Annotated in this window: 476 protein-coding genes, 6 rRNA genes, 1 other RNA gene, 23 pseudogenes and 1 riboswitch (1 of these 507 only partly in view); of the genes and pseudogenes, 159 read left to right on the plus strand and 347 right to left on the minus strand. The window is 57.3% G+C overall.

The genetic code is table 11. The features are described 5' to 3' along the window. From J4859_RS12520 to J4859_RS12545, 6 genes are all read right to left on the minus strand, one after another. On the minus strand, positions 1–4793 hold the 5' portion of the coding sequence (locus J4859_RS12520) for a Cna B-type domain-containing protein (protein ID WP_212330227.1). Its footprint begins 184 nt before the window's first position; the window shows 4793 of its 4977 coding nt (coding positions 1–4793); it begins with the start codon at positions 4791–4793; its stop codon lies off the left edge, out of view. Positions 4794–4886: 93 nt separating this feature from the next. Beyond that, a complete protein-coding gene (locus J4859_RS12525) occupies positions 4887–5927 on the minus strand; it encodes a Cna B-type domain-containing protein (RefSeq protein ID WP_212330229.1) in 1041 nt (346 codons plus the stop codon). Beyond that, entirely contained in the window at positions 5924–6889 is a 966-nt protein-coding gene (locus J4859_RS12530; protein WP_249113646.1) for a class C sortase, read from the minus strand. Before J4859_RS12530 ends, J4859_RS12525 begins: the two co-directional genes overlap by 4 nt. 74 nt (positions 6890–6963) lie before the next feature. Beyond that, entirely contained in the window at positions 6964–8493 is a 1530-nt protein-coding gene (locus tag J4859_RS12535) for a SpaH/EbpB family LPXTG-anchored major pilin (protein ID WP_212330231.1), read from the minus strand. Positions 8494–8685: 192 nt separating this feature from the next. Continuing rightward, positions 8686–9297 (minus strand): signal peptidase I, encoded by a 612-nt coding sequence (gene lepB, locus J4859_RS12540; RefSeq protein WP_212330233.1) that lies wholly within the window; start codon positions 9295–9297, stop codon positions 8686–8688. Further along, on the minus strand, positions 9294–9488 hold the full coding sequence (locus J4859_RS12545; RefSeq protein ID WP_212330234.1) for a hypothetical protein: 195 nt from the start codon (positions 9486–9488) through the stop codon (positions 9294–9296). Before J4859_RS12545 ends, lepB begins: the two co-directional genes overlap by 4 nt. A gap of 714 nt (positions 9489–10202) precedes the next feature. Between J4859_RS12545 and J4859_RS12550 the strand changes: the two genes are divergently transcribed. The 3 genes from J4859_RS12550 to J4859_RS12560 all read left to right on the plus strand — a co-directional run bounded on the left by J4859_RS12550 (position 10203) and on the right by J4859_RS12560 (position 11115). Next, positions 10203–10361: a hypothetical protein gene (locus tag J4859_RS12550; protein WP_212330236.1), complete on the plus strand. Its 159-nt coding sequence runs from the start codon at positions 10203–10205 to the stop codon at positions 10359–10361. A gap of 65 nt (positions 10362–10426) precedes the next feature. After that, positions 10427–10609 (plus strand): hypothetical protein, encoded by a 183-nt coding sequence (locus J4859_RS12555; protein ID WP_212330238.1) that lies wholly within the window; start codon positions 10427–10429, stop codon positions 10607–10609. A gap of 2 nt (positions 10610–10611) precedes the next feature. Beyond that, on the plus strand, positions 10612–11115 hold the full coding sequence (locus J4859_RS12560; RefSeq protein ID WP_371812063.1) for a hypothetical protein: 504 nt from the start codon (positions 10612–10614) through the stop codon (positions 11113–11115). Positions 11116–11292: 177 nt separating this feature from the next. Here J4859_RS12560 and J4859_RS12565 read toward each other — a convergent pair whose 3' ends face one another. From J4859_RS12565 to J4859_RS12620, 12 genes and pseudogenes are all read right to left on the minus strand, one after another. Beyond that, positions 11293–15249, minus strand: coding sequence for an acyl-CoA dehydratase activase (locus J4859_RS12565; protein WP_371812064.1), 3957 nt, complete (start codon positions 15247–15249; stop codon positions 11293–11295). Further along, positions 15250–15504 (minus strand): hypothetical protein, encoded by a 255-nt coding sequence (locus tag J4859_RS12570; RefSeq protein ID WP_212330242.1) that lies wholly within the window; start codon positions 15502–15504, stop codon positions 15250–15252. A gap of 248 nt (positions 15505–15752) precedes the next feature. Continuing rightward, positions 15753–16136 (minus strand): ATP-binding cassette domain-containing protein, encoded by a 384-nt coding sequence (locus tag J4859_RS12575; protein ID WP_256436747.1) that lies wholly within the window; start codon positions 16134–16136, stop codon positions 15753–15755. Positions 16137–16152: 16 nt separating this feature from the next. Further along, a pseudogene (locus J4859_RS17910) lies at positions 16153–16320 on the minus strand (ATP-binding cassette domain-containing protein); the annotation flags it as partial. 184 nt (positions 16321–16504) lie between these two features. Continuing rightward, on the minus strand, positions 16505–17587 hold the full coding sequence (locus tag J4859_RS12585; protein ID WP_212330248.1) for an ABC transporter permease: 1083 nt from the start codon (positions 17585–17587) through the stop codon (positions 16505–16507). Beyond that, the gene (locus J4859_RS12590; RefSeq protein ID WP_212330250.1) at positions 17588–18232 is read right to left on the minus strand and encodes a hypothetical protein; all 645 of its coding nucleotides are present in this window, start codon (positions 18230–18232) and stop codon (positions 17588–17590) included. Further along, positions 18178–18783 carry a hypothetical protein gene (locus J4859_RS12595; protein ID WP_212330252.1) on the minus strand — a complete coding sequence of 202 codons (606 nt, stop codon included), beginning with the start codon at positions 18781–18783 and terminating at the stop codon, positions 18178–18180. The genes J4859_RS12590 and J4859_RS12595 overlap by 55 nt, the downstream gene beginning before the upstream one ends. Positions 18784–18971: 188 nt before the next feature. Then, positions 18972–21302, minus strand: a complete 2331-nt coding sequence (locus tag J4859_RS12600) for an MBG domain-containing protein (protein ID WP_212330254.1) — start codon at positions 21300–21302, stop codon at positions 18972–18974. A 16-nt stretch (positions 21303–21318) separates the two neighbouring features. Beyond that, on the minus strand, positions 21319–22755 hold the full coding sequence (locus J4859_RS12605) for a hypothetical protein (protein WP_212330255.1): 1437 nt from the start codon (positions 22753–22755) through the stop codon (positions 21319–21321). Between the two features lie 59 nt (positions 22756–22814). After that, complete coding sequence (locus tag J4859_RS12610) at positions 22815–23519, minus strand: hypothetical protein (RefSeq protein WP_212330257.1); 705 nt, start codon at positions 23517–23519, stop codon at positions 22815–22817. A gap of 167 nt (positions 23520–23686) precedes the next feature. Beyond that, the gene (locus J4859_RS12615; RefSeq protein WP_212330259.1) at positions 23687–24331 is read right to left on the minus strand and encodes a Crp/Fnr family transcriptional regulator; all 645 of its coding nucleotides are present in this window, start codon (positions 24329–24331) and stop codon (positions 23687–23689) included. A 275-nt stretch (positions 24332–24606) separates the two neighbouring features. Further along, positions 24607–25095, minus strand: coding sequence for a pyridoxamine 5'-phosphate oxidase family protein (locus J4859_RS12620; RefSeq protein ID WP_212330260.1), 489 nt, complete (start codon positions 25093–25095; stop codon positions 24607–24609). 620 nt (positions 25096–25715) lie between these two features. Here J4859_RS12620 and J4859_RS12625 point away from each other — a divergent pair. From J4859_RS12625 to J4859_RS12645, 5 genes are all read left to right on the plus strand, one after another. Further along, the gene (locus tag J4859_RS12625) at positions 25716–25925 is read left to right on the plus strand and encodes a hypothetical protein (protein WP_212330262.1); all 210 of its coding nucleotides are present in this window, start codon (positions 25716–25718) and stop codon (positions 25923–25925) included. 162 nt (positions 25926–26087) lie between these two features. Continuing rightward, positions 26088–26270, plus strand: coding sequence for a hypothetical protein (locus J4859_RS12630; RefSeq protein WP_212330264.1), 183 nt, complete (start codon positions 26088–26090; stop codon positions 26268–26270). A 15-nt stretch (positions 26271–26285) separates the two neighbouring features. Continuing rightward, a complete protein-coding gene (locus J4859_RS12635; protein WP_212330266.1) occupies positions 26286–26450 on the plus strand; it encodes a hypothetical protein in 165 nt (54 codons plus the stop codon). A 340-nt stretch (positions 26451–26790) separates the two neighbouring features. Beyond that, entirely contained in the window at positions 26791–27030 is a 240-nt protein-coding gene (locus J4859_RS12640; RefSeq protein WP_212330268.1) for a hypothetical protein, read from the plus strand. Positions 27031–27033: 3 nt separating this feature from the next. After that, positions 27034–28098: an ATP-binding protein gene (locus tag J4859_RS12645; protein WP_212330270.1), complete on the plus strand. Its 1065-nt coding sequence runs from the start codon at positions 27034–27036 to the stop codon at positions 28096–28098. 127 nt (positions 28099–28225) lie between these two features. On the opposite strand, the gene J4859_RS12650 is transcribed toward J4859_RS12645, so the two are convergent. The 6 genes and pseudogenes from J4859_RS12650 to J4859_RS12680 all read right to left on the minus strand — a co-directional run bounded on the left by J4859_RS12650 (position 28226) and on the right by J4859_RS12680 (position 36143). Beyond that, positions 28226–29755, minus strand: a complete 1530-nt coding sequence (locus J4859_RS12650) for a chromate transporter (protein WP_212330272.1) — start codon at positions 29753–29755, stop codon at positions 28226–28228. A 324-nt stretch (positions 29756–30079) separates the two neighbouring features. Beyond that, positions 30080–31240 (minus strand): annotated as a pseudogene (locus J4859_RS16420) (PLP-dependent transferase). Positions 31241–31363: 123 nt separating this feature from the next. Continuing rightward, on the minus strand, positions 31364–33028 hold the full coding sequence (locus J4859_RS12665; protein WP_212330278.1) for a sulfate adenylyltransferase subunit 1: 1665 nt from the start codon (positions 33026–33028) through the stop codon (positions 31364–31366). Next, positions 33028–34023: a sulfate adenylyltransferase subunit CysD gene (cysD, locus tag J4859_RS12670; protein WP_212330280.1), complete on the minus strand. Its 996-nt coding sequence runs from the start codon at positions 34021–34023 to the stop codon at positions 33028–33030. Before cysD ends, J4859_RS12665 begins: the two co-directional genes overlap by 1 nt. 115 nt (positions 34024–34138) lie before the next feature. Beyond that, entirely contained in the window at positions 34139–34453 is a 315-nt protein-coding gene (locus tag J4859_RS12675; RefSeq protein WP_212330282.1) for a ferredoxin family protein, read from the minus strand. Beyond that, positions 34434–36143, minus strand: a complete 1710-nt coding sequence (locus J4859_RS12680; RefSeq protein ID WP_212330284.1) for an adenylyl-sulfate reductase subunit alpha — start codon at positions 36141–36143, stop codon at positions 34434–34436. Before J4859_RS12680 ends, J4859_RS12675 begins: the two co-directional genes overlap by 20 nt. A 268-nt stretch (positions 36144–36411) precedes the next feature. Here J4859_RS12680 and J4859_RS12685 point away from each other — a divergent pair, with 268 nt between their 5' ends. After that, positions 36412–37365, plus strand: a complete 954-nt coding sequence (locus J4859_RS12685) for a LysR family transcriptional regulator (protein WP_212330286.1) — start codon at positions 36412–36414, stop codon at positions 37363–37365. Between the two features lie 256 nt (positions 37366–37621). Here J4859_RS12685 and J4859_RS17115 read toward each other — a convergent pair whose 3' ends face one another. The 3 genes from J4859_RS17115 to J4859_RS12700 form a co-directional block, all read right to left on the minus strand. Continuing rightward, positions 37622–37909 (minus strand): transposase, encoded by a 288-nt coding sequence (locus J4859_RS17115; protein WP_256436884.1) that lies wholly within the window; start codon positions 37907–37909, stop codon positions 37622–37624. Next, positions 37827–38672, minus strand: coding sequence for a transposase (locus J4859_RS17120; RefSeq protein WP_212330288.1), 846 nt, complete (start codon positions 38670–38672; stop codon positions 37827–37829). The genes J4859_RS17115 and J4859_RS17120 overlap by 83 nt, the downstream gene beginning before the upstream one ends. Positions 38673–39270: 598 nt before the next feature. Then, positions 39271–39600: a hypothetical protein gene (locus tag J4859_RS12700; protein ID WP_212330290.1), complete on the minus strand. Its 330-nt coding sequence runs from the start codon at positions 39598–39600 to the stop codon at positions 39271–39273. Here J4859_RS12700 and J4859_RS12705 point away from each other — a divergent pair. Then, positions 39529–40137 (plus strand): class II glutamine amidotransferase, encoded by a 609-nt coding sequence (locus J4859_RS12705; protein WP_249113828.1) that lies wholly within the window; start codon positions 39529–39531, stop codon positions 40135–40137. The two genes, J4859_RS12700 and J4859_RS12705, sit on opposite strands and share 72 nt — an antisense overlap. A 67-nt stretch (positions 40138–40204) precedes the next feature. Here the strand turns inward: J4859_RS12705 and J4859_RS12710 are convergent, their stop codons facing one another. Next, the gene (locus tag J4859_RS12710) at positions 40205–40819 is read right to left on the minus strand and encodes a hypothetical protein (protein ID WP_212330292.1); all 615 of its coding nucleotides are present in this window, start codon (positions 40817–40819) and stop codon (positions 40205–40207) included. A 274-nt stretch (positions 40820–41093) separates the two neighbouring features. Between J4859_RS12710 and J4859_RS12715 the strand changes: the two genes are divergently transcribed. Continuing rightward, the gene (locus J4859_RS12715; RefSeq protein ID WP_212330293.1) at positions 41094–41471 is read left to right on the plus strand and encodes a hypothetical protein; all 378 of its coding nucleotides are present in this window, start codon (positions 41094–41096) and stop codon (positions 41469–41471) included. 54 nt (positions 41472–41525) lie between these two features. Here J4859_RS12715 and J4859_RS12720 read toward each other — a convergent pair whose 3' ends face one another. Beyond that, positions 41526–41804, minus strand: a complete 279-nt coding sequence (locus tag J4859_RS12720) for a YibE/F family protein (RefSeq protein ID WP_212330295.1) — start codon at positions 41802–41804, stop codon at positions 41526–41528. Between the two features lie 189 nt (positions 41805–41993). Between J4859_RS12720 and J4859_RS12725 the strand changes: the two genes are divergently transcribed. The 3 genes from J4859_RS12725 to J4859_RS12735 all read left to right on the plus strand — a co-directional run bounded on the left by J4859_RS12725 (position 41994) and on the right by J4859_RS12735 (position 44823). Next, on the plus strand, positions 41994–43004 hold the full coding sequence (locus J4859_RS12725) for an ABC transporter substrate-binding protein (protein WP_371812067.1): 1011 nt from the start codon (positions 41994–41996) through the stop codon (positions 43002–43004). Between the two features lie 107 nt (positions 43005–43111). Continuing rightward, positions 43112–44029: an ABC transporter permease gene (locus tag J4859_RS12730; RefSeq protein WP_212330297.1), complete on the plus strand. Its 918-nt coding sequence runs from the start codon at positions 43112–43114 to the stop codon at positions 44027–44029. Beyond that, positions 44029–44823 carry an ABC transporter ATP-binding protein gene (locus J4859_RS12735; protein WP_212330299.1) on the plus strand — a complete coding sequence of 265 codons (795 nt, stop codon included), beginning with the start codon at positions 44029–44031 and terminating at the stop codon, positions 44821–44823. Before J4859_RS12730 ends, J4859_RS12735 begins: the two co-directional genes overlap by 1 nt. Before the next feature lie 139 nt (positions 44824–44962). On the opposite strand, the gene mazG is transcribed toward J4859_RS12735, so the two are convergent. Then, the gene (gene mazG / locus J4859_RS12740) at positions 44963–45946 is read right to left on the minus strand and encodes a nucleoside triphosphate pyrophosphohydrolase (protein ID WP_212330302.1); all 984 of its coding nucleotides are present in this window, start codon (positions 45944–45946) and stop codon (positions 44963–44965) included. A 201-nt stretch (positions 45947–46147) separates the two neighbouring features. Between mazG and J4859_RS16425 the strand changes: the two are divergent. From J4859_RS16425 to J4859_RS12760, 3 genes and pseudogenes are all read left to right on the plus strand, one after another. Further along, a pseudogene (locus tag J4859_RS16425) lies at positions 46148–47170 on the plus strand (dipeptidase). A gap of 245 nt (positions 47171–47415) precedes the next feature. Continuing rightward, complete coding sequence (locus J4859_RS12755) at positions 47416–47877, plus strand: RpiB/LacA/LacB family sugar-phosphate isomerase (RefSeq protein ID WP_212330306.1); 462 nt, start codon at positions 47416–47418, stop codon at positions 47875–47877. A gap of 23 nt (positions 47878–47900) precedes the next feature. After that, positions 47901–48329: a DUF5655 domain-containing protein gene (locus tag J4859_RS12760; RefSeq protein WP_212330308.1), complete on the plus strand. Its 429-nt coding sequence runs from the start codon at positions 47901–47903 to the stop codon at positions 48327–48329. Positions 48330–48448: 119 nt separating this feature from the next. Here the strand turns inward: J4859_RS12760 and J4859_RS12765 are convergent, their stop codons facing one another. The 14 genes and pseudogenes from J4859_RS12765 to J4859_RS17125 all read right to left on the minus strand — a co-directional run. Further along, a complete protein-coding gene (locus tag J4859_RS12765) occupies positions 48449–48604 on the minus strand; it encodes a hypothetical protein (RefSeq protein ID WP_212330310.1) in 156 nt (51 codons plus the stop codon). Between the two features lie 119 nt (positions 48605–48723). Next, complete coding sequence (locus J4859_RS12770; RefSeq protein ID WP_212330312.1) at positions 48724–49020, minus strand: hypothetical protein; 297 nt, start codon at positions 49018–49020, stop codon at positions 48724–48726. Between the two features lie 15 nt (positions 49021–49035). Next, a complete protein-coding gene (locus J4859_RS12775; protein WP_212330314.1) occupies positions 49036–49218 on the minus strand; it encodes a hypothetical protein in 183 nt (60 codons plus the stop codon). Positions 49219–49380: 162 nt separating this feature from the next. Then, complete coding sequence (locus J4859_RS12780; protein ID WP_212330317.1) at positions 49381–49590, minus strand: hypothetical protein; 210 nt, start codon at positions 49588–49590, stop codon at positions 49381–49383. A 190-nt stretch (positions 49591–49780) separates the two neighbouring features. Further along, positions 49781–52285, minus strand: coding sequence for a phosphoketolase (locus tag J4859_RS12785; RefSeq protein WP_212330319.1), 2505 nt, complete (start codon positions 52283–52285; stop codon positions 49781–49783). A 117-nt stretch (positions 52286–52402) separates the two neighbouring features. Next, positions 52403–53428: a LacI family DNA-binding transcriptional regulator gene (locus J4859_RS12790; RefSeq protein ID WP_249113647.1), complete on the minus strand. Its 1026-nt coding sequence runs from the start codon at positions 53426–53428 to the stop codon at positions 52403–52405. Between the two features lie 141 nt (positions 53429–53569). Beyond that, entirely contained in the window at positions 53570–53821 is a 252-nt protein-coding gene (locus J4859_RS16430; RefSeq protein WP_249113858.1) for a hypothetical protein, read from the minus strand. A 33-nt stretch (positions 53822–53854) separates the two neighbouring features. Beyond that, positions 53855–54853, minus strand: a pseudogene (locus J4859_RS12800) (DUF4038 domain-containing protein); the annotation flags it as partial. Beyond that, positions 54850–56049 carry a DUF4038 domain-containing protein gene (locus J4859_RS12805; protein WP_212330323.1) on the minus strand — a complete coding sequence of 400 codons (1200 nt, stop codon included), beginning with the start codon at positions 56047–56049 and terminating at the stop codon, positions 54850–54852. The gene J4859_RS12805 and the pseudogene J4859_RS12800, both read right to left, overlap by 4 nt. After that, a complete protein-coding gene (locus J4859_RS12810) occupies positions 56039–56545 on the minus strand; it encodes a DUF5060 domain-containing protein (RefSeq protein ID WP_212330325.1) in 507 nt (168 codons plus the stop codon). Before J4859_RS12810 ends, J4859_RS12805 begins: the two co-directional genes overlap by 11 nt. A 492-nt stretch (positions 56546–57037) precedes the next feature. Further along, complete coding sequence (locus J4859_RS12815) at positions 57038–57529, minus strand: IS5 family transposase (RefSeq protein WP_212330327.1); 492 nt, start codon at positions 57527–57529, stop codon at positions 57038–57040. A 443-nt stretch (positions 57530–57972) separates the two neighbouring features. After that, positions 57973–59421 carry a PTS transporter subunit EIIC gene (locus J4859_RS12820; protein WP_212330329.1) on the minus strand — a complete coding sequence of 483 codons (1449 nt, stop codon included), beginning with the start codon at positions 59419–59421 and terminating at the stop codon, positions 57973–57975. Between the two features lie 196 nt (positions 59422–59617). Then, the gene (locus J4859_RS12825; RefSeq protein ID WP_256436885.1) at positions 59618–60544 is read right to left on the minus strand and encodes a substrate-binding domain-containing protein; all 927 of its coding nucleotides are present in this window, start codon (positions 60542–60544) and stop codon (positions 59618–59620) included. Beyond that, a pseudogene (locus tag J4859_RS17125) lies at positions 60527–60601 on the minus strand (hypothetical protein); the annotation flags it as partial. The pseudogene J4859_RS17125 and the gene J4859_RS12825, both read right to left, overlap by 18 nt. Before the next feature lie 209 nt (positions 60602–60810). On the opposite strand from J4859_RS17125, the gene J4859_RS12830 reads away from it, so the two are divergent. The 6 genes from J4859_RS12830 (at position 60811) to J4859_RS17305 (ending at position 67257) form a co-directional block, all read left to right on the plus strand. After that, entirely contained in the window at positions 60811–62226 is a 1416-nt protein-coding gene (locus tag J4859_RS12830; protein ID WP_212330331.1) for an L-fucose/L-arabinose isomerase family protein, read from the plus strand. Between the two features lie 2 nt (positions 62227–62228). After that, positions 62229–63062, plus strand: coding sequence for a transketolase (locus J4859_RS12835; protein WP_212330333.1), 834 nt, complete (start codon positions 62229–62231; stop codon positions 63060–63062). Then, on the plus strand, positions 63055–64002 hold the full coding sequence (locus J4859_RS12840) for a transketolase family protein (RefSeq protein ID WP_212330335.1): 948 nt from the start codon (positions 63055–63057) through the stop codon (positions 64000–64002). The genes J4859_RS12835 and J4859_RS12840 overlap by 8 nt, the downstream gene beginning before the upstream one ends. 2 nt (positions 64003–64004) lie before the next feature. Further along, on the plus strand, positions 64005–65495 hold the full coding sequence (locus J4859_RS12845; protein WP_212330337.1) for a glycerol kinase: 1491 nt from the start codon (positions 64005–64007) through the stop codon (positions 65493–65495). Between the two features lie 81 nt (positions 65496–65576). Then, the gene (locus J4859_RS12850; RefSeq protein WP_212330338.1) at positions 65577–66896 is read left to right on the plus strand and encodes a prolyl oligopeptidase family serine peptidase; all 1320 of its coding nucleotides are present in this window, start codon (positions 65577–65579) and stop codon (positions 66894–66896) included. Between the two features lie 94 nt (positions 66897–66990). Further along, complete coding sequence (locus tag J4859_RS17305; RefSeq protein ID WP_212330339.1) at positions 66991–67257, plus strand: hypothetical protein; 267 nt, start codon at positions 66991–66993, stop codon at positions 67255–67257. Between the two features lie 172 nt (positions 67258–67429). Here the strand turns inward: J4859_RS17305 and J4859_RS17915 are convergent, their stop codons facing one another. Further along, a complete protein-coding gene (locus tag J4859_RS17915; protein ID WP_212330340.1) occupies positions 67430–67576 on the minus strand; it encodes a transposase in 147 nt (48 codons plus the stop codon). 97 nt (positions 67577–67673) lie between these two features. Further along, a complete protein-coding gene (locus tag J4859_RS17135; protein WP_212330341.1) occupies positions 67674–67898 on the minus strand; it encodes a transposase in 225 nt (74 codons plus the stop codon). Between the two features lie 319 nt (positions 67899–68217). Between J4859_RS17135 and J4859_RS12870 the strand changes: the two genes are divergently transcribed. Continuing rightward, entirely contained in the window at positions 68218–68493 is a 276-nt protein-coding gene (locus tag J4859_RS12870; protein ID WP_212330342.1) for a hypothetical protein, read from the plus strand. A 325-nt stretch (positions 68494–68818) separates the two neighbouring features. On the opposite strand, the gene J4859_RS12875 is transcribed toward J4859_RS12870, so the two are convergent. Further along, positions 68819–69949, minus strand: coding sequence for an AAA family ATPase (locus J4859_RS12875; RefSeq protein WP_212330343.1), 1131 nt, complete (start codon positions 69947–69949; stop codon positions 68819–68821). Positions 69950–70757: 808 nt separating this feature from the next. Here J4859_RS12875 and J4859_RS12880 point away from each other — a divergent pair. The 3 genes and pseudogenes from J4859_RS12880 to J4859_RS16445 all read left to right on the plus strand — a co-directional run. After that, positions 70758–71057 (plus strand): hypothetical protein, encoded by a 300-nt coding sequence (locus J4859_RS12880; RefSeq protein ID WP_212330345.1) that lies wholly within the window; start codon positions 70758–70760, stop codon positions 71055–71057. Positions 71058–71227: 170 nt separating this feature from the next. Beyond that, positions 71228–71470 (plus strand): hypothetical protein, encoded by a 243-nt coding sequence (locus tag J4859_RS12885; protein ID WP_212330347.1) that lies wholly within the window; start codon positions 71228–71230, stop codon positions 71468–71470. After that, a pseudogene (locus J4859_RS16445) lies at positions 71463–71696 on the plus strand (transposase); the annotation flags it as partial. The gene J4859_RS12885 and the pseudogene J4859_RS16445, both read left to right, overlap by 8 nt. Positions 71697–71904: 208 nt before the next feature. Here the strand turns inward: J4859_RS16445 and J4859_RS16450 are convergent. Continuing rightward, a pseudogene (locus J4859_RS16450) lies at positions 71905–72012 on the minus strand (transposase); the annotation flags it as partial. 47 nt (positions 72013–72059) lie between these two features. Between J4859_RS16450 and J4859_RS17140 the strand changes: the two are divergent. After that, positions 72060–72188, plus strand: a complete 129-nt coding sequence (locus J4859_RS17140; RefSeq protein WP_256436749.1) for a hypothetical protein — start codon at positions 72060–72062, stop codon at positions 72186–72188. Between the two features lie 631 nt (positions 72189–72819). Here the strand turns inward: J4859_RS17140 and J4859_RS12895 are convergent. Further along, positions 72820–74316, minus strand: a complete 1497-nt coding sequence (locus J4859_RS12895; protein WP_212330349.1) for a hypothetical protein — start codon at positions 74314–74316, stop codon at positions 72820–72822. A gap of 84 nt (positions 74317–74400) precedes the next feature. After that, positions 74401–75288, minus strand: a complete 888-nt coding sequence (locus J4859_RS12900) for an ATP-binding cassette domain-containing protein (protein ID WP_212330351.1) — start codon at positions 75286–75288, stop codon at positions 74401–74403. Between the two features lie 195 nt (positions 75289–75483). Here J4859_RS12900 and J4859_RS17145 point away from each other — a divergent pair, with 195 nt between their 5' ends. The 3 genes from J4859_RS17145 (at position 75484) to J4859_RS12910 (ending at position 76640) form a co-directional block, all read left to right on the plus strand. Next, complete coding sequence (locus tag J4859_RS17145; protein ID WP_256436750.1) at positions 75484–75618, plus strand: hypothetical protein; 135 nt, start codon at positions 75484–75486, stop codon at positions 75616–75618. A gap of 443 nt (positions 75619–76061) precedes the next feature. Then, positions 76062–76265, plus strand: a complete 204-nt coding sequence (locus J4859_RS12905; RefSeq protein WP_212330353.1) for a hypothetical protein — start codon at positions 76062–76064, stop codon at positions 76263–76265. A 168-nt stretch (positions 76266–76433) separates the two neighbouring features. Beyond that, positions 76434–76640, plus strand: coding sequence for a hypothetical protein (locus J4859_RS12910; RefSeq protein ID WP_212330355.1), 207 nt, complete (start codon positions 76434–76436; stop codon positions 76638–76640). Between the two features lie 181 nt (positions 76641–76821). On the opposite strand, the gene J4859_RS12915 is transcribed toward J4859_RS12910, so the two are convergent. The 9 genes from J4859_RS12915 to J4859_RS12950 form a co-directional block, all read right to left on the minus strand. Beyond that, on the minus strand, positions 76822–77112 hold the full coding sequence (locus J4859_RS12915) for an IS30 family transposase (RefSeq protein ID WP_212330357.1): 291 nt from the start codon (positions 77110–77112) through the stop codon (positions 76822–76824). An 11-nt stretch (positions 77113–77123) separates the two neighbouring features. Next, positions 77124–77408 (minus strand): hypothetical protein, encoded by a 285-nt coding sequence (locus J4859_RS12920; RefSeq protein WP_212330359.1) that lies wholly within the window; start codon positions 77406–77408, stop codon positions 77124–77126. A 73-nt stretch (positions 77409–77481) separates the two neighbouring features. Beyond that, entirely contained in the window at positions 77482–77673 is a 192-nt protein-coding gene (locus J4859_RS12925; protein ID WP_212330361.1) for a hypothetical protein, read from the minus strand. Positions 77674–77939: 266 nt separating this feature from the next. Continuing rightward, entirely contained in the window at positions 77940–78140 is a 201-nt protein-coding gene (locus tag J4859_RS12930) for a helix-turn-helix transcriptional regulator (protein WP_371812068.1), read from the minus strand. Continuing rightward, positions 78140–78469, minus strand: a complete 330-nt coding sequence (locus J4859_RS12935; RefSeq protein ID WP_212330363.1) for a hypothetical protein — start codon at positions 78467–78469, stop codon at positions 78140–78142. The genes J4859_RS12930 and J4859_RS12935 overlap by 1 nt, the downstream gene beginning before the upstream one ends. 1074 nt (positions 78470–79543) lie before the next feature. Continuing rightward, entirely contained in the window at positions 79544–79750 is a 207-nt protein-coding gene (locus J4859_RS12940; protein WP_212330355.1) for a hypothetical protein, read from the minus strand. A 168-nt stretch (positions 79751–79918) separates the two neighbouring features. Beyond that, positions 79919–80122, minus strand: a complete 204-nt coding sequence (locus tag J4859_RS12945) for a hypothetical protein (RefSeq protein ID WP_212330353.1) — start codon at positions 80120–80122, stop codon at positions 79919–79921. A 443-nt stretch (positions 80123–80565) separates the two neighbouring features. Continuing rightward, the gene (locus tag J4859_RS17150) at positions 80566–80700 is read right to left on the minus strand and encodes a hypothetical protein (RefSeq protein ID WP_256436750.1); all 135 of its coding nucleotides are present in this window, start codon (positions 80698–80700) and stop codon (positions 80566–80568) included. A 40-nt stretch (positions 80701–80740) separates the two neighbouring features. Next, positions 80741–80959 carry a hypothetical protein gene (locus J4859_RS12950; RefSeq protein ID WP_212330364.1) on the minus strand — a complete coding sequence of 73 codons (219 nt, stop codon included), beginning with the start codon at positions 80957–80959 and terminating at the stop codon, positions 80741–80743. A gap of 438 nt (positions 80960–81397) precedes the next feature. Between J4859_RS12950 and J4859_RS12955 the strand changes: the two genes are divergently transcribed. After that, positions 81398–81913, plus strand: a complete 516-nt coding sequence (locus J4859_RS12955; RefSeq protein ID WP_212330365.1) for a ferritin — start codon at positions 81398–81400, stop codon at positions 81911–81913. 72 nt (positions 81914–81985) lie between these two features. On the opposite strand, the gene J4859_RS12960 is transcribed toward J4859_RS12955, so the two are convergent. Both J4859_RS12960 and J4859_RS12965 read right to left on the minus strand, forming a co-directional pair. After that, positions 81986–82351 carry a hypothetical protein gene (locus J4859_RS12960; protein ID WP_212330366.1) on the minus strand — a complete coding sequence of 122 codons (366 nt, stop codon included), beginning with the start codon at positions 82349–82351 and terminating at the stop codon, positions 81986–81988. Between the two features lie 39 nt (positions 82352–82390). Continuing rightward, entirely contained in the window at positions 82391–82753 is a 363-nt protein-coding gene (locus J4859_RS12965) for a hypothetical protein (protein ID WP_212330367.1), read from the minus strand. Here J4859_RS12965 and J4859_RS12970 point away from each other — a divergent pair. Beyond that, positions 82752–83027 (plus strand): hypothetical protein, encoded by a 276-nt coding sequence (locus J4859_RS12970; protein WP_212330369.1) that lies wholly within the window; start codon positions 82752–82754, stop codon positions 83025–83027. The genes J4859_RS12965 and J4859_RS12970 overlap by 2 nt on opposite strands. A 248-nt stretch (positions 83028–83275) precedes the next feature. Here J4859_RS12970 and J4859_RS12975 read toward each other — a convergent pair whose 3' ends face one another. The 3 genes from J4859_RS12975 to J4859_RS12985 form a co-directional block, all read right to left on the minus strand. Then, positions 83276–83524: a hypothetical protein gene (locus tag J4859_RS12975; protein WP_212330371.1), complete on the minus strand. Its 249-nt coding sequence runs from the start codon at positions 83522–83524 to the stop codon at positions 83276–83278. A 641-nt stretch (positions 83525–84165) separates the two neighbouring features. Then, positions 84166–84408: a transposase gene (locus J4859_RS17920; protein ID WP_212330373.1), complete on the minus strand. Its 243-nt coding sequence runs from the start codon at positions 84406–84408 to the stop codon at positions 84166–84168. 6 nt (positions 84409–84414) lie between these two features. Then, positions 84415–84693: a hypothetical protein gene (locus J4859_RS12985; protein ID WP_212330374.1), complete on the minus strand. Its 279-nt coding sequence runs from the start codon at positions 84691–84693 to the stop codon at positions 84415–84417. Between the two features lie 705 nt (positions 84694–85398). Between J4859_RS12985 and J4859_RS12990 the strand changes: the two genes are divergently transcribed. Beyond that, a complete protein-coding gene (locus tag J4859_RS12990; protein ID WP_212330375.1) occupies positions 85399–86409 on the plus strand; it encodes a CPBP family intramembrane glutamic endopeptidase in 1011 nt (336 codons plus the stop codon). A 78-nt stretch (positions 86410–86487) separates the two neighbouring features. Here the strand turns inward: J4859_RS12990 and J4859_RS12995 are convergent, their stop codons facing one another. Both J4859_RS12995 and J4859_RS13000 read right to left on the minus strand, forming a co-directional pair. Then, entirely contained in the window at positions 86488–86703 is a 216-nt protein-coding gene (locus J4859_RS12995) for a pyrroline-5-carboxylate reductase dimerization domain-containing protein (RefSeq protein WP_249113648.1), read from the minus strand. Positions 86704–86726: 23 nt separating this feature from the next. Continuing rightward, positions 86727–87065 (minus strand): hypothetical protein, encoded by a 339-nt coding sequence (locus J4859_RS13000; protein WP_212330376.1) that lies wholly within the window; start codon positions 87063–87065, stop codon positions 86727–86729. A 67-nt stretch (positions 87066–87132) separates the two neighbouring features. On the opposite strand from J4859_RS13000, the gene J4859_RS13005 reads away from it, so the two are divergent. The 4 genes from J4859_RS13005 to J4859_RS13020 all read left to right on the plus strand — a co-directional run bounded on the left by J4859_RS13005 (position 87133) and on the right by J4859_RS13020 (position 89579). Continuing rightward, positions 87133–87717: an IS607 family transposase gene (locus tag J4859_RS13005; RefSeq protein ID WP_212330377.1), complete on the plus strand. Its 585-nt coding sequence runs from the start codon at positions 87133–87135 to the stop codon at positions 87715–87717. After that, entirely contained in the window at positions 87710–88315 is a 606-nt protein-coding gene (locus tag J4859_RS13010; protein ID WP_212330378.1) for a helix-turn-helix domain-containing protein, read from the plus strand. The genes J4859_RS13005 and J4859_RS13010 overlap by 8 nt, the downstream gene beginning before the upstream one ends. 459 nt (positions 88316–88774) lie before the next feature. After that, a complete protein-coding gene (locus J4859_RS13015; protein WP_212330379.1) occupies positions 88775–89035 on the plus strand; it encodes a hypothetical protein in 261 nt (86 codons plus the stop codon). A gap of 367 nt (positions 89036–89402) precedes the next feature. Beyond that, complete coding sequence (locus tag J4859_RS13020) at positions 89403–89579, plus strand: integrase core domain-containing protein (protein ID WP_212330380.1); 177 nt, start codon at positions 89403–89405, stop codon at positions 89577–89579. A 389-nt stretch (positions 89580–89968) separates the two neighbouring features. Here J4859_RS13020 and J4859_RS13025 read toward each other — a convergent pair whose 3' ends face one another. After that, positions 89969–90475, minus strand: a complete 507-nt coding sequence (locus J4859_RS13025) for a class I SAM-dependent methyltransferase (protein WP_212330382.1) — start codon at positions 90473–90475, stop codon at positions 89969–89971. 419 nt (positions 90476–90894) lie between these two features. Here J4859_RS13025 and J4859_RS13030 point away from each other — a divergent pair, with 419 nt between their 5' ends. Both J4859_RS13030 and J4859_RS13035 read left to right on the plus strand, forming a co-directional pair. Then, positions 90895–92262 (plus strand): dicarboxylate/amino acid:cation symporter, encoded by a 1368-nt coding sequence (locus tag J4859_RS13030; RefSeq protein WP_212330384.1) that lies wholly within the window; start codon positions 90895–90897, stop codon positions 92260–92262. A gap of 175 nt (positions 92263–92437) precedes the next feature. After that, complete coding sequence (locus J4859_RS13035; RefSeq protein WP_212330386.1) at positions 92438–92713, plus strand: hypothetical protein; 276 nt, start codon at positions 92438–92440, stop codon at positions 92711–92713. Positions 92714–93164: 451 nt separating this feature from the next. On the opposite strand, the gene J4859_RS13040 is transcribed toward J4859_RS13035, so the two are convergent. Together J4859_RS13040 and J4859_RS13045 are read right to left on the minus strand one after the other, a co-directional pair. Continuing rightward, positions 93165–93314 carry a hypothetical protein gene (locus tag J4859_RS13040; protein ID WP_212330388.1) on the minus strand — a complete coding sequence of 50 codons (150 nt, stop codon included), beginning with the start codon at positions 93312–93314 and terminating at the stop codon, positions 93165–93167. A 501-nt stretch (positions 93315–93815) separates the two neighbouring features. Next, a complete protein-coding gene (locus J4859_RS13045) occupies positions 93816–93956 on the minus strand; it encodes a hypothetical protein (RefSeq protein WP_212330390.1) in 141 nt (46 codons plus the stop codon). A 612-nt stretch (positions 93957–94568) separates the two neighbouring features. Here J4859_RS13045 and J4859_RS13050 point away from each other — a divergent pair. Next, positions 94569–94865, plus strand: a complete 297-nt coding sequence (locus J4859_RS13050; RefSeq protein ID WP_212330392.1) for a hypothetical protein — start codon at positions 94569–94571, stop codon at positions 94863–94865. Positions 94866–95249: 384 nt separating this feature from the next. Here J4859_RS13050 and J4859_RS13055 read toward each other — a convergent pair whose 3' ends face one another. The 3 genes from J4859_RS13055 to tnpA form a co-directional block, all read right to left on the minus strand. Continuing rightward, complete coding sequence (locus tag J4859_RS13055; RefSeq protein WP_256436886.1) at positions 95250–95789, minus strand: transposase; 540 nt, start codon at positions 95787–95789, stop codon at positions 95250–95252. A 111-nt stretch (positions 95790–95900) separates the two neighbouring features. Continuing rightward, complete coding sequence (locus tag J4859_RS13060) at positions 95901–96146, minus strand: helix-turn-helix domain-containing protein (RefSeq protein WP_212330396.1); 246 nt, start codon at positions 96144–96146, stop codon at positions 95901–95903. A 2-nt stretch (positions 96147–96148) separates the two neighbouring features. Continuing rightward, entirely contained in the window at positions 96149–96541 is a 393-nt protein-coding gene (gene tnpA / locus J4859_RS13065; protein ID WP_212330398.1) for an IS200/IS605 family transposase, read from the minus strand. Positions 96542–96678: 137 nt separating this feature from the next. Here tnpA and J4859_RS13070 point away from each other — a divergent pair, with 137 nt between their 5' ends. Together J4859_RS13070 and J4859_RS13075 are read left to right on the plus strand one after the other, a co-directional pair. After that, a complete protein-coding gene (locus J4859_RS13070; protein ID WP_212330400.1) occupies positions 96679–96828 on the plus strand; it encodes a hypothetical protein in 150 nt (49 codons plus the stop codon). A gap of 45 nt (positions 96829–96873) precedes the next feature. Continuing rightward, complete coding sequence (locus J4859_RS13075; RefSeq protein WP_212330402.1) at positions 96874–97086, plus strand: hypothetical protein; 213 nt, start codon at positions 96874–96876, stop codon at positions 97084–97086. Between the two features lie 27 nt (positions 97087–97113). Here the strand turns inward: J4859_RS13075 and J4859_RS13080 are convergent, their stop codons facing one another. Next, complete coding sequence (locus tag J4859_RS13080) at positions 97114–98637, minus strand: aminotransferase class I/II-fold pyridoxal phosphate-dependent enzyme (RefSeq protein WP_305852668.1); 1524 nt, start codon at positions 98635–98637, stop codon at positions 97114–97116. A gap of 307 nt (positions 98638–98944) precedes the next feature. On the opposite strand from J4859_RS13080, the gene J4859_RS13085 reads away from it, so the two are divergent. The 3 genes from J4859_RS13085 to J4859_RS13095 all read left to right on the plus strand — a co-directional run bounded on the left by J4859_RS13085 (position 98945) and on the right by J4859_RS13095 (position 104871). Further along, entirely contained in the window at positions 98945–102691 is a 3747-nt protein-coding gene (locus tag J4859_RS13085) for a phosphoribosylformylglycinamidine synthase (RefSeq protein WP_212330404.1), read from the plus strand. A 123-nt stretch (positions 102692–102814) separates the two neighbouring features. Further along, positions 102815–103408, plus strand: coding sequence for a hypothetical protein (locus J4859_RS13090; protein WP_212330406.1), 594 nt, complete (start codon positions 102815–102817; stop codon positions 103406–103408). Positions 103409–103506: 98 nt separating this feature from the next. Beyond that, complete coding sequence (locus J4859_RS13095; RefSeq protein ID WP_212330408.1) at positions 103507–104871, plus strand: PFL family protein; 1365 nt, start codon at positions 103507–103509, stop codon at positions 104869–104871. 67 nt (positions 104872–104938) lie between these two features. Here J4859_RS13095 and J4859_RS13100 read toward each other — a convergent pair whose 3' ends face one another. Together J4859_RS13100 and murB are read right to left on the minus strand one after the other, a co-directional pair. After that, positions 104939–106096 carry a CHAP domain-containing protein gene (locus J4859_RS13100; protein WP_212330410.1) on the minus strand — a complete coding sequence of 386 codons (1158 nt, stop codon included), beginning with the start codon at positions 106094–106096 and terminating at the stop codon, positions 104939–104941. Between the two features lie 201 nt (positions 106097–106297). Continuing rightward, positions 106298–107212 (minus strand): UDP-N-acetylmuramate dehydrogenase, encoded by a 915-nt coding sequence (gene murB / locus J4859_RS13105; RefSeq protein WP_212330412.1) that lies wholly within the window; start codon positions 107210–107212, stop codon positions 106298–106300. A 233-nt stretch (positions 107213–107445) separates the two neighbouring features. Beyond that, positions 107446–107587: riboswitch (FMN riboswitch) on the plus strand. Between the two features lie 8 nt (positions 107588–107595). Here murB and J4859_RS13110 point away from each other — a divergent pair. The 4 genes from J4859_RS13110 (at position 107596) to J4859_RS13125 (ending at position 112520) form a co-directional block, all read left to right on the plus strand. Continuing rightward, positions 107596–108177, plus strand: a complete 582-nt coding sequence (locus tag J4859_RS13110) for an ECF transporter S component (RefSeq protein WP_212330414.1) — start codon at positions 107596–107598, stop codon at positions 108175–108177. A 21-nt stretch (positions 108178–108198) separates the two neighbouring features. After that, a complete protein-coding gene (locus J4859_RS13115; protein WP_249113649.1) occupies positions 108199–109968 on the plus strand; it encodes an ABC transporter ATP-binding protein in 1770 nt (589 codons plus the stop codon). Between the two features lie 24 nt (positions 109969–109992). Then, on the plus strand, positions 109993–110790 hold the full coding sequence (locus J4859_RS13120; protein WP_212330416.1) for an energy-coupling factor transporter transmembrane protein EcfT: 798 nt from the start codon (positions 109993–109995) through the stop codon (positions 110788–110790). A gap of 116 nt (positions 110791–110906) precedes the next feature. Continuing rightward, positions 110907–112520, plus strand: coding sequence for a peptide chain release factor 3 (locus J4859_RS13125; RefSeq protein WP_212330418.1), 1614 nt, complete (start codon positions 110907–110909; stop codon positions 112518–112520). Between the two features lie 109 nt (positions 112521–112629). On the opposite strand, the gene fetB is transcribed toward J4859_RS13125, so the two are convergent. The 7 genes from fetB to J4859_RS13160 all read right to left on the minus strand — a co-directional run bounded on the left by fetB (position 112630) and on the right by J4859_RS13160 (position 121067). Then, complete coding sequence (gene fetB, locus J4859_RS13130) at positions 112630–113436, minus strand: iron export ABC transporter permease subunit FetB (protein ID WP_212330420.1); 807 nt, start codon at positions 113434–113436, stop codon at positions 112630–112632. 49 nt (positions 113437–113485) lie between these two features. Beyond that, positions 113486–114097: an ATP-binding cassette domain-containing protein gene (locus J4859_RS13135; protein ID WP_212330422.1), complete on the minus strand. Its 612-nt coding sequence runs from the start codon at positions 114095–114097 to the stop codon at positions 113486–113488. Between the two features lie 289 nt (positions 114098–114386). Beyond that, complete coding sequence (locus J4859_RS13140; RefSeq protein ID WP_212330424.1) at positions 114387–114896, minus strand: nitroreductase family protein; 510 nt, start codon at positions 114894–114896, stop codon at positions 114387–114389. 79 nt (positions 114897–114975) lie between these two features. Next, the gene (locus tag J4859_RS13145; RefSeq protein WP_212330426.1) at positions 114976–115773 is read right to left on the minus strand and encodes a Cof-type HAD-IIB family hydrolase; all 798 of its coding nucleotides are present in this window, start codon (positions 115771–115773) and stop codon (positions 114976–114978) included. A gap of 377 nt (positions 115774–116150) precedes the next feature. Then, positions 116151–116265, minus strand: a 5S ribosomal RNA gene (gene rrf, locus J4859_RS13150). A gap of 95 nt (positions 116266–116360) precedes the next feature. Continuing rightward, positions 116361–119310 (minus strand): 23S ribosomal RNA (locus J4859_RS13155). A gap of 243 nt (positions 119311–119553) precedes the next feature. Continuing rightward, a 16S ribosomal RNA gene (locus J4859_RS13160) occupies positions 119554–121067 on the minus strand. The 16S, 23S and 5S rRNA genes sit together here, the layout of an rRNA operon. An 838-nt stretch (positions 121068–121905) precedes the next feature. Here J4859_RS13160 and J4859_RS13165 point away from each other — a divergent pair. The 4 genes from J4859_RS13165 (at position 121906) to J4859_RS13175 (ending at position 125212) form a co-directional block, all read left to right on the plus strand. After that, positions 121906–122118: a hypothetical protein gene (locus J4859_RS13165; RefSeq protein ID WP_212330428.1), complete on the plus strand. Its 213-nt coding sequence runs from the start codon at positions 121906–121908 to the stop codon at positions 122116–122118. 1022 nt (positions 122119–123140) lie between these two features. Next, positions 123141–123266: a hypothetical protein gene (locus J4859_RS17155; protein ID WP_256436751.1), complete on the plus strand. Its 126-nt coding sequence runs from the start codon at positions 123141–123143 to the stop codon at positions 123264–123266. A 279-nt stretch (positions 123267–123545) separates the two neighbouring features. Beyond that, positions 123546–123974: a transposase gene (locus tag J4859_RS13170; protein WP_212335350.1), complete on the plus strand. Its 429-nt coding sequence runs from the start codon at positions 123546–123548 to the stop codon at positions 123972–123974. 353 nt (positions 123975–124327) lie between these two features. Then, a complete protein-coding gene (locus J4859_RS13175; RefSeq protein ID WP_212330430.1) occupies positions 124328–125212 on the plus strand; it encodes a methionyl aminopeptidase in 885 nt (294 codons plus the stop codon). Positions 125213–125713: 501 nt separating this feature from the next. Here the strand turns inward: J4859_RS13175 and J4859_RS13180 are convergent. From J4859_RS13180 to J4859_RS13195, 4 genes are read right to left on the minus strand one after another with little or no spacing between them, the layout of a single operon-like run. Then, entirely contained in the window at positions 125714–127741 is a 2028-nt protein-coding gene (locus J4859_RS13180; protein WP_212330432.1) for a DUF4012 domain-containing protein, read from the minus strand. 40 nt (positions 127742–127781) lie between these two features. Next, positions 127782–128453, minus strand: coding sequence for a CpsB/CapC family capsule biosynthesis tyrosine phosphatase (locus tag J4859_RS13185; protein WP_212330434.1), 672 nt, complete (start codon positions 128451–128453; stop codon positions 127782–127784). Between the two features lie 6 nt (positions 128454–128459). After that, positions 128460–129386 carry a CpsD/CapB family tyrosine-protein kinase gene (locus J4859_RS13190; RefSeq protein WP_212330436.1) on the minus strand — a complete coding sequence of 309 codons (927 nt, stop codon included), beginning with the start codon at positions 129384–129386 and terminating at the stop codon, positions 128460–128462. 2 nt (positions 129387–129388) lie between these two features. Further along, entirely contained in the window at positions 129389–130054 is a 666-nt protein-coding gene (locus J4859_RS13195; RefSeq protein ID WP_212330438.1) for a YveK family protein, read from the minus strand. A 154-nt stretch (positions 130055–130208) separates the two neighbouring features. Here J4859_RS13195 and J4859_RS17925 point away from each other — a divergent pair, with 154 nt between their 5' ends. Next, a complete protein-coding gene (locus J4859_RS17925) occupies positions 130209–130376 on the plus strand; it encodes a helix-turn-helix domain-containing protein (RefSeq protein WP_371812260.1) in 168 nt (55 codons plus the stop codon). A 321-nt stretch (positions 130377–130697) separates the two neighbouring features. Here the strand turns inward: J4859_RS17925 and leuB are convergent, their stop codons facing one another. From leuB to J4859_RS13245, 9 genes are all read right to left on the minus strand, one after another. Further along, entirely contained in the window at positions 130698–131840 is a 1143-nt protein-coding gene (leuB, locus tag J4859_RS13205; protein WP_212330440.1) for a 3-isopropylmalate dehydrogenase, read from the minus strand. A 6-nt stretch (positions 131841–131846) separates the two neighbouring features. Continuing rightward, entirely contained in the window at positions 131847–132371 is a 525-nt protein-coding gene (leuD, locus tag J4859_RS13210; RefSeq protein ID WP_212330442.1) for a 3-isopropylmalate dehydratase small subunit, read from the minus strand. 15 nt (positions 132372–132386) lie between these two features. Further along, positions 132387–133634: a 3-isopropylmalate dehydratase large subunit gene (gene leuC, locus J4859_RS13215; RefSeq protein WP_249113650.1), complete on the minus strand. Its 1248-nt coding sequence runs from the start codon at positions 133632–133634 to the stop codon at positions 132387–132389. Between the two features lie 37 nt (positions 133635–133671). After that, on the minus strand, positions 133672–134946 hold the full coding sequence (locus J4859_RS13220) for an ATP-binding protein (protein ID WP_212330445.1): 1275 nt from the start codon (positions 134944–134946) through the stop codon (positions 133672–133674). Positions 134947–134963: 17 nt separating this feature from the next. Continuing rightward, positions 134964–136634, minus strand: a complete 1671-nt coding sequence (ilvD, locus tag J4859_RS13225; RefSeq protein WP_212330447.1) for a dihydroxy-acid dehydratase — start codon at positions 136632–136634, stop codon at positions 134964–134966. 13 nt (positions 136635–136647) lie between these two features. Then, positions 136648–137847 (minus strand): threonine ammonia-lyase, encoded by a 1200-nt coding sequence (gene ilvA / locus J4859_RS13230; RefSeq protein WP_212330449.1) that lies wholly within the window; start codon positions 137845–137847, stop codon positions 136648–136650. Between the two features lie 22 nt (positions 137848–137869). Continuing rightward, positions 137870–139573, minus strand: coding sequence for a biosynthetic-type acetolactate synthase large subunit (ilvB, locus tag J4859_RS13235; protein WP_212330451.1), 1704 nt, complete (start codon positions 139571–139573; stop codon positions 137870–137872). Between the two features lie 174 nt (positions 139574–139747). Beyond that, positions 139748–140767 carry a ketol-acid reductoisomerase gene (ilvC, locus tag J4859_RS13240; RefSeq protein ID WP_212330453.1) on the minus strand — a complete coding sequence of 340 codons (1020 nt, stop codon included), beginning with the start codon at positions 140765–140767 and terminating at the stop codon, positions 139748–139750. A gap of 88 nt (positions 140768–140855) precedes the next feature. Then, complete coding sequence (locus J4859_RS13245; RefSeq protein WP_212330455.1) at positions 140856–142388, minus strand: 2-isopropylmalate synthase; 1533 nt, start codon at positions 142386–142388, stop codon at positions 140856–140858. A 1339-nt stretch (positions 142389–143727) separates the two neighbouring features. Here J4859_RS13245 and J4859_RS13250 point away from each other — a divergent pair. Beyond that, positions 143728–144309 (plus strand): ATP-binding protein, encoded by a 582-nt coding sequence (locus tag J4859_RS13250; protein ID WP_249113651.1) that lies wholly within the window; start codon positions 143728–143730, stop codon positions 144307–144309. 203 nt (positions 144310–144512) lie between these two features. Here J4859_RS13250 and J4859_RS13255 read toward each other — a convergent pair. From J4859_RS13255 to J4859_RS13320, 13 genes and pseudogenes are all read right to left on the minus strand, one after another. Continuing rightward, positions 144513–145184 (minus strand): annotated as a pseudogene (locus tag J4859_RS13255) (transposase); the annotation flags it as partial. An 18-nt stretch (positions 145185–145202) separates the two neighbouring features. Further along, positions 145203–145409 carry a hypothetical protein gene (locus J4859_RS13260; protein WP_212330459.1) on the minus strand — a complete coding sequence of 69 codons (207 nt, stop codon included), beginning with the start codon at positions 145407–145409 and terminating at the stop codon, positions 145203–145205. A gap of 21 nt (positions 145410–145430) precedes the next feature. Then, positions 145431–145583 (minus strand): hypothetical protein, encoded by a 153-nt coding sequence (locus J4859_RS13265; RefSeq protein WP_212330461.1) that lies wholly within the window; start codon positions 145581–145583, stop codon positions 145431–145433. 206 nt (positions 145584–145789) lie between these two features. After that, positions 145790–145960: a C-GCAxxG-C-C family protein gene (locus J4859_RS17930; protein WP_212330463.1), complete on the minus strand. Its 171-nt coding sequence runs from the start codon at positions 145958–145960 to the stop codon at positions 145790–145792. Further along, positions 145945–146151, minus strand: coding sequence for a hypothetical protein (locus J4859_RS13275; RefSeq protein ID WP_212330466.1), 207 nt, complete (start codon positions 146149–146151; stop codon positions 145945–145947). The genes J4859_RS17930 and J4859_RS13275 overlap by 16 nt, the downstream gene beginning before the upstream one ends. A 132-nt stretch (positions 146152–146283) precedes the next feature. Further along, on the minus strand, positions 146284–147204 hold the full coding sequence (locus tag J4859_RS13280) for a ribokinase (protein WP_212330467.1): 921 nt from the start codon (positions 147202–147204) through the stop codon (positions 146284–146286). Positions 147205–149071: 1867 nt separating this feature from the next. Then, on the minus strand, positions 149072–149530 hold the full coding sequence (locus tag J4859_RS13290) for a flavodoxin (RefSeq protein WP_212330470.1): 459 nt from the start codon (positions 149528–149530) through the stop codon (positions 149072–149074). Further along, complete coding sequence (locus J4859_RS13295) at positions 149457–150005, minus strand: flavodoxin family protein (RefSeq protein ID WP_212330472.1); 549 nt, start codon at positions 150003–150005, stop codon at positions 149457–149459. Before J4859_RS13295 ends, J4859_RS13290 begins: the two co-directional genes overlap by 74 nt. A gap of 228 nt (positions 150006–150233) precedes the next feature. Continuing rightward, a complete protein-coding gene (locus tag J4859_RS13300; RefSeq protein WP_212330474.1) occupies positions 150234–150848 on the minus strand; it encodes a TetR/AcrR family transcriptional regulator in 615 nt (204 codons plus the stop codon). Positions 150849–151070: 222 nt separating this feature from the next. Further along, positions 151071–151490, minus strand: coding sequence for a hypothetical protein (locus J4859_RS13305; protein ID WP_212330476.1), 420 nt, complete (start codon positions 151488–151490; stop codon positions 151071–151073). A gap of 100 nt (positions 151491–151590) precedes the next feature. After that, positions 151591–151833: a hypothetical protein gene (locus tag J4859_RS13310; protein WP_212330478.1), complete on the minus strand. Its 243-nt coding sequence runs from the start codon at positions 151831–151833 to the stop codon at positions 151591–151593. A gap of 51 nt (positions 151834–151884) precedes the next feature. Continuing rightward, positions 151885–152565 carry an esterase family protein gene (locus J4859_RS13315; RefSeq protein WP_212330480.1) on the minus strand — a complete coding sequence of 227 codons (681 nt, stop codon included), beginning with the start codon at positions 152563–152565 and terminating at the stop codon, positions 151885–151887. A 462-nt stretch (positions 152566–153027) separates the two neighbouring features. After that, positions 153028–153933 carry an SPFH domain-containing protein gene (locus J4859_RS13320; RefSeq protein WP_212330482.1) on the minus strand — a complete coding sequence of 302 codons (906 nt, stop codon included), beginning with the start codon at positions 153931–153933 and terminating at the stop codon, positions 153028–153030. A 480-nt stretch (positions 153934–154413) separates the two neighbouring features. Here J4859_RS13320 and J4859_RS13325 point away from each other — a divergent pair, with 480 nt between their 5' ends. Further along, positions 154414–155100, plus strand: a complete 687-nt coding sequence (locus J4859_RS13325; RefSeq protein ID WP_249113652.1) for an ABC transporter transmembrane domain-containing protein — start codon at positions 154414–154416, stop codon at positions 155098–155100. 234 nt (positions 155101–155334) lie between these two features. Here J4859_RS13325 and J4859_RS13330 read toward each other — a convergent pair whose 3' ends face one another. The 4 genes from J4859_RS13330 to J4859_RS13345 form a co-directional block, all read right to left on the minus strand. Further along, the gene (locus tag J4859_RS13330) at positions 155335–155511 is read right to left on the minus strand and encodes a hypothetical protein (protein WP_212330483.1); all 177 of its coding nucleotides are present in this window, start codon (positions 155509–155511) and stop codon (positions 155335–155337) included. A 450-nt stretch (positions 155512–155961) separates the two neighbouring features. Further along, positions 155962–156138 (minus strand): hypothetical protein, encoded by a 177-nt coding sequence (locus tag J4859_RS13335; RefSeq protein ID WP_212330484.1) that lies wholly within the window; start codon positions 156136–156138, stop codon positions 155962–155964. Between the two features lie 461 nt (positions 156139–156599). Then, a complete protein-coding gene (locus tag J4859_RS17160; RefSeq protein WP_256436887.1) occupies positions 156600–157151 on the minus strand; it encodes a transposase in 552 nt (183 codons plus the stop codon). 17 nt (positions 157152–157168) lie between these two features. After that, entirely contained in the window at positions 157169–157516 is a 348-nt protein-coding gene (locus J4859_RS13345) for a transposase (RefSeq protein WP_212330486.1), read from the minus strand. Between the two features lie 140 nt (positions 157517–157656). Here J4859_RS13345 and J4859_RS13350 point away from each other — a divergent pair, with 140 nt between their 5' ends. The 5 genes from J4859_RS13350 to J4859_RS16460 all read left to right on the plus strand — a co-directional run bounded on the left by J4859_RS13350 (position 157657) and on the right by J4859_RS16460 (position 160094). Beyond that, positions 157657–158283, plus strand: a complete 627-nt coding sequence (locus J4859_RS13350; RefSeq protein ID WP_249113653.1) for a DeoR/GlpR family DNA-binding transcription regulator — start codon at positions 157657–157659, stop codon at positions 158281–158283. Positions 158284–158404: 121 nt separating this feature from the next. Next, positions 158405–158797: a methylated-DNA--[protein]-cysteine S-methyltransferase gene (locus tag J4859_RS13355; protein WP_212330487.1), complete on the plus strand. Its 393-nt coding sequence runs from the start codon at positions 158405–158407 to the stop codon at positions 158795–158797. Next, positions 158794–158994, plus strand: a complete 201-nt coding sequence (locus tag J4859_RS17935) for an MGMT family protein (RefSeq protein WP_371812072.1) — start codon at positions 158794–158796, stop codon at positions 158992–158994. The genes J4859_RS13355 and J4859_RS17935 overlap by 4 nt, the downstream gene beginning before the upstream one ends. Continuing rightward, positions 158963–159202: an Ada metal-binding domain-containing protein gene (locus J4859_RS13360; RefSeq protein WP_212330489.1), complete on the plus strand. Its 240-nt coding sequence runs from the start codon at positions 158963–158965 to the stop codon at positions 159200–159202. Before J4859_RS17935 ends, J4859_RS13360 begins: the two co-directional genes overlap by 32 nt. A gap of 1 nt (position 159203) precedes the next feature. Further along, positions 159204–160094 carry a DNA-3-methyladenine glycosylase gene (locus J4859_RS16460; protein WP_249113654.1) on the plus strand — a complete coding sequence of 297 codons (891 nt, stop codon included), beginning with the start codon at positions 159204–159206 and terminating at the stop codon, positions 160092–160094. Between the two features lie 55 nt (positions 160095–160149). Here the strand turns inward: J4859_RS16460 and J4859_RS17940 are convergent. Then, positions 160150–160866, minus strand: a pseudogene (locus J4859_RS17940) (type II CAAX prenyl endopeptidase Rce1 family protein); the annotation flags it as partial. A 269-nt stretch (positions 160867–161135) separates the two neighbouring features. Between J4859_RS17940 and J4859_RS13370 the strand changes: the two are divergent. Then, on the plus strand, positions 161136–161315 hold the full coding sequence (locus J4859_RS13370; RefSeq protein ID WP_212330493.1) for a hypothetical protein: 180 nt from the start codon (positions 161136–161138) through the stop codon (positions 161313–161315). Here J4859_RS13370 and J4859_RS13375 read toward each other — a convergent pair. The 3 genes from J4859_RS13375 to J4859_RS13385 all read right to left on the minus strand — a co-directional run bounded on the left by J4859_RS13375 (position 161312) and on the right by J4859_RS13385 (position 163015). Beyond that, complete coding sequence (locus J4859_RS13375) at positions 161312–161578, minus strand: type II toxin-antitoxin system RelB/DinJ family antitoxin (RefSeq protein ID WP_212330495.1); 267 nt, start codon at positions 161576–161578, stop codon at positions 161312–161314. The two genes, J4859_RS13370 and J4859_RS13375, sit on opposite strands and share 4 nt — an antisense overlap. A gap of 283 nt (positions 161579–161861) precedes the next feature. After that, positions 161862–162341, minus strand: a complete 480-nt coding sequence (locus J4859_RS13380; RefSeq protein WP_212330497.1) for a pyridoxamine 5'-phosphate oxidase family protein — start codon at positions 162339–162341, stop codon at positions 161862–161864. A 326-nt stretch (positions 162342–162667) separates the two neighbouring features. Continuing rightward, positions 162668–163015, minus strand: coding sequence for a hypothetical protein (locus tag J4859_RS13385; protein ID WP_212330499.1), 348 nt, complete (start codon positions 163013–163015; stop codon positions 162668–162670). Positions 163016–163280: 265 nt separating this feature from the next. Between J4859_RS13385 and J4859_RS13390 the strand changes: the two genes are divergently transcribed. Both J4859_RS13390 and J4859_RS13395 read left to right on the plus strand, forming a co-directional pair. Next, positions 163281–164579 carry an amidohydrolase family protein gene (locus J4859_RS13390; RefSeq protein WP_212330502.1) on the plus strand — a complete coding sequence of 433 codons (1299 nt, stop codon included), beginning with the start codon at positions 163281–163283 and terminating at the stop codon, positions 164577–164579. Between the two features lie 30 nt (positions 164580–164609). Beyond that, complete coding sequence (locus J4859_RS13395; RefSeq protein ID WP_212330504.1) at positions 164610–164858, plus strand: hypothetical protein; 249 nt, start codon at positions 164610–164612, stop codon at positions 164856–164858. A 677-nt stretch (positions 164859–165535) separates the two neighbouring features. Here J4859_RS13395 and J4859_RS13400 read toward each other — a convergent pair. The 6 genes from J4859_RS13400 to J4859_RS13425 all read right to left on the minus strand — a co-directional run bounded on the left by J4859_RS13400 (position 165536) and on the right by J4859_RS13425 (position 168267). After that, a complete protein-coding gene (locus tag J4859_RS13400) occupies positions 165536–165751 on the minus strand; it encodes a hypothetical protein (protein ID WP_212330506.1) in 216 nt (71 codons plus the stop codon). Positions 165752–165876: 125 nt separating this feature from the next. Further along, the gene (locus tag J4859_RS13405; protein WP_212330508.1) at positions 165877–166254 is read right to left on the minus strand and encodes a nucleotidyl transferase AbiEii/AbiGii toxin family protein; all 378 of its coding nucleotides are present in this window, start codon (positions 166252–166254) and stop codon (positions 165877–165879) included. Positions 166255–166449: 195 nt separating this feature from the next. Then, entirely contained in the window at positions 166450–167211 is a 762-nt protein-coding gene (locus J4859_RS13415) for a hypothetical protein (RefSeq protein ID WP_212330510.1), read from the minus strand. 273 nt (positions 167212–167484) lie between these two features. Beyond that, positions 167485–167607, minus strand: coding sequence for a hypothetical protein (locus J4859_RS17165; protein ID WP_256436756.1), 123 nt, complete (start codon positions 167605–167607; stop codon positions 167485–167487). A 46-nt stretch (positions 167608–167653) separates the two neighbouring features. Beyond that, entirely contained in the window at positions 167654–168040 is a 387-nt protein-coding gene (locus J4859_RS13420) for a type II toxin-antitoxin system death-on-curing family toxin (RefSeq protein WP_212330512.1), read from the minus strand. Continuing rightward, a complete protein-coding gene (locus J4859_RS13425) occupies positions 168037–168267 on the minus strand; it encodes a type II toxin-antitoxin system Phd/YefM family antitoxin (RefSeq protein WP_212330514.1) in 231 nt (76 codons plus the stop codon). The genes J4859_RS13420 and J4859_RS13425 overlap by 4 nt, the downstream gene beginning before the upstream one ends. Positions 168268–168378: 111 nt before the next feature. Here J4859_RS13425 and J4859_RS13430 point away from each other — a divergent pair, with 111 nt between their 5' ends. The 4 genes from J4859_RS13430 (at position 168379) to J4859_RS13445 (ending at position 169727) form a co-directional block, all read left to right on the plus strand. Next, complete coding sequence (locus tag J4859_RS13430; RefSeq protein WP_212330515.1) at positions 168379–168579, plus strand: hypothetical protein; 201 nt, start codon at positions 168379–168381, stop codon at positions 168577–168579. Between the two features lie 135 nt (positions 168580–168714). Next, positions 168715–169125, plus strand: coding sequence for a transposase (locus tag J4859_RS13435; RefSeq protein ID WP_212330516.1), 411 nt, complete (start codon positions 168715–168717; stop codon positions 169123–169125). Positions 169126–169337: 212 nt separating this feature from the next. Further along, the gene (locus tag J4859_RS13440; RefSeq protein ID WP_212335365.1) at positions 169338–169577 is read left to right on the plus strand and encodes a transposase; all 240 of its coding nucleotides are present in this window, start codon (positions 169338–169340) and stop codon (positions 169575–169577) included. Positions 169578–169586: 9 nt separating this feature from the next. Then, complete coding sequence (locus J4859_RS13445; protein ID WP_212330517.1) at positions 169587–169727, plus strand: hypothetical protein; 141 nt, start codon at positions 169587–169589, stop codon at positions 169725–169727. A 74-nt stretch (positions 169728–169801) separates the two neighbouring features. On the opposite strand, the gene J4859_RS13450 is transcribed toward J4859_RS13445, so the two are convergent. The 4 genes from J4859_RS13450 to J4859_RS13465 form a co-directional block, all read right to left on the minus strand. Beyond that, on the minus strand, positions 169802–170245 hold the full coding sequence (locus J4859_RS13450; protein ID WP_212330518.1) for an Rrf2 family transcriptional regulator: 444 nt from the start codon (positions 170243–170245) through the stop codon (positions 169802–169804). A gap of 11 nt (positions 170246–170256) precedes the next feature. Next, entirely contained in the window at positions 170257–170748 is a 492-nt protein-coding gene (locus tag J4859_RS13455) for a hypothetical protein (RefSeq protein WP_212330519.1), read from the minus strand. A 274-nt stretch (positions 170749–171022) separates the two neighbouring features. After that, positions 171023–171781: a DeoR/GlpR family DNA-binding transcription regulator gene (locus J4859_RS13460; protein WP_249113655.1), complete on the minus strand. Its 759-nt coding sequence runs from the start codon at positions 171779–171781 to the stop codon at positions 171023–171025. A gap of 109 nt (positions 171782–171890) precedes the next feature. Further along, positions 171891–173177, minus strand: coding sequence for an alcohol dehydrogenase catalytic domain-containing protein (locus J4859_RS13465; protein ID WP_212330521.1), 1287 nt, complete (start codon positions 173175–173177; stop codon positions 171891–171893). Between the two features lie 338 nt (positions 173178–173515). Here J4859_RS13465 and J4859_RS13470 point away from each other — a divergent pair, with 338 nt between their 5' ends. The 5 genes from J4859_RS13470 to J4859_RS17175 all read left to right on the plus strand — a co-directional run bounded on the left by J4859_RS13470 (position 173516) and on the right by J4859_RS17175 (position 177725). After that, the gene (locus J4859_RS13470; protein ID WP_212330523.1) at positions 173516–175393 is read left to right on the plus strand and encodes a PTS mannitol transporter subunit IICBA; all 1878 of its coding nucleotides are present in this window, start codon (positions 173516–173518) and stop codon (positions 175391–175393) included. Positions 175394–175632: 239 nt separating this feature from the next. Next, positions 175633–176217, plus strand: a complete 585-nt coding sequence (locus J4859_RS13475) for a DNA-3-methyladenine glycosylase I (protein WP_212330524.1) — start codon at positions 175633–175635, stop codon at positions 176215–176217. Positions 176218–176487: 270 nt separating this feature from the next. Beyond that, positions 176488–176751, plus strand: coding sequence for a hypothetical protein (locus J4859_RS13480; RefSeq protein ID WP_212330525.1), 264 nt, complete (start codon positions 176488–176490; stop codon positions 176749–176751). Between the two features lie 3 nt (positions 176752–176754). Next, on the plus strand, positions 176755–177210 hold the full coding sequence (locus J4859_RS17170; protein ID WP_212330526.1) for a transposase: 456 nt from the start codon (positions 176755–176757) through the stop codon (positions 177208–177210). Then, a complete protein-coding gene (locus J4859_RS17175; protein ID WP_212330528.1) occupies positions 177159–177725 on the plus strand; it encodes a transposase in 567 nt (188 codons plus the stop codon). Before J4859_RS17170 ends, J4859_RS17175 begins: the two co-directional genes overlap by 52 nt. Before the next feature lie 466 nt (positions 177726–178191). Here J4859_RS17175 and J4859_RS13495 read toward each other — a convergent pair whose 3' ends face one another. Beyond that, the gene (locus J4859_RS13495) at positions 178192–178977 is read right to left on the minus strand and encodes a DUF4428 domain-containing protein (RefSeq protein WP_212330531.1); all 786 of its coding nucleotides are present in this window, start codon (positions 178975–178977) and stop codon (positions 178192–178194) included. Between the two features lie 290 nt (positions 178978–179267). On the opposite strand from J4859_RS13495, the gene J4859_RS13500 reads away from it, so the two are divergent. From J4859_RS13500 to J4859_RS17945, 3 genes are all read left to right on the plus strand, one after another. Further along, positions 179268–179468, plus strand: coding sequence for a hypothetical protein (locus tag J4859_RS13500; protein WP_212330533.1), 201 nt, complete (start codon positions 179268–179270; stop codon positions 179466–179468). Positions 179469–180062: 594 nt separating this feature from the next. Beyond that, positions 180063–180608 (plus strand): methylated-DNA--[protein]-cysteine S-methyltransferase, encoded by a 546-nt coding sequence (locus J4859_RS13505; RefSeq protein ID WP_212330535.1) that lies wholly within the window; start codon positions 180063–180065, stop codon positions 180606–180608. A gap of 18 nt (positions 180609–180626) precedes the next feature. Then, positions 180627–180866 (plus strand): Ada metal-binding domain-containing protein, encoded by a 240-nt coding sequence (locus tag J4859_RS17945; RefSeq protein WP_371812262.1) that lies wholly within the window; start codon positions 180627–180629, stop codon positions 180864–180866. Positions 180867–181126: 260 nt separating this feature from the next. Here the strand turns inward: J4859_RS17945 and J4859_RS13515 are convergent, their stop codons facing one another. From J4859_RS13515 to J4859_RS13530, 4 genes are all read right to left on the minus strand, one after another. After that, positions 181127–181363: a hypothetical protein gene (locus J4859_RS13515; protein ID WP_212330537.1), complete on the minus strand. Its 237-nt coding sequence runs from the start codon at positions 181361–181363 to the stop codon at positions 181127–181129. A gap of 723 nt (positions 181364–182086) precedes the next feature. Continuing rightward, positions 182087–182251 carry a hypothetical protein gene (locus J4859_RS13520; RefSeq protein ID WP_212330538.1) on the minus strand — a complete coding sequence of 55 codons (165 nt, stop codon included), beginning with the start codon at positions 182249–182251 and terminating at the stop codon, positions 182087–182089. A gap of 629 nt (positions 182252–182880) precedes the next feature. Next, a complete protein-coding gene (locus J4859_RS13525) occupies positions 182881–183333 on the minus strand; it encodes a hypothetical protein (protein WP_212330539.1) in 453 nt (150 codons plus the stop codon). A gap of 420 nt (positions 183334–183753) precedes the next feature. Further along, positions 183754–184212 carry a hypothetical protein gene (locus J4859_RS13530; RefSeq protein ID WP_212330540.1) on the minus strand — a complete coding sequence of 153 codons (459 nt, stop codon included), beginning with the start codon at positions 184210–184212 and terminating at the stop codon, positions 183754–183756. A 588-nt stretch (positions 184213–184800) separates the two neighbouring features. Here J4859_RS13530 and J4859_RS17950 point away from each other — a divergent pair. From J4859_RS17950 to J4859_RS13555, 5 genes and pseudogenes are all read left to right on the plus strand, one after another. Then, a pseudogene (locus J4859_RS17950) lies at positions 184801–184899 on the plus strand (hypothetical protein); the annotation flags it as partial. 674 nt (positions 184900–185573) lie between these two features. After that, positions 185574–185924, plus strand: a complete 351-nt coding sequence (locus J4859_RS13540) for a family 1 glycosylhydrolase (protein ID WP_212335369.1) — start codon at positions 185574–185576, stop codon at positions 185922–185924. 174 nt (positions 185925–186098) lie between these two features. Further along, positions 186099–187520 carry an ATP-binding protein gene (locus J4859_RS13545; RefSeq protein WP_212330542.1) on the plus strand — a complete coding sequence of 474 codons (1422 nt, stop codon included), beginning with the start codon at positions 186099–186101 and terminating at the stop codon, positions 187518–187520. 680 nt (positions 187521–188200) lie between these two features. Next, the gene (locus tag J4859_RS13550; RefSeq protein WP_212330544.1) at positions 188201–188395 is read left to right on the plus strand and encodes a hypothetical protein; all 195 of its coding nucleotides are present in this window, start codon (positions 188201–188203) and stop codon (positions 188393–188395) included. A 141-nt stretch (positions 188396–188536) separates the two neighbouring features. After that, positions 188537–188845 carry a hypothetical protein gene (locus J4859_RS13555; protein WP_212330546.1) on the plus strand — a complete coding sequence of 103 codons (309 nt, stop codon included), beginning with the start codon at positions 188537–188539 and terminating at the stop codon, positions 188843–188845. Between the two features lie 644 nt (positions 188846–189489). On the opposite strand, the gene J4859_RS13560 is transcribed toward J4859_RS13555, so the two are convergent. After that, positions 189490–190860 (minus strand): transposase, encoded by a 1371-nt coding sequence (locus J4859_RS13560; protein WP_212330548.1) that lies wholly within the window; start codon positions 190858–190860, stop codon positions 189490–189492. 1088 nt (positions 190861–191948) lie between these two features. Here J4859_RS13560 and J4859_RS13565 point away from each other — a divergent pair. Then, the gene (locus J4859_RS13565) at positions 191949–193784 is read left to right on the plus strand and encodes an adenine deaminase (RefSeq protein WP_212330549.1); all 1836 of its coding nucleotides are present in this window, start codon (positions 191949–191951) and stop codon (positions 193782–193784) included. On the opposite strand, the gene J4859_RS13570 is transcribed toward J4859_RS13565, so the two are convergent. Further along, positions 193745–194284: a hypothetical protein gene (locus tag J4859_RS13570; protein WP_212330550.1), complete on the minus strand. Its 540-nt coding sequence runs from the start codon at positions 194282–194284 to the stop codon at positions 193745–193747. The two genes, J4859_RS13565 and J4859_RS13570, sit on opposite strands and share 40 nt — an antisense overlap. A 362-nt stretch (positions 194285–194646) precedes the next feature. On the opposite strand from J4859_RS13570, the gene J4859_RS13575 reads away from it, so the two are divergent. The 8 genes and pseudogenes from J4859_RS13575 to J4859_RS13610 all read left to right on the plus strand — a co-directional run. Continuing rightward, positions 194647–194883, plus strand: coding sequence for a hypothetical protein (locus J4859_RS13575; RefSeq protein WP_212330551.1), 237 nt, complete (start codon positions 194647–194649; stop codon positions 194881–194883). A gap of 91 nt (positions 194884–194974) precedes the next feature. Next, the gene (locus tag J4859_RS13580) at positions 194975–195166 is read left to right on the plus strand and encodes a hypothetical protein (protein WP_212330552.1); all 192 of its coding nucleotides are present in this window, start codon (positions 194975–194977) and stop codon (positions 195164–195166) included. A 74-nt stretch (positions 195167–195240) separates the two neighbouring features. Continuing rightward, entirely contained in the window at positions 195241–195417 is a 177-nt protein-coding gene (locus J4859_RS13585; protein WP_212330553.1) for a hypothetical protein, read from the plus strand. 1 nt (position 195418) lies between these two features. Then, positions 195419–195712, plus strand: a complete 294-nt coding sequence (locus J4859_RS13590) for a hypothetical protein (RefSeq protein WP_212330554.1) — start codon at positions 195419–195421, stop codon at positions 195710–195712. 668 nt (positions 195713–196380) lie between these two features. Then, a complete protein-coding gene (locus tag J4859_RS13595) occupies positions 196381–197475 on the plus strand; it encodes a glycerol dehydrogenase (RefSeq protein WP_212330555.1) in 1095 nt (364 codons plus the stop codon). 116 nt (positions 197476–197591) lie between these two features. Continuing rightward, positions 197592–198041, plus strand: coding sequence for a hypothetical protein (locus J4859_RS13600; protein WP_212330556.1), 450 nt, complete (start codon positions 197592–197594; stop codon positions 198039–198041). Between the two features lie 78 nt (positions 198042–198119). Then, on the plus strand, positions 198120–198425 hold the full coding sequence (locus J4859_RS13605; RefSeq protein ID WP_212330558.1) for a DUF1805 domain-containing protein: 306 nt from the start codon (positions 198120–198122) through the stop codon (positions 198423–198425). Positions 198426–198634: 209 nt separating this feature from the next. Further along, positions 198635–198919 (plus strand): annotated as a pseudogene (locus tag J4859_RS13610) (YhbY family RNA-binding protein); the annotation flags it as partial. 90 nt (positions 198920–199009) lie between these two features. Here J4859_RS13610 and J4859_RS17955 read toward each other — a convergent pair. From J4859_RS17955 to J4859_RS13640, 7 genes are all read right to left on the minus strand, one after another. Beyond that, on the minus strand, positions 199010–199279 hold the full coding sequence (locus J4859_RS17955; RefSeq protein WP_371812263.1) for a hypothetical protein: 270 nt from the start codon (positions 199277–199279) through the stop codon (positions 199010–199012). After that, the gene (locus J4859_RS16475; protein ID WP_249113657.1) at positions 199201–199428 is read right to left on the minus strand and encodes a hypothetical protein; all 228 of its coding nucleotides are present in this window, start codon (positions 199426–199428) and stop codon (positions 199201–199203) included. Before J4859_RS16475 ends, J4859_RS17955 begins: the two co-directional genes overlap by 79 nt. Positions 199429–199546: 118 nt before the next feature. Beyond that, complete coding sequence (locus tag J4859_RS13620) at positions 199547–199888, minus strand: hypothetical protein (protein WP_212330562.1); 342 nt, start codon at positions 199886–199888, stop codon at positions 199547–199549. A 653-nt stretch (positions 199889–200541) separates the two neighbouring features. Then, positions 200542–201342 (minus strand): tRNA-dihydrouridine synthase, encoded by an 801-nt coding sequence (locus J4859_RS13625; protein WP_371812265.1) that lies wholly within the window; start codon positions 201340–201342, stop codon positions 200542–200544. 152 nt (positions 201343–201494) lie between these two features. Next, a complete protein-coding gene (locus J4859_RS13630; RefSeq protein ID WP_212330564.1) occupies positions 201495–203846 on the minus strand; it encodes a glycoside hydrolase family 3 protein in 2352 nt (783 codons plus the stop codon). A gap of 18 nt (positions 203847–203864) precedes the next feature. Further along, on the minus strand, positions 203865–206519 hold the full coding sequence (locus J4859_RS13635) for a family 78 glycoside hydrolase catalytic domain (RefSeq protein ID WP_212330566.1): 2655 nt from the start codon (positions 206517–206519) through the stop codon (positions 203865–203867). Positions 206520–206523: 4 nt separating this feature from the next. Then, entirely contained in the window at positions 206524–208005 is a 1482-nt protein-coding gene (locus J4859_RS13640) for an MFS transporter (protein ID WP_212330568.1), read from the minus strand. A gap of 150 nt (positions 208006–208155) precedes the next feature. On the opposite strand from J4859_RS13640, the gene J4859_RS13645 reads away from it, so the two are divergent. The 6 genes from J4859_RS13645 to J4859_RS13670 all read left to right on the plus strand — a co-directional run bounded on the left by J4859_RS13645 (position 208156) and on the right by J4859_RS13670 (position 211352). Further along, a complete protein-coding gene (locus J4859_RS13645) occupies positions 208156–209343 on the plus strand; it encodes a helix-turn-helix domain-containing protein (RefSeq protein ID WP_212330570.1) in 1188 nt (395 codons plus the stop codon). A gap of 36 nt (positions 209344–209379) precedes the next feature. Continuing rightward, a complete protein-coding gene (locus tag J4859_RS13650; RefSeq protein WP_212330572.1) occupies positions 209380–209724 on the plus strand; it encodes a PhzF family phenazine biosynthesis protein in 345 nt (114 codons plus the stop codon). A gap of 367 nt (positions 209725–210091) precedes the next feature. After that, positions 210092–210280, plus strand: a complete 189-nt coding sequence (locus J4859_RS13655) for a helix-turn-helix domain-containing protein (protein WP_212330574.1) — start codon at positions 210092–210094, stop codon at positions 210278–210280. A 73-nt stretch (positions 210281–210353) separates the two neighbouring features. Beyond that, the gene (locus J4859_RS13660) at positions 210354–210680 is read left to right on the plus strand and encodes a hypothetical protein (protein WP_212330576.1); all 327 of its coding nucleotides are present in this window, start codon (positions 210354–210356) and stop codon (positions 210678–210680) included. Beyond that, positions 210647–210829, plus strand: coding sequence for a hypothetical protein (locus J4859_RS13665; protein ID WP_212330577.1), 183 nt, complete (start codon positions 210647–210649; stop codon positions 210827–210829). Before J4859_RS13660 ends, J4859_RS13665 begins: the two co-directional genes overlap by 34 nt. 337 nt (positions 210830–211166) lie before the next feature. Beyond that, a complete protein-coding gene (locus J4859_RS13670; protein WP_212330579.1) occupies positions 211167–211352 on the plus strand; it encodes a hypothetical protein in 186 nt (61 codons plus the stop codon). Positions 211353–211581: 229 nt separating this feature from the next. Here J4859_RS13670 and J4859_RS13675 read toward each other — a convergent pair whose 3' ends face one another. Beyond that, a complete protein-coding gene (locus tag J4859_RS13675) occupies positions 211582–213114 on the minus strand; it encodes an NAD(P)-dependent oxidoreductase (protein ID WP_212330581.1) in 1533 nt (510 codons plus the stop codon). Position 213115: 1 nt separating this feature from the next. Further along, positions 213116–214129, minus strand: a complete 1014-nt coding sequence (locus J4859_RS13680; RefSeq protein ID WP_212330583.1) for an NAD(P)-dependent oxidoreductase — start codon at positions 214127–214129, stop codon at positions 213116–213118. Positions 214130–214314: 185 nt separating this feature from the next. On the opposite strand from J4859_RS13680, the gene J4859_RS13685 reads away from it, so the two are divergent. After that, entirely contained in the window at positions 214315–214674 is a 360-nt protein-coding gene (locus J4859_RS13685; protein WP_212330586.1) for a DUF488 domain-containing protein, read from the plus strand. Here J4859_RS13685 and J4859_RS13690 read toward each other — a convergent pair whose 3' ends face one another. The 12 genes from J4859_RS13690 to J4859_RS13735 all read right to left on the minus strand — a co-directional run bounded on the left by J4859_RS13690 (position 214675) and on the right by J4859_RS13735 (position 221646). Further along, complete coding sequence (locus tag J4859_RS13690) at positions 214675–215028, minus strand: TipAS antibiotic-recognition domain-containing protein (RefSeq protein ID WP_212330589.1); 354 nt, start codon at positions 215026–215028, stop codon at positions 214675–214677. Between the two features lie 63 nt (positions 215029–215091). Further along, entirely contained in the window at positions 215092–215418 is a 327-nt protein-coding gene (locus tag J4859_RS13695; protein ID WP_212330591.1) for a MerR family transcriptional regulator, read from the minus strand. A 577-nt stretch (positions 215419–215995) separates the two neighbouring features. Next, entirely contained in the window at positions 215996–216118 is a 123-nt protein-coding gene (locus tag J4859_RS17180; protein ID WP_256436757.1) for a hypothetical protein, read from the minus strand. After that, positions 216109–216231, minus strand: a complete 123-nt coding sequence (locus tag J4859_RS17185) for a hypothetical protein (RefSeq protein WP_256436758.1) — start codon at positions 216229–216231, stop codon at positions 216109–216111. The genes J4859_RS17180 and J4859_RS17185 overlap by 10 nt, the downstream gene beginning before the upstream one ends. Positions 216232–216877: 646 nt before the next feature. Then, entirely contained in the window at positions 216878–217753 is an 876-nt protein-coding gene (locus tag J4859_RS13700) for an ROK family protein (protein WP_212330593.1), read from the minus strand. Between the two features lie 386 nt (positions 217754–218139). Then, positions 218140–218544, minus strand: a complete 405-nt coding sequence (locus tag J4859_RS13705) for a transposase (RefSeq protein ID WP_212330595.1) — start codon at positions 218542–218544, stop codon at positions 218140–218142. After that, positions 218456–218794 carry a transposase gene (locus tag J4859_RS17960; protein ID WP_371812075.1) on the minus strand — a complete coding sequence of 113 codons (339 nt, stop codon included), beginning with the start codon at positions 218792–218794 and terminating at the stop codon, positions 218456–218458. Before J4859_RS17960 ends, J4859_RS13705 begins: the two co-directional genes overlap by 89 nt. Then, entirely contained in the window at positions 218700–219092 is a 393-nt protein-coding gene (locus J4859_RS13715) for a hypothetical protein (protein ID WP_212330599.1), read from the minus strand. The genes J4859_RS17960 and J4859_RS13715 overlap by 95 nt, the downstream gene beginning before the upstream one ends. A 93-nt stretch (positions 219093–219185) precedes the next feature. Then, complete coding sequence (locus J4859_RS13720; protein WP_212330601.1) at positions 219186–219500, minus strand: hypothetical protein; 315 nt, start codon at positions 219498–219500, stop codon at positions 219186–219188. A 355-nt stretch (positions 219501–219855) separates the two neighbouring features. Further along, positions 219856–220053 (minus strand): hypothetical protein, encoded by a 198-nt coding sequence (locus J4859_RS13725; RefSeq protein WP_212330603.1) that lies wholly within the window; start codon positions 220051–220053, stop codon positions 219856–219858. 199 nt (positions 220054–220252) lie between these two features. Continuing rightward, a complete protein-coding gene (locus tag J4859_RS13730) occupies positions 220253–220609 on the minus strand; it encodes a helix-turn-helix domain-containing protein (RefSeq protein ID WP_212330606.1) in 357 nt (118 codons plus the stop codon). A 191-nt stretch (positions 220610–220800) separates the two neighbouring features. Then, positions 220801–221646 (minus strand): Abi family protein, encoded by an 846-nt coding sequence (locus tag J4859_RS13735; protein WP_212330609.1) that lies wholly within the window; start codon positions 221644–221646, stop codon positions 220801–220803. 570 nt (positions 221647–222216) lie between these two features. On the opposite strand from J4859_RS13735, the gene J4859_RS16480 reads away from it, so the two are divergent. From J4859_RS16480 to J4859_RS13755, 5 genes and pseudogenes are all read left to right on the plus strand, one after another. After that, positions 222217–222348 carry a transposase gene (locus J4859_RS16480; RefSeq protein WP_249113658.1) on the plus strand — a complete coding sequence of 44 codons (132 nt, stop codon included), beginning with the start codon at positions 222217–222219 and terminating at the stop codon, positions 222346–222348. Positions 222349–222557: 209 nt separating this feature from the next. Beyond that, a pseudogene (locus tag J4859_RS13740) lies at positions 222558–222992 on the plus strand (transposase); the annotation flags it as partial. A 706-nt stretch (positions 222993–223698) separates the two neighbouring features. Then, positions 223699–224079, plus strand: coding sequence for a hypothetical protein (locus J4859_RS13745; RefSeq protein WP_212330612.1), 381 nt, complete (start codon positions 223699–223701; stop codon positions 224077–224079). 195 nt (positions 224080–224274) lie between these two features. Then, positions 224275–224652, plus strand: coding sequence for a hypothetical protein (locus J4859_RS13750; RefSeq protein WP_212330615.1), 378 nt, complete (start codon positions 224275–224277; stop codon positions 224650–224652). 65 nt (positions 224653–224717) lie between these two features. Beyond that, the gene (locus J4859_RS13755) at positions 224718–225410 is read left to right on the plus strand and encodes a transposase (RefSeq protein ID WP_212330619.1); all 693 of its coding nucleotides are present in this window, start codon (positions 224718–224720) and stop codon (positions 225408–225410) included. A gap of 626 nt (positions 225411–226036) precedes the next feature. On the opposite strand, the gene J4859_RS13760 is transcribed toward J4859_RS13755, so the two are convergent. From J4859_RS13760 to J4859_RS13795, 8 genes are all read right to left on the minus strand, one after another. Beyond that, the gene (locus tag J4859_RS13760) at positions 226037–226882 is read right to left on the minus strand and encodes a nucleotidyl transferase AbiEii/AbiGii toxin family protein (protein ID WP_212330622.1); all 846 of its coding nucleotides are present in this window, start codon (positions 226880–226882) and stop codon (positions 226037–226039) included. Continuing rightward, the gene (locus tag J4859_RS13765) at positions 226879–227454 is read right to left on the minus strand and encodes an abortive phage infection protein (protein ID WP_212330625.1); all 576 of its coding nucleotides are present in this window, start codon (positions 227452–227454) and stop codon (positions 226879–226881) included. Before J4859_RS13765 ends, J4859_RS13760 begins: the two co-directional genes overlap by 4 nt. A gap of 359 nt (positions 227455–227813) precedes the next feature. Beyond that, entirely contained in the window at positions 227814–228002 is a 189-nt protein-coding gene (locus J4859_RS13770; RefSeq protein WP_212330628.1) for a hypothetical protein, read from the minus strand. 509 nt (positions 228003–228511) lie between these two features. Next, complete coding sequence (locus J4859_RS13775; RefSeq protein WP_212330631.1) at positions 228512–228700, minus strand: hypothetical protein; 189 nt, start codon at positions 228698–228700, stop codon at positions 228512–228514. A 618-nt stretch (positions 228701–229318) separates the two neighbouring features. Next, positions 229319–229507 (minus strand): hypothetical protein, encoded by a 189-nt coding sequence (locus J4859_RS13780; protein ID WP_212330634.1) that lies wholly within the window; start codon positions 229505–229507, stop codon positions 229319–229321. Positions 229508–229522: 15 nt separating this feature from the next. Beyond that, positions 229523–229711 (minus strand): hypothetical protein, encoded by a 189-nt coding sequence (locus tag J4859_RS13785; protein WP_212330637.1) that lies wholly within the window; start codon positions 229709–229711, stop codon positions 229523–229525. A gap of 156 nt (positions 229712–229867) precedes the next feature. Continuing rightward, positions 229868–230077 carry a hypothetical protein gene (locus J4859_RS13790; protein ID WP_212330640.1) on the minus strand — a complete coding sequence of 70 codons (210 nt, stop codon included), beginning with the start codon at positions 230075–230077 and terminating at the stop codon, positions 229868–229870. Between the two features lie 414 nt (positions 230078–230491). Next, the gene (locus tag J4859_RS13795; protein ID WP_212330643.1) at positions 230492–230839 is read right to left on the minus strand and encodes a hypothetical protein; all 348 of its coding nucleotides are present in this window, start codon (positions 230837–230839) and stop codon (positions 230492–230494) included. A 177-nt stretch (positions 230840–231016) separates the two neighbouring features. Between J4859_RS13795 and J4859_RS13800 the strand changes: the two genes are divergently transcribed. Genes J4859_RS13800 through J4859_RS13815 form a run of 5 tightly spaced genes read left to right on the plus strand, consistent with a single transcriptional unit; the run spans position 231017 to position 232403 of the window. Continuing rightward, positions 231017–231160: a hypothetical protein gene (locus tag J4859_RS13800; protein ID WP_212330646.1), complete on the plus strand. Its 144-nt coding sequence runs from the start codon at positions 231017–231019 to the stop codon at positions 231158–231160. An 18-nt stretch (positions 231161–231178) separates the two neighbouring features. Continuing rightward, a complete protein-coding gene (locus tag J4859_RS17190; protein WP_256436759.1) occupies positions 231179–231304 on the plus strand; it encodes a hypothetical protein in 126 nt (41 codons plus the stop codon). After that, entirely contained in the window at positions 231301–231744 is a 444-nt protein-coding gene (locus J4859_RS13805; protein WP_212330648.1) for a hypothetical protein, read from the plus strand. The genes J4859_RS17190 and J4859_RS13805 overlap by 4 nt, the downstream gene beginning before the upstream one ends. 11 nt (positions 231745–231755) lie before the next feature. Then, positions 231756–231902 (plus strand): hypothetical protein, encoded by a 147-nt coding sequence (locus J4859_RS13810; protein ID WP_212330651.1) that lies wholly within the window; start codon positions 231756–231758, stop codon positions 231900–231902. A gap of 48 nt (positions 231903–231950) precedes the next feature. Beyond that, the gene (locus J4859_RS13815) at positions 231951–232403 is read left to right on the plus strand and encodes a hypothetical protein (RefSeq protein WP_212330654.1); all 453 of its coding nucleotides are present in this window, start codon (positions 231951–231953) and stop codon (positions 232401–232403) included. A gap of 299 nt (positions 232404–232702) precedes the next feature. Here J4859_RS13815 and J4859_RS13820 read toward each other — a convergent pair whose 3' ends face one another. The 10 genes from J4859_RS13820 to J4859_RS13865 all read right to left on the minus strand — a co-directional run bounded on the left by J4859_RS13820 (position 232703) and on the right by J4859_RS13865 (position 238340). Beyond that, the gene (locus J4859_RS13820) at positions 232703–233065 is read right to left on the minus strand and encodes a type II toxin-antitoxin system HicB family antitoxin (protein WP_212330657.1); all 363 of its coding nucleotides are present in this window, start codon (positions 233063–233065) and stop codon (positions 232703–232705) included. Then, the gene (locus J4859_RS13825; RefSeq protein WP_212330659.1) at positions 233052–233300 is read right to left on the minus strand and encodes a type II toxin-antitoxin system HicA family toxin; all 249 of its coding nucleotides are present in this window, start codon (positions 233298–233300) and stop codon (positions 233052–233054) included. The genes J4859_RS13820 and J4859_RS13825 overlap by 14 nt, the downstream gene beginning before the upstream one ends. A gap of 277 nt (positions 233301–233577) precedes the next feature. Beyond that, entirely contained in the window at positions 233578–234120 is a 543-nt protein-coding gene (locus tag J4859_RS13830; protein ID WP_212330662.1) for a GNAT family N-acetyltransferase, read from the minus strand. 926 nt (positions 234121–235046) lie between these two features. After that, the gene (locus J4859_RS13835; protein WP_212329951.1) at positions 235047–235226 is read right to left on the minus strand and encodes a hypothetical protein; all 180 of its coding nucleotides are present in this window, start codon (positions 235224–235226) and stop codon (positions 235047–235049) included. Between the two features lie 379 nt (positions 235227–235605). Further along, positions 235606–235992 carry a type II toxin-antitoxin system death-on-curing family toxin gene (locus J4859_RS13840; protein ID WP_249113659.1) on the minus strand — a complete coding sequence of 129 codons (387 nt, stop codon included), beginning with the start codon at positions 235990–235992 and terminating at the stop codon, positions 235606–235608. Then, positions 235989–236207, minus strand: coding sequence for a type II toxin-antitoxin system Phd/YefM family antitoxin (locus J4859_RS13845; protein WP_212335377.1), 219 nt, complete (start codon positions 236205–236207; stop codon positions 235989–235991). Before J4859_RS13845 ends, J4859_RS13840 begins: the two co-directional genes overlap by 4 nt. Before the next feature lie 333 nt (positions 236208–236540). Further along, positions 236541–236780: a transposase gene (locus J4859_RS13850; protein ID WP_212335379.1), complete on the minus strand. Its 240-nt coding sequence runs from the start codon at positions 236778–236780 to the stop codon at positions 236541–236543. A gap of 48 nt (positions 236781–236828) precedes the next feature. Continuing rightward, positions 236829–237377, minus strand: coding sequence for a transposase (locus J4859_RS13855; protein ID WP_212330665.1), 549 nt, complete (start codon positions 237375–237377; stop codon positions 236829–236831). Positions 237378–237512: 135 nt separating this feature from the next. Continuing rightward, positions 237513–237713 carry a hypothetical protein gene (locus tag J4859_RS13860; protein ID WP_212330515.1) on the minus strand — a complete coding sequence of 67 codons (201 nt, stop codon included), beginning with the start codon at positions 237711–237713 and terminating at the stop codon, positions 237513–237515. A 162-nt stretch (positions 237714–237875) separates the two neighbouring features. After that, positions 237876–238340: a hypothetical protein gene (locus J4859_RS13865; protein ID WP_212330668.1), complete on the minus strand. Its 465-nt coding sequence runs from the start codon at positions 238338–238340 to the stop codon at positions 237876–237878. Between the two features lie 51 nt (positions 238341–238391). Between J4859_RS13865 and J4859_RS13870 the strand changes: the two genes are divergently transcribed. The 3 genes from J4859_RS13870 to J4859_RS13880 all read left to right on the plus strand — a co-directional run bounded on the left by J4859_RS13870 (position 238392) and on the right by J4859_RS13880 (position 240169). Continuing rightward, positions 238392–238571 carry a hypothetical protein gene (locus tag J4859_RS13870; protein ID WP_212330671.1) on the plus strand — a complete coding sequence of 60 codons (180 nt, stop codon included), beginning with the start codon at positions 238392–238394 and terminating at the stop codon, positions 238569–238571. A 960-nt stretch (positions 238572–239531) separates the two neighbouring features. Further along, positions 239532–239849 (plus strand): type II toxin-antitoxin system RelB/DinJ family antitoxin, encoded by a 318-nt coding sequence (locus J4859_RS13875; RefSeq protein WP_249113661.1) that lies wholly within the window; start codon positions 239532–239534, stop codon positions 239847–239849. Then, positions 239846–240169: a type II toxin-antitoxin system RelE/ParE family toxin gene (locus J4859_RS13880; protein WP_212330675.1), complete on the plus strand. Its 324-nt coding sequence runs from the start codon at positions 239846–239848 to the stop codon at positions 240167–240169. The genes J4859_RS13875 and J4859_RS13880 overlap by 4 nt, the downstream gene beginning before the upstream one ends. A 39-nt stretch (positions 240170–240208) precedes the next feature. Here the strand turns inward: J4859_RS13880 and J4859_RS13885 are convergent, their stop codons facing one another. The 6 genes and pseudogenes from J4859_RS13885 to J4859_RS13915 all read right to left on the minus strand — a co-directional run bounded on the left by J4859_RS13885 (position 240209) and on the right by J4859_RS13915 (position 242486). Next, positions 240209–240352, minus strand: a complete 144-nt coding sequence (locus J4859_RS13885; protein ID WP_212330677.1) for a hypothetical protein — start codon at positions 240350–240352, stop codon at positions 240209–240211. 65 nt (positions 240353–240417) lie between these two features. Further along, a pseudogene (locus J4859_RS13890) lies at positions 240418–240973 on the minus strand (transposase). Positions 240974–241030: 57 nt separating this feature from the next. Further along, a complete protein-coding gene (locus tag J4859_RS13900; protein WP_212330680.1) occupies positions 241031–241201 on the minus strand; it encodes a hypothetical protein in 171 nt (56 codons plus the stop codon). Between the two features lie 143 nt (positions 241202–241344). Continuing rightward, positions 241345–241608 (minus strand): hypothetical protein, encoded by a 264-nt coding sequence (locus tag J4859_RS13905; protein ID WP_212330525.1) that lies wholly within the window; start codon positions 241606–241608, stop codon positions 241345–241347. A gap of 125 nt (positions 241609–241733) precedes the next feature. Next, positions 241734–241904: a hypothetical protein gene (locus tag J4859_RS16485; RefSeq protein ID WP_249113662.1), complete on the minus strand. Its 171-nt coding sequence runs from the start codon at positions 241902–241904 to the stop codon at positions 241734–241736. Between the two features lie 198 nt (positions 241905–242102). After that, positions 242103–242486 (minus strand): major tail protein, encoded by a 384-nt coding sequence (locus tag J4859_RS13915; RefSeq protein WP_212330682.1) that lies wholly within the window; start codon positions 242484–242486, stop codon positions 242103–242105. 947 nt (positions 242487–243433) lie between these two features. On the opposite strand from J4859_RS13915, the gene J4859_RS13920 reads away from it, so the two are divergent. The 3 genes from J4859_RS13920 (at position 243434) to J4859_RS17965 (ending at position 244742) form a co-directional block, all read left to right on the plus strand. Then, the gene (locus J4859_RS13920) at positions 243434–243748 is read left to right on the plus strand and encodes a hypothetical protein (protein ID WP_212330684.1); all 315 of its coding nucleotides are present in this window, start codon (positions 243434–243436) and stop codon (positions 243746–243748) included. Beyond that, on the plus strand, positions 243748–244236 hold the full coding sequence (locus J4859_RS13925; RefSeq protein ID WP_212330686.1) for a hypothetical protein: 489 nt from the start codon (positions 243748–243750) through the stop codon (positions 244234–244236). Before J4859_RS13920 ends, J4859_RS13925 begins: the two co-directional genes overlap by 1 nt. A 344-nt stretch (positions 244237–244580) precedes the next feature. Further along, positions 244581–244742, plus strand: a complete 162-nt coding sequence (locus J4859_RS17965; RefSeq protein WP_212330688.1) for a helix-turn-helix domain-containing protein — start codon at positions 244581–244583, stop codon at positions 244740–244742. Positions 244743–245047: 305 nt separating this feature from the next. On the opposite strand, the gene J4859_RS13935 is transcribed toward J4859_RS17965, so the two are convergent. The 7 genes and pseudogenes from J4859_RS13935 to J4859_RS16490 all read right to left on the minus strand — a co-directional run bounded on the left by J4859_RS13935 (position 245048) and on the right by J4859_RS16490 (position 250441). Continuing rightward, entirely contained in the window at positions 245048–245224 is a 177-nt protein-coding gene (locus J4859_RS13935) for a hypothetical protein (protein WP_212330690.1), read from the minus strand. 362 nt (positions 245225–245586) lie between these two features. Further along, complete coding sequence (locus J4859_RS13940) at positions 245587–245847, minus strand: hypothetical protein (RefSeq protein WP_212329538.1); 261 nt, start codon at positions 245845–245847, stop codon at positions 245587–245589. Positions 245848–245867: 20 nt separating this feature from the next. After that, a complete protein-coding gene (locus J4859_RS17195; protein WP_256436716.1) occupies positions 245868–245990 on the minus strand; it encodes a hypothetical protein in 123 nt (40 codons plus the stop codon). Between the two features lie 448 nt (positions 245991–246438). Then, positions 246439–247326, minus strand: coding sequence for a nucleotidyl transferase AbiEii/AbiGii toxin family protein (locus tag J4859_RS13945; protein ID WP_212330692.1), 888 nt, complete (start codon positions 247324–247326; stop codon positions 246439–246441). Beyond that, complete coding sequence (locus J4859_RS13950; RefSeq protein WP_212330694.1) at positions 247323–247979, minus strand: type IV toxin-antitoxin system AbiEi family antitoxin domain-containing protein; 657 nt, start codon at positions 247977–247979, stop codon at positions 247323–247325. Before J4859_RS13950 ends, J4859_RS13945 begins: the two co-directional genes overlap by 4 nt. A 529-nt stretch (positions 247980–248508) precedes the next feature. Further along, positions 248509–249654 (minus strand): AAA family ATPase, encoded by a 1146-nt coding sequence (locus tag J4859_RS13955; protein ID WP_212330697.1) that lies wholly within the window; start codon positions 249652–249654, stop codon positions 248509–248511. Continuing rightward, positions 249647–250441, minus strand: a pseudogene (locus J4859_RS16490) (DUF6414 family protein). The gene J4859_RS13955 and the pseudogene J4859_RS16490 overlap by 8 nt, the downstream one beginning before the upstream one ends. A 278-nt stretch (positions 250442–250719) precedes the next feature. Here J4859_RS16490 and J4859_RS13970 point away from each other — a divergent pair. Beyond that, complete coding sequence (locus J4859_RS13970; protein WP_212330706.1) at positions 250720–251037, plus strand: helix-turn-helix domain-containing protein; 318 nt, start codon at positions 250720–250722, stop codon at positions 251035–251037. 375 nt (positions 251038–251412) lie between these two features. On the opposite strand, the gene J4859_RS13975 is transcribed toward J4859_RS13970, so the two are convergent. The 5 genes from J4859_RS13975 to J4859_RS13995 all read right to left on the minus strand — a co-directional run bounded on the left by J4859_RS13975 (position 251413) and on the right by J4859_RS13995 (position 257565). After that, complete coding sequence (locus J4859_RS13975) at positions 251413–252801, minus strand: helix-turn-helix domain-containing protein (protein WP_212330709.1); 1389 nt, start codon at positions 252799–252801, stop codon at positions 251413–251415. Between the two features lie 1299 nt (positions 252802–254100). Continuing rightward, positions 254101–254484, minus strand: coding sequence for a hypothetical protein (locus J4859_RS13980; protein ID WP_212330711.1), 384 nt, complete (start codon positions 254482–254484; stop codon positions 254101–254103). A 24-nt stretch (positions 254485–254508) separates the two neighbouring features. Next, entirely contained in the window at positions 254509–256596 is a 2088-nt protein-coding gene (locus J4859_RS13985; protein ID WP_212330714.1) for a S8 family peptidase, read from the minus strand. 106 nt (positions 256597–256702) lie between these two features. Then, positions 256703–257188, minus strand: coding sequence for an AAA family ATPase (locus J4859_RS13990; protein WP_212330717.1), 486 nt, complete (start codon positions 257186–257188; stop codon positions 256703–256705). Further along, positions 257185–257565, minus strand: coding sequence for a hypothetical protein (locus J4859_RS13995; RefSeq protein ID WP_212330719.1), 381 nt, complete (start codon positions 257563–257565; stop codon positions 257185–257187). Before J4859_RS13995 ends, J4859_RS13990 begins: the two co-directional genes overlap by 4 nt. 368 nt (positions 257566–257933) lie before the next feature. Between J4859_RS13995 and J4859_RS14000 the strand changes: the two genes are divergently transcribed. From J4859_RS14000 to J4859_RS14015, 4 genes are read left to right on the plus strand one after another with little or no spacing between them, the layout of a single operon-like run. After that, positions 257934–259214 carry an RNA polymerase sigma factor gene (locus J4859_RS14000; protein WP_249113663.1) on the plus strand — a complete coding sequence of 427 codons (1281 nt, stop codon included), beginning with the start codon at positions 257934–257936 and terminating at the stop codon, positions 259212–259214. 16 nt (positions 259215–259230) lie between these two features. Next, positions 259231–260106: an ABC transporter ATP-binding protein gene (locus tag J4859_RS14005; protein ID WP_212330722.1), complete on the plus strand. Its 876-nt coding sequence runs from the start codon at positions 259231–259233 to the stop codon at positions 260104–260106. Positions 260107–260115: 9 nt separating this feature from the next. Further along, positions 260116–260607: a hypothetical protein gene (locus J4859_RS14010; RefSeq protein WP_212330725.1), complete on the plus strand. Its 492-nt coding sequence runs from the start codon at positions 260116–260118 to the stop codon at positions 260605–260607. 31 nt (positions 260608–260638) lie between these two features. Next, entirely contained in the window at positions 260639–261340 is a 702-nt protein-coding gene (locus J4859_RS14015) for a hypothetical protein (protein WP_212330728.1), read from the plus strand. A 282-nt stretch (positions 261341–261622) separates the two neighbouring features. Here J4859_RS14015 and J4859_RS14020 read toward each other — a convergent pair whose 3' ends face one another. The 3 genes from J4859_RS14020 to J4859_RS14030 are packed head-to-tail and all read right to left on the minus strand — an operon-like array spanning position 261623 to position 263588. Next, positions 261623–262333 (minus strand): ABC-2 transporter permease, encoded by a 711-nt coding sequence (locus J4859_RS14020; protein ID WP_212330731.1) that lies wholly within the window; start codon positions 262331–262333, stop codon positions 261623–261625. After that, a complete protein-coding gene (locus J4859_RS14025; RefSeq protein WP_212330733.1) occupies positions 262330–263202 on the minus strand; it encodes an ABC transporter ATP-binding protein in 873 nt (290 codons plus the stop codon). The genes J4859_RS14020 and J4859_RS14025 overlap by 4 nt, the downstream gene beginning before the upstream one ends. Positions 263203–263219: 17 nt before the next feature. Then, positions 263220–263588 carry a GntR family transcriptional regulator gene (locus J4859_RS14030; RefSeq protein ID WP_212330736.1) on the minus strand — a complete coding sequence of 123 codons (369 nt, stop codon included), beginning with the start codon at positions 263586–263588 and terminating at the stop codon, positions 263220–263222. 1169 nt (positions 263589–264757) lie between these two features. On the opposite strand from J4859_RS14030, the gene J4859_RS14035 reads away from it, so the two are divergent. Then, positions 264758–265087, plus strand: coding sequence for a helix-turn-helix domain-containing protein (locus tag J4859_RS14035; RefSeq protein WP_212330738.1), 330 nt, complete (start codon positions 264758–264760; stop codon positions 265085–265087). 156 nt (positions 265088–265243) lie between these two features. Continuing rightward, positions 265244–265525 carry a helix-turn-helix domain-containing protein gene (locus tag J4859_RS14040; RefSeq protein ID WP_212330741.1) on the plus strand — a complete coding sequence of 94 codons (282 nt, stop codon included), beginning with the start codon at positions 265244–265246 and terminating at the stop codon, positions 265523–265525. Here the strand turns inward: J4859_RS14040 and J4859_RS14045 are convergent. From J4859_RS14045 to J4859_RS14060, 4 genes are all read right to left on the minus strand, one after another. Then, positions 265461–266714 carry a glycoside hydrolase family 3 C-terminal domain-containing protein gene (locus tag J4859_RS14045; RefSeq protein ID WP_212330744.1) on the minus strand — a complete coding sequence of 418 codons (1254 nt, stop codon included), beginning with the start codon at positions 266712–266714 and terminating at the stop codon, positions 265461–265463. The genes J4859_RS14040 and J4859_RS14045 overlap by 65 nt on opposite strands. A 187-nt stretch (positions 266715–266901) precedes the next feature. Continuing rightward, a complete protein-coding gene (locus J4859_RS14050; protein WP_212330747.1) occupies positions 266902–268530 on the minus strand; it encodes an ABC transporter ATP-binding protein in 1629 nt (542 codons plus the stop codon). After that, positions 268527–269369 (minus strand): radical SAM protein, encoded by an 843-nt coding sequence (locus J4859_RS14055; RefSeq protein WP_212330750.1) that lies wholly within the window; start codon positions 269367–269369, stop codon positions 268527–268529. Before J4859_RS14055 ends, J4859_RS14050 begins: the two co-directional genes overlap by 4 nt. Further along, on the minus strand, positions 269366–269782 hold the full coding sequence (locus J4859_RS14060) for a hypothetical protein (protein WP_212330753.1): 417 nt from the start codon (positions 269780–269782) through the stop codon (positions 269366–269368). Before J4859_RS14060 ends, J4859_RS14055 begins: the two co-directional genes overlap by 4 nt. Before the next feature lie 354 nt (positions 269783–270136). On the opposite strand from J4859_RS14060, the gene J4859_RS14065 reads away from it, so the two are divergent. Beyond that, positions 270137–270976 (plus strand): DDE-type integrase/transposase/recombinase, encoded by an 840-nt coding sequence (locus J4859_RS14065; RefSeq protein WP_249113664.1) that lies wholly within the window; start codon positions 270137–270139, stop codon positions 270974–270976. Here J4859_RS14065 and J4859_RS17970 read toward each other — a convergent pair. From J4859_RS17970 to J4859_RS14080, 4 genes and pseudogenes are all read right to left on the minus strand, one after another. Beyond that, positions 270949–271218 (minus strand): annotated as a pseudogene (locus tag J4859_RS17970) (YxeA family protein); the annotation flags it as partial. The gene J4859_RS14065 and the pseudogene J4859_RS17970 sit on opposite strands and share 28 nt — an antisense overlap. 51 nt (positions 271219–271269) lie before the next feature. Continuing rightward, a complete protein-coding gene (locus J4859_RS14070) occupies positions 271270–272004 on the minus strand; it encodes an ABC transporter permease (protein WP_212330757.1) in 735 nt (244 codons plus the stop codon). Position 272005: 1 nt separating this feature from the next. Further along, entirely contained in the window at positions 272006–272752 is a 747-nt protein-coding gene (locus tag J4859_RS14075) for an ABC transporter permease (RefSeq protein ID WP_212330759.1), read from the minus strand. Further along, complete coding sequence (locus J4859_RS14080) at positions 272752–273651, minus strand: ATP-binding cassette domain-containing protein (RefSeq protein ID WP_212330761.1); 900 nt, start codon at positions 273649–273651, stop codon at positions 272752–272754. The genes J4859_RS14075 and J4859_RS14080 overlap by 1 nt, the downstream gene beginning before the upstream one ends. Before the next feature lie 172 nt (positions 273652–273823). Here J4859_RS14080 and J4859_RS14085 point away from each other — a divergent pair, with 172 nt between their 5' ends. Both J4859_RS14085 and J4859_RS14090 read left to right on the plus strand, forming a co-directional pair. Beyond that, a complete protein-coding gene (locus J4859_RS14085; protein WP_212330763.1) occupies positions 273824–274531 on the plus strand; it encodes a response regulator transcription factor in 708 nt (235 codons plus the stop codon). Positions 274532–274569: 38 nt separating this feature from the next. Further along, positions 274570–275820: a sensor histidine kinase KdpD gene (locus J4859_RS14090; protein WP_212330765.1), complete on the plus strand. Its 1251-nt coding sequence runs from the start codon at positions 274570–274572 to the stop codon at positions 275818–275820. Between the two features lie 60 nt (positions 275821–275880). Here J4859_RS14090 and J4859_RS14095 read toward each other — a convergent pair whose 3' ends face one another. Together J4859_RS14095 and J4859_RS14100 are read right to left on the minus strand one after the other, a co-directional pair. Next, positions 275881–276249 (minus strand): DUF1778 domain-containing protein, encoded by a 369-nt coding sequence (locus J4859_RS14095; RefSeq protein ID WP_212330768.1) that lies wholly within the window; start codon positions 276247–276249, stop codon positions 275881–275883. Further along, positions 276249–277319, minus strand: coding sequence for a site-specific integrase (locus J4859_RS14100; RefSeq protein ID WP_212330772.1), 1071 nt, complete (start codon positions 277317–277319; stop codon positions 276249–276251). The genes J4859_RS14095 and J4859_RS14100 overlap by 1 nt, the downstream gene beginning before the upstream one ends. Before the next feature lie 153 nt (positions 277320–277472). Here J4859_RS14100 and J4859_RS14105 point away from each other — a divergent pair, with 153 nt between their 5' ends. Continuing rightward, the gene (locus J4859_RS14105; protein ID WP_249113665.1) at positions 277473–277898 is read left to right on the plus strand and encodes a helix-turn-helix domain-containing protein; all 426 of its coding nucleotides are present in this window, start codon (positions 277473–277475) and stop codon (positions 277896–277898) included. A 593-nt stretch (positions 277899–278491) separates the two neighbouring features. Here the strand turns inward: J4859_RS14105 and guaA are convergent. Further along, on the minus strand, positions 278492–280084 hold the full coding sequence (gene guaA, locus J4859_RS14110) for a glutamine-hydrolyzing GMP synthase (RefSeq protein ID WP_212330778.1): 1593 nt from the start codon (positions 280082–280084) through the stop codon (positions 278492–278494). Positions 280085–280369: 285 nt separating this feature from the next. On the opposite strand from guaA, the gene J4859_RS14115 reads away from it, so the two are divergent. Then, positions 280370–281791: an LCP family protein gene (locus tag J4859_RS14115; protein WP_212330781.1), complete on the plus strand. Its 1422-nt coding sequence runs from the start codon at positions 280370–280372 to the stop codon at positions 281789–281791. Between the two features lie 401 nt (positions 281792–282192). On the opposite strand, the gene J4859_RS14120 is transcribed toward J4859_RS14115, so the two are convergent. The 19 genes from J4859_RS14120 to J4859_RS14210 all read right to left on the minus strand — a co-directional run bounded on the left by J4859_RS14120 (position 282193) and on the right by J4859_RS14210 (position 303027). Further along, complete coding sequence (locus tag J4859_RS14120) at positions 282193–282351, minus strand: hypothetical protein (protein ID WP_212330785.1); 159 nt, start codon at positions 282349–282351, stop codon at positions 282193–282195. An 827-nt stretch (positions 282352–283178) separates the two neighbouring features. Then, positions 283179–284243, minus strand: coding sequence for a redox-regulated ATPase YchF (gene ychF / locus J4859_RS14125; protein WP_212330788.1), 1065 nt, complete (start codon positions 284241–284243; stop codon positions 283179–283181). A 41-nt stretch (positions 284244–284284) separates the two neighbouring features. Beyond that, positions 284285–285574: a 4Fe-4S binding protein gene (locus J4859_RS14130; RefSeq protein WP_212330791.1), complete on the minus strand. Its 1290-nt coding sequence runs from the start codon at positions 285572–285574 to the stop codon at positions 284285–284287. Between the two features lie 151 nt (positions 285575–285725). Then, positions 285726–287366: a chaperonin GroEL gene (groL, locus tag J4859_RS14135; protein ID WP_212330794.1), complete on the minus strand. Its 1641-nt coding sequence runs from the start codon at positions 287364–287366 to the stop codon at positions 285726–285728. A 56-nt stretch (positions 287367–287422) separates the two neighbouring features. Then, on the minus strand, positions 287423–287713 hold the full coding sequence (gene groES, locus J4859_RS14140) for a co-chaperone GroES (RefSeq protein ID WP_212330797.1): 291 nt from the start codon (positions 287711–287713) through the stop codon (positions 287423–287425). 265 nt (positions 287714–287978) lie between these two features. Continuing rightward, positions 287979–289925, minus strand: a complete 1947-nt coding sequence (locus J4859_RS14145) for an NAD(+) synthase (RefSeq protein WP_212335390.1) — start codon at positions 289923–289925, stop codon at positions 287979–287981. 99 nt (positions 289926–290024) lie between these two features. Beyond that, positions 290025–290798, minus strand: coding sequence for an amino acid ABC transporter ATP-binding protein (locus J4859_RS14150; protein WP_212330800.1), 774 nt, complete (start codon positions 290796–290798; stop codon positions 290025–290027). 1 nt (position 290799) lies between these two features. Further along, positions 290800–291990 carry an amino acid ABC transporter permease gene (locus J4859_RS14155; RefSeq protein ID WP_212330803.1) on the minus strand — a complete coding sequence of 397 codons (1191 nt, stop codon included), beginning with the start codon at positions 291988–291990 and terminating at the stop codon, positions 290800–290802. An 86-nt stretch (positions 291991–292076) separates the two neighbouring features. After that, positions 292077–293003 carry a substrate-binding domain-containing protein gene (locus J4859_RS14160; RefSeq protein WP_212330806.1) on the minus strand — a complete coding sequence of 309 codons (927 nt, stop codon included), beginning with the start codon at positions 293001–293003 and terminating at the stop codon, positions 292077–292079. Positions 293004–293124: 121 nt separating this feature from the next. Further along, complete coding sequence (gene tsaD / locus J4859_RS14165) at positions 293125–295551, minus strand: tRNA (adenosine(37)-N6)-threonylcarbamoyltransferase complex transferase subunit TsaD (protein ID WP_212335392.1); 2427 nt, start codon at positions 295549–295551, stop codon at positions 293125–293127. Positions 295552–295618: 67 nt separating this feature from the next. Next, entirely contained in the window at positions 295619–296149 is a 531-nt protein-coding gene (gene tsaE / locus J4859_RS14170) for a tRNA (adenosine(37)-N6)-threonylcarbamoyltransferase complex ATPase subunit type 1 TsaE (RefSeq protein ID WP_212330809.1), read from the minus strand. Continuing rightward, entirely contained in the window at positions 296124–296777 is a 654-nt protein-coding gene (locus J4859_RS14175) for a uracil-DNA glycosylase (protein ID WP_212335394.1), read from the minus strand. Before J4859_RS14175 ends, tsaE begins: the two co-directional genes overlap by 26 nt. A gap of 76 nt (positions 296778–296853) precedes the next feature. Next, positions 296854–298014 carry an alanine racemase gene (alr, locus tag J4859_RS14180; protein WP_212330812.1) on the minus strand — a complete coding sequence of 387 codons (1161 nt, stop codon included), beginning with the start codon at positions 298012–298014 and terminating at the stop codon, positions 296854–296856. Between the two features lie 8 nt (positions 298015–298022). Next, entirely contained in the window at positions 298023–299642 is a 1620-nt protein-coding gene (locus tag J4859_RS14185) for an NAD(P)H-hydrate dehydratase (protein WP_212330815.1), read from the minus strand. Then, complete coding sequence (acpS, locus tag J4859_RS14190; RefSeq protein WP_212330818.1) at positions 299620–300237, minus strand: holo-ACP synthase; 618 nt, start codon at positions 300235–300237, stop codon at positions 299620–299622. Before acpS ends, J4859_RS14185 begins: the two co-directional genes overlap by 23 nt. Positions 300238–300441: 204 nt before the next feature. Next, positions 300442–300837, minus strand: a complete 396-nt coding sequence (rpsI, locus tag J4859_RS14195) for a 30S ribosomal protein S9 (protein WP_212330821.1) — start codon at positions 300835–300837, stop codon at positions 300442–300444. Between the two features lie 5 nt (positions 300838–300842). Then, positions 300843–301283 carry a 50S ribosomal protein L13 gene (rplM, locus tag J4859_RS14200; protein ID WP_212330824.1) on the minus strand — a complete coding sequence of 147 codons (441 nt, stop codon included), beginning with the start codon at positions 301281–301283 and terminating at the stop codon, positions 300843–300845. A gap of 245 nt (positions 301284–301528) precedes the next feature. Next, on the minus strand, positions 301529–302455 hold the full coding sequence (locus J4859_RS14205; RefSeq protein WP_212330826.1) for a TDT family transporter: 927 nt from the start codon (positions 302453–302455) through the stop codon (positions 301529–301531). After that, positions 302440–303027, minus strand: a complete 588-nt coding sequence (locus J4859_RS14210) for a C-GCAxxG-C-C family protein (protein ID WP_249113666.1) — start codon at positions 303025–303027, stop codon at positions 302440–302442. The genes J4859_RS14205 and J4859_RS14210 overlap by 16 nt, the downstream gene beginning before the upstream one ends. Positions 303028–303176: 149 nt before the next feature. Between J4859_RS14210 and J4859_RS14215 the strand changes: the two genes are divergently transcribed. Then, a complete protein-coding gene (locus J4859_RS14215) occupies positions 303177–303485 on the plus strand; it encodes a hypothetical protein (protein WP_212330828.1) in 309 nt (102 codons plus the stop codon). 1036 nt (positions 303486–304521) lie between these two features. Here the strand turns inward: J4859_RS14215 and J4859_RS14220 are convergent. From J4859_RS14220 to J4859_RS17200, 3 genes are all read right to left on the minus strand, one after another. Further along, positions 304522–305172: a DUF421 domain-containing protein gene (locus J4859_RS14220; protein WP_212330830.1), complete on the minus strand. Its 651-nt coding sequence runs from the start codon at positions 305170–305172 to the stop codon at positions 304522–304524. Then, entirely contained in the window at positions 305172–305621 is a 450-nt protein-coding gene (locus J4859_RS14225; protein WP_212330832.1) for a DUF3290 domain-containing protein, read from the minus strand. Before J4859_RS14225 ends, J4859_RS14220 begins: the two co-directional genes overlap by 1 nt. 497 nt (positions 305622–306118) lie before the next feature. Further along, entirely contained in the window at positions 306119–306502 is a 384-nt protein-coding gene (locus J4859_RS17200) for a transposase (protein ID WP_371812078.1), read from the minus strand. A 304-nt stretch (positions 306503–306806) separates the two neighbouring features. Between J4859_RS17200 and J4859_RS14235 the strand changes: the two genes are divergently transcribed. The 3 genes from J4859_RS14235 to J4859_RS16495 all read left to right on the plus strand — a co-directional run bounded on the left by J4859_RS14235 (position 306807) and on the right by J4859_RS16495 (position 307609). Beyond that, positions 306807–306983, plus strand: a complete 177-nt coding sequence (locus J4859_RS14235) for a hypothetical protein (protein WP_212330837.1) — start codon at positions 306807–306809, stop codon at positions 306981–306983. Between the two features lie 129 nt (positions 306984–307112). Beyond that, a complete protein-coding gene (locus J4859_RS14240; RefSeq protein WP_212330839.1) occupies positions 307113–307280 on the plus strand; it encodes a hypothetical protein in 168 nt (55 codons plus the stop codon). A 152-nt stretch (positions 307281–307432) separates the two neighbouring features. Beyond that, on the plus strand, positions 307433–307609 hold the full coding sequence (locus tag J4859_RS16495; RefSeq protein ID WP_249113667.1) for a hypothetical protein: 177 nt from the start codon (positions 307433–307435) through the stop codon (positions 307607–307609). 167 nt (positions 307610–307776) lie between these two features. On the opposite strand, the pseudogene J4859_RS17975 reads toward J4859_RS16495, so the two are convergent. From J4859_RS17975 to J4859_RS16500, 27 genes and pseudogenes are all read right to left on the minus strand, one after another. After that, positions 307777–308010, minus strand: a pseudogene (locus J4859_RS17975) (transposase); the annotation flags it as partial. A 727-nt stretch (positions 308011–308737) separates the two neighbouring features. Then, entirely contained in the window at positions 308738–309064 is a 327-nt protein-coding gene (locus tag J4859_RS14250; RefSeq protein WP_212330845.1) for a DUF4176 domain-containing protein, read from the minus strand. Continuing rightward, positions 309051–309386 (minus strand): DUF4176 domain-containing protein, encoded by a 336-nt coding sequence (locus J4859_RS14255; protein WP_212330848.1) that lies wholly within the window; start codon positions 309384–309386, stop codon positions 309051–309053. Before J4859_RS14255 ends, J4859_RS14250 begins: the two co-directional genes overlap by 14 nt. Further along, positions 309383–310612 carry a DUF4176 domain-containing protein gene (locus tag J4859_RS14260; protein ID WP_212330851.1) on the minus strand — a complete coding sequence of 410 codons (1230 nt, stop codon included), beginning with the start codon at positions 310610–310612 and terminating at the stop codon, positions 309383–309385. Before J4859_RS14260 ends, J4859_RS14255 begins: the two co-directional genes overlap by 4 nt. Further along, positions 310609–311460 (minus strand): hypothetical protein, encoded by an 852-nt coding sequence (locus tag J4859_RS14265; RefSeq protein WP_212330854.1) that lies wholly within the window; start codon positions 311458–311460, stop codon positions 310609–310611. The genes J4859_RS14260 and J4859_RS14265 overlap by 4 nt, the downstream gene beginning before the upstream one ends. 508 nt (positions 311461–311968) lie before the next feature. Further along, positions 311969–312352, minus strand: coding sequence for a hypothetical protein (locus J4859_RS14270; RefSeq protein ID WP_212330857.1), 384 nt, complete (start codon positions 312350–312352; stop codon positions 311969–311971). 417 nt (positions 312353–312769) lie between these two features. Continuing rightward, on the minus strand, positions 312770–313030 hold the full coding sequence (locus J4859_RS14275) for a hypothetical protein (RefSeq protein ID WP_249113668.1): 261 nt from the start codon (positions 313028–313030) through the stop codon (positions 312770–312772). Between the two features lie 339 nt (positions 313031–313369). After that, positions 313370–314017 carry a hypothetical protein gene (locus J4859_RS14280; RefSeq protein ID WP_212330859.1) on the minus strand — a complete coding sequence of 216 codons (648 nt, stop codon included), beginning with the start codon at positions 314015–314017 and terminating at the stop codon, positions 313370–313372. Between the two features lie 221 nt (positions 314018–314238). Further along, on the minus strand, positions 314239–314442 hold the full coding sequence (locus tag J4859_RS14285; RefSeq protein WP_212330862.1) for a hypothetical protein: 204 nt from the start codon (positions 314440–314442) through the stop codon (positions 314239–314241). A 16-nt stretch (positions 314443–314458) separates the two neighbouring features. Beyond that, positions 314459–314737, minus strand: a complete 279-nt coding sequence (locus tag J4859_RS14290) for a hypothetical protein (protein ID WP_212330865.1) — start codon at positions 314735–314737, stop codon at positions 314459–314461. A gap of 9 nt (positions 314738–314746) precedes the next feature. Further along, positions 314747–315094 carry a DUF4176 domain-containing protein gene (locus tag J4859_RS14295; RefSeq protein ID WP_212330868.1) on the minus strand — a complete coding sequence of 116 codons (348 nt, stop codon included), beginning with the start codon at positions 315092–315094 and terminating at the stop codon, positions 314747–314749. A 29-nt stretch (positions 315095–315123) separates the two neighbouring features. Then, a complete protein-coding gene (locus J4859_RS14300; protein WP_212330870.1) occupies positions 315124–315609 on the minus strand; it encodes a hypothetical protein in 486 nt (161 codons plus the stop codon). A gap of 37 nt (positions 315610–315646) precedes the next feature. After that, complete coding sequence (locus J4859_RS14305) at positions 315647–316582, minus strand: hypothetical protein (protein ID WP_212330873.1); 936 nt, start codon at positions 316580–316582, stop codon at positions 315647–315649. A gap of 49 nt (positions 316583–316631) precedes the next feature. Next, positions 316632–317564 (minus strand): hypothetical protein, encoded by a 933-nt coding sequence (locus tag J4859_RS14310; RefSeq protein ID WP_212330876.1) that lies wholly within the window; start codon positions 317562–317564, stop codon positions 316632–316634. A gap of 55 nt (positions 317565–317619) precedes the next feature. Beyond that, positions 317620–319173 carry a hypothetical protein gene (locus tag J4859_RS14315; RefSeq protein WP_212330879.1) on the minus strand — a complete coding sequence of 518 codons (1554 nt, stop codon included), beginning with the start codon at positions 319171–319173 and terminating at the stop codon, positions 317620–317622. Positions 319174–319221: 48 nt separating this feature from the next. Further along, complete coding sequence (locus J4859_RS14320; protein WP_212330882.1) at positions 319222–319557, minus strand: hypothetical protein; 336 nt, start codon at positions 319555–319557, stop codon at positions 319222–319224. 35 nt (positions 319558–319592) lie between these two features. Continuing rightward, positions 319593–319940, minus strand: a complete 348-nt coding sequence (locus J4859_RS14325) for a DUF4176 domain-containing protein (protein WP_212330885.1) — start codon at positions 319938–319940, stop codon at positions 319593–319595. Then, on the minus strand, positions 319933–321180 hold the full coding sequence (locus J4859_RS14330; protein ID WP_212330888.1) for an FHA domain-containing protein: 1248 nt from the start codon (positions 321178–321180) through the stop codon (positions 319933–319935). Before J4859_RS14330 ends, J4859_RS14325 begins: the two co-directional genes overlap by 8 nt. Beyond that, complete coding sequence (locus J4859_RS14335) at positions 321177–322082, minus strand: hypothetical protein (protein ID WP_212330891.1); 906 nt, start codon at positions 322080–322082, stop codon at positions 321177–321179. The genes J4859_RS14330 and J4859_RS14335 overlap by 4 nt, the downstream gene beginning before the upstream one ends. Next, positions 321973–325044 (minus strand): FtsK/SpoIIIE domain-containing protein, encoded by a 3072-nt coding sequence (locus tag J4859_RS14340; protein ID WP_249113669.1) that lies wholly within the window; start codon positions 325042–325044, stop codon positions 321973–321975. Before J4859_RS14340 ends, J4859_RS14335 begins: the two co-directional genes overlap by 110 nt. A 3-nt stretch (positions 325045–325047) precedes the next feature. Continuing rightward, positions 325048–325572 (minus strand): annotated as a pseudogene (locus tag J4859_RS17980) (FHA domain-containing protein); the annotation flags it as partial. 92 nt (positions 325573–325664) lie between these two features. Then, positions 325665–325958, minus strand: coding sequence for a WXG100 family type VII secretion target (locus J4859_RS14345; protein WP_212330897.1), 294 nt, complete (start codon positions 325956–325958; stop codon positions 325665–325667). A gap of 95 nt (positions 325959–326053) precedes the next feature. Further along, complete coding sequence (locus J4859_RS14350; protein ID WP_212330900.1) at positions 326054–327958, minus strand: hypothetical protein; 1905 nt, start codon at positions 327956–327958, stop codon at positions 326054–326056. Between the two features lie 140 nt (positions 327959–328098). Then, positions 328099–331674, minus strand: a complete 3576-nt coding sequence (locus J4859_RS14355; protein ID WP_212330903.1) for a hypothetical protein — start codon at positions 331672–331674, stop codon at positions 328099–328101. After that, a complete protein-coding gene (locus J4859_RS14360; RefSeq protein ID WP_212330906.1) occupies positions 331655–332164 on the minus strand; it encodes a hypothetical protein in 510 nt (169 codons plus the stop codon). Before J4859_RS14360 ends, J4859_RS14355 begins: the two co-directional genes overlap by 20 nt. A 17-nt stretch (positions 332165–332181) precedes the next feature. Continuing rightward, complete coding sequence (locus tag J4859_RS14365) at positions 332182–333228, minus strand: hypothetical protein (protein ID WP_212330909.1); 1047 nt, start codon at positions 333226–333228, stop codon at positions 332182–332184. 195 nt (positions 333229–333423) lie between these two features. Beyond that, positions 333424–333993, minus strand: a pseudogene (locus J4859_RS16500) (serine/threonine-protein kinase). Between the two features lie 512 nt (positions 333994–334505). Here J4859_RS16500 and J4859_RS14380 point away from each other — a divergent pair. Then, positions 334506–335162 (plus strand): transposase, encoded by a 657-nt coding sequence (locus J4859_RS14380; RefSeq protein ID WP_212330917.1) that lies wholly within the window; start codon positions 334506–334508, stop codon positions 335160–335162. Positions 335163–335308: 146 nt separating this feature from the next. Here J4859_RS14380 and J4859_RS14385 read toward each other — a convergent pair whose 3' ends face one another. The 7 genes from J4859_RS14385 to J4859_RS14410 form a co-directional block, all read right to left on the minus strand. Beyond that, complete coding sequence (locus J4859_RS14385) at positions 335309–336001, minus strand: hypothetical protein (RefSeq protein WP_212330920.1); 693 nt, start codon at positions 335999–336001, stop codon at positions 335309–335311. A gap of 168 nt (positions 336002–336169) precedes the next feature. After that, a complete protein-coding gene (locus J4859_RS17205) occupies positions 336170–336301 on the minus strand; it encodes a hypothetical protein (protein ID WP_256436762.1) in 132 nt (43 codons plus the stop codon). 1487 nt (positions 336302–337788) lie between these two features. After that, positions 337789–338037: a hypothetical protein gene (locus J4859_RS14390; RefSeq protein ID WP_212330924.1), complete on the minus strand. Its 249-nt coding sequence runs from the start codon at positions 338035–338037 to the stop codon at positions 337789–337791. A gap of 226 nt (positions 338038–338263) precedes the next feature. Next, the gene (locus J4859_RS14395) at positions 338264–338887 is read right to left on the minus strand and encodes a transposase (RefSeq protein WP_212330927.1); all 624 of its coding nucleotides are present in this window, start codon (positions 338885–338887) and stop codon (positions 338264–338266) included. A gap of 15 nt (positions 338888–338902) precedes the next feature. Then, complete coding sequence (locus tag J4859_RS14400; protein WP_212330930.1) at positions 338903–339436, minus strand: transposase; 534 nt, start codon at positions 339434–339436, stop codon at positions 338903–338905. A gap of 1295 nt (positions 339437–340731) precedes the next feature. Beyond that, complete coding sequence (locus J4859_RS14405) at positions 340732–340920, minus strand: hypothetical protein (protein ID WP_212330933.1); 189 nt, start codon at positions 340918–340920, stop codon at positions 340732–340734. Continuing rightward, positions 340901–341320 carry a hypothetical protein gene (locus J4859_RS14410; protein WP_212330936.1) on the minus strand — a complete coding sequence of 140 codons (420 nt, stop codon included), beginning with the start codon at positions 341318–341320 and terminating at the stop codon, positions 340901–340903. Before J4859_RS14410 ends, J4859_RS14405 begins: the two co-directional genes overlap by 20 nt. 565 nt (positions 341321–341885) lie before the next feature. On the opposite strand from J4859_RS14410, the gene J4859_RS14415 reads away from it, so the two are divergent. Further along, positions 341886–342245 (plus strand): 3-hydroxyisobutyrate dehydrogenase, encoded by a 360-nt coding sequence (locus tag J4859_RS14415; RefSeq protein WP_249113670.1) that lies wholly within the window; start codon positions 341886–341888, stop codon positions 342243–342245. A gap of 242 nt (positions 342246–342487) precedes the next feature. Here the strand turns inward: J4859_RS14415 and J4859_RS14420 are convergent, their stop codons facing one another. The 9 genes and pseudogenes from J4859_RS14420 to J4859_RS14470 form a co-directional block, all read right to left on the minus strand. Further along, positions 342488–343327, minus strand: a complete 840-nt coding sequence (locus tag J4859_RS14420; protein WP_212330942.1) for an alpha/beta hydrolase — start codon at positions 343325–343327, stop codon at positions 342488–342490. Between the two features lie 65 nt (positions 343328–343392). After that, positions 343393–344691: pseudogene (locus J4859_RS17985) on the minus strand (glycoside hydrolase family 1 protein). A 241-nt stretch (positions 344692–344932) separates the two neighbouring features. After that, complete coding sequence (locus J4859_RS14440) at positions 344933–345802, minus strand: aldo/keto reductase (RefSeq protein WP_371812081.1); 870 nt, start codon at positions 345800–345802, stop codon at positions 344933–344935. Next, entirely contained in the window at positions 345786–347027 is a 1242-nt protein-coding gene (locus J4859_RS14445; protein ID WP_212330948.1) for an FAD-dependent oxidoreductase, read from the minus strand. The genes J4859_RS14440 and J4859_RS14445 overlap by 17 nt, the downstream gene beginning before the upstream one ends. Positions 347028–347144: 117 nt before the next feature. Further along, positions 347145–348059, minus strand: a complete 915-nt coding sequence (gene garR, locus J4859_RS14450; protein ID WP_212330950.1) for a 2-hydroxy-3-oxopropionate reductase — start codon at positions 348057–348059, stop codon at positions 347145–347147. A 55-nt stretch (positions 348060–348114) separates the two neighbouring features. Further along, positions 348115–349266, minus strand: coding sequence for a glycerate kinase (locus tag J4859_RS14455; protein ID WP_212330952.1), 1152 nt, complete (start codon positions 349264–349266; stop codon positions 348115–348117). A gap of 50 nt (positions 349267–349316) precedes the next feature. Beyond that, positions 349317–350228 (minus strand): dihydrodipicolinate synthase family protein, encoded by a 912-nt coding sequence (locus tag J4859_RS14460; protein WP_212330954.1) that lies wholly within the window; start codon positions 350226–350228, stop codon positions 349317–349319. 83 nt (positions 350229–350311) lie between these two features. Continuing rightward, complete coding sequence (locus J4859_RS14465) at positions 350312–351637, minus strand: enolase C-terminal domain-like protein (protein WP_212330957.1); 1326 nt, start codon at positions 351635–351637, stop codon at positions 350312–350314. A 158-nt stretch (positions 351638–351795) separates the two neighbouring features. Further along, the gene (locus J4859_RS14470) at positions 351796–353139 is read right to left on the minus strand and encodes an enolase C-terminal domain-like protein (protein ID WP_212330960.1); all 1344 of its coding nucleotides are present in this window, start codon (positions 353137–353139) and stop codon (positions 351796–351798) included. A gap of 185 nt (positions 353140–353324) precedes the next feature. On the opposite strand from J4859_RS14470, the gene J4859_RS14475 reads away from it, so the two are divergent. Beyond that, positions 353325–354440: a sugar diacid recognition domain-containing protein gene (locus J4859_RS14475; protein WP_212330963.1), complete on the plus strand. Its 1116-nt coding sequence runs from the start codon at positions 353325–353327 to the stop codon at positions 354438–354440. A gap of 106 nt (positions 354441–354546) precedes the next feature. Here the strand turns inward: J4859_RS14475 and J4859_RS14480 are convergent, their stop codons facing one another. Next, positions 354547–355986 (minus strand): SLC13 family permease, encoded by a 1440-nt coding sequence (locus tag J4859_RS14480; RefSeq protein WP_249113673.1) that lies wholly within the window; start codon positions 355984–355986, stop codon positions 354547–354549. Between the two features lie 189 nt (positions 355987–356175). Between J4859_RS14480 and J4859_RS14485 the strand changes: the two genes are divergently transcribed. The 3 genes from J4859_RS14485 to J4859_RS14495 are packed head-to-tail and all read left to right on the plus strand — an operon-like array spanning position 356176 to position 359054. After that, entirely contained in the window at positions 356176–357042 is an 867-nt protein-coding gene (locus J4859_RS14485; RefSeq protein WP_212330965.1) for an MBL fold metallo-hydrolase, read from the plus strand. A gap of 10 nt (positions 357043–357052) precedes the next feature. Continuing rightward, positions 357053–358576 (plus strand): UxaA family hydrolase, encoded by a 1524-nt coding sequence (locus J4859_RS14490; protein ID WP_212330968.1) that lies wholly within the window; start codon positions 357053–357055, stop codon positions 358574–358576. A 46-nt stretch (positions 358577–358622) separates the two neighbouring features. Further along, a complete protein-coding gene (locus J4859_RS14495) occupies positions 358623–359054 on the plus strand; it encodes a GNAT family N-acetyltransferase (RefSeq protein WP_212330971.1) in 432 nt (143 codons plus the stop codon). 96 nt (positions 359055–359150) lie between these two features. Here the strand turns inward: J4859_RS14495 and J4859_RS14500 are convergent, their stop codons facing one another. From J4859_RS14500 to J4859_RS17990, 3 genes and pseudogenes are all read right to left on the minus strand, one after another. Beyond that, positions 359151–359894 carry a YoaK family protein gene (locus J4859_RS14500; protein ID WP_212330974.1) on the minus strand — a complete coding sequence of 248 codons (744 nt, stop codon included), beginning with the start codon at positions 359892–359894 and terminating at the stop codon, positions 359151–359153. A 94-nt stretch (positions 359895–359988) separates the two neighbouring features. Next, entirely contained in the window at positions 359989–360207 is a 219-nt protein-coding gene (locus J4859_RS14505) for a helix-turn-helix transcriptional regulator (RefSeq protein WP_371812267.1), read from the minus strand. A gap of 9 nt (positions 360208–360216) precedes the next feature. Next, a pseudogene (locus tag J4859_RS17990) lies at positions 360217–360524 on the minus strand (transposase); the annotation flags it as partial. Between the two features lie 175 nt (positions 360525–360699). Between J4859_RS17990 and J4859_RS14510 the strand changes: the two are divergent. From J4859_RS14510 to J4859_RS14520, 3 genes are all read left to right on the plus strand, one after another. Further along, entirely contained in the window at positions 360700–361068 is a 369-nt protein-coding gene (locus J4859_RS14510) for a transposase (RefSeq protein ID WP_212330979.1), read from the plus strand. Between the two features lie 268 nt (positions 361069–361336). Further along, the gene (locus J4859_RS17995; protein WP_212330982.1) at positions 361337–361675 is read left to right on the plus strand and encodes a transposase; all 339 of its coding nucleotides are present in this window, start codon (positions 361337–361339) and stop codon (positions 361673–361675) included. 107 nt (positions 361676–361782) lie between these two features. Next, complete coding sequence (locus tag J4859_RS14520) at positions 361783–362094, plus strand: chloride channel protein (RefSeq protein WP_212330985.1); 312 nt, start codon at positions 361783–361785, stop codon at positions 362092–362094. Positions 362095–362344: 250 nt separating this feature from the next. Here the strand turns inward: J4859_RS14520 and J4859_RS14525 are convergent, their stop codons facing one another. From J4859_RS14525 to J4859_RS14545, 6 genes are all read right to left on the minus strand, one after another. Beyond that, entirely contained in the window at positions 362345–362497 is a 153-nt protein-coding gene (locus J4859_RS14525) for a hypothetical protein (protein WP_212330987.1), read from the minus strand. A 256-nt stretch (positions 362498–362753) separates the two neighbouring features. Next, positions 362754–362876: a hypothetical protein gene (locus J4859_RS17210; protein WP_256436764.1), complete on the minus strand. Its 123-nt coding sequence runs from the start codon at positions 362874–362876 to the stop codon at positions 362754–362756. 629 nt (positions 362877–363505) lie between these two features. Then, positions 363506–364093, minus strand: coding sequence for a transposase (locus J4859_RS14530; RefSeq protein ID WP_212330989.1), 588 nt, complete (start codon positions 364091–364093; stop codon positions 363506–363508). Positions 364094–364103: 10 nt separating this feature from the next. After that, positions 364104–364640, minus strand: coding sequence for a transposase (locus J4859_RS14535; RefSeq protein ID WP_371812083.1), 537 nt, complete (start codon positions 364638–364640; stop codon positions 364104–364106). A gap of 563 nt (positions 364641–365203) precedes the next feature. Next, positions 365204–365500: a Txe/YoeB family addiction module toxin gene (locus tag J4859_RS14540; protein WP_212330993.1), complete on the minus strand. Its 297-nt coding sequence runs from the start codon at positions 365498–365500 to the stop codon at positions 365204–365206. Between the two features lie 3 nt (positions 365501–365503). Further along, on the minus strand, positions 365504–365755 hold the full coding sequence (locus J4859_RS14545) for a type II toxin-antitoxin system Phd/YefM family antitoxin (protein WP_212330995.1): 252 nt from the start codon (positions 365753–365755) through the stop codon (positions 365504–365506). Positions 365756–365993: 238 nt separating this feature from the next. Between J4859_RS14545 and J4859_RS14550 the strand changes: the two genes are divergently transcribed. Further along, positions 365994–366272: a hypothetical protein gene (locus J4859_RS14550; protein WP_212330997.1), complete on the plus strand. Its 279-nt coding sequence runs from the start codon at positions 365994–365996 to the stop codon at positions 366270–366272. 209 nt (positions 366273–366481) lie between these two features. Here the strand turns inward: J4859_RS14550 and J4859_RS14555 are convergent, their stop codons facing one another. The 5 genes from J4859_RS14555 to J4859_RS14570 form a co-directional block, all read right to left on the minus strand. Further along, the gene (locus tag J4859_RS14555; protein ID WP_212331000.1) at positions 366482–366853 is read right to left on the minus strand and encodes a transposase; all 372 of its coding nucleotides are present in this window, start codon (positions 366851–366853) and stop codon (positions 366482–366484) included. 234 nt (positions 366854–367087) lie between these two features. Further along, positions 367088–367354 carry an IS110 family transposase gene (locus J4859_RS14560; protein WP_249113835.1) on the minus strand — a complete coding sequence of 89 codons (267 nt, stop codon included), beginning with the start codon at positions 367352–367354 and terminating at the stop codon, positions 367088–367090. After that, the gene (locus tag J4859_RS16510) at positions 367257–367577 is read right to left on the minus strand and encodes a hypothetical protein (protein ID WP_249113859.1); all 321 of its coding nucleotides are present in this window, start codon (positions 367575–367577) and stop codon (positions 367257–367259) included. The genes J4859_RS14560 and J4859_RS16510 overlap by 98 nt, the downstream gene beginning before the upstream one ends. Positions 367578–368494: 917 nt before the next feature. Then, complete coding sequence (locus J4859_RS14565) at positions 368495–369418, minus strand: patatin family protein (RefSeq protein ID WP_212331005.1); 924 nt, start codon at positions 369416–369418, stop codon at positions 368495–368497. A gap of 21 nt (positions 369419–369439) precedes the next feature. Next, positions 369440–369733: a hypothetical protein gene (locus J4859_RS14570; protein ID WP_212331008.1), complete on the minus strand. Its 294-nt coding sequence runs from the start codon at positions 369731–369733 to the stop codon at positions 369440–369442. Positions 369734–369909: 176 nt separating this feature from the next. On the opposite strand from J4859_RS14570, the gene J4859_RS14575 reads away from it, so the two are divergent. Further along, positions 369910–370458, plus strand: coding sequence for a pyridoxamine 5'-phosphate oxidase family protein (locus tag J4859_RS14575; RefSeq protein ID WP_212331011.1), 549 nt, complete (start codon positions 369910–369912; stop codon positions 370456–370458). Positions 370459–370635: 177 nt separating this feature from the next. Here J4859_RS14575 and ssrA read toward each other — a convergent pair. The 7 genes and pseudogenes from ssrA to J4859_RS18000 form a co-directional block, all read right to left on the minus strand. After that, positions 370636–371006, minus strand: a transfer-messenger RNA (tmRNA) gene (gene ssrA / locus J4859_RS14580). Positions 371007–371313: 307 nt separating this feature from the next. After that, a complete protein-coding gene (locus J4859_RS14585) occupies positions 371314–371481 on the minus strand; it encodes a hypothetical protein (protein ID WP_212331014.1) in 168 nt (55 codons plus the stop codon). Positions 371482–371862: 381 nt separating this feature from the next. Then, positions 371863–372135 (minus strand): transposase, encoded by a 273-nt coding sequence (locus J4859_RS14590; RefSeq protein WP_212331016.1) that lies wholly within the window; start codon positions 372133–372135, stop codon positions 371863–371865. A 140-nt stretch (positions 372136–372275) separates the two neighbouring features. Continuing rightward, positions 372276–372404: a hypothetical protein gene (locus tag J4859_RS17215; protein WP_256436765.1), complete on the minus strand. Its 129-nt coding sequence runs from the start codon at positions 372402–372404 to the stop codon at positions 372276–372278. 1034 nt (positions 372405–373438) lie between these two features. After that, positions 373439–373714 (minus strand): transposase, encoded by a 276-nt coding sequence (locus J4859_RS14595; protein WP_212331019.1) that lies wholly within the window; start codon positions 373712–373714, stop codon positions 373439–373441. Between the two features lie 45 nt (positions 373715–373759). Then, positions 373760–373984: a hypothetical protein gene (locus tag J4859_RS14600; protein WP_212331022.1), complete on the minus strand. Its 225-nt coding sequence runs from the start codon at positions 373982–373984 to the stop codon at positions 373760–373762. Between the two features lie 20 nt (positions 373985–374004). After that, positions 374005–374214: pseudogene (locus J4859_RS18000) on the minus strand (hypothetical protein); the annotation flags it as partial. 685 nt (positions 374215–374899) lie between these two features. Here J4859_RS18000 and J4859_RS14610 point away from each other — a divergent pair. Next, positions 374900–375190, plus strand: a complete 291-nt coding sequence (locus tag J4859_RS14610) for a hypothetical protein (RefSeq protein WP_212331025.1) — start codon at positions 374900–374902, stop codon at positions 375188–375190. Positions 375191–375361: 171 nt separating this feature from the next. Continuing rightward, a complete protein-coding gene (locus J4859_RS14615) occupies positions 375362–376723 on the plus strand; it encodes a threonine/serine exporter ThrE family protein (RefSeq protein ID WP_212331028.1) in 1362 nt (453 codons plus the stop codon). A 94-nt stretch (positions 376724–376817) separates the two neighbouring features. On the opposite strand, the gene J4859_RS14620 is transcribed toward J4859_RS14615, so the two are convergent. The 13 genes from J4859_RS14620 to J4859_RS14680 form a co-directional block, all read right to left on the minus strand. Then, positions 376818–376961 carry a rubredoxin-like domain-containing protein gene (locus tag J4859_RS14620; protein ID WP_212331032.1) on the minus strand — a complete coding sequence of 48 codons (144 nt, stop codon included), beginning with the start codon at positions 376959–376961 and terminating at the stop codon, positions 376818–376820. A gap of 63 nt (positions 376962–377024) precedes the next feature. Continuing rightward, on the minus strand, positions 377025–377540 hold the full coding sequence (locus J4859_RS14625) for a flavin reductase family protein (protein ID WP_212331035.1): 516 nt from the start codon (positions 377538–377540) through the stop codon (positions 377025–377027). A 19-nt stretch (positions 377541–377559) separates the two neighbouring features. Next, positions 377560–378057 carry an SsrA-binding protein SmpB gene (smpB, locus tag J4859_RS14630; RefSeq protein WP_249113674.1) on the minus strand — a complete coding sequence of 166 codons (498 nt, stop codon included), beginning with the start codon at positions 378055–378057 and terminating at the stop codon, positions 377560–377562. Beyond that, complete coding sequence (locus J4859_RS14635; RefSeq protein WP_212331040.1) at positions 378035–378910, minus strand: hypothetical protein; 876 nt, start codon at positions 378908–378910, stop codon at positions 378035–378037. The genes smpB and J4859_RS14635 overlap by 23 nt, the downstream gene beginning before the upstream one ends. 68 nt (positions 378911–378978) lie before the next feature. Next, a complete protein-coding gene (rnr, locus tag J4859_RS14640) occupies positions 378979–381018 on the minus strand; it encodes a ribonuclease R (protein ID WP_212331042.1) in 2040 nt (679 codons plus the stop codon). A gap of 87 nt (positions 381019–381105) precedes the next feature. Continuing rightward, positions 381106–382029, minus strand: coding sequence for a permease-like cell division protein FtsX (gene ftsX / locus J4859_RS14645; RefSeq protein WP_212331044.1), 924 nt, complete (start codon positions 382027–382029; stop codon positions 381106–381108). After that, positions 382016–383125, minus strand: coding sequence for a cell division ATP-binding protein FtsE (ftsE, locus tag J4859_RS14650; RefSeq protein WP_212331046.1), 1110 nt, complete (start codon positions 383123–383125; stop codon positions 382016–382018). The genes ftsX and ftsE overlap by 14 nt, the downstream gene beginning before the upstream one ends. Before the next feature lie 173 nt (positions 383126–383298). Then, positions 383299–384228, minus strand: coding sequence for a transketolase family protein (locus tag J4859_RS14655; RefSeq protein ID WP_212331048.1), 930 nt, complete (start codon positions 384226–384228; stop codon positions 383299–383301). Next, the gene (locus J4859_RS14660; RefSeq protein ID WP_212335404.1) at positions 384221–385120 is read right to left on the minus strand and encodes a transketolase; all 900 of its coding nucleotides are present in this window, start codon (positions 385118–385120) and stop codon (positions 384221–384223) included. Before J4859_RS14660 ends, J4859_RS14655 begins: the two co-directional genes overlap by 8 nt. Positions 385121–385259: 139 nt before the next feature. After that, positions 385260–386135 (minus strand): YitT family protein, encoded by an 876-nt coding sequence (locus J4859_RS14665; protein WP_249113676.1) that lies wholly within the window; start codon positions 386133–386135, stop codon positions 385260–385262. Next, positions 386132–387256, minus strand: coding sequence for a peptide chain release factor 2 (prfB, locus tag J4859_RS14670; protein WP_212331051.1), 1125 nt, complete (start codon positions 387254–387256; stop codon positions 386132–386134). The genes J4859_RS14665 and prfB overlap by 4 nt, the downstream gene beginning before the upstream one ends. Next, positions 387256–390117, minus strand: a complete 2862-nt coding sequence (secA, locus tag J4859_RS14675; RefSeq protein ID WP_212331054.1) for a preprotein translocase subunit SecA — start codon at positions 390115–390117, stop codon at positions 387256–387258. Before secA ends, prfB begins: the two co-directional genes overlap by 1 nt. A 138-nt stretch (positions 390118–390255) precedes the next feature. Continuing rightward, positions 390256–393009, minus strand: a complete 2754-nt coding sequence (locus tag J4859_RS14680) for a bacterial transcriptional activator domain-containing protein (RefSeq protein ID WP_212331056.1) — start codon at positions 393007–393009, stop codon at positions 390256–390258. Between the two features lie 517 nt (positions 393010–393526). Between J4859_RS14680 and J4859_RS14685 the strand changes: the two genes are divergently transcribed. Both J4859_RS14685 and J4859_RS14690 read left to right on the plus strand, forming a co-directional pair. After that, positions 393527–393706, plus strand: coding sequence for a hypothetical protein (locus J4859_RS14685; protein WP_212331058.1), 180 nt, complete (start codon positions 393527–393529; stop codon positions 393704–393706). A 948-nt stretch (positions 393707–394654) separates the two neighbouring features. Further along, on the plus strand, positions 394655–395176 hold the full coding sequence (locus tag J4859_RS14690; RefSeq protein ID WP_249113836.1) for a transposase: 522 nt from the start codon (positions 394655–394657) through the stop codon (positions 395174–395176). 45 nt (positions 395177–395221) lie between these two features. Here the strand turns inward: J4859_RS14690 and rrf (J4859_RS14695) are convergent. The 21 genes from rrf (J4859_RS14695) to J4859_RS14790 all read right to left on the minus strand — a co-directional run bounded on the left by rrf (J4859_RS14695) (position 395222) and on the right by J4859_RS14790 (position 417939). After that, positions 395222–395336, minus strand: a 5S ribosomal RNA gene (gene rrf, locus J4859_RS14695). Between the two features lie 95 nt (positions 395337–395431). Continuing rightward, positions 395432–398381 (minus strand): 23S ribosomal RNA (locus J4859_RS14700). Positions 398382–398622: 241 nt separating this feature from the next. Next, positions 398623–400136 (minus strand): 16S ribosomal RNA (locus J4859_RS14705). Between the two features lie 369 nt (positions 400137–400505). Beyond that, entirely contained in the window at positions 400506–401900 is a 1395-nt protein-coding gene (locus tag J4859_RS14710; RefSeq protein WP_212331060.1) for a phosphoglucomutase, read from the minus strand. Between the two features lie 8 nt (positions 401901–401908). Beyond that, positions 401909–402805: a UTP--glucose-1-phosphate uridylyltransferase gene (locus J4859_RS14715; protein WP_212331062.1), complete on the minus strand. Its 897-nt coding sequence runs from the start codon at positions 402803–402805 to the stop codon at positions 401909–401911. A 195-nt stretch (positions 402806–403000) separates the two neighbouring features. Then, positions 403001–403918 carry a homocysteine S-methyltransferase family protein gene (locus J4859_RS14720; RefSeq protein WP_212331064.1) on the minus strand — a complete coding sequence of 306 codons (918 nt, stop codon included), beginning with the start codon at positions 403916–403918 and terminating at the stop codon, positions 403001–403003. A gap of 15 nt (positions 403919–403933) precedes the next feature. Further along, positions 403934–404365, minus strand: a complete 432-nt coding sequence (locus J4859_RS14725; protein ID WP_212331066.1) for a metal-dependent transcriptional regulator — start codon at positions 404363–404365, stop codon at positions 403934–403936. A gap of 184 nt (positions 404366–404549) precedes the next feature. Continuing rightward, entirely contained in the window at positions 404550–405836 is a 1287-nt protein-coding gene (gene murA / locus J4859_RS14730) for a UDP-N-acetylglucosamine 1-carboxyvinyltransferase (protein ID WP_212331068.1), read from the minus strand. Between the two features lie 12 nt (positions 405837–405848). Further along, positions 405849–406292 carry an ATP synthase F1 subunit epsilon gene (atpC, locus tag J4859_RS14735; RefSeq protein WP_212331070.1) on the minus strand — a complete coding sequence of 148 codons (444 nt, stop codon included), beginning with the start codon at positions 406290–406292 and terminating at the stop codon, positions 405849–405851. Between the two features lie 11 nt (positions 406293–406303). Continuing rightward, the gene (atpD, locus tag J4859_RS14740; RefSeq protein WP_212331071.1) at positions 406304–407794 is read right to left on the minus strand and encodes a F0F1 ATP synthase subunit beta; all 1491 of its coding nucleotides are present in this window, start codon (positions 407792–407794) and stop codon (positions 406304–406306) included. After that, positions 407794–408711 carry an ATP synthase F1 subunit gamma gene (atpG, locus tag J4859_RS14745; RefSeq protein ID WP_212331073.1) on the minus strand — a complete coding sequence of 306 codons (918 nt, stop codon included), beginning with the start codon at positions 408709–408711 and terminating at the stop codon, positions 407794–407796. Before atpG ends, atpD begins: the two co-directional genes overlap by 1 nt. A gap of 10 nt (positions 408712–408721) precedes the next feature. Beyond that, on the minus strand, positions 408722–410344 hold the full coding sequence (gene atpA, locus J4859_RS14750; RefSeq protein WP_212331075.1) for a F0F1 ATP synthase subunit alpha: 1623 nt from the start codon (positions 410342–410344) through the stop codon (positions 408722–408724). Continuing rightward, positions 410345–410812, minus strand: coding sequence for an ATP synthase F1 subunit delta (atpH, locus tag J4859_RS14755; protein ID WP_212331077.1), 468 nt, complete (start codon positions 410810–410812; stop codon positions 410345–410347). It abuts the gene before it with no gap. Then, positions 410802–411419, minus strand: coding sequence for a F0F1 ATP synthase subunit B (gene atpF / locus J4859_RS14760; protein WP_212331079.1), 618 nt, complete (start codon positions 411417–411419; stop codon positions 410802–410804). Before atpF ends, atpH begins: the two co-directional genes overlap by 11 nt. 30 nt (positions 411420–411449) lie before the next feature. Continuing rightward, entirely contained in the window at positions 411450–411638 is a 189-nt protein-coding gene (locus tag J4859_RS14765) for an ATP synthase F0 subunit C (protein ID WP_212331081.1), read from the minus strand. Between the two features lie 84 nt (positions 411639–411722). Continuing rightward, a complete protein-coding gene (gene atpB, locus J4859_RS14770; protein ID WP_249113677.1) occupies positions 411723–412532 on the minus strand; it encodes a F0F1 ATP synthase subunit A in 810 nt (269 codons plus the stop codon). Between the two features lie 854 nt (positions 412533–413386). After that, positions 413387–413647: a hypothetical protein gene (locus J4859_RS14775; RefSeq protein WP_212331084.1), complete on the minus strand. Its 261-nt coding sequence runs from the start codon at positions 413645–413647 to the stop codon at positions 413387–413389. A gap of 143 nt (positions 413648–413790) precedes the next feature. Beyond that, entirely contained in the window at positions 413791–413913 is a 123-nt protein-coding gene (locus J4859_RS17220; protein WP_256436766.1) for a hypothetical protein, read from the minus strand. Positions 413914–414158: 245 nt separating this feature from the next. Then, positions 414159–414311 (minus strand): hypothetical protein, encoded by a 153-nt coding sequence (locus J4859_RS14780; RefSeq protein WP_212331087.1) that lies wholly within the window; start codon positions 414309–414311, stop codon positions 414159–414161. Positions 414312–414720: 409 nt separating this feature from the next. After that, on the minus strand, positions 414721–416499 hold the full coding sequence (gene ilvD, locus J4859_RS14785) for a dihydroxy-acid dehydratase (protein WP_212331090.1): 1779 nt from the start codon (positions 416497–416499) through the stop codon (positions 414721–414723). A gap of 78 nt (positions 416500–416577) precedes the next feature. Then, positions 416578–417939: a GntP family permease gene (locus J4859_RS14790; protein WP_212331092.1), complete on the minus strand. Its 1362-nt coding sequence runs from the start codon at positions 417937–417939 to the stop codon at positions 416578–416580. Between the two features lie 224 nt (positions 417940–418163). Between J4859_RS14790 and J4859_RS14795 the strand changes: the two genes are divergently transcribed. Then, the gene (locus J4859_RS14795; RefSeq protein WP_249113678.1) at positions 418164–418850 is read left to right on the plus strand and encodes a FadR/GntR family transcriptional regulator; all 687 of its coding nucleotides are present in this window, start codon (positions 418164–418166) and stop codon (positions 418848–418850) included. Between the two features lie 593 nt (positions 418851–419443). On the opposite strand, the gene J4859_RS14800 is transcribed toward J4859_RS14795, so the two are convergent. Further along, positions 419444–419917, minus strand: coding sequence for a hypothetical protein (locus tag J4859_RS14800; protein WP_212331098.1), 474 nt, complete (start codon positions 419915–419917; stop codon positions 419444–419446). Positions 419918–419990: 73 nt separating this feature from the next. Then, the gene (locus J4859_RS14805) at positions 419991–420182 is read right to left on the minus strand and encodes a hypothetical protein (RefSeq protein WP_212331101.1); all 192 of its coding nucleotides are present in this window, start codon (positions 420180–420182) and stop codon (positions 419991–419993) included. Positions 420183–420593: 411 nt separating this feature from the next. Here J4859_RS14805 and J4859_RS14810 point away from each other — a divergent pair, with 411 nt between their 5' ends. Together J4859_RS14810 and J4859_RS14815 are read left to right on the plus strand one after the other, a co-directional pair. Beyond that, a complete protein-coding gene (locus tag J4859_RS14810; RefSeq protein ID WP_256436889.1) occupies positions 420594–421703 on the plus strand; it encodes an IS110 family transposase in 1110 nt (369 codons plus the stop codon). 571 nt (positions 421704–422274) lie between these two features. Then, positions 422275–422496 (plus strand): hypothetical protein, encoded by a 222-nt coding sequence (locus J4859_RS14815; protein ID WP_212331108.1) that lies wholly within the window; start codon positions 422275–422277, stop codon positions 422494–422496. A 133-nt stretch (positions 422497–422629) separates the two neighbouring features. On the opposite strand, the gene J4859_RS14820 is transcribed toward J4859_RS14815, so the two are convergent. The 6 genes from J4859_RS14820 to J4859_RS14845 form a co-directional block, all read right to left on the minus strand. Continuing rightward, a complete protein-coding gene (locus J4859_RS14820; RefSeq protein WP_212331111.1) occupies positions 422630–423253 on the minus strand; it encodes a transposase in 624 nt (207 codons plus the stop codon). A 15-nt stretch (positions 423254–423268) separates the two neighbouring features. Continuing rightward, the gene (locus J4859_RS14825; RefSeq protein WP_212331114.1) at positions 423269–423802 is read right to left on the minus strand and encodes a transposase; all 534 of its coding nucleotides are present in this window, start codon (positions 423800–423802) and stop codon (positions 423269–423271) included. A 1207-nt stretch (positions 423803–425009) separates the two neighbouring features. Further along, a complete protein-coding gene (locus J4859_RS14830) occupies positions 425010–425378 on the minus strand; it encodes a PTS glucitol/sorbitol transporter subunit IIA (RefSeq protein WP_212331117.1) in 369 nt (122 codons plus the stop codon). Between the two features lie 47 nt (positions 425379–425425). After that, entirely contained in the window at positions 425426–426481 is a 1056-nt protein-coding gene (locus J4859_RS14835; protein ID WP_212331120.1) for a PTS glucitol/sorbitol transporter subunit IIB, read from the minus strand. Between the two features lie 20 nt (positions 426482–426501). Beyond that, positions 426502–427101, minus strand: a complete 600-nt coding sequence (locus tag J4859_RS14840) for a PTS glucitol/sorbitol transporter subunit IIC (RefSeq protein ID WP_212331123.1) — start codon at positions 427099–427101, stop codon at positions 426502–426504. 59 nt (positions 427102–427160) lie between these two features. Beyond that, complete coding sequence (locus J4859_RS14845; RefSeq protein WP_212331125.1) at positions 427161–427634, minus strand: transcriptional regulator GutM; 474 nt, start codon at positions 427632–427634, stop codon at positions 427161–427163. Between the two features lie 1069 nt (positions 427635–428703). On the opposite strand from J4859_RS14845, the pseudogene J4859_RS18005 reads away from it, so the two are divergent. Continuing rightward, positions 428704–428904, plus strand: a pseudogene (locus J4859_RS18005) (transposase); the annotation flags it as partial. Between the two features lie 388 nt (positions 428905–429292). On the opposite strand, the gene J4859_RS14855 reads toward J4859_RS18005, so the two are convergent. The 5 genes from J4859_RS14855 to J4859_RS14875 all read right to left on the minus strand — a co-directional run bounded on the left by J4859_RS14855 (position 429293) and on the right by J4859_RS14875 (position 433138). Next, positions 429293–431179, minus strand: coding sequence for a BglG family transcription antiterminator (locus J4859_RS14855; protein ID WP_212331133.1), 1887 nt, complete (start codon positions 431177–431179; stop codon positions 429293–429295). A 97-nt stretch (positions 431180–431276) separates the two neighbouring features. After that, the gene (locus J4859_RS14860; RefSeq protein ID WP_249113680.1) at positions 431277–432077 is read right to left on the minus strand and encodes a sorbitol-6-phosphate dehydrogenase subunit; all 801 of its coding nucleotides are present in this window, start codon (positions 432075–432077) and stop codon (positions 431277–431279) included. A 320-nt stretch (positions 432078–432397) separates the two neighbouring features. After that, positions 432398–432727, minus strand: coding sequence for a hypothetical protein (locus tag J4859_RS14865; RefSeq protein WP_212331136.1), 330 nt, complete (start codon positions 432725–432727; stop codon positions 432398–432400). Positions 432728–432745: 18 nt separating this feature from the next. After that, positions 432746–432901, minus strand: a complete 156-nt coding sequence (locus J4859_RS14870) for a hypothetical protein (protein ID WP_212331138.1) — start codon at positions 432899–432901, stop codon at positions 432746–432748. 24 nt (positions 432902–432925) lie between these two features. Next, positions 432926–433138, minus strand: a complete 213-nt coding sequence (locus J4859_RS14875) for a hypothetical protein (RefSeq protein ID WP_212331140.1) — start codon at positions 433136–433138, stop codon at positions 432926–432928. A gap of 329 nt (positions 433139–433467) precedes the next feature. Here J4859_RS14875 and J4859_RS14880 point away from each other — a divergent pair, with 329 nt between their 5' ends. Both J4859_RS14880 and J4859_RS14885 read left to right on the plus strand, forming a co-directional pair. Continuing rightward, positions 433468–433659, plus strand: coding sequence for a hypothetical protein (locus J4859_RS14880; protein WP_212331142.1), 192 nt, complete (start codon positions 433468–433470; stop codon positions 433657–433659). A 12-nt stretch (positions 433660–433671) separates the two neighbouring features. Then, entirely contained in the window at positions 433672–434196 is a 525-nt protein-coding gene (locus J4859_RS14885; protein ID WP_212331144.1) for a hypothetical protein, read from the plus strand. Between the two features lie 707 nt (positions 434197–434903). On the opposite strand, the pseudogene J4859_RS18010 reads toward J4859_RS14885, so the two are convergent. From J4859_RS18010 to J4859_RS14905, 3 genes and pseudogenes are all read right to left on the minus strand, one after another. After that, a pseudogene (locus J4859_RS18010) lies at positions 434904–436033 on the minus strand (ATP-binding protein). A gap of 113 nt (positions 436034–436146) precedes the next feature. Beyond that, positions 436147–437028, minus strand: a complete 882-nt coding sequence (locus J4859_RS14900) for an HAD hydrolase family protein (RefSeq protein ID WP_212331147.1) — start codon at positions 437026–437028, stop codon at positions 436147–436149. Next, positions 437021–437809, minus strand: coding sequence for an HAD hydrolase family protein (locus J4859_RS14905; RefSeq protein ID WP_212331149.1), 789 nt, complete (start codon positions 437807–437809; stop codon positions 437021–437023). The genes J4859_RS14900 and J4859_RS14905 overlap by 8 nt, the downstream gene beginning before the upstream one ends. Before the next feature lie 229 nt (positions 437810–438038). Between J4859_RS14905 and J4859_RS14910 the strand changes: the two genes are divergently transcribed. Next, positions 438039–439244 carry an arginine deiminase family protein gene (locus J4859_RS14910; protein WP_212331151.1) on the plus strand — a complete coding sequence of 402 codons (1206 nt, stop codon included), beginning with the start codon at positions 438039–438041 and terminating at the stop codon, positions 439242–439244. A gap of 555 nt (positions 439245–439799) precedes the next feature. Here J4859_RS14910 and J4859_RS17310 read toward each other — a convergent pair. The 5 genes from J4859_RS17310 to J4859_RS14935 form a co-directional block, all read right to left on the minus strand. Continuing rightward, complete coding sequence (locus J4859_RS17310; protein ID WP_305852673.1) at positions 439800–440183, minus strand: ATP-binding protein; 384 nt, start codon at positions 440181–440183, stop codon at positions 439800–439802. A 281-nt stretch (positions 440184–440464) separates the two neighbouring features. Beyond that, entirely contained in the window at positions 440465–440944 is a 480-nt protein-coding gene (locus J4859_RS14920; protein WP_212331153.1) for a hypothetical protein, read from the minus strand. A 562-nt stretch (positions 440945–441506) separates the two neighbouring features. Continuing rightward, on the minus strand, positions 441507–441680 hold the full coding sequence (locus tag J4859_RS14925) for a hypothetical protein (protein WP_212331155.1): 174 nt from the start codon (positions 441678–441680) through the stop codon (positions 441507–441509). A 45-nt stretch (positions 441681–441725) separates the two neighbouring features. Further along, positions 441726–442571: an IS3 family transposase gene (locus J4859_RS14930; RefSeq protein WP_212331157.1), complete on the minus strand. Its 846-nt coding sequence runs from the start codon at positions 442569–442571 to the stop codon at positions 441726–441728. 20 nt (positions 442572–442591) lie between these two features. Beyond that, on the minus strand, positions 442592–443089 hold the full coding sequence (locus tag J4859_RS14935) for a helix-turn-helix domain-containing protein (RefSeq protein ID WP_212331158.1): 498 nt from the start codon (positions 443087–443089) through the stop codon (positions 442592–442594). 177 nt (positions 443090–443266) lie between these two features. Between J4859_RS14935 and J4859_RS14940 the strand changes: the two genes are divergently transcribed. The 7 genes from J4859_RS14940 (at position 443267) to J4859_RS14970 (ending at position 449418) form a co-directional block, all read left to right on the plus strand. Further along, positions 443267–443560 (plus strand): hypothetical protein, encoded by a 294-nt coding sequence (locus J4859_RS14940; RefSeq protein WP_212331159.1) that lies wholly within the window; start codon positions 443267–443269, stop codon positions 443558–443560. 43 nt (positions 443561–443603) lie between these two features. Further along, positions 443604–444335: a GntR family transcriptional regulator gene (locus J4859_RS14945; RefSeq protein ID WP_212331161.1), complete on the plus strand. Its 732-nt coding sequence runs from the start codon at positions 443604–443606 to the stop codon at positions 444333–444335. A 324-nt stretch (positions 444336–444659) separates the two neighbouring features. Next, a complete protein-coding gene (locus tag J4859_RS14950) occupies positions 444660–445529 on the plus strand; it encodes a class II aldolase (protein ID WP_212331164.1) in 870 nt (289 codons plus the stop codon). 43 nt (positions 445530–445572) lie between these two features. Then, positions 445573–446043, plus strand: coding sequence for a PTS sugar transporter subunit IIA (locus tag J4859_RS14955; RefSeq protein ID WP_212331166.1), 471 nt, complete (start codon positions 445573–445575; stop codon positions 446041–446043). 61 nt (positions 446044–446104) lie between these two features. Then, a complete protein-coding gene (locus tag J4859_RS14960) occupies positions 446105–446392 on the plus strand; it encodes a PTS sugar transporter subunit IIB (protein ID WP_212331168.1) in 288 nt (95 codons plus the stop codon). Between the two features lie 57 nt (positions 446393–446449). Beyond that, entirely contained in the window at positions 446450–447823 is a 1374-nt protein-coding gene (locus J4859_RS14965) for a PTS galactitol transporter subunit IIC (RefSeq protein ID WP_212331170.1), read from the plus strand. A gap of 95 nt (positions 447824–447918) precedes the next feature. Continuing rightward, positions 447919–449418: an L-fuculokinase gene (locus J4859_RS14970; protein WP_212331173.1), complete on the plus strand. Its 1500-nt coding sequence runs from the start codon at positions 447919–447921 to the stop codon at positions 449416–449418. A 647-nt stretch (positions 449419–450065) separates the two neighbouring features. On the opposite strand, the gene J4859_RS17225 is transcribed toward J4859_RS14970, so the two are convergent. Then, the gene (locus J4859_RS17225) at positions 450066–450188 is read right to left on the minus strand and encodes a hypothetical protein (RefSeq protein WP_256436767.1); all 123 of its coding nucleotides are present in this window, start codon (positions 450186–450188) and stop codon (positions 450066–450068) included. Between the last annotated feature and the right edge of the window lie 254 nt (positions 450189–450442).

Consider the following 450442-nt stretch of genomic DNA (forward strand, 5'->3'; position numbering starts at 1 on the left):
GAGACAGCGTACTTGAAGCTTGTACCCGCTTCGTAGTAGGTGCCATCCACCGTGTAACCCAGCTCCTCCACGGTGTAGTAATACTCATGGCCGTTCCCGTCGTCCTGAGCCAGGTTGTCCCAGTTGTGGATCCAGCTGTCCGCCGCAGACACAGTAACGGAGTCTCCCACCACTGTCTTGGAGGAGCCATCCAAAATCTGCTTCGGATCCTGCCAGGACTTGGACGAGAGTGAGAACGCGTTATAATTATCAGACTTGACATCGACCGTCACGTCTGAAGTTAGACCATTGAGTGTAACCGGCACTGGAGTATTGAATGCGTCAATCGTGCCCGTATACTTCGCGACACCGTCAACGTAGACTGTATAGGTCTGCCCGTTATAGCCAGCTATTTGGAACGTATAGTCAGTACCCTTTTTGACGTACTTCACACCATCAGAGGTTCCATCCAGCTTCGTCTTCTCCTGGCCAGTATTCCCTTCGCTTGTGACAGTGACCTTAACGGCATCGCCCTTATCCATCGTCTTCGTCGAGCGATAGAGCTGCAGCCGCACGCTCGCACCAGAAGGAGCAGTCGCAGTAGTTCCATTATCGTTCGCCCAGTTCTTTTTCACTGTAACGCGGGTGTACTTGTCCGTAATATACATGTTGCCGCCGGCATGCGAGAAGAACTCAATGACGGAACGCTGGATTGCGTTGCCGGAATCGTCCTTTGCATTCGCAGCCTTGGACTCGCCATAGGCGGTATCCGCAGAGACACCGGATGCCCTCCAGATGAAATAGCGCACCGCGTCGCAGGCATAGCCATCAGGAGCCTCCGTCTCCTTCAGGCGATACAGCGTATTGGCCTTGAGGCTGTCAGCGTTCTCTTCGAGGTCGTAGGTGATGGCACCGTTAGCATCGGTAGTCAGCGGCATCTGGGTGTTGATCTTGTTCCAAGAGCCGCTAGCGGTATCCCAGTAGTCCAGCTCGAAGGTGGCACCCTTAAGTGTATGGTGGAAGTCATCCTCGTCCGTCTTGTAGACGACAAGACGCGCCTTCTCGGCCGTGGCGGAAGAATCGACTTCCTTGAGCGTCACGGTATGGTCTGCGCTGAACTTGCCGGAGAGCGATGCATTGTTGGAGATCGTCTTGCCGTCTACAAAGCTGTCGTTGAGCTGGTAGACATATACCAGTACGCAGGCTGTCTTGTCAGGCAGCTCGACCGTGATCTTGTGCGTGGTCTCATCGTACTTCACGCGATAGTCGGCAATCTCCTTGCCCTCGTCGTAGTGATGGTCCTTCGTGATGTCATACGCATAGACCTTGATGGAGTTGGGGTCGAGCTTCGGTTGCAACGATTCCGTCGTGCCGGTGTCGAGATTCAACGTATCGGTGAGCTCCAGCTCGTCCGAATTGGGGTCGAGGTCCTCTGCGCCCGTGTTAACTTCCACGTAGTAGCGTACCTCGCCGGAAGGCGTGACGGTAGGCTTGCCATCTGTGCCAATCTTCACCGGATTGCCATCCTTGTCCAGCTGCTCGCCGGACTTGGCAACCTTCATCGCATTGCGCTTGATGGTCGTGTTGGATGTGGCGGAGTGGCTGTCCCACTTCGCCGTATTGCTATAGGTCTTCGACCTGTCCTTCGTCCAGGAAGGATCGTCCTTCACGGAAAGCTGGTAGTAGATGGCGATCTTGGAATACTGATGATTGCCATCATCGTAGTACTTGTAGTTTGGGGTAGTGACAGTCATGACCGTCTTACCATCCACCGTCGAAGTCGTGGCCTGCGGCTTCTGGTCGCCGTTGAAGTCGGTCCCGTTGTAGTTGGTCGTCTGCTGGTTGTTCTCGTCAGCAAAGAAGTTGGCGCGCACCGAGCCATCCACGAGCGTCGCCCCATCAGGCAGCGTATCGGTGACGATGATAGTCTTGCCGGAATCCGCTTCCGTCGTGCTCAGCAGCAGACGGTAGGTCAGCACGCCGTTGGTCTTGTCATAGTTCAGTGTGGTATCGCCGCTCTTGTAGGTATCCGTACCATACTCGCTGCCCGTCTTCACCTGCTTGTCGAGCTTCTTCTGATTGCCGAAGTCGAAGGTGGTCGTAGCTTTCTTGTCGCCCACGGCAGCAGTATTCGAGATCTTCCAAGATGAACCCTCAGCTGCGCTTGCGTGGTCTACATGGGTCGTGTAGCTTTCGAGCTCCATGGTCTGGGCTTTGACCTGTACTTTGTCCTTCAGCGTGACAGTGACCTTGAAGCCCTTCACATGCGTCGTGGTGTCACTGGCTGAGACCTCATTACCATTGGCATCGTAGTAGGTGACCTTGATGTCTACGTCCTGCGTTAGGCCATCCTGGCTATCATAGTAGCTGTCATAGAAGGAACCAGCCTGGTTGTAGCCAGCATAGTAGTACCTGTTGTAGCCATCGACCTTGATGTAGAGGTGGCCCGAATTCGTCTTCTTGCCATCGACTACGGTGCTCGCAAACTCCTTCTCGAGCTCGGACGCGATAGCGTAATGGCTGTCCGCGCCCATATCATTGCCGTTCTCGTCTCTCGCATTCTCGATGGTGTCGGTAAAGGTGAAGGATGTGATGTTACCTTCCGGCAGTGTGACCGAAGAGTTCCAGTGCTCCGTAGCCTTGGTATCGTTGTCGAGTTGCTCGGTCGTATGTTTCTTCGATACATCCCAAGAGCGGTGCTTCACATCCGTGGTACCGGTTCCTGAGGTGGTCTCGCCAAAACCGTTCGTAGAAGTAGCGCTGTTGGTCACCTGTCCGTCACCATCAGGGGCATCCGTATAGACGTAGATGTAGAACTTCCCCTTCTTTTGGGTGTCGCTCAGCTGGGAGGCGATGCTCGAGAAACTGAAATCGACCGAGGTATCACCGGCATTGCCGAAATACTGGCTGAAGGAGCCATCTGCACTCTTCACGCAGTATTTCTGCGTCAGCTTGCGTCCACCGGTCAGGATGTCGACGACCCTCCAATTGGAGATATCCTCACCATTCGGGTTCACTGTGATTGTCCAGACAATCTGGCCGGTGTTCACATCGTAGGTACCGGTTTTCTGGATATCCTTGTCCCAGCCGACGATCTTCGAACTCCACTGGATATTGCCCTCATAGCCGGCGCTCGCGTTGTTCGGGACCTTTACCGTGTCGGTGTTCGTGGCATTGACATTGGCGGTATAGTCGACCACATACTTTTCACCTGCAGAGAGCGCAGGAAGGTTCTCAATCTTGAAGTTGGGACCGCCATTGCTGTCGGTGCTCGTATTGTCGAGCGTCAACTTGTAGTCGGAGGAGTTCAGCGCCGTCGAAGTACCATTGGCATCGATCTTCTTCACCGCGATGGACGATACATCGTAGGTGGGGTTGGCATTCTTAGTGTTGTACTTGTCCAGCTTGTCAGTGATGGTGACGGCACCGTCAGTACCCTTAGTCGTGGAAGCTATCACCTCGTAGTTGATAGTCCTCCTGTCCGGGCTCAGCGTAGCAGTTTTGGCAACAGCGATATCATGCTCGTCTGTCGACGGAGTCTCCTCATGCTTCTTGATCGTGATGCTGGAAGAGCTGCCGCCAAAGTTGATGGTCTTGTCGCTCGACGTGCTGCTGTTTGAGACGGTGCCCGTGAATTTGAGCGTGCCCACAACTGCTCCGCCGTCTGCTGAGAAATCATCGTTGAAGGTCAGCGTCGCCTTGCCGGAAGCGTCGATCGTATAGGTACCGACCGTCGTCTTGCCGCCGCTCTCGATGTTGCCGCTTGTGGCCTTGGCAGGCTTGATGCCATCAGGCAATGTATATGTAACAACTCTGGAGTTCGAGGTGAGAGTGTTCTTCGGAAGCTTGTATGCGATGGAGACCTTTACGGTATCGCCGTCGTTGAACTCTGTTGCATCCTGGTAGTTCCCGTTCACGAGCTTCTGCACCTCTGTGCTCGTGATGTAGTTCGTCAGGTCAATCGTGCTGTTGTCGTTTGCTGCAAGAAGCACTGGTGCTGCCTTGGCTGCGCTCTTTGCGCCTTCGGCAGAGACATCAGAGGCTGCAACATCCTCGCTGGACGTCTCTTCGTCAGAGGTATCGACGGACGCTGCCTCTGCTGCAGTAGGCGTACCGGAAGAAGAGCTCTCTGCTGCAGCGTTTTCTGTCAATGCTGTCTCCACCTTCTTCGTGACTTCGAGCTTCACAAGATCGGAAAGCGCAAGCTTGGCCGTACCATCTGCGTCACACGCAAGATCTTCGAATGTGAGGTCGATGTCAGCATATCCGCCGAGCGCCTCCCCTGCCGTCTTGCCGTCTGCAGAGCCAGCATTCTTCGTGCATACACTCTCGTCGAATGTGAAAGCGACAACGTTGTCCTTGATCGTATAGGTGCCGATAGACGTTGTATCCGTGCGAGCAGGGTCCTTCACAGTTGCATCCGTGTACACATTCCCTTTGACAGGCTCCGTGCTCGTGAGCTTGATACTGTCAGGAAGCCTATACTCGAGGACGCTTCCTGCCTTGAGCGCTCCGGCATCGAGCTTGAAAGCAAGACGCAGGCGGAGCTTTGAGGTGGCGTCTAGAGGCTTCTGTGCATCGACCTTCTGCCAGTCGGTCTCCGTACCGGATGCGGACTCCCAGAAGAGGGCGGAATCCTGTGTCAGGGCGTCCTGCATCGTCGTACCGCCCGTGAGTGCCACCGCCGTACCGACGAGAAGGACTGCGACAGCAGCGGCAAAGACGATGCCCAAGGCCCCTGCTGCCCCGTGCCAGCTGTGCTTGTGGCGGTTGTCCTCCAGCATCTTCTGTGCCTTGTCGAATATCCTGCTCATGATCGCTCCAACTCTGCGTGCATGTTCATGTGTCCGCTTTGCTGCTCAGACATCCTGCCTGGTGTCACGTTCTTATTCTCCGTTTCCTCTCGTTCAAGGGCGTCCGTGCTTCCTGCTTACTGCGACGCCTGCTGCAATAAGAGCGCAGCCACCAACAAGAAGTAAAAGCATCAGCACCAGGCTGTTCGTATCGCTCATGTCGGCGACACCCTCTTTGGGCGTCTCCTTAGGCGACTTCTCTGTGTTCGTAATCTCGAAACCGGTTGTCTTTGAGGCGTCATTCGAATCCTGAATCCTGCTCACGGAACTCACGTAGCCTTCCGGCACATCGACCTCACGCACAGACCAGTCGCCCGCGCCTTCCCAGGAAAAGCTCCAGCTGTTCGAGGCGTCGAGTGTAACTTCCTTGTAGAGCTCTGTGCCATCCATAATCTGGATGCGCACGGACTCGGGCCTTTTCGTCCTCGTATCCTTCCAGAGCTTCGTGACGCGGAAGCGATTGGAGGGTCTCTCCTCCTTCGCCATCTTTGCTGCAACGCTCACATCTGTCTGCCAGCTACCAACAGCCTGGCCAGCCTCTCTGCTCTGTACTGTCTGCGGCACGCTCACGAGAATCGGGCTTGCCGTGTACGTTATCCCCTCAACCGTTATCTGGTCAGCCACGACAAGGTAAAGTCCGCGTGCAAGGCCGGAGAAGCTCGCCTGGGTGCCGGATGCAGTGACGTCCTTCCCAGAGAAGCCGGAAGGGTCCTGCACCACACAGCCGGAGAGCGTCTCTGCTGCCGTGCGGAGCGTATCTGCGCTCGTCGAGGAATCGAACGTCTCAGGGCTCATGGCCGGGTCATCCGCGCTGTAGCCAAGGCTTTCGAGCGCCTTGTCGCAGGCAGGCACATTTGAAAGCGTGCCATCTTCTGCCATCTCGGCCACACGATAGGCATGGAACTGCTGCCCCGCAACAGCACCCATGACGGTAAGCGTGCCAGTCGTAGGCGGCACAGCTGCCAGAGCCACGCCCGGCACGAGCGCAAGCGCTGCAGCCACAGCTACCACCACTGTAATCAGTAACTGCCTGAGCGTGACATAGCGTCCCAACACTTCCAGACCTTCATTTCTCTTCAGAACTTCGCGCTTCATCTGTCCTTGCCCTTCTGCGCTGCCGGAGCAGATATCTTCAAGCCCTGCCGTCTCTGTCTGATGCCGTGAACAAGGAGAGCCACGAGCGCTGCGACTGCCGTGACGACTGCAGCTGCAAGCACAGGGTTCACCTGTGTGGCATCTCCGTCGATCGCTACCCTACCCGGAACGGATACGCGGTGTCCCCTGACAAGGAGTCTGTGCGTATTCACGCCGTATGGCGTACAGGTCACGAGCGTGCAGAGGTCGAGCCCGTCGTCGATTGCCAGGTCATCCAGCTCATCAGGCAGAACGATCCTGATCTGGTCCACCTGATAGGAAAGCGACTTTCCACAGACATTGAGAGTGAAGAGGTCTCCCTCGGTCAGCTGGTCAATGTCCGTGAACAGGCGTGCGGACGGAAGTCCGCGGTGGCCGGAAATGACACAATGGGTCCCCTCTCCTCCGACCGGGAGGGAGGAGCCAGGAATATGTCCCACGCCTATCTGGAGCGTGGCATCATCCGTGCCGTGATAGATCGGAAGCTCCACGTTGATCTTTGGAATAGAGACATATCCCATGATGCCGGTGCCGGTGACATCGAGGAGACTGTCATACTCTGCCCTCTCTTCGTCTGTCATCTCGAACCTGCTGGCATCATGCGGAAGCCGGGCGTTGTATGCGACAGCCGCATCCCACATCCTCTGCATCTTCTGGGCCGATGTGTCGGCGACTGCCTTCTGGTACGTGGCAACCGCTTCTGACTGGTGCATGCCGTTCCACCAGTCAGAGACCGTCGGATAGAGTATCATCGCGATACCGGCCACAAGGACACAGCCAAGCAGGATCTCTGCCATGTGCCTTCCATGATGGGGATGACGGCGCGAGGCATGGGGAGCAGCTTCTGCTACTTCATCAGATCCACTTTCCTCTGCGGCATCTTCTGCCGCATCCGTCTTCTTCTCTGCTATGTCCCGTGCCACCTCCTCGATACACACCAGCGTTTAAGGGATAGCAGGCACGTGCTACCTGCCACCCCGTAAAGACTTGCTAGGCCTTAGGCCTCTTTGTCCTTCTTGTGGAGCTGGTAGATGCCGAAGGCCGCTGCTGCAGCAAGAACTGCGCCGCCGATATAGAGCACAGTCGTGCCCATGCCGCCTGTGGACGGGAGAATGGAGCCCCTCTTGTTCACGACATCGGTTGAGAGGGAGCCAGCATTGGTGTCTGCAGTCCACGTAGCCGTGCCTGTCTTCGTGTCGCCGGAAAGCGAGAGGAGCTTTGGGTCATCTGCGGTCGTGTCATGCTGTGCGGAAATCGTGAACTCGATATCGCTGATAGTGTTGTATCCGGTGGGAGTCTTGGTCTCGGAGAGCTTGTAATCGCCGTCGTCGAGGCCCTTGAACTCGAAGGACGTCTCGTTGCCTGCGGTGTACTGCTTGACCTGGTTCCATTTCCCACTTGCATCCTTCTTGTACAGGGTGAAGCCTGCACCAGCAAGGGACTTCTTGTTCTGGTCAACCTTGTTCACGGTTACCTTGTAGGTGAAGACGATGTTTTTGTCCTCAGGGGTCTTACCAGTCTTGCCGTCTCCGCCCCTGTTCGGGTTATTGGAGTAGGTGAGATCGACTTTGTTGGGATTGCCGGCTGCACCGATCTTGGCATCGGAATTCAGTTTGGCGGTGTAGGTTACGACTATCTTGGACTCGCTGGTGATGCCGTCGATGGCCTTCAGACCCTCTTTGTCATTCTCGGTCCAAGTGAGGACCCGGCCGCCGGTGTAGTTGGTATCAGTACCAGAGTAGTCTACAATTGCCTCGGTGAAGTGAGAGGTGATGTCGATACCCTTGGTGTCCACGGCATCCTTGTACAGCGTGATCTTGGCGTTCTTGGCGGTATACGTCAGGCCCTTGGATATGGTATCCGTGAAGACATACTTGTAGGTCGAATAGTCAGCATAGTTGCTGGGCAGCGTGCCGCTGATCTGGTAGGACACGTCGTCGTTAACATCAGCGTCAGCAGAGTCCTGCCAGTCAGAGGTCACCCCCGTGGAGTCGTTCGTGTCCTTGACCTTCTTGGTCACAGTCGGGACACCAGACTTGATGGCCGACGTGGCGTCGCCCACGACCTGGACAATGAACTTCGTGTAGGCGTCGGAGGTGTCAGTCTGGGTGCCGTCCTTGTCCTTCACGAGGTAGTAACCTGCATCGAGGCCATCGATGACCGTGGAGCCCTCAGCGGACGTGACGGTCTTAGCCGGCGTCGTGAGCGTAAGCTTCTCTTCAAGCTGTTCAATGGTCATCGTCCTGTTCGCAAGCTTCTCAGCAACCTCGGAGGCTGTCTCGGTACCAGTATATGTGACACCGGGGCCCCACTGCACGTTGGAGAGCGTCTTGGTGCCATCAGTTCCTGTCGAGAGGTCACCTGTGAAGATCTGGTATGCCTCATAGGTGTGGCCCGTAGTGGTACCCTTGAGCGTCAGCGTGTAGGTGTCTGCAGCCAGCGCGTTTGCCGGCAGCAGCACGAGCGCCATGGCCACTGCCAAAATGGCAGATAGGGCGCACTTGAGCAGATCCTTAGTCTTTCTCATTGAAGCCTTCCTTCTTCGTGTTTGCCTTGCTGCTATGCAGAGTCCCTCGCAAGGGGCTTCATGCCATGATTGAATCTCCGACCTGACATTACGGGCCTGGATCCTACCTCTGTTTTCTGTGGAAATTGGATATATCCTCTCCTGCCTATCCGACGGGCCGATCTCAGGGGAACGACGTGCTGCGAAAGGCAGCTATTGGAGAAAGCCGAAAGTTGGGAGCGGCCAGATGCGCAGAACGAGCTTACCTACGATCTGCTCTGTGGGTATGCAGCCGACCTGCTGCAGGCGCGAATCGACGGAGACGAGTCTTCTGTCGCCCATAACGAAGTACTTGCTCTCGGGCACCTGATACGGAAGGCTGATGTCGCACTGCCCCAGGCCCTTCGCTCCATCCGAAAGATAGGGCTCCTGGAGTTCCTGACCATTCACGTAGACCGTCCCGTTGTCATCGATATCGACCCAGTCGCCAGGACCTGCGATGATGCGCTTCGTCAGGATCTTGTTGTTGAAGGAGAACGCCACGAGATCGCCTGTGCTGTAGGAGCCAGAGCGCGTGGCAAGCACGATGTCCCCCTCTTCGAGCGTCGGCGCCATCGATTCGCCGTAGATCCGAAAGAGCGGGAACACGAAAAGGGACAGCAGCACTGCCGCTGCGAAAGCAGTGGCAAGCACGATCGTGAGCGTGCGATTGCGGTCATGGTGATGAAGCTGGGACTCGGTGCGCGCAAGCTCTGCTTCGACCTCTCTAAGGGTCGGAAGCTCAGTCTTTGCAGCCCTCTCGCTCTCGGATGGCATCTCGCTCATGCGGTGTTCGCCTCCTTCTTGGAGGCGGCACAGTCCTTTACGGTAGAAGAAGCATCCGTCTCGGACGTCTTTGAGGCTTCGTCGACAGCGCCTTCCTCTTTGTCTTCTGACAATTCGGATTCCGTCTTACCATCAGGGACTTCTGGTTCGTGCTCCTCTTCATGGCTGGAAACGTTACCAGCCCGTTGCATGGAAACATTCCATCCATAGAGATCGATAGCGTGCTGAGCGGCAGTAAAGACGCCGGCAAGGCGAAGCGATGCCTCGGCGAGCGATTCTGAATCATCGATTGCGATGCGCTTGTCTGCGAGCTGATCCTTTGCCTCTGTAAGCTCCTGCTTCAGGCGCTCGTTCTCTGCAACGGCGTCCTCCAGGAGCTCCAGGAGCTGGAGCCTTGTCAGCTTTGAAAGATCATACTCAGCCGAGATGCCAGAGACCGCGCTTGGAGAACCCCCCCCCGAACGGGTTTTGCAGGGTTCACGAGCTTTGTCGTCCTGTCAGTAAACAATCTGCTCATCAGAACGCTCAGGCCTTCCACGACTGATTAGCTAATATTTATATACACCATAGTAAAGTATATCAGGTCTATCTACCATGACGGCAATTATTTAAATCATTTCTTAGATTTCAGGCCCGTGTTTAGCTCTTAGCACCATAATTCTTCAGGACCCGGACATGGTCCGGAACCCGAAAAGCCAGCCTTGAGCTGGCTTTTTTCATGTCCAAAGCTTGATCGGCTGGGAATTTCCTGGCGTCATCTATATACGGTGCTATGGTGCTTTCGTCTGACAGGGAGTGGCAGATGGCCTACTTCCTCAAGAGGACGCGCAACAAAGAAAGGGCTCTATCTCCAGATATACGAGAGCCACTGAGACCCCAAGCGAAGCCATACCGCGAACAGGTCGGTGAAGACGCTTTCCGCCAAGGAGCGCACATGGGCGCTCTCGGGAGATGGCTGGACGGACGTCCCCGACGGGAGGGACGGAACATCGTTTCGCTACAAGGTGGCCGACGGCGACTTTAGGTACACGTTCGTGGACGAAGGCGCAAGGTCGAGCTCCTAGAGAGACGCGTCGTCACGTACAGCCCCTCTCTTGCCAGGAAACAGACCTGCGAGATAAGCCAGCAGGTGGAGAAGGCAAGGGCGCTTAAGGCGGCAGCCGCGAAGAGGTCCGAGTACGGCGACAGCGCCAAGTATGTCACCTTCTCCCCCGTCGACGGCGAGGGCGAGGTCAGGGAGGACATGAAGGTCGCGACCACCTTAAACCACGAGGCGATAAGGAAGGCGAAGACCTTGCCGGCTACAACATGATCGTGACCTCGAAGACCACGATGGAACCCCTGGCCATATATGGCACCTACCACAGGCTCTGGAGGATCGAGGAGAGCTTCAGGGTGATGAAGTCCAAGCTCGATGCGAGGCCCGTCTATCTTCAGAGGCAAAGCACAATCACGGGCTACTTTCTCGTGTGCTACATCGCCGTGCTGCTCATGAGGCTCCTGCAGGTGAAGGTGCTGGGAGATAGCTTCTCCTCCAAGGACATTATGGGGCTCTGTCGCGGCCTCGATGTGTGCCGCACCTCGGAGAGGAGGTATGCCAACATATCCAGGAGAAGCCCCATCATCGAGGAGCTGGCGTCAAGGACAGGGCCTCCGCTGCTTCACTTCAACCTCACCGAGGGCGACGTGAAGGCGATCTCCTCCTGCACGCTCGCCCATGCTACGCGGCGAAGGGAAAGGCCCCTCTGCCGGCAGGAAGCGCGGCTGAAGGGCCCCATAGCACCATATCGGGGATCGAAAAACCAAAGTCTGATATGATATTTATAATCATTAGCACAGAAGCAACTTCTTTAAGCAGGGCGACGTCGGCGAGACTGCAGGCAACGCAACCGACGAGCGGTGGAGCGACTACCAGACACAGCCAGCCGGCAAGCAACCTACTCGCCGCCATGCACCTGCGGGCAAGCGACAAGCAGCCCCTCGTTGCTCGACGCCTCACACGTAGTACACGAACGAGCTGATCTTGTCGTCGATGCTGGCGTCCAGCGCGCCGTCGAAGGTCACGTGCATAACAGGGTTCTCGAGCCCCGCAGCCGCTTCCTCCAACTGCAGGATGATGTCCGTGTTCTCGTACATCGACGCCAGGGCGAGCACGCCTTGGGCGACCTCAGAAGCGAGCTTTGTCTTCGCCGCGCGATAGCGTGCGTTTGCCGCTCGCAGGCTTCCGACCATGGCATCGGCTGCCGGCACAAGCGAGCTCGCATCGGGCTGGTACGCAGACGCCCTGCCCAGCGCCTCGCACACGGCAGCCATCCGCCGTGCCACGCCCCGCAGCAGTTCACTGTCTTCCGCCTGCTTCGGCGCATTGCGGTTGCGTTCCCGAAGCGCATCGCTCCACAAAAACCAGAAGTACTCGGCTGCCGGCATACGCAGCACGCATGTCCCCGACGCCTCTAAGCGGACAAGCGCACCCGCGTTCAGGTTGTCATCCCACACGAGCGGCCATTCCCCCACGGCCAGAACGCGCTTGCGCGCATCGTTCACAGCCGCGTCGCCGACCCGCTGTGCCTCGCGTACGACTGCATCGAACGCACACCCGGCCTCAAGCAGCCGCCCGAGCACCGCCTCGCGCTCACCCGCGTCCGCAGCCTGCGCCACATCGGCCGCAAGCAGCGCGTCGAACAGCGAGTCCGGATCCGGTACCCGGTCGATCAGTGTCTCCAGTCGCGGCGCCACGATCGGCGCCTCGCTTCCGCGCGCATCCAAAATGCTTCTTATCACGCGGTCGTACTGTCCATCGGCATCAGCACCCTGACTCGACGGCAGTAACAGCTGCAGCGCCGTCCGCTGCGCATCGTCCACCGCGTCGAGCGCCATGCCCAGCTCGGCGGAGAATGTCAGGTACTCCTTCGTAGTCGAGTATTTCTTGCCGCGCGCGATCGTCTGCTGTGTCGCAGGGTAGCGGCGCACGTCGAAGCCGCGCCGCTCAAGCACGGAAGCCACCGTGCGCGACACCGTGCCGAATCCCGGCATGGCGACCGGTACGCCCGGATCAAGCATACGCTCGTTCTGGTCGACGGCCTTCACAGCGAGCGGCAGTGCGGACTCGTCTTTGGCCTGGTAGTGGTCAAGGCTGTTCAGAAACGCCTCGATGCGCGTGATGACGCCCACCTTCGAATAGTGCTCGTCCACCTCGATCTGCAGGTAGGGCTTGCCACCCATCTCCTCGGCCACCAGGTGCGAGAGCATCGTGTCCGGCCCGCATCCGTGGTTGGTGAGGTACACGGCGAACAGGCGCGGGTCGCGGCGGATCAGCTTGATCGCAGACAGGATATGCTGCCCAAACGGCCAGTACATATTCGGGTAGTCATCCTTCAGGTCCAGGTCGTGCGCGTGCAGGTGCGATATGGTGATCACCTTCTGCCCACGCTCGATCAGCGCGTCGGGGATGCCCGAGTTCAGCACCGCGTCGGAGATGCCGTAGTTGCGCGTGATCATCACCAGCACGCGCTCGCCGGGCGCAAGCGATGTGAGCAGCTGCTCGCCGGCCTCCTCGGTCTTGCGCGTGAATTCCTTGACGGCGAAGCTGCCGGCCAACATCGCGCGCGCCACCTCGCGCGGCTCGCGCCCCAGCTCGGCACCCAGGTTCAGCATCTCCTTCGCTATGGCCTGCTGCCCGAAATCCAGGTCGAGCAGCGGCGAAAGCAGCTTGATACCGCGCCTCTCCAGCCCGAGCTCGCTGGCAACGAGCCGCGGTGCCGTGTGCATGTAGGGACAGCCGTAGTTGTGCGCGACGCTCGACTTCACGTGCTTGATCGTATGGATCGACGGCATGAAGATGTAGTCGACACCGCGCTCAGCCAGCTGCAGCATGTGCCCGTGAATCAGCTTAACCGGGAAGCACGTCTCGCCCTGCGCGGTGCACTGGGAGAGTCCCACGATCTCCTCGTCGGACATGTCGGAGATGACTACGTTGAACCCGAGCTGCGTGAAGAACGCGTTAACCAACGGGAAGAGCTTGAAGATCATGAGGCACCGCGGCACGCCTACAGTCTTTTTCGCGGGGTCGATCTTGCCGGTGTAGTCTTCAAGCATCAGCTCCTCTCCCTGATGGAAGAAGGCGCGGTTGCGCTCGATTTCGGCGGCGTCGACTCGCTTCTTCTTGGCACACCCGCCCGAAAGGTCGAACCCGCGGAACGCCGTCTGATCGACGCCGGCCTCCCAGGCGAGCAGTGCCGCACCAACGGCGCCCGACACCGCGAACCACGGTGACACCGTGACGCGGTCGCCGTAGATCTGCTTGAACGCAGCCACGATGCCCGCGTTGTAGTTCACGCCGCCCTGCAGCACGATGTGGTCCCCCACCCGCTTTGTGCCCACGACGCGATGCAGGTAGTTGCGCACGATCGATTGGCAGAGCCCAGCAGCCACATCGCACTTCGCGGCGCCGGCCGCAAGGGCGGAGTTGATGGACGTCTCCACGAACACTGTGCAGCGTTCCCCCAGGTCGACAGGCTGTTCGGACGAAAGCGCCAGCTCGCCGTAGTCGTCGATGGCTATCCCGAGACGCGCGGCCTGCTCCTCCACGAACGACCCGGTGCCTGCCGCGCAGATCTTGTTCATCTGGAAGTCGACCACCTGGCCGTTCTTGAGGCTGATGTACTTGGAGTCCTGCCCACCGATTTCGAACACGGTGTCCACGCGCAGGTCGGCCTTCGTGGCAGCGTGGCCCTGCGCGGTGATCTCGTCGCGCACGATGTCAGCCCCCACATACTCTCCGATCAGCGACCGGCCCGAGCCGGTGGTCGCCACCGCGTCCACGCGGACCTTACTGCCGAGGCGCTCCCCCAAAGATGCCAGGCCCTGCTCCACGGCCGCCTTCGCGTCGCCGCGCGTGCGTAGGTACTGCGCGTCCAGAAGGCGGCCCCGGGCATCCACCAGCACGAGGCTCGTGCTGGTGGAGCCAACGTCGATTCCCAGCGCGCATGGGGTGACGCCCGTCTCATCCACCAGCCACGGCTCGGGCAGGACCGTGTACCCCAACCCCGGATCGTAGTCCAGGGAGGGCAGCGCCTCAAGGCGCGGCAGCAGCTCGACAGGCGGGTGGTTCTCGAGCACCTGGGTCAGCCGCTCAAGCGTGACTGGCTCCTCGCACGACGCCGCATGCAGCGCCGCACCCGCCGCCTGAAAGTACAAGTTCGCTCTCTCGAGCAGGAGCTCGCCTTCTCCCAGCCCGAACACCTCGCGCACGGCGCGCACCACGCCCTCGTTCAAAAGCACGCCGCCCGCAAGCGCTACCGGTGCCTGCACAGGCAGGTTGCGCACGATGAGCGCCTTGTAGCTCCTCACCATCGCGTAGCACAGACCCAGCAGGATGTCCTCGGTCGGCACGCCCTCCTGCTGCCGGTGGATGATGTCGGTCTTGGCGAACACGGCGCAGCGCCCCGAAAGTCGCGGAATGCTCTTGGCCGCACCCACCATGCCCGAGTAGTCCTCGATCTTCATCCCCAGGCGGTGCATCTGATCTTCGAAGAACGCACCCGTGCCCGCTGCGCAGCCGTCATTCGCGGAGAACCGCGGCGTGCGACCCGGCCCGACGCCTGTCACGTACAGGGCCCGCTGACCGCCCACCTCGATGATCGAATGGGCTTCGGGCGCGAGCAGCTCGGCACCCAGTGTAACGGCCGGGACGTCCTCGAGCGCAGCCTCCGGACACCCCAGGGCCTGGCGCCCTTGTCCGGTGACACCCCAGCCCGCGCATTCGTCGGGCCGCAGCGTCTGAGCGGCATCATCCAGCACGTCGCGCAGGCAGGCCACGGGGTCGCCCTCGTGGGAGCGCATATCACTGAACAGCAGGGGGCACACCGATCGCTCGATGGAGTCACACGAGACGGCCGCAACCTTGACCGAGGACACACCTATGTCGATTCCGAACGTGTACACGGCGTTCACCTACAGACCGCAGCCCGTGCAAGTCGGCTCGCTGCCCTCGGGCAGCACACCGCCGTTTGCGCGGTACGCGTCGTATTCGGCCAGAAATGCATCTTTGTCGAGATGCTGCAGCTGCACGACGTCAGTGAACGTGACCAGCTCGGCGATGGGGTTCTCTATCGAGAACGGAAATCCCTTGTCGGCAAGGAACTGCCCGAACATCGGATCTTCGATCACCACGTCGCGCATGCACTTGGTCATATCGATTTCAGCCATGGTTGTCCTTTCGTTGCGCGCCTGGTCGGGCGCATTTGTTAGCCTTAACTAATTTGTTGGCACCATTGTCCGACAGCGAGGTGCGCTGTGCTGTTGCTACAGTCACACTTCGGGAGAATTTCCCAAGACGTTGCTCTCCCGTTGAAGTTGGGTCGCCGGGATGCAACGTCGGGGACGGCATAGGCGGCTTGATCCGGAGAGCGCGAGCCACCACCTACATGCTGCGCCCTATCCCATCAACTCAGCCATCAGCACTCTCTGCACGCCCAGAAGCTCTGCATCTTCCTCCCCATGGGTGGAAACAAGAAGCGTGCCCCATCGATGTAGCGCAGTATGAACTCGATCGTCGTGCGCCGTGTGGCGGTGTCCAGCCCGGTGAACGGCTCGTCCATCACCACCATCTTGCTGGGGAACGCCATCGCACGCACGAGCGACACACGCCGGCGCTGGCCACCGGAAAGCTGTATGACCGACTTGTCTAGGCAGCGTTCGGGCAGGATCTCACTCAGCATGTCGCGCAGACGGCGACGACTGGCACGCCCGGGTATGACCAGTGCCAGGTTCTCCACCGGCGTGAGCACGTTGCAGAGACGGTCTTCCTGGAACACGACGGACACGTCCCCCCGCGACAAGCCCGCGAACACTGCCACCGTCGGCGCGCTCCAGCCCCAGCAGCACGCGCAACAGGGTGGTCTTGCCGGAGCCCAAAGGCCCCATGAGACAGTAGACGCGCCCCTTCTCGAATGTGAAGTTCACGTCGTGCAGAACGCGCTGTTGCCCGAATGATTTCTCGATATGGAGCAGCTCCACGCTCATCGTGCGCCTCTCTCATCGTCCTCGACGCCTAAAAGCCCGCCGAGCGGACGGCCCGCCAGCTTCAGCAGATGCATGAACAGCTTCTCGAAAGCCTAGGGAAACGATGATTAATGCCCATGCCGGCTGTGAAAGGCCACGTGGCTGATCCTCTTTGGCACATTATTGGGAATTAATCATCGCTTCCCTAGCTCATGATCATGACGACCACGGTCCAGGCGAACAGGTCAGGCGTGTTCAGATACGTGCGCGCCTGCGCCATCTCCTTGCCGATGGACGGCTTCGGCGTAGCCAAGGCCTCAGCCATGATGCCGCTCTTCCAGCTCATGCCCAGCGCCAGCTTGCTGCTGCTGGATAAAAATGGCATGAGCGCTGGGCGGTACACGTACAGAAACGTGCGCCACCGCGACAGTTTGTACACGCGCGCCATCTCCAGCATCTGCGGGTCCACGTTCTCAAGACCCGTGAGCATGTTCGTGTAGATGAGCGGCAATACGATCAGAAACGAGAGGTACACAGTCAGCGCCTGGTTACCCACCCAAATCAGCAGCATGATGATGCTGACCACGGGAATGGTGCGCAGAAGCGAGACGATCGGTTCCACGAGATCGTGCACGATGCGCACCCGGTACGCCACGAGCGAGAGCAGGATCCCCACGACAAATGACAGCAAAAATCCCGCCGCGATGCGCAGAAGCGACGCGCCGCACACCGCCCAGAAGTCGGGCTTCACTACCTGCTCGGCCAAAGCTTGCGCCACACGCACGGGTCCTGCCAATACCAGGCGGTTGCTCATGACCATGTCGAGCAGCTGCCATACCAGCACCCAAAACACGATGATGGCGCCCTTCTTCAGGAAGCGCCTCCTACCCGCGCATGCCTCGTTGACCGCGGCTGCCTTCTGCGCGCACCTCTCCTCGTCGAGGATGCGCTGCGCCTCCCGATCGTCCATGAGCCCCTGGGACCGGGCCACACGAGTAGCCTGGGAGCGCGGCACACCGAGCGACGTCAGCATCGCCAGAATCTTGTCGATGCCCACGCCGTTTCCGGTCGCCATCTTCATCATGGAGGCCATATACTCGTCGGCCAGACCGTCCTTGCGGATTATCTGCGCCATCATAGCGAGACGCTCCTCAGGTATCCCCGTCGCCTGTGAGATCTCGGACAGGGGCACGATCGGAGCGGTTCGATCCTGCGCACCGTTCACATCGGAGCAGCCCGACGCCGACCATACCTTGCCGAGCAGGCGTTTGATGCTACTTGAATCCATCTACTGCTGCACCGCCGCTTGCGCCTGCTCTTTGCCGATCGCGTCATCGTCGATTGTGCCGGTGAACGGCAGATAGTAGAAGTCCTCGCCGGGGATGGCTCCGCCCACCAAATCAGGGTTGGCGGCATACAGCTCGTCGATGAACCCGGAAAGCGCAGCGCGCATCTCCGTGCCAGTCAGACACGTCAGGGCGATCTGCGGCATAGCGTCGGCCGCCACGCTGTTGTTCATAAACGTCCCCAGCTCTTCCTGCAGCGCGGCCGCCTTGTCCATGTTCTCGAGTGTCCATTCGACCGACATGCCTGACATCTGCAGGTACTCCACTACAGCCTGCTCGTGCTCCTCGAGAAAGGCCCGGTTCACGATCGTCGTCGTGGTGATGGCCTGGCTGCCGGTATCGGCGAACGCCTTGTTCCATTCGGCGGTGATGCTTACAGGCACGTACAGCGGCTCCACCATCAGCTTCGAAAGCGAGACGAACGGCTGCGGAAGAATAGCCACACAGTTTTCCTCCTGCTGCATGAGGTTCGGCACCTCAGACGGCGTCGCTTTAAACTCCAGCATGAAGCTGTCCTCCATCCCGGTCTTCTTCAGCAGTGCCTCGACAGTGTACTCGGGCGTACCGCCCTCGCCGTAGCCGTACACGCGGCGTCCGGCGAGATCGAAGAGACAGTGGTCATGACATACAGAACGCCGAGGTTGTTGACGCTGATCACCTGGTAGCTGTTCTGCAGCTCCTTGTTGTTGTACAGGATCGGCCCGATGTTGCTCGGCAGGGTGGCGATGTCGAAGTCGCCCTGATTCAGCGACGCGGACAGGCTGATGTAGTCCACTCCATCCACCGTGAACTCGAAGTTATTCTCGGTCTTGCCATTCTGAACAGCCAGCATGAATTGGGAAAGCCCCATGGAAGGCGGCCCCATAATCAGCCCGACGCGCACGTCGCACGGGTCGGCGCTACCCATGAGGTCGCGCTCCTCCGGCTGCGAGCTGAAGTCTGACGACTGCACCTGTACGGTCGGTTCGCCCTGCATCGGCGAGTAGCCCGCCATCGTAAGCCCCACCGACATCACGGCCACGCCGCCGAGGGCAAGGAACGATCGCCTACTGAAAGATCTACGCATTCTAAGCCCCCCCCTCTTGCGGCGCTTGTACGCCACCAGGATGCCCGCCACCACGGCTGCCGCAACAAGCACAACCGGGATGGCGACCATCGGGTTGGCGCCGCCGTCACCGCCCTCGGTCGGAGAGCCCGCGACCTTGCTGTTGGGCGATGTGGAGAGAGCCAGAGCCGTCCTTTGCCGCGCCTATCTCACCGTCCAGAGCGGCAAGCGCGTCAGCCGCTGCTTCGTCGGCAGCCTCTTCTCCGCCCGCAGCCGTGCCCTCAGAGCTCTGGCCTTTGATGAGGTTCTGGACGGCCTGGGTCAGAACGCCGCCCGTCTGGGTGGGAGCACCGTTGAACACCACTTCGAAGGTGACGGTCCAGGTGCGGTTTGCCACTCCGCCGATGATGGTGCTGGCAAGCGAGCCCAGGGTGACGTTGGCCGTAGCCGTCTTCGCGATCGTGCTTGCATCGTTGAGGATACCCAGGTCGACCGTGATGCTCGTCAGTCCACCCTCGTCGTCGTATGACGCGTCCACGATGTTCAGCCCAGAGAGACTTCACGTGCATGATGCGCGACTGGATGACGATGGGAACTACTACGTATGCGTGCCCATCAGGCTCGACGGTGAGCGTGGCGTTCTTCGACACCGACGTGCTCGGCGGGAAGGACGTATTCGTGAAGTGGGGTGAAAGCGGAAGGCCCGCTTCGCTCCTGTCGACCCAGATGTTGGCGGAAACCGTGTAGGTGCCGGCCGCGAGGTGACCGTCGACAGAGGAGATCTTGTCACCGATGTCGGAGCCGGACAGGCCCTCTCCGATACCACCGCTGAAACCGTTGCCGGCGTTGCCATTGGAGCCGCCGGCGTTCACGCCGTTGCCAGAGTTGTTGGTGCCGCCGTTGTCGGAGCTACTGGAACCGCTGTTGTCACTGGTGCTATTGTTATCGGAGCCGTTGCCGTCCTGCACGAAGGCAGGAAGCTCGGTGCTGTCGGATTCCTTGGAAAGACTGTCATAGCCGACCGTGAGCACAAGCGCCGTGTCGCCGGTGGGTGCAAGCTCCTTGTCAAGCGGGACGGCGTACAGCACGCTGCCCTTGAAGGTGAACGTCGCCGTGCCGGCACTCTGCCCGGCGGGCAGCTCGGCCGACATCATATGGATGCGATCGGTGCGCTGGTTGTACGAACCGTTCCAGTCGCCACCGCCTGCGGTGGGGGCCACGTGCTCGGTGTGCACGTTGGCGAGCTGATCGCTCGCACCGAGGTCCTGCGTCGTGAAGATGGGGTTCTCGATGGGCAGCACGAGTGTCCGAGTCCCATCCGCCGCGACGATGAGCTTTGCGTTCATGCTGAGCGGCTTCGAGGGGATCTGCGCCGTCACCTTCGCGGGGTCGTTCTCGTCGATTGTGGGGCCGAAGGGGTTATCTGGGCTGTTCGCATAGACCGTGAGCCCCGGTACGAGCGGATTGAACTGGCCTGGCATAGCGAGGTTGGCCGTCACCGTGTACGTGCCCGGCTCGAGCTTCTTCGCCGTCTTGACCGTCAGCGTGCCACCCACGTAAGCGAATTGGTAGTTGTCGGCATTGCCGCTCCTAGGCGTGATCTCGTAGGTGCCTTCGTCGAAGGAGTCCGCGACAGAGGCGGTCGGTGCCTCGTAGCCGGCCGCGGTGCTCGCATCCTCACCATTGACGAACCCGTTCACATCCACGGCGAGCGCCGGGGTCTGGCCAACGGTGATCGTCCTGCTCTGATAGGAAGCGGTCAGTATCGCCTTGCCGATGCTCCAGGTCAGCACCACCGGGTCAGCGGTTCCATCGGACCACACATAGCCTTCCTTCAGCATGGCGATCGTCGTGTAGGTGCCGGCGTTGGTCGCGCTGTTGGAGACGAGGTCGTAGCCCCCACCTTCGGCGACGCCGATCTGCTCCATACCGTTGTAGACCAGTCCGGTCGCCGTCGTCGGCTTGCCGACCGGGGTCTCTGCCGGCTCCACCACCACGAGGTAGGCGACTTCGGAATTGTCGGTGAGTGGTTTTACCTCCATCGTGAGATTATCCAAGCCCGAAGCGCCTACAGCGGAGCGGTACATCAGAGTGACGAAGTTCGAAATCTGTACGTCAGAATCGTTGAGTGAGACCTGAGCGTATCCATCGACGACATGAGCGCTAAGCCTTCTGACTGTTTGCACAGTGCCGCCATGCGTTCCGGTGACGGCATACACGGCCACGTCGTCGCTAGAAACGGGAAGCGACACGCCTAACGGATTCTTACCTGCCGTAAACGTATAATCGATACTTCCAAATCCACAGAGGGGAGCGCCGATTTTCCATCCATACGTTTGCCTGCCACCCACGATTGCCATGGCGAAGGCACCTTGCACATGAGACGACGCGAACGTGCCATCGCTCGATGCGGTTTCTGCGACTTTCTGTAGGAAGGCATCAGGAGCTTCCATCGAAAACACACCCTCAACATCGGGCATGAATGCATCCAGCAACTCCCCTCCAGAAACGCCCGGGTAGTCCCTGCTGAATATCTGTTCTTCGAACGATCCATCAGTGGAATACGTCATCGACGCGCCGGTGGGAGAATCCACGACCGTGCGCGTGTACAAATAGGCAGAGGCGCCCTCATGGTTCCACGAAAACGAAATTCCCCAGGCTGATTGCGGAGAATGTGATGGCTCCAAAATCGAATGTTGGGCTAGCTGCGATCAGCTCACCATTCGCAAGCTGATATACCGTCCAATCGTTGGCGGAAGCGGGAACCGTCACCGATGCCGAAGTTTTGTCGTCGAACTGGATGCTTTCTCCGTTGGCGACGAGATTGATTTTGTATTGGTCGAACGTTGGAGTCGAAGCATAGTGTTGTGCGAGACCGAAGACGGCGGCATCGTGATCGGCACCCGACTCGACCTTTTCAACCTTTAGCTGTGCGTTTTGAAGCCGAGCGATGGTCGATGCTTCCTTATCGGCAGAAACCGTAACGCTGATACCAGTTGCAGCATCCGTGTACGTTTTCTGAAAATCACCGCTGACCCGCTTTTTTACATTTGCCAGGTCGACGCTCAGGTCAAGCGACGTGATAGACGGAGAGTCGGCGTTGGGGAAGAACGTTCCGAGGGTGATCGCGTACACTTTCCAGTTGGCGAACTGGTAGCTGCCCGTCCAGTTGTTCAGGTTTACGGTCACCTGCGAAATGCGGCTCGTGATGCCTGCCGAAGCGAGATCTTTGTTGTACTGCTCGTCGTCGGTTTTCGTCTCGATCGGCTGTGTGACAACGTTTTTAACGGTTACGCTGTCGCTGCTCTCAACGTCTTGAACGGTAAAGACGGGGTTGGCTAGATCGACCGTAAGGGTGTGGGAGCCATCCGCCCCCAACACCAAGGTTGCGTTGTCAGTCACCGGCGCAGACGGAATGCCCAGTTTTCCGCCGATTCCCTCGGGGTTGTAAGGGCTGGTTGTGTACCCAGGGAAACCGAGTGGGGTCAACATGGACACGTTCGCGGAGACGGTGTAGGTTCCCGCTTCCAACTCCGCGCTGCTCGCCGGAAGAGTGAAGGAGCTGTCCGATTGGGCTTCCGGCAGCATGAGCTTCTGTTCCCGCTGCTCGCTCACCAAGGACGATTCCGGGCTGAGCCCGGAATTTTTGGCTGTGTCCTGGGTTACAGAAGACCCCGATTTTTCACTGGATGCAGCCGCAGCTTCGGGTTGCACAGCGGTGTTGGAATCCGTACCGTTGGGATTCGGCTCTGCGCTGTTGGCGCTATCGTTGCTACCGGTGGTCGCCAGCTCTGCCGCTTCCGCCGAAGCCTCTGCACCCGAGCTATTCGCAGGGGTATTGGCGGCAGCCTCGTCAGTGCTCTTCTCTTGCTGGTCGGAAAAGTTGGCAGCGTTTGAAGCGTTCGCCTGATCGACAGCCGCACCCGCGGTGGAATCCATCTGCTGAACCGCAGCGGGTTCGAGAAGACCGGTTGCACCGTTTTGGCTAGCGGCAAAAGCGGAGCTTGGCACCATGGAGAACGCCAACACGCCGGAAAGCACAAAGCCCAGCACCTTCGAGCGCAAGGCCCTAAGACCCCCGTGAATCCTAGGCCATTCAATCGTATTTTTTCTCATCACTTCCCCTACTCGAAAGTTAAGATACACAGGTTGCCCACTCGCACCGAACAGGCCGTTCGACTTCCCTTGCAACAATTCGCTCTATTGAGCATTGGATAAATCGACCGCCAGATGCAGGTCCCACGCCTTGTCGCCCCTATATAGCGGGAATGTCGCATATTCCGCGCAGGTGCTGCAATCGGCCACCGAAGAGCCCCGGCGAAGTTCGTCACATCGAATGTAATTGAGGAAATCCTCGTACTATACGGAGTCGAGGAGAGCGGAAAGCTGGGCGCAGTCCAAGTCGTATCAGACGTGGAAAGCACCAACACTGTTCCGTCCGTTGAAGAGGAAGCAATCGAACGCACGCCAAACGTGTTATTGACCACCGGCACCGTCAGGGTCTTCTTGCCGTCAGCGTCGACCACAAGCGTAGCGTTATCCGACACTGGTGATGTGAGTTTGTGAGTTGGGGGATTCCCGGAGTTTGTAACGTATGCGTTTTTACCAATTGGAGTATCTGCTGCCGCCACATACAAATTCGCCATGACCGTATAGGTGCCGGATGAAAAAGCTGCTGCAGCAAATGCCTCCTCAGGCCCGAAATCCAGCGCATCATTCAGACCTGACGAACCCAGCCCTGTTGTCACCACCGCCGCAGTACCAACCGCCCCTGCAGCGACCTTCAGAAATTCGCGCCAGGGGACCGATATTGCCTTGGACTCGTTCATGAGTTCACCTTTCCCGCTAAGCTCGCCTACAGACGTCCGAGCTTCCAATAGTTTTCCATAGCTAACTTTACGGAAACAGACACCTAGAGTTGTTGCTGCGGCAGCGTATGAGAAAAATTTTCTACTTTTTCGGGATACGGCGGGTACGAAGAGGGCGACCGAAACGACTAGTTTTCTAAGAACGAGCGATCGACGATATTGATCGTTCCGCCATCGAGCGACACGATGCCCTCGTCCCGCAGCCGCCCGAGCTCGCGGGAAAGCGCACTACGGTCGGCACCCAGATAGCGCGCCAGCGACGTGCGGCTTTGCTCGGCCATGGTATCTTTGGGGAGCATGCCGCTCTCACGCTGAACCAAGTACAGCTTGATTCGATCACGCAAACGCTTCTGCGAAAGCAGCTGCAGCTTGCGTACGAGCAGGGTATTCTTCCGCGCAAGCATACGTACATTGTTCGCCATGATCACACCCACGTAGGGTGTTTCGCGCATGACGCGCCCGGTCATCATGCGATTCATATCCAGCCACAGCACGCGCACGTCGGACGCGGCCTGGACCTGCACGATGCTCGGGTCTCCAGCGCACGCCACAGCCTCAGCGAACATTCCACCCCGCCCCACCATGGTAATTGTAGACGCATTACCGTCATCATCGTAGAAATCGATGCGGACGTACCCGTCCACCACGACGCCCATTGCCTCCGGACGCGATCCGAGACGCAGCAAAAGCTCCCCCTCGAGATAGCTCTTTTCACGAACCTTCAGCTTGACCAGGGTTTCCTCGTACAATTCGCGAGGAACGCCATCCAGCAATCCGCTAGATGCAAGAGATTGCGCTATTCTTTCGTCCATTCTGTCCCACCTATCCTGTGTACCGCTAAACGGAAAGAAAAGCAGACTCGCGAGCGAGCTGTTGTTGCCGCAGTAACACGGTCACCGATAGCTTCATAATTGTTAGCTTATACTAACACTGTTTTCACAAACGGCGGGTTGAGGGGTCGAATGATCCGGGTTGGGCGGTTCTATATCGCTGGTTTGGGAGTTTTGTAATTGCCCACGTGCTGCAGAATCTGCGAGGCTGCGGGCTTCTACATCCCCGGCTTGAGGGGCTTCCGCTTGCCGGTCATCTCAGTGACGTCGAGGCACCAGACGACGGTGCGTGGAATAGCCGCCGGGTTGTAGGGCGCGTCACCTTCGGGATGGTACTGAGCCATGATCGCGTCGAGCGCGCGGACCTTTTCTTTCTCGTCCTCGATCATGCGCACTGTGCCCTTGCCCATGACCGACTCATATGCGAACGTGCAGTATCCGCGCTCGCGGGAGTACTGCAGCTGATGCCCGCGGTCCATCTCGAACGCGGCCCGCGCATCGCGTGCGACCAGGTCAAGCTTGTGGCCCTCAAGCGCGCTGTGAAAATACAGCGTGACGTGGTCGCCGTCCACGCCGACCGCGAAGTTCACAGGCACAATGTACGGCGTGCCGTCCGTGTCGTTCAGCGCGACGCGGCACACGTCGCACCCCTTCAAGACCTGCACGATCTCGTTGAAGTCAGTAATCTCGCGGTTGCTCTTGCGCATGCGTCCTCCTTAGGTGTTGTCGCGCACATTCTACGGCAACCCGTGCCACACCCGCCACGCACAAGGATAAATGCATGAAACCTGACAAATACCGGAGTGGGATCAGACGACCATTGCGAATTTCCGTTCGCCTCAGAGAGCACCTCGGCGATGGCCTCTAAGCTGTAATCTTCTGGTAGACAACTGGACGCAAGTATCCTTTGCCCAGATGCCCACCCAACACCACCTGTAGATTTAAGCCATGAGATGTCAGTGAGTACAAGCAAGGCAGAAGAAGGCAAAGTCCAAGTCGAAGCTTCCCAGGCAGTATATAGATGAGTAGCACTTAAAGGCTACCAGTGCTGCGGCAAAGCCAGGCAGGCAGACCTAAAGAAAAGCATCAGAGCGTGCGCCAAGAAGCTTGAGATCAGCGATAAGACCTTAGATGAGTGGGCCGTCAAGTACGAAAAGATCAGGGAAGCTCACCTAAGCCAGGGCCGAAGAGCAAAAGAAGCCAGATAAGACGTTAAGACGCATCTCGCTGTTAGACCAGGATTGACCTAAGAAGGGCCCAAAAGTGTCCGGGCCTTTGCCTACAATGCATGTCGTCAAACAAAGTCATCGAGGATCAAAGGGCCCGGATGGATCCAATGATACTGCAGCAGATCGAAAAGATGGGGATCGCCGAGAAGCGCGAGCTCCTGGAGAGGCTGAAGGCACTCATAGCCAAGAAGATGGCAGGCTCTGCCCTTGCGGGAACACCCAAGAGGTGCCCGAGGTGCAAATCGCTCAGTTTCTATTGCAAGGGCCACGACGCGTGTGGCCTTAAGAGATGGAAGTGTTGCTCGTGAGGCAAGACCTTCTTTGTAAAGACAAGATCTGTCCTGGCTATGTCAAAGCTCACGGCCACCACATGGGCCGCATATGCAAAGGGCACGCTTGCAGGCATGACGCTTGAAGGAGCTTGCGAAGAGCTGCCATGTGAGCCTTAAGGACATTGTGGTTCCATGCGCATGAGGCTCTTCGAGCTGCTGCAGGCCGCTCTTGGCGCCTTCAGGTATGGACCCACCGTCTCCTGCCAGGCAGACGGCCTCTATCTCGACGAATCGCTTACAGGCAACAGGGCAAGGCCCAACATCCAGATGCTGAGAAAGGTGCACACGCACGGCCATGTTGTGCATTGCTGTGGCATATAGAACAAGAAGGTCTGCGTGGAGTGCTGCGCGAGTGACTTAAGCGACGAATATGCCATCCTTTGCGGTAGGGGCAGGCCCGAGGACGAAAAGCTCACAGATGCCCTTTCAGGTATCGTCGACAGCTTATGGGTCGCCACTGACGACCATGCAGGATATGCGCGCGTGGCTCTCCTCGCTTAGGGTCTTCAAGCACACGGCGAGCTCGGGCTCGTCAATGCGATGCAGCGAAGGCTGCGCGAGTTCCTGCTTTTTCCCATGGGGTCTTCTACGAAGTGGTTGGGGCACTTGTCTTGTCTGCTTTTTGTGGATAGAGCAGGTAAGGCATTCTGAGCGGGAGAAGAAGGATATACTCTCAGGCCAGCTTGCAGGAGGCAGGTATGTCCATACCAGGCGTGCGCTCATAGACATAGAGCAGCCCTTCTGGAGCTATTGGAAGGACAGGGGTGCCAGGTCAATCATGGTCTAACAGCGAGATCGCAGAATACTTTGGCGGAACCGCTTAGACGAGGAGCGCTGCATAATGCCGGACAGAAATCTCATCGAGATAGGCGTGACTGTTGCACAGATGGCAGTCGGCATGCATCTCTTCGCGAGCGGCGTTTTAAGGAGGGAGCATCTCCTTGTGAAGCCCCTTCTAGCCGGCATTGCCCTCCTTCTTCTCCTCATGGCAGCATTCCCGATCTCCAGCGCCAGCCCCAGACTTGTTCATCCATCAGGCTACGATGAGCTGGCAGAAGCCATCCTTATCGCTCTGTTCTAGTCTTTGGCGCTCCTTGCCTCTGCCCTCTTCATCCACTCCTTCCGGGATGCAGGGCTTTGGCCCACCATCTACTGTGCTGTTGCCGGCTACATGCTCCAGAACCTCTCGAGCGGCCTGGCAGATGCCGTCGAGCTCGCACCTACCATCGCAATCGAAATTGCCCTCTGCGCCGCCGTCTATCTTGCAGCATGGCCGCTGCTTGTCCGTCCTGTCCGCAAGAGTGGCCTTGCCGCCTCGAGCGACCAGGACACCCTGGCCCTTCTCGCAATGATCCTCTTTGCTGTCATCCTCTTCGATATGGTCAACAAGGAGCTGGCAACCCTTTCCGTGCCTCTTTCCCTCCTTCTTGCCCTGAAGCTCATCCATGCCATCGTCTGCGTCGCCCTTCTTGTCATGGGCTTCGACTTCCTCATAGCCAGACGCTCGAGAGAAGAGGCTACGCTCACCGAAAGCATGCTGGCGGCGGAGCGACGCCAGTACCAGCTGTCGCGCGAGAACATCGATGCAATCAATGTGAAGTGCCACGACATCCGCCATCAGATCTGCCATCTCGCTGATGGCGGGAGCTCAGTCACAAGGCAGGCGCTCGACGAGCTCTCCCATGAGGTAGCGGTCTATGACACGCAGGTCAGGACCGGAAACGATGCGCTCGATACAATCCTTTCGGAGAAGGGGCTCATCTGCGAGAGGAAGCAGATCCCGTTCCGCTGCATCGCCGATGGCGACGCGCTTTCATTCATGCAGCCGGTGGATATCTATGCCCTCTTCGGAAATGCCGTGGAAAACGCTATTGAGGCATCGGAAAGCCTTCCCCCGGATCAACGCGATATCTCGCTTGCCGTGCGAAGGACCGCTGGCATGGTATCGATCCATATCGAGAACAGGTTTTCTGGCACGGTGAGCTTCGGAGCAGACGGGCTTCCCTCCACGACAAAGCAGGACAGACAGAACCACGGGTTCGGCACGCGAAGCATCCTTCTCACGGCTGAGCGCTATGGCGGAACCGTTGCCATGAAGGGAGAGGAGGGCGTGTTCCACCTAAATGTCCTGATTCCGCAGCCAGAATAGCTGAATTCCTGGATGGTACGTTATCCAGATATCTGCATCATCGCTCTTCAGCATGGCACAGCGCCGCATGCTTTGATGGGGGATGCGGCGCTGCAGGTGTTCCAGACAAGTGTCTGCAGGCTAGCAATCAGGCAATCAGCGCAAGGCCATTCATTGCGGCAAGAGCCACGCCCACGGCAATCAGGATCAGCTTTCCGAGCGAAGCCTCATGGGCGCGTGCGGCCCAGCCCACAAGCGCGAGGATGGCTGCGCTCACGGCAAGCACAGCCGGCACGCCGAGAGAGAGCTGCTTTGCCGCTTCGACATTGAGCGAGACCATCATCACGGCAATCGTAAGCAAGATCCCTCCGATGACAGGACGGATATAGCGCCTGATGGCATCGAAAGCCGGAATCTTCTCGAGCCGGTCATAGGCATAGTAGGCAAAGAGGAAGGTGAGGCCGGAGATGCCGACACCGATGCCGAAGCCGGCGACTGCCGTGAGCAGCGCAGCGGCGCTCCCCCAGGTCTCGCCGACCAGATAGCCGACACCGACAAGGACCTTGCAGATGATGGATCCAGGCATGGCATTGGATACCGTCACGACCTGCCCATAGTAGGCAGCGTTCGAGACCATGCCGGAATCCACGAACATCCCCTGCCCAAATGCCAGGTAGGCATCGCCGCCTCCGAAAGACATGAGCACCGAGAGCGCCGAGCGCGCTGCGAACTCGAATGCCTGGGGGCAGACGATGAGCACTGGAATGATGCAGGCTGCGATAAAGGCAAGCCAGGCAAGCGCTTCATGGGGAAGCTTCTTGAGAGAGCCAGAATCTGATCTTTCAAGGGCACCCGATTCATGCGCGCTCGCAGCGAGTCCCCAGGCTGCAAGAGCGACCATGGCAGCCCGCAGCACATGGGAAGGCAGAGCTCCCAAGCTTGCGGAGAATGCACGGGAGGCCAGATATGCGCCAGCTACAGCGAGTGCCGCTGCCATGCGCAGATGACCTTTTCGGCCCTCGGCCTTTCCCCGCGTGAAGAGCACCGCAAAGAAGAAGGCACCTAGGACATCGAGCGTCGAGACCCGCGGAAGCGTGATGCTCCCCAAGCCAAGCTCGCCTGCAATCTTTGCGATCTTTCCTCCGCAGGTCATAAGAAACGAGGTAGCAAGAAGTGCGGTCGAGACTGCACGGGAACGTGTGGCTGCCCGCCTTCCGCGGATCTCTCCCACTGCATAGGAGATAAGCACATAGGCGATGAGCATGCTCACACCTACCGATGCCATATGCATCTGATTGATTGCGGTGGCGGAAGCCGATGAGAAGAGCGAGATGAACACAAGTGCAAGGAGCGCTCCCGGAAGCCCCATGCCCACAGCTCCTACAATCATGCCGGGGATTCCGGCAACCTTGCGTCCTACGCCTGATGCAACCTCGACCGGAAGGGCACCGCTCGTGATATTGGCGACAACGACCTCGCGGTCGAACTCTTCCTTCGTGATGAGGCCATCGCCTCTGACGACCTCACGCTCAATGACAGGCACGAGCGCATTGCCCCCGCCAAAGCCGATGAGGCCTATCCTTGCCATAGACGCAAACAGCTTCCCGCACTTGGCAATACGGCCCGAGCGCGCACAGACCTCGCACGCTACTGTCGAGATGTCATATACGGTATCCACGCGCACCACGCTCCTCAGGTATCCAAAGCTGCAGCGTCCCGACTGCGCCCATCCCCTGCTTCAAGACTGCATGGCTGGTCTGGCGCTTTCTTTAAAGGTAATCGCGCCGGTAGGATTAAAGAAGGCACCGGATTCCCGACGCTAGCGTTCGTCCTGAGCGAACCTTGCAGGATTCAGTGGCAGTAAGCTCCTGGCATCTCTTGAGGAAGCTGCCAGGACCGCATGCCTTCATTGCATGCAGTCCTGGCCGTAGTGCATATTGAACTGCTCAAAGGCTTGGAATCATGCTGAGGCCTTCGGCAGCAACAGGGCAATGACGGAAGGCTACTCTTCAGACTCAGCAGGCAGTTTGCCCAGCGCCTGGTCGAAATCGGCAATGAGGTCCTCGCAGTCTTCGATGCCGACGCTGACGCATACCAGGTCGTCATACACCCCGGATGCAAGCTGGGCTGCCCTGTCAAGGTGCGCCGCATTCGTCGTTGCCGGATGGACGGCAAGGGTGCGCGCATCGCCGATGTTCGAGACAATCGATACGAGGTCAAGGCTGTCAAGCATGGCAAATGCCCGCTTCCTGCTTCCGAGCCTGAGCGTGAGGATGCCGCCATACCTGTCTTTGAACTGCCTTTTGGCAAGCTCATGGCCCCCATGGGAAGAAAGGTCCGGATAGCGCACCTGGAGCTCCGGTACCTCGCCAGAGGATGCAAGCTCATCGAGATGGGCTGCGAGCCTAAGCGCATTGCTGCAGATGCGGTCCATGCGCAGATCGAGCGTCTCGACACCTATCTGCATATAGAAGGCCGTCTGTGGCGCCATTGCAGCACCGAGCGCAGGGCTGACATCGCTTCTGAGGCTCGGGAGGATAGCGAGCTTGCCAAAGCGGCTGAACTTCGCCAGGGCAGGCTAGCGCTCGAAGTCCCAGGTGAAGCGCCCTGAGACCGTGAGCGTGCCTCCAATAGAGTCTGAGAAGCCATTGATGTATTTGCTCGTGGAATGCACGACGAGGTCGACACCAAGATCGATGGGCCTCACGAGGCACAGCGTCGCGACCGTATTGTCGATGAGGAGGGACACGGCGTGCCCGTGTGCCACACGGGCGATTCCCTCGATATCCGCAACATCGAGACGCGGGTTTTCTATCGTCTCGACATATGCCACCTTGGCGCGAGGAGCTGCCTCCTCGAGAGCGGCAGCGAAGTCGTCTGGAGCAGAGCTCTTCGCGAAGCGGACCTCGACGCCGAGGCGGCCAAGCACGAAGAGCAGTTCGACCGTGCCTCCATAGAGCGCAGACGCTGCCACGATCACATCTCCCGCCTGGACGAGGGTCATGAAGGCTGCCGTAAGCGCACCCATGCCCGAGGCATAGGCCACGGTCGCTGCTCCACCCTCGAGCTGGTTCACTGTACGCTCGAAGGCGGCAACGGTCGGATTGGCAACACGCGAATCCAGGCTTCCTGTTGGCAAAGATCTCAGCCTGCTCCTCTGCACTCGCAAACGAGAATGCGCTCACCTGCGCTATCTCAGGAAGCGTCGCCCTGCTTGCGTTGGGCGGTGCCCCTGCTGGATGCAGGATCCGCGTCGTGAGGCCCTGCTTTCTGGGCATTCCTCCGGTCATAGCGAAGCGCCCAGATCGGCCGCGGCATCGGAAGCGCTCATGCGGCGCACATAATCCGCAATGGCGACAGGATCTGTTCCGACCTCCGCCTGCCATCCACGGAACACGAGGTTGTCCGAGCGCCTTGGCAGCGCATCGTGCACTTCAGGCGCAAGCGCCAGAAGGACGGTCACGCCGGCACGGTTGAGATGTGCCACGACCTCTGCCGGATGAGATTCGGGGCCAGGCTGATAGAGATAGGCGTCCAACCCCTCGGCGACAAGGCGGTGCTCGATATCCTTCACCTGGTCGAGCGTGAAAGTGCCGCTCTCTGCATCAGCTGCTGCGCCAGATGCAAGCGGGAACTCGACGGTTATACCGGCATGGCCCTTGAGCACCATGCGGAGGTGGCTGTCTGCCGAAGATCCTTGCCCTGCATCCTGATCGTCGACACGCTCCACGACACCACAGGCGCTTGTCGCGTTCGTGATGCGGTCGATCAAGATCAGCTCGCCCATCGTGCGATGGCGCTTGAACTCGTCCACGACGATAGGCTCCGTGAAGGCGAGCTGCACGACCGCAATCTCGTTCTTCGAGAGCCTGTCAGCCTTCTTGCGCTCGCCGGTATTCACATCGATGGCATAGAGGATGCTCGTGAGGGCGCCGGGGATCTCCTTCGTACCAAGGAGCACATAGAAGTCGCGGCCCAAAGAGAGCGGCTTGTCATCCATCCACAGGACAGTCGCCAGCACGGAAGAGGCGACCTTGAGCCCTGCCCCGCGCTCCAGGACACAGCCGCGCGACACGTCGACCTCTCGATCGAGCTGGATCGTGGCTGGATCTCCGAAGCTGGCCTTTTCCGCAGGGCTGCCTGCCACCAGGATGCTCTTCACATGTGCATGCTCGCCGCTCGGCAGCACTGTCAGCTCGTCCCCGACAGAAACCTCGTCGGCCTCCACTTGGCCCTGGAAGCCACGGAACGTATGGTCAGGACGGCTCACGCGCTGCACCGGCAGATAGAAGCCCTCTCCGAGAGATCCGGTGTCTGCATCGACCGTCTCGAGATAGCCAAGGAGCGGCAGTCCCTCATACCAGGGCGTATTCTTGGAGCGTGTCGTGATATTGTCGCCTTCGGTGGCACTTACCGGAATGAGCGTGACATGCGCAAGCCCCAGCTCATGCGCAAGCTCATGCACTTCCTGCTCGATCTCGTGGAAGGTCTCCTCGGAGTAGCCGACAAGATCCATCTTGTTGATCGCAAAGACGAAGCTGCGGATGCCGACGAGCGCGCAGATGCGGGCATGGCGGCGAGTCTGCGGAAGAAGCCCCTTCGAGGCGTCAACGAGGATGACGGCGAGGTCGGCGAAGCTTGCACCGACTGCCATGTTGCGCGTGTACTCCTCATGGCCCGGCGTATCGGCGACGATGAAGCTGCGGCGGTCGGTCGTGAAGTAGCGGTAGGCGACATCGATCGTGATGCCCTGCTCGCGCTCGGCAGAAAGGCCATCGAGCAGAAGCGAGTAGTCGATGGCACCGCCACGGCTTCCGACCTTGGAGTCGAGCTCCAGAGCGCGTGCCTGGTCGGCATAGATGAGCTTCGAATCGTACAGCAGATGCCCGATCAGCGTCGACTTTCCGTCATCGACCGAGCCGCAGGTGATGAACTTCAAAAGATCCCTCATCAGAAATATCCCTCCAGCTTGCGACGTTCCATGCTTGCAGAGCCACCGTCCTTGTCGATGACACGGGTCGTGCGCTCGCTCTCCACGGCTGCGAGCGTCTCGTCGATGATCTCGTCGAGCGTCGATGCGGTGCTTTCCGTGGCGCCCGTGAGCGGATAGCAGCCGAGCGTGCGGAAGCGCACCGAACGTATCTCTGGCTTCTCGCCCGGCTTGAAGCGGAAGCGGTCGTCATCGACCATGATCAGCTGTCCGTCACGCTCCACGACCGGACGCTTGGCTGCAAAGTACAGCGGCACGATATCGATGTTCTCCTGGCGGATGTAGAGCCAGATATCCTTCTCGGTCCAGTTGGAGATCGGGAATACGCGGATCGATTCGCCTTTGTTGATATGGGCGTTATAGAGCTTCCACATCTCAGGACGCTGGTTCTTGGGATCCCAGGCCTGCTGCGCATTGCGGAAGCTGAATATGCGCTCCTTGGCGCGCGACTTTTCCTCGTCGCGCCTGCCGCCGCCGAAGGCCGCTGTGAAGCCGCCTTCGCGCAGAGCCTGCCGCAGCGCCTGGGTCTTCATGATGTCAGTGTAGGCGCTGCCGTTGTCGAAGGGGTTTATGCCCTGGGCGACACCTTCCTGGTTGATGTACTCGATGAGGTCCAGACCATAGCGGCGCATCACGCGGTCGCGGAACTCGATCATCTCATGGAACTTCCAGGTGGTATTCACATGGAGGAAGGGGAAGGGCGGCTTCTCCGGATAGAACGCCTTGAGGGCCAGGTGCAGCATAACGCTCGAATCCTTGCCGATCGAATAGAGCATCACCGGCTTCTCGCACTGCGCTGCCACTTCGCGGATGATGTAGATGGCTTCCGCCTCGAGCGCATCCAGGTGGGGCGAGCGCTCGGCATCGGGCTTGCGAGCGATGTCCTTGTGGATGTTCTCCAGCTCCTCCTCGCGTGTCAGCGGACGCTCGTCGGCGCGTCTCTGCTCTTCTGTCATCGTGCCTTCCTCTCCTTGCACGTATCTCCTACGGCTTCATCGATATCCCGCAGGGTCTCCGTGCGCAATGCATAGTCACCGATACATCTTGCTTGCGCCCCTGTCATGTGTCTGCTCAGTACGCGTTGGCCTGTCCTGAATCGACGTCTATCTCATCGATGCTGTCATCGAGATGCACAAAGCTCCAGCTGCTGTGCGTTCCCGAACGCTTCACATGAAGTGTTGTGCCTCTGCCTCCTGCGTCAGCTCCGAGAAAGTAGGCAATGGCTCCAGCAGGACAGGCCTTGAGACAGGCCGTGCAGCCCCAGCAGTCGCGCGGTCTGCGCATCCATGCAGGTCCATCTTCATCGAGCTTGATGAGGTTGCCGGGGCAGACGCGGACGCAGGCGCCGCAGCCCACGCATGCTGCCTTATCGATCGAAATGCTCAAGATGCTCGCCTCTTTTCACCAGCGGACGCGTGAAGGTCTCGATGTGCCCGTCTCTCATGCGCGAATTCACATAGCAGGCAAACGACTGGTCAGTTCCTGGATGGTCCGCATTCTCCGCGAATGCATGCCAGCGTGTCTCGCGGCGCGCACCAAGATGTGCAATGAGGGCGCGGCAGACGACAAGTCGTTCGCGCAGCTCGTAGATGCGCAGAAGATCGTCCGTGTCCTTGGCGCCAAGGCCATCAACGAGCGGACCCAAGCTCTCCGTCTGACGCTTCGCCTGGGCAAGCCCGGCTTCGGTATAGCGATAGCCCGAGGAAATTCCTCCTGCATAGCGGTCCATCGCCGTCTGCATGGCCTCCGCGAGCTGGTCGGCATCGAAGAGAGCCGCCACCGCAGGATCTCCGCCTGCAAGATGGTATTCATAGCCGCAGACGATATGATCGGCCTGGGGCGACAGGACATCGTCTCCCGCCGGCTCTCTCTTGGTGGCATGCGCTTCGAGGTAGGCAAGGGCGCTCTCAGCTGCAATCTGGCCTTCGGCCAAGGCGCCGGTCACATATTTCTGTGGAGCGCCTCCGGCAACGTCGCCTGCCGCAAAGAGGCCTGGCAGCGTCGTTGCACGGCTCTCGTCGATCCAGTAGCCGCTTGCGGTGTGGCCGCCTACGACATAGGGCTCTGTTCCCTCGATCTCGACATCTACCTCGTCGGGACCGGCGCCTGCTTCCATCCAGCGCAGCGTCTGCGCGGGAGACATGTTGAGATAGGCATGATAGAGTTCGCGCTCGGCCTCTTTTCCGATGCCTTTCGTCCTGAGCACGCAGGGACCCCGGCCTTGAAGCGTCTCCTCGACGGTTCCCCAGACGCGCTCACTCGTGCGCAGCCCATATTTGTTCTCATAGACCTCGCCCAGAGCATTGACCTGCGGTGCATGGACGCCCTGCGCAATCGTGCCCGTAGGTGCAATCGTATCTTTGCACCTCAGCGCAATGAAGCGCATCTCGAATGTCGTCATCTCGGCGCCTGCAGCAAGCCCCATTGCATAGCCGGCTCCGGTATCGAACGGGCAGTACCACATCTTGTGGCGGCTGAAGCCAGGATTGTTCGGACGGTAGAGGCCGGAAGCCCCGCCGGTCGACATGATGACGGCACGGGCATGGAGCTCATAGGCGACATCAGACGTGACCGAGAAGCCGACGGCATCTGCGACCTTCCCATCCTCTACGAGAAGGTCCGTCACATCGACGTGCTCGAGCACCCGCACATTGGGCTGGCGGCGCGCAGCACGGGCGAGCAGGGGCTTTATGTTCTCGCCATTGATCTTCACATTGCGTGTCCCGCGTTCTACATAGCTGCCGTCAGGATTGCGCAGATATACGAGGCCTTCATCTTCAAGCGCATGGGCGCAGTCATTGAGCCGCTCGGACATCGAGATCAGGAGATCCCAGCGCGCAATGCCGCCCGCATCGTCCATTGCATAGTCGGCATAGAACTCAGGCGTACGGCCCTTCGTGATGTAGGCATTGATTGCATTGACGCCTGCTGCCAGGCATCCCGAGCGCTCGATGCCTGCCTTGTCCACGACGACGACATCCACCTCGGGATGGGCACCCAACGTGCGTGCAGCGAAACAGCCTGCCGTGCCACCACCTATGACAAGGACGTCTGTATCGATTCTGACGCGCCGCATCCTGCCACCTCTCATCTGACCCGCGCGAGGGCGCAGGTAAATCTGCTTCGTTACAAGACATTAAAGGGATGTCGTTAGGGCATGTAAACAATCCGGCAGTGTCAAAGTTTCCAACAGTAGCGTTCGCTTTTACCTATATAGCTATTTTTCAGGCATTTCGCTGATCCATAGCGCTCTCTGTCCAGTGAGCGCCGCCAGCGACCACGTTGCAGAGAGGCGTCAAAACAATACGATGGAAACATATGAAAGCAGGCAAAGGAGGCCTCCATTGCAGCTCCAGCAGCTCCGATATCTGATCACAACCGCGGAGTGCGGATCGGTACGCGCAGCGGCCCAGAAGCTCTATCTGTCGCAGTCGAGCCTCTCCGTTGCTATCCGCGATCTCGAACGCGAGCTGGGAATCACGATCTTCAAAAGGACAAGCCGCGGTGTCAGCCCCACCGATGAGGGGCTCGAAGCGATCAGCTACGCGCGCCAGATCGTGGACCAGGCAGACCTCATGCTGTCGCGCTTCGCCGAGAATGGCGAATCCGAAGTGCGCTTCGCAGTATCCTCACAACACTACGAGGTCGTTGTCGAGGCCTTCGGCGACCTGCTCGATGCCCATGCCGAACGCGCCTGCCGCCTGACGCTGAGCGAGACGAGCACCATCCAGGTGATCCGCGATGTCCATGACCACAGGAGCTCAGTAGGCGTCATCTACCTCAACGACTACAACAGGCATGTGGTCGGGCGTTCGATCGAATCGAATGGCCTCGAATTCAGGCCGCTGTTCATCGCACGTCCGCATGTGTTCGTCCGTGCCGATAGCGAGCTGGCGAAGAAGGCAAGCATCAGGCCTGAGGAGCTATCTGCAATGACGCGCTTCGCGCATCTGCAGGGCACTGAGGGCTCGGCCTACTTCGCAGAAGAGCCGCTGGCCGACCTCCCCTGCCACAGCCATGTCGCGCTCAGCGACAACGGATCTCTGGCACGGCTGCTTTCCGAGCATGATGGATACAACATCGCGACAGGCATCTACCCATCTGACCGGGGCATCGTGCCGGTGCCGCTCGAGACTGACGAGATCATGAAGGTCGGCTATCTCATCCGCCAGGACGCTGCGACAGATGCCCTCAGAGAGGAGTTCCTCGATCTCCTCTGCACCCACTGCGCTTCGCACGAACCTATGATCAAGCCCTGCGACGAGGTGCTCGAAAGGACCGGACGCCTTCAGGCCTGATATGCCATGCATCTGCCAATACCAGAGGCCTGATAGTACGAGGCACATTGCAGAGAGCATGGCTGGACAGTCTATGAGGCGAGCGTCCGGCTGCAGGGATCTATGGCCTACTGGCGGAAAGTGGCTTCTCAAAATATATGGCTCAGTCCTAATTCCTGTGGGTACCCCCCATCATGCCGCAGCCCCGGAAGTCTTCGAGTAGCGCCTGCTGGCAATCGAATATCTTGAGGAAGAAGTATTCGTCGTTAGGGTATCCCTAGCCTGCCCTCCTGAGCGTCTTGATCATGCAGTTGGTGACTTCGACCCTGCCACTGCTGATATGGTGGCGCGCATGCGCGATGATGCCGTCCATGTGGCTCTCCACGAGCCTGGCGAAGTGCCTGTCTTTCGTGCCACGGCACGTGTCCACGATCCTCTCCATCGCATCCGCATCGGTGCACGAATAGGCCTGCGCGAGCATCTCATCTACGATGTCGCAGGTAGCAAGCAGCTCGTTTTGGGATATGAGCTCCTCGTAGCACTTCCTGGCCCCTCCCTTCTGCAGGGCCTCCTGCTTGCCGAAGAGGGCGCTTCCCCTTAAGACCACCTTGCCGGCGCGTGCATCGCAATCCTTCCTCTTCCTGGTGTCCGCACAGGACATGAGGATGTATGTGGAGCGCTTGAGGGCACGCGCCGCCTCGGCGTCGCCCTCCTCCCTTAAGCCTTGCCTGCTTATCCTTCCTGACCTTACAGATGACCTTCTCGTTGAAGTTCTTCACGAGGTGGAAGCAGTCGTAGACGACATCCAGGCGCGGGTGCCTCTTAAGGAATGTCCACTCGAAGTCGGCGTTCATGTCGCAGGCGATTGTCTCCACATTGGACATCCACTCAGCGAGCACAAAGTCACAGAAATCGTATACGACCTGTCTCTTCTTGGAATGAGCGAGCCACAGGACATGTCCTGTCTTAAGGTCTATGATCACGGTGGCATATCTGTGCCTGTTGTGCAGCTTGAACGTATCTGCGCCCAGATAGCGCGCCTGCCGCTTCGGCTTCCGGAGTCTGGTCTCGCCGTCCTCGCCCTCCTTCGTATAGAGCCCAGAGAGCCTCGCGCGCTCGATCTTTTTCACGACGTTTCTGTTGAGCCCTGTCATGAGGGACACTGCCTTGAGCGTCTGGCCCAGGGCAAGCAGGTCACACACGAAGGCAAGCAGCAACAGCGTGATGCGCTGGCCTGGGGCCCTGAAGGGGACGTCCTCGATGCAGGTGCTCCCGCACTCCCTGCATGCCCATCTTGGCCGGGACACCTCTATCTTCGCCCTTCCCATCCCCAGAGGAGGTGCCGAAGCGCAATGGGGGCCTTCCCATTTTTCTCTATTGCCCTTCCGCAGCAGGGGCAGCATGGTGCATCCGACACTGCCGGCCTGCCCGGGACCGTGAGGATCTGCACCGCCTTCCTGCATCTTTTGGTCGACGTGCCGAACTCCTCGGTGCACACGCCCTCTCTGGGCTTTCCCGTCTGCACGAAGCCATCCAGATGTGAGGGGATCTGGATGAAGCCGGGGGCGGCAATCTCGTCGGCATGGGAAATGGCGGGCAGCTGGGCTGCCGTGGACGCTATACTTGTCAGCGCGCTCCATCCTTGTTCGGGATCTTCTTGTTGTGATGCAAGATTCTAGAGGATGGCCGCTTTTCTGTCTCTTTGAGCATCAAGCCACGATCATTTGCCCACAGCTTTTAGGATTGAACCGTTCTATAGTAGAGATAGAGTGCCGTTTCGCAGCTGGATACTTCAACGCTCAGTTGTATGGCATATTGGCCTTCAGCACGGACGATAAGGATGAAGCATCATTTCTACATGATTCAGGAAGAGTCTCTATCATTCTGCATTGCATCGGACTTGCATCGCTTCTCTTCGCGCTATCATCATCCCAATCCAGAATGTCCCAGCAGATTGGATGCAGTATGTGCGAGCTCTTTGCAATCAACTCGGGCAGGCCCGTCGCCGCCAATGCATATCTGAAAGAGTTTTTCGACCACAGCCATGACAACCCGCATGGCTAGGGCTTGACACGGAGAGAGTGCGGCAACGATATCCATGATCCCGAGGCTGAAGTGAAGCTGTAGCGCGAGCCTGTTGCTGCCTATGAGTCGGCGCTCCTGCCGAAGCTCCTGGCTCGCCCTATCGAGGCCTGCCGTCTCGAAGCGCATATCCGCTTCTCCACAGGCGGAGAGCAGTGCGCCGAGAACTGCCATCCCTTCCGAGACTCAGACATATCGGGCCGCGAATGGACGCTCATCCACAATGGCATCCTCTTCAACGAAGAGCTCCCCGCCGGCTATGACCGCCGCGAGCAGGGCGAGACGGACAGCGAGCGCACGATGCTCTTTCTGCTTGACGTCCTCGACGAAGCAGCCTTGCGTGCGGGAGGCGCGCTCGATTTCGAGGGAACCTTCAATGCCCTTGCAGGCGCTCTTTCGCAGATCCCCAACCTCAACCGCCTGAACCTCATCATGGATGACAGCTCCTATACTTACGTGCACACGAATACCTCCGAAGACACACTGCACTTCCGCCAGCTGGCAGATGACGCTATCGTCTTCTCGACCAAGCCTCTTAGAGGAGAAGCAGAGAAGGCGCTCTGGAAGCCCGTGCCGAGGAACCGCCTCATCGCCTACCACGATGGACATCTCGTTCGCACATCCGTGCCTCACGGCTATACCTTCTGCGAAGCCATCCTCGATCTGCGCAGGAAGTTCGGCGATGCGTGGCCTGAGGTGCTTGCGTCGTAGATGCCGGGAAGTGCTCAATGCGTCGTGACGGCTACCATCTGGATGTCATTGCCAGCCTCATCTTTCCCTATGCTCTCCCCGTCCACGATGACCGTGTCCGCCCTGGACTCCGAGGGGAAGAAGAAGCCAGATCCGGAAGCCCATCGATGGTGATAGCATCAGCTGAATCAGGCTCGACCTCATCTGACGCAAGATGAATGACGCAGAAGTCATAGGCGACATCCTCTTCGCTCACCGGCAAAACAGATACGCTGCCGCTCAGCCTTGCTGCCACGCCTGAGACAACCTTGCTCGTGCCAGATATCGCAGGCACAAGGATAGCCGCAGCCAGAAGCAGCGTTCCCCATTTCCAGATGCTTCGCCAGGGCAGATCTTTCCGTCTCAGAACCGGCAGGAACAATCTCATCAGCGGGATAGCGATGATGAGGCCAATTCCCAGAAGCACGGCTGCTTCCAAGATCATGAAGCCGTTCGCTTCAAGGCATTCCTGGCTGGCAAGCTGCATGGCATGGGCGGAAAGCTGCATGAAAACCTCCGCGTCGCGGCTGCCTGGATCCATCCGGGCACAACGATACCAAGGTATCTGAAATGATTGTATGCGCGGATTTCGCAATTCATCGCCTTGCGGCAACAGGTCTGACAATTTCATTGCACTCCTGCGCCCCCCATCCAGCGCAAGCATGCTCTGACCTGAACCGTCTCTCTGCAGGAAGCTCGTCTGCATGGATAGGTGGCCATGCCCTCTGCAGTCCCTCATGCCACACGCTGAAATGGGCATCAGCGTTTCTGAAATAGATAAGTGGGTTGCCTATCATAAGGTCAGATGCACAGAGTAGCGATTCAGCTGAGGGCAGCAAGGCACCTCGATTCATCGGAAGAAGACATGAACTATCTGCATGGTGCAAGAGCGCATGCATCCCTAGGACTGCTTCAGCCAGAAGGCCGCAGGTGGAAAGATGGCACAGAAGACAGGAGCGTTCGATTCCCGAGATGTCCTATCCCTTATAGCCGCAATTCTCTCGGTCATTGTCTTCGCATGCTTCTGGCAGTTCAGGGGAGCCCATGCAAGCCTCCCCTACGCCCTCTATCAGTATATGGTCCGTCCCGTAGCGGCAATCTCCATTCCGTTCTTCATCTCAAGCCACTTCCGCATCATTAGGCTTCCCGGGAGGGTCCTGTTCATCCTGAAGGCAGTTTGCTGCGTGCTTGGCATCGCCTATATCCTCCTCGTAGCCATCCTGAAGCCGGCGGCGATACGCTTCTTGACCTCATCATGGCAGCGTATGCCTACATTCCGATATATGTGCCCTATCTTGCAGCGGCTTCAAGCCTGATCCTGGGCGCAAGACAGATCATTCCCGATTAGGCATTGCAGATGCACAGAGCCATTACGCAAGCCCAGCATCGGGTACGTCATCCTTGCCTGCTGCTGACCTGCCGATGCCTGTCAGCAACTCTGCGCATGCAGGGGAGGCACTAGGAACGCAGAGCACGACTGTCATTCCTCCGACGAAGCTGTGCATGAGCTCCAATGCCATAGAGCCGGATGAGAGGGACCGTGCCGTATCGACGCCGTATGCCATGAGCACCAGAACCGGAGGCATGCCGGAGCCGTCCGCCAATATCAGAGAGATGAAAAGCGCCAGCTTCAGGACTTCAGCTGTCAACCATTTACGTCTGGATAGAGATCCATTCAGAGACAGCCGCCTATGCCGATTCCTGCAGCGACTTATCCAAGCGGTTAAAAGCCTGTTATCAGATTGAAGCCTCGCTTTAGATGTGCAATTTATGAAAGTAGCATGCATTCAGTACTGTTTAGCGCTTTCAAGGCTGGCTGAACTCCCGAGGAGGGATGCATGCCCCAAGAAGAGCGCACCGACAATAAGGAGGCTGTCAGCATGACCACTAACATCACGCGTCGCGATGCTCTCTCGCTGTTTGGAGGCGCTGCAGCTTTTGCAGCGCTGGGAGGACTCGCTGCATGCTCGGGCACGAGCGGCGAGAAGAAGTACAAGATCGGCGTCCTTCAGCTCACGGAACATGATGCACTCGATGCAGCGAACGCTGGCTTTGTCCAGGCTCTGGATGATTCAGGCATCTCCTACACGATCGATCAGCAGAATGCCCAGAACGACCAGTCGGCCTGCCAGACCATTGCACAGAAGCTCGTGAACGACGGCGATGACCTTATCCTCACAATCGCCACCCCTGCCGCCCAGGCTGTGGCAGGTGCCACGACCGAGATTCCCATCGTCGGCACGGCAATCACCGACTTCGCCGCCTCCGGACTCGTCGCCTCAAATGACGCTCCTGGCGGCAATGTGACGGGCACTTCCGACCTCACGCCGGTAGCAGAGCAGTTCGACCTTCTCATGCAGCTCCTTCCCAATGCCAAGACGGTCGGCGTACTCTACTGCACCGCCGAATCCAACTCCGACGTCCAGGTACAGATGGCAGAGGCGGCTGCGAAGAAGCGCAATCTCACTGTGACGCGCTACTCCGTATCGAACTCGAACGAGATACAGCAGGTCGTCGAATCCATGGTCGGCAAGGTCGATGCCTGCTATGCACCGACCGACAACACCATCGCTGCCGGCATGGCAACGGTCTCCATGGTTGCAAACGAGAACAAGCTTCCCGTCATCTGTGGCGAGAAGGGCATGGTCGACAACGGCGGCCTCGCCACCTACGGCATCGACTACAACAAGCTCGGCTACAAGGCTGGCGAGATGGCCGTCAAGATCCTGAAGGGCGAGTCCAAACCGGCAGACATGCCTATCGAGACGCTCGACGCCAGCGAGTGCACCCTCACCACAAATGAGGAGACGGCAAAGGCAGTCGGCGTCGATCTCTCTGTTATCCAGTAAGGGATTGTGATTCGGGCACGGTAGGTATTGGCCTGCCCCATACATTCCCAATCGATTCGTACCCGGCGACCATTGCCAGGCACGCTTTTGGAAAAGGAGGAAACTCAATGCTTCTAGCTCTATCCGGGGCCTTGTACCAGGGCATCCTCTGGGGCATCATGGTCCTGGGTGTCTTCATCACCTACAAGATGCTCGATATCGCAGACCTGACCGTCGACGGCAGCTTTGCACTTGGCGGCTGCGTTGCCGCCACCGCATCCGTCACCTTGGGCCTCGATCCTCTTGTCGCTATCCTTCTGGGCACCCTTGCCGGCGTCATCGCAGGAGCTGTCACCGGCCTTCTGCACACGCTCTTCGATATTCCTGCCATCCTCGCGGGAATCCTTACGCAGATTGCCCTCTGGTCCATCAACCTGCGCATCATGGGCAAGTCCAATGTGCCGCTCCTGAATGTCGATACGGTCTTCACGCGTCTTTCCTCGCTTCTGGGCGTCTCCCAGAGCGTTGCTTTCTTCATTGTCGGCATCATTGTCGCCGTACTCTGCATCGTCCTTCTGTACTGGTTCTTCGGCACAGAAATCGGCTCGGCGCTGCGTGCAACCGGCCAGAACGAGCATATGTGCCGCGCCCTCGGAATCGATGTCCGTGTGACGAAGCTCATTGCCCTCATGATTTCGAACGGCCTTGTCGGCCTTTCCGGCGCTCTTGTCTGCCAGAGCCAGAAGTACGCTGATATCAATATGGGCACGGGCGCCATCGTTATCGGTCTTGCCGCCATCGTTATCGGCGAGGTCCTGGGACGCCTCACCCCGGGCAAGCTCCAGGCATTCGGCAGCCGCCTGACCTCTGCTGTCGTCGGCTCTGTCGTCTATTTCCTGATCCGTGCAATCGTCCTCCAGATGGGCATGGATGCGAACGATATGAAGCTCTTCTCTGCCATCATCGTCGCCCTTGCCCTTGTCATTCCTGTCATCCTGGAGCGCAGGCAGCAGCGCCTTGCCTACAAGAAGGGAGGCGAGCGCTGATGCTCAAGCTCACGAATGTCACGAAGACCTTCAACAAAGGCACGGTGAACGAGAAGCCGGCTCTGCGCGACGTGAACCTCGATCTTGCTGACGGCGACTTCGTCACCGTGATCGGCGGCAATGGCGCTGGCAAGTCGACGCTTCTGAATATCGTTGCAGGCGTCTTCCCGCCTGACGGAGGCACGATCGAGCTCGACGGCAAGGATGTCTCGCGCTTGCCCGAATACAAGCGCGCAGCAGATCTGGGACGTGTCTTCCAGAACCCCATGCGCGGCACGGCTGCCGATATGCAGATCGACGAGAACCTGGCTCTCGCAGCACGGCGCGGACAGCACCGCGGACTCGCCTGGGGCATCACGAAGGAAGAGCGTGAAAGCTATGTCGACCGCCTGAAGGAGCTCGACCTTGGCCTCGAGACGCGTCTGACCTCGAAGGTGGGACTGCTTTCTGGCGGCCAGCGCCAGGCGCTGACGCTTCTCATGGCAGTGCTCAAGAAGCCGAAACTTCTGCTTCTCGACGAGCATACGGCTGCCCTCGATCCCAAGACAGCTGCCAAGGTCGTCTCGCTCACCCAGAAGCTCGTCGACGAGAATGGGCTTACCACCCTCATGGTCACGCACAACATGCACGATGCCATCAGGCTTGGCAACAGGCTCATCATGATGCATGAAGGCCAGATCATCTACGACGTGCGTGGTGCGGAGAAGGCAAAGCTCGAGGTGGCAGACCTGCTGAAGAAGTTTGAGGAGGTCTCGGGCGGCGAGCTTGCAAACGACCGCATGCTCCTCTCGTAGAGGCATCTTCGCTTCCTGGAGCCATAAGGATCCCCTCTCGCATTCACTGAGTCGCGGGAGGGGATTTTTGATTGCTTGTCTTGAGACATCTCAGAGGCAGGAAGTCCAGGAGCGCAATGTTGTGCTGCAGCAGTGCCAGCTAGCTGTTCTGCCGCTGCGACTGCTCATGCTCTTCCTGTTTCGCCGATCTCCAGAGCTGATCGAGCTCTTCTGCAGAACACGCATCCAGGGGCTTGTCTGAAACCTTTGCCGCTCTCTCCATCGAAGCCCAGCGGCTGTGGAACTGTCGGTTCGCGAATGCCAGGGCAGCCTCTGCATCGATATGCTCCTTGCGTGCAACATTGACAAGAGAGAAGAGGACGTCGCCAACCTCTTCGAAGGCACACTCGGAGCCGGATGGCTCTGTCTTAAACTCCCCCACTTCCTCATGGGCCTTGTCCCAGACATCTGATGTGGTCTGCCAGTCGAAGCCGACCTTGGCAGTACGCTCCGAGATCTTCTGGACCTGCATGAGAGCGGGAAGCGAGATGGGCACAGAGTCCAGAAGTCCCGGCTCCTCGCCCGACTTCTTGCCTTTCGAGATACGCTCTTCGCGCTTCACCTGGTCCCAGATGTCTGGCACGTCTGCAACATCCGTTTGAGCCGGAACAGGTTTCTCCCCTTCTGGAGTGCCGAATACATGGGGATGGCGGCGAATCAGCTTGCAGTTGAGGTCCCGGCAGACGTCGCGGATATCGAAGGAGCCTTCGTCTGCCGCTATCTGTGCATGAAGCAGCACCTGCATGAGTACATCTCCGAGCTCCTCGCGCAGATTGGCATCATCTTGCTCATGAGTTGCGTCTACGGCTTCGTAGGCTTCCTCGATCATGTTCTTCGCTATGCTCTCATGCGTCTGGGCCTTGTCCCAAGGGCACCCGTCAGGTTGCCTCAGGCGCCAGATGGTACGAACAAGCTCCTCGAACTCAGGCTGCGTTTCAGGCGAGCCTTCTCGTTCGTGGGTCAGTGCATCCACGCTGTTGCAGAGCACATCCAGCCTGTCCGCTTGATCGGTACGGATATCATTCGTTTCTTCGCAGGTGGCTCTGTGTCCAGCACCGGTGCTACCATTTCGATCTTTGCTCATGAGTCCGCCTTTCTTCCCGCCTCTGTCGTCACCATACGTCGGCTCTGGTTCCTGTCTGCCTGCATCAGCCACGATATTGCATAGCTCAGAGAGATGGAGCCGTATCTGCATGTCTGATTCTGCGCATCGTTTGTGCAGATGAAATGCAGGCTAGCGTATGATGTTCAGATGCAATTTCGATACGCTCATAAGGCAGGACGTATGGCAAACGATAATATCCGCATCTTCGACCTGCATTGCGATACGCTGGACAGTCTGTCCATGCACGGTATCAAGCCCTTCTCACAGCATCTTTCACCAGTCCAAGAAGGAGACGACCTGCTTCACAACGGCATGCAGCTCTCGCTCGAGCGCATGTTCCAGGCTGGCAGCTGGTTCCAATGCTTTGCTGTCTGGGTGCCAGACGATCTCTCCCAGGCAGGGATGACGCTCCACGAGTTCTACGCCGAGGTCTCTGCATATTTCAGAAGCCAGCTCGAAGCGCATGCCGATAAAATCAGACAGATACGCGATGCCAGGAAGGTGGAAGATGCCTTTCCAGGAGGACGTGTTGCCGCGATGCTCACGGTCGAGAATGCCTCGCCGCTCGAAGACAGGCTTGCCGTCCTCGACGAGATGCATGCCGACGGCGTGAGGATGATTACGCTGACCTGGAATGGCCAGAACTGCATAGGCTCTGGCAACCTCACAGCAGAAGGCCTCACGGGCTATGGCATCAAGGCGCTACACCGCATGGAAGAGTTCCATATCGTGGCCGACGTCTCGCATCTGAACGATGCCAGCTTCAAGGATGTGGTCGCACATGCCGCAAGGCCCTTCGTGGCATCCCATTCCAACAGCCGTGCCATCTGCGAACATCCCCACAACCTCACGGACTGGGAGTTCGAGGCCATCTGAGACCTTGGTGGCCTTGTCGGCATCAACTACTGCCGTTCTTTCATTGCGGACCGCTTCAACGAGGGCAATGGTGCAGGCGATAGCCAGGCTGATGTCACATTCGACGAGCTGAGCTACCATATCGACCATTTCCTGGAGCTAGGCGGGGAACGCATCATCGCGCTTGGCAGCAATTTCGATGGATCGGCTACGCCGTCCTGGCTCTCGGGTGCCTCTGACATGCCCGCCTTCCGCACCATGGTGGCCAAGCGCTTCGGAGAAGACATCGCAGAGGGCATGTTCTTCCGCAACGCTGCCGATTTCTTCGCACGCAACGAGGAGAGCTAGCTCGAGCGGAGCAGCATGAACCGGCCTCATCCACATCCATCTCTGCGCTTGCTTGCCAAGACGCCGCCGAGGAGCAGGCTGTCGATGCCCAAGCACGATGGAGCAGATACCTTTCACACGCAGGACAGGATGCCGTCGGGCGATATGCCATCAATGGAATGGATCTGCTCGACGCTTCGCGCCTACACTTATGCCAGTTGAGCGTATGGCACGCTCATTCATGCTGCTCGTCGAAAGGGGTTCTCATGAAGATTGCAATGGCAAATGATCATGCAGGAACAGACCTCAAGAATCAGATCAAGAAGTGGCTCGAGTCCGAAGGACATGAGGTGGTGGATTTCGGTACCTATGACCATGAGTCATGCGACCTCTCCGACTTCGTCCTTCCTGCCGCGCTCAGCATCGCGAAGGGCGGATGCAACCGTGGCATCTTTGTCGACGGCGTCGGCTATGGATCTGCCATGATAGCGAACAAGGTACGTGGCATATTCGCCTGTGTCTGCCAGGATCCTGTCTGCGCCGAGCTGGCACGCCAGCACAACGATGCGAATGTTCTCTGCCTGGGCGGCAAGATCATCGGACCGGTGCTGGCAATGGCAATAGCGAAGACATGGATGGCAACTGAGCCGCTGACTGCCGAGAAGTATGTCCGCAGGCGTAACAAGGTAGCCAAGATCGACGAGGACTATACCAAGCCTCTGGAATAGCAGCTCTCCAGAAAGACGCTGATGTGAGAAAAGAAGCGGAGCTGATGATGGAGAGCAGGAGCGCTTATGTGCCAGGCACGGCAGAATGCGCCTTCTTTAAAGGCCATGAAGAGGCTCTGCCTCTCTATGCAGCATTCATGCAGCAGACACAGGCAGCGCTTCCTGAGTTCGGCATCCGTGTCCAGAAGACCCAGATCACGCTCTGCAACCGGCATGTCTTCAGCTGCGTCTCGTTTCTCCGCGTTCGTCCAAAAGCGCTAATGCCCGCGTCATTCTTCACGCTGACATTCGGCCTCGAACATCCGCTCGAATCGGCGCGCATCGATGCGAAAGTCGAAGCATATCGAAACAGATGGACCCACCATGTAGTTCTGAGCGATGCAGGACAGATCGACGAAGAGCTGCTTTCATGGCTGAGAGAGGCATACGATTTCGCTCAGCAGAAGAGGTAGAGGCTGCATCTTGCTTCGCTCTTCCCAGTCCAGCAAGGAAATCTCGCAGTGTGTCAGTCACTATTCGTTCAAAGAGAGACAGCGGCCGCGAAGGCGCCGCCGTCTCCTGTGTTCCTGTGTTAATCGTCCATATCGAGCAGAACCTTGATGTTATGGTAGGACTTCACCGCTGCATGCTCCATAGCGATCGTGAACTCATCGAGCGGGAACTTTGCGGTGACAATCTCACGTCTCGCTGTTAGACCATAATTGACCTGACGCCCCTGTCCTTCCAATAGCTCCAGAAGGGCTGCTCTATGTCTATGAGCGCACGCCTGGTATGGAACATACCTGCCTCCTGCAAGCTTGCCTGAGAGTATATCCTTCTTCTCCCGCTCAGAATGCCTTACCTGCTCTATCCACAGAAAGCAGGCAAGACAAGTGCCCCAGCCACTTCGTAGAAGACCCCATGGAAGAAAAGCAGGAACTCGCACAGCCTTCGCTGCATCGCATTGACGAGGCTAAGCTCGCCGTGTGCTTGAAGACCCCAAGCGAGGAGAGCCACACGCGCATATCCTGCATGGTCGTCGGTGGAGACCCATAAGCTGCCGACGATACCTGAAAGGGCATCTGTGAGCTTTTCGTCCTCGGGCCTGCCCCTACCGCAAAGGATGGCATATTCGTCGCTTAAGTCACTCGCGCAGCACTCCACGCAGACCTTCTTGTTCTATATGCCACAGCAATGCACAACATGGCCGTGCGTGTGCACCTTTCTCAGCATCTGGATGTTGGGCCTTGCCCTGTTGCCTGTAAGCGACTCGCCGATGTAGATCCCGATCTTTTGGCAGGAGACGGTGGGTCCATACCTGAAGGCGCCAAGCGCTGCCTGCAGCAGCTCGAAGAGCCTCATGCGCATGGAACCACAATGTCCTTAAGGCTCACATGGCAGCTCTTCGCAAGCTCCTTCAAGCGTCATGCCTGCAAGCGTGCCCTTTGCATATGCGGCCCATGTGGTGGCCGTGAGCTTTGACATAGCCAGGACAGATCTTGTCTTTACAAAGAAGGTCTTGCCTCACGAGCAACACTTCCATCTCTTAAGGCCACACGCGTCGTGGCCCTTGCAATAGAAACTGAGCGATTTGCACCTCGGGCACCTCTTGGGTGTTCCCGCAAGGGCAGAGCCTGCCATCTTCTTGGCTATGAGCGCCTCCAGCCTCTCCAGGAGCTCGCGCTTCTCGGCGATCCCCATCTTTTCGATCTGCTGCAGTATCATTGGATCCATCCGGGCCCTTTGATCCTCGATGTCTTTGTTTGACGATATGCATTGTAGGCAAAGGCCCGGACACTTTTGGGCCCTTCTTAGGTCAATTATGGTCTAACAGCGAGTTTCAAAAAGAAAGCAGGGCCAGAATGCGGAGAAGGCGCTGCAGCCTGAAGCTGCAGTGCCTTTAGTGAACAGGTATAGGAGACCCTTACTCGTTATCTCCACCAGTTGCCTTCGTAGCAGAAAGGGCAGCACCCGTGTCCTTTGCATCGTGCCACACCCAGTCCGTGAAGGCAGGGTGGTCGTAGCCCCTATCCACAGCGAACTGGAATGCATCCTGACGGAATTTCTCCCATCTGCAGATCTGGTCTGCCCACTTCTCGGCATCCAGGATCCTCAGAGCATCTGCCGCAAGAGCCCAGCGGTCCATGTGGTTCAAGCGGAGCATATCGTAGGGTGTCGTCGTGGAGCCGTACTCCTCATAGCCATGCACGTGGAAGTTGTCATGGTTCGGACGGTGCCAGATCAGGCGATGAATCGTGTCAGGATAGGCATGGAAGGCAAAGAGCACTGGACGGTCCGTCGTGAAGAGCTCTGCGAACTCGTCGTCGGAGAGTGCCTCGTCATTCTCCTGCGCGTTCTGGATCTTCAGAAGCTCGACGACGTTCACGACACGAACCTTCACGCCGAGCGCATCGAGAAGCTCGGTTGCCGCAAGTATCTCCTGCGTCGGCACATCACCGCAGCAACCGAGGACGATCTCAGGCTCGGTGCCCGGCTTGGCCGTGGATGCCCACTTCCACTCGGCAGCACCCTTCTTGAGCTCCTCGCGTGCATCTGCGAGCGAGAGCCACGTAGCCTCAGGCTGTTTGCCTGCGAAGATGCCATTGATGCAGTTCGTGGACTGGTAGCAGCGCTCTGCCACGGCGAGCAGCATGTTCGCATCTGCCGGATAGTAGATGTTCACCACATGGTCGTTGTTCCAGCACTTGTTGAGCAGCACATCCACGAAGCCCGGATCCTGGTGGGAGAAGCCATTGTGGTCCTGGCGCCAGACATGGCTCGAAAGCAGCATGTTGAGGCCGGAGATCGGCTTTCTCCATGGGATGTGGCGCACGGTTGCCTCGAGCCACTTGGCATGTTGGTTCACCATGGAGTCGACGATGTGCACGAAGGACTCGTAGGAAGACCAGAGGCCATGGCGCCCGGTCAGGAGGTAACCCTCGAGCAGGCCTTCGCACTGGTGCTCGGAGAGCTGCTCGATAACATTGCCGACAGGAGCGAGGTGCTCGTCGTTTGCCGGATCGTCGTTGAGGTCACCGTTGAACCACTGCTTGTCCGTCACCTGGTAGCTCGGCTGCAGGCGGTTAGAAGCCGTCTCGTCCGGACCGAAGATACGGAAGCGATCACGGTTGTTATTGATAAGCTCGGCTGTGTACTCGCCCAGCACGTGGGTCGACTCGGTCGTGCCTGCACCATGGCCCTTCGTGTCCACGTCGAAGGCGTAGTCCTCTGCCTTCGGAAGGACAAGCGGCTTCCTGATGACGCCGCCATTGGCATTCGGGTTCGCGCCGATCCTGAGCTTGCCTTCTGGCATGAACTCCGTGACCTCGGAACGGATGGAACCTTCCGGCGTGAAGAGGCCAGAGGGCTCATATGATTCGAGCCAACCCCTGAGCACCTGGAAGTGTGCTTCGGTATCGCGGGCAGATGCCAGCGGCACCTGATGTGCACGCCAGGAACCCTCGATCTTCTTTCCGTCGATGGTCTTCGGGCATGTCCAGCCCTTCGGGGTACGGAAGATGATCATAGGATAGAACGGACGGGAGCTCTCGCCTGCAGCCGCACGTTCCTTGATGTCGCAGATCTCGTCGAAGACTGCCTCGAGCAGTGCTGCGAAGCGCCTGTGGATGGACTCGTGGTCCTCCTCGTCGAAGCCAGCAACGAAGCTGTACGGATGGTAGCCCATGCCGCGGAAGAACTCTTCGCGCTCACCGTCAGAGATGCGCGCCAGAATCGTCGGGTTCGCAATCTTGTAGCCATTGAGGTGAAGGATCGGCAGGACGATGCCATCCGTCAGAGGATCCATGAACTTGTTCGTCTGCCAGCTCGTAGCGAGAGGACCGGTCTCGGCCTCGCCGTCACCCACGACTGCCACAGCGAGCATACTCGGGTTGTCGAGCACGGCACCATAGGCATGGGAGAGCACGTAGCCGAGCTCACCACCCTCATGGAGGGAGCCCGGGGTCTCAGGAGCATAGTGCGAAGGGATGCCGCCAGGATAGGAGAACTGGCGGAAGAACTTCTGGAGTCCTGCCTCGTCGTCCGTGATGTCCGGACGGATCTCGCGGTATGTACCATCGAGCAGGCTCTGCGAGGTGCCAGCCGGTCCGCCGTGGCCCGGGCCCATCAGGAAGAGCGTGTTCTGCTGGTGGTCATGGATGAGGCGATTCACATGGGCATAGAGGAAGTTCAGGCCCGGCGTCGTTCCCCAGTGGCCGACGAGACGGTGCTTCACATCCTCGCGTGTGAAACCGTCAGGACCATCCTCGTTCTTGAAGTCTGCCCTCATGAGCGGGTTGGAACGGAGATAGATCTGGCCGACGGACAGGTAGTTCGCGCAGCGCCAATAGCGGTCGAGCCAGGTGACCTCCTCATCCGAAACGGCACGGTTGAGCTTCTTCCAGGGCGTACCCAAAACAGGCTGAGCCATTTGACACTCCTTCTCTCCCTTGTTTGCTTCTGAAATGCAATATAGGTGATAAAACGTTTTATCACCATATGAAAATATGATTTACCAAAAAATTTAGCTCAATCTAGCAGATGCCCCTCAGGGCACCCTGACCGAGTCCTTGTAGACGAGCTTCGGCACAAGAGGGCAGGCTTTCGGCTCGAGTGGAAGCGTCCCTCTGAGCCGCTCGATCATGAGAGAAAGGACAGCTTCGGAAAGCTCGTTCACGTTCTGCTCAATCGAGGTAAGTGCCGGCTCGAAGAGCACGCCTGCTGCCGAGTTGTCGTAGCTCACAATAGAGAGGTCTTCCGGCACATGGAGCCCCCGCTCAAGGAAGCGCTTCAGAAGCCCCAGCGCGATGTTGTCTGAGGTGGCGACGACCGCAGTCGCCCCTGTCGCAATCACGGCATCCCCCACATGGTAGGCGTCGGGGATGTAGTAGCGGCTCTGGAGCTCGAGCGCATGCTCAGGCACAACATCCATCTCGCGAAGTGCCTTCTCATAGCCCTGTACGCGCTTCCTGCCCGTGCCTTCCTGCAGGTTCGCGACGCAGCAGATGCGACGGTGCCCCTGCTCCAGGAGATGCCTTGTCGCGAGGTAGCCGCCAAGCACATTGTCGAAGCTCACGGAGTCGCCCTGAACGCCTTCGAGCACACGGTCGACCATCAGGAATGGGACAGGCAAAGACGAGAGCATCTCTGCGAGCGCAGGGTCGGGTGCCAGACCTCCTGCCGCAACGAGGAATATGCCGTCGACGCCACGGTTCACGAAGAGGCGCACGAGCTCTGCATCGTTTTCCGGCACATCGTCCGAGTTTGCGATCAGGAGGGCATATCCTGCCTTCCTGCAGCGCTGCTCGAGATGCTTCGCAAGCGAGCTGAAGAAGCGGCTCTCGATGTTGGGAATGATGAGGCCAAGGGTATCGGAGCGCTGGGAGACGAGGCTTCGTGCAATCTGGTTCGGCACATAGTGCTTCTGGCGTGCGCAGTCGAGGATGGCCTGGCGCTTTGCATCGGAGGCGCGCACATAGCGTCCATTGAGGACAAGCGAGACCGTAGAGGGCGAGACGCCCACCTCGCGTGCGATATCCTTGAGCGTCACCTTGCCCATGCTCTCCCCTTTCATTCCTCATCCCGCTCTTTGTACCACAGACGTACCATGCAAACAGCAAGAATCGGTGCATCGCATCATTGGCGCTGAAGCAGGAAGGAGCTGCCTCTCAAGAGTGCAGCTCCTTCGCTGTAGATAATCTATGCTGCTGACAGCTTATGCCAGGTCAAGCACGAGCACAGCATCCTCGAACCAGGTTCCCTGGGCAAGAAGCGTCGTCCCCTTCTCCGCATCGAAGCGAGCTTCGAGCGGCACGATGGTGCGCTCAGCCAGATCGATCGCACGGGCATGGGAGGAAGAGAAGTCTCCGGCAAGGCGGATGTCAGCGTTATAGGGCACATAGACCAGAAGCTTCGAGCCATCAGCTGTCTTCGAAGCGAAGACATCGTCTGCATGCGTTGCAAGCACCTCCTGTGCAGGCACAAGCTCGAAGAGATCGAGGCGCTCTGCCAGAGACTTGGCAAAGCCGAAGTCGCGTGCTCCCGGAAAGTGGAGGCCTACCTCATGCGGCAGCGCCTTGAGGAAGCCTTCGCCTTCGAAGAGGCCCGTGCCCTGTCCTGCACCCTGCCAGTTCCAGACGCCGTGTGCACCATAGGTGATGCCTGCGGAGGCACCGCCCAGAAGCGAGAGCTAGAGCGCACGTCTGCAGTCTTCTTGGCGGAAGCGGCCATAGAGCATGTGCGAATAGCCCATCTGCTCGTAGCAAGGCTCGGAGTTGATGATCGGGCGCTTGTGAGGACGTGCTGCAAAGCTCCTAGCCAGCGTGTAGGCGCCAGCCTGTGCCGTGATGTTGTGGCCCGACTGGTAGAGATAGATGTCGGCACGCTCTGCCAGACACTCAGGCAGCCCATCGTAGCGGCCCTTGATGTGGTAGCAGATGAGGGCGTCAGGTGCGTACTTCTTCACGCAGTCTGTCACGAGCATGTAGCGATCAGTCGGCTCCTCGTGGTCGAAGTCCGTATCTCCCGACACGATATAAATCGGATCGAACTCATTGAACGAGGAGCAGATCTTGCGCACGACCGGATCCACAAGCTCATCGGAAATGATGTTCTGCGAGGCGATATTCGAGGCCCAGGTATTGGGGACATAGTTGCTCCACTGGGCAACGATGGCGGGCGTGAAGCCGCGCTTCACGGCCTCTGCAAGCTGCCACTTCGCATGCTCCCAGAACGCGGGCACTTCCTGCGTGAAGTCGAATGTCACGCCGTCATCAGCTGTTGCATACGGATAGCGCGGATTTGCGACACTGCAGCGGTCCCACTGGGGAAGCGCGTTGATCTGCAGCACATTGAAGCCTTCAGCTGCACGCAGGTCGAGATACTCGATCCACTCGTCGTCCGTCGGGCTCGTGAATGCCGTCCAGATGGTATCTGCCAGCCAGAAGAACGGCTTCCCGTCACGTACGAGATGCATGCCCTCGATCGATACCTTGCTCATTGTGTCTGCTCCATCCTCTTCGAAAAGATGCTGTCAGCCCTGGTAAGGACCAGCAGCCAGTCATCCATCGTCGGCTTGTCAGGCAGACGCATCCGTCCGCCCGACATCTGCCGTACTTCTTCTCCGCTATAGGTGCCCGTGGCCGGATCGAACCACCGGAGCACCCAGGATTCATCCTTCATACCATCAACTGCAAGAGGACGCCTCGTCGTCGCTGCATAGTATGCCACGACATGCGTGCCATCTGCGTTCTTTGCAGCCAGAGGGGTCTTCCTGCCGAGAAGCGCGCTGCCGCCTTGCCCATAAGGCTCGAGCGTCCACCATTCCTGCTCCTCAAAGAAGCAGCGCCTGATGCCCATCTGCTTGGCACCGGGGGAATCTATCGCTTCGGTCCAGGCAACGCCGTAGCGGTTGAAGATGGCTGCCATCATGCGGACAGAAGACGTCTTCTTGAGGTCTTCCTCTGACCAGATATTGTCCCAGATGCCCTGTGCACCATACGTATAGCCAGCATCGCCGAGCTGCATGGTCAGATAGGCCACACGGCGAAGCATCGTGGCATCGATCCTGCAAGGGCCATTCTCCTCGAGCAAAGAGCACTCTTCATAGAGCGCCTCTCCTTCGACAAACGGCTTGTCCGCGTGCTTGGCCAAATAGTCCCGGTAGTCGGACTCTGCTACGACGAAGTCTCCGTGCCCTGCCTGGTCGAGTGTGAAGCTGTACCAGTCCTTATCGTAGAAGCAATCAGAGAACGGACGCTCATTGGCAGAGTGCACGGTCACGGGATAATGGTAGATATCAAGCTCATGCACGGTCTTTGCCACCTCGCTTAAGGCAGAGGCAAGGAAGTCACAGCGGGAAGGATCGTAGGCTGAGGCTTCAACGGCAATTGTCCAGACAACAGGCAGCGTCCCGTAGCGGGCAAGCGTATTCTGCTCCGCCAAGGTCATAGCAGCGCCGAACGCATCGCCTTCGCTCTCCATGCTGCTTCCCCAGGCAAAGCCGAGTGCATTCACAAGACCGAGGTCTGCGAGATAGTGCATGCGACGGTCGATCTCTTCTGCAAAGACAGCCGGGCTGGGGATGGGATGCTCTGCATCCGGCCTTGTCAGCCAGAAGCGGCTGTGCTCATGGAAATCGCTCCTGAGGTTCGTCTGATAGACCGTAAATCCCTGGGAAGCACGCTTATCTGCCATGCTCCTGAACTGACTCTCTATGCCAGGATGGTTCGAGCGCTCCCAGCTCTCCCCCCAGCGCAAACTCCCGATGCGTGTCGCCGAGCCAGAAGAACGGTGTCCCATCCGCATAGGCAAGGATGTTCCGGGCCAGCGGCTTGCCCTCATAGAGCTCTCCCATATGGGCGCAGCGCACAAAGCCATGCTGGTAGATAGGAAGGCTGCCAGCGTACGGCTTCGCCTCGATCGTGCCTGACTTCCCATCGAGCCCGCTCTCGCGAGGAGCAGAGAGCTTCCATGCCCACGTCCCTGCCTTCAGTATAGCAAAGCTCACGCCGTACCTGTTTCCGCCATCCCAGAAGGCTTCCCGTCTGATATGCATACCATCAGGGCCTGCGAAGTCTGCTACGATGCAGCAGTCACGGACAGGATCGCAGAAGGCGTGCGCTGTCTCGAAGACAAGCACAGTCTCGCGCCAGGTCTCTGCCACATCGTATGGGGCTTCTTTCGCATGCATATCTTCGACATGCCTCCTTTCAAAAAACGGGCAGCCAGGCACATCTGCCTAGCCACCCATTCCGTTTTGAGATGACGATTCTAGGGAAACGATGATTAATGCCCCATAACGTGTTAGAGGGGACCGACCACACGACTTTTCGCAGCCGGAATGCGGGAAAGGCAGGGAAGGATGCTCATCCAGCACGTGCAGGAGCCGCTATCCTTACATCCGTCCTGCCCCATGCACCGCATTCGGCAGAGACTCCAAGACGGATCAAGCGACGCTGGGAGCCGGGAGGTGCAGCCTGCCGGCAAAAGATGCACATGGGTAAGGTTTGTACGGGCGAGGCAGACTCGAGCATACAGGAGTTCTTCTCTATCCCCTAGTAGCGCTTCCTTAAGGGGCCGAAGCGCCGCTTCACGATAAGGAAGGGATGCTCTACCTTTGAGCGAACGGAGGCCTTCCTGGACTCGATGCCTTTCTCGGACAAGAGTGCACAGGCAAGGCCCTTTATGGTCGAAGGTTTCCTTGCGACACTCCAGCGCATCTGTGAGAGGTGTGGGTCTGCTGTGACCTTAAGGGCGCTTCGCTATACCTATATAGCCTAAAGTCTGCATAGCAGAACCTGTCATCTTCCCTTACGAGTACGTGTGCCTGGGATATGTCAGATACATTCGCGGCGGTCGTCTCCACGGCATGCACAAGGCCGCTACCGGCATCCACGCCGATATGCGCCTTGTATCCGAAATGCCAGTTCTTCCCTTTCTTGGACTGGTGCGCTTCGGGGTCGCGTGCGTGGTCCTTGTTCTTTGTGGAGCTCGGAGCCTCGATGAAGGTCGCATCCACAATGGAGCCACCCCGCATCATGATCCCTGCCTTTTCGAGTTCTGAATTCAGGTCGTGAAGTATAGCTTTACCGAGTCCCCGCCGCTCGAGGCTATGGCGGAATTTCGCAAGTGTCGTTGCATCTGGCACCTGCGCCTGCATGAGGTCTACGTGCACAGAAGCGCTGCCAGGAGTGACAATCCAGGATAGCATCCTTAGGTTTCCTCGTCTTAAGAGAGCAAACATGACCTAAAGCAGGATACATCCTTATGCTTCGTCTTTGCAGTGCGCACATGCCTGCCACGCGCCTGAGAATGGTAGCTGGTATCTACCAGTGCAATCCAGCTATCCCACACAACGATCGCATCCATCCGCTCCAGGTGTGCCTCTTGCCTAGTCTTTCTCCTTAGATCTTAGGATTTAAGGTCTTAAAAGCTCATCTGGCTGCCCATATCTTCCTTTTGGATATGCTGGAATGTGTGGATGTAGCTATACCATATCCAGAAGACAGATAGGCATCTATGTGGGTATGGGCACTGCGTGGTTCGAGACATTTTGAGCCGACGGCATACAGCGTGTGGCCCCAGTGACCTCATCGAGGTGAATTAATCATCGTTTCCCTAGGCTGCTACCGGATAGCTCTTCTCGTGGTCGAGAGCCTCAAGTTCTTCCTTCGTGAAGCCGGTCATGTAGACGACCACTGCGGCAATGACGCAGGAGATTGCCATGCCGATGACGGCAAAGATCACGTTCTGCGTGCCGCCCTGCAGGTAATTGGTGATAACGAGGAAGTTGGAAGCACCGCCAGCCAGGTAATAGGTGACACCCGTGATTCCGGAGAACACAGCACCGATTGCACCGCCGATGAACATGCCGAGCATGGTGCGGCGCCAGCGGAGAAGCACGCCGAAGAGCGTCGGCTCGGTCACGCCGCCAAGAAGTGCAGAGGCGATGTAACCACCGATCATGCCTTTCTCCTCCTTGTTGTGGATACGCAGGAAGGCACCGATAGCGCAGCCCCAGACAGCAGCCATAGCGCAGTTCGTGGAGACGAAGACGAAGGGATCATAGCCCATAGCAATGATCTGGACCTGGGCAAGAAGGATGACAGGCATATGCATGCCGGCGATAACGAAGAGCTGCCAGAAAGCACCGAGGACAGCCATAACGATGAGGATGCCGATGCCGCCCACGTCAGCAAGACCGAAGAGCGCATTTGCAATGCCGGTACCGATAAGGTTGCCAATAGGTGCAAGAACGATGAGCTCGATAGGGATGGTAACGATCATCGTGAACCAAGGCACGAACATCGTGGAGAGCACATCAGGCACGTGCTTCTTCATCCACTTCTCGATCTGTGCCATGACAGGAATCGTCAGGATGATCGGAAGGACGGACTGAGCATAGTTGCCCGGGACAATCTGGAAGCCGTAGACGCTGATGGCCGTGCTGCCCGTAGCTGCGGCAATTACCGTCGGTGCAATCAGGACACCGCCGCAGAGCATGCCCAGGACCTCGGAAGCCTTGAGCTTCTTTGCAGCAGAATAGCCAAGATAGATAGGCATAAAGTAGAACGAGGCTTCATAGAGCGTCGTGTAGAGGAACGTGTAGGTCGGGTCATCCACCGAAAGGATGCCGAGCATCGTCGGGCCCAAGATTGCTGCAATCGTGCGGAAGAGGCCGCCGCCCATGAGAAGGGGAATCATCGGAACCATGGAGCCAGAGAGATAGTCGAGAATCTTATTGCCGACGGCCTTCGGCGTGAGCTTCTCCTTCATGAGGTTCTCATCGAGGTTCTCATCGATGGCGCCTTCACCCTCAACACCCATCGCAAGCACCGCGTCATAGACCTTCGGTACGCTCTGGCCGATGATGACCTGGAGCTGCTCGCCTGCCCAATTGATGTCAATGACGCCCATGATGGCCTTGATGGCATCTCCATCGACCTTCGATTTGTCCTTGAAGGTCAGGCGCAGCCTGGTCATGCAGTGCGTCGCGGACGCGATGTTCTCTGCACCTCCGACATTGGCGAGAACGCCCTCAGCAATCTTTTGGTTGTCGACTGCCATTGAATCCCCCTTCTTGCCCCTCCGGCCCCAGGCCCCCTTGCCTGAGCATCCGGAATTGCTTGCTGACCTGAAGATTACAGAAGGAAGAACTCGCCTTGACCGTTCTATCGATTTAGTAGCATGTTTACGAGAATTTAGGAATATTTAGCACTCTTGGTTGACAAGATTCAATAGTTGTGATTTAGAAAGCACGCTCTCAGGCATCCTCATCCGGCTTCACGACAGAGGCACGCTGGACAATCTCCGGAAGGACCGAGATACGCACGACCTCGCCATCCGTCTCCCCTTTTACATGCTCGACGAGACGCCTCACGGCGATGGCACCCATATTCGTCTTGGGCACCGCCATGGTCGTGAGCGGAGGGTCGGCTATGGCGGCAGTCGAGACATCGTCGAAGCCGATGACAGAGATATCCTCGGGCACCCTGATGCCGTGGTCCTTGAGAGCGCGTATGCAGCTCATTGCGATGAGGTCGTTGTCGGCGAAGTAGGCAGTCGGCAGATACGGGTTTCCATCAAGGTAGCGGCTCATATCCTTGTAGGCGCTCTCCATCGTGGAGCCCACTTCCACGATTGTGTGGAGCGGGTCGATATCTGACGTATGGAAGTGACGCATGGCCTGGATATAGCCATCCCTGCGCTCGAGGAAGTTCCTGATCTCCGTATTGGAATGGAGATAGCCGATATCGGTGTGTCCCATGTTCCTGAGATAGCGCACGGCTGTCCAAGCGCCACGGGAGTTGTCGATCACGACCGAGTCGAGGTTCTTTGTCGGGAACCAGTTGTCCAGAAGGACGATAGGCACGCCCAGGTGCTCGAACTGCGTCACATCGGTCGCACGCATCTCGGTAGCCAGAAGCACGATGCCGGCACACTTGATGGAGCGCAGGCTGCTCAGCTGCTCTGCCTTGTTCTCCTGAGAATAGAAGTAGGAGACAGAAAGCCGGTGATAGCCAAGCTTGTAGGTCATGTCAGAGACGCCCTTGATGAGGCTCTCAAAGAAGGGAGTGTCTGCGACAACCCGTCCATGCTGCTTGTAGATGATAAGCAAGATCGTCGAGGTCTTCCGGGGCTGAGATGGTGCGTCGTATTCGAAGCCAAGCTCCTCTGCGACCTTGCGCACCCTGTCCCTTGTCTCGGCACCGACGCCCGGACGGTCCCGGAACACGAGAGAGACCGTCGCTGGAGAGACTCATGCTGCCTTTGCGACGTCGCGCGCCGTGACCTTGTCTGCCATGCTCCCACGCCTAACTATTTAGAGCTAAATATTTAGTAATATCCCCCACTCGTTAAGTGTAGCCGAGTTCATCCATATCCTCTATCTCAGGAAAGAAAGCTACCCTTCCAATCCGCCGAGCGGCAGATTCAGGGACAGAGGAGAGGAGCCTCATGGACAGGATCGTTCTTGGCTATGCACCGACGCGCAGGAGCATCTTCAGCGCACCCGATGCAAGGAAGTACCGCAAGATCATCACAGAAAAGCTCGAAGAGCTCGACGTCGAGTTTGTCGATATCGACGATATCAACGAGGAAGGCCTGCTCTACGACGAGGACGACCGTCTCAGGGTCCTGAAGAAGTTCCAGGATGCAGGGGTCGACGGCCTGTTCCTTCCCCACTGCAACTTCGGCACGGAGTTCATCTGTGCCCGCCTTGCCAAGGACCTCGGCAAGCCCGTCCTTCTGTGGGGACCGCTCGATGAGCGCCCGGAGGCAAACGGCGTCCGTCTGCGCGATACGCAGTGCGGCCTCTTCGCAACAGGCAAGGTGCTTCGCCGCTTCGAGGTGCCATTCACGTACATGACGAACTGCAGGGTGGACGATCCTGTCTTCGAGCACGGACTCCGTGACTTCATTGCGGTCTGCAATGTCGTGAAGAAGTTCCACTCTGCCCGCATCCTTCAGATCGGACCCCGTCCCTACGAGTTCTATTCCACGATGTGCAACGAGGGCGAGCTCCTCGAGCGCTTTGGTGTCGAGTGCGTACCTGTGCCCCTGCCCGAGCTCACGCGCGGCGTGAAGGCAGCACTTGCTGAGGACAAGGGCAACGGCACCTCCGACGTCGAGAAGCAGCTTGACTGGATCGATGAGCACTTCGAGAAGAACTGCACCGATGAGCAGGTACGTACGATTACCGCCATGGCCGTCACGATGCGCCGCATGCTCAAGAAGTATCACTGCACGGCCGGCTGCATCCAGTGCTGGAACGAGCTCCAGCATGAGCTCCACGTGATGCCCTGCGCTGCGAACTCGATTCTCAATGAGGAGGGCACGCCGATCACCTGCGAGACGGATGTCCATGGTGCCATCACGTCCCTCATGATCGAGGCAGCAGACATGGGCCGCAAGCGCTCGTTCTTTGCCGACTGGACGATCCGCCATCCGGACGACCCCAACGGCGAGCTCCTGCAGCACTGCGGACCCTGGCCCTGCTCTGTTGCCATGAAGAAGCCGACCATCACCACGCCGCTTGCCTTCGACCACAATGGCACCCTTACCGCTGAGGCCAAGCATGGCGAGGTGACGCTTTGCCGCTTCGACGGCGACAACGGCAAGTATTCGCTCCTGCTCGGCACGGCAGAAGGCATCGATGGCCCGAAGGGCATGGGCACCTACCTCTGGGTCCGCGTCAAGAATATCAAGCGCCTCGAGGCAAAGATCGTGGAAGGGCCCTACATCCACCACTGCACCGGCATCCACGACGATGTGGTGCCCGTGCTCTATGAGGCCTGCAAGTATCTGGGAATCCAGCCTGACCTTTACGATCCGATCGAAGAGGACGTCAAGGCCTATCTGAGGGGAGAGTAGCTGTGGAAATCGATAAGCTCGAGAGCCTGCGCTGGGACCTGCGCCAGGATTGTGTCGACATCATCATGGCAGGAGGCGGCGGACATATCGGAGGCGACATGTCCGTGATCGATGCCCTCATGGTCCTCTACGAGAACCATCTGAGGATCACACCCGAGACTGTAGACGACCCCAACCGTGACCGCTTCGTCCTCTCCAAGGGACATGCTATGGAGGCCTACTACGCTGTCCTCTGCCACGAGGGCTTCCTCGACCTCGCCGATGTGAAGGCACGCTTCTCGAAGTTCGGAAGCCCCTACATCGGACACCCAAACAACAAGCTCAATGGCATCGAGATGAACTCCGGCTCCCTGGGCCATGGCCTGCCCGTCGCTGTGGGCATGGCGCTTGCAGCCAGGATGGACGGCCGCAAGTACCGCACCTATGTCTTCATGGGCGACGGCGAACTTGCAGAAGGCTCTGTCTGGGAAGGCGCCATGTCGGGCGGCAACTTCGAGCTCGACAATCTCTGCGCCCTCGTGGACAGGAACCGTCTCCAGATCTCCGGCTCGACGGAAGATGTCATGAAGCAGGACTCCCAGGAAGAGCGCTGGGCAGCCTTCGGCTGGAATGTCCTCTCCATCCCCGGCAATGATATCCGCGCACTCGATGCAGCCTTCTCCCTCGCCGAGGAGACGAAGGGCAAGCCCACGGTCATCATTGCCAACACGACGAAGGGCTTCGGCTCTCCTGTCATGGAGAACAAGGCATCCTGGCACCACCACCTGCCGAATGCAGAAGAGTATGCCCAGGTCAGCACAGATTTCGCAGTGCACAAGGGGGAGTGCCATGCCTAACAAGATCGCGAACAAGCAGGCCATCTGCGATGTGCTGATGGAGGCTGCGGCCACAGACAAGGACGTCTGCGTCCTCTGTTCCGACTCGAGGGGCTCTGCATCCCTTACGCCCTTCTTCGACAAGTTCCCTGGGCAGTCCATCGAGGTCGGCATCGCCGAGCAGGATCTTGTCGGCATCGCTGCCGGCCTTGCCTCCTGCGGCAAGAAGCCGTTTGCTGCAAGCCCTGCAAGCTTCCTCACGACCCGCTCCTATGAGCAGGCAAAGGTCGACTGCGCCTACTCCGACACGAACGTGAAGCTCATCGGCATCTCCGGCGGCATCTCCTACGGTGCGCTCGGCATGTCCCACCACTCTGCACAGGATATTGCAGCCATGTCTGCCATCCCGAACATGCGCGTCTATCTCCCGAGCGACTGCTCCCAGACGGCCAAGCTCATCCGAGCGCTTCTCAATGACACGAAGCCTGCCTACGTGCGCGTTGGCAGGAACGCTGTCGAGGACATCTACACGGAAAACTTCTACCCCTTCGAGATGAACAAGGCAACCTGGCTGAAGACCGGCACCGATATCGCGATTGTCGCCACAGGCGAGCTCGTGCGCCCGGCACTCGATGCCGCAACACTGCTTGAGGCCAAGGACATCTCTGCCACCGTTCTTGATATGTACTGCGTAAAGCCGCTCGACGAAGAGGCCGTCGTAAAGGCTGCACAGAATGCCAAGGCAGTGCTTACCATCGAAGAGCACTCGCCGTATGGCGGACTTGGTGCCCGTGTTGCCCAGACGGTCGCCTCTTCCTGCCCCCGTCTTGTCGAGAACCTCTCGCTTCCTGATGCCCCGGTCGTCACCGGCACCTCTAAGGAGGTCTTCGGCTACTACGGCCTCGATGCAGAAGGCATCGCCTCCTCCGCTGAGAAGCTTCTCGGAAAGGCAGCCAAGTAGCGATGGGAAAGATCGCCCTCGCAATAGACCAGTCCACGCAGGGCACAAAGGCGCTCCTCTTCGAGGAGGATGGCTCCCTGCTGGCAAAGACCTCCCTGCCCCACACGCAGCATGTGAATGAGCAGGGCTGGGTCGAGCATGATGCTGAAGAGATCCTTGGAAACGTCTGCTGCTGCGTCGAAGCTCTGATGCGAAAGTCCGGTGCCCGTGCGGAAGATATCGCCGCCTTTGGCATCTCGAACCAGCGCGAGACCTGCCTTGCCTGGAACAGGACGACCGGCAAGCCTCTGGCCCATGCTATCGTCTGGCAGTGTGGACGTGCTGCTGTGCTCTGCGACGAGCTCAAGGCAGCACATCCTGGCGCAGAGGGGCTCGTCCAGGAGCATTCTGGCCTGGCTCTTTCTCCCTACTTCTCTGCTACCAAGATGTCCTGGATGCTCAAGAACATTCCCGCAGTTCAAGAGGCTGCCCAGGCAGGCACGCTCTGCTTTGGCACGATCGACTCCTGGCTTGCCTTCAGCCTCTGCGAAGGCCATCCCTTCGTGACGGAGCCTTCGAATGCCTGCAGGACCCAGCTCCTGAACTTGAAGACTGCTGAGTGGGACGATGAGCTCCTTGAGCTCTTCGGCATCCCTCGCATGGCACTGCCAGAGGTCCTGCCGTCCGATGCCCTCTTCGGCATCTCTGACTTCAACGGAGCTCTTTCTACTCCTGTACCGCTCCATGCGATGCTTGGAGACTCCCAGGCTGCGCTTGCAGCGCAGGACTGCCTCAAGCCCGGACAGGCCAAGGCAACCTACGGCACGGGCTCCTCTGTCATGCTCATGGCAGGAGATGCCCCGATCCGGAGCACGCATGGTCTCGTCTCGAGCATTGCCTGGAACCTCGAAGGCAAGCTCTCCTATGTGCTCGAGGGGAACCTCAACTACACGGGCGCTGTCATCACCTGGCTCAAGGACCGGGTACATCTGATCGAGAGCCCGAGCGAGCTCGAGAAGCTCATCTCGGAAGCCAACCCGAACGACAGGTGCTACTTTGTGCCTGCCTTCACGGGCCTCGGTGCCCCCTGGTGGGACAGCGCTGCCACAGGCATGCTCACAGGCGTCACGACGCTCACCGGCAGGGCAGAGATTGCAAAGGCCTGCGCCGAGTGCATCCCCTACCAGATTGCAGATGTGCTCGATGCGCTCTGCGCCGATACCGGCCTTGCCTTGGAGACCTTGAGAGCTGACGGCGGCGTCACGAAGAATGCCTACCTTATGCAGTTCCAGGCAGATATGGCAGAGACATCAGTCGAGGTCTCGAAGCTTGCCGAGCTCTCTGCTGCAGGAGCCGCCTTTGCAGCAGGCAGAGGTGCCGGCCTCTGGACGACGAATGTCATACATGAGCACTATGGGCATGAGACTTATGTACCCAAGATGGCAGAAGACATCCGCCAGAGCAAGCGCTCAGGCTGGCAGGCTGCCCTTCGGCAGGTTCGCTGCCACGACTGAGATAAGTGGGTAGAACAACCAACGGACAGACTTGGCAGGGCCAGCAGATGCTGGCCCTGCTGCACGAGAAAGGGGATATGCATGGCTGGATACAAGACCTTCACTTCGGCCGCCGACATGGGGCCCTATGTCTCGAAGCTCATCCTCGAGCTCCCCGAGAAGGTGCGCACGGAATTCGTGAACACAAATGGCTTCAGCGTCTACGTAGAGCGCAAGGACGCAAAGACAGGCGAAGTCGTGCTTGCCAAGGAGCATCACACGGACAAACAGGCCTTCCCTTCGAAGGGCTATGTCCCGGTGCTTTCTGCCTACGCCTCCGACGGCGAAGGCAACCCTCAGGAGCAGGGCTCCTATATCGCGCTCGAGCTCCCCGAAGAGCGCCTCACGAAGAGGATCGACGGAGCGCTCACCCGTGGCTATATCCGCGCCATGAGCTTCCGCATCACGCAGACAAAGGCAATACCTTCTGAGGTGCCAGGCGAGGCTCCGCTTACGGGTATGGTGTTCGACGTCGACACGGGTGACGTCTGTCCCGACCTCGCAGACTGGGACCTTACCGGCTCTGGCATCTTCGATGATATCGATATGAACTATAGCTTCTTCATGCCCGACCTCGATGTCATCAATGCCGCACGCGCAGCGCATCCGTTCAATCCGCTGCCGCCGGTCACGTCCGTGCCACTCCTCGTCTGGCTCCACGGTGCAGGAGAGGGACAGGAGCCCTACCGTACCGTCATGGGCAACCGTGTGACGCTCCTCTCCTCCCCTGAGATTCAGGAGAAGCTCGGCGGCGCTGCCTATATCCTCGCACCTTCGAGCCCGACCTACTGGATGGACTCCGGCGCGGGCGAGATCGCAGACGACAACAAGTCCATCTACACGAAGGCACTGAAGACCTTGATCGACGAGTTCATAGGGGCGCATCCCGACATCGATAAGCGGCGCATCTATGTGGGCGGGCTCTCCAATGGTGGATTCATGACAATAAGGCTTGTGGCGGACTATCCAGGATTCTTTGCTGCAGGTGTGCCCGTCTGCGCGCCATGGGTCGCATCCCTTGCCACAGACGACGAGATGAAGGCCATAGCAAAGACCCCGCTCTGGTTCGTGCAGTCCGCCGACGACCCGATCGTAACGGCACAAGACCATGCCCTCGCAGACTACAAGAAGCTCAAGGAGTTCGGCGCCAAAGACGTGCATATCACCTGCTTCGACCACATCCAGGACGAGACGGGCCGCTACCGCGACAAGTATGGCCAGCCTCAGCGCTATATCGGCCATTTCGTCTGGATCCCTGTCTACCATGATTCCGTAAAGACGGAACTCGATGGCACAAATGTACTTGTGGATGGCTGCCCCGTCACGCTCTGGCAGTGGGTCGGTCTCCATCATCTGGCATAAGCGTCAAGGAACACACAGGCCTTCAAAGCAAGCGTCCCTACTCTCATCGAGCCGAGGCGCTCTTCCTTGCCTCTGGGTGAGGAAGTCATTCCATGTGCTTGGGAGTTGTCTTCGCTTCGCGCTTCTGGCGGATGCGGTGGATCACCACATCGAGGAAGACGAGGAGAAGGACGAGAAGGACAATCAGCACTGCCCACTCTCGCAGCAGCGGTTGACAAGGCTTCCCTGCGCCTCCGCCTCCTCGGGGACATACTCTATCCTCTCACAGTGGACGAGGAGCCTGTGGTCGTTCACGCCGTACGGCGTGCAGGTGACGAGCGTCAGGAGGTGTGATGCCCTTCTAATTGTCAAGTCGTTTTGAGCATGCGACTCTGGGCAATGATGTCGTAGTACAGCTCGCGCGCTATGTATCGCTTAACGCATCGTATCGCCTCGAGCTTGGAGTGCCCCTTAGACATCTTGCGGGCCACCTAAGCGCAAGTCCTGTCGTCCGTCCGCAGCCTTCCTACAGCGACGATGTGTATTGACACAGGTCAATAGACGTAGGGGTACCGGCCCGTGAGGGGCCAACGTCGCCACTCGTCGACGGCACCGAAGGTCTCACAGTTCAGCTTGGAGACGGTGGCGGGCGAGACGCTTAAGCCCCAAAGAATCTCTGAGACCTCCTGGATCCTCCTCACAGCGACGCCCGCCAGCTACATCTCCATCATCGCCTCCTCGAGGAAGCTCTCCTGCCTGCGGTAGCGCTCGATCACCTTCGACGCGAAGGTCGCACCCCTAAAGCTTTGGGATGCTAAGCGTCACGTCCCCTAAGGTCGTGGTGAGGTTTTGTCTGTAGTGGCCAAAGCAGCAAGCCTGCCGCTCGTAGCGGCCTGCGTTGGTAATCTGGTTTGCCTGCGCATCCAACAGGGCGTTCAGTGAGTCTTGTACGGTCTTTCTGACGAGCTCCCCGAGGTAGTCCTGAAGCTTCGGCTCGTCGAATGATACTATCTCGTGTGGCATGGTTCCGCTTCCTTGTCTCGAGTGGTTTGCTTGGTCGTTTCCAATCGTAGCGAGACGGGGCCATGCCTCTTTATGCGGCTATCCGGTTTTCAAAAGTGCGAAAGAAACTGTACGTCATCAGCATCTTCCTCATCGCCTTGCACCAGATAGCAATCCCTATGGCACTCTCACTTGCACTCTTTGCCGTCGTGGCCGTGCTTGCAGCAAAGCTCGTCTCCCGTCTCAAGGCCGAAGGAGCCGATCCGGAGTAGGAGCAGCCCCCGCATTGTGGCGCTCACTGTCACTGTCCTCATCTTCGCCCTTAAAATCGTGAAGCCCAATGCTCTATATCTACGCAAGCCTCGCTTTCGGTATCGTCCTTGCCCTTGGCGCCTGGTCCTATGCGGAGAAATCAAGAAGCGGCGCCCACAAAGGCACCTCTCCTCTCTTCAATGGCTTCTGTGCCATTGCCCGCTTGAGTGCTGCCTTCGTGCTTGTGGCACTCTATTTGACGTTCGTGGCCTATACAACCTCCCTCGGATATCTGTTCCTCATCTGTGCAGTAGCAGCCTTCCTCGACTGGCACCATGAGGTAGTTGCAGCATCGAGCAGATAGCGGAATATTCCTCGAGACAGTACAGCCTCAGAACTGTTTGGTCCTCATCAACAGTCATCGTTTTTATAGAAGATATAGAAATTTTAGAAAATATAGGAAACGTAGAAACTATCAGCCCAGCAGGCTGATGTGGAGATGACAAAAATCCCTACGGACAGAGTATCCGGAGGGACTTTCCGTGCTTGTATAGAAAGACTTGTGGGAGTTGGTCGAGGAAGCTCTCGTTCGGTGTTACACCGAAGCCATGGGTGATGGTACGTAGATCGCCGGCGAATACAGCACAAACAGCCAGCCGCAAAGCAAACGCCTCAAGCTCCACCAGCACCTACCCTCCATAGCGGGAAAGGATCTCATCCTTGTTCTCTATAAGATAGTCGCGCATGAAAGGAATAGAGAAGGCCACGTATCCAGGAGCTGTACGTTCAATTATCTGGCGATCGATCAGCATTCTGCGATAGGTATTCGCGTTCTGCGGTGGTATGCCCATCCTTTCCGCCACGGTCGAGGTTGCAGACGCTGCACTATCTTTCGTCATCGCAAACAGATACTCCATTGCTGGACGTGTCAGCCCCGCCAACGCAGTCCCCAGAACCGAAGACCCAAATTCACGGAGTGCCTCTGCACAGCCGCGCTTCGCGTCATCCAGCATGATCAGATTTGAAGAGGAAACATGCCTTCGTCCAGCACGCCAGACATAATAGCCGACCATCTGAATCAGATATGCATACCCGTGTGTCGTCTCCGCCGCATAGGACAGGGCATCATCGGCAATTCTCAGGCCCGATGCTTCAATGGTCTCCTTCATAGCGGCAGCAACCTCATCGACCGGAATGCTGCCGAGCTCCTCTGCTCTTGCACGGCGCAGAAATGTTATCCCCTCCCCGTTCAGCAGATTGAGAACACCAGTCGTAATGCCAGCAAAAAGCAGGGCAATGTTCTGCTGCTCCCTGATCATGTATTGAACATTCGTTGCCAGCACTGCCATGTCATCTGGAGATGCGTCCTGCACTTCATCGATCGCAATGAGCAGGCCGGAACCCTTCTTTGTCAGGGCCCGTACCACGCTGGAAAAAGACTCCCGAAATCCAATTTCCGTCTGAGCATTCCCCAAGTGGGCTTCTGCAGAGATGAAGGGTACCGAAATCTTGATATCCAAAGACTTCAATCTTGCATTGGCTGCAAGCTGCTCTTGAATTGATTGGCAGAGAGCCTCTTTCCCGGAGACGTTAATGACGGTCCAGCCCCTATCGCTGGCAATGCCTCCGAGCTCCGTCAGAAGTACAGTCTTTCCGGAGCCGCGAGGTCCCGTAATGCGCAGCAGCCTGCCAGGTGCGCCAGGCCCTTCATCCATTCCATCAATGAAGTCATCGATGACCGAATCACGACCAATCAGCACAGGCGGCGTCATACCCGCGGTTGGTTTGAATGGATTGACATAACGTGACTTGCCTGTCATGAGGACCTCCTTCGTCATCTTTAGAAATTATAGTATCTATAGAAATTTCAGAAGATATAGAAAGCTTAGAAAGCATCGGGCCGGCCAGCTGCTGCAGCCATAACGAAAATCCCCTCAGGCAGTAAGCCCAGGGGAATTGTCTGTGCTTGTATGGGGAAGCCTTGGAAAGTCTGACTGAGAAAATCTTCGTTCGGCGTCACACCGAGGTCATGGGCAATGGCACACAGATCGTCGTCCGTGATCGTCTGGCGGATATGGCCCCATCAATATAAGGGACAGAGGGGTCCCAGATCTCTATGCGGCCTGCGTGGCCGCCATATCAGATGAAGGGGCCCTCTCGAAGTGCTCGAAGAGCTCCTGTATGGCCTTCTTGCAGACACGCACCTACCTATGGAGTCGTGCGGACAAATACGGTTGTAGTTACGACTCGATTGAGCCCGATGTCCCTTGTGCTTTGTGGTGGGATGCAAGCGCTTGTGGTGGTACCACTTGCCCTTGAGTGTTTTGAGAAGCGATTTTGCTTGCGCACTGTCGTGGAAGCTTCCGGTGTACCTTACAGGAGTGCCTCACGCCGTGCACGGCCGCCTGGGAGACAAGCTTAGATGCTTATGTATTGGCTGCCCTGTTCGCTGTGGGATATGACCCCACAGGCGATATATCCCCACACACGCGAATAAGCCATCTTTTGGGTTCAATCCTAATTCCTGTGGGCAGATGATCGTGGCTTGATGCTCAAAGAGACAGAAAAGCGACCATCCTCTAGAATCTTGCATCGCAACATGTAGACTCCGAAGAAGGATGGAGCGCGATGACAAGTGTAGCGTCCACGGCAGCCCAGCTGTCCGCCATTTCCCATACCGGAGAAGACTCTGTCTTCTTCTGGATCCCCTCCCATCTCGAGGGCTTCGTGCAGACGGGAGAGCCTAAGGAGAGCGTGCGCACCGAGGAGTTCGGCACGTCGACCAAAAGATGCGGCAGGCCGGCGCAGATCCTCACGGTTTCGGGCAGGCCGGCAGTGTCGGATGCACCTTCATGCCCCTGCTGCGGAAGGGCAATGGAGAAAAACGGGAAGGCCCCCATTGCGCTTCGGCACCTCCCCTGGGGATAGAGAGGGCGAGGATAGAGGTCTTGCGGCCAAGATGGGCATGCAGGCAATGCGGGAGCACCCTCACGGAAGAGGTGCCCTTCAGGGCTTCAGGCCAGCGCATCACGCTGTTGCTGCTCGCATTCGTGTGTGACCTGCTTGCCCTGGGTTAGACCCTTAAGGCAGTGTCCCTCATGACGGGTCTCCACAGGAATGTCGTGAAGGAGATCAACAGGGCGAGGCTCTCTGCGCTCTATACGGAGAAGGGCGAGGACGGCGAGACCAGACTCCGGAAGCCCAAGCGGCAGGCCCGCTATCTGGACGCAGATACGTTCAAGCTTTACGGCGGGCACAGATATGCCACCGTGATCATCGACCTTAAGGACAGGGCATGCCCTGTGGCTTGTCCATTCCAAGAGGAGGCAGATCGTGCTTGATTTCTGCGACTTTGTGCTCGCTGAGTGGATGTCCCATGTGGAGGCCATAGCCTGCGACATGAACGCAGACTTCGAGTGCGCCTTTCTTAAGAGGTTTTCGCACCTGGACATCGTCTATGATCGCTTCCATATCGTGAAGAACTTCAACGAGAAGGTCATCTGTAAGGTCAGGAAGGACGAGCAGGCAAGGCTTAAGGAGGAGGGCGACGCCGAGGCCACAAGGTCCCTCAAGCACTCCACATACATCCTTATGTCTTGTGCGAACACCAGGAAGAGGAAGGAGCGAGACGCACGCGCCGGCAAGGTGGTCTCCAGGGGCAGCGCCCTCCTCGGCAAGAAGGAGGTTGCGCAGAAGGGAGGGAACAGGAAGGTCAAGTCCGAATTCGTGTGTAAAATCGCTGCCGCGTTCCCTGCCTACGCCTTCGCCATGTGCGCGAGAAGTGAGCCTGGCAGCGCTGCCAGGCGGCGCTGGGGAGCACCTCCCTTACGGCCGCCACGAGCCCCTCGTTGGCGTCGGAGGTGACCATCCGTGAGCCCGAGAGGCAAATGGCGGAGGTGATCGTTCAATCGTAGGCAGTCGGAGGTTGCCATGCAACAAGGACAGGTGGGAAGGGTCATCTACGTTGGCGTCGACACCCACAGGGACGTGAACGTCGCCGTCGTCATCGACGCCGGCGGTGCAAAGGTCGCCCACGCCGCCTTTTCGACGAACAGGTAAGGCTGCGCCTGTCGAGCGGCCAGTAGGTCTCGTCGACCCAGGTGCATCCGGACAGCATGGCTTCGTCCTGGCAGCCGGCAAGGACACAGGAGAGTTCGTCCAGTATAGAGAAGTAGCGGACGACCTGTGGTGGTCACGCGCACATGCCACCTCGTCCTCGCACCCGAGTGCCTTCGGGAGGAACATGGCCCACTCTAAGGTGGGCAGCCACCTTAAGTCGAAGACCGTGCCTCTGTCTGGCGTGAACGACCCCGCGCTTCTCCGGCCCCGCTATGCCTGCACCCCGTTGCGCTCATGTCTGTCGCACATGCACTGCGCACAGCCGCACCATGAGCAGGCCTTTGGCATCTATGAGGTAAAGAATTCGGCTTCACCGCCCTTGGCAGAGCCGACAGCCTCATGGCTGTCGTTGTATGTCATGTGGTGGCCCCCCATCGCCTTGGTAGATCGCACCGCTGGGGGACTACCACATCGTAAGGGCGCCGCGGAACGCCGGGAAGATCTTGCGGGCATTGTGCACCATCCACTATAGTCAAGCCTCGGGCCGTCCGCATACCTTCAGGCAGCCCAACTATGCAAAGTGGGCTTGGTGCAAATTAGTGATACGAGAGCAATCCTCATTGGCCCTTCATTAGAGGATATCAGTAACCCTAATAATACTGAAGATGATCATGACTAATGCCCCTGCAAGAACTATCAAAAGCGACTGTACAGGTAGCTGGTCATGTGTAAGATAAGCAGCCATGAATGGATATAGCCCCCTTCCAGGTAGAGTGATGAAAAAGTCGCGTACTGGAGAGAGATTCAGAGCGGTCCATACAACCGACGTTATCACCCCCGCAATGTCAGCTTTCTGGGTTAGCGATGCCATAGTTGAAGCAATCCCGCCCATAAACAGTACAGGTACAGCTCCAGAAAAAAGACTAACCATCATGTCTGTTGCAAGAAAAGGAGACCAGAAAGAGAATTGAATGAGCAGCGACAGAAGAGCCGCAACAAGAGGAATCATAAGGCGTCTTGTGCAGATTATTCGATAATGTGGCAAGCAGATTGTCAGTTCGTATGTACCAGTTGTTTCGTCATTAAGCAAACAACTACTCCAAAAAGGTGAGAATAGTACCGGGGTAAGCGAATACATAGAGAAGCATGCAATCGCTGAAGGATCATCTGTGAAGAATAACAAGAGCATTGGCGCGAGCGAAAGAATAAAGGGCCAAGCTACCATACGGGCTCTTGTTGCTCTAAAACCAAGTAATTTTGATGGCAGTTCTCTCTCTGGCAGTGCGGTTGTCCGGTCTTGGAATAACAGCCGTTCGGCAGATTTAAGCCACTGTGCCCGCATGTAAACCGATAACGTTATCAGCATGGCAGCCGCAACAGTCAGTAGAAAGAATGGGTTCATTGCTGCTGCGCTACGTACTGCCGCATCATGCTGTACATATAGATTCCAAAGAGTAGCGCTAATCTCTATAGGAGCAGTTTCTTCAGACAAAGGAGTTTCAAAGAAAATTAATTCAAGAGATTCTCCTGTTACACTAAAAGTGCCGAGTACTTCAGGAGTTCGCATTCCACTACCAAGCAATCCCGAACTCCACATGAGTGACAAAGTCCATAGTAGGAGATAGACAGCTGTAGAAAATCCTTTTGACTTGGTCGTTGCTCCTAGCGCTATCCCTATCATGCAGGCTACTGATATTGTCGGCATATATACAAGCAGGAGAGAAGCTAAAAAATCAAGAAAACTGATTGTAGCTCCCAGATCTCCCAAGGAGACTTCGAGACTACAAAACGACAAAACCGCTGCAACAAAACCACCGCAGAATAAGAAGAACAGCAGTGATAGTAGTTTTGGTAGAGTATACAAGCAGGCTGAGCATCCGGAAGTAATGACCATCTCCACTCGGTGATTTCTTACATCAGACAACAACATATCCGCCGCCCACGTGCAGGCAAAGGGGGACACTACAGCTGCAGCAGTTTGGAGTGTTGCTCCCGCAGTACTCTTGAAATTCATTAGCTGCATACTCTCTGGATAAACTACTGCACTAAGAGCACCCCCCACTACATAAGAGACAACAATAGAAGCAGCCAAAATAGCAACTCGCAAGGGTGAACGCCAAAGCGGCATGAGACAGCATCGCAATGAAGTCGTCACAAGCTTCCGGGCAGAAGCATTGATTCGAGTGTGTGTATTCATAAATTGCTCTCTCCGTTATAGGGCGTCATTGACGTAACACTGTGTAGCTTGATAAACGTAAGCATCCTCAAGTGTGGGAGATACTGGAGCCTCCCCTTTGCCAATTGGATTGCCCGTAAAGCGCACCTTCGCCATGTCTTCGGAAAGATTTGAAACGGAGACTACCCGTCGAAGCTGTTTTAATCTCTCCAAGTCATTGCGAGAGATATCTATCTGCCAGACGTGTCCTCTTGCGCTTTCAGATACCTCATGCGGAGACCCCATATATTTAAGAGTTCCTCCAATGAGAATTGACATCTCAGAGCAACACAACTCAACGTCCTGGGTAATGTGAGTCGAAATGATCACGACAGCATCCTGAGCAATACTCTCCAGCAGGAATCGTAGGCGAGTTCTCTCGACCGGATCGAGTCCTGCAGTCGGCTCGTCCAGGATCACGAGCGCAGGAGATCCAATGAGCGCAATTGCAATTCCAAGGCGTTGTTTCATACCTCCAGACAATGATTGTGAGGGGCAGCGCATGTCTTCTTTCGTAAATCCGACAATCGGGAGTAGTCGATCAACCTCCCTCTTTGTATTCGACATGCCCTTCATCGCCGCAAAATAGGACAGCTGTTCATGTATGCTCATTCCAGGATACAGGCCAAAACTCTGTGGAAGGTATCCGAGACTTTTGCGATATGTCCCCTTCTCCCTAAAAGCATCTACTCCGTCAAATGTAATTGCCCCTTTACTCGGTGCGAGAATTGTCGCCACGAGGCGTAAAAGGGTTGTTTTCCCGGCACCATTCGAACCAAGCAGACCAAATATCCCGTTCCCCAAATTAAGATTGATACCGCGCAGTATGGCTCTTTCTCCGCGTCTGTATACTAGATCATGTACTTCAAGAGAGTGTTTAGACATGTCAGCAAACCCCCGACGGAGTATCGTCTTTTTGCTTTGCATAATTTGTGTTCTCTTGCAGACGGTAGCATAAATCGATTGTATGCTCGAATAGCTTTTGGCGGAAAATGCATAATGCCTTGTCACGCGCAGTCATTATTGTTCCATCATCATGACGTGGCTGCCGGTTTTGAGACACGGATTGTAAGAGTGGCAATGTCAAAGACGACAAGGAAGACCTACAGCCCGCAGTTCAAGATGAAGGTAGCGCTTGAGGTCGAAAAGGAGCAGGAGACGCTCTCCCCGGTAGCAGCGAAGCACGGCGAGAGTCCGTCGCTAGCGGCCAGCTGAAAAGACGAGCTGCTGGCGGGCTCCGACGACATATTCGGCAAGGCAAGAACGAAACGCGCAAGCAAGGAGCAGGCGAAGGTATGACGATGCTCTCAAGACGATCAGGCAGCTTTAGCGTTAAGTGCGACTTCCTCTAGCGGGTTTGTGACGACAACGCATATAGCTCCAAGGCGTAAGGCAGCTGCAGGTAAGCTTTTGGGCATGAGCAGGGCCATAGCATAGCGCGACATCGCCAGAGGTCCCGCAGACGGGTCTATGGAGGATGGGCAGATCTGGTTGGGCGAGGACGAGAGGCTTTTTTGCACTGATCGATGCCATACACATCGACTGCCCCGCCTTTATGGGGCAAGGAAGATATAGAGGATGCTGCAAAAGCAAGGAGAGGCACATGCCACCCGCTACAGGGTGTCTTAAGGCTGATGGAGCTTGCAGGCATCCAGCCCATGCTGTACGCTGCCGTCTCCTCCGGTACCCTCCTGGGCATCCAGAAGGTTCCTCTATCTCTTGAAGGGCAAGGTGTCCTGTTCCCCAACCAGGTGTGGTCCACCGACATCCACCTATGTCCAGATCGAAGGGAAGCACCTTGTATCTTAAGCTCGCTCATCGACTGGTTTAGCCGCTACATCGTCTGCTGGAAGGCTCTTTGACACCATGCAGAGCACAGGAGATCGCTACACGCGCCAAGCAGGCTTTCAGGGAGCATGGGGATACCCTTTACCATGAACTTCGAGCAGGGGAGCGTTCTTCGGCTCTAAGGAGTACGTCTTTCTGCTCGCATCCAAAGGGATATCCCAGAGCATGGACGAAAGGGTGAGATGGAAGGACAACGCTTTGATAGAGAGATAGTTTCAGACCCTCAAGAGCGAATGCCTAAAGGCAGACAAAATACAGCACGCCTGCCAGAGCTCAAGGACACCATCGCAAAGTTCGTTGAGTTCTACAACAGCAGGCGGATTCACCATACGCTTAGCTGCGACACGCCGGAAGAATGGTACATAAGCGGTATAGCCGAGGCTGAATAGGCCCACAGAGGTGGCACTGTAAAAGCCAGGGATTCGGAAGACAGATTGTCAAGCTAAGTGCAACATCTCCCTAAAGACCTCGTTGGCTGTCCTGTATTTCAGGACCTTCCTTGGCCTGTCACAGATCAGCTCCACCGCATGCTGCACCTCCTCGTCTGTGACCTTTCCGAAGTCTGTGCCCTTAGGGGAAGAACTTTCGCAGGAGCCCGTTGGTGTTCTTAACTGTTAGCTTCTGCCAGGGATGGTGAGGGTCGCAGAAGTAGAACTGCACGCCTCCCAAGGCCTTTGTGAGCCCTGTATGTCCTGCGAACTGCTTGCCCCTATCCGGAAGTGAGCGTCTTAAGGGGACGTTCCTGCAAAAGCCCGAAGGCGGCCTTAGAGACGCTTCCGCTGTCGTGCTGGCTCTTTCCGCGGCAAGCAGCCTCACTGCCCTGTCGGCAAGCACGAGCAGACACACGGGTCCTGCTGCCACGAGCGTGTCGTCTACCCACTCTCCGAGGCAAGACCTCGCATCGGCCTCTTGGGCCTCTCCTTTACGCTGTGTAAGATCTCAATCTTGCCCCTGATCTTAGGCCTCTTGCTGCGGATTCTCTTCCCCTTCCTGCGCAGGTGGTGCCGCATCTTGCCTTGCGGGCCGGCTTCCGGCAGGTCGAGGGCGGCGGCTACGGACCTGCCGGTAAGAATAGTCGGCAGGCTCAACGGTGCACCTGCCGCCACCCTCGAGCCTGAGATATAGTCTATCTCCTCCAGGGACCAGTGTCTGTCCATGATGAGTAAGCGCACCTTCTGCGTAAGCGCAGGGTCTGAAAGCCGCCTTTTCGCCCTGCATCTCCTGTGGCGCTCATCCGCCCTCCTTTTGGGCAGCACATGCCCTAAAGCGCCCGTGCCGGCCGTTCCTCTTGAGCTTGTGGCAGACGCTGGAGCTGTCCCTGCCGATCTCTGCCGCGATATAGCCGATGGAGCTTCCCTTGTGCCATGCAGCTTGGCTATGCAGTCCCTCTCCTGAGGGCTTACGATGCTTGTAGTGGCACATTCCTTCCAGCTTTCGACGTTGACTTGGATAACCAACATCGTAGCCTTCCGGAGTGTGCCACGCCTGCATGCAGCAGGTCATCCTGTTGCACTCAGAATGCTAATCCGCCGAAGGAATAGAGCTTCTGTGTCTCACTACTTCAGCCAATTCACTTGTCGACATGCTGTGGCCCCTCTGGGACGAGTGGGAAGCAAGGACTTAGGTCAATCATGGTCTAACATAGAGATTTGTTTTTGCTCCTGGTGTACAACATGCTGTGATTTTTGCTATTCATCCAAAAAGAAGATTTCATCTACATGGAGATTCAGCAATTTCGCAATTTTCATTGCAAGTTCAAGTGAGGGATTGTATTTGTCATTCTCGATGGCGATAATCGTCTGTCGGCTCACACCTAGCTCTTTTGCCATATCTTCCTGACGCAATCCTGCATCTTTTCTTAACCGCTTTATTATGTTTCTCATAGGCATTACGCTTTCAAGAAAAGATAAACGCCGACAGACAGAATAACAACGATAATGACAATGACTGCGATGATCGCTTGTGCAAGTTTATTTGGCTCTTTATATTCTTCATCGCCGGCAATCATTTTTCGCCTCATCGCAAGTTGTGAGAACCCTTGGACACACATTGACAAACACAGAATTAAGCAGGGTAGTATTTCAAATTTTGCACCGTTTACAAGCGACTGATACATATTGAATAACGTCCATGTGCACAGGGCTATCAACGCGGCTTTATAACCCCGCTCTTCCGAGCGCAACTGAATATTTTTATCCATCTCGTCCATTTTTTTCATAGTTTTTCTCCTATTAAAGATGCGGAAGTAATCTTTTAATGTAAAGATCTCTTTACATTTCTTATTATCCTGCACCACCGGGAAATGTCAAGAGTCCTTAACATTTCCCAAAACTATTTTCTACCGGTAGATTAAATTAAGCCTTTGTTGATTCCTGTGGTCAGAATCTAGGCGGCAGCGGAGGAGCGCTCTTCGCGGCGTTTCCTAGAGCCCGTTTCCTCCTGGTCTCGCCCTTCCTTGTCTCATCCTCCCTGTCCTCCCCGGCTGACCTGTATCATTTTTTCGGACAGTGCGGCTTGAGGAATTATGAGGCTCCTCTTAACTGCAAGACAAGCCGACCGAAAGGACGACAGGTAACAAACAATCTTGCTACCAAATACAGCGATGAGTAGCGCCTGAAAACAGCTGAGTGTGCTATCTCCACCGGCAAGCCGATAGCCCACCTCGCCACCGAACTAGGGCTTAAATCCTAAAACACTAAAAGCCGCTGGGTAGAAGAGCACAGAGATAGGCTATCAGGTGCTTAAGCGCAGCGAGGCTAAAGAGGAAAAGCTCAAAAGCCTTATGCCAAGCGCAGCTAAGAGCTTGAGATGGAACATGCCTTCTTAAAGGCAGCTGTTAAGCCTTCTTTACAAAGGATCTAAGCGCAATAGATTGTTACAAGCAGAAGCTTAAGGAGAAGGAAAACTTCCCGATCAAGATATGGGCTTTAATCCTTAAGGTATCGCGCTCAAGCTTTTATTCATGGGTGTTTCGCAGGAGCACCAGAAAACGGGTGAGGTGAGCTTAAAGAGGCTATCTGGCACTTGTGGGTGGACTCTGACAGAGGTTTTGGGGCTAGGTTCACACCCACTGCTATCTAGCTGATGAGTTTTTCCAACACTACCCTCTACAGGGTAAGAAGATGCATGCGCGAGCTTAAGAATAAAGGGCTCACCCCCTTTACAGATCAGAAGAGAGCCACTGTCCCTGACAGATATGCCAAACCAAAGCCTGTGAATTGGCTGAAGTAGTGAGACACAGAAGCCCTATTCCTTTCGAATCCCTGGCTTTTACAGTGCCACCTCTGTGGGCCTATTCAGCCTCGGCTATACCGCTTATGTACCATTCTTCCGGCGTGTCGCAGCTAAGCGTATGGTGAATCCGCCTGCTGTTGTAGAACTCAACGAACTTTGCGATGGTGTCCTTGAGCTCTGGCAGGCGTGCTGTATTTTGTCTGCCTTTAGGCATTCGCTCTTGAGGGTCTGAAACTATCTCTCTATCAAAGCGTTGTCCTTCCATCTCACCCTTTCGTCCATGCTCTGGGATATCCCTTTGGATGCGAGCAGAAAGACGTACTCCTTAGAGCCGAAGAACGCTCCCCTGCTCGAAGTTCATGGTAAAGGGTATCCCCATGCTCCCTGAAAGCCTGCTTGGCGCGTGTAGCGATCTCCTGTGCTCTGCATGGTGTCAAAGAGCCTTCCAGCAGACGATGTAGCGGCTAAACCAGTCGATGAGCGAGCTTAAGATACAAGGTGCTTCCCTTCGATCTGGACATAGGTGGATGTCGGTGGACCACACCTGGTTGGGGAACAGGACACCTTGCCCTTCAAGAGATAGAGGAACCTTCTGGATGCCCAGGAGGGTACCGGAGGAGACGGCAGCGTACAGCATGGGCTGGATGCCTGCAAGCTCCATCAGCCTTAAGACACCCTGTAGCGGGTGGCATGTGCCTCTCCTTGCTTTTGCAGCATCCTCTATATCTTCCTTGCCCCATAAAGGCGGGGCAGTCGATGTGTATGGCATCGATCAGTGCAAAAAAGCCTCTCGTCCTCGCCCAACCAGATCTGCCCATCCTCCATAGACCCGTCTGCGGGACCTCTGGCGATGTCGCGCTATGCTATGGCCCTGCTCATGCCCAAAAGCTTACCTGCAGCTGCCTTACGCCTTGGAGCTATATGCGTTGTCGTCACAAACCCGCTAGAGGAAGTCGCACTTAACGCTAAAGCTGCCTGATCGTCTTGAGAGCATCGTCATACCTTCGCCTGCTCCTTGCTTGCGCGTTTCGTTCTTGCCTTGCCGAATATGTCGTCGGAGCCCGCCAGCAGCTCGTCTTTTCAGCTGGCCGCTAGCGACGGACTCTCGCCGTGCTTCGCTGCTACCGGGGAGAGCGTCTCCTGCTCCTTTTCGACCTCAAGCGCTACCTTCATCTTGAACTGCGGGCTGTAGGTCTTCCTTGTCGTCTTTGACATTGCCACTCTTACAATCCGTGTCTCAAAACCGGCAGCCACGTCATATGAGATCGTCCTCAAAGTGGTAGATGCTCTGATAGACACTCATATGGAAGAGGTCCATGTGTTCCGCATCCTCGGCTCTACAGATGCAGACATCTGGATAGAAGAGCACCACCATCACCTGCTCTGCTTTTGCAGCCTTCACAATCTCGCTTGCTGCCAAAGCATCAATGGAATATGTATCGAACGTCTCCTTCGTCTCGAAGTCATAGGTCAAAGCACCTGACGCAAGGACGCCATAGCGGATGGGCCCCGTTGTATCGCCGAGAGATCAGAGCGCCTCGACGGTGTTTCTCTCTGCGCAGAGCGCCAAGGTCATCCTCTGCCCGCAAGACGACCAAGTGCCTTCCAGATCAGGCCTGACACGGTTTTGGCAGATGTCAAGAGTGTTCCATCCATATCGGATGCAAGCAGCTGGAGTCCCACAAGATTCCCCTTCCAGATGGCTCCAGAAGCATCGTAGCAGCTCCCAGCTACAGAACCGCCCATCTCGTCAAGACATCATGCATACCTCTTCCTCTCCCGCCGCCATTTTTCAGGAACTATGATGGTATGGTGTAGCTTTCTCCATTTGGCCGCATCCCGCAATGATTACGGGACCTGCGGGGTAGAACAACCCATGCAATGCAGAAAAGCGAACGAGAGGGGTCCGGCTATGGCATTGAACAAAAAGGTTACAGACATCCTAAACAAGCAGGTCAACAAGGAGCTCTATTCCGCCTATCTCTATCTGACCTTCGCAGACTACTATGAGGACAGGAACCTCAAGGGCTATGCAAACTGGTATATGATCCAAGTCCAGGAGGAGGTTGCCCACGCAAAGATCCTGCGCCGCTATCTGCTGGATAACGATGCCGAGGTCACCCTCGAAGCTATCGATAAGCCAACGAACAAGTATGTAAACGACCTCGAGCCGATGGAGGCTGGCCTCAAGCACGAGGAGTACATCACCTCGGCCATCAACGAGTGCTATGCCACAGCCTATGAGATTCACGACTTCAGGACCATGCAGATGCTCGATTGGTTCGTAAAGGAGCAGGGCGAAGAGGAGACGAACGCCCGCGACATGATCAGCGACTACAAGCTCTTCGCCGGCACGCCGCAGGGCCTCTACAACCTCGATCAGAAGTACCTGACCCGTACCTTCATCGCACCGACGATGCCGATGTAGGAGAAAACAGAAACATAGACTTTCAGGGAGGGTCCGTAGGGGCCCTCCCTTTTTCTGTGTCGATTAGGAAATCTATTTCGTGCTCTCTTCTGACTCCTCGAAGAAAAGGTCGATTCGGAACTTGCCCTCCCCTGCCACGCGGGAAAGCATCCCGCCGTAGCGCCTAGTAATGAGGGGGATGGCTTTATCGGTAAAGTCCGTCTTTCCCCAGAACTCGACATACACCGAGGTCGTCCCCATCGCGCGCCGACAGACGGCCGAGATCGATCGACGCTGTGCATCTTCGGCAACAGAAGAGGCCACTATCGTCTCGTCGAGGGCTGATCCCATGAGGGTATAGATATCATCCCCCACCATGAGATTCAAGGCAGCGCCATCCGCGATGCAGCTCAAGGTAATGCCCTTGTCCTGGCAGATGAGCAGCTTCTCCGAGAGCACGATATCGAGTGTCTCATTTCCGGTGTGTACGACCGCATCCTACACGCTGACCTCGCGCAGGGGCGCAGCTGTCTCCTTGCCGAACTCGGTGCCTGCATCGGAGAGTGTCCCAAACACTTTGTGGCAGATATCATACATGCGCATGTTGATAGCATCCACTGTCTGACAGCTCGCGAGGCACTGGCGCTCTGCCAAGACATGCCGTGCCGTATCGCGCTCTGCTGCAAGCCTCCAGTTGATCAGGAGCTCGTACTCCATAAGCACCGTGAAGACGCAGATGAAGCCCTGCACGGCTCTGAGCGCCATGACATAGGCTACCGATATCCCACCGACGAAGAGGCTCTTGATCACGAGGCTGAAGCGGATGACCATGAGGATCACGACTGCCATCATAAGAATCATGGTGGGGCCGCTCAGACCTTCGAGCCCTTCTACGACGAGAGCGCACTCTCCCTTCGGAAGAAAGGGCTTCGTCGGCACCGGCTGGGACCTCTATGAGCTGCCCCAGTTCACCTACGCGCAGGATGTCATCGACAACGCGAAGGCCTACTCCAACACTGCGCTCGTCCTTCTCACCCGCAAGGGTGAGAAGGACTATGGCCTGACGACCAACATGGCCGACTACGGAGGCTCCGAGGTTGGTAGGAGCTACCTTGAGCTCACGCCGAACGAGTAGGCCAGCTATATGAAGTCAAGACTCAAAAGATAGATTCCCAGCACAAAAGTTTTGACTCTGTTAGACCACTGTGGGTATGAGGTCATGTCGCCTGCTCCCAGTACTTAGGGAACACAATCGGCATACCTATATAGCCTCTCTGGGTAGTGTGGTAGACGCCGTCTCACTTGTGCCTGTAGATCTGCTCGCGCTTATAGCCGTTCGATCTTCGGAACTGCTCCTTGTAGCAGAACCACTTCTGGGTAGTGTTAGAGATGCTTGGTCGAGACCTTGCGGATGCGATCCATGAAGTGCTTAAGCCGCAAGTGCATGGAGTTGACCTGTGACGTGCACTGCGCCGAGGTTGACCAGGCCGCTTGCATATTGGCCCTTACCGTCGCACCGAGCTTGTCTACGCCGTAGACAACGCAGAGCTGTAGGTTAGAGAGCCCCCGCACACAGATGCTGTGGGCACTGCGCTGCTTGAGGGAGCACTGTCTCGAATGAGCCTGCCCCATGGTGGTCGGCTAGGCTCTTTGCGAAGTGTTTGCCGACGGCGTACAACAACTTAAGCCTTAACGCTATCGCCTCACATGCGTGCTGGCGCATGAACTAGACGCTGTACACTCACCCGCCGCATCTCTTCTCACACCTGTACAGCGTGAGCCTGCCAGCTAGGCACTGGGTAAGCTCCATCCACTGGGATACTGCTAACTTCGACTGCGCGAGCAGCTTGCCTGTCCCTGCTGTGAGTGAGCACCCGCGCTTGGTGAACTGCGGGCATGTGGCGGACTTGTCGGCCTGCTATGTTAGCTTCTCGGCTATCATCTGCTTGAGGCCGGCGGTAAGTGCAACCTTCTCCTCGCAGGTCAGCTACTTTGCTAGTTGTCGTATCGTGTCGAGCATGCGGGGTCTTCTTCAGGTCGGTTTCTTAGTCGAACCCGATTGTAGGGTGACCCCGTGACATCTTTTCGCTTCCCTATATCTACAATGGTCTAACAGGGTCAAAGTTTTTGCAAGTAAGAGCTGCACCTTGAGAGTTGAATATCGAATGCTTATGGAGACCGCTTCTAGCGATCAGGATCGCAGGGAGCCTGGCCACGCATGACAGAAAAAGACGATATGGCACAGCTTCCTTGCTATAGCCGTCACAGCCACCCTATGAGGCTTTCCCTCGTGGCGTTTCTTGTCGTAAGAAGGCTTTAAGCTTCAAGTCACACCGGCAGGCTCTGCTGGCCGCAAGCCAGATTGCCCTTCTGAGGTAGGGCGAGCCACGCTTGGTGATGGGGTTGCCCGTGCTGTCGAACCTGCCCGACTGGCTCACCTGTGAGCTCAGCCCTGTGTAGGAGATGGCAGGGATGGCCAAGATAAGGGGCTCGACCTTCTCGAGAAGCTCGCCCACGAGCTTTTATACCTTGGCACACTCCTCGTCTAGCAAGTCCATCTGGTGCACGAGGGAGCGCACCTGAAACGATGCGGCCTCCTGTCCCAGCGCAATGCCCACTGGTGCCTTGGTACGTGCGGCCCTCTCTTCTCGCCTTGAGGCCCCTTGGATGTCTTGGGTAAGCAAGTCTTGTCTTTTGTGTTTGAGCTTGAAGGGCAAGAGGGACTTTGAGAGCACAACCCTGGTACCTTGGGAGAACATGTTCGAGAAGATACCGTCGAGCTCGGGGAAGTAGGAGTCCATAAGACAGATGCACTGGGTCTTTATCTCAAAGCTTCGCTTTAAGTGACTGCAGGTAGCGCGAGAGCGTGCGCAGTGACTGCACTTCGTCGCTGGCGAGTTTGGTTGTGTCGAATCCCCCTATGCGTAAGGGTCTTTGCTATAAGGCGGCTGTCCGCCCGATCGTTCTTGACGCCGGGAAGTCCCTTGAGTCTGCAGACGGCTCTGGCCTGCATAGGGGTTGATGATACAGACCGCATAGTCGCGAGACAGCCGCTAGCATAAGCAGGCCATCCAGCAGTGGCCTGTGGCCTTCATGCCGACAACCACGCCCTTCGGCTTCCTCACCTACCCCCTTTAAGCCAGCTTGCGGCACGCTCAAAGCCTTGAGCTGAGTTCTTAAAGCCCATTGGCTTGGCCAAGCTCTTCTCCGCGTTCGTTCACCGCTGCGATTAGGTAGTCTATCTTTTCGATGTTCTCACCTGCATAGATCATCCTGACCTCCTTCGTTAGTAGAACCGCAACCTCCTAAAAAGGTAACAAGATGTGAAATTCCTCATCTAGCTCATTTGCGGCCTGCTCTAGATGGGGTAGGATACCACTCTCCTTCGCGAGGTCTTGTAGCCTCAGCTGACATGTCGGCAACACTCCCTGCCAGATGCTGTATTGCATCTGAAAGCATTCGATACTCAGCTCTCAAATGCGACAACTAAAAGATAGGAGTCTCTCATGAACAGGCGCATCTCTCTCCGGGATATCCTCAGTCTGGCCGGCAGTTATCTCTGGACCATCGCTCTCATCATCGCAGGAAGTCTCGTCGGCGCTGTCCTGACCTCTGCACTCATAAGCGCCCTCTACGGTCTCATGGCAAAAGACGGCATACACCTCATGTGGGATGCCCTTACGGGAGAAGGTCCGGCAGCACTTGGCCTTCCTGTACAGGGTGCAGGCTACAGCATCTCATGGACGAGCATCGTCTATACCGCTGGCCGCTATCTTGCCCCTGTTGGCATATGGGCAGCTTTCCTCCTCTATCTAGCACACTCCAAGACTTCGCGACCGATTCTTGGGATTTTGGGCCCGCACTACGGCAGCAATACCTTGAGGCACTTTGTCCTCGGTTTGGGCCTTGGCTGTGCGCTCAATGGCATCTGCGTCCTTGCTGCAGCCCTTTCCGGCTCGATCCATCTCTCTTTCATAGGGACAGACGCCCTGGGCCTCATCCTTGTCTTCGTCTGCGTCTTCATCCAGGCATCGGCAGAAGAGCTTGCCGTCCGCTGCTATCTCTACGAGCGCACGCTCAGGACCTGCGGAAGCTCCACTCTTTCTATCGTCCTGACCTCTGCCCTCTTTGCCCTTCTCCACCTCACGAACCAAGGAGCGAGCCTCGTGTCCTGCCTCAATATCTTCCTGATCGGCACCTTCTTCTGCCTGCTTGTGGCGAAGCTCCGCAGCCCCTGGTCAGCATTTGGCTGCCACACGGCCTGGAACTTCACGCAGGCCGTACTCTTCGGTCTTCCGAACTCCGGCGTCACGACCCCATTCGCGCTCTTCGGCCTCGCTGCTGGAACAGCGCCGCAGGCTGGCTTTGCCTACGACCCCCTCTTCGGTATCGAAGCCTCACCCTTCTGCGGCATGGTCTGTGCTGCTGCCTGCGTGGCACTCATCTTCTATGCCAGAAGCCACAAGCTCGTTCCGGACAATATTTGGCAGGATAAGACAACACCTTCCGCCTCCTGACAGAACTTCCATTCTCATGAAAAACGGCACAGGGAGCTACTCCCTGTGCCGTTCCACTGTCTCTGGCACTGTGTTCCACTACTCGAGGATTGTATCGATCGAATGGATACAGCCAGCACGGAAGCCATCCGCTTCAAGGGAGCAGACGCGCCGGATCGTTGTGCCACCCGGCAAGCAGACTGCATCCTTGAGCACTCCCGGCTGTTCCCTCGTCTTGAGTACCAAGACAATAGAGCCTTTGACCATCTGTGCAACGAGTGCATAGGCCTGGGCGCGCGGCACGCCGTACTTCACGGCTGCATCGGCGTAGGCCTCGATTATGAGGTCAACGAAGGCGGAGTGCAGCCCATGCCCATACCAGCTGCCACCATAAGGGCACTCAGCATCTCCTCGACAACGCCTACAGTCGAGAAGAGATCCATAAGGCCCTGACGCTCATCTTTCTCGAGGCTCGTCTTCTCCCCGAAGAGGAGCACGCCTTCTCTCACCATGGCAGGCATGTTGGGCATAACGGACTGGAAGCGGGTATCTGCGGGAAGCATGCTCTCGTAGCGCGCGAAATCCCAGCCTGCCACGATTGAGACGAGGGCTTTGCCCAAAAGGGCAGCTCCAAGCTCGCCCATGACGCCCTCAATCTGGTAGGGCTTGCAAACCATAACGAGGGCTACCAGCAGTATAGGTAAATGCTTGTAATAGCTTGTTATCGTATGGTATGATTTATCCATGAGAGCAAGCGAATGGGCAAAAAGAGAAGGATTGAACGTCCAGACAGTATGGAAGTGGTGCCGTGAGGGGCGGATGCCCGTGCCCTTCGAGAAGACCTCGACGGGGATCATCCTCATACACGACCCCAAATACGAGAGGAACGAAGCGAAAGCCCCGTCGGGTAGGACGGTCTGCTACGCCCGCGTCTCGTCGGGCGACCAAAAGGACGACCTGCAGAGGCAGGCGGACCGACTCAAGGCGTTCGCAATCGGCATGGGAGTCGAGCACCCCGAGGTCGTCAAGGAGACCGGAAGCGGCATGAACGAGCGCAGGCGCAAGCTGAACCGCCTTCTCGCGGACCCGACCGTGGGGACGATCATCGTCGAGCACCGCGACCGCCTGGCGCGGATGAACGCGGGCCTGATCGAGAGCGCCCTTTCGGCGCAGGGCCGCCGCGTCGTGGTGGTGGACGACACCGAGCGCGACGACGACCTGGTGCGCGACATGACCGAGGTGCTCACGTCCTTCTGCGCCCGGCTCTACGGAAGGCGGGTGGCCAAGCACAAGGCCCAGGCGGCCATGAAGGCGGCCGACGATGCTTGAGGCCATGAAGGTGGCCCTCGACCCCACGCCGCGCCAGGAGAGGGCGCTGCTGTCCCACGCCGGCGCTGCGCGGTTCGCGTACAACGCGGCCCTCGCTCACGTGAAATCCCAGATCGAGGCCGGAAAGAGGCCCGATTGGTCCTATTGCTCCCTGCGCAGGTGGTGGAACGCCGGCAAGGACGGGCTTGCCCCCTGGTGGCGCGAGAACAGCAAAGAGGCCTACAACGCCGGCCTGGAATCACTCGGCCGCGCCCTCAAGAACTACTCCGCGTCCAAGGCGGGCGAGCGCAAGGGGCGGCGCGCGGGCTTCCCAAGGTTCAAGACCAAGGACGGGGCTGCGCCCTCCTACTCGTACACCACAGGCTCCTTCGGCCCGATCGACGGCGACCCCAAGGCGCTCAAGCTCCCGCGCGTCGGGCGCGTCCACTGCTTCGAGGACGTCGCGCGGCGCGTCGGCGACGCGAAGGTCACGCGCATGACGATCTCCCGGAGGGCGGGACGGTGGTACGCCTCGCTTTCGGTCGAGAGGCCGGGTGGCGTCCCGGCCCCCGTTCGGGGCAGACCGTCGGTCGGCGTCGACCTCGGCGTCAAGGAGTGAGCTGTAATCTTTTGGTGGACAGTGGGATTCAGGGACTAACAACAGATATGCTCTGTCCAGATACCCACCTACCAACACCAGCAGATTGAAGAGATGAGATGTCGGTAAGCGCAAGCGAGATAGAGAAGGCAAAGTCCCGCACGAAGTCGGAAACACCCAAACACTACACTGAGGAAGTATTGCCTTGAGGCTATCGACTACTACAGGAAGGCACGTAAGGCCAACCCGAAGAAGAGCATCAAAGGATGCGCCGCGAAGCTTGAGGCCAACGGCAAGACCTTAAACGACTGGATCATCAAGCACTCAAAGACCAAAAGGGTGACCCAGGAAAGGACCGACGAGCACAAGCAGCTCGACGCAGTGAACAGGCGCATACACGAGCTCGAAAGCGAAAATAAGTTCCTAAAAAGAGGCAGCCTTCTTCGCCGGAAGCCTCTGTTGAAGGACAGGTTTTAGCTCATGCTGGAGAAGAGGGCAACCTACAGCGTCTCGATGATGGAGCGCGTACTGGAGGTGAGCAGGTCCGGCTTCTACAGATGGCTCAAGGCCAAAGGCGGTGAGGACTCGTGGGGTCCTATCAAGGAGGCCATCTGCGCGATATGGGAGGAAAGCGACAGGCGCTTTAGCTTTCGCAAGGTCTGGGCCAAGCTCACAGGAGATCCGAAGTTACGCAAAATTTACAGGCACGACCCGCTACCGTGTGCGAAGGTGCATGGCTAAGCTTGGGCATCTGCGGCATCTGATCCAATGCCTCCAAGAGAACGATACTGCCCGCACCTGATACCCCCGAGCGCCCCGACCTCACCCGGCGCGGCTTTTCGTGTCCTGTTCCGACAGCCAAGCTCGTGGGCGATACAACCTATCGCAGGACCACGGCAGGCTTTATATATCTTACCGTCGCACACGATCTGTGCACACACATGGTGGTGGGCTGAAGCATACAGGACAACATGAGGGCAGGCCTTGTCGTCTTTGCCCTGAAGATGGCATATTCGCGCGGATACGTGGCCAAAGGGGCCATATTCTAAGCAGCCCAGGCAGCCAGTACATAAGCTCAAAGCTGGCCGCCTGCTCAGCCGTACCCGACGTGAGGCTCTCCGTGGGGAGAACCGGAAGCTGCCACGACAACGCTGTAGCCGAATCCTTCTTCGCCACGCTCAAGAACGAATGGTACTACCACAAGCGCCTCTCGGACGCATCCACGACCAAGCACAAGGCACACGAGTTTAATCGAGTCATACTACAACCGCTTCCGCCCGCATAAGTCCATAGGAGATCGCGTACCGGCAGAGGTGATGCAGGAGTTCTTCGAGCGCCTCGAGAGAGGCCTTGCGTCCCGATCCAAAGGCGATGCAGACCGCATAAAAAATCTGAGATTTCTCTGTCCATTATATTGACAGGGCTCAGATCGATGCGAAGGAGGCCCTCAGGAAGCGCGTGAGGCTCTCCTTCGGGGCGAGCTACCTTCGGCTTTCGAGTCGGTGGCGGCCGATCTCAGGCGCGATAAGGCTGCACCTATCTCCTGGTGCGATCTCAAGTCCAAAGGCACAAAGATGCCGATCGTAGTCTTCTAGAAGGCCCTCCAGATGTGCGAGGAGGGCACGCAGCATGCGGCTTCACTGACCTCATCGAGCCGAATTGATCATCGTTTCCCTAGCGCTTGCCGGATCTTCTGCGAAACGCCAGAGGGCAAGCGCGATGATGGCCTCCAGGCGCTGCTGCGTCCACTAGCTTCTGCACAAGATGCAGGCGCGGCTCCCCTCCCGGTACATGATGCAGGAAGCCGAAACAGGCCACAAGATCTGCAGGCGCGAGCCTTTGCGGCAGCATGTCTCCCTCATTCAGAAGACCGTCCACGATATCGTGTACATAGCAGTGTGCCAAGATGTTCTGGGGAAGCCTTTCTTCATCTATGAGAGGACGGCAAGAGTCGATAGCCTCATATGCAATCCGGACATCTGGCAGTATCTGCGCCAGGAAGCGGCCGAAGCGCAGGTTTCCGGAGGCGATATCCGTGACACGGAGCTCGTGCCTGCCTTCCACAGCCAGAAGCTCTACAATCTTTTTCCAGCCTTCCCAGGAATTCTGGTGGGGCTTGGAAAACGATGCAGCCTCAGCAGCATAGAACTCTCCTGTCACAGCAGCCAGCCTCTTCGCCAAGGTGCGTTCTATAGTGCAATCTCCTCTCCTATCATCTTCTTCACACGATCATAGATCCTCGAGAGATTGCGCCAGATATCCTGTCTTACCTGCGCTTCTGCTGCTGATTTCTGCCCTGAAAAATGTTGCCAGTATATTTCCTACCAAATTGCTCGGAATTAATGCTTGCATTCTCTCTGCACAAGCGCTTTACTATCAAACACCAAGTGTTCGGGTAGGGATTAGAAGCTGGAAGGAGAAGACAGACATGGCAGGGATGCAGAATATGATGCGCTGTGCATGCATGCGCTGTGTCACGAAGGCAAGCCTGTCCGGAACCTGTACGCGATGTCAGGCGTGATATCTGACACTCATGTATGGCAATGCTTCGGGCAGGTCCATCAAGGACCTGCCTTCTTCTTGGAGCGAAAGGATAAATTATGGAATTCGATGCACTCTCGTTTACCGCACTTGCCGTGGCTGCTGGTCTCTTCGCCGTGCTTGCCTATCTGAAGCGAAAGCGCCATTGGGGCTTTGGCGCTCGTGTCCTTCTGGCGACGGCTTTTGGCATTGGCCTCGGTCTTGCCTTCGGCCAATCCTATACGTACTACGCCCTTGTCGGCACCATCTATGCAAACGTGATCTCCGCAATGGTCGTGCCGCTGCTCTTCTTCTCCATCATCGCGTCCATAACGAATTTGGCAGACCTCGTGCACATCAAGGCCATCGGCTGGAAGTCCGTCCTGTTCCTGCTCCTGAACACGCTGACGGCGACGCTTCTGACCCTTCTCATCGCGCTTCCGCTCCACATCGGCCAGGGTTTCTCGCTTGACGCCGTAAGCTATGAGGCAAAGACTGTGCCTTCCGTCACAGACACGATCGTCGGTCTCTTCCCGCAGAACCTCGCCACATCTTGGACGAACAACGCAGTTGTCCCTATCATCGTCTTTGCCCTGATCGTCGCTGCCGCCTATAACCGTCTCGTCCAGAAGCAGAAGGAGGCACTGTCTGAGAAGGCTGTCGATGTGAAACCCTTTAAGGCCTTCGTTGACGCCACGAACTCCATCCTCGGCAACGCCGTGAGCTGGATCGTCTCTTTCACGCCGTATGCCGTGGTCTCTCTCATCGGCCGCGCCGTGGGTCGCGCTGACATCACGCAGCTCCTGCCTCTCCTCGGTGTCCTCGTCGTTGCCTACGTAATCCTTGCCCTCCAGTTCTTCGGCGTCGAGAGCGCCTTTGTCGCCTTCATCGGCAAGCTCAGCCCTGCCCGTTTCTTCCGTGGCATCGCACCTGCTGCGGTGACTGCCTTCACGACCCAGAGCTCTGTCGGCACAATTCCCGTCACCATCTCCTCCCTTACGAAGAATCTCGGCGTGGATGAGGATGTTGCCTCCTTCACAGCAGGCCTTGGCGCGAACCTCGGCATGCCCGGCTGCGCTGGCATGTGGCCGACACTTGTCTCCCTCTTTGCCCTGAATGCCACCGGCACTGCCTTCACGCCCGGCCAGTATGTCCTCTTAGTCCTTCTCACCCTCGTCGTCTCCATCGGCACGGTCGGCGTCCCGGGCACGGCCACGATCACAGCAACAGCCCTTCTCGCAGCGCTCGGCCTCCCCGTCGAGACTATTGCCCTCGTTGCCCCTATCTCCTCCATCGTCGATATGGGCCGTACCGCTACGAACGTCGTGGGTGCTGCAGAGGCATCGCTTCTCGTTGCTCGCACCGAAGGCCTCGTCGACGAAGAGGTCTACAACGGAGGCGAAGCCTACAGCCTTCCTTCAAGCAAGAAGGCAGAAGCTACAGCATAAGGTCCAGCGACTTGGATCTTATCTCCTCTCCAGAAGTCGCACAGAGGCATCTGCCCCTGTGTGACTCTTTCCATTAGAATCTTTTCCATCTGGAAGTCTTCTCAAGGAGATTGCAATAGAGAACATAGTTGCCGCCTGCATTGTCTGCATCATCGTCGGTGCTTTGATCCTGGGCATGGCAGCGTGGCAGATGAAGACCGGGTCAGTACGTCTGCTCCACGGCTACCATACGGTCAATGTGCCTGAAGAGGTATGTCCCGTACTTGCCCGCGAGTCCGGGCACCCGCTTGCTGCCGAAGGCATCCCTGTCATGTTTCTGGGACCTGCTCTCATGCTGCTTGTACCTCTTGCAGATATCTTGGACTTTGCCCTCACCGCGGTCCTGCTTGCATCCGTAGCCCTTGCCTGCCGCTCGATCGTGAAATACAGCGGCTCACTCTTCGGGAGATAGACCATCCGCGTTCAGGATAGAAGCATATCTCCTCCATCTCTTGGCTCCCCTTGCCCCTCTATAAGGGTGCGTGCTTGAACTTCGCCTTGGTGTGGCAGACTCGAGGTCACACTCCCTTATGGCTGCGGCGAGGTGCCTGCTGCTGGAGCAGATCCTGCACTTGGCCAGTGCCCCCTTGTGCTCTGGGTGCTGTGGTACCCGGTACTTCTTTCCTCGACGGCGCCGACGAGAGGTCCCTGTGCTTCTCAGGTCCGGGTGTGCCGCGCAAGCCTGCAGTAGGTCGACCTCAGGGCGACGAGCAGCTTACATAGAGCTGATAAGCAGATAGAGTCCGGCACTTTCCGCTGTCGCGGCTACCTCAGTGCGACTATCAGCACAGCCGTCCTTAAAATGTCGAGCTCCATCTTTAAGGTGCTTGTTCTTCCTTATAAGATTGAGGGTACACTCCTGCTTAGGTGTGTGGTTGTTTGAGGCATGGGTCGAGTTGGCGATGTCGTTGTTGGCGCCTATCTCTGGGCAGGCTCTTGTTATTGTCGTTAAACTCAGCGATCTGGCGCTTGAACTCTCCTGAGAACTTCCTGGAGTGCTTGAGGTCCGCCATTGCGGCCCCCTTCCCAAGCGCCTCAGTCTCTCATGGGATTGTCCCTTTCACTGTAGCCACTCCATGTCGTTTTCGAGTTCCTTTTTGTTCTTCGGCCCTGGCTTAGGTGAGCTTTCCTGATCTTTTCGTATTTGGTGATCCACTCATCTAAGGTCTTGTCATAGACCTCAAGCTTTTTGGTGCACGCCCTGATGCTTCTCTTTAGGTCTGCCTGCCTGGCCTTGTCGCAGCACTGGTAGCCTTTAAGTGCTACTCATCTATATACTGCCTGGGAAGCTTCGACTTCGACTTTGCCTTCTTCTGCCTTACTTGCACTCACTGACATCTCATGGCTTAAAGCTACAGGTGGTGTTGGGTGAGCATCTGGGCAAAGGATACTTGTCACCAGTTGCTGGTGTCCTCCTATCCACCAAAAGCTTACAGCTCAATCCTTGCCACCCGGGACTCGGGTCTCCTGGTTGAGGTAGGTACTCTTCGCGATCGAGAAGCGTTCCACACACCTCAGTGAGCCTCACCGCCGCACTCACCTGCCTCGCTGCCTGGACCTGCCCTGGACTTCTCCGGGCTCGTTAAAAAGCCAGGGTCTGCTGCTTTTAGGGTATCCAGTACCGCCAATGCCTCTACGAGCTTGACTTCGCTCATCTAGGCTCTCTCGGCCAAATCGTCGGACAGCTTACGGCGAAGGCGCGCCATGTGGTGTGCACGGGGTACCTATCGGTATCTGATGCGGTCTGCCTGCCGTCTTGGACATGCGCTGTCACGGCGAGCATATCATGTCAGCCGTACCCATAGTTGGGACTGCCCTGTCCGTGGGTACAGTACATGCGCGAGAGCCTGTCGGGTATCTTTGCTGCCGTGTACAGGCCCGCCTTCTCCATGGGCAGCCAACCGCACAGAACGCTTGTGCTGGGCAAGCAGGCGCAGTGTGCGACAGACCTCCCCAGTCAACAGGCCGCTTTCGTAAAACTCCCAGAGCAATTCCCTTGCGCTCTTCTTTGGTATATATCCCGGACTCCGATTCCAAACCAGCTGGTCCGACTTTTTGTCCGGGGTCCCAAACGCACTAGTTCTGACATCGAGGCTGGTACAGACCTTCTAACTCTGTACCCCTCATCCCTTCGCCGTCTCTGCATCTTCTGCCTTCTCTGCCCCATTCAGCCAGATGAACTGCATCCGAGCGCTACTAGTGCCCTATTGAGTAAGGTATGGCTAACATATAGTCAACGTCAATCCATATTGTCCAAGAGGCAGCTCATGCTCTTCGAGATGCTGGGAAATCCGAAAAGTCCTGTCCTCTTCTTCCATGCTATGGACATCACAGGCAAATGCAGTGAGGCTGTCACACATCATCTGGAAGACGACTACTTCTGCATCCTGCCGACAGCCACAGCCTATTGCCCAGGCCAGCGCTATGAAAGCAATACAGACGAAGTGGAACAGGTCGAGCGCTTTCTTACAGGCAAGGGTATAGCGCATCTCGAACTTGTCGTGGCATCCTCGCTCGGCACAGACCTGGCGGTCACTTCCTGGCACATGGCAAGGCATCCATGAGCCATGTGTTCTTCGATAGCGGACAGTTCACACAGATCGGACGCAACACACGCCACCTCATGTGCTCCTTCCTCTATCTTGCGTTGACGCTCCCCACGGCTAAAGGCCGGGGGGATTCTCGCTTCTTGGCAGATAGCCTCACCTCCGCTTGCGCGGCGATCGGTCTTACGCCTGCTCCACGAGCGTTCGGGGCGTCTGCGCGTCCCCCGTTCTCGCAGGCCCTGCGGTACCGTCTCCCTCCTTCAGGAGCCTCGCTCCCTCCCGCGCGATGTTCAGAGCCGCGGCCAGCGCGCGGTCGTGGTGCGCCCCGCACGCAGGACAGGTCTTGCTTGACGGGTAGAGTCTGCCGACCTTCACGAAGGCCCGCCTGTACCAGGAGCACTTCTACTCCAACTGGCGGATCATTTCCGACATGGAGGCGTCCGCGACGGACTTGGTCAGCCGGCAGTTTTGCTCCATACCCTTGACGTCCAGGTCTTCGACGGCGATGGCTTGGCTCTCGCGCAGCGCCGCTGTCGTGGCCTTGTGCGGGGCGTCCTTTCTCTGGTTGGCTATCCTTTCGTGTATGCGGGCGACCTTCATGCGCTGTCTGGCGTACTTTCTGGAGTCTCTCTTCTTCCTCGAGAGCCTCCTTTGCTCCCGCGTGAGCCTCTTTTCGGACTTGGTAAGGCTCCTGGGGTTGGCGACGGCCGCCCCGTCCGAGCGGGCCATGAGGTAGTAGGTTCCCGCGTCCACGCCCAGAGCGTTGATGGGCCCTTCGGGAATGTCGGGCCTTGGGCAATCGGTGCAGCAGATGGTGACGAAATACTTATACGTCGGCGTACGCTTGACGGTAGCAGAGAGCACCCTGCCCTCAAGCGGCCTTGAGATGCGGGCTCTCACCATTCCTAGCTTGGGAAGCTTCACATGAGCGTTGTCCGCTATCTCTACATTGTTGGTCCGCTAGCTCTGCCGGGCGCAGGATTTGGCCTTGAACCTGGGGAAGCCGGTCTTTTTGGGATTGTGGAAGAAGTTCTTGTACGCCTTGTCGAGGTCTCAGGGCGCCTGCTGCAATGCCAGGGCGTCGGCTTGTCTGAGCCAGGGGGGGGCTTCTGTCCTCTTCCAAAGCGGGATCTGCGTGATAGAGAAGTTGATCAAGTGCATCTTGCTATTCTGGGCGTATTCGTCTTTGCGCAGAGTAAGAACCCTGTTGTAGACCCAGCGGCAGCAGCCGAAAGTCTTTGCAAGCTGGACCTTCTGAGCTTGGCTGGGATATATCCGGTACTCGAACGCCTTTTCCATTGCTACACGCTCTTCTGGTTCTCGAGGTACTGCTTGACGATGGGAAGCGGTGCGCCGCCCACGGTGGAGACGAAGTAGCTATTGGTCCACAGCGCAGGGATGCAGGTTTTGAGCCAGGAGAACTCCTGTCTCAGGTCGTGGCTCGTCCTTCCCTTGATGCGCTTTACGGCCTTGTGTATCCCGAGCTGGGGATCCACCTCCAAAAGCATGTGGGCGTGGTCCGGCATGGCCTTTATCTCGATGATCTCGAAGGAGAGCTCGTCTGCAACTTGGCCGGCTATCTGCCTGAAGCGCACCTCCATTCCGTCCACCAGCACCTTGCGCCTGTACTTGGGGCAGAAGACCGCGTGGTACTTGCAGCTGTAGACGACATTATTGTTGCTCTTGTATTCCATGCGGACATTATGCCACCTGCAGGTAGTTAGCGCCTTGCGGCGATGCGCCTTATATCCCCATGGCTAAAGGCAGGGGTTTTACGGCGCTTTTGATAAAGAACCTCTATTGATCACAGGGAGGCCCGCTCAAGCACATCATGCGGTGCGACAATGATGCTATCAGGCCCTACTTCACAGAGACAAGAGAAGCCCTCCCTTACCGAAATATGTGCCGCATGATGGGAGGCTCCCTCGAGGACAAGCCCTTCCCGCAGCTTCCGGAAGAGCTCCATCACCACACGTTCTGAGAATTCAATAGCAAGAAGGGCCACTTCAAGTGCAGAGATGCTATCATGCAGGCCTGGCCGGAAGGGCACTTCCCAGTCTTCGAGGGCTACAACCATATGCAGTATCAGATCGGAGACCCCAAAGGCTTTGCAGCGATGCTTCGTTCCATCATGGGCAACAACGAGATGCCCGAGCTGCCCCAGCTTGTCTGCCCCAACGGAGAACACGGGAGATGGCAGAGGAGCGCCACGCCCCTCTTCGGAGCGCAGCGCATCTGAATGTCTCTGCAGAATCTGCCGGTCTGCTTACTGGTGGTAGTAGCTCAGGAAGCTGGTGATCTTCCCCATAGCCTCGCGCAGCGTCTCGATGCGGGGCAGGTAGACGATACGGAAGTACCCTGGCGTCTCCCAGTTGAAGCCCTTGCCGTGGACGATCAGCACCTTCTTCTGGCGCAGCAGGTCGAGCGCAAACTTCTCGTCGTCCGTGATATGGAACTTCTTCGGATCGAGCTTCGGGAAGATGTAGAAGGCAGCATCCGGTTTCACAGCTTCGACACCGTCGATGTTGTTCAAGGCATCGTAGACGAAGTTCCTCTGCTCATACACACGGCCACCCGGCACGATGTAGTCGTTCACAGACTGATGTCCGCCAAGGGCCGTCTGGACGATGGACTGGGCCGGCACATTGGAGCACAGGCGCATGTTGGAGAGCATGTTGATGCCCTGCATGAAGTCGCGTGCGCAGTCCTTATTGCCTGACATCGTCATCCATCCGATGCGGTAGCCGGCGATCATGTGGGATTTCGAGAGGCCGGAGTACGTTACGCAGAAGAGATCCGGCGCCAGGCTTGCGATGGAGATGTGCTTCTTGCCATCCATAACGAGGCGGTCATAGATCTCATCGGAGAGGATCATGAGCTGGTGCTCACGGGCGACCTCGACGATGTCCTCCAAGACCTCCTTCGGGTAAAGCACGCCGGTCGGGTTGTTAGGGTTGATGATGACGATGGCCTTGGTGCGCGGAGTGATCTTCTTCTTGATATCCTCAAGGTCCGGATACCAGTGTGCCTGCTCATCGCACAGGTAGTGCACCACGTGACCACCGGCGAGCGTTGCACAGGCGGTCCACAGCGGGTAGTCCGGGCTCGGGATCAGAATCTCATCCCCGTCATCGAGCAGTGCCTGCATCGTCAGGTTGATGAGTTCAGAGACGCCGTTGCCGGTGTAGATGTCGTTCATATCGACATTCGGCAGGCCCTTCAGCTGATCATACTGCATGATGGCCTTGCGGGCGCTGAAGAGGCCACGGCTAGCAGAGTAGCCCTCGCACTCGGTGAGCTGACGGCGCATATCGTAGACGACCTCATCCGGGGCTCTGAAACCAAACGGAGCCGGGTTGCCGATGTTGAGTTTCAGCACGTGTGTACCCTCATCTTCCATCCGGTTAGCTTCATCGACGACCGGACCGCGGACGTCGTACAGCACGTTGTCGAGCTTGTGGGACTTTCTGAATTCTCGTGTTGACATACTTGTCTGCTCCTGCGTAACAGGTTCTGCAGTGGCTGTATTCATGGTCTTGGATTCCTTTCCGGTGAGCCAATCAGGTGTGACTGAAAGTGTCTGTGCTAAAAAGTTGAGTGTCTCTTTTCTCGGAAATGATTTGCCTGACACGTATTGGCTGAGCTTGCTCTTCCCTAACTTGACGCCTGTGCGCTGTGCAGCCCGGACGACGTCGACCTGTTTAAGCCCGTTGCGCGTCAGTGCATCCTGCAGACGCTGTGCAAAGTGCTCATAGGGGACCGCTTCCTGGGTCTGTACCTCCTGTGCCATGAAATCCCTCCTTGAGAGTTCAATTTCGTATCCGATAAAGTTCAATTCTTTTGTCGTGAGTTCAATACTAGGATATTTCACCCTGAATAGGTTCAATTTGAGCAAAAAAGTTCAGACGTATTGTTTCTCCACATTTTATGGGTATCCGTTCTATTGGGCAGGATCAGTACAGGCTTTCCCGCCCATAGGCCCCAAAAGAGAACTTTTAGACAATATTGGCAACACCCTGCCTATCGGATGTATCCGATCTGAATAGTTTGTTTAAAATGAGGTTGTGTGCCGAAATACCACTCGGAAGGTAGGGCGTATGGTTCAGCGTATCTACGTAGAGAAGAAGGACGGCTTTAACGGAGAGGCAAAGGCACTCTCCCATGAATTACGACATATGTTGTCCATTAAGGGCCTCACCGGTCTGCGTATCATCAACCGCTACGATGTGGAAGGCATCTCCAAAGAGCTCTTCGATGCCTGTACACCCGTGGTCTTCAGCGAGCCTGAAGTCGACAACGTGACGCTGGAAGAGATGCCCACCTATCCCGATGGCGCAATCGTCTTCGCCGTTGAGTCACTTCCCGGCCAGTTCGATCAGCGCGCAGACTCTGCAAGCCAGTGCATCCAGCTGATCAGCCAGAAGGACCGGCCGCTGGTGCGTTTCGCAAGGGTCTACATCCTCGAGGGCAACCTCTCCGACAAGGACCTCGCTGCAATCAAAAACTACGTAATTAACCCGGTTGAAGCCCGCGAGACTTCCCTCGATAAGAAGAGGACGCTCAAGACCACCTACCCCACTCCGAAGCCGGTGGAGCACCTGGAGGGCTTCCTTGATCGTACGCAGGAGCAGCTGCAGCAGTTTATCGACGATCGCGGCTTAGCGATGGATCTGGCTGATATCACCTTCTGCCAGCAGTACTTCGCAAAAGAGGGCAGAGTCCCGACTATCACTGAGGTCAAGATGATCGATACCTATTGGTCAGACCACTGCCGCCACACAACTTTCAACACCAATCTGGATTCCGTCACGATCGACGACGATATGGTTCAGGAGGCGTACGACAAGTACCTTACAATGCGCAAAGAGCTTAAGCGCAAGAAGAAGCCGGTCAGTCTAATGGATATGGGTACCCTCGGCGCCAAGTATCTGAAGGCAAAAGGCATCCTCACCGCACAGGATGAGTCCGAGGAGATCAACGCCTGCACCGTGAAGTGCACCGTGGATGTCGACGGCCACGACGAGGACTGGCTCTTCCTCTTCAAGAATGAGACGCACAACCACCCAACCGAGATCGAGCCCTTCGGCGGTGCCGCCACCTGTATCGGCGGCGCAATCCGCGACCCGCTTTCCGGCAGAAGCTACGTCTACCAGGCGATGCGCGTCACCGGCGCGGGAGACCCAACCGAGAGCGTCTCGAAGACCCTCCAGGGCAAGCTGCCCCAGCGCAAGATCTGCCGCAGCGCTGCTCAGGGCTACTCCAGCTATGGCAACCAGATCGGCCTGGCAACCGGACAGGTGAGCGAGCTCTACCACCCGGGCTATGTTGCCAAGCGTATGGAGATCGGTGCCGTCGTAGGCGCAACCCCTCGTGACCACGTCAGACGTGAGACGCCTGAACCGGGTGATAAGATCATCCTGCTCGGCGGCAGAACCGGCCGTGACGGTATCGGCGGCGCCACCGGCTCCTCCAAGGCACACAACAAAGAGTCCCTGTCACAGGATGGGGCTGAGGTACAGAAAGGCAACGCTCCGGTCGAACGTAAACTTCAGCGCCTCTTCCGCAGAAAGGATGCCTGCCGCCTCATCAAGCGCTGCAACGACTTCGGCGCCGGCGGCGTCTCGGTGGCAATCGGCGAACTCGCCGACGGACTTTATATCGACCTCGATCGCGTTCCCAAGAAATATGAGGGTCTTGACGGCACCGAGCTTGCGATCTCCGAATCTCAGGAGCGTATGGCCGTCGCCCTCGCACCGGAGGATGTAGACAAATTCCTGAACATCGCACACGAAGAGAACCTGGAGGCCACCGTCGTCGCTCGTGTGACGAAAGAGCCGCGCATGAAGATGGTGTGGCGCGGCGACACAGTCGTCGATATCTCCCGTGAGTTCCTGAACTCCAACGGCGCCCCGAAGTACCAGACGGTCCACGTTGAGAAGCAGAAGCCCTATCACCGCGAGTGGTCTGGCTCCGACCTGCACGAGAAGATGCTCTCACTCGTGAGCGACCTCAACGTCGCCTCTAACAAGGGTCTAGCTGAGCACTTTGACTCCACGATCGGTGCAAGCAGCGTGCTGATGCCCTTCGGTGGAAAGACCCAGTTGACCCCGGCACAGGCGATGGTGGCAAAGCTCCCGGTCAAGGGTGAGACCGCGACCTGCTCAGGCATGGCCTGGGGATTCAACCCCTATCTGATGGAGCAAGACCAGTTTCGCGGCGCCTACCTCTCCGTAGTGGAATCCATCTCCAAGCTGGTCGCCACCGGCTTTGACCACAAACAGATGTACCTCACCTTCCAGGAGTACTTCGAGCGCCTGCGCAAGGACCCTGCCCGCTGGGGCAAACCCACGGCAGCCCTCTTGGGCACACTGATGGCACAGGTCGATCTGGGTATCGCCTCGATCGGCGGCAAGGACTCCATGTCCGGCTCCTTCGAGAACCTCGACGTGCCACCTACGCTTGTCTCCTTCGCAGTGGGCCTCGGTACAACCGACTCGATCGTGAGCCCTGAGTTCAAGCAGGCCAGCGACCGCGTCTGCGCGGTAGTCCCCTCTTATAACTCCGACGGGATTGTCCCCGATGCCACCGCGCTCAAAGAGGCCTACGACTACGTCCACCGTCTGATCGCCGATAAGGCAATCCGCGCAATCGCCACACCGGGCTACGGCGGGGCCGCTGAGGTGCTCTTCAAGATGTGCGTCGGCAACAAGCTCGGCATCGCTGTCGAAGATGTCTTCACGCAGGAGAGCCTCTTCACCCCGGTCTACGGCTCCTTCATCGTCGAGCTCAACGACGACTACGAAGTACCGGAGGCACCCGAAGGCGTCACCGTAGCGCTGCTCGGTACCGTGACCAGTGACTATACGTTCAAGGCTTGCAATGAGACCCTTGATCTCGCTGAGCTGCAGGAAGCCTGGGAGGAGCCGCTCGAGGGCGTCTACCCCTACCGTGGCACCGTCGCAGGCCCCAAACTCGAGACCGTAAGCTATACGACTGATAAGCACGCGACCTATCGCCTGCAGGCTACCGGCAAGGACTTCGGAAAACCTCGTGTCATTATCCCGGTCTTCCCAGGCACCAACTGCGAGTTCGACTCTGAGCGTGCCTGGAGACGTGCGGGTGCCATCCCCTACTCCCTCGTAATCAAAAACCTCGAGCCTGAAGAGGTCACCGAGTCCGTCAATGCCCTCGTAGAGGCGATCAATGCGAGCCAGATTCTGATGATCCCGGGCGGCTTCTCCGGTGGCGACGAGCCTGAGGGCTCTGCAAAGCTTATCTGTGCCTTCTTCAGGAACCCTGCGATCACCGAGGCGGTGCGTGACCTGCTCCAGAAACGTGACGGCCTGATCCTCGGTATCTGCAACGGCTTCCAGGCTCTGATCAAACTGGGTCTCGTCCCCTACGGTGACATCGTGGATGCCACGAGCGCGAGCCCGACGCTGACCTTCAACCCTATCGGTCGCCACCAGTCCAAGATCGTGACCACCCGCGTCGCCTCAAACAAGTCGGTCTGGTTCAGCAAGTGCAAGGTCGGTGACCTTCACCGCGTCGCAATCAGCCACGGTGAGGGCAGATTCGTAGCCTCCGACGAGGTGCTGAAGCAGCTGAAGGACACCGGTCAGATCGCAACCCAGTACGTCGACGATGAGGGCAGCCCCTCCTACGACCTGAAGTACAACCCGAACGGCTCCTACCTGGCAATCGAAGGCATCACGAGTCCCGACGGCCGTATCCTAGGCAAGATGGGACACACCGAGCGTGTGAGCAAGGGGTGCTACCAGAATATCCCTGGCGACACCTTCCAGCCGCTCCTTGAAGGCGGCGTCTCCTACTTCCAGCTGTAGGCGCACCTGTAACTGTGAGGCCCCACCCGTTTGAGGCGCTCAGGACCTCTTTTTGTATCCCCAATCGCTTTTTGCTATGCTCTAGCTTTGTTTGCTGCAATACCGCATACGGTAAGGACAACGATGGCAACTCCGCTTCAGATAACTCTGCTTTTGGTCTTTATCCTGGTCCTGCTCGATATATTCATGAGGAACCGGGTCTCACGCAAGCTCTCCCACCTGCTGCAGACGCAGGATTACGAGGGGGTGCTGGAATACACCACCCACTTCGCTGCGCGCTTCTTCACGCATCCCTTCCCGCTAGCCATGGTGAGACTCGACGCCTATGTCGCGCTCGACCGCAACAAGGAGGCGATCGAGCTGATCCGCCAGATCCAGACCAGCAAACACCTCGGTAAACGGCAGCGCGATATCGCAAACCAGCGCGCCTTTGAGCTCTACCTGGACACCGGAGCCTACAAGCGCGCCGGCAAGATGCTCGACGCAATCGAGGCGAGCGACGCGAAGCAGACCGCCCAGCACGACCGTATGATGTACAACATTATCGCTCGCAAGAGCTCTGAGTACCTGGAGCGGATGCTCAAGGAGCTGCCGAAAGCGAAGGGTATGGAGCGCGCGGAGCTTCTGTCCCTCATCTCGCTACAGTACCAAAACCGGGGCAACAAGGCCAAAGCCAAGCACTACACCGAAGAGCTCGAGAAGATGAGACAGGTGTAGGAACCAAAAAGGTTTCAAGTGTGTATTGAGCAGACACTGCTCACGACTCGTGCCCCTATACTTTACGGCACAGCAGACATCGACAGAAAAGTGAAGCTATGGACATAACCCCCAATGAGGTCAATGAGACTTTGTCAATGGTGGCAGAGCAAAACCTCGATCTGAGGACCATCACGATGGGGATCTCGCTCTTCCCCTGCGCTGACGAGGACATGAAGCGCATGTGCACCAAGGTCTATGACCGCATCACCACCCAGGCAGAACACCTGGTGGAAACCGCGGAGGACCTCGAGCGCGAGTACGGCATCCCCATCGCCAACAAGCGCATCTCGGTCACTCCGATCGCAATGATCGCCTCCGCCTGCCCGGATAAGGACCTATCCCCGCTCGCCCAGGCGATGGACAAGGCCGCGCAGACCCTAGGCATCGACTTTATGGGCGGCTTCTCCGCCTTGGTGCAGAAAGGCATGGGCGACGCGGACAAGCATCTCATCGCTTCCATCCCCAAGGCCCTCTCCACCACTGAGCGGGTCTGCTCCTCACTCAATATCGCCTCCACTCGTGCCGGCATCAACATGGATGCAGCGCTCCTGGCGGCCAACACGATTATCGAGTGTGCCAGGGCGACCCAAGATAGCGACTGCTACGGCGCCGCGAAGTTCGTCACCTTCTGCAACATGGTCGAGGATTCTCCGTTCATGGCGGGAGCGGTGCACGGCACCGGTGAGGCGGATGCGGTGATCAACGTCGGCGTCTCCGGCCCAGGCGTTATGGCTGCCGCACTTGAGCAGCTGCCCAAGGATGCGGATCTCATGACCGTCGCCGAGACGACCAAGCGCACCGCCTTCAAGATCACCCGCGCCGGCGAGCTGATAAGCCGGAAGGCTTCAAAGCGGCTCGGCGTACAGAAGGGCATTGTGGACCTCTCGCTCGCCCCAACCCCAGCAGCCGGCGACTCAGTAGCCAAGATCTTGGAGATCATCGGCGTCGACACCTGCGGTGGCCCCGGCACCACCTGCGCTCTGGCGCTCTTAAACGACTGCGTCAAAAAGGGCGGGGTCATGGCGTCAAGCTCGGTGGGCGGCCTCTCCGGCGCCTTCATCCCGGTCTCCGAGGACGCAGGCATGATCGAAGCTGCAGAGAAAGGCGCGCTCTCCATCGAGAAGCTCGAGGCGATGACCTCAGTGTGTTCCGTCGGTCTCGATATGATCGCGATCCCGGGTGACACCTCGCCTGAGACCATCTGCGGCATCATCGCCGACGAGATGGCGATCGGCGTGATCAACACCAAGACGACTGCCGTACGCCTCATCCCCGCAATTGGTAAGAAGGAAGGCGATGTGCTTCAGTTCGGCGGGCTCTTCGGCTCCGCTCCGGTCATGCCGGTCAACAAGTATGCAGGTTCGATCTTCGCCCACCGTGGCGGACGCTTCCCCGCTCCCCTCAATTCGCTTAAGAACTAGCCGCCGCAGCTATAGAGACGGCAGGCGCGCCTGCTGTTCAAACAATCATTGTGTGAAAGCAGCTGACTTAGGAGAGCGTAACGCCGCCCATCCAGCCCCAGCGCGGGGTCACGATGTGGCTCATTGCGTTGATCCAGTCGTCGAGATTAACGTGACGGATCGTGTTGTAGTTGTCCATCACGGTGTTGTTACCCACATAGATGCCCACGTGACCGTAGATACGGCCTGCCGCGTCTCCATCGCAGGAAGACACCGCGATGATCATACCCGGCTGTAGGCCACCCCTGTTGGAGCTGCCGCACCAGCGCGCGTACATGTCGTTCGCGTTGCCGCCGTAGCGACCGACGCCTGCGTTGACAAAGACATTGGTCACCCAGGTCGCGCAGTAGCCGACGCCTGCAAACGGGGTAGAGTTGCACGAATTGAGGACATCTGCCAAAGAGCCTGAGCCGGTCACAACATTAGCTGCGGCGCCTGCCACCGGCGTTCCTCCCTGTGAGCGGGCCTGTGCCTGCGCCTGCGCCTCCGCTTTCAGGCGCGCCTCTTCTGCCTGGTTGTACGCCATCAGATCGGAATCCTGCTGTTTGAGCAGATCCTGTACGCTTGAATTGGCCTGGCCGAGCAACTGAGAGACCTCATCGCGCTTTGCGCTCATCTGGTTCATCTGATCGAGCTGCTGGCTGTTGAGCTCATCGAGCTGAGACTTCTCTTCGATCAGATGGGCCCGCTGCTGATCCAAGGCCTCTTTGGCAGCTTTGGTCTCCGCAATGATTTGGCTGTCCTGAGCCGAGATCTTATCCATGTAGTACACGTTCTGGAACAGGTCTTCAAAGCTCTCAGAATTCAATATGACAGACAGGAAATTATCTTTTCCCGCTTTATAATCGGAAGACATGCGTTTTGACAGAATTCCGCGCTTCTCGTCCAGCTCCGCCTGCTTCTGATCGACCGCTTCCTGCGTCGCATCGATCTGACGCTGTACATCCTCGATCTGATCGAGCGTCTGGGACTGCTGTCGTGCCATGTCCTCATAGTCGGATTGGATCTGGTTCAGCTGATTCTGAATATCGTTGTACTGCGCCTGCGCATCAGCCAACTGCTTCTGCGTATCAGCAAGCTTACCGGCAGCATCATTGGCGGCATTGGTCGCATCCGTCACATCGTCTGCCAAAGCGGGTATCGGGTGGTGCAGGATGGCAGCCAAACCCAACATACCTGTAAACAATTTAAGGGCACTTCGGCGCGTCAGCGAGGATTGATGCTTCCTTTCCTGATTCTCTGATTCCGGCAATGCTCTGTTCACTCCTCACGGATCATTTCTGCGAATAGGACTAGTTCAATCTAATTACTATAAAGCCACATCGGATGTAACAGAAGCATATCCACAGAAACACCCAGACCCTTAAAATCAGACTCAGGTATCAAATTAGCCTAAAAAGCGCACTTCAGGCTCCAAGTGGACCCCAAATTGGCGCTGCACCTCATCCTGCACATGTTCGATGACCGCATGGATATCTTTAGCGGTCGCCCCGCCGAGATTAACTACAAATCCGGCATGTTTCTCGCTGACGCAGGCATTTCCCACGCGGTATCCCTTGAGCCCCGCATCGGTAATCAGCTTGCCGGCGAAATACCCTTTCGGGCGCTTGAAGGTGGAGCCGGCGCTCGGATACTCGAGCGGCTGTTTCTCCCGACGACGCTGAGCCAGGCCATTCATCGTAGCCTGGATCTGCTCCTTGTCCCCCGGCTTCAGGCTGTAGGTCACCTCCAGCACGATCAGGCCTACACGACGTACGAGGCTTTGGCGGTAGCCAAACTCCAGCTCAGCGTTCCTATAGGTGGCGAGCTTACCTTCGGGGTTGAGTGCCCAAATCGAAGAGACCACATCCGCTGTCTCCCCGCCGTAAGCGCCGGCGTTCATAAAGACCGCACCCCCGACAGAGCCCGGGATACCGGAAGCGAACTCCAGCCCGGTGAGGCTATCGTCGCGGGCGAAGGCGGCAACCTTCTTTAAAGTCACCCCTGCCCCACAGATCACCTGGGTACCGTGCAGCTCCAGTTTGTTGAGTCGCACTAAGGAGACGATCACCCCGCGGTATCCCGCATCGCTCACCAAGAGGTCAGAGCCGCGCCCCAACACAAAGTAGGGCTCGTCCAGCTCTTTACAGAGATCCAACACCTGTGCGATTTCCTGCGCGTTCCCCGGTGTCACAAAGACATCGGCAGGGCCACCGATACGGAAGGTCGTGTGCTCGACCATCGGCTCATCAGTCACGACATTGGTATCCCCTACAAGAGTGCGGAGCCGACATACCAACCCACTGTGTTCTGCTGTGCTCATAGGACATCCCCTTCTATATCCGGTGCACCCGGGTCTGCTCGTTGTTTGAGCTCATAGTAGAATACCAGAGCTCTCTTTGGATTTGATCCCTCAAGATCGCACCGCTTGCGCACAGCGCGGCGCCTGTGCTTCAAAAGTATCATCATGTAATCTGATTTATTACAGCTCTGTGAATATGTCTCGCCTTGCTACCGCAGCCTTGGTATTGGACACAGAACATGCTAGAGTGCAGCTGTAGGTTTCAGGGCGAGGTGCAATTCCTCACTGGTGGTAAGAAGACACATCGAGGCCTTTAAGTCCGCGCGCCGCAGAGGGGCGGCTGATTTGGTGAAAATCCAAAACCAACGGTTAGAGTCCGGATGAAAGAAACGGAGGAAGCCACTATGGCTCAACCTACTTCTCAACATGATATCCACTCAACGACCGCGCAGGGAAACTGGAGCACCCGCCGCATCGCAATCACGGCGCTCTTCTGCGCCCTCGCTGCGGTCTGCACCCTCTTTATCGAGGTCCCGCTGCTTCCGGCAGTCCCCTGGCTGCACTATGACCCCTCCGGCATCATCTGCTTGATCGCGGGCTTTGCCTTCGGCCCTGCCACCGGCGTCGCGGTCTCCATCATTTCCTACCTCCCCCATATTGCAACGACATCCGGCTTCTGGGGGATGCTGATGGCGATCATCGCAACGCTGTCACTCGTGTGGCCCGCAAGCCTCATCTATCAGCATGACACCACCCGCCGTGGCTCCAGTATCGGTATGATCGTCGGCTCTATCGTCTCTATCATCTGCTGCATCCTGGCGAACATCGTCGTGACCCCGATCTACGCCGGTATGGATATGAGCGCTGTCGTCAATATGATCGTCCCGTTCCTTTTGCCTTTCAACGCTCTCAAGGTCGCTATCAACTGCGTGGTCACTGCTCTTATCTACAAGCCGGTCTCCAAGGCACTGGTCGACAACGAGTAACTGGGCATTGAGAAATTCCCTATGACAGAGCATGCACTGGCAGCGAAACTTGACCATGTGACGCTGACCTTCGATAAGATACGGGCCTTAGATGACTTGTCGCTCGAAATCCCCGAGGGCCAGCGCCTCTGCATTCTCGGGGCTAACGGCTCCGGCAAGTCAACCTTAGCCTCAGTCCTCTGTGGGCTGTTAGCTCCCGACGAGGGAACCGTTGAGCTCATCGGCTACAAGGTACTCGACGATCGAGGTGTTGACTTCGAGGCCTACCGCAAGGCGCGCCGTGACCTCGGGCTTGTCTTTCAGAACCCGGGCGATCAGATCGTCACGACCGTCGTCGCCGACGAAGTCGCCTTCGGACCGGAGAACTTAGGGCTCCCCTCTGAGGAGATCGAAAAACGGGTTAGAGAAGAGCTGCATCGTGTCGCAATGGAACCCTATGCCCAGGCTGACCCGACGAGGCTCTCCGGTGGCCAGCAGCAGCGTGTGGCAATCGCCTCGGCGCTGGCGATGCATCCCAAGCTGCTGGTATTCGACGAGCCGGGAGCCTTGTTGGACGTCCGTGGTCGCCGCTCCATCATGAAAGTGATGGATCAGTTGCACGATGAGGGCATCACCTTAGTCCACATCACCCACTTTATGGAGGAAGCCCTCGCAGCAGACCGTGTGATCGTCCTCTCCCACGGCTCCATCATCCTCGATGGGACACCGGAAGAGGTCTTCTCCCACACCGACCAGATCCGCTCCGTAGGGCTTACAGAGCCCTTTGCCGCACGCTTGTCGGCCCAGCTCACTGACTCCGGTATCGCCTGGACCGCCTCTGAATCTGAACTGATCCACGCACTGACGCAGCGAATACAACCGGCTTCTCCGGAGGCCTTCTACTTCGAAGCGCCTATGACTCCTACGAAAGTCAAAACCTCCGATGCGCCACAGATTACGGTGGATGACGTCTCCTACCGCTACTTCGATACCTCCTCGCGCAGACACCCAGCCCTTCAGGATCTCAACCTCACCTTTGACAAAGGATCGACGACCGCCATCATCGGGCAGACCGGCTCGGGCAAGTCAACGCTGGCACGTCTGTTATGTGCACTCGAGGTCCCCGATAGCGGGACCATCACTGTCGAAGGCATCCGCACCGATGAAAAGGGACAGCGTCGGGAACTGCATGGCCACATCGGGTATGTGATGCAGCACCCCGAGCGGCAGCTCTTCGCCCAGACGGTTGCCGAAGACGTCGCTTACGGTCCGCACAACATGGGCCTTTCCGAAGAGGAAGTCAACAAGAGGGTCTCTCAGGCTCTTGAGACCGTCGGAATGCAGGATAAGGCTCAATACTCACCCTTTGAATTATCCGGGGGTCAGAAGCGCTTGTGTGCCCTTGCAGGAGTACTTGCGATGAATCCACCTATCCTCGTACTCGATGAGCCGACGGCAGGGCTCGACCCTGCAGGCAGAGCGGAGCTTACCTTAGCGCTCAAGCGGGCCTGCGAGGAAGGCGTGACCCTGATTGAGATCACCCACTCGATGGAAGACGCAGCCCGCTTCGAACAGGTCGTCGTACTCAACGAGTCACGCGTGATCGCCCAGGGAAGCCCACGGGAGATCTTCACTCCCAAGCATCAGGCGCTGCTGCACAACTGCGGCCTGGGATTGCCCCATGCCTTGCGCTTTGCGCTTGCCTTAGGCGAAACTCTGAAAAAGCAGGATATCCTCCCGGTGGATACTTCCCTCGATACGTTTCTCGGCGCCCCACTCACGCTCGAGGCGCTTGTGACAGCTTTGCACTAGATCCTCGGAAAGGAGATGAGAGAGATGGCGCTGCGTATTTCGATCGGCCAGTACTATCCGGCTACCTCTCACCTCCACAGGATGGATCCCCGCGCAAAGATCGGCGTCGCCCTCGTCTGGATGATCACCGTCTTTTTTATCCACACCCCGTTGCAGTTGATCTATGGCTTAGCCTGCGCCTTTATGATCGTACGAATCAGCCACATCCCACCGCATAAAGTGATGCAGTCAATCAAACCGCTCGTGGTGATCCTGTGCGCCCTCTCTATCTTCAACCTTTTCTTTGTGCAGGGTGGCACCCCGCTCATCCAGTGGGGCATCCTGCGCATCACGAACCTCGGGGTCTGGGACGCCATCTGCTACCCGCTGCGCTTCTCGATCGCAATCCTGATGGGGGCCCTGCTGCTTCTCACTACCACTCCAACCCAGCTCACCGATGCCTTCGACGCACTGCTCTCCCCACTTTCCTCTATCGGGCTTCCGGGGCATGAGTTGGCGATGGTGTTCTCACTGATGCTGCGGTTTATCCCGACAATCGCCGACGAAGCCTCCGCAATCGTCGACGCGCAGACCGCACGTGGCGGTGGTTGGGACTCCAACTCCCCCACCAAACGCCTTCAGGCGATCGGCCCGGTCACGATCGCGCTGCTCGCAAGCTGTGTGCGTCACGCCCACAACGTGGGGCGCGCCCTCGACGCCCGCTCCTATGAGGGAGGAGCTGGGCGCAGCCACTGGCACCCCCTTAAGATGCATGCAGGCGATTGGGGCGCTCTCGCTGCCAGCACTGCCTACGTCGCAGTCCTCTTACTGCTCGGTTTCTAGCGCTTTTTTGCATCCCGTGCACCTGTTTCACAACGCCAAGCAACCCCGCTACAATAGATAAGTTCATACAACTAAGAGCAGGGATACTCCCCCATCTATACACGCAAAGGAATTCCATGTCATATCTGTCGGATCAGATTTCCCGGCGTCGTACTTTCGCAATCATCTCGCATCCGGATGCCGGAAAGACGACCCTGACCGAAAAACTCTTGCTCTATACCGGCTCAATTCAAACTGCGGGCTCCGTTAAAGGGAAGAGCTCTGCCAAGCATGCCGTGTCAGACTGGATGGATATCGAGAAGGAGCGCGGCATCTCCGTCACCTCCTCGGTCCTGCAGTTCACCTACCAGGGCAAGTGCATCAATATTCTGGACACCCCGGGCCACCAGGACTTCTCCGAGGACACATACAGAACGCTTATGGCGGCGGACTCGGCAGTCATGGTGATCGACGGCGCCCGCGGCGTTGAGGCACAGACCATCAAGCTCTTCAAGGTCTGCACGCTCAGGCACATCCCGATCTTCACCTTCGTCAACAAGCTCGACCACGATATCCGTGACCCCTTCGAGCTGATGGAGGAGATCGAGAACGTATTAGGGATCGCGACGTATCCGGTAACGTGGCCGATCGGGAGCGGCAAGGGCTTCAAGGGCGTCTACGACCGCAATTCCCACCACGTCCTGCTCTTTGAGAGGACTGAGACCGCCAATGCCACCAAGAAGGTCAGAGAGGTAGAGGTTGAGCTCGGTGACCCCAAGCTCGGCGAGATTATCGGCCATGAGGAGCACGAGAAGCTGCAGGAGGATATCGAGCTTCTGGACGGCGCGGGCAACGACTTCGACTTCGAGTCCTTCCGTACCGGCGAGGTCACCCCGGTCTTCTTTGGCTCCGCCCTCACCAACTTCGGCGTCGAACCCTTCCTGCAGGATTTCCTGCGTCTGGCCCCGGAGCCCCTCTTCTACACCGACACCCTCACCAAAAAGCCGGTCAATCCGGTCAGGAACCCCTTCAGTGGCTTCGTCTTCAAGATCCAAGCCAATATGGACCCCCACCACCGGGACCGCATCGCGTTTCTGCGCGTATGCTCCGGTAAGTTTGAGCGCGGTATGAGCGCCTACCACGTGCAGGGCGACAAGTATATGAAGCTTGCCACCGGCACCTCGATGATGGCAGACGACCGCGCAATCGTAGATGAGGCGTATGCCGGGGATATCGTAGGGCTCTTTGACCCGGGCATCTTCTCGATCGGCGACACGATCTGCGCTGGCAAGACCCCGGTCAAATACCCACCGATTCCGACCTTTGCCCCCGAGCACTTTGCCCGCATCACGCAGGTGGATACCTTAAAGCGCAAGCAGTTCGTCAAGGGTATGTCCGAGCTCTCACAGGAAGGCGCTATCCAGATCTTTCACGAGGAGGGCTGCGGCTTGGAGTCCGTGATCGTCGGTGCTGTCGGCGTCCTGCAGTTCGACGTCCTCGAACACAGGTTACAGAGTGAGTACCATGTCGAAGTGCGCCGCTCACCCCTCCCCTACACCCTGATCCGCTGGATCCAGAACAGCCCCGAGAAGCTCGATACCAAGACCTTGAACCTCACCCGTGACACCGCCCGTGTCCTGGATATGCAGGGCAAGCATCTGCTGCTCTTCACGAGTGAGTGGAACCTCAACTGGGCGGTCGAGAACAACCCGAAGCTCAAGCTCTCCGAGTTCGGCAACATCACCTCCTGATAGAACAGTAAGTACCACACCGATCAACTAAACCAGGCGTCCCTGAGGCTCTGAGACGCCTGGCTTCATCGTGAACGTATATCGTTGAGCGATATCGTTTCAGCCCATATCAGCTCTGTTTTGCCCGCATGCCAGGATCCAGGTAGTAGCCTGACTCAGAGAAGCGCTTGCGGTAGGTCAAGAAGCATGCCATCACAATCGCCAGCGTTGTCGCCGCTGACATCATGAGCAGCACCACGATCTGGTACTTAGCCGCAGTCACCGGATCGGCGCCAGCCAGGATCTGCCCGCTCATCATGCCCGGGATCTGTACGATACCCGCCGCGGACATCCCCGCGATCGTCGGCATAATACCTGCGCCCACAGCGGAGCGAATAGAGGGCATCGCGGCCTCCTGCGGAGTCGCCCCCAACGCCACAAGCGCAAAAATCTCGTCGGAGCGTGAGTCCAGGTCCGCGAACAATCTGCTGGTCGCAAGGGCGACTGCGGAGAGCGTGTTCCCCATTGCCATCCCCGTAATCGGGATCAGCTGCCGGGCGCTGTACCAGGGTGTCGCGTGGATGATGCCTTCGACAACGATCAAAGCGATAACGACTGAGGAGAGGGTGATGGAGGCATACACGTCGATCCACAACCCATCGAGGTGCAGCTTGATACGGTCACAGGCGATGCGCGCGGCAAAGAGGCTCATGCAGAACATCACCAATAGAACGAGCCACCAACTCTGGTACTGGAAGATGTAGATGAGGATGAAGCCCATCGCGAGCAGCTGCAAAAAGACCCGCACTGTCGCGATCGCAATGCTCTTTTCCTGACCTAGCTTCATCCGCCAGGAGACATAGGCGGCCACGAGCATGAAACCCGCCGCCAAAATAAGCTCCAAATATCCAATATCGATCACGCCTGCTTGCTGCATAGCACAGATCCTCTCACGCATATCCCCTTGTGGTGCCTAAATCGTCACCTTATGCATTCTCCGAATAGGTCAACTTTCCCGCTTCTAAGTGATGGGTGCCTTTGGCCAGCCCATCATTGGGGCGATGGCGGATACGCAGCGCACAGGCCTTGTTTCCTACAAAGCGCACGATCATGTTCCCTACTGCGCGTGCGGACTCATCGTCGAGCGATGCATCCACCTCGTCGAGCAGCAGTACTTGCGGCTTCGTTACAAGGACCCTCAAAAGTGCCACACGGGCAGCCTGCCCGCCGGAGAGCTGCGCGGCATTGCGCGAAAGTCCCACCTCAAGTTTTGCATCCTCGAGGCACTGCTCTAAGTAATCATCCTTCGGACGTGGGGCGCTCTCACGCACTGTAAGCGTCCAAGGTAGCAGCAGATTGTCTCGTACGGTTCCGGGTATGAGCGTCGCCTTCTGCGGCACCAGAGCGACTCTTTGCCGCCACTCCGTCGGCTCAAAGGTACGAAAGTCCTGACCGTCCAGGAGCATCGTGCCGCCCTGCAGGGGCAGCAGGCGGGCACAGGCGCGCAAAAGCGTGGTCTTACCGGAGCCTGAGGGCCCCGTCAAGTCATAGATGCACCCTGCGTCGAGCGCCAGTGAGACATCATTCACGGGCGGCACCGAAGACTGTTGGGAAGCTCTGTCTGCCTTCGATACATCCTCACCCCTTGATGTGGGCCCATCTGATTGGGAGCTCAGGAGATCGCTGTAAGATACCGTAACGTCACAAAGCTCAAAGAGTGCCATACCAGCTTCTTCGATAAAACAGACCTGTAGAAACAGCAATAGTGAGACTCTGAATCATGTATTCTCGCCTCACAAATCAGCGCCAAATGGCCCGCTATCAGGCTCATTTAGTGCCGCAGTCAGGCTTGATCAGGCGTATAGATCAGGTCTCTGTAAACAAGGACTATAGGATCTTTGCCCGCTCGCCTAAAGGCTTCTTCTCCTTTTGGGAAACCGGCTTGGCAGGTTTCCCAAATGGGACGATCGTACGGATCGTCTTGCCTTCGGAAACATGCAGCAACTTCGCGAGCTTTGCGCTCATATCACCTGAGCGAACCATGCCGTCCATCCAGACCCCGGCGCAGCCACAGGCGGTGATCGCGAGCATGAGGTTCTCAGTCGCAGCGCCGTAGTCCACCATCTCAAAGTTCATGCTGCCATGATCATTAGGCTCACTGGCTACGACCAGGATAACCGGCGCAGTCTTGGTGGCTGGAGTCGGCAGAAGCTCAGCAATCTGTTGCCTGAGCTTTGCATCCCGGACGGCGATGAACGAGACGGTTTGACCGTTATATCCGGAAGGTGCCCTGACACCTGCATCAAGAATAGCCTTGAGATCCTCATCCGGTACCTCGACAGGAAGAAATTCATCGCGGTAACTCCCACGCTGTTTTACAACATCAAAGAAATCCATATGGCATTGACCCCTTTATCACGCATACAAACAAAGCAATACCCTAAGCAAACCACGCTCGACGCAGAAGGTGATTAGCTTACTTCACACTCCCCAGAATCTTGCGTATTTCCTGCTGCACGGCGTACTCTTTATTGGTTCCGATCACGCGCTCAGCAATCTGTTGCACCGCATAGAGGGCGTTGCCCATCACCAGTGGGTGCCCAACATAGCGAAGCATCGCGTAATCGTTCATAGAGTCTCCGAAGGCTACGACTTCGTCACGTTCGATGCCGTAGTACTGCATCAGCTGAGCTAACCCAGTCGCCTTGTTTATGCCGCGGGGCAACGTATCGATCCAGGTATCGCCGGAAGGCATAAAGACAAACTCATCGCCGAGCTCCCGCTCGAGGACGTAGGTCATATCCATGCAATCCTTGGGACGGTCACAGCACACTGCGGCTTTGATGATGCTGACATCCGGGGCAGGTGGATCATCGACTCGCTGGGCGTTCGGCAAATCCTTATCAAGTTCGCGCACATAGTGGGACAGGTCATCCAGGATATAGGTATGCGCATCGTCATATAAAACCATATGCAGGCAATCAAATTGCTCACACGTTTGGTAGAGTTTTTGAATACCTAGGTACGAAAAATCTTCCCGATCCAAAAGCTTTCCATCTGCGTAGACTTGACAGCCCAGCGAGGCTACGAAATCCATCTTGTCCGCTACGGGTTTGAAGAACCAACGCAGCGTGTCATAGCGGCGACCACTACTTGCCACAAATATGATGCCCTTCTCTCGAAGCGCTTCTACTAGCTCATATGTCTCAGGCGGTACCTGCGAGTGTTCATCGAGAAGCGTACCGTCCATATCGGTCGCGATAAGTTTGATCATGCCAACGATCCCTTCTGAGATTGTGACAATAGATATCAGCAAATGAATACATATTCATTTGCTGAACGATTCCAATGGCCCAAGAATACATCATTGTACGCCTCATAAGGTTCCCACACAGAACCATTCAATGAAATAGTAAAGGATAGCAATCGAAATGAGGAACCGTTAGGTACATCAAACTTTTCTATGTGAATAATACCTATCTACCAGCCACAGTGCAGAATCTTATACACACATCCTGGCCGACAAATAAAACGCAACAGGAATGGCAATTGAGTCGATCAGCAAGATGATACGGGAACATACAAACCAAGAACCAACAACCGAAGCCCTTGATCCTCAATCAATATCTAACTACAAAAATATCCCTCGTTGGTCAGCGACGACCTACCCTCCCACGGACTACACCGCAGTACTCTCGGCGCTCGGGGGCTTAACTTCTGGGTTCGGAATGGGACCAGGTGTACCTCCCCTGCCATAATCGCTGACCAACGAGGGATATTCTCTTGTGAAGGGAAACGTGTACCTTCAGGGCCGCATAGCACACATATAAGGCAAAAGATATATCGCATACGTGATATCGTAAAAAGAAGAGCTCGGCCGATTAGTGCCGCTCGGCTCAATGCATTGCTGCACGTACACCTGCGGTCTATCAACCTCGTGGTCTACGAGGGGCCTTACCGAAAGGAAAACTCATCTTGGGACGGGCTTCCCGCTTAGATGCTTTCAGCGGTTATCCCAACCGGACTCAGCTACCGGGCAGTGCCTGTGGTAGACAACCCGTACACCGTAGGTCCGTCCACCCCGGTCCTCTCGTACTAGGGGCAGCCTCCCTCAATTTTCCTACGCCCACGGAGGATAGGGACCGAACTGTCTCACGACGTTCTGAACCCAGCTCGCGTACCGCTTTAAATGGCGAACGGCCATACCCTTGGGACCTGCTCCAGCCCCAGGATGCGATGAGCCGACATCGAGGTGCCAAACCTTCCCGTCGATGTGGACTCTTGGGGAAGATCAGCCTGTTATCCCCGGAGTACCTTTTATCCGTTGAGCGACGGCCCTTCCACTCAGAAGCCGCCGGATCACTAGAGCCTGGTTTCCCATCTGCTCGGCTTGTTTGCCTCGCAGTCAAGCCTGCTTGTGCTCTTGCACTCAAAAGGATGATTGCCGACCATCCTGAGCAGACCTTACGCGCGCCTCCGTTACTCTTTAGGAGGCGACCGCCCCAGTCAAACTACCCACCAGACACGTTCCCCGTGCCGGATCACGGCCACGGGTTAGGATGCCAGAACGTCGAGGGTGGTATTCCAAGGGTGACTCCACTGAGACTGGCGTCTCAATATCTCAGTCTCCCACCTATCCTCTACACGACGGACCGGCAGCCAATGTCTAGCTGCAGTAAAGGTTCACGGGGTCTTTCCGTCCTTCCGCGGGTAAGTCGCATCTTCACGACTAGTGCAATTTCACCGGGTCCATGGTTGAGACAGCGTCCAAATCGTTACGCCTTTCGTGCAGGTCGGAACTTACCCGACAAGGAATTTCGCTACCTTAGGACCGTTATAGTTACGGCCGCCGTTTACCGGGGCTTAGATTTGCTGCTTTGCTTGCGCTGACAGCTCCTCGTGACCTTCCGGCACCGGGCAGGCGTCAGACCCTATACGTCGTCTTACGACTTCAGCAGAGTCCTGTGTTTTTGATAAACAGTCGTTTGGACCTTTTCACTGCGGCCACATCCAGCTTGTGCAGCACGTGCACTCACACGCTGTGGCACCCCTTCTTCCGAAGTTACGGGGTTATTTTGCCGAGTTCCTTAACCATGGTTCTCCCGATCGCCTTGGTATATTCTACCCACCCACCTGTGTCGGTTTTGGTACGGGCTCCGAGTATCTCCCGAGAGGTTTTTCTTGAAAGTATGGGCTTGCTCACTTCGCTCAATCGTTTCGGGCGCCACCTCAGTTTATAGCGGCAGGCCGCATTTCACTGACCCGCCTACCTACGTGGCTCCACGGGGACGTCCAGAACCCCGCTTGAGCTACCCTGCTTTGTCACCCCATTGGTAAAAACGATACGTTGGAGGTGCAGGAATATCTACCTGCTGTGCATCGACTACGCCTTCCGGCCTCGCCTTAGCTCCCGACTGACCCTGGGAGGATTAGCCTTGCCCAGGAAACCTTAGGTTTACGGCGCAGGCGTTTCTCACGCCTTTCTCGTTACTCATGCCAGCATTCTCACTTCTTGCAAGTCCACGCAAGGTTATCCTTGCGCTTCACCCCATACAAGAAAGCTCCCCTACCAAAGTATCTATAAAGATACAATCCGTCGCTTCGGTACCATGCTTAGCCCCGTATATTGTCGGCGCATGTCCACTCGACCAGTGAGCTATTACGCACTCTTTAAATGAATGGCTGCTTCTGAGCCAACATCCTGGTTGTCTGAGCAAACGCACATCCTTTGCCACTCAGCATGAATTTAGGGACCTTAGCGGACGGTCTGGGCTGTTTCCCTTTCGAATACACGGCTTAGCCCACATATTCTGACTCCCAGGCTCTGAAACGCTGGCATTCGGAGTTTGATTGGTGTCGGCAGGCGGTGAGGCCCCCTCTACCATTCAGTGCTCTACCTCCAGTGTTGAACGCCTGAGGCTAGCCCTAAAGCTATTTCGGGGAGAACGAGATATCTCCAGGTTTGTTTAGCCTTTCACTCCTATCCTGAGGTCATCCCCTCAGTTTTCAACCTAAGTGGGTTCGGCCCTCCACGGGGTCTTACCCCCGCTTCAGCCTGCCCCAGGATAGCTCACCTGGCTTCGCGTCTACAGCATGCGACTCAATCGCCCTATTCAGACTCGCTTTCGCTTCGGCTCAGTTTCTGACTTTGACCTTGCCACACACCGTAACTCGCTGGCTCATTCTACAAAAGGCACGCCGTCACACTTACGCAAGGTAAGCGCTCCGACTGCTTGTAAGCACACGGTTTCAGGTACTATTTCACTCCCCTCCCGGGGTGCTTTTCACCTTTCCCTCACGGTACTTGTCCACTATCGGTCACGGAAGAGTATTTAGGCTTGGAGGGTGGTCCCCCCTGCTTCCCACCGGGTTTCACGTGTCCGGCAGTACTCAGGAACAGGCTCATGCGCTCTGTGTTGGATTCGCGTACGGGACTCTAACCCTTTTCAGTCAGCCTTTTCATGCTGTTCTGCTTCCGCAAGCGCTGCACTTTATTGCCTGCCCTACAACCCCGTCTGCGGTTTCCCTACAGGCGGTTTGGCCTCATCCCCGTTCGCTCGCCACTACTTGGGGAATCTCGGTTGATTTCTCTTCCTCCGGCTACTGAGATGTTTCAGTTCTCCGGGTTGCCTCGCCTAAGAATATGTGTTCTTCTAAGGCGTGCCAGAAAATGAGTTCTGGCGGGTTTGCCCATTCGGATATCTGCGGGTCAGCGAGCATGTGCCTCTCACCGCAGCTTATCGCAGCTTGTCACGTCCTTCATCGGCTTTCCGTGCCTAGGCATCCACCGTGTGCCCTTACCATCTTCTTTTTTTGCTTAAAACCTTGTCTTTCAATGGTTGGGATATCACTACCATCAATGTCTTTGCATTGATGCGATCAGATGCGATTATCTTTTGCTAGAAAAGAAAAATTGTTGCTTTTGTTGTGCTATGCGGCTCTCAAGGTACACGAGGGGTAAACCCTCAAAACCGGATACTTGTGACTCACCTGTCAAAGAAGTGAAGTGAAAAGACACACACCTATACAGTAAAGCTTTCTAAGTACTCCCTAGAAAGGAGGTGATCCATCCGCACGTTCTCGTACGGATACCTTGTTACGACTTCACCCCCCTTACCTTCCACACCTTCGGCGCCTCCCTCCAAAAGGTTAGGCCGACGACTTCGGGTGCAGACGACTCGGGTGGTGTGACGGGCGGTGTGTACAAGGCCCGGGAACGCATTCACCGCGGCGTGCTGATCCGCGATTACTAGCAACTCCGACTTCGTGGAGGCGGGTTGCAGCCTCCAGTCCGAACTGGGACCGGCTTTAGGGATTCGCTTGTGCTCGCGCAGTGGCACCCCGCTGTGCCGGCCATTGTAGCACGTGTGCAGCCCAGGACATAGAGGGCATGATGACTTGACGTCGTCCCCACCTTCCTCCGGCTTAACGCCGGCGGTCTCGCATGGGTGCCCGGCCGAACCGCTGGCAACATGCGACGAGGGTTGCGCTCGTTGCGGGACTTAACCCAACATCTCACGACACGAGCTGACGACAGCCATGCACCACCTGTTCAGACTCCTTTCGGCCACGGCGTTTCCGCCGCTTCATCTGAGTGTCAAGCCCTGGTAAGGTTCTTCGCGTTGCTTCGAATTAAGCCACATGCTCCGCTGCTTGTGCGGGCCCCCGTCAATTCCTTTGAGTTTTAGCCTTGCGGCCGTACTCCCCAGGCGGGGCACTTAATGCGTTAGCGTCGGCACGGAAAGTAAAGCCTCCCCACACCTAGTGCCCATCGTTTACGGCTAGGACTACCAGGGTATCTAATCCTGTTCGCTCCCCTAGCTTTCGCGCCTCAGCGTCAGTCATGGCCCAGAAGGCCGCCTTCGCCACCGGTGTTCTTCCCAATATCTGCGCATTCCACCGCTACACTGGGAATTCCACCTTCCCCTACCAGACTCGAAGCCCAGCGGTATCGGGAGCGGACGGGGGTTGAGCCCCCGGATTTAACTCTCGACCTACTGGGCAGCCTACGCGCGCTTTACGCCCAATGAATCCGGATAACGCTTGCCCCCTACGTATTACCGCGGCTGCTGGCACGTAGTTAGCCGGGGCTTCTTCTGCAGGTACCGTCACTTTCGCCTCGTCCCTGCTGAAAGCGGTTTACAACCCGAAGGCCTTCATCCCGCACGCGGCGTCGCTGCATCAGGCTTTCGCCCATTGTGCAAGATTCCCCACTGCTGCCTCCCGTAGGAGTCTGGGCCGTGTCTCAGTCCCAATCTGGCCGGTCGGTCTCTCAACCCGGCTACCCATCATTGCCTTGGTAGGCTTTTACCCCACCAACAAGCTAACAGGGCGCGGGCCCATCCCTTGCCGCTAAACACTTTCCCATCTTTTTCATGTGAGAAAGATGGAGTATCCGGTATTAACCACGGTTTCCCGAGGCTGTCCCGATGCAAAGGGCAGGTTGCCCACGTGTTACTCAGCCGTTCGCCACTCTATACACACCCGAAGGTGCTTTAACCGTTCGACTTGCATGTGTTAGGCGCGCCGCCAGCGTTCATCCTGAGCCAGGATCGAACTCTCCGTTCAAACCATTTGCAATCAAGCAAATAGAAGATGAAATGAAAGAGTGTGTGTCCTGTATCGAATGATCACGCTCGCCAAATAAAAAAGCGGATTCATCATGTAGTTCTCTTTTTTAAGAAAGAATTGACGGAAGTACATGGTGTTTAACTACCAAATACAACCGTTAGTACACAAATCACTGTCTTTTAGTGTTTGTCACACAGTATCCGGTTTTCAAGGTTCAGCGCACTTTGAAGACCAGTGCCCCGAAGCGCGAGCATTAACCCTACACGCCCACCGACCCCAAACATGTGGGATTTGTCATGTTCACAGAATGGACACAACTCAACTGGGGTTTTGCTGAAACGAATAGATTTCTGTCTCTGTACAGTATCATACCCTAGCTATTCAGACTCATTGCAGTAAAGCCCATCTTGTGTGCAAATTGAATTGATTTCTAGCCGTCAAGTATATGAGGGCTGATGCAGGCCGGCCGGCTAGCCCAGGTGATACAACTTTCCATGCCAAAGGGAGCTGTGCCCTGGAGCCTACTGGGCTCTGTGTTTGGTGACAACCTCTTCGGCTAGCCTTCAAGGAGAAAGTGGAACCGTCAGGATCCATGGTACGCAAAAGTCCCTTCCACACCCGCAGTGCCAAGGCCGAAGATACCAAGATCTGCCGGCCTAAGAAGGCCACAGTCGAGTGTTGCTGCTGTAAGCACATAGGCTTTGCTACCTTCGCTAAGCTAAGTGCCAAGATGGGAGTGTCCTGACTGCAGGCGCACGTACAGCTCGCTTACAGGGACAGTCTTTAAGCACACCAGGCACACACCCTGCCGAAGTAGGTATCACCCATCAGGCTCATGCGCTACAGTGTGCCCCTTAACTGCAAGAGACAAAGCGCTCAGATATCGCATCAAAAGCGCCTGGGGATGGTGGCATTGGGTCTTTCGTCCTCAAGGAAGTGCCTCTGGATCGACAAGGCCTACATCGCTGATGCGCACCTCTCCTGCGCCTTCGGGCAGGCGAGCAAGTATGCCCTGTCGGCGGGTTGGCACAGACGTCCTATGCCGTAGTCTGTGGCCACAAGCCGTCCACGGAAAGGATCAGAAGACCTTGCGGCCACTGAGCTGAAGGCGCAAGCGCGCCCACAGTAGGGCTGATGAGGGATTCAGGGGCTGTCACTGAATCCTACAAAGCCAGTTGTGCGCGATCCGCACTATCTGGACAGCATGGCGCTTGTGGACAATCTCTGCTTTTGGCTCAAGAGATACCTGTGGCACCTCACAGGTGTGTCCAAGGCCAACATGCAAAAGCTACCTCAACTGGTAGGTCTAGCTGTTTTGTGCCAAACAGGCAAGGCACAGATGGGTTGAAACTGCAAGGGCACCATATGCTTGTGGCCGATGTGGGTCTTCGCAGCTCGGCATGGGTCTAGCGGCCCTCATTTACTTGACTGTTAGGCTAGGGAAACGATGATTAATTCGGCTCGATGAGGTCGCTGAGGCTGTACGCTGTATGCCGCCGGCTTAAAATGGGCTCTTCGCTACTTATGGTGGGTAGCATATCTGCATCCCCTCGAAGGCGTGGCCTTTAAACGGCAGTATTTTCCCCGACAGGAAGCTGCATTCCTAAGGTGCGATATGGATGCTTAAGGCAGGGATGCTGGCAAGGCTCTTTAAGAGATCCCAGGGGGCTTAGGGACGAGTGGGAGCTCTGCGATGTCTGGTTTAAGGAGCGCGAGGGAGCGCAAGATAAGCTCCATGTGAGGGTGGCCCACAGGAAAGGGCCAGGCAGTCGAGTGTCCCGTATGCCACAGGAGGTGCGGCACCTGTGACACGCGCGAGAGGACCTTGTGGCATCTTAGCATCTGGCAGTGCGATACGATCGTGCACTGCGCGCTGCCCAGGGCGGACTGCCCCAAAGACGGTGTGCATGCCACAAGGATGCCCTGAAAGGTGCGGCCGAAGACGCACTTCACAGCACTCTTTAAGGCGCAGGTGATAAGTGATGGCGCTCTTTGGCATGAGCGTGACGCCGGTCGCGCAGCAGCTGCACGAGACAGCCCACGCGCATATGGAGGCTGCTGGGCAAGGCCGTGGCCGAGGCGAGGGATGCCGCCGACTACTCGGATGTCGTGCGCGTGGGCATAGACGACACCGCAAGGAGGCGCGGCCAAAGCTACATCAGCATCATGGCCAACCTCGACGGCCAGCGTGCCTGAGCCGTCACGCAGGGCAGGGACAAGGGGGCCTTAGGCAGGCTCTGAGACGAGCTTAAGGAGCACGCAGGGGATCGCACGAAGGTCTTAGAGGTCACGCGCGACATGGCTTAAGGCATACTCGCTTGGCGTAGCTGCAGAGATGCCCCAGGCCACACAGAGCGTGGGACAGCTTCCATGTGGTGCAGCTCCTGATGAGGGCGACAGACCCTGTGAGGTGCCAGGAGAGGCGCGAATCGGCGGAGAAGTACAAGGCAGCTTGCCCAGACGAAGTATCTGTAGCTGAAGAAGAAGGAGTCGCTCACAAAGCTCCAACTCGCCAAGAGGGAGGAGCTCGACCCTGCGAAGACCCATCTCAGGGAGGCACGCGCATGCCAGATGGGAGAGGCGCTGCAGGACGTCTATTCATGCGCAGACAGGGAATCGGCGGCAGCAGCCCCAGAGCGCCTCTGCTCGTGGATGATGCACTCTGCCGTGGCCGAGATGAAGAGCGTGGCGAGGACCTTCAGGAAGGAGCGGGAGGGGATCTTGAACTGGTGGAAGAGGGGATCTACCAACTCGTTCCTGGAAGGGCTCAACTCGGTCGTGCAGTCCGCCCGCAGCATCGCCAGGGGCTTCAGAAGCATCGCCTACTTCAGGACGATGATCTTCCTCAGGCTAGGCCGTCTGGACTTCACAGCCCAGAAGAAGCTCGCATGCGCTACCCACTAGAAACAGCGAAGAGCCTTTTATGAGAGGCCCCACACAGATCCTTGTTCGCTGCCGGCCTGAAGCCCTCTTAAGAACCTAGGGAAACGATGATTAATGCCTATGCCGGCCGCGAAAGGCCACGTAGCTAGTCCTTTCTGGCACATTATTGGGAATTAATCATCGTTTCCCTAGCTCAGGTGCTCTCTGAGCCCCCTTACCCGATTATTGTCACGTCAAACACAGAGAGAACGTGAGCTGCCTTTGCATGTATCTTTGGAGTTAATAGTAAGAGATCAATAGACAATTTGTTCATTGTTCTGCAGGGAAAGTTTCATAGAGTAAAGTTTTAAGCGTCTAGGACAAGGAGTGTATACATGTTTGATAAATTACCTGTTCCGGGTCGCAACGACCCCTGCTGGTGCGGAAGCGGCAAGAAATACAAGAAATGCCATGCAGCAGCCGATGAGAAAATGGAGGAGTTCGTGCTGAAGGGGGAAGAAGTGCTGCCACGCTCACTTCTGAAGACGAAGAAGGATATTGAGGGCATCAAAGCCTCTGCCGCCATCAACATAGGTGTGCTCGACTATGTGGGGAACCACATTAGGGCCGGCGTCTCCACGATGAACATCAACGAGTGGGTCGAATCCTACTTAAGTGACCACGGTGCCGTATCCGCAGACTTGAACTTTGAGGGCTATCCCTACAGCGTCTGCACTTCGATCAACGATGTGGTCTGCCACGGGTTCCCCAACAAGAAGGACGTCCTGAAGGACGGCGACATTATCAATGTCGATATGTCCACCATCAAAGACGGCTATTTCTCTGACTCCTCCCGTATGTTCTGTATCGGAAACGTGAGCGACGAACGGAAACGGCTCGTTGAGGTCACGCACGACGCAGTCCAAGCCGGACTCACCGCCGTAAAGCCCTGGGGACACCTGGGCGATGTGGGCGACGCGGTCCATCAGGTTGCCCTCGATGCTGGGTTTACTGTGGTGCGTGACTATGGCGGTCATGGTATCGGCAAAGAGTTCCACGAGGATCCGTTCGTGAGCTTTGTCGCAAAGCCACACACTGGTCCGATCCTGGTTCCAGGTATGTGCTTCACGATCGAACCGATGGTCAACGCTGGCAAACCGGACATCAAGATTGAGCGTTCTAACGGCTGGATCGTCCGCACCAAAGACGGCTCCGATTCCGCTCAGTGGGAAGTGCAGCTGGTCGTTACCAAGGATGGCTACGAGCTGCTCTCCTGGTAGCGTCTTAGCTATATCCGTACTCTTTCAGGTCAGGTCTTACGGCATAGGCCTGGCTTTCTTTTTGGCTCTTCGACGTTTCCCTAGCGACAACACACACCACCGTGTGGAGAATAATCTTCGTCTCCGTGGGCATCGTCTCAGTCACGGTTGCGCTGCGTGACGGCTTTTCCCCGATGTGTTCCTACCCTTTGATCTGCTTCCACTCGCACCTTAAGGCATGGGCTAGGTAGTACCTGCACTCGTCGCGATACCGATCGGCTTCATTATCGAGCACACACAGGACCGCTCAAGCACACTAAGCGCTTTTTCACTGGTCCACAGGGCAACATAGCGCCTTTAGGAGCTGTGCCTGCTGACCGTTCTCCCGCAATAGCTGCCTGCATGATTCAGCCAAAGGGCTATCAAAAATTTGTATCGTTCAATAGAGCAGTAGGGGCCATATCCTCGTGATACGGCCCCTACATTTATGCCCCTCGTATGTCCTGAAATGCTACTGCTTCTTTAAGCAAAGCTGCGGCCCGTCGGCGTAGTCCACAGGGTGAGATCACTTGCAGGGTTCGGAGCAGTCGTCACCGTATAGGTGAACGTCGTAGTGTTGGAGGGTAAGGTATTGACGTAGCCAGCGTACACATCGTGGTCGTAGAGCGTCGCCTCTCCCTGGTTCATGACCTCGTCCGCATCGATCTGGAAATTGCTGATCGAGCCGCCGGCGGGAGCCATTGCGAGGAAGGAGGTGATCATTCCATAGCCGTGTGACTCCGGAACAATGCCCGTGATGTACTCAGTCAGCTCATGCTGCATCTGATCGAGCGTCGTCGTATTGTGCAGAGTCACGGTCACCGGATAGGATACGCTGCCGTCGTCGTTGGTCGTGGGCTCACCCACGCTGCTGCGCATATCGAGGTACCAATCGAGCTTGGAGCCGGTTTTATCGTAGATGTAGAACCCAGCCCTCGGGTTTGCCGCGTCTTGGTTGATCTCCCCGTCGGCACCGAGGGCGGTGACCGCCTGCTCTTCGTCTGCGTTATTCATGTAGGCCAACAGACGTCCCTGTGTGATGCCGTCCCGGATAGTGGTAAACGCATCGACTAGATTGATAGAGCTCATTGAGCTTTTGAGTTTCTCCATCGTTCCGCTCGCGACCTCAGAAAAGAAGGGGTCCTGTTTCGCAGGGTCGAGGAAATACACCTGATTCAGCAGAACCTGAGCAGCATTGTCCCCGTCGACAACCGTACCGTCCGAAGTCGTGATCCCACCGGTCAGCTTGAGCATGCTCTGCAGGAAGACCGGGTCAAGGGCGATCACACCGTCGACGTCTCCATGGTCCTCTGCGTTCCAGCACCACTCCATCAGCTGGGCCGCACGCGGGAAGCTCGGGACGACATTTACGTCAGCTGGGGCAAACGAGGCACCGGACTGCATGAGCGTACCGACGACGGAGAACTCCTCGTCAGTCAGGGGGATCGTGCCCTGCGGGAAATGACCGCTGGCAGGCTCATAGTCCCCCAGAGTGATCGTTCCGTTATCGACGATCATCGGGATCCTAGATCCGGGGAAGCCGCCGGTGGAGCGGATCTCAGAGTTATTCTGCGCGACGATCAGATAGGTGCGCGGCCCATTGGCACCGAGCAGTGACGGCAGATAGGGCTGAACTTTCGCAAGCTCTGTCGTGGCGGCATCCAGACCATCCAGCGTTGTTTTGACCTTCTGCAACGGAGTGTTGATCTGATCCATCGAAGTAGGACCGATCGCATCAATCTGCTGCGAGGCATTCTCAATCGCCGGCTGTACCTGGATCAACTCGGCGGTGAGCGCCGTAAAAGCCGGGACATTGATAGCGCCATCTGAGAAGATCGCGCCGGAGGCATCTTGGCTCATGCGCTCGGCAATCGGGGTTACCACCTGGGTGGACAGGTCATTGGCTACGCCCGTCAACGCACGTACCTTCGGGATATCCGCCCCGGGGCCGGGGAAGACGCTCGCGATGTTCCACCAAGGGCTAGAGACTTCGTTGTTCATCTCAGAGGTAAGGTCTGTGATCCTCGTGGCACTCGTATTCATCGCCGACGTATCGCCTGAAGCGAGGTTCTTTGAGAAGTTGTTCGCTTCCTGCGTCAATTCGCTTGCATCGTCAGCCACCGTCTGCGCACTGTGGTAGACGCCGAAGGCCGCGATGCCGAGCACGACGACGATTGCGACGATCACGCGCACGATAATCGTGGTGCGGTGTTCCTTAGCGTGATGATAGCGATGCTTGCTGTTCTGCTCCGACTCCTGCACGAATGAGGGGTCAGTAAAGGGATCCCAGTTACCTGAGGCGTCAGGGGTGGCATGGCGTACGGGTTGTACGTTCTCTTCTGGTTCCTGCTCTGAATCCGACGGTTCATCCAACGAGGCGGATTTGGTATAGATCGGTGAGACCGAACGGACAGCTTTTGCGTGTACGTGGTGGCTTGCTTTGCCGTTTCTCTCCACGTTCTGACCAACGTCTTTATTGTCCGTGCTGTCAGACGAGTTCTTCTCCGCCATGAAAGCAATCCCTTCTCAGTGAAAACAAACAACGGCTATGTTACAGGATAGCGTTCCCCCGCCTCGGATTGGCCAATTTATCCCCGTAGCGGTCAACCGCGCGTTCAAACAGCGCGTAGTGTTTCACCCGATGTGCGTCACTTGCAATATAGGTGTAAAGCCCCCGCTCGAACAATTTCTTTGCGATCCGTTTTGCGTGGCCCAAACGTCCCCCGTGAATAAAGTCACCGGAAGCCTGCAGCTCACAGCCCAGATCCACCAGACGTTGGGCGAGCTCAATGTTTTTGCGGATCGCGGCATAGCGCTCAGGGTGGGCGATCACCACACGGTAGCCCAGTCCCTGCACGATATAGATCGTGCGCTCATAGGCCGCAAAGGAATCCTCAGTGCAGTTGGTATCAAGCTCAAGCAAAAACTGCCCGGTCTCGGGGGTCAGCAGATAGGGCGCCCACTTCCTCACGCCTAGCTGCATCAGCTTGGTGTGGTTCACCTCAAAGCCCATGTATATCGGGAATCCTGAGGCTGCAGCTTTGAATTGCTGAAAAGCGTGCTGCATCCGCTCATAGTCAAAATAGGGGTCCCTGCAATGGGGCGTACAGATAATGCTGGTGATGCCAGAGTGCTGTGCGGCCTCAAGCATCTTAAGGCTGTAGTCAAGGTTCGGGGATCCGTCATCGACGCCCGGCAGTATGTGGCAATGTATATCCTGCATGATACCTTAGTGGTTGACAGTTGAGGCATCGTCCGTGTAGTAACCGGCATTCTTCAGAAGCTCAGTAGTCTCATCGAGCGCAACCTTCACGGGCTTCTCAGAAGCTAAATGCGTTGCCGGACGACGATATGCCACAGCGGTTACATCCTGTGAGTTGTCGCTGTCATTAGGCGTCGCCTGCGCGTTATCAGGGGTGGCCACTGGAGCCTTCGAGGTATGCGGCGTATCCTCCTTCAGTATCTCGTAGGACTTGTTGTTGTCCTTGTTGGAAGATCCTTCCTCGTAGTAGTCATAGTACTTGTTCGAGGTATCCGCATCGGTGAAGTTGAGTATTGTGCCAATCACATGGGCACCTGCCTGCTTGAGCTGGGTGTAGGAGGCACGCACGTCCTCACGGCGCGTGAAGTTCTGGCGTACGACGAGCACGGTCGCATCGGTAAGCGAAGCCACAACGGCCGCGTCGACGAAGGTATTGACCGGCGGGGTATCGACGATCACATAGTCATACATCTTGGTGAGCGTGCCCATCAGATTGTGGAAGCGCCGCGACTGCAAGAGGTCTGCCGGATTGGGGATACTCGGCTCCGCATCCAGAAAGTAGAGGTTGGGCATACCAGCATTGATAGCAGCTTCCTCAACCGTGTGGCGTCCGGAGACAACCGAATAAAGGCCGTGTCTGCCGTGTGCGCCGAGGGCACTTGCCAAAGAGCGGCGGCGCAGGTCGCATTCGACCATAATGACTGTGGAGCCACCGGCGGCAAAGGCCTTGCCTAAGCCCACGGCAATCGTTGTCTTGCCCTCTGAAGGGATAGAGGACACCACCGCGATGCTGTGCGCCAGATGATCAACGGAAGAGAATCTGATGTTTGCGGCCAAGGTCTTGAGGGAGTTCTGCAGAATAACCTTGTCTGCTTTGTCACTTTTTCTCGGCATAATTACTTCCCCCGATCGATTTCAGGAATGCGGCCGATAATCGGTGTATCGATCAGCTCTTTAAGATCCTCAGAGCCACGTACACGGGTGTTGAGCATATCGGAGATAACGACGATTACGATTGCGACAAAAAGACCTGCGATAAAGGCTATTGCCACATAGAGAACACGGTTGGGGCCAGAGGGTGACTGCGGCACCTCCACCTCGCTGATCGGGTTGATGGACTCGACGTTCATCACATTGTGTGCGACGTTGGAGACATCCTTAATCATCGTGTTCACAATGTCTGCGGCTTTCTGCGGGTCGGGGCCCGTAACGGAAAGCGTGATGACACGGGAAGTCGTCTCATTGGTAACGTCGACATTGTAGCCTTTAAGCTCTGCAACTCCGACCTCTGAGGCCACCTCATTGGTGATACGGTCGCTCTTCAAGAGTTTCGCTACATCGTTCGTCAGCATCTGCGAAGCATTCAGATCTGAGTAAAGGTTGTTGCTGTTTGAGCTACTAGCTTCATTCTGTGCAAGGACATACATGCTTGTCGTTGCTGCATAACTGTTCCGGACAAAGGCAAACGAATAGACCCCGACGACAAGCGCACAGATGATCGGTACCAGTATCACGAACCGAGCATGCTTCTTCAGAAGTCTGAAAAGTTCAATTAGCGTCATACGGTTGGCTCTCTCACCATGTTTTTGCGATATAGACTGCATTTATTCTGACAAATTCTCATTACTAGTGCAATAACGAGGATAAAAAAGAACAGCGACCCGGGGTCTCTCGCAATGCGATGGTATCCGCGAAAAACAATCAAAGGCGATCACCCTGGGCTGCTACTATCATCTTAGCTTAGAAGAGCGAGAAGATGTCCTGCTTTCCCACACTGAGGGCAAAAACATATCCAAGATTGTCAGAAAGCTACATTGCGACAAGTCGACCATAGCTTGTGAGCTTGCAGCGAACTCATGCAACCAGGAAGTATCCGATATGTGATACAGAGGCATCTGTTGCACAGAGGCACTGCAACAGACGCAGGCAGTAGAGCCTCAAAGAGTTTTTGTGCCTGTGTGCAGGGCAAGACTATCAACTACCAGTGCTCACCGCAACAGATCACAGGAAGACTCACACTAGGGAAATGATGATTAATGCCTATGCCAGCCGCGAAAGGCCACGTGGCTAGTCCTTTCTGGCACATCATTGGGAATTAATCATCGTTTCCTTAGAGCGGTCCACACAGGTTGTTAACAAGCAGACGCAGCAACATGAGAAGAAACCCCATACTGCTGCATTACATTTGTTCTATGGCCTTCTATCTTACTTAGCACAACACTTGTTGAAAGCTTCGATCACCTTATCGCCCATCTCACGGGTTCCCAGTACCTTTGAGACAGGAGTCGCAGAATCAGCCAGATCAGCGGTTCTCCATCCCGCGTCGAGGACATCTTCCACTGCCGCATCAAGCGTAGCTGCCGCCTCATCCATCTTGAAGCTGTAGCGCAGCATCAGCGACACAGACAGAATCTGTGCCAGGGGGTTTGCAATACCCTTCCCGGCGATATCAGGCGCCGAACCGTGGCTCGGCTCATAGAGAGCGGTGCCATCTCCTAAAGAAGCGGAGGCGAGCATACCGAGGGAACCGGTGAGCATCGAGGCCTCATCCGACAGAATGTCGCCAAAGGTATTCTCCGTCACCAATACGTCAAACTGGGCGGGGTTTGCGACCAACTGCATCGCGGAGTTGTCGACCAGCATATCGGAGGATTCGACATCTAGATAGTCCTTAGCGATGCGGTGGTTGACTTCGCGCCATAAGCGCGAGGTGGCGAGTACGTTGGCCTTATCGACGGAAGTTACCTTGCCACGTCTGCCCTGTGCCGCCTCATAGGCCCAGCGTACGACACGTTCGATCTCATACTCCGAGTACTGCATCACGTCGCTGGCGAAGGAACCGGCACGGCCATTCACACCCGCACCCTCAACATGATCCTCACGCTTGTGCTCACCGAAATAGAGGCCGCCGGTAAGCTCACGCACGATCAGCAGATCGACGCCCTTGAGCCGCTCAGGACGTAAGGGAGAGGCATCCCGCAGCGCACGATAGATGTGGACCGGGCGCAGGTTGAGGAAGAGGTGCAGATTCTTGCGAATCGCCAGCAGTCCCTGCTCCGGGCGTACCGAAGCGCTCAGATCATCCCACTTCGGTCCTCCGACCGCCGCTAGAAGGACCGCATCTGCGGCCTGGGCAGCCTGCAGAGTTTCAGCGGGCAAGGCTGTGACATTTTCCCCGTTGTCACGCGTCGTGTCGATAGCGCTGCCGCCGATCAGGTGGTCCTCACAGACAAAGTCGACGTCGTAGGCAGCCCCCACCGCAGACAGGACACGTTTGCCCTCTGCCATGATCTCAGGGCCGATACCATCCCCGGGAAGCGTACAAATGTTGTAGGTCGTTGATACCATGGCTTCTTAAGCCTCCTTCGCCTGGGTAGCGTTACCTTCTTTCGCTATCCTTTTCTTCGCGTAGTTCACAAGTCCGCCGTCGTTGATGATCTCCTGGATGAAAGGTGGGAAGGGCTGCGCGGAGAAGGTCTTGCCGGTCGTCTCATCCTCAATCGTGCCGGTATCAGCATCCACCCGGATCCGATCCCCTTCGTTGATGGCATCGACGGCCTCGGGGCACTCCAGGATCGGGAGGCCGATATTGATCGCATTGCGGTAGAAGATGCGGGCGAAGCTCTTTGCGATGACGCAGCTCACACCTGCAGCTTTGATGGCCACCGGAGCATGTTCACGGGAGGAGCCACAGCCGAAGTTCTCTTGGGCTACGATCATATCACCGGGCTGAACTCGCTTCACAAAGGTCTTGTCCAGATCCTTGAGGCAGTGCTTGGCGAGCTCCTTCGGATCGCTTGTATTCAGATAGCGCGCAGGAATGATTACGTCGGTATCCACATCGCGCCCATAGCAAAAGGCATTTCCTTCAAATTTCATAGTGTATCCCCCTCCTTAATCCAGATCTGATGGCAGTGCGATGTGTCCTGCAACCGCAGAGGCTGCGGTTACCGCAGGAGAGGCCAGATAGACCTCGGAGGTGGGATCCCCCATGCGGCCGACAAAGTTGCGGTTGGTGGAGCTCACGCAGCGCTCCCCTGCCGCCAGGATGCCCATGTAGCCGCCGAGGCAGGGCCCACAGGTCGGGGTGGAGACCACGCAGTGGGCGTTGATAAAGATATCCATCAGGCCCTCATGTATGCACTCAAGCCACACCGCCTGGGTGGCGGGGATAATGATGCAGCGCACATTTGGTGAGACGGTGCGGCCCTTCAGGACCTTCGCGGCAGCCCGCATATCCTCGATACGCCCGTTTGTGCAGGAGCCGATCACCGCCTGATCGATCGTGATACCTCTGCTCTCAGAGACCGGATGGGTGTTGCTCGGCAGGTGCGGCCACGCCACCTGCGGCACGATATCCACTGCATCGAGGTGGATCACTTGCTTGTAGTGAGCATCCGGATCGGAGTGGTACTCGTGGGCGGGATGCTCTGCGCGTCCCTTGATGAACTCACGGCACTTGTCATCCACCTCGAAGAGGCCAGCTTTGCCGCCCGCTTCGATCGCCATGTTCGCCATCGTCAGTCGACCCTCAACCGAGAGGTTCCCAATCGTGGAGCCTGCGAACTCCATCGCGCAGTACAGGGCACCGTCGACGCCGATTTTGCCGATAATGTAGAGGATGATGTCCTTAGCGGTAGCGCCCTCGGGCAGCTCACCCTCAACCTCAAAGCGGATCGTCTCCGGCACCTTGAACCAGGCACGGCCAGTGGCCATGCCGACACCCGCATCGGTGGAGCCGACGCCGGTGGAGAAGGCACCGATGCCGCCGTAGGTACAGGTGTGGGAGTCAGCCCCGATCACGAGGTCACCCGGGACGACGATACCTTTCTCCGGGAGCAGCGCATGCTCGATGCCCATGCAGCCCTGCTCAAAGTAATGCGTAATGCCCATCTTATGGGCAAAATCGCGCGTGATCTTCGTCTGCTCTGCACTCTTGATATCTTTGTTCGGGGAATAATGGTCAGGAACCAAGAAAATCTTGTTCTTGTCCCATACGCCCGCCCCGATCTCACGCACGGTTTTAATTGCGATAGGAGCGGTGATATCGTTCGCGAGGACACCGTCCACATCACACTGGATGAGCTGGCCGGGAGTCACCTCGTCCAAGCCGGCGTGTGCTGCCAATATCTTTTCCGCCATAGTCTGAGCTCGCGCCATGAGATCCTCCTCCTTCTGTCTATGTCGTCAGGTGCTTATATTCGTTCATACTCTCTTCGTATGCTTCGCCTCCGTGCTCTGCAGAGGCTAAGCCGTCCACAAGCTGCCGGGCCCCACGTGCGGAGCGTCCGCCCTTGCGCAGCGCAAAGCGCTCCGCGGCCTGGTCGAGTTCTTTTTGATCCATCCGGATGCCGGCGACTTTCGCCAGCTTGTGTACGATATCTAGATAGACTTCCTTGCTCGGTTTCGAGAACGTCAAGTGGATCCCGAAGCGGTCCGAGAGCGAGACGATCTCCTGCATCGTGTCGTTGAGGTGAACGTCATCCTCCTGCTCACGCTCTGAGAAGGTCTCCTTCACGAGGTGACGCCGATTGCTCGTAGCGTAGATCACCACATTGGAGGACTTGGCGGAGACCGAACCTTCCAAGATCGCCTTCAGCGCCGCAAAGTTGTCGTCGTCACGGGCAAAGGAGAGGTCATCGATAAAGATAATGAAGCAGAGCGGATTCTTCGTCAGCTCGTCGAGCAGCGCCGGGATCATCGTGAGCTGCTCTTTGTGCACCTCAAGGATCCGAAGACCCTGATCCGCAAGTTCATTTGCAACTGCCTTGACCGTAGAGCTCTTGCCAGTGCCCGCATCGCCGGTCAGCAGGATGTTAGCTGCCGGTTTGCCGTGCAGCAGCGTCCGGGTGTTATCGAGGATGATCTTCTTTTCCCGGTCATAGTCCACAAGCTCATCCAGATTGATCGGATCGGGGTGGCGCACCGCCACAATGTGCCCTGAATCATCCATGCGGAACACGTGGTAACGCGCATACATCCCATAGCCGAACTGGTGGATATGGGAGAGCCGCTCCCGGTAGGTTGCGACGAGCTCGAGGTGCTGAGCGTCGAAGATTGCAAGCCCTGCACGGACTGGCTCAGGAAGCGTTGCGGTCAGGTCTTCAGGTGTGAGACAGGCAAGCTTCTCTAAGGTCTCAAGCTCTGAGGCGGTCGCCTCACCTAAGAGCGCTGATACCTTCTCTTTGGCGCCGACGCGCCTCAGAAAGACATTCTCGTCGTCGAGCACGACTTCTCGCACGTAGGGGGCAAGCCCGGAGAACCCGCGCGCGAACAGACCTGAGACAAACCGCGCGTAGGACTCCGCCAGGTCAAGCTGGGTGCCTTCCACACACTGAGAGGCAAAACCCAAGGTTGTAACCAGATCCGCAACCACCGGATTGTCAAGCAAGGAGCGGAAGACCACGAGGGTCTTCATGCGGATGTAGAGGTCTTCAAGTTCGCGTTGTTCCATAGAGGTTCACCTGACACTTACGCGTTGTCAGTGTCGTTCAAGATCGCGCCGCGGGCACCCGAGGAGACCAGTGCCGCATAGCGGGCCAGATAGCCGGAGAGCGGCTTTCTCTTCGGGACAAAGTTCTTCATGCGACGCTCGTACTCTTCGTCGCTGATCTCAAGTGTGAGCGTGCAGTTCGGAATATCGATCGAGATCAGGTCGCCTTCCTGGACGATGCCGATCGGGCCTCCGGAGGCTGCCTCGGGGGACACATGGCCGACACAAGCGCCTCGGGTTGCGCCGGAAAAGCGCCCGTCGGTGATGAGGGCGACGCTGTCCCCTAAGCCCATGCCCATGATCGCAGAGGTGGGGTTCAGCATCTCGCGCATGCCCGGACCGCCCTTCGGGCCTTCGTAGCGGATAATGACAACGTCGCCCGGCTTGATCTTGCCGGCATTGATTACCGCCTGTGCATCCTCTTCGCTCTCAAACACGCGGGCAGGTCCCTCATGTTTGAGCATCTTCGGGCTCACGGCAGAGCGTTTGACGACGGAGCCGTCCGGGGCCAGATTGCCCTTGAGGACTGCGATGCCACCGGTCGGTGAGTAGGGGTTCTGTGCGGTGTGGATGACCTCAGGGTTGCGGTTCTGCGCCTCGTCGATCTCCTCCCCAATCGTCTTGCCCAAGACGGTCAGGCAGTCACGGTTGATCAGTCCTACCTTATCGAGCTCCTTCATCACAGCGCCCACGCCGCCAGCCTCATTCAGGTCCTCGACGTAGGTGGGGCCAGCCGGAGCCAGGTGACACAGGTTCGGAGTCCTCTCGCTCATCCCGTTGGCGGCTTCCAGGCTGATCTCGATGCCGCACTCATGCGCGATGGCCGGTAAGTGCAACATCGTGTTGGTGGAGCAGCCCAGAGCCATATCCACCGTTAAGGCATTGTGGAAGGCCTCACGGGTCATAATGTCACGGGCGGTAATGCCCCGCTCACACAGGTTCATGACCGCCATGCCCGCATGCTTGGCAAGCTGCAGACGCTTTGAGTAGACCGCGGGGATCGTGCCGTTGCCCGGAAGGCCCATACCGATGGCCTCAGTGAGGCAGTTCATGGAGTTAGCGGTATACATACCGGAGCAGGAGCCGCAAGTCGGGCAAGCGTCGCACTCAAACTCGTGGAGCTTCTCCGCATCGATCTTGCCCGCAGAATAGGCACCCATCGCCTCAAACATGGAGGAGAGGCTCGTCTTGTGGCCGTCGATGTGACCCGCGAGCATCGGGCCGCCGGAGACAAAGGTTGTGGGCAAGTTCAGCCGTGCTGCCGCCATGAGCAACCCCGGTACGTTCTTGTCGCAGTTCGGGATCATAACCAGCGCATCGAAGTCGTGCGCCTTGACCATACACTCGGTGGAGTCTGCGATCAGGTCGCGGGTGACAAGCGAGTACTTCATGCCTTCGTGGCCCATTGCGATACCATCACAGACCGCAATCGCGGGGAAGACGACCGGCATGCCACCCGCTTCGGCAACCCCGAGCTTGACGGCCTCAGTGATCTTGTCGATGTTCATGTGGCCCGGGACGATCTCATTGAATGAGCTGACGATACCGACGAGGGGCTTTTTGACTTCCTCTTCAGTCCAGCCCAGTGCGTTGAACAGTGAGCGGTGCGCCGCCGCTTCGGGACCTACCTTGATTTTGTCGCTTCTCATGGATCTTCCCTTTCTAATCAACGAGCTCAAAGCCTTCGGAGGCCAGCTTCTGTTTAATTGAGTCTATCTGTGCGCGGTCCTTGGTTTCCATACCGATCCGCAGCGTACAGCTCGAGATCGGTAAATCAGGATCGGAGAGATCGTAGTCAACGGACACCACGTTGGCCCCCATGGAGGCGATGATACCGCTCACCTCTTCGAGCTGGCCCGGCTTGTCCATCAGTTTGATGGACAAGGTCGTCTTGCGGCCGCTCATAGCGAGGCCACGGTTGATCACACGAGAGAGGATGTTGACGTCGATGTTGCCACCGCTGATCACGCAGACCACGCGCTTGCCCTGAAGCGGGAGCTTGTGGAACATGCAGGCCGCCACTGAGGCAGCACCGGCACCTTCTGAGACGAGCTTTTGCTTCTCCATCAGCGCCAGGATGGCCGCGGCGATCTCATCGTCTGAGACAGTGACCATATCGTCGACGTAGTTCTGGACCATCTTGAAGGTCTCCTTGCCCGGAACCTTGACTTGGATGCCATCGGCGAAGGTGTTCGCGTCTCCAGAGGACTGCCACTCCCCCGCGTGGAAGGCATCGACCATCGCGCTCGCCCCCTGGGCTTGCACACCGTACACCTTGCACTTGGGGTTCAGGCTCTTGACCGCGCAGGCGACACCGGCAATCAGACCACCGCCGCCGACCGGGACGGTCACCGCGTCGACACCTTCCAACTGATCCATGATCTCGAGACCGATCGTACCCTGTCCGGCCATTACGTCCTCATCGTCGTAGGGGTGGATGAAGGTGGCGCCGGTCTCCTTCTGTAGCCTCACGGCTTCGTCGTGCGCGTCATCGTAGATGCCCGGAACTAATCGGACTTCCGCACCCAACCTGCGGGTGTTTTCAACCTTGACGATCGGGGCCCCATCCGGCATACAGACGATCGCGTGGGCGTGCAGTCTGCTCGCCGCCAAGGCTACGCCCTGGGCGTGGTTACCGGCGCTGCAGGCTATGACGCCCTTGGAGAGGGCCTCCTTGGGGAGCTGACTGATCTTGAAGTAGGCACCGCGAAGCTTAAAGGATCCGGTGAACTGGAGGTTTTCGGTCTTGAGGTAGAGCTCAGGCATATCAGACACAATGTTTGACGCCCGAATGAGGTCAGTTTTGCGCGCTATACCTTTCAGTACGTAGGCGGCCTGATAGATCCTGTCGAGCGTCAACATACGCCGTTCTCCTCATCCTTTTCTAGATTGCCAAGAAATTGGTGATGTGCTGTCCTGCCGGGACCATCGGGCGCACCATCTCATCCGGGGCGATGGCTGCATCGATCACGTAGCCATGACCGCAAGCCAATGCCTCTTTCAGCGTGTCCTCGAAGTCCTCCATTGAGCTCACGCGTTTACCAGCAAGCCCATAAGCGCGGACCAGAGCGACCCACTCAGGCGGACGGTCAAGCGTTGTTTGGGAATAGCGCTTGTTGTAGATGAGCGTCTGCCACTGGTGCACCATGCCCAGCACGGAGTTGTCGTAGATGATCGTGATGATCGGCAGATGGTAGTGCTGGACTGTGGCGAGCTCAATGCAGTTCATGCGGAAGGAGCCGTCGCCCGTGACATGGATCACGCACTTATCCGGGTTACCCACTTGTGCGCCGATCGCGGCACCCAAGCCAAAGCCCATCGCGCCGAAACCACCGGAGGTCAGAAGCTGCCCCGGATAGTCATAGTGGAAGTGCTGGACCGCCCACATCTGGTGCTGTCCCACGTCGGTCGCGACGATCGTATCCTCAGGGCAGATCTTCGCGATTGCGGTGTCGATCTGCTTCGGGTTAAGGTGGTCTCCGTCCTCTTCGTACTTGGTTTCCGTCGGATAGGAGAAGACATGCTCTTTCCACTCGTCGTGGTGCAGCTGATGGAGCCGCCCGTTAAGCATTGAGAGGACCTGCTTTGCGTCGCCTAAGACCGCATAGTCGCAGCGGACATTCTTGCCGATCTCGGCGCGGTCGATATCAATCTGGACGATCTTCGCATGCTCCGCGAAGGTGGAGGGCTGCAGCGCCACACGATCGGAGAACCGGCAGCCCACGGCGATCAGAAGATCGCACTCATCAACTGCCATATTGGAAGCCTGGGAGCCGTGCATGCCGATCAGACCGGTCGCAAGCGGGTCTCTGCCGCGAAAGCCACCGGCACCCATTGCGGTGATTGCGACCGGGGCATCAATGCGGTTGACGAACTCGTTGAACTCTTCATCGGAGCGGGAACGCACCACGCCGCCACCGCAGATAACGAGCGGACGCTTAGAGGCATTGACCATGTCGACCAGCTTGTCGACTTCATATGGTTTGGGATCCGGGGTATTGAGGCTGCCCATCAGCCGCTTGGAGAGTCGGTTGGGAAGCTCAAAGATCTGGTGCTTCTCCACTGGCACCACTTCATAGTCGCACTTGGCAGTCGCGACATCCTTGGTGATATCAAGCAGAGTCGGGCCGGGGCGTCCGCTGCGTGCGAGCAGGAAGGCTTGCCGCACCGCCGGCGCCAGATCGTGCACGTCGTCCACGACGCGGTTCCACTTGGTGATCGACTTGGTGATCTCGGTGATGTTGACCTCCTGGAAGGAGTCCTTGCCGAGAAGCTTGCTCGAGACATTGCAGGTGATAGCGACAATCGGAGAAGAGTCCATGTAAGCAGTCGCGATGCCGGTCACCAGGTTCGTACAGCCCGGGCCTGAGGTAGACATGCACACACCCACCTTGCCGGTCGAGCGGGCATAGCCGTCGGCAGCGTGCGCCGCGCCCTGCTCGTGGCTCGTCAGGTAGTGATGGATCTCTGGCGTCTGGTATAGGACGTCGTATACGTCCAGAATCGTTCCCCCAGGATATCCAAAAATGCTATCAACGCCCTGTTCCTTTAGACACTCGATGAGTATCTGTGCGCCAGTAAGCTCCATGTGATGCTCCCCTCCTTTAATGCAAACGATGACTCATTCCGTCCGATTGTGGACGGCGCCTTGAACCTGCAAAACCGATACTGTCTCGTTTTGTACGTACAAAGCGCCGAAGGCGCCGGAGCACGCACCACAAGCCGTGTCTTGTTGTGCCCCGGCGCCACAAACATACGCCGATTAGTTGTTGAGGAGCTTGTCCTCGTCGTTCCAAGAATACAGAGCACGGATCTTTTTGCCAGTCTGCTCCATCAGGGACTCAGCCTCCATACGGCGCATCGCCTTGAAGTGGACCTGGTGGGTCTCATCGGACATATCGAGCAGGAAGTCTTTTGCGAAGGAGCCGTCCTGAATAGCCTTCAGGTTCTTTCTCATGCCCTCCTTGGCGGCTTCGGTGATAACGTTCGGGCCGCAGGTGTAGTCGCCGTACTCAGCGGTGTTGGAGATGGAGGACCTCATGCCGGAGAAGCCGCTCTCGTAGATCAGGTCGACGATCAGCTTCATCTCGTGGATGCACTCAAAGTAGGCGTTACGGGGATCGTAGCCAGCCTCGACCAGGGTGTTGAAGCCTGCCTCCATCAGGTCGGTGACGCCGCCACACAGGACGTTCTGCTCACCGAACAGGTCGGTCTCAGTCTCGGTCTTAAAGTCGGTCTCAAGCAGTGCTGCACGCGCTCCGCCGATGGCAGCGCCGTAGGCAAGCGCGATATCGAACGCGTCGCCCGTAGCATCTTGGTGTGCACAGACCAGCATCGGGACGCCCTTGCCCTCCTGGTAGGTGGAACGGACGGTGTGGCCCGGAGCCTTCGGGGCGACCATGATGACGTTACAGTCCGGACGCACCTCGATGCAGCCATAGTGGATGTTGAAGCCATGTGCGAAGGCGATGGTCTTGCCCGGAGCCAGATTCGGCTCGATATCTTCCTTGTACATCTTGGCCTGATACTCATCGTTGATGAGGATCATGATAATATCTGCCCACTTGGTAGCCTCCGCATTAGAGACAACCTCAAGTCCCTGCTTCTCAGCCTTTGCGCGGGACTTGGAGTTTGGCAATAAGCCGACCTTAACGTCGACACCGGAGTCCTTCAGGTTCAGGGCGTGTGCGTGCCCCTGGGAGCCGTAGCCAATGACAGCAACCTTCTTGCCGTCGAGCTTGGACATGTCCACGTCCTTCTCGTGATACATCTTGAATGCCATAGCAGTGCTTCCTTTCTTTTCGTGCCTTGTCTATGCATTTTGCTTGCTATCGCTACGCCGCTCAAGTAAACGACGGAGTTGCCACTACTTACTTCTTTGCTGCCCGTGAGGCCAGGATCGTGCGGTTGATCGCATCGATATAGGCCTTGGCCGCGGAGACGATAATGTCGTTGTCGGCGCCGTGCCCGGCAAAGACCTTGCCGTCCTTCGACTGCGTCCTCACCGTCACTTCACCAATCGCATCGATGCCGCGGGTGATCGCCTTAACGGAGAACTCTTCCAGTTCGACGTTTGCACCGATGACCTGGTTGATTGCCTTGTAGGCGGCGTCAATCGGGCCAGAGCCGGTGGAGCAGACCACGTGCGTGTCGCCCTGCTCATCCTTGACCGTTGCGGTCGCGGTTGGAACCAGCGGATCTCCGCAAGATACCTGCAGCGCGTCGAGGCTGTAGACCGCGGTGCTATTGCGCTGACGCTCCTGGACGATGGACTCCAGATCCTCGTCATATACCTCTTTCTTCTGGTCTGCAATCTCAAGGAACCGCTTGTAGATATCATCGAACTCATCATCCGGGAAGGTATAGCCGAGCTCTGCGAGCCGATGCTTCAGAGCCGCATGGCCGGAACGGGCGGAAAGGATAATCTCAGAGCCTGCCGCGCCGACATCCTCGGGGGCGATGATCTCATAGGTGTCACGGGCCTTCAGGACGCCGTCTTGGTGAATACCAGAGGAGTGCGCGAAGGCGTTGGCACCGACAATAGCCTTGTTGGCCTGTACCTGCATACCGGTAATCCGGCTTACCAAGTGGGAGGCCCGCGTCAGCTCCTGCGTCACAATGTCGGTGTGCCCGTCGAGCTCATCTCCGTGCATCTTGAGGGCCATAACAACCTCTTCAAGCGCGGTGTTGCCCGCACGCTCACCTAGACCGTTGATCGTGCACTCAACCTGTGTGGCGCCGTTTTTGACGCCAGCCAGCGCCAACGCGGTTGCCATGCCCAGATCGTTATGGGTGTGTACGGAGATAGTAACGGTCTCAATGTCCCGTACATGCTCGGTCAGGCCTTTGATGCGCGCTCCGAAATCATCGGGCAGCTGGTAGCCGGTGGTATCAGGGATGTTGATGACCGTGGCACCTGCATCGACGGCAGCCTGTACAACCCGCTCCAGGAACTGCTGATCCGCACGCCCTGCATCCTCTGCGTAGAACTCAACGTCGTCGACGTATTTCTTCGCGTATTTGACGCAGTGGGTGGCCGCCTCAATAACCTGGTCTTCGGTCATGTGCAGCTTCTCGTGGATGTGCTGCGGGGAGACGCCTAATCCGGTGTGGATACGGGGACGTTTGGCAGTCTTCAGTGCCTCAGCGGCGCAGTCAATGTCTTTATCGACGGCGCGAGTCAACCCGACGACTACTGCGTCATCCCCTGCCAGACGCCCGATTTCCTGTACAGACTTGAAGTCTCCAGGGCTTGAGATCGGGAAGCCAGCTTCGATCACATCGACGTTCATGCGAAGCAATTCGCGGGCGATCGTCAGCTTTTCCTCGGTATTCATGGAAGCACCGGGCGACTGTTCACCGTCGCGCAAGGTAGTATCAAAAATATCGATCTTTCTGGTCATAAAAAACTCCTCGAAGTCAAAGGGTTATAGGTACCTCAAGACAACGATTCACCCGGTTTGCATAACCAGAAAGCGGTATTCAGCCCCAAAAAGGATGGTTCTACCCCATAAAGCAGATAAATGCTCCCACCCAAGCCTCAACCAAGCTTGGTAACCTGCCACAGACACACTCATGTCTTCACAAAAAGCATTTCTGTCTCAGTTATACAAAAAGGAATACATAAAAAAAACCGTTGTCCGCAACACTTGCAAACAACACGGCGTACATGACGGGATTCTGACAGATTCAAACCCTTAGGTCAGCACGCCTAGACTAGGAGGAGGCCCAAAACGGGCTTAATAATCTCTACCGCTACAGGAGCAATAATTACTAGGGACTCTACGAAGCTAGTGGTACTAACAGTATTCAGCTCACCCTTGCTTTCAAATGTCCCAAAGCTCATTGCTTATCTCCCTGTAAGAAAAACGCTCTATTTGTGGCGGCTCTTTGTCGCCTCGCGTTTGTTGAGACAAAGTATGCCAGAAAGCCGGAACAGTCAGCGCAGAAAATTACAAAGTGAAATTATCTTGTAACACTTGACGCAAAAGCCCAGGTAGACTGCTTTCAGCTACATTGCAAGCACGTAACAGAGCCCAATCTAGCCGTCAAGTATATGAGGGCTGATGCAGGCCGGCCGGCTAGCCCAGGTGATACAACTTTCCATGCCAAAGGGAGCTGTGCCCTGGAGCCTACTGGGCTCTGTGTTTGGTGACAACCTCTTAGGCTAGCCTTCAAAGAGAAAGTGGAACCGTCAGGATCCATGGTACGCAAAAGTCCCTTCTACACCCTCAGTGCCAAAGGCTGAAAACGCCAAGATCTGCCGACCTAAGAAGGCCACAGTCGAGTGTTGCTGCTGTAAGCACATAGGCTTTGCTACCTTCGCTAAGCTAAGTGCCAAGATGGGAGTGTCCTGACTGCAGGCGCACGTACAGCTCGCTTACAGGGACAGTCTTTAAGCACACCAGGCACACACCCTGCCGAAGTGGGTATCACCCATCAGGCTCATGCGCTACAGTGTGCCCCTTAACTGCAAGAGACAAAGCGCTCAGATATCGCATCAAAAGCGCCTGGGGATGGTGGCATTGGGTCTTTCGTCCTCAAAGCAGTGCCTCTGGATCGATAAGGCCTACATCGCTGATGCGCACCTCTCCTGCGCCTTCGGGCAGGCGAGCAAGTGTGCCCTGTCAGCAGGTTGGCACAGACGTCCACACGAGCCCCTATACCGTAGTCTGTGGCCACAAGCCGTCCACGGAAAGGATCAGAAGACCTTGCGGCCACTGAGCTGAAGGCACAACCATCGTGCATGAGCGCCTGTGCACCCACAGGGACCGCTCGAAGAGGGCACGCCTGCTCAGGCAGGCGCGCTTCCCAGCGCCGAAGTCGGTCGAGGGCTTCGACTGGACCAACGTCGCCTTCCCCGACGGGTGGGGGCGCGACGAGATGTGCTCGCTGGCGTTCGTGGGCGACGTGGAGGGCCTGGTCTTCTACGGCCAGACCGGCCGCGGCAAGACCCACATGGCGATAGCCCTTGGCATCGCCGTGACCTCGGCGCTCTACGCGGCGAGGTTCTTCCAGACCGCGCAGCTTATGCTCCATCTCGGCCAGGCGAAGCGCGAAGGCACGCTCGACAGGCTACTCGCCGATATAGCCAAGGCGAGGCTCCTCATCCTGGACGAGTTCGGCTACGTGCCCTTCGACGTGAACGGCGCGAGGCTGCTCTACCAGGTGATATCGGAAAGCTACAAGAGGAGGAGCGTGATCTTCACCACCAACGTCGAATTCAGCCGCTGGGGGACGCTCTTCGCCGACGACAAGCTCGCAGCGGCAATCGTGGAGCGCGTCGTACACCACGGGCAAGCTCGTGGAGTTCGGTGGCCCTAGCCACCGGCTTAAGCAGAGCCTCATGCTGGGCAGATCAGGAAGGTAGGGAAGGCACGGCGCGCCCCGTGCGTAAAGTCGAAAAAGTTTGGCTCAGACCTAAAACCTGTGTGCAGACCCATCACGAAGCAGCCCTGGAAGCCTTCGAGTAGCGCCTGCTGGCAATCGAATATCTTGAGGAAGAAGTATTCGTCGTTAGGGTATCCCTAGCCTGCCCTCCTGAGCATCTTGATCATGCAGTTGGTGCCTTCGACCCTACCCGAAGAGATCCGGTGCCTGGCGTGCGCGACGATTCCCTCCATGTGGCTCTCCACGAGGCGGGCAACCCTGGCGAAATGCCTGTCTTTCGTGCCGTGGCAGACCTCCACGACCTGCTCCATCGCATCGCGTATCGCATCCACATCGGTGCACGAATAGGCCTGCGTGAGCATCTCATCTACGATGTCGCAGGCTGCGAGGAGCTCGTTTTGGGATATGAGGTACTCGTAGCGCTTCCTGGCGCCTCCCCTCTGCAGGGCCTCCTGCTTGCCGAAGAAGGCGCTTCCCCTTAAGACCACCTTGCCGGCGTGTGCATAGCGCTCCTTCCTCTTCCTGGTGTCGGCACAGGACATAAGGATGTATGTGGAGTGCTTGAGGGCACGCACGGCCTCGCTGTCGCCCTCCTCCTTAAGCCTTGCCTGCTTATCCTTCCTGACCTTACAGATCACCTTCTCGTTGAAGTTCTTCACGATATGGAAGCAGTCGTAGACGACCGAGAGATGCGGATGGCGCTTAAGGAATGCGCACTCGAAGTCTGCGTTCATGTCGCAGGCGATTGTCTCCACATTGGATATCCACTCAGCGAGCACAAAGTCACAGAATTCATGCACGACCTGCTTCTTCTTGGAATGAGCGAGCTACAGCACATGGCCTGTCTTAAGGTCTATGACTACGGTGGCATATCTGTGCCCGCCGTAAAGCTTGAACGTATCTGCGCCCAGATACCTTGCCTGCCGCTTCGGCTTCCGGAGTCTGGTCTCGCCGTCCTCGCCCTTCTCCGTATAGAGCGCAGAGAGCCTCGCGCGGTCGATCTTTTTCACCACATTCCTGTTGAGCCCTATCATGAGGGACACTGCCTTAAGGGTCTAACCCAGGGCAAGCAGGTCACACACGAACGCGAGCAGCAACAGCGTGATGCGCTGGCCTGGGGCCCTGAAGGGCACCTCTTCCGTGAGGGTATTCCCGCACTCCCTGCATGCCCATCTTGGCCGCAAGATCCCTATCCTTGCCCTCTCCATCTTGCTTCGCGCCTTCCTCGTGCTCGACTCTGGTGTCGAAGAACTACATCTCGTCTATCTATACGTCCCGAAAGGACCACCCGGTTCTTACAGCCGCTGACGGTGCAAAAGATCTTGTGGGGGATAAGGACCTGAGCTAATTCACCTGCACACATGCCAGAATAACGGATGCATTGCTCTTTACATTTCTGCGATACCCCAGCAAACTAGTGTGTCAGAATACGACAATACCCCGCATGTTTACCGTTGGCCTCACGGAGCCCGTCGTGCAGTTTATGGGATAGTTGCACGCATTTGGCAGCCTGAGGGCCGCCGGGTTCGGTCCGTCCGAAGAACATGCTGAGCATCATCACGCTGCCCGTTAGGGCGCCACACATACAGCCGGGGCCTTGCAATACCACCGGATATCCCGGTCGCCATCTTGCTTGATAACCTCATCCGGTAAATCGAGACCAAAGTTATCACAGATTGACCGCACCACCGACTCAGCGCAAAGAAAGCCGCTGCGGCAAGCTTCTTCCGCATCCTCAATCACCTTGTGGACACCCACTTCGTTGTTGACCCGCACAGTTTCCCCTCCCCAAGACATGGTGCAAGGGCATGATTAAAACCGTACCCGTATGGTTACTCAACCCCATAGGTATACGGGGTTATATCCGCATCTTCTCATCGAACCTCACGATTGAGCCAGTAGTAATACCTATCCAATATGGCTATAGAACTCATCGACTTCTGCACGAGTCGGAATCGAGCGTTGGGCTCCGACTTTGGTTGTGGTAAGAGCAGCTGCACAGCTCGCCCATCGAAGCGTAAACTCCCTGTCCTTATGCTCCGCGACCATTACTGCCAAGGCTCCTATGAAGGTATCGCCGGCACCGGTAGTGTCTTCTACCTTCACCTCGAGGGCAGGTTGATAAAGATAGATCTCTCCCTGCATCAATGCAGCACCTTTATCTCCCAATGTAATGATCGCCGTAGGAACCCCCTGCTTGATAAACCAGGACAAGCCCTGTTTTATGGTCGCTTTGTCGGTCGGTAGAATACCGGTGATTGTCTGACACTCAGTCTCATTGACGCAGACCATATCAACTGAATCCCAGATACTGTCCGGCAGCGACATCGCAGGCGCAGGGTTGAAGAGCGTAACAAGTCCCTGATCATGGGCCTTTCTCAGCGCTGCCAAGGTCGCCCTGTAACCACACTCGAGCTGTGTGACAAAGATATCGGCAGGGTGCGCTACCCGAGAGAGGCTCTCACTTACCTCATCAAGCCCCAACGCATGGTTTGCTCCGGCATTCAGGATGATCCGGTTATCAGAATCGGTTCTGGTAATCATCGCCAAACCGCTTGAAATGTCGTCGAGGATCCGCACTTCGCTTTTATCAACACCCGCAGCTGGTAGCATCTCCACAAGCTGTTTTCCAAACACATCGTTTCCGACAGCGCCGATCAAAAAGACCTGAGCACCGAGCCGGGAAGCCGCTACCGCTTGGTTGGCTCCCTTGCCACCGGGATTGATCAGGAAGTCATGGCCCGGGACCGTCTCTCCTGCCTGGGGGATACGCTCACAGGCTATTGAGAGATCCATGTTCAGACTACCGAAATCGATAACGCAGGGCATAGTGAGTCCTCCTTTTGATCAGTAGTTGACATTCCCGCCAACTACAGTTTACGGGATTTTGGTGTGACCCATGTCTTAATCGACGTGAATTTGCTGAGGTGTTGCCACAACACACAGTTGCCGCTCTGCTGGCTTTTGCTTGTGTGTAATGTTTACGGCAGCGTTGATGTCTGCGCTCACCCAGATGCTATCTTTGGGTTCGCTATAGGCCGTCTCAGATGTGCTTGCCTAAGAAAAGGTGTGCTCACTTGTCAGCGGGCTTGTATTCGATCCCCACCCATATAGGATGCTTTGGACGTGTAGGTCTCTTTCTGCTGCATGTATCGGTATGTGAGCTAGCGTTCGAGTAGCCTACAGGGAATCTGTATGAGCGCTTGATCATTCTTTCTGCCGTGGCTGCTCCCTGCTTGCATCCCATGTTGGATCCAACAATCAGGGTGTCTGTGTTCTTCTCTATGCACAGGTTGGCGATGGCGCGTGCCGCTTTGAGCATGCAGCCATACACACGCCGACTCCCTTTGTCGGCTACCTGTCAGATTTGCCTGTGTCTAGTCGGCTTTTCAGATACGCCAAGTGCCTGTTGCAATAGTGGTTGGCTGACTTGAGTTATCGCCTGCCAACTAAGCGCCCATGGCCGGAGGTGACGTACGGCGAGATTGTCAGCTTCTATATCCACTCCCATAACACAGTACTCATTCAAGCTAAGGGGTTGTCGGGCTTTAAGCACATATTGGATTTTGAAAGCAGCTGCTGGCTGTCTAGAGAGGATGCCCTTGATACACTGCCCATCCAAACATCCGACATGGCCCGGATAGGTCTGTGTGAGCTGCCTGTGAGCGGGCAGTCTCTACAACCCGTTCGTGGGAAGTATCAGCAAGAACACACTACCTTTTGCCCTGTAGTGTGAGATCAACACTTGAGAGTAGCTGTAGTTGCCACTCTTGTATCTTCTCAATACTGTAGGGGAAGCTTTTATGCTATAGGCGACACCCTTTATCGTGTGTTGGGCCCCTTAGGCTTGCAGCATCTTGTAGGTATCGTTGGTTTTGCACAGATGATAGTTGGTCTTTCAGCTGAGAAGCCCGCCTGCAATGAAGAGATGCTGCCTTGTTTGATACAAAGCCTTGCTGTAGAGGTTGTTCGCATATAGGCAAAGGCATTTCAACTCGCGATAGTGGTTGGCGCTAATATGGCAGCTGTAGTTGGTTTGCACTCCATACTGCATGCTTGTCTTGCCTGCCTAAATATCGATAGCTTGCTGTATGCAATATATTCACTGACACCTAAGAGCAAGAAGCGCCACCTTGAACAGTCACTGTGAGCCAGAAAACCCTTCGAGATACCTACTTTGCTGCCACCTCATCCTTTCCACCAACTAGCGAAGAAAGACACTTATCGCTTAGGTGATGATCACAAACATCACTTAGCTCTCAACTAAAAAATCGCTCTGAAGCACACCATCCAGATACTTCACATGCAAACCGACAAAGACCATATCCACTACGTGATCCACCCAGCGCCCACTCAAGCGAGTTCGTGCGTACTTTGAAAGTACTCACCGCCTTCCACATATGGGAGGCCCACACATCATAGTTGTGCCATGTCTGCTGGCATAAACATACGTTCTGATCAAGTGGATACTTCATTGCCATCACAGGTGAAGTCAGCGCTAAAACCCTCAAACATTTGAGAGCTAAGGCAGACATGATTGGACGGCGTTTCATCCTGCAAACTGAAGTTCCACAGGTCTTCACGCCACAAATCTTCTATAAATGTGGGGACACTTCATATTATCTTATGTAGTATGCACATTATTGGCAAAGAGAGAGGGGAACGCACCCCCCCCCCTCTCTCATACTGGTAAACCTTATGCAAAGATGTCTCCGGAAACGCCGCCGTTTGCCATCTTGCCCTTAACAATGTCGAGCTTCGGATAGGTACGTTTCAGATCAGAAACAGCAGCACTGATGCCGGTACCGCCGGAAGTCGCAAAGACGTAGACCTGCTTGCCAGAGAAGTCATTGGCATCCAGGAACGTTTTCACGACGTTAGGCGCTACGCCCCACCAAATCGGGAAACCGATGTAGAGCTTGTCATATTTTGTGATATCCACCGGAGCCGTGGTGATCTCAGGACGGATGCTTGGATCATTCTTTTCCTTGGTGCTTCTGGAGTTAGGATCTTTCCAGTTCATATCAGCCGCAGTATAGGGCTTCTTCGGATCGATCGATACGAGGTCCGCGCCTGCTGCCTTAGCTAAGGAAGCTGCTGCACGTGCGGTGTTTCCGTTCTTGGTTGAAGAAAAATATGCGACTAACGTTGCCATACTCAATCACTCCTTTGATGGTTTCTTGCTTCAGGTTCCTGCCAAACTCACGGGCTTGTTTGACATACCTGGACCTTTTTGTCATCCCCGGCGCCCCACAGCCATACCCTAAGGTCTCACCTTTATCTTGGAAGTTCAGGTAGCGCACCAGGGTCTTGTAGTGGGCGTTTGACGCGTCGAAGGTCCAATCCGAAGAATTCCAGGCATCCACGATCAGCGCAGAGGCCATATGCTTTGCATGGAGACTCGAGCTGAAGGCGCAGAAGCGGCCTACAGCCATCTTGAACTGCACAGTTATCCCGTGGTAGTGGAGCGGCGTTGCAAAGATGAGCATATCCGCATCGAGGATTCTCTTACGCAGCGTCTCCATACCGCCCTTCTGTACGCAGGGGCCCTCGTAGCTACAGGTGACACATCCGGTACAGGGACAGACATTGGCATACGTGACATCGATGATCTCCACACTGTGTCTCACCGACTAAGTACCTTCAGCGAAGGTATGGGACAGCAGTGCGGTTGAACCGTCTCTGTTCGAACTCCCTTGGAGAACAAGGGTCTTCATCGTCGCGCTCCCCCCCCTTGCAGCTTTCAGACCACAATGCTTGGATTCTTTCGGAACTTCTGACGCTGTGTCAATTTACTTTTTATAGTACTTTTCTTGACAACATGTCTATAAATTTCCAAAGAGAATCAGATTGCTTATTTACGGCTGCAATAACTTTGCAAACAGTGAATACACCAGCTGGTAGACCGCTACCTCAGGATGTGGTGTCCCCACTATATCCATAGCCTTCACCTGTTTGTCGGTGTGATGCGCATAGGAGTAAACCCCATTGAGATACGGGAAAAACTGGAACCGAATCTCTTGGCACTTCTCGTCTGTCATCCCAGGCAGAAACTTTTTGAGGCAGGCATCGAAGGTATCGAACTCACATTTCATCGCCGTCTTGAACTCCACCAAACACTCGAGCCGGCTCTGCTCCTCAATCTCGTTGAGATTGTTTGACTGGATCCTAAGCATCGTCTGATGATTATCAAACACGTGTGCCAACGCCGATGCCAACCCATCGGCGTCCAACTGATCATGGTCATCGATGATGGCCTGAAGATCGTCGACGCAGCGATTGCATTCTCGGGTCAGGAGCCCTAAGAAGATCTCTTGAATGGTGCGGAAGTAATTGTAGATGGAAGGCCGGGAAAAGCTGGTATAGGCTGCAATGTCTTTGACTGTAACGTTGCAGTACTGGCTTTTCTTGTAGAGCGCATCCAGTGCATCGAGGATCTCATCTCTGCGCGCTTCGGTCTTCTCTTTTTTCACGCTAACTGACGCCTCGCCTTCATTTTTAAACATACCCATCTATTGACACAATGTCAATATTTTCCCTCTCCTTAATATCGTGCCTCAAGCTGCAAAGTTATAGACCGCGTACTCCGTTTATACCTGGTCCTCCCAGAAGCTCACTGCGTGGTCCAACCAGCCTTCCGCAACGGTTCCGATCCCGAGGCCAAGGCTATGGTAAAGGCCATAGAACACTTCAATCTACGCCGGGATGCCCCGCGCATTGAGCTCATTGCACTGATCGGACATGACGCGCCAGTTGGTGATCCCATCCGCTGTGCCTATATTGGAATAGGTTGACAGCTTTTCGCTGGTCACCTCTGAGAGACCTGTGTACTGCATCACGATTGCGACAAGTCTGGGGCAGTTCTCATTAATAGAGGCAGAGGTTCCCTCGGATCCGACCCAATCGGCCATCCTGGCGCCGGCAGAGCCATCACAGATGGAGTAGCCATCCATTGAAACTCCAAGCTCATCGGCGTGATCCTGCACGTAAGCGATCGCCCACGAAAGGTCTTCGCAGGCGGTCTGTACGCCCGGGCGATAGACGGTCACAAAAGCGTTGTAGCCCTTGTGCGAAAACTCCAAAGCATGGGACATGGAATCGTGGATTGCAGCCACATAGGTAAAACCACCGCCTGCGCAGCAGAAGGCAGTCCTGGCATCCTGCTACCCCGGAGAAAAGAGGCCCGTATTTGCCAGGTCCGGACTATCGTCGATCTCATCCTGTGAGTAGAATTGTAACTGTCTTATTGGAATCGGCCGCGCTGTACCACGCCAGGTTTATGGTGCCTAAGGTATCTCCGGACATGTATCCCTCATCGACCGGGAAGATCATTCTCCCCCAGTCGTCGAAGGCACCGTCACCTCTCACCTGGTCGATCGGGTTATCACGGTTGTACCAGACTGTCTGTTGGGTAGTGCCGCCGTTGCTGTAGTGGGGACCATTGAAGAAGAGTCTCATATCGTTATGGGTGTACTCACCGGCGGCCTGTACGTTGTGCTCAAACCCTTCCTACTCGCGAAAGGCGATGCTTCCCCCATCCTGGGAATCGGCCGCGATAAACCTGCTGGAGGAGTCGTTCTTCATATTCTGGATCTGTGTCTTGATCCCCGAATAGGCGAAGCCATCCGTGCCGGACATCGAGTAGATGAAAAAATCGCTCGAGGTGAAGCCCTGGTCAGCTATTTGCCAGGCAATCACACTGCCGTCTGAAGGCACCGATCCGCTTATCGGTATGAACCATCCAAAATAGTCTAAACAATACTGGAAGGTGTGCCAGGCGTTCACCGAACCCATCGAGAACCCCGCAAACCCACGGTGATCCCGGGAAGCCCGAAAAGCCTCCAGAGTCGTGCTAGTAGCATAGGTATGCCACCGGGATTTCACTGCCGGCATCAGATCATTGCGCAGCTCATTGTGGTAGTTATTCGTAAGCTGCAGCGCCAGCTCATAGTCAGAGCTGTCCGACCCAATCGTATTGTTGTAGCTCAGTACCACGAGCAGCGACGGCTCAATCCGTCCATTCTGGATCGTATGGTCGATATTGTTCTTAAAGCTGGTCTCGTTGCCGAGTACCCCGAGCAGCGTTGTCTCATTGCTCCATCCCCCGCAGCTGATGTAGAGGATGCCATAGGGCTGATTGGCGTTATATCCATAGGGCTCATAGGTCTGGTGGTCCAATTCCCGCAGCATTCCCTATTGATCGGCAGGTTGGTCATACCTATCCGGAATCGACTCAGGAATATCGGGAATCTGTCCCGCATCGTAGCCGATAGCATTTGATGCATCCGGTGTTGTATTCTGTCCCTACCCAGAATCAGAGGAATCCTTATTCTGATTGTTATGATTATTGCTACAGCCAGTCAGACCAAGGCCCACCATGATACCTGCAGCTGAAAGTCTGGAAAAATTTCTGCGTCTCATTTGCCTTTCTCATAGTGGATCGCTCTGATCGGTTGCCTATCTCCTACCCATTAGCTTGGAGTTTTCCGACACGCTGTATAATGCGCATATACGTTATCCAGTATTCGTTCGTTATCCAGTATTCGTTCCATGTATAGCAGCAGGTATTAGCCTAGTAATGGCAAAGTACTCCTCCCGCTCACACAGGAGAAGCCCCCTCTGCCTCACAGGGCTCTATGCAGACTTAAAAGATTATTTCGCAGATCCCCCCTGCGGTTTCGGAGCATCCCGTGCCGTCAGATACTGCTCAAACTGCGAGGCCACTTGATTGAAGTCGTTGGGAAGTACCACCGTGGAGGCGCCCTTTGCGGCGTACTGGTTCATCATATCGATCCACTGAGTGAACTCGAAGAGTTGATTCGCCTCATCTTCGCTGAGCTCAGCACCTTTAATTGTGTCGATCGACTCTTTGATGCCCCGCGCAATCGCCACACGCTGATCCGCGATACCTTTGCCTTCTGCTGCCATTGCCTCCGCACGTGCCTGTGCGGTGATCACGGTCTTTGCCTTATTAGCGTTTGCATCGTTCGTCGCAGACTCAAGGTTGTTTTTGGAGGCGATGATGTGGTTCATTGACTCCTGCACCTCTTTCGGCAGCTTGATGCTTGTGATGAGCGTCGTCACCAACACGTAGCCATACCCGCGCATCTTCTCTGCTACGACCCGGTCGATCGACTGGGCAATAGAATCCTTCTCCGAGAACACCTCATCGAGCGCACGCGCCGGAATTTGCGAACGCAGCGCATCTGCCAAGTAGTCCTGCATCTGCCCCACCGGGTCCTGCAGGGTGTAGAAGCTCCGGTAGACACCGGAGCCTTCCCCTTTCTCCATATCCGAATAGTCGATGTGGTACTGGATGGAGACATCCAGCTCAATTGTCACATTGTCGGAGGTCTTCGCGTCAAAGGTCATGTGCTTATCTTCCGTCATGAGGCTCAGATCGTACATCGTATCGATGATGGGGATCTTTACGTGAAAGCCCGGCCCAGCAAAGCGGTGAAACTTGCCCCAGCGTTCGATCACCGCTACATGCTGCTGCCGCACGACGAACGCGCCGAGGATAATGAGGATGACAACGATAATGAGGAGAACGATCATAACAAAAACACTCCTTTAGTTAATTGAGATAAAACACCATTAGTCTGGCTGTTCACACTGTAGCAAACAGCCTTTACAGCAATATCGTCCAAAACAAAATAAACGCTGAGAGGGCCAATACTTCCGCCGTGCGCGATGCTCTACACTGCCCTCATCCAGCTTTCAACAAACTCAATGGCACCTGTAGGCAACCAGCGCCGAGCGGGTACACTGAACAGGTTCACTACATCACTTGAAGAGTCTTTCATGGCGCAGGGGGCAATCAGCGCCCTTAGACAAGATGGTATCATGTCGCACCCTCAGCGTTTTCGTGACGTCACCAAACAGATCCCCGCATCGCAACCTTGTCCGTGATCAGCTCGGTGGGCTACGTCGTTCTGCTCACCTATGTAAAGGGGCCTCATTATCGACCGCTTCCAAGCCGATCCGACCCCACCTAATCAGGTCTTTTCGGTCTTCAAAGGCTACATCTTAGCCCTTTTGATCGTCTACGCCGTCAGCCAGGCGCTCTCAAAGCTGCAGGACTACAGCGTCTACCGCCTCGAAATCAATGGCAACTACAAGCTCGCACGCCTATGCTTCGATACACTGTCAAATCGGTCAATGAAGTTCCATACGAGTCGGTTCGGAAGATCGCTCATGAGCGAGTGCACCCAGTTGGTGGATGTCGTGGTGTATTCCCTCATCCCCATCGTTGCGAGCGTCGTCGCCACCTTTGTCATCTTGGGACCTGCAGTTTCGATCTATGCAGTCCTGCTTGCAATCATGCTCGTGATCTATTTGATCGTCACTACAAAGATGTACCGACGTATCTTGCCGCTCTCCACCGCCTCAAGGGCACAGAATACATTGAGCGGTGTCCTGAGTGGCTCAGTCACGAACATCCTGGCCGTCAAGACCTATGGACGTGAGGACTTCGAACGCGAACTCTTCAACAAAGCAGACGTCCGAGCGAAGAACGCAGAGACCCGCAACATGCGCGCTCCGATACAGCATGGCTTTGCCATCTCTGTCATAATTACGATAGCAAGCCTAATCTGCATAGCTGTGCTGACCTCATACCCTGCTAGCTGGTCTTCTTTGCAAAGAAGTCGGCCAAGTCCGAATTCGTGTGTAAATTCGCGAACGCCCCACATCTCCTATTTCGCCTTCATGAGCCCGCACTGATCGCGCGCGATGGCGGCGAGCACGGGCGCCCGCTTCTCGAGCTCCTCGACCGCCGGGCGGTAGCAGGCCTTCCTCCCCGGCCCCTGCCAGCGCTCTGAGCCCTGTCAATATAATGGACAGAGGAATCTCAGATTCTATGCGGCCTGCATCGCCTTTGGATCGTATGCAAGGCCTTTCTCGAGGTGCTCAAAGAACTCCTGCATCACCTCTTCCGGCACGCGATCTCCTATGGACTTATGCGGGCGGAAGCGGTTGCAGTACGACTCGATTAAACTCGTGTGCCTTGTGCTTGGTCGTGGATGCATCTAAGAGGCGCTTGTGGTAGTACCATTCGTTCTTGAGCGTGGTGAAAAGCGATTTGGCGAGCGCATTGTCGTGGCAGCTTCCGGTTCTCCCCACGGAGAGCCTCACGTCGTGTACGGCTGAGCAGGCGGTCAGCTTTGAGCTTATGTACTGGCTGCCTGGGCTGCTTAGAATATGGCCCCTCCGGCCACGTATCCGCGCGAATATGCCATCTTTAGGGCAAAGACGACAAGGCCTGCCCTCATGTTGTCCTGTATGCTTCAGCCCACCACCATGTGTGTGCACAGATCGTGTGCGACGGCGAGATATATAAAGCCTGCCGTGGTCCTGCGATAGGTTGTATCGCCCACGAGCTTGGCTGTCGGAACGGGACACGAAAAGCCGCGCCGGGTGAGGTCGGGGCGCTCGGGGGTATCAGGTGCGGGCAGCGTCGTTCTCTTGGAGGCATTGGATCAGATGCCGCCTATCTCCAGCTTAGCCATGCACCTGCGCACGCGGTAGCGGGTCGTGCCTGTAAATTTTGCGTAACTTTGGATCTCCTGTGAGCTTGGATCAGACCTAGCGAAAGCTAAAGCGCCTGTCGCTTTCCTCCCATATCGCGCAGATGGCTTCCTTGAGGGGACCCCACGGATCCTCACCGCCTCCGGCCTTGAGCCATCGGTAGAAGTGAGCCCTGCTCACCTCCAGTACGCGCTCCATCATCGAGACGCTGTAGGTTGCCCTCTTTGCCAGCATGAGTTAAAACCTGTCCTTGGTCAGAGGCTTCCGGCGAAGAAGGCTGCCTCTTTTTTAGGAACTTATTCTCGCTCTCGAGCTCGTGTATGCGCCTGTTGGCCCTGTCGAGCTGCTTGTGCTCGTCGATCCTTTCCTGGGTCACCCTTTTGGTCTTTGAGTGCTTGATGATCCAGTCGTTTAGGGTCTTGTCGTTGATCCTTAAGCTTCGCGGCGCACTCCCTGATGCTCTTCTTCGGATCGACCTCACGTGCCTTCCTGTAGTACTCGACAGCCTCGAGGTGATACTTCTTCAGTGTAGTGCCTGGGTGTTTCCGGCTTCGTGCGGGACTTTGCCTTCTCTATCTCGCTTGCGCTTAGCGACATCTCATCTCTTCAATCTGCTGGTGTTGGTAGGTGGGTATCTGGACAGAGCATATCTGTTGCCAGTCCCTGAATCCCACTGTCCACCAAAAGATTACAGCTCACTCGTCCTCCCGCATGAGCACCGCCGTCGCGAGCCTGAGCGCAGACTCCGGGCTCGGGAAGACCCCGACCGCCCGCGAGCGGCGCTTGATCTCGCGGTTGAGGCACTCGAGGTAGTTCGACGTGCGGGTGCAGCGGCGCATGTCGCCGGCGGGCAGCGCCATCACGGTCATCGCGTCGTCGAAGCCTTCGAGCAGCCGCTCGACTGCCCTCGGGGCCCTCTCGCGGTAGTCGGCGGCGATCTCGTCGCGCCTGCGCTCGGCCGACGCCCTGTCAGGGCAGTTGAACATCTCGGCGAGCTTACTGCGCAGCCCGGCCCTGAGCCCCTTCGGGGCGGCCTCGGCCACGTTAATCTCGCCGTCGGCGAGCTCGACGCCGAGCACTTCCTTGTCGCCCGTCGGCGTCAGCCCGATGGCCACGAGCAGCGCCTTCGGCCTGACGCGGCCGCCCTCTATGGGGCGGTTGCGAAACCTCTCGAGCGCCTCGTCGAGCTCGGCGCAGGCCTGCGAGACGGCCTGCTTGGAGAAGCCCCTGCCGCAGATCTCCTCCATCACGCGGCCGACCTTGGCTATCGAGCGCCGCCGACGACCATCTCGGCCATCGCGAGGACCAGGACGGCCTCGGCGCGCCTGTAGTTGTCGAACACGAGCGTCTTAAACGAGACGTTGCGGTGGCGCGAGACGGCGAGCTCGACCGTGCCGACCCTGGTGACGAGGGACCTCTTGCGGGTGCCGTTGCGGAAGTCGGTCCGCTCCGCCGTGCGCTCGTAGGGCTTGGCGCGCAGCTGCTCGGCGGAGTTTGCCGACAGGATCGCGTTGAGAAACTGCTGCAAGAGGAGCCGAAACGCGTCCCCTCTGGAATCCGCGAGGACCTGCGCTATCTTGTCGCTTTCGAGGGTAATATTGATTCGAGCCATGCTAAGCCTTCGATTCTCTGTGCCTTTTGGTGATTGCAAGTTTACTTGGAAGACGGGCCTCTGGCTCGCTCCCGTTTTTACACCACTTTACGGACGTAACCATCTCGAGGCAGTATGGCACAGCAAAGCTCCTGAACCCCTTGGGGCGTCCTTCAGGCTCTCACCAGATTCGTGCAAACAAGGCAATTGCCCGCGAGGCAGCAAAGCATGTCCAGGACGGCGACTGCATCTTCATCAACACGAGCTCGACGGCGCTCTCCATCATCGAGAACATCACGGCCCAGGACGTCACAATCATTACGAACAACGGCAAGGCACTTCTGCTCAAGGAGCTACCGAACGTCTCCCTCATCCTTACCGGCGGCGAGATCCGCCCTCCGAAGACATCAATGACGGGAGAGTTCGCGATCAACTGTATCCGGCGCGTTGCAGCAACAAAGTCATTCCTCGGCCTCACAGGGCTCTCTGTTGAGTATGGCCTGACCTCTGCCACGGCTCCCGAGCCCGCCGTCAACGCTATGATGCTCGAGCGCTCCCGTACCCACATCATCGTCGCCGACTCCTCAAAGATCGGGAAGACCTCGAGTTTCCAGTTCGGCACCACCGACGAGGTCAATCTCCTCATCACCGACAACGGCGCCACCGACGAGCAGGTCGAGGAGCTCAGACATGCTGGCATCTCGCAGATAATCAGGGTAGATCCGGTCCTCGGCATCGGACCGGCCGACAGCAGTACCGCAGCCGGCACGCAGGACCAGATCGTCTAGCCCGGGCAGCTCCGCCTGCCATCGTGCAGGGTCTCAGATAGTGCATGGTCTAGAATAGGAACAGATGTGCGGTTCATGCCCACGCATCCCTGTCATCTGCGTCATCTCCGAAAGGTGCGCCATGTACTTTACCGAGTGCCATACACCTCTGGTCGGCACCCTCACGCTTCTGAGCGATGGGTCCGAGCTCTGCGGCTGCTGCTTCAGCAATGGCCGCCATGTCTCAAAGGATATGGAAGGCGAGCTCATACGCAGAGATGACCTTGCTGTGCTCCAGGAGGCAAGAGCCTGGCTCGACCGCTATTTCGAAGGCCTGCGTCCCGACCCCTCAGAACTCCCCCTCAAAGACCAGGGCACAGCATTCCAGAAGCTTGTGCGTTCCGCCATGCTCGAGATTCCCTACGGCGAGGCCGTGACCTACGGCGACATTGCGCACTCCATAGAGACCGTGGCGGCAGGCGCCAGTCACCGCGTACTGTCGGAGGAGCCGTCGGTCGCAATATCTACGGTGTGATCGTCCCCTGCCACCGCGTCGTCGGATCCAATGGCAGCCTCACGGGATTTGGCGGTGGCATCGACAAGAAGATTGCACCCCTCGAATTCGAAGGCGCCATGAAGCCTTCCTTCAAGCGCCCAAAGAAAGGGCACGGCACTCACAGGCATTCCGAATTCTGTCCGCATGGGACGCGGTACCGCCTATGCCTTCTCTGACCTCACCCCTGACGATATGCATGAGATCCTCGAAGCGCACGACAGCTCGTTTGCCCAGGCCTTCGTCGTCGCAGACACAGCATCCGGCTGCTTCTGGAGGCCCGGCGCATCCGAACTGGTGTCACTCCAGGAGCGCTGCCGCTACTTTGCGACGGCAGAAGATGCCGAAACAGCAGGATTCCATGCACTGAAGGAGCAGGCAGAGTAGCATGACGCGCTACTTCGAGTACGGCGATGAGAAGGTCGCCTACCTCAAACGTCACGACAGGAAGCTGGGGGAAGCCATAGACGCCGTGGGACACATCTATCGCGAAATGGATGAAGGAGGCCTCTTTTCCGGCATCGTCCATCACATCATCGGCCAGCAGGTCTCAAACGCAGCCCAGGCAACGATCTGGGCTCGCCTCCAAGGCATGCCCGGCGACGTGACGCCTGAGGCCATCGCCTCTGCCACAGCCGAGGAGCTCCAGTCCTGCAGCACGACATTCAAGAAGGTCGACTACATCAGGGGCATAGCCGACAAGATCCTCTCAGGCGCCTTCGACATCGAAGCTGTCGAGCACATGTCCGACGAAGAAGCGATAGAGGCATTGAGCTCGCTTCCCGGCGTCGGGCGCTGGACCGCAGAGATGCTCCTGCTATTCAATCTCGGGCGTCCCGATATCCTGTCCTTCGGAGACCTTGCCATCCAGCGCGGCATGCGCATGGCCTACCATCACCGCACTATCACACGCGAGATGTTCGAGTGCTACCGGAACCTTACGGAAGCACGGCAAGCCTCTATCTCTGGGCCATATCCCGCATGGATGTGCCGGGCTACTACAGAGACTATGCACCGAAGAAAAAAACGAAGAGGAAGCCTGCCCCAGACAAGCATCCTGCGAGGTAAAGGGAACATCTCTCTCCGGCGTCTGTCCAATTCGCGACGCAATGTGTCGCGAATCTCAGCTCATGCAGGAGAAGCCGGAGCACCTGCTAATGCGCCAGATGCTTTGCCGCCTGACCTTCCGTGCGCTTTCCATCCATGTGCCGCCAGAGAAAGACTGCGAGCACAAGCGAAGGCAGGAACCCAGCGAGACCCAGAGGCGAGGGGCCCATGATAGTCGAAGTGCCGGAGCTGAAGAGAAGCCCCAGACCCGCTGTCGCATTCATCGCGCCATGGGCGAGCGCTGGTGCCCAGACACTTCCCGTGCGGCTGCGGAGGAAGGCAAGAAGCATGCCGAAGGCAGTGCATCCTGCCACCATCATCAAGATGCCTGTAACAGGAAATCCTGCATAGTCCGTACCGTAGTTGTAGCCTTCGGCAATGAGCGGCGCATGCCAGAGACCCCAGATGGCACCCGTCAAGAGCGCAGCCTTGCGCTCAGGAATGTAGTGTCCCAGCGCCGGAAAGAGGAATCCTCGCCAGCCTGCCTCCTCGCCGATTGCGACAAGCATGTTGATGAGAGGCGCTACGACAACGGCATAGGCAATCTGCACAGCAAGCATCAGAGACACCTTGTCAGAAGAGATGCCGAGCTGGGCCTGCGCTGCTGCAGAGAAGCGCCCTGCCTCCGCATCGAACTCTCCCGGGAAGGCCAGGAAATAGAGGGCTGCGCCAAGCACGGACAGGGCAGCAGGAGCAAACCAGGCAAGAAGATAGACCCTCACGTGTCCGCGAATCTTCGGACGCCAGCCACGCTCTATATCCTCTCCCGGAACAGCACGGACGATAAGGGCAGCCACCATGGGCCCGAACATTGCAAGCGGCATGACAAGAGACCAGAGGCCGGCTCCTTCGGTGACCGGACCAAACGCTATCGTCGTAGCAATCCACAGAATCCAGTCAATCGCAAAGGCCAGGATGATGAACAGGGCAATCTTCCTCTTCATGGATGCCTTCTTTCAGCTGCTTGGCAGAAATGATAGCACCATGAGAGATAGCGATATCTCGCATTCCGCATAGAGCTGAAGGTCCGCGTCTATAGCGGAGCCTGACTTTCGAGACATCTCGTCGCCGCATGCATCGCCGCTTTCGCAGCCCTCTTCATCCGTCTCGCCAGACGCAGAATCATATCCAGATGCTTCTGCAAGCCCTTCCCCACGTCAGCCAGCCTCCTGGATTTGCTACATGGCGCTCACGGCTGCCTGCCCAGCCTCCTTTGAGGGCGCTGCATGTTATGCCTGCGCTTGAGTTCGTCGAGCGCATCAGCATCGTTCTGGCACACAAGCTCGACAACAGCCTCAAGCAAACCGAGATCTACATGCCGCTTGGCAAGCCTCTTCACATCACGCGAAAACGCCGGGAGGGCAATCCGGCTCAAGCCTGCCCATATACCTAATCTTTCAGTGCTGCATCGAGCATTTCATGCGCACTGCGATATCCATGACCACCTTTCTCCAAGATTTCCTCAGCATCTTTTACGCTCTGCAGGCTTTCCTCGTTGGGATCGCCGTAGGAGAGATTCAGGGGAATCCGCCTCTCGCGGACAATCTGCCGGTAGAAGGCCCTTGTAACTGATGAGAGGTCAAAGCCGAAATCCTCGACAATTGCGGTTGCCTCGGCTTTCGTCTCTTCATCCACTCGCACTGTCACAGATGCCATAATTCTCTCCTTATGTAAGACGTATATATATTATTGCCTTACATTGTCTGTGTTAATCATGTCAATGTAGACCGATAGCCATCAGTACATTCGCAGCGAGGAAAGCCTTTTCCGCAAAAAAGATGCTGATTCCGAGACTCTGCAGAAGGCAGACATGCCTTGCCGCGCTGAGCGGAAGAGCACCTCTATCACCTGCTCCCACTGCTTTGGCCGGCTGTATCAGCAAGATCCTGCACATTCAGAGCATCCGGTACAGGGCATCACCAACGTGCCGGAGCTTCCCCTATCGCTCTTGGATCTTCTTTCCGCTCATATGCTCGATATCGATCACGAACATCTGTACAGCCCTGCCTGAAGCCTGGGTTTCCTCCTCCACCAGCTCTGCGCTGGGATAGTACTTCAGAGCGAACTGACGCACGTAACGGATATTGTCTTCGAGGCTGTCGACGAGATGGCATCGGCCAAAGACGACAGCACTCTCAAGATAGGGTGCCCAGGACTCATCCTTGATGGTCTCGTTTCCATAGACGGTAAAGCAGACCTTGTCGCTCTTCTTCAGTGCGTCGACCTTGTGCCCTTTCTTCGACCCATGGACGATGATCCGATTCGATTCCTCGTCGTACAGGAAGTTGATAGGGATGGCATACGGATAGCCACCATCCCCATTGACAGCCAGGACACCTCTTCTTGTCTGGATCAGGAGCTCTTTGACAGCAGCGATGCCAATCTCGTTCTTCCTCTTTCTTATCTTGCGGAATTCCATGTTGGCCCTTTCCCGAAATGCTCCCCCCGTTCCCTTCAGACAACCCGGATAGGCGTGCCGCATCCGCCTCTCTGCTTATCGGCTGCATGCAGGCAGGAGACGCACATGCAGCAGCATCTTGCTTAAGTCTGCCCCGGAACTCATCGGTCATCAATAGCAGCGTCCCAAACTGCAGCCATGCCTTCATGGCTGTCGTCCTTCCAATTCATGGAGATGCCCCAGATGGATGCCGATATGGCCGATAGCGAGGATGATGGCAGATATCACTGCTATAGGCGACTCGTGCCATATTCCCAGAAGGATGAAGGCCGCAACCGGCAGGCTTGCTATGGGCACGGGGATAGGCCCCAGAGACCGATACATCCCATCAAGCCTCGCTCCATCCCTGAAATAGCGGGCCCAGGCAATCTCGTAGAGAACCACGAGAAAGACGCAGCAACAAGCACTAAGATCCAGGGAAACGAAGCGCCTTCGGGACAGACGAATATGAGCGAAGCACAGGTGGTGAGCGCCTGTCCTGCACGTTCGAGCACGAGCAGGACCCTGCCCTCATGCTTCTGCAGTTCCTCATATCCTGCAGGCTGCCTCTTTGCCCATCTGATATTGGGAATGAAGAGCGCAAGCAGGAATGCGGCACCGACGGCCGAGAAGCCAAGCTGCATCTTTGCCTCCATGCCCCTGCCCATCACTCCCTACCTTGTACGGTACGGACGCTACGGTGCCGTGCAGGCCTTACACACTCAGTACAAGGAACGACGATGCGGCTCTCGCAAGGTGCGCCAGCCACGGGAGATATGCAGCACTTTGGTCGCTCTATATGCCGCATCATTCATAGCAGCGCATGCGGCCAGGCAATGCATTCTTTCTTCCGTAACTCCCTGATGCATCATTTTTGCTAGACTCGCAACCAATACCACAAGACCCAGAAGGAGAAGGCATATGGGCACGACCGGACGCACTGCATACATCGGAGCAACCATCCTCGATGGCACGAAAGGCATGGAACCCAAGGAGGGCATGGTCCTCGTCACTTCTGGCAGCAGCATCGAGGCAATCGTTCCCGAGGCGGAGAAGAGCGCCTACGCCGGCTGCGAAGTCCGTAATCTGAAAGGCCTCTTCCTCATGCCTGGCCTCATCAACATGCACGTTCACCTGGCAGGAAACGGCAAGCCGCAGAAGAAGCAGCGCGACAATGCAGCGCTGGTCAATAAGATCATGAGCAACGGCCTCACCCGGGCAGTGGCCTATCGGCTCGTGCGCCAGTATGCGCAGATCGAGCTCATGAGCGGCGTCACGACAATCCGCACCGTGGGCGGCCTCGGCGACTTCGACACACGCTGCCGTGACGAGATTGCATCCGGCAAGGTGCTGGGTCCCCGCATCCTCGCTGCCAATGAGGGCATCTCGGTGCCGGGAGGCCATATGGCAGGATCGGTCGCAATCGCTGCAGGCTCCATCGACGAAGCGCTCGCACAGGTCGAGCACTGCAGGGAGCAGCGCTGCGACCTCATCAAGCTTATGATCACAGGCGGCGTGCTCGATGGCACACGCAAAGGAGAGGCAGGCCTTCTCCGCATGGATCCTGCCATGATAAAGGCCGCCTGCAACCGCGCCCACCAGCTTGGCTACAAGGTTGCCGCCCACGTCGAAGGCGTAGAGGGGCTCAGGGCCGCTCTCGAGAACGGTGTCGACTCCATAGAGCATGGCGCCAAGCCCGATGCCACCATCATGGAGCTCTTCCAGACCACCGGAGCCTCCCTCTGCACGACGCTCTCCCCTGCTCTTCCCTATGCGCTTTTCGGCCGCTCCATCTCCCATGCATCCGAGATAGAGCAGTACAACGGCAACATGGTCTTCGAGGGAATCATCGCCTGCTCCAAGGCCGCACTCGAAGCGGGCATACCGGTCGCTCTCGGAAACGACGTGGGCTGCCCCTGGATCACGCAATACGATTTCTGGCGCGAGCTCGTCTATTTCTGCAGATACGTGGGCGTAACCCCCGCATTCTCCCTGTACAGCGCCACACTCGGCAATGCCCAGATAGCAGGAATCGATGATGTGACGGGATCGCTCGAGCCCGGCAAGCATGCAGACATGATCGTGACCGACGCCAACCCCCTCGACGACCTCACCACCCTGCGCAATGTCAGGCACGTGGTGCGCGATGGGGTCTTCATCGCAGAGCCTCACGTAAAGCGCAAGCCGGAAGTCGACCGCGAGCTTGACAAGTTCCTGTAGGGCATGTGTCTTCCTCTCCCCTGGCCTCATATGCAGATCGGGGTGCCTTCGAAGCAGCCCGGCAAAGGCATCCAGAGCATGATGCCTTTCATCTTCCTCACACGTCCTTCAGGACCGTCCGCCCTCCAGTTCATGGAGATGCTCCAGATGGATGCCGACATGGCCGATAGCAAGGATGATGGCAGAAAGATCGCTGCCAGGGGCGACCCGTGCCATACTCCCAGAAGGATGAAGGCTGCAACCGGCAGGCTCGCCATGGGCACAGGGATAGGTCCTTAGGACTGATACATCCCATCGAGCTTCCCTACGCCCCTGAAATAGCGAACCCAAGCGATTTCATAGAGGACCCTGAGGAGGGATGCAGCAGCAAGCGTGAGGGTTCAGGAAAACGAAGCCCCCTCGAGACAGACGAATGAGAGCGAGGTACAGGTGGCGAGCACCTGTCCCACACATGAGAGCACAGCAGAGCCTTGCTCTCATGCTTCTGCAGCTCCTCAAAGCCTGAAAGCCGGCTCCTTGCCCATCTGGCATTGGAGGCAAAGAGCACAGGCAGGAAAGCGGCACCGGCGACCGAGAAGCCAAGCTGCATCACTGCCTCTATCTTGATGCACCCGCATTTCCTGCATGATACGGTACGGATGGCACCACACTATGCAAGCAGCTTCTCATCCGGTCCTGAAGGCATGCAGGCGGCATGGTCTTGCACGCTGCATCGGCCTCGCGCAGGCATATCATCCGCCCATCCCCATGGCCTCTCGAGCAGAGCAGAGTCTAATCTTTCTGCACAGCGCCCCACCAGATGATTTCGGTGCGATATCTGTGAACCATGCCGGAGCGCTTGCCGGCCCAATAACAACAGCCTCTGAGCAAGAGGCGATAGCAATGACCGAAGAGGGACACTGCCCCACAACGCAATGCAACGACCAACTACATGGCATCAGCTGTATGAGAAGGTCTCAGCACTGCATCTTTCGGATATTCTGGAGCTTCCACTGGGCTTCCGGGTTGGCAATCGCCGCACGGGTGATCGGGCCATCCCCGAACAGCAATGACGGATCGAATTCCCCTCGCTCAAACCGTATGAGATACTCACGCTCCCCATCTGTCTTGGGCAGCACGTAGCCAGAGACAAACTCGTGCGCAGCTGCAATCAGCCCTTCAATAGTAGGCACCTCTTCACCTCTCCTGAGCATGGGCAGGAGCTGTTCCTCGAGTTCGCGCGACCTGTCAGCGAATCGCTCGGGGCGATTCTCGAAACCGCGAGGAAACGTCGCCGAAAGCGATGCATAGAACAAGATTATACTTTGTGGGCTGTAGCGCGTTCTTCCATGCTCCTTCCATCAAGCACACGTCTGAGATTCGCTACGTCGTAGAGGTCTCGAGCCTTCACGCGATCGAAGAATGCCTTGGCCTTTCCTCCGGCAAGCTTCGCATCCGAGAAGACGGAAACGGCGAGCTCCGGTCTTAGCGGGGATATTCTGTGCTCGACCAATATCAATGGAGAGCGGTTCATGTAGATGCAATCTATCTTGATGTGGTCTGCACCCCACCGCGACCTGTAGTTCAATACAAACGTCCTGCCAGCATGGCCACCTTTCGCCCCGGAGACAGCATATCCCTGGGAACGAGCCACCTCGTCTATCGACCTCTCGACTATCGGCCTGTCGGCGAGCATGGCACCCCTGTCGAGCGCTCCAACATACGAGAGGTCGAATGTCGACGGAAAGCCTCAGCACATCGAGCATGAACAGGTTGATGGCAGTTCCTCCGTGGAGTGCGAATTTGCCTGCCAGCAATGGATGCTCGTCAAGCTCGGCGAGCAGATCGAGGAGCCTCTCAACCTTGTCAAGCGTGCGCGGCGGAAACTCCCTTACAAGTGCGTTATCCACGATTGCACCTCTTCCTTGCTTCCGGGCAGGACGAGCCGCCATCTGGCAACCCAGCTTACCGATTTAACGCCCGCAGGCCCCAGACGGTAAGGGCCTGGCCCCAGCCATTCCTCAAGCAGAGAAAGACTCTCTTCGTTCACATGCCATTCAGCCTGTTTCTCGGACAGCAGCCATCCAACGCGGGACACCATAGAAGGCCCTGCATCGATGGCCAGCACAACCAGCTCCTCCACGTTGAGATATATAAAGGCGCTCAGGCTTCGCACTGCCTCCTCGATTCCTCCTGCCAAGGCAGGCTTCCCCAGGCAGTCCACGACCGTCTGCTCCCTGGTTGTGGCAAGATACGCACCTGCAGGTGATCTCATGGTTTTCGACCTTGCGTTTTCCACCGGCCCGCAGGGGCGGTATGCGATGCCTCGGAAGTCGAATTCAGAGTGCACGATATCTGAGCGGAAGCGACATACGAAGCCCACATTATGTGCGACGCCGTGCGCTTCAAGAGCCGAGTGGTACGAGATGACTGCACCGGCATCGAGCGCAGTGACGACTTCCGTCTGTTCTACGGAGACATCCTTGAACCGGCCATGATTGGAGACGAGGAGACCACGACGCGCACGCTCCACGGCACCCGATTTCACGGCGAGGCGCAGCTGCTCCTCGGCCGATGCCGGAGAGTCCATCGCCTCGAAGAGTGAGGATGTGGTGAACACATGGTGGCTATTTATGTAGTCAGTAAACTTCATACTGCAAATTTTATCATGTAACCCCAATTTTTTATTGGGGTTTCCATATATGTATAGCAGCATATCGTGCAGCAACACCTTGAAAGCGAGAACGCTTTGAAAGTCAGCGGTTCAACTTCTTTCGAAGGGCCACAGGAATCCAACGAGAGTCTATAGCGCACACAGTGCTCAATGCGAAATGGACGCCGTCTTCACAGGAAACTCCAAGGGGCAGAAAGTGGGCTGCGGCAATCGGATAGCCTGAACGCTCATTCAGTCCATCGCTCCGAGAGATTAGTTACTCCACTCGATCGCTGCAGGCAGCTTCGGGATGATGTCGCAGGCAAAGCGGCACACACCGACAGAGCGGATGCCGAGAAGAGCGGCGACACCTACCTCATTATGGACGGCAACCAACCACAGCGCCCTTGTCTCAATCCAGCTATCCCCATTAGCACTTTGGCTAGCTGACAACCGCCTCGACCCATTCGACGAGCTGCTCAAAGGAGGTTGTCCCGCTAGCGATTCCAAGCATTTCAGCGAGGAACTCGTCATGTCGCGGCTTGAACTCATAGCCAGCAAGCCTAAGACAGGTACCAAGCAGCGCAGCGCCCGTTCGCTTGTTGCCATCCACAAAGGGATGGTCGCTGATGATGCCGTAGCAGAGCCTGCATGCTTTTGCCACATCGCTGCCATAGAGCTCGATTCCCCCGAACGTCTGATGGGGCCGAGCAAGTGCAGACTCCAGCATTCCTTCGTCGCACACGCCGCCGACGCCACCGAACTTCTCTATTGCAGCAGAATGGATAGCAAGGACCTGGCTCTTCCCTATCGTCACAGGCCCACTCATTTGGCAAGCTCTGAGAAGACGTCGGTATACTCATCCATGAAGTCGACCGCAACATCGAGCGCATCGTCTGTCGCTGTAGACGCAGGCTGGATGATTACCCACGGCTTGTTGTTCTTGAGCACCGTTACAGGGCGGCCTGTACGGTTTACCTCAGCCGTAACCTTCGAAAAATTGGGCTCTTCGGTAGTTTGTGTGGGTAGCCCGCCATAGCTTTGCGCAGCTCGCATGCAGAAAACACGCAGTCTCAAGACGAACGGCCCCGCGAGGGGCCGCCCCGCGCCGTTTTCCCGAAGGATTTCACTTCGTCAAATGCATCCGATACAAAGGGAGGTAGGCGCATGGGAACGATTCTGCACTACGTCCTGTCGCTTGTGAAGACTGTCGTGGTGGGAGCCGGACTCGATAGTCGTGCGGGTGAGGCCGCACAGGCGCGAGCAGCTGAGGTGCCCGGTGTGCGGGCGCCGCTGCAGCTGCCACGACCACGTGCCGGCGAGGCGGTGGAGGGCGATAGGCCTCGCCTCCTCGAGGTGCTACCTTAAGTAGCGCCCCGCACGCGTGAGTTGCCCCGAGCACGCAGTGCTCGTCGAGTGCGTGCCATGGGCAAGGGCGGGATCGAGGTTCACCCGTGACTTTAAGGACTAGGTGGCGTGCCTTGCTGCTCACAGCCCGCTCTCATGGACTGCAAGGCTGGCCAGGATCGAGTGGAAGAGCGTGGGCGGCATCTACAGACGGGTGTAGGAGGAGATCGAGGCTGCACGCGGACAGGGCCACATCGACGGCCTGAGGCGCAAAGGCATAAGACGAGCTACAAGAAGGGCCACAGATACCTCACGCTCGTTGTCGACCATGATCTGGGATGCCTCGTCTGGGCACAGGAGGGATACGGCAAGGAGGTGCTGTCGCTTTTCCTGGACGGGTTCGGGCGCGAGCAGAAAAGCTCGATCGAGGTCGTCACAGCAGACGCAGCGAAGTGGATAGAAGAGCTACTCCGGCGTCGCTGCCCCAATGCAAGATGGGTCATGGACCCCTTCCATGTGGTCGAATGGATAAACGATGCGCTCGACCAGGTGAGGCGCGACGAATAGCAGGCAGCAGCACGGCCACCCGCCAGGCAGACAGGCAGGCGAGGGCCGCAAAGGCCCAGGGCGCGGCACGTAGAGCTCAGGGAGCGTGCGCGCAGCCTCTCGGCGGAGGCCTGTCGCATCAAGGGGAGCAGCTATGCGCTCGCGAAGAACCCCCAAGGACCTGAGCGCGCGGCAGAGGGAGCGGCTCTTAGAGCTGAAGCGCGCAGAGGGCCATCTTCCGCGCAAAGGATGCGCATGAGGCACAAGGGCTGCTCGATGCTTGGCTGAAGGCCACCGCATACTGCAGGATCGCGCCCGTCGTCGCAGTCGAGAAGAAGGTGAGGCGCAGGCGTGCCGACGTGATAGCCGCCGTCGAGCTCGAAACCGGCAACGGGCGCGTCGAGAGCATCAACAACAAGATCAAGGTCACCATAGCCAGCGGATACGGATTTTGCAACACCGACAACCTCTGAGCGCTGATCATGCTGCGCTGCTTTGACGAGCAGCCTGCGCTGCCCTGGGAGGACAGGGCCGAGGAGGCAAGGAAGGTCGAGGCAAGGAGGAAGCACGACAGGGAGCGGTCAAAGAGGCGCCGGAAGGAGCGCGCCGCCTCTACCGGCTAACTTTCAGCCACAGGAATCAACGAAGGCTCTAAATTAATGACAGAAGATACAGCTGGCTGGGCGCATGCAAATCTCTATCGCAGTACTTGTCCATTTGCCTTAAGCACTGACTGCATGACTTCTCCCACATTCTTGCTCGCAAGTTCTGCCTTAAAACTGTCCTGTATCACATGAAGATCCTTATCAAGTGCCTCATGGATATGGCCACCGACCGGGCATTTGGGATTCGGGTTCTCATGGAAGCGGAACAGTTTATCAGCGCTATTAGTTTCTACCGCGTTGTAGACGTCGAGGAATGTTATCTGAGAGAGCGGGCGTGTCAGGGTAATCCCGCCTGGGCCACGCTTAACTTCAATGAGGCCAGCATGGCGAAGCTGATTCATGATGTTACGGACAATAACCGGGTTCGATCCGATACTGCCTGCCAAGAACTGGCTGGTAACCCTTCGCGTCTTCCTGAAATACTCTGTGGCCACCAATAGATGGATCGCAATGGTGAACTTTGTCGATACTTGCATGAGCACCTCTCCTATTTTTGCTCTATCACGTGGATGAAACAGATGCTGAAACAATTTCCACAGTAGAGACAGTGTTCCTGCTCAACCACATATAGAACGCTCCCATGATCAATGCACTCCTGTGGGCATACCGGCAGACAGGTGTCAGTGATAACAAAACCTCCCGCAGGTTTTGGTTCAGATGCATCGACAAGCGTGAATTCCTCTCTCGTTATCGGCTTCGTCGACAGGTCAAAGAACTCCCTTTTACCATCACTCATCTTGAAGACCCGCAAAGCTTCCCGGGACTGCTCATTCGGATAGACCTTCACCATATACAGATTCTCAGCAAAGATCTCATCCAATTTCTCAGTTCCGATATTTTCGACGTAGCCACCCAGCGAGATTGCCTGCATACGCATTGACGCCTCTTTACGGCTCATGCCTTCTCCACCGCACATGCCGGTCATTGCGATGTAGTGGGTATCCATCAGCTGCCGATAGAATCCCCTGCCCTTCGCCATGAGAAATTAGAGAGTCTCCCCATCAGTGAACATCATATCGATCGCACGCGTTGCCGGATGTCCCCCATTGCCGACTGTAGCCACGACAACCGCATGGATATCATGCACTAAGATGATAAAGTCATGATGTAATGATATACTTTATATCATAGTGAAGCAGTAGCACACTGTCATATCAAAAATGCAGATATTCTTGTGTTTTGTTACATCATTCGTCGCACATGGAACGTTACATGCTGCTTCATGCTGTCCTATACAAGCGTACCGATGGCGCTTACTTGGTGAGGATATCCACGTCGTTGTCTTTGCACAGCTCACGGAACTCCGCGGAGATCCCTTCAGTTGTCACAACAGCGTCGATCGCGTCAAGGTTGCAGACAGAGAAGGTGGAACGTCTGCCTATTTTGGTTGGGTCCATCAGGACAACCACCTGTTCGGCACTTTGGATGCAGGTCCTCTTGAGGCTTGCCTCCTCGTCACTCCCACAGGTAAATCCTGCTTCTGCGGAGAAAGCAGTGGCTCCGATAAAAGCGATATCGAAGGAGAGCCCCTCGATCTCCTTACTGGTTCTGCTGCCATAGGTACTCAGGGAAAAACGGTTGAGCCTGCCACCGAGGATGATCGGCTGTGCCACCTCAAGCCGGGCCAATTCATTGGCGCAGGAGATACTGGTTGTAAAGATAAAGGAGCGGACATCGGGTAATGCCGCAGCCAACATAGTTGTCGTACTGCCTGAGTCAAGGAAGATCGTACTGTTAGGGCGTACAAGCTTTGCGGCTGCTGTCGCAATCTGACGCTTAGCGTCAACATTTCTCGTTTTTCGGGCTCCAAGTAAATCATCAGTCCCCACCACGAACTCAACGGAACGAGCGCCGCCGTGAACACGGATGATCCGGTGCTCCTGGTCCAGTGCTTTCAGATCGGTCCGCAGTGTCATCTCAGACACATCAGGGAAGGCCGCCTTCAGCTGAGCGAATGAGATATTCCCCTCTTGATTGATAAACTCAACAATTGCATTTCTCCGCTCTTTCACACTGAGTCCCTTTCCCCTCTTCAGACCCCCATGCTAGCAAAAGAGGCGCGACGTGCTTTGCAGCGCCGCGCCTCCTTCATATTCATACAAACATGTTAGTTACCGAGGGCTATCTAGCCTCTACGTCAGGCCAATTCTTCAGAACGTAGCGCTCTGCTTCGGGATTCCACAGGCCATTGTTCTTGTCGACAATGTCTGCCAGATCGCCGTAGCGCTTATCCTTTGCAGCCATCTTGCGCAGGTCAGCCAGAGCAACCAGTGGCATCTCCTTGTGGGTGTAGATGAGCTTCTTACCACCCGGGATGTTCGGCAAGTTGCAGGTCGTCTCGCCGGCAACGTTCAGGCCACCGATGTGGGTGATCATGACAGCCGGGTTCATACGGCCCTCTTCGGTCATGCGCAGGGACTCGATCATATCGGAGGTGTTACCGCCGGTGGTGCCCATTACGTGGTGGGAGCCATAGTGGACCTCGTAGAAGTTGATCGGCGCGGAGAACTTCTTATCGGTCGGGCCGGAGAAGAAGTTCAGGCAACCGTCGCGACCGAGCAGTGCATCGGACAGGGTGACGACCGAGGCAACCGGTGCGTAGCACAGGACATCGTCGAAGCCCTTATCGTCCTTGGTCAGGGCACGGATACCCTTGATCTGTGCATCGAGATCACCGAACTTGCCGTTGTTCACAAAGTGTAGCTCAACGCCGGTCTCCTTCTTGACCTGCTCAGGCGGGAAGAGTGACTCCGCGCGGTCGAGACGGTCCTGGTTGATGTCAGCGACGACGAGCATGCCCGGTCTTCTGCCGCGGTGAATCGCGTAGGTCAGGCAGCCTAAGCCCATCGGGCCTGCGCCTGCGACGATTGCCATGTTGCCGCCCTCTTTAATGCCCATATCGTGGACATAGACACCCATGTGGGTGTGGTAGGCAGCGTTCAGCGCACCGATTGAGCAACTCAGCGGCTCTGCCAGAGAGGCTTGAAAGTAAGCCTCGCCGTTGTAGACCAGGAAACTGTTGGTATCGAAGATCTCGTGAGGAAGGATGCAGTAGGTTGAGTCACCGCCGCAGAACTCATAGGAGTACCCGGGGGAATCCATAGAGCCCTTGTAGTTGATAGCCGGCTGAATCGTGAACTTCTGACCTGGCTTGTACTTATCCTTATATTTAGTGCCAACCTCTACGATGTCGCCCGCAAACTCATGGCCGGTGATTGCCGGATGCTCAGCGACGTCTGCGTGGACGCGCTTGTGGTTGACACCGAGCTTCGCCATCTTATAGGTGGACATGCAGATGGTGTCGGATACCACGCGTACCAGCATCTCATCATCCTTGATAGGAGGAAGCTCAAACTCGTCGAGTCTCAGGTCCATTGCCGCATGAAGTCTCACTGCTCTTGATTTCACGGTATTCTCCTTTCGCCTTTGTGGACGCCCTCTTTGAGCGTCCAGACCATCCAACCATTCAAACACTTTTATTTCAAAACTAATTTTAGAGTAATTGTTGTTTTAAAACTGTCAAGAGGAAAGTCAAAAATTGTTTAGTAACGCCATATAACAGTGTGATCATTTTATGGAATATTGCAGGTAAAACGCTTAGCTTTACCGTTGATTTTACGCTTACCGCCGACTTGCTACCGCTCACCTGAGATTGTTGCTTTGATAACTATACTGTTGAACCAAAAGTTTACATTGTTGTTAGCAAAGATTTTATAGGCGTGCGTGTTCTTTAGAAAGGGGTATGAATGGCTAAGGCAAAAGAAGGCGTACAGCGCTTTGGTAAATTCCTCTCCGGAATGGTTATGCCAAACATTGGCGCATTTATCGCGTGGGGCTTCCTCACCGCAATATTCACAACAGGAGGCTGGTTCCCCAACGAACAGTTGGCAACCATCATCTCCCCGATGCTGAAGTTCTTAATTCCTATTATGATCGCGGGACAGGGTGGCTATATGGTCGCCGGGAACCGCGGCCGCGTGATCGGCATGATCTCCATCGTCGGCGCTATCGTCGCTTCCGACTACACGATGCTGATGGGCGCCATGATCATGGGACCGCTTGCCGGCTGGATCATCAAGAAGTGGGATAGATGGGCAAAGACCTGGACCCCCACCGGCCTTGAGATGCTCGTCGACAACTTCTCGATCGGCCTCATCGGCCTCGCACTCGTTATCTTCAGTTACTACGCTGTCGGCCCCCTCATGGGCGCGATCCTCGTGCTCCTGACCGCTGGCACCCAAGTCCTCGTTAACAATGGCCTCCTGCCGTTCCTCGCCTTCTTCATAGAGCCGGCAAAGGTCCTCTTCCTCAACAATGCAATCGGCAACGGTATCTTCGTTCCTATCGCGACTGAGCAGGCGCTGACCACCGGTAAGTCCATCATGTTCATGCTCGAGTCCAACCCAGGACCTGGCCTTGGCCTGCTTTTGGCCTATGCTTTCTTCTGCAAGGATGACGACACCAGACAGTCCGCCCCGGGCGCTATCATCGTCCAGTTTATCGGCGGCATTCACGAGATCTACTTCCCCTATGTCCTCATGAACCCGAGGGTCATCATCGGCCCCATGCTCGGCAACTTCGCCGCAATCCTTTGGTACGTCGCTACGGGCACTGGCCTGGTTGGCCCCGCATCGCCGGGTTCCATCATCGGCTTCCTGAGCATGGCACCGGGCGGAGCGATCGTCCAGGTACTCGTCGGAGTCGGCCTTGCGGCAGTCATCTCTTTTGCCGTGTCCTCCCCGATCGTGCGTGCCTCTGACGTCAGCATCAACGATCAGTCAAGCTCTGAGGAATCCGCTGAGGCAGTCGCAGCAACACTGGTTGCTGATAAAACCGCAATCACTGCAGGCTCCGTCGCCAAGGTCGTCTTCGCCTGCGACGCAGGCATGGGCTCCTCCGCAATGGCAGCAAGCCGCTTCATGAAGCGTATCTCCAACGTGCGTCCCGATATCAAAGTTACTCACTCCTCCGTAGACGAGATCCCAAGCGACGCAGACGTCGTCGTGTGCCAGAAGACCCTGGCAGAGCGCGCTCACAAGAGCGCTCCTTCAACCGCCCAGATCGTCGTCATCAACAACTTCATGAACGACCCTACAATCAATGCTCTCCAAACCCAGCTCACCACATCTGCTACCACTCAGAAAGCTGCTGTCGCTGCTACCAATGCCGCCAGCAAGGCAACTGAGCAGACACCAAAGCCTGTCAACGACGTCATGACCGCAAACGATGTCAGGCTTGGCCTCCCCTCTGTCTCCCGAGAAGAAGCAATCCGTCAGGCCGGCCGCATGCTCGTGGACGCCGGATGCGTCGACGAAGGTTACATTGACGCAATGGTCGAGCGCGACAAGGAAGTCAGCGTCTACCTCGATAACGGAATCGCTATCCCCCACGGCACCAACGCTTCCAAGAAGTTCGTGAAAAAGACCGGCGTCGTAGCCCTGCAGTACCCCGATGGCATCGACTTCGACGGCAACAAAGCCTACGCCCTCTTCGGTATTGCCGGCAAGGGTGACGAGCACCTGGAGGTCCTGGCCAAGATCGCCGGAGCCCTGGATGACAAGGCAGCCGCAGACAAACTGCGCACCTCGAAGTCTGTCGATGACTTCCTGAAGGTCTTAAGTTAGCCATCCGCTTCATACGGAGCACCACGCCGCAGTACCCCCATGCTTCACACAGCGTGGGGGTACTGCTTTGTTATACCGATGTAGGGAAACCATACAGGCTAGCCAGAACAAACAGAGAGACTCTATAAGCCCCGATTGCAGCCAGCATCTGATAAATACCAAGTGACTCTATCGAGCTTCTAAGAAGCGCCGGGGTGTAGCATGGCACTACCACATTTGTATGAAAGAAGGTCTCCCCTATGGAGGATCCATATAACCGCTGCGACTGGGGGGCAAAGACGCCCCTCACGATAGAATACCACGACGAGCGCTGGTGTAAGCCCGTGCATGAGGAACAGGAGCTCTTCGCGATGCTCTCGCTTGAGATCATGTCCTCAGGCCTCTCCTGGTCCCTGATCCTCGACAAAGAGACCGGCATGCGGCAGGCTTTCGATCAGTTCAACCCCGAAGTCGTAGCTACCTACGATCAACCTAAAATCGATGAGCTACTCAAAAATTCCTCCATCATCAGAAATACCATGAAGGTCAACGCTATCGTACAGAACGCAAAGGCGTTCTTAGCGATCGTACAAGAGATCGGCAGTTTCGATGCTTATATCTGGTCCTTCTCAGATTATCAGCCTATAGTGCACCATGCTACGAAGCTCAAAGATATATCAGCACAAAGCAAACTCTCCGAAACGATCTCCAAGGACTTCAAGAAACGTGGATTCAGGTTTGTAGGCCCCGTTATTGTTTATTCATACCTGCAGTCCATCGGGATCTATAACGACCACTTAGAGGGCTGTCCCTGGAAATACACCCATGGTCAAAACAGAAAGTAATGCACAATACATCGCTAATAGAGTCTTAACCTTTGCACATCTCCACCATAGTTTGTCTTACCACAGGTCACACAAGGTTACTGTGCCTCTATGTTGCACTGATATGGGTTAAAAAAGGGCTCTTCGCTACTTATGGTGGGTAGCACTCCTGTATCCCCTTGAGGGTGTGGCCTTTAAACGGTAGGATTTTCCCCGACAGGAAGCTGCGTTCTGGAGGTGCGATATGGATGCTTAGGGCAGGCATGCTGGCAAGGCTCTTTAAGAGATCCCTTGGGACTCAGCGACGAGTGGGAGGTCTCCGATATCTGGTTTAAGAAGCGCGAGGGAGCGCAAGACGAGCTCCATGTGAGGGTCGCGCACAGGAGGGGCCAGGCAGTCGAGTGCCCCGTATGCCACAGGAAGTGCGGCACCTACGACACGCGCGAGAGGACCTTGTGGCATCTTAGCATCTGGCAGTGCGATACGATCGTGCACTGCGCGCTGCCCAGGGCCGACTGCCCCAAAGACGGCGTGCATGCCACAAGGATACCCTGAAAGGTGCGGCCGAAGACGCACTTCACAGCGCTCTTTGAGGCGCAGGTGATCGTGATGGCGCTCTCGGGAATGACCGTGACGGCGATAGCCGGGCTGATACACGAGACCGACACGCGCATATGGAAGCTGCTGGGCAAGGCCGTCGACGAGGCGAGGGATGCCGCCGACTACTCGGATGTCGTGCGTGTGGGCATAGACGACACCGCAAGGAGGCGCGGCCAGAGCTACATCAGCATCATGGCCAACCTCGACTGTCAGCGTGCCGTGGCCATCACGCAGGGCAGGGACAAGGGCGCCTTAGGCAGGCTCTGCGCCGAGCTTAAGGAGCACGGAGGGGACCGCACGAAGGTCTTAGAGGTCACGCGCGACATGGCTTTAAGGCATACTCGCTGGGGGGCGGCGCCAAGATGCCCCAGGCCACACAGAGCGTGGATAGCTTCCATGTGGTGCAGCTCCTGATGAGGGCGACAGACCCTGTGAGGTGCCAAGAGAGGCGCGAGTCCGCCTCGAAGCGCTGGCAGCTCGCAGGGACGAAGTACGTATGGCTCAAGAGGAGGGAGAGCCTCACAAAGCGCCAGCTCGCGAAGAGGGAAGAGCTCGACCCTGCGAAGACCCATCTCAGGACGGCACGCGCCTGCCAGATGGGAGAGGCGCTGCAGGACGTCTACTCATGCCCCGACAGACAATCGGCAGGCAGGGGCCCAGAGTGTCTCTGCTCGTGGATGATGCACTCTGCCGTGGCCGAGATGAAGGCCGTGGCAAGAACGCTCCGCAAGGAGCGGGAGGGGATCTTGAACTGGTGGAAGAGAGGATCCACCAACTCGTTCCTCGAAGGCCTCAACTCGGTCGTCCAGCCCGCCCGCAGCATCGCCAGGGGCTTCAGGAGCATCGACTACTTCAGGACGATGATCTTCCTCCGGCTGGGCCGTCTGGACTTCACGGCCCAGAAGAAGCTGGCATACGCTACCCACTAGAAACAGCGAAGAGCCTTAAAATAGACTATCGATTATACAGAGATGGAATATCTATCCATCAGATCTGAGGTGGACCCTGAACTCTGCACAACTCTAAGCAACGAGCGCAGAAGCCACCTGGGGCAAATTACAAGGCGGGTGCAGACACCACGCGTCAACGAACTGCTGCAATGACGCCCGAGAGGGCCCTATGGACTTCCGGTGTGGGGGACGCACACGGGTTTTCGATAGCGCACTCGTGAGCTTTTGGAAACCCACCGCTCCGGCCACCGGACCGGGAGACCGAACCTCGCTGGACTTTCAATAGCACGGCTCGAGTTGAGCCTCGACCAGCCCGAGCCTTGCCACATTGTTGGAAGGCTTTGGGCATTGCCCAGGTTGAAGATCTCAAAAAGGTTCTCAGAAGCCGTAGCGCACCGGGAACGAAAAGCACCGCCCTTTCTCACGGCGGGACGGCACTCGTGCGTTATAGGCCTAGCAGCTGTTTCTTCTTGGCATCGAACTCTTCCTGGGTGATGATACCGTCGTCGAGAAGGCCCTTGAACTTACGGATCTCATCGGCAGCATCCACAGTGGCCGATCCAAGGTTCTCTTGCTGTTGGTGAACCTTGGATTTATTTTCCTCAATGATAAGCTCAAACTTTGACGCTAGCTCTTGCGCAATCTCCATGTTCAATCGATAAATGATTCCATCTTTTTTTGTGCCAGTGCTAATCAGCTTGATGAAGAACGCGGGGTCTTTATAACCTTTCACGGTTACCTTTACCTGAAGACTGTCACAGACCTCTTTCTGCTTCCTTGTCGAGGCGCCTACAATGGCACCGGCTCCGCCAAAGAGAATCCCGCCTACAGCAGCTCGTCCAATTCCGCCCTTCGCAATCGACAAGCCGTTCTCTAGAATTTCGTAATCAACGATCTGCGAATAAGAGAACTTCGTGTAGTGCTTGGCTTTTGAGTTGATATAAGCTGAGTTCGAGAGGAGAGCGACTTCCTCATCGTCATTAAACTTACCGATATCTCCAATATTGTCCGTCGGCTTGAAATTCTCGATGTATACTGTCTCCTCGTCGCGTTGGCTCAGATACTGCTGGAGTTCTTCTAACGTCATCTGCGCGGGGATCATCTTCATATCATCTAGGGTAACGCCCATCTTCTTGAAGCATTTTTTGCAAACGACCCCATCTTTAAGCTGAAGCTTCCTTGACATCACGCCAATTTCAGCACCGCAGACCATACATGTCTTCTTCGCCATTTAAGGCCCATCCTCTCTCGCTCCTGTAACGTGCCTGCCGGTATACAGCAGACACACCTCTTTCCACCGAGACGATTATCCTCTTGTCTGCTATCACGAGAGGAGAAATCTTGACCCTGTTAGACCATTGTAGATATAGGGAAGCGAAAAGATGTCACGGGGTCACCCTACAATCGGGTTCGACTAAGAAACCGACCTGAAGAAGGCCCCGCATGCTCGACACGATACGACAACTAGCAAAGTAGCTGACCCGCAAGGAGAAGGTCGCGCTTACCGCCGATCTCAAGCGCATGATAGCCGAGAAGCTAACATCGCAGGCCGATAAGTCCGCCACATGCCCGCAGCTCACCAGGCACGTGTGCTCGCTTACAGCAGGGACAGGCAAGCTGCTCGCGCAGTCGAAGTTAGCAGCATCCCAGTGGATGGAGCTTACCCAGTGCCTAGCTGGCAGGATCACACAGCACAGGTGTGAGAAGAGATGCGGCGTGTGAGTGTACAGCGTCTAGTTCATGCGCCAGCGCGCATGTGAGGCGATAGCGTTAAGGCTTAAGTTGTTGTACGCCGTCGGCAAACACTTCGCAAAGAGCCTAGCCGACCACCATGGGGCAGGCTCATTCGAGATGGTGTTCCCTCAAGCAGCGCAGTGCCCACAGCATCTGTGTGCGGGGGCTCTCTAACCTACAGCTCTGCGTTGTCTACGGCGTAGACAAGCTCGGCGCGACGGTAAGGGCCAATATGCAAGCGGCCTGGTCAACCTCGGTGTAGCGCACGTCACAGGTCAACTCCATGCACTTGCGGCTTAAGCACTTCATGGATCGCATCCGCAAGGTCTCGACCAAGCATCTCTAACACTACCCAGAAGTAGTTCTGCTACAAGGAGCAGCTCCGAAGATCGGACGGCGATAAGCGCGAGCAGATCTACAGGCACAAGTGAGACAGCGTCTACCACACCACCCAGAGAGACTATATGGGTATGCCGATTGTGTTCCCTAAGTACTGGGAGCAGGCGACATGACCTCATACCCACAGTGGTCTAACAGAGTCAAAACCTTTAGTATAGAGAGCAAAGTCTAAAGGAGCAAGCAATGCAATACACCTGTGCTATCTACCAATCCCCGATCGGTGCCCTCACACTCTGTGACAACGGAGCCGGCCTCTGTGGCCTCTGGCTCGAGGGACAACGATACTTTGGTATGCCCATCGCCAAAGGTACCGAGCTGAATACCTATGGAACCACACCGACCCTGAAGAAGGCTTGTACCTGGCTTGATGAGTATTTTGCCGGTAAGGCTCCTTCCCCTACCGACCTTCCTCTTGCACCGGAGGGCAGCGACTTTCAAAAGGCTGTATGGAAAGAACTGCTCGCTATCCCCTATGGGGAAACGACAACGTACGGAACAATCGCAAAGAGCCTTGCAGTAAAAACAGGCAGACGAGTGGCAAGCATTGCCGTAGGGGGTGCCGTAGGCCATAACCCCATCAGCGTCATTGTCCCTTGCCACCGAGTAGTGGGAGCAAACGGCAGCCTCACCGGCTATGCCGGTGGGCTCGACCGTAAGATTTGGCTCTTAAAGCACGAGCATGTCGATATGACCCATCTCTTCAGGCCTAAGACGGGGACTGCGCTATGAACAGACAGATGTGGCATGATGTACAGACACAAAAACAAGGTATTCGGCCTCTCAAAGGAAGACTTCTACCAGGCATTCAAAGCAAAAGATTCGCGCTTTGACGTCCAAGTCTTTATCGGCGTCTCATCCACCGGAATGTGTAGCAGACCGGTACTCCCATATGCCAAGATTGCGAACTACACCTTCTTCGCTACTGTCACAGAAGCAGAAAAAAGCTCTTCGCTACTTATAGTAGGCAGCACTCTTGCATCCCCCTGAGCACGTGGCGCCCAGATGGCAGGATTTTGGCGACAGAAGGCTTCGGTCCAAAAGCGCAAGATGGATGCTTAAGACAGGTATGCTGGCAAGGCTTTTTAAGAGATCTCCTGGGGGCGCAGGGGCGAATGGGAGATCCTCGATGTCTGGTTCGGGAAGCGCAGATGAGTATAGGACATCCTCCATGTGAGGGTGATGCATATGAAAGGCCAGGTAGTGAACTACCATATCTGCCACAGGCGCTGTGGATTGGCAATATCCAGCTAGATGGGATAGACGGAATCGGGAGGGACTTTTCCCTGAATTTGACCTGGCTCATCTAACTTAGCTTTAAGTGTACCCACTCGTAGCTGTACCACCACCTGATCGCTGAGCTTGGCCTGCAGCTCATAGAGGCTCTCAAAGCGCTTACGGTAGGCGAACTCGGCTTTCTGTATCTTGTTGGTAGACTCGACAATAGCGTTGTCGCAGGGGCAGCCCTTCGTACACCTCGACCGCATGATCCCGAAGAGCTCGCCTATCGCCGCACTGTCGAACCTAGGGAAACGATGATTAATGCCCCATAACGTGTTAGAGGGGACTGACCACACGACTTTTCGCGGCCGGTATGTGGGAAAGGCAGGGAAGGATGCCCATCCAGCACGTGCAGAAGCCGCTATCCTTACATCCGTCCTGCCCCATGCACCGCAAGAAGGCTCCAAGACGGATCAAGCGACGCTGAGAGCCAGGAGGTGCAGCCTGCCGGCAAAAGATGCACATGGGTAAGGTTTGCAAGGGCGAGAAAGACTTGAGTGTGCAGGCATCTTCTCTATCCTCCTGTAGCGCTTCCTTAAGGGATCGAAGCGCCGCTTCACGATAAGGAAGGGTGCTTCTGCCTTTGAGCGGATGGATACCTTCCTGGACTCGATGCCTTTCTCGGACAAGAGTGCACAGGCAAGACCTTCTATGGTCGAAGGCTTCCTTAGCAACGCTTTAGCGCATAGATGAGAGGTGTGGGTCTGCTGTGACCTTAAGGGCGCTTCGCTATACCTCTATAGCCTAAAGTCTGCGCAGCAGAACCTGTCATCTTCCCTTACGAGTGTGTGTGCCACAGGATATGTCAGATACATTCTAGGCGATCGTCTCCACACCATGCACAAGGCCACCTGCGGCATCCACGCCGATATGCGCCTTGTATCCGATACGCCAGGCTCCCCTTTTCTTGGACTGGTGCGCTTTAAGGGTTACGCGTACGGTCTTGGCTCTTCGTGAAGCTTTAGAGCCCAGGTGAAGGTCACATCCACCATGGAGCCGCCCCGTGCCGTGATCCCTGCCGCTTTAAGGCTATGGCGGAATTTCGCAAGTGTCGTTGCATCTGGTACCTGCGCCTGCATGAGGTCTGCGTGCACAGAAGCGCTGCCAGGAGTAGCAATCCAGGATAGCATCTTTAGGTTCTCTCGTCTTAAGAGAGCAAACATTACCTAAAGCAGGATACATCCTAAGCATCGTCTTTGCAGTGCGCACATGCCTGACAAGAGCCTGTCAGTGGTAGCTGGTATCTACCAGAACAATCCAGCTGTCCCACACAACGATTGCATCCATCCGCCCCAGGTGTGCCTCTCGCCGGGTCTTCTTCCTTAGACCTTAGGATTTAAGGTCTTGAAAGCTCATCTATCTGTCCATATCTGTCTTTTGGATATGCTGGAATGTGTGGATGTAGCTATACCATATCCAGAAAGACAGATAGGCATCTATGTGGGTATGGGCACTGTGTGGTTCGAGACATTTTGAGCCGATGTCATACAGCGTGTGGCCCCACTGGCCTCATCGAGGCGAATTAATCATCGTTTCCCTAGCTCTGTGGCGTTCAGCCCTTATTACAAATATGGGGCATATATACTCCAGGAAGTCCTCTCCGACACATATCATGAGCGCATAATTCGCTAACGGTAAAAGAAGGCAAGGTCCGTGGACAAACCTGTGTTCTCGGACCCTACAGTGACGGTCGCTATGATCCGATCGGCATCAGTCGTATCCCCTATGCTTGGCCAAACTGCTCGAGATTCTCACCACGCCAATAGAGGTGGTTGGCGATAGCGAAAAGGTTTGACTTCAGACCGGTTGGTGATTCACGCTCCTCAGCGGACAGCGTGTAATCAGACAGGAATGCCCAACCACAGCCGGTCTTTTCAATGCTACACTTCTTCAGGGAATCCGGCTCCTCGAAGTTTGAGAAGCCTGCGGTAGCCACCTCATCGAATCTTAACTCAATCTCCGGCCAGTTGCCGCTCTTGTCTTGGGGACCGAATCTCAGCTTCAGAGAGAACTCATCTGTGTCGGTGTAGTAGTGTCCCTCTAAAGCCGTCTCTGCCTTGTCCGCGCGAGCAAGAGGGTCATAGTGCATATCGATCACATACCAGTTGTGAAATCCTCCCATGCGCTTAATGAACTGTTTTGCCTCTGCATCATCTGTTATCTCATTCCATGCCATGTTTAAAACCTTTCTGTCTGATTAGTTCTCTGATCCTTAAAATAACTATCTAGTACTTTGTATCGTTATATTTCTCTATAGTAGGACTTTTAAGAATGATACAGAGTATCAATTAATAAGTAATTCCGATTTAATCCCTAAACCTCTGGGATATTCCTCTTATCGTTCACTGATTCTCTATAAGTACTCTGTTTTAATTTATATAATCCCCTTGCTGAGTTTCTTACAGCCCAGAATCGAGCTTTCAGTACTGTAACCTCATATAGGAGAGCTCGTAGTCTCATGCAGTCGATCGCAACGAATCGTTAATGCCAAACTATAAAAGAAAGTATCACCACCATTGCGTGGCATTCATGTTAAGCCATCAAACAGTGAGACGACGCCTCGTATGGCATAGAACTTTTTACAGTACAAGATCCCTTATTCGATAACTGCACGCACGGTATTCGGAAACTCTGCCACATACCCCGCCGGCTCAGGTACATACAACAGTCCATAACTTACCGATATATTCCAATCCGTGGGTACCGTCCACAGGAGTGGGTGTACCTCTCGCCATATTGGCAATGTCACCAATGCCAGCTCCTCATTAACAGCACGGTTAAAGATTTCTGCACGATACTGCAGGAGATCAACCAGCTTGATATCGGGATAGTCACGGTGTATACGGTCACACAGTACATCAATATCGCCATCCCATCCACGCCGGACCAGCATCAAGGAGTGCCTGCGCAAATCATCTAAGGTCACAGCGTCGAGTGAAGCCAGCTCTCCGTCGATTGAGACCGCGCAACGCAGTGGTTCGCGGCAGAGTTCCAGCCCCGCACAGGAATGCTCTGCGAGAAAATTGTTGTCGAAGACGCCCACAATCACATCCATGTCAAACACGAGATCCGCAAGCCCACGGGCTACCCTTGCCCATTCTCGAAGGTCACTACCTGCAGGCTCATCCCCGGACATTGTTTCTTGATCTTGGGCCACAGCCTGGCTAACAGTGTCGACGGCATCATGAACGACACCCTAACCCGCACGATCCGCTTCTCTTCATGCTGCACCATACGGGCGCGAGCTACTGACTCATGGGAGTACTACACGATATGTTTGGCATCCTTCAGCAGGCTCTCCCATTACAGTGAGAGATAGTCCCTAGGGAAACGATGATTAATGCCTATGCCGGCCGCAAAAGGCCACGTGGCTGGTCCTTTCTGGCACATCATTGGGAATTAATCATCGTTTCCCTAGAGTAGTTCGTCGGCTCCCAGCATCTCCATCGAAGACCTTGTGGGGGCGGCAGACAAGGGAGCAGCTTAAGTGCAGGATGCGCTTCTACTTACACCTGTCGCTTCTGATAGCAGACAAGCTTAGATACCTGTAGATCGACAATGGGGGGCACTGGCCTCATCTTCTAGATTGTCTCGATAAGCTATAAGAGGGGCTCGACGGCGCGTCGGTAAGCGTGGGGATAGCATGTGGGCCGACGTCTTCGGCAATGCGCCTATAGCCTTAGCCATAGCCGACAGGCTATACTACCGCTGCCATCTCATACGCATCACGGAAAGCTCCTACAGGATCAAGGACCTGCCTGCAGCCAGCCTCTCTCAAAGGAGGGCACAGGCACCGATTCTGGCTGATCCTATTGCCCCGGCTGGTGCAGATATATTGCCCAAATCGGTAAGTCTGGGGTTGACTTTAACAATCGAGGACGACTACCTGTTTTCCATGGTGGGGAGTGACCTACCTGAAGGCCAGGGCCGACCACAGGATCTGCCCGATGGGGCTTGACAGGGACGCGATGAAGGAGCTCATAGGGCTTAGGCTTAAGGAGTGAAAGCCACACGAGACCTGGAAGAGATTCCTCTCCTCACTGCGCGCCTGTGGGCAGTCGGGCATGAGCATGTTTACCTTAGATGCCCACGAGGGGGCCCGCAGGCGACACACAGGTGCACCAGGACCTCGAAGGCTCAACGCCGAGGTGACGCGCGCCCAGAAGCTCATCGCTATATTCCCGAGCGAGGACTTACTCATCAAGCTCGTGGGGACCTACCTTATCGAGGAGAGCGACAGATGGGCGGCAAAGAGCAAGCAGTACTTGCCTGCCGGCGGTCGAAGAGCTATGAGAGGAAAAAGGAGGCGCTCGCAAAGATAGCCTGTACACAGCGGCAGATGAGGCTTGATTTGTGATGGCTTGCAGACGGCGGTTGCTTATGAGCTAATTTACACACAAATTTGGACTTGACTGCATCGAGAGCCGCTACCATCTCCCGATCCTCATCACCGAGAATGACATGGGCGCCCGAGAGGAGGCAGACGCTGACGGCGTGGTCCACGACCAGTACCGCATCGACTACCTCGAGGCCCACATGCGCCAGACAGAGCTTGCCGTGGCAGACGGCGTCAACCTCATCGGCTACTGCCCCTGGGCCTTCGCCGATCTCGTGAGCACGCACAACGGTTCTGCCAAGCGCTATGGCTTTATCCGTGTCGACCAGGACGATACCGACACCAGCACCTATGCCCACACGCCCAAGGACTCCTTCTGGTGGTATACACACTCCATCGAGACAAACGGTAAGGCGCTCCACGGAGCATAAAGAGTCACATCTTCAGACTGACACGCTAGCCCAGCAATGTACCCGGCAGGACTTCTGCTCTTCCTGCGATTGCCTGAAGCCTGCAGCCGCATCATATCTTCGGTTCTGCGTGCTGAATATTATTTTTACGTACTATATAGTACGTGTTATATCACCGGAGATTGGAGGGCTGACATGTTCGTTGCGCGCGAAAGAGAGCTTGCATCGCTTGAGCAGATGTACCGCAAGAACAGTTTCCAGATGGCCATCATCTATGGCAGACGACGCGTAGGCAAGACTGCACTCATTGACAGGTTCATCGAGGACAAGCCGGCACTCTACTTCACTGCACAGCAGAGGACGATACGACAGAATCTTGAGCTCTTCAGTATGCAGGTCTATGAATTCTTCTCGATGCCGCAGACGCTTCCGGCTTTCTCGTCGTGGCACGATGCAATAGCGTTCGTTGCAGACAAGGCCGCCAGCTGGACCGATTCGCGTCCTTTCGTCTTTGTCTTCGACGAGCTACCGTATGCCGTCGAGACGGAGCCATCTCTCCCATCGGTGCTGCAGACAGCAATAGACCACGGGTTTGTACAGACGAATACCAAGATCATTCTCTGCGGTAGCAACGAAGGGTTCATGGAAAGCGAAGTACTGAGCAATAGGAGCCCCCTCTATGGACGCCGGACCATGCAGATTCATCTTCAGCCGTTCGACTACCTGGACGCGGCGAAGATGCTTCCTAGAACTAGCCACGAGGACCTCATCGTCTACTATGCGACATTCGGCGGAACGCCGTATTACCTCGCACAGATCGATACTGCAGAAAGCTATACCGAGAACGTGCGCAGGCTCTGCTTCAGCCCGCACGGGCTACTCTATGAGGAGCCTCTGATGCTTCTGCGCGAAGAGCTTCGAGAGCCGGCTTTCTACAATTCCACGCTCGACGCAATAGCCGCCGGCGCAACTTCATCTTCCAGAATCGCGGAGCAGGCTGGCATCAATCCGAACTCCATCAGCAGATACCTTAGGATACTTGACGGCCTGCGCATCATCGAGAAAGCGGTTCCCCTCGGAGGAGGATCTTCCTCCAGAGATGCCCGCTGGCGTATCAAGGACCCTTTCTTCTCCTATTGGTACCGCTTTGTAAGCAGATATCTCGGCAGCATCGAAGAAGGAGCGGGCGACGCTATCGTGCCGTATGCCACCCAAGGCCAGGCATTTGCCACCTATGTTGGCAAGCAGTTCGAAACTGTCTGTCTTGAATGGGTACGCCGGCAGAGCATGGAGGGCAGGCTTCCCTTCGCAGCGCTCGAATTCGGGCAGTGGTGGGGTACCGATCCAGAAAAGCGGGAGCAGACCGACATCGGTGTGGTAGCCACAAACAGCATCGAACACAAGTTATTGGTCGGTGAATGCAAATGGCGCAGCTCATTCAATGAGAGCGCTGCAATAGAAGCGCTTGAGCACCGCTCCACCCTCCTCAAAGGATTCATCAGACGCTACTTCATGCTCTTCACAAAGGAAGAGACGAGCAAGACGACACAGGAGAAAGCATATGCCAGAGAGGGCCTCCAGCTCGTGACAGCAAACGAGCTGTTTGAAGAGCTTTGACGAAGCAGAGGTGTGTTAGAGCCGAATCATCCTGTACCACTTCGTGCCGTACTCATCAGTACAATATTGAATGATACGGAACTGTAGTGCATCCACTCTAGGGAAACGATGATTAATTCGCCTCGATGAGGTAGCTGGGGCTGTACGCTGTATGACATCGGCTTAAAATGTCTCGAACCACACAGTGCCCATATCCACATAGATGCCTATCTGCCTGCGGATATGTTATAATTACAGCAACGTATTCCAGCATATCCAAAAGGAAGATATGGGCAGATAGATGAGCTTTTAGGACCTTAAATCCTAAGGTCTAAGGAGAAAGACCCGGCGGGAGGCACACCTGGAGCGGATGGATACGATCGTTGTGTGGGATAGCTGGATTGCACTGGTAGATACCAGCTACCACTGACAGGCTCTTGTCAGGCATGTGCGTGCTGTAAAGACAAAGCTTTAGGATGTAGCCTGCTTTAGGTCATGTTTGCTCTCTTAAGACGAGGGAACCTAAGGATGCTATCCTGGATTGCCACTCCTGGCAGCGCTTCTGTGCACGCAGACCTCATGCAGCCGCAGGTGCCAGATGCGACGACACTTGCGAAGATGCGCCATAGCCTTAAAGCGAGAGGAGTTCGGCAAGGCTATGCTTCACGATCTGAACTTAGAAGCTTGAAAAGGCAGGGATCATGGGCGCAAGGCGGCTCCATTGTGGACGCGACCTTCACCTGAGCCTTAAAGCTTCACGAAGAGCCAAGACCGTACGCGTAACCCTTAAAGCGCACCAGTCCAAGAAAAGGGGAGCCTGGCGTATCGGATACAAGGCGCATATCGGCGTGGATGCCGCAGGTGGCCTTGTGCATGGTGTGGAGACGATTACCTAGAATGTATCCGACATATCCTGTGGCACACACACTCGTAAGGGAAGATGACAGGTTTTTCTGCGCAGACTCCGGCTATACCGGTATAGCGAAGCGCCCTTAAGGCCACAGCAGACCCACACCTCTCATCTATGCGCTAAAGCGTTGCTAAGAAAGCCTTCGACTAGAGAGGGCCTTGCCTGTGCACTCTTGACCGAGAAGGGCATCGAGTCCAGGAAAGTATCCGGCCGCTCAAAGGTAGAGCATCCCTTCCTTATCGTGAAGCGCCGCTTCGATCCCTTAAGGAAGCGCTACAGAAGGATAGAGAAGACCTCCTGTATGCTCAATGTCTGCTTCGCCCTTGCAAACCTTACCCATGTGCATCTTTTGCCGGCAGGCTGCACCTCCCGGCTCCCGGAGTCGCTTGATCCGTCTTGGAGCCTTCTTGCGGTGCATGGGGCAGGACAAATGTAAGGATAGCGGCTCCTGCACGTGCTGGATTTCCGCATTCCGGCCGCGAAAAGTCGTGTGGCCGGTCCCCTCTAACACGTTATGGGGCATTAATCATCGTTTCCCTAGAGGTGTATTGGGCACCTTTGTCTGAATGAAAGGCTGCATTTTCTGCCACATATCCTCGACACTGAGCCACTTCCAGTGTATCTACCACACTATCGGCTCCCGTTCTATCCAACAGCGATCAAGCCCACCACCATGTAGGTGTTCAGCTCTCACACAGCAAGAAAGATAGAGCCAGCCCTTTTCCACGAAGAGATAGGTGATATCTCCAACAAGCTTATAGGTGGAGCTAGGGAAACGATGATTAATGCCTATGCCGCCCGCGAAAGGCCACGTGACTGGTCCTTTCTGGCATATCATTGGGAATTAATCATTGTTTCCCTAGGGCTCGTGAAGTCACAATGTATAAGATCAGGCTTTGGTTTGGCATATCTGTCAGGGACTGTGGCTCTCTTCTGATCTGTAAAGGGGGTGAGCCCTTTATTCTGGTTCAGTCCTGAAACCTGTGTGCGGGCCTATCATGCCGCAGCCCCGGAAGGCTTCGAATAGCGCCTGCTCGCATCGAATATCTTGAGGAAGAAGTACTCGTCGTTAGGGTATCCCTAACCTGCCCTCCTGAGCGTCTTGATCATCTGGTTCGTGCCTTCGACCTTGCCGCTGCTGATATGGTGGCGTGCATGGGCCACGATGCCGTCCATGTGGCTCTCCACGAGCCTGGCGAACCACTCGAAGTGCCTGTCTTTCGTGCCGCGGCAGACCTCGACTATCCTCTCCATGGCATCGCGCATGTGCTTCTCCTGCCGGTAGGCATACGCCCGGCTGAGCATCTCACCCGCGATGTCGCAGGCAAAGGGCAGCTCGTTTTGGGATATGAGGTCCTCGCAGCGCTTCCTGGCTCCTCCCTTCTGCAGGACCTCCTGCTTGCCGAAGAGGGCGCTTCCCCTTGATACCACCTTGCCGGCCCGTGCATCGCGCTCCTTCCTCTTGCTGGTGTCCGCACAGGACTTAAGGATGTATGTGGAGCGCTTGAGGGACCTTGCAGCCTCGCTGTCTCCCTCCTCCTTAAGCCTTGCCTGCTTATCCTTCCTGACCTTACAGATGACCTTCTCGTTGAAGTTCTTGATGAGGTGGAAGTACTCGTAGACGATGTCCAGATGCGGATGGCGCTTAAGGAAGGCGCGCTCGAAGTCGGCGTTCATGTCGCAGGCGATTGCCTCCACATACAACATCCACTCGCTGCCCACGAAGTCGCAGAAGTCATACACGACCTGCTTCCTCTTCGTATAGGCGAGCCAGAGCACGTGACCGGTCTTAAGGTCGATGATCACGGTGGCCCAGCGGCGGGCATTGTGCAGCTTGAACTCGTCTGCGCCCAGGTAGTGGGCCTGGCGCTTGGGCTTCCTGAGCTTCAGCCTGCTGCCTTCGCCTTCCGTGTAGAGCGCAGAGAGCCTTGCCCTGTCGATCTTTTTCACGACGTTCCTGTTAAGGCCGGCCATGAGCGATACCGCCTTGAGTGTCTGGCCCAGGGCAAGCAGGTCACACACGAATGTCAGGAGTGGCAGCGTGATGCGCTGCCCTGGCGCCCTGAAGGGAACATCCTCGATGCTGGAAGTCCCGCATTCCCTGCATGCCCATCTTGGCCGCAAGACCTCGACCCTTGCCCTCTCCATGCCCAAAGGGAGGTGCCGAAGCGCAATGGGGACCTGCCCGTTGCCCTCCATGGCCTTTCCGCAGCAGGGGCATGAGGGGGCTTCCCTTGCAGCCAGCCTGCCTGGGACCGTGAGGATCTGCACCGGCCTGCTGCATCGTCTGGCCGAGGTGCCGAACTCCTTGGTGCGCACGCTCTCCTTAGGCTTTCCCATATGCACGAAGCCTTCGAGATGAGAGGGGATCTGGATGAAGCCGGGAGCACACATCTCATCGGCATGGGAAATGGCGGGCAGCTGGGCTGCCGGCGATGCTACACTTGTCATCGCACTCCATCCTTGTTCGGAGTCTACATGTTGCGATGCCAAGATTCTAGAGGATGGCCGCTCTTCTGTCTCTGGGGGCGCTATGCCGCTGGCATTCGCCCACAGCTTTTAGGATTGAACCTTTATTCTTAAGCTCGCGCATGTATCTTCTTACCCTGTAGAGGGTAGTGTTGGAAAACTCATCAGCTAGATAGCAGTGGTGTGAACCTAGCCCCAAAACCTCTGTCAGAGTCCACCCACACCCGCCAGATAGCCTCTGTAAGCTCACCTCACCTATTTCTGTGGTGCTCCTGCGAAACACCCATGAATAAAAGCTTGAGCGCAATACCTTAAGGATTAAAGCCTATATCTTGATCGGGAAGTTTTCCTTCTCTTCAAGCACCTGCTTGTAACAATCTATTGCGCTTAGATCCTTTGCGAAGAAGGCTTACGACTGCCTTTAAGAAGGCATGTTCCATCTCAAGCTCTCTGCTGCGCTTGGCATAAGGCTTTTGAGCTTTTCCTCTTTAGCCTCGCTGCGCTAAGCAGCTGATAGTCTATCTCTGTGCTCTTCTACCCAGCGGATCTGTGTTTTGGGACTCAAGCCCTAACTCGGTGGTAAGGTGGGCTATCGGCTTGCCGGTGAAGATAGCACACTCAGCTGTTTTCAGGCGCTACTCATCGCTGTATTTGGTAGCGGGATTGTTTGTTACCTGTAGTCCTTTCGGTCGGCTTGTCTTGCAGTTAAGAGGAGCCTCATAATTCCTCGAGCCGCACTGTCCGAAAAAATGATACAGGTCATGCATCGGCGATGTCTCGCCCGAGCGCAAGCGTCTCGTCAAAGTCTGCCACGAGTCGGTTAAGGCAGGCCTTGCTACCGTGAAGCCATGGTGGGAAGTGCAGCTGGTCGTGACAGAGGTCGTGACAGAGGATAGCTACGAACTTCTGTCCTGGTAGGCAGAACAGAGGAGATTGTTTCGGAAGGCATGCGGGAGCTTCTCCTGCATGCCTTCCTCCGTATCTGGGCACCGTCTGCGTGCCAGCCCTTTGAAGCTTTTGGCCGGGACGATAGACTGGTGAGAAGTGCCATACCGGAAAGGGGTCCTACCATGCTGAATAATTTCTCGAAGCATCCGCTCTGGGAGTGCCACAAAACGCTGATCCGGGTGGCGCAGGGGCAGGAGCCTGCCGATATCGTCCTTCGACACGTCACGCTTGTGAGCGTGACGACGCATGAGCTTCTGGAAGATGCCGATATCGCGATTGCGGCAGGACGCGTCGCCTATATTGGCATAGAAGGACATACAGCAGAGCACTGCATCGGCGAGAAGACGGAGGTCTTCGACCTTGCCGGTGCCTATGTCGCCCCTGCCTTCATGGATGGCCACATCCATGTGGAGTCCGCGATGGTAGGACCTGCCGAGTATGCCTGTGCCGTCGTGCCGCACGGCACCTCCGCGATCATGTGGGACCCACATGAGGCAATGAATGTCGCGGGGATAGAAGCGCTCGATGTCCTTATGAAGGATGCTGAGCGTGTGCCTTTGAAGTGCTATGTGACGCCTGGCTCCTGTGTGCCGGCTGTTCCTGGCTTCGAGGATACGGGTGCCACGATCGATGCAGCGGACATCCACGAAGCAATGAAGCGGGACGAGATCTGCGGCCTCGGCGAGATGATGAATGACCCGGGTGTGCTCTCCTGTGCAGATGGTCCGCTTGCCGAGATCGAAGAGACCTTGAAGGCGGGAAAGACTGCCACGGGCCACTACACGATGGGAGACACCGACCGTGGCCTTGAGGCCTATATCGCCTCCGGTGTCTCCTGCTGCCATGAGTCGGTCACGCGCGAAGAGGCGCTTGCGAAGCTCAGGTGCGGCCAATACGCGCAGCTCAGGGAAGGCTCTGCCTGGCAGAATCTCAAAGAGCTTGCGCATGCCGTGACGGACAACGAGATCGATACACGCTTCGTGAATCTCGTGACGGATGACTCCCATCCCGAGACGCTCGTATCCGAAGGACATATCGACCGGATTCTCAAGAAAGCAGTCGCCTTCGGAATCGATCCTATCTCTGCGATCCAGATGGTCACGATCAATGTGGCGCAGTGCTTCGACCTTGCACAGGACCTGGGCTCGGTCACGCCAGGCAAGTGCGCCGACATCGTCGTGCTTGACGACCTCAAGGACTTCTGCGCCCGCCTTGTTTTTATTGACGGCGAGCTTGTGGCAAGAGACGGACAGGCGCTCTTTGCACCTGACCCGTACGCGTGGCCCGCAAAGTTCCTGCATACGATGCATATCACGGACGAGATCTCAGCTGATACGTTCAAGATCCCTGCCCTGAAAAAAGATGGCTCCGTCCTGCCTGATGGGAAGGCCTACGTCCGTGTCATCGCATCCTCGGCAGGATCCACACTCACGAAGGAAGAGCATCTCGAAGTGCCGGTACGCGACGGCGCGCTTCTCGCCGATCCTGCGCAGGATGTCCTCAAGGCCTTCGTCTTCGACCGCCATCACGAGGGAGGCCAGCACGCCTGTGCCTTCGCGAGGGGCTTCGGTATCCACGGCGCGCTGGCCCAGACCGTCGCGCACGACGCACACAACCTGCTTGTCGTCGGAGACTCGGATGAGGACATGGCCATCGCGGCACGCGATCTCATTGCATCGGGCGGAGGCGAGGTCGCCGTCCAGGACGGAAAGATTCTGGGCAAGGTCGCCCTGCCGCTTTTCGGTATCATGTCCACCTCACCCATCGAGAAGGTCGCGCACGACGTTGCCGGCATAGAGGCTGCCTGGAAAAAGATGGGCTGCACGATGCCAAGCCCATTCATGACAATGGGGCTGTTGTCGCTCGCCTGCATACCGGAGCTCAGGCTCACGGACCGGGGCCTTGTCGACTGCTGCCGCTACTGCTTCGTGCCGCTCCTTGTCGAGGACGGGGACTGAGCCCTCTCAAAGAGGCCAAGCTGGAAGTGTGCGGCCTCGCTCATGGGAAGCAGCGCATAGCGGGAAAGCTCGTCTGTACGGGTAGAGATGAAGCGCCTTGTCTCGAAGTTTGCCATGATGTCTTCGAAGGAGGGGAGCGCTGCCAAAAGCAGGGCGCTGGGCTGGAGCTTGCGCTCACCGATGAAGATGCCAGAGAGCTGGAAGGACTCTTCGGGAAGCGTGATGCTGAGCTCCTCTGTGCATTCCTGGCTCGTGCAGGAACGGACGGGATCTTTTACCTTGAGGTCTTGCTCGTCGAGCGCGCCTGTCACGGAGACGGAGTACGTCTTCGGGGCCAGGGCCACAGCACCTGAGCGCTCTGCCAGAAGGCAGCGTCCCTCTCTGTCGTGCAGAAGCACGCTTACGGCGAGGCCGTTTGCAAGATGAGCGCAGGAGAAGATCTGTGCAGAGTCTTCTGCAAGCTTTTCCGCTAAGACCGTCTGCCTGAAGTGCTTAGCCAATGTCTGGGTCAAGTCCGAATTCGTGTGTAAATTCGCGAACGCCCCACATCTCCTATTTCGCCTTCATGAGCCCGCACTGATCGCGCGCGATGGCGACGAGCGCGGACGTCCGCTTCTCGAGCTCCTCGACCGCCGGGCGGTAGCAGGCCTTCCTCCCCGGCCCCTACCACCAGCCTGAGCTGTAATCTTTTGGTGGACAGTGGGATTCAGAGACTGGCAACAGATATGCTCTGTTTAGATACCCACCTACCAACACCAGCAGATTGAAGAGATGAGATGTCGCTAAGCGCAAGCGAGATAGAGAAGGCAAAGTCCCGCACGAAGCCGGAAACACCCAGGCACTACACTGAGGAAGTATTGCCTTGAGGCCATCGAGTACTACAGGAAGGCACGTAAGGCCAACCCTAAGAAGAGCATCAGAGGATGCGCCGCGAAGCTTAAGGATCAACGACAAGACCTTAAACGACTGGATCATCAAGCACAGCAAGACCGGAAGGGTGACCCAGGCAAGGACCGAGGTGCACAAGCAGCTCGACGCAGTGAACAGGCGTATACACGAGCTCGAGAGCGAGAATAGGTTCGGTGGATTAGCATTCTAAGTGCAACACAATGACCCGCTGGATGCAAGCGTGGCACACTCCGGAAGGCTACGATGTTGGTTGTCTCAATCAACGTCGAAAGCTAAAAGGAATGTGCCACTACAAGCATCTCAAGCCTACAGGAGAGGAACTGCATAGCCGTACTGTGTGGCACAAGGGAAGGCTAATCGCCTATATCGCGGCAGAGATTGGCAAGGACAGCTTCAGCGTCTGCCACAAGCTCAAGAGGAATGGCCGCCACGGCCGCTTTAGGGCATGTGCTGCCCAAAAGGAGGGCGGATGAGCGCCGCAGGAGATGCAGGGCGAAAAGGCGGCTTTTCAGACCCTGCGCTTACGCAGAAGGTGCGCTTACTCATCATGGACAGACACTGGTCCCTGGAGCAGATAGACGACATCTCAGGCTCGAGGGTGGCGGCAGGTGCACCGTTGAGCCTGCCGACTATCTATCGTGAGGTCCTTAGCCGCCACGCTCGAGCTGCCGGGATCCGGCCCGCAAGGCCAGGTGTGGCGCCACCTGCGCAGCAAGAGACCTAAGATGAGGGGCAAGATCGAGATCTTACCCACCGTGGAGGAGAGGCCCAAGCAGGCCGATGAGAGGTCTCGCCTCATCGAGTGGGCAGACGACACGCTCGTGGCAGCCGGGCCCGTGTGCCTGCTCGTGCTTGCCGACAGGGCAGTGAGGCTGCTTGCCGCGAAGAGAGCCAGCACGACAGCGGAAGCGTCTCTAAGGCCGAGGTCGGGCTGCTGTAGGGACGTCCCCTTAAGACGCTCACTTCCGGATAGGGGCAAGCAGTTCGCAGGGCATACAGGGCTCACAGATGCCCTTTGAGGCGTGCAGTTCTACTTTTGCGACCCCCACCATCTATGGCAAAAGCCGACAGTTAAGAATACCAACGGGCTCCTGCGCAAGTTCTTCCCCTAAGGGCAGCAACTTCGGCAAGGTCACAAACGAGGAGGTGCAGCATACGGTGGAGCTGATCTGTGACAGGCCGAGGAAGGTCCTGAAATACAGGACAGCCAACGAGGTCTTTAGGGAGATGGTGCACTCAGCTTGACAATCTGCCCCCTGAAAAGATACACGAGCCAATTTAGATATGACTGCAGGTTGTCCATTCTCATGCCGATGAAACGATAGATGTATCTCTTAAGCCAGGAACACATGTTATTGATCAGTGCCATATTCTCCAGATAGTTCTTATCCTTCTCATTAGCAATGTATGATTCGCTATGAAGATGGAGCTTCTCAATGAGAAGATTATGGGCATTTTCACCATCATGAACTAACACTGATCCAGGAGCAATATGGTCCTTGAGCGCATGATAGATTCTTGTGCTTGAGGGCTTTCCATGACGTGTGGCTCTATCAACAGAATTGTTTACTGTTAGATTTACATATTCGTATCTTTCCGCAATGGATAAGCAATTTCCTGACATAAAAGGGTACTGTTGACGGCAATGCCTGTACGGATGCAGGCAGCTCTTGGAGAGGAGAACGCGATGAAACTGCTTCGCGCCATGCGCGAGCCCCTGAAGTATGTCCAGGGCAAGGATGCGCTTCTGAAGTTCAAGGACGAGATGGGCTACATGGGGAGCCGCTGGCTCTTCATCTGCTCGAAGAGCGGCTACAAAGCCTGCCACGACAAGATCGAGCAGAGCTTCGGCGACGATGGCAGCTACCGCCGCTACGAGATCTTCGGCGGCACCTCGAGCAAGGGCGAGATCACGAAGATGAAGAAGATCGTCGAGGAGGACAAGACCGACGCCGTCTGTGCCTGCGGCGGCGGCTCTGCCGTCGACACGGCAAAGGCGACTGCCTACTACACCGACAAGAAGGTTGTCATCATCCCGACGGTTGCAGCAACCGATGCTCCCTGCACCGGTCTTTCTGTCATTTACAATGACGACGGTAGCTTCGACAAGTACCTCTTCTATCCCCAGAACCCTGATGCAGTGATGGTCGACTCCCAGGTCATCGCCGATGCACCCGTGCGCTTCCTCGTTGCTGGTATGGGTGATGCCCTCGGCACGTTCTTCGAAGGCCGCGCCTCCATCCGCACCGAGTCCCCGAGCCTCGAGGGCACGGGCATCACGCGTGCCGGCATGGCACTGGCAAAGCTCTGCTACGAGACACTCAGAAACTACGGCAAGCAGGCCCTTACTGCCTGCGAGCACCATGTGGTCACACCGGCACTCGACGCGATCATTGAAGCAAACGTTTATCTTTCTGGCGTCGGCGCAGACAACGTAAACTGCGCAGCAGCCCACTCGTTCTATAACGGACTGACGGCGCTCGGCGGCCACAGCGTGCCACATGGCAACTGCGTCGCCTTTGGCACACTGGTCCAGCTCACGCTCGAAGGCGCCACGAAGAAAGAGTTCGAGGATGTCCAGAGTTTCTGCCTCGAGGTAGGCCTTCCGGTGACGCTTGAGGAGCTCGGCGTCACGACCGAGGACCAGATTCGCACGATCGCAGAGCATGCCTGCGTCCCCGGCGAAACGATCCACAACCTCGCTGGCGATGTCACACCCGACGAGCTCTATGCAGCCATCGTCGCAACCGACGCTGAAGGCAAGGCCGTTCTCGGCAAGTAGCTTCCAGCACATAGCACGTCCCAGGAGAGGTACCGGCACGTCCGGGTCTCCCCTCCTTCTGTGCGGAGAATGAGTATCATAGTGGGAAAAGAAGAACCGGCGAAGGAAGAAGGACCATGGAGAAGCTGCCGCCTCTGCAGAAGATCTATGAAGCATGGAGCGCCCTGGCTGATAGCAGGGTCGAGATGGAAGAGGACACGGCAGAGGTCACGTCCTCGAACGATACCAAGCGCTACACAGTCAGCTGGTCCGGAGATGTCTATTCCTCGGACGACAATGCAAGCTACTGGCAGGGCTATGCCGGCTACCCCGTCCTTGCAGTCCTCATGAAGCAGGGAAAGCTTCCCTTGGCAGATGCGCTTGTGCCCCGCTTTGCGCATATCGACTGGAATGCCCTCAACAAGAAATACAAGAGAGACTATGCCGCAGCGGCCCAGGAAGCTTTCAAGGCTGCAGGACTTACCGAGGAAGAGATCACCGAGGCAGAAGCTGCTGCCCAGGAAGCGCTTGACGCCGTGGCGGCATTGCCGATCAAGATGAAGCGCAAGGGACGTCCTGCCGAGTAGGCGGATGCCTATCTCATCTGCCGTATCATCGAAGCAGACCGATCTTTGCTGCAGAGCAGCCAGAACAGAGGAGGAGCAATGACCACGACCGAGCTCATCAAGCTGGACCATGGATGCGCAGAGGGCACCATGGTGCCGGCGCTTGCAGGAGAGAACCACGCTTCCCTCCTTGTAATCCGCTGCGCGAAGGGCTTCCTCATGTGCGGATACCTGAGCCTCGAGAAGGCAGAGCAGCTTGACGATGTGGCCGTGCGTGTTGCCGGCGCAAGCTTCGATGAGGTCCTCGCGAACAAGATCACAGGCATGACCTCCGCCGCTGCAGCTCTCGGCATCACTCCCGATATGACCGGCCGCGAGGCAGCAGAGATCCTGAACCAGCAGTAGGCACACACAAGCTTCCGCAATCCTGCCCTCAGGGGACAACGCGTGGATTGCAGGAGTATTTGTCTCCCCATGTTGTCCGATACCGTATCATCGGGTGGACCAGATTGTCGGACCCAAGCTCCGGCCCATCAAAGATATGAGGCAGAACAGATACTCAGCGTTCTGCCAACACCTTCCAGAGAGAAGATTCCACGGAACTCAATGGCCGCCAGATCAGGCAGCCCCGCAGCCTCGCTAACAGGTTTGAGGCAACCGTCGGTATCGGTAAGGTAGGCATCACGGACGCCGTCGTGCACCAGATGGACAATATACTCGAAGCACATGAGCTCGTGAAGTACTCCGCCCAGGGAAGCGCCGGCATGGACACCCACGGGGCAGCTATCGCCCTCTCCCGCCCGACCCATTCCGCCGTCGTCCAAGTCATCGGCCATCGCTTCGTGCTCTACCGCGAGACCCACCGCGACGATATGGAGAAGATCCAGCTCGTGCACTAGCACAAACCAGGCAGCCTGAGACTATGCCGGCCCGTTTCCAAAAGGAGGCGGGCCGGTGCTTTATAGCGATAATATTGGCAAATGAAGGTTCTAGGTCAATGCGCCAGGCAGCTGAACGGAACCACATGCACACCATCGGGACGCGTATAGGCATACTTTCCGCCGGTGAGTACCATCAAGAAGCTCAGTGCCCCCATCTTTTCGTGATTTACCTTCTCGTAAAAGCGACAGGAGATTGCCCACACCTTCTTCTATGCGATCCTTTCCTCCGAATTTCACCTCTATGCCAGCCCAGCGCCCGTCATGGAGCCGGATGACAGCATCAGCTTCGAGGCCGTTCTTGTCTCGATAGTGATAGATTCTTCCTCCCGGCGGACGTGCATAGACGCGCAGGTCTCGAACGGATAGCTCATCGTGTTCAGACCGTTGAGCAGGCCCTGCGCATTGCAGCCCAATGAAGCTGCTGCAAGGGACGGATCGCACAGATGCCAGACCCGCGCTTTGCGCAAGAGGGGTCTTCGAACGAAGGTTGGGGGCCCAGGCTCCGATATCGGTAATGACATAGAGCCTGCGCAGAGCATTGAGATAGACCCGGAGTGTCAGCTCGCTGATTTTGAGACCAGTGTCTTAGACGTCTGCAAGGAGGGTGGCGAGTGATGCCTCCTGAGCGCTGCAGCGTACAAGCGAGCGCAGAAGTGCCCGTGCCCTCGAAGGATCAAGATCCTGGTCTGCGGCCTGAGAGACATCCATCTCGCAGAGTGTATCTATGTAATCTTCTGTAACGCCCGGATCCGGCCTTCCGAATGAGATGGGGGCTGTCCATCCACCATTGCAGATGAGATCGGCATAGCCCTCGATATCGATATCCAAGCTTCCTGTGACATGCTCGTTCCTCTCAAAAAGCTTCGCCAAGCTCACGTCCCTTGAAGAATCCCCGGACTCCTCAAGAGTCATGGTGTCCATTTCCATGCGCGCAATACGGCCCGTTCCCGTATGCTTTGGAGCATCCTCGTTATCGAGGCTGAAAGGAGTTGCCGAACCCGTCAAGATGTATTGGCCCAGAATGCCTCCCGCAACATCCACCACATTGATTACCGTATCCCAGAGGACAGGAGCGACCTACCACTCATCAATCAGGCGCGGCTTGTCTCCTCGCAGCGAGAGAGATGGCTGCATCTCGAGCGCACCTGCACTTGCAGCAAGCACATCCGGATTGCGAAGCATGAGAGAGCTCTTTGCTACCTACTGACAGGTCGAGGTCTTCCCGCACCACTTCGGACCACGCACAAGAAGTGCGCCAGAGCGGTTGAAGCGCTTTGCGAGCTCTTCATCAGCTATCCTTGGCATGTATCTCATATTTGGCCTCCCATCAGGGACTATTGTACCCTACTTTAGGGTTTGGCTGCTGTTCCACTTCAGGGTCTAGCTGCCAGTGCAGTCTTCGACTATGCCCTGGCGGCCAAACTTCAGCTTTCATTCTTAGGGGTGATACACCGCTTGGTCTGCGAGCTCTTCTTACTGGAAGATGCGTTCCACAGCTGCCTTGTACTCATCAGGCTCGCGGACCTTCGATCCGCCATACCTTCTGTAGGTCCTTGAAAGCAAACCGCGCATAGGGACCACTACACCTTAATGCGGAAGAGAGTATTTCCGCCCATCTTCTCCACGTACCCCTCGAGCGGCCTCTCATGAAACTTCCTGATCTCATCGGCTGTGGCAGCAGGACCGCCCTTGAGCATACGGCCAAGTACAGGATTTGCCAGAATGCCACAGCCTAGAAGGACATGCGTCGTCGCAGGATAGCCCTGGACCAAGGCACCGAGATCAGCCGGAGAGAAGATGTCTCCACTATATGCCACAGGAAAAGGCATCTCCTCGAGCGTCTCTCCATAGCATGCAAAATGCGGTGTCCCTTTGTAGAGCTCCGTCCTCACTCGGGGATGGACAATGAGCTCCTTCAGAGGGCAGCGGCAGAAGATGTCGAGGAGTCTCTCATACTCCGAGACATCAGTGAGTCCCAAGCGGGTCTTGACCGAGACCGGCAGAGGCGACCTTGTACAGATATCCTGAAGGAAGCGCTCGAGTTCCTCCGCATCGCGCAAAAGCCCTGCTTCTTTACCTTTTGCAACAACCGTTCCGGAAGGACAGCCCACATTGAGGTTGACTTCACTGTAGCCAAGCTCGGCCAGAAGCCCTGCAGGCCAGACGAAACCGTCGGCATTCTTCGTCAGCAGCTGAGGGATGACAAGAAGGTCGTCCAGCTTCCTGAGCGCCTTCAGCGTCTTCTCGGTGAAGGGCTTGCCCAGGTGTGCCGGTGCGATGAAGGGAAGACAGTATCTGTCGAGCTTGCCGAAGCAGGAGGCATGGACCTCGCGGAAAACATGTCCTGTTATTCCATTCCTTCCATAGGGGTGAGCGAGAATTCCACGGGCTTCTCCTTCATCTCATCTCGGCAGAAACAACCATTCCCCCTTGTATCCGCTGCTTGCGCATCTCTTCGGGAGTCATCCGCACAGAGAAAGAGGGAGACGCCCACAAGCATCTCTCTCCACGCAATCTTTCTGTCTTTGGATCTCTATGCCTTGTGCCAAGGCGCATGGCCATTCACGATGTTGAGCAGGCTCTGCGCCAGCCAAGCCGGCATCGCTCCTCCTGCACAGTTCACGAGGCTGAAGAGCGCACATCCTGCGCTCGACTGTATCGACATGCGGCACTGGGGGTCGCTTGGATCGTCGTAGCCCTTCTCGATTGCACCGACGATCTGGTCCATCATGAATCGTGCGACCTTCGAGGTCTTTGCCATCTCGATGAGCGAGTCCGTCTCGTCGTAAGTGCCCTTTACATGGTGTGTTTCCTTGGGGACCGGCTTTCCGTAGAGTGCCTCGAAGTCTGCAAGTGCCGGCTTCCCTTCCGGCTTCTCATACCAGGTGTCCGCAAGACGTGCATCAGCCAAGCTCTTCACAGCCTTTCCCTCGTGCTCGATCGTGCAGGCAAGCGGAAGGTCGTGCGCAGAGAATCCTGCATGCACGGTGTAGGTGCCACCGAGCTCCTGCCAGCCGTCCCTCCAGACGCGGAAGGCAGCAGGATCGAGCGCAATCTCGACCTGCTTCGTCTCTTTGGGCGTAAGCTCGACGCGCGCAAAGCCAGCGAGTGCAAGCACAGGTTCGGGAAGCCCATCCTTGGGTGCCGTGATATAGATCTGGGGCACGACAACACCGGTGCGCTTGCCTGTGTTCGTGACGGAAAGCGTAGCTGTCATGCCGTGGACGGCGAGGTCTTTCATCTCAAATATCGTATAGGAAAGGCCTTCGCCGAAGTGATGCGCAACCGGCACCTTGGCCGTCTCGTAGTAGCGGTAGCCCACGAACGTGCCCTCGCGGTACTGCGCCTGGCGGTGTGGCTCTCCCCACCAGCCCATGCATGGCACATCGCCTGCATGGAAAGGCCAGGTCTCCGTGAGCCTGCCGGAAGCGTCTGTGTCACCTTCGAGCACATGCACGGTTGCCTTTGCTCCCGCTTCTCCGCCAAGGCCTGCCCAGAGCACGGCAGATACTTCCTTCTCCCAGGGAAGCTCGACGGCAGATCCGCTCTGCACGACGACGACCGTATGCTTGGCTGCCGCGGCAACCGCACGCACGAGCTCGTCCATGCTAGAAGGAAGCTCCATGTCCTTCCGGTCATAGCCCTCGGACTCGATCGTCTCAGGAAGCCCCACAACGACAACTGCAACCTCGGCTGCACGTGCTGCTGCAACTGCCTCGTCCACGAGTGTCGGCGTCGTCGAGCCGTTCTTCGGATCGTAGCCGGCAGCATAGGTCCAGTCAGACCTCAGGCCAGCAAGCGTCTCGACCTTGCGAGCATTGATGTGGCTCGAGCCGCCACCCTGGTAGTGCGGCGTCTTTGCAAGGGCGCCGATGAGGGCGACCTTTGCATCCTTTGCAAGCGGCAGCACTCCGTCATTTGCAAGGAGCACCTGTCCTTCCTCTGCAACCTTCAAGGCAACAGCACGGTTGCCGGCAATGTCCACAGATGTGCTGCCTGCCTCAGCATGCTCAATCGCAAGCGCTGCAATCCTCTCCGCGCAGGCCGTGATGTCGGCCTCGCCGAGCGTGCCCGCGTGTACTGCATCGAGCGCCTGCTTCTCGAGGTGCTTGCCGGCGCCCGGCATCGCAAGGTCGCACGTCGCCTTGTACGCGGCGGCCCTGTCGTGCATGCCGCCCCAGTCTGTCGTGATGGCACCTTCGAAACCCCACTCGTCGCGCAGGATCTCGCACAGAAGATGCCTGTTATCCGAGCAGTAGATGCCATTGAGCATCACGTAGGCGCTCATGATCATTTCAGGCCTGGCATCACGCACGACCATCTCGAACGCCCTGAGATAGATCTCACGCAGCGTCCTTTCGTCGATGAGGCAGTCATTCGAGAACCGCTTGTACTCCTGGGAGTTCACGGCAAAGTGCTTCACGCACGAGCCGGAGCCTGTCGACTGCACGCCCTTCACGTACTCGCTTGCCAAGGTGCCCGTGAGATACGGATCCTCAGAGAAGTACTCGAAATTCCTGCCGCAGAGTGGACTTCTCTTGATGTTGAGTCCCGGACCGAGGACGACGCCGACACCAAGCGAGCGTGCCTCGGCACCGATTGCTGTGCCCATCTTTGCCACAAGCTCCCTGTCCCAGGTTGCTGCCGCCGTGGCAAGCGACGGGAAGCAGGTCGCCGGCTCCGATTTCGTCATTCCTTTCGCATCGGTGCCCGGCTTCTGGTAGCGAAGGCCGGAAGGGCCATCGCTCACCGTGAGGGCAGGAAGGCCCTTTTCAGGGATGGCCTGCGTGCGCCAGAAGTCTGCACCGATACCGAGGTGCACCTTCTCCTCGAGCGTAAGAGAGGATACGACCTTCTCCGCCTTCTTCTTCGTGCTATCGTCCACAGAAATGCTCCTTATTACCTAATCCTTGCAATTGAAATGATGGGTGCCGGCACCGACCGCCTTTTCCGTGCCGTCAGGCAAAATGATGTCGGCCGTGACATTGGCAGGAATCGCGATATCGAAGCTCCAGCCCGTATCCGTCCTCTTCCAGCCGGATACAACCTCGCCATAAATGCTCGCATAGGCTGCCTTGGCATAGGAGAGATCTCCGCCCGGATGAGGTGCAATGCGGAAGTGGTGCTCGCCTGCGCACTCGATGCCGCACATGCAACGGAAGAGCCAGGCGCAGATGGCACCTTTCGAATAGTGGTTGAGAGAGCCGATGCCGCCCTGCGCAGAGGTGCCTTCCCACGACTCCCATACGGTCGTCGCTCCCAACTTCGGCATGCAGAGCCACCCCGGCAGCTCCTCGTTCTCGAGGAGACGGTAGGCAGCCTTCAGGTCATACCCTGCAAGCACATCGAGGATGAGTGGCGTCGAGAGGAAACCTGTGCCGACCCTCCAGCCGTACATGTCGAGCGCTTCGATGAGACGCTTCTCGGCGAAGACCGTCTGCTCTTGGTCAAGAAGATGGAAGGCCAGGGGGCGCACGAGCCTGGCCTGGCGGTCCGTATCGAGCGTGTACTCCTGGAGGTGCGAGAGCTCCTGATAGGCTAGGCGGCACCCATCCGCATAGCGCTGGTAAAGCTTCTCGTCCTCGAGATGCCCGAGCTCGTGGGCAATCTCTGCCATGCGCGACATCACGAGCGCCGTATAGGCAGTCGCGACCTCGGGGTGCGGTGTCACGGTATCCTTCCAGTCCATCTTGTGAATATCCTCGGGCTCTGCCCACTCGCTGTAGCACTGGCCGGTATTGACGAGGAACTTCTTCGCTTCGCGCGAGAGCACAATCCGCTTCGAGAACGCGCCCCTCTTTCCACATCTCTTCATCATAAATCCCGCATAGCGCTGCATGCCAGGATAGAACTCGGAGAGGATGCTCGGGTCGTTGTAGTGCTTCCAGTAGCGATACGGAATGAGGACGCCGGCATCGGCCCAGCCGACCGAGCCGTCGAGGAACTTCATGTAGGAGTCCACGCCGCCGTAGGGCGCGATCTGCGTGAACGCGCCATCCTTGCGCTGTGCATCGAAGAGGTCGTGCAGCCATTTGCGCTCGAACGTCTCACAGTCGAAGAGATAGGAAAAGGTCTCGAAGAAGATCTGTGCATCTCCCGACCAGCCATGGCGCTCGCGGGTCGGGCAGTCGGTCGGGATATCGAGGGAGTTGCCCTTCGTGGACCAAACCGTGCAGCCGAAGAAGCGGTTCAGAAGCTCGTGCGAGCTCTCGAATGTCCCTGTCCTCAGCATGTCGGAATAGATGGCCTCGGCAAAGAGGTCTCCTTCATGCAAGTCCGTGTCGGTCTCGACCTCCACATAGCGGAAACCGAAGACGGCAAAGCGCATCTCATAGCTGTTCTCTCCCTCGCGGCAGACATACTCGACCTGCTGGAGCGGTGTCGCGAAGCCCTCGCGGGCACACTGGATGTTCTTGAGCGTGAGGTTTCCCTCGGAGTCGAGCAGCTCGCCTGCACGCAGGAGCACGTGCTGGCCTGCATGGGCCGAGATGGAAAAGCCGATCCAGCCTGCGATGTTCTGCCTGAGGTCGAAGAGAAGCCTGCCGTTCGGAGCCTTCTGGCACGCAGGCACGAAGCGCTCATGGGCACGCACCGGCACAGAGTCGGATGCGGTTGGCACGACCTTGCAGGTTGCAAGGCGCGCATGTCCCGAATAGCTGGGCACACGGGTCGCATCGACGATCTCGCCGTCCTTGTTGTCGGCGAAAAGGATGGGGCCATCATCCGACCATTCCCAGTCTTTACCGGAGCAGATGCACTCGGAGATCCCGTCCTTATAGGTAATCTCGAGCTGAGCCAGAAGCTTCGTCTGCGTGCCAAACTGGTTCAGGAGCCCCCAGGCGCCGGTCGAGCCGCGATACCACCCATCGGCGAGCTGGACCTCGAGCGCATGCGTACCCTCCTGGACCATATCGGTCACATCGTATGTCTGGTAGTGGATCCTCTTACGATAGTCCGTATATCCTGGCGCCATGCAGAAGTCGCCAACCTTGACACCATCGATCCTCGCCTCGTAGAGGCCGCAGGCCGTGATATAGAGACGGGCACGCACAACCTGCTTTGCTGTTTTGATGAGGCGGCGGAAGCAGTCGGCAGGGAAGCGTCCCTCGATGATGGGCTCACACACGACCTGATCGGGCCCTGGTGGATGCATGGCAGAGATCATCTGCTTGAAGTTGCTGACGGCGCTCGACCTCTGGGACGGCACATCGTAGTCGCCGGAGATCCAGGACGCCCTCCAATCTGCGGCATCGAGAAGCCCCATCTCGATCGTAGCGGCATCGGACCAGGGACCGGCTTTGCCCTCTTCATCCCAGATGCGCACCTGCCAGGAGACGCGCTCGCGGCTCCTGAGCGGGATGCCTGGCCACATGAGCTCCATTGAGGCGCTCTCAACCTTGCCGGTATCCCAGAGAAGGGAACCATCGTCTGCCCGGGAGATTATCTCATAGGCGCTCTGGGCGATGCCACTCTCATCCTGCCAGCGCAGGCGGGGCAATGCCATATCGATTCCCAGCGGATTCGTGAGGCAAGCTGCCTCAAGATTCACTGCATGCATGACCTTACTCCCTCGACTCGGTAGCTGCTGCCTCGTGACGGCTCTTGATCTCTGCCTGCTCCTGTCCAATCGTCTTTTCTACATCGAGCTTCGAGAGCAGAAAGACGATAACGATGGAAGTAATGATGTCGAGGATCAGGAAGAAGAACACGAAGACGGCCTTCGTGGCGTCGGACTGCTGGGCGGCAACCGTCACGCCGTCCACGACCGAAGGCGGAATATAGCCCGTGACCGAGAGCATGAGGTTGAAGACGCCGTTTGCAATACCGCCACAGACAGTCTGGGTGATCGAGTAGATGGCACTCGACAGCCCATCACAGCGGAAGCCGAACCTCCACTCGCAGTGGTCGAGCACATCGGCGAAGAGCGCCATGAACACATAGGAGGCAGGAAGGCAGCCGATGTTCTTGATAAACTGGCCAACAAGGACGATCGGCATGCTCGTCGGGACGATGGCACAGATCGCAGAGCCGACAGCGACGATAACGAAGCCGACAAGCGTCGTATTCCGAAGACCTGCACGTTTCGCAATCGGCCAGACGGCGAAGATACCAAGGCCCATCGGGATACCGCCGATAACGTTCACGAGCGTCATCGTTATGCCGTCATTGTAGGAGCCGAGAACATAGTTGCAGTAGTAGAGAAGTGACAGGTTCTTGAAGTTCATCGAGAGCGTGTAGATGAAGAGATAGAGCATAAGGACAAACCAGTAGCGGTCGTGGATGACAGTCTTGATCTGCTCGCGGAAGGGCAGAGGCTCTGTCTCTTCAGCCTCTCTCTGCTCCTCGGTCACGCGCTCGCGGGTGTAGTAGTATTCCATCAAGATCATAGGTAAAGCGATGGCGCCCAGGATCCAGCCCATAGTAGCCCAGGCCTCGCGGGAGGCGCCGAGGACCGGCAGCACGAACATCGGGAAGAGCATAGCGATGATGATGCCGGTCGCCATGGTCATCGCGATGTTGTTCATAACAGAAAGCGAGCCACGGGCGTCGGAGTCGCGGGTCGAGAGCGGGACCATCAGGTTGTGCGCCATCGTATAGAATGAGTTTGCGCAGAGATAGAAGAGGTTGTAGGTGATCGTGACCCAGATGACCTCAGCAGCGATGCCGAAATTCGGCACCGTGAAGCAGAGGGCCGAGGTAATGAAGAAAATCGGTGCCGAGATCAGAAGATAGGGACGGGCTTTGCCCTGACGGGTATGCGTGCGCTCGATGAGCTTTCCAACCCAGAGATTCACGGCGGCATTCGCGATCTTCGAGACGATCGGGAAGATGAGAAGGAAGAGTCCTCCCCACACGAGGGTGAGGCCCAGGGCATCTGTGTAGTAGACATTGAGATAGCTTGCAAGCACGGCGTTCACGAGCGCGGGCCCGATCGGCCCTATAAGATAGCCGAAGATCTTCTCCTTAGCACCCACTTTGTCTGTCTTCACGCGCGAGTCGAAGATACGTCTGTTCATGAATGAGAGAGATATGCCGCCCGCCATGCGATTCCTCCAAGCTGTCTGGCCACTTTTCTGATGTTGGCAAGATTCTACGGAGGGAAAGCAGAAATGTATGTCATATCTGTTCTATATTTGTCGTATCTGTTATTGTGATGACAGGTGGCAGGAAACGGCGGATGAACGGCGGCGTCCATGGACATCGGAGACCGCGACTATATAGCCCACCTCGTGACAGACATCTCGATGGTGCCGGTCCGCGTCTATGCGGGCCACGACAAGATTCTCTTCTCGAGCCCTGCACCTTTCCCCCAGGACCCGGCAGACCCACTCCTGCCCCGCCTCGAGAAGGAATCATCGGAGGCCTTCTGCTTCGAGACGGACGACTTCGCGCTCTACGGGTGCGTGCGAACAGAGAAGCTCCTCTTCGTCGTGGGGCCGTTCTATGACAAGCGGCCCGACGAACTTACCCAAGAACGCCTCAGCATCGCCTTGGGCGTCCTTCCCGATCAGATGCCTGCCTTCAAGGAGGCCATGGACACGCTTGGCATCATGCCCCGTGAGACCGCCCTCCTCATGACCTGCTCTCTCGGCTTTGCCCTCACAGGGAAACACCTCACGGTCGAAGACCTTGTAATCAGCAAAGAGTACCAGGAGGCGCTCTCGCGCGAGATGGCACAGGAGGAGTTCGGTCGCAACACATTCCGACCCGACGAGCGCACCCACTCGAGCCGCCAGGTCGAGCAGAAGATCTCCTCTTTCATCTCCCAAGGCAGGCCCCAGGAGCTTAGGAGCTACCTTGCAAGCATCCCGACCTTCCGTGCCGGCACGCTCACGAAGAGCTACCTCCGCCACACGAAGGACCTCCTGATCGTCGAGGCGACGCTCGCCTCGCGCGCTGCAATCGAGGGAGGTCTCGCCGAAGACGAAGCCTTGGGGCTCTCCGACGCCTATATCGGCCGCTGCGAAAGTATGCAGGACGTGAGCGAGATCGCTGATCTCGGCTGGCATATGCTCCTCGACTATGCAGAACGGGTCGAGAGGCTCAAGATAGGCAACGACCCCTCCCCCCTTGCCCGCGACGTTGCCGACTATGTGCATGCCTATATCTTCAAACCGATACAGACCCAGGAAGTGGCAGATGCACTCTCGGTGAGCCGCGGATTTCTTTCTACGCAGTTCAAACGCGAGTGCGGCATCTCACTTTCTGCCTATATCCGGCGCGAGAAGGTGGAGGAGGCAAAGCGTCTCCTCAAGAACACCGACCAGCCACTCCTTGCCATCTCCATCTATCTCGGCTTCTGCTCCCAGAGCCACTTCAGCACAGTCTTCAAGAAGGCCACGGGGATCACGCCAAACGGATGGCGGAAGCGCTACGCTTGAGGCTCTCCAGGCTGTCTCTGCGGTGAGGAGTTCCAGATGAAGCAGTACATCGTCGATGCCTTCACGGAGACCCTCTTCAAGAGTAATCCTGCCGCTGTCTGCCTTGTAGACGCCTGGTCTGAAGATTCCCTCATGCAGGCCATTGCGAAAGAGAATGCTCTCTCCGAGACGGCCTTCCTGCTTCCCAAGGAAGGATCCTATGGCCTTCGCTGGTTCACACCGAAAGGCGAGATCGACCTCTACGGGCATGCGACTCTGACCTCTGCCTTTGTTGCAAACCAGATCCTGCACCGATACTTTCCTTCGAAACCGCAGGCGGCAGGCTCGACGTCGTACGGAGAGACGGCCTCTATGCGATGGATTTCCCTGCCTTTGCGCTGATACGCATGGACGTCACGCCTGCCATGGAGCGTACCTTCGGAGAGGTACCCAAGGAAACCTGGCTCGGAGAGGACCTTGTCTTCCCGGAGCTTCCAGGACCAGCCAACCAATCTGAAGTGCGGGTTGGCAGGAAAGATGGCACCGTCAGGCGCTGCCATGCCCGGTCCCTCATCCGGCAGGCCGGATTCTTCTGGCGCCTTTGTCGCTTCCTACCCCGATGCCGGCGACAGGAATAATGACCTGTGTCAATATTTCGGACGGCGGATTAGCATTCTGAGTGCAACAGGATAGCCCGCTGAATGCAGGTGTGGCACACTCCGGAAGGCTACGATGTTGGTTGGCTAGTCAGCGTCGAAAGCTAAAAGGAATGTGCCACTACACACATCTTAGCCCTCAGGAGAGGGACTGCATAGCCACGCTGCATGCAGAGGGAAGGTCAATTGCCTATATCGCGGCAGAGATCGGCAAGAACAGCTCCAGCGTCTGCCACAAGCTCAAGAGAAACGGCCGGCACGGACGCTTTAGGGCATGTGCTGCCCAAAAGGAGGGCGGATGAGCGCCGCAGGAGATGCAGGGCGAAAAGGCGGCTTTCAGACCCTGCGCTTACGCAGAAGGTGCGCTTACTCATCATGGACAGACACTGGTCCCTGGAGGAGATAGACTATATCTCAGGCTCGAGGGTGGCGGCAGGTGCGTCATTGAGCCTGCCGACTATTCTTACAGGCAGGTCCGTAGCCGCCGCCCTCGACCTGCCGGGATCCGGCCCCGAAGGCCAGGTGCAGCACCACCTGCGCAGCAAGAGGCCTAAGACTAAAGACAAGATCGAGATCTTACATACCGTAAAGGAGAGGCCCAAGCAGGCCGATGAGAGGTCTCGCCTCGGAGAGGGGGGGAGGACGACACGCTCGTGGCAGCAGGACCCGTGTGCCTGCTCGTGCTTGCCGACAGGGCAGTGAGGCTGCTTGCCGCGAAGAGATGCCACCACGACAGCAGGAGCGTCTCTAAGGCCGAGGTCGGGCTGCTGCAGGGACGCCCGCTCGAGACGCTCACTCCGGATAGGGGCAAGCAGCTCGCAGGGCATGCAGATGTCACAGATGCCCTTTGAGGCGTGCAGTTCTACTTCTGCGACCCCCACCATCTATGGCAGAAGCTAACAGTTAAGAACACCAACGGGCTCCTGCGAAAGTTCTTCCCCTAAGGGCACAGACTTCGGCAAGGTCACAAACGAGGAGGTGCAGCATGCGGTGACCCTGATCAACAACAGGGCGAGGAAGGTCCTGAAATACAGGACAGCCAACGAGGTCTTTAGGGAGATGTTGCACTCAGCTTGACAATCTGCCGACAGAAATATTGACACAGGTCACTCCATAAAGTCACAGAAGAGCGCCCATAAAAGCAACAAGGCGCTCAAGAACCTCCTCATATTCAGCTGCAACTCCCTCGTGGGGACGAAGAAGCGCTTCAGGAGGTACTACGATGCCTGCGTTGCAAGGGGCATGAGACACAACAAGGCGCTCAAGGCACTCGCACGCAAGAGGCTCCGCGTAATCCATACAATGATGCGCGATGGGGTGCCATATGTGGAGCCGCCGGCAGGCGATGTAGAAAAGTCACCTGCTATGGCTTGACAGGACTATAGGGACACCCTCCCCGCACAATGCGGCCAGACGAGGCAAGCGTCTCCTCGAGCATCTCCCGGTTCTCGAGAAGCTTTATAGTCACCGACATGGTAGGTCCTTTCAGAACGGCGGCTTTCCCTGAAGTACGTCTACCACATCCCGCTGAAGCATCATCCCAAGGTATGAGAAGGGATCCAAAACCAACGCTTCGGACCTCATCGCTCACCCTGCCCTAGCGCTATATGTCGAGCTCGCTGACTTCCTTCGGATACTCGCGAAGCTCATCCGACTCATGGAGCGGGTTCCATACCTGCGCGAAGAAGGGATCGCGCTTGGCCCGCTCGCCGTAGTTCCAGCTCTTCCTCTCGCACTCGGGGCACCAGTGGCCGCCCTCGAGCACAAGGCGCGGCGATGCCTCGAACTCATGGCCGAAGGCGCAGCGGAAGCGGAGCTTGCCTGTCCAGTCACCCTTCTTCATGCTCGTGGAGAGGAGCTCGCCACCACGGAACTTGGCGGCCTTCTGCATGTCCTCGAGCGAAAGCTCGCTCTCGGACTTGGACTCGTCGTAGCCGTGATCGATGCGCACGGCCGTATCCCAGTCCGTGAATGGCTCCATCTCGCTCACTTTGGAAGGCAGCACCTCCCAGGCCTTCTTCGAGCCCCAGTAGGCGTCGATGCGGTCCTCCATGTTGGCCTGGATGAAGTGACGTGTTCCGTGGCCCGCATCGAGAAGCTTGTCGAAGGTCGACTTGTTGATGATCTTGCCCATGAGAGCCTCGCCACCCGGAACCCGGCAGAGGAAGCGCGAGAAGCCAATGGTAGCAGGGTCCATGGCCTCGAGGTACTCGTCGTAGAAATACTGCATCGAGTCATGCTGAAAGTGGAGGTAGCCCTCGAGCTTGTTCGAATCGAGGTAGTACTGGCCGTGGAAGTTCCTCGTCGCCGTATAGCGCGGATCGATCACGTGATCGAGGCTCTTGAATCCGAGCGCTCCATAGAGCGTGCGATACATGTCGATTGTCGAAGTGCGACAGGAGGGGCCGCCGCCAATGTTATAGATGTGGCCCCAAAACGAGGAGTCGAGCGTTCCTGTTGCCTCGTAGTCTGCAAGGTGTGCCATCGCGCATCCCGAATCGCGGTCGGAGACATACTCGAGCACGTTGTAGAGGCAGTTATGGAACTGGATCGCATCGCGGATACGCACCATCGCAGGCCCCATGATGCCGGTTTGGCGCAGGCTTGCCCAGCGCGTAAGGCCGGACTCGATCACAAGACGCTCTGCTGCGACCTTGGATACTGCGTAGTAGTCGAATATCGACGGCTTGATCGGATCTCCCACACGTCCCCAGTGGATCGGCGGCATGCGGTCTCCGGTCTCCGCGACCGTGCCGATGTAGACAAAGGCACAGCTCTTCTCTTCACCGAGCTCGTAGATGCACTCGATGAGGTTCTTCGTGCCGCCGTAGTTCACCTGCATCGCGCGCTTCGGATAGTAGTCGGCCGAAGGAGAGACGAAGGCCGCGATGTGGATCACGAGGTCGGTGTCGGAGAGGCAGCGCTTCAGGGCTTCCTTGTCATCGAGGTCGCCCCAGACGATCTCGAGGCCGTCTTTGCCCTTGAAGGGTGCCATCTCCTTGCGGTTCTTCTCCGAGTTGCGCACGAGTAACACGAGGTCGTATGCCTTGCCTACATTGGGCATCATCTGCTTCAAGGACTCCATGCCCATGCCGCCCGAGGCACCGGTCATGAAGACACGAAGATTCTTTGCCATCCTACTCTCCCTTCATCGAAATCGTCTTAGCCTTGCCTTCTGCCACTGCCATGGAGAGCTTCACGGAGTCGCCGATGGCGGCGTTGATATCGTCGTCCGTGACTCCCAGGGGCACAGACCCCAGATTCCTGTCAATGAAGAGATTCGTGCACTGGATGTCGGCAAAGCGGACCATATCGAGGCCACCATCGATACCGCGCTTCTTCTGATCGCGGCGGATGGTCCAGCCACCGATTGCATACATCCACTTCGGGATCGTCTTGATCGGCTTGCCGGCGCAACCCATGTACTTCTGGACGATATCGAGCATGTCCTTCCACGTCATGTTCCACCAGCCGATAGGGTAGCAGTTTCCGCCATGATTGTGCTCGACGGCACCGGCAAGCGCCTGCCCCACCTGGCGCACTGTCACCATGGTCGTGCCGCCCTTCGTCCAGAGCGTTTTGTTCTTCATCTTGGCAATGGTTTCGACGAGAAAGACCCGCATGGGGCGCCTGCCTGGCTGCGTGCCGAAGATATAAGGAAGCTCGAGCACCGCGACATCGAAGTGGCCATCTGCGAAGCTTATGGCAGCCTCCTCCTGCTCGATGCGGCTCCTGATGTAGGGATGCCACTTCGTGAGCTCCATGTCAGGGTGCGTCTTTGCAAGATAGGCAAAGTAGCTGCCGCAAATCACGACATGCTTCACACCACACCCCTTCGCAAGCGGAAGAAGCCGCTTGATCGGATCGATGTTGAACTTCTTGTACAGGTCGTAGATCGGTGCCGGTCCCTCGACGCGCTCGTCGACACCTGCCGCGAAGAGGAAAGCATCGCAGCCACGAAAGTGTTCTCGCAGCTCATCGTCAGACATTTCGAGATAGTTGCCGAACTCAATCTTCATCTCCGGAGGAAGCGGGGCCCCTTCCGGCAGTGGTGGCAGCGCCAGCGTTGCCACCTCATGGCCGCGAGCTATGAGCTCGCGCGCCGCCTCGCTTCCCAGAAGCCCCGTGCCACCGATTATGAACACCTTCATGGAGGTCCCCTCACCATCTGTCCTACACTCTGATTTGAGGAAATGATAGCGGCGAGAGAGGCCCTCTGTCTTATATTCCTGTCCTCAATCTTTCATATCTGTCATATCGTGCCCGCAAGATAAAGAGTCACTACAACGAGAGAGGTCTACCATAGAGAGCAGCAGTGCAAAGAGAAAGGAACTACATGGATATCAAGATCAAGCGCCCCTATGAGGCAGCAACACCCGACGATGGCTACCGCATGCTCGTGGACAGGCTCTGGCCACGCGGCATCAAGAAGGAGAATCTCACTATGGACGAGTGGGCAAAGTGCCTTGCCCCTTCGACCGAAACGAGGAAGGCCTTTGGCCACAAACCGGAGAACTTTGACACGTTCCGGCAGCAATACCTCGCAGAGCTTGATGCCTCTGCAGATGCTCAGGCAGAAGCAGAAAAGCTCAAGGAACTCGCACCCGAGACTGTGACGCTACTTGTCGGTGCCAAGGACCCAACCTTGAGCCAAGGACCGATCCTCAAAGAGTGGCTCGAGCAGAAACTTGCCTGATCAGATTCCCAAGACCTCGATAGCCTCCGCCAGGAAAGCGGCAGCGCCCTTTTCTGCCCCTGAGGCGTAGTACTCCTGAGAGCGCGGATCTACCACATACATCTGGCCCAGGCTCACATGCATCTTGTGTGTGAGCCTGCGGTCCCTGCCCCGGTGTGCCTGTACCCAAGCAGTATGGGTGCGCATGAGTTTTGTCACCTCGCTGCTCTGGGCATTGCCCGTCTTCAGAGCGAGCTTGAGCTGGTCGATGATTCGATCTTCAAGCACGCGCAAGTTGTTCCACTCACCCTCGTCCATGCTCAGCAGGACATCATTGGCAGCATTCACGACGGCATCGTCGTATTTCGCCTTCACCTTAGCCCCGTAGCACCATTCGTTCTCTTCTATCGTTGCTTCCTTGAGGCTCGAGAACCTCTCTTATGTACCTATCTCCCTTCCTTTCTTCAACGCCCCAAACGTGCGCTCGGCACACTTACGCGCCTCATGCTGTGCCTGTTCGCGCTCTTCAAACATCGCTATCTGTTCCTCAAGCGCTTCCTTTTCATCCATACCATTCTCGTCGAGGAGCTCTCCCATGCGCACAAGCGGCATCCCGCAGGCCCGCCAAAGCAGGATCTCCTGCAGGCGCTCGGCATCCTCCTCCGTATAGATGCGGTAGCCATTCTCTGCTCGCTTCGGCATGAGAAGCCACCGCTCATCGTAGAGCCGAAGGGTACGCACGCTCACGCCAGCAAGCGTGCTCATCTCCTAGGGAAACGATGATTAATGCCCCATAACGTGTCAGAGGGGACCGACCACACAGCCTTTCTAGGCCGGAATGCGGGAAAGGCAGGGAAGGATGCTCATCCAGTACGTGCAGGAGCCGCTATCCTTACATTTGTCCTGCCGCATGCACCGCAAGAAGGCTCCAAGACGGATCAAGCGACTCTGGGAGCCGGGAGGCGCAGCCTGCCGGCAAAAGATGCACATGGGTAAGGTTTGCAAGGGCGAGGCAGACTCGAGTGTGCAGGTATCTTCTCTATCCTTCTGTAGCGCTTCCTTAAGGGGCAGAAGCGCCGCTTCACGATAAGGAAGGGTGCTTCTACCTTTGAGCGGCCGGATGCCTTCCTGGACTCGATGCCCTTTTCGGCTGAGAGTGCACAGGCAAGACCCTCTCTAGTCGAAGGCTTCCTTAGCAACGCTTTAGCGCACAGATGAGAGGTGTGGGTCTTTATGCGTCCTTAAGGGCGCTTCGCTATACCTATATAGCCTAAAGTCTGCGCAGCAGAACCTGTCATCTTCCCTTACGAGTGTGTGTGCCACAGGATATGTCGGACACATTCTAGGCGATCGTCTCCACACCATGCACAAGGCCGCCTGCGGCATCCACGCCGATATGCGCCTTGTATCCGATACGCCAGACTCCCCCTTTCTTGGACTGGTGCGCTTTAAGGGTCACGCGCATGGTCTTGGTTCTTCGTTAAGCTTTAGGGCCCAGGTGAAGGTCACATCCACCATGGAGCCACCCCGCGCCGTGATCCCTGCCTTCTTAAGTTCTAAGTTCAGGTCGTGAAGCACAAGCTTTACCGAACTCCTCTCGCTTTAAGGCTATGGCGCATCTTCGCAAGTGTCGTCGCATCTGGCACCTGCGCTTGCATGAGGTCTACGTGCACAGAAGCGCTGCCAGGAGTGACAATCCAGGATAGCATCCTTAGGTTCTCTCGTCTTAAGAGAGCGAACATTACCTAAAGCAGGATACATCCTAAAGCTTTGTCTTTGCAGCGTGCACATGCCTGACAAGAGCCTGTCAGTGGTAGCTGGTATCTACCAGTGCAATCCAGCTGTGCCACACAACGATTGCATCCATCCGCTCCAGGAGTGCCTCTCGTCTGGTCTTTCTCCTCTGGCCCTGGGATTTAAGGTTATAGTTTCGCTCTCACGGAATAGCATACTCTGCTTTAGTATGATCAGGAACTTATCGGATCAAATCATAGCAATCATATCATGCATAGCGACATGATATGATGCGTTTTCGATACGATAGTGATGCGATTCTGATGTGATTTATGAATATACAGGATGATTCGTACGTCCACTCCCCTAAGCCATTATGTTGTAATTGTATCCATACGAAAGCGTCCCACTGCTCCCCTCTTCAGGAAACAACGGAACGCTCATTCCAACGCATTACCTTGTCGCATCGTTCTGCAGGTTGATCAAATCTCTATTTCTCAAGCTCTCGGCGCCCAAGCTCCAGGGAGCCGAGGATGCCTTGGTCTCCGCCACAGCCAGCAGGCACGATGTAGTTGTCGATATCGTCCAACTCAGGGGTTACCAGGTAGCCGCCGAGCAGCTTCAAGGTCTTCTGACGGACCTGCGGGAACATCTGCTCCTGTTTCATCACACCGCCGCCGAGTACGATCTTCTGCGGTGAGTAGCACAGGATATAGGTTGCAACGCCCTGCGCGATGTAAGAGCTCTCGATATCCCACACCTTATCGTTGCCAGCGAGCTCATACCCCTTCTTGCCCCAGCGCTTCTCGATTGCAGGGCCTGCCGCCATGCCTTCCAAACAGCAGTCATGGTAGGGACAGTTGCACTTGAAGTCATCGCCTGGAACACGCTCAACATGGATGTGTCCAGCCTCAGCATGGAGCATACCGTGGAGAAGGTTGCCTTCGATCATCACGCCGGTACCGATGCCAGTTCCGATCGTAACGTAAATGACATTCGAGAGGCCCTTCGCGGCACCGAAGACCGCCTCACCTAAGCAGGCAACATTGACGTCGGTGTCATAGCCCACCGGGACATTCAGCTCACGTAGGAACGGCCCACGCAGATCGCAGTTGATCCAAGCCGTCTTAGGAGTGATGAGGATGTGGCCGAACCGGGGATCCTTTGGGTTTACCGCAGTCGGTCCAAAGGCGCCAATACCTAGTGCATCGATATTGCGCAAACGGAACCACTCTACCATCTTCGGAATACACTCCTTTGGCTCAGTGGTAGGAATCTCTTCGCGCTCAGAAATATTGCTTTTCTCGTCGCCGATGGCCATGACCATCTTTGTACCACCGGCTTCAATAGCACCTATCTTCGCCATTTGAGCGTCCCTCCTTACTTGGGATAGTTATGGGTGAAACAGCTTCGCCAGCCTTTTGCCGGCGGAGCCCTTTAAATGGCCTTGTTCTACGCCCTGTCTCTACCACACGTCACCTATGCATATGTGTAGCACCTCGTTCTTGCTGCCAAAACGAGGTACTGCTTTGACCTATCATTTCGCTAATTCTATACAGAGATTATTATCTTTTTTAACAGTTCTGTATAGGCTCCTAACGATGAGCGTGATATAGCGCTAAGCCCACAAGTATTTCGGCTCAGACCTAAAACTTGTGTGTAGCCCCATCACGCACCAGCCCCGGCTGCCTTCGGGTAGCGCCTGCTGGCATCGAAGATCTTGAGGAAGAAGTACTCGTCGTTAGGGTATCCCTAGCCTGCCCTCCTGAGCGTCTTGATCATGCAGTTGGTGCCTTCCACCTTCCCCGAGGATATCTGGTGCCTGGCATGCGCGATGATGCCGTCCATGTGCCCTTCTGCGAGACAGGAAACCCTGGCGAGATACCTGTCTTTCGTGCCGCGGCAGACCTCCACGACCTGCTCCATCGCATCGCGCATGCGCTTCTCCTGCCTGTAGCCATATGCCCTGGAGAGCATCTCATCTGCGATGTCGCAGGCGAAGGGCAGCTCGTTTTGGGATATGAGCTCCTCGTAGCGCTTCCTGGCGCCTCCTGTCTGCAGGGCCTCCTCATTGCCGAAGAGGGCGCTGCCCCTTAAGACCACCTTGCCGGCGCGTGCATCGCGCTCCTTCCTCTTCCTCGTGTCCTTGCCGGACATAAGGATGTATGTGGAGTGCTTGAGGGGCACACGCGGCCTCGGCGTCGCCCTCCTCCTTAAGCCTTGCCTTCTTATCCTTCCTGACCTTACAGATGACCTTCTCGTTGAAGTTCTTCACGATATGGAAGCAGTCGTAGACGATGTGCGGGAACCTCTTAAGAAAGGCGCACTCGAAGTCGGCGTTCATGTCGCAGGCGATGGCCTCTACATGCAAACATCCACTCCTCGCCCACGTGGTCGCAGAAGGCATGGAGGACCTTCTTTCCCTTCGAATGGACAAGCCACAGCACATGTCCCATCTTGAGGTCTATGATCACGGTGGCGCAGCGGTGCCCGCCGTGAAGCTTGAACGTATCTGCACCCAGATACCTTCCCTGCCGCTCGGGCTTGCGCAGCTTTCGCTTACTGCCTTCCCCTTCCGTGTAGAGCCCAGAGAGCCTCGCGCGCTCGATCTTTTTCACGACGTTTCTGTCGAAGCCTGCCGTGGGCGACATCGCCTTGAGGGTCTGCCCCAGGGCGAGCAGGTCACACACGAAGGCAAGCAGCAACAGCGTGATGCGCTGGCCTGAAGCCCTGAAGGGGGACGTCCTCGATGCAGGAGGCCCCGCACTCCCTGCATGCCCATCTTGGCCGCGAGACCTCTATCCTTGCCTCTCCATCCCGAGAGGGAGATGCCAAAGTGCGATGGGGGCCTTCCCGTTTTTCTCCATTGCCTTTCCGCAGCAGGGGCACGAGGGTGCATCCTTCGATATCAGCCTGCCGGGGACAGTGAGGATCTGTACCACCTTCCTGCATCTCCTGCCCGATGTGCCGAGCTCCTCCGTGCAGACGCTCTCCTTAGAATCTCCTGCCTGCACGAAGCCCACGAGATGGGAGGGGATCCGGAAGAAGACAGAGTCTTCTCCAGCATGGGAAATAGCGGGCAGCTGGGCTGATGGCGATGCTACACTTGTCATTGCGCTCCATCCTTGTTCGGGATCTTCTTGTTGCGATGCAAGATTCTAGAGGATGACCGCTTTTCTGTCCCTTTGAGCATCAAGCCATGGGCATCTGCCCACAGGTTTCAGGACTGAACCGGCAGATTGTCAAGCTGAGTGTAACATCTCCCTAAAGACCTCGTTGGCTGTCCTGTATTTCAGGACCTTCCTCGCCCTGTTGTTGATCAGGGTCACCGCATGCTGCACCTCTTCGTTCGTGACCTTTCCGAAGTCGGTGCCCTTAGGGGAAGAACTTTCGCAGGAGCCCGTTGGTGTTCTTAACTGTTAGCTTCTGCCATAGATGGTGAGGGTCGCAGAAGTAGAACTGTACACCTCAAAGGGCATCTGTGAGCCCTGTATGCCCTGCGAGCTGCTTGCCCCTATCCGGAAGTGAGCGTCTCGAGCGGGCGTCCCTGTAGCAGCCCGACCTCGGCCTTGAAGACGCTCCCGCTGACGTGCTGGCTCTCTTCGCGGCAAGCAGCCTCACTGCCCTGTCGGCAAGCACAAGCAGGCACATGGGTCCCGCTGCCACGAGCGTGTCGTCTGCCCAGTCTCCGAGGTAAGACCTCGCATCGGCCTGCTTGGGCCTCTCCTTTACGCTATGCGAGATCCTGATCTTACCCCTGATCTTAGGCCCCTTGCTGCGATCCTCTTCCCCTTCCTGCGCAGGTGGTGCCGTACCTGGCCTTCGGGGCCGGTTTCCGGCAGCTCGAGGGCGGCGGCTAAGGACCTCACGGTAGAATAGTCGGCAGGCTCAACGACGCCGCTGCCGCCACCCTCGAGCCTGAGATGTCGTCTATCTCCTCCAGGGACCAGTGTCTGTCCATGATGAGTAAGCGCACCTTCTGTGCGAGCGCAGGGTCTGAAAGCCGCCTTTTCGCCCTGCATCTCCTGCGGCGCTCATCCGCCCTCCTTTGGGCAGTACATGCCCTAAAGTGTCCGTGGTGGCCGTTCCTCTTGAGCTTGTGGCAGACGCTGGAGCTGTCCCTGCCGATCTCTGCCGCGATATAGGCAATTGACCTTCCCTCTGCATGCAGCGTGGCTATGCAGTCCCTCTCCTGAGGGCTAAGATGTGTGTAGTGGCACATTCCTTCTAGCTTTCGACGCTGACTAGCCAACCAACATCGTAGCCTTCCGGAGTGTGCCACGCTTGCATTCAGCGGGCTATCCTGTTGCACTCAGAATGCTAATCCGCCACCTAAAAAACTAGGGCAGGACCGCTTTCGCAACCCCGCCCCGCAAAACCCGAAGGTTTTTTGTCTGGCTTCATTATGAGCGATCAAATCCAGCTGTCAAATATCCTCGAAAGAAATCTGTAGGCGGAGGCCACACTGTCGGCGTTTGAATACCAATCTGCATGCTCGGTGGTGCGGTGCTCCAAGGCTTTGATCAGGCTCCTGCACATCTCCCCTGTGTGGGAGCCCACAACCAGCTCCCTGTAGGCAAAAGCCATCATCGTTATCTGCTGAATTCGCAGATTGGACATCTTCGCACGCCTCGCACGCTTGTTGACGCCGATCTCGGCGAGGGCCAGTGCAACCGCCTTCGGGGTGCGGATGGTGCTCACCTCGCTTGGTGCGAAACCGCTGATGATGTCCGTGGAGTGGGCGCAGGCGTTTCTCAGGGCTTGGGCTTGCCTGAGCAGGTAGTGCTCGCTTCTCATCTGCCGGTCCTTCCACCTATCTGCGCAATAGAGATAGAAGTTGATGAAGCCCCCGAAGGAGAGCAATTCGACGAGAACCCACACAGGCTTGTCCTCGTCGTACTTACGGGCCATCCCGCCGCTGAAGCCGTCTCTCTTCAGCCGCTCCATCTCGTTCTCTCGGATCGAGCGGTTTCTCTCGCTCAAGCTTGCCAGATAGTCGTCGACGATCGAGTACCCGTCCTCGTCCGCCCGCTCGGTTGCCTCGCGTATGAGCTTGACCTTCGCGAAGTACTCGACGTCCAGTGTCATCGGGAGCAACGTGTACCTGAGCATGTGGTCGATGGCCGCGAGGTCCTTGAGATGCCCGAAGTCGAGGCCTACGTACTCGCCGTTGTGTTTCCCGCCAACGCGCTTGTCGAAGAGGATGCGGTAGGCTGCGAGCTTGAAATAGGGCTCTTCGTCACTTCTGGTGGGTAGCACACCTGCATCCTCTTGAGGGCGTGGCCTTTAAACGGCAGTATTTTCCCCGACAGGAGGCTGCGTTCCTAAGGTGCGATATGGATATTCAGGTAGGCATGCTAGCAAGGCTCTTTAAGAGGTCCCAGGGGGCTTAGGGACGAGTGGGAGGTCACGGGCGTCTGGTTTAAGGAGCGCGAGGGAGCGCAGGACGAGCTCCATGTGAGGGTCGCCCACAGGAAAGGGCCAGGCAGTCGAGTGCCCCGTATGCCACAGGATGTGCAGCACCTGTGACACACGCGAGAGGACCTTGTAGCATCTCGACATCTGGCAATACGAGACCATCGTGCACTGCGCCGTGCCCAGGGCCGACTGCCCCAAAGACGGCGTGCATGCCACAAGGATGCCCTGAAAGGTGCGGCCGAAGACGCACTTCACAGCGCTCTTTAAGGCGCAGGCGATAAGTGATGGCGCTCTTTGGCATGAGCGTGACGCCGGTCGCGCAGCAGCTGCACGAGACAGCCCACGCGCATATGGCACCTGCTGGGCAAGGCCGTAGCCGAGGCAAGGGATACCGCCGACTACTCGGATGTCGTGCGCGCAGGGATAGACGACACCGCCAAAAGGCGCAACCAAAGCTACATCAGCATCATGGCCAACCTCGACTGTCAGCGTGCCGTGGCCGTCACGCAAGGCAGGGACAAGGGGGCCTTAGGCAGGCTCTGAGACGAGCTTAAGGAGCACGGGAGGGGACTGCACGAAGGTCTTAGAGGTCACGCGCGACATGGCTTAAGGCATACTCGCTGGGGGGGCGGCGCCAAGATGCCCCAGGCCACACAGAGCGTGGGACAGCTTCCATGTGGTGCAGCTCCTGATGAGGGCGACAGACCCTGTGAGGTGCCAAGAGAGGCGCGAGTCCGCCGAGAAGCACAAGGCAGCTTGCCCAGACGAAATACATATGGCTGAAGAAGAAGGAGTCGCTCACAAAGCTCCAGCTCGCGAAGAGAGAGGAGCTCGACCCTGCGAAGACCCATCTCAGAACTGCAAGGGCCTGCCAGATGGGAGAGGCGCTGCAGGACGTCTATTCATGCGCAGACAGGGAATCGGCGGCAGCAGCCCCAGAGCGCCTCTGCTCGTGGATGGCGCACTCCAACGTGGCCGAGATAAAGAGCGTGGCGAGGACGCTCAGGAAGGAGCGAGAGGGGATCTTGAACTGGTGGAAGAGGGGATCCACCAACGCGATCCTGGAAGGCCTCAACTCGGTCGTCCAGTCGGTCCGCAGCATCGCCTACTTCAGGACGATGATCTTCCTCAGGCTAGGCCGTCTGGACTTCACGGCCCAGAAGAAGCTGGCATGCGCTACCCACTAGAAACAGCGAAGAGCCGGAATTTCGCAAGTGTCGTAGCATCTGGCACCTGCGCTTGCATGAGGTCTGCGTGCACAGAAGCGCTGCCAGGAGTGGCAATCCAGGATAGCATCTTTAAGTTCCCTCGTCTTAAGAGCCCAAACATGACCTAAAGCAGGCTACATCCTAAAGCATCGTCTTTGCAGCGCGCACATGCCTGCCACGCGCCTGTCAATGGTAGCTGGGTTCTACCAGTGCAATCCAGCTATCCCATGGCACGATCGCATCCATCCGCTCCAGGAATGCCTCTCGCCGGGTCTTTCTCCTCTGGCCCTGGGATTTAAGGTCTTAAAAGCTCATCTGGCTGCCCATATCTTCCTTTTGGATATGCTGGATTACGTTGCTGTAATTATAACATATCCGCAGGCAGATAGGCATCTATGTGGGTATGGGCACCCGTCTTTAGCGTTTAGCACCACGATTCTTCAGGGCCCGGAACATGGTCCGGGACCCGGAAAACCAGCCCTGAGCTGGCTTTTTTCATGCCCCGATGTTTGATCTGCGGGGAATTTCCTGGCGTCATCTATATACGGTGCTATGGTGCTTTCGTCTGACAGGGAGTGGCAGATGGCCTACTTCCTCAAGCAGACGCGCAACAAAGAAAGGGCTCTATCTCCAGATATACGAGAGCCACTGGGACCCCAAGCGAAGGCATACCACGAACAGGTCGGTGAAGGCCCTGGGCTACGAGGACGAGCTGAAGGAGAAGGGCATCGCCGACCCCGTCTCGCATTTCAGGGCAGAGGTGGCCCGCATGAATGCCGAGCGGAAGGCCGGCATGGAGAGGGAGAGGGCGCGCGAGATATCTGACGTGCCTGCCACGAGACACCTCGGCCACTTCGCCCTGAAGGCGGAGGACACGGCGCTTGTAGCTGCAGGCGACATGGCCCTGCTGCAGGCGCCCTCAGGCTTGCGCTTCTCCCTGCATGGCCTGCTCTCCTCGCTCGTCTATGCGAGGGCCGTCGCCCCCTGCTCGAAGCTCAGGACCTTCAAGGACGTACTGCCCCAGATGGAGGGCATCGATGCGCAGTTCACGCTGGACCAGCTCTGAGACGGGCTCGCCTATCTGGGCGATGAGTACGACAAGGTCGTCGAGATCTACAATGCGCACGTGGATGCCCTCTTCGGCCACGACATGTCCTTGGCCTACTTCGATTGCACGAACTTCTACTTCGAGATAGACCACAAGGACTCCTTCTGAAGGAAGGGGCCCTCCAAGGAGCACAGGCCGGAGCCGACAGTCGCGATGGGGCTTCTCCTCGACGCCAACTGCATCCCGGTGGCCATGAGCCTGTTTCCCGGCAACGAGAGCGAGAAGCCGCAGCTGGGGAGATGCATCGCCCAGATGAAGGAGAGGGGCTCCATGTCCGGCAGGACCGCGCGGGTCGCCGACAAGGGGCTCAGCTGTGCGGCCAACATCTCCGAGGCCGTGCTTGCAGGGGACGGCTACATCTTCTCGAAGTCGGTGAAGACGCTTTCCGCCAAGGAGCGCACATGGGCGCTCTCGGGAGATGGCTGGACGGACGTCCCCGACGGGAGGGACGGAACATCGTTTCGCTACAAGGTGGCCGACGGCGACTTTAGGTACACGTTCGTGGACGAAGGCGCAAGGTCGAGCTCCTAGAGAGACGCGTCGTCACGTACAGCCCCTCTCTTGCCAGGAAACAGACCTGCGAGATAAGCCAGCAGGTGGAGAAGGCAAGGGCGCTTAAGGCGGCAGCCGCGAAGAGGTCCGACTACGGCGACAGCGCGAAGTACGTCACATACTCCCCCGTCGACGCCGAGGGCGAGCTCAGGAAGGACGCGAAGGTCGCGGCCACCTTAAACCACGAGGCCATCAGGAAGGCGAGGGCCCTTGCCGGCTACAACATGATCGTGACCTCGAAGACCACGATGGAACCCCTGGCCATATATGGCACCTACCACAGGCTCTGGAGGATCGAGGAGAGCTTCAGGGTGATGAAGTCCAAGCTCGATGCGAGGCCCGTCTATCTTCAGAGGCAGAGCACAATCACGGGCCACTTCCTCGTCTGCTACATCGCGGTGCTGCTCATGAGGCTCCTGCAGGTGAAGGTGCTGGGAGATAGCTTCTCCTCCAAGGACATCATGGGGCTCTGTCGCGGCCTCGATGTGTGCCGCACCTCGGAGAGGAGGTATGCCAACATATCCAGGAGAAGCCCCATCATCGAGGAGCTGGCGTCAAGGACGGGGCTGCCGCTGCTTCACTTCAACCTCACCGAGGGCGACGTGAAGGCGATCTCCTCCTGCACGCTCGCCCATGCTGCGCGGCGAAGGGAAGGGCCCTTCTGCCGGCAGGAAGCGCGGCTGAAGGGACCCATAGCACCATATCGGGGATCGAAAAACCAAAGCCCGGAATTATAACATATCCGCAGGCAGATAGGCATCTATGTGGGTATGGGCACTGCATGGTTCGAGACATTTTGAGCCGGCGGCATACAGCGTGTGGCTCCACTGGCCTCATCGAGCCGAATTAATCATCGTTTCCCTAGGAGGCCATTCTCTCACCGTACCTAGAAATGGTCAATATTGAGAATTATATTCCCAATTTCACCCATTCCCACTCTATCGTTGCATGGCTCGTTTTCATGTAGTCAGCGAGGCTGATGAACTGGGATTCCCTCTACTCTCCTATCGCGAATACCGCGTAGTCGCCTTGTAGTCAGCACTGACTACCTGCTCTGTAGTCACTTGGGAAGAGTATTTTCACCCGACCGAAGAGTGACATGCCTGAACTGCGGAAACGCAGTTCGGTTGCGCAAAACTGACTACATGAGCGGGAACGGCGTCGGCGGAGTGGAGCGCATGCTGACCCAAGAGTGACGATTCACGAGTGAAGAGTGACAGCGTTGAGCTGGGGAAATGCGAATCTGATCCCAACAGATGACTACGTACCTATTGTTCAGAATCGGATTTTTGCAGCAACGAATGGATGGGTCTCAAATTCGTACACCCCGTCGCAATAAACCCTCGCCAATCGCATATGCTCCTCAGAGACCGACCTTTCTCCCAATCGTGCGGACAGCGTTCATGGCGTCCGCTACCGAGACGTCGGCAGTATACGGGTTCAATCGCGTATACGCGCTCCATATGCGAGCTATCTCGTCAGAGTCTTCTATCTCCCGACTTACAAGCTCATAGTGCCTCATTAAATCAGAGGAGCCGCGATGCTCCGATGTCCGCCGAACTGCCTCTCGCAATGTCTTCCAGTCAATTGACCTCCCATATAATTTCATGAGCGTAGCGAGGTCATATAAATCTCGGGCACGCGTGGTAGCAGTGCCGCGCTTCACTACCGCCTCAAACTTCTCTGCCATGCACGTTTCGAGCGGATAGGACAGCAAGTGAATTGATCCCTCCCCGAACAGAGTGGGAAAATCGTACTCAACCTCGCCAGGAGTGATAGCATCGCCCGTCGTGACGTCAACTTTCAATGGCGTCTTCATGCGGCCGAACTGGGTAACCAGATGCACACGCAGTCCGCCGTAGTCATCATCCTCACGAATCGGCTCTACGCGCCCGAATGTAAAAATAATCCCATCCTCCAGATTGACTGAGCAAATCTCCTGCATAGCAGCCGAAATTGTCTCTTCGCTCACCGTCAAAACTCTTACCGTTGCATCTAGGTCCATGGTGGTACGCTGCGCCGCTCCCATCATCGAGGAGAGAAGCAGCCCTCTCTTGATGACGAAGCGCTCGCGGTACTGCGTCCTCTCTAGCCTCATAAGAAGATGCTCGAAAAAGTAGCGTTGCATGACCTCCTGAGCAGAGAGGCCGTGCTCCTTTGCCAGCGCCTTCGCCTTTCCTCTCAGGCTTGCATCGTTGCTGATTGTCACGACAACACCTCCAAATACGTCTGAAGCTCTGCGGTTACGCCCGTCGCCTTCGCATAGCGCATCAGCCGAGGCAGGTCTTTCTCAGAAGAATCAAAGTACGCATTCATGGCCTGCCTGAGGAGCTGGATGTCTGCCTCACCGCGTTTGCGCGCTAGTATAAGGTCACAGATGCTGCGCTCGCGGTCGTGAAGCAACAGCGACGTGCCTGTGGGGGATGTGCCTTGCACTACTCCCAGGCCGTAGAGCTCCTTACTCTCATGCATGACGAGGCAATCGGGGAACTCCCCCACTATGCCACCCTCTTTGTAGCCGCGAGGGAGCGAGACCTCGTACACACTGGGCACGATATCGGTCATGTCGTGAAGGTAAAGCGAGCTACTACTACGAAAGACTGCTTTTGGCCACCGCAGAGAAATGACGGCGAAATCGTCCAACGGCGTGTCCGCGAGCGCGAAGACCCCGCGGCTTTCCTTGACCGCTATGCCCTGGGAGACGAGCAGCTGCAACATGCTCGATGAGAATCCCGCGTGCCGTGCCTGTTTTGTAGTGATGCGACCGGCGTTTCTGTGCATGAGTTCTATAAGGTCGTTCTTCTTCGTATCCCCTCCGTTGGTAAGACATACATTTATATTAACTGAAATTACGTATATATTACCATATCCTCACGATGACTTAATCCAGAAAAGGGTACTAGTTGTAAGACGGCGCAACTCGATGGTAGCGTGAGACTAGACGATATAGGCTAATTCCCTATCAAGCCCAATTTGCATAGCTGTGCTGCCCGCATACCCTGCTAGCTGGTCTTTTTCGCATAGAAGTCCCTGTATCTGAGCGCTTTTCGGCAGCGCATGGCGCGGTCCAGCACCCATGCCACCTTCTCGTCCATGTTATCGCCGATGTTGCGGGAGACCCACCAAAGGTCGAGCCATCCCTAAATGTCTGCGGCCCTAAATCCGCTGTGGGACCTCAGGAGACTCTTTAGCAGGTTGCATTCCTGGTTGACCATGTCCAGGCAATTGTCCCTGTCAGGGAGCGTGTAGCACTTCTTCGCGTCGTATGCCTTACTCTCGAGATTCAGGCGCTTTGCGAGGACGGCGTGCGACTTCTCCTTGTCGAGCATGTGCTCGGATCTCCGCTCAATATGGCCTTTGAAGGCATCCCCATGTCCTCTTTCGGCCCGTCTTGCCGAGCCCTTCGTCCAGGCAGAGCGATGTCTCGTGGACGTCCACGGCGACGCCGATGCAGACCTTGTTCCTTGAGAGGCCCCACATCGTACTGCCATCAGCATTGCGCATGTGGTCTTCTGGGTCGAGCGGCCACTACGTCTCGTCGAGCCATATCCTCTCGAAGAGAGAGTGGCGCCCTCCTGGCAGGGCGCGATTACGCCGAAGAGCTTCGCCGTCCACTACGCAGGGGTCTCAAAGGAGCGCTGGTGGCCCCAGGCTCATGCCGCCTCGCTCTTACTGCTTAAGGATCTTCGACAGGAACATGGCCCATTTCAAGACGGGGAAGATGCCTCGAGTCGAAGAGCGTGCCGGTCGCAGACGTGAATGTCCTTCTGCAGTTGAGGTAGCGCTATCTCTGGACGCCGTTGCGGTCGTGCCCGTCGCGCTTGAAGCGCGCCGATCCTCACCATAGGCAGGCCTTTGGCGTATATGCATCGAAGAGGCCGGCCTCGCCGTCCCGGGACAGGGAAGGATGGAGCTCGGCATATGCCGCCCTGCGCGTCTTTTCTGCGAGCCTCGAGGCGCTAGCCTTGGAGCTGTCGGCGTATGTCATGTGGTAGTCCCCCATCGTCGCGGTAGGCCGTGCCGCCAAGGGACTACCACATCGTAAGGGCGCAACGCCCCGCCGGGAAGATCTTGCGGGTGTGTTTCGCCGTCAACTATATCCCAACAGGCACCCTGCAAAGAGCCTGTCGAGCACAGCTATGCAAATTGGGCTTGATTCCCTATTTCCACTCGCAAGTCAATCCGATACCTTGCTAGCACGGTGTTCACTTATTGATTCCAAGCTTCTAACGTTGCTCATACCGTCATGAAACATCGTGCTAACTGCGCATCATCTCGACTTTACAGAAGCAGGAAAGGAAATTCGGGAAAGCGAAGAAGCTCTACCTTGGCTGCCAGGTTACCCAAATAACTCATCCTTCCATCCTCATTGTCAAACTCGCTGTTAGACCATGATTGACCTGACGCCCCTGTCCTTCCAATAGCTCCAGAAGGGTTGCTCTATGTCTATGAGCGCACGCCTGGTATGGACATACCTGCCTCCTGCAAGCTTGCCTGAGAGCATATCCTTCTTCTCCCGCTCAGAATGCCTTACCTGCTCTATCCACAGAAAGCAGGCAAGACAAGTGCCCCAGCCACTTCGTAGAAGACCCCATGGAAGAAAAGCAGGAACTCGCGCAGCCTTCGCTGCATCGCATTGACGAGGCTAAGCTCGCCGTGTGCTTGAAGACCCCAAGCGAGGAGAGCCACGCGCATATCCTGTATGGTCGTCGCTGGCGACCCATAAGCTGTCGACGATACCTGAAAGGGCATCTGTGAGCTTCCCGTCCTCGGGCCTGTCCCTGCCGCAGAGGATGGCATATTCGTCTCTTAAGTCACTCGCGCAGCACTCCATGCAGACCTTCTTGTTCTATATGCCACAGCAATGCACAACATGGCCGTGCGTGTGCACCTTTCTCAGCATCTGGATGTTGGGCCTTGCCCTGTTGCCTGTAAGCGACTCGCCGATGTAGATCCCAATCTTTTGGCAGGAGACGGTGGGTCCATACCTGAAGGCGCCAAGAGCGGCCTGCAGCAGCTCGAAGAGCCTCATGCGCATGGAACCACAATGTCCTTAAGGCTCACAGGGCAGCTTTCCGTAAGCTCCCTTAAGGGACATGCCTGCAAGCGTGCCCTTTGCATATGCGGCCCATGTGGCGGCCGTGGGCTTGGACATAACCAGGACAGATCTTGTCTTTACAAAGAAGGTCTTGCCTCACGAGCAACACTTCCATCTCTTAAGGCCACACGCGTCGTGGCCCTTGCAATAGAAACTGAGCGATTTGCACCTCGGGCACCTCTTGGGTGCTCCCGCAAGGGCAGAGCCTGCCATCTTCTTGGCTATGAGCGCCTTCAGCCTCTCTAAGAGCTCGCGTTTCTCGGCGATCCCCATCTTTTTGATCTGCTGCAGTATCATTGGATCCATCCGGGCCCTTTGACCCTCGATGTTTTTGTCTGACGACATACATTGTAGGCAAAGACCCGGACACTTTTGGGCCCTTCTTAGGTCAATTATGGTCTAACAGCGAGTTGTCAAAAACGGATGGCCGCACGGCAATTATCGGACATAAGCGGACAGACATCGTTTGTACGTTTTTTTGGCTGGGCAGATTGTCAAGCTGAGTGCAACATCTCCCTAAAGACCTCGTTGGCTGTCCTGTATTTCAGGACCTTCCTCGCCCTGTTGTTGATCAGCTCCACCGCATGCTGCACCTCCTCGTTTGTGACCTTGCTGAAGTCTGTGCCCTTAGGGGAAGAACTTGCGCAGGAGCCCGTTGGTGTTCTTAACTGTTAGCTTCTGCCATAGATGGTGGGGGTCGCAAAAGTAGAACTGCACGCCTCAAAGGGCATCTGTGACATCTGTATGCCCTGTGAGCTGCTTGCCCCTATCCGGAAGTGAGTGTCTTAAGGGGACGTCCCTGCAGCAGCCCGAAGGCGGCCTTAGAGACGCTTCCGCTGTCGTGCTGGCTCTCTTCGCGGCAAGCAGCCTCACTGCCCTGTCGGCAAGCACGAGCAGGCATACGGGTCCTGCTCCGACGACCGTGTCGTTTCCCCACTCTCCGAGACGAGACCTCTCATCGGCCTGCTTGAGCCTCTCCTTTACGGTATGTAAGATCTCGATCTTGCCTTTGGTCTTAGGCCTCTTGCTGCGGATTCTCTTCCCCTTCCTGCGCAGGTGGCGCCGCATCTTGCCTAACGCGTCCGGATCCGGCGTACCTGCAGTTCGACCTGGAGGCGCTCGTGGCCCGCAAGAAGCGCAGCAGGAAGCTTCCGGTGAAGCTCATGTGGGGCGAATACTGCGATGCGGCTGCGGCAGCCGGCAAGCGCTCGTACCAGGCCTTCTGAGGCCGAAAGGCAGGGGGCGGTGCAGCACTTCAGGCACGAGCCGGGCGCCAAATGCTACATCGACTGGGCGGGAGACACCGCATCCATCACCGACAGGCTCACAGGCAAGCCGTCCAAGGTCTACCTGATCGTGGCGGCGCTCCCCTTCTCGGGGAGGTTCTGAGCCGAAGGCTTCCTGGACATGAAGCAGGGTTCCTGGCAGGATGGACAGGCACATGCCTTCTGCGACTTCAAGGGCGTGCCACGCATGCTCGTCCCCGACAGCGGCGGGACCGCGACCGAGCGCTCTCCCATCCCATATATGTGACCCTGATCAACAAGGAATACGAGCGCTTCGCCGAGCACTATGGAGCGGCGATAGTGCCGGCAAGGGTGAGGAAGCCGCGCGACAAGAGCACCTGCGAGACTGCAGTCGGGATTGCGGAGCAGTGGATCGTGGTCCCTGCGCAGGAGATGCAGTTCCATTCACTCGAGGAGTTCAACGAATGGTGCCTGGAGAGGGTGCGCTGGCTCAATTCCCGCAGCTTCTCGGCCAAGGAGGGGTCGAGGGACTCCGTCTACGAGGACGAGGAGCGCGGCTGCATGCTGCCGCTTCCCGTCCAGCCGTACGAGCGCTGTGAGTGGCGCAGCGCGAAGGTCGGCCCCGACTACCATATCGTGGTCGACTATGGCCACTATTCGGTCCCGCACAGGCTGATCGGGATGCAGGTGGACATTAGTTTCACAGCCACGAGGCTCTGGTCATGAGCGGCGGCGCCGTGGTTGCGACCCATCCCAGGCTCAGGGGCAGGCGGGCAGTGGCCGACCTGGAGCTGCCAGATACGTTCCTTTGGCAGCGCGGCACCAAGCCGACGCTGGTGCAGTTTTCCGAGAGACAGCTCGACGGCAGGCGCGTCATAGTCTAGCGGGACCTGCTCGAGCAGCTCGAGACCCAGACCAACTATCGGCGCCATATGCAGCGCGGGGACAAGGGCTACACATCCGCCAAGCTCGAAGAGCTCTCCGCGCTCATGGGCGTCTATGTCCTCGAGACCTCGCTGCCCCAAGAGGATTGCGACGCTGAGTCGGTGTTCGTCCTGTACAAGAGGTGCTGGTCGATCGAGACCTACTTCGACTACTTCAAGAACGGCCAAGACGGCCACGCGCTATGCCAGCAAGACTACTGCCGCCAGCAGGGCCTCGCCTTCGTGATGCTGGTGGCAGGGCTTATAGAGTGCGAGGTTAAGACCAGCATCCAGGCATCAGGGCTTGGCATGTCGGTCAGCGATGTCTTCCTGGAGGCCCGTGCCGCGAAGGCTGACAGGTATAAGGGCGGCTGGGCCATCAACAACTGCCTCGAGAAGCGCGCCGAGCACTTCAAGAAGCTCGGGGTTGCCATGGAGGTAGTACCCGGTCACAAGGGCTGATGGTGCTACCTAGGGAAATGATGATTAATGTCTATGCCGGCTGCAAAAGGCCACGTGGCTGGTCCTTTCTGGCACATCATTGGGAATTAATCATCGTTTCCCTAGAAACCCCAGAAGTTGTGTCTAGACGGAAAGGGACAAAACCTTATTCCCACTCGAAAATGAAATATAGATTCTAACCTATTTGAGTTTTGTCTCTTGATATGATCTGATTCAGTTTGATTTCAGTTATCCTATTTCTACAGGGTATACGAACTGCTGTTATCAAATTGTTATCACGGAATGTTATCAAGCCAGGATCATACCTTCTCCAACGCATCATTCTTGGAGAGTAGATAAACACAATACTGGTTCATGCTGACTCCTTCTTCTTTGGAATGCTCGGCCAGCTTCCTGTGAAGACTCTTTGGAATACGGAGTTTGAACTGTCCTGAATACCCCTCCATATTCACCGGTTCCGCGATAGTAACACCATCCTCTACAGCCGCAGCAATCCATTCTCTTTTTGCATCTTCTGCATTTTCAGCAACACTCTCCACGGAATCTCCTACTGTAATACAGCCTGGGAGATCCGGATAACGTGCCACATAGCCACCTTCATCCAGATCCGGAAGGATTTCCAGCCGATAAGGAAGGCTCATATAATATTCAATCGTTTTCATGTGCTGATTCCTCCACCACTTCTCGAACCATCTCGACGTATATCTTCTTGATCGGTTCATGCTTTGGAATTGTAATCGGATTCTTCCCAGGCTTACGGAACGTATAATGACTACTTCCACTCTTTGGCGCATTCATCTCATAGCCGTAGCTTTCAAAAACCTTCTTCAATTCATCAAATCGCATATCCTTTGACAGAGAAAGGATCCTGTTCAGTAACTTATCCCATCTGGACATTTATGTCTCCTGTTTTCATTATAATTGGTGTCGTATTTGGTGTCAATTCTGATCTGCTGATTTCTGATACATCTTCATGAGTTTAGCAACACAATCTGTTGCCGTGTCTAATTTGATGCAACATAACGGAGCGGAATTTCTACTCCTTAACGATGCACCCACACAGGTGCATTTGTGCACACCCCTACAAATGTGTCCACATGCACCGTTACGGAGTAAGAGATTCGGTTTTAACGCTGCCTGTGCGTACATCTCGTTCTCCTCGTGGAACTGAAAATTATCTCTTCTCCAACCATTCTTCTTTCGTCAAACAGGTTACATGTTCTGTTCGCAGAATGCCCTCCAATGCGCAAGGAACATTCTCCGAAGTGTGATGATAATGAAATCCACATTTTTCTTGCACACGCTTCGATTTCTCATTCCCATCAAAATATCCGCACCACATCTTTTCGAGATTCAGTTCTTCAAAACCATATCGCATTATCTCACGAACTGCCTCCGGGATGAGTCCTTGTCCCCAATATGGAACGCCAATCCAGTATCCGATTTCACCCTCCGTATCAGGAATACCGATATTACTTGCCTTGCCAATCATCAATCCTATACTGCCAACAGGGTGTCCTGTTTCCTTCAAAACCGCTGCGTATGTCTCTGGTTCGGAAAGCACACCTTTTATGATCTCTCTGCTGTTTTCTACACTCGAATGAACAGCCCATCCAGCAATCGGTCCCACATCGGGATTGCTGGCGTATTTGTATAAATCCTCCGCATCGCTCTCTTCCCAGCGGCGCAGAATTAGTCTTTCTGTTTCAAGCGTCATACTTCATCCTCACTTCTTCTTTTTCGGAGCAGGAAGCTCTGTATACATACATCCAGAAGTTCCAGAACAAGCGCCGTATCTTCAAATCTATCAAAATGACTGAGTACCTCCAGCATAGTTAGGCTCCCTGAACTGTAAGCGGCTTAAGGCAAGATCGAAGGTATCTTCGGCTGGACCGTCGCGGTGGCTGCGATGCCGAAGAGCAGGACATGGATGAAGCACATCTCGTGCAGCAGCTCCATGCAGCCATCCCTTACATCCCTGTGGCTGTATCTTTAGCTGAACGAGTCCGCATAAGGAGTGCATGTGGGCCTTGGAAAGGCCATGGAAGGCGCCCTCAACGTAGGCCTTGAAGTTGGATATCACCCTGTGGACCATGGGAAGGGATGCATCCCCGTCCGCTCTGTCGTACTTTCTTTAGACGAGCCCGCAAAACGAAGAGAGGCCGGCAAGCTTTGCCGCTCCAGCCATCCGCCCTTATCTTCGATGTATGGCAGAGCTGGTCATGCCCCACCTGGCGCCAGCAATCTTTCGAGCACCCCTTTGCGCAGCGCAGGGGGGCAGCAGCCCTGCCTGCCGCTGTTAAGCATCGGCTGCTGCTTTGTGCCGCGCCCACTTTTGCCTGGTGCCTTGGCGCCGATATAGAAGTCGTCCACCTCGTGTGTGTCAGCTGCAAGGACACTGAACGCACTGCGATCTGACCCAGGCGAGCATATCCTTAAAAGGACCCGCCCTGCCGTCTTTAAGCTGCAGCCTATCTGCCTTCTGCAGGGGGCAGGCGCTGATCCTTGCCTTCTGGGCAGACATGAGCCATATCGCCTACGAACCACTTCCTGAGCTCGAGGTGGGTCCCCTCCATCAATAGTCCCTGCGCTCACGCTCACCTGGTGCGAGCACTTCGTGCACTGCCACTTGTGCGCGCGGCCTCAGACCTTCGAGCAGGACGTATTGGCGCACACCGGGCAGACAAAGCCGCCGGAGACCTTCTCCTCGAGCAGCCTCCCCTCGCACGACTCCTCGTCTGAGAACCTCTCCAGAAGGCCCATCAATGTCTCTTTGCTCTCGCATTCGCGCCTACTCAGAGCGCCTGCATGCCCCTTTACCATCTCTTTCTTTGCCCTCTCGGATGCATCAACCTTGCATCCTCATTGTACGGTTTGGAGGCGACAGGAATTTCTGCGGTTATGCTGGAGGTACTCAGTCATTTTCTATAAAACGTGGCTTACCGTGGCCTGCCGCCCCGCGATGCTTTGCGCCCCTTCCCGAGCAGGCGTAAACATCACGTAGGCATGCAAGGGATGCCGCTCTCCCGCACCAAACGGCACGCGATGGCAACAGATGCCAGACAAGGGGCAGGCGATGAGAGACGACATCTTCCAGATGAGGCGCGATGCGTCCCCCGTCGGGGTTATCGGCGATAATGCAGCCGAGGGCCGCGGGGATGCTGGGGCTAGCAACCGGGGACTGCCTTGCCACTCACGCTCGCTAGCCAGCGACGGACTTCACCCACTCTACAAGCTGCTCGTAGGAGACGGACCCATCGGCGATCCCGAGCATGGTGCGGAGGAACTCGTCATGGGGAGGCTCGAACGTATGGCCCGTGAGCCGCAGGCAGGTGCCGAGCAGGGCCGCGCCCGTGCGCTTGTTTCCATCCGCGAACGGGTGGTCGGCTACAACGCCGAAGCAAAGGCGGCACGCCTTCGCGATGTCACCCTCGTAGAGGTCGGAACCCCCGAAAGTCTGATAGGGCTGGGCGAGGGCAGAGTCGAGCATGCCCTCGTCGCGCACGCCCGCAATGCCGCCGAACCTATCGATGGCGGCATCGTGTATGACAATCGCCTGTTCTTTGGTGATGACGGCGGAGTTTCTCACTTGGCCAGCTCGGCAAAAACGTCGGCGTACTCATCCATGAAATCAATCGCGACGTCGACGGCGTCGTCCTTGGCAGCCGCGCTCGCCGGTTGGATGACGACCCAGGGCTTGTTGTTTTTTAGCACCGTGACCGGGCGTCCGGTGCGGTTCACCTCCGCAGTAACCTTCGAGAAGTTGTTCTTCGCCTCCGCGAGGCCCATCGTGATGGCAGCCATGGCCGCTCCCTTCGAACTCGTAATAGTATAGCCATAATTATAGACATACAACTGGCTGATATCTATGGTTTACGGGTTGCGTTGGAGTGAGAGAAATCTAGATTCGCAAGACCTCCTATACAACTCAAAAGGCCCTTCCCGCCATTTGCGGGAAGGGCCCTGGTGGCGTTAATGGGGTTGTGCACGCGAAAATGCTATTCGAACTCGCAAATGAAATATAGATTTTAAGAGCCTTCGGTAGTTTGTGTGGCCCGGAGCTCGGCTAGGCAGCCTTCGCCTTGCCTGCCTTCTCCTCCTTCCGGTCCTCCCAGGGCAGCGCAGCATGATCAGCGCTCAGAGGTTGTCGGTGTTGCAAAATCCGTATCCGCTGGCTATGGTGACCTTGATCTTGTTGTTGATGCTCTCGACGCGCCCGTTGCCGGTTTCGAGCTCGACGGCGGCTATCACGTCGGCACGCCTGCGCCTGACCTTCTTCTCGACTGCGACGACGGGCGCGATCCTGCAGTATGCGGTGGCCTTCAGCCAGGCATCGAGCAGCCCTTGTGCCTCCTGCGCATCCTTTGCGCGGAAGATGGCCCTCTGCGCGCTTCAGCTCTAAGAGCCGCTCCCTCTGCCGCGCGCTCAGGTCCTTGGGGGTTCTTCGCGAGCGCATAGCTGCTCCCCTTGATGCGAAAGGCCTCCGCCGAGAGGCTGCGCGCCCTGGGCCTTTGCGGCCCTCGCCTGCCTGTCTGCCTGGCAGGTGGCCATGAGCGCTGCCTGCCATTCGTCGCGCCTTACCCGCTCGAGCGCATCGTTTATCCATTCGACCACATGGAAGGGGTCCATGACCCATCTTGCATTGGGGCAGCGACGCCGGAGTAGCTCTTCTATCCACTTCGCTGCGTCTGCTGTGACGACCTCGATCGAGCTTTTCTGCTCGCGCCCGAACCCGTCCAGGAAAAGCGACAGCACCTCCTTGCCGTATCCCTCCTGTGCCCAGACGAGGCATCCCAGATCATGGTCGACAACGAGCGTGAGGTATCTGTGGCCCTTCTTGTAGCTCGTCTTATGCCTTTGCGCCTCAGGCCGTCGATGTGGCCCTGTCCGCGTGCAGCCTCGATCTCCTCCTACACCCGTCTGTAGATGCCGCCCACGCTCTTCCACTCGATCCTGGCCAGCCTTGCAGTCCATGAGAGCGGGCTGTGAGCAGCAAGGCACGCCACCTAGTCCTTAAAGTCACGGGTGAACCTCGATCCCGCCCTTGCCCATGGCACGCACTCGACGAGCACTGCGTGCTCGGGGCAACTCACGCGTGCGGGGCGCTACTTAAGGTAGCACCTCGAGGAGGCGAGGCCTATCGCCCTCCACCGCCTCGCCGGCACGTGGTCGTGGCAGCTGCAGCGGCGCCCGCACACCGGGCACCTCAGCTGCTCGCGCCTGTGCGGCCTCACCCGCACGACTATCGAGTCCGGCTCCCACCACGACAGTCTTCACAAGCGACAGGACGTAGTGCAGAATCGTTCCCATGCGCCTACCTCCCTTTGTATCGGATGCATTTGACGAAGTGAAATCCTTCAGGAAAACAGCGCCGAACGGCCCCTTACAGGGCCGTTCGTCTTGAGACTGCGTGTTTTCTGCATGCGAGCTGCGCAAAGCTATGGCGGGCTACCCACACAAACTACCGAAGACTCAGATTTTTTTTCCCACTTCCTGTAGCTTGCTCCCGGTCTGCTTGAGGGTGGCGAAGATAGAGGAGTCGGTGTTCTTTGCCTCTTTTCCCAGGTTTTTCAGTTCCTGCTCCGTCTCAATGATCTCCCTCCGCCAGGCATCGTATTGCTGCTGGGTGACCGAGCCGTTTTTTAAGCCCGCGTCCATCTGGTCCTGCACGGACTTCAGCTGGGTGAGCTTGTTCTTTGTCTCACCTACCGCGGACTTTAAAAGTTCCTGTTTCTGGGCAAGAAGCGTGGTGTTCGTCGGATCGAGCTTTAAGAGCTTGTTCACATCTTTTAGCTGGGACTGCGTATTTCGGATTTCCTTGTTGACGCCGGAGAGCGCTTTCGAGAGGCCGGTCGTATCGCCGCCGATCTCAACGGTTATTCCTCGAAAATGACTGAGGACCTCCAGCATAACCGCAGGAGTTCCTGTCGCCTCCAAACCGTACAATGAGGATGCAAGGTTGATGCATCCGAGAGAGCAAAGAAAGAGATGGTAAAGGGGCATGCAGGTGCTCTGAGTAGGCGCGAATGCGAGAGCAAAGAGACATTGATGGGCCTTTTGGAGAGGTTCTCAGACAAGGAGTCGTGCGAGGGGAGGCTGCTCGAGGAGAAGGTCTCCGGCGGCTTTGTCTGCCCGGTGTGCGCCAATACGTCCTGCTCGAAGGTCTGAGGCCGCGCGCACAAGTGGCAGTGCACGAAGTGCACACACCAGGTGAGCGTGAGCGCAGGGACTATTGATGGAGGGCACGCATCTCGAGCTCAGGAAGTGGTTCGTAGGCGATATGGCTCATGTCCGCCCAGAAGGCAAGGATCAGCGCCTGCGCCCTGCAAAGGCAGATAGGCTGCAGCTTAAAGACGGCAGGGCGGGTCCTTTTAAGGATATGCTCGCCTGGGCCAGATCGCAGTGCGTTCAGCGTCCTTGCAGCTGACACACACGAGGTGGACGACTTCTATATCGGCGCCAAGGCACCAGGCAAAAGTGGGCGCGGCACAAAGCAGCAGCCGATGCTTAACAGCGGCAGGCAGGGCTGCTGCCCCCCTGCGCTGCGCAAAGGGGTGCTCGAAAGATTGCTGGCGCCAGGTGGGGCATGACCAGCTCTGCCATACATCGAAGATAAGGGCGGATGGCTGGAGCGGCAAAGCTTGCCGGCCTCTCTTCGTTTTGCGGGCTCGTCTAAAGAAAGTACGACAGAGCGGACGGGGATGCATCCCTTCCCATGGTCCACAGGGTGATATCCAACTTCAAGGCCTACGTTGAGGGCGCCTTCCATGGCCTTTCCAAGGCCCACATGCACTCCTTGCGGACTCACTCAGCTAAAGATACAGCCACAGGGATGTAAGGGATGGCTGCATGGAGCTGCTGCACGAGATGTGCTTCATCCATGTCCTGCTCTTCGGCATCGCAGCCACCGCGACGGTCCAGCCGAAGATACCTTCGATCTTGCCTTAAGCCGCTTACAGTTCAGGGAGCCTAACTATGCTGGAGGTACTCAGCAATTTCCTCGAATTCTGTCAGCCATACGGTTCCTCCTTCCAGACACAGACTATTTCATTTAATGATTGCTTTTAGATTGCTTTAAGCAATCATTTGTAATATACTGACTTCAGAAATATGGAGGAGGTGCTTTTCATGGCAAGAACGATATCCAAAACAGCAAACGTGTACACGCGTGTTGATCCCGCGACAAAGGAGCAGGCTGAGATAATCCTTGGCCAGCTGGGAATCCCGATGTCTAATGCAATTGGTATGTTCTTAAAGCAGGTTGTCATTCAGCGGGGCATGCCGTTTGAAATGAGACTGCCTGCCGCAAAGCCAGTCTCCATCGGTAAACTGACGAAGGAACAGTTCGATGCGGAAATGCAGCTGGGGATGGATGATATTGCAGCAGGCCGCGTCATTTCCGCAGACGATGTGGAAACCGAGATGAGGAGACTGTACGGCGAATGAAGATTGTCTATACGTTTCGGGCGCGACAGGATCTGAGGGATATCTATGAGTACATCGCATTTACTTTGCTCGTCCCTGAGACAGCAAGCAAAATAACGGATAAGATCATGGAAATGATCCGGACACTTGATTCCATGCCAGAGAGAAATCCTTTGTATAAAGAGGAACCCTGGCACAGCAGAGGTGTCCGTTTTCTACCCGTCAATAACTATCTGATTTTTTATATCATGGATCACTCTGCTGATATGGTTTCCATTGCACGCATCATGTACGGCGGCAGAGACATCCAGCATCAGCTGAACGAAACCAACGAGTGGTAACCTGAAAGTCCTTGTCTGCAAAGGCAGGGGCTCATGCGTTCAGAACCGGTCCATCATTTCCTGTGTAGCGATTTCCGGGTAATCATAGTCGTCATTGCTCATCTCGGCATACATGTCGGTGACCGTGCCGATCGTCAGAAGGTTAAGCTCGCTGATCGAAAGACCGATCTGTACGCACCGCAAAAGAAAGAGCGGGGTGATCATTTCCTGCTCTGTCGTCTGCTGTTTTTTTAGGCTCTTCGCTGTTTCTAGTGGGTAGCGTATGCCAGCTTCTTCTGGGCCGTGAAGTCCAGACGGCCCAGCCGGAGGAAGATCATCGTCCTGAAGTAGTCGATGCTCCTGAAGCCCCTGGCGATGCTGCGGGCGGGCTGGACGACCGAGTTGAGGCCTTCGAGGAACGAGTTGGTGGATCCTCTCTTCCACCAGTTCAAGATCCCCTCCCGCTCCTTGCGGAGCGTTCTTGCCACGGCCTTCATCTCGGCCACGGCAGAGTGCATCATCCACGAGCAGAGACACTCTGGGCCCCTGCCTGCCGATTTTCTGTCAGCACATGAATAGACGTCCTGCATCGCCTTTGCCATCTGGCAGGCGCGTGCCTCCCTGAGATGGGTCCTGACGGGATCGAGCGCCTCCCTCTTCTTGAGCCATATGTATTTCGTCTGGGCAAGCTGCCTTGTGCTTCTCGGCGGACTCGCGCCTCTCTGCGCACCTCACGTTCAGGAGCTGCACCACATGGAAGCCGTCCACGCTCTGTGCGGCCTGGGGCATCTTGGCGCCGCCCCCCAGCGAGTACGCCCCGGCCATATCGCGCGTGACCTCTAAGACCTTCGTGCGGTCCCCTGCGTGCTCCTTAAGCTCGTCTCAGAGCCTGCCTAAGGCCCCCTTGTCCCTGTCCTGCGTGACGGCCACGGTACGCTGGTGGTCGAGGTTGGCCATGATGCTGATGTAGCTTTGGTTGCGCCTTTTGGCGGTGTCGGCTATGCGCACGCGCACAACATCCGAGTAGTCGGCGGCATCCCTCGCCTCGGTCACGGCCTTGCCCAGCAGGCACCATATGCGCGTGGGCTGTCTCGTGTATCAGCCCGGCTATCGCCGTCACGGTCATTCCCGAGAGCGCCATCACTTATCACCTGCGCCTCAAAGAGCGCTGTGAAGTGCGTCTTCGGCCGCACCTTTCAGGGTATCCTTGTGGCATGCACGCCGTCTTTGGGGCAGTCGGCCCTGGGCAGCGCGCAGTGCACGATCGTATCGCACTGCCAGATGCTAAGATGCCACAAGGTCCTCTCGCGCGTGTCGTAGGTGCCGCACTTCCTGTGGCATACGGGGCACTCGACTGCCTGGCCCCTCCTGTGCGCGACCCTCACATGGAGCTCGTCTTGCGCTCCCTCGCGCTTCTTAAACCAGATATCGGAGACCTCCCACTCGTCGCTGAGTCCCATCGGCCTCTCGAAGAGCCTTGCTAGCATCCCTGCCTGAACATCCATATCGCACCTTAAGAACGCAGCCTCCTGTCGGGGAAAATCCTACCGTTTAAAGGCCACACCCTCAAGGGGATGCAGAAGTGCTACCCACCAGAAGTGACGAAGAGCCTTTTTTTAGAAGCCACCTGCTGCTCTATATTGATGCCCCACAGATCAATGATCTGCGGGAGGATCTCATAGATGGAGAAGGTGGAAAACTCATCCAGCCATTCCTCCGGGCTGCCCGGCACCGCCTTGTCCGCGTGTTTTGCCATGAGCCACGCGATGTTCTCAAAGAGTTCCAGAGAAAAGATATCAAGTCTGGAGCTTTCCGCATTGTTCTCATCGATCCCTTTCTGCAGATCGTTTGAGTCCCGGTAAATGTCCCGGTGAAACTGGTTACGGTAGAGTCTCGGTATGGCGGCGGAGGCACGGAACGTGACCTCCCTGCCGTCAATCGCAACAGTTTTTTGTTACTGCCATCTGCTGTATCCTCCTTTACTCTCCCTCGCCAGTCTCACTGCTGGAACTGCCGGGGCGCTCGGGGTATAGACTGCGTTATACCAAGCGTTATAGACGGACTCACTTGTATTCGTCCCGGTCTTGACCTTGACAAGGCCGTCTGGTATCGGGGATACGGTAAGGGACAGGGTCTCCGTCTGTACCTCGGTCGAATCCTCCTTGGTGCTGCCCGATACGGAAGGACGGGTCGCACTGCAGTAATACATGCAGTGGCGGATCTTCCGCTGGTCGCCGGAAAACTCAAAGAGCAGGGCGAAATGCTCCGGCTCCACATCCTTGTTCTCGGTAATGACGCCGTTGGCGGCCTCCTCTGCATGCGAGCTGCGCAAAGCCATGGCGGGCTACCCACACAAACTACCGAAGAGCCAAATATTCTCGTGTTACTACTGCGATTTTCGAGCGTCCCATAAACGTCAGAAATCGGGTTTTGGGAACAGTGCGAAGAATATTTTCGGTGCGCCGACAACACTTGAAATCGTCTCGAAAACCCTCCCTTCCTGGTTTTGGGAAGAAAAAATATTCTTCATTCCTACCTGCGGAAACGCGAAAGCGACCTCTCGAAAACAGGGGTGACTACACGGTGACTACATGGTCGCCGGGAAATCGGCTGTCCGGCTAAAAAACGCGATAGAAACGCCCCAAAACGTTTGGCACGTTTTTGGAACGATTGGCATGTTTTGGCGTCTCGTATCATCTATTACCGTCATGAACGGCCAGTGGAGAGTATTTGCCCAGGTTAACAAGCGAAAAGAGCGCCCCGAAATCCGGCGATTCCGGGGCGCTCCCAACGAAAATATTCAGCAAAAGTCCGGGTGGCTTTGTCCTATTCCTACCACTAGATGCTAACCACTGCCAATACATGGGCGGCTTACTACTAGATGGAAAAGACGCCCAGGCTATTCCCACTCGATCGTTACATGGCCCGATTCTGTGTAGTCGGCGCTATCGCTGACCTGCGACAACCATAACTCTTCAATCGCTAATTCAGCGTAGTCACCATGTAGTCAGTGGTGACTACATGCGCTGTAGTCACCTGGAGAGAGTATTTTCCTCAGACCGAAGAGTGACATGTTTGACCTCCGGAAACGCACTTCGCTTGCACACAATTGACTACATGGGTTGATGACGTTCCGACGGAGTGTGGCACACAACGACCCAAAAGTGACATGTTCCGAGTGAGGAGTGACGGCTCTGAACAGGTGAAATGCACCTTCTGACGAAAGAGGTGACTACATGCTGATTCTTCTCACGCCCTGCTTACGCCAGAGAGCATTCGTTTCTGATGCAAGCGATAAAATTTAACCACCATTGCAACGTACTACAGGAGACAACAATGGATGATCTTTCGATTGAGGTTAGCCTCACATGCCCAACTTGTGGCTGCACGGAATTCGAATCTGAGCAGCCCGGAGAAGACGAAGATTACACCGATAACTGGCTATTCACCTGTGCGCACTGTGGCAGGACCCTCTCTCGCAAGGAACTCATAGAGGCAAATGCCGGGTCTATCGATGCTGCCATTGACGATATGCAGGGCGAAATCGTCGAAGCGGCCGCAGAAGAGCTGAAGAGGGCATTCAAAGGGCGGAAGATCTGATGAGTGCTGAGCTTTCACTTGTCACCACATGGGCGCCTATCGTTACCTCTGTTGCGAGCCTTGTCCTTACTGGCTTTTTCTCCATCAGAAACTACCGCCTCGATAAAAGCGACAAAAAGCAAAATGCAGAACTTCGCCGAATCCAGAAACAACTAAGCGAGTTGCAGCTGCAAAAAGCTCAGGAGGATGCAGCTGCAAAAACATCCTCAAAAGTCGAAGCGCGCCATGTATTGGTCGGGCTCAAGAAGCATTATATTCGCATTGCAAATGTCGGAGGCACGGTTGTGACCGACGTGACTACCACGTGCGACGATGACCCCTATTTCTATAGTCGGGACAAGGAACCATTCGAGCGTCTGGAACCCCGGGAAAGCTTCGATCAGGCCGTATTCTTCGCTGCTGGATCACCTTCTAAATTCACAATCACCACTCGCTGGCGTGATGCCGACGGCAAGGATAGTAGCCGAGACAACATCATCACATGGTAGATGACCGCAGCCGACAGGCAGGCCGCCGGCAACTCGTAACCTAGCGCGGCTTAACGTTCCACGTGGCTTAGCGCACGCGCCTCCCAACAGGCATCTCCCTGTTTGCCTCAACAACAGGACGAGATTCTTTGGACTTCGTTGCGACTCAAGCTCACCAGATGCAAGGCGAGAGGATGGAAGGCCGTCCCGTTAAAGACGACATCCTCCAGATGCAATGCGACGCGTTCCCGTGAAATACGGGAATATCGGATAGTGGTTCCAAAGGCTGCGAGAATGCCGGGGCGAAGATACGGGAACCTGCTGCCGTCCCGTCATTCGAAGCGGATGACCTGCCCGAAGGCCTCATGAACGTGCCGCAAGCCGCGGACCACCTGCGCATATCTAAGACGTCCGCCCGCAAGCTCGTCGAGCGGCAGGCAATCCCCGCCGTAAGGACCTGGAGACTTCGGCGTGTCAGGGATGACGAGCCAGGCGAAACGCTCCGCGCCATGGGCAACAACACCTGATCGGGAGTCCCATGGCCGCGCATCCCTTGCGACAGGAACTCGCTGCATCGCCGCAACCGAAGGGAGACTGATGCTGGGGCCCAGTCGAATCAAGACTCGGCTGCCAAGGTCTAGGGACGCGAGAAGGGTGCGCACCGGGAAACCCCAGTGCGCACCTGCCTTTGTCTGAGCCCTGTCAATATAATGGACAGAGAAATCTCAGATTCTATGCGGTCTGCATCGCCTTTGGATCGTATGCAAGGCCTCTCTCGAAGCGCTCGAAGAACTCCTGCATCACCTCTTCCGGTACGCGATCTCCTATGGACTTATGCGGGCGGAAGCGGTTGTAGTATGACTCGATTAAACTCGTGTGCCTTGTGCTTGGTCGTGGATGCATCTAAGAGGCGCTTGTGGTAGTACCATCCGTTCTTGAGCGTGGCGAAGAGCGATTCGGCGACCGTATTGTCGTGGCAGCTTCCGGTTCTCCCCACGGAGAGCCTCACGTCGTGCGCGGCTGAGCAGGCGGCTAGCTTTGAGCTTATGTACTGGCTGCCTGGGCTGCTTAGAATATGGCCCCTTTGGCCACGTATCCGCGCGAATATGCCATCTTCAGGGCAAAGACGACAAGCCCTGCCCTCATGTTGTCCTGTATGCTTCAGCCCACCACCATGTGTGTGCACAGATCGTGTGCGACGGCGAGATATATAAAGCCTGCCGTGGTCCTGCGATAGGTTGTATCTCCCACGAGCTTGGCTGTCGGGACAGGGCACGAGAAGTCGCGCCGGGTGAGGGCGCTCGGGGGTATCAGGTGCGGGCAGTATCGTTCTCTTGGAGGCATTGGATCAGATGCCGCAGATGCCCAAGCTTAGCCATGCACCTGCGCACGCGGTAGCGGGTCGTGCCTGTAAATTTTGCGTAACTTCGGATCTCCTGTGAGCTTGGTCCATACCTTGCGAAAGCTAAAGCGCCTGTCGCTTTCCTCCCATATCGCGCAGATGGCTTCCTTGATAGGACCCCATAGGTCCTCACCGCCTTTGGCCTTGAGCCATCTGTAGAAGTGAGCCCTGCTCACCTCCAGTACGCGCTCCATCATCGAGACGCTGTAGGTTGCCCTCTTCTCCAGCATGAGCTAAAACCTGTCCTTCGTCAGAGGCTTCCGGCGAAGAAGGCTGCCACTTTTCTTGGGAACTTATTTTCGCTTTCGAGCTCGTGTATGCGCCTGTTGGCCCTGTCGAGCTGCTTGTGCACCTCGGTCCTTTCCTGGGTCACCCTTTTGGTCTTTGAGTGCTTGATGATCCAGTCGTTTAAGGTCTTGTCGTTGATCCTTAAGCTTCGCGGCGTATCCTCTGATGCTCTTCTTCGGGTTGGCCTTACGTGCCTTCCTGTAGTACTCGATAGCCTCGAGGCAATACTTCTTCAGTGTAGTGCCTGGGTGTTTCCGGCTTCGTGCGGGACTTTGCCTTCTCTATCTCGCTTGCGCTTAGCGACATCTCATCTCTCCAATCTGCTGGTGTTGGTAGGTGGGTATCTGGACAGAGCATATCTGTTGCCAGTCCCTGAATCCCACTGTCCACCAAAAGATTACAGCTCAGTCCCTATAAAAAACTAGAGCGGGGCCCGGTGGGTCCCGCCCTTACAAAACCTGTAGGTTTTCCATGCACACCGTTCTAACCGAACGCAAGCGCGCCGTCAAGCCGGCCATCCGGGCGCACGGCGCCTACTCCCACTCGCGCGCTTCCGGATTCCAGTGCCTGCCGCCCGCCTCTCCCCGGATCGCGGGGTCGAGGAGCCTGCCGGCGAGCTCGGATGCGGCTTCCATGTTCCTCAACGCCTCCGGAAGGCCCGTCCTCTGGCAGAGCTTCGCGTACTGGCGCGCCTGGGGAGCGCCCCAGGCCTTCGGCAATCCGAAGGAGTCGCCCAGAAAGATGCGCCGCGCGGAGGCTTCGCGGCGCAGTCGGGACTGGAACCCCGAACCGTCCACCGTGGCCGTAGTGGCATAGACGGCGATGTCTACGAGGTCCTTTACCCTGAAGGACGCTCTCCCTCCGTGAACTTCGACTATGCCGCAGAGCTTGTCCGCGAGGGCGGCCTCGACGGGATAGACGAGGTAGTCGCAGGTCTCAAGCCCGTCCACCTCTATCTTGTCCGCCGGGGAGATGCGCTCGGCTCCCTCGAGCGGCACCTCGTCGACGACGAGGTCGACGGAGACGGGCTGCATGCGCTTCGCGCCGAGCATGGGGACGAACCCGACAGACAGCCCGCTCCTGTACTCGTCCTCGGCCTTTATCGGGCGCGACCCCGCGAACTCGAACGTCACGAAGTCGCCCAGGTCGGTCCCGGCGAGCCGGACGAGCTCCTCGAGCGCATCCTCCAGGCTCCCTTCCGTGGAGAGCAGGTCGATGTCGCGCGTCGCGCGGGCGTCGACGGTGCGGGCGAACATCGCCCGACCGCCCTTGAGCACGAACGAGCCGTTGCCGCCGGCGAACACGCGGCACAGCAGTCGGTGGAAGTAGAATGCCGACACGGCGCGCCCGGTATCCATCGGCGACGCCGACGCCGCGGATTTGACCGCCATCTCGAGTGCGGCCGCGCTCTTGTACCTCATTCCCGCGTCCCCCTCCCGAGAAGCCCGGCATCATCCATCAGGCTCCGGAAAATCTCACATCCCCGCTTCTCGCCGTAACGGCCCTCGAGCAGTCCCCGAAGCTTCCCGTAGTCGAAATCCTGGTACTTCCTCGAGGCGTCCGCCAGGACATCCGCCACAAGCGAGAAGTCCTCGTCATCCGCGACGAGGTCGAAGACGGTGCGCTCGGAGCGCGTCACGGGGAGCCCCGACTCGAACGTAACTTCGTCGCGACCCACCGCGCGCCTAGCGAAGCTCGCCGACGGGTTCCTCGTGTTGATTCTCCTTGGGGCATAGAGCCGGTAGGGCGAGAGCTGCAGGTCTCCGATCCCGAGGAGGGCGGAGGCGGTGGACCCTCCGACGGCTATGCCGTCCCAATCGGAAACCCGCATCCTCTCGTGGGAGAACGTCGCCGGGGCGGTGAGCTTCCATATCGCCGCCAGCTCGTCCGTGAAGGAAGAGCCGGACCCCATCATGCGGTAGGCACCTCGCACGACGCGCACGAGGCGACCGGACTCGACCGCGTCGTGTAGGGCGTCGCGCGGGATGCCCATACGGTCCGCCTGTGCAGTGGTAAAAACGCCCTCAGACTCGGAGAGCTCTGCGATCTTATCTATGTGGTTCGAATGCTTCATGTAGCAATTGTAGGCTATTTCCCTACAATTGCAACACATTATCCCAAACTCAAGTACTACTGATGCTGCGAAAGCATACGGAACGGCATTCGATGCCAGCAACTGCCAGCCAATGCCAAATGAGTTTTATTCCCACTCAATGGAAACATACCCCAAATTCGTGTAGTCAACATGGTGCCTGACCTGCGGTTGTTGTCATTCTTCGCTCACGGAAAACGTGTAGTCACCGTGTAGCCGGGGGTGACTACAGGCCATGTAGTCACTTTCGAAGAGTATTTTCCACCGACCGAAGAGTGACACGTAGGACCTGCGGAAACGCAGTTAGATTGCGCGCAGCTGGCTACATGGGCTGAAACGGTGCCGACGGGTGCGGCGCCTCCCGATCCAAGAGTGACGATTTTCGAGTGAAGAGCGACAGCTTTGAGCTGGTCAAATGTTTATTTGAGCTCAACAGGTGACTACATCAAACAGAGCAAGCGAAGCAACCCTATCTCCGGATTGAATCTTGAGTGCAAGAGGTTCGTTCGCTCTAAAGATTCTTTCTTCCGGACGAAATAATGGGAGCTGAAAGCTTTTTAAACACGGCCATCTCGATTTTGTTTTTCATAGTGCGCATGTTGTCATATTTTGCAGCGTGCTCGATGAACCAATCCCGAATATTACTTTGCTCAACTGCGGCTTTATCTTCTTCATCAAGTTTTGAAAGAACGAAATCAATGTGCTCGTTGATTATCGCAGTCTTTTCATCTACGCCGAGATTGCAGAAATGCACGCTCGCACCGATACGCGAGAACATGGCAGGACCCATTGCTCGACGAGCAGATGCTTCGGAATTGAAGTTAGACGTTAAGAGAAAAAGGGCGTTTCTCATGTCGACATCGTAATTAGTATCAACATATCTACCCTCATCAAAGAGCTGATAGAACATGTTATATAGGCGGGGGTCGACCTTATCGAACTCGTCTATTAGAACGACATTAGACTCTCTCGCCAAGAGGTCACGCGCAAAGCTTGCTTTCGAGTGTTCTGCGCCAAACAGATACTCGTAGGCCTCCTGCGTTTGCATCATCGAAAACTGCACTCGCGTAAGCTCTCCGCCAACCGCCTCGCTTATGCATCTCGCTGTTTCTGTCTTGCCGACGCCAGACGGCCCATAGAACATGATTACAGAGGGACGCTCCTCATTCATGGCAGCGAGCCGATACAAGGACGCAATCAGCGACTCTTTCCCCTCGTCTTGCCCGAGGACATCTGTTTGCAGTTTGTCGTATATGCCGCCCAGCTTCTCTTTCTCGATGAGCGGGTATTCGTAGTGTTTGACTTCCAGAGTTCCCTGTGGCTGAGATGCCTTAAGGGAGTCGAAAGCACGCTTTGGAGGGTTCTGTATGTACAACTTTCCGACATCAAACGTCTGCTCGAGTATGGTGGCAAAGCTTGGCAGGACATGGCTCAAGACGGAGCCGAAGTCGTCGGCGTGGACCACACAGCTATCAACTCGCTCAGGAACTTTGAGCGTGAGATCCGTGGTGATAAGATCGCTCGACTTTATCCGGGCATTATAGACGCGGATGGATTCGAGGTAGGTAACACTCCGCTCATCTTCAGCGGTTTCTCTTTCTACCAGCTCGTCAAATACTTTTCTGGGCCCAAAGAAGACCACTACGCTATCAGCCATTTGAAACAACCCCCGCAAGGATCACGTCATACATGTCGAGGCTTTCGTCGTCGCCAACAGTGGTTTCTACTACCTCGGAGCCCTCAACATAATCCGGATTAGTGGCAGATGAAAACCCCTCAAGGCTTAGCTCCTTGTCTGCAGCAAGCTCAGCAATCCGCGTCTTGCCAACGTTCACTGCATAGAGCCTCAAATTCATATTGAGGAGATTCCCCTGCTTGTAGTTGTTCTTGAAACCCAAGCCATTAAATCGAAGAACGATTCTTGAATCATCGTCTTTAATGCCGAAGAATTCGAAGTATCCCTTCGCCTTCGTCAACGTGGAATCGAGCTTATCCAAGGAGATGTTGAATTCTCCGGCCTCTATACCCTAGCCACTCCGAAGCATCGACAAATAGGGAGTGAGCAGGGTGAGGCTAGAGATGGATCCTGGTATTTGCACAATCTTGCAGTTATCGAACTTTTCAATTCGCTCGTCGCCTTCCTCTCCATCCACAGCAGCAAGGAAGTCTGTAAGCACGGTGTTGGTAACGATGCTTTTGACTACAGTGTCATCTTTAAAGGAGGCCGAGAGCGACCCCTCGGCAGATACTGAGCCCTTTACCAGGTTGGCGAACCAAGCACGTACGCCAACGGAACCTTTGACTTCGGCTTCACCTTCGGTAGATTTGTCATCAGTCGTGGCAATCTCCGACATGAACGACCCGCCTGTTTTCAGCTGAACATAGTCAGTTGCTGAACCTTCATCAAAATAAACGATTTTTACAATGTCATCAGCTTTACTCATGCACGACACGCCCCCTTCGCATTATTGATAACAATTTTATCGCCAGTGATAGGATCCGACATTCGGGCGCTGTAATCATTTCTGATTTCGCGGACCAACGGATCTAAGACAAACTATGACCTAGCGTGGTTTAGCGTGGCCTACCGCCCTGTGTGGCTTTGCGCATACGCCTCCCATCAGGTATCTCTCTGCTTGTCCCGTCGAATAGACGCGACTCCTTGGGCCTCGTTGCTACCCGAGGGCACCAGATGCAAGACGAAAGGACGGTAGGCCACCCCATGAAAGACGACATCCTCCAGATGCCACGAGACGCGTTCCCGACGCCCATCGGAATATCGGATAATGATGCCGAAAGCCGCGAGAATGCCGGGGCGGAGATACGGGGATCTGCTGCCTCCTCGACATCCGAAACGTACGACCTGCCCGACGGTCTCATGGACGTGCCGCAGGTCGCGGAATACCTGCGCGTATCGAAGACGTCGGTCTACAAACTCATCGAACGGCAGAAGATCCCCGCCATAAGGATCGGGAGACTCCTGCGTGTCAGGAAAGACGAGCTAGACGAGATGCTGCACGCCATGGGCAACGACATCTAATCGGTGATCCCATGGCCGCGCGCCCCTTTGCGAGAGAAACTCGCCACATCGCCACAACTGAGGGGGAGACTGATGCCGAGACCTAGTCGGCATCTAAACTCGGTTCTAAGGTCTGTAAACGCGAAAAGAGCGCACACTGGGAAACCCCGGTGCGCGCTCGTCTTTGCCTCTATAAAAAATAGAGCGAGGCCCGGCGGGTCCCGCCCTTACAAAACCCGAAGGTTTTACATGTGACTGCATTCTGAGCCGTTGGGGAACCAGATGTCAACCAGCCTCCGCACGAAGTCGAAGTACGAAACGATTCCGCTGGAGAACGCGGACAAAATGGGCCACTTCGGCAATCTAGAAATGAGTCCGCGCCTTCCAAATGCGAGGTCATGCCTTCCGGAACTGGCGATTCCTCGTTGAGCCCTCTCCGAACAATTTGCCCGCTTCTATGAGTGCAGATATGTGAGCACTGGTGCTGCGTTTCGAGACTCCGGCGGCCTCAGCTGCCTCCGCAAGCGTGAAGCTGCGTCGCGATGTCGCGAGCTCCAGTATGGCCTGGTCAATGTCCCCCAGTCGCTCGACAACTGTCGCTTCGGTGAACAAAGCTCCATCTACGTCTGGAACTGTCGCGCGGAAGACGTTTCCGTCCACGAGGGTCGGGTCCCCACCCATGAAGCTTCGTGCATACTTGAATAGATTCCGCGTGCCGCTGCCCAACTCCTCTGCAAGCCCAATCTGGGTAAAGACATTGGCAATTGAGGGGTTCTTCGGCATCGGACTAAAGTCGTTGAGCGTAATGTTTCCCTCGAAGAACGTCCTGCTAGCATTCTGGGTATGCAGCCCTGCGCGGTCGATCTCCAGCTTTGCGGGATAGGGGCTCGTGAACTCCCGATGGATGAGCATGTTCGAGATGAGCTCACGGCACACGATGCCCCGTACGCTTATCCTAGTGTCGCCCTCAAGAACAAACGGGTCAGGGAGATTACGCTCGCTAAAGCCCATAAGGGCATCGTACGCATCGATGAGGTTGGTCTTCACCGTTAGGCGGTCGTCGTAGCGATCCTCGTCGCGCAACCTGACCACGGCATCGGTCTTGTAGGTGGGGCAGAGTGAACCGATCGTCCCATCGCTACCGAACAGTAGGCCGGCGGCAAGGGTAAGGCCTTCCTGTCCCGTTGAGTAGTCCTTGACCAGGAGCTGGGCACTGCGCAAGAGCAGCTCGTCATCCAACCCCGCCCAGGGATGCCCCGGCCGCCGCACCGTGGCCATCTGCCTTGCACGGTCTATAAGATCTGCACGCAAATCGCTCAGCGTCAAATATGGAAAGATTCGCCGCTCAGTCTCGAGATTGCTCTTGCGAATATACATGGCCGAAATCTGACTACCAGCGCTAACCTTTACATCGGCATCAGCAATGCGGTCGTACACGACGCCTTTATAGCGGTGAACATCCGGACTCATGGGAACCCAGATGCGGACGACGGTCTTGCCATTCACGGCAACTATTTCAGTCTCGAGCATCACAGCGGGATCGAACAACTTGGGGTTGCGAGCAACATTAGCGATATTGCGCTGTATGTCTATTGCCGCGCCTTCTGCAATGCCGTTAACAGTCCCGTTATCCCCCACGCCAAGGTAGACGCTGCCACCCATGTGGTTGGCGAATGCGCAGATGGTCTCAAAGGTGTCCTGCTCGGGTTGTGCTCCGCACCTCTTAAACTCGACTGATGCAGATTCACCCTGGGCGATCGTCTCTAACAACAGTTCGGCTTCCATGCGGGTTACTCATTCCAATTTAGGGTTCTTATTCTGTTGAAATTTTACCATGATTCAGGACGCATTCACACATTCAGGAAGCGATTTAGGAAGAGATTCGCGAATAGCTTCCTGAATGTTTGAAAATAATCCTGCCGCTTAAATAGTGGGTATAGATTTACGGCTCGCACATTCATGGTTTGTATCCGTAGAAGTTCAGCACGAATGTACAAGCACAATGTAGAGCCGCAACGATTGCTGAGGAATCGTCACTCTCGCATCACTATTGCCGGTTCTCGGGGCCGAAAGAGAGCCCAAAATCGCCTACTGCACGCAGTGCTCAGAGTGACAAACGGCTCTCCGGAGGGCCTGAAAACGGCCCAGAATCGCCGGAAACCGCGGATTTTCGCGATTTGTCACTCTTCACTCCTACCTGTGGTTTTGCGAAATGGCGGGCTGAAAAATCGGGATGACTACAAAGTGACTGCATGGCTCGGGTCAAAAGGGGCTTGCGGCTAAAAACGCGATGAAAATACTCTTCTCGCTTTGGCATGTCTTGGTATCCAGTCGCTTCTCTTGGCAACGAGTCGCAACGCGTCGCCCCCGCGTGGTGGAGTGAAGAGTATTTCCGCAGGTTAACAAGCATAAAATAAGCCCCGAAATCAGAAGATTCCGGGGCTTTCTGGCGTTTGTCACTCCCTAAAAATCCCGGTGGCTTTGTCCAAGAGAGGGCACTAGTTGCTAGCCACCGCGACTAGACGTGCAGGACGAGACTAGATGAAATGGGCTAAAACCCTATTCCCACTCAATTGTTACATGACCCGATTCCGCATAGTCGGCACCGCGCCTGACCTGCAATTCCTGTCACTCTACACTCTCGAAAGCCGTATAGTCACCATGTAGTCAGGGGTGACTACATACCGTGTAGTCACTTCGCGAGAATATTTCCGACCGACCGAAAAGTGACATGCTTGACCTTCGAAAACGTTGCAAGAGTGCATGCAGCTGACTACACGCGGCGAAACACCTTAATCGTCAAGACGTGCATTCCGACCCAAGAGCGACATTCCCAAGCTGAAGGATGACAGCTTTGAACTGCGGAAACGTATCAAGACCGTCCGCAGCTGACTACGCGCCCACGCATGCCACGACCTTGGAGCTTATTGATTTGTCGGCCATTCTCCAATTTGGCGATGAGTACAAAACTTCCATCTCGGCCTCATCTCCGCAGTGATCATGAGGTCGATATCGCGGTAGGGATTATCTATTTCAGCACCACGACTAGCCTCAGCCTGACAAACCTGATCGCGTTTATCGCTCTCACACTGCACCAGTAGCAGCAATGGAAACAGCCGTTGCCGAAGTGTTTTCTATCCGCTGAGCGATCTCCGAGTAGAGATCTGCCTCTACGCAAGGTGTCTCGATGCTCACAATCAACGAGTATCGCGCCTCAGAATCAATCTTCCCAAGATACCTGCGAGACCTCCACCATCCAATCACCGGATATACGGCAATAAACTCGATGTCGCTCAGCTCGATCGCGGATGCATATTTGTAGCCGGAATGAATCGAGCCTACGTTTCGGTTGTTGACGCCGAGAAACCAGCCGCCAGAGCCGCTAGACGCTTTTCCCTCATCCTCATCTCGAACGCTTACGTTGATACGCTTCTCGAACTCTTCCAGGCTCTCGCCCGGCTTGTTCACATCGAAACAAAGGCCGTGAGAAGATTACCGATATCTGTCCTTCCACCCAATCTGCCCCGGCCCCGGTTCGATGAAATAGGAAAGGGTCACATGGAGCGTTGCATCGGCATCGGCAAGCGAAGCAAGCACATCTTTTGGCCAAGGCAGCGTATGGAGGTGCATTTCCCTCATCGTCTCACGCCCTTCCTTCACCTCATACGGATGTAGGGCCCCTTGGATGATGAGGTTGACGCTATTCTCCTTGCATTCGACTGCACGGCTCAAGTCCGGTATGCCGTAGCCGCAAGCCCGAAGCAGCCTCCTGCGCCCCTTTGTGGGCGTATCCTCGGGCGACCCCTCGGGCGAGTACCTGGCTATCATTGCTCGTGACCAGCGGGCAGAATGCACAAGCAGCCCTCTGATTGTCTCGGGCCATAGGTCTGGATAGGCGTTCTCCAGCTCGGCCGCAATATAGGCGGCCTCGGCAACTGCCGCACTCGTCGCGTTGATGGTGTCCAGCGGGCGTGACGCTATGTCAGCGCCAGTGGTGAGCAGCGACAAATCCTGACAGTCTGAATAGTCGGTACCCATCCCGACTATGTTTCCGCCGGGGCAGATGACCTCGGGCTTCACCGGCGCAATCGAATGCCTCCACTGCAGAGACGTCGTGCTGAATGGGCACAGCTCTCCCGGCACCGCGACGGGCTGATAGCCCGTGGCCAGTATGTCGTCTTCTTCAACCAGGGCGTTTTCGCTGTACGCCCCGACCGTCAGAGCATTCCACGATTGTCCCGGGCTGCGGACGGAGCGGATCTCGTTCGCTTCGGGATAGACCGTTCCGTTCAGCATGGACAACGGGATGTTCCCGCCGGAAACAAGCACTAGCTCATGCTCGCTCGAGGGGTCGTCTGCATGAGAAATAGCCTCGTCTAGCGCAGCGGACCAGGACGTGGGCAAGCCATCGGTGACTTCGCGCTCATCAGCAGTGACTCCGGAGCAGAAGACCCTGTTCCTCTTCGGCTTTGCCACGTAAGCCCTGTCCATCGCCTGCTTGACGATTTCACCATACAGGTCAGGACTGTTCTGCCTGCTCAGGTCAAGAATCCTCACGGACTCAAGGGAGTGAGTCACCTCTACCGGACCCGCCGACAGCAGGCATTCTTTCAAATCTCCATATAAAGCCAGCCCTGCGAGCTTGGTGCCATGGCCGTCTCGATCTCCTGTCCCGAGCGCATCGTCATAAGCCAGAACGGCGTTTTCGTCGACTGCCGGGGACAAGAGCGGATGCCCGCCGTTGATGCCCGTGTCGAGTATGCAGACGCTTGCCTCGCCGGGCTCAAAAGACGTTCTGCTCAATAGGTCGTCAATCCACTCGCGCTGCTCGGGCCCCTCAAGGTTGGCGAAGAACGATGACGCAAGGGGCGCCTCCTTTATCTCGGCAAGACCATCATAGCTGTCCAGGAGGCCCGCAAGATCGGACATATCTGCATACGCCAGCGTAACCATGCGCTCGGGGAACAAGATGAAGGCACTCTTGTGCTCGATATGGAGCTTATCAAGCAAAGCAGAATACGCTTCGAACGAGCTGCCGTCCTCATCTTTGCCCGTTCGCAGCCAAACCTCGAGCCACTGCTTCAAATCCGCTGGGCGCTTGTCATCACTACCCGTCCAAAGAGAATCGACGATAGCCAGACGGATGTCCTCGATGCTGGACACCAGCTTCTCGTGGCGAGGCTTGCCCTTCTTGGTGACCTGGTGCGGATCGCCATATGTCTCCACCCTATCAAGAAAAAAGCGCTCTTTCCCAGATGGGATAAACACTGTCGCCCGTGTGGCGTCACTCACTTGGCGGACATTGAGAAGGCGCACGCCTTGCCGCACATCCTCCAAGCTCCCCGTAGTCAAGTCGCCGTCTTGAGGACCAATAAACTCAAGATAGATTCCATGCCTGTCAGCAACAGCGAGCGCTCTTCTATCGTCGTTCGCAGCAAAGGCACCCTCCAACTCCTTGCAGAGCTTCGCTGTATGCGATGAGGGGTCACGATCGATTGACGGCTTGCCCCTGCCGCCCTGAGGGGCAGAATAAGGCTCTTGGTGGCACGTGTTCGTGAGAACGAGGTTCGGTCTCTCCATCCCGCTTAGCCGACCTTATCCTCGCAGTCGTATATGGACAACCTATCCTCGCAGAGTCGTTGGAAAAGCTCGTCGCACAGCGGGGAGTCAGTCAATAAGGATTCTTTTAACGCATCTTCACAAAGACGCGTGATGTCTGCCTGGCAAAGCTGCGAGAGGTTGGCGGCAGTCTCGTCGGTAAGGGAAAGGCCGGGTCATAGGCACCTGTACGGTTCGCCACGATGCGCTTAACCTCTCTGGTTGTCGGAAGTTCGTAATGCATAACGTCGTCGAACCGTCGAAAGAGCGCCTGGTCGAGCATTTTCCTGTTGTTCGTAGCGGCGATGATTATGCTTTCAGAGGTATCCGCCTCGATGAACTGAAGAAACGAGTTCAATATGCGGCGCATCTCGCCAACCTCGTTGTCTCTGCTGCGATCGGCCCCGATGGCGTCGAACTCGTCGAACAGGTAGACGGCGCGGTTGCTAGCGATGGCTTCGAAAATCTGGCGAAGCCGGGAGCTGGTCTCGCCAAGGTACTTCGTAATGAGCTTGTCTGTCTGTACGATGAACAGGGGCATGCCGAGCTCGGCGGCGATCACCGAAGCCGTCATAGTCTTGCCCGTGCCCGGGTCCCCTCGAGCAGGAGCTTGCGACGGCAGCTTAGGCCGAACGAGGCGAGCCTCTTCCTTTGGCGATACTCGTCTAGTATACGGTCGATCTTCTCGGCGATTTCCGGAGAGACAACCAAGTCGTCCAGTCGAACCTCCGGGAATGAGACAAGGAACAGATTGCCCTTATTCGCAAGATTAATGACATTGCCCTTTGCACGAGTGGATGCATCGACCATGGCAGTTATTTCTCTACCCAAAGTAGTGTGGCCAACGCGTGTTTCTGATGCGGCCATGCGCAATGCCGCAGTCTTGAAACGTTCGTTATCTTGGTCGTAATGCGCTTGGATAAGGGCTTTTATCTGGTCGCCGGTTGCCATGGGACACCTCCTCTCGAATCTTAAAAATTCTACCGACCATCATAGCAACGCGGAAGTGACTTCTCTGCCGAATTTGATAATTGACCGCAAACAACTTGTTTGTTTTTCCATTCGGTTATGACGTAACAGGGCTTAGCGTGATCCAGCATCCAGTCAGGCTTTGCACGCACGCCTCCAACAAGCACATCCCTGCTTGTCTGTCCAAGAGGCACGACTCCTTGAGAATAGATGAAACCCTAGGGCGCCATGAGCCCCACCAATCGAGCCGGCTCAAGGCGCCCATGGGAGAATGCTCGAAATTAAAATCGTGGAAGGCCGCACATTTCGGGCGGCATTCACGTTGTAGTGGGTAGAGGAGGTGATTTGGCTTGCCTAGACGGGAAACCGGGGGCCTGGATACGGACCGGGCGCGCGAGATTGCCGAGGAGTGCTACGACGACGTGCTGGCGTACTGCAGGCGCCACGCGCCTGCCGGGCACGAGGCGGCCGACCTCGCGCAGGAGACGTTCCTGCGCTTCGTTCGCGCCAGGGGGTACCGCGAGCGCGGCAAGCCCATCGCCTACCTCATGCGGATAGCGAGAAGCGTGTGCGTCGACGCCTGCCGCGAGAGGCGTCTGAAGACGGTGAGCCTCGAATTCGAGGTCGCCGCCGGCGAGCGCGACGGGCGCGAGGCCGATCTCGACCTCGCGTTGGAGCGGTTGCCGGGTGAGCTGCGCGAGATTGTGGAGCTGCGGTTTGGCTTGGGCCTCGGGGTAAGCGAAGTCGCCCAGGCCCTCGGGATAAGCCGTTTCGCAGCGCGCAGGCGGATAAAGGCGGCGCTGAAGGTGCTTGAAGAGGACTTGAAGGTGATGGGTAAGGCGGAGCGATCGAGGCTCAAAATCGAGCTCTCCCAGCACTATTCCGCCCAACGGGAGAAGGCGGGGCCGAACACTATCGATTCGCTCGCGCGGGCCATGGCCGCCGAGGACGCGCGGATAAGCAGGGCCCGGGGCCGCAGGATGGGGTTCGCCCCGTTCGTCGCGTCCCAGGTGCGCTACGTACCTCCATGGACCTGGGTCGCACAGCTGGGAATCGTCGCGCTCATGCTCGCCGCGGCGAACAGCACCGCGGACGCGAGCTTCGCGAAGCTCGTCGTCGGCGTCCTCTCCGCCGCGACCGTGCTCGTCGGCGTGCCCAGCGTGCATGCGAGCAAGCTGCACGATGTGGCCGAGCTTGAGTACTCGTGCCCCAGCAACGCGGCGAGCGTGATGGTGGCGCGCCTGATCGTTCTGGGCTGCTCGTCGTCGCTGGTGGTCGCCCTCATGGTTGGCGCGGTCGCGTCCTCTCTGGACGCCGACGCGCTCTCGGTCGCGCTTTGCGCCTGCCCGCCGTTCTTCTGCTCCTGCGCCGGCTCGCTAGCGCTGATCAGGAGGGCGGCACCCTCTTCTGCCGCAGTGCTCTGCTGGGCATGGGCGGCAGCGTGCTGCGCCGTGCTCATTGCCCTTGCGAGCATGTGGCCGGACATGTACGGGACGGCTTCTCTCGCCTCGTGGATCGCCGCGGCCGCCGCGGCGCTCGCGTGGCTCGTGCGCGAGGTCGCGGTGCTCGTGCGTGCGGCCTCTGCGGGGCTGGACGCGTTCTCGCCGCAAATGGCGAAAACCTACCACTAGAGATAAGGATTGCAGTATGGAACTCACATTGGATCGGCTGACCAAGCAGTTCGGGGCGAGGATAGCCGTGGACCGCGTGTCGGCCATGCTTTCCCCGGGCGTGACGGGGCTTTTGGGCGCGAACGGCGCGGGCAAGACCACGCTCATGCGCATGGTCTGCGACGTGCTGCGCCCCACCAGCGGACAGGTTCTGCTCGGCGGGCGCGACGCCCTATCGATGGGCGACGAGTATCGGGCGCTGCTCGGCTACCTCCCACAGGATTTCGGCTACTACCCCGACTTCTCGGCGCTCGAGTTCATGCGCTATATGGCCACGCTCAAGGGCTTCTCCAGCCGGGACGGCCGCGCCCGCAGCGTGCAGCTGCTCGATGAGGTCGGGCTTGCCGACGACGCGCGGCGCAAGGTGAAGACCTTCTCCGGCGGCATGAAGCAGCGCCTCGGAATCGCCCAGGCCATGCTCAACGACCCCGCCATCCTGGTGCTCGACGAGCCCACGGCCGGCCTCGACCCCAAGGAGCGCGTGCGCTTCCGCAACCTCATCGCCGGCTTCGCCCAAAACAAGATCGTGATACTTTCCACCCACATCGTCAGCGACGTGGAGTTCATCGCCAGCCGCATCCTCGTGATGCGCGAGGGCGGCTTCATCATGGACGGCACGCCCGAGCAGGTGATTTCGCAGGCCGCGGGCAAGGTGTGGGAATGCCATGTGGAGGCGCATCTCGCCGAGGAGATGTCGGCGCGCATGCCCGTGGCCAACGTGCGCTATGCCGCAGATGGGCATGCGGTGGTGCGCGTGGTGGCGGACGCCTCGCCCATGGAGGGGGCGCAGGCGGTCGAACCCACGTTGGAAGACCTGTACCTGCTCGCGTTCCGCGACGCGGGCATCCGTTAGGAGAACACAATGGGAGAGCTCATCAAGTTCGAACTCAGAAAGATACTCGGCAACCGTGCGGGCATGGCGGCGTGCCTGGTCGCGCTCGCCCTGCTGGCAGGCATGGCCTTCATGAACCTGGCGACCACGACCACACGCGACCATGCAACGGGCGCCGTCGTGGAGGGGCTCGCCGGCCAGCAGGCATGCCGCAACAACGAGGAGTCGCATGCCGGCGTGCTCGACGACGCCCGAATCGCGAAAGACGCAGCTGTCCTCGATCGCGCCAACGAGCTCGCGGAGGGGACCCCCGGCTATTACGACCTGTCGAGCGACGCTATAATCGTCCAGTACGGTCTCGAGTTCTGGCAGCAGACGAGGGCCGTCGCCTCCGACGACTACTACAACGAGATCGTGGGCACGCTCGATAGCGCAAGCCCGCGCGCGACGAGCCTGCGAGAGGGCTCGCTTGCGAGGATAGACACCACGCTGTCCGACGGCTTCGAACACTATTTCCCCTAACAGCGATGCCGAGGCGTCCTATTGGCACGGCATGTTCGACCAGATTCAGTGGCCGGTTGAATTTGGCTACGCCGGCGCATGGAAGAACGCCTTGGATTGGGCGAGCTTCCTTGCTCTCGCGATCGTGGCGCTTTGCATCGCCCTCTCGGGCGTGTACGCGGGAGAGTACCAGAACCGCACCGCCGCCGTGGCGCTGCCGACGAGACGCGGGAAGAGGGCTCTTCCCGCCGCCAAGGCCGTCGCGGCGCTCGCGTTCGCCACGGCATACTGGTGGCTTTGCTCGGCGGTCGTCGTGGGGATTAACGTAGCCGCGTGCGGCGCCGGAGGGTGGGCTCTGCCGGTGCAGGTGGTCTTCGGATTCGACAACCCATACCCGCTCACAGTCGGGCAGGCCATGCTCGCCGTCTACGGCCTCGGCTATCTTGTCACAATCGACATGGCGACGCTCACGCTGCTCCTGTCTTCGAAGATGCGCTCCACGATGCCGGTGTCCGTGATTCCGATGGCGGCGGTCTTCCTCGGGATGTTCGCCCTCTTCATCCCTCCGCTCGCGAAGCTTGGAGCCCTCACGCCCATGGCGGGACTGAACTTCACATTCAGCCGCATGGTCAGCTACGCGGCGGGGACGGCGGTAATCGACCTTCCCACTGCGCTGGCGATTCTCTACGCAGTCCTCCTAATGACTTGCACACCGCTTGCGATGCGCGTTTTCGCGAGACATCAGGTAGCCTAGAGAAAAGAGGAAGGGCGGGTGCCCGCGTGCCCGACTGCTGCGCATACGCATCCGAGAACCGGTGAAGCAGCGGTTCTCGGATGCGGATCGTTTTGCCGAGCGGCAAAGAGAATCCGGACCCGGTTGCGCGATTCCGGCCCTTTGCCACCCTGAGTGCCTAAGGGCAGTGCCGCAGCCAAGCCCATCCTCTCGTTGAGAATTCGCTATCGCGAAAGGAAGAGAGGCGCCGCGAGCGAACCCGAGGCCGCGTAGGGCACTGCGGCTGGAAACGAGTCGGTTCGGCTACATCTCCCGCGCCTCGTAGAGCCTTGCCGCGATTGCGGCAGAAGCCGCGTAGAGGGCGACGGAGGCCGCAGCGCTGGCGACGGCGAGCATAGCCGGCCCGTTGGGGTCCGCAAAGATGCCGTCGAGGAATTCGGCGACGAACAGAGCATCGTTCGAGCCAATCGCCGCAGACATGAGTATCACGACCAATACGATGATCATAGGGATAAAGCGCACGGCCTTCGTCATGCCGGACCGCATCGCGAGCGGCAAGGTAACCGCGAGTGCCACGGTTATGAAGAGCAGACCCATCGAGGCGGACAGCGTGTAGGTCCCCGGATCGATTCCTTCGCCGAGCGCGCGCACGCCGTCAACGTCGTAACCCATCGCCATGAAGGCGCTTGCGAGCGCCATGGCGGCGAGCGACGCGACCAGCCCCACGACGAGGCCGGCAGCCACTGCTATGGCGAGACTCGCGTAGCGCCCGGACACCACGTTTGCTCGGGAGATCGGCAGCGCGAGGCGGTAGCGTTCCCAGCCGTTGCGCTCATCGAGCGCGAGGACGGTGAATGCGCAGTTCCCGCTCACCGTTACGCTGATGAGCGGCGAAACGACATAGGGGTTTTCCATCACGAACGCGAGCAAGATGCCGAGCGCGAGGCCGATGACTGACTGCTGAGCCAGGTACTTGCGCATGATGATGAGGTCGGAGAGAATCATCGCCTTCATCGGATTTCCCCCCTCAACACGAGGTTCAGGTAGCCGTCTATGTCGGCACGGTCAAGCGCGATTCTGGGGAACCGTTCCCCGAACGCGAACCGATCGGGCACGAGAATCGCCGTACCGTACGGCTGCCTGATGAAGCGCATCTCGCCAGGGGCGAAGAATGAGCTTTCCGCGACGGAATCGAACTCCGCCGCATTGCATTGCGCGACGCCCGCCACGTCGGTAATGGCATCCTTTTCGACAGAAAACGCGATACGGCCCGCTTCGATGCAGACTACGTAGTCGGCAATCTTCTCGAGGTCGCTCGTGATGTGGCTCGACATGAGGATGCCACGCCCCTCGTCGGCCATGAATTCTCGCAGCATCCCGAGCACTTCTTCTCGAGCGATGGGGTCGAGGCCCGCCGTCGCCTCATCGAGGACGAGCAGCTCTGCCCCATGCGAGAGCGCGCATGCCAGCGATAGCTTCATGCTCATACCGCGCGAGAGGTCAGAGACCTTCTTGTCCTCCGGCAGGCCGAACTCGCCCAGGCACCGCTTGAAGGCCGCCTGGTCCCATCGTCCATAAACCGACCGCATGAGCGAGCCGGCAGCAGCCACAGTTATCTCTTCGGGCAGCGCGCAAGTGTCGAACACCACGCCGATGCGCTGCTTGGTCGCCGCGTCGCGCGGGGCGGCGGTGCCGAAGAGCCTCACCTTCCCTCCGTCTGCTCGGATGAGACCGAGAGCGGCCTTTATGACCGTCGTCTTCCCGGCGCCGTTGGCGCCCACGAGCCCGACGACACTGCCTGCGAAAACGGAGAGCGACACGTCGCGTAACGCGAAGCCGTCGTAGCGTTTCGAGAGGTCGGTTATTGTCAAAAGTTCGTTCATGGTGCCTCCTGCCTGCTTCATTCCGCCAGCGCGTCTATCATGTCGTGAAGCTCGGATGTCCCGATGCCCGCAGCCGAACCCTCCTCGATTGCCTGGGAGAGCAGCTCCTCAATGTGACGGAGCCTCTCCTCCCGCAGGATCTCTAGGTTGCCGCCGGCGACAAAGGTTCCCTTGCCCTGTATCGTTTCGACGAGGCCCTGGACCTCGAGGTCGGCGTAGGCCCTTTTCGTCGTTATGACGCTCACCCGCAGGTCGTTCGCGAGCGCACGGATCGAGGGCAGGCGTTCTCCTTCGGCCAAAGCCCCGCTCGCGATGAGCCCCCGCAGCTGCGAGGCTATCTGGTCGTAGATCGGCTTGCCGCTCGCGTTCGAGATGATGATGTCCATGGGTCGTTCCTCGTCATTTAGGCTCTCCGCACGCCGTCCCGTGAGAGTTCTAGTGTAGTCCGCTCAGTCGCTGAATAATATATCGTATATACACACTATCTACAGTATACACAGCGGTACACACTACGCAAGGGGCAATGGTCGAATCCGCATGGCGGCTATCAACTGCCGGGCAAGTACGCCATAGAGGTCGGGCGCTGGCGAGCAAGGGCGCCTTGCGGTGGCCTAGCGCCTCAGGCCGCATTGCCTGTCGCCAACGGATCCCGAACATCGCTCGACATCGTCCGAGGAACTGGGCCTCTTGGCATCAAAGAGCATCCAGTGCGAAGAGATGCCGGACGAGAGGTAGCGCATGGCTCACGAAGCTGGCGCACGGAGAGCCATCGCCCCCTGACCAGCCGTCACCCCATGACGACATGTCACCCCGAGAGACGCTCAACCCTGACGGCTCGTCTGGGGCGCCGGTGTCGGTTCGTCATCCGAAAGGAAATGGGAAAGCATAGCTCATGAGAGAAAACGGCTTCCTCGCCCCTCGGGAGGCGCGTGAGAGGGGGCTCGAGTTCGAGGAGCCCGACCCCATCACATGCCGGTGGTGCGGCATACCGCTCACTCCCGCTCGGCGTCGAGCTGCCGGGGCGGGTGCACTGGCTGGCGAGCGAGCTGCTGATACTCGACGACCTGGACAAGGACGATGGCAGCGGCTGGGCGCGCGCGACGATTCAGATTCAGAGCATCCTGACGTCCGGGGCTCCCGGGCGATTACGAGGGCTGCGCCCGCGCCGCCCAGCACGGGGCACAAGCTCGTCAACGAGTAACGCATCAGGCAGTCGGCACCGGAAGCGACGATGCCTGCTAGCGCGCCCAGCGCCTCGCGACCGCGGACGGCCCGGTCGCGCTCGGATATCAGCGCGATCCGGTGCCCCTCGAAACGCCGGCCGCCGTCGACCGCATTGAGACCCGAAGCGCACAGCGCCGCCAATCCCCGTCCGGCGCCGTCATCCCGGCCACGGGCCGGCGATGCCTTGCAGTGGCTTGGAGCGCCTTGGCGGCCCGCGCCGCGTTGCGCGCGCAAGCGAACCGGGATACACCTCTCGACATCGTCCAAGGAGACGGGCTCCTTGGCATCAAAGGGCACCCGAACGGATCGGATGCCAGACGAGAGGTGACACATGGAAGACGACATCTTCAGCATGGAGCGCGAGCCCGGGCACGATGCCGCTGGGCTCGGCGGCGCCACGTCGGATAATGGGGCTGAGAACCGCGAGGGTGCCGAGGCGGGGAAACGGGGATTCGCTGCCACCCCGAGCTCAGACATCCACGGCCAAGACGACGCGCTGCTCGACGTCCCGGAAGTCGCCGAGTACCTTCGCATCTCGCGATCGTCGGTCTACAAGCTCATCGAGAGGCAGCAGATTCCCGCGATAAGGATCGGGAGGCTGCTGCGTGTCAGAAGGAAAGAGCTCGATGAGACGCTTCGCGCAATGGGCGACAACAGCTGAGCCGACCCTCGATGATAATGCGCCTGCTCGCGCGGGGCACACGCCCCATCGGAAAGCCGATAGACCCTGATTCGCCGGCGTACCCGCTGAATCCCAGCCGCTTCGACCCCGCTCGCGGGCGCATGCGCTGCGGGCGATCGAAGGGGTGACCCGGCTATGGCAGTAGACGAACAGGGCAAGCAGACCAGGCAGGCCAGGCCTCACGTTCCCCTCAAGGACTTCTATTCGGTCGAGGACGTCTCGGCGCTTCTGGGCATCGGGGAGAACCTCGTGAGGGCGCTCGCCAGCAGGAAAGAGGACCCCCTGCCGTTCAGGCGACTGCACGGAAAGGTCCGAGGGATGTTCATACCGCGCGCGGAGCTCGGTGCCTGGGTCATGAGGAACTCGTTCCTCGTGGCCGCCAAAGACGGGGAACGGGGCAAGCATGGCGAGCCGTGAGACGCCCGCCCCGGAACGCTTCCTCGTCGTCTACCGGTTCATGTGGGACGAGCTCGGGCTCGACGGCAGCGGTCTCGTAGTAGCGATAGCCGTAGTAGAGCCCCTCGGCGTACTCGACGAAGTACGCGTTACCCGTGGACTTCTGGGGATAGTAGCCCTCGATGTCGGTGTAGCGCTTGCCGCCGAAGTTCTTGAAGGTGGGGTCGGCGGTGAAATCGGCAGCCCAGATGTCGGTGGTCTTGCCGGAGGGGTTCACCGTGCCGGCGAGGACCTGACCAAGGCCAGCCGCACCCGTGGCACCGATGGAGCCAACCTCGAGGATGGCGTCGACCGCGTAGTCGCCGGAGACGAGCGGGCCAAGCTCCATGGTCGTAGAGAGATTGAGCACCGCGATGACCTTGGTGCACGCCGCCTTGGCAGCCGCGATGACGCTCTTCTCCTCGACGGTGAGCTCCAGCTCGTGCTGGCCGTCCTCGTAGTTGGCCGTCTCGCTGTTGGCGGTGAAGTTCTCGGAGACGCCGGACTCGACGTCTGCCTTCAGGTTGCGGGAGAGGTCGCCGCCCTCGCCGCCGCCACGGCCAATAAAGACCAGGCCAACGGTGCCCTTGATGGATGCCTGGGCGTCGGAGCTGTAGTCGGACCAGGGGATCTCGCCAATGTAGTAGGACGCCGTGGACGGGTTGTCCATGGTGATGGCGGCCTTGGCGTAGTTGGAGTAGTTGTCGTTGATCCAGTTGTAGGCGGTGTCGTTGATGGTGAAGCCCGCCTGGCTGATGCCCTGGTAGAAGTTGATGCAGGAGCTTGCATCAACGGTACCGGAGCCGGCGCCGCCGTAGACAGGGTCTGCCGCATAGCGGCCGAGCATACTCACGGTCTCGGAGGTGGAGAGCGGCAGCGCGTTCTTGTCGTTCTTCAAGAGGACGATGCCCTCGGCCTCGATCTCGGTGACCAACTCGTTTGCGGCCTCGGTCGCCTGCTTGCGGCCACGGTAGTCCGAGGTGTAGTACTCCGCGTCCCAGTCCTCGGAGCCCTGGACCTTCTCGACCGTTGCGGGACGTCCGCCCACGTAGTGGTCGAGAAGCGAGCTGAACTTGTTCGCCGCGACGTTTGCGGCGGCAGTGACGCCCAGCAGGCCAACCGACGCGATGGTCGAGCCGATGAACTTCTTTCTCGTTGTGCTCTTAGCCATTCCCACTCCCCTTACGTTCCCTCCGGCCCCGAGGGCCGCTTGTTCGACGATAAGGGTAGGCAGCAAGCAGGGGGAAGGCCAAAGAGGGTCGCATCCGGTTAGTTAGCCGTCGCAGATTGCAGGTGTCAACCAGCAGCGGCAACGGTCACCGGGGCCTCGGCCGAGGGCGATGCCGCTACGGGCAGCGCTACGACATCTGGAGCACCTCGTCGCACGCCGCCAGGAGCTCGGGGTCATGCGAGACGGTAATCACGATGCGCGAGCGCTTGAGATCGTCCAGAACGGCAAGCAACCTTTCCCTCGAACCCTCGTCCAAGGCGGACGTCGGCTCGTCCAGGAAGACCACGCCAGGATCTTTGAGAATCACCCGTGCGATGGCAACCTTCTGACCCTCTCCTCCCGAGAGCTGCCGACCGCCTTCCCCAAGCTGCATGCCAAGGGCGTCAGGCACCTTGGCGATTGCGTCAAGCCCCACCTCGCGCATCACGTCGAGAAGCCGCTCGTCGCTCACCGGGCCATCGCACAGCAGAGTCAGGTTGTCCCTCAGCGTGCCGCGTATCATCACGGAATCCTGCTCGACATAGCCGATCTCATGCGTTCGCAGATCGTACTGGTCGATGTCGTCGATTGGCGTCCCGTCAAGCGTCACTTCGCCCGTCCAGCATCCCCGAAGGTCTCCAGACAGCAGCGTCATGAGCGTGCTCTTCCCGCTGCCGTTTGGCCCCACGATGCCATAGAGCCTCCCTTTGGCAAACGTTGCGGAGACTCCGTCAAAGGTGATCCTGCCCGCCTCCAACTCGCAGGTCACATCGCGCATGCGCACGGTCTTGATGCCACGGACGCACGCCTCTCCGACGTCCTCGACCTTCCTCTCCCATAGCTCCGTGAGGCGGCCGAGGTTGACTTTCGCCTGCTGGTATTCCCGTCCCACCTTGAGAAAGTACTCCATGGACGTCACCAGCGTCGCAAAGTACCCGTACACCGTGGCAACGAAGCCCGCCTCTATGTGTCCCGAGGCAACCTCCACCGCCGCGACTATGAGGACGATGGCAAGCGAGAGGCTCCGCGTGACATCTGCAAACAGGGTCATCCGCGCAGCGATGCAGTTGGTCTTGTACATGGCCGGACGGACGGCCGAGTAGGAGCGCCTCATCTCATCGGCGCTTCGCTCAAACAGGACGTTCCGGCGAATGAAGGGGATTTTCGCCAGCTGCCAGAGCGCGATGGCGGAGTAGCGCGCCATCTCCTCAACAAAGGCCTGCTGGGACTTGGCGAACTTCTCGCTAAAGATGCGATAGGAGAGGTTCGACGCCGCGGTTGACACAAGGCAGAGGATGCACACGAGCGGGCTCACCATGAACAGCGACACCGCCGCAATGGCAACAGCGATGACATTTTCCCCGACGCCCGTGAGCGCCTGGAGGAAGAAGAGCGAGAGGCCGTTGGTGTCATCGTCGAGCCTCTTGCGCCAGTACGAGGGATCGAAGTCATTAAAGAACCTGTGCGGGAGGTGCTGAATGTGTCCGGTCGCACGCAGGTCAAGCTCGAACGACGAGTCCGCCTGAAGGTAGGTGTAGAGCAGCACTGCCTTGTACGAGCAGAGATTCGAGACACAACACAACGCCGCCAGGACGGCTCCCGCAAGCGCTATGCTGCGCACAACGTCACCGGACGCCAGCGTCATGTTGATCATAAGCCCGGCAAGCAGGGGCGTGAGGTTTCCCAGCAACGCGGCAAAAAGGCTCAGGAGGAGATATCTCACGAACCCGCCATGATCATCGATGCTGGACCAGCACGCGGCGATAAGCGCCCTCATGGGCACCCTCCTGCGGACGTCTCCCGCGAATGTGCGCTCTGAAGAGCCAGGAGGTCAATCTTGTCATCAAGGTTGTATTTGATTGGGCCGCACATGTCTTTTCGACCTTCCAGTGCCTCGCGGGGACATCCTCCCCAGCAGAGCGGAAAGTAGACACAGTGGTGACATTTTCCTTCCTGGCCAGGGACGTACCTCAACCAGCGTGAACTGTTCAAAGATGAGAACCGCGGCGCATCAACAGTGCCATAACTCTTATCTGAACAGCCCATCTCGTCCCAACACTTACACAGACTTCCCTCTGGGTCTATCACCGCAGAGCCGAGAGCTATCGCCGAGCAAATCCCTGGTTCCGACCCCCTGAAAAGCCCAACATCAAACCCAAGCTCAATCGCGCTCCAGTAAAACAGGGATTCAACAGTAGAAAAAGCCTTCGCATCTAGGTAACGTGTACTACTATGGCCGTCGTCACCTAGTGCATCATCAACCATGGCTAGATATATGCCCACCTTCCCTGCGAGGGCCATCCTGTCGATATCTATCAGCAACCCATCAAGATCTGCAGAATTATCTGCATCCACATTCACGCGAATCGTTATTCCAATGTCATCGACAGCAGACTTGATATTATGCAGAATTCTCTCGTAGGTAGGCTCTCCATTGCTTGGTATTCTTCTCAGGTCATGCGGTCGCTCCGCGCCGTCAATGGTAACTTGGGCCTCCCGAACGCCACAATCGCACAACACCTTGACAGCTCTTTCTGTCAGATGATAGCCATTGGTAACTATGGATGCCTCGTACTTACATTCAGGTGGAAGAGCCCCTCTGATCAGTTCTGTCAATTGGGCGATACGGTCGAGACAGAGTAATGGCTCACCCCATACCAGTTCACCATCAGGACTTTGGCCTTCCCAAACTCTTCCGACACGAAGCGTGCCGCAGCAGCCGCACGCTCTCCGGACATCGTAAGAGCAGCCAGCCCGGCCTCGTAGCAATATGGGCAAGCGAAGTTGCATCCCGTCGTTGGCGCAATAGTAACCTGTGCCCTAGATTCGTTGTATCTAAGGCACAGGTTCTTGACGAGAAGCGCCTCAAATTCGTCGATATCATCATCGACTATAAATCCATTAGTGAATAGAGCGCCGGTGAAGTCATCCAAAGGATCAATGCGGCCCGTCTCCAATTCTCTATACTTAGCCGCAAACTCAGAGTCCAGCCGAAGCAGCCCTTTGTTGTTCGTATTGAAGAGGAGCACTCCATCTTTCTGTTCCCGAACATAATTATACTGAGATAACTTCATATCGGCCAATCACTCTGGTCCGCAATCAAAGGGGCGCAAAAAACACCCGTCAGTCCAGCCCCCTTTTGCACGGAGACATCACATGGCACCTACCCAAAACATCCTCATCTTCAACTGGCTTAATGATCCATTCCATACTCGAGCGCCTCCTTAGCTGATTGACGATCTAAATTTCTATCTATATGTTTAATGATACCACATACGGTTGAAAATAGATCGTCTTTTGTTGAGATTTGACGCCGGCTAGCTGTTGTGTGCCAACAGGTTGTTGACACATGACGTGACAAAAGGGGAGGACTCCTCCAAGCTGTGAATTGTCGAAGGTTGCAGCGAGAGGAGCCCTCCTTGTTCCAGCATTCTGACTCACGGCTCACGCCCCGCGGACGGCAGGGGCTCGTCGAGCGTGCACGCGCCGGCGAGAGCGTGTCCGCCGCCGCCCGGGAGGCGGGCGTGAGCAGGCAGACGGCCCACAAGTGGATCGCGAGGGCCGAGGCGGGCGAGCGGCTGTCGGACCGCCGCAGCCGCCCCTCGCGACTCGCGAGGCTGACGCCCCCCGACGTCGAGGCAAGGGTCGTGGAGGCCCGCCGCGCCCGCCTGCTCGCCCCGCTCGCCCTCGCCGCCGAGACCGGGGTGCCCGCCCGCACCTGCGCCAGGATCGTCGCGCGCAACGGCCTGCCGCGCCTTGCCGACGTCGACCGCGTGACCGGCGAGCCCAGGAGGCGCGGTCCCGCGACCCCGCGCCGCTACGAGGGGGAGAGGCCCGGCGAGCTCGTGCACGTCGACGTCAGGAGGGTCGCGCGCATACCGCCCGACGGCGGCTGGAGGGCGCGCGGCGCCGACGCCCCGCGCCATGCCGACTCGGGGGCGGGCACCGCCTGCCTGCACGTGGCGGTCGACGACAGGAGCAGGGTGGCCTACGCCGAGCTGCTCGGCGACGAGCGCAAGGAGGCCTGCGCCGCGTTCATGGGGCGCGCCCGGGACTTCTACCGGGGCCTTGGGGTCGAGGTCGAGCGCGTGATGACCGACAACGGGCCGGGATACCGCTCGCGGCTGTTCAACGAGTGGCTCGCGGCGTCCGGCACCTGCTCGGGCTTGACCTCCTCCCACGAGACCACCTCGCGCACGGGCATGTACCCGAGCTCGAGGTAGGCGCCGTCCCTGAGCCGCTTGCCGGCGGTGAAGGTGAGCTGGCGGTGCCCGCTTCCCTCGTCGTAGGCGTCGAGCGTGTACTCCCAGGCCTCCGCGCCGCCGCGGCCCGTGCTCTGCGCGGCTGCGTCGTCCACCCGGACGTACCACGTGGACGCGTTGTCCGTGTTCGTGAGGTAGAACACGCCCGCCATGGCCGCGAGCACCAGGGCGGTCATGACGATTGTCGTTATCCTTCGTGCCATCGTTGGGTCCTTTCCTTTCGCTTTGATAATTCGGTCCCGCACCTGACGGGCTCACGATGAGGGCGCCCCGGCATTCGCCACGACCCGGGCGCAGGCGCAGAGCGCCGCGCAGGTGAAGATGGCGGACATGGCGAGGAACGCGGGGAGGTCCGAGGCCGCGAGAGCGCCTCCTCCGCTGCTATTCGCCCCCATCTGCATAAGTGCCCAGGGCCACCACATGCCCCAGCCCTTTGCCGTGAGCACGAGGCCCGCGATGCCGCCCGCGAGAGCCACGCCCACCGGCGCGGCGAAGCTGCGCACAATTGCCGAGACGAGCAGCTGCACCGCCACTACGGACACGCCGCCGGCCCATGCGAGCAGCAGGCTGATGACGCAGCCCCCGGACGGGAGGCCCGGGAGGCCCACCGCCTTGCCGAGGGCCACGAACAGAGCCCCCGTCGCGGCGAGCGCGACGCCCAGCATGCCCGTGCCCACGACGAGCTTCGCGGCGACGACGCGCCACGGCGCGACGGGGCTCGCGAGCACCTGGTTCCAGTTGGTGCCCGCATGCTCGAGGCCCATGAGCCAGGAGCATCCCGCGCCGACGAGCGCCGGCAGGAAAAAGCAGAGCTCGAACAGGGTGTGCTGAGTCCAGAGGTTCTCCCACCCAGGGGTCAGCAGGCCCAGGTTCTGCTGGTAGTTGAAGGTGCCGATGACGGAGGCACTGAGGGGCAGCACCGCGTAGGCGATCCAGATGGGCGCGCGGCGCAGTTTGACGGCCTCCGCGCGCAGGGCTTGCGCTCTCATGCTAGAGCTCCTTTCTCGAGAACCACCACGCCGAGACGGCGACGAGCACGGCGCACATCGCGGCCAGCAGCGCCGCGTCGCCCCAGGGGAAGGGGACGCTGTAAAAGGACGTCGTCCTCGCGACCGGGTCCCAGTCCATGCGCACGCACGACAGCAGCCCGAAGTAGCCGCTGGGGACCAGGCGCTGGACGGCGGGAGGGAAGAACAGGCTGAACAGGCCGGTGAGCGAGAGGCCGAGGCCCACCGCCAGCGAGGCGAACTGGTTCTCCCAGCGGAGGGCGACCGCCTGCACGAGCGCGGCGACCGCGAACGCCGGCCCTATCTGGCAGGCGGCGAATGCCGCCAGCCCGACGGCCCCCGGCCGGTCTGCGAAGCCCTTGTACGATGCCAGTGCGTCGAGGCCTACGGTCTCCAGCGCCACCGCGGCCGCGATGAGGACGAGGCTGCAGGCGAGCTTGGCGGCGAACACCGTTCCCGCCCGCTGCAGGCACAGGAGCTCCTTCAGGGCCTGGGCCTCGTGGTCGACCTCGCACGCGCGCGACGAGACGACGGCGGCGAACAGGGTCATGACGATGGAGTTGACAATCGGGGCCATGTAGAGCAGGGCCGACGTCCCGTCCGCCGCCCCCTGGGCTGCGCGCGCGGCGTCGGACGCCATCCACGCGACGCACAGCGCGGCGGCGCCGAGGCAGAGGGACCACACGTTCCTGCGCCTGAGCTTCGCGAACTCGAGGGCGACCGCGACCATCACAGCCCCCTTCCCTCGGTGAGGGCGAGGAAGATGTCCTCGAGGCCCTCGCTGCGCTCCTCGATACGCACGACGCCGATGCCCTCCCGAGCGAGCGCGAGGGAGGAGCTCGCGACGGCCTCGTCGTCCGCGAAGGGCGCGAGCAGCCACCCGCCCTGGTCGGAGGCCCCCAGCAGCGCGGCCGCGCGGCGGTCGTCCGTCGTACGGAACGCGAGCTGGCGGCGCGCGCGGGCCCGTAGGGCCTCGAGCGTCCCCTGCCACGCCATCCGCCCCTGGCTGATAATGCCCACGTGGTCAGCCATCTGCTCGACCTCCGAGAGCAGGTGACTCGAGACCAGGACGGTGGTGCCGTGCGTCCGGGGCAGCCCGCGGATGAGCTCCCTCATCTCGTGGATGCCCTCGGGGTCGAGCCCGTTGGTGGGCTCGTCGAGCAGCACGAGGCGGGGGTTGCCGAGCAGCGCGGCGGCCAGCCCCAGGCGCTGCCTCATGCCGAGCGAGAACTGCCCGGCGAGCTTCCTGCTCGTGCCTGCCAGGCCCACCGTCTCGAGCGCCTCGTCGATCGACTCGTCGGGCAGCCCCTTGAGCCTGCGGACGATGTCGAGGTTCTCGCGCGCGGTCAGGTGCCTGTAGCAGCTGGGGCTCTCGATGAGTGAGCCCACGTGCGCGAGGACAGCGAGCCGGTTCCGCCGGTCCATCCTCTCTCCCAGCACCTCCACCTCGCCGGCCGTGGGCCGCACCAGGCCGAGGACCATCTTCATCGTGGTGGACTTGCCCGCCCCGTTGGGGCCGAGGAAGCCGTACACCGCGCCCTCGGGCACCTCGAGCTCGATGCCGTCCACGGCGCGCGCCCCGCCATATGACTTGGTGAGCTCGCTCGTGGCGATAGCCAGAGTTGCCATGCTCGCTCCTTTCGTTCGTCTGCTTCAGCGACAGCTCGGATTCTGGGGGATGCGCCTTTCTCTCGCCTGTCCCCAACCTTTCGCGAGCCTTTCGTTTCGGGTGGGGCGAGGGCGCTCCGGGCCTGGGAAACCCCGCCCCGGGATACAATGGGGGCCGGAGTTGGGAGGCGGCATGAGAGACATACACGAGGCGCGGGTGCTGGTGGTCGAGGACGACCCGACCCTGCTCGGGCAGCTGACCGAGCTGCTCGAGCGCGAGGGCTACCGGTCCGTCCGCGGCGCTGGGACCGTGGCCGACGCCCTGCTCACGGTCGCGACCTGGCAGCCCCAGCTGCTCCTGCTCGACGTGATGCTGCCCGACGGCAACGGCTTCGACCTGCTGCGCCGGGTGCGCGAGACGAGCGACGCCCCGGCTCGCGTCCTCTCCGCGCGCGACGAGGACGCGAGCCGCCTGCGGGGCCTGGGCCTGGGGGCGGACGACTACGTGGCCAAGCCATTCCTGCCCGCCGAGCTGCTGCTGCGCCTGGCGGCCGTCCTGCGCCGCAGCTACAACCTGCCAGACGCGCTGCCCGCCATCGCGCTCGGAGAGGCGGAGGTGGACCTGGCCACGGGCGAGGTGAGGCGCCTCGGCGCCGTCGAGTCGACGCTAACCGCGAAGGAGCACGCGCTCGTCAAGAGGCTGAACGAGAGCCGCGGCTCCATCGTGACGACGGACGAGCTCTGCTGCAGCGTCTACGGGGACGAGTTCGGCCACGCCAACGCGCTCGCGATCCTCGTGCGGCGCCTGCGCGAGAAGGTCGAGGACGACCCCTCCCACCCGCGCTGGGTCGTCACGGTGCGAGGGCTGGGCTACCGCCTCATGCGCGAGGAGGCGCGATGAGGGGGCCGCTGCGCGCACGGCTGAGGAGAGTCGCGGGCTTGGCCGCATCCTGCGTCCTCGGTGCCGTTGCCATCCTCGCGGTCAACATGGCCGTCGTGGGGGCCGCCATGTACGCCGAGGGCCTCGCGGGCGGCGGCACCGCCCCGGAGGCCTCGAAGGTGTCCGAGTCGATCGTCGAGCGGGACGGGGCGTATGCCGTCCCGCCGGACATGGAGCAGGCGCTTCGCGACAATGACAGCTGGGCCCTGCTCATCGACGAGGGAGGAAACGTGGTCTGGGGCCTCGGCGTGCCAGACGACGTGCCCACGCGCTACACCCCGGCGGACGTGGCTTCCTTCGCGCGCTGGTACCTCAACGACTACCCCGTGTCCTGCTGGCGGCGCGATGGGAAGCTCGTCGTGGTGGGGTCCCCCAGGGGCTCTGCCTGGAAGTACAGCTTCTCGCAGGGCTTCGACGAGTTCAGCGGCGGCGTGCTGCTCCTGATCGCGCTCTTCTGCGTGAACCTGGTCTCGCTCGTCGTATTCGTGAGCGCGCTCTCCCGGCGCTCGTGGAAGCGGCGCGACGACGCGCGCAACGAGTGGGTCGCCGCCGTGTCCCACGACGTGCGGACGCCGCTCTCCGCGGTCGTTGCCGACGCCGCGCGCCTGATGGAGGATCCCGGGCTCGATGCCGGCGCGCGCGAACGGGCTGCCCGCATCGTGGCGAAGTCGAGGGAGGCGGCAGGCCTGCTCGCCGACCTCAACGCGGTGAACCGGCTGCGCTACGCCATGGAGCCCATCGACGCCGGGGACGTGCGCCTGGCGGCGGTGCTGCGGTCGGTGGTGGCGGGCTTCCTGGACGAGGGGACGGGCGCCTGCGAGCTGGAGCTTGACGTGGCGCCTGCCGCCGAGGGCGTCTGCGTGCGCGGGAGCGAGTCGCTGCTGCGTCGCATGGCGGTAAACCTCGTGGGGAACAGCTTCCGGCACAACCTGCAGGGCTGCCGCGTGACGGTTTCCCTTGATGTCCGAGGCGGGCTTCTCGGCACCCCGTTCGGCCGGCGGCTAGTGCTCGTCGTGAGCGACGACGGCCGGGGCCTTGGGGCCGATGCGCTCGCGGCGCTCGGGAGGAGGCCGGGCTCCGACCTTCCCGAGCATGGTCTTGGCCTCGTGATTGTGCGGCGCATCGCCGCGGCGCACGGCGGGAATGCGCGCTTCTCGAACAACGCGGGAGGGGGGTGCCGCTGCGCCGTGACCCTGCCCGCCGGAGGCCGCCATATGAAACGCAATCTCAAAGCGAGTCCCTCCCGGTGAAGCGCGCCCCGGCTCTTCGATACGGGAACCGGGAGGCGGTTTTCGGAAGCGGCAGGGGCTCTAGCGGCGCCTCATCCCCAGGATATCGAGACGCTCGGTGTTGACGGTAGATGCGCCGGTCCCTCCGCGCAGGTCGACGAACTCGCGAGTGAGCCGCTCGATCTCCTCGTGCAGGCGCTCATCGACGGTGCCGCCCGCGCCGATCCGCCTCAGCTCCCGGAGCAGTTCCACCATGTGCTCCCGCAGCGCCCGGTACACCCGGACGTTTGGCACGACGGCGATCGCCTCGTCGCGCAGCCGCGCCATGATGAAGTCCTGCTTGGACATCCCGCTCTCCTCGGCGACGCGGTCGAGCCAGCGCTTCTGCTCCGGCGTCATCCTGAAGCCGACGGTGACGCTGCGCTCCCTGCGGTCGTTGGGGCATGGCATCAGAACCCCTCCTTCGAGGCGTTGAGGGCGCGCGCCATCTCGCCCTGCTTGTCGGGGAAGAGGTGGGCGTAGCGGAATGTGATGTCGGCGCTCTCGTGCCCGAGCCTCTCGGCGATCGCCACGGCGGAGAAGCCCATCTCTATCAGCAGCGAGACGTGGCTGTGGCGCAGGTCGTGTATGCGGATGCGCTTGACGTGGGACTTAGCGCACCCGCGGTCGAGCTCGTGGTGTAGCTTCGCCTTCGTGAACGTGAAGATCCTCGAGTCGGGACCTATGCCGAGCGAGTCGATCCACGGCCTGAGCTCCTCGGCCAGGAACTCCGGCATGACCACGTCCCGGACCGACTTGGGGGTCTTGGGAGGCGTGACGACGTCGCGGCCGGAGAGCCGCTGGTAGGACCTAGTCACCTTGACCTCGGCGCGCGTCCAGTCGAAGTCGGCGGGCGTGAGCGCCAGTAGCTCCCCGACGCGCAGCCCGCACCAGTACAGGACCTCGAAGGAGTAGTAGCTCTCCGGCTTGTCCGCCACCGCGTCGGAGAACCTCAGGTACTCGTCCCGCGTCCAGAAGAGCATCTCCCCGCCCTTCGACGAGCCCATCCTCGTGGTGCGCGCGCACGGGTTGGAGGCGAGGCCGTAGTAGCGCACGGCGTGGTTGAAGATTGCGGAGAGCTGGTTGTTTATCGTCCTGAGGTAGGTCTGGGAGTAGGGTTCGCCCTTAGCGTTGCGGTACGACATGAGCTTGTTCTGCCAGCGCACGACGTCGAGGGGCTCTATCTCGTCGACGCGCATGTTCCCGAAGTACGGCAGTATCTTGCCCTCGATCATGTACTTCTTGGTGTGCCAGGTGTGCTCCCTCAGGCGCGGCCTCATGTCGGCCGCGTAGACCTCGTAGAAGGCGGCGAAGGTCGAGCCGACCGCGCCGTCTGCGCCGCTGGCGAACTCCGCCTCCCACGCCGCGGCGTCGTCTTCGGAGGCAAAGCCTCGCTTCGTCTTGTGGCGCCTCGCGCCGCTGTAGTCGCGGTACCAGACCTGCGCGGTCCAAGTGCCGTTCGCCTCGATCCTTACCGACATCCCATGCGCCTCGCAATCATTCCGGAGGAGTGAGCAGCACGATAATGTGCTGCATATTCTCGGACTATATCAGCACGTTTTCGTGCTGTCAAATGTTTGCGCACGGTTGCGTGCTGTAATATGCTTTCCCCATCCGAGGAGCTAGGAGGACCCGTGAGCATTGGCGAGCGCATACGAAGGTACCGCAACGACGTCGACATGACCCAGAGGGAGCTCGCCGAGGAGGTGGGTCTCACCGAGTCCGCCATCCGCAACTACGAGCGCGACATCAGGACGCCGGGCGACGAGCAGATCGAGAGGATAGCCGAGGCGCTCGACGTGTCGCCGGACGCCATCCGCGACATCGGCGTGGAGGGCGCGAGGGGCGCCCTCGAGGTGCTGTTCCGCTGCGAGCGGGAGCTGGGGCTTTCGCCTGTGGTCACCGAGGACGGCGTCGCCGTCGCCCCCGACCCGTCGAGGCCTGGCTCCCAGAAGGCCGCCCAGGCCCTGAAGGCCTGGAAGCGCATGCGCGACCGGCTTTCCGCCGGGGAGATCTCCGAGGAGGACTACGGGGCCTGGAAGGCGCGCTTCAGGGGCTGAGGGCGCGCAGATAAAGCTGTGTCGGGGGCGCGCGGGCGGCCCCCCTTCTCTTTCCGCCGGGATTGTCACTCTTCGGCAACTACTGCGATTCGAAAGCGTCCCATAAACGTTCGGAGCAGGGTTCTGGGACGCGTGGCGAGAGTGACTCCAGGGTCTTCGGATGCCGTCAGAACCCGCCGGAAACGCGTCCGAACCCGGTCTTCGGGCGGTTTGTCACTCTTCGCTCCTACCTGCGCAAACGTGAAATCGGAGCGCCGAGAGGCGGGGTGACTACACGGTGACTACACGCAGGGCCCCAAGATGGCGCCGCGACCGAAAAACGCGATGGAATCATTCCGTTGGTATTGGCACCTTTTTGGAACGAGTCCCAACTGGTACCAACTAATCTCATCCTGTGTGGGCGTTGAACAGGTGTGAAGAGTATTTCCGCAGGTCATACCACATAAAACAAGCCCCGAAATCGCTTGATTTCGGGGCTGCTCGGCGAATTCCACTCATCGAAAGTTCCGACGGCTTTGTCCTATTCCCACCACTAGATGCTAACCACCGCCACTAGACGGGAGGCTTGCAACTAGACGGAATGAGGGCAAAGTTCACTCCCACTCGATGGTCGCAGGCGGTTTCGGCGTCACGTCGTAGACCACACGGTTGATACCATCCACCTCATCAACGATACGGCTGGAGATACGGCCGACAATGTCAAAGGGTAACTTCGCCCAGTCTGCAGTCATAGCGTCAGAGGACTCAACCGCACGCACGATGATCGGGCGCTGGTAGGTCCGCTCATCACCCATCACGCCGACGCTCTTGATGTCTGGCAGCACTGCAAAGTATTGCCAACAGCTGTGCTCGGAGTTGCGCTCACCGGTCTCTTCAAAGAGCTTCTCGTTATAGGCATCAAGCTCCTCGCGCACGATTGCGTCGGCTTCCTTCAAAATTGCCAGCTTCTCCTGCGTGACTTCGCCGATGATACGGATCGCCAGTCCCGGTCCTGGGAACGGCTGCCTCCACACCATGCCCGCCGGAAGGCCTAAGGCGATGCCGAGCTGCCGCACTTCGTCCTTGAAGAAGTGATCCAAGGGCTCCACTAGATCGAAGTGGGTCCCCTTGGGGAATGGGATCAGGTTGTGGTGGCTCTTGATGGTTGAGGCCTTGCCGCCAGTCTTACGGGCTCCAGATTCGATAATGTCTGGGTAGATGGTACCCTGTGCCAGGTACTCAACCCCATCGAGCTTCTGCGCGACCGCAAAGAACTCTTTCCAGAACTGAGTGCCAATCAGACGGCGCTTCTGCTCCGGATCGGTTACGCCTTTCAATAGCTCCGCGTAGCGCTCCTCTGCATGCACGTGGATAAGCGGCATCTTGAACTGCTTGCGGAAGACCTCCTCCACCATCTCAGGCTCACCCTTGCGCAGCATTCCGTGGTTGATAAAGACACAGGTGAGCTGGTCCCCTACTGCACGGTGTACTAACGCGGCAGTGACGGCGGAGTCAACGCCGCCGGAGAGAGCTAGAATGACTTTGGAATTCCCGACCTGTGACTTGATCTCCTGGACCTTTTCGTCGATCAGGTTTGTCATCGTCCAGGAAGCTTGCAGGTGGCAGATATCGAAGAGGAAGTGCTTGAGCATCACCATACCATATTGGGTATGGCGGACCTCTGGATGAAACTGGGTCGCATAGAAGCCCCGCTCGCGGTTCTCCATTGAGGCTACCGGGCAGCTCACTGTCGTCGAGGTGATCGTAAAGCCCTCCGGGACTTCCTCTACCACATCGCGGTGGCTCATCCACACGGTCTGCTCACCTGGGGTATCCGCCAGAAGACGGCTGTTCCCGTCAGTCCGGTGCAGCGTTGCCGGCCCATATTCACCTTTGTCAGTATAGCCGACCTTGCCGCCCAGCTTCTTAGCCATGATCTGCTGCCCATAGCAGAGACCCAGGATCGGAAGGCCGAGGTTAAAGATATCCGCATCCATATCAGGTGCATCCTCCGCACAGGTCGAGGCAGGTCCACCGGAGAGGATAATGGCCGAAGGGTACATCGCACGCAACTCTTCAGCGCTGATGTCACAAGGCACAATCTCCGAATAGACATGTAAGTCGCGCACGCGCCGGGCGATCAGCTGCCCGTACTGTGCACCGAAATCAAGCACTGCGACTAACTGATGGGGTCTTGTGCTTTGCATACGTTCCTCCTGAATATATCGTACTACCTGCAGCGACAACTATAGCCGCTACAAGTGTAAAGAGTATATACATAATAGACGAATATCTATACAGGCGTTCACTCATTGGGAACACCGCAGGATACCTATATGTACCTGCACTGATTCTAGCACCTCACATTTCCGCTGTTCGGGGTATTTAATGGACTTCGGCTATAATTTAGGTAGGTAAATAGCAATACGTTTATTATGGATAGGTAAATTTATATCTATTCGATCGTAACCGCTCTTTCGAGGAGTTCACTTTTGCTGCATAGAAACAGAGGGCGCCAAGAACCGGCGACAAATGCCCTTTCCCGGGATAACGGGCTTTCGCACTACCAGGGAAAGCGTGAGCGCCGTAAAAAATCCCACATAATCTGGACTGTTGTTATCGTGATCCTTGCGGTGATCGCAGTGGGAGCGATCGCGTTTGCGGCTTTCTATTTCGATATCGACCACCGACTCACCTCACGGATCTCCCCTGATCTGGCAGCTGAGCTCTCCAATACCTCAGAGCCCTCTGGCCCCTTCTACATGCTGTTGCTCGGCGTCGACAAAGACGAAGCGCGCGCAGAGGATTGGGGCGACGATAACAGTAACTTCAGGACTGATACGATCATCCTGGCGCGCGTTGACCCCAAGAACCTGAAGGTCACCCTCGTCTCAATCACCCGCGACACCCTCGTCGACCTGGGTGAGTATGGACAGGATAAGATCAATGCCGCCTATTCCTACGGTGGCCCTGCGCTCACGGTCAAAACCGTCGAGAACTACGCCGGTGTCGATATCAACCACTATGCGGAAGTGGACTTTGAAACCTTAACAAAGATCGTCGACACAATTGGCGGCATCGACGTCAATGTCCCGGTCGACGTGGAAGACCCCTACTCCAATGCGGATATCAAAGCCGGAGAACAGACACTCAACGGAGAGCAGGCGTTGGCACTCTGCCGTTCGCGGCACGCCTATGATGCCTACGGCGCCGGTGACTTCTATCGCGCAGCCAACCAGCGTATGGTTATCGCTGCAATCGTCAAGAAAGTCCTGGCATCCAACCCGTTGACGATCACCTCCACCATTGAGAACTTGGCGGACGGCGTCACGACCGATATGGATGTGGGGCAGATCATATCTCTTGCGATGCAGATGAAGGACCTCGACGTCGATAACGATGTGTATTCCGGTATGAACCCCACGATCGGCGAAGACATCAACGGCGTCTCCTATCAGATCACCGACCAACAGGCCTGGAGAGCTATGATGCACAGAGTCGATAGTGGAGAGACTCCCTACGAGCGTGCAGACGATGACCCGACCTACGGTGTTGCCGGCTCAACCGGAAACGCAGGTTACGACGAGAATGGTATCAGCACCACGAACGGGGATGCAAGCTCCTCAGATGAGGATTACTCCGGCACCGTGGAGGTCCTCAATGCCACGGGTATACCGGGGGCTGCAACCGATGCCGCGAACCAGCTGAACGATGCAGGGTTCAACGCCACCGCCGACACCGCGCAGGACATCTCCAAGGGCATCACGATCGTCTACCATGGGGCTGACAATCGGGCAAAAGCCAATGCGGCAGGTAAGGTGCTTTCCTCGCTGGGCAAGTCAATCACGTGCTTCGATGACAGCAACGGTGTCTATGCCTACACGAGCGATATCCTCGTTATTCTCGGTACCTAATTCACCAATGACTCTTTCATTGACGAATCCGTACGTAGGGAAGCGTGTGGATAAAGATGGGTCCGTCAGTTGCGGAAATGTGCGACAGTCGCAAATGGCGAAGCACCCTTGCAGCTTTGGGCTACCTCTTCTCGCCCTGACAGACACCGAACAGCGACACGAACCTACTCAGGCAAGACTGGAAGCTGGATTTCTTCGTGTCTGGGAACCTGAATAGGTAGAGCAGCACAGCTTGTTTGCAAGCCCCATGGCCTTGTGCAGGTATGCTTTGTCGGTGATGTCTGCCCTATAGGCCTCGTCAGTGCATTTGGTTGCCTTCACGAGTGAGAGATGAGACCTATCTCCATAGTGTGCACAACTATTGAACCTTCTGCTCTATGCGAAAGCAGTGTGTCTTCGATTCACTTGGAAAAGGGCTTTCCATGCCCTAAGATCACGCCGACGCTCTTGAGTGCGTCGATGCCTGCCACAGTGCAGATCTTGTTCTTGGAGGGCCCGCTCTTCTGCACGATGTCGGAGTCGGTGAGGTAGGGCTTGTCTGTCCAGATGTGGCCGCACAACACGAGCCGGTTCTAGTAGCCATCGGCGGTGGCAGCGCCGCTGTGGTGCCACACGAAGGCACTCGTGTGGGTGAGGTCACACATCTCAAAGATGAGGTCGAAGGATGTGGTGTAGCACATGCAGGTGATGGGGCACTTCCAGCTCAAAAGTTCCTTCTTAGCGTATTTCAGCGCTAAGAGCTAGGCTGTGTACCTTTGACGCCCCGGTGGTGTCTGCTTGTCTTTCCAGCTTTTGGCAAACCTGCAAATGTGGCAAACAGGATGGAACCATCACAGCTCGGTCGCCTCTTTGAGCGTTTCTGCGCCTATCTGTCTTGCGACATCTGCGTTCTACAACCGCAGTGCCAAGGGACGACACCGTGTCCTTGTAGGGGGTTGATTGCGACCATGGTGGATTTCCTATCCACGCAGGCGGCCATCCGCTCAGGAATATCGTCAAACATAGGGCCAGATAGCCACTTGGGCAAATCTATGCTTGGCAACGCCAATGGTAGCGCCACAGGATTACAGGTGAGAGATCCTATCCACACGCTTCCCTACTCTCGGAGTTTTTGAAAGCAACCGCTCCGCTTCTTCGAATCCAACCGCGTTGTCAACCATAGGAATACCTCTCAGCGTTTGCTTGTTTTCTCTTGAGACTACTGTCTGGTCAGCCCCCCATAACACGCAGTTGGAACAATCAACCTCTGTTGGCTGTTTGTTTGATTATGCCTCTGCCCTGATCAATATAATTCAGAAAGAGAAATAATGTCTAGAAATGAAGCCCGATACTCGAGAGAATCCCCAGTGCCTGGTCTGTTTCTATACCTGCTCTGTCCGTCTTTCAGTTACACGTTGAAGCGGAAGTGCATTACGTCGCCGTCCTGCACGACGTAGTCTTTGCCTTCCATGCGCAGCCGTCCTGCCTCACGGGCACCAGCTTCACCTTTGTACTTGATGTAGTCGTCGTAGCTGATGGTCTCGGCCTTGATGAAGCCCTTCTCGAAGTCGGAGTGGATGACGCCAGCGGCCTCCGGAGCCTTCGCACCTATACGGACCGTCCAGGCCTTGACTTCCATCTCACCTGCGGTAAAGAAGCTCTGCAGGCCCAAGATATGGTAAGCCTCCTGTGCCAAGGTCTCCAAGCCGCTCTTCTTGAGGCCCAGGGACTCCAGATACTCATGTGCCTCTCTGTCATCCAACTCAGAGAGCTCTGCTTCCACCTCTGCGCAGATGGGGATCGGCTTCTGCCCCTCGAGCGGCTCAAAGTCATCGTGCAGTTGATCCTCATCGCAGTTCGCAACATACAGGATCGGCTTCATGGTCAACAGGAAGAGATCGTGTGCCGCAGCCTTTTCATCGTCGGTCATATCCATATCCGTGGCACGGTGTCCCTCATTGAGCCAGCCCTGCAGGCGTTTGGCGACCTCGAGCTTCGGTCTGTTGTCCTTGTCCCGCTTTGCCTCTTTCTCCAGCTTGGGGATCGAACGCTCCAGGGTGCCCAGGTCTGCGAGCACGAGCTCCGTCTGGATCGTATCGACGTCAGAAGCCGGATCGACCTTGCCTTCGACGTGCACGACGTCCGGATCCTTGAAGTAGCGTACGACCTCACAGATTGCATCGGTCTCACGAATATTGGCTAAGAACTGGTTACCGAGACCCTCGCCGTTGTTAGCGCCCTTGACCAGGCCTGCGATATCGACAAACTCGACCGTTGCCGGCACAATGCGCCCAGGATGCACGATGTCCGCTAGCTTCTGCAGACGCTCATCCGGCACATTGACGATACCGATATTAGGATCGATTGTAGCGAACGGGTAGTTCGCTGCCAATCCTCCTTTTTTCGTCAGTGCTGTGAACAGCGTCGATTTTCCGACGTTTGGAAGTCCAACGATACCAATGGATAAGGCCACGGGAACATCTTCTCCTTTTCCTGAGCGCCTGCACGCTCTCCTTACGCTCTATGTTTCTTCGATGACTCTCCGGACTCTTCTTCGGCGGTTTTCTCGATCGCCTTGAGCCCGTTGTCGAGCATCCTTTTGCCCTGCGCCTTCAGCTGATACACCTTCTCACGCTCTTTCTCGGCCTCTTCCGCATTGGGATCGGGGACCGCAAGCGCGCTGCCGTCAGCCGGATGCATCGTCAATGCCCCCTCACGGCAGACAGCAGCGCATGCCCCGCAGCCGATGCAGTAAGCGGGCTCGATATTTACATGCCCGGTGTTATCGATCTCAAGCGCATGCAAGACGCAGACCTTGGTGCAGTCCTCGCACATCGTGCACTTGGAGTTATCGCACCTCGGGATCTGCTCCTTGATCTTAGTGGCAGGACCTGGCCACTTCTGCAGCGCCGCCATCACCAGCTCACGCCGCTGCGTCAGCATACGCCGGCGATGCTGGGAATTCTGCACGCCCACAGCTTTCTCCAGTGAGCGGGAGAGCTCATTGATCTGACGGGTATGGTTCTGGATGCGCTGGCCCAAAGCCTGTGCCCCACTGATTGTGCGGTCTGCTCCTAACATGCGTGAGCCGGAACGTGCCATCTGCCCGATGAACTGGGAGCGCTTGTACTCCCGGGTCTCCTCGTGGTTGAGCGCCTTCTCTTCAACCTCGAGCCCACAGTGAGCTCCGGTCAGCTCCTCTGACTCGCTGATCGCATTGACATAGGCTTCCTCACCGGTCGTAGTGCGGCAACGGTCGCACACGCCGAGCGGCAGGTATACCGAGATGTTGTCGAACTCCATAAAGAGTGCGAACCAGAGCTCTTTTGGTACCGCTCCCACACAAGGCAGGACGATCTCATTGGCCGCCGGGATCCGCCCCAGGGCACGGGTGCAGGTGATATAGACCTGCACGTGTGAAGCCGCCTGCCGGGCGATCCTGTTATAGAGCGTCTTGGGCATCAGCTTCTGCACGATGAAGGCCTCGGTGGGACAGGCTGCGGAGCAGAGCCCACACTTGCGGCAGTCCTCATTGATCGAAACCTTACTGTCGGTGACTGTAATCGCGTTGACCGGGCACACATCCGTGCAGGCATGGCACAGCATGGTGTCGTGTCCTGCCACGTCCATGCAGCGCACCGAATTGGCGCGCGGACGCTCCTTGTAGTCGGAGGGATTCCACTGAGGGGTCTTCTCAGGATCAAACGAAATATTGTTCACGACATGCTTCACAGGGTCGGAGACCGCGCTCCAGTTCTGCGAGATATCGATAATATCATCGAGCCAATCGTGCTTTTCAACCATAATTCCCTCCTTAGGTGTAGCTGATTAAGTGTAGTGCACTCCTGTATATCTTCTATAGTAAAGCGACACGAGGCACGAAAAAAGCTCCAGAAGCGAGACACTCCCGGAGCAATCGTTCAAACACTCAGACACTGTTCACGCCTGTGTACCTTTAGTAGGCGCCGCCTTGTCCGCCTTGGGCAGCCGCGTTGGAGATAGCTTCCTCAATCGTGGTATCCTTAGGAACATCGGTGACCGTAGCCTCAGTGATCAGGATCAGAGAAGCGATGGAGGCTGCGTTCTGCAGGGTAACACGGGTGACCTTCACAGGATCCAGAACACCCATCTCGATCATGTCGCCCCACTTGCCGGTTGCGGAGTCAAGGCCAGAGCCTGCAGGCATATCCTTGACCTTCTCAACGACGACGGAGCCCTCATAGCCGGCGTTCTGTGCGATAGTCTTGACCGGAGCCTCAAGTGCCTTACGGACAATTTCGACACCAATCTTCTCGTCCGCGTCGACGGTCTTAACGTCGTCCAAAGCCTTTGCGCTCTCGAGGAATGCGACGCCGCCGCCTGCGACGATGCCCTCATCGACAGCTGCACGTGTAGCTTGCAGTGCGTCCTCGATGCGGTGCTTAATCTCCTTCAGCTCAGCCTCGGTTGCTGCACCGACCTTGATGTCTGCGACACCGCCGGAGAGCTTAGCCAAACGCTCCTGCAGCTTCTCCTTATCGAAGTCAGAGGTCGTGTTCTCGATCTCATTCTTGATCTGGGCGATGCGCTCGTTGATAGCATCCTTGGAGCCTGCACCACCGACAATCGTGGTGTTGTCCTTGTCGATCTTGACGGTCTTAGCACGGCCGAGCATCTCAGCGGTGACATCGGAGAGGTTGACGCCGAGCTCCTTCATAGCCACCTGGCCACCGGTGACAACAGCGATATCCTCGAGCATACGCTTACGACGATCGCCGTAACCCGGAGCCTTGACAGCTGCGACATGCAGGGTGCCACGAAGTTTGTTCAGAATCAGGGTCGCTAGAGCCTCGCCGTCGACGTCCTCGGCAATGATGAGCAGCGATGCGCCCTGCTTGGAGACTGCCTCGAGCACCGGCATGATATCCTGGATGTTGGAGATCTTCTGGTCAGTGGCCAGGATATAGGGATCCTGCAGCTCAGTGGTCATGCTCTCCTGATCAGTTGCGAAGTACGGGGAGATGTAGCCCTTGTCGAACTGCATACCTTCGACGGTGTCGATATCAATCCCAAATGTCTGGGACTCGTCGACGGTGATAACGCCGTCCTTACCGACGATCTCCATTGCGTCAGCAATCTTCTCACCGATCTCAGGGCTCACTGCGGAAATGGTGCCGACAGCAGCCACCTGCTTTTTGGTGTTGACCGGCTGAGCGGACTTCTTCATCTCATCGACGACCGCGGCAACTGCCTTGTCCACACCACGACGGATTGCAATCGGGTTGGCACCTGCTGCGACGTTGCGCAGTCCCTCATTGACCATAACCTGTGCAAGCAGGGTTGCGGTGGTCGTACCATCACCGACGAGATCATTGGTCTTGGTAGCAACTTCCTTAACGAGCTGGGCGCCCATGTTCTCAATCGGGTCCTTGAGCTCGATCTCCTTAGCGACACTCACGCCGTCATTCGTAATGGTCGGAGCACCATAGGAACGCTGTAATGCCACGTAACGACCCTTCGGTCCTAAGGTGGTGGTTACCGTATCAGCGAGGGTGTTTACGCCCTTGGCAAGCTTAGCACGTGCGTCAGCGCCGAAATTAATATCTTTTGCTGCCATGTTATTTATCTCCTAGCTCTGTTGATATCTTCCGATATCAGCTCACATAACCTAACTTAGTCCTCAATGATTGCGTAGATATCGTCTGCGCGAAGCAGTAAGTAATCCTCGCCGTCAATCTTGACCTCATTGCCGCCGTACTTACCGAAGTACACTTCGTCGCCAGCCTTAACATCCGGAACAATGCGCTCGCCCTTGTCATTCATCTTGCCAGCGCCCACAGCCACAACCTTGCCGCGCTGCGGCTTCTCCTGTGCGCCTGAAGAGATATACAGACCGCTTGCGGTTTTCTCCTCTTTCGGTGCCGGCTTGACCAGTACACGATCACCCAAAGGCTTCAATGTCATAATTCCCGAACCTCCTTAACGTGCGCCTGAACCAGGCGCGTGGAATGGGCTTTTCTAACCCGTTGTCACGAACAGTATAGATATTACCCAATGCATGGAAGTTATACCTGCAAAGTAGAAAATATCTTTTGTGTATACGCTTAGATTTCCTACTGCTCAGATACTAACCCCCCCCACCGCAGTCAGCGGGGTGGGCAAGACTGAGAAAGCGAGGGGCCTCGGCATACACGCCAAGGTCCCCTCACCTTACAAATCTCAGAGTAGCTTATGCCTCATAGTCTTCAGGATCGATCTGATCGAGCTCCTCAAGCCACAGCTGAGCCATGGCATCCGAGGGCATCCTCAGATCCCCGCGCGGTGACACCGCCACGCTGCCCACTTTCGGGCCGTCCGGCAGGCAGCTGCGCTTGAACTGCTGCGCAAAGAACCGGCGGTAGAAGACCTTGAGCCACTTCAGGATCACCACCGGGCCAAACTCATCCCCGAGCGCATAGACCGCCAGGCGGAAGACCTTATGCGGCGCAAATCCCAAGCGCAGCATGTAGTAGAGGAAAAAGTCATGCAGCTCATAGGGACCGACCAGATCCTCGGTCTTCTGGGCGATCGTCCCGTTCGCCGTCGCAGGCAGAAGCTCCGGGGAAACCGGGGTGTCCAACACGTCCATCAGGATGCTTGCTTCCACCTCGTTGCCGCAGTTATCCGCGACATAGTGGACTAAGTGGCGTACGAGGGTCTTCGGCACGGAGGCGTTCACGCCGTACATCGACATGTGGTCCCCGTTGTAGGTCGCCCAGCCCAATGCCAGCTCAGAGAGGTCACCGGTGCCGACAACGAGGCCGCCTTCCTGGTTCGCGATGTCCATCAGGACCTGTGTCCGCTCACGAGCCTGCGCATTCTCGTAGGTCACGTCGTGCACGCTCTCATCGTGCCCGATATCCGCGAAGTGCTGCTGCACGGCCTTCGTGATGTCGACCTCACGCAGCGTGACGCCGAGCGACTTAGCGAGCTCCTCAGCATTGCTGCGTGTACGCTTCGTTGTGCCGAAGCCCGGCATTGTCACGGCGATGATGCGAGAGCGGTCAAGACCCACGGCGTCAAAAGCTTGGACGGTCACAAGCAGTGCCAGTGTGGAGTCAAGCCCACCGGAGACGCCGACCACCGCGCAGGTGGAGTGGGTGTGACGTAACCGCTTCGCTAAGCCCTGGCTCTGGATCATCAGGATATCTTCGCAGCGCTCGTCGCGGGTCTCCTCGTTATCCGGCACGAAGGGTGCGGGATCCACAGAGCGCGTCAGGTGCGTATGGGTAAGTTCGAGGTGGAACGGCGTCACCACATAGCCCGCCGTCTCAGGGGTGACCGCAGTGTGGAAGGTTGAGAGGCGCTGGCGCTCTTCAAGCAGGTAGGACACATCGAGCTCAGAGATCGTCTGCCCGGAACCGAAGGGCTCAGCCTCCGCGCGCATCGTGCCATTCTCCGCGATCATATTGTGCTGCGAGAAGACCAGATCCTGCGTTGACTCCCCCGGGCCAGCGCTGGCGTAGAGGTAGCCGCACACGAGCCGCGCGCTCTGTCCCAAAACGAGCATACGGCGATAGGACGCTTTCCCGACCAGGGCATTGGAGGCGGAGAGGTTGCAGACCACAGTCGCCCCTGCCACTGCGTGATGGATCGAAGGCGGATCAGGCGCCCACAGGTCCTCACAGAGCTCAACAGCAACGACGAGGTCGGGCATAGTGTCACAGGTAAAAAGCTGGTTTGCCCCGAAGGGGACCGATCCAAACCCCGCTACCTCAATCTGGCTTACCTGACTGGGACCTGGGGAGAAGTGCCGTCCCTCATAGAACTCGTTGTAGGTGGGAATCGTCTGCTTCGGTACGAGCCCCAAGAGCTTCCCCCCATCGAGCACTGCGGCGCAGTTGTAGAGCTTGCCGGCAACCCGCATCGGCACGCCGACGATGATGAGGGCATCGAGACCCACCGTTGCCTCAGCCACCTGCTTAAGGCCGTGTTGGGCTGCCTCGAGCAAGGAGGCCTGCAGGAACAGGTCCTCGCAGGTGTAGGCGGTGATACCGAGCTCGGGGGTCACGATCAGCTTGGCGCCTTTGTTGGCAGTGTTGGTGATTGCGTTAATGAGTGCGCCCACATTGTAGCCAACGTCCGCAACCTTAACGGGCGGGGTGATTGCGGCAACCGAAACAAACCCATCCTTCATGGAGATCTCCTTTTGACGGGATTTTGCCATCCTCTGTGTATCCCTTTCAGGATAAAACAAAGCTCCCCGCTCACACGAGGAGTTTTGAAAACCAGTAGGTTATGAGTTGCTTTTTTCGTCTTCCAGGTAGCGCTTCAAGAACTCACGCGTACGGGGCTTCTTCGGATGGGTGAACATATCGTGCGGGGAGCCGGATTCCACGATCACGCCGTCATCCATAAAGACGACCTTGTCGGAGACGTTCTTTGCGAAGTCCATCTCGTGGGTCACCACGACCATCGTCATCCCGCCCCGCGCCAGATCGCGCATAACGGAAAGGACTTCACCTACGATCTCTGGGTCCAGGGCGCTCGTCGGCTCGTCGAAGAGCATGAGCTCCGGTTCCATGCACAGGGCGCGCGCGATAGCCACACGCTGTTTCTGGCCGCCGGAGAGGGAGACGACGGAAGCCTGCGCATAGTCCTTAAGGCCTACAGCGTCGAGGTTTTTGAGCGCCACACCCTCCGCTTCCTCTCTTGTCATCTTCTTCAACGTGACCGGCGCCAGGGTACAGTTATCGAGCACATTGAGATTGTTGAAGAGGTTGAAGCCCTGAAAGACCATGCCGATACGCTCACGGAGCTTGTTGACGTTCACGGTCCGGGAGACGAGGTCCTCCCCCCTAAACCACACATGGCCCTCATCGGGAACCTCAAGCAGATTGATGCAGCGCAGCAGTGTGGACTTGCCCGAGCCGGAAGCCCCGATGATCGTGACGACCTCCTTAGGCATAACCTCGAAGTTGATGCCTTTGAGCACCACGTGGTCGCCGAAACTTTTCTTGAGCCCCTCGACTTTGACGACGGACTGCACGTTCGTATTTGTGTCACTCAACTTACTTCACCTGCTTCGTCTGGGGGACCGGCGCATTGGAGGTGCTCAGTACAACTCGAGCAGCCTTGGGATCAAAGTGCTTAGCGAACTTGTCCAGGAGCTTCGTCGCGACCATCGTCAAGATCAGGTACACGATTGCAGCGGCCACATAGGGTTCCATCTGCTTGTAGTAGACGCCTGCGATCGAGCGGACCGCGAAGGTGAGCTCAAGCACGCCGATAGCCATGAGAACTGAGGAATCCTTGATGTTGATAACGAGCTCGTTGGAGAGCGCCGGGATTGAGTTTCTGATGCCCTGCGGAAAGACGACCTTGCGCATCGCCTGCCACTGTGAGAGGCCTAAGGAACGAGCTGCCTCAGTCTGCCCCGGATCGACGGAGAGGATACCGGAGCGCAACACCTCCATCATGTAGGCGGTGGAGTTGAGCGAGACGGTGACCAGGCCGGCGTTGAACGGGGACCATACGTTTAGGATCTCCGTCGGCGTCATGCCTCGCGCGGTCAGCATACCGGTGCCCGCATAGTAGATAATGAGTCCCTGGATCATCATCGGCGTACCGCGCATGATCGTGGAGTAAACCTTCGCGAATCCTACGCCGACCTTTTTCCAGAATCTGACGAAGTCGTTGTCAGAGCGGTCAATCTGCTGCAGGCGCAGGAAGACCAGCACTAAAGCCAACACAAATGCGACGAGCGTGCCGACAACCGCGATAATGATCGTATTCAGGATGCCTTGTAGGAAGGTGCTGCGCATCTGATAGAGCATGTAGATCATGGAACCGAGGAAGTCTGAAGGATTCGAATCCTGTGTCACCGCGTATTGCACGATATCGACAATGCGCATGATGCCGCGGTCGATGACCATCACGATCGTGATGCCCCAGGCCACATAGGAGCTAAAGCGCTCAATCTTCTTCGCCCTCGGCGTCGCGAGGGGTGAGGTTGTCTGGTAGGCGTCACCGTGCCACTTCACGATCTTGTTCACGAGCGCCACGAGTGACACCACGACCCACACTACGAGCAGATAGAAGAGCACGCACTCAAGCGGGTACGAGTATCTCAAAAAACTCGAGGAGGTATGCGGCTGGCTTGAAAGCCACAAGCCAATCAACGCAATCACTGAGGTAGAAAGAAAGACGTAGCGATGGTCCTCGGTAACGAATCGCTTAAACCTGCCCTTTTTCTTTGCCATATCTGAAAAGCTCCTTTGTCAGATACGGCATCTCCCCTACTGTTGTGCTGCCGAAGAGATGCCTATCTGTAATCGCTTACTTCGATTTACTCCGGCAGACGCGCCTGCACGTCGTCCCACACCTGTTGGCGTTCATCCTGGGGGACGGAATTGACCACATCATTGATCTGCTGTAGCGTGTCGCCTTGCCCCTTCGCGATACCCGCGTTGATCGGAGCGTCCTCTTGGAATAGGGCCTGGGATCCATTGATCTCTACCGGTGTCAGATCCGGATTCGCTTTCAAGAGCCCTCTCTCATTTTCCACGTCGAAGGTAATCGCATCGCAGGCACCCTGATTGAGGTTTGAGAGCTGGGCGGGGACCGAATCGACCGGTGTCAGGTGGTTCACATTCGGGATCTCATCGATCACTGTATCGAGCAAGGTGTCGCGCTGGCCTAACACGGCTGCGCCGGCAAAATCATCCAGGCTCGTGGCGTTCACATAGGCAGAGCCTTTTCTCACGAGCAGACCATAGTGGCTGGTCCAGTACGGATCGGAGAAGTCGATTGACTCGCGACGCTCGTCGGTGGCGGTCATGCCACCACAGATGATATCGATCTGCCCGTTCTTCAGGGCCTCAACAAGGCCTGAGAATTCCATCTTCGAGGCAACAGGGTTGAGATTGAAGTGCTCAGCGATCTTCTTCGCGAAGTAGATGTCATAGCCATCCGCATAGGCATCGCTCTGTCCCTCAACCGGGATCGTGTCCTCAGTTTCCTCAGACACCTGCCAGTTGAAGGGAGGGTAGGCGACTTCCATACCGACACGCATCGTGCCGTTATCGCCGAACGTCCGCTGCTGGCTGCCCGATTCCTCTTCGCCGATCTCGACCGTTTCCGTTGAAGGACCGCAAGCAACCAAGAAATCTGCGGCGCCGACGCTGATAGCGGTCAGGCCGGAAGCCTTCAGGAAACTGCGGCGGGAAACATTCGCTCGCCCGTGATGGGCAGAGCCGGTATCACGTTGTTGCATGGATCTTCTTTCCTTGCTGACGGCACACCCAAGGGGCATGAAAAAAATGTCCCTTTGTAGTGCAAGATTACTCAATTTACGCAGCAATCCCAGAGTGAGTAATAGAGTTGTAATAACGGAATCAGGATGTATGCTTAAGCCAGGTCTGCTCGCCTTGCCACACCGTGGGTGCGTTCGAGGCGGTCCACGCCCCTAATTTTGAGTTAGGATGCGCATCGAGCGTCAGATCAGCGAACTTGTGAGCCTTATAGCTCCTCAGCGCCACGAGCGCGATCATCGCACCATTGTCGCCGCAGGCGGCAATCGGGGGCACTGTAACTCTCACGCCCATGCCTCTGAAGGTCTTCTTATACGCTTCACGCAGCTGTGGATTTGCAGCGACGCCTCCACCTACGCAGAAGTCACGCGATCCGGTCTCCTTGACTGCGTGGACCGCTTTGGCGACCTGCACATCGATCACCGCAGCTTCAAAGGAAGCGGCAAGATCAGGCAGATTGATCGGACGGCCCGCTTTGTTCTCTCCCTCGATATAGGTGATCACCGAGGTCTTCAGCCCTGAAAGACTGAAGGAGTAATCCCCTGAGTGCATCATGGCACGCGGGAAGTGGATTGCCTTGGGATTACCTTTTGCAGCGAGCTCCGAGATGATCGGACCACCCGGGTAGCCAAGCCCTAAGGCCTTCGCCACTTTGTCAAACGCTTCGCCGACCGCATCGTCGATCGTCTGGCCTAAGACCTCATAGTCTCCCCAGCCTTTAACATGCACAAGCATCGTGTTGCCGCCGGAGACCAAGCTTGCGATAAAGGGGGGCTCCAGATCAGGGGTCTCAAAGAGGTTCGCAAAGAGGTGCCCCTCGAGGTGGTTGGCCGCGATGAGCGGCAACCCCGCCGAGACAGAGAGCCCCTTTGCAAAGGCGACGCCGACCACCAAGGCACCTACAAGGCCCGGACCTACGGTCACGCCGACGGCTGCCAGATCAGCAGGGGTCAAGGTATCGCACCCGAAGTGCTTGCCGACCTGCTCCATCGCTTCCTCGTAGACTCCCACGATTGCCTCAATGTGCTTTCTCGAGGCGATCTCGGGAACCACGCCGCCAAAGCGGGCGTGGAAGTCAACGGAGGAGGCCACTACATTGGCTAAGATCTGCCCTTGTCCGTCGATCACAGCCATCGCCGTCTCGTCGCAAGAGGACTCAACTGAGAGGATCAGCGGCGCGGCTTTAGCAATCGCTTCCTGCGTCTCAGTTGTACGCTCCTGAGGCTTCTTAGGCCAATTCGTAAGCGAGGCGTGCGACACCGGCGCTTTCTTCATGTGCTCAGGGTCAGCCGCTAGCGGCAGGGAGACCTTGAGGATCAGGGCGTCTTTGCCCGGTGCATAGTAGTCAGGCCGTTTCCCCACTCGCTTGAAGCCGAGCTTGGCATAGGCCTTCTGAGCCGACGCATTGTCGGTCGCAACTTCGAGTGAAGCTGAGGTAGCTCCCAACATCTCCGCATCATAGACCACCCGTGCGATCAGCCGCTCAGCGATGCCCTCACCGCGGCGCTGCTCGATCACGGCAACATCGTCGATCTCAAAGTCGCTCCCCGCGAGTACACCGCCCGCATAGCCGATGATGGTGCCCTGATCGTGGGCTATCCACCAGCTACGCTGCGGTTGTGACACTTCCTCGTAGAACGCGTTTTCACTCCACGGAGCATGGACGGAGCCTTCGAAGATAGTCTCTTCTAGCTTCGCGACAGGTGCGCAGTCATTGACCGTCATTGGCCGCAACTGCGTATGCAGACTCGCGAGCATATCGTCGACCCCGGCGACATCGACCGAGGCAGGGATCTTGAGCCCCAACCGCTTCCGCTCGTTCTCCTCCGCATCCGAAAGTCTGGTATAGAGCGGCAGGACGAGCGCGGGATCCCCATTACCTAAGGAATCCGGATCTGAGGTGGCCGCCGCAGCAGCAAGCCCCTCACCGGAGGGGAACCACAGTTTCTCATCTACGATATTGGTAAAGCCCGCATCCTCAAATTGCTTGCGGTATTTGACGAGGCCGTTGCCGGTCAGGGCAATCGCGCCGCCGGTCTTCTGAGGCAGCTCAGCCCAGGCTTCGACGACCTTGCCGGCCTTCATCACGGTCTCACGCGCGAACTGTCGGTGAGCTCCAGTCTCATCCAACACATAGATTCCGGGGTAGATCTCTTTGCGCATCGCGTCATTGGCAACTGCCAATGGTCCTCTGATGCCGGCAAACCAGGCATGCCAGGCTGTCACATCGAGCGTAGAGACCCCATAGAGCTTCTTGCCAAGCCCCACTGCAATACCTTTGGCGGTAGCGATCCCAATACGGACACCGGTGAAGGAGCCGGGACCCCGTCCCGCGACAACTGAGCTGAGGTCGTCCCAGGTGATTCCTGCCTGTCTACAGGCATCAAAGGCGCTTCCCACTAACTCCACGTTCGCCTGTCTGCGGCACTTGTGGTCGCTGCAGCCGAGCAGCTTGACCTTCTTGACGCCTTCCTGCGTTGGATCATACGCAACAACCGCACAGGCCAACATATCGGTGGAGGTGTCCACCGCCAAAACATACCGCGTATTCAACTCGAGACTCACCGTCTTTAACTACCTAATCTTCTTTCCTGGCCGACACCGTGCGCGCGTGCAGTGCAAAAGCCAATTCGGTGCTTCTTGCGCCGTAGGGGACAAATTCAATGGAGCGGGCGGGTTCCTGTCCGGCCGGCGTATCCGCATCCAAGCGCTTGAAGATCACATCGACTCGCTCATCGCCCATTGCATCCTCAAACTGCTCGCCCCACTCAATCAGGCAGGGCCCATCGGTACCGAGCGCATCGAACAGGCCAGTATCCTCCAGCTCGTCCTCATCATTCAGCCGATAGAGGTCGAAGTGATAGAGCGGCATATCCGTCCCCTCATAGACCATCTCTATCGTGAAGGTGGGGCTTGTCACCTCATCCTTCACGCCCATCCCCTGGGCGACACCTTTAGTGAACTGCGTCTTACCGGCACCTAAATCGCCGGTGAGTACCAGCACATCCCCTGGCTTCAAAAGCGTGCCGACGATCTCCCCGAAGTTCTTGGTCTCCTTAGGAGATTGGGACACGTAGTGCGTGTCATCTATAACCTTTGGCAATCTCATCGCTGTGCACTCCCCCGTTTGTTGGGCTTACGGGATGCTCTTTAAGCCACTGTCCGAGGAAGGTGAAGTCCTCGTCGAGCAGCTGCTGCCACTCGTGGTGATAGAGGGCCGCGGCAGGATGGAACACCGGCAGCACCGCAAAGTGCCCGGTCTGGTGCATCCGTCCACGCAGACTTGAGATCCCTTGCTCAGTCCTCAGCACAAAGTGGGCTGCAAAATTACCGAGGCAGATGATTACGTCAGGCCAGACAGAGCGGATCTGTTCCCGCAGGAAGGGGGCGCAGGCTTCGATCTCCTCCGGCTTGGGGTTTCTGTTTGACGGTGGACGGCACTTCAGGACGTTGGCAATATAGACATCCTCACGCTTGAGACCTGCGAGCTTCAACAGGTTATCGAGGTTATGACCCGCAGCACCCACAAAGGGCTCCCCCTGCAGGTCCTCGCTTCTGCCCGGGGCTTCACCGATAAACATCACGCGTGCGTTGGGGTTCCCGACGCCGAACACGATGTTGGTCCGCGTCTGCCCGAGTGGGCAGCGCATGCAATCCCCGAGCACCGCTTGGACCTCTTCTAGGGTGACCTCCTGCGGCTTCTGGTTAGTATGCCCCGGTATCTGCATGATTGCCATATACATCTCCGCATCACTCATATACGTCCGCGGCTTGCGGCGGTACCCTCTATGGGGTACACCTCCGACAGGTTGTTCAGACATAGATCTTTTCTAGCCTGAGGCCAAAGTCACAGGCTACTTCATAGTTGATAGTACGACGGATGTGGGCCATATCATCCAAGGTGATAGCCTCATCGTCGTCTTGACCGATCAGCGTCACCACATCCCCATAGTCCACCCGCGTCGAAGGCGCAAAGGGATTCGCCGAGGCAGGCGGCACTGCAAACATCGTCTGGTCCATGCAGATGTTGCCGACCTGCGGGCAGCGTGTCCCGTTCACAATAACGTCCATACGGTTTGAGAGTTCCCGGGCCAGCCCATCCGCATAACCGAGTGGAATCGTCGCAATCTGGGTCCCCTTGTTCGCGATACGGTACGTCATCCCGTACCCGACGCCTTCACCGACCTCCGGCTCGATCGCACGGGTCACCCGCGCCTTAACCGCCATGACCGGCTTCAGGTCGATGTAGGAAGCCGTGATCGGAGCCGCATGTAGCCCGTAGAGGCCGATCCCCACACGGCACATATCGAACTGCATACCTTTGTGCAGAATGGTGCCTGGGGTATTGTCACAGTGGATAAGGCCCGTCTCATAGCCGGCACTCTTGAGCGCGTTCACCGTATCGATGAACCGCTTGCACTGCATCCGGAAATCCCAGTCGTCGGGGACCTCCGCGGTCGCAAAGTGCGTGAAGACCCCAGCGCAGGTGAGGCCGCGGTGGAAGTCGACTGCGTGACGGAAATCGAGGGCATCATCAGGGGTAACCCCGATCCGGTGCATCCCGGTATCGATCGCCATGTGGTACTTACCCACCGTGCCGGCATCTGCGGCCGCCTCACCGAAGGCGAGCGCAAACTCGGTAGTATAGACCGCCGGCTCCAGATCGTACTCGATAAGCATTGGGATCGCAGAGATTGGGGGCTCGCTCAAGACCACGATCGGCTCTTCGATACCGCTCTTCCTGAGCTCGACGCCCTCGCTCGGCGTCGCCACCGCAAAGGAGTAGGCCCCGGCCTTTGACATGACGTCCGCACAGCGCACCGCGCCGTGCCCATAGGCATCGGCCTTCACGACGCACATCATCCTGACGCCCGACTCAAGCTGTTTTTTGAATGCGCGCACATTGGAGCGCACCGCGCCGAGATCGATCTCCACCCAGGCCCAGCGGTCAGGCGGGCAATTGTTTTCTCTCATGAAAACAGTTACTCCTTTGTATCATCCGAGGAGAGCAGCTCTTCCACGTGCTGCTCCAGAGAGTCTGACGCTAACCCGATCTCGCTGATGATATCGGTTGCCATAGCTCCATGGGAGCCATAGCGCTTTGCGGCGCGCGATCCAGCCAACGCATGGATCTCGCAGCCCAGCGAGCACAGAAGCGACAGTTCTTCCTTGTCCTCCGGATCCTTTGCGAGCAAGGCTGAGATGATACCGCTCAGGACATCGCCGGACCCTGCCGTGGAGAGCACTGAGGTGCCCGGCTCCGGAAGCAAAGCGGCTTCCACGCCGACGCAGGCCGTAGCACTGCCCTTTGCGACAACGCAGATCTCACTGCCACCGTCGCTCCAGACGATGCGACGCGCCGCTTCAAGGCAGGCGGTGAGCGAATCAGGAGGTGTATCCTGCAATCCGACCAGACGGCCGAGTTCACGGCGGTGCGGGGTCAGGACTAGCGGCTTATCCCGCCGGGTGACCTCCGGGAACTGGTCGAGCGCATTGTTGGTCAGACGTGAGAGACAGTTCAATCCATCCGCATCGACAACGAGCGGCACCTCTGCGTTGAGGAGTGCTGAAACGACTGAGATGGTGCCTGCGGTGACGCGCATGCCCGGCCCGACCAAGGTCGAGGAGTTGCGCTCCGCAAGCTTGAGGATCGCAGGGATCGCCTGCTTGGCAAAGGTTCCGCCTTGGTCTGCGGCCATACCGACGACCGGAATCTCCGGTACCTGCTGCTGCAGGAGCGGAGCGATCGTAACCGGCACCGCAAGCGTAACGTAGCCTGCGCCAGCGCGTGCAGCAGCTTTCGCTGCCATGAGTGCAGCACCCGGAAAGCGGGAGGAGCCTGCAACTACAAGCACAGAGCCACGGGAATACTTATCCATATTGTTGATCGTGGGCTGCAGGACATCCGCATAGTCCTGAGACTCAACGCGCCAGGCTACCGGATCCGACTCCAGAACCACACGCTCGGTCTGCTCCGCCAAGGGCGCAACCACGATGCCGCCGGTCACGTCGCGGCCCATATCTGAGATCAGCCCCGGCTTGAGGCACAGCATCGTCAGTGTCTCGTCCGCGATAATGCACTCACCGGGCGCATGGCCAGTCTGTGCAGAGAGTCCCGACGGCACATCGACGGCGATGACGGGGGCCTCAGAGGCGTTCACTGTATTGATCCAGATATCAAAGGGTGCTTTGGGCTCACCGTGGAAGCCGGTCCCGAGCATCGCATCGACGATCAGGTCGGAATCTTCCAGCAGCTGCTCCAGATCCTCGCGGGGCGGTCCGACCACGATCGGAACCTCGGCGTCACGGGTATGCTGGGCTACCAGTCGCGCGATGTCGCTCTTGATTTCATCGGGCTCAATCGGTGACACCACAGTCACGTCGTACCCGTGCTGGAAGAGCTGCGCTGCGGCGACCCATCCGTCGCCCCCGTTGTTGCCAAAGCCGACTAAAATAGCGACTTTTCTGATATCCTCTAAGCGCATCACTTCATCGGCCACCGCACCGCCGGCACGGCGCATCAGTTCAGATACACTGACTCCCTCTTTGGAGAGGCCGTTCTCAACCGCTTTGACGTCTTCAACGTTTAGAACTGGTTGCACGATGTTCATCCCCTTCGCCAGCAGGGTTTCCCGAGGCGCCCTGATTCTGCAATAGTTTCTGTTCTGATGTTAGCGCATCCGAGCCTTCTAAAGGCTCAGGAGTCGCACCTTCATCTTCAATGTTGTCCAGATCGTCCAGAACGGAGCGGGCTTCCCGAAAGGCCTTATCGAGGGTACGGCGCGGATCCGAGGCCTCCTTTTTCTTGGGCCTGACTTCCTCAGAGACACACACCGCATTGGCGATCGCCAGCTCATGGGTATGTGAAAGCGAAAGGGCTACTTCCTGGATACCCTGCTCTTGGGCGATCTCTTTCGCCCTCCCCTTAAGGAGCGCACGGGGCCGTCCCAACTCATCGCGCGTCACCGAGACATCCTGCCAGCCAACCCCTTGCGAGAACCCGGTACTCAACGCCTTGAGCACTGCCTCACGTGCGCAGAACCGCGCGGCATAGTGTTCGGCGGGCCACCCTGACTTATCGCAGTATTCCTGCTCCTCTTTCGTAAAGAGCCGTGTCTTCATATGAGGAGTGCGCTTCAGTGCGCGCTCCATCCGTGCGATCTCTAAGATATCGACTCCGACGCCTGCCAGCACCATGCTTCCTCGCTATTCCAACGTGTTTGACTTTTCTATGGTACGAGGTTTATCCACATCACCCTCGGGGTCAAGGTACAAGAGCATAAAAACATCGGTCACTGCACAACTGCCACAATTGAGACTCACACCTTCTTTGATTCAAGCAACAAAAAGACCCATCTGCCGAAGCACATGGGTCCAAACAAGCAGATATGAAACCGTAGTCTAACGCTTGGAGAACTGCGGACGCTTACGAGCCTTCTTGAGGCCGCACTTCTTACGCTCGACAGCACGTGCGTCACGGGTGAGGTAGCCAGCCTTCTTCAGGTCAGCACGGTACTCGCCTGCGGAAAGCAGTGCGCGGGCAATGCCCAGACGAAGAGCACCAGACTGACCGTTGATGCCGCCACCGTCGCAGTTGGCATAGACATCGAAGTGTCCCTCAGTGTCGGTCACGTGGAACGGTGCGAGGGCATTGTCGATCAGCTGCTGACGACCGAAGTAGCTCAGTGCGTCACGGCCATTGACGATGACCTTGCCAGTGCCGGGGATCAAACGGACACGGGCAGTAGCCTCCTTGCGGCGGCCGGTTCCGGTATATACAGCGCTATTGTCTGCCATGACGGCTAATCCCTCCAATCAATCTTAACGGGGTTCTGTGCAGTGTGAGGATGCTCAGGGCCAGCATAGACGTGAAGTTTAGTAGCCTGCTTGCGGCCGAGCTTGGTACTGGGGAGCATGCCCTTGATCGCGTGCTCTACGACACGCTCAGGATGCTTCTGCATAGCCTCCTTGAAGCTCTCGGTCTTGAGACCGCCCAGCCATCCAGAGTAACGCCAGTAAGACTTCTTCATCGCCTTGTTGCCGGTAAGCTGGACCTTATCAGCATTGATAACGACAACAAAGTCCCCAGTGTCAGTGTTCGGGGTGTACTGGGGCTTGTTCTTGCCACGCAGTGCCATTGCCGCGGTCGTGGCTAAACGGCCGAGCGTTGCGCCCTCAGCGTCGATGAGCACCCATTTGCGCTCAACTTCGCCTGGCTTAGCATAGTGAGTCGGCTTGTTCACTTGACTCCTCCATATACTTAATGAGAAACGCTTTTTCCTACAGAGATTACGGGGCTGTGTGGAAAAGCTTTAAAAGTATACAACGCCCAGGTGGGAATCGCAAAATTTATTTGAGGAAGTTCCTACAAATGCACGGGAGCTTCACGCTTCGGCACCTATTGCCACACTCAGTGCATCACCCTATCGGAAGTATAGAGAGATTCCCACCGAAGATACCCTCTCTGATGGGAATGGCGATATACACATTAGACTTGCTGTTTTGGGTTCCCGAAGATGAACTGCATGTAACGCGCATAGACGATGATCTCAAAGATCACTGCGATGATGGTCTCGACCAGCGCGATCGGTTGCAACCAGGGCAGCGCAATCCCAAGCTTTGCAGCACAGGCTACGGTCTGCTTGGTCGCGATAGCGGTAATGACGAACGGGAAGGTGAAGGCCGCCCAGCTCGGATAGAACCGTTTGGTGACATAGTGGAAGCTCTGGATCAGGGCAAACACATAGATAAGGTTTGCCACCAGGCACATCCCGAGCAAAAACTCCACTGATTTCGGCGCCACCGATCCCACATAACCTGCCACACAGAGGCTCGTAGGCGCCGCATAAATGCAGATCAGCGGCTTTGCCGGATCCGGAACGGGAATCTTGACGTAGCGGACCGTGACCAGGATGAGTAGGACGATCAGTGAGACGAACCCGAACCAGAAGCAGAAGGTTCCAAACACCTCCTGCCCAAACGCCGGGGCGCTGACTGCAGCGGTTGCGATCCCAACATAGACGATGTACCAAACGGTAAAGACGTTCTTGAGCTCAAAATGGCAGACGAACTTGGCGGTGAAGTACACAATCAGAATGAAGTGCAGGATCACCGCAGCGCACCAAACCCCGAAGGCGACCGGCATCATAGACGGCTTGATATAGGTGGCAAGCAGCATCAAACCCATGGTACAGGTCCCTGAGACGCCCGCTGTAATCGGATTCTGGAAGTCCTTCTTTACATCTTGCGGATACTTGCAGAGTTTCATGATGATGAGGGTAAGGAGAAAGAGCGAGAAAACCCCACAGATACCCCGCAGCACCTCTGAGTAGCTCTGCAGCAGATTGCCCAACCCTGCGGCACCCACCATCACGCCGCAGATCGGCATTGGAACACGTTTTATTGGATCAGACATCTTACCTGAGCGTTTACCGTTTCCTTCTTCTGTGGGGGCAGGAATGGCTTGTCGAGGCCCTTGATAGGCTCGGAGTCCAGATTCTTGACCTCCAGCTCACGGCAGAGGATCTCGGCAACCTTGCCGGCGCACAGACCAGTGAATGCGATGCACTGCTGCTTGTGCTCCCCTGAGACCATATCAAACCCGCGGGTCAGGATACGACAGCAGGTAGCATGCTTTGCGTTGGCCTCACGGAACCAGCCGTGCAACTCTTTCGTCATAGCCATGCACCGATTAACTTTTGGATCCTTCGGGCCGCCCTGTGTGGTGCGGCCAAAGAACATGCCGATTGCCATGATGCCGCCGTTGAGTGCACCACACATACAGCCGGAACGGCCTACACCGATAGACATGCCGGAAGACATTGCAATGACCCCTTCAGGGACATCGATCTGAAATGCGGTACGGATTGCAGACATAACTGCCTCACAGCAGAAGAATCCGCCCTGGTAGAGACCTTCTGCGGCTTTCTGAACCTCTTGGGGGCTCACTTCAGTTGCACCATATCTCACGTTGGCTTGCTTTGGCACAGTAATTCCTCTCCTCTGCCAATTTTTTAGCGAACGTGATAAGTATAAAAGATCAATCCTATAATGTGGCCTGCAATATATGGACAGCGATTTGACGTTCAAAAGAGAACCCGCACAGTGTGCACAAGCACACAAAGCGAGGCTTGTGAATGCTGAAGGAAAAGCCGCACCCCACCGAGCTCAAGGCAAAGGTCACAATCGAGGTCATGCACGCAAAGAAGACCGTCAACGAGCTTACCTTTGAGCACGACCTAAACCCCAACCTGGTCAAGAACTGGGTCGTAAAGGCTACCTTTGAGATAGCACGCGTGTTCACGGCGTCCGAGGACGAGCGGGAGTGCGACGAGCACCGGGAGGAGGTCGGCGAGCGCGACTATCTTCAACGCCGTGTGCTTGTACATTACGGAATCGACCTCGATTCCAAGGAAGGATCTGATCGACCCGGGATGGTGGGTTAGCGTGGTCAGGCAGCTCCAGTAGCTGTAGATCCCCAGGCTCACCTACTACAAGGTCAAGGGCCGCGTAGGCGCTCTTTCGAGGGATCGAATCGCAAGCGCTCCATGCACATCGTGGATAACGTCCACCTGAAGCAGCCCTTATACAGGTGTGGGAAGGATAAGCCGTGAGCTCGAGGAATCGAGGCACTGGGCGCGAAGGCTCATGGAGAAGATGGGTGTGCGCCCAACCTGTCCCAAGCCGGCCAAAAGCTCGGTGAAGCATTCCTGCCTGCTGAAGAACAAGGCGATACGCTTCCCCAACCAGGTAGCGTCGAGATCACCTACATTCCGATAGGGGGCTTGTACCTGTATCTGATCTGTGTGATCGGCTGGTTCTTCCGCTGCGTCGTGGGCCGGAAGGACTTCATCCGACATGGGTGCCGCAGGTGTGTGCGAGTGCATGCACCAGGCACTGGAGGAGCACAGAAAAGCTCTCCTGCGCCAACTTCGACCAGGGATCGCTCCTCTCCGCTGCAACGTATAAGGGCCTGCTGGCTTGCTGAAACATCTGCCAGAGCATGGAAGTGGGTCGACAACGCTATCGTAAAAGAGAGGGTTTAGAGGCCTCAAGAGTGAGTGCGTAAGGATCAACGAGTACAAAGCGCCCACCGAGCTCAAGAAGGCTCATCGTAGGCTTACGCTAAGCAGTACAACAACGAGCGGCTCCACCAGCTACTTAGCTACGAGACGCTCCTCAAACTGGTATCGCTTAGGGCTGATGGCGGCTTAAGCCCCCGGATCGAAGGAGGCGGGCACTCTTTCGGGGTTGATTTCAGTGTCGAATCAGCTGAGCCACTTTACTTCTGTTCAGCTGTCTGGCGATCTTGGATATGTTCTTGCCTTCAGTGTGAAGAAGCGTGATATCTTCAAGCTGAGATGACGATAGCGGCTCATGGTGACTTCTTTGATTGTTTTGTCGCAAATACCATCATATTGCGAGAAGCCATAAGTCGCTATTTTTCTCCCTTACCGTTGCACTAGCAATGAGAACCCGCCATCATGAAAATGTTTCTTTGTAGGGTATGAGGTGAAGAGCATCTCCCTCTAGCGTAGCTAAGTATATATCGTGGGGAGAAGAAAAGCCGGCAATTTGAAGTTGCTGTTCAACCCACGATATATCTTTGCCGGAAAGCATAAGCCCATCTGCCACTATCTGCCCATCGCTAATCAAAGGCAGAGGGCACATAGCTCGTACATCCTCTTTACGCTGGATTGTGAGCCTTCCGTTTGTTTCCATAATGGCAGAGCCTACTTCTTCAATAGAGGAGATGTTTGCCTCTCGCAAACTTCTGCTTAACTGCTCCGCTGTCAATCCGACTTTGGCACAGCGAGCAACATCCACTTTTCCTGCACACACCAAAAGTTCTGGGGCCGCTGATACCGCCCTTTTAAAGATCGAACTCGATTCTCGTAAAATCTTTGTGATGATTACAACCAAAGACCAGATGAGTAGAATGATTAAGAACTCGAGAACCGAAACAGTTTGGTTATAAATTACCCCACCAATAATTCCACCTAAGACATAGTTCTGTATCTGGTTTAAGGGAGTATTGAGCGAGAATTCATACTTCCCAAGAATATTGATCTGCAAAATCATAACCAACATACCCAGGGCAAATTTAATAGCAACAAGGGTGTAAATATCCATCAATGCTTTCCATTCACATACACGTGATGATCAATGATGTGAGTTTCCTCGAGGGTATAGGAGTTGTTGTCATCACCAAGATGCACGAGATAATCCTCATCCCGCAAGCGAACAATAATCCCGTCTTTCAGAGCTGTCGAGTTTACCAACACTTCTTCCTCTGGAACTCCTTGATCGGTTGCCACTCCTTCGATAAAACCACTCATCCGTTCAGTCTGAGACATCCGCTGAGAGAGCTGTAAATATTGTTCAGTCTGGATGCCTAAGAGCACCAAGGAAAACACTAACGAACCAAGTGCAACATCACGCATCCGAGTATTGAGTTTGTTTCTCAAATACAAAAGACTAAAGATAAGTCCTATGAGGAGCATAACAAATATAAAGATACTGCGTACCAGCGAGTCTGTAGCATGAAGAGAGGTAATGTAGTCAAGTGTAAAGAAAACCATTGAATCTTTCTCATATCCATACTAGACAAGGTTACGTTTTGAAAGACACTGGGCTACACGCAGTGCTCCCTCTAACAAAAAGAATAATAAAACTTGAAGCTCGATAATTCTACTTCTATGCTCGTTTCAAGATAAATATCTTGATTTGAAGACGCTGCATCTCTGCAGATAGTATATAGTCCGATCTCATTGTCCATACGAATTCCGGTCAGACCTTAATGTCGAGAAAATCCCCTCTTGCAGTGCGCTGACATCTGTCCTGCCTAAGGGCCAGCTAGGCTAATAACTGGATGCGAGAGCTTGACCACCATACGAAAGCGCGATGACGGGCAGCGGTGCTCTCGCGATGTGGTAGTCCTTGGCGGTGTTGCTGGTCAAGTCCGAATTCGTGTGTAAAATCGCTGCCATGTTCCCTGCCTTACGCCTTCGCCATGTCCCTTTGGTTGCGCGCTATCTTTGCGAGCTCGTCCTCCACCTGCAAGAGCTGCGCGTAAGTCCTATCCGTAGTAGCTCTTCCTCTGCATCGAGCTGCACTCGTTCTCCTCGGTAAGGACCGACCCGATCAGCCTGATCGCCGACGCCTTACTCGGGAAGACCCCGACAAAGCAGGCGTGCCTCTCTATCTCCCTGTTCAGCCTCTCCAGGTAGTTAGACACCCTCATGTACAGGCGCATCGCGGCGATCAGCACCATCGCGGTCATGGCGTCCTCGAAGCCGTCCTCTGAGCTGTAATCTTTTGGTGGACAGTGGGATTCAGGGACTAACAACAGATATGCTCTGTCCAGATACCCACTCAGCACCGCCAACAGATTGAAGAGATGAGATGTCGCTAAGTGCAAGCGAGATAGAGAAGGCAAAGTCCCGCACGAAGCCGGAAACACCCAAACACTACACTGAAGAAGTATTGCCTCGAGGCTATCGACTACTACAGGAAGGCACGTAAGGCCAACCCGAAGAAGAGCATCAAAGGATGCGCCGCGAAGCTTGAGGCCAACGACAAGACCTTAAACGACTGGATCATCAAGCACTCAAAGACCAAAAGGGTGACCCAGGCAAGGACCGAGGTGCACAAGCAGCTCGACAGGGCCAACAGGCGCATACACGAGCTCGAAAGCGAAAATAAGTTCCTAAAAAAGAGGCAGCCTTCTTCGCCGGAAGCCTCTGTTGAAGGACAGGTTTTAGCTCATGCTGGAGAAGAGGGCAACCTACAGCGTCTCGATGATGGAGCGCGTACTGGAGGTGAGCAGGGCTCACTTCTACAGATGGCTCAAGGCCAAAGGCGGTGAGGACCTATGGGGTCCTATCAAGGAAGCCATCTGCGCGATATGGGAGGAAAGCGACAGGCGCTTTAGCTTTCGCTAGGTCTGATCCAAGCTCACAGGAGATCCAAAGTTACGCAAAATTTACAGGCACGACTCGCTACCGCGTGCGCAGGTGCATGGCTGAACTGGGATAGGCGGCATCTGATCCAATGCCTCCAAGAAGACGACGGTGCCCGCACCTGATACCCCCGAGCGTCCCGACCTCATCGGACGGGACTTCTCGTGCCCCGTGCCGACAGCCAAGCTCGTGGGCGATACAACCTATCGCAGGACCACGGCAGGCTTTATATATCTCGCCGTCGCACACGATCTGTGCACACACATGGTGGTGGGCTGAAGCATACAGGACAACATGAGGGCAGGCCTTGTCGTCTTTGCCCTGAAGATGGCATATTCGCGCGGATACGTGGCTGGAGGGGCCATATTCTAAGCAGCCCAGGCAGCCAGTACATAAGCTCAGAGCTGACCGCCTGCTCAGCCGTACCCGACGTGAGGCTCTCCGTGGGGAGAACCGGAAGCTGCCACGACAACGCTGTAGCCAAATCCTTCTTCGCCACGCTCAAGAACGAGTGGTACTACCATAAGCGCCTCTTAGACGCATCCACGACCAAGCACAAGGCACACGAGTTTAATCGAGTCGTACTACAACCGCTTCCGCCCGCATAAGTCCATAGGAGATCGCGTGCCCGCAGAGGTGATGCAGGAGTTCTTCGAGCGTTTCGAGAGAGGCCTTGCGTACGATCCAAAGGTGATGCAGACCGCATAAAAAATCTGAGATTCCTCTGTCCATTATATTGACAGGGCTCATCCTTCCCCGCCATGTGGCGGAACCTGAGGAGCGTCGTGGCATCGGGCACATCGTTCTCTGAGCCCACGGACTCCCTCACGGCCAGCGAATCGCACAGCGCGTCCTCCGTGACCTCGTCGGAGAGGTTTAACCAGGCCTGGACCAGGAACATGCGCAGCAGGACCTCCGTCGGCCAGGGCTGGCGCCCCCCTCCTGCCTGCCTCCGGCCTCTTGCCTCGACGATCGCCATAAGGTCCGCCCAGGGCACGACGGAGTCCATCTGGTCCAGGAACGCCTTCCTCCCCGTCGCCCTGCCGCCCGATACGAACGAGGGGTCCACGACCTGTGCCTAGCGTGCCATAGAAAGCCTCCGATAGTACATATGCACTGGCAGGCATATCTATTATCCCACAGACGGACATTCCGTGGGGCCGGCTAGCCTCTCTCAGCGGCGCTATTTATTCAGCGTTTCCCTAAAGGTCGCCGTGATGGCATCAAGGCTGCGCTCGGCCTTGCGCTGCAGCTCGGAGAGCTCTGGGATCCTGTCCCTCCATACCATGCCCCGCCATTACGCCGGCACGCATTTGACCGGTGGACAGCTTCAGCGCGGGTCTGAGCCCCCTTCAGCGGGCAGCCCCTGACAATCCCGGGCTGGACCTCACCGCTATCTCCAGGACTGCGGCGTGCCGCCCGGTGAGATATTGACAAGGCTCACTTTGTTGAGAGAAACGGACTCGGGCGCGGCCTGAGGCTCTCGCTTGCGGGCTTTGACGTGCAGGACTGGGTCGCCAACGTGCCCCTGTATGTGCTCTCACTGCTCCCCGAGTACTTTTCGGAGCGGATGTAAGGTCGCCAGCGCGGCTGTCACCGACCGGCGGCACGCGCAAGCGCAACTTTCAGTGCTGAGATGTACTTTCGGATTTTCCCACCTGCGCAAACGCCTTTCAGGTTTAACTTTCAGCGCTGAGTGTCACGTTTCTCCTGAGCTCATCGACAGCCTGCCCACCCTAGACGTCTGCTGGCCCACTGCCCTTCCACCACTGGTCTCTTGAGATGGGGCCACTGCCAGAATCTTCCAGCAGCTCACGCAGCCTCAGCCAGTTCTCGTCAACATAGCCCATATGGAGAACTTCCTGCACGTCAGGACCATCAAAATACTTGACGTGCGAAGAATCGTTCCCCATCCAGCCCTCGGGCCATAGATACCCGACATAATCGTGTTCGGGCCCTGATCCTGCCCTCGCCTTGTGGGAGACTACGACGAGGGGCTTGGTCCCCAAGCTACTAATTGTCACAACAGTCCCTATGGGCAGCAGATGATTAGTCTCTTTCATTGTCGTCCTCCGGTCTCTTGCTGCGCCTCGCAAAGTTTCTGGCAGAGAAGCTTCTTTCCTGCCTTGTCTGCATACCCAAGAAGAAGACCCTTCTCACCTGTGCATCATCAAACAAAATCATGGCCTCAGGCGCTGCATATCCCTCTGGCCAAGCACAGCCCACATAATCCCAGATGCGTTCTGAGCGGGGGCCAGCGGACTCCGCACCCTTGCTCTTGAGGTGCGCTCGCCTCCCAACCACCATCACGCAATGCGTGGCGCCCTTAAGCATTACGACCGAGCCAATAGGCAGATATTCCTCAGGTTCTTGCGTCTTGCTCATCGAGCATCGCTCCTCGGGTAGCCGCTAAAGGGCTCCCAGCTTGTATCGAGCACTGAGAGGCCGGCATCCAGCAGCTTCTCGAGCGCCTCCTCATGTGCGTCAGTCATGCCGAGATGCAGAACCCTCTGCACCTGATCGCGTCGGCAAACATAGTAGTCGTCCTCGCCCGTCAGCCCCTCGGGATACCTCACGATGACATACTCATAGAGGTTGCGACGCTTATCGCGCACGTTCCTGCCGACCACCATGATCGCCTCTCCATTTACCACCGCGATGCTCCCCACGGGCAGCCAGCCGCTCGTGACATCTTCGTAGGATCCCATCTTACCTACCCTTCCGTTATGCACGGCATTGCTCGCCCCACTGGGCTGCGGTAAATGCCAGCCCCTCCACCTGCGGGTGTAGTCATGGGGAACGAGCCACTTTCCTATCTGGATCTTGCGACAGCACCACGAGTCCCACGGGTCCGACTTGTGAAGCCAGGAAGCAGGCCTCGGAGCGTGCGAAATACCGTAGACGCGCGTCTGCGCGGGCAGCACCCCAAGCACTTCATCCACAAGCGAACGTACTTCGGCGAGGCCGAGCGCTGACACGTCGGCCACAACGTCGCGTGGCCCGCCATGCCAGGTGGTCCTCAGCACGAGCATGCCCCACTCCTGTGACACGAAGAGCTTATAGACAGAGGAGAGCGGAACGGAGCTGTCGCCAAAGCCCAAGGTCCGACCACGCACGTCCAATGTCACTTCGTCAAAGTTGCTGCACGGCCTCTTAAAATAGAATTCCGTCGTGGGCATCGCGCCCCTGGAGCTCGTCATATTCACAAGGCGGCGCTTGCAACGCTTGCCATAGCCTTTCCCCATAGGGAGGCCAAGTGCAGCATAAATGTATGGTACCGCAAGCCCCATGAGGACGACCGCAAGCAAGAGCATGGCCACAGCCGCAAAGAGATACCCTGCGGGAGAAGTGACCCTGTGTGTCGAGGAGATGCCATCCTGCCTGACATATCCCGGATGGAGATAGACATAGACCATGAGCACACATGCCGCAATCGCAGCTGCTGCACACAGACAGAGCCCCAGTGTCCTGCGCCACGCATCCCTACCGAGCGTCGCCCTAAGGTACTCCTCGAGCTTGTACGGACGAGTTTTGGACAGGCGAACTACCCCACTATGCTCCGGAGCGGAACCATTGCTTGGGATGCCGGACGGACCGTCTGAGACTCTCATGACCATGCCAACCCACCAATGAAATCGCTCGCAGAGTCTCCTATCCCAGAGAAGAAGCCGACGGCCTCATCGGCAGTATTGCTAACTGCACTGCCAGCCTCATCGGCAGCATTACCAACCCAACCTTTGACTTCATCTCCAACAGTCTTGTCACCATCGGCGGGAGCATTCCAGATGGTATCTGTGACAACTGACACCCCAACTCCAACCGCAATACCAGCTACTACTCCTAACGGCCCAGCCGCAGCGCCAATTGTCGCACCCATTTCCGCATCTATGAGAGCATCTGTAACAGCAACGCCCACTGCCTCTCCTGCAGCATTTGCCAGCAGGTCTCGTCCCAAAGTATATGCTCCCTGTGCAATAGTTTCGCCCCATCTTGCAGGTTCAGAGAGATCCGCATCAGCCTGATATTCATCGTAGGCGCCAACTGCCGTGTCCATAACGACAGCCACTTTCCCTAAGACATCCGCAGTTTTACTAAGACGTTCGGAAGCAAGAGCAGCGCTCGGCCTCTCTAAGTTTTCCGCATTTGAAGCCAGGCAGCGTGTGGTCATTCTCACAGTGTTGTCTGCCGTCATCTTATAGGCGGAAAAGATGAGGTAACCGTCTGCAGTTCTCGTAATCTTTCCTGCTCTTGCAATATTCTGCGTTGTCAGGATAAATGCTTCTGCAAGAGACAGCTCATTCGAAGCGATGTCGCTCGCACTCTGTGCCGCAGACCCGATCTGAACCACAGGAGATGTGAAGTCGGAGCAGATTTGATACCACAATGGCGATGTGTCCGCACTATCTGCCTGCACGTCACCAGTCGCAAAATTCTCTGTTTCGGAAACCAGATTGTTCACATTCGAAACAGCGGAGCAATAGGAGTCCAGCTTGCCTGTAAGTTCATTGCATTGCACGACACCGTCTTCAGCCAACGAGACAATCTGACCCCCACCGTGTGACAAACCCGATGCTAGGGACACAATCGATGAGAACGCTTGCACCAGTCCCTCCACCGTACATGCCAGCTCATTTGCTTGGCCGGGAAGACCCGCAGAGTCATCCTGTACAGCCACAGTACCCGAATCAGAGGGGCCTGAAGCGCCACCTAGAGTCGGAGGTACAGCCTCACACGCTGCCTTAATAGACCTTGCCGTATCCGCCAATGAGGCAGCGGCGGCAGATCCAGCCGCAAGTCCTTCTGAGATAGATGCAGCTAAAGAGCCCCAATCGCCAACACTGCTTATAGCAGCGGCTCCACCATTGCCTATGAGGCCACCCGCCTCCAAAGACTGCCTACTCTGTACAGAAGATGCCGATGCCTGAGCACAAGAATCGGAGGAGCTCTGTAGCGTAGTGGAGAGTGAGTCAAGATCGTCTATGCTGAGACGTAACATTGCCACTCCCTCCTTGCTGTGAGGCTGCCTGAGCTTCCCTCTGGCGCTGGTCCTCAATGGCATTCTGCCGGCGATAATAGTCTGCCTGTTCAGAAATCTGCGAGTTGAGGGTATCGTAAGCAGAGCGGATGTCCGCCACTGCCTGGCACAAGTTATTGCCTAGGAACTGTGCCACCGAGGAGAGGCTTCCCGGATCAGAGAGCTGCAGGTCACTGGTCGTACTGTTGGCAAGCCCGTTAAGCCCTTCTTGGACCACTTGCACCTCGCCCTCCGCCGAATTACAATTCGCCTGAATCTGCTCAAGAATCTGCAGGTCAGCTATACATCTACCGAGCTCTTCATAATAATATGGCATCTGCATCAGTCCAGCTGCTGAATAGAGATCTGCCTGGAGATTATCTTGCTGGTGAAGAGCCCCCTTTGCGTCGGTGACTCCGGCCGCAAGAGCATCTGAGTCATTCGCATGGCTGCTCATGGCAGCATATGCTTTATCTGCAAAGTCAATTATCATCTGCGCTGCGGCGCCCTCGCAGCTACTCTTCACTGCAGAACCAGCCGATGACAGGCTTCCCACCGCATCAGAAATAGTCGATGATGTAGCGAACAGTCCTGTAGCTGCATCTTGGTTTTGGGCATCATTTGTCTGTATGGTCTCCCCCCATAATCCATTTATCGCTCCTTTCGAAAGCCATTCATATACTGCTCTGCAACCTCTCACGCAACTCTAGAAGCCATGAATAACCGACTCATAGCCCCAGCCCGGATATCGAGTCTACCCGCGGAACTGCGATGCGATGCCTTGGCCGGTTTCCTCCAGGGAGCTGGCCGTAGTCCTCAGAGCTTCGGCAATCTCGTGGATGAGGTCACGGATCGTGCCCGATGCCCGGGCGCAGCTCGTAGAAGCGATTGGTGTAGGCGTGGGAGACCTCGCCCTCCCACTCCGTCTGCAGCTCGTCGAGCAGGGTGTCATCCTCACGATGGCGTCATTTACGTTGCTGTACTCGGTATCATACTCGCCCGCGCGGGCGCGCATCTGGTCCGGGGTGATCCTAATCTGTCTGCCATTTTGTATTCCTTTCTGTAACGCGCCTACCGGACGCGTCCAGTAAGATCCACAGCGCGGCCGTTGGGGAGCTATGTAGGGGCTCGGACACCCCAGGGCAATCGTGCTTATTATAGACCACCTCCTGGACAGCTAAATCTTCAGCCACTTCATATGGAGGCCTTTGCCACCTGACTTTGGTATTTGCCCCGGCGAATCAGCATTCCGAGTGCAACAGGATGGCCCGCTGCATGCAGGCGTGGCACGCTTCGGAGGGCTACGATGCTGGCTGTCTGAGCCCTGTCCATTATATTGACAGGGCTCAAAGTTCTACATATCAGGAATGCCATCGGGCAGCGCCTCCGCATAGGCGTTGCACTCTGAGAGGATGATTCCCAGCTTGGGGAACACGATGGCGCGACGGGCGCGGAAGGACCCGCTGCCGATCTCGTGGTAGCACCATCCATACTTGTACGAGGTCTCCGCCTGCTTGCAGTCGGTGAAATACGCTGGGTAGCGCGTCGCACCCATCCCGCAGTCACGGCTGGCCTCGACGAAGGCATCCGCGTCGTCGAGTCCCTTGCGCCTGACATAGGCTCGCGCATAGGCCTCATTGCCCTCTTGAAACGCCTTGACGATGTCCTCCTCGGGCCGCTCGACAAACGCCGCATGGTACTCACGAGACGCGGGGTCAGACGGATAGCCGCGCTCCGGCATGACGCTCTCGCGGAAGTAGGCGGACCAGGCGGAGCGGTCCTCGGGGAAGGGCCATAGGTACCAGCCGCCGCCGAAGCCAGGGCCTTCACCACGCCGCAGGCTCCAAGACGTCGATGACGACACCGGCAGTGTGTCACGCTCCCTATTGTCGTTTGCGATGGAGAGCCCCATCTGAGTGAGTCTGTTGAGGGCGCTCTTGAGCTCAGGGTTGGGATTGCCCCTGGCGTCCACGAGCCCGAGAAGCCCCAGACGTCTGATCATCTGTCGCTTCCAGGGTCCTCGCTCGGACTTCTCGGCGAGGATGCGGCGAGCCGCTGATCCGGTGCTCGTTCACCGCGACAGAGCACGTGTCGAAGCCGCCCAGCAGCACGAACAGGTCCTCGCTTGAGCACCTCACCTACTCGAGATCTGAATCTCCAAGGCCCGCCCTGCCCCTGGCAAACAGCATCTCCTTGCCTCCTGACCAAACGGGGATTGGAACCCTATGGGCGAGAGGGGCGACCGCCATCGTTCTTGTCGGTCTTCCCCTTCTCGCGTTGTTCATCCCGCTCGACGCTCCTTGCGGCAAGCCGACCGATGACAAAGCCGCCGACGACGATCACGACAAGCGTGAGCACGACGGTGACAACGACGATCTTGACGAGCGTACCAGCGTCCACGACAACCTCCGATAGTGGGTGTGACAAAGGGGCAAACCCCTCCTCATACTAGCGCAAGATGGCTTCCGTTCACGAGCGCCCCCTGCTCGACGAGCGCGCCAATCGTCTCGTTGGGGTTGAGCTGGCTGCCCGCGAGCTCGGTACCATCAAGCAGCATGAGGTCAACGTCTTGCGACGCGTCATAGCGGGCCGCCTCCGTACGGGCGAGGATCGAGGAGATGAGACGTGCGCTCTGCTCCACCGTGAGGCCATAGGGCACTCGGAACTCATAGCTTTGCCCTGTGGCGGGGAGCTTCACGGAGAGAAGAATCTTGTCAGCCACAGAAACCTCCTACCTTGCACGCTTGCCAGTTGTTCTCACACCATCACCAGAGGCTCTTGCGGCGGCATCGCGCTTTGCCTCGAGATACGACGGCTCGGTCTTTCTGAGCAGGTCGTTCATGTGCTCCCAGGTGAAGTCCTGGTAGCCCAGGTACATGACTCCATCGATGGAGTCGCGATCGAACATGATGTCGTTGCCCGGCTCCGTGAAGCCCACGGGATGAACCAGGCCAAAGTAGTCCCACACAAGCCCAGTGTTTAAGTCCTGCTGCATGTACCCAAAGATCGTGACGAGGTCGTCGCTGCCTGCAAGGTGCACGACCGAGCCCAGAGGGAGCCATTGTTCTGTGGTAAGCATCTTGGTTGTCGTCCCTTCTATGCGTACGCCTAATTGTCGTTGTCGTGGTAGGTGTCGATCTCGTGCTGAGTGGAAGAGATCTTCCCGGAAAAGCAATTGACACGGCTTTCCGAGTACGACTTGCCGACACGCGACTCTTCAAGACTCCCCCTATAGCTTTCGAGATCGCTCTCTAGCTGCTCGATGAGGCGCCTCAACTCCTCAGAGGCGCTGGTGATAGAGTCGTCATTCGGGTCCGCCAGGCGTCCCATGACAGATGTGGCATTTTCCGATCCGGCGCACCTGTCGATCTCCGTCCCAACGTCTGTGAGCCTTGCCCTCGCCTCAGAGTTTGCCGAAGTCAGAGCGGTCACCTTCGGCTCGGCGGCCCGGGCGATGGCAAGCTGCTGCTCGCGGTCATCGACCAGTGCCGAGTACTTGGATATCCTCTGGGAGTACTCGTCAGCGCTGCCCTGCCAATAGCGTCTCTGACCACAGTAGTAGTCAAGCCTGCCGTACAACGAGCTCAGACTCATGGTTATCTCTCCTTCCTTCGACGCGGTAGCCCCCACCTCACTTCGGGTAGTCAGGGATGTCGAGGAGCGCCTCGAGGAGGTCACCCGAGGGGTAGAAGTCGATCGAGGTGAAGGCGGTCTTCCGTTTCCACTCGCCGTCCGGGTCCTGCAGGTCGAGGCTCACACCCTCGTGCCAGGCGTTGCAGTCGCTGAACAACGCACCGGCCTCGCTCACGGCGATGACCTTACGCTGGCGCAGCTTGCCGCGCCCGCCATCCGGCCAGCGCCAGCCCATCTCGTAGCTCGGCTCGACCTCGGTCGTATCGTCGACGTAGGCCTTGAACCCCCTGTACCCGCCCCTCATGTAGGTGGAGAGCCTGATCGCGGGCTCGGGGTCTGCGCCCTTCCTTTTCGCGATTGCGGCGAGCATGGCCTCGTCACCCTGGTTCAGGGCCCTACCAAGCGCGATTCCCTCCTCCTCGCCCCCGTCGACAAACGAGACGTGCCCTCCCCTCTTCGCGGCCGCGAAGGGATAGCGCCTGGGCACGAATATCTCGCGGAACTTCGCAGGCCACAGGCTGCGGTCTTCCGGGAACGGTCTCAGCTGCCAGCCCCCACCCGGGGCAGGGACGACCCCGCAGGCGCCCTCCGCACCGAGCGTCACGCCCATGGTGCGCTTCTGGGGTGCGATGCTATCCGCTATACCCACCCCCATCTGGCCGAGGGCCCTCAGGGCTCGCTCGAGCTCGGGGTTGGGGTTTCCCTCCTCGTCCACCCAGCCCGATGGGGCGAGCCGGTCCACCACCGCCCTCCTCCACGGGCCGCGCTCGGGCTTTTTCTCCTCGACGAGATCGAGGCGGAGCTTATAGGCATTCACCACGACGGCGCAGCCGTCGAACCCGTTGAGCAACACGAAGAGGTCCTTTGTCGAGAAGCGCAGCTCCTCGAGCGAGAGGCTCGCCAGGTCTACCTTCTTCTTCCTTCCTAACAGCATGTGTGCCTCCAAGCACTAAACGATTATCCGAAAGGGTGGGCTATGCCGCTCACTCCGGGTAGTCGGGGATATCGAGGAGCGCCTCGAGGAGGTCGCCCGAGGGGTAGAAGTCGATGGAGGTAAAGGCCGTCTTCCGTTTCCACTCGCCGTCGGGGTCGTCCAAGCTGAGGCTCATCCCCTCGTGCCAGGCGTTGCAGAAGCTGAGCAGCGCGCCCGCCTTACTCACTGCCACGAGCTGCCTCATCCGCAGCTTGCCGCGCCCGCCGTCCGGCCAGCGCCAGCCCATCTCGTAGCTCGGTTCGACCTCGGTCATGTCCTGGACGTAGGCCTTGAACCCCCTGTACCCGCCCTTCATGTAGGCGGAGAGCCTGATCGCGGGCTCGGGGTCCACGCCTTTCCTCCTCGCGAGCACGGCGAGCGTCGCCTCATCGCCTTGTGCGAGCGCCCTGCCGAACGCCTCTCCCTCGTTCCCCTCCTCGGCGAACGAGACATGCCCTCCCCTCTCCGCGGGCGAGAAGGGGTAGCGCCTGGGCACGAATATCTCGCGGAACTTCGCAGGCCACAGGCTGCGGTCGTCCGGGAACGGCCTCAGCTGCCAGCCGCCTCCCGGGGCAGGCACGACCCCACAGGCGCCCTCCGCCCCGAGCGTCACGCCCATGGTGCGCTTTCTGGACGCCGGCTTGTCCGCTATGCCCACCCCCATCTGCCCGAGGGCCCTCAGGGCACACTCGAGCTCGGGGTTGGGGTTTCCCTCCTCGTCCACCCAGCCCGACGGGGCGAGGCGGTCCACCACCGCCCTCCTCCAGGGGCCCCGCTCGGGCTTTTTCTCCTCGACGAGGTCGAGGCGGAGCTTGAACGGGTTTACCACGACGGCGCAGCCGTCGTAGCCGTTGAGCAACACGAAGAGGTCCTCTGTCGAGAAGCGCAGCTCCTCGAGCGTGAGGTCCGCTAGGTCTACCTTCTTCTTCCTTCCAAACAGCATGTGTGCCTCCAATAGAGTGTTTTCATTGATGTCGGCGTGCGAAAGGGCGCCTCGATTACTGGGGGGCGAACGCAAAGGTGGCGCTCGGCGACTCCCTCTGGGCGCTAGCGACTGTGTTAATCATATCCTGCTTGGCCTGACTGTTGTCAAAGATCTTTTGGCCTTGGTCCAGGAGAAAGTCCACTCCGCAGCCGATGGCCATGCCAGCGACGGCGCCCACCGGGCCTCCGAAGCAGGCACCGACCACAGCTCCCACTACCTTGCCAACACCCCATTTCACGAGGCCCTCGCCCCCTTCCACCATGGCGGCAGCGGACTTCTGAGCACGGTCGCCGGAGGTTGTCTGGTACGCCTCCCTGGACTTCTGGAATGTGTCGGCGATGGTGACAACGTCGCCGACGAACCCCAGCGTCTTGCCGGCACCCTTTGCGAGCTTGCCTGCAGAGGAACCGAGGCTCGCGGCGTCATCCAATGCCGGGGTGGCAGAAGCAAGTCCATCCATGTCATCTGCTACCACAGAGGCTTTCTTGCACAGCTTGCTCGAGAGGTACGCCCCGATTTCTTTCCCACCATCGCGCAGGTTCTCGTAAGCGTCAATTGCCTCGGAACTAAGACGCGCATCGTCCAGTTTCTCGAAAAAGCGAGACTTAAATGTGCCCGTACCGAAGAAGCTCGCGTTGAACCCCGTGGCTTCGGCTCCGATGGCAAGGGCGGCACGATCGAAGGAGTGGTCTTCGTCACTGCGCAGTCCCACCACGTTGAGCAGAAACGTCCCGGGGGCCCCAGAAGCGAGGCTCTTCGCATAGCCGGCGAAGCTTACCATCGAACCAAACGCGTTCGCGTGCCCGAGGGTGCTCCCAAGCGTACTGAGGATCCTCTTCGCCCACTTGTATGTATCGCTCTTCGTGACCGACGTCGCGGCAGAGTTGGCCCTCGCTGCCCCGGACATGCCGTACTCGTCGGCCATCGTGTCACGCGTCGCGAAGATCATTCCGCTGTCTATGAACTTGCCCTTGTCCAAGGACGTGGAGTCCGTGCTGCTCGAGTAGGCCGACTCGAACTCGGACGCGGACGACTGGAGCCTCGCCCACGCCTTCGAGATGCGCTGGACCTTGTCCTGCTGTTGGGAGAGGTCTTCTTGAAGTGAGGAGAGGCTCCCGGTGATTCCCCCAGCCCCTCTTAGACCAGAGAGGGCAGCGATGGCATCCCCCACCTTGGAGCTGAGGTCCACCATCTCCTCCCGAGCCTCGTCGCAGAAGAGCCCGACTCTGCCGTCGGTGTCGCACTCCACCATGTCCCCGAAGGCCACAGACGCCCCCGCCTCGGACATCAGCGCATCCCTGTTTCCCTGGATGGTCTTCGCTTCGCAGACGAGACCGACGAACACCTTGTCGAGTTGCGCCATCGCCTGGCTGAAGATGCGTGCGTTGGTCTCGATGTTGACCGAGGCCTTTGCCTGTGCTTCGGCCCAGTCTCCTGACTGGACACTCGAGAAGCTCAAGTTCTCCTTCGACGTCGTGGCAATGGTGTCGAGCAGCCTGCCTTCAATGTCGTTGATGCGCTTCTGTCCCGACTCAAGCTCGCTTACCTTAAATCTCAGTACGGACAAGGCTCTCACCTCCAATACTATTCGTTACCATGCAGCATCAGATGCCTGCTAGCGCTCGGGAGGGCGATACCTGACCTGCGTGAAGTCCTTCTCCCAGACGTAGGTCGAGGCAAGGTAGGTGTCTTTGTCTATGAATCTGCCTTCCGCGTTGCGGATGAGCCCCGCGTGGATCAGCACGTCCTGCTCCAGCGCCAGGGTGCAGTTGTCGATGCAGGTAAGCGTCCCCTTAAATGCGGAGGCAGCCTCGCCTTCCCAAGCGCCAAAGAGCTCGCTTCCCAGGTCTGCCGCACTCGTCTCGATTGCCGCGTAGTCCTGAGCGATGCCGTCATAGGCAACTGCCGAATTCAGCGCCGCCTGTTCGTCTACAAAGATGTGTCCAGCCATAACCAACCCCCAAACTCAGTCCGAGATTGTTGCAGCTACTTGCCCTGCCTTGTCTTGGCCTCTTGATACAGCCCGGACGCAGCTGTAAGAGCCCTTTGGTGCTTGATTGCCGCGCGGTCCAAAAACCCTATCTGAAGGACCTCGGCAACCATGTCGCTGTCGAAGAAGTAGTCCTTGGTGGCATCTTGGCGGCCTTCCGGCCATGGGTAGCCCATGTAGTCCCACAGCCGGCAGGTTACGCCATCGAACGCCATGCACCCCGCGACCACCACGGGGCGCTCACCGTCCTTGAGCTTCACGACCGAGCCAATGGGGAGGTATGAGACGACGATCCCCGGCTCCTGGCCCTGTTCCATGTCCGATCCCTCTGTTGTGTCAGTCATCTCTTGGCTCCCTTGTCTCTTTCAGGAGATAGAACGCTTCGTCTGCCAGACGGAAGCGCTCTTCTGGCTCCACGCGGGCACTTCCCTCCTTGGGCAGGCGCGTCCCTCTTACGAATATCCCGTTGAGCGACCCAAGGTCCTGTACGGTGATCCCTCCACCATCCGTCGAGAGACGGGCATGGCGGCGGCTGAGGTTTCCGTTTCCTTCGATCTGGACGTCGGCATGCACAGAGCGCCCCACCGTCACCGGTGCTGAGAGGTCAACGCTATGCCTGCTGCCATCGCGTTCGCGCACGAGGACGTAGGTCGGCCGGCGGCCACCGTCTGCCGCTGCCTGCGATGTCGTGCCTGCCCCCGACCCCAGAAGCACCGTCCTGCTCTCGTGCAGGCTCGCGGGTGCGGAAGGCGTGGACTCAGCGACCTCGTCTGCAGGTCCAACGTGGGTGCCGACAGAGAAGGGTGCGGTGGGCGAGATGTCCGCCACACCGTTTACGGCCCGCTTTGCCACGCCCTGACGGGCCGTGACCTCGAAGGCCGAGGCGCGGTGAGAGAGCATGCCGACCATGTCGAAGGCTGCCGCACAAGATGGGGTGCCACTCCCTCTGCCGAGTGGGGAAGGTGTATGGAGCGGGACGGAAGCCGCCTGAGCAGACGGTGCCCCTCCCTCGCCACGATCCATGCCCAGCTCCACAGTCAAAAACGTCTGCAGCGCGGATATGGAGAGCACGGGAGTACGACGGACGAAGTCGTCGAGCTGCTCCCGCAGGCGGTTGTCGTCATCGACCACAAACTTCACATGGCTGCGCGCCGAGAGGTACGCGAGCATCGCGAGGGGTGCCATCCCTGGAGGCTCGGGACCGCCTGAGAGCGGAACGAACGCAAGCCGCAGGGCACCGCCATCCGCTATGTAGGCGTGGTCTGGGTCAAAGCACATGCCGCTCGTGGGATAGCCACGCTTCGTGCAGAGGACCATCGCCTTATACACCGTGGCAAGCATGCCGAGATACTGGGCGCTCGTCACCTTTGCCTTCAGGTAGTCCCTAAGCCTGGCGAGACCCGTCACGTCGTAGTAGAGGCGCGGCGGCACGGCGTCCTGCTCGTAGGCGAAGGGGAGCAGGAAGGATTTGCCGCAGTGTGCGAGCCACTCGGCCTGCGCGTACTCCAGCTTCTCGCGCTTCTCGCCCACGACCTGCAGCGTGCGCGAGCCGCTGTGCCAGTCCTTGCGCTCCGAGAACCTCATCGCACGTCGCCCCCGTCCGCATTGGAGGCAGAGAGCAGACGGACCGCGACGGTGTCCCCGCGCAGGGCGAGGTAGCCGTCGTCGACCGCCGCGGGCCTGCGGTATTCGGGCAGCGAGCGCGCATAGCGGAACATGGTCTGGTCGCCGAAGCCGCCACCAACCCACACGCCGTTGCCGTAGGCGGAAAGCGTCTTGTACCAGTCCTCGTACAGCGACTTGCAGCGCCACGCCTCGCAGGCCGCAACCAGGCCCGTGACGCCCTTGCCCTGCTCCTTGGCGATGTAGTCCTTGAGCTGCTTGGACGCCGTGGCGGGCAGCGCGGCGACGTCCTCAACGACGCTCGTGAGCACGAGGACGTCCACCGGGTCGCGCGCCAGGATCGCAGGCAGCAGCAGCTCGGAAACCTTCTCCGGGTCCTGTACCACACGCTTGTCATCGACCTCGCCCAGCAGGCGTGCGGTGTCAACCACCAGGTAGGAGACACCGGACGCGGCGAGGACCTCCCTGAGGCCGGCAAGGTAGCGTGCGTTGGCCTCCGCATCGTTGCCCACCACGAGCATCGGGAAACGCGAGAGGGGGAAGCACGCGGGCTCCACGGAGAGCTTCCCAAGACCCACGGGAAGCATTCCCTCCGCCACCTGGGAGACGTCCATGTCACCCACGTGCACACGGTGCGGCAGCACCGGGATAGCACGCGCACGTCCGGAGCACTCCATGCGGCGGCGACGCGCCAGCTTCGCCACGGCCTTCGCGTCCGAGATCCCCTCAGCGGCCATGGCGGCGCCCTGAAACTCAAACGTCTCCTTGCCGATCGTGACGTAGCCACGCCGGTCCTGCCGCGGTACGACGGTGGGTGGCTTGTGCCCGAGGAGCGTGATCATGTCGGACTCGTCGTTGAGCATGAGGACCACGCTCGAGGCGAAGTTCGAGCGCAGGCGCATGCGGGCGGCGCTCGTCGCACTCGCGCTGGACCATACGGAAGAGGTTGCCCGTGCGCTCGGCATCGCCCGCTATCACCACCCCACCGCACTGGGGCAGCTGGGCGAGCGTTGTCATCGTGCCGGAGCCCATGTCCAGGACGTAGAAAGAGACCTGCTCGGGCACATAATCCTCGGCGAGCGAGTAGAGCGCCGTGGCCACGAGCGAGTCCGCACCTGAGCCCTGGGCGCCGTAGACCATGAGGTTGCCCGCCTTGGCAAGGTCCACCGTGTAGGGGAGCTGGCGCTGGCGGCCGGGGTCGTCCGCCTCGCCCAGCACGGCCTCGCAGGCCCCGCCTGGGGCAAGGCCAAACTTCTCACGCAGCGCATCGACGGGGATGTGCGCGGGAAGCGGGTCGAGCCAGAGGCGCTTAGCCTCCTTGCCCTGCGCCTTGGCGACGGCGCAGATCTGGTCGAGCACGGCGTTGAGCTCGGACTCGTCTGTCTTCGCGGTCGTCGAGGGCGGCTTCGCGCTGTCGATCGCGTCACAGGTGTTATCCACGAGCTCGAGCGTGTCGTCCACCTTGGGCTCGAACTCGGCGCTCGGGGCATACACGGCGCCCGCATAGGCAGCCTGTCCGCCGCAGAAGAGCTCGTTGTAGCCCACGAGCATGTAGTAGCGCCCGGGCAGCGTGATCTCGGCCGCGTCCGGGCGGCGGATCATCTCCTTGGAGTCGCTGGCGTCGGAAACCTTGAGGCACACCTTGAAGTGCGAGTTGGACCAGATCTGGTCGTTCACCACGCCCGTGGGCTTCTGGGTGGCGAGGATCAGGTGCACGCCCAGGGAGCGGCCGATGCGTGCGGCGGAGATGAGCTCGTCCATGAACTCGGGCTCCTGCTGCTTGAGCTCGGCGAACTCATCAGCCACGATGAAGAGGTGTGGCAGTGGCTCCATGAGTACGCCTCGACGGCAGTAGCGCAGGTACTTGTATATGTCCATCGTCGCCTCCCCCGTCACGTCACGTGCGTGGTTGAAGGCGTCCTGGCGTCGCTTGAGCTCGCTCTTGATGGAGACAAGCGAGCGTGAGATGGCGGCGCCGTCCAGGTTGGTGATAGTGCCAGCGAGATGCGGCAGGCGGATTCGCTCGTTGTCGAAGGCGCCGGCAAGGCCACCGCCCTTGTAGTCGATGAGCACGAAGGCCACTTGGTCGGGGGCGTAGTTCACGCACATCGAGAGGATGTAGGTGATGATGAACTCCGACTTGCCGGAGCCCGTGGTACCGGCGATGAGGCCGTGGGGGCCGTGTGCCTTCTCGTGCAGATTGAGCGTGGCGCACTCGCCTGCGGCATCCCTGCCCACGGGGGTTACGAGCGTTCGGGACGCGTCGTCGTCCGCCCAGCGCTGGCCGATGTTGAGCTGTGCCACGTTACCCACCTCGAACATCTCGAGGAAGCCAAGAGAGTTGGGGAGGGCTGAGCGCTGGGAGGGCATGTCCAGGCGCACCCGCACGAGGTCGAGTGAGAACCGGCGCGCGTCGGCCTGGCCCACGAGGACGTCCGGCTCGAAGCGCACCATGGTGCCGGCGACGTCGTCCCGGTCGAACATACAGGCGGAGCCTTCGGAGCTCACGACCTTAGAGAGCTGGGCCGTGGACCCCATGCCCTGGAGCGCCCCCTCATTGGTGAGGTCGATGACGTAGGAGCACTCACGCGGCAGGTCTGAAAGCCCCTCGCCCAGGAAGACGAGCGAAAATCCCAGGTTGCCGTGCATGCGCTCCAGCTCGCCGATCGCGTCTGAGCGCTCGCAGAGCGCCTTGTTCGCGCAGATCACGAGGTAGTAGGTACCGCAGTCGGTCACCTTCTCGAAGCGCTCCTCGCGGCGCTGGTCGAGCACGTGCGAGAGGTGGGCGCCAACGAGCGTGAGGTCGTCGTAGTCGCAGGCGAGGTAGCGCACGGTCCCGGAGTCGTCGAACAGGTGTGGCAGCGAGCGTGCGAAGTCCCACTCCGCCTCCTCAGCGGGATCGGCCACCAGCACCATCTTCACGTCCTGGTAGCTGTAGTAGGCCGCAGCCTGCATCATGAGGCCGCGCACAAATGCCCAGACGCGGGCGCGCGGGCCGACGACGCCGGCAAGCGGGTGCTTGGCGGGGTCGAAGGCAAGAGGAACTCCTTTCACCACCGGCGGGTTCTCGGCAAGCTTTGAGACCTTGTCCAGCAGCGGGTCCTCCTCCATAGAGAAGCGCCGCTGCGGGAAGCGGAGGTCGGCGTCGAGCTCGGTGTTGCCGCTCCCCACGCGCAGCTCCATGAAGTCGCCGTGGTCCAGGCCACGGTTCATGAGGTGCGGCGAGAGCGAGGCCACGCGCTGCTCGATGGCAGGCATATCCTGGCGGCGCAGGCGCAGGACCTCCGCCTGCCTGTCGCACTCCTCGGCGAAGGCGACCTCCATCCTGTTGAGGTAGTCGGTGTAGCGGCTCTGGCGGCGCCGCTCCTCCTCCGCGTCGCGGCGACGCGTGTAGGAGCGCGAGATCACGGGCCAGATCACCATGCCCGCGAGCATCGATACGCACATCGCAATCGAGGGCAGGCCACTCATCACGCTGCCACCGGCCATGATGCCCTGCACGGCATTGGCAGCGCAAAACACCGACGCCATCCCCATGAGAAACGAGGGACCCATCTGCATGATGGCCGGCTTGTCGTCGGGCTTGCTGGGCTGGGGTGGCTCGTCCACCTGGAAGGTGCGTCTGTGGATCGTGTAGGAGAGCCTCGGCGCGGGGAAGAACAGGCACTCCTCCCCCATGGGCTCGCTCGCGGGCGGGCACGCCACCCGGAAAGCGTCGTGGTCGATCAGGCCCATGCCCTCGAGATGGTCAAACGTGACGCCACGAGGGCTGTTTGAGACGAGCAGGTGCCTGCCCGCCATGATGCTCAGCCCCAGGATACTCACGACGTCTCCCGGGGCGAGCGCGACGCGCTGGTTGGCGGGGATGAGCCGCCCGTTCACGAAGGTGCCGTTCGCGCTGCCAAGGTCCGTCACGCAGACGCCCTCGCCCACGAGGTCGATGCGCGCGTGGCGCTCGGAGACATAGGGAGAGTCGTAGCGGAGCGTCGAGGCAGGGCTGCGGCCGATGAGGACGCTGGCGTCGCAGGAGAACCCGCGCTTCTCGAAACGGCGCAGGCCACCTGTCGAGGGATAGGAGAACAGAACCGCCTCCGTGCCGTCCTGGGCGGAGCGGATGGAGAAGACGGCCTCTTCGTCGAGGGGAAGGGTCGCCTTTTCCATCGGCTCGCCCGAGGGACCGAGGACCTCGTGCGCATGGGCAGGACGCACCGTGCAGGCGCCGTCCTCCATCTGGATCACGGCTGCGCCAGGGTGGGCGCCTACGAACAGCACCGACTGGGCGTCCGGGTCGAAAGCGCTCACGCGCATCGAACCGTCGGCTATGAGCGTGAGGAGCAGGCTTGCCATGCGCATCCTTCCTGTGTGGCGTGGGTCGGTGGGGCCGGGACAACAGCAGAGCCGAGGCCACGGCGGAGCCGCCCGCAGACGGCCCCGCCGCAGGGGGTCTAGCCGCGGAACGAGGCGGCGATGCTGGAGTCGGTCTCCTCCAGGTTCTGGGCCGTGGAGTCGAGGGCCTGGGCGATCTCGTTGATGAGGTCCTGGGCCTTCACGAAGCCCGGGCGAAGCTCTGCGAAGCGCTCGGCGTACGAGTCGCTCGCGGCACCCTCCCACTCGCTGCGCAGGGCGTTGAGCAGGGAGTCCATGTTGGAGATGACACTGCCGACGTTCTCAGCCTCGTTGCGGTACTGACCGGCGCGGCTACGCATCTGATCCGGGGTGATCCTAATCTGACCAGCCATTCTTTGTCCTTTCCTCGAGTTTCGGCCGACGCAGCGCGCGAAGGCCGCCGTTCCCTATCGACACTCGCGACGCGTGCGCCGCGAGGAATCGTCCGCTAGTGTCCGAAGGGGTTCCTCCTCGACTCCATGGCCGCATGACGCCTACGCGCCAGCAACACCACGGCAACCACGATGCCCACCGCCACGATGGCTCCTCCCACGACGCGAGCGAGCAGGTCCGGTGTGGCAAGCACGTACTCCACGACGTTGCCCGTCACGCGCACGCCCTTGCAGGCGGCCGTCGACTCGTTGCCCGCCAGGTCGTGCGCGACCACGCGGTAGCTGTGCACGGCATCGTCGGACGGTAGCCGCACGGAGATGGGCATGCCGTCCTGCCTGGTATCCCAGGAGGCGACCTCCTTGCCGTCCATGTACACCGTCAGGTCGCGAAGTCCGAGGTTATCGGAGCCGTCTGCAAGCACGGTCTTGCTCGGGTCGAGGTAGGTCGTGTCGCTCGAGAGCCCCACGAGCCCTGCCTCGGGCGCCGTGGAGTCGACGGCGAACGAGACGGGGAAGTCGCCTTCGCCGTCTATGCCCTTGCCCTCCATCGTGTTCTGTGAGAGGTTGCCCGCCGCGTCCGTGGAAGTGAGGGTCACGCGATAGAAGCCGTCCTGCGCGAACAGGCTGGCTGGCAGCGTGTAGGTCGTCGAACTCCAACCCTGGTCATCCTCGTTCGGGTCGAGCGAGAAGTCCTGCCCGGCAACGAGGTCGCGCGAGCGATCGTCCGCGGCAAGGCTCACGCGCGATGCAGAGGTGTCCAGGCCGCTCACGTTCACCTCGACCACCTGGACGTCGCGCGGCTGCCTGAGATAGGCGCCCACGATGTCGTCCGAGTCGCCTGTGAGGTAGTACGTGGAGCCGAAGCGGTTCACTGAGAAGCGCACCGTCTCGGTCGTCGTGTTGCCGGCGAGGTCCATGCCGGTGGCGGTGTAGGTGTAGACGTCGTCGTACCTCGGCTCCGCGGGCACGTCCGCAAAGCCCGTACGCATGTCGGTCGCCGTGGACTGCTCGTACTCGCCGTCGAAGTACGCATCACCCGTGCGGGCACCAACGAGCTCGGTGCCCGAGCCCAACGGGTCGAGGTTCGTGTCGGAGAAGCTCGCGGAGGGCGCGAGGTCGCCAGCGTATGCGGTGCTGTTCGCCACGCCGTCGATGTTCACCTGCGGGGCCGTCATGTCAATGACAAACTCGCCAGAGTCGTAGGGCTCGGCCACGTTGCCTGCGAGGTCGGTGGCGGCGACCTTCAGCTGGTAGTGCGTCTCGCCCGCGAAGGAGGCCGTCGCCTGCCACACGGAGCGCTCCTTCGTCTCGCTCCACCCGCTTACGGAGGGCGCCACGCCACCGGAGAGCGCCTCGGCGTCGATTGACCCGCCCTCGGGCGAGAAGTTCCTGTCGTCCACCACGATCGTGGCGGTGCGTGACGCCTTGTAGTACATGCCATTGGCCACGTCGTCGTTGTCATAGGAGACCCTGAGTGAGGGCGCCGTCGTGTCCACCACGAAGTCGTCGGAGACAACGTTGGAGGCATGGCCCGCGGGGTCCGTGAAGGAAGCCTCCAGGTGCCAGTCCGCGTCCTCGTCGCACTCGATAGAGGCGACGTAGACGGCCGTACCGTCAGGCTGCTCCACGGGCGAGAAGTCCTTCACATTCAGCGTCGTGGAGGGATGGTCTGCGCCGTCGCGGTACGCGGCCGCGATCTGCGTATCTGGGGCGTATGCGGCGAGCAGGTCGAAGTTGGACTCGCTCACGGAGAACGTGGCGGTGCGTCCGGCATTGTAGTACTTGCCGTTGCGAACATCGTTGTTGTCGTAGGTGACGCTGATCTGCGGTGCCTCAATGTCTATCGCGATACCCGTCGCGCCGGCCGGGAGGTTCGTCACCCCCACAGCGACGAAGCTGTCTATGCTCGCAACGTTGCCGGCAACGTCCGCGACGCTCGCCCAGGAGCCGTCGAGCGCCATACGCGCGCCGTCGCCGTCGAAGGCGAGCCACGCCGTGCCCGACAGGCCATCCGCGGCGAGGTTGCAACCGGTCGAGAGCGTCGCCGTGCCGGCGGCGTGTGCCTGGAACGTGCTTGCGTCAACGCCGGAGAGGTTGTCGCTCAGAGAGAGCGTCCCCGTCTCCCTCCCGGTGGCGAAGACCCACCCCCAGGGCTTTCCGCGGTTCTCGCCAGAGGAGTAAACGGGAAAGGGCGAGGTCTCTGAGAAGTTGGCGATGCCCAGCTCGGGGCAGTGTAGTCCACGCCAAAGGAGAGCTCCTGCGTGAGGGGGCCCTGCCCGTCGAGCGTGCGCGCGACGCCCCGGTAGGAGACCTCCACCTGGTACTCGCCCTCGCGCGGCAGTGTGCTCCCCTCGGCGCAGGGAAGCGTGACCGTCGCCGTCCAGGTGGTCTGGGAGTCGTCGGTCGCCTGGAAGCTATCGGGCGTCAGCGAGAACGCAAGATCCTCCGAGCCCGAGTCTGGAATCGCGACGGTGCCCGACGCCAGCGAGGCCCCACTCGCAAGCACCCGGTACACGGGGAGCCATGGGTCCACGACGCTCACCTGGATGGAGGCGTCGCCGCGGTGGTAGTGCGAGTTCGCGGAGGCGGGAGTGTCCTCGCTATCCACAATCTGCGCGGAGAGCGCGAGGTTCGTCCCTTTGTCCACGAGGACGGACGAGAAGTCCCAGCCCTCCTTCGTGCGTTCCTCGTCCGAGAGGGAGGAGATGTAGTCGGCAAGCGTCGCGGAGAGCATGTTGCCGCACTCGTCCGATGCCTCGATGCGAATGTCTTCGAGCGAGTAGAGCCCCTCGCCCTCCAAGGGAATCTCGGCCCAGCCGTCGGAGCCGACGGAGGGTGAAAGCTCCGTCTGCGCCTTCTCTGCCGAGGCGCCGAGGCCGTTTGCGTAGGAGAGGGTCGCGCGGACCGAGCTCGCGTCGAGCCCGGAGGTGCCCTTCTCGCTGGCGCCCGCCGCATCGGCACTCGTGCCGTCCTCGTGGGGGAAGAGGTCCTGCAGGCGCACGCGGATGGTGCGGCTGGAGCCCGCGAGCACGCGCGAGCCGTCCGGTAACGAGGCGATGGTCTTCTCGCCCTCGTACGCTGCGCCCGTCACCTGCGGCGCCGTCGTATCCACGCCAAACTCCACCGAGGAGCCTCGCCAGAAGAGGAGGTGGCTGAAGCTGGCTGAGTACCAGCCGTCCGGCAAGTCACCCGAGGAGAGGGGCACGTCGAGCTGGTACCAGCCCCTCCTGCCGGGGACCGCCACGAGGCGGCTCGCGCCGGAGGCGTCGACGGCGACGTTGGGGATGTCCTGCCTCGCGCCTTTCGCATCCGTCCTCGTGACACCGAAGTGCCCCTCGAATCCCGGCAGGGCGGCGATGAGAGGCGCGAGACGGTCCCTCACCGCGTACGTCAGGGTCGAGTCGGTCGGGTAGAACACGCGCCCGTCCGAGATCTCGCGCACCTCGTCGGGACTCGACGTCTGTACCGAGAAGCCATACGAGAGGCTCCCCTCCCGCTGAATGGGCTCGGCCGTCTCCACCGCGATACCGGAGATGCCCCAGCCGGCGGCGGCAGCCGATTCCGAGAGCGCGTAGGTCGCGCTGTTGCCGGCCTTGTCGGTCACGGTGACGCGGACGTCGGCCAGGTCATAGTAGCCATCCTCGCCCAGCGTGAACTCGTAGGAACCATCTGCGCCTCGCAAGGGCTCGCCCAGGTCGACCTTCTCGCCGTCTGCGTCTCCTACAGCCTCGCTGCGCGACGCCATCACCGAGCACGAGGCGACACCGGAGGCGTCTGTGGCGGAGCCGCCGGCGAGGTCGGCAAGCTTGAGGGAGACGGTCGTGTCCGAGGAGACGAGCACCTTGCTGCCATCCGAAAGCGCGCTCACGCCGCCCTTGTCGATTCCACCCAAAACGCTGGCAGAGGAAACCTTCGGCGCCGTGCGGTCTATCACGAAACTTGCGGAGACGGTGGCGGCACCTCCGGGGATGAGCGACGAGAGGCTTCTGAACCTGGCGCCGGCACCCATGTAGGAGACCTCGACCGTGTGCCTGCCCTCGTCGGTGACGGTAGGGAGCACGCATGAGAAGGCGTCGTCCGGGTCACTGCCCTGCGCGAACGCGCTCGGCTGGACCGAGACCTCCTTGCCGTCCACCTTCACGGTGAGGGGATTCCAGGTCGCGTCTGCCATGAGCTCGGAGAAGAGCGGATCGGCTACGGTGACGGTGGGCACGACCTGGGCAGCGTTGCTCAGCGTGACGGAACCGCCCGCGTCCGTGGGGTCATCCTCGTCGCCCGTGGCAACCACCTTGACGGATGTCGTATACGAGCCGGAAAGCACCCTCAGCTTGGAGAGCGAGGCCACCGTGGCGTCCTTCGCACCCGACAGGAGGTCGGAGAGCCTGGCCGTCGTCTCGTTGCCCGCGACGTCGGAGACGCTCACCGTCGCGGAGGAGAGGTCATAGGTGCCTTCTCCCCCCAGCGTCGACGCAGAGAGCTCGAACGTCGCGACGCTATCCTTCACGCTTCCCCGCACGGTGGCGCCGTCCAGCTTGAGCTCGGCGCTCGTGGCGTCGACGCCCGAGACCTCCTCGCCGTCCGGGCTGGGATCTGGGGCGGCAGCGTCCTCCACGCCCACACTGAGCTTGATGCCGCTGGCATCCGTGGTGAGCGTGCCGTCAGAGATCCAGCACGTATCCGCCGAGATTGCGTCTCCCGAGGAGAGCGTGGCGGCGAGACTGCCTGGGCCCACCTTTGGCGCCAGGGTGTCACGGGCCACCGCGACGTACAGCACCTGGCCGGCGCTGTACGTCGTTGAGATTCCAGAGACGGTGTTCGCGCAGGTCATGTCCCTGGCAAGCTTGAGGTAGACGCTCGAGCCCGAAAGGCCCGAGAGCTCGAGGACATCCCCTGCCCTGTCGCTCGCGAAAGTGCCGTCTGCCTCGAGCTGGTAGGTATCGGAGAGAGTCGCGCCATCGTCTGCCGCAGAGGCCTTCAGGGAAAGCGTCGTGTCGGAGGCGTTGCGCCACACGAAGGCAGAGCCGTCGTCGCGTGTACCCACGGTAGCTGCGTGCACGTCGTCGCCATCGCCCATCTCGATGTCAGCGAGGGCGTCGACGGGAGCCACTGCCACGTCCGCCGCCCTCGTGGGGGTTGCGGCGAGAAGGACCTTCGAGTCCAGCTCCGAGAGCTCGGGCGTCGTAACCCCGCGACACGTGGAGCCCCACGCCACGAAGTCGGAGAGCTTGCCGCCGTCCGTCGAGGTGGGATAGGCCACGTTGGGCAGCAGGGCGAAGGCCTCGCCCCTCACGAAGCAATCTGCCACAGATGGGTAGCGCCAGGTGGACATCGAGAAGAGGGCGCGCTCGCGCTGCTCGTCTCCGAGCCACGTCGGCACGTCCACGCCATAGGGGACCGCCAGCGTCTGGACATCATCCCTCACGCGGAAGGTGCCCTGCGAGAAAGGCGAACGGGCATCGACGAGGCTCGGGGAGGCTGGCTGGCCCTGGATCGCGGCCTGGCCTCTCGGGGCGTCGGCAGGCGCACCCTCGGCATGTGCCGGGCACCCAAGGCCAAGCGTGAGGCCGAGCGTGAGGCTGAGCCCCAGCGTCACTATCACGTTTCCGCGCAGGCACACCCTGGAGGACCTGCCTTCCGGGGCGTCCGTCGCATCCTTGTCAGCGCTGCTCAGAATCATTGGTCCCCTCGCCTCCCAGCAGGGTCGTCATCGATTCCGATCCGGATGCGCCGGCAGCCTGCGAGAGAAGCGTCGTATCCGACTCGGAGGGAGCCTTTGACGCCTGGGCGGGCACGGTCTCCGTGGCTCGGGTGCGCGCCTGTCCCTTGGACATCTCGGGCACGTCCTCCAGAAGCGTCGTATCCGACTCGGAGGACGGCTCCTCTGCCTGGGCATCAGTCATTCCGGTGGTGCGCCGGCCAAAGAAGCGTACGTGGAGAGAACCGCTCGGTGCCTCCGCGGAGCCCAGTGCCCCTCCTCTCCAGCTCGGCGTGGCAAGCGCACCGGCGGCGAAACGGCTCACGCCCTCCTCGCGCATCTCCTGGATTGCCGCGCGCGCCGTGGCGCCCGTCAGCTCGCCGCGCACCTCACGGATGTGATGGGTCACGAAGTAGGCGACGGCTGCGATGGCAAGAACCACGGCAACTGCATACCCAACCATCTCAACCATGCCGAAAGCCTGCACGCTCATTGTTGCACCGTCCTTGCGTCCACGAACGCATCATCGATTGCCTGGCTCACGCCATCCGACGTCGAGAGCGCGCTTGCCTTCTCTGCGTCAAGGAGAGGCGTGGTCGGCGAGGTCTCGTCCGCCAGCCTGCGGGCGTCGGAGGCGAGGGCCTCCATGTCCTTCTCGGACACGTCGTCCGCACGGAACTTGCGGGGGTAGGTCGTGAGAGAGTCGAGCGCCAGGTTCGCGGTCTCGAGGCGCATGACGTCGTTGTCGGAGTCTGCCATCGTCGCGACAAGCTTCTGGAGGTTCGCAAAGTAGGGCCCGTAGACGCCCTCGTCGGACCCCTCGTTAATGAGCGGGACTATGTCCTGGTTGAACTCGGCGATACCGGCGTAGACCTCTGCTAGGTCGTGGTTTTTAAAGTCCGGGTCGCTCGCCGCGGCACCCATCCACTCGACGGCGGCGCGGATGCGCGCGGAGCGCCCTTCCACCTGCGTCGTGCGGTCGAGCGACGACGTCTCGGCAGGGTCCACGCCGAAGTCGTACCAGTACAGCTTTCCGATGTCAAAGGCGAGCCCGGCGTAGCCCTCAGAGGAGCGCAGCTGGTCCAGGTTGGGGAGCAGAGCAGACCTCAGCTCCGCCTCCTCGTCGGTTGTGAACGTACCGTCCTCGCGAAAGCGCTCTACAAGCCCCTCGTAGGGATCCGTCTCCTGCGGCTTTATCTGCGCGGCTCGCTCGTAGGCCGCCACGGCCTCGCTGGCGTCTGAGGTCTGCCTGCCGATCTCCATCCAGTGGTCATAGTCGCTGTTCGTCGTGACGACGCGGCCGACGGTTCCCACGATGCCGACGGCAAGGGCCACGCACGCCGCTGCGGCAAGCTCGACGAACGTCCTCCACGTGCATCTCAGCAACGCATGGCGACGCTCATCCTCATCGGAGCGGTGCATGAGCGCGTGGGCCATCTCGGCGCAGTCCGCGTAGCGAGCATCGGGGTCGGGCTGCGTCGCATGCGCAACGACGCGCTCGATGCCCTCGGAGAGTTCGGGGCGAATCTGGCGCACAGCAGGCAGCTCGCCGGCTGAATTCGCTGGATCCTTGCCTGTGAGCAGACAGTACATGGTCGCGCCGAGCGAGTACACGTCGGAACGGGCGTCCGTACCGCGGTTGGGGTCGACCTGCTCGGGAGGCGCGTAGCCACGCGTGCCGAGAAGGTCCTCGTCTACGAGGCCGTTGTCCTCGACGTCCTTGTGGAGCTCTCAGGCAATGCCAAAGTCGATCACGGCGACGCTGCCGTTTGGCTTGAGCATCACGTTCGAGGGCTTCATGTCGCGATAGATGACCGGGGGATTCAGCTGGTGCAAGTACTCGAGGACGTCGCAGAGCTGGATGGCCTAGCTCGCTACCGCGTCCTCGGGCTGCGGTCCCATAGAGAAGACCACGTCGGCGAACGTGCGGCCCTCTACGTAATCCATGATCACGTAGAGCGTGCCCGACTCGTCGACGATGTCTACGATGCGAGGAATCGCGGGGTGATCGAAGCGCTTGATCATGTTCGCTTCGGTGACGATGCCCTTAACGATCAGGTCGCGCATGGCCGGGTCTTCGACGCACTTGATCTCCTTGGCGGCCCACTGCTTGTTGAGCACCTTGTCGAGTGCAAGGTAGACGGTGGACATGCCGCCGCTGCCGATAACCGTGAGCAGCTGATAGCGGCCGCCTATGAGGTGTGCTCCGCAAACCGCCGGTACAGCCTCGACGCGCTGCTCGCCCTCGCCACCAGACGGGGCGTCACCGTGGTCTCCCACTGCATCACCGTGGTCTCCCACTGCATCCTGAACGTCCGTGATCGCATCCTCTCGTCTAGCTCATTCTTCTGGATAGAAAGTATAGTGCAATCGTTCTGAGACTATCAAGGAGTTTTCAGGAGACTGTGAGGATGAGGGCAGCACTTGCACCCTCGCTTGTACCCGCGCTACTCAGACTTTGGTCCCAGGATCCACTCGGGACTTTGACACTTAGCCGACAATCATCGAACTAATTCAAGCCACAAATTTCTGGGTCTACCTGGGATTTGTGGCTTTTCTTATACGTCGGTTTATGGTAGACGTATCTGTGGTATTTGGTGTCAGTTGCATGTGGATTGGGTAAAGATATGAAGGTTTAGCTAACAAGGACCAAGACCAGCGAGACCTTCTATATAGCCAAGACCTACCGGGACAGGAAGACCGGCAGATCCACCTCAAAGATCGTAAGGAGACTCGACACTAGATCCGAGCTTGAGGGGATGCTCCCCTCGGGCACGGACGTGATGGACTGGGCCAGGGAAGAGGCAAGGCGGATGACAGAGCAGGAGCGCGGCCTCACCCGCAAGGCCACGGTGTCCTATGACCCTGCGAGGCAGATAGCTGAGCCCTGTCAATATAATGGACAGGGCTCAGTCTCCTTTACCTCCGTGACCGAGGAGGGAGAGGTCGCCGAGAGGTGCATTCTCTCCGTCGACGACGGGAAGCTCGAAGAGGAGGCCTCCTGGGACGGCTTCTACGGCCTGGCTACCTCGCTCGACGACGAGGATGTCCTGGGCATCGTGAAGCTCGCCGCCGGACGCTGGCAGGTCGAGGAGTGCTTCCGCATCATGAAGGGCGAGTTTAAGGCCCGTCCCGTCTTCCTCGCGCGCAGGGACCGCATCGAGGCCCACTTCCTCACCTGCTTCCTGACGCTTCTCATCTACCGGATCCTCGAGAAGAGGCTGGACGGCAGGTTCAGCTGCCCCGAGATCGTCGACACCTTAAGAGGCATGCAGATGGAGGAGGTTACAGGCGAGGGCTGGCGCCCCCTCTACATGAGGACCGAGGTAACCGATGCGCTCCATGATGCCTTCGGCTTCAGGACCGACTTCGAGATCGTTCCCATGCGGCAGATGAACAAGATCGTCAGGAAGACCCACCGGAAGGGCCCGATTACCACAAAGAAGGAGGCTGGCAAGGATATCAAATAGCTATCTTCGCCAGCCCTTATGTGCAAGCTATGTAGGGTTAAGTGTCAAAGACCGAAGTATAGTGCGATCGTTCTGAGACTATCATGGAGTTTTCAGGAGACTGTGAGGATGAGGGCAGTGCTTGCGCCCTCGCTTGTACCCGCGCGCTACTCAGACTTTGGGCCCAGGATCCACTCGGCAAGCCCCTCGTCATGCTTCGCGCGCTCTCGCCCAGCACGGCCGGTATACGTTGACCTCGACTCCTTTATGCGAGAGGTAATGGTCTGCAGCAGCTCGGGGGTAGCAGCGTCATTGGGTACAAACAGCAGGCCATTCATGTCCTCGTTCCTGAACGCCCAGTTGATGCCAATGGCGTTGTAGATGACGGAGCCATCCTTGCCCTGGTCCTTGAGGAAGCAAACGCCGCCAGGAACCTTCGCTGTCTTGCCGGAGAGGGCAAACCACGGGATGCGGTTCGTAGGGGACGCCGAGCTCTCAACGTAGCCATAGTCCTCGATGCTCACACGGTAGTCGCACTCGAGGGACGAGAGGGGCATGGCCGATGCATTGGTGCATCCATGCTTGGAGAACCAGTTGTACACGACGCCCTTCCTACCAGCGAGCGCCATCTGCGGACGCACCGCAAAGACTATCCCGAACACCATGAGAGCCAGGAACAGCAGCGTCAAACCCAGGTCTTTGAAAAGATAGCCTAGAGAGGCAAGGGGGAGCAGCACGAGCGCACCGACGACGGCGAGGAACACACCTGCGACGCGCTGGAGCTTCCCATTCTGAGCGACAAACAGACTCTTGAACCCATTGCAGTTCATATGAACGGCGTACGTACAATTCGAATTCATTGTGTATTCCCTCTTATCTCTTATCCCTGGTCAGTATCTGTAATTCTGCATTATATAAAATTGCCTTCTTAATCATAACATCCGCAGCTCGCCATTCTCAATGCCAAACGTAATGATGTTGTAAGTTTTCGAGGCTTCTGCAGTTTGTGTGGTCAGAACGCGCCCATCCTAAGCCGCCAGCTTCGTCCAGGGCAGCTCTATCGGGAACCCCGAGCACCTGAGCATCACCATGGCCCTCAGGCTGTCGAAGCTGCGGAAGCCGTAGGCCATCTTGGCCGTGAGCTCGATATTGCTGTCCACGGCCTCGGCCCTAGGGAAACGATGATTAATTCGCCTCGATGAGGTCACTGGGGCCACACGCTGTATGACATCGGTTCAAAATGTCTCGAACCACACAGTGCCCATACCCACATAGATGCCTATCTGTCTTCTGGATATGGTATAGCTACATCCACACATTCCAGCATATCCAAAAGGAAGATATGGGTAGCCTGATGAGCTTTTAAGACCTTAAATCCTAAGGTAAAAGGAGAAAGATCAGGCGAGAGGCACTCCTGGAGCGGATGGATGCAATCGTTGTGTGGGATAGCTGGATTGTTCTGGTAGATACCAGCTACCACTGACAGGCTCTTGTCAGGCATGTGCGCGCTGCAAAGACGATACTTTAGGATGTATCTGTTGCAGGTCATGTTTGGGCTCTTAAGATGAGGGAACTTAAAGATGCTATCCTGGATTGCCACTCCTGGTAGCACTTCTGTGCACGTAGACCTCATGTCTGAGCAGGTACCAGATGCGACGACACTTGCGAAGATGCGCCATAGCCTTAAAGCGAGAGGAGTTCGGCAAGGCTTGTGCTTTACGCCTGGACTTAGAAGCTTGAGAAGGCAGGGATCACGGCGCGGGGCGGCTCTATCGTGGACGCGACCTTCATCTGGGCCCTTAAGCTTAACGAAGAACAAGGACCACGCACGCGACCCTTAAAGCGCACCAGTCCAAGAAAGACTAACTATTAAAAGTCAATCATGAAAAATAGCTGAGTACCTCCAGCATAGTTAGGCTCCCTGAACTGTAAGCGGCTTAAGGCAAGATCGAAGGTATCTTCGGCTGGACCGTCGCGGTGGCTGCGATGCCGAAGAGCAGGACATGGATGAAGCACATCTCGTGCAGCAGCTCCATGCAGCCATCCCTTACATCCCTGTGGCTGTATCTTTGGCTGAGTGAGTCCGCAAGGAGTGCATGTGGGCCTTGGGAAGGCCATGGAAGGCGCCCTCAACGTAGGCCTTGAAGTTGGATATCACCCTGTGGACCATGGGAAGGGATACATCCCCGTCCGCTCTGTCGTACTTTCTTTAGGCGAGCCCGCAAAACGAAGAGAGGCCGGCAGCTTTGCCGCTCCAGCCATCCGCCCTTATCTTCGATGTATGGCAGAGCTGGTCATGCCCCACCTGGCGCCAGCAATCTTTCGAGCACTCCTTCTGCGCAGCGCAGGGGGCAGCAGCCCTGCCTGCCGCTGTAAGCATCGGCTGCTGCTTTGTGCCGCGCCCACTTTTGCCTGGTGCCTTGGCGCCGATATAGAAGTCGTCCACCTCGTGTGTGTCAGCTGCAAGGACGCTGAACGCACTGCGATCTGGCCCAGGCGAGCGTATCCTTAAAAGGACCCGCCCTGCCGTCTTTAAGCTGCAGCCTATCTGCCTTTGCAGGGCGCAGGCGCTGATCCTTGTCTTCTGGGCGGACATGAGCCATATCGCCCACGAACCACTTCCTGAGCTCGAGATGGGTCCCCTCCATCAATAGTCCCTGCGCTCACGCTCACCTGGTGCGAGCACTTCGTGCACTGCCACTTGTGCGCGCGGCCTCAGACCTTCGAGCAGGACGTATTGGCGCACACCGGGCAGACAAAGCCGCCGGAGACCTTCTTCCTCGAGCAGCCTCCCCTCGCACGACTCCTCGTCTGAGAACCTCTCCAAAAGGCCCATCAATGTCTCTTTGCTCTCGCATTCGCGCCTGCTCAGAGCGTCTGCATACCCCTTTACCATCTCTTTCTTTGCCCTCTCGGATACATCAACCTTGCATCCTCATTGTACGGTTTGGAGGCGACAGGAACTCCTGCGGTTATGCTGGAGGTCCTCAGTCATTTCATGAAATTACGATTTTTCGAATAAAACGCGGAGACGTGTTTTAGATAGATCAGTACCTTGAAAACTGCATGACGAACAGAGTCTCAGGAATAGGGCTCTAAGAAAAGGCTATGGGTTGTAAGATTTACGCTGCCTGGTATTCGCTATGGGTCAGCTCCATCCGGTAGATAGTTCTGACTAGCTTCTTTGCCACGTGCGACAGGGCGACATAGAAGTGCTTGTCTTCAGCACGCTTTCTGGCCAGATACAGGCCAAACCGCTCGTCCCACTTGGAGACGTATATAGCGGCGTTGAAGAGGGCGAAGCGGAGGTATTTGGAGCCTCGTTTCTCCATATGGGCATAGGTGGATGTCAACTGCCCGGACTGGTAGGTAGATGGCGACATGCCTGCATAGGCAAGGATCTGGTCCGCATTGTCAAAGCGGTTGAAATCGCCAATCTCGGCCAGGATCATGGCTCCCATCCGGTAGTTGATGCCGGGAATCGTCATGATCGAAGAACTGCTCTTGTCCATAATCTTTCGAATGGAAGCTTCTACTTTTTCGATGTCGGCAGTCAGGGCATCGATCTGACGGATCGTCTGCTTGAGTTCTATGGATCTTACAGACATCTCTGATCCGACAGAGGATCTGGCCGCATCCCGGATCTCGATCGCCTTCTCTTGGCCATACCGGCCACGGGAGGCATCACAGAGCAGGGACTTCAGATGTGTGAGGTTGGCATCAACAACACATGACGCACCGGGCATTTCTTCAAGCAGGCGCTAGACGGTGTTTATGTGAAGCGTTGGGACGAGGCCTTCCAGTTTGGGGAATACGATGTTCACCAGCCTGGTGATGGATGTCTTCAGCTTCGCTCTCCTCTGGATGAGATCAAAGCGGTATCTGGTCAATGACTTCAGCTCTTCGCTGGGGTAAGATGTATCCGTGTAGGGCCTGAGGGTCTTATCAGTCACAAGCATTTCGGCAATGGAGCGGGCATCGACTTTATCCGTTTTCGTCTTTCTAAGGCGCTGACCTTTTCTGTAAAGATTTGTGTGAAGTGGGTTGATTACAAAGGTATGGTAGCCTCGATCAAGAAGCGAGCCCAAGATGTTGTAGGAATAGTAGCCGGTAGCCTCGAGCCCTACTTTTATCTGGGACAGGTCTTTTGAGGCCGTCTCGATTCTTCTGAACAGCTCATCATAGCCTTCACGATTGTTCCGGATGGTAAAGACCGGGAACAGTTCTTCAGCGTCCGGACCAAGAATACAGCAGTCGTGCTTGTCCTTGGCGACATCGATTCCAACGTAGATCATCTTTAAGATCAAAGAAGCGGTTGATTGTTCTGATGCTGTCGTCAGACCACAGGGCTCTCTGCCAATCGTATCCTCGTTCTACATAAACCGTCATGCGGTATCTAACTGATCAACAATGCAGTAAAGAGGCTGTGGCTGGAGCCCCTCTAAAACCGTCGAGCGGTAGGGGAGCAAGACCACTCCACAGCATCTGATGACAATGTAGCCGTTTACCAGGAACAGGTAAAGGAAAGCTACCACTTAATAATACGAGGGGGAGCCTGGCGTATCGGATACAAGGCGCATATCGGCGTGGATGCCGCAGGTGGCCTTGTGCATGGTGTAAAGATCAAGCGCCTAGAATGTATCCGACATATCCCAGGCACATGCACTCGTAAGGGAAGATGATAGGTTTTTCTGCGCATACTTTAGGCTATATAGGTATAGCGAAGCGCCCTTAAGGACGCATAAAGACCCACACCTCTCATCTATGCGCTAAAGCGTTGCTAAGGAAGCCTTCGACCATAGAAGGCCTTGCCTGTGCGCTCTTGACCGAGAAAGGCATCGAGTCCAGGAAGGCATCCGGCCGCTCAAAGGTAGAAGCACCCTTCCTTATCGTGAAGCGGCGCTTCGACCCCTTAAGGAAGCGCTACAGAGGGATAGAGAAGACCTCCTGTATGCTCGAGTCTGCCTCGCCCTTGCAAACCTTACCCATGTGCATCTTTTGCCGGCAGGTTGCACCTCCTGGCTTCCAGCGTCGCTTGATCTATCTTGGAGCCTTATTGCGGTGCATGGGGCAGGACAGATGTGAGGATAGCGGCTCCTGCACGTGCTGGATAAGCATCCTTTCCTGCCTTTCCCACATTCCGGCCTAGAAAAGCCGTGTGGCCGATCCCCTTTAACACGTTATGGGGCATTAATCATCGTTTCCCTAGGGACTGTCTCTCACTGTAATGGAAAGCAAGGGCCTAGGCCAATCGTGGTCTAACATAGAGTTTAGTAATTGCAAATGATACTTGGAGTTCGAGCCCCCGGCTCATTTCTCTATTTCGCTGTTAGACCATAATTGGCCTGACGCCCCTGTCCTTCCAATAGCTCCAGAAGGGTTGCTCTATGTCTATGAGCGCACGCCTGGTATGGGACATACCTGCCTCCTGCAAGCTTGCCTGAGAGCGTATCCTTCTTCTCCCGCTCAGAATGCCTTACCTGCTCTATCCACAGAAAGCAGGCAAGACAAGTGCCCCAGCCACTTCGTAGAAGACCCCATGGGAAAAAGCAGGAACTCGCGCAGCCTTCGCTGCATCGCATTGACGAGGCTAAGCTCGCCGTGTGCTTGAAGACCCCAAGCGAGGAGAGCCACGCGCATATCCTGTATGGTCGTCGCTGGCGACCCATAAGCTGTCGACGATACCTGAAAGGGCATCTGTGAGCTTTTCGTCCTCGGGTCTGCCCCTGCCGCAGAGGATGGCATATTCGTCGCCTAGGTCATACGCGCAGCACTCCACGCAGACCTTCTTGTTCGATATGCCACAGCAATGCACTACATGGCCGTGCGTGTGCGCCTCCCTCAGCATCTGGATGTTCGACCTTATCCCTGTTGCCTGTAAGCGTGCCCTTTGCATATGCGGCCCATGTGGTGGCCGTGAGCTTGGACATAGCCAGGACAGATCCCGTCTTTACAAAGAAGGTCTTGCCGCACGAGCAACACTTCCATCTCTTAAGGCCACACGCGTCGTGGCCCTTGCAATAGAAGCTGAGCGATTTGCACCTCGGGCACCTCTTGGGCGCCCCCGCAAGTGCCGAGCCTGCCATCTTCTTGGCTATGAGCGCCTTCAGCCTCTCTAAGAGCTCGCGCTTCTCGGCGATCCCCATCTTTTTGATCTGCTGCAGTATCATTGGATCCATCCGGGCCCTTCGATCCTCGATGTCTTTGTTTGATGATATGCATTGTAGGCAAAGGCCTGGACACTTTTGGGCCCTTCTTAGGTCAATTATGGTCTAACAGCGAGTTCGGACAACCTTTCTACCTGAGCTTTTGCAAGAAGCACAAAACGGGCTTCTGCAAGCTCCCGCGCTGTGGATACCCGTACCTCCAACTTCTGTAGGAATCACTGTCAAGGCTCTGCCATGTGGATAGATGGGCGGATGGATGGGTGGAGGGGACAGACAAATGGGTGTCGATGGGTGCGCTCGCACGCTACATGCTGCACCTGAAGGTTCTCTCTGGGTGGCGATTCTTACCTACGGGTATAACTGTCGCAAGAAGTGTTCTTGGTCGCGTGCGAATCATACCTGGAGTCGCAGAGGACAATCGCGAAGGTACGAGTGGCCTGTCAACCGAAACCCCATTGCACCACCAACGTCCCTCGGCGACGACCAAGCCATCACGGCCATCTCGGTACCAGCAATCGCACCGCCGCGCACACGTCACCACCACACATCGAAGGGAGCCATTATGCAAAAGGAGCTTTTGGACTACACCGCATCGAAGGTCGAGGAGATGCTGGCCGCCCAGTCGGCATCCGCCGATACTAAGAAGGCGGCACAGGCCTGGAAGGACGCCATCGCCGTGGGCAAGGACGCCGACGAGGCCACAAATCAACTGATGGACGCCATCAGCGCACACCAAACCACCATCGACGACCTCATCGGGTTCATCAGCTCGCCCGCGGGCCAGCAGGTCTTTGGCAAGGACGGCAGTAAACAGGCTCTGGCCCATGCCCGGGAGCGCAAGAAGGCTGGCGCCAAGTTCTGCGACTGCGCAGCCTGCAGGCCCTGCCACGAGCTGCTGCACAAGTTTGGCCGCGAGGAGGCAGACGTCTACCTGTAGTCATCTCAACACGCTAGCCACAGGGCGGGGTGCCGGCATAAGCCGACGCCCCTTTTTGCCTCCATTAGAGAAGAACGCACGCTTTTATAGGATGAACATTTATATAGAAGGATCGCGCGCAAAGTGGGCGTACGCACAGAGTGGTCGCACGCGAAGTGGGCGCTTTCGAGAAGCGCAGCCGTCCCACCAAAGCAGTGTCCAGCAGAAACTATCCCCGCCAGCAGCCCTCTACAGCGTCCGCATCAGTCCGCTACCAGGTCGAGCCAGCACGGCATCAGTGGCTGGACCTGCCCTTCTTTGCCCCTGCGGCCCACCTCGGGTGTGGCAAGTAACAGCCCGTGCTCGCCGTAGGGAAAGACGCGAAGCGTAAAGGACATGCCCGCCTTCCTCATGGCCTCGGCCAGAAGCAGGCTATTCTCCACCGGGACCGAGCTGTCCTCCAGCGTGTGAAAGACGAACGTGGGTGGCATGTCTTCTGTGACACACTTCTCGAGCGACAGCCACTCCATCAGCTGGGCGTCATCACCGCACAGATTCTGGAACGACCCCTTGTGCACGAACTCGCTCAAGCTAATCACGGGATAGCCTAGGACGAGGCCGGTGGGGCGCAGGTCCTCGCTTGGAGCTCCCACGCGCTTTGCCAGCCAGGGCTCCTGCCATTCACAGCCCAGGTCGCAGGCCAGATGTCCTCCCGCCGAGAAGCCCATCGGGAAGATGCAGCTCGGGTCGATGTGAAACTGCGCCGCATACCGCCTGAGATAGTCCACAGCACCCGCCGCCTGCACCAACGCCGCAAGGTACCTGGCAAGGGCGCAGCTGTAGGTGACCACGCAGGCGGCAAAGCCCCACGCTACCATCTGCAGGGCCACCGGCTCGGCCTCACGCACCGAGGCAAACGCGTAGACGCCCCCAGGTAGGATCGCGACGCATGGACATGTGACGTCGCGGTCTACGTTATCGAGCACGCCGGGAAAGTACGTCTGGATGAGCGCTGGCTCGTCCTTGTTCGGAAGCCTCAGATGGTTCTGATGACCCACCTCGTGCGCGCCGTCCTCCGACGCCTGAAGTATCTCGTGAAACATGCAAGCCCCCCACAGCCTAGGCCCTACAGCTCCGCCCCGTCTGGCTAGATCGCATGCTTGAACCACTAGAAACTGTCCTTGCGCGAGCGCTTCAGGATGCCATCGCCCTTATTGTCCATGTCCGCACAGACAAAGCCGTACCTCTTTACCATCTCACCCGTGGAGCGGGACACCAGGTCGACGTTGCCCCACATGGTGTAGCCGATGCACGGCACGTGGTCCAGGCAGATGGCGCCACGGATGACGTGCAGGTGCTTGGCCGGGTAGTCACAACGGTAGTCGTCGTGTACCGCGCCGTCATCAGACACCTGGTCGATAGCGCCCATGCCATTCTCAGCCACAAAGAGCGGTTTCTGGTAGCGATCGTAGAGTTCGTTCAGGCAGTAATGCAGACCCAGGGGATCCACGGCCCAGCCCCAGGGCGTCTTCTCTGCGCACAGCGGATTCGGCGTGCCGCCCAAAAGGTGCCAGGCGGAGTCCTTCGCCGAGACCACAGCCGAGCGGTAGTACGAGAAGCTGACAAAGTCCAGCGTGCCCTGGTACATGAGCTCGGCGTCCTCGGGCTCCATGCGCACGTCAGCCCTATGCGACCCCACACCTCGGAGGTAAAGTTCGGGTAGGCACCGCGCGACATGGCGTCGATGATCAGGTACTGCTCACGGCAGTGGCTGTACCAGGGCCAAACGTCCTCCGGTGCGCTCATGGCAGGGTATAGCTCGCTTATGGCATACATTGTGGAGAACCGAGGTCCCGGCTTCATCTGGTACCCCATTGCCACGACCGTGGCAAAGACCACCACCATGTGGTGGATCGTCTGCCAGTACATGGGCCAGATCTGGTTCATGACGCCCATCATGCAGATACCGCGGATGGTGTTGAGTTCGTTGAACGTGAGCCAGTACTTCACCTTGGATCCCAGGCGCTCAAAGAGGGCACGGGCGCACTTCACGTAGCAGTCGATGGTCTGGCGTCCGCCCCAGCCGTTGTAGTACTTCACTAGCTCGTATGACATCTCGTCGTGGCAGATCGTGATGAGGGGCTGGATACCGTGGGCCAAAAGGTCGTCCACAATGTCCTCGTAGAAGGCAAGCCCCCTCGTTCGGCCGGTCCTCCAAGCCCGTCGGGAAGATCCTAAACCAGCAGGTCGAGAAGCGGTATACGCGAAAGCCCATCTCGGCCATATCCTCGATGTCCTCGCGCCAGTGATGGTAGGAGTCCACGCCGCGATGTGAGGGGTAGTACACGTCGTCGAACATCGTAAGCTCAACGCCCTTAGGCAGCACTTCCTCCCAGTTGATGGAGCCGCACCTGCCGTCCCCGTCCTTCCAGGTGACCTGGTGCGGATGCGTCTGGTCACCATCCATCGCGAAGTCTATCTCGAGTAGTCCGCGTCCGCCTTCGCCGAAGCCGCCTTAGAACTGCCAGTCCGGCATGGCACCTCCGAAGAGGAAGCCCTCGGGAAACGCTCTTCTGCCATAGCATGCATCCTTTCTCGCGCGCTTGCTTAGGGCAAGAATAGCTGATGTTTCGACACCTCATCGAACAAGAAAAATGTCCAGTCAATGAGTCGGCTGGACATAATCCGTCTGGACTCCATGTGGGATGCTACTCCATATCCAAAGGCATCCTGTAATTGGGCGGCGGAAATTCCTCGTTCAGCAGAGCCATGTCCTCCGCCGTCAACTCCACATCGATCGTGGACCAGTTCTGCCTGACGTGCCTCGCACTGGAGCTGCGAGGGATGGCGATCACGTTCTGGTCATGCAAGACGAACGCCAGGAGCACCTGCATGGGGGTGATGCCGTGGGCGGCTGCAACCTCATGAACCGCCTTACTGTCCACAAGCCCCTGGCGAAGTCTGCCTGCCTGCGCGAGGGGACAGTACGCCATCAGCGGAATCCTCCTTTGCCTCATCCAAGGCAGAAGGTCAAACTCAACCCCACGCGACCCCAAGTGGTAGAGGTCCTGATTTACAAGACAATGCTCACCACCGTCCACCCTCATGAGCTCTTCCATGTCGTCGAGGTCAAAGTTGGATACTCCCCAGCCTCCAATCTTTCCACTCTCGACCAGTTCTTCCATGCATTCGACCGTCTCGGCCAGCGGAATCTGCCCGCGCCAGTGCAAGAGGTACAGGTCAAGGTAATCGGTGCCCAAACGTGCCAGCGACCTGTTGAGTGCACAGAAGATGCCCTTCCGGCCCGCATTGTACGGGTAGACCTTCGACACGATAAAGAGGTCTTCGCGCCTTCGTCCTCGGATGGCATCGCCCACCATCTCCTCGGCCGCACCGTCCCCATACATCTCGGCTGTATCAATCAGGCGAACGCCTACGTCCAATCCAGCTCGAAGCGCAGACAACTCGACCTCCCAGGGATGAAGGCCCCCGGCTAGATACCAAGTCCCCATACCAAGACGGGGCATTCTTCTGCCATCCCTCAGCTCTACGGTACGCCCGTTACTCAACCTCGTCATCTGCTCTCTGAAGTCCCAGGTAGTCCATCATTCCCGCAACGGCATGCTTGGCTCCAACCACCGCATGGACCACCGTCTTTGGCCCACTGACCACGTCGCCCGCTGCAAACACGCCCGGCACCGTGCACATGCAGTTTTCGTCGACCACTAGCGTGCCCCTGTCTGTGGCTGCAAGGCCCTTCGTCGTCAGCAGCAGCTTGTCCTTCGGCACCTGTGACACACAGATGATCACGGAGTCGCAGTTGACATGCTCGGTCTCGTCGGAAAGCCCAACAACTTGGCCCTCGTCGTCCAAGATGGAGTTGCGAAACACCGGGCCCCCGTCGTCGATGGACTCAATCGACTTCCAATAGATGATCTTCGCACCATCCAGCTGCGCCAACTCGACCTCGTCGGTGTTAGCCGAGGTACCGCCCCAGTTGGAATATAGAGTCACGTGTCGTGAGCCATTTCGGATGGCAGTTCGCGCCACATCCATGGCAACGTTGCCCACTCCTATGATAGCAACGTCAGAGCCCAGATTGCAGACAGATGGGTTGATCAAATAGTCAATGCCAAAGTAGACGTTGCCACGTGCCTGACCCTTTATGCCCAAAGTCCTAGCACGCCAAGCTCCCGTACCCACAAACACGGCGTCGTAGCCATCTCGTAGGAGGCCGTCTAGCTTCAGCGCGCCACCTATAGTTGTGTTCGGCCTCACATGCACTCCCAGCGCGTCAAGCGCCTTACGATATCGAGCCAGCAGCTGATGAGGCAGCCTGAACTCCGGAATACCATAGCGAAGCACGCCGCCGATGTCCATCTTTTGCTCGAAGATCGTTACGTCACACCCCACGCGCGCCAGCTGGATTGCCACGGTAAGACCAGCAGGTCCAGAGCCCACTACTGCTACGACCTTGCCGTTGTACGTAGGTTTCACGTCACGGATAAATCTGTCCAGATAAGTGTCCGAGACGTACTGCTCAATGGCCGAGAAGTGGATCGACGTGCCCTTCTTGCCCCGTATGCAGTATCCCTCGCATTGCTGCGAGTAGTTGCACACATACGAGCAGATGACACTCATCGGGTTGTTGTCGAACAGCATCTGGCCAGCCGCTACCAAATCCCGCTGTTTGAACTTCTGGATGACCTGCGGGATAGACGTGTGCACCGGGCAGCCCTTGCAGCATAGCGGTCGTTTACAGTTCAGACACCTATTTGCCTCGTCGATGATGTGCAGCGCCATACGGCAGCTCCCTTCTGAGGGCCAAGAAAAACGAGACAAGGATAGGAGGTACCTATGACCTCACCGTCCTCGCCTCGCAAGACGTGACCCGCTGTCAACTATGAGGCAAGAAGACCCTTAGTCCTGCAGCTTGAAGTCGTTGACCATCTCGTACCACTCGGCGATGCCGGAGTGATCGTCCTTCTCGTGGCCATGGGCCTTCAGCGACTGCATGATCTCCATGGCAAGCGAGGTAAAGGGGGTGGACACGTTGACGCCGTGCGAGGTATCGAGCGCGTTCTGCAGGTCCTTAATGTGGAGCTCGATGCGGAAACCAGGCTCGAAGTTTCCGTCGAAGATCTTCTGGGACTTCTGATCCATGACAACAGAACCAGCAAGGCCGCTGCGGATGGCCTGGTACACGCGGGAAGGGTCGACGCCGGCTTTCTTTGCCAGGCTGTACGCCTCGGAAATACCTGCAATATTGATGGCGACAATCATCTGGTTGGCCAGCTTGGTGATGTTGCCGGCACCGACGCCGCCCACCAGAGTCACAGTCGAAGCCATGGTCTGCAGCAGAGGCTCATACTTGTCGAACACGTCCTGCTCACCGCCGACCATGACGGCAATGGTGCCATCAATAGCCTTGGGCTCACCACCGGACACAGGCGCGTCGAGGAAGTCCACACCCTTCTTGGCCAGGCGGGCGGCAAACTCACGGGACTTGATGGGGTTGATGGAGCTCATGTCGATAACTGCCTTACCCTCACTGAGGCCCTCGAAGACTCCATCCTCGTCGAACAGGGCGCTCTCGACGTTGGGAGAGTTCTGCATCATCATGATGACGACGTCAGACTGCTCGCCAACCTCGCAACCGCTCTTTGCGCCCACTCCGCCAGCAGCAACGATGGCATCAATGCGATCCTGATGGTGGTCGTAGGCCACGACGGTGTGGCCAGCCTTCTGGACGTTGAGTGCCATAGGCTTGCCCATGATGCCCAGACCGATGAATCCTACCTTCATTTTGTGCTTCCTTTCTTGTGAAATACCCATTGATTGAACTATACGAAGCGGTAGCGACAAGACCACGTTTGACAATGCAAAGATATCACCTCAGGGCCTTTCCCAAAAGGTACGCCCTGATGCAGCTCTCGCCTGCAATGGGGACGCTGACATCCACGCGGTCGATGCACTCCTGCAGAGTCATGGGGCCCGTCACCGTGGGTATAACAAGATCGATACCCTGGGAGTAGACACTGCCCAGGTCGTCCGCCCTGCTACCCACCACGGCAACCACCGGGATGCCATGGCGCTTCGCAAGGCGCGCAACGCCCACGGGAGCCTTTCCGTTGGCAGATTGCGAGTCCATGCGCCCCTCGCCCGTCACCACCAGGTCAGCACCAGTCATGGCCTTCTCGAGCTCTATCTTCTGCAACACGAAATCTATACCTGAAACGATGCTGGCACCACAGAAAGAGACAAGGCCGGCTCCCAAGCCGCCCGCGGCGCCGGCCCCGGGTAGGGCGGCCACGTCGGATCCGACATCGCGCAGCAGTACCTCACTGTAGTGTCGCATCCAACCATCTACACGGGCCAGATCCTTACTAGCCAGGCCCTTCTGGGGCCCGTAAATGTACACTGCACCGTCAGCGCCGCAAAGTGGGTTGCGAACGTCGGTCAGTGCTACGAACTCGACATCCGCCAGACGAGGGTCGAGTCCAGAGGCATCGATGGACGCAAGTGAGCCAAGCCCAATGGCGCCGCAAGGGATGCCCTTGCCAGACTCATCCAGAAAGCGGGCTCCAAGGGCCTTAGCCAGACCAGCGCCGCCATCGCTCGTGGCACTGCCGCCAAGGCCAACGTAGACCTTTCGGGCGCCGTCCGCAATCGCGGCTAGTACAACTTGTCCTACGCCAAACGTAGACGCATGCAGCGCGTTTTCGGGACTCTGATCGATGAACGTGATGCCACTGCCCTCGGCCATCTCGATGACAGCCTCATCCCCTCCATCGATGAGGGCATAGTGCGCATTGACGGCGCCACCCAGCGGACCGCTGACCGCCACTGAGCGAACCTCTCCCCCACAGGCGCTGACGAGCGCATCCATGGTGCCTTCGCCGCCGTCGGCAATGGGAAACGTTATCGTGTTGGCATTCGGTACCACTCGATGTATGCCTACCGCCAGCAAGTCATCTACCTGCCTGCTGCTGGCAGACCCTTTGAACGTATCCGACGCTATTACCACGCTGAGCGAGGCCATTGAGTCCCCCTCCTCCCCGCAATTCTTCTTGGCTAGAGGCCAACGAAGAGTTACTTCAGATATCCGCCTTCGCGCATGGCCGCCTTCATTCCGTCGAGTGCGGCGCCCTGAGTGGGCTCGGTCGGCAGGATGGAAGGACCAACCTCCATGCCCATCAGGTTTGCCATGTCCTTTGTCGCCGCCGGAAAGCTGGCCGCATCCTGGGATAGGCGGATAGGGTTGAGCTTGAACTGCTCGGTTCGCGACCCCACGTAGTCCCCCGCCGCGAACTTGTCGTAGATGCCGCAGACCAGATCCGGGAAGATGTTTGCCGTGGAGCACACCGCACCATCTGCACCACAGCAAAGCCCGGCGTAAACAATGGTGTCCTTGCCAGCGAAGACCGTGAAGTTGATGTCAGACGTCAGACGAACAAGCTCCTGAAGGTTCGTGATATTACCGGACGAATCCTTTATGCCAACGATGTTCTGGAAGTCGTGCGCCAGGGCAACGATGGTAGGAATGGGCACAGGATAGCCTGCCCTGCCAGGGTTGTTATAGATGAACATCGCCGTGTCCGGAACTGCCTTGGCAATAGCTGCGTAGTGGTTGTACAGCGCCTGGGTCGTGGGCTGGATAAACATGGGCTGCAGCACCGAAACGGCGTCGACATCCAGCGCTGCCGCCTTACGTGCCAGCTCGACGCACTTGCTGGTGCGGATGTGTCCGACGCCGAGCATCACGGGAACACGGCCGGCGACCTGGTCCAAGATGGCCTTCGTGGCGTCAATCATTTCATCGTCGTCGAACATGTAGAACTCGGAATTCGAGCCGAAGGCCAGAATGCCGTCAACGCCGTGGTCAATCACGTAATCCACCTGCTTGCGCAGCCTTGCCTCATCGATGGCACCGGTCTGGCCGACGGGAGTCAAGATGGGAACAAAGATGCCATGGTAACCATTTGCACTAATTTCCTTTGACATAAGGCCTTCCTCCATATGCACCGTACGAAACCCCAGGGGGAACTGTGGGAATTCGTACGGCCAGTTCGAACCGATGCAATCTGCTAGCGCACGAGTGCGGGACGCTTGCTGTCAAACTTCCAACCAGGGATGAGGTACTGCATGCCGATGGAGTCGTCACGGGTCCCCAGGTTGTTGTCAACGAAGAGCTTGTGCGCCTTCATCAGGGCGTCACGGTCAATCTCGATGCCCAGGCCAGGGACGTCGTACGGGACCTTCACGCGACCATCCTCAATCTTGGGCGGGTTCTTCGTGAGCGCCTGGCCATCCTGCCAGATGTAGTGGGTGTCGCAGGCGTTATAGAAGCCGGGTGCCGCCGCAGCGGTTTGGGCGACCATAGCCAGCGAGATGTCGAAGTGGTTGTTGGAGTGCACGCCCCAGGTGAGGTCCATGTCGTGGCACAGCTGCGCCACGCGCGTAGCGCCCTCCATGGTCCAGAAGTGGGGATCCGCCAGAGGAATGGACACGGAGTCCAGGCGGATGGCCGCCTTCATCTCGCGCCAGTCCGTGGCAATCATGTTCGTCGCGGTCGGAAGGCCCGTCAGACGGTGAAACTCCGCCATGACCTCACGACCGGAGAAGCGTCCCTCAGCACCACAGGGGTCCTCGACGTAGGTCAGGGTACCGACCATGTCCTTGCAGAGGTCGACGGCTTCGGCCAGGGACCAGCAGCCGTTGGGATCCAGGTCAATGCGGGCGTTGGGGAACTGCTTCTTCAGCGCCTTGATGGCCTTGATCTCCTCCTTACCCTCGAAGACACCGCCCTTCAGCTTATAGTCCACGAACCCGTAGCGCTCGGTCGCGGCCTCGGCCTGCTTCACGATAGCCTCCGGGGTCAGGGCGGGCTCGCGACGGATGCGACCCCACTCGTCGGAGTTGTCATCGTCGTGGATGTAGGGCAGATCGGTCTTCGTGCGATCACCGACATAGAACAGGTAGGCCAGGAAGCGCACGGAGTCGCGCTGCTGTCCCTCACCCAGCAGAGCCGCCACCGGCACCTCAAGGTGCTTGCCCAGAATATCGAGCATCGCTGCCTCGACGGCGGTCTGCACGTGGACAGTAGTGCGCAGGTCAAACGTCTGGGCACCACGGCCACCCTTGTCCAGGTTGGCATACTTGTCGTGGATGGAGCGCACGACGTTCTTCCACTGCGAGACAGGCTGTCCCACTACCAGATCATCGATCTCGTTCAGAACCTCGGTAATCTTTGCAGAGCCGGGAACCTCGCTGATACCTTCGACACCCTCGGAGTCGGTCAGAATAACAACGTTGCGCGTGAAGTAGGGACCATGAGCACCCGAGAGGTTCAGCAGCATGCTGTCATAGCCTGCCACGGGATAGACTTCCATCTTTTCAATCTTGGGAACCATTGTGACCTCCACTATTAGTAGTTGATGACCCTCATTGCCGTCCTAAATCTAGAAACAATCTTACGTAGGTCTACGGAACAACTCAAAGTCACACAGGACAGATGACATCATGTTCGAATACACGTGTGTTGTTCCACGTACCATCTACACAACCGACGCTAACGCACCATGGCAGGCCTGTGTGAGTCGTACTTCCAGCCAGGGATGTAGAACTGCATGCCACGCGCGTCATCGCGCGTGCCGCAACCGTTGTCGACATAGAGCTTGTGAGCAGCCTTGAGCTTCTGGTGGTCCAGCTCGATATCCAGCCCGACGCCGTCGCGAGGCACGCGCAGGCAGCCGTCCTCAAAGTGCGGAGCCACCTTGCCTAGATGCTGGCCATCCTGCCAGATATAGTGGGTATCGCAGGCGTTCAACTTGCCAGGTGCCGCAGCCGCCGCCTGGGCCACCATGGCCAGCGAGATATCGAAGTGGTTGTTGGAGTGTACGCCCCAGGTGAGGTCCATGTCGTGGCACAGCTGTGCCACACGCACACATCCCTCCATGGTCCAGAAGTGGGGATCTGCCAGTGGAATGGTTACAGAGTCCAGGCGGATAGCTGCCTTCATCTCGCGCCAGTCGGTATCAATCATGTTCGTTGCGGTCGGAAGGCCCGTCAGACGGTGAAACTCCGCCATGACCTCACGACCGGAGAAGCGTCCCTCAGCACCACAGGGGTCCTCGACATATGCCAGAACACCGGTCATGTCACGACAGAGTTTCAGAGACTCCTTCAGCGACCAGCAACCATTGGGGTCGATGGTTATGCGCGCATCCGGGAAGCAATTCTTTAGCGCCTTGATGGCCTTGATCTCCTCCTTACCCTCGAAGACACCACCCTTCAGCTTGAAATCATGGAAGCCGAAGCGCTCCTGAGCGGCTTCGGCCTGGTGTACGATAGCCTCCGGGGTCAGGGCGGGCTCGCGACGGACACGTCCCCACTCATCGGAGTTGTCATCGTCGTGGATGTAGGGCAGGTCGGTCTTCGTGCGATCACCGACATAGAACAGGTAGGCCAGGAAACGCACCGAGTCGCGCTGCTGTCCCTCACCCAGCAGAGCCGCCACCGGCACCTCAAGGTGCTTGCCCATGATGTCAAGCATGGGCGTTTCGACGCCGGTAAGCACGTTGGTGACCTTCTTGAATATCTGCGCGTGAGCAGTCTCCTGACCTGTGGGCTGAGCTTTGCCCTGAATCTGCTGCTCCAGCATCGTGCGACAGGACCTCACCACGTTCTTCCACTGCGAGACGGGCTTGCCAACCACGAGGGGTATGCAGGACTCCAGGCGCTTGGTAATGACCTCGCCACCAGGTACCTCTCCCACGCCCTCATAACCCTGTGAGTCATGCATCACGACGACGTTCCGCGTGAAAAAAGGCTCGTGAGCTCCAGCCTGGTTCAGCAGCATACTGTCATAGCCTGCTACAGGAACAACTTCCATACTCTCGATTGTAGGTACCATGCCATCCTCCGTTTCCCAGGGCCGTTTGTCCTTCAGCAAACAAAACGATAGGTTGGTTCAGGACACATAGCCATGGACTCAGTAACAGACCGTCCAGGCCATATAGGGAGTTGTAGCTGTCATGCATAACATGATATATCATATTACATAGTGATACTCATCGGACGAAAGACCAGAGACGTGCCATGAACTTAGACCCCAAAATCGCAAAGAGCATCGTGACCAGCCTGAAGGACGTGGTCAACCACGAGATTAACCTCTTTGACACGACGGGACGCGTGGTGGCCAGCACCGATGCCTCACGCGTCGGTACCACGCACGATGCGGCCAGGCTTGCCGCAAAGACCAGCCAAACGGTAGCAGTTGACGACAGCGACCAGTTCAAGGGTGCCAAGCATGGAATCAACGTGCCCGTATTGTTCAACGGAGCCGTTGTGGCAGTCGTTGGAATGACCGGCGAGCTGGACGAGGTCAGCTCCTTTGGCACCATCATCGGAAGGATGACAGAAATACTCATTCGTGAGAACCACGATCAGGTGGTCCGATTCGACGCAATGGAGCGCTTCTCAAACCTTGTGAACCTGCTGGTTCTAAAGCACCACGATCACAGTCTCGTAGACTACCTTGCCTCGGTGCTGAACATCGACTTTTCGATTCCTCGCAAAGCCGTTGTGGGAAGACGTGCCGACAACGAGCGGATGGACAAAATTGGCGACGTCTACCCCATCCTCTACGCGCGGTTATCCCAGGAACCCGGCTGCTTCTTCTCCACAACCGAAAAGGAGGTGAGAATATTCGCCAACAGGGAGGGAAGCAAGCTCTCCACCTTTGTTCGTAACATCCATAAGGACCTCGAGAACCATCTGGACGCGGAATTCTATTTCGGCGTAGGCGACACTGCGATGTCCGAGGAAGAGTATTGGAGAAGCTACGAGAGGGCCAGCAGGGCATTGAGTTGGTCGCTGTTCAAGCATGAGGGGAACGTCCGGTTTTTTGAGAGCATGGACGAGGGCATCGTCTTTACGGCCATCCCAAAGGACGAGTCCGCCAGCTTCGTGAATCACGTGTTCGGAGATCTCTCCGACAAAGAAATCGATGACTTCCAAGTGGTGTTCGATTCGTACGCCCGACACAACGGAAGCATTACCCACAGCGCAGACGAGCTCTTTCTGCACAAGAACACGCTCCAGAACAGGCTGAACAAGATTGCACGCATGACCGGTTATAACCCCCGAGACCTGTCAGACTACGCTGTGCTCTCCATGGCGTTCAAACTCAGGAGCTATCTACGCCAAAGATAAGTGCTTCGTGGTAAAAAAGTTCGCCCTATACAGAAAAGGTCCGCGCAGCTCAAAATGAACTGCGCGGGCCCCCTCTTTCGCTTTTCGATGTCTCGCTATACAAGACCTAGGGCATGAACACGCCGGTCACGATGCCAAACAGAACGACGACGACATTAATAGCCCAAAGCTTGAGGAACGAGAACTTGATGTGCTCGTCGATCGTGATTCCGGTAAGGTCTGTCGCAATGTAGAGCTGCGGCTGCGCCACAACCGAGACCATCGAGCCGAAGTTCATGTAGAGCGCTGCAATGACAACCTGCGCAGGCACACCATACTGAGCCGAGAAGGCAATAATCAGGGGCATAAGCGCATAGAACCAGGTATCGTTTGTGAACACCAGCATGAGCGGTGTGCTGCACAGGGCAATGATGAGATACAGGTAGGGACCCATGACAGAAGGAACGAGGGCCATCAGCAACTGGACCATGGCATCGAGCATGCCGCTGTCCTGCATCACGCCGACAACGACACCCGATAGAAGCACTGCGGGAAGGACGGGGAACAAGGAGCTGGCGTACTTCTTGAGCAGCTTGTTCTGCTGCTTCAAATCCCTGTAATTAACTTGCAGGCCAATAACCAGGCCAAATGCGAATACGTAGTACTGGGGAATGCTGCTGAATGCGATGAGGCAAAACACCAGGAAAGCAGTGAACAGCAGGTTAAAGGCAAAGCGATTATGCCTCGTGAGCTCCGTGTCCTTGAACTGAGCTAAAAGCTCCTCGTTCGAGATCTCGATGCCCTCCTTCTGGTTCTTGCGCTCCTTGGCACCAAAGTAGAGGGCAATACCAATGACCAGGACAAACATGAAAATCTGAATCGGGACAATCTTGATAAACAGGTCGGTGCCGGTGATACCCTGATCGGCAACTAAGGAAGCTGCACGCAGAATCTTCGGGTTCCAGGGCGTATTGCACATGATGAGAATGGCAACACAAGTCAAGAAAGGCAAGATCTTCTTGTCGACACCAAACTTCTCGTAGAGGGGAAGCATCAGCGGAACTGTTATCAGAAACACCGACGTGATGGACCCATCAAGCTCGCAAATGCACGCGACGATTACCGTCAGCACACAGATGACCGGAGCGGATACCTTAATGCGCCTCATGAGGAACTTGACAATGTCGTCAAACATGCCTGTGTCCGCCACCATCATGAAATATGGAAGCGAGAAGAGCATCATCAAGGAGATGGACGTCGTCTTTGAGAAACCGTCCTTGAGCCAGGTGCCAAACGTACCGGGAAGACTAGTGATGTCCACTGCCGTGAAGCTGCCCGCCGCCACATAAACGGCAATCAGCCCCGCAACCAACGGAAACACCGTGAAGGCAAGCAGCGTGCTCACCTTGTTCTTCAGCAGCACGACCGTAATCACAATCATGGTCGCGAATCCAAGCAATGCCAATCCCAAGTTCACGTAGACCCCTCCAATCGACAGTTCCTCACCCCGGGAAGCCCGACGGAGTATGACGAGGCTAACGAATGTTGAACTATATTCATACTTCATACAGTTCCCTTACCTGCCACATATCGAATTCTACGGTGACTATCGTTTGCCAAAAAGTCTGCTTGGAACAAAAGAGTGGCTTCCGAGCAACTTAAATCATGTTCTGCATAACAATGCCTCTGAAATGGCACCGCGTGATACTACTTTCACGAAGGTCCTGTATCAGAAGTAGCTGGAGAGGAGGACACGATGGGACAGAAAATCTTCTACGCACCCGTGAACCACCCACACCTGGGCGACGAGCTCAACCTACTCTTCAAACATGCCATCGATGCATACTGCGTTGCACCGCACGTTTGGAACGTGGGCGGAAACGACGACGTCTGCGCCTACTTGATGGACACAAGCGGCGGACTCGTGCTTCTGGATACGGGATATAGAGCGTCCGTATACCTCATGGTCGACCACATCTGGAGACTGGGGTTCGATCCCGCGGACATCCATAAGGTGCTCTTGTCGCACTGGCATTGGGACCATGCAAACGGTGCATCCTACATTCAGGGTCTCTCGGATTGCGAAATCTGGCTGTCTCAGCAAGACGAGGTTCTTCACCAGAAGTGGAGGGATGACACCAGCGAACTTCCGATGGTTCCTTATGACGTGGCAAACTTCTACGACTTCCAGAAGCCCATAGAGGTTGGAAGTATGTCCATCCACGTGCGGCTGACGCCCGGACGCACCCCCGGGGCGGTTGCATTCTTCTTTGATGACACCGACGAAAGCACTGGCAAGACCTACTGCTGTGCAATGCACAGAGGTTTGGAGATCCCGATTATGGGACCCGAGAACCTCCAGAAGTGGGACATCACCGAAGTCATCGTGCGACAGTTCATTCGCGACTGTGATGAGCTGGAACAACTAGATATAGACATCGCCTTTCCAAGCCACCTAAACATGGGCAACGTATTGGCCAACATGCCAGCCAATAAAAGCGACTACAGCACCTGGGTTGCCCCGTACACATGGAAGCACATCGTCGAAAGTCGCAAGAGGCTCGTGCAGACCTACTACCCAAAGAGCTTCTTTGAGGGCAAAGGCAAACAAGCCGATCGCTAAGGAGGGAAGCATGGACAACAAGCTGGTAGTAAAGGTCAACGAACACGACAACGTCGCCATCGCCATACGCGACCTTGCTGCTGGCGAGGAGGTGGCGCCCGGCGTCTTTGCCCGCGAACCCATACCTCAGGCACACAAGGTGACGCTCGTAGACATCCCGAAGGGTGGCAAGGTCATTCGCTGCGGCGTCGTGCTGGGAACCGTGTTCGAGGACTCCCCCGCCGGCACCTGGATCAACGAGGACTCACTGAAGCTGCCCATCCCACCGCCGCTGGACCAGATGCAGTGGGGCACCAACGTGGGCTGGAATCCGCCAACGCCTCCCGTCACCACCTGGGAGGGATACAAGAGTCCCGATGGTTTCTATGCGGGCACTCGCAACTACCTGGGGATTCAAACCACCGTGCAGTGCGTCACTGGTGTGCTGAACGTAGCAATAGAAAAGATTCGTCGCGAGATACTACCGAAGTATCCCAACGTGGACGGCGTCGTGCCCATAAACCATGCATATGGTTGCGGCGTTGCCATCAACGCGACGGACGCCTACATTCCACAGCGCATCCTGCGCAACATCGCCAGGCATCCGAACTTCGGCGGAGAGTTCATGCTCGTGAGCCTGGGGTGCGAGAAGTTCACGCCACAGATGTTCTGCGAGGACCGTCCCGAGGACAACAACCCCGATAACGTCATCGTCCTCCAGGAGTGCCACGGCTTCGAGGATCAGGTCAACCAAATCTGTGCCATGGCTAAGCGCAAGCTGGCGCACCTGAACCAGAGACATCGCGAGACGCTGCCTCTTTCCGACCTCCTGCTGGGCGTGCAGTGCGGTGGCTCTGACGCATTCTCTGGCGTGGCGTCGAACCCCGCCATCGGCTACTGCGTGGACCTGCTGGTTGCTGGCGGAGGAACTGCCATGTTCTCCGAGGTCACCGAGGTGCGCGACGGAGTCTACCTTATAGCACACCGCTGCAAGGACGAGGTGACCAAGAAGAAGCTCGCAAACGAGATGCGTTGGTACGACAACTACCTCGCGCGCGGTGGCGCAGACCGTAGCGCCAACCCCTCCCCAGGAAACAAGAAGGGCGGCCTCTCGAACATCGTGGAGAAAGCTATGGGCTCCATCGCGAAGTCGGGCTCCTCGCCCGTGGTCGAGGTCCTGTCCCCGGGCGAGCGTCCGACCAAGCACGGCCTCATCTATGCAGCCACGCCTGCCAGCGACATGGTCTGTGGACCATGCCAGCTTGCCAGCGGCATCGGAGCCCAGCTGTTCACCACAGGCCGCGGAACCCCGTACGGTCTGGCAGAGATTCCAATTCTGAAGATTTGCTCGCGCAGCGAGGTAAAGCAGATGTGGCCCGACCTCATCGACATCAACGCTGGTCCCATCTCCAGCGGTAAGCGTAGTATACAAGATGTGGGCACGGAACTTTTCAAGCTACTGATTGACGTGGTCAGCGGCCGTAAGCAGTCTCTGGCAGAAGCGCACGGCCTCGCAAATGACCTGTGCATCTTTAACCCTGCACCCATCACGTAAACAGGCGCCCACCAGTCATCCATCAGACGGACAAAAGAAGGTAACCATGGTACGTTATGCAACATCGTCCGACCTTACCGCCATCTACAACCTCATCAGCACGACCATCATGGATGGGCACCAGCTGAACAAGGGACTGTTTGCCCATACCTTTGTGGATCAGCTGAACGAGGAGCGCCACAAGCTGGGCGTTTACGAGACCGAAGACGGCAAAATCGTGGGCTTCGTCGGTGTCAACTGCACCTGGCAGCTCCATGACGGCGCACGCATTGCCGAAGTCAGCGAACTTACTGTAGCAGAGGAGTATCGCAATGGTGACATTCGCTTCAAACTGCTAGAGTGGGCCGTCGAGGTGGCCTGTGAGGCGGGGTGCGAGACCATGACGCTCAACAGCAGGTTGGGCCATGACGAGAGCCACAAGTTCTACGAGTCTTATGGCTTCAAGAAGACCCACTATCGCTTCGACAGGACTCTGTAGCTGCGACATCCATAACAGTTAGAAGACAGAAGCGAGCCGGTTGGTTTCCCAGCCGGCTTGCTCTTCTTGTAAGCAAACTCTTAACACGCGCCTGCCCTAGTGCCCGCGCAACACGGCGTCGAAGTAGCGATGCTCCACCAGAAGGTCAGCCCACGCCAGACAGATAAGCACGGCAGCCAAGGGGATCAATGCGCTCAGCAGCGACGTGTACGAGAAGAACCCGCACATCACGGTCGAGACGACCGCACCGGCCGTGAAGCACAGGAACAGTAAGACGTGCGCCTTCAGTTTGCGACGCAGGTCGTGACTCTCAGGGTGACAGATCAGCATGGCCAGAGTGGCGACAATCTGGCAGATGTGGTTCGTGACGAAGGTCGTGGTAGCAAGCAGGCCCTCTATCTGACAGTAGGTGTTGAACTGCATGGCGCACACGAAGTTCAGCGTCACCTGGCAGATCTGGTCGGGCCAGTCAGCGGGCATCAGCGCCAGGAACACGACCGCGCACATCTCCAGCGCCACCAGCAGCGTGTCCCAGCGCAAGAAGTGCAGATGCTTCACGCCCTTCCCTATCCACTCCGAGAGGAACGAGCCAAACAGATACGCGCTGATGGGCAACAGCAGGTACGCCGTCGAGAACCACTTCTGCCTGGCCAGGTACATAGCCAGAAATACTACGTTTGCGGTCTGGACATTGCAGAACACGCCGCTGCGCAGGGCAGAAGTGTAGGCACCGTACCAGCCTGCCACGAAGATCAGAAGCCAGAAGATCCATCGTCGCTCGTACTCCAGATACTCTGACCCCATATCCCGCTCCTTTGTCCCATTTGGTTGCGTCTCCATCGCGCGCACCACTCGACGCGCTACTAAGCGCGCACTACGCAAATCACTGTAGTTTTGGACAAAACCGACACTCCTATAGATGTCAAGAGCCGTTTCATGGGCCTTCGACATCTATTGGCATGCTCTCGAGTACCCAGGTGGAATACCTCTCCGCGAACATCCAACTCTCGCACCTTCCGGACTCAAATCCGCTCACCGTGGAAGGCGACACCTCGAGGGCATGCGCGACCTTGGCCTGGTTCAGGCCGGCGCTCTTGCGCGCTTCCCTAAGCGAGAGCCTGTCGACCCGCTCGACCTCCGTCCCTGAGTACATGAGCGCGTGGTAGACCTCGCGCGCGATGTATCTCTTGACGCACCTGATTGCCTCAAGCTTCGAGAGGGCGTGCGGCCCCGACATGCACCGCTTAACGTAGCCTTTTGTCCTTGGGGTCGTATCTCATGCGCCTCGCTGTGACGGTGTGCAGCGCCTTGTTGGCACACCGGTCAGCGTCCCTGTTGAGGTGTATGCAACCCGATGTCTTGCCAGACGATGCCGGGATGGGAGACGTTTTGCACAGCATCGCGAATGTGGCCTTGCTCCTTGAGCCTTTCGGGGTTGTCGCCTGCGGCGACGGCGAGCTCGGAGGTGCCCAGGGTCTTAAGGCACTAGATTGTAAGCAGCGACGGGCAGTGCTTCTCGACCACGCCCCTCATGAGAGACTCGAGGCCGCATCCGTAAAGTGGTGTAAAAGGCGGGCGTGCCAGAGGCCCGCCGCCAAGGTGGGATCGCAGTCGACAAACAACGAGGACACCCAAGAGGACGGACATGGCTCGAATCAATCTTGCACTGGACCAAGACGAGGTACTGGGGCTGCTTACCGACGGGGGCGGGGACGCCTTCAGGCTGCTGCTCCAGGAGACGCTCAACGGGGTACTGAGGGCGAAGTCAGCCGAGCAGCTGTGCGCCCAGCCCTACGAGCAAACGCAGCAGCGCACCGATAGCCACAACGAGACGAAGGCAAGGTCCCTCACGACCAGGGTCGCCACCATCGAGCTGAAGGTGTCAAGGCAGCGCAATGCCCCGTTTGAGACCCTCGTGACCGAGATGGTCGTCACGGGCGTCTTTACAGTGAAGGTGGGCAGAGTCATGGAGGAGGTCTGCGAAAGGTCGTTCTCCAAGCGCTCCGTCTTTTGAGGCCTGCGCCGAGCTGGACCCCGCTATCAGGGCGTTTTGCGATTGGCCCCTTAAGGGCGAGTAGCCGTTCGTGATGGTAAACGCCACCTACCTCAAGGTCAGGGTCGACCACCGCGTGAGGTACAGGGCGCTGCTAAGTCATCGGGGTCTCGCTTGCCGAGTCGCACACGGGACGAGATGCTGGCGGACTTCCTGCGCTCCCTCGTGGACGCCAGAGAGGGGCTCGTGGCGGCCGTAAGGGAGGTGCTGCCAGGCCCACTTGCGCAACGTGTGCAAGGCCACCCCCAAGGGCGTGCGCGTCGGCCTTAAGGGGGGAGCTGGTCGAGAGGCTCAACTGCCAAGCGCACCGGAGGAGAGGCACAGGTGCGACGAGATACTGGCGGACTTGCGCGACGTTGCCTCAAGGGCGGCGAGGGTACTGATCGCCGCGATGCGCCTGTACATGAGGGTGTCCAACTACCTGGAGAGGCTGAACAGGGAGATAGAGAGGCACGCCTGCTTTGTCGGGGTCTTCCCGAGTAAGGCGTCGGTGATCAGGCTGATCGGGTCGGTCCTTACCGAGGAGAACGAGTGCAGCTCGACGCAGAGGAACAGCTACTACGGATAGGACTTACGCGCAGCTCCTGCAGGTGGAAGACGAGCTCGCAAAGATAGCGCGCAACCAAAGGGACATGGCGAAGGCGTAAGGCAGGGAACGCGGCAGCGATCTTACACATGAATTCGGACTTGACCCAGGGAGAAGAGGTAACCCCGCTGTTTGCCATCGGCGCCAGCCTGAGCGTGGTGCTGAAGTCGGCGCTGGGCATGCCCACGGAGCTGGCCGCCATGCTGGGCTGCGCCGCAGTCTTCGGCATCGCCACGAACACGCTGCTGGCGCCCATGTTCATCGACGCTAAGGTGTTCAGCTTTGCCTACCTGCCGTACTTCTTCGTCATGTGCGTGATAGCATATCTCTTCAACATGGACAATTCCATCTATGCCCTGCAGAGGAAGGCACCTAGGGAAACGATGATTAATGCCCCATGACGTACCAGAGGGGACCGGCCACACGACTTTTCTAGGCCGGTATGCGGGAAAGGCGGGGAAGGATGCTCATCCAGCATGTACAGGAGCCGCTATCCTTACATCCGTCCTGCCCCATGCACCGCAAGGAGGCTCCAAGACGGACCAGGCGACTCCGGGAGCCGGGAGGTGCAGCCTGCCGGCAGAGATGCACATGGGTAAGGTTTGCAAGGGCGAAGCAGACATTGAGCATACAGGAGTTCTTCTCTATCCCCTAGTAGCGTGTCCTTAAGGGGTCGAAGCGCCGCTTCACGATAAGGAAGGGATGCTCTACCTTTGAGCGGCCGGATGCCTTCCTGGATTCGATGCCCTTCTCGGAAAAGAGTGCACAGGCAAGACCCTCTCTAGTCGAAGGCTTCCTTAGCAACGCTTTAGCGCATAGATGAGAGGTGTGGGTCTTTATGCGTCCTTAAGGGCGCTTCGCTATACCTATATAGCCTAAAGTCTGCGCAGCAAAACCTATCATCTTCCCTTATGAGTGTATGTGCCACAGGATATGTCAGATACATTCTAGGCGATCGTCTCCACACCATGCACAAGGCCGCCTGCGGCATCCACACCGATATGTGCCTTGTATCCGATACGCCAGGCTCCCCCTTTCTTGGACTGGTGCGCTTTAAGGGTTACGCGTACGGTCTTGGTTCTTCGTTAAGCTTTAAGGCCCAGGTGAAGGTCGCATCCACCATGGAGCCGCCCCGCGCCGTGATCCCTGCCTTCTTAAGTTCTAAGTTCAGGTCGTGAAGCACAAGCTTTACCGAACTCCTCTCGCTTTAAGGCTATGGCGCATCTTCGCAAGTGTCGTTGCATCTGGCACCTGCTCAGACATGAGGTCTGCGTGCACAGAAACGCTGCCAGGAGTGGCAACCCAGGATAGCATCTTTAAGTTTCCTCGTCTTAAGAGAGCAAACATGACCTAAAGCAGGCTACATCCTGTTATGAAGTGACCGTTGTCAAGAGGCAATTTCAGGAAATTTCCCCCCCTGGCTAGCCACATTTGTGTTTCTCTGACAGCATCTGGAAAGAGCTCTGATTTAACAGTTCCCGGCATGTGGCCACTCTGTTATACGTGGATTGGCTACCAACAGGCTAATGGTTTTGCCGTGAGCCCTGCGATCTAAAAGCGTGGATTACTGTTTCCAGTGCCAACATAGGATGGACGCGGATGGCTTAAACCTTACAGTGATCACAGCTCCTTCCAGATGCTGTCAGGTATTTACTTTGTCTATTACTGCATAAATCCGCAGATTCCTGTGGATTTATGCCTTGGCTGCCCATAGACATCATGGACAGATGGCTGTCACAGGACTTGCCGCGTAAGCGGTGCGTAGCACCCTTGACAGACAAATGGACCAGATGTTACTCATGCTGCCTTCTTTTAGGCTTCTCTGAAAGCGATAGTGCCTGTCATCACTGCCCATACAAAGCAGGCAAGTTCCCTGGCAACTGCAGCAACCGCTACATTTCTTTTTTTCCCATGGCGGATCATCCGGTAATACTTGCTTCGAAGTCTTGTGTTTGCTCTGTCAGCATATGCAATGACATCAGCTGTATTTCCGTCCTGCCTGCAGCGCAGTTCCTTGGATTTATGTCCGATCTGTCCCTTGCAGATTCCTTTTGCCCCTTCAATAAGAAGCGTACGAAGATGACTGTTGCCAGCTTTTGAAATTCCGCTACGTTGGATCTTTGTTCCACTGGAAGATTCTCCCGGCGCAAGGGCGAGGAATGCAGCGTAGGTATTGCCTTTGGCAAAACGACTGAAATCGCCGGTCTCTACAATCAGTGAAGGTGCCGTATGAGTCTTTATACCGACAACGCAGCCAAGCTTTTTGACACTTTCCTTGTAATCATCATCGCCAGCAAGTTCCTCGATCCGTTTGTCGAAGCGTTCGATCTTTGATGAGTGTTCCTTATAGGATGCCAGATACTCGTCGAGGGTCTTACGCAGCAGATCATCCAGTTCCAAGTGTCTTCAGCTAGCTCCAGTGCTTGATTGTCCATTTGTTGCCATCATAGAAGAAGCCATGATACAGGCAGAAAGCATTGATCTGCTGTTTGATCTTCTTGAGTGCCAGTTTGTGGTCATCCCTCATACGGAGATATTCTTTTACAGAGTCATCCTTATCGGTGGGAACATGAACCGCAAGATATCCGCCATAGCAAAGACACTGGGCGATCATGTTGGCATCACGTGCATCCGTCTTCACCCGCTTGCCCTGAGGGGCTAGCATTGTGCTCGGCGCAAGAATGACGCATTTTACACCGGCGTTCGTTAGCTGATGGTATAAGGAGTATCCAAGACATCCGGCTTCGTAGCCGCATTCAACAGAATAAGTATCGGTAAGGCCAAGTTTCTTTTTAAGGTTCTCAATAAATTGGAGAACGTTTTTATAATCAGGGGGTACCTGGATGTTGGCGAAGACCCTGTCCTCTGCCCCAACCACAGGCTCCATTGCACACAAAGTGTAATTCGAACTATGGACATCCATTGCGATTTTGAGTACTCTATTCATTAGTGATCTGCTTTTGTATGTGGTAAACCAGCTTACTTTATGTTAAACACCTATCGTATAGCGGCAAATCCACGTTGCTACTAATGTGAGGTCACTTCATATTATCTAAAGCTTTGTCTTTACAGCGCGCACATGCCTGACAAGAGCATGTCAGCGGTAGCTGGTATCTACCAGAACAATCCAGCTGTCCCACACAACGATTGTATCCATTCGCTCCAGGAATGCCTCTCACCCAGTCTTTCTCCTTAGACCTTAGGATTTAAGGTCCTAAAAGCTCATCTGTCTGTCCATATCTTCCTTTTGGATATGCTGGAATGTGTGGATGTAGCTATACCATATCCAGAAGACAGATAGGCATCTATGTGAGTATGGGCACTGCGTGGTTCGAGACATTTTGAGCCGATGTCATACAGCGTACAGCCCCAGCTACCTCATCGAGGCGAATTATTCATCGTTTCCCTAGGATCGCCACACAGCAGAAATAAAGAAAACGGCAGGCCAGAGGTTAATTCTCTGGCCTGCCGCGGATGCACATATTGAGCTTCCCACTACAACTAGCAGTATCAGCGAACGCCGTTGTAGTACGTCCACATTCTGACAACCTTTACGATGCCTTCGTACGTAATACTGTCCTTCTGAAACGTCCCAGGTGTCACCATATATACAAATCTGTGCTGTAGATTTATTCGTCGAGAATACAATCCCATCAGGTTACCCACCAAGGCCTCATATGACGGCGGTCTCCCGAAGGGATCCCTTCTCACCACTTCAACAAGCTGTTTTGTCTTGATGGCTAGCCCTGCAGATTTTAATTTTGAAGCATCTTTTGCTGCTTGCTTGGTAAACTCCACATACCACATGGTTTACCAATCCAATTCAGACTCAGGCACACACTCACTATCCGGCTCATTCATTCCAGCAATAAGGGACTCCGCCATGCCGGGTATCTCCATTAGGTGAAGCGTCTCTTCAATTGAAGCCCACTCATCCTCTCCGATGAGCACAGCTCCTTTCCCCCGGTTGTTCGTTATTGCCACTGGTACGCAGTCCTCATTCGCTTGAGCGATAACCTTATAAAGGTTCTTCCTCAGAGCGGTAGCACTTATTGAAGTCATGTTTCCCTCCTCGATTAACGAACGCGTACGTGTTTACATACACTATATTCTACCCGAATATTTGATTTTGAATAGCCAACCAGTGTGCGGATGGAGGCGGCCCGACCGGCCTGGCCGCCAGGCACTCCTGATGGTATGATCGCATCGCCAAACACGAGATCGCCAGCGGGTCCCATCCGTCTTCGTGTTTGGCGACATCCTGGGCGGATGGGCCCGCTGGCGGACATGTTGAGTGATTATGCCGCACCACAAGAACCCCTACGGCGCCATGGTGGAGTGGCTGTCAGCCACCCAGTTCGCCGATCTTTCCTGCGCACTAGCCGCGAGAAGATGCCGTGAGGAGGTCGGCTTCTGGACGTTCGACGAAGCAGCTAACGCCCACAAGCCCGCTCCCAGATGCCCCTGGTACCACCATGAGCACAACAGCCGCAACTCATCCCATTACAGTGAGAGATCTCCCCTGAGGCTTCCGCGAGCTTTGGGGTTTTCGACAATGAACTGCCTGCGGATTCCCTAACCTTGTAAATGGCCCGGAACGGGGCTGCCGGCTAACCTTCCCCGGACAGCCGTGTGCTCCTGCCTCTTACGAAGGCCCAGGGAGTGTCCCTATAGTCCTGTCAAGCCATAGCAGGTGACTTTTCTACATCTTCAGCCGGCAGCTCCACATATGGCACCCCATCGCGCATCATTGCATAGATGACACAGAGCCTCTTGCGAGCGAGTACCTTAAGCGCCTTGCTGTGCCTCATGCCCCTGGCGCTGCCAAGCATCGTAGTACCTCCCGAAGCGCCTCTTCGTCCCTACGAGCGAGTTGCAGCTGAATACGAGGAGGTTCTTGAGCGCCTTGTTGCCTTTATGGGCGCTCTTCTGCGACCTGATGGAGGATCTGCAGTCATGGTCTGCGGGTACGAGGCCGCAGTATGCGGCGAGCTTGCTGTCTCTTAGGAAGAGCGAGGTGGCGAACATCGAGGCGCTCTTGGGCCCTATGCCCGGGATGGTGAGCAGGCAGCGGTAGGTCTTATCGTCCTGGAGCAGGCGGCCCAGCTCCGCGGAGAGCTCCGCCCCTCTCGGAGCTGGCCGCGAGGATCTCCCTGGCAAGGCTGCTTGCCAGCATGTCCTTTGCATCGGGATGGAAGGGCGAGGAGGGAAAGAGCGTGGGACAGCTTCCAGAATGCATCCCTTGCCTGTACAGGTACGCCGTGTCTCGCGCACAGCGTGCAGTAGTGCCTCCTGCCTGCCGCGGCAAGCCCTGTTGCCCCTCCGCATTCGGCCATGGCCGCGAGCTGCCATGCGCTCGAGAGCTGCACGGCGGCCTCGGCGGCGGGGTCGGACTTAAGAAGCACCGCATGGAGCCTGTTGCAGGCCGGAGCGCCTCGTGGCATATGAGAGCTGTAAGGACACCAGCGATACGCAGGCACCCAGCTCGTCCGTCTCGGCTATGGGCCTGATGGCCGTCCTGTCACCTATGCCCGTCTGCGCGATGGCCTCGGCATCTGTTCGGTCATTCTTGGCCGTTCCGGGGAACATCTCCCAGGCGTACTTCATGGCCTTCCCCGGAAGGTATCCGACGTCGATCCTTTTCGCGCACCACCTGTACACGATAAGCGAGCCGATGTTGTTCTTCTGGTCCACAATTGACCAGGGCGCCCGATTCCGCCTCGTCGAGCAGAGCCTCGATGTTCTCCTGGCACCTGTCCTGCCTGTAGCTGATCTCGATTGTGCCACCCGGGCTCAGGACCACTGCCCAGTGAAATGGTCTCCCCACATCTATGCCGAGATAGAAGCGCTGCGGCCCGAACCAGTCTTTCTGCTTGTGTTCCATGGTGGTACCCTCCTCTTAGGTCGGCAGGCCAGCGTGTCTGAGGGGCGACATCCACACTACCCTGCTATCGTGTGGCACATCCCTATCAGCCGTTTTCGGACAGACCACCATCCCTTGGCAGCAACACCCCCCGGGCCTTTGCAAGAGGCAAGGGCACACGACTGCCCGGGGAAGGCTAGCCAGCAGCCCCTTTCAGGGCCATCTACAAGGTTAGGGAATCCGCAGGCACTTCATTGTCGAAACCCCCAAAGCTCGAAGAGGCCTCAGGGGCTGGCTCTCCCACTGTAATGAGACGAATATGCAACACTTCGCGGGGAGGCCCACCGAGTCGAAGCTAAAGGTTACCCTTTCAGGCATCGCCGACAGCTCTTGGGTCGCAACAGACAACCATGCAAGATATAGCGCGTATTCCTTCCTTACTTGGCGTCGTTGAGCACACACCAAGCGTGGTAAAGGAGTCCAGGGACAGTGAGAAGCGGCCTTGTCAATGCGATACAGCGAAGGCTCAGGCAAGTTCTTGCTTCCCCTCTATGGGGTGTCGACAAAGTGGCTCGGCCACTGCCTCGCCTGCTTCCTGTGGACAAAGCAGACAAAGTATTCGAAGCAGGACAGCAAGGAGATGCTCTCAGGACAGCTTGCAGAAGGCAGCTATGTGCACACGAGGCGCACTTGTCGATATGCCCCAGCCCCTCTGGGACTGCTGGAAGGCAAGGGCCGAGGTCAATGGTGGTCTTACAGAGAGTTTTGCACAGGTACACTCGATACAGGTATAGAGCAGTCACTCTGTCATCACATTTTATTTTATTCTTATCTCACACCTATACGGTTCTTGTCTATCACTGTCATTCGCCTAATAGGGCCGATGAAGGACCCCCGGCTTCACAAGACAAAAAATGAAACTGCACCCGTGCTGGGAATCAATAATGCGTTATCGATTCGTCAGGCACCCAATCCGGCTCAGGAACGAACTCCCTCAGTTGTTTGATCGCCTTAAAGGCCTGCTGCCTACCTTCAAGATACAGGTTCAAGAGCTTCTCTCCACTTGATTCGTCGACGCCGACCTCAACCACTTTTGCTGGTGCAATCACCAGGCAGCTGCCTTCCTTTCCCAAATCCCAAAGTTGCTTTCTGCACTTATTGTAGCGCTCATAGCGGTCTTCGAGAGCTGCAATGAAATAGGGATAGGAGTCATAGCGGTGAGAGCGGAGGACGAGTCCATCATTGCCCAGATCCTTGATATAGTTACGGTCCCGCGTGAGCACTACGACTGCCTTGGTCGCAGGTGTATAGCCTTCAAGGGGTTTGGACCCTCCCAACCCCATCGCCTGTGTAAACGGAATTGAGTCGGTCGTACCGCCGTCGAGATAGTGATGGGAGTTTACATCGACCATCTTTGAGAACAGGGGTAAGGAGGAAGAGGCCCGGATCGACTCCACATCCTCCGGCAGGCTTTTTACGTGCAGGTAGGCCGGTGTACCGAAGGTCACATCTGACGCCACACAGTACATCTGCAGCGGGTTTCGGTTGAAGAGCTCTCCGTTGAACGGATCAAATGTGGACTGCACTTTGTCGTAGAGAAAATCCGCCCGAGCGATGTTGCCTGTCGTGATATAGGACCACATTGACATGAGCCTGGGATCATCCCTAAAGGCCAACATGATGCGCATTGTACGCCCGATCTGCCGACTCTTGTACGATGCGGCACTCATAGCACCTGCCGACACACCCCAGATAGAAGAGAAGCCCCAGATGCCCTCTTCCATCATCACATCGGTGACGCCAGCGGTGAACATATCACGGAAACCGCCGCCTTCCAGTACAAGCGCAACATTTTGCTTCACACCAATAGCCTCCCTGAATGGTCAATCGTCCTGAAAGTTTTTGTACCCGCTTCTCTTGAGTGCTTTACTCACGATTAACCGCTTAGACACGAATGCCCATACAGAGCACCGCTCATACACAGTGCCAGGGCCGTTGTCATCATATATGAGCGCAAGCCCGCTTATCGTACGGCAGACCCCCCGATCGGGCAGCTCGTGGGAGTTATCAACTACCGATCCCACAAACCCCCAGGCACCGTACTCAAGCAGCGCATCGGAAAGCGTCGCCGAAGGCCCAATCATCAAGGTCTTAGTGGATGAACCGAGTTCCAGCATAATGACTACATCACGTAGTATTGCAACAAAAGGCCAAAGGAATCATTCGGATGGATGAGACCTTTGGAATACAACCTGTCACTGGGTCTAGCGGCCTAGGTTCTCCACCTTTTTAGGTCCGCTTCTTTGTTGTAGTCTCAAAAGCGAACAGATATCACAACCGGATAGGAGATCCTATGGCTGTAAATGACAATACCAGCATCAATGGAGCGGGCACTTCACACCGCCCGATGCGCCGTGCAGAGCGTGAGGTTACGGATCCTACCGAAATCCATCAGATGCTTGATGAGATGCATGTCGTCCGCATCGCCTCAACAGATGCCGATGGCCCTTTTATTGTTCCCCTCAACTTCGGATATGAATGGGACACCACTAAGGGACATCCAACAACCCTCCCTACCCTCTGGCTGCATTCCGCAACCCAAGGCCGCAAGGTCGATGCTTGGCACTCCAATCCCAAGGTCGCGCTTGAACTCGACAGACCGATCGGTGTTACCACTGGGAACTTTGCCTGTGCCTATTCGTTGGACTATGAAAGCATCATGGCGTGGGGTACTATCCACGAGGTGCTTGATCCCGACAAAAAACGTCACGGCCTCACCTGCTTGATGAACCACATGGCACCGGGTGTTCCAGTTGAGTTTAAGGATGAGGTAGTGAAGCGCGTCGCGGTATGGCAGGTCAATATCAGCCGACTAACCACAAAACAGCGCGAAGCAAAATAACTTCTGGATAATGGCCATGCCTTCACAAGGCTTGTGTCATCACTACCCACTTCAGATCATTGTTTAAGCAATCAGAAAGGCGAAGGACAAGACTCCCTAGTCCCTCCTTATAACAGACAAAACGAGCCCCCGGCATACTGCCTAAACACGTATGCCGGGGGTTCGTCGTATTGACTATGGTGGAGGTGCGGAGAATCGAACTCCGGTCCAAAATAGACCCCTGATGTGTATCTTCAGGCTCAGTCACTGATTAGATCTGAGGCGTATCGCGTTCAGCGACCGACGGTTAACGCCCAAGCCCGTTTAAGCTTAGGCATGAGGAAAACGAGCAGAAGCCTCATGCAGCATCCCTCTGAGTCGACGCCGCACCACCAACGAGGGAAATCGGTGGATTGACGGCTACTTATTTAAGTTAAGCAGCGAGGGCATAAGAGCCCTCATATGAATTGTTGCTGTCAATTCAATTTGAATTACCCCAGATTAACGTGGAGAGGAGACCACGGCCTGCTGCTCATCTCAGGTCTACCCTGTCGAATCCAGTCACCCCCATAGTTGAGATTGGTGAGACAACTACCTCGTATTGGCAACGCCCACCAGAAACACATATGTAGTATACCCAAAATAGAAAAAAATGCACTCCTGAGCTGGGTTATTTCATGGATTGTGGCTGTATACTGGATTTCAGGCTTCAAGCGAACAGTTCCGGAAGACAGCTGTACATGTTCGGATGGGCGGTAAAACCTGTGACGTGGGGGCCGTAGAGGCCGGTCCGTTTCCACGCTGCAAAAAGAAGCTGATGTGGCATGTCCAAAAGATCCAAAAAGAAGACTCTGTTAGACCACTGTGGATATGAGGTCATGTCGCCTGCTCCCAGTACTTAGGGAACGCAATCGGCATACCTACGTAGCCTCTTCTGGTGGTCTGGTAGACACCGTCGCACCTGCGCCTGGTGAACTCAGGACATCCGCAGTGTGGGCATGTGGCGGACTTGCCGGCCTGCGCTGCCAGCTTCTCGCCTATCATCTGCTTGAGGTCGGCGGTAAGTGCGACCTTCTCCTCGTAGGTCAGCTACTTTGTTAGTTGTCGTATCATATCGAGTATGCGGGGCCTTCTTCAGGTCGGTTTCTTAGTCGAACCCGATTGTAGGACGATCCCGTGACATCTTTTCGCTTCCCTATATCCACAGTGGTCTAACAGAGAGAGCCAATAATATTGCTCCCAGAGACGCAGAAAAGAAGGCAGCGTGATCAACATCTTGTCCCTATGATGCCCTTCTAATTGTCAAGTCGTTTTGAGCATGCGGTTCTGGGCAATGATGTCGTAGTACAGCTCGCGCGCTATGTATCGCTTGACACATCGTATCGCCTCGAGCTTGGAGTGTCCCTTAGACATCTTGCGGGCCACCTAAGCGCGAGTCCTGTCGTCTATCTGCAGCCTTCCTGGCGCAGCGATGTGTATTGCGCTGTTCGCTGCCCTGCCAGCGCCCCTGTTGAGCCTGTGGAGTGTCGTGAGCCCCGACGACGCAGGACGCGCTGCTACCCCGCACAGCAGAACGACGACTCGCTGCTTGAGCCTCTCCGGATTGTCCCCCACTCTGATCATCAGCTGGGTGGCGCCCTGCGAGCTGACGCACTTCTCCTCGAGGATGGCCCCGATGGCTGCATCGAGCTCGTCCACCTTATCGTCGAGGTCCTAGTAGCGAGCGGCGAGCGCCTTGAGGGCGATGTGCGTGGGCGAGCGCAGGGTCGCGCTAGCCGGACGCGCCCGACCTTGATGCAGCGTGACCTGGGGACGAGGCGGGCGGCTGTCATCGCGCACTACTGGTCGCACACGGTGTCGGGAGCCGAGACAATCAGGGAGCGGATCTGCTCGATTGCGGCCTTATGCGCCATCGCGGCGTCGTCCTTGCCCCTGCTGCGCCTGACCGTGCGGTCGGGGGTGCTCACCTCGACGACCTGCACGTGCTCGCGCGAGAGGTGCTTAAAGCAGCTCCGGCACCGTAGGTCCCCGTGCACTCCACACCGAAGCGGGCCACCTCGCCGCCTCGAGTGGGCCCACGCGAGCATCTCGGCGCACCCCCGCCTGCTCGTCGGGAAGAAGGTACGCTCGACCTCCGTCCCGCCGGTGTCGACGCCAACGTAGATGACCCTTTCCACCTCTCCTTGTTGCATGGGCGACCTTCAACTGCCTACGGCTGAACGATCGCCTCTACCATTTGCCTCTCGATCAGAACAGTAGGGGGACGCCTGTCAGCATCAGGCCTCTCTTCGGTCACGGGAGCTGTCAGGGCGAAGGCCCTAGTGGATTTGCGCCCCGGGCATCCGACAGATCACAAAAGCGACACCGATCAAGTCGGTTTTGTCATGGGTCAAGGCGCTGGGGGCACGTCCCCCACCAGACTCGCACATCCCGTCGGATAGCGAAGCATCTGGCATCTGCGAGTCTTACTGTTTTGTCAAGGGTGCTTCGCACCGCTGCGCGGCAGGCCCTGTGACAGACATCTGGCCATGAGGTTAGTTGGCAGCGGTACATGAATCCGCAGGGATCTGCAGATTTATGCAGCAAGAATTACAGGTAAATCTCTGACAACATCTGGAGGAAGCTGTGATCACTGTAAGGTTCGAGTCATCTGCGCCGTTGCTTTGTTGGCACTGGCAACAGTGATCCACACACTAAGATCGCAGGACTCACGGCGGAACCATTAGCCTGTTATAACCAATCCACGTATAACAGAGTGACCGCATGCCGGGAACTGTTAAATCAAAATCAGAGCTCTTTCCAGAGGCTGTCAGAGGAAGACAAATGTGGCTTGTCAGGAGAAGAAAATTTTCTAAAATGATCTCTTGATAACGGTCACTTCAGAACAGTAACTCGTAATTTGACTCTTCAGGCACTCCTGTGGGTGAGAGACGCCATTTTCTCCAGTAGCTAAGCCGCTTTCGCTGGTATAGGTTTTCGGTTAGGAAGTGGAACACGGATATCAGAACATACGAGATATACCATATCCATCATGTTTCTGTATATTCCGGAATCCATATGCCTTGCGAACAATCAGCTTGATCTTGTTGTTGGTTGCCTCAATCCTCGCACTGCTCAGCCCCAGTCGGATCGTATTCAGGATATGATCCTTGTGGTGCTTGATCTTCTCATACAGGTCGTAGAGTGCCGCTATCCTGCTGTGGCTTGCCCACTTGAGCCTGTGTTTAAGGTCGGTTTTTGGCTGTTTGACATTTCCCGATTTTAAAAGAAGGCGCAAAGACTCCTTCAGACACTATGCTCGCTACAGCTTCAAATCATTTGCCTAAATCATATCAAGGCGGATCTTTTTGTTCTGCGTCAGGGGATTTGGCACTTTGCCAGAAAAATAGGCTGATCGCTTGATCGCTGTGGCTTTCTTGCGAGCTGCCTGTACCCTGGAGAAAACCTGATCATTTGCCTTGGGGCGAGCGTGCTTCTGCGGGTTCTCTGCAACAAGCTGTTTGGCTCTATCACAAAGCAGCACGCCAGCAGTCTTTGCGGACTTCATCCAGCACATCTGTGGCCCGCTCAACGACATGGGAAGGATCGACACAGCGCTTGCAGAGTGCGCAGGCTCGTTTTGATCCAGCATGCAGCGTCGCCGCTGACAACCCGGATGCTGGCAAGCTGCTCCTTACTGAGACCTTTGTAGAACTGCTCCAGAGCAGATTTGTCGTAGCCGTCAGCAACCCAGACAACGATAGTGGTGTCGCGGTTTGCGACAACCGTAATGTATTTTGTGTCCCTTTGCGCTAGTTGGTCTTATCGATGCCATTGCAAACAAGGTCGTTCGGGCTTTTTGAATATGCAGTTTAACCGTCTGCCAGCCGATGCGCATGGATGTTGCCACGCCACTTCTGGGCAGCTATTCTGCAAGCCAGCTGACGGTAAGGTCAAACTTCCTTGGTAGAGCATCTTTCTGGGTAAGCCCAGAGGCACGCCAGCAGTTACCACACTGTGTTTCGGACAGAAAAGCCTGTGGGTAGGACATTCAAACTCTGCCAGGATGGCGCCCCAGTCCAGAGCACGCCAGACTTTGGGATTTACCGATGCGCTATCATAGCTAGATCAGTGCCTGTCGCACTACGAACACTCATCCATGCGGATGTGGGTTGCCCCCATCCTGGTCATTGTAGATGTCGTGAGACTCTACAGCAGTATTTTTGATGTCGAGCAGTTTTTTACATGAAGTATCAAAGAAGGCCACCTTGTCTTCTGTTTGTTGCAGTTTTGACGCTGATACTTTACAGAAGCCAGGGTGGCTTTTGCAATATGTAGTTGTAGTCAGAGGCGGAGTGTGTTACCCACAATCATGCCCGAAGTCTCCATAATTTTCCCCATATCTTCCTATTTGATATCACAGACAGTACAGTGCAGCCATCAACGGGTGGAGAGACCATCCCCCAACAGAAAGGACACCACAATGGATCCGAAAGCGTATCTACAGATCACGATGTTTATCGATGCAGACAAGAGGCCAGCCGCAGCAAAAGTCTTCTTCAACTATCTTCAACCCTTCTTGGGCAAGATCGAAGGCGCACTCACCAAAGAGTTGCTCGCCCACGACGAGGATGTACAGGTCATCCATGGCTTTGACTCGCTTGAGCATGCCAAGGAATACTTGAGCTCCAATCTCTTTACGAAGCACGTCGCTCCAGTGCTCAAGCCCACCTGGCCGGTTGATCTTGGCATCCGCCTCCACACAGTTACCTAAGACAAATACTGCTGAAGCGAGAGACATCAGTATCACTGCGTTCACTCCTCTATATGTAAATCAGTTACCTGTAGATTGTCTACAGCATCGCATCGAGGCTTTTCATGCGCGCGAGTGATGGTCTATAACCTAACTTCGGTACTGATGATTCATATACAGGGGAGAGATTCTGTGGCAGAAAACAACATCACTGCACCTACGACACCGAGTAATACACAACACCAGCAACCACACTACATGCCTGTGAAATGGCACGAAACTGTAAAAGAGGGCACCACTCGTGCCAGTGACGCAACCCTTGAGGAACGCTCCGACATTGTGGGCCGCGTAGGAACCATGATGCTGTCAGTCGGCACCGGCGCTTGGCGCGTAATCGACTCGATGGACACAATTGCCCGTACCCTCTCGATGGATTGCGTCGCAGACGTAGGTCTAACCTCCATCAGCTTCACCTGCATGAGTGGTACCCAAAGTCATACCGCAGCGTTCTCCATACCGGCTACTGGCGTCAATACCGAGAAATTGCGTCGCCTTGAACATTTTGTCGACGATTTTGCGGTTCATGGGCAGGATATGACTCTGCAGGAGATCCACAGCTCCCTTGACTCAATCCAACATACCAAGGCGGGCTACACACCGCTCGAAGCAGGCTTATCGTCGGGAGCCGCCTGCGCAGGCTTTACATTTCTGCTCGGTGCAGGTCCCATCGAGATGGCTATTGCCTTTATCGGGGCTTTTGTGGGTAACTGGTTCCGCCGTCACCTGATCGACTGGAAGCTTTCCTTGATCCCTAATGTGACGGCAAGCGTAGCAGCCGCCTGTGTCGTCAGCATCCTGTGCTATATGGCAGCAGAGCAGTTCCTGGGTATTGCTGCAAGCCACGAGGCAGGCTACCTCTGCGCGATGCTTTTCGTTATCCCCGGCTTTCCCCTCATCACCGGCGGTATCGACTTGGTCAAGTCAAACATGCGCTCCGGGTTGGAACGCCTCGCCTACGCCCTCCTTATTATCACCGTCGCCACCTTCACCGGCTGGATCGTGGCACAGTTTTTGAACTTCCATCCTGCGGACTTTATCGGGGTCGACCTCGACCCTATGGCACGCATAGTATTGCGCCTGATCTGCAGCTTTGTTGGGGTCTTTGGATTCTCCCAGATGTTCAACAGTACACCGAGGATGGCGGCAACCTCAGGAGTTGTGGGGATGATCGCTAACACCTTACGGCTGGAGCTCGTGGATCTCGCCGGCGCCGCACCTGCTGTGGCAGCCTTCATCGGCGCCCTCTGCGCGGGGCTTCTAGCTTCTCGGGTTCACCGCCGGATGCACTATCCAAGAATTGTGGTATCCGTCCCTTCGATCGTTATTATGGTCCCCGGCCTCTACATGTATCGGGCAGTCTATGATCTGGCGATCGGCAGCAATGCCGTGGGAGCCACCTGGCTCTTCAATGCCCTCTTTATCGTCCTTGCTTTGCCTTTGGGTCTCATTATCGCCCGTACCCTCACGGACAAGCGTTTCCGGGTGTGCGACTAGTCCGTACATACAAAATCAGAAGGCGGACCGGGTACAACCCGATCCGCCTTCCTCAGGTGTAGCGATACTGCGTTGTTTACCGTTGTGGCAGCTACTAGTCGTCAACACGCTCAAACTTGTCGGGGCCTGCGCCGCAGACCGGGCATACAAAGTCAGCCGGGAGTTCCGGGGTGTCAACCTCTACTTCATAGCCACAGACGGTGCAACGAAACTTATAGGTCTTCTTCTCTTCTGCCATGATGGGTTCCTCTCTATCTTCTTTGTTTCAGCAATGCCTCGCCATTGCAATCTATACTGTAACCTATTTGTCGTCAGGTAGGAAGGAGGAAGCTTTGGACGGTGTCTTTCCCTTCAGAGTGGAGTGGTAATACTCGTATGTGAGAAGCGGCGCATCACTGATCACCTGGGTATCCTTGACCTCACCCACAAAAAGCATGTGGGTTCCCACATCAATTTTCTTCACGATTTCGCAACTAAAGAGCCCTGCCACGCACTCCGTCACATAGGGGTCTCCAAGCTCGGTGCAGTGAGTATCAGACCCACCATACTTGTCGAAGGTCTTCCCTGTGTGAAAGCCGAAGCGCCCGATGTAGGGCATATCAGCTTCCTGGGTCAGGGTTGCTAGCGCAAAGTGCCCCGAGGCCGCCATGATCTGCTCGGTGTAGTTCTCCTTGTTGACGCATGCCATTATCTGAAAAGGGCTTGAGGTCAGCTGCAACCCCGTATTGATCACGCAGCCGCTTTGATGCGTTCCATCGCTTGAGGACACGACGGAGAGTCCTGAAGAGAAGGTTCTGAATGCCTTGGTATCGATCATGGTTGTGTTCCTTTCTGGTCTACAGGCGAACTCTGCGGCTCCGCTGCTTCATCGCGCGCTGGATCTCACGGTCACTGTCACGCTTAGCCATATCCGCACGCTTGTCGTAGAGCTTCTTGCCTTTGCCTAAGGCGATCGTCAGCTTGACACGGTTGTGCTCGTCGAAATACATCTGCAGCGGAACAATCGCGGCGCCCTTGACCCGCAGCTTCTGATCCAGATAGCGGATCTGCCGCTTGTGGAGCAACAGCTTTCTGCGCCGGTCAGGATCAGGATTCCAAACTCCTCCTCTGAGGTAGGGGTGGATGTGCATCCCATTGAGCCAGACCTCACCGTTGCGAACCACAATAAAGGTATCCGTCAGCTGTGCGGGGCGCTCACGCAGGCTGCACACCTCTGCTCCGGTCAGCACAATGCCTGCCTCGAAGGTTTCATCGATAAAGTAATTGTGACGGGCGACGCGGTTTCTCGAGATGATCTGGATCGTATTGTTCTTATTCTTCTTTGGCTTTGCCACGCGCCTCACCCTCTCTCCACTCTTTGTCATTTGCGTGGATCAAGTCGAGCAATGCTTCACAGTTCTTCGTTCCGATCAGATCACGCGCGCGGATAGTCAATTCAGTTGCCAAATTCTTATTCCCCATCTGGGCCACATCCGATGCGCACATGAGCAGGCACACTGCAATATCCGCATTGGCACCTGCCGGAATACCTTCTTTGCCCAAGAGCTCTTCGGTCTGCTGATCGTCCACCGAATCCGGATCGTGGTCGGTTCCCTTAACTTCCGTGAGCATATCGGTCAGTTTCTCGTCGTCGCCCATATCGAGCCGGCGGGCCGCACGCAGCGCTGCTGCCTGGGTCTTGGGCTTCTTTTCGGCTGCAAAGTACTCAGAGAAGTTGGCAAAGGCCCGCGCCAAGTGCCGGGCATCGCTGCCCCGGGAAAAGACGGAGTAGCTCAGCGCGAGGTACTCCTGCATGTTGCCCTTCTCCTTGTTGAGCTCTGCCAAATCGAGCCGAGCCCCACAGTTCATCGGATCCCAGCGGATTGCCTGTTTGAGCGCTGCCTCTGCGGCGTCGTTGTCCCCTACCTTGAGTGAGGCTATCGCATAGTCAGAGTAGAGCCGCTCAAAAGGCTCACCCACGTCCTTCAGGGTCCGAGGATCCTTTTCGACCCGGCGGTATGCCAACCGCTCAAAGATCGTCGGAAAGGCGAACCACTGGGTATCCTCTGTCGTGTGGCAATTGTCCGCGACGTACTCTTCCGCATCCTCAGCCAGATCGGAAAGTTTCTGCTGTGCTTCTTCGAACTGCCCTCCTGCCATCAGGGATTCCGCATACAGCAGCTCGTCATTCAGATTTGAATTTGCCATGCTTCTCTTAACCTATCTGTCAATCGTATCGTTTGATCGCGTAATCACTAATGCTTTGCCGAGAGATCCTACCCACGATTGTACCCTTTGATGCGAATATGCGGCTGCTTGGCCCGCCTAAACTCGATACGCCCTCTGAGCGTGTCGCAGGCGGCTACCTCAACCATGATCGATTGACCGATCTGGTAGATCGTACCGGTCTCTCTCCCGATCAGACGCATATGCTTCTCGTCGTATTCAAAGTACTCTTCGCCTAAGCTCCTCACTGGGATCATGCCCTCCGCACAAGTCTGGTTGAGCATAACAAAGACCCCGAAGCGCTTACATCCGTCGATGATACCGGGAAAGACTTCCCCGATATGCGCAGCGTACAGCTCCGCCATCTTCACCTCTTCGGAGTCACACGCAGCAGCATCCGCCACGCGCTCCTGGCTCGAGCAATCCGCGCACAGCTGTGGGAGCACTGCAGCAATTGCATGCTGCTCACGGGTATTCCGCTTGTGTGCAAGGTATGCCTTCAGAGCCCGGTGCACCGTGTCATCTGCATAGCGACGGATCGGTGAGGTGAAATGGCAGTAGGCAGAGGTGCCCAACGCGTAGTGTCCCTCATTGTGCGGCAGATAGATCGCACGCGACTGAGCCCTAAGCAGCAGCGTGGACACCAGGTAGGTGTTCGGCGTCTTCTCCGCTGCCTTAAGAATCCGCGCCTGCGCTTCAGGTTGCCCGGAGCAGAAGGCATCAATCTGCTTATGCCCCTTGAGCAACCCTAATTCCGTAAAGATCGGGACGAGCTCCTTCAGATCCTTCTGGGTCGGTTGGGGGTGTACACGGAACGCCGCTGGGGCTTCGGTCCCCGCCAACAGGCGTGCCACCGTTTCATTCGCTAAGAGCATCGCCTCTTCCACTAGCGAAGTAGCCGGTGTCTTGGAGCGGATGAGCACTCCGGTCGGGTGTCCATCCTGATCGAGTTGTACCCGCGCTTCCCGTGAAGGAAAGTCGAGGGCGCCCCGCTGGGCACGGATCACTGCGCGCTTTTCTGCCACGTGATGTAGCACCCTCAGGCTCTCTGCAACGGTGTCCACATACTCAGGACGGCAGTTGAGCTCCTCTGCAGGTCTCTCCCCTGCGAGGAACTCATCCACCTCATCGTAGTTGAGCCTAGCCTTGCTCGAGATGACTGCTTTTGTAGGCTCTGTACTCTGGACATGGCCGTGGGCGTCCAACTCCAGCTTGACCGCCATTGCGAGTCGGGGTGTGTTGGGCATGAGCGAACAGAGACCATTGCTCAGCTTTTCAGGCAGCATCGGGATCACCCGGTCCGCCAGATAGACCGAGCAGGTGCGCCGCCTGGCTTCGAGATCGATCGGTGAGTCCCACTTCACGTAGTGCGTGACATCGGCGATTGCAACGAGGACCTCATAGCCCCCGTCCTCACGCATACGTCCAAAGACTGCGTCGTCGAAGTCGCGCGCGTGGAGTGGGTCGATCGTCACGAAGGTGACCTCCCTGAGATCTTTCCGATCCGGTTCTTGAGTCGCCTCGGCTGTGTCGTCGGCCAGCTTCTCAGCTGCCTGCAGAACACGCTCAGGGAACTCATGGGGCAGATCGTAGGAGGCTAAGATGCCTTCGATACCCATATCGAGATCTTCTGCAGCTCCGATGCGGCGCTCAATCGTGGCAGTGCCGGAGTTTAGGCGAGTAGGATACTCGAGGATGCGGCCCTCGACCACATCGTCTTCCTGCACGTGGTATCTCTCAGCCGAGGTATCTTCAGGCACGATAAAGAAATCGTGGCGAAGGCGGGCATCGAGCGGCACCAGCACCCCTAAGGGGCCCGCCTTCTCGTAGCGGGCCAAAAAGGTCTTAGTCGCACGTTCAACGACGCTCTGCACCACTGCGAGCGTCTGTCCGACATGCGTGTGGATGAGCGAGATCGCTACCGTATCCCCGCTCATAGCCTCCCGGAGCCCCTTACGGGCTACCGTGAAGCTGCCTTCCTGGGTAGAGACGACCGCGGTACCATTGCCCTCGACCCTAAGTGTACCGCTCAGGGTCGGATGGTTTCTCCGACGCTTGTGACGCGGATATTTTCTTTTCTTCCGGCCCATGGCTCATTCCTTCAAGACAGAAAAAGGGCAGCGCTTGTGTTCAGCGCCACCCTCACCATTTAACACTATTGTGCGCAAAGATGCCGTCTACACCTTCAGGTATCTGCGCATTGCGATCGCAGAACCGAAGAGACCGATCGCCACGCCGATCAGGATCAGGAGGCCATAGGTCTGCCAGATGATCTGGTCGGAAAGTTCGAAGTTCAAAAACTGGATGCTCTCCCGCATTCTCGGCAACAGATTGGAGATTGTAACCTGCAGCGCGATGATCGCAAGAATTGCACCGATCAAAGCCTCGATAGCACCCTCGGCCACAAACGGCCCTCGGATGAAACCGTTGGATGCGCCAACCAGACGCTCAATGCCGATCTCACGGCGTCGCGCCGCGATGGATAGGCGGATCGTGTTATTGATGAAGACAAAGGCTACGAAGGTGAGCAAGATCACAAGGACGATTGCCGCGACACGGATGTAGGACGTCACCGTAAAGAGCCGCTCAACCGTCTCACGCCCATACTGGACCGAAGAGGCTGGATCCCCCCCATCAGCCACTTGGGCGAAGTCTGAGTCATCGATCAACTCATTGGCTACGCCCTCGACTTGCTGCGGATCGTACAGGCGGATCACCAAGGAAGCCGGAACTGGATTGGTACCGTCAAGGGCGGCTACCGCGTCCTGGGCATTCTTTTTGGACATCGTCGCCTTGTACTCCTCCAAAGCCTCGTCTTTGGTCTTATAGGTCACCGACTCGACGTTGTCCCAGCCTTCGATCTTCTGCTGGAGCGCATCCACCGCATCCTGCGACGCGTCGTCGGAGATATATGCCTGAATCGTGACGCGGTCCTCAACGCTGCCGATTAAATTGTCGACGAGAACGGACAGGAAGATAAACGTGCCGATAATAAAGAGGGACAGGAAGATAGTAGCTATAGCTCCGAAGGTAGTGCCGAAGTTACGGCGAAAATGGTGCCCCGCTTCACGAAGTGCATAGCCGATATTAGATGGTGCCATAGTTACCATAACCTCCTCTCTCCTGATCGCGGACAACATGGCCTTCCTCAAGGGCGATAACGCGCCGACGCATCGAGTCAACCATCTCACGGTCGTGGGTGGCCATAACCACCGTCGTGCCGGCACGGTTAATGCGATCGAGGAGTTTCATGATGCCCAAAGAGATTGCCGGGTCAAGGTTTCCGGTCGGCTCGTCGCACACCAAAAGCGGCGGCCTGTTCACCATGGCTCTGGCCACGGCGACACGCTGCTGCTCACCGCCGGAGAGTTGATCGGGGAAGGCATCCATTCTGTCCTGCAGGCCGACCAGGCGCAGCACCTCAGGGACCTGTGCCTTGATAACGGACTTGGGTTTGCCGATGCACTCAAGGGCGAATGCGACGTTCTCAGACACGGTTCTGCCCGGCAGCAGCTTAAAGTCCTGAAAGACGCAGCCAATTTGGCGGCGCAAGTACGGGACTTTCCAGTTTCTCATGTTCGTCAGATCCTGGCCCGCAACCACGACACGGCCTTTGGTCGCCTTCAGGGCGCGGATGATCAGGCGGATGAAGGTCGACTTGCCTGATCCTGAGTGTCCGACGATAAAGACAAATTCACCGGGATAGATATCCACGCTGACATTCTGCAGCGCCGGCTTATTCGGCTGTGATGGATAAATCAGGGTTACATCCTGAAAGGAGATCGTCGGTGTTCCCTCGTGCGGGATATTCGCGGTATCCCGGGCCAAGCTGGCATAGGGATTGACCGGCTCCTTCGGCGTCATCTGCTGCTCAACGGTCCCATTCTGCGAGATTGTCGCAGGTGATGGCACGTTCACGATACGGTCCGGTTCCTCATCTGCAGACGATGTATCCTGCTCCGTCGCAGCGGTATCGTCCGGGGATGGGGTTGCCGTATCATCGGTTTCCTCGAGATCCGCATCTGACACCTCTGGATTTTGGTCAGTGCTGTCTGCCACGCTATCCCCCCTATCTGCTTCTTCATTCGGCTCAGCGCCTGGCGCTTCGTTCGTGTTTTCTGTGGGCTGGTTCAGATCACCGGTGGAATCGAGTGCCTCGGTATCCGAACCTTCCGCACTGCGGAAGTGATTGGCCACAAAAGCTCCTTAATAGTTCCCAGTTATGTACTGGATTAGCATATACGCTCACAAAGTATAGCAAGCAACCGCCTACCTCTTTAAATCGAAGAGGCAAGCACCCCTAAAAATGCACGATTTAGCCGGTAAACCTTAAACAAACCTGTACCGGCGCGTCGTTCAAGGCCATGCAGTTAAGCAAGCATCGCCCAAGCTGCGTGAGCGACCCCCTCGCCGTCGAGCCCGAAGTGGTGCAACAGGACATCGGCAGGTGCGGAAGTGCCGAAGCCAACCATCCCGACCCGATGAAGCGGCGTCGGAACCTCCTCTCCCAAAAGCTCCGCAACGGCAGAGCCCATGCCCCCCTCGATCGAATGCTCCTCACAGGTGAGCACATGGCCGGTCTTTGCGGCAGAGGTGAGGATCGCCTCCTCGTCGAGCGGCTTGACGCTGAAGACGTCGAGAACCTCAGCCGAGATTCCCTGCTCCTCAAGGATCTCAGCCGCATCGAGCGCCTTGGAGACTTCAACGCCGCAGGCTGCAAGCGTGATATCGGTGCCCTCGTGCACCACATTGGCGAGTGGCAGCTTGCCTTTGAAGGTCTTATCGTAGACCACCGGCACCTTGTGCCGGCCCAAGCGCACGTAGACCGGGCCGTCCGTCGCGGCGGCGAGCCTGATCGCGGCTTTGGCGGCCCAGTAATCCGCCGGCACGATCACGCGCATCCCGGGGAGCACGCGCATCAGGGTGATATCCTCGAGCATCTGGTGGGTCGCCCCATCCTCGCCCACGGTGATGCCGGCATGCGTGGGGCAGACCTTCACATTCAGGTTTGAGTCACACACGGTGTTTCTGATCTGGTCGTAGCAGCGTCCGGTGCCGAAGACCGCAAAGGAACCAGTAAAGACAACCTTGCCGGTCAGGGACAAGCCTGCCGCGACATCCATCATGTTCTGCTCTGCGATACCCACATCGACGAAGCGGTCAGGGTAGGCCTTGCCGAACTGAGCGGTCCTAGTAGAGCCTGCGAGATCCGCATCGACCGCCATGACATCCACCCCTTGATCGGCAAGCTCAATGAGCGTCTCGCCGAACGCCTCGCGGGTCGCTTTTACTTCAGCCACAAGTGTCCTCACTCTCAAGCTCCTGACGCTCGCGGTCTAGGTCCGCAAGCGCAATTGCAGCCTGTTCCTGACTCGGCGCACTTCCGTGCCAACCGACCGCATCCTCCATAAAGGAGACACCCTTGCCTTTGACTGTGTCACACAGGATCGCGCAGGGTTTGCCCCCATAGGCAAGCGCCGCGCGCGTTGCGTTCTCAATCGCGGTGACGTCGTTTCCGTCGATTTCCTGGACATACCAGCCAAAGTCGCACAGCTCCGCCGAGAGGTTCCCGAGCGAATTGACGTCGGTGACCCTGCCATCGATCTGTAGGTTGTTGATATCACAGTAGAGGATCAGGTTATCGAGGTGATACTGCGCGGCAAACATGATTGCCTCCCAGTTCTGCCCCTCCTGAAGCTCCCCATCTCCCGTCATCACAAAAACCCGGCGCGCATCACACTTGGCGCGCTTGGCATCGAGCTTGAAGCCCAGTGCCGCGCCAGCGCCTACGGAAAGCCCCTGTCCCAGGGAGCCCGTGCAGACCTCCACGCCCGGGGTCATCTTAGAATCAGGGTGCCCCTGCAGCTTTGAGCCTAGAGTACGCAGTGAGTCGATATCCTCGTCGGTGACCCAGCCCAACTGGTGGATCGCGGCGTAGAGCGCTGGGGCCGCGTGACCCTTGGAGAGGATAAAGAAATCCCGACCCTCCCAGGTGGGATCGTTCTCGTCGTAGTTCATCAAGCCGGAAAAATAGAGGGTAGCGATTACGTCTACCGCAGAAAGCGAGCCGCCCGGGTGACCCGAGCCGGCCCGTGCTAGCATCTGTATGATTTCATGGCGCATCGTGTTGGCCATGAGCTTTATTTCGTGCACTGAACAGCGCGCTGGCATGCTCTCGCTCGTAGCAGTCATATAACTCCCGTCACTGTGGACAAGACGGCTCACCCATATGAGCTCTCTCCCACTATAGCTACACCACACCGCGGAAAGAGAGACATTCAGCCTCTTTTTGGAATCGCTCACGCAAAAAGCTCACGCATGACTCACACAGTTAATCTTCCAGCCGTCGGAACCCCTCGCCGAACACCTCGTGCACTTCCGCGATTATCACGATAGCATCGGGGTCTATCTCCGCAACTAGATCTTTGAGCTTCGTCGTCTCGGAGCGTCCCAGAACGCACATGAGAACCGGACGGGGCGCTTTGCTGTAGACGCCGGTCGCTTCCAGCTGCGTACAGCCCCGGTCGAGCGAGTGCAAGATCCCCTGTGCGATGCGTTCGTGCTTTTGGGAAATGATGTACACCGCGCGGGCCGCACGCGGGCCGTCGACGACCATATCGACCGCCCGGCCGCTGATGTACATCGCGATTGCGGCGTAGAGGGCATTCTCAACCGAGAAGACCGGGGCGGAGGCCAACACGATCGCCCCATCGACCGCGACCATCATCGTCCCCACCGCGATGCCGGTACGGCGCGCCAAGAGCTGGGCGATGATGTCGGTACCGCCGGTATTGCCGCCAGCCAAAAAGACGAGGCCCAAACCAACACCGGTGATCACACCGCCCCAGAGGGCGCACAGCAGCAGCTCACCTTCGCCCAAAACCGGCACGATCGGCTGTAGGATATCGGTAAAGAGGCCGGAAAAGAGGATGCCCTCGACGGTCTTGGCCAAATAGCGCCGGTCACGTTGGCGGACAACGAGCGCCAGCAGCACGATGTTCATTGCGATGGTCTGAAGGCCTACGGGGATGTAGACATCGACGCGCTGACCGAGGGCGAAGATGATCGTCGCGATACCCGAGACCCCGCCGGCAGCAAGCCCGTTCGGTAGCTCAAAACAGTCGAGCCCCACTGCAAAGAGCAAGGATCCGGCTGCGATAATCACTGTGTCACGTACTGCACGGGATGCGGCACCGTTCTTGATCAAACTTTCTGCTCCTTATCCGCCTTCCAGCGGTGATAGGCATAGATGAAGGGATCGAGATCGCCTTCTTCAAGTACGGAGTCAACGTTACCCGTCTCAACCCCGCTACGCAAATCTTTGACCATCCGATAGGGGTAGAGGACGTAGCTGCGAATCTGGTTGCCGAACCCGATCTCGTGCTTGGGGCCGCGCAGCTCGTCGAGCTTAGCCTCGCGCTTCTGCTTCTCCAACTCATAGAGCCGGCTCTCCAATATCTTCATCGCAAACTCTTTGTTCTGAAGTTGGCTGCGCTCGTTTTGGCAGGTCACCACGAGGCCAGTAGGCAGGTGAGTAATTCTCACCGCGGAGTCGGTGGTGTTGACGCCCTGGCCGCCGTGGCCCGTAGCGTGGTAGACGTCGACCCGGATGTCTTTGGGGTCAACATCCACGTGGATATCGTCAGGAAGGACCGGGAGCACTTCGACGCCCGCAAAGGTGGTCTGGCGCCGCTTCTTCTCATCGGTGGGCGAGATCCTCACGAGACGATGGACGCCCTGTTCCGCTTTGAGCATGCCGTAGGCGTTCTTCCCATGCACCGTGAACGTGGCGCGGTCGATACCGATCACCTCGGCCTGCGGGGCATCGTTCACATCGGTGCTCCAGCCTTTCCGCTCGCAGTAGTGTAGGTACATGTGAAAGAGCATGTCGCACCAGTCCTGCGCCTCTAGGCCTCCCTGGCCTGGGGTGATCGTGACGATCGCGTCGCCGTGGTCCATCGGGTCGGTAAACCAGCTCGAAAGCTCGAGGTTGGAGAGAGTCTTTTTGAGGGAGGCTGCCTCATGGGTAGCTTCCACACGCAGGTCCTCTTCGCCGGTCTCATCGGCGAGCTCCAAGGCTGCCCGGGCATCGTCCAGCTGCTGTTTTGCAGTGTCGATGCCTTTCACGTCCTCCTGGGCTTCGGTGAGCTGGGAGATCGTCTTTTGAGCCTCCTGGGCATTGTCCCAAAAGCCCGGCGCGGCGCTTTTGGCCTCAAGCTCTGCGACTAGTTCACGTTTCTGCGGTACGTGCAAGTAGCCCTCAACGGCCTTGAGGCGCTGCTCAAGTCCGTCGAGTTCCTCTGCAGTGACGCTCTGTTCGTCTGCCATTACCGGTTCCTACCGTGGCAGTTCTTGAACTTCTTGCCGCTTCCACAGGGGCAGGGATCGTTTCTGCCGACGTTGGCATACGGATCAGGATCCTCCTCTTTGCGGTAGGTGTGCGGCTTGCCCTGCGGAGGGGTGGCTGGACGCTGCGGGTTGCGCTTCGCGGCTGCACTGGAGCGCACCTGCCGCGGGACCGGGTGCTGAGAGCCGTCCATATCGGAGGGTCCGGAGTAGCGGGCGCCTTTCGGCAGACCTGAATCCGGCACCCTCTGGGCTTGGGCCACAACCTGGATACGCAGGATGACGCGCAGGAAGTCCTCATACATCGTATTCACGAGCTGCGTGAAGGCGGCGTAGGCCTCGGTCTTGTATTCGACCAACGGGTCACGCTGGCCGTAGCCGCGCAATCCGATGCCGGTCTTCAAGTAGTCCATCTCCTGCAGGTATGCCATCCACCGCGTATCGATCACACGCAGCATGATGCGCATCGACAAGTCGTTCATCGGGTCGGTCTTTGAGGTGTCACTGTCCGCCTTCTGCATCGACGTGCCGATCTGGCGGATGAAGTCTGCCTTCTTGCGGTAGCGGTCGGTGACGAAGTCGAAGAACTTCTCGAGGATCTCCTCGCGGCTCATCTCGTCTGAGATCTCCGGCAGCTCCTTGGCGCCGGTCAGATCCGCAAGCCACTTGTTCAGGCCCTTGAGATCCCACTCAGCCGGCTCGCTGCCCTCCACGCAGTACTCGTTGACCTTGCGTTCGAGCGTGTCGTGGGTGACCTCAGAGATATGCTTGGTCAGGTCCTTACCGTCGAGGATCTTGTTGCGCTCCTCGTAGATGACCTGGCGCTGTTTGTTCATCACGTCATCGTAGTCAAGGACGTTCTTACGCATCGAGAAGTTGATCTCCTCGACCTTGCGCTGTGCGCCCTCGACGGCCTTGGTGACCATCTTGGCCTGGATCGGCATGTCCTCGGGCATGTCGGCCCTCTCCATCATGGCCGAAATCCTCTCCATGCGGGCACCGCCGAAGAGGCGCATCAGGTCGTCCTCGAGCGAGAGGTAGAACTGCGTCTCGCCCGGGTCACCCTGACGGCCGGAACGGCCACGCAGCTGGTTGTCGATACGGCGGGATTCGTGGCGCTCAGTGCCGATTACATAGAGGCCGCCGACCGCTTTGACCTTTTCCTTTTCCGCGTCGGTGATCTTCTTGGCTTTCGCCAAATAGTTCGGCATCTGCATATCGACGTTTTGGCGCTCGATACTTGCCTGAAGGACTGATCTCGGATCCTTCAGATCGATCTCTGCCTCCGGGTTCGGGTCGATCCCGTCCTCGCGCATCATATCCTGCGCCAGGAACTCCGGGTTGCCACCGAGCATAATATCGGTACCACGGCCGGCCATGTTTGTGGCGATCGTGACCGCGCCGTAGCGACCTGCCTGCGCGATGATCGCGGCCTCGCGCTCATGGTACTTAGCGTTCAGGACCTGCGGATGGATGCCGCGCTTCTCAAAGATGCGGCGCAGCTTCTCAGAGTTCTCGACGGACACGGTGCCGACCAGGCAGGGCTGCCCCTTCCTGTGGCGCTCCACCACGTCATCGGCCACCGCGTTAAACTTGGCTTTGATCGTACGGTAGACCAGGTCATCGTGGTCCACACGGATGACCGGCTTATTGGTCGGGATGACCTGCACTGGCAGGTTATAGATCTCCCTGAACTCGGCGTCTTCGGTCATAGCGGTACCGGTCATGCCGGCGAGCTTGTCGTAGAGCCTGAAGTAATTTTGCAGAGTGATGGTCGCAAGGGTCTGGTTCTCCTCACGGATCGGCACGCCTTCCTTGGCCTCGATGGCTTGATGCAGGCCCTCGGAGTAGCGTCTGCCCTCCATGATACGGCCGGTAAACTCATCGACGATCTTGACTTCCCCGTCCATGACCATGTATTGCTGATCGCGGTGGAACATGTACTCCGCCTTCAGCGCCTGCTGCAGGTGGTTGACCAGCTGTCCAGACTCGTCGGAGTAGAGGTCTGCGACACCCAACCGCTTTTCAACCTTCCTCAGGCCCTGATCAGTCGTGGCAATCGTGTGCTTTGCCTCGTCCATCTCAAAATCCTCATCGGGGATGAGCCCTCTGACCGCTCGGGCAAAGTCCTTGTAGGTACTTGCGGATTTAGTGCCGGCACCGGAGATGATCAGTGGGGTTCTCGCCTCATCGATCAGGATGGAGTCAACTTCGTCGACGATCGCGTAGTGGTGCCCACGCTGTACGCGCATCTCGGGACGTGTAACCATGTTGTCACGCAGGTAATCGAAACCGAACTCTGAGTTGGTGCCGTAGGTCACATCGGCCTTGTAGGCCGGGACCTTCTGCGCCGGGGACATGCCGTTCTGGATCAGGCCGACAGACATACCCAGAAATTTATAGATGCGGCCCATGTTTTGGCTATCGCGCTTGGCTAGGTAGTCGTTCACCGTAACGATGTGAATGCCTTTACCTTCCAGTGCGTTAAGATAGCCTGCCAGAGTTGAAACCAGCGTTTTGCCTTCACCGGTGCGCATCTCGGCGATCATGCCGCGGTGCAGAGCGATGCCGCCCATCAGCTGGACATCGAAGTGGCGAAGTCCCGTCACGCGGCGTGAAGCTTCACGGACGACCGCGAAGGCCTCAGGCAACAGATCATCGAGCGACTCCCCGTTTGCCAAACGCTCACGGAAGAGCACCGTCTGATGGGAGAGCTCCTCATCGTCCATCTTGTCGGGGCTGTACGAACACTCGAGCTCATTGATCCTATCAACGACATTCTGAAACTCCTTGAGCTGCTTATTCGCGCCCATCGAAAGTAATCGGGAGATAAAATTTGGCATACTACTCCTCACAGGAAAAGCGCATACTCCGCCCATCCGTCGTATGCACGTAGAGATATCTCATTTAGAATAACAATACCCAATTTCACCTAACTCTTGATGAGTCAGAATAGTAAAGGCGCAGGCTTTCTACAAAACTCAGAGCAACCGATCGGATCGGTTTTCGGGTGATGCAACCCCTTCCTCACTCTGGATCGCCTCCAGGAGCATCCTGAGCTTCGCTGAGGGCGCGGTTCCCATCACATCGAAGAGCTGCTGGGAGAACTCCCGGTAGGCTCCCCAGATCTCCGCGTACCGGCCCTGACGGGCGAGGACCTTAACGTACACCGCCATCACATCCTCACGGATCGGGGCGGCCTCATGGGCATGTTTAGCGAAGAGCGCTGCTGAGGGGATGGGGCCAACCTCAAGCGCGCGCTGTGCCGCCCTAGTCAGGGCGTCCACATAGGCGTGTTTCAGCTCCTCTTCTCTTCTCAGCATCATGCCCGACGTATCCTGCGGGGAGACAACCAGATCCCCCTGATAGAGCTCCAGCAGGTCCTGGGTCGCTTGGAAAAGCCGATCATCGTCGGTGCCGCGGGAGAGGATCTCCCGCACGAGCGCCTCACACTTATCCACATCGCAGATCACGCAGGTAGGGTTCAGCGAGATCCTGCCATCCCCGCCGACGATGAACTTCGTGGTGGTCCCCTTCTGCTTCACAACATCCCGAAGCGTAGAGACTGCTGCATAGATGCGGGGACGGCCGGTCAGATAGTCCACGCCGGGCCACACCGCATTCAGGAAGTCCACGCGCCTGATTGTGTGGCCGCGTTTGGCCACAAGCATGCCCAAAAGCACGCGGGAGGATCTTCTTGGCCAGCGGTTCAGGAGGATCGGCTCCCCGTCCACCTTGACCTCAAAGTGTCCGAGCATCGAGACCTCCAGCAGCTTGGGGCCTTCTCCCTTTGCCCGTACGCACGGTTTGCCGCCGAGCAGCTGTGAGGCCTGAAACTCACCGTGGTGTTTGGATGTGCCCCAGCGTCCGGCTTGGATGTCCCACTCCACCGGTGCGCTCTTCTGGAACTTCCGGTCGCTTTCGCGCAGCAGCTTCGCAAACCACAGCAGGTGGTCCGGCAGCGGCGCCTCGCTTCCCTTCAGCTCATACCCTCCATGGGCGGCGCGGATCCAGGCGCCGATCGCCTTACCGTCAGTGCTCCGGCAGGAGCCCAGGAGCTGTTCTGCCACCGAGGGCTGCTTGTCGTATTGGATCTGCGCACGCAGCAGCACGATTATCTCAGTCAGCGACGGCGCGTCCTGACCCCTGAGCATAGGCTGCGCCTTCAGAAGCGCAGGATACGCTGCCTGAGGCGAGCCGTTACGCATCAGCTGCACCGCACAGATAAGGTGCGCAAGGGCTGAGCCCAATGCGTCGCCGAAGACATCCCACGCCTTGGCTATGCCTTGGGCCTCACCCAGGACAGCCTCACCGGCAGTGAGTGCCTTGTAGCCGAGGAACAGTGTCTGGGCCCACAGGCCAAATGCATCCTCACGGCTCAACAGCTGCTGTGGCCAAACCCCGGTCTGCGCATCGAGTAGAGCGTGGAAAAAACAGCAGTCTGCCTGGAAGAGCTCCGCACACTGATCCTGCTCATCTATCGCCTCGGTGAGGCGCGCCCGCAGTTCCTCGGGTTTCGTGCAGGCGGTCTTCCAACAGGCGATATGGGATCGCAGTGAAACAGGAATGGTATCTCCTGAGAGCGCCTGTTCGGCCTCCTTGGGGCTGTTCAGGCTCTCACGCATGCTACGGAGCGCCACAAGCACTGGTTCGGCCTGAGAGCGGTCCCGTTGACTGAACTGCTTTTTGGCAGCCTGTACCTCCCTGTAGTTCCCACAAGCCAGCGTGCACGCCAGTTCGGCCTGCTCACGGTAGTGGGAAAGCGAGGATTGGCTTTGCGTGGCCACCAGTGCCTGTCTGATCAGCCTGATGCTTCCGGCCGCTACATAGTGAGGCGCCTCACGCACCAGATGCCGAGCCACTGCATCGGTGAGTCCGAAGGTGGCAATGAGATACGCGCTGCGCGCATAGGCGCCCTGCTGTTCCGTCATCGCGATGAGCCGCCGCTTCTGCTCCTGTGGGAAGGTCTTGATTGCCGCGACAGTCTTTGGAAGGTATCTGAAGACCCCCTCATCGGCGACGGCGCCGCACCAGAAGCTATTCGTCTTTTCCTCGACCGAAACGAGGGGAAGAAAGTGTGCGATGAAGGAAAGGTCTTTACCGCTCCCCTGTCCTGTGACTGCCAGAACATCGCTCAGGCGGCCTTTCCCACAGGCGATCATCGTATAGAGAAGTTGACGCTGCTCGCTTGAGAAGGTCTGTGCCGCCTCGGTGACAGAACGGTCAAGCAGCTCCCCGAAGTGGGCACAGTCTGCCTGCGTGAGCCCTCCTGCCTCATCTCCCTCACAGCCCTCCAAAACCTGCATCAGAGAATACGCACCGTTTGAGAGTGCAAGCGCCTGATCAAAGGCGACCGGAGCGTTCCAGAGATCCTCCTCTCCTTGAGTGATGCGGAACCTGTCTGAGCCCATCACCCCGGCACGGTTCAGGTACTCAAGCAGTGCAGCGTTCTTGGGCTCCACTAGGCAGACGATTTCGAGGTGATGACGATTGAGATAGCGGAAGAGACGGGCAATTGAAGAGAGCTGATCCTGTGGAATCTCGGGCAAGTCACAGACGATAACAATCGTGCGCCCACCGGTGTGTTTGGAAGCGAACTGTCGAACTATACCTTCCAGGCTTTCAGTGAGATCCGAAACTTTCACATGCTCATATGAGCAGGCAGCAACGTCACCTCCCCGTCTCTCGACCGCTTCGGCCATATGCGTAAAGAGGGACTCCAGGTTCTGTGGCAAGCAAGTCTCAATGCAAACAATATGATTCGCATCGAGCTCCCCTAACAGCTCTGAGCTGCTCTTCCACAGCATGTGATCAAAGAACCTCCCACTGGAGATCTTCCCGGTAGCGTCTGAATTGTGTAATGTGCGAATTTGTACTCCGTTCTTCATGTCTTTTCCTTCCAAAGACCTTGCATTTTTACGGAGCTCAAATGTAACGGTTTTCAATATCTAACACGATTCTCTCTCAGCTTATTTTGGATTAGTTCTTGTTACTATTTTGCATAATTTTCTTACAATATGCATAAGTTTACTTCCACATTTTGCACATAAAGTTTAAATACATGATTTACCAGGTGTTTTGCAATGTTAAAATACTTATTTTATTTGTTAGATGTTTCAAAACTCATATATATGTAGGATGCATTTACAAACTGTTCTCCGGTAATTAGTCATGTTTTTAGGCGACAGGGCGATATTTCCGATAAACGGTAGTTATACCGCCGTAAGCGTGAAAGAAATTAGCCCGATGAGGGTGGCAACGCAAATCCGTACCGAACAGACGTACACAGAGGCGTCATTGATGTTCAGCTACAAGGACAAGAAAAAGGTGATCGATCTCTATTACAACTACGGCAGGAAAATCACTGCCGTAACCGGTGAGCTTACCTACCTGGACAAGCACACTTTTGTACAACTGGATCAAAGAGTGTAAGACGCTAGGTATCGTCCCGCAGGACGGCCACAGCAAGAACAGCTACACCGACGGACATAAGTGCACTGCGATTGACCACTACCGCAGCCACAGCAGATACATCGCCTTCACATACCGCAGGCTTAGCTTTCCTTCAAAGGGGCTTCTGTGGAAACCCCAAAGCATCGCCACCATGGAACTTAAAGCAAAAGGCGCCCTTAAGGCTTTCTGGTAAGCAGGGCCTTGCGAGGAAAGTGGCAAAAGAGCTTGGGGTCAGCCGTAAGGTACACTGCTTGTGAAAGTACCAGCTGCTCGCAAAGAAGATACCCGCCATACCAGAGCCCAATGACAACGGCTCCAGAAGCGCAGGCAAAAGAGGACCGACCTTCTGCGGGAGCTCGACGAGCCCGAGCCATATCCCTTAAGTGGAAACGTAGTCGCTGTGCAGACACGACAGCCACAGGCGCTGTGGCGCCAGGAAGGGCAAGCTCGCCTCCTGAAGGCGCAGACGCGATAACGTAGAGGGTACACGCCTATGCACCCAACGAATCCAAGCTGACCTGCATCCTTAAGCGCGCCTTCGACGCTCACGTACCGCACACCCACCTTACAGGTGAGCTGACCTACGTGTGCGTGCTTTGCATCTGGTACCTGAGTCTGTCTGTACTTTGAGCTGGATATCTGCATAATCGGCGATCACATGTCCGGCGCAAGGAAACTTATGAAGTCAGCCTTTGTAAGCGTGGCGTTTTCGCTCTTTGCCAAAGACGTGTCCCACACCAAGTGCGGTTTTAAGTTTGACAGTGCGGCGATAGGCGAGCTCTTTAGGATCATGCAGTCGAGGTACAAGAAGGGCTGCCCTGTGACAGCGCTATCGTCGAGTCCACCAACACGATACAAAAAGCCGAGTTTGTCTACCACAAGAGCTTTGAGAGCCTCTATGAGCTGCAAGCTGAGCGCTTAGGTGTGGTGGTACAGCTACGAGCGGATGCACTTAAAGCTAAGTTAGATGGGCCCGGTCAAGTTCAAGGAAGAGTCCCTCACGATTCCGTCCAAATAGATGTTGCCAATCCCAAGGGCAACCTCGCCCACGCATGGACGCTCAAGGAGGACCTTCAGGGCCGTCTTAAAGCACGGAGGATGTGCAGCACCTGGATGAGGGCTGCCGCATACTGCAGGATCGCGCCTGTAGGCGGTATCGAGAAGAAGGTCAGGCACAGACGTACCGACATCGTGGCAGCCGTCGAGCTCGGAATCGGCAGTGGGCGCGTGGAGTCGATCAACAACAAGATCAAGGTGAGTGTGCGGATGGACTATGGCTTCAAGAACACGGACAATCTGGTATCGCTGCTCGTGCTGCGCTGCTTGGACCTGCAGCCTGTCATGTCCTGGGAGGAGCGAGAGGAGACAGGAAAGGTCGAAGCCAGCAGAAGACGCGACTGTGAGCGGTCAAGAAGACGGCGGAAGGAGCGCTTCTCTGCTGCCGCCTAGCTTTCAGCCACAGGGACCAACGAAGGCTCAAAAATATCCCTCGTTGGTCAGCGACGACCTACCCTCCCACGGACTACACCGCAGTACTCTCGGCGCTCGGGGGCTTAACTTCTGGGTTCGGAATGGGACCAGGTGTACCTCCCCTGCCATAATCGCTGACCAACGAGGGATATTCTCTTGTGAAGGGAAACGTGTACCTTCAGGGCCGCATAGCACACATATAAGGCAAAAGATATATCGCATACGTGATATCGTAAAAAGAAGAGCTCGGCCGATTAGTGCCGCTCGGCTCAATGCATTGCTGCACGTACACCTGCGGTCTATCAACCTCGTGGTCTACGAGGGGCCTTACCGAAAGGAAAACTCATCTTGGGACGGGCTTCCCGCTTAGATGCTTTCAGCGGTTATCCCAACCGGACTCAGCTACCGGGCAGTGCCTGTGGTAGACAACCCGTACACCGTAGGTCCGTCCACCCCGGTCCTCTCGTACTAGGGGCAGCCTCCCTCAATTTTCCTACGCCCACGGAGGATAGGGACCGAACTGTCTCACGACGTTCTGAACCCAGCTCGCGTACCGCTTTAAATGGCGAACGGCCATACCCTTGGGACCTGCTCCAGCCCCAGGATGCGATGAGCCGACATCGAGGTGCCAAACCTTCCCGTCGATGTGGACTCTTGGGGAAGATCAGCCTGTTATCCCCGGAGTACCTTTTATCCGTTGAGCGACGGCCCTTCCACTCAGAAGCCGCCGGATCACTAGAGCCTGGTTTCCCATCTGCTCGGCTTGTTTGCCTCGCAGTCAAGCCTGCTTGTGCTCTTGCACTCAAAAGGATGATTGCCGACCATCCTGAGCAGACCTTACGCGCGCCTCCGTTACTCTTTAGGAGGTGACCGCCCCAGTCAAACTACCCACCAGACACGTTCCCCGTGCCGGATCACGGCCACGGGTTAGGATGCCAGAACGTCGAGGGTGGTATTCCAAGGGTGACTCCACTGAGACTGGCGTCTCAATATCTCAGTCTCCCACCTATCCTCTACACGACGGACCGGCAGCCAATGTCTAGCTGCAGTAAAGGTTCACGGGGTCTTTCCGTCCTTCCGCGGGTAAGTCGCATCTTCACGACTAGTGCAATTTCACCGGGTCCATGGTTGAGACAGCGTCCAAATCGTTACGCCTTTCGTGCAGGTCGGAACTTACCCGACAAGGAATTTCGCTACCTTAGGACCGTTATAGTTACGGCCGCCGTTTACCGGGGCTTAGATTCGCTGCTTTGCTTGCGCTGACAGCTCCTCGTGACCTTCCGGCACCGGGCAGGCGTCAGACCCTATACGTCGTCTTACGACTTCAGCAGAGTCCTGTGTTTTTGATAAACAGTCGTTTGGACCTTTTCACTGCGGCCACATCCAGCTTGTGCAGCACGTGCACTCACACGCTGTGGCACCCCTTCTTCCGAAGTTACGGGGTTATTTTGCCGAGTTCCTTAACCATGGTTCTCCCGATCGCCTTGGTATATTCTACCCACCCACCTGTGTCGGTTTTGGTACGGGCTCCGAGTATCTCCCGAGAGGTTTTTCTTGAAAGTATGGGCTTGCTCACTTCGCTCAATCGTTTCGGGCGCCACCTCAGTTTATAGCGGCAGGCCGCATTTCACTGACCCGCCTACCTACGTGGCTCCACGGGGACGTCCAGAACCCCGCTTGAGCTACCCTGCTTTGTCACCCCATTGGTAAAAACGATACGTTGGAGGTGCAGGAATATCTACCTGCTGTGCATCGACTACGCCTTCCGGCCTCGCCTTAGCTCCCGACTGACCCTGGGAGGATTAGCCTTGCCCAGGAAACCTTAGGTTTACGGCGCAGGCGTTTCTCACGCCTTTCTCGTTACTCATGCCAGCATTCTCACTTCTTGCAAGTCCACGCAAGGTTATCCTTGCGCTTCACCCCATACAAGAAAGCTCCCCTACCAAAGTATCTATAAAGATACAATCCGTCGCTTCGGTACCATGCTTAGCCCCGTATATTGTCGGCGCATGTCCACTCGACCAGTGAGCTATTACGCACTCTTTAAATGAATGGCTGCTTCTGAGCCAACATCCTGGTTGTCTGAGCAAACGCACATCCTTTGCCACTTAGCATGAATTTAGGGACCTTAGCGGACGGTCTGGGCTGTTTCCCTTTCGAATACACGGCTTAGCCCACATATTCTGACTCCCAGGCTCTGAAACGCTGGCATTCGGAGTTTGATTGGTGTCGGCAGGCGGTGAGGCCCCCTCTACCATTCAGTGCTCTACCTCCAGTGTTGAACGCCTGAGGCTAGCCTTAAAGCTATTTCGGGGAGAACGAGATATCTCCAGGTTTGTTTAGCCTTTCACTCCTATCCTGAGGTCATCCCCTCAGTTTTCAACCTAAGTGGGTTCGGCCCTCCACGGGGTCTTACCCCCGCTTCAGCCTGCCCCAGGATAGCTCACCTGGCTTCGCGTCTACAGCATGCGACTCAATCGCCCTATTCAGACTCGCTTTCGCTTCGGCTCAGTTTCTGACTTTGACCTTGCCACACACCGTAACTCGCTGGCTCATTCTACAAAAGGCACGCCGTCACACTTACGCAAGGTAAGCGCTCCGACTGCTTGTAAGCACACGGTTTCAGGTACTATTTCACTCCCCTCCCGGGGTGCTTTTCACCTTTCCCTCACGGTACTTGTCCACTATCGGTCACGGAAGAGTATTTAGGCTTGGAGGGTGGTCCCCCCTGCTTCCCACCGGGTTTCACGTGTCCGGCAGTACTCAGGAGCAGGCTCATGCGCTCTATGTTGGATTCGCGTACGGGACTCTAACCCTTTTCAGTCAGCCTTTTCATGCTGTTCTGCTTCCGCAAGCGCTGCACTTTATTGCCTGCCCTACAACCCCGTCTGCGGTTTCCCTACAGGCGGTTTGGCCTCATCCTCGTTCGCTCGCCACTACTTGGGGAATCTCGGTTGATTTCTCTTCCTCCGGCTACTGAGATGTTTCAGTTCTCCGGGTTGCCTCGCCTAAGAATATGTGTTCTTCTAAGGCGTGCCAGAAAATGAGTTCTGGCGGGTTTGCCCATTCGGATATCTGCGGGTCAGCGAGCATGTGCCTCTCACCGCAGCTTATCGCAGCTTGTCACGTCCTTCATCGGCTTTCCGTGCCTAGGCATCCACCGTGTGCCCTTACCATCTTCTTTTTGCTTAAAACCTTGTCTTTCAATGGTTGGGATATCACTACCATCAATGTCTTTGCATTGATGCGATCAGATGCGATTATCTTTTGCTAGAAAAGAAAAGTTGTTGCTTTTGTTGTGCTATGCGGCTCTCAAGGTACACGAGGGGTAAACCCTCAAAACCGGATACTTGTGACTCACCTATCAAAGAAGTGAAGTGAAAAGACACACACCTATACAGTAAAGCTTTCTAAGTACTCCCTAGAAAGGAGGTGATCCATCCGCACGTTCTCGTACGGATACCTTGTTACGACTTCACCCCCCTTACCTTCCACACCTTCGGCGCCTCCCTCCAAAAGGTTAGGCCGACGACTTCGGGTGCAGACGACTCGGGTGGTGTGACGGGCGGTGTGTACAAGGCCCGGGAACGCATTCACCGCGGCGTGCTGATCCGCGATTACTAGCAACTCCGACTTCGTGGAGGCGGGTTGCAGCCTCCAGTCCGAACTGGGACCGGCTTTAGGGATTCGCTTGTGCTCGCGCAGTGGCACCCCGCTGTGCCGGCCATTGTAGCACGTGTGCAGCCCAGGACATAGAGGGCATGATGACTTGACGTCGTCCCCACCTTCCTCCGGCTTAACGCCGGCGGTCTCGCATGGGTGCCCGGCCGAACCGCTGGCAACATGCGACGAGGGTTGCGCTCGTTGCGGGACTTAACCCAACATCTCACGACACGAGCTGACGACAGCCATGCACCACCTGTTCAGACTCCTTTCGGCCACGGCGTTTCCGCCGCTTCATCTGAGTGTCAAGCCCTGGTAAGGTTCTTCGCGTTGCTTCGAATTAAGCCACATGCTCCGCTGCTTGTGCGGGCCCCCGTCAATTCCTTTGAGTTTTAGCCTTGCGGCCGTACTCCCCAGGCGGGGCACTTAATGCGTTAGCGTCGGCACGGAAAGTAAAGCCTCCCCACACCTAGTGCCCATCGTTTACGGCTAGGACTACCAGGGTATCTAATCCTGTTCGCTCCCCTAGCTTTCGCGCCTCAGCGTCAGTCATGGCCCAGAAGGCCGCCTTCGCCACCGGTGTTCTTCCCAATATCTGCGCATTCCACCGCTACACTGGGAATTCCACCTTCCCCTACCAGACTCGAAGCCCAGCGGTATCGGGAGCGGACGGGGGTTGAGCCCCCGGATTTAACTCTCGACCTACTGGGCAGCCTACGCGCGCTTTACGCCCAATGAATCCGGATAACGCTTGCCCCCTACGTATTACCGCGGCTGCTGGCACGTAGTTAGCCGGGGCTTCTTCTGCAGGTACCGTCACTTTCGCCTCGTCCCTGCTGAAAGCGGTTTACAACCCGAAGGCCTTCATCCCGCACGCGGCGTCGCTGCATCAGGCTTTCGCCCATTGTGCAAGATTCCCCACTGCTGCCTCCCGTAGGAGTCTGGGCCGTGTCTCAGTCCCAATCTGGCCGGTCGGTCTCTCAACCCGGCTACCCATCATTGCCTTGGTAGGCTTTTACCCCACCAACAAGCTAACAGGGCGCGGGCCCATCCCTTGCCGCTAAACACTTTCCCATCTTTTTCATGTGAGAAAGATGGAGTATCCGGTATTAACCACGGTTTCCCGAGGCTGTCCCGATGCAAAGGGCAGGTTGCCCACGTGTTACTCAGCCGTTCGCCACTCTATACACACCCGAAGGTGCTTTAACCGTTCGACTTGCATGTGTTAGGCGCGCCGCCAGCGTTCATCCTGAGCCAGGATCGAACTCTCCGTTCAAACCATTTGCAATCAAGCAAATAGAAGATGAAATGAAAGAGTGTGTGTCCTGTATCGAATGATCACGCTCGCCAAATAAAAAAGCGGATTCATCATGTAGTTCTCTTTTTTTAAGGAAAAAGAAAGAATTGACGGAAGTACATGGTGTTTAACTACCAAATACAACCGTTAGTACACAAATCACTGTCTTTTAGTGTTTGTCACACAGTATCCGGTTTTCAAGGTTCAGCGCACTTTGAAGACCAGTGCCCCGAAGCGCGAGCATTAACCCTACACGCCCACCGACCCCAAACATGTGGGATTTGTCATGTTCACAGAATGGACACAACATAGGACGTTTGGGAAATACCAAATATTTTAGGAAATGACCTATAGAGAGCTGGATCTGACTAGCTGAATCGCGGCTTTCATCAGCTTCATGCGCTCAACACTATTCGAGGCTTCCGCATAGATTCTCACCATCGGCTCAGTCTCCGAAGCGCGGATCATTGTCCAGGATCCATCGGAAAACGTCAGTTTCAGTCCATCGCCGTGCGAGACGCTCTTCGGTTTCTTCCCTGCAAGGCTGGAGGGATTGAGTCCTGGCAGCATCAGACGGAACGAATCGATCGATCCGTAATCCATACGGATATCGCGTCTTCCATAGTCGTAGTGGCCGATCGCACGCTCCAACTCCTCTTCAAGCTGGGCGATCGGTTCGTTGCGCATGGCACGATATTCCACCATTAAGAGTGCTGCCAAAAGCCCATCGCGCTCCGGGAAATGCGAGGGGATACATACACCCCCATATTCCTCAGTCGCGAGCATCACTTGGGCATCCCACATCTCCGCATAGAGCCGGTTAAAGCCGACGAGCGTCTCGGTCAGTGGAATCCCCAACCGTTTTGCCTGCGTCTTGATCGCAGAGGAGCAGGAAATGGTCGCCAAGACCTTTCCGTTGCGCTTTCGATCAGTTACCAGATGGTCCATCAGCAGCGGGATCATAGTTTTCGGCGTGAGCAGGTTGCCCTTCTCATCGACCACTGAGAGCCGATCGGCGTCTCCGTCAAGCACCAATCCCATATCCGCTTTTGAGGACACAGTCCCAGCTTCACAATCATCGACCCACGGCTCCATCGGGTCAGGATGGATGCCGGCAAAATCATCGTGCAGGCCTCCGTGGATCTCCGTCACGTCGCACCCGATATCGCGCAATATTCGGGCGAGATAACCCTCGCCCGCTCCGTACATCGGATCGACCATCACCTTCAGATGGGCATCGCAGATGAGATCTTTATCGACATAGGAAAGGATGTGGCACAGGTAATCATCCATCAAATTGATTGTTTCATAGGATCCACGGCCTTCGGGGGCGGAGGGCGGCATCGTCGCTTCCAGCTCATTCTTGAAGATCCGCGTCGCAGGGCTGCCGTCCCGCATCAACAGCAGGACCCCACCATAATCTGCGGGCGCTTCGCTCGCTGTAATCATTAAACCGCCGACTGCATCGGGATCTTTGGAGATGCTCCATCCCAGCGCCGGCGTCGGGCAGATACGGTCCGACAGGTACACCCGTAAGCCCTTAGCGGCCATAACCTCAGCTGCGAGCATAGCCATCTCACGCGAAGCAAAGCGCGTATCGTCTCCGACTAAAACCCGCGAATGGGGCTTTGCCTCTTGCCATATTGTGGCAACACCATCGGCTATGCGTGCAACTGATTCTTCATTAAATCCGTCATCATACCGTGCACGCCAACCGCGAGTGCCAAATCGGATGATGCTCATGGAGGCTCCTATAATTGTGTAGTACCCAGGGCTTCTTTGAAAGCTTCGGCATATTCAGGATCGCTCAGCGCCATCCTGGCATTCGTCGCAGCCCAAGCGGCTGGGGTTCCGGTATCGCAACCCTCATTCGGGTCGACTACAAGCGCGTAGATATCTTCCTCTGAAAGTAGTTTGACCAAAGAGTCGGTCAGCTGAATCTCTCCGCCAGCGCCCGGCTCCTGGGTGGCCAAAAGCTCCATCAGGCGCGGTGTCAGAAGGTAGCGGCCGACGATAAAGAGATGCGAGGGGGCATCTTTCGGCTCCGGCTTCTCGACCATGCCGGAGAGTTTCCACACGGCGCCTTCCTGCTCCGGGTCGCTGAGCTTGCACCCATCATAGGACCCGATGCAGGTACCACCAACGATTCCGTAGCGGGAAACCTGATCCTCTGGCACCGGAGCGACCGCAATCACTGAACATCCGCCGTGCGCCTTTGAGACGTCCGCCATGCGCACGCACATCTGACGGTCCGGCACAAAGTAATCCCCAAGCAGAACAAAGAACGGATCCCCATCCATCTTATCTGCAGCGCAGTGGATCGCATGACCCAAGCCCAGCGGCTGCTCCTGGTAGACAAAGGAGACGGGCAGACTGCCTGCCTGCTTTACGAGATCCGCAAAGGTATCCTTGCCACGCTTGCGCAGCAGACCTTCAAGCTCTAGGTCTTCAGAGAAATAGTGCTCGATTTGAGGCTTCTCATGGGAGTTCACGAGCACAACCTCGTCGACCCCCGCTGGCTCCAGCGCTTCCTCGACCACGTATTGAATCACTGGTTTGTTGAGCACAGGTAGAAGCTCTTTGGGCGTGCATTTCGTTGCTGGCAAAAATCGCGTCCCTAAACCAGCTGCTGGAATAATGGCCTTCATAGAAGCAATCCTCCTTATATCGGATGGACAGGTAAAACCCTTTTCTGGAACCAATTGTCGTAGGATACCCCAGCCGCTCTACGCACTGCCTTCCTATATGCCTAAGGCTTCAGATAATCCGTGGACGGCATCCGCATGAGATTTTCCACACCACTCCTTCATACCTTTTTGATACGAACTCTATGACTCAATCTCTTAAAGCTGATCGAAGGTGTCCGCCATCACGCCGGCCATCTCAGGCCCAGCGCCGAAGCCGGGACCGACGAACCTGATCCCTGACTGGGCCAAATCTCTCGTCGCGATCTGGACGGCTTGCATATCGTCCATCTGCGCCTGCTCAGTGCGCTCCTCTGCCCTCGTGTCAGCCTTAATCCTGACCAAGATGCTGATTCCCGCGTTTGAGGCAGCATCCACAAGCCTGCTGGAGCGCGCTTCAGCTCCCACACAGTCGAGCCCTTCGATGCTCACGCAATCCAGGTGCAGATCACGCGCCCGCTCAATCACCTCGTAGGGCGTCGTGCCGTCAGCCAGATTTCCGTCCGGGCCCAGCACAACTGAGCCAATCATGGGCCGATAAGCTCCCAGCTCGCGTGCGTGTGCGCCATAGTAAGCACCGCGCGCCGCAACCGTGAGGTGGTACATATCGGGCATTCCATCGAGGAATACCCCGTGGGCATGCTTGGAAACGAGCGTCCGGGCTTGCTTTTCGTAAGCCTCTTCCGCTTCCTCATCGCTTGAGGAGTCGTTCAGACAGCTCGGCCCCAGCGTCCCCACCACAAAGGGTGAGGCACTCTTAAAGGCCAGGCGTACCGCATGTGAGTTGGCATCCTCCATACGGATCCCACACTGCTGTTTCGCGAGTGTTGGGGCAGAACAGTTCTGTGTATAGGTCAGCGCGACATCCGCGCCGATATCGTGATAGATACGGGAAACGTGTGCAACCGTCTCCCCTTCGAACATCACCCATTCAGCATCGCGGATCGTGTCTGCCAAAGGATATTTCTTCAGCATATCCGCAACCGATCCGGCAAAAACCAGATGCTCCGTGCTCGTGGGTTGTAAGACCTCAGTCAAGCTGAGTGCGACTTTATCATCCGCGTCTAATTCTGGCACAAGCTGCCCCTTTTTTTATTTTTCGAACGTAACACCCTGTTTTTTCATGTACTCAATCCAGCGGCGCTGTGTGTCCATCGAAAGCGCATGCTCCATCAAGCAGGCCTCGGTATCGGCGGTCTCAGGATCGACTCCTAAGTCATCCGCGAGGAACGCGCGCAGCACCCGATGGCACATCCACACATGTTGAGCGTACTCTCTCCCCTTGGGCGTAAGTGTCACTTTTCCATAACGCGTCTGATCAACCATGCCGCTTTCTTTGAGTGTTGAGAGGGCCTTGTTGACCGAAGCCTTCGAAACATTGAGTTTCTCCGCTACCTCGACACTGCGGATACCCTCCCCGGCATCCGCGTCACCGTTCTCCTTCGCGATCCTATAGATCGCTTCAAGGTAATCTTCATTTGCCATGGTAAGGCTGTGCTGAGGTCCAACATCTGAGCGAGCCATACTTTTGCTCCTATAATCGATCGCTTTTTCGGTTAGTTTTCACCATCCTCATACCCCAGATACGTATGGTGCAACCAACCATCACTACATCCACCCATCCGGACGGGGTGAACGGCGCACAAAAATGCAGTAGCCATTCCTCCTGCTACTGCATCGATCAAACTTTTTACTGCTGAGGCGGACTCTACGAAGCAAGCTCCTCCTCAGTGTCCTCGATATTCGTGCGCACGATGTGGGCACCCAGGGACTGTAGCTTCTCGACAAAGTGCTCGTAGCCACGGTCGATGTGGTGGATCGCGGAGACCGTTGTGAGGCCCTCTGCGACCAGACCGGCCATAACGAGAGCAGCACCGCCGCGCAGATCTGGGGACTTCACCTGAGCGCCTGAGAGCTTCTTCACACCGTGCACGATCGCATGGTGGCCTTCGATCTTGATATCGGATCCCATGCGGTTGAGTTCGCTTGCGAACATGAAGCGGTTCTCAAAGATATTTTCGGTGATAATGCAGGTTCCGTCTGACATCGAGAGCAAACACATCGTCTGCGCCTGCATATCAGTCGGGAATCCCGGATACGGTAGTGTCTGGATATCGATCGGATGGATTGGACCCTTGCGGTAGATCGTGCAGCAGCGGTTACCGCGCTCGACGGTGAGCCCCATCTCTTCGTACTTACGCAGGACTAATCCTAAGTGCTGCGGCTCAAAGCCCTTCACGGTGATCGGACGGTCCATAAGGCCTCCGATTGCCAGGAAGGTCCCCGCCTCGATGCGGTCCCCCACGACCCGGTGGGTAACCGGGTGAAGCTTCTTCACGCCACGGACCTCGATGATCGGGGAACCAGCGCCTTTGATATCGGCACCCATCTCGCAGAGCATATTCGCTAGATCGACGATCTCCGGCTCACGCGCCGCGTTGTCGATGGTCGTGACGCCCTTCGCGAACACCGACGCCATCATCAGATTCTCGGTCGCACCGACGGAAGCAAAGTCCAGCGTGACGACCCGGCCGGTGATCCCGTTCGGAGCCGATGCGTGGATATTCCCATGGTCGATCTTGAACTTCACTCCTAGGGCCTCAAGGCCCAGGATGTGCATATCGATCTTGCGGGCGCCGATCTTGCAGCCGCCCGGCATTGCGACAACCGCCTTCCCGAACCGGGACAGGAGTGGTCCCAACACGGCGGTTGAAGCGCGCATCTGCGCAACGAGCTCGTAGGGCGTCTCCCACCTGTCCACCCCGGAGGTATCGATGCACAGGGTGTGCTGATCGCAGACATCGATGGTGGCGCCTAACTTCTTGAGTACCTTCCCCATCACATGGACGTCCGCGATATTCGGGACGTTGGTGAGTGTGGTGACGCCGGGCGCCATGATGGTCGCTGCCATCAGTTTCAACGCCGAGTTCTTAGCGCCTTCAACAGTGACCTCCCCCTCTATCGGGTGGCCACCCTCAACTTCAATGACTTCCATACTGCACCTTGTCTAGTTACGCTTTTGAGCAGTTGAGGTGGTTTTGACCTGCTTCAGCAACAGATCGCACCACTTGATCTTGTTTTGGTAGTACGCGCGGCGGTGGTCGTCCTCAGGCAGCGCATTGCGGGCATCGATCGCCTTCTGCTTTGTCTCGTTGACCACTTCCGGCTCGATATCGTCGATATCACGCGCATGGTCGGCGAGCACGATCACCGTATCGTTTGAGATCTCGGCGTAGCCGCCGGAGATAACGATACGGCGAAGATCGCCGCCGTCCTGCTTTCTGCGCGTGATCCTCATTACGCCGTCGCCGAGCGCCAGGATCTCGGCCGCATGGCCGGGCCAGACGCCCACTTCTCCGGTGTAGGAAACGAGGACTACGTGGCCGATAGGCCCCTCATACAGAAGCCTATCCGGACGTACAATTTGACAGTTCAGTTGTGCCTCTGCCATAGCTATCTTTCCTATTCAGCAGTCTCGGCCGCTTGCGTCTCAGCCTGCATCTTCGCGGCACGCTGGCGCACGTCGTCAATCGTGCTTGCGTTGCGGAACGCCTGCTCAGGGATATCATCGCACTTGCCGTCGATGATCTCTGCGAAGGAGCGGACCGTATCCTCGACGTGGACATAGACGCCGGGCTGGCCGGTGAACTTCTCTGCTACGTGGAAGGCCTGGGACAGGAACTGCTGGACCTTGCGGGCACGAGAGACGGTCTTGCGCTGCTCTTCGGAGAGCTCGTCCATACCCAGGATAGAGATGATGTCCTGAAGGTCCGAGTACTCCTGCAGGATCTCCTGCACGCCGGTGGCGACACGGTAGTGCTCTTCACCGACAATGGAGGGGTCAAGCGCGGAGCTGGAGGAAGCCAGCGGATCGACAGCCGGGTAAATACCCAGCTCGGTGATCTTACGGGAGAGGACCGTCGTTGCATCCAGGTGCGTAAAGGTCGTAGCCGGTGCCGGGTCGGTCAGATCGTCTGCCGGGACGTAGACTGCCTGCACGGAGGTGATGGATCCCTCACGGGTGGAGGTAATTCTTTCCTGTAGATCGCCCATCTCGGTCGCCAGCGTCGGCTGGTAGCCGACGGCGGATGGAGTTCTGCCGAGCAGTGCGGAGACCTCAGAGCCTGCCTGTGAGAAGCGGAAGATGTTGTCGATAAAGAGCAGCACGTCCTGGCCTTGGTCGCGGAAGTACTCTGCCTCGGTCAACCCCGCCAAACCGACGCGCAGACGGGCTCCGGGCGGCTCATTCATCTGCCCGTAGACCAAGCAGGTCTTGTTGATGACGCCGGACTCGGTCATCTCGAGGTACAGGTCGGTGCCCTCACGGGTACGCTCGCCGACACCGGTGAAGACGGAGGTGCCGTTGTGCTCCTGCGCCAGGTTGTTGATCAGCTCCTGAATAAGGACGGTCTTACCGACGCCTGCGCCGCCCAGAAGGCCGGTCTTGCCGCCACGGACGTAGGGCTCAAGCAGGTCAATAGCCTTGATGCCCGTCTCGTAGATCTCCGTGGTCGTGGTCAGATCGTCAAATTCAGGGGCGGGACGGTGGATCGGGTAGTATGAGACGCCCTGCGGCATCGGCTTGTCGTCGACTGGCTGGCCCATAACGTTCCAGACACGGCCGAGGGTTGCCTCGCCGACTGGCATCATCATAGGACGGCCGGTATCGTGGGCCTCCATGCCGCGCTGCATTCCGTTGGTTGACGCCATAGCGACACAGCGGACGATACCGTGGGGAAGCTGAGACTCAACCTCCAGGACCACGTGGACCTTGCCCACCGGCGTGGTGCCGTCGACGATCAGCGCGTTGTAGATATCCGGCACCTGGTTATCGAATTCAACGTCGACAATTGCACCGACGATACGATCAACAGTACCGACCCCGGCGCTGTGCTCTTTTAAGTTGCATTGCAGCGCCTCAAAGTCAACACTGTTCTTTTTCTTCTCTGCCATCAGTTGTTGTCCTCCAATGCGGACGCACCGCCGACAATATCGTTCAGCTCGGTCGTAATTGAGCTCTGACGAACACGGTTATACATACGGCTCAACGACGTTACCATATCGTTCGCGTTATCCGTCGCGGACTGCATAGCACGGCGGCGTGCGCCGTGCTCAGCCGCTGCGGAGTCAAGCAAGGCATGGAAGATGACCGTCCTGATGTAGGCGGGCATCAGATAGCCAAGCACGCGCGTAGCGGATGGATCGAAGGTGAACTCGGTATACATGGTCTGCCCGACCTTGCTGACTGCCTCGCGGGAACGCGGCGGGTTCGGGATCGCCAGATCCTCCGCCCTGACCGGGAGCAGCTGCTCCCGAACCTCATCCTGCTGCATACGGTTGCGGGCGTGCATGTAGTAGATCATGATGCGGTCGATAGACCCTGAGGTATAGCCGTCCATCGCATAGGATGCGATATGGTCTGCCTCATCGTCCGTCGGCTCACTGGAGATGCCCGTGAAGGACATGACCGGCTTCACACCACGGTAGTTGAAGTAATCAGTCGGCTTACGGCCACAGGTAATCAGCAAGGTCTGCTTGCCTTCACGCTGCAGCTTCTGCATCGCGCGCATGACCTCACGCTCGAGGTTGATGTTGAATCCACCGGCGAGGCCACGATCGGAAGCGATCAGTATAAACAGAACGGTCTTCTCTTTTTCATGCTCCTGGAGCAGGGGTTGATTGACATCGATCCCTGCATTCGCCACATTGGCAAGCATGTTTTTGATAGCGTCCTTGTACGGAGCCGCCTCCTGCGCACGCTCAAGGGCTTTGCGGATCTTCGCGGTGGAAATCATCTCCATCGTGCGGGTGATCTGCATCGTCGACTTGATCGAAGCGATACGTCTGCTTATTTCCTTAAGGTTCGGCATGTGCCGTGCCTCACGCTTTCTCGTTCTCGTCCGCAGAGTCTGTGGCGCCAGCATCCTGCTTTACGTGATGCTTCTCCAGGAAGCTCTGCTTAAAGTGATCAAGGTGTGTCTTGATACGGTCCCCCATTGCGTCAGAGATGCGGTTCTTTCTGATCTCCTGACGGATACCGTCGTGGCGCTCCTTCATGTACTGGACCATTTCGTCTCTGAATGGGATGACGAGATCCATATCGAGGTCGTCGACATACCCCTCTTTGCCTGCGAATAGGGTCAGAACCTGGTCTGCGACATCGAGTGCATAATACCGGCCTTGCTTCAAGAGCTCCATCATACGGGCGCCGTGGTTGAGCTGATACTGCGTCGTCGCATCCAGGTCGCTTCCGAACTGGGAGAACGCCTGCTTGTCGCGGTAGTACGCCAAGTCGGAGCGCAGGGTACCGGCAACCTGCTTCATAGATTTCAGCTGTGCGGAGCCGCCGACACGGGACACGGAGATACCGACATCGACTGCCGGACGCTGCCCCTGGAAGAACAGGTTGGTCTGCAGATAGATCTGGCCGTCGGTGATGGAGATCACATTGGTCGGAATATAGGCTGACACGTCGCCGTCCTGCGTCTCAATGATCGGCAGTGCCGTCATCGAACCCGCGCCGTTCTCATCGGAGAGCTTGCATGCGCGCTCCAACAGGCGGGAATGCAGGTAGAAGATGTCACCCGGGTAGGCCTCACGTCCAGGCGGTCTGTGCAGCGTCAGGGACATCTGACGGTACGCCACTGCCTGTTTGGAGAGGTCGTCATAGACAACCAGAACATGGCCGCCGGGGTGCTTTGCATCTGCAGGGTGTCCGTTCTTATCGTTGTACATGAAATACTCGCCGATTGCGGCACCCGCCATCGGCGCGATGTACTGCATAGGGGCCGATACCGCCGCCGTTGCGGAGACGATGATCGTCTTGTCCAGGACGCCGTGAGTGCGCAGTGCTTCACGGATCGTAGCGACCGTTGAAGCCTTCTGACCGATTGCGACATAGATACAGATGATGTCCGTATCTTTCTGGTTGACAATCGTATCGATTGCGATGGAGGTCTTTCCAGTCTTACGGTCGCCGATGATCAGCTCACGCTGACCACGGCCAATCGGCACCATTGCGTCGATTGCCAGAAGGCCAGTCTGCACCGGCTCGTTGACCGGCTGGCGCTCCATGATGCCCGGAGCCTTGAACTCGATCGGGCGGCGGTGCGTCGTATGGATCGGGCCTAAGCCGTCGATCGGCTGGCCCAGCGGGTTGACGGTGCGGCCGAGCATCTCATGGCCAACCGGGATATTCATAACACGGCCGGTCGTGCGGCACTCGTCACCTTCCTTGATCGCGTCAGCGTCACCGAACAGCACAGCTCCGACACTGCGCTCATCCAGGTTCTGCGCCAGGCCATACACGGTATTGCCTGTCTCAGAGCTGGTAAATTGGAGCAGCTCACCCTCCATAGCGCTTCTTAGACCCGCAATACGGGCAATACCGTCACCCACCTGGGTCACTACAGAAGATTCCTGTGTGTCAACCGTTGTCGTCACATCATTCAACTGTTTCTCAAGCTTCGATATGATGGCATTCGGGTTGATGGATTCACTCATTTACTCATCACTTCCGATGAAGGTTGAGGAAAGTTTCTTCCTGATGTTGGCAAGCTGTGCCTTTACCGATGCATCGTAGCGGTGACCATTCACAGAGACAATGATGCCACCGATGATGGAAGAGTCGACACGTGAAACAAGATAGACTGGAGACTTCAGTTGTTTTTCAAACTTCTTGATGATCTTGTCTCTCATCTCATCATCCAGTGGAATGGCGGTCGTAACCGTCACGGTGACGGTCTCATCGTCGTTTTCCATCATGGTTTGATACTGGTCAGCCACCTTACGCACCAGGTCCTGGTCATTGTCTGACCGCATCGCGGTCAGGGTCTCCAAGACCTCAGGGGTGAACTTCACAGCGTGTTGCCACTGTACCAAGTCCGCATTGGCTCTGCCCTCAGAGCGAGCGGCATTCAGCAGAGCGCGGGTATACGCCTCTACCTTTTCCTCATCATCTCTATTTGGCATCGTCGTTTCCTATTTCCTCAAGATACTTCTCAGCGAGATCACGCTGCTGTTGCTCGCTCAGGCCGTCTCCGATAATCTTGCCGGCGATCTGGACAGACAGATCGACGACGGAGTTTGAAAGATCGACCATCGCTTTGTGACGCTCAGATTCCACAACATCGTGAGCCTTGGCGATCGTAGCCGCAGCATCCTTCTGCGCTTTGGCCAGGACCTGAGAACGCTCAGCCTCAGCCTGCTTTTTCGCCTCAGCAACGATCTCATCGGCCTTGTGGTTTGCCTCATCGATGGCTCGCTTCGCTTCCTTCGCGCTCTTCGCTGCATCGGCCTTCGATTTTGCCGCGTCATCCAGATCGGATTTGATCTTATTCTCACGGGCATCCATTGCCTTTACCACGGAAGGCCACGCGAACTTAGCGAGGACGATCCAGATAATGACAAAGGCAATGCAAGCCGGGATGAACTCTGCCGGTCTCGGGATCAGCAGCGCCATTCCACCACCGCCTGAAGAGCCATCGTCAGCCAGCGCTAGTGTCGGGAGCGCAAAGGCGACGAAGCCCACTACACTCGCCGCGGTATTGCGGAAGAAGCTCGTTTTGTTCAATTTCATAATGCTCCCTCTTCCAGCCCGTCGACACACCTACATAATGGCTACAACAAAGCCGATCAGGCACAAAGCCTCAATAAATGCTGCTGCAAGAATGAAGACCGTAAACAGACGACCCTGAACCTCAGGCTGACGAGCCATGCTAGTTGCAACGTTGGCAGCCGAGAAGCTGATGCCGAATGCAGCACCAATCACGCAGAGTGCGTAGCCAATAACGTTCACAATTCCTCCTTTGTCACTCGCCAGTCCCTTTGGCCGGCGACTTTAGACACAACTATATACTGCAGGCAAAACCTGCGAGTAACCTTAATCAGAATCCGCTTCTGCGCCGTTGATATAGACCGCAGAGAGCAGGGTGAAGATGTAGGCCTGGATGAAGGCGATCATGAGCTCAACACCGTAGATCATCAAAAGCAGGAGCATCCACAGGATGGACATCGCGCCAGTGCCCACTGCCTGAGCGGTGATAGCACCATTGATCAGCGGGTCCAGGAAGATTGAGCACATGATTGCGAATGTACCCATGACCACGTGGCCTGCAAACATATTGCAGAATAGACGAACAGCCAATGTGATCAGACGCAGGAACGTTGAGAAGACCTCAATGATCCAGACCAAAATACGGATCGGCAACATGATGCCGCTCGGCGCCAGGGACTTCACATAGCCCCACAGGCCCTTTTTGCGGATGCCGACGTAGATGAAGTAGATGAAGGACATCAGAGCAATGGCACCCGTAACGCCAGTAGAGCCGGTACCCGGCCTCCAGGTCGGGAGCATGCCGATGTAGTTTCCGAACAGAACAAAGAAGAACAGCGTTGCCAGGAACGGGAAATGCTTTCTCCAGGTGTCCCCCAGCATTGCCTTCGCGATATCGTTCTCAACGAACTCGATGAGGTACTCGATACCGTTCACGATCACGCCGTGCGGCACCATCGACTCGCTCTGCTTTTTGGTGAACACCAACAAAACGGCGACACACACCACTGCAGCGATAATCATCCATACGGTATAGACCGTAAGTCCGACTGTCGTATCGCCGACGACTGCCTGAGGATAAAACGTATTGATGAGGTCGGTCATCGACTTTGAAACCTCAGCAAAGGCTTCGCCCACGGTAACTACTTCCCTTCATTTACCCACACACGTCAACGCATGCGCACAAACGTGGATATACTTGCGATCACATAGAGAGCCAGGAACGTGCCTACCGCCCAGATACTGAACAGCAAAAGATTTTCTCGCTGTGTCCCAGATACGATAGCGATCGCCATCGTCAGCAACACAAAAGAGAAGATAAGGCACGCTATTGCCTTTCCCATTCCCGCTTTGGTCCGGTTAGCTTGTACCCGAATAAGAAGCACTATACCCGGTAATGCTGCCACGATCCCACATATGACGGCAGTAGGGACAAAACTCACCATCCGTCCTCTCTTCATGCTTTGCATGTACACGGTGCAAGAACATAATTATAGAGTACTAGTCTGTACATATTTTTGCATAATTACAAGAAAACACCTGTGAATCAAACGATTTTTCAGGTAATTGGGTCACGACAGAAGGTCCACTTCTCGGCCGGGCCATAACCCCAGCTCCCCTATGTCGTATCCATTATACTGCTCCCACAAACCATCGCAAACTCGCAAGCAGATGGGGTCACATGACAGTTTGTGACCCTCGCTGACACGAGTACTTTCCCGTCCTCAAAGCCAGAAATCACAGTCCATCTGGATGTGACAGGAGCCCGCCATGTTAGCTAATTGCACCCCCCTAGACGGATTCTTGAGCTCGACAGTTCATCTAGGGAAACGATGATTAATGCCCCATAACGTGTCAGAGGGGACCGACCACACGACTTTTCGCAGCCGGAATGCGGGAAAGGCAGAAAAGGTTGCTCATCCAGCACGTGCAGGGGCCGCCATCCTTACATTTGTCCTGCCCCATGCACCGCAATAAGGCTCCAAGATGGATCAAGCGACGCTGAGAGCCGGGAGGTGCAGCCTGCCGGCAAAAGATGCACATGGGTAAGGTTTGCAAGGGCGAGGCAGACTCGAGTGTGCAGGCATCTTCTCTATCCCCCTGTAGCGCTTCCTTAAGGGGTCGAAGCGCCGCTTCACGATGAGGAAGGGTGCTTCTACCTTTAAGCGGCCGGATGCCTTCCTGGACTCGATGCCTTTCTCGGACAAGAGTGCACAGGCAAGGCCTTCTATGGTCGAAGGCTTCCTTAGCAACGCTTTAGCGCACAGATGAGAGGTGTGGGTCTTTATGCGTCCTTAAGGGCGCTTCGCTATACCTCTATAGCCTAAAGTCTGCGCAGCAGAACCTGTCATCTTCCCTTACGAGTGTGTGTGCCACAGGATATGTCAGATACATTCTAAGCGATCGTCTCCACACCGTGCACAAGGCCACCTGCGGCATCCACGCCGATATGCGCCTTGTATCCGATACGCCAGGCTCCCCCTTTCTTGGACTGGTGCACTTTAAGGGTCGCGTGCAAGGTCTTTGTTCTTCGTTAAGCTTTAAGGCCCAGGTGAAGGTCACATCCACCATGGAGCCGCCCCGCATCATGATCCCTGCCTTCTTAAGTTCTAAGTCCAGGCGCAAAGCACAAGCCTTGCCGAACTCCTCTCGCTTTAAGGTTATGGCACATCTTCGCGCTCGTTGTTGTGTCTGGCACCTGCGCCTGCATGAGGTCTGCGTGCACAGAAGCGCTGATAGGAGTGGCAATCCAGGATAGCATCTTTAGGTTCCCTCGTCTGAGAGCCCAAACATGACCTGCAACAGATACATCCTAAGCATCGTCTTTGCAGCGCGCACATACCTGACAAGAGCCTGTCCGTGGTAGCTGGTATCTACCAGTGCAATCCAGCTATCCCACACAACGATTGTATCCATCCGCTCCAGGAGTGCCTCTCGCCCAGTCTTTCTCCTTAGACCTTAGGATTTAAGGTCCTAAAAGCTCATCAGGCTGTCCATATCTTCCTTTTGGATATGCTGGAATGTGTGGATGTAGCTATACCATATTCCGATGGGCATTGCGCAAGCAATCTGGACACTCTAGCCAGCAAACCGGCATGCATCCCATTTCAGGAGAAAGCATATTGATGAGAATTCTTCCAAACGAAGCAAACGCTGGATTGCACATAGCAAACCCAGACAAACCTTTTGTAGAGAACTTTACCAGCTTCGGAATCCAGCCCGCCATGATATCAGCATCGCTCAGCACAGGGACTTCCGAGCCTTTAAGCTCGGAAGCCCCTGCTAGTCATCTCTCCATGCTATGCCCCACAACCGCAATAGAAAACTACTCCATGTAGCCGCCCTTGATTGCCGAAACCGCATGCTCAGTGAAAAACTTGAGCGTACCGGAGGTATAGCGGTTTGGCTTCGGCTTCCAAGCAGCGCGGCGTTTAGCGAGCACGGCATCGACCTCAGCGTGGTCCATCTCTTTGCCAGCGATACCGACGATCTCGAGAGAGCGACCGGGAATATCGATGCGGATCAGGTCACCTTCCTCGACAAGAGCAATTGGACCGCCTACGGCTGCCTCAGGCGAAACATGGCCGATAGCCGGACCCTTGGAGGCACCGGAGAAGCGACCATCAGTGATAAGTGCAATGCTTGCACCGAGCTCAGGATCGCTTGCAATGGCTTCAGTGGTATAGAACATCTCGGGCATACCGGAGCCCTTGGGACCTTCGTAGCGGATGATCACAGCATCGCCCGGCTTGATTTCATGCGTAAGCACAGCATGTATTGCATCCTCCTCGCAGTCGAAGGGACGTGCCTTGAGCGTAGCCTTGAACATCTCGCGCGGCACGACAGTGTGCTTCACAACAGCGCCGTCAGGAGCAAGGTTTCCGTGGAGAATAGCGATGGAGCCATCGGTACCGAATGCCTGGTCGAACGGGCGGATGATATCCTCGCGCTTGAGGCCCCACTTCTCAAGGTAGTGCCCGCACCTCTCGTAGTAACCATTGGCCTTGAGGTCCTCGAGATTCTCGCCGAGCGTCTTGCCGGTAACGGTCATGACATCGAGGTGGAGCATCGACTTGATCTCCTCCATGATGCGCGGCACGCCGCCTGCATAGTAGAAGAACTGTGCAGGCCACTCACCCGCAGGACGGACATTGAGCAGATAGTGAGCGCCACGGTGCAGGCGATCGAAGTCATCGGCAGTTATCTCGATGCCGAATTCACGGGCAATTGTGGGGATATGCAGCAGGGAGTTGGTCGACCCGGAGATGGCAGCGTGGACCATGATGACATTCTCGAAGGACTCCTTGGTCACGATATCACGAGGGCAGAGATTATGTTCAGAGAGCCAGACAGACTGGCGTCCGGCTGCACGAGCGAACTCGCGCAGATCCGAACTCGTGGCAGGCAGCAGCGCTGTGCCAGGAAGCGTGAGGCCCAGAGCTTCGGCTGTCACCTGCATGGTAGACGCCGTGCCCATAAACGAGCAGGCACCACAGCTCGGACAGGCATTGTGCTTGGCAAACTCGAATTCTTCCTCGGAAATTTCGCCACGCTCGTAACGGGCGGAGATGGCGCCGAGCTGCTCGAGCGTGAGCAGATGGGGACCAGCATCCATGACGCCACCAGTGACGACAATCGACGGGATATTGATGCGGCCTAGAGCCATGAGATTTGCAGGCAGGCCCTTGTCACAGCTCGCAACGAATACGCCTGCATCGAACGGGGTGGCCTTAGCATGAATCTCGATCATATTGGCAATCATGTCACGGCTCGGCAGTGAATAGTTGATACCGTCATGCCCCTGGGCTTCGCCGTCGCAGATGTCGGTGCAGAAATAGCGAGCTCCGTGTCCGCCAGCCTCGGCGACACCTTTGCGGACTTCCTCGACGAGTTCGAACAGGCCCTCAGAGCCTGGATGCGAATCTCCGAAGGTGGATTCGATGATAATCTGCGGCTTGTCGAGATCCTCGACAGTCCAGCCAGTTCCCAGACGCAGTGGATCCATCTCGGGGCTTATCTTGCGGAACTTTCCAGAACGCGGCTGAAGCTTTGTAGCCAGGTCAGCAGCCTCCTGCCGAATCTTGGATTTTGTTTCTTCTTCCATGGTTCTCTCCTCTTTCTCTAGCTTGTTTGCTAACCGATGGCTTCAATAGAAAACAGAGCACAATGCGGGCAGGCACCGCTAGGCAAAGACCGAAATCACGAGCGCGCAGGCAAGGCCGACGATACCGATAATCGTCTCCATGACTGCCCAGCTCTTGAGGGTCGTCTTTTCGTCGATCTCTAGGAACGAAGAGCACATCCAGAAGCCTGCATCGTTGACATGGGAAAGCGCAGTAGCGCCGCCGCAGATGGCAAGGCAGATAGCAGCGCGCATGAGCACGGAAGCGCCAGAAACTGCAGGAATTGCCGCCATAATGCCAGATGCCATGGTCATAGCTACAATCGAGCTACCGACGGAAGCACGGACAAGCGCAGCTATAAGAAAGCCCACAACGACAAGCGGAAGCGGAGAGCTTTCGAGCAGGGGTCCTATGATCTGGCCCAAGCCACAGTCCTGGAGCATCCAACGGATAACGCCGCCACAGGCAATAACAAGAAGAATCATGCCGACTGGCTTGAGGGAACGATCGAGCAGTGCCCTGAGCTCAGATCCAGAGTAACCACGACGAGCGCCGAGGAAATACATGGCAATGAGCGTAGCAATCGTAAGGGCGACAAACGGCTTACCAAGGAAGGAGAGGACAGACGCTACAGTCTCAGACATCGCGATGCAGGACGAAAGCGTGCCAAGAAGTATCAGACAGAGCGGCGTAAGTACGATCGCGATGACCATGCCGAATGACGGAGGCTCCTTCTCGTCGCCCACCCTTTCAGCTGCGGTGATGTGCTCGGGGACCGGTGCGAAGATGCGGCTACCGACATGGCGGCCCCATGCGATACCTGCAGCACCCATTGCGATGAATGCAGTGGGAATGCCGACAAGAATCATCGTACCAAGGTCGACGTTGAGTGTGTCAGCAACGAGCACCGAGCCAGCCGAAGGCGGCACGAACGCATAACCCGCAGCAAGTCCAGCCAGAAGGGCAATCCCGTAGTAGAGTGTGGACTTCTTAGTCTGCGCAGCAATACTGAAGGCAAGAGGAATCAGTACGACGACGCCGGCCTCAAAGAATACGGTGGTGCCGATAATCAAGCCGGTAATGCCAAGTGCCCAGCTGGAGTGACTCTGACCAAACTTCCTAATAAACGTCTGAGCGATTTCCTTCGCTCCACCACTTTCCTCGAGGATCTGGCCAAACATAGAACCCAAGCCAATAAGCAGGGCAATGTTCTGCAAGGTCGTGCCCACGCCTTTGGTGACGGTCTCCGCCACAAGGTCAAGCGGCATTCCAGCACCTATGCCAATGACAATAGCCGAGACCAACATGGAAAGAACCGGGTGCAGCTTGAACTTGATGATCAGAGCAAGCAGCAATGCGATGCCGACAACCGCTGAAACGGCGAGCCTGGCTGGATCAGCCGCGAATACAGGGTCTGCCATGTCTCCTCCAAAGTCATCAGACCTTTTAAATTCATCTGATGATTATAGCGGAAATAGAATCATTTGATATTTAAAACCGTGATTTTGGCCTAATTCATCTGATGTTTTCTCGTCTACGGTAGGTATTAAACTGCAAACGGTATATACAACACATCATTTGGCAGGCAACCGCCTACTAGTGCCGTAAGATAGCTCTGATGGATTCAAACGGAGAAGGCGACACAATGGCTCAACCAAAATCTGGACTCCCCGAGCAAGTATCGAAACAGATCATTCAGCTCATCCTAAATGAAGGCCTCAAGCAAGGCGACCGTCTGCCTAATGAGACCGTCCTCTCAGAAAAGCTTGGCGTAGGACGCAGCTCTGTCCGCGAAGCCATGAAGCTTCTCCGGTCCCGCAATATTGTGAGCATCCGCCAAGGCTCAGGCACCTACGTCTCATCAAACCCAGGAATTGCCAGCGATCCACTTGGATTCACGTTCATCGAAGACAAGCGCCGTCTCGCACGAGATCTGCTCGAAGTCCGTTTTATGATAGAGCCCCAGATGGCTGGCATGGCTGCTGAAAAGGCTACCGCCGATCAAGTTCAGAACATCAAAAAGCTCTGCGACGAGACCGAGAAGCTAGCAGCGGCCGGAGAAGACTACTCTGCCGCCGACACCGCATTTCACTCTGCCATTGCCGAAAGCTGCGGGAACATGGTAATCCCCCGGTTGATGGGCATCCTCAAGTACTCAGTGCCACTCTTCATCGATGTAACGGGAAAGCAGCTCATCGCCGAGACGATCCGCACGCACCGCGCTATCGCCGATTCCATCGCCGCGCACGATTCCACCGCTGCGCATGACGCCATGTACCTGCATCTCGTCTACAACCGCAACATCATCGTGAACGAGACCGACCAGGAGTAGCAGGTTCTGACTTGGATCCCGCATTTCGCACATCACAACTCAAATCCCAAATAAACATGATTTGAGTAGGCAATGAGCCTCAGGAGAAATGACGACTCGTGTATGATCGACAATACCTCACCAAAGAGCAACACGCCTACCTGCTTGAACTCGATGCGCTAGGGAAACGATAATTAATTCGCCTCGATGAGGTAGCTGGGGCTGTACGCTGTATGCCGCCGGCTTAAAATGTCTCGAACCACACAGTGCCCATACCCACATAGATACCTATATGTCTTCTGGATATGGTATAGCTACATCCACACATTCCAGCATATCCAAAAGACAGATATGGGCAGCCAGATGAGCTTTTAGGACCGGCAGATTGTCAAGCTGAGTGCAACATCTCCCTAAAGACCTCGTTGGCTGTCCTGTATCCAAGGACCTTCCTTGGTCTGTCGCAGATCAGCTCCACCGCATGCTGCACCTCCTCGTTTGTGACCTTTTCGAAGTCGCTGCCCTTAGGGGAAGAACTTGCGCAGGAGCCCGTTGGTGTTCTTAACTGTTAGCTTCTGCCATAGATGGTGAGGGTCGCAGAAGTAGAACTGCACGCCTCAAAGGGCCTTTGTGAGCCCTGTATGCCCTGCGAACTGCTTGCCCCTATCCGGGGTGAGCGTCTCGAGGGGACGTCCCTGCAAAAGCCCGAAGGCGGCCTTAGAGACGCTCCCGCTGTCGTGGTGGCTCTTTCCGCGGCCAAGCAGCCTCACTGCCCTGTCGGCAAGCACGAGCAGGCACATGGGCCCGGCTGCCACGAGCGTGTCGTCTGCCAAGTCTTCGAGGCGAGACCTCTCATCGGCCTGCTTGGGCCTTTCCTTTACGCCGTGTAAGATCTCGATCTTGCCTTTGGTCTTAGGCCTCTTGCTGCGCAGGTGGTGCCGCACCTGGCCTTCGGGGCCGAATCCCGACAGGTCGAGGGCGGCGGCTATGGACCTGCCGGTAAGAATAGTCGGCAGGCTCAACGACGCACCTGCCGCCACCCTCGAGCCTGAGATGTCGTCTATCTCCTCCAGGGACCAGTGTCTGTCCATGATGAGTAAGCGCACCTTCTGCGTAAGCGCAGGGTCTGAAAGCCGCCTTTTCGCCCTGTATCTCCTGCGGCGCTCATCCGCCCTCCTTTTGAGCAGTACATGCCCTAAAGTGTCCGTGCCGTGCGTTCCTCTTGAGCTTGTGGCAGACGCTGGAGCTGTCCTTGCCGATCTCTGCCGCGATATAGCCGATTGGCCTTCCCTTGTGCCATACAGCGTGGCTATGCAGTCCCTCTCCTGTAGGCTTGAGATGCTTGTAGTGGCACATTCCTTCTATCTTTCGACGTTGATTGAGACAACCAACATCGTAGCCTTCCGGAGTGTGCCACGCTTGCATTCAGCGGGCCATCCTGTTGCACTCAGAATGCTAATCTGCCACCTTAAATCCTAAGGTCTAAGGAGAAAGACCCGGCGAGAGGCACACCTGGAGCAAATGGATGCGATCGTTGTGTGGGATAGCTGGATTGTTCTGGTAGATACCAGCTACCACAGACAGGCTCTTGTCAGGCATATGCGCGCTGCAAAGACGATGCTTTAGACGATGCTTTAGATAATATGAAGTGACCTCACATTAGTAGCAACGTGGATTTGCCGCTATACGATAGGTGTTTAACATAAAGTAAGCTGGTTTACCACATACAAAAGGAGATCACTAATGAATAGAGTACTCAAAATCGCAATGGATGTCCATAGTTCGAATTACACTTTGTGTGCAATGGAGCCTGTGGTTGGGGCAGAGGACAGGGTCTTCGCCAACATCCAGGTACCCCCTGATTATAAAAACGTTCTCCAATTTATTGAGAACCTTAAAAAGAAACTTGGCCTTACCGATACTTATTCTGTTGAATGCGGCTACGAAGCCGGATGTCTTGGATACTCCTTATACCATCAGCTAACGAACGCCGGTGTAAAATGCGTCATTCTTGCGCCGAGCACAATGCTAGCCCCTCAGGGCAAGCGGGTGAAGACGGATGCACGTGATGCCAACATGATCGCCCAGTGTCTTTGCTATGGCGGGTATCATGCGGTTCATGTTCCCACCGATAAGGATGACTCTGTAAAAGAATATCTCCGTATGAGGGATGACCACAAACTGGCACTCAAGAAGATCAAACAGCAGATCAATGCTTTCTGCCTGCGTCATGGCTTCTTCTATGATGGCAACAAATGGACAATCAAGCACTGGAACTGGCTGAAGACACTTGAGGTGGATGATCTGCTGCGCGAGACCCTCGACGAGTATCTGGCATCCTATAAGGAACACTCATCAAAGATCGAACGCTTCGACAAACGGATCGAGGAACTTGCTGGCGATGATGATTACAAGGAAAGTGTCAAAAAGCTTGGCTGCGTTGTCGGTATAAAGACTCATACGGCACCTTCACTGATTGTAGAGACCGGCGATTTCAGTCGTTTTGCCAAAGGCAATACCTACGCTGCATTCCTCGGGCTTGCGCCGGGAGAATCTTCCAGTGGAACAAAGATCCAACGTAGCGGAATTTCAAAAGCTGGCAACAGTCATCTTCGTACGCTTCTCATTGAAGGGGCAAAAGGAATCTGCAAGGGACAGATCGGACATAAATCCAAGGAACTGCGCTGCAGGCAGGACGGAAATACAGCTGATGTCATTGCATATGCTGACAGAGCAAACACAAGACTTCGAAGCAAGTATTACCGGATGATCCGCCATGGGAAAAAAAGAAATGTAGCGGTTGCTGCAGTTGCCAGGGAACTTGCCTGCTTTGTATGGGCAGTGATGACAGGCACTATCGCTTTCAGAGAAGCCTAAAAGAAGGCAGCATGAGTAACATCTGGTCCATTTGTCTGTCAAGGGTGCTACGCACCGCTTACGCGGCAAGTCCTGTGACAGCCATCTGTCCATGATGTCTATGGGCAGCCAAGGCATAAATCCACAGGAATCTGCGGATTTATGCAGTAATAGACAAAGTAAATACCTGACAGCATCTGGAGGAAGCTGTGATCACTGTAAGGTTTAAGCCATCCGCGTCCATCCTATGTTGGCACTGGAAACAGTAATCCACGCTTTTAGATCGCAGGGCTCACGGCAAAACCATTAGCCTGTTGGTAGCCAATCCACGTATAACAGAGTGGCCACATGCCGGGAACTGTTAAATCAGAGCTCTTTCCAGATGCTGTCAGAGAAACACAAATGTGGCTAGCCAGGGGGGAGGAAAATTTCCTGAAATTGCCTCTTGACAACGGTCACTTCATAACAGGATGTAGCCTGCTTTAGGTCATGTTTGCTCTCTTAAGACGAGAGAACCTAAAGATGCTATCCTGGATTGTCGGTCCTAGTGGCGCTTCTGTGCACGCAGACCTCATGCAAAAGCAGGAGCCAGATGCAACGACACTTGCGAGGATGCGCCATAGCCTTAAAGCGAGAGGAGTTCGGCAAGGCTATGCTTCACGACCTGAACTTAGAGCTCGAGAAGGCAGGGACCACGGCGCGGGGCGGCTCCATGGTGGACGCGACCTTCACCTGGGCCTTAAAGCTCCACAAAGAACAAGGACCATGCGCGCGACCCTTAAAGCGCACCAGTCCAAGAAAGACTAACTATTAAAAGTCAATCATGAAATTACGATTTTTCGAATGAAACGCGGAGACGTGTTTTAGATAGATCAGTACCTTGAAAACTGCATGACGAACAGAGTCTCGGGAATAGGGCTCTAAGAAAAGGCTATGGGTTGTAAGATTTACGCTGCCTGGTATTCGCTATGGGTCAGCTCCATCCGGTAGATGGTTCTGACTAGCTTCTTTGCCACGTGCGACAGGGCGACATAGAAGTGCTTGTCCTCAGCACGCTTTCTGGCCAGATACAGGCCAAACCGCTCGTCCCACTTGGAGACGTATATAGCGGCGTTGAAGAGGGCGAAGCGGAGGTATTTGGAGCCTCGTTTCTCCATATGGGCATAGGTGGATGTCAACTGCCCGGACTGGTAGGTAGATGGCGACATGCCTGCATAGGCAAGGATCTGGTCCGCATTGTCAAAGCGGTTGAAATCGCCAATCTCGGCCAGGATCATGGCTCCCATCCGGTAGTTGATGCCGGGAATTGTCATGATCGGAGAGCTACTCTTGTCCATAATCTTTCGAATGGAAGCTTCTACTTTTTCGATGTCGGCAGTCAGGGCATCGATCTGGCGGATCGTCTGCTTGAGTTCTATGGATCTTACAGACATCTCTGATCCGACAGAGGATCTGGCCGCATTCCGGATCTCGATCGCCTTCTCTCGGCCATACCGGCCACGGGAGGCATCACAGAGCAGGGACTTCAGATGTGTGAGGTTGGCATTGGCAACACATGACGCACCGGGCATTTCTTCAAGCAGGCGCTAGACGGTGTTCATGTGAAGCGTTGGGACGAGGCCTTCCAGTTTGGGGAATACGATGTTCACCAGCCTGGTGATGGATGTCTTCAGCGTCGCTCTCCTCTGGATGAGATCAAAGCGGTATCTGGTCAATGACTTCAGCTCTTCGCTGGGGTAAGATGTATCCGTGTAGGGCCTGAGGGTCTTATCAGTCACAAGCATTTCGGCAATGGCGCGGGCATCGACTTTATCCGTTTTCGTCTTTCTAAGGCGCTGACCTTTTCTGTAAAGATTTGTGTGAAGTGGATTGATTACAAAGGTGCGGTAGCCTCGATCAAGAAGCGAGCCCAAGATGTTGTAGGAATAGTGGCCGGTAGCCTCGAGCCCTACTTTTATCTGGGACAGGTCTTTTGAGGCCGTCTCGATTCTTCTGAACAGCTCATCATAGCCTTCGCGATTGTTCCGGATGGTAAAGACCGGGAACAGTTCTTCAGCGTCCGGACCAAGAATGCAGCAGTCGTGCTTGTCCTTGGCGACATCGATTCCAACGTAGATCATCTTTAAGACTTCCTTCAAAGAAGCGGCTGATTGTTCTGATGCTGTCGTCAGACCACAGGGCTTTCTGCCAATCGTATCCTCGTTCTACATAAACCGTCATGCGGTATCTAACTGATCAACAATGCAGCAAAGAGGCTGTGGCTGGAGCCCCTCTAAAACCGTCGAGCGGTAGGGGAGCAAGACCACTCCACAGCATCTGATGACAATGTAGCCGTTTACCAGGAACAGGTAAAGGAAAGCTACCACTTAATAATACGAGGGGGAGCCTGGCGTATCGGATACAAGGCGCATATCGGCGTGGACGTCGAAGGTGGCCTTGTGCATGGTGTGGAGACGAGCGCCTAGAATGTATCTGACATATCCTGTGGCACACGTACTCGTAAGGGAAGATGACAGGTTCTGCTGCGCAGACTTTAGGCTATAGAGGTATAGCGAAGCGCCCTTAAGGACGCATAAAGACCCACACCTCTCATCTATGCGCTAAAGTGTCGCTAAGAAAGCCTTCGACCATAAAGGGCCTTGCCTGTGCACTCTTTACCGAGAAGGGCATCGAGTCCAGGAAGGCATCCGGCCGCTCAAAGGTAGAGCATCCCTTCCTTATCGTGAAGCGGCGCTTCGACCCCTTAAGGAAGCGCTACAGAAGGATAGAGAAGATCTCCTGCACACTCAAGTCTTTCTCGCCCGTACAAACCTTACCCATGTGCATCTTTTGCCGGCAGGCTGCACCTCCCGGCTCCCGGAGTCGCTTGATCTGTCTTGGAGCCTTATTGCGGTGCATGCGGCAGGACAAATGTAAGGATAGCGACTTCTGCACGTGCTGGATGGGCAACCTTTTCTGCCTTTCCCGCATGCCGGCCGCGAAAAAGTTGTGTGGTCGGTCCCCTTTAACACGTTATGGGGCATTAATCATCGTTTCCCTAGATGGACTGCCGCTCGCCGCCAGCATTCAACGGCCCGGTACTGTCGACTAGTGGCGGGCTCCATGGTGGGAGGCGCGCGTCATGCCACCGTTGCGCCCACACGCTTGGAGCGTTACGGAGAGGTTTCCGGACGCGCCGCCACGCGTGATGCCACCATACGCGGCGCCCCTTGCCCCTATGCACAATGCTATCTTACCCCATATGGAGCGAGGCGGCATTACCCGGCCGAGGGCCAAGCCTCAGGGGTGGGTCATCAAAAGCTGCGCGTCCAGAGCCACGCGCCGTGTCTATTTGTACTTGATAATTTGGATGACGCTTCCTACCTGCAGGGCGGGAACCTTGCTCTTTTCGACGTAGATGGTCCCGGCCATGCTGGCGGCCGTCTCGCCCGTGAAGCTGATTGTACAGTGCCCCAGCCCCTTGAGGGTGACGGGCACCTCGGCACCCACCGACGTGATCTTGAAGAAACCGTCATCTACCCTCAGGATGTCACCAGCTGCAATGTCACCGTCAATGGGATTGACGTTTACCAGGTAGCAGTAGTCCTTGAGCTCTGCCGGTGCGCTAGCACCAAAGATGATGAGCATGTTGGCGACACGGAAGTCCTGGACGTGCTCGCCGACCGCCAACACCTTGTTCTCGTAGATGACCCTCATGAGCATTCCCCTCTATTCACGTTTCCGCTCGCATGTGAGACTATGACTTAGCTGTACAGGCTGATTGATGCCAGGAAGGCGATGCCTACACGAATCCACCCCGTTAAGAAGCGAGAGTACATAACTGACAGGACGCCAACCTCGATAGTCTCGGTTTCCGCCTCAGCCAGCCCCAGGCCGACAGGGATGAAGTCGCAGGCGCACTGGTTATTGATGGCAAACAGGGCCGGCAGCGACATCTGTGGGGCAATGGCGCCCTTACCAATCTCGGTACCGATAAGCGTGCCAATGATTTGGGCAATGACCGCGCCAGGGCCGAGTAGGGCGGACAGACCGGGAATGGACACGATGATGCCGAGCACCATGAGACCAACGGGGTTGCCCGCGAGTGGCGTCAGGACGTTGGCGATGAGGTCGCCGAGGCCCGTGCCGTTGATGATGCCCATGAGCATGGCGACGAATGCCATGAAGGGTAGTAGCGTAGTGATGCAGGTCTGGATGGCGTCGCGGCCGGCCTGGTAGAGCGTGTTGATGAACTTGCCGACACCCATACCAATGGCAGATAGCCAGCCGTTCTCCTTCTGCGGCGTGTTGGCCATGTAGTCTTTGTCGGCCTGCGCCTTCTTGACCTGGTCGGTCGCGGAGGCTATCTTGGCCGTGGGCTCTGGGGCAGCCACCTCAGAAGAACCGGACACGGAATTGGATGTCGAATGTCCAGCCTCAACCTCGCTGGCCAGCGAGACGCAGCTTGAAGTCACAGCCGAGACATAGATGTCCTTACGGATGTACTGCGCCAGCGGGCCAGACTTCCCCGTCGGCATCACGTTGATGGTGGGGATACTCTTCTGCGGATAGATGCCGCAGCGCAGGGTCCCACCACAGTCAATGATGACACAGGCAATCTGCTCCTCGGGGCACGAGGTCTTGAAGCCGTTGACGGCCTCCATGCCCGAGAGGCTGAGGATCGTCTGAAGGCACTCGGGCTCCGCCCCACCACCGACGATGTACATGACCTTGTTGCGCTCGGGCGTGGGCTTGATGACCAGGGGACCGCCCCAACCGCCGCTGCCGGCAACAACCTTGATAGCATGAAGCTCTGCCATGATAGCTGTCCTTTCTGGCTCTATGCTGCCTCGACACCATCACCGATGGTGTCAGTATGAACGTTGTGTTCGTCAAAGGTCCGCGCCAGACGCACGTGCATCTGCTGCTCGACAATCTTCGTCGTGAACTCGGTCGACCAACCGGAGATGAAGTTGGCGACGAAACCCACGAGCATGTAGCGCACGGCAAGCTGCGAGGTGTCAAGGCCCAGTGCGGTGATGCCCGAGGCGATACCCAGATAAATGAAAATCTCCTGGGGGTTGATGTGGGCAAAGATGCCGCTGTTGGTATGACAGTGGTACGAGGCGGCAGCATAGTAGGCCGGCTTGTAGAACTCCGGGAGGAACTTGCCCATGGAGAGCGCCATAGGGTTGCAAAGCATGATCGCCGAGATGAAGGGCAGCACGAAGTAGCGCGTGACAGGGTTGCCTCCCGCATGGACCGCAAACTTGTTGACGCGCTCCTTCCCGATAAACGCCACGAGGGAGTTCATGAAGACCAGCAGCACCACGATGAGGGGAATGATGCTGGTCACCCACGACGTGAACTGATTGCCGCCAAGCTGGAACAGGTTGATGAACCATGAGCCGGCGGCAGAGATTCCAGATACTACATCCATAATGCGTCTCCTTTCAAAACATGCTTATGGACTTGATTGACAAACGTGCAGGGCAGCCCCTATTGCATGCTCTTTGTCTTGCTGTGCCCTAGACCGTACGGCACCAGCGCTTGAAGGGCCGCGCCCGCACGCCTGAGGGGTGAGAGGGTCTCAGGCAGTGGCTCGCCATTCGTGTAGATCTGATACGTATGAGCCGCGTCTTCCAGGGCCCTGCAGAGGTTGCGATGCCCCCTCTTGGGACCATCCTCCCGCGTGAGGCTTGTGACCAGCCGTCCCTCAAAGCCGGGAAGCGGCTTGACGCGCGCAAACGATGTCACGCCCTCCAAACACTTCCCCTCTTGGATGCACCCGCCGTCATCCACTAAAAACATGACGATGGCGCCTGCGTTGAAGCCCCCACTCTTGCGTCCACAGACGACCTTGCCCCGCTTCCTCATGTCCGAGAATGCACGCGCGAAGTTCAGCATCTGGCGATAGGTGAGCAGAAGCTGCGCGGCAACGGCCAGGACTACAATTAGAGCGATTCCAACCATACTTGCTCCTATATTCACTGCGTTGCATTTATTGGCCTCATATCGGATGCTTTTAGATGCAATAGAGAATCTCCGGTGGCAGGAATGTCTTCATACTGCCTGAAGAGCTATGCGGCTCGTAAAGGAGATTGGTATCCTGTCCCATCTGGAGTAGATCGCAGATAAGCTGGGCGAAGGCAAGCTTTTGGCTTGGGCTTCGCATCTCTTTTAGAAGCGTGCAGATCTAAATGGCTATAGCGGGGAGTCCGCCAGACTGGCTTTGTAAGGAGATACACCTATGCTCTTTGCAGGTGTGGATATCGCAAAGGTAGACCACCGAATCGGAACCATCGACAACAAAGGGAAAGATAGGTGCCTAATCTCTTTCAGAAGTACCAGCGAAGGTTTGGATAGGTGCTCCTCGTGGGCTAGAAAGTCTGGCAGAACCAGAATTGGATGGCCTGCCACTCGTATCTTGTGGAAAAGGGATAGGCAGTGTGTGTCCTTGATCCTGTGCATGTAGAAGCTCTACGCAAACTCAAGGGCTTCGCAGGGTCAAAAATGATACAGCCGACAGCTCTCTCATCGCAAAGACCCTGCCGTGTAGGTGAGGTAAAGCCAACGAAGCTTGCAGATGATACTCTATAGGCTCTGCGATTCTTAATGCGTTTTTGTCAGTCCCTAAAAGAGGTGTAGGCTATCTGCCTTTTGGATTCTCATTTCCCGAAGTGCGAGCCGCTTTTCACTAACATCTTCAGCGTCCCTTCCTTGGCACCTATTGCAGATGACTCGCTGCCCGAAAAGATCTTCCACATACATACTGGCACTTTAGGCAAATCACACGGGGCGCCTTGGTGAGGCTAAAGCAATAACAGCGAGGCAACCAAAAACTCCTGTGAGACACACCTTGGGAAGAAGGCTGTGGGTTTTAAGATCAAGCACTGTATCTTTGAGATCGAATATTTGGAAGGCGACATCAAAGACACCGACAAAGCAATGATAGAAGAGCTGCTATGTAAGGTGGAGCCCTCATCATCACTATCCTTGGAGTCTTGTCACAGGTAGGGTTCACACAGCTACAAAGACAGGTGATGTGTCTCGGCCTAAGGGCAGCTCTCAGATCGTAAACTACGCCGGGCTGACCCACAGAGCGAATCGATCCGGCAAGCTTGAGGCTAAAGGGTTGCCTATCACCAAAGCAGGGTCTTCCTACCTGAGACGCGCTCTGTGGCTTGCTGCAGCAGCTATATTCCTAAGCTCAAAGAGTTCTGTAGAAAGAAGCGATTACTGAGGCAAACCCTATAGGGTGGCTATAGCTGCCGTGGCAAGAAAGCTCTGTCTCATCATCTTTGCCGTGATGCGAGACAAGGTGGCCTACAACCCGAACTGTTTTGTATCAATCAAAAAACTGCATACTTTTGTTTGCTGCTGTGCTTATGTTTCACAGCTGCTTCATCTATTGCGCCTAAAAGCATTCGATATTCGACTGTCAAAGTGCAACTAATCCAACACTTACAAAAACAATCTTTAGACATCTCTCCAAAAGATCATGGTTTTTTACTTGACTTCATATAGCTGGTCTCCTTCCTCTATCTCATGAAACATGCGGATTGAAACGTGTGCACCCTGGCGCCCGTACAAACAGCCGCAAGGACGAGCCCCGGAGGCCACACGGCCACTCAGGCCTGAAGCGCCTGTCGTGCCTCTCTGAAGTCACACGACTGGGAAAGCCGGTCGACCATACGCTGGTCCTGAGCGACCGAGACTATCTCGTCGTAGTAGCGTATAATATCCGCCCCACTTAGATCGCTACGAATGGGGGTTCCCAGCAGGAAGACGACCTCTATAGCCCCGCCGCCATAGCTGACGGGATGGTGAAAAACACCAAGCGCCAGCACCACGGCGTGACTTGTACTTTGCGCGCAGTGCGGGAGGGCGACGGAGGTTCCGAAGATCGTGGGCCGCTGTGTCTCACGCTCGCACAGCCGGTCAGCAAAGCCCGCGTCCAGCTCGCCGGCAGCCGTCAGGTTACGCACCATGCCCATAACGGCGGGCAGGTACCCGCCCTGCGCGCTCAGCACGAAGAAGTGCCGCTCGTCCAGATGACTCGCAATGGCCACGTGCACACCAGTCGTCGCAAACGACAGCGGTATAGCCCACGAGAGAGAGCGCTGTATGCGCCCCGCAAGCTCGACGGGATCGAACACCTCGTTGATCAACAGCACCGGCACGGCAGTCTCGAAGGGCAGCACCGTCGTGCTGAGAACGATGTCAAACTTCTCGAGCACGGGAGCCGATACCTCGGAGCGTGTGAAAAGCGACACCTCCGCCTTGCTCTCGTCAAGCGAGCGGCGCAACTGGGACTCTATGAAGAAGGCCGTAATGCGCTCTGAGCCGCCCACGATGGCGATGCGCGCGACGCGCCGTGAGGAGCGGCGCTGGTGCTCCAGGATGACACTTAGGTACTCAGCTAGGTATCCACGCTCATCATCGGTCAGGGGAAGGCCAAGACGCTTGTCCAGAACCTGGCTCGCTATGCCCGTGGCCTCCCACTCCAGAGGGTAGTGACTCCGCATGTCCTCGACCATCGGGTTCTTGAGGCGAATCGAGTAGCGCAGGCGGTTGAGCATGGCCTTCAGGTGGTATAGGAACTCACACGTTAGGTCGCCAAGCGAAATCGGAACGTTAAGGTCGTCCGATATGGCCTTCACGAGGCTCTGAGCAAGTGCTAAGATATCGGTGTCAAGCTCGACGGGCATGACGTCAGATACGTCCCCCGGGACCCGCGCGCCCATGACGGAAAGGGCGACGAACACCCGCTCGTTCTTGGGATAGGTGCACCCTGTGACCGCCCCAATCTCGCTCACGAGCGCGTCGACAAGACCAAACGCGACTCCCTCGAAGACACCGTGCGCCAGATTGCCAAGGCTCCGTATGGTGTGGCCACCAGAAAAGCGATCCACCATGACCGTGCTGTAGCGCATGAGTGCTGTGAGCACATTCTGCTCGGAGGAGATGCGCCGTGCCCCCGCGCGCACCACATTCGCCACTGCCTCGGGAAGTTCCTTGTCCCCATAGGCGGGCTCAAAGGCCCTCTCAATCGCATAGAGGCGAAGCTGTATCTCATCCCCGTCGAGCCAGAGTCCGCTGTTGGGCTTTCCCAATATGGAGATGCCATAAGGTGCCGCGTCCTGCTTCAGCTGGCGTGTGACGGTCGTAAGGGTGCTCCTGCTCATATGGAGCTTGTTGGCGAGCACCTCGGTGGTGACGGGGCCGGTGGCATGCAGGAGCAAGCCAAAGAGTCTGCCCTCTCGCCACTGTGCACTATCTTCGCGGGCGGGCTCCCCTGCTTTGAGCAGGCCTGCCAGCTTCGACGCATAGCCCTGAGAGTCATACACGAGCATGTTGAGGACGCCTTGGTGCGCTTCCAGCGATGCCGTGCCATCAAGCAGCTCGTTCAGCCGCGCGACATCATCGCGCGCCGAGCGGACGCTCACGCCCAGGCGCGCCGCAAGCTCCTCGAAGGTTCCCGTTGAGTTCTTGGCGAAGTAGCTGGCTATAGCCACGATGCGATTGTTGACTATCGGGCTCACAGCCGCCGTCCCCCCCCCTCACATGCGCACGCCAACGTGCCCTATGCCACGATTCCGCCGAGCGTGACGCCTAGCCGCGCGACTTTCCTCCCGAGACGTTGATAGTGGTGCCGGTGATGTAGCCTGCACGGTCGGATGCCAGGAAGGCGACCGTCCAACCCACCTCGTCAAGCTTGCCGGGCCTGCCGATGGGAATTGACTTCTTATAGTCAGTGTTAAGTTTGTCGGGCGTGGTGCCCCGCGTGTAGGCAAGCGCCTCCTCGTAGGCGGGCGTCCTGAGGCCGGTGGCTTCCATGATGTCGGGCGCCACGGCCACGACGCGGACACCGTGCGGGCTAATCTCCTTGCCCCATGACCTCGTAAAGGAATCGACAGCGCCCTTGGTCGCCGAGTACGCCGACTGGCCGACCGAGCCCTCCTTGCCGGATGCGGACGACATATTGACAATGACTCCCTTGCCCTGCTTGATCATCTGGCGTGCGCAGGCCTGCGCGACGAGGAAGAGCCCCTTGACGTTGACATTGAACATGAGGTCGAAGTCCTTGACGTTGAGCTCATACTCGGGCCGCTCGCCCTTGACGTCAACGAGCAGGCGTGGCCTGTTGAGGCCGGCGTTGTTAACCAGGATATCGATGGAGCCGTACCTGTCGATGACTGTCTTCGCCATGGCGTTGACGCTGTCAGGATCGGCGACGTTGCACTTGATGCAATACATGCCCGCGAGCTCTTCGCCCGTCTCGACGGTGAGGTCGGCAACCACCACTGTGGCCCCCACCGCCTTGAGCACCTCGGCCACGTGCTTGCCAATGCCCGACGCCGCGCCCGTCACGATTGCGACCTTCTCCTCAAGCCCAAGCCACTGCTTTTCCACGGTACGTTTCCTTCCTCTTCGATACGCCTCATGCAAGGCCCCCTTGTCCGGGAGCCTCGTTACCCGTGAATATACCTGCGGCGTTGCCACGCAATAGCGTTGCCCTTCGCAGCCATACTGCAGACGGCTGAACGAATGGCACAGCTGCGCGACCAGCTCAGCCATGCGGTGCCCTCGGCCGTGCGGCGGCTTCAGCTGCGCGATGGACCCTGCGTCCCCAAATCCTTAGCAGGCTTCTCGAACTTTCTTTAACATGTCTCCTGGCTTGCGTGATTCCCCAGATTGCGATATTGGGCCGAGAGGAGATACGCAAACTCGAGCTACCTCATCTTGGGTGCTCTGGGAAACTCGTTCTTCAGCTCATGGGTGTAGGAGCGACTGTGACGCGTTAGGATGTCATAGCTCATCTCGCAGCCCTTGCTCGTCTCCTGCGGCAAGGTCTGCCTAATCTCGGAAGGAAGCTCCTTGGCAGGGGCGTAGTCACCCTGCTCCAGGTAGAAGTTGAATTTCTTGACGATTGGCTCATGGCACTGGTGCACGGGAACCCGCGTGCCAAGCAGCTCCGCTATAGGGCGCCCTGCACGTTCACCGCCGCCCCGTTGGACGTATGCATTGAAGCGAGCAATCTCCGTGCCGTAGCGCCCGAACACGAACGACGGGAGGCCCCTCTAGAGATACCAATCGAGGAGGTCGAAGTCTCCTATCGCAAAGAGGGCATCCGCCTTTGCTCTGACGACGTAGCGTAGCAGCGATGTCACCAGGTCGTAGACGATGATGCCCACAAAGACCGCAACCAGCGCAATCGTGGTGGCTGTTCCGCTCATGGCACCCCCAATCACCCGTGCCCGTCAAAGCTCCGGCACCGTGGCAAGGGCGTAGTCCTCCGCCTCCGTGCTCCAGATGCCATGCGTCTTCGCAAGGATGGCTCCCAGCTCGGAGGCCGAGCCTATGTCAGACAGCTCGCGCAGTGCAAGGCGCTTGTACGTATAGACGAGTCCCTCCCCGCCAAGCTCGTCGTGCTCATGAACTGCTTGTCCAGGAGGAATTGATCTGGACCCCACATTCCGCACACCGAAAACGGAATCGCGAAATAGTTCGATTCCGTATGACAGCGGGCTCCGAGAGGATAGGAGTTTCGTATATGATCGATGGCAAGTTCACGAAGGAAGAGCACACCTATCTCATCTCGCTCGACGCGCTGGACGAGCTCAGGGCAAGATCGCTCGTCTATTTGAAGCACTTCAGGGAAGAGTGCATGTGACCTGTGTCGATATTTCGGACGGCGGATTAGCATTCTAAGTGCAACAGGATAGCCCGCTGAATGCAAGCGTGGCACACTCCGGAAGGCTACGATGTTGGTTGTCTCAATCAACGTCAAAAGCTAGAAGGAATGTGCCACTACAAGCATCGTAAGCCTACAGGAGAGGGACTGCATAGCCGAGCTGCATGGCACAAGGGAAGGCCAATCGGCTATATCGCGGCAGAGATCGGCAGGGACAGCTCCAGCGTCTGCCACAAGCTCAAGAGGAACGGCCGCTACGGACGCTTTAGGGCATGTACTGCTCAAAAGGAGGGCGGATGAGCGCCGCAGGAGATGCAGGGCGAAATCAGACCCTGCGCTTGCACAGAAGGTGCGCTTACTCATCATGGACAGACACTGGTCCCTGGAGGAGATAGACGACATTTCAGGCTCGAGGGTGGCGGCAGGTGCGTCGTTGAGCCTGCCGACTATTCTTACAGGCAGGTCCAAGCCATCGCCCTTGACCTGCCGGGATCCAGCCCCGAAGGCCAGGTGCGGCGCCACCTGCGCAGGAAGGGGCCTAAGACGAGGGGCAAGATCGAGATCTTACACAGCGTAAAGGAGAGGCCCAAGCAGGCCAATGTAGGCTCGCGCCTCGAAGACTTGGCAGACGACACGCTCGTGGCAGCCGGGCCCGTGTGCCTGCTTATGCTTGCCGACAGGGCAGTGAGGCTGCTTGCCGCGGAAAGAGCCACCACGACAGCGGAAGCGTCTCTAAGGCCGAGGTCGGACTTTTGCAGGGACGTCCCCTTAAGACGCTCACTTCCGGATAGGGGCAAGCAGCTCGCAGGGCATGCAGATGTCACAGATGCCCTTTGAGGCGTGCAGTTCTACTTCTGCGACCCTCACCATCTATGGCAGAAGCTAACAGTTAAGAACACCAACGGGCTCCTGCTAGAGTTCTTCCCCTAAGGGCAGCGACTTCGGTAAGGTCACAAACGAGGAGGTGCAGCATGCGGTGGAGCTGATCTGTGACAGGCCAAGGAAGGTCCTTGGATACAGGACAGCCAACGAGGTCTTTAGGGAGATGTTGCACTCAGCTTGACAATCTGCCGTGGCAAAGAAAGACCTCTCTACGGCACTATCGCACAGGTGCCCTAAGCGGCTGCAGGAGAGCCTCACATCGTTTCTCTTAAGCCCACAGAGCAGACAAGCCTAAGAGGTGTATTGGGCACCTTTGTCTGAATGAAAGACTGCATTTTCTGCCACATATCCTCGACACTGAGCCACTTCCAGTGCGTCTACCACAATATCGGCTCCTGTTCTATCTGACAGCGATCAAGCCCACCACCATGTAGGTGTTCAGCTCTCACACAGCAAGAAAGATAGAGCCAGCCCTTTTCTGTGGAGAGATAGGTAATATCTCCAACAAGCTTATAGGTGGAGTCAGGGCTTGTTAACGCCGGGAGATAATCGCCACCTAGCGCCGGGGGATTCTGGCCGTTTCCAGCCGGACGATATTCGCCAATGTACCGGCATCCGGAAATGCTATCTATGACTGCGCAAGGGGCCCCGAAGCCTCTGCACTAGAGGCCCATCGTGCCGGAGCCCCTCTGCCTCACTGCCTCCACAGAATAGGTGTCGAGCCCGTATCCCCTGTAGCTGGGGCCCCGCATCATGAAGACTGAGGCATCGTCGAAGAGCCGGTCGAAGGCGCACAGCAGCGCATCCTCGCCCGTGAATGAGCCCTTCCAGTCGCCCGGGGACATGTTGCTGGTGAGTATCATCGTGCTCGGGCCATTCTTCTCGTAGCGGCGCTCGACGCGAAGAACATGTCGGTGCATGCCCTGTCGAATGTGCACCTGCCAATCTCATCCACGATGAGGCACGACGACTTGACGAGGGCCGCCACCTCCCGCTGGACGGACCCGCGCCCGGCTGCCCTGGAGAGCCTGTCGCGCAGCTCGCTTGCCTTGAGACAGTAGGTCTTCAGCCCCTTCATGCAGCATTCGCGCTCATATGCCTGTGCGAGGTGTGTCTTGCCGATGCCCTCGGGGCCTATGAAGGCGATGTTCCTGTGTGCAGGGAGCCTGTGGAGCATGTCCGCATCGCGTCTCTGTATCCTTGTGAAGTCAAAGCCCTCAAACGTCTTCGGCTCCTTCGACGACAGCCTGCTGAGGCGCAGCAGCGTGTCCACCGTCTTCTGCCTCTTCCGCTCGGCGAGATAGGAGAAGAGCGTCCTGACCGCAGCGATCTCGCTCTCGCCCATGCCCTTCTCGGATGCGAGCGTGGCAAGCTCCTGCACCGGGACATGGATGTCTATGGAGGCAGCGGCCTCGGCACTGTCCGAAAAAACGATACAGGTCAGTCCTACGTCAGAGGCTCCTGGCAAAGAAGGCTGTGGCTTTTTTAGGAACTCGTTCTCGCTCTCGAGCTCGTGTATGTGCCTTCTCGCTGCGTCGAGCTCCTTCTGCTCGTCTGTCCTCTCCTGGGTAACCTTCCCGGTCTTCGAGTACTTGAGGATCCAGTCGTTCAGGGTCTTGTCGTTGATCCCGAGCTCTGCGACGCACTCTCTGATGCTCTTCTTCGGATCGGCCTTACGTGCCTTCCTGTAGTACCCGACGGCCTCGAGGCGATACTCCTGCGTGTACTGCCTGGGAAGCCTGTTCCTATCCCTGGACTTTGCCTTCTCGATCTCGCTTGCGCTTACCGACATCTCATCGCTCCAATCTGCTGGTGTTGGTGGGTGGGCATTTGGGCAGAGGATAACCACTGCCAGTCCCTGCTGTCCCCCTGTCCACCAAAAGATTACAGCGCACTGATTACAACCTATCTCCGAAAGGGCCAGATGCCACAGCTCAGCTTCTCTATCGCAGCAGCGACCGCGTCATCCGTACAGGCGCCGATATGCCACGTCGCAGCTGCCGCAGCCTCATCAGTCGCATTCGAGACCGCGACGGAGTTCTCTACGGCGTCGAACATCGTAAGGTCGTTGTTCGCATCGCCGAAGACGACGACCTCGTCTGTCGTGCAGCCCAAAGCCTCGCAGAGCACCTCGATGCCACGTCCCTTGTTCCAACCAGCAGGCATGACATTGAGATAGCCAGGAAATGCCAGATCGAAATCGAGTCCCTTTGCTTCTCTACTCAGAGCATCGACAAGCTTCTGCGTCTCGGGACGCGTAATGCCGGTACGGAATATGTTCGCCTTCGTAATCGTTCCGTTGGGCAGCGTGTCTCTCATCTCAGCGGCCTCGGCATATGCCGGGAAGGACTCAGAAAGCTCTTCCCGTGTCCCGCGCACGATATAGGACTTTCTGTCCTCGAAGCAAAGAAACCCACACCCCGGATGATACTCGAGCACATCCAGAAGGCCCGTAAGGGCCTCGTGACCGAAGTATTCATGATGGATGCAGGTGCCCTCAAGATAGATCTCGAGGCCGTTCGTGGTCACAGCTGTGGCACAGCACGCCTCATCTCCCGAAAACATCGGTGCGATCCAGCTTCTGGCCCTGCCTGAAGAGGGGCCTATCGGTATCCCTACAGAAAGCGCCTTCCGGAATGCCTCATGCGTCCTTGCACTCACGGTCTTTGCCCCCTTAGGCAGGATCGTGCTGTCCATATCGGAAAGGATGAGGCGGCACTTGTACACGCTGCCATCCTGTGTAATCTCTTTCACTGCATCTTCTTTCTGCTCGTGCCTCTCAGACATAGCCCAGATGTGCCAGTGCATGGGCAACCCCGTCGTGATGCACATCGTCGGTCACAATGGTTGCCACTTCCTTTGTTGTAGAAGACGCGTTACCCATGACCACTGCGATATCGGCTGCACGCAGGAGTGGGATATCGTTTTCCGAATCGCCGAAGGCAAGCGTGCGTCCGACGGGTCCGCTCTCCTCTTCTAGCGCAAGGACGAGGTCGTGTGCCGCCACATCCTTACCGACACCGGGGCACACAAGCTCGTAGTAGTCGGGAGCGGACTGGTAACAGGTAAAGTGAGTCTGGAAGAAACTGCTCTCGCGGTAGTGCCCAAAATCAAAGTAGCGGAAGGCCAGCTTTCCCGCCTCAAGAGAGGGCAGAACAGACTTCAGATCCTCCATGCTCTCGACCTGCTCCGCATGCCACTCGAAGCCGCACCGCTCACCCGCGAAGGCCCTCCCCTCGGGTCCGCTGGAAAGGATCCCCATCTTGTGGCAAAGGGCTTCGGCAAGCGCTTCCGCAAGATCTGATTCCGGGATGAAATGTGCAGAGACGCGCTTCCCATCCAGGAGAGCCAGAGCCCCATCGAAGCAGAGCATACCTCTGAACGGCAAATCCTTAAGGCAGGCAGGAATGCCCTGAGGGGCCCTTCCAGTAGAAAGCAGGGCGACATTACCGAGCTCGCAGAAACGCCTGATAGCATGCTTCGAGACTTCGGTGGCCTCGTTTCCCCAGCCGGTCTTCGGGTCCCGCCATATTAGCGTATTGTCGATATCAAAGAATGCCATATCCATCCGCGCGCTCCCTCGCCTCTGCGTTCCCCCAAAGTATACCGGGTCAAAACATCTCCCGTCCGCTCTCATGCGGACCCCACTAAACAGGGGGAAAGGCCCCCAGAAACACGACACTTTCGGAGCGTCACGTTTCGGATGCCTTTTGGTTTTGGATATCTATATGGGTATGTAATAGGCTAGCCAACGTTGGTTGGCACATCCTGTACAGGAAAAGGAAGCGAGGCTCAAGATGACACAGGTGTATTCGGAGATCGGCCGCCTCAGAAAGGTGATGCTCCACAGGCCCGGGCGCGAGTTCTGCCAGGTCCTTCCCTCGCAGCTCCAGGGCATGCTCTTCGAAGATACACCATATCTGGCCGGAGCCCAGAGGGAGCATGACACCTTTGCCAAGATCCTAACAGATGCCGGCGTCGAGGTCCTCTACCTCACCGATCTCATGAAGTCCGCTTTCAAATCGCCGAAGGTCCGCTACGAATTCGTCTCGGAGTTCCTCGAGGCCTCCCACATCATGTCTCCGGCACTCTTGGAGAGGCTCGAGGACCTCTACCTGCGCATGTCGGTAGACGAGCTCGTCGAGACTGTGCTCTGCGGCATCAGGAGCGACGATCCGCGCCTGGCCGATGTGACCTCGTTCGGCAACCTCGGCACCCGAGAGGCGGTCTTTGCCGTCTGCCCACTCCCGAACATCTACTTCATGCGCGACAACTCGATCTCGCTTGGCCACGATGTGATCTACTCCCATATGGAGAAGCATGTCCGCAAACGTGAGGCGATTGTGCTCCGCTATGTACGCCAGCATGCGAAGGCCTTCCAAGGAGAGCAGGAGGAAGACCTCTACGACCTTTCGTTTCCTCAGCGCATCGAAGGCGGTGACGTGCTCGTCCTTTCCAACCATTCTGTTATCATCGGCTGCTCAGAGCGCACGAGCCCCGTCTCGATCGAATACATCGCCCACAGCCTCTTCGAGCGTGGTTACACCGAGGTCTATGCTTTCGATATCGGCATGCACCGCTCCTCGATGCATCTCGACATCTCGCTCTCGATGGTCGACGTAGATACATTCCTCTACAATCCCCTGATCGATGGCACAACGGACATCTACCGTCTTTTCCCGTCACCTGCAGGCGTCGGCTATGACTACGTCGGCAAGGACTGGCACCGAGCTCTTGCCCAGGCGACAGGAAACCCCGATGTGCGTCTCATCCCCTGCGGCGGCGACAACCCCGTGGATACGGAATGGGAGCTCTGGAACCTCGGCGCCAATGTCCTGGCGATAGCTCCGGGCGAGGTCGTAGGCTACGAGCGTACGCCGATCACACTCGACCTCCTCGACAAGGCAGGCATCACGGTCCATACCTTCCCGTCAGGCGAACTCTCGCGTGGGCGTGGCGGCGCGCATTGCATGAGCATGCCACTCGTACGTGACCTTCTGTAAACAAGATATACGCAAGAAGAATCTGGACGCCCTAATAGAGGCCGAGCGCCTTCTGGTGCTTGCAGGCGTTCCAGAAGATTGCATACGCCTCGGAGCCGGCCCCGGACGCCATCGGACGCGTCCCGACCGCACCACCAGAAAGGGGCTCGCCCGTAAGGTGCCCGGAGAGCCCTCACTTGGAACCCTGGACATTTTCCCGGATCCAGGGAAACGATGATTAATTCGGCTCGATGAGGTCGCTAGAGCCACACGCTGTATGCCGCCGGCTCAAAATGTCTCGAACCACGCAGTGCCCATATCCACATAAATGCCTATCTGCCTGCGGATATATTATAATTACAGCTACGTATTCCAGCATATCCAAAAGGCAGATATGGACAGCCAGATGAGCTTCGGGGACCTTAAATTCCAGGGTCAAAGTGTGTTTAGTCAAGCCTGAGTTTGGGTCCTAGGCAGATTCTCCTTTCGGGTCTCATCACGAAATATTTTCGGGTTCCGTCACGGGCGCGCCGCATCTCTTTCTACCTGCCGGACTTGCCGAGCATGAGGCTCTGCTTAAGCCTGTGGCTGGGCCCGCCGAACTCCACGAGCCTGCCCGTGGTGGACCACCCTGTCGACGATGGCTGCGGCGAGCTTGTCGTCGGCGAACACTGTGTTCCAGCGGCTGAATTCGACGTTGGTGGTGAAGATCACGCTTCTCCTCTCGTAGCTTTCCGATATGACCTGGAAGAGCAGCCTTGCTCCATCGACGTCGAACGGGACGTATCCGAACTCGTCGAGTATGAGCAGGCGCGCCTTTAAGATGTCGGCGAAGACCCTGTCGAGCGTGCCCTCGCGCTTGGCGCGGCCGAGCTCGCAGACGAGCTGGGCCACGGCCATCATGGTGACCGCCGTGGCCATGTGGGTCTTGCCCCTGCCCGTCTGCCCGTAAGAGGACAAGGTCTTGCGCCGCGCCGACGAAGCCGAGTAAGAGCATGTCCTTTCTGCCCCAGCTGTCAAAGAAGGAGACGTTCGTCCAGTCGAAGCCATCTGCTGACTTCGGCACGGGGAAGCGGGCCTGCCTGAGCAGGCGCTGCCTGTGGGCGAGCTCGCCCTCCAGCATCGACGTGCAGGCCGATAGCTGCCCCGGCGTGGCCGTGGTAAGGAAGGTATCTATCGTGTCGCACGATATGAAGAGGGAGCGCGCCGCCTCCCTGAAGGCAAAATGCGCTGCCCCGCGCTCAGAGCTCGACTGCGGCATCTGCAGCGCCTCCCTTCTGGATGCCCTGGGCCACGTCGTACATGCCGAGGTCGGGAGCATCCTTCCCGTAGTCGATCCTCGCATCGCCCGATGTGGCGCTCTCCGCGCACAGCGACACCGATGCCTGGCTGTGGCCTCCTGTCGCCCCGAGCGCGTACTGCATGCCCTCGACGGCAGCCTTCCAGCCATGCTCTGCGCTCTCGTCCCTCAGCATCCTCAGCGATTCGGGGAGCGACTCCTTCGGCTTAGCGTTGAGGAAGCTGTCGAGCTCCTCGGGAAGCGACTTCCTCACGACGCAGTCCCTCCAGCCGCCCGGCCTTATGCACAGCAGACGCAGCTGCGCCACAGGATTCGCGCTGTCCGTCGGGACCTGCCCCCATTCCCTCTCGTAGCTGGCGATCTTATCTCCCGTCTTCGGATCGAAGATCTCCACACGGAAGGCGCCGAAGAAGACCGCCACCTCCTTTCCCGCCCAGGCGGGGCCTGCGCAGTAGCGCTGTATGCCGCCGAGCGTGAACGTGTCCTGCTTGCTGCACTTCCTCGTCTCCCACCTCCTGCAGGAGAACCTCTGCGGCGCGAGCGCCGAGAGGGCCGCCTTGTCCTTTCCGAGCAGGTCGAGCTGCGGTGTGCCCTTCTTCCAGTGGGGCTTGCCCTACGAGAGGGCGAGGCTCTGCTCGAGAAGCCTGCTGTTGAAGGGCTCCACGTCGCCCACGGCCGGCATGGGCACGAACATGTTCCGGCAATGGGTGCCTACCTTGTTCTCCACATTGCCCTTCTCGTTGCCTAAATAGGGGTTCGTGAAGGAACACGAGAGGCCGTAGTGGGCGCAAAATAGGCGGAAGAGCTCGCTTCAGGCGGATCTCGTCGCCGACCATCCTTCCTATGCCGAGCGCGTTGTCGAAGACCGCGCGCTTGGGCAGGTCGCCTATGAACTCGAACACATCGGCAAGCCCCTCGCACACGCACTCGGCCGTCTCGCCCCACAACACCTGCGTCAGGCTCACGTTGGAGTGGGGGGAAGCTCACGGTGAGGTACTTCCCCCTTTAGACGTTACACCCCTCACCGTGAAATCGGCCTTACCGAAGTCGACCTGGCACTTACCGGGTAGCCATTCGAGGGCAAAGAAGCCGGCAAGGCCCCTCGCGTCCCTGTCGGGTGCCATCTCATAGCGCTTCTCCTTCACGTAGCGCTGCACGGTGAACTGCGCCCCAAATCCTGGACGCCCTAATAGAGACTGAGCCTAGACGGCCTGGTTCCGGAATTCCTCCGGGGTCAGGCCGCCGAGCGCCTTCTGGCGCCTGCGGGTGTTCCAGAAGATTATATATGCCTCGAGGTCTGCCTTGAACGCCTCGAACGTGTCCCAGTCATTCCCGCGGAAGAACTCGTCCTTCATATGGCCGAAGAGACCCTCGGTGCAGGCATTGTCGAGGCAGTTGCCCTTCCTGGACATGCTCTGCACGATCCCTGCCCCCTCGAGCTTGGAACAATAGGCCTCATGTTGGTACTGCCATCCCATGTCGCTGTGGAGCAGCGGATGCTTCCATGCGGGGAGCTTCTCTATGAGCATGCAGAGCATGTCCGTCTGCTGCGCCATGTCGGGGTGCTCCGATATGGACCATGCGACGATCTCCCTGCTCGAGAAGTCGTAGAGCGGCGCGAGGTATGCCTTGCCGAACGAGCACCTGAATTCCGTCACGTCTGTCCCCATCTTCTCCCATGACCCTTCGGCCGCGAAGTCGCGTCCCAGCAGGTTCTCGAAGGTGCTGCCCACGACCCCCTTGTACGAGTTGTATCTGTGGTAGTCGGTCTCGCGCCTGATGCCGCAGGATATCCCCATCTCGTGCATGATCTTGAGCACCGTCTTGTCGGCTATGCGCGCTCCGTCCTCGCTGCGCAGGCACATGGCTATCTCCCTGTGGCCGCATCCGTTGGGGCAGCGCGAGAATATCTCCGTCACGCGCTTCCAGAGCTTTGGCCTGGTGGGTCTGGCGGGATGGGAGAGCGCATAGTGGTACGTCGACCTCGCGAGGCTCGCTGCCGCCAGCAGGTCGTCGAGCCTGTAGCCCTCCTGCGCGAGCGCATGCACGGTCTCTGCCTTCGCCCTGGTCAGATCCTTCCCCTTCCGGCCAAGGACCGCAGTTTTTTTAGGTACGCCACCTCGGCCTCGAGCTGCTGAACCCTGCGCTCGAGCTGCTGCTCGCGCGTGAGCGGCCTCGCTGCGGCCCCCGATCCCTTCGGGCGTCCCTTGGGCTTCGGCCTCAGCGCCTCGGCGCCGCCCTTGCGGTATGCCCTGCACCACCTGTCAAGCGGGGCCAGCGACATGATGCCATACCTAGCCATCGCATCGCCCTTGGACATGCCATCCTCGACGACGGCCTTCGCGGCCACGACCTTCTGTCCGTATGTATACCTTGCCGGCTTCCCGTCCATCGACAGCAGCGCCTCGCTTCCGAACGCCTTCCATATCTGCTGCCATTTTCTCACGGTGCTGCGCGGCATGGAGAGCTCCTTCGCCACGCTCTTGTATCCACGTCCTTTCCCGAAGAGCTCTGCCGCCTTCTTCCTTGCCTCGATGTCGTGCTTGACCCTCAGATCGGTATGCATGAATATGCCTCCCATTTCCTATGTCCAGGAAATGGGAGGCAGTTCAAACTGATCTGGACCCTGTATTCCGCACACCGAAAACGGAATCGCGAGATAGTTCGATTCCGCTCGACGGCGGGCCATGGATAGAACTGGATTTCGTATATGATCGATGAGAAGTTCACGAAGGAAGAGCGTATGAGGCGCTTACACAAAGGCGAGAGGTCAGGAGAGATATTTGCCCGGGCGGGGCTCCCCGCCTCCCTCATCTTCGCGGGCAGTCACTTCACTCGGGGCGTATCCGAGGAACACATGGTGCCGGAGGGAAGAAGACTACAGGACAGCTGTTGGGAGCCCATTCTGTCATCCTCTGCCACGAAGGTCAAGAGTGGCGGGATGCCCGGTAGGACAACCCTCACGTCCTCCTGTATCCCGCCGAAGGGGCGGAAGGTGGAGATTGAGGAAGACCTCGAGCGTCGTGAGCGCAAATAGAGCAGTGGGCCTGTTTTTTCGTTCGAGAGGAGAAGCCTTGACTTTGGAGAGAGATACGAGCGTTCCGCTCTATATCCAGATAGCCGACTTTCTAAGGGATAAAATCTCCGCGCATGAGTGGGAGCCGGGTACGAAGATTCCCACAGAGTACGAGCTCTGCGAGATGCTCGGTGTTAGCAGAGGATGCGTAAAACGTGGGTTGCGCATGCTCGTCGACGAGGGTCTGCTCGTGCAATATCGCGGGAGAGGAACCTTCGTAACTGAGAAGAGGATAATTCTCCACCCAACCGGGAACACCCTGCTCTCGTTTGCGGAGTCGCTTAGGTCCCAGGGAATAGACTTCAGGACCGAAGAGCTTGAATCGGGAATGGTACCTGCTGATGAGTTTCTCGCGAGGGAGCTTTTTATAGAAGAAGGAGCTCCTGTCTTCTTTCTCCGTCGTGTGAGGTACGTTGGTGACGAGCCCATCATGTATATAGAGAATCGCGTCAGGGCAGATGAGGTTCCCGGAATTGAGAAGGTAGATTTTTCAGTAGAGACACTCTTCCAGACAATAGAGAGGCTTGCTGGCAAGAAAATCGGGTTTTCTAACGCCAGGTACTCTGCAGAGATTGCAGGAGAGATTAGGGGGAGGGCGCTCGGGGTTAGTGCTGACTCCCCAGTTCTGCATCTCGAGCAGCACGTCTTCTACTCGGACGACCAGCCTGCCGAATGGGGAAACGTCTGGCTGCAGGCTTACCGATATGTAGTTGGGACAGTGCTCCCTCGTGCATAATACCACTCACCTTGAAATCGCAACCGCTGGTGGCAATACCCGGCGATTCTACCAAGTTTTTCCGACCCCTAATTGACCTCCTTTGTACACGCAAGGTGGACAACAGGGTCGATAGCACTTGGAAAAAGGATTGAAGTAGAAATCTCGAAGAACTTGTTTTACAAGGTAAGCGTGTTCTTATCTGTCTCATTATGCAATCAACACGCATTTGTCAATAAGAAATTATGCGAGATTTGTATATCTCCATTAGTCTTGCATAGATTTGTATACCTTTGTATAAATGTTCGCGAGTAAGGACATGTATTTATTCCATTTGGAGGGAAAATGCCACTCGTGAACATGAAGGAACTCATGAACATAGCCAAGAAAAATGGCTTGATGCTCCCAGCCTACAACTCGACCGATGTCCAGATGACCCTTGCAATCATGGACTCGTTCCAGCGTGCGGGTATGCCGGGTATCATCCAGATCGCTCCGACGAATATCAAGCTTACCGGCTACGACTACATTGCCGAGACCACGAAGATGGCAGCAGAGCACTACGTCACACCATTCGTCCTACACCTCGACCACGGGAAGACGCTCGACGACGTGAGGCAAGCAGTCCAGGTGGGCTTTACGTCGGTCATGATTGATGGGGCTGCGCTTCCATTTGAAGAGAATATTCGCTTCTCTCGCGAGGCGGTTGACTTTGCCCATTGTTACGATGTCCCTGTCGAGGCTGAGCTCGGTCCAATCAAGGGAAAAGAGGACGATCACGTCAGTGAGGCCAATTGCCACACCGATCCATCGCAGGTTGCTGAATTTTGCGAGAAGACGGGCTGCGATACGCTTGCCGTCTCGATCGGCAACGTTCACGGGCTTGAAGAAAAGCCGAAGATTGACCTGAACATTCTTGCAGAGGTCTCCAAGGTGGCGCCCGTTCCCTTAGTGCTGCACGGAGGGTCGGGAATCCCGTTTGAAACTATCCGTGCGATGAGGCAGTACGGAATGATGAAGATAAACATCGCGAGCGATTTGAGGCAGGCGTATATACGCGCGGTCGCAAAGCGCTACGAGGCGAACCACAACGAGGCAAACCTTGCCTCGGTGCTCATGGACGCAAGACAGGCTGTCTCCGACATGGCCTACAAGCTGACCATGGAGATTAACAAGGACTCACTTATCGGGCCGCTCGCAACCGAGAAGGGATAGAGTCGGCATCATCGGCAACCGGACGAATGAGAGGAGAAAAAACTTGAAGGTCTCTATTAATGCTGAAGCGGTCAAGTGTAACCTGGACGTTTCAACGCAGGATGAGCTCGTGAGAAGCCTCTCCGACTCGCTTGTTCGGACAGGTTTTGTCAAAGCAGATTACCCGGACCATGTGCTCTCCAGGGAGGAGAAGTACCCGACAGGCCTTCCATTCGATGGGTTTGGGATTGCAATCCCGCATACCAATCCTGAGTATGTACATAAGCCCACCATTGCGGTTGCCACTCTTGCCAAGCCCCTAGTGTTTAGGGTGATGGGAAGTCCGAACGAGACAGTCGACGTCTCGCTAGTCTTCATGCTTGCGTTGGATGATGGGCACACACACCTCGAATTCCTTCAGAAGGTAATCAAGCTCGCCCAAGAGAGGGAGAAGGTCCAGCAGCTTTTCTCCGCCCCCAATGACGAGGAACTATTTCATTTAGTTAGTGCCTATTTATCCGAGGGAGCGCTCTAGACAATAAGATGCGAAAAGGGAAGGAACTCTCAAATGCAACAACTAAAAGATAGGAGAGGAAATGTCGAAGAAGAAGAGGATTTTGTTCGTCTGTGCAACGGGGATAGCGACGTCAACTGTAGTCGAGGAGAAGGTCTGTAATTACCTTCGGAGCCAAGGAATCGACTTCGAAGCTGATCAACGCAATGTCGGGAGTGTCCCGAGCATCGGGAACGACTTTGATCTTATCGTCGCGACGACGCAGATTCCTTATGAGGTCAACGCCCCGGTCATTAGCGGGTTGTCGATTCTGACTGGGCTTGGGGCGGACGAGACCCTTCAGAAGATTAAGGACATCCTAGCGAAGTAGAGGCTCTTAACCAGGCTCAAAGTTAGCTTAAGTTCGAAAGATAGGAGAGAATAGGCAATGGAAGGCATTTATAAGGGCCTGTACGACTTTGTCCAATATTTCTTGGGCCTAGGCGCAATCGTGATACTGCCTATAGTAATTTTCGTCTTGGCGCTGTGCTTCAGAATCAAGCCTAGCAAGGCATTCAGGTCTGCGCTGACCGTCGGTATCGGCTTCGTCGGCGTGTTCACCATTTTTAGCCTGATGGGGGATCAGGTTGGGCCAGCCGCGAAAGCAATCGTGACCAGGACCGGTCTCAATTTACCAGATGTCGACCTCGGATGGGCGCCGCTCTCGGCAATTACGTGGGGATCGGTAATTGCCCCCTTTGCTATCGTACTCACCCTTATCGTCAACCTTGTTATGCTTGCGTTCAAATGGACAAAGACGGTCGATATCGATATCTGGAACTACTGGCACTTTGCCTTCGCCGGAGCACTTGTCTACATCGCGACAGGGAATTTCTTCCTTGGACTCCTTGCAACAGGAATTGCGGCAGTAGTAATCATCAAGATTGCGGACTGGTGCGCTCCGCTCACACAGAAGTACTGTAATCTTCCTGGCATCTCGCTGCCAACACTCTCCAGCGCAGTATTCTTCCCCATTGGTCTGCTTGGAAACTGGATTCTTGACAAGATTCCTGGTCTGAACAAGCTGCAGGCGGATCCGGTCCACATCCAAAAACGCTTCGGTATCTTCGGTGAGCCCATGATGATTGGATTCATCCTCGGTGTCCTCCTGGGCCTTTTAGCTGGCTATGACTTTAAGGGTATTCTCACCCTCGCTATCTATCTTGCTGCTGTTATGTACATCCTTCCTAGGATGGTGCGCATCCTCATGGATGGTCTCATCCCCGTCTCAGATGGCGTGAAGGACTTTATGGCGAAGAGGTTCCCGGATCGTAAGGACTTCTACATCGGTCTCGACATCGCCGTTGCAGTCGGTAACCCAGCGATTATCGCAACCGGCCTTCTGCTCACCCCTATCTCAATCTTGCTCGCATTCATTGTCCCCGGTAACGAGACCCTGCCTGTCGCCGATCTTTCCAACCTCGCCGTCTTTTGCTCCATGATTGTAGTTGCGTGCAACCAGAATATCGTTCGTGCGGTCATCATCTCCATTCCCTGCCTCATCGGCGACCTTCTCATTTGCTCCGCTGCTTCCCCACTCATCACCCAGCTTGCGACAACGGTCGGCTATGACATATCCGCTGCCGGTGGGAGCAATATCACGGCGTTCCTTGACGGCGGTAATCCGTTTCGTTACCTCATCTACCAGGTATTCTCTGGGAACGTTGTAGCGGTGGTCATCGCGGTGGTCGTTGCAGTATTGGTGTTCCTTACCTATAAGCTTACCTACAAGCAGACTCATCCCGAAGCCGTTGAGAACTAGGCTCCTTTTCCCAAATGGATGGCACGGGGCAGCAATGTCTCGTGTCATCTGTTTGGCTATTGTATTGCCCATCATGATGCAGGAGGTGACAGGAATTGTCGTACGCGATTGGTGTGGACGTCGGAACAACAAACACCAAGGCAGTGCTCTGCGAGCTTCCCTCATGTGACCCGGTCTACATCGAAAGATTTCCGAGTCCCAAAATTACAGAGGGGAGGAACACCGACTACGACACTCGGAGGCTTGTCAATGGCGTTTATTCGCTCTTGGAAAAATGTACCAACTGGCTTGGCGAGAAATCAGAGGAAATCGAGTTCGTCTCGGTAGCGAGCGTTGGAGAGTCGGGAGTGCTGGTGTACCCCGACGGGTCATTCTCGAAAAGGTCGATCTTTTGGTATGACAGCAGAGGGGAGGAGTACTCGGAAGAGGCAATCCGCTCCGGCTACTCCAATACACTCTACCGTGTCACCGGGATTCCGGTCCATTCAAACTCGGCGCTATTCAAAATCCTCTGGATGCGCGATCATGGGTTCCGTCTCGAGGGTGCCAAGTGGCTGACCATGGCGGACTTCGTCGCCTGGCGGCTCTGCGGAAATGCATTCCAAGACAGGACCTTTGCCTCAAGGACCTCAGCCTATGACATCGTGAGTGACAAGATGTCGGCGGAGATTCTCAACCACTATGGAATTCCCAAGAGTCTATTTGCCGAGCTAATTCCAAGCGGGGAGTCGAGGGGGAGTGTTACTGCAGAAACGCGATTTCTGACTGGGCTCCCACGAGGCTGCATGGTTCGTGTTTCGGGTCATGACCATATGTCAGGAGCAATAGCTTGTGACCTCAAGGAGGAGGGAGAGGCCCTCAATTCGACTGGGACTTCGGAGGGTCTGCTCATCTTAGAGAAAGCCCCGAGACTCGATGATGATGCCGAGAAGAGGCAAATTACAAACGGCAGATTTGTCTTTCCTGATGTGTTTACCACCTACGTCTCTGTCCCCGCAGCCGGATTGTCTTTCGAATGGATTCTGAAGACGCTCAATATCCCACAGGAAGAGTTCTTCGGTGAGGGGCAAGAGAGACTCTATTCCGCGTATTTGAGGGGCGAATTCGCCACATCGAATCTGGTCTATGTGCCTCACCTTCGTGGTAGCGGACCTCCCCACAGAAGCAGCGATTCAAAGGGTTGCTTCTATGGCATGAGCGATACGACCAGCAGGGAAGAAATCCTTTTTTCCACGCATCTTGGTGTCAGCATCGAGTTCGCCAGACTCTGCGATTGCATGATAAAGGACAGTGGCCTCCTAGATGATATGCTTATCAAAGTGATTGGCCCTGCTACGAATAACCCCCTCTGGATGCAGCTGAAGGCAGATGCTCTGGGGATTAGGTTTGTCGCATGCGATGTCGCCGAGGCTGTCGCGCGGGGCTCGGTGATTGTCTCTGCGCGTAGCGCTGGTTACCGAGTCCATCCGCACTATCAGACTAAAGAGTATTTGCCCGATTCGAGTCGGCATGGGCACCTTGTCGATTTTATGAGACGCCTCTACATCCCCATTTCAAATGCAATAGGAGACGTCGAGAGCCGACTGGGGAAGTAAGGATTGCACGGAGTAGTTTAGCGGTTTCCCTACTTAGGTTGTCTCACATGGGGTGGCAAAGCCTTTCTTGTCTAGGGAAACGATGATTAATGCCCCATAACGTGTTAGAGGGGACCGACCACACGACTTTTCTAGGCCGGTATGCGAGAAAGGCAGGGAAGGATGCCCATCCAGCATGTACAGGAGCCGCTATCCTGACCATCTGTCCTGCCCCATGCACCGCAATAAGGCTCCAAGACGGATCAAGCGACTCTGGGAGCCGGGAGGTGCAGCCTGCCGGCAAAAGATGCATATGGGTAAGGTTTGCAAGGGCGAGAAAGACTCGAGTGTGCAGGCATCTTCTCTATCCTTCTGTAGCGCTTCCTTAAGGGGTCGAAGCGGCGCTTCACGATAAGGAAGGGATGCTTCTGCCTTTGAGCGGCCGGATGCCTTCCTGGACTCGATGTCCTTCTCGGACAAGAGCGCACAGGCAAGGCCCTCTCTAGTCGAAGGCTTTCTTAGCAACGCTTTAGCGCATAGATGAGAGGTGTGGGTCTTTATGCGTCCTTAAGGGCGCTTCGCTATACCTATATAGCCTAAAGTCTGCGCAGCAGAACCTATCATCTTCCCTTATGAGTGTATGTGCCACAGGATATGTCAGATACATTCTAGGCGATCGTCTCCACACCATGCACAAGGCCGCCTGCGGCATCCACACCGATATGTGCCTTGTATCCGATACGCCAGACTCCCCCTTTCTTGGACTGGTGCGCTTTAAGGGTCGCGTGCATGGTCCTTGTTCTTCGTGGAGCTTTAAGGCCCAGGTGAAGGTCGCGTCCACCATGGAGCCGCCTCGCGCCATGATCCCTGCCTTTTCAAGCTTCTAAGTCCAGGTCGTGAAGCACAAGCTTTACCGAACTCCTCTCGCTTTAAGGCTATGGCGCATCTTCGCAAGTGTCGTTGCATCTGGCACCTGCGGCTGCATGAGGTCTGCGTGCACAGAAGCGCTGCCAGGAGTGGCAATCCAGGATAGCATCTTTAGGTT

The sequence above is a fragment of the Atopobium sp. oral taxon 416 genome (assembly GCF_018128285.1).
In the GTDB taxonomy this organism is placed as follows: domain Bacteria; phylum Actinomycetota; class Coriobacteriia; order Coriobacteriales; family Atopobiaceae; genus Olsenella_L.

What these genes read in the sequence shown, in the direction of transcription:
- J4859_RS12840 (WP_212330335.1), top strand. Translation starts at nt 63,055, where the DNA reads ATGCCTAACAAGATCGCGAACAAGCAGGCCATCTGCGATGTGCTGATG.
- J4859_RS14805 (WP_212331101.1), bottom strand. Translation starts at nt 420,182, where the DNA reads ATGTGCCACTACAAGCATCTCAAGCCTACAGGAGAGGGACTGCATAGC.
- J4859_RS13000 (WP_212330376.1), bottom strand. Translation starts at nt 87,065, where the DNA reads ATGGTTTGCAAGCCCTACCAGATTGAGGGCGTCATGGGCGAGCTTGGA.
- J4859_RS12725 (WP_371812067.1), top strand. Translation starts at nt 41,994, where the DNA reads ATGCCCCAAGAAGAGCGCACCGACAATAAGGAGGCTGTCAGCATGACC.
- J4859_RS14050 (WP_212330747.1), bottom strand. Translation starts at nt 268,530, where the DNA reads ATGAGGGCGCTTATCGCCGCGTGCTGGTCCAGCATCGATGATCATGGC.
- J4859_RS17175 (WP_212330528.1), top strand. Translation starts at nt 177,159, where the DNA reads ATGCCCCAGGCCACACAGAGCGTGGATAGCTTCCATGTGGTGCAGCTC.
- J4859_RS14100 (WP_212330772.1), bottom strand. Translation starts at nt 277,319, where the DNA reads ATGTCGGTAAGGATCGAGGCGAACGGCACTTGGACCGCGCAGGTCTGG.
- J4859_RS14295 (WP_212330868.1), bottom strand. Translation starts at nt 315,094, where the DNA reads ATGCTTACCACAGAACAATGGCTCCCTCTGGGCTCGGTCGTGCACCTT.
- J4859_RS14585 (WP_212331014.1), bottom strand. Translation starts at nt 371,481, where the DNA reads ATGATAGGCGAGAAGCTGGCAGCGCAGGCCGGCAAGTCCGCCACATGC.
- J4859_RS14545 (WP_212330995.1), bottom strand. Translation starts at nt 365,755, where the DNA reads ATGACTTCAATAAGTGCTACCGCTCTGAGGAAGAACCTTTATAAGGTT.
- J4859_RS12975 (WP_212330371.1), bottom strand. Translation starts at nt 83,524, where the DNA reads ATGGGGCAGGCTCATTCGAGACAGTGCTCCCTCAAGCAGCGCAGTGCC.
- J4859_RS13195 (WP_212330438.1), bottom strand. Translation starts at nt 130,054, where the DNA reads ATGACGCTAATTGAACTTTTCAGACTTCTGAAGAAGCATGCTCGGTTC.
- J4859_RS14160 (WP_212330806.1), bottom strand. Translation starts at nt 293,003, where the DNA reads ATGCAACAACGTGATACCGGCTCTGCCCATCACGGGCGAGCGAATGTT.
- J4859_RS13375 (WP_212330495.1), bottom strand. Translation starts at nt 161,578, where the DNA reads ATGGCATCTGTGACAGTGCGAGTGGATGAAGAGACGAAAGCCGAGGCA.
- J4859_RS12935 (WP_212330363.1), bottom strand. Translation starts at nt 78,469, where the DNA reads ATGAAAAAAATGGACGAGATGGATAAAAATATTCAGTTGCGCTCGGAA.
- J4859_RS14710 (WP_212331060.1), bottom strand. Translation starts at nt 401,900, where the DNA reads ATGAGCATCATCCGATTTGGCACTCGCGGTTGGCGTGCACGGTATGAT.
- J4859_RS14600 (WP_212331022.1), bottom strand. Translation starts at nt 373,984, where the DNA reads ATGAAGTCCGCAAAGACTGCTGGCGTGCTGCTTTGTGATAGAGCCAAA.
- J4859_RS14040 (WP_212330741.1), top strand. Translation starts at nt 265,244, where the DNA reads ATGGCAGTAGACGAACAGGGCAAGCAGACCAGGCAGGCCAGGCCTCAC.
- J4859_RS13385 (WP_212330499.1), bottom strand. Translation starts at nt 163,015, where the DNA reads ATGGAGGCAAAGATGCAGCTTGGCTTCTCGGCCGTCGGTGCCGCATTC.
- J4859_RS13355 (WP_212330487.1), top strand. Translation starts at nt 158,405, where the DNA reads ATGTACTTTACCGAGTGCCATACACCTCTGGTCGGCACCCTCACGCTT.
- atpG (WP_212331073.1), bottom strand. Translation starts at nt 408,711, where the DNA reads ATGCCGAACCTTAAGGAAATAAGCAGACGTATCGCTTCGATCAAGTCG.
- J4859_RS13245 (WP_212330455.1), bottom strand. Translation starts at nt 142,388, where the DNA reads ATGACCAGAAAGATCGATATTTTTGATACTACCTTGCGCGACGGTGAA.
- J4859_RS14455 (WP_212330952.1), bottom strand. Translation starts at nt 349,266, where the DNA reads ATGGCCTCGCTCAGCGTGGTAATAGCGTCGGATACGTTCAAAGGGTCT.
- J4859_RS14520 (WP_212330985.1), top strand. Translation starts at nt 361,783, where the DNA reads ATGAATTCGGACTTGACCCAGGGAGAAGAGGTAACCCCGCTGTTTGCC.
- J4859_RS14495 (WP_212330971.1), top strand. Translation starts at nt 358,623, where the DNA reads ATGGTACGTTATGCAACATCGTCCGACCTTACCGCCATCTACAACCTC.
- J4859_RS13265 (WP_212330461.1), bottom strand. Translation starts at nt 145,583, where the DNA reads ATGGAGAGGGCAAGGATAGGGATCTTGCGGCCAAGATGGGCATGCAGG.
- tsaD (WP_212335392.1), bottom strand. Translation starts at nt 295,551, where the DNA reads ATGTTGGCCTGTGCGGTTGTTGCGTATGATCCAACGCAGGAAGGCGTC.
- J4859_RS13695 (WP_212330591.1), bottom strand. Translation starts at nt 215,418, where the DNA reads ATGAGCACGCTTGCTGGCGTGAGCGTGCGTACCCTTCGGCTCTACGAT.
- J4859_RS14840 (WP_212331123.1), bottom strand. Translation starts at nt 427,101, where the DNA reads ATGGATGTAGTATCTGGAATCTCTGCCGCCGGCTCATGGTTCATCAAC.
- J4859_RS14950 (WP_212331164.1), top strand. Translation starts at nt 444,660, where the DNA reads ATGCCACTCGTGAACATGAAGGAACTCATGAACATAGCCAAGAAAAAT.
- J4859_RS12845 (WP_212330337.1), top strand. Translation starts at nt 64,005, where the DNA reads ATGGGAAAGATCGCCCTCGCAATAGACCAGTCCACGCAGGGCACAAAG.
- J4859_RS14440 (WP_371812081.1), bottom strand. Translation starts at nt 345,802, where the DNA reads ATGACGAGGTTGAGTAACGGGCGTACCGTAGAGCTGAGGGATGGCAGA.
- J4859_RS17225 (WP_256436767.1), bottom strand. Translation starts at nt 450,188, where the DNA reads ATGCACGCGACCCTTAAAGCGCACCAGTCCAAGAAAGGGGGAGTCTGG.
- J4859_RS14510 (WP_212330979.1), top strand. Translation starts at nt 360,700, where the DNA reads ATGGCTCGAATCAATCTTGCACTGGACCAAGACGAGGTACTGGGGCTG.
- J4859_RS13950 (WP_212330694.1), bottom strand. Translation starts at nt 247,979, where the DNA reads ATGAAGCATTCGAACCACATAGATAAGATCGCAGAGCTCTCCGAGTCT.
- J4859_RS13905 (WP_212330525.1), bottom strand. Translation starts at nt 241,608, where the DNA reads ATGGGACTCAGCGACGAGTGGGAGGTCTCCGATATCTGGTTTAAGAAG.
- J4859_RS12680 (WP_212330284.1), bottom strand. Translation starts at nt 36,143, where the DNA reads ATGCGGCGCGTCAGAATCGATACAGACGTCCTTGTCATAGGTGGTGGC.
- J4859_RS17135 (WP_212330341.1), bottom strand. Translation starts at nt 67,898, where the DNA reads ATGCCACACGAGATAGTATCATTCGACGAGCCGAAGCTTCAGGACTAC.
- J4859_RS12970 (WP_212330369.1), top strand. Translation starts at nt 82,752, where the DNA reads ATGGTGGGGCCGCTCAGACCTTCGAGCCCTTCTACGACGAGAGCGCAC.
- J4859_RS14305 (WP_212330873.1), bottom strand. Translation starts at nt 316,582, where the DNA reads ATGCTGTTAGGAAGGAAGAAGAAGGTAGACCTGGCGAGCCTCTCGCTC.
- atpD (WP_212331071.1), bottom strand. Translation starts at nt 407,794, where the DNA reads ATGGCAGAGAAGAAAAAGAACAGTGTTGACTTTGAGGCGCTGCAATGC.
- J4859_RS14020 (WP_212330731.1), bottom strand. Translation starts at nt 262,333, where the DNA reads ATGAAGGCGATGATTCTCTCCGACCTCATCATCATGCGCAAGTACCTG.
- J4859_RS14390 (WP_212330924.1), bottom strand. Translation starts at nt 338,037, where the DNA reads ATGGTAAAGGGGTATGCAGACGCTCTGAGCAGGCGCGAATGCGAGAGC.
- J4859_RS13780 (WP_212330634.1), bottom strand. Translation starts at nt 229,507, where the DNA reads ATGGAGTGCTGCGCGAGTGACTTAAGAGACGAATATGCCATCCTCTGC.
- J4859_RS13825 (WP_212330659.1), bottom strand. Translation starts at nt 233,300, where the DNA reads ATGTCCAGATGGGATAAGTTACTGAACAGGATCCTTTCTCTGTCAAAG.
- alr (WP_212330812.1), bottom strand. Translation starts at nt 298,014, where the DNA reads ATGAGAGAAAACAATTGCCCGCCTGACCGCTGGGCCTGGGTGGAGATC.
- J4859_RS13565 (WP_212330549.1), top strand. Translation starts at nt 191,949, where the DNA reads ATGCTGAATAATTTCTCGAAGCATCCGCTCTGGGAGTGCCACAAAACG.
- J4859_RS13445 (WP_212330517.1), top strand. Translation starts at nt 169,587, where the DNA reads ATGCTGCGCTGCTTTGACGAGCAGCCTGCGCTGCCCTGGGAGGACAGG.
- J4859_RS13395 (WP_212330504.1), top strand. Translation starts at nt 164,610, where the DNA reads ATGCAGATCGGGGTGCCTTCGAAGCAGCCCGGCAAAGGCATCCAGAGC.
- J4859_RS13060 (WP_212330396.1), bottom strand. Translation starts at nt 96,146, where the DNA reads ATGGAAAAGGCGTTCGAGTACCGGATATATCCCAGCCAAGCTCAGAAG.
- J4859_RS14900 (WP_212331147.1), bottom strand. Translation starts at nt 437,028, where the DNA reads ATGTCTGAGAGGCACGAGCAGAAAGAAGATGCAGTGAAAGAGATTACA.
- J4859_RS12925 (WP_212330361.1), bottom strand. Translation starts at nt 77,673, where the DNA reads ATGTGCCACTACAAGCATCGTAAGCCCTCAGGAGAGGGACTGCATAGC.
- J4859_RS13470 (WP_212330523.1), top strand. Translation starts at nt 173,516, where the DNA reads ATGGCTAAGGCAAAAGAAGGCGTACAGCGCTTTGGTAAATTCCTCTCC.
- J4859_RS13500 (WP_212330533.1), top strand. Translation starts at nt 179,268, where the DNA reads ATGATAGCCGAGAAGCTAACATCGCAGGCCGATAAGTCCGCCACATGC.
- J4859_RS16460 (WP_249113654.1), top strand. Translation starts at nt 159,204, where the DNA reads ATGACGCGCTACTTCGAGTACGGCGATGAGAAGGTCGCCTACCTCAAA.
- J4859_RS14155 (WP_212330803.1), bottom strand. Translation starts at nt 291,990, where the DNA reads ATGGCAAAGAAAAAGGGCAGGTTTAAGCGATTCGTTACCGAGGACCAT.
- J4859_RS14575 (WP_212331011.1), top strand. Translation starts at nt 369,910, where the DNA reads ATGGCTGTAAATGACAATACCAGCATCAATGGAGCGGGCACTTCACAC.
- J4859_RS13815 (WP_212330654.1), top strand. Translation starts at nt 231,951, where the DNA reads ATGCAGCGCGGGGACAAGGGCTACACATCCGCCAAGCTCGAAGAGCTC.
- J4859_RS13040 (WP_212330388.1), bottom strand. Translation starts at nt 93,314, where the DNA reads ATGGCGGACCTCAAGCACTCCAGGAAGTTCTCAGGAGAGTTCAAGCGC.
- J4859_RS13075 (WP_212330402.1), top strand. Translation starts at nt 96,874, where the DNA reads ATGCAGGCCTGGCCGGAAGGGCACTTCCCAGTCTTCGAGGGCTACAAC.
- J4859_RS14325 (WP_212330885.1), bottom strand. Translation starts at nt 319,940, where the DNA reads ATGACTGACACAACAGAGGGATCGGACATGGAACAGGGCCAGGAGCCG.
- J4859_RS14540 (WP_212330993.1), bottom strand. Translation starts at nt 365,500, where the DNA reads ATGTGGTATGTGGAGTTTACCAAGCAAGCAGCAAAAGATGCTTCAAAA.
- leuC (WP_249113650.1), bottom strand. Translation starts at nt 133,634, where the DNA reads ATGGCGGAAAAGATATTGGCAGCACACGCCGGCTTGGACGAGGTGACT.
- J4859_RS12940 (WP_212330355.1), bottom strand. Translation starts at nt 79,750, where the DNA reads ATGGAAGGACAACGCTTTGATAGAGAGATAGTTTCAGACCCTCAAGAG.
- J4859_RS13495 (WP_212330531.1), bottom strand. Translation starts at nt 178,977, where the DNA reads ATGGCGAAGAAGACATGTATGGTCTGCGGTGCTGAAATTGGCGTGATG.
- J4859_RS14075 (WP_212330759.1), bottom strand. Translation starts at nt 272,752, where the DNA reads ATGGTCGCGGTCGCCCTCGAGTTCGCGAAGCTCAGGCGCAGGAACGTG.
- J4859_RS13685 (WP_212330586.1), top strand. Translation starts at nt 214,315, where the DNA reads ATGGATATCAAGATCAAGCGCCCCTATGAGGCAGCAACACCCGACGAT.
- J4859_RS12585 (WP_212330248.1), bottom strand. Translation starts at nt 17,587, where the DNA reads ATGGATTCAAGTAGCATCAAACGCCTGCTCGGCAAGGTATGGTCGGCG.
- J4859_RS14275 (WP_249113668.1), bottom strand. Translation starts at nt 313,030, where the DNA reads ATGCGCGCCCGCGCGGGCGAGTATGATACCGAGTACAGCAACGTAAAT.
- J4859_RS14910 (WP_212331151.1), top strand. Translation starts at nt 438,039, where the DNA reads ATGACACAGGTGTATTCGGAGATCGGCCGCCTCAGAAAGGTGATGCTC.
- J4859_RS12735 (WP_212330299.1), top strand. Translation starts at nt 44,029, where the DNA reads ATGCTCAAGCTCACGAATGTCACGAAGACCTTCAACAAAGGCACGGTG.
- J4859_RS13080 (WP_305852668.1), bottom strand. Translation starts at nt 98,637, where the DNA reads ATGGCACAGGAGGTACAGACCCAGGAAGCGGTCCCCTATGAGCACTTT.
- J4859_RS14310 (WP_212330876.1), bottom strand. Translation starts at nt 317,564, where the DNA reads ATGCTGTTTGGAAGGAAGAAGAAGGTAGACCTAGCGGACCTCACGCTC.
- J4859_RS13770 (WP_212330628.1), bottom strand. Translation starts at nt 228,002, where the DNA reads ATGCTCGACAAGGAGAAGTCGCACGCCGTCCTCGCAAAGCGCCTGAAT.
- J4859_RS13990 (WP_212330717.1), bottom strand. Translation starts at nt 257,188, where the DNA reads ATGACGGCTTCGGTGATCGCCGCCGAGCTCGGCATGCCCCTGTTCATC.
- leuB (WP_212330440.1), bottom strand. Translation starts at nt 131,840, where the DNA reads ATGGTATCAACGACCTACAACATTTGTACGCTTCCCGGGGATGGTATC.
- J4859_RS13525 (WP_212330539.1), bottom strand. Translation starts at nt 183,333, where the DNA reads ATGGCATGGAATGAGATAACAGATGATGCAGAGGCAAAACAGTTCATT.
- J4859_RS13940 (WP_212329538.1), bottom strand. Translation starts at nt 245,847, where the DNA reads ATGCTGGAGAAGAGGGCAACCTACAGCGTCTCGATGATGGAGCGCGTA.
- J4859_RS13090 (WP_212330406.1), top strand. Translation starts at nt 102,815, where the DNA reads ATGGCAACTCCGCTTCAGATAACTCTGCTTTTGGTCTTTATCCTGGTC.
- J4859_RS12880 (WP_212330345.1), top strand. Translation starts at nt 70,758, where the DNA reads ATGACAAGTGTAGCGTCCACGGCAGCCCAGCTGTCCGCCATTTCCCAT.
- J4859_RS13765 (WP_212330625.1), bottom strand. Translation starts at nt 227,454, where the DNA reads ATGCACAGAAACGCCGGTCGCATCACTACAAAACAGGCACGGCACGCG.
- J4859_RS14235 (WP_212330837.1), top strand. Translation starts at nt 306,807, where the DNA reads ATGCTGGAGAAGAGGGCAACCTACAGCGTCTCGATGATGGAGCGCGTA.
- J4859_RS14385 (WP_212330920.1), bottom strand. Translation starts at nt 336,001, where the DNA reads ATGAATTCGAATTGTACGTACGCCGTTCATATGAACTGCAATGGGTTC.
- J4859_RS13035 (WP_212330386.1), top strand. Translation starts at nt 92,438, where the DNA reads ATGGCAGCGTGGCAGATGAAGACCGGGTCAGTACGTCTGCTCCACGGC.
- J4859_RS17930 (WP_212330463.1), bottom strand. Translation starts at nt 145,960, where the DNA reads ATGTGTGGCGCCCTAACGGGCAGCGTGATGATGCTCAGCATGTTCTTC.
- fetB (WP_212330420.1), bottom strand. Translation starts at nt 113,436, where the DNA reads ATGCAGCAAGCAGGCGTGATCGATATTGGATATTTGGAGCTTATTTTG.
- J4859_RS14830 (WP_212331117.1), bottom strand. Translation starts at nt 425,378, where the DNA reads ATGAGGGTCATCTACGAGAACAAGGTGTTGGCGGTCGGCGAGCACGTC.
- J4859_RS13875 (WP_249113661.1), top strand. Translation starts at nt 239,532, where the DNA reads ATGGCAAGAACGATATCCAAAACAGCAAACGTGTACACGCGTGTTGAT.
- J4859_RS13750 (WP_212330615.1), top strand. Translation starts at nt 224,275, where the DNA reads ATGGGGCTTCTCCTCGACGCCAACTGCATCCCGGTGGCCATGAGCCTG.
- J4859_RS13830 (WP_212330662.1), bottom strand. Translation starts at nt 234,120, where the DNA reads ATGACGCTTGAAACAGAAAGACTAATTCTGCGCCGCTGGGAAGAGAGC.
- J4859_RS14225 (WP_212330832.1), bottom strand. Translation starts at nt 305,621, where the DNA reads ATGGTTTTCTTTACACTTGACTACATTACCTCTCTTCATGCTACAGAC.
- J4859_RS12895 (WP_212330349.1), bottom strand. Translation starts at nt 74,316, where the DNA reads ATGCCGCTTTGGCGTTCACCCTTGCGAGTTGCTATTTTGGCTGCTTCT.
- J4859_RS12785 (WP_212330319.1), bottom strand. Translation starts at nt 52,285, where the DNA reads ATGGCTCAGCCTGTTTTGGGTACGCCCTGGAAGAAGCTCAACCGTGCC.
- lepB (WP_212330233.1), bottom strand. Translation starts at nt 9,297, where the DNA reads ATGAGCGAGATGCCATCCGAGAGCGAGAGGGCTGCAAAGACTGAGCTT.
- J4859_RS13705 (WP_212330595.1), bottom strand. Translation starts at nt 218,544, where the DNA reads ATGTCCGGCAAGGACACGAGGAAGAGGAAGGAGCGCGATGCACGCGCC.
- J4859_RS14320 (WP_212330882.1), bottom strand. Translation starts at nt 319,557, where the DNA reads ATGGCTGGACACATCTTTGTAGACGAACAGGCGGCGCTGAATTCGGCA.
- J4859_RS13415 (WP_212330510.1), bottom strand. Translation starts at nt 167,211, where the DNA reads ATGAAGTTTACTGACTACATAAATAGCCACCATGTGTTCACCACATCC.
- tsaE (WP_212330809.1), bottom strand. Translation starts at nt 296,149, where the DNA reads ATGAGATTGCCAAAGGTTATAGATGACACGCACTACGTGTCCCAATCT.
- J4859_RS14015 (WP_212330728.1), top strand. Translation starts at nt 260,639, where the DNA reads ATGTTCGACCAGATTCAGTGGCCGGTTGAATTTGGCTACGCCGGCGCA.
- J4859_RS14725 (WP_212331066.1), bottom strand. Translation starts at nt 404,365, where the DNA reads ATGGCTCGCTCAGATGTTGGACCTCAGCACAGCCTTACCATGGCAAAT.
- J4859_RS14845 (WP_212331125.1), bottom strand. Translation starts at nt 427,634, where the DNA reads ATGGTTGGAATCGCTCTAATTGTAGTCCTGGCCGTTGCCGCGCAGCTT.
- J4859_RS13545 (WP_212330542.1), top strand. Translation starts at nt 186,099, where the DNA reads ATGTTCGTTGCGCGCGAAAGAGAGCTTGCATCGCTTGAGCAGATGTAC.
- J4859_RS13970 (WP_212330706.1), top strand. Translation starts at nt 250,720, where the DNA reads ATGAAAGACGACATCCTCCAGATGCCACGAGACGCGTTCCCGACGCCC.
- J4859_RS13260 (WP_212330459.1), bottom strand. Translation starts at nt 145,409, where the DNA reads ATGATAGGGCTCAACAGGAATGTGGTGAAAAAGATCGACCGCGCGAGG.
- J4859_RS14780 (WP_212331087.1), bottom strand. Translation starts at nt 414,311, where the DNA reads ATGGATACAATCGTTGTGTGGGATAGCTGGATTGCACTGGTAGATACC.
- J4859_RS13975 (WP_212330709.1), bottom strand. Translation starts at nt 252,801, where the DNA reads ATGGAAGCCGAACTGTTGTTAGAGACGATCGCCCAGGGTGAATCTGCA.
- J4859_RS13175 (WP_212330430.1), top strand. Translation starts at nt 124,328, where the DNA reads ATGTTTGATAAATTACCTGTTCCGGGTCGCAACGACCCCTGCTGGTGC.
- J4859_RS14790 (WP_212331092.1), bottom strand. Translation starts at nt 417,939, where the DNA reads ATGGCAGACCCTGTATTCGCGGCTGATCCAGCCAGGCTCGCCGTTTCA.
- J4859_RS14485 (WP_212330965.1), top strand. Translation starts at nt 356,176, where the DNA reads ATGGGACAGAAAATCTTCTACGCACCCGTGAACCACCCACACCTGGGC.
- J4859_RS14205 (WP_212330826.1), bottom strand. Translation starts at nt 302,455, where the DNA reads ATGTCTGATCCAATAAAACGTGTTCCAATGCCGATCTGCGGCGTGATG.
- J4859_RS14355 (WP_212330903.1), bottom strand. Translation starts at nt 331,674, where the DNA reads ATGATTCTGAGCAGCGCTGACAAGGATGCGACGGACGCCCCGGAAGGC.
- J4859_RS13280 (WP_212330467.1), bottom strand. Translation starts at nt 147,204, where the DNA reads ATGCCCTGCGTTATCGATTTCGGTAGTCTGAACATGGATCTCTCAATA.
- murA (WP_212331068.1), bottom strand. Translation starts at nt 405,836, where the DNA reads ATGGAAGTCATTGAAGTTGAGGGTGGCCACCCGATAGAGGGGGAGGTC.
- J4859_RS13420 (WP_212330512.1), bottom strand. Translation starts at nt 168,040, where the DNA reads ATGAGTGGGCCTGTGACGATAGGGAAGAGCCAGGTCCTTGCTATCCAT.
- J4859_RS13645 (WP_212330570.1), top strand. Translation starts at nt 208,156, where the DNA reads ATGGACATCGGAGACCGCGACTATATAGCCCACCTCGTGACAGACATC.
- J4859_RS13110 (WP_212330414.1), top strand. Translation starts at nt 107,596, where the DNA reads ATGGCTCAACCTACTTCTCAACATGATATCCACTCAACGACCGCGCAG.
- J4859_RS17190 (WP_256436759.1), top strand. Translation starts at nt 231,179, where the DNA reads ATGAAGCAGGGTTCCTGGCAGGATGGACAGGCACATGCCTTCTGCGAC.
- J4859_RS14025 (WP_212330733.1), bottom strand. Translation starts at nt 263,202, where the DNA reads ATGAACGAACTTTTGACAATAACCGACCTCTCGAAACGCTACGACGGC.
- J4859_RS12610 (WP_212330257.1), bottom strand. Translation starts at nt 23,519, where the DNA reads ATGAACGAGTCCAAGGCAATATCGGTCCCCTGGCGCGAATTTCTGAAG.
- J4859_RS14335 (WP_212330891.1), bottom strand. Translation starts at nt 322,082, where the DNA reads ATGCTCAACGACGAGTCCGACATGATCACGCTCCTCGGGCACAAGCCA.
- murB (WP_212330412.1), bottom strand. Translation starts at nt 107,212, where the DNA reads ATGAGCACAGCAGAACACAGTGGGTTGGTATGTCGGCTCCGCACTCTT.
- J4859_RS13425 (WP_212330514.1), bottom strand. Translation starts at nt 168,267, where the DNA reads ATGCGAGCTGCGCAAAGCTATGGCGGGCTACCCACACAAACTACCGAA.
- J4859_RS12820 (WP_212330329.1), bottom strand. Translation starts at nt 59,421, where the DNA reads ATGGCAGTCGACAACCAAAAGATTGCTGAGGGCGTTCTCGCCAATGTC.
- J4859_RS14825 (WP_212331114.1), bottom strand. Translation starts at nt 423,802, where the DNA reads ATGATCTACGTTGGAATCGATGTCGCCAAGGACAAGCACGACTGCTGC.
- J4859_RS12700 (WP_212330290.1), bottom strand. Translation starts at nt 39,600, where the DNA reads ATGGCAGTTCTCGGCGCACTGCTCTCCGCCTGTGGAGAAGCGGATATG.
- J4859_RS14345 (WP_212330897.1), bottom strand. Translation starts at nt 325,958, where the DNA reads ATGGCTGGTCAGATTAGGATCACCCCGGATCAGATGCGTAGCCGCGCC.
- J4859_RS13360 (WP_212330489.1), top strand. Translation starts at nt 158,963, where the DNA reads ATGGGACGCGGTACCGCCTATGCCTTCTCTGACCTCACCCCTGACGAT.
- J4859_RS14395 (WP_212330927.1), bottom strand. Translation starts at nt 338,887, where the DNA reads ATGCCCGGTGCGTCATGTGTTGTTGATGCCAACCTCACACATCTGAAG.
- atpH (WP_212331077.1), bottom strand. Translation starts at nt 410,812, where the DNA reads ATGCCAAATAGAGATGATGAGGAAAAGGTAGAGGCGTATACCCGCGCT.
- garR (WP_212330950.1), bottom strand. Translation starts at nt 348,059, where the DNA reads ATGGGTATTTCACAAGAAAGGAAGCACAAAATGAAGGTAGGATTCATC.
- J4859_RS14815 (WP_212331108.1), top strand. Translation starts at nt 422,275, where the DNA reads ATGCAACGACACTTGCGAGGATGCGCCATAGCCTTAAAGCGAGAGGAG.
- J4859_RS13405 (WP_212330508.1), bottom strand. Translation starts at nt 166,254, where the DNA reads ATGCTCGCCGACAGGCCGATAGTCGAGAGGTCGATAGACGAGGTGGCT.
- J4859_RS14870 (WP_212331138.1), bottom strand. Translation starts at nt 432,901, where the DNA reads ATGAGCGGAACAGCCACCACGATTGCGCTGGTTGCGGTCTTTGTGGGC.
- J4859_RS13955 (WP_212330697.1), bottom strand. Translation starts at nt 249,654, where the DNA reads ATGGCTGATAGCGTAGTGGTCTTCTTTGGGCCCAGAAAAGTATTTGAC.
- J4859_RS12535 (WP_212330231.1), bottom strand. Translation starts at nt 8,493, where the DNA reads ATGAGAAAGACTAAGGATCTGCTCAAGTGCGCCCTATCTGCCATTTTG.
- J4859_RS14660 (WP_212335404.1), bottom strand. Translation starts at nt 385,120, where the DNA reads ATGACTGCTACGAGCGAGAGCATGCCAGCGCGCTGTTCAGTGCACGAA.
- J4859_RS13855 (WP_212330665.1), bottom strand. Translation starts at nt 237,377, where the DNA reads ATGGACTGCAAGGCTGGCCAGGATCGAGTGGAAGAGCGTGGGCGGCAT.
- J4859_RS14350 (WP_212330900.1), bottom strand. Translation starts at nt 327,958, where the DNA reads ATGGCGCTCGACGGCTCCTGGGCGAGCGTCGCGGACGTTGCCGGCAAC.
- J4859_RS14550 (WP_212330997.1), top strand. Translation starts at nt 365,994, where the DNA reads ATGCCGCACCACAAGAACCCCTACGGCGCCATGGTGGAGTGGCTGTCA.
- J4859_RS13475 (WP_212330524.1), top strand. Translation starts at nt 175,633, where the DNA reads ATGGAGGATCCATATAACCGCTGCGACTGGGGGGCAAAGACGCCCCTC.
- J4859_RS14625 (WP_212331035.1), bottom strand. Translation starts at nt 377,540, where the DNA reads ATGATCGATACCAAGGCATTCAGAACCTTCTCTTCAGGACTCTCCGTC.
- J4859_RS13820 (WP_212330657.1), bottom strand. Translation starts at nt 233,065, where the DNA reads ATGAAAACGATTGAATATTATATGAGCCTTCCTTATCGGCTGGAAATC.
- J4859_RS14255 (WP_212330848.1), bottom strand. Translation starts at nt 309,386, where the DNA reads ATGAGCAAGACGCAAGAACCTGAGGAATATCTGCCTATTGGCTCGGTC.
- J4859_RS12910 (WP_212330355.1), top strand. Translation starts at nt 76,434, where the DNA reads ATGGAAGGACAACGCTTTGATAGAGAGATAGTTTCAGACCCTCAAGAG.
- J4859_RS14500 (WP_212330974.1), bottom strand. Translation starts at nt 359,894, where the DNA reads ATGGAGACGCAACCAAATGGGACAAAGGAGCGGGATATGGGGTCAGAG.
- J4859_RS13505 (WP_212330535.1), top strand. Translation starts at nt 180,063, where the DNA reads ATGCAATACACCTGTGCTATCTACCAATCCCCGATCGGTGCCCTCACA.
- J4859_RS13455 (WP_212330519.1), bottom strand. Translation starts at nt 170,748, where the DNA reads ATGGCGAAGGGCAGGGGATTCTATCGGCAGCTGATGGATACCCACTAC.
- J4859_RS17120 (WP_212330288.1), bottom strand. Translation starts at nt 38,672, where the DNA reads ATGGGAAGGGCGAAGATAGAGGTGTCCCGGCCAAGATGGGCATGCAGG.
- J4859_RS14905 (WP_212331149.1), bottom strand. Translation starts at nt 437,809, where the DNA reads ATGGATATGGCATTCTTTGATATCGACAATACGCTAATATGGCGGGAC.
- guaA (WP_212330778.1), bottom strand. Translation starts at nt 280,084, where the DNA reads ATGCAAAGCACAAGACCCCATCAGTTAGTCGCAGTGCTTGATTTCGGT.
- J4859_RS14070 (WP_212330757.1), bottom strand. Translation starts at nt 272,004, where the DNA reads ATGAGAGCGCAAGCCCTGCGCGCGGAGGCCGTCAAACTGCGCCGCGCG.
- J4859_RS12870 (WP_212330342.1), top strand. Translation starts at nt 68,218, where the DNA reads ATGCTCTATATCTACGCAAGCCTCGCTTTCGGTATCGTCCTTGCCCTT.
- J4859_RS12630 (WP_212330264.1), top strand. Translation starts at nt 26,088, where the DNA reads ATGAGGCTCTTCGAGCTGCTGCAGGCCGCTCTTGGCGCCTTCAGGTAT.
- J4859_RS13945 (WP_212330692.1), bottom strand. Translation starts at nt 247,326, where the DNA reads ATGAGGTACAAGAGCGCGGCCGCACTCGAGATGGCGGTCAAATCCGCG.
- J4859_RS13620 (WP_212330562.1), bottom strand. Translation starts at nt 199,888, where the DNA reads ATGGAAATGGACACCATGACTCTTGAGGAGTCCGGGGATTCTTCAAGG.
- J4859_RS12945 (WP_212330353.1), bottom strand. Translation starts at nt 80,122, where the DNA reads ATGCTGTACGCTGCCGTCTCCTCCGGTACCCTCCTGGGCATCCAGAAG.
- J4859_RS12625 (WP_212330262.1), top strand. Translation starts at nt 25,716, where the DNA reads ATGGATCCAATGATACTGCAGCAGATCGAAAAGATGGGGATCGCCGAG.
- ilvA (WP_212330449.1), bottom strand. Translation starts at nt 137,847, where the DNA reads ATGTTGACGCTCGACAGGATCTATCAGGCCGCCTACGTACTGAAAGGT.
- J4859_RS14800 (WP_212331098.1), bottom strand. Translation starts at nt 419,917, where the DNA reads ATGGACAGACACTGGTCCCTGGAGGAGATAGACGACATCTCAGGCTCG.
- J4859_RS12920 (WP_212330359.1), bottom strand. Translation starts at nt 77,408, where the DNA reads ATGGACAGACACTGGTCCCTGGAGGAGATAGACTATATCTCAGGCTCG.
- groL (WP_212330794.1), bottom strand. Translation starts at nt 287,366, where the DNA reads ATGGCAGCAAAAGATATTAATTTCGGCGCTGACGCACGTGCTAAGCTT.
- J4859_RS13675 (WP_212330581.1), bottom strand. Translation starts at nt 213,114, where the DNA reads ATGGCAAAGAATCTTCGTGTCTTCATGACCGGTGCCTCGGGCGGCATG.
- J4859_RS14940 (WP_212331159.1), top strand. Translation starts at nt 443,267, where the DNA reads ATGAGGCGCTTACACAAAGGCGAGAGGTCAGGAGAGATATTTGCCCGG.
- atpC (WP_212331070.1), bottom strand. Translation starts at nt 406,292, where the DNA reads ATGGCAGAGGCACAACTGAACTGTCAAATTGTACGTCCGGATAGGCTT.
- J4859_RS13320 (WP_212330482.1), bottom strand. Translation starts at nt 153,933, where the DNA reads ATGATCGTTCTCCTCATTATCGTTGTCATCCTCATTATCCTCGGCGCG.
- J4859_RS14080 (WP_212330761.1), bottom strand. Translation starts at nt 273,651, where the DNA reads ATGGCAACTCTGGCTATCGCCACGAGCGAGCTCACCAAGTCATATGGC.
- J4859_RS13920 (WP_212330684.1), top strand. Translation starts at nt 243,434, where the DNA reads ATGCAAGCGATAAAATTTAACCACCATTGCAACGTACTACAGGAGACA.
- J4859_RS13145 (WP_212330426.1), bottom strand. Translation starts at nt 115,773, where the DNA reads ATGATCAAACTTATCGCGACCGATATGGACGGTACGCTTCTCGATGAA.
- J4859_RS13680 (WP_212330583.1), bottom strand. Translation starts at nt 214,129, where the DNA reads ATGAAGGTGTTCATAATCGGTGGCACGGGGCTTCTGGGAAGCGAGGCG.
- J4859_RS13220 (WP_212330445.1), bottom strand. Translation starts at nt 134,946, where the DNA reads ATGGAACAACGCGAACTTGAAGACCTCTACATCCGCATGAAGACCCTC.
- J4859_RS14145 (WP_212335390.1), bottom strand. Translation starts at nt 289,925, where the DNA reads ATGAAGGATGGGTTTGTTTCGGTTGCCGCAATCACCCCGCCCGTTAAG.
- J4859_RS17965 (WP_212330688.1), top strand. Translation starts at nt 244,581, where the DNA reads ATGAACGTGCCGCAAGCCGCGGACCACCTGCGCATATCTAAGACGTCC.
- J4859_RS14270 (WP_212330857.1), bottom strand. Translation starts at nt 312,352, where the DNA reads ATGCCATATTATTATGAAGAGCTCGGTAGATGTATAGCTGACCTGCAG.
- J4859_RS12640 (WP_212330268.1), top strand. Translation starts at nt 26,791, where the DNA reads ATGCCGGACAGAAATCTCATCGAGATAGGCGTGACTGTTGCACAGATG.
- J4859_RS13880 (WP_212330675.1), top strand. Translation starts at nt 239,846, where the DNA reads ATGAAGATTGTCTATACGTTTCGGGCGCGACAGGATCTGAGGGATATC.
- J4859_RS13660 (WP_212330576.1), top strand. Translation starts at nt 210,354, where the DNA reads ATGGACAGACACTGGTCCCTGGAGGAGATAGACTATATCTCAGGCTCG.
- J4859_RS14010 (WP_212330725.1), top strand. Translation starts at nt 260,116, where the DNA reads ATGGGAGAGCTCATCAAGTTCGAACTCAGAAAGATACTCGGCAACCGT.
- J4859_RS14505 (WP_371812267.1), bottom strand. Translation starts at nt 360,207, where the DNA reads ATGTACTCAGGGACGGAGGTCGAGCGGGTCGACAGGCTCTCGCTTAGG.
- J4859_RS13550 (WP_212330544.1), top strand. Translation starts at nt 188,201, where the DNA reads ATGGGCGCAAGGCGGCTCCATTGTGGACGCGACCTTCACCTGAGCCTT.
- J4859_RS14220 (WP_212330830.1), bottom strand. Translation starts at nt 305,172, where the DNA reads ATGGATATTTACACCCTTGTTGCTATTAAATTTGCCCTGGGTATGTTG.
- J4859_RS14635 (WP_212331040.1), bottom strand. Translation starts at nt 378,910, where the DNA reads ATGGCAAATTCAAATCTGAATGACGAGCTGCTGTATGCGGAATCCCTG.
- J4859_RS12790 (WP_249113647.1), bottom strand. Translation starts at nt 53,428, where the DNA reads ATGAAAGGGGAGAGCATGGGCAAGGTGACGCTCAAGGATATCGCACGC.
- J4859_RS13030 (WP_212330384.1), top strand. Translation starts at nt 90,895, where the DNA reads ATGGAATTCGATGCACTCTCGTTTACCGCACTTGCCGTGGCTGCTGGT.
- prfB (WP_212331051.1), bottom strand. Translation starts at nt 387,256, where the DNA reads ATGGCAGACGAACAGAGCGTCACTGCAGAGGAACTCGACGGACTTGAG.
- J4859_RS13180 (WP_212330432.1), bottom strand. Translation starts at nt 127,741, where the DNA reads ATGGCGGAGAAGAACTCGTCTGACAGCACGGACAATAAAGACGTTGGT.
- J4859_RS13515 (WP_212330537.1), bottom strand. Translation starts at nt 181,363, where the DNA reads ATGCGGTCGAGGTGTACGAAGGGCTGCCCCTGCGACAACGCTATTGTC.
- J4859_RS17945 (WP_371812262.1), top strand. Translation starts at nt 180,627, where the DNA reads ATGTACAGACACAAAAACAAGGTATTCGGCCTCTCAAAGGAAGACTTC.
- J4859_RS14965 (WP_212331170.1), top strand. Translation starts at nt 446,450, where the DNA reads ATGGAAGGCATTTATAAGGGCCTGTACGACTTTGTCCAATATTTCTTG.
- J4859_RS17150 (WP_256436750.1), bottom strand. Translation starts at nt 80,700, where the DNA reads ATGTCAAAGACGACAAGGAAGACCTACAGCCCGCAGTTCAAGATGAAG.
- J4859_RS14460 (WP_212330954.1), bottom strand. Translation starts at nt 350,228, where the DNA reads ATGTCAAAGGAAATTAGTGCAAATGGTTACCATGGCATCTTTGTTCCC.
- J4859_RS12810 (WP_212330325.1), bottom strand. Translation starts at nt 56,545, where the DNA reads ATGCATGCGAAAGAAGCCCCATACGATGTGGCAGAGACCTGGCGCGAG.
- J4859_RS13600 (WP_212330556.1), top strand. Translation starts at nt 197,592, where the DNA reads ATGGAGAAGCTGCCGCCTCTGCAGAAGATCTATGAAGCATGGAGCGCC.
- J4859_RS13985 (WP_212330714.1), bottom strand. Translation starts at nt 256,596, where the DNA reads ATGGAGAGACCGAACCTCGTTCTCACGAACACGTGCCACCAAGAGCCT.
- atpA (WP_212331075.1), bottom strand. Translation starts at nt 410,344, where the DNA reads ATGAGTGAATCCATCAACCCGAATGCCATCATATCGAAGCTTGAGAAA.
- J4859_RS13720 (WP_212330601.1), bottom strand. Translation starts at nt 219,500, where the DNA reads ATGACAAGTGTAGCATCGCCATCAGCCCAGCTGCCCGCTATTTCCCAT.
- J4859_RS13995 (WP_212330719.1), bottom strand. Translation starts at nt 257,565, where the DNA reads ATGGCAACCGGCGACCAGATAAAAGCCCTTATCCAAGCGCATTACGAC.
- J4859_RS13560 (WP_212330548.1), bottom strand. Translation starts at nt 190,860, where the DNA reads ATGACAAGTGTAGCATCGCCGGCAGCCCAGCTGCCCGCCATTTCCCAT.
- J4859_RS12885 (WP_212330347.1), top strand. Translation starts at nt 71,228, where the DNA reads ATGACGGGTCTCCACAGGAATGTCGTGAAGGAGATCAACAGGGCGAGG.
- J4859_RS13115 (WP_249113649.1), top strand. Translation starts at nt 108,199, where the DNA reads ATGACAGAGCATGCACTGGCAGCGAAACTTGACCATGTGACGCTGACC.
- J4859_RS14095 (WP_212330768.1), bottom strand. Translation starts at nt 276,249, where the DNA reads ATGCCATGCCCCAACGACCGCAGGGAGCGCAGCGTCACCGTCGGCTTC.
- J4859_RS13380 (WP_212330497.1), bottom strand. Translation starts at nt 162,341, where the DNA reads ATGGAATTCCGCAAGATAAGAAAGAGGAAGAACGAGATTGGCATCGCT.
- J4859_RS12985 (WP_212330374.1), bottom strand. Translation starts at nt 84,693, where the DNA reads ATGGACTCCTACTTCCCCGAGCTCGACGGTATCTTCTCGAACATGTTC.
- J4859_RS14810 (WP_256436889.1), top strand. Translation starts at nt 420,594, where the DNA reads ATGGATGTCCATAGTTCGAATTACACTTTGTGTGCAATGGAGCCTGTG.
- J4859_RS12525 (WP_212330229.1), bottom strand. Translation starts at nt 5,927, where the DNA reads ATGAAGCGCGAAGTTCTGAAGAGAAATGAAGGTCTGGAAGTGTTGGGA.
- J4859_RS12780 (WP_212330317.1), bottom strand. Translation starts at nt 49,590, where the DNA reads ATGGATCCAATGATACTGCAGCAGATCGAAAAGATGGGGATCGCCGAG.
- J4859_RS14400 (WP_212330930.1), bottom strand. Translation starts at nt 339,436, where the DNA reads ATGATCTACGTTGGAATCGATGTCGCCAAGGACAAGCACGACTGCTGT.
- mazG (WP_212330302.1), bottom strand. Translation starts at nt 45,946, where the DNA reads ATGAGCAAAGATCGAAATGGTAGCACCGGTGCTGGACACAGAGCCACC.
- J4859_RS14360 (WP_212330906.1), bottom strand. Translation starts at nt 332,164, where the DNA reads ATGGTTGAGATGGTTGGGTATGCAGTTGCCGTGGTTCTTGCCATCGCA.
- J4859_RS13010 (WP_212330378.1), top strand. Translation starts at nt 87,710, where the DNA reads ATGCTTGAGGCCATGAAGGTGGCCCTCGACCCCACGCCGCGCCAGGAG.
- J4859_RS13925 (WP_212330686.1), top strand. Translation starts at nt 243,748, where the DNA reads ATGAGTGCTGAGCTTTCACTTGTCACCACATGGGCGCCTATCGTTACC.
- J4859_RS12755 (WP_212330306.1), top strand. Translation starts at nt 47,416, where the DNA reads ATGAAGATTGCAATGGCAAATGATCATGCAGGAACAGACCTCAAGAAT.
- J4859_RS14880 (WP_212331142.1), top strand. Translation starts at nt 433,468, where the DNA reads ATGTGCCACTACAAGCATCGTAAGCCTACAGGAGAGGGACTGCATAGC.
- J4859_RS14570 (WP_212331008.1), bottom strand. Translation starts at nt 369,733, where the DNA reads ATGCTGGAACTCGGTTCATCCACTAAGACCTTGATGATTGGGCCTTCG.
- J4859_RS13700 (WP_212330593.1), bottom strand. Translation starts at nt 217,753, where the DNA reads ATGGCGAAGATAGGTGCTATTGAAGCCGGTGGTACAAAGATGGTCATG.
- J4859_RS13045 (WP_212330390.1), bottom strand. Translation starts at nt 93,956, where the DNA reads ATGAGCGAAGTCAAGCTCGTAGAGGCATTGGCGGTACTGGATACCCTA.
- J4859_RS14795 (WP_249113678.1), top strand. Translation starts at nt 418,164, where the DNA reads ATGGCTCAACCAAAATCTGGACTCCCCGAGCAAGTATCGAAACAGATC.
- J4859_RS13120 (WP_212330416.1), top strand. Translation starts at nt 109,993, where the DNA reads ATGGCGCTGCGTATTTCGATCGGCCAGTACTATCCGGCTACCTCTCAC.
- J4859_RS16510 (WP_249113859.1), bottom strand. Translation starts at nt 367,577, where the DNA reads ATGGAACACAAGCAGAAAGACTGGTTCGGGCCGCAGCGCTTCTATCTC.
- J4859_RS14280 (WP_212330859.1), bottom strand. Translation starts at nt 314,017, where the DNA reads ATGATCAGACGTCTGGGGCTTCTCGGGCTCGTGGACGCCAGGGGCAAT.
- ilvD (WP_212330447.1), bottom strand. Translation starts at nt 136,634, where the DNA reads ATGAGAAGCGACAAAATCAAGGTAGGTCCCGAAGCGGCGGCGCACCGC.
- J4859_RS14175 (WP_212335394.1), bottom strand. Translation starts at nt 296,777, where the DNA reads ATGGCAATCATGCAGATACCGGGGCATACTAACCAGAAGCCGCAGGAG.
- J4859_RS14490 (WP_212330968.1), top strand. Translation starts at nt 357,053, where the DNA reads ATGGACAACAAGCTGGTAGTAAAGGTCAACGAACACGACAACGTCGCC.
- J4859_RS13595 (WP_212330555.1), top strand. Translation starts at nt 196,381, where the DNA reads ATGAAACTGCTTCGCGCCATGCGCGAGCCCCTGAAGTATGTCCAGGGC.
- J4859_RS14130 (WP_212330791.1), bottom strand. Translation starts at nt 285,574, where the DNA reads ATGGTTGAAAAGCACGATTGGCTCGATGATATTATCGATATCTCGCAG.
- J4859_RS14215 (WP_212330828.1), top strand. Translation starts at nt 303,177, where the DNA reads ATGCTGAAGGAAAAGCCGCACCCCACCGAGCTCAAGGCAAAGGTCACA.
- J4859_RS13435 (WP_212330516.1), top strand. Translation starts at nt 168,715, where the DNA reads ATGGACTGCAAGGCTGGCCAGGATCGAGTGGAAGAGCGTGGGCGGCAT.
- J4859_RS13125 (WP_212330418.1), top strand. Translation starts at nt 110,907, where the DNA reads ATGTCATATCTGTCGGATCAGATTTCCCGGCGTCGTACTTTCGCAATC.
- tnpA (WP_212330398.1), bottom strand. Translation starts at nt 96,541, where the DNA reads ATGGAATACAAGAGCAACAATAATGTCGTCTACAGCTGCAAGTACCAC.
- atpF (WP_212331079.1), bottom strand. Translation starts at nt 411,419, where the DNA reads ATGAAATTGAACAAAACGAGCTTCTTCCGCAATACCGCGGCGAGTGTA.
- J4859_RS14045 (WP_212330744.1), bottom strand. Translation starts at nt 266,714, where the DNA reads ATGGCTAAGAGCACAACGAGAAAGAAGTTCATCGGCTCGACCATCGCG.
- J4859_RS14475 (WP_212330963.1), top strand. Translation starts at nt 353,325, where the DNA reads ATGAACTTAGACCCCAAAATCGCAAAGAGCATCGTGACCAGCCTGAAG.
- J4859_RS14300 (WP_212330870.1), bottom strand. Translation starts at nt 315,609, where the DNA reads ATGAGTCTGAGCTCGTTGTACGGCAGGCTTGACTACTACTGTGGTCAG.
- J4859_RS13585 (WP_212330553.1), top strand. Translation starts at nt 195,241, where the DNA reads ATGGACAGACACTGGTCCCTGGAGCAGATAGACGACATCTCAGGCTCG.
- J4859_RS17140 (WP_256436749.1), top strand. Translation starts at nt 72,060, where the DNA reads ATGCAACAAGGACAGGTGGGAAGGGTCATCTACGTTGGCGTCGACACC.
- J4859_RS14420 (WP_212330942.1), bottom strand. Translation starts at nt 343,327, where the DNA reads ATGTTTCACGAGATACTTCAGGCGTCGGAGGACGGCGCGCACGAGGTG.
- J4859_RS14935 (WP_212331158.1), bottom strand. Translation starts at nt 443,089, where the DNA reads ATGCATACCGATCTGAGGGTCAAGCACGACATCGAGGCAAGGAAGAAG.
- J4859_RS14885 (WP_212331144.1), top strand. Translation starts at nt 433,672, where the DNA reads ATGCAGGGCGAAATCAGACCCTGCGCTTGCACAGAAGGTGCGCTTACT.
- J4859_RS14330 (WP_212330888.1), bottom strand. Translation starts at nt 321,180, where the DNA reads ATGAGGTTCTCGGAGCGCAAGGACTGGCACAGCGGCTCGCGCACGCTG.
- J4859_RS13390 (WP_212330502.1), top strand. Translation starts at nt 163,281, where the DNA reads ATGGGCACGACCGGACGCACTGCATACATCGGAGCAACCATCCTCGAT.
- rpsI (WP_212330821.1), bottom strand. Translation starts at nt 300,837, where the DNA reads ATGGCAGACAATAGCGCTGTATATACCGGAACCGGCCGCCGCAAGGAG.
- J4859_RS13140 (WP_212330424.1), bottom strand. Translation starts at nt 114,896, where the DNA reads ATGGATTTCTTTGATGTTGTAAAACAGCGTGGGAGTTACCGCGATGAA.
- cysD (WP_212330280.1), bottom strand. Translation starts at nt 34,023, where the DNA reads ATGACAGAAGAGCAGAGACGCGCCGACGAGCGTCCGCTGACACGCGAG.
- J4859_RS14005 (WP_212330722.1), top strand. Translation starts at nt 259,231, where the DNA reads ATGGAACTCACATTGGATCGGCTGACCAAGCAGTTCGGGGCGAGGATA.
- ilvD (WP_212331090.1), bottom strand. Translation starts at nt 416,499, where the DNA reads ATGGAAGAAGAAACAAAATCCAAGATTCGGCAGGAGGCTGCTGACCTG.
- J4859_RS13095 (WP_212330408.1), top strand. Translation starts at nt 103,507, where the DNA reads ATGGACATAACCCCCAATGAGGTCAATGAGACTTTGTCAATGGTGGCA.
- J4859_RS14835 (WP_212331120.1), bottom strand. Translation starts at nt 426,481, where the DNA reads ATGGCAGAGCTTCATGCTATCAAGGTTGTTGCCGGCAGCGGCGGTTGG.
- J4859_RS13860 (WP_212330515.1), bottom strand. Translation starts at nt 237,713, where the DNA reads ATGGGAACGATTCTGCACTACGTCCTGTCGCTTGTGAAGACTGTCGTG.
- J4859_RS14535 (WP_371812083.1), bottom strand. Translation starts at nt 364,640, where the DNA reads ATGAATAGAGTACTCAAAATCGCAATGGATGTCCATAGTTCGAATTAC.
- J4859_RS12805 (WP_212330323.1), bottom strand. Translation starts at nt 56,049, where the DNA reads ATGGCAGATAAGCGTGCTTCCCAGGGATTTACGGTCTATCAGACGAAC.
- J4859_RS12545 (WP_212330234.1), bottom strand. Translation starts at nt 9,488, where the DNA reads ATGCAACGGGCTGGTAACGTTTCCAGCCATGAAGAGGAGCACGAACCA.
- J4859_RS13165 (WP_212330428.1), top strand. Translation starts at nt 121,906, where the DNA reads ATGCGCTACAGTGTGCCCCTTAACTGCAAGAGACAAAGCGCTCAGATA.
- J4859_RS14715 (WP_212331062.1), bottom strand. Translation starts at nt 402,805, where the DNA reads ATGAAGGCCATTATTCCAGCAGCTGGTTTAGGGACGCGATTTTTGCCA.
- J4859_RS13655 (WP_212330574.1), top strand. Translation starts at nt 210,092, where the DNA reads ATGTGCCACTACACACATCTTAGCCCTCAGGAGAGGGACTGCATAGCC.
- J4859_RS13650 (WP_212330572.1), top strand. Translation starts at nt 209,380, where the DNA reads ATGAAGCAGTACATCGTCGATGCCTTCACGGAGACCCTCTTCAAGAGT.
- J4859_RS13315 (WP_212330480.1), bottom strand. Translation starts at nt 152,565, where the DNA reads ATGCTGCGGGAATTGGACCACCAGACCTATGAGCCCTATGGATATAAC.
- J4859_RS13635 (WP_212330566.1), bottom strand. Translation starts at nt 206,519, where the DNA reads ATGCATGCAGTGAATCTTGAGGCAGCTTGCCTCACGAATCCGCTGGGA.
- J4859_RS12955 (WP_212330365.1), top strand. Translation starts at nt 81,398, where the DNA reads ATGGCATTGAACAAAAAGGTTACAGACATCCTAAACAAGCAGGTCAAC.
- J4859_RS13450 (WP_212330518.1), bottom strand. Translation starts at nt 170,245, where the DNA reads ATGCAAGTATCGACAAAGTTCACCATTGCGATCCATCTATTGGTGGCC.
- J4859_RS13190 (WP_212330436.1), bottom strand. Translation starts at nt 129,386, where the DNA reads ATGCCGAGAAAAAGTGACAAAGCAGACAAGGTTATTCTGCAGAACTCC.
- J4859_RS13590 (WP_212330554.1), top strand. Translation starts at nt 195,419, where the DNA reads ATGAGGGGCAAGATCGAGATCTTACCCACCGTGGAGGAGAGGCCCAAG.
- J4859_RS13870 (WP_212330671.1), top strand. Translation starts at nt 238,392, where the DNA reads ATGGTAAAGGGGCATGCAGGTGCTCTGAGTAGGCGCGAATGCGAGAGC.
- J4859_RS14480 (WP_249113673.1), bottom strand. Translation starts at nt 355,986, where the DNA reads ATGAAGTATGAATATAGTTCAACATTCGTTAGCCTCGTCATACTCCGT.
- J4859_RS12775 (WP_212330314.1), bottom strand. Translation starts at nt 49,218, where the DNA reads ATGAGGCTCTTCGAGCTGCTGCAGGCAGCGCTTGGCGCCTTCAGGTAT.
- J4859_RS14380 (WP_212330917.1), top strand. Translation starts at nt 334,506, where the DNA reads ATGACAGAGCAGGAGCGCGGCCTCACCCGCAAGGCCACGGTGTCCTAT.
- J4859_RS12875 (WP_212330343.1), bottom strand. Translation starts at nt 69,949, where the DNA reads ATGACAGGCAAGTCACGTTATGTCAATCCATTCAAACCAACCGCGGGT.
- J4859_RS16485 (WP_249113662.1), bottom strand. Translation starts at nt 241,904, where the DNA reads ATGGCAAAACACGCGGACAAGGCGGTGCCGGGCAGCCCGGAGGAATGG.
- ilvC (WP_212330453.1), bottom strand. Translation starts at nt 140,767, where the DNA reads ATGGCATTCAAGATGTATCACGAGAAGGACGTGGACATGTCCAAGCTC.
- J4859_RS14470 (WP_212330960.1), bottom strand. Translation starts at nt 353,139, where the DNA reads ATGGTACCTACAATCGAGAGTATGGAAGTTGTTCCTGTAGCAGGCTAT.
- J4859_RS13005 (WP_212330377.1), top strand. Translation starts at nt 87,133, where the DNA reads ATGAGAGCAAGCGAATGGGCAAAAAGAGAAGGATTGAACGTCCAGACA.
- J4859_RS12900 (WP_212330351.1), bottom strand. Translation starts at nt 75,288, where the DNA reads ATGTCTAAACACTCTCTTGAAGTACATGATCTAGTATACAGACGCGGA.
- J4859_RS12710 (WP_212330292.1), bottom strand. Translation starts at nt 40,819, where the DNA reads ATGCTTGCGCTGGATGGGGGGCGCAGGAGTGCAATGAAATTGTCAGAC.
- J4859_RS12665 (WP_212330278.1), bottom strand. Translation starts at nt 33,028, where the DNA reads ATGAGGGATCTTTTGAAGTTCATCACCTGCGGCTCGGTCGATGACGGA.
- J4859_RS12850 (WP_212330338.1), top strand. Translation starts at nt 65,577, where the DNA reads ATGGCTGGATACAAGACCTTCACTTCGGCCGCCGACATGGGGCCCTAT.
- J4859_RS17180 (WP_256436757.1), bottom strand. Translation starts at nt 216,118, where the DNA reads ATGCGCGTGACCCTTAAAGCGCACCAGTCCAAGAAAGGGGGAGTCTGG.
- J4859_RS13430 (WP_212330515.1), top strand. Translation starts at nt 168,379, where the DNA reads ATGGGAACGATTCTGCACTACGTCCTGTCGCTTGTGAAGACTGTCGTG.
- ftsX (WP_212331044.1), bottom strand. Translation starts at nt 382,029, where the DNA reads ATGGCACCATCTAATATCGGCTATGCACTTCGTGAAGCGGGGCACCAT.
- J4859_RS13345 (WP_212330486.1), bottom strand. Translation starts at nt 157,516, where the DNA reads ATGGCTCGAATCAATATTACCCTCGAAAGCGACAAGATAGCGCAGGTC.
- J4859_RS14250 (WP_212330845.1), bottom strand. Translation starts at nt 309,064, where the DNA reads ATGAAAGAGACTAATCATCTGCTGCCCATAGGGACTGTTGTGACAATT.
- J4859_RS14610 (WP_212331025.1), top strand. Translation starts at nt 374,900, where the DNA reads ATGGATCCGAAAGCGTATCTACAGATCACGATGTTTATCGATGCAGAC.
- J4859_RS13845 (WP_212335377.1), bottom strand. Translation starts at nt 236,207, where the DNA reads ATGGCTGCCATCACGATGGGCCTCGCGGAGGCGAAGAACAACTTCTCG.
- acpS (WP_212330818.1), bottom strand. Translation starts at nt 300,237, where the DNA reads ATGGTGCTGGCAGGCGTCGGAGTCGATATCTTAGAGATCGCACGGATG.
- J4859_RS12930 (WP_371812068.1), bottom strand. Translation starts at nt 78,140, where the DNA reads ATGCCTATGAGAAACATAATAAAGCGGTTAAGAAAAGATGCAGGATTG.
- J4859_RS14260 (WP_212330851.1), bottom strand. Translation starts at nt 310,612, where the DNA reads ATGAGAGTCTCAGACGGTCCGTCCGGCATCCCAAGCAATGGTTCCGCT.
- ilvB (WP_212330451.1), bottom strand. Translation starts at nt 139,573, where the DNA reads ATGGAGCTTACTGGCGCACAGATACTCATCGAGTGTCTAAAGGAACAG.
- J4859_RS14445 (WP_212330948.1), bottom strand. Translation starts at nt 347,027, where the DNA reads ATGGCGCTGCACATCATCGACGAGGCAAATAGGTGTCTGAACTGTAAA.
- J4859_RS17160 (WP_256436887.1), bottom strand. Translation starts at nt 157,151, where the DNA reads ATGGAGGAGATCTGCGGCAGGGGCTTCTCCAAGCAGGCCGTCTCGCAG.
- J4859_RS13790 (WP_212330640.1), bottom strand. Translation starts at nt 230,077, where the DNA reads ATGGATCCAATGATACTGCAGCAGATCAAAAAGATGGGGATCGCCGAG.
- J4859_RS12905 (WP_212330353.1), top strand. Translation starts at nt 76,062, where the DNA reads ATGCTGTACGCTGCCGTCTCCTCCGGTACCCTCCTGGGCATCCAGAAG.
- J4859_RS12620 (WP_212330260.1), bottom strand. Translation starts at nt 25,095, where the DNA reads ATGCGCAAGAGCAACCGCGAGATTACTGACTTCAACGAGATCGTGCAG.
- J4859_RS13580 (WP_212330552.1), top strand. Translation starts at nt 194,975, where the DNA reads ATGTGCCACTACAAGCATCTCAAGCCTACAGGAGAGGAACTGCATAGC.
- J4859_RS12730 (WP_212330297.1), top strand. Translation starts at nt 43,112, where the DNA reads ATGCTTCTAGCTCTATCCGGGGCCTTGTACCAGGGCATCCTCTGGGGC.
- J4859_RS13335 (WP_212330484.1), bottom strand. Translation starts at nt 156,138, where the DNA reads ATGCTGGCAAAGAGGGCAACCTACAGCGTCTCGATGATGGAGCGCGTA.
- J4859_RS13310 (WP_212330478.1), bottom strand. Translation starts at nt 151,833, where the DNA reads ATGAGACTCTTCTTCAATGGTCCCCACTACAGCAACGGCGGCACTACC.
- J4859_RS13185 (WP_212330434.1), bottom strand. Translation starts at nt 128,453, where the DNA reads ATGCAGGATATACATTGCCACATACTGCCGGGCGTCGATGACGGATCC.
- J4859_RS13050 (WP_212330392.1), top strand. Translation starts at nt 94,569, where the DNA reads ATGCTCTTCGAGATGCTGGGAAATCCGAAAAGTCCTGTCCTCTTCTTC.
- J4859_RS12965 (WP_212330367.1), bottom strand. Translation starts at nt 82,753, where the DNA reads ATGATTCTTATGATGGCAGTCGTGATCCTCATGGTCATCCGCTTCAGC.
- J4859_RS13605 (WP_212330558.1), top strand. Translation starts at nt 198,120, where the DNA reads ATGACCACGACCGAGCTCATCAAGCTGGACCATGGATGCGCAGAGGGC.
- J4859_RS14030 (WP_212330736.1), bottom strand. Translation starts at nt 263,588, where the DNA reads ATGGACATCATCATCTCGAACGCGAGCGGCAAGCCGATCTACGACCAG.
- J4859_RS13085 (WP_212330404.1), top strand. Translation starts at nt 98,945, where the DNA reads ATGGTTCAGCGTATCTACGTAGAGAAGAAGGACGGCTTTAACGGAGAG.
- groES (WP_212330797.1), bottom strand. Translation starts at nt 287,713, where the DNA reads ATGACATTGAAGCCTTTGGGTGATCGTGTACTGGTCAAGCCGGCACCG.
- J4859_RS14085 (WP_212330763.1), top strand. Translation starts at nt 273,824, where the DNA reads ATGAGAGACATACACGAGGCGCGGGTGCTGGTGGTCGAGGACGACCCG.
- secA (WP_212331054.1), bottom strand. Translation starts at nt 390,117, where the DNA reads ATGCCAAATTTTATCTCCCGATTACTTTCGATGGGCGCGAATAAGCAG.
- J4859_RS13015 (WP_212330379.1), top strand. Translation starts at nt 88,775, where the DNA reads ATGCTGGAGAAGAGGGCAACCTACAGCGTCTCGATGATGGAGCGCGTA.
- J4859_RS13835 (WP_212329951.1), bottom strand. Translation starts at nt 235,226, where the DNA reads ATGGTAAAGGGGCATGCAGGCGCTCTGAGTAGGCGCGAATGCGAGAGC.
- J4859_RS14620 (WP_212331032.1), bottom strand. Translation starts at nt 376,961, where the DNA reads ATGGCAGAAGAGAAGAAGACCTATAAGTTTCGTTGCACCGTCTGTGGC.
- J4859_RS12990 (WP_212330375.1), top strand. Translation starts at nt 85,399, where the DNA reads ATGAACAGGCGCATCTCTCTCCGGGATATCCTCAGTCTGGCCGGCAGT.
- J4859_RS13070 (WP_212330400.1), top strand. Translation starts at nt 96,679, where the DNA reads ATGCGGTGCGACAATGATGCTATCAGGCCCTACTTCACAGAGACAAGA.
- J4859_RS17960 (WP_371812075.1), bottom strand. Translation starts at nt 218,794, where the DNA reads ATGCCTTCTGCGACCACGTGGGCGAGGAGTGGATGTTTGCATGTAGAG.
- J4859_RS14035 (WP_212330738.1), top strand. Translation starts at nt 264,758, where the DNA reads ATGGAAGACGACATCTTCAGCATGGAGCGCGAGCCCGGGCACGATGCC.
- leuD (WP_212330442.1), bottom strand. Translation starts at nt 132,371, where the DNA reads ATGAAATTTGAAGGAAATGCCTTTTGCTATGGGCGCGATGTGGATACC.
- J4859_RS13915 (WP_212330682.1), bottom strand. Translation starts at nt 242,486, where the DNA reads ATGGCTTTGCGCAGCTCGCATGCAGAGGAGGCCGCCAACGGCGTCATT.
- J4859_RS13640 (WP_212330568.1), bottom strand. Translation starts at nt 208,005, where the DNA reads ATGGCGGGCGGCATATCTCTCTCATTCATGAACAGACGTATCTTCGAC.
- J4859_RS13795 (WP_212330643.1), bottom strand. Translation starts at nt 230,839, where the DNA reads ATGCGGCGCCACCTGCGCAGGAAGGGGAAGAGAATCCGCAGCAAGAGG.
- J4859_RS13730 (WP_212330606.1), bottom strand. Translation starts at nt 220,609, where the DNA reads ATGTGCCACTACACACATCTTAGCCCTCAGGAGAGGGACTGCATAGCC.
- J4859_RS14410 (WP_212330936.1), bottom strand. Translation starts at nt 341,320, where the DNA reads ATGGATCCAATGATACTGCAGCAGATCAAAAAGATGGGGATCGCCGAG.
- J4859_RS17145 (WP_256436750.1), top strand. Translation starts at nt 75,484, where the DNA reads ATGTCAAAGACGACAAGGAAGACCTACAGCCCGCAGTTCAAGATGAAG.
- J4859_RS12570 (WP_212330242.1), bottom strand. Translation starts at nt 15,504, where the DNA reads ATGGCTGAAATCGATATGACCAAGTGCATGCGCGACGTGGTGATCGAA.
- J4859_RS12830 (WP_212330331.1), top strand. Translation starts at nt 60,811, where the DNA reads ATGGACAGGATCGTTCTTGGCTATGCACCGACGCGCAGGAGCATCTTC.
- J4859_RS14465 (WP_212330957.1), bottom strand. Translation starts at nt 351,637, where the DNA reads ATGGTTCCCAAGATTGAAAAGATGGAAGTCTATCCCGTGGCAGGCTAT.
- J4859_RS14960 (WP_212331168.1), top strand. Translation starts at nt 446,105, where the DNA reads ATGTCGAAGAAGAAGAGGATTTTGTTCGTCTGTGCAACGGGGATAGCG.
- J4859_RS12715 (WP_212330293.1), top strand. Translation starts at nt 41,094, where the DNA reads ATGGCACAGAAGACAGGAGCGTTCGATTCCCGAGATGTCCTATCCCTT.
- rnr (WP_212331042.1), bottom strand. Translation starts at nt 381,018, where the DNA reads ATGGGCCGGAAGAAAAGAAAATATCCGCGTCACAAGCGTCGGAGAAAC.
- J4859_RS14820 (WP_212331111.1), bottom strand. Translation starts at nt 423,253, where the DNA reads ATGCCCGGTGCGTCATGTGTTGCCAATGCCAACCTCACACATCTGAAG.
- J4859_RS13785 (WP_212330637.1), bottom strand. Translation starts at nt 229,711, where the DNA reads ATGCGCATGAGGCTCTTCGAGCTGCTGCAGGCCGCTCTTGGCGCCTTC.
- J4859_RS13530 (WP_212330540.1), bottom strand. Translation starts at nt 184,212, where the DNA reads ATGGATGTGATTGTGGGCGTCTTCGACAACAATTTTCTCGCAGAGCAT.
- J4859_RS13290 (WP_212330470.1), bottom strand. Translation starts at nt 149,530, where the DNA reads ATGGCAACGTTAGTCGCATATTTTTCTTCAACCAAGAACGGAAACACC.